Origin of the sequence: Amycolatopsis azurea DSM 43854, from assembly GCF_001995215.1 — a bacterium.
Classification (GTDB): domain Bacteria; phylum Actinomycetota; class Actinomycetes; order Mycobacteriales; family Pseudonocardiaceae; genus Amycolatopsis; species Amycolatopsis azurea.
The window spans coordinates 1-392,966 of record NZ_MUXN01000027.1; the positions used below are offsets into that span (position 1 = coordinate 1).

At 68.6% G+C, this 392,966-nt stretch carries 363 protein-coding genes, 2 tRNA genes and 4 pseudogenes; 159 read left to right on the forward strand and 210 right to left on the reverse strand.

Going from position 1 to position 392,966, the window contains the following annotated elements:
• Positions 1-1,199: 1,199 nt before the first annotated feature.
• Positions 1,200-1,799, forward strand: coding sequence for a hypothetical protein (locus tag B0293_RS34905; RefSeq protein ID WP_039920063.1), 600 nt, complete (start codon positions 1,200-1,202; stop codon positions 1,797-1,799).
• 151 nt (positions 1,800-1,950) lie between these two features.
• Here the strand turns inward: B0293_RS34905 and B0293_RS34910 are convergent, their stop codons facing one another.
• Together B0293_RS34910 and B0293_RS34915 are read right to left on the reverse strand one after the other, a co-directional pair.
• Complete coding sequence (locus B0293_RS34910; RefSeq protein ID WP_245820137.1) at positions 1,951-2,235, reverse strand: ATP-binding protein; 285 nt, start codon at positions 2,233-2,235, stop codon at positions 1,951-1,953.
• Between the two features lie 165 nt (positions 2,236-2,400).
• Entirely contained in the window at positions 2,401-2,670 is a 270-nt protein-coding gene (locus tag B0293_RS34915) for a hypothetical protein (RefSeq protein WP_245192196.1), read from the reverse strand.
• Positions 2,671-3,454: 784 nt separating this feature from the next.
• Between B0293_RS34915 and B0293_RS34920 the strand changes: the two genes are divergently transcribed.
• Together B0293_RS34920 and B0293_RS34925 are read left to right on the forward strand one after the other, a co-directional pair.
• On the forward strand, positions 3,455-3,793 hold the full coding sequence (locus B0293_RS34920) for a helix-turn-helix domain-containing protein (protein WP_005168264.1): 339 nt from the start codon (positions 3,455-3,457) through the stop codon (positions 3,791-3,793).
• A 217-nt stretch (positions 3,794-4,010) separates the two neighbouring features.
• Positions 4,011-4,571, forward strand: a complete 561-nt coding sequence (locus B0293_RS34925; RefSeq protein WP_005168268.1) for a hypothetical protein — start codon at positions 4,011-4,013, stop codon at positions 4,569-4,571.
• Here B0293_RS34925 and B0293_RS34930 read toward each other — a convergent pair.
• Complete coding sequence (locus B0293_RS34930; protein ID WP_005168269.1) at positions 4,568-5,746, reverse strand: carboxylesterase family protein; 1,179 nt, start codon at positions 5,744-5,746, stop codon at positions 4,568-4,570. The genes B0293_RS34925 and B0293_RS34930 overlap by 4 nt on opposite strands.
• Positions 5,747-5,772: 26 nt before the next feature.
• On the opposite strand from B0293_RS34930, the gene B0293_RS34935 reads away from it, so the two are divergent.
• A complete protein-coding gene (locus B0293_RS34935) occupies positions 5,773-6,696 on the forward strand; it encodes a LysR substrate-binding domain-containing protein (RefSeq protein WP_005168271.1) in 924 nt (307 codons plus the stop codon).
• A 10-nt stretch (positions 6,697-6,706) separates the two neighbouring features.
• Here B0293_RS34935 and B0293_RS34940 read toward each other — a convergent pair whose 3' ends face one another.
• Genes B0293_RS34940 through B0293_RS34960 form a run of 5 tightly spaced genes read right to left on the reverse strand, consistent with a single transcriptional unit; the run spans position 6,707 to position 10,874 of the window.
• On the reverse strand, positions 6,707-7,702 hold the full coding sequence (locus tag B0293_RS34940) for an amidohydrolase family protein (RefSeq protein ID WP_005168272.1): 996 nt from the start codon (positions 7,700-7,702) through the stop codon (positions 6,707-6,709).
• 1 nt (position 7,703) lies between these two features.
• The gene (locus B0293_RS34945; protein WP_005168273.1) at positions 7,704-8,225 is read right to left on the reverse strand and encodes a 3-hydroxyanthranilate 3,4-dioxygenase; all 522 of its coding nucleotides are present in this window, start codon (positions 8,223-8,225) and stop codon (positions 7,704-7,706) included.
• Complete coding sequence (locus B0293_RS34950; RefSeq protein ID WP_039920065.1) at positions 8,222-8,650, reverse strand: RidA family protein; 429 nt, start codon at positions 8,648-8,650, stop codon at positions 8,222-8,224. Before B0293_RS34950 ends, B0293_RS34945 begins: the two co-directional genes overlap by 4 nt.
• Positions 8,647-9,408 (reverse strand): 2-keto-4-pentenoate hydratase, encoded by a 762-nt coding sequence (locus tag B0293_RS34955; RefSeq protein ID WP_005168276.1) that lies wholly within the window; start codon positions 9,406-9,408, stop codon positions 8,647-8,649. Before B0293_RS34955 ends, B0293_RS34950 begins: the two co-directional genes overlap by 4 nt.
• Positions 9,405-10,874 (reverse strand): 2-hydroxymuconic semialdehyde dehydrogenase, encoded by a 1,470-nt coding sequence (locus tag B0293_RS34960; RefSeq protein WP_039920068.1) that lies wholly within the window; start codon positions 10,872-10,874, stop codon positions 9,405-9,407. The genes B0293_RS34955 and B0293_RS34960 overlap by 4 nt, the downstream gene beginning before the upstream one ends.
• 247 nt (positions 10,875-11,121) lie before the next feature.
• Here B0293_RS34960 and B0293_RS34965 point away from each other — a divergent pair, with 247 nt between their 5' ends.
• Positions 11,122-12,441 carry an MFS transporter gene (locus B0293_RS34965; protein ID WP_005168283.1) on the forward strand — a complete coding sequence of 440 codons (1,320 nt, stop codon included), beginning with the start codon at positions 11,122-11,124 and terminating at the stop codon, positions 12,439-12,441.
• A 222-nt stretch (positions 12,442-12,663) separates the two neighbouring features.
• A complete protein-coding gene (locus tag B0293_RS34970; RefSeq protein WP_245192197.1) occupies positions 12,664-13,158 on the forward strand; it encodes a lamin tail domain-containing protein in 495 nt (164 codons plus the stop codon).
• A 42-nt stretch (positions 13,159-13,200) separates the two neighbouring features.
• Here B0293_RS34970 and B0293_RS34975 read toward each other — a convergent pair whose 3' ends face one another.
• Positions 13,201-14,544, reverse strand: a complete 1,344-nt coding sequence (locus tag B0293_RS34975; protein WP_005168286.1) for an MFS transporter — start codon at positions 14,542-14,544, stop codon at positions 13,201-13,203.
• A gap of 133 nt (positions 14,545-14,677) precedes the next feature.
• Positions 14,678-15,223, reverse strand: coding sequence for a DUF4232 domain-containing protein (locus tag B0293_RS34980; RefSeq protein ID WP_005168289.1), 546 nt, complete (start codon positions 15,221-15,223; stop codon positions 14,678-14,680).
• A 169-nt stretch (positions 15,224-15,392) separates the two neighbouring features.
• On the opposite strand from B0293_RS34980, the gene B0293_RS34985 reads away from it, so the two are divergent.
• Both B0293_RS34985 and B0293_RS34990 read left to right on the forward strand, forming a co-directional pair.
• Positions 15,393-16,397, forward strand: coding sequence for a phage baseplate protein (locus tag B0293_RS34985; RefSeq protein ID WP_005168290.1), 1,005 nt, complete (start codon positions 15,393-15,395; stop codon positions 16,395-16,397).
• 320 nt (positions 16,398-16,717) lie between these two features.
• Entirely contained in the window at positions 16,718-17,314 is a 597-nt protein-coding gene (locus tag B0293_RS34990; RefSeq protein WP_143254714.1) for a hypothetical protein, read from the forward strand.
• A gap of 13 nt (positions 17,315-17,327) precedes the next feature.
• Here the strand turns inward: B0293_RS34990 and B0293_RS34995 are convergent, their stop codons facing one another.
• Positions 17,328-18,149, reverse strand: coding sequence for a class I SAM-dependent methyltransferase (locus B0293_RS34995; protein WP_005168293.1), 822 nt, complete (start codon positions 18,147-18,149; stop codon positions 17,328-17,330).
• Positions 18,150-18,404: 255 nt separating this feature from the next.
• Here B0293_RS34995 and B0293_RS44470 point away from each other — a divergent pair.
• From B0293_RS44470 to B0293_RS44030, 3 genes and pseudogenes are all read left to right on the forward strand, one after another.
• Positions 18,405-18,455 (forward strand): annotated as a pseudogene (locus B0293_RS44470) (hypothetical protein); the annotation flags it as partial.
• A gap of 328 nt (positions 18,456-18,783) precedes the next feature.
• Positions 18,784-19,059, forward strand: coding sequence for a hypothetical protein (locus B0293_RS44025; protein WP_052014638.1), 276 nt, complete (start codon positions 18,784-18,786; stop codon positions 19,057-19,059).
• Positions 19,014-19,391, forward strand: coding sequence for an FAD-dependent oxidoreductase (locus tag B0293_RS44030; RefSeq protein WP_005168297.1), 378 nt, complete (start codon positions 19,014-19,016; stop codon positions 19,389-19,391). The genes B0293_RS44025 and B0293_RS44030 overlap by 46 nt, the downstream gene beginning before the upstream one ends.
• A gap of 559 nt (positions 19,392-19,950) precedes the next feature.
• Here the strand turns inward: B0293_RS44030 and B0293_RS35005 are convergent.
• The 6 genes and pseudogenes from B0293_RS35005 to B0293_RS35025 all read right to left on the reverse strand — a co-directional run bounded on the left by B0293_RS35005 (position 19,951) and on the right by B0293_RS35025 (position 24,486).
• Positions 19,951-21,186, reverse strand: coding sequence for an acetyl-CoA hydrolase/transferase family protein (locus B0293_RS35005; protein ID WP_005168299.1), 1,236 nt, complete (start codon positions 21,184-21,186; stop codon positions 19,951-19,953).
• A gap of 69 nt (positions 21,187-21,255) precedes the next feature.
• Positions 21,256-21,780 (reverse strand): PfkB family carbohydrate kinase, encoded by a 525-nt coding sequence (locus tag B0293_RS44810; RefSeq protein ID WP_005168303.1) that lies wholly within the window; start codon positions 21,778-21,780, stop codon positions 21,256-21,258.
• A gap of 65 nt (positions 21,781-21,845) precedes the next feature.
• Positions 21,846-22,076: pseudogene (locus B0293_RS44815) on the reverse strand (sugar kinase); the annotation flags it as partial.
• Between the two features lie 44 nt (positions 22,077-22,120).
• Positions 22,121-24,316: a hypothetical protein gene (locus tag B0293_RS35015; RefSeq protein ID WP_005168305.1), complete on the reverse strand. Its 2,196-nt coding sequence runs from the start codon at positions 24,314-24,316 to the stop codon at positions 22,121-22,123.
• Positions 24,317-24,338: 22 nt separating this feature from the next.
• Positions 24,339-24,410: transfer RNA gene (locus tag B0293_RS35020), tRNA-Thr, on the reverse strand.
• 4 nt (positions 24,411-24,414) lie between these two features.
• Positions 24,415-24,486, reverse strand: a tRNA-Arg gene (locus B0293_RS35025).
• A 246-nt stretch (positions 24,487-24,732) separates the two neighbouring features.
• On the opposite strand from B0293_RS35025, the gene B0293_RS35030 reads away from it, so the two are divergent.
• The 6 genes from B0293_RS35030 to B0293_RS35055 all read left to right on the forward strand — a co-directional run bounded on the left by B0293_RS35030 (position 24,733) and on the right by B0293_RS35055 (position 33,485).
• Complete coding sequence (locus B0293_RS35030; RefSeq protein WP_245192198.1) at positions 24,733-26,697, forward strand: hypothetical protein; 1,965 nt, start codon at positions 24,733-24,735, stop codon at positions 26,695-26,697.
• Between the two features lie 267 nt (positions 26,698-26,964).
• The gene (locus B0293_RS35035) at positions 26,965-29,844 is read left to right on the forward strand and encodes a type 2 lanthipeptide synthetase LanM family protein (protein ID WP_245192199.1); all 2,880 of its coding nucleotides are present in this window, start codon (positions 26,965-26,967) and stop codon (positions 29,842-29,844) included.
• Positions 29,845-29,857: 13 nt separating this feature from the next.
• Positions 29,858-30,052 (forward strand): hypothetical protein, encoded by a 195-nt coding sequence (locus tag B0293_RS35040; protein ID WP_005168311.1) that lies wholly within the window; start codon positions 29,858-29,860, stop codon positions 30,050-30,052.
• A gap of 89 nt (positions 30,053-30,141) precedes the next feature.
• Positions 30,142-33,030, forward strand: a complete 2,889-nt coding sequence (locus B0293_RS35045) for an ATP-binding protein (protein WP_005168312.1) — start codon at positions 30,142-30,144, stop codon at positions 33,028-33,030.
• A 3-nt stretch (positions 33,031-33,033) separates the two neighbouring features.
• Entirely contained in the window at positions 33,034-33,273 is a 240-nt protein-coding gene (locus B0293_RS35050; protein ID WP_005168313.1) for a glutaredoxin family protein, read from the forward strand.
• Positions 33,270-33,485 carry a putative acetyltransferase gene (locus B0293_RS35055; protein WP_005168317.1) on the forward strand — a complete coding sequence of 72 codons (216 nt, stop codon included), beginning with the start codon at positions 33,270-33,272 and terminating at the stop codon, positions 33,483-33,485. Before B0293_RS35050 ends, B0293_RS35055 begins: the two co-directional genes overlap by 4 nt.
• 874 nt (positions 33,486-34,359) lie before the next feature.
• Here B0293_RS35055 and B0293_RS35060 read toward each other — a convergent pair.
• From B0293_RS35060 to B0293_RS35070, 3 genes are all read right to left on the reverse strand, one after another.
• Complete coding sequence (locus tag B0293_RS35060) at positions 34,360-35,664, reverse strand: aldehyde dehydrogenase family protein (RefSeq protein ID WP_005161537.1); 1,305 nt, start codon at positions 35,662-35,664, stop codon at positions 34,360-34,362.
• Between the two features lie 158 nt (positions 35,665-35,822).
• Positions 35,823-38,156, reverse strand: coding sequence for a chitobiase/beta-hexosaminidase C-terminal domain-containing protein (locus B0293_RS35065; protein WP_005161535.1), 2,334 nt, complete (start codon positions 38,154-38,156; stop codon positions 35,823-35,825).
• 189 nt (positions 38,157-38,345) lie between these two features.
• Complete coding sequence (locus B0293_RS35070) at positions 38,346-38,801, reverse strand: hypothetical protein (RefSeq protein ID WP_039918970.1); 456 nt, start codon at positions 38,799-38,801, stop codon at positions 38,346-38,348.
• A 172-nt stretch (positions 38,802-38,973) separates the two neighbouring features.
• Here B0293_RS35070 and B0293_RS35075 point away from each other — a divergent pair, with 172 nt between their 5' ends.
• From B0293_RS35075 to B0293_RS35085, 3 genes are all read left to right on the forward strand, one after another.
• The gene (locus B0293_RS35075) at positions 38,974-39,804 is read left to right on the forward strand and encodes a hypothetical protein (RefSeq protein ID WP_039918969.1); all 831 of its coding nucleotides are present in this window, start codon (positions 38,974-38,976) and stop codon (positions 39,802-39,804) included.
• A gap of 131 nt (positions 39,805-39,935) precedes the next feature.
• Positions 39,936-40,559: a cyclodeaminase/cyclohydrolase family protein gene (locus tag B0293_RS35080; RefSeq protein ID WP_005161527.1), complete on the forward strand. Its 624-nt coding sequence runs from the start codon at positions 39,936-39,938 to the stop codon at positions 40,557-40,559.
• A complete protein-coding gene (locus tag B0293_RS35085) occupies positions 40,556-41,389 on the forward strand; it encodes a bifunctional 5,10-methylenetetrahydrofolate dehydrogenase/5,10-methenyltetrahydrofolate cyclohydrolase (RefSeq protein ID WP_005161524.1) in 834 nt (277 codons plus the stop codon). Before B0293_RS35080 ends, B0293_RS35085 begins: the two co-directional genes overlap by 4 nt.
• Positions 41,390-41,432: 43 nt before the next feature.
• Here the strand turns inward: B0293_RS35085 and B0293_RS35090 are convergent, their stop codons facing one another.
• The gene (locus B0293_RS35090; RefSeq protein ID WP_005161521.1) at positions 41,433-42,005 is read right to left on the reverse strand and encodes a TetR/AcrR family transcriptional regulator; all 573 of its coding nucleotides are present in this window, start codon (positions 42,003-42,005) and stop codon (positions 41,433-41,435) included.
• Positions 42,006-42,118: 113 nt separating this feature from the next.
• On the opposite strand from B0293_RS35090, the gene B0293_RS35095 reads away from it, so the two are divergent.
• Positions 42,119-42,859: a class I SAM-dependent methyltransferase gene (locus B0293_RS35095; RefSeq protein ID WP_005161516.1), complete on the forward strand. Its 741-nt coding sequence runs from the start codon at positions 42,119-42,121 to the stop codon at positions 42,857-42,859.
• A gap of 44 nt (positions 42,860-42,903) precedes the next feature.
• Here the strand turns inward: B0293_RS35095 and B0293_RS35100 are convergent, their stop codons facing one another.
• From B0293_RS35100 to B0293_RS35110, 3 genes are all read right to left on the reverse strand, one after another.
• Entirely contained in the window at positions 42,904-44,355 is a 1,452-nt protein-coding gene (locus tag B0293_RS35100) for a cellulose binding domain-containing protein (RefSeq protein ID WP_005161513.1), read from the reverse strand.
• Positions 44,352-46,688, reverse strand: coding sequence for a cellulose binding domain-containing protein (locus tag B0293_RS35105; protein ID WP_005161510.1), 2,337 nt, complete (start codon positions 46,686-46,688; stop codon positions 44,352-44,354). The genes B0293_RS35100 and B0293_RS35105 overlap by 4 nt, the downstream gene beginning before the upstream one ends.
• 410 nt (positions 46,689-47,098) lie before the next feature.
• Positions 47,099-47,464, reverse strand: a complete 366-nt coding sequence (locus B0293_RS35110) for an RNA-binding S4 domain-containing protein (RefSeq protein ID WP_039918966.1) — start codon at positions 47,462-47,464, stop codon at positions 47,099-47,101.
• 219 nt (positions 47,465-47,683) lie between these two features.
• Between B0293_RS35110 and B0293_RS35115 the strand changes: the two genes are divergently transcribed.
• Together B0293_RS35115 and B0293_RS35120 are read left to right on the forward strand one after the other, a co-directional pair.
• Positions 47,684-49,225 (forward strand): GMC oxidoreductase, encoded by a 1,542-nt coding sequence (locus tag B0293_RS35115; RefSeq protein ID WP_005161503.1) that lies wholly within the window; start codon positions 47,684-47,686, stop codon positions 49,223-49,225.
• Between the two features lie 69 nt (positions 49,226-49,294).
• Positions 49,295-50,068 (forward strand): TIGR03084 family metal-binding protein, encoded by a 774-nt coding sequence (locus B0293_RS35120; protein ID WP_005161497.1) that lies wholly within the window; start codon positions 49,295-49,297, stop codon positions 50,066-50,068.
• A 5-nt stretch (positions 50,069-50,073) separates the two neighbouring features.
• Here B0293_RS35120 and B0293_RS35125 read toward each other — a convergent pair whose 3' ends face one another.
• Both B0293_RS35125 and B0293_RS35130 read right to left on the reverse strand, forming a co-directional pair.
• Positions 50,074-50,553 carry a carboxymuconolactone decarboxylase family protein gene (locus B0293_RS35125; RefSeq protein WP_005161495.1) on the reverse strand — a complete coding sequence of 160 codons (480 nt, stop codon included), beginning with the start codon at positions 50,551-50,553 and terminating at the stop codon, positions 50,074-50,076.
• Positions 50,550-51,629, reverse strand: coding sequence for an NAD(P)H-dependent amine dehydrogenase family protein (locus B0293_RS35130; protein ID WP_005161492.1), 1,080 nt, complete (start codon positions 51,627-51,629; stop codon positions 50,550-50,552). The genes B0293_RS35125 and B0293_RS35130 overlap by 4 nt, the downstream gene beginning before the upstream one ends.
• A 380-nt stretch (positions 51,630-52,009) precedes the next feature.
• Here B0293_RS35130 and B0293_RS35135 point away from each other — a divergent pair, with 380 nt between their 5' ends.
• The 5 genes from B0293_RS35135 (at position 52,010) to B0293_RS43605 (ending at position 54,672) form a co-directional block, all read left to right on the forward strand.
• The gene (locus B0293_RS35135; RefSeq protein WP_039918965.1) at positions 52,010-53,155 is read left to right on the forward strand and encodes a Cmx/CmrA family chloramphenicol efflux MFS transporter; all 1,146 of its coding nucleotides are present in this window, start codon (positions 52,010-52,012) and stop codon (positions 53,153-53,155) included.
• Between the two features lie 12 nt (positions 53,156-53,167).
• Complete coding sequence (locus B0293_RS35140) at positions 53,168-53,767, forward strand: formylglycine-generating enzyme family protein (RefSeq protein ID WP_005161489.1); 600 nt, start codon at positions 53,168-53,170, stop codon at positions 53,765-53,767.
• Positions 53,768-53,848: 81 nt separating this feature from the next.
• Positions 53,849-54,109, forward strand: a complete 261-nt coding sequence (locus tag B0293_RS35145) for an amphi-Trp domain-containing protein (RefSeq protein ID WP_039919001.1) — start codon at positions 53,849-53,851, stop codon at positions 54,107-54,109.
• 79 nt (positions 54,110-54,188) lie between these two features.
• Positions 54,189-54,524 (forward strand): hypothetical protein, encoded by a 336-nt coding sequence (locus tag B0293_RS35150; protein WP_005161487.1) that lies wholly within the window; start codon positions 54,189-54,191, stop codon positions 54,522-54,524.
• A complete protein-coding gene (locus B0293_RS43605; protein WP_005161486.1) occupies positions 54,514-54,672 on the forward strand; it encodes a hypothetical protein in 159 nt (52 codons plus the stop codon). The genes B0293_RS35150 and B0293_RS43605 overlap by 11 nt, the downstream gene beginning before the upstream one ends.
• Before the next feature lie 13 nt (positions 54,673-54,685).
• Here the strand turns inward: B0293_RS43605 and B0293_RS35155 are convergent, their stop codons facing one another.
• Positions 54,686-55,462, reverse strand: a complete 777-nt coding sequence (locus B0293_RS35155; RefSeq protein WP_005161485.1) for a helix-turn-helix domain-containing protein — start codon at positions 55,460-55,462, stop codon at positions 54,686-54,688.
• Between B0293_RS35155 and B0293_RS44820 the strand changes: the two genes are divergently transcribed.
• Positions 55,461-55,877, forward strand: a complete 417-nt coding sequence (locus B0293_RS44820; protein WP_077241465.1) for a DUF397 domain-containing protein — start codon at positions 55,461-55,463, stop codon at positions 55,875-55,877. The two genes, B0293_RS35155 and B0293_RS44820, sit on opposite strands and share 2 nt — an antisense overlap.
• Here the strand turns inward: B0293_RS44820 and B0293_RS35165 are convergent.
• Positions 55,850-56,692 carry a helix-turn-helix domain-containing protein gene (locus tag B0293_RS35165; RefSeq protein WP_039918964.1) on the reverse strand — a complete coding sequence of 281 codons (843 nt, stop codon included), beginning with the start codon at positions 56,690-56,692 and terminating at the stop codon, positions 55,850-55,852. The genes B0293_RS44820 and B0293_RS35165 overlap by 28 nt on opposite strands.
• 105 nt (positions 56,693-56,797) lie before the next feature.
• Here B0293_RS35165 and B0293_RS35170 point away from each other — a divergent pair, with 105 nt between their 5' ends.
• Both B0293_RS35170 and B0293_RS35175 read left to right on the forward strand, forming a co-directional pair.
• A complete protein-coding gene (locus B0293_RS35170; protein WP_005161483.1) occupies positions 56,798-57,544 on the forward strand; it encodes a hypothetical protein in 747 nt (248 codons plus the stop codon).
• Positions 57,541-58,350: an RDD family protein gene (locus tag B0293_RS35175; protein WP_063936652.1), complete on the forward strand. Its 810-nt coding sequence runs from the start codon at positions 57,541-57,543 to the stop codon at positions 58,348-58,350. Before B0293_RS35170 ends, B0293_RS35175 begins: the two co-directional genes overlap by 4 nt.
• A 210-nt stretch (positions 58,351-58,560) precedes the next feature.
• On the opposite strand, the gene B0293_RS35180 is transcribed toward B0293_RS35175, so the two are convergent.
• The gene (locus B0293_RS35180; RefSeq protein WP_005161481.1) at positions 58,561-59,286 is read right to left on the reverse strand and encodes an SDR family oxidoreductase; all 726 of its coding nucleotides are present in this window, start codon (positions 59,284-59,286) and stop codon (positions 58,561-58,563) included.
• Between the two features lie 92 nt (positions 59,287-59,378).
• On the opposite strand from B0293_RS35180, the gene B0293_RS35185 reads away from it, so the two are divergent.
• Complete coding sequence (locus B0293_RS35185) at positions 59,379-60,053, forward strand: TetR/AcrR family transcriptional regulator (RefSeq protein WP_005161479.1); 675 nt, start codon at positions 59,379-59,381, stop codon at positions 60,051-60,053.
• A 1-nt stretch (position 60,054) separates the two neighbouring features.
• Here the strand turns inward: B0293_RS35185 and B0293_RS35190 are convergent, their stop codons facing one another.
• Entirely contained in the window at positions 60,055-60,912 is an 858-nt protein-coding gene (locus tag B0293_RS35190) for a fructosamine kinase family protein (protein ID WP_005161477.1), read from the reverse strand.
• 97 nt (positions 60,913-61,009) lie between these two features.
• Here B0293_RS35190 and B0293_RS35195 point away from each other — a divergent pair, with 97 nt between their 5' ends.
• A complete protein-coding gene (locus tag B0293_RS35195) occupies positions 61,010-61,702 on the forward strand; it encodes a hypothetical protein (protein ID WP_005161474.1) in 693 nt (230 codons plus the stop codon).
• Here the strand turns inward: B0293_RS35195 and B0293_RS35200 are convergent.
• On the reverse strand, positions 61,673-62,500 hold the full coding sequence (locus B0293_RS35200; protein WP_039918963.1) for a helix-turn-helix domain-containing protein: 828 nt from the start codon (positions 62,498-62,500) through the stop codon (positions 61,673-61,675). The two genes, B0293_RS35195 and B0293_RS35200, sit on opposite strands and share 30 nt — an antisense overlap.
• 57 nt (positions 62,501-62,557) lie before the next feature.
• Between B0293_RS35200 and B0293_RS35205 the strand changes: the two genes are divergently transcribed.
• On the forward strand, positions 62,558-63,421 hold the full coding sequence (locus B0293_RS35205; RefSeq protein WP_005161467.1) for an alpha/beta fold hydrolase: 864 nt from the start codon (positions 62,558-62,560) through the stop codon (positions 63,419-63,421).
• On the opposite strand, the gene B0293_RS35210 is transcribed toward B0293_RS35205, so the two are convergent.
• Positions 63,418-63,795 carry a hypothetical protein gene (locus B0293_RS35210; RefSeq protein WP_005161464.1) on the reverse strand — a complete coding sequence of 126 codons (378 nt, stop codon included), beginning with the start codon at positions 63,793-63,795 and terminating at the stop codon, positions 63,418-63,420. The two genes, B0293_RS35205 and B0293_RS35210, sit on opposite strands and share 4 nt — an antisense overlap.
• A 162-nt stretch (positions 63,796-63,957) precedes the next feature.
• Here B0293_RS35210 and B0293_RS35215 point away from each other — a divergent pair, with 162 nt between their 5' ends.
• Both B0293_RS35215 and B0293_RS35220 read left to right on the forward strand, forming a co-directional pair.
• On the forward strand, positions 63,958-64,713 hold the full coding sequence (locus tag B0293_RS35215) for a thioesterase II family protein (RefSeq protein ID WP_005161462.1): 756 nt from the start codon (positions 63,958-63,960) through the stop codon (positions 64,711-64,713).
• 274 nt (positions 64,714-64,987) lie between these two features.
• The gene (locus B0293_RS35220; protein ID WP_005161460.1) at positions 64,988-66,004 is read left to right on the forward strand and encodes an alpha/beta fold hydrolase; all 1,017 of its coding nucleotides are present in this window, start codon (positions 64,988-64,990) and stop codon (positions 66,002-66,004) included.
• Here the strand turns inward: B0293_RS35220 and xylA are convergent.
• The gene (gene xylA / locus B0293_RS35225) at positions 66,001-67,170 is read right to left on the reverse strand and encodes a xylose isomerase (RefSeq protein ID WP_005161457.1); all 1,170 of its coding nucleotides are present in this window, start codon (positions 67,168-67,170) and stop codon (positions 66,001-66,003) included. The two genes, B0293_RS35220 and xylA, sit on opposite strands and share 4 nt — an antisense overlap.
• 93 nt (positions 67,171-67,263) lie before the next feature.
• Between xylA and B0293_RS35230 the strand changes: the two genes are divergently transcribed.
• Positions 67,264-68,439 carry an ROK family transcriptional regulator gene (locus tag B0293_RS35230; RefSeq protein ID WP_005161455.1) on the forward strand — a complete coding sequence of 392 codons (1,176 nt, stop codon included), beginning with the start codon at positions 67,264-67,266 and terminating at the stop codon, positions 68,437-68,439.
• Here B0293_RS35230 and B0293_RS35235 read toward each other — a convergent pair.
• The 4 genes from B0293_RS35235 to B0293_RS35250 form a co-directional block, all read right to left on the reverse strand.
• Positions 68,396-68,857, reverse strand: a complete 462-nt coding sequence (locus B0293_RS35235; RefSeq protein ID WP_039918962.1) for a hypothetical protein — start codon at positions 68,855-68,857, stop codon at positions 68,396-68,398. The genes B0293_RS35230 and B0293_RS35235 overlap by 44 nt on opposite strands.
• A gap of 115 nt (positions 68,858-68,972) precedes the next feature.
• The gene (locus B0293_RS35240; RefSeq protein ID WP_005161450.1) at positions 68,973-69,422 is read right to left on the reverse strand and encodes a hypothetical protein; all 450 of its coding nucleotides are present in this window, start codon (positions 69,420-69,422) and stop codon (positions 68,973-68,975) included.
• A gap of 117 nt (positions 69,423-69,539) precedes the next feature.
• Positions 69,540-70,466, reverse strand: a complete 927-nt coding sequence (locus tag B0293_RS35245) for a hypothetical protein (protein WP_039918961.1) — start codon at positions 70,464-70,466, stop codon at positions 69,540-69,542.
• A 136-nt stretch (positions 70,467-70,602) separates the two neighbouring features.
• Positions 70,603-71,139 carry an Lrp/AsnC family transcriptional regulator gene (locus B0293_RS35250; RefSeq protein ID WP_245820138.1) on the reverse strand — a complete coding sequence of 179 codons (537 nt, stop codon included), beginning with the start codon at positions 71,137-71,139 and terminating at the stop codon, positions 70,603-70,605.
• Positions 71,140-71,216: 77 nt separating this feature from the next.
• Between B0293_RS35250 and pdhA the strand changes: the two genes are divergently transcribed.
• The 6 genes and pseudogenes from pdhA to B0293_RS35280 all read left to right on the forward strand — a co-directional run bounded on the left by pdhA (position 71,217) and on the right by B0293_RS35280 (position 77,036).
• Positions 71,217-72,314, forward strand: a complete 1,098-nt coding sequence (pdhA, locus tag B0293_RS35255) for a pyruvate dehydrogenase (acetyl-transferring) E1 component subunit alpha (RefSeq protein ID WP_005161442.1) — start codon at positions 71,217-71,219, stop codon at positions 72,312-72,314.
• A complete protein-coding gene (locus tag B0293_RS35260; protein WP_005161440.1) occupies positions 72,314-73,312 on the forward strand; it encodes an alpha-ketoacid dehydrogenase subunit beta in 999 nt (332 codons plus the stop codon). Before pdhA ends, B0293_RS35260 begins: the two co-directional genes overlap by 1 nt.
• Entirely contained in the window at positions 73,305-74,501 is a 1,197-nt protein-coding gene (locus tag B0293_RS35265; RefSeq protein WP_005161437.1) for a dihydrolipoamide acetyltransferase family protein, read from the forward strand. The genes B0293_RS35260 and B0293_RS35265 overlap by 8 nt, the downstream gene beginning before the upstream one ends.
• 80 nt (positions 74,502-74,581) lie before the next feature.
• On the forward strand, positions 74,582-75,970 hold the full coding sequence (locus B0293_RS35270) for an MFS transporter (protein WP_005161433.1): 1,389 nt from the start codon (positions 74,582-74,584) through the stop codon (positions 75,968-75,970).
• A pseudogene (locus tag B0293_RS35275) lies at positions 75,879-76,151 on the forward strand (VOC family protein); the annotation flags it as partial. The gene B0293_RS35270 and the pseudogene B0293_RS35275, both read left to right, overlap by 92 nt.
• A 102-nt stretch (positions 76,152-76,253) precedes the next feature.
• Positions 76,254-77,036, forward strand: a complete 783-nt coding sequence (locus tag B0293_RS35280; RefSeq protein ID WP_005161430.1) for a PE-PPE domain-containing protein — start codon at positions 76,254-76,256, stop codon at positions 77,034-77,036.
• A 97-nt stretch (positions 77,037-77,133) separates the two neighbouring features.
• Here the strand turns inward: B0293_RS35280 and fusA are convergent, their stop codons facing one another.
• Both fusA and B0293_RS35290 read right to left on the reverse strand, forming a co-directional pair.
• A complete protein-coding gene (gene fusA / locus B0293_RS35285; RefSeq protein ID WP_005161428.1) occupies positions 77,134-79,185 on the reverse strand; it encodes an elongation factor G in 2,052 nt (683 codons plus the stop codon).
• A gap of 306 nt (positions 79,186-79,491) precedes the next feature.
• Positions 79,492-80,628, reverse strand: coding sequence for a serine hydrolase domain-containing protein (locus tag B0293_RS35290; RefSeq protein ID WP_005161427.1), 1,137 nt, complete (start codon positions 80,626-80,628; stop codon positions 79,492-79,494).
• 213 nt (positions 80,629-80,841) lie between these two features.
• Here B0293_RS35290 and B0293_RS35295 point away from each other — a divergent pair, with 213 nt between their 5' ends.
• The gene (locus tag B0293_RS35295) at positions 80,842-81,336 is read left to right on the forward strand and encodes a hypothetical protein (RefSeq protein ID WP_005161424.1); all 495 of its coding nucleotides are present in this window, start codon (positions 80,842-80,844) and stop codon (positions 81,334-81,336) included.
• Here the strand turns inward: B0293_RS35295 and B0293_RS35300 are convergent.
• Positions 81,327-81,695, reverse strand: coding sequence for a hypothetical protein (locus B0293_RS35300; protein WP_005161421.1), 369 nt, complete (start codon positions 81,693-81,695; stop codon positions 81,327-81,329). The genes B0293_RS35295 and B0293_RS35300 overlap by 10 nt on opposite strands.
• A 71-nt stretch (positions 81,696-81,766) precedes the next feature.
• Between B0293_RS35300 and B0293_RS35305 the strand changes: the two genes are divergently transcribed.
• The 3 genes from B0293_RS35305 to B0293_RS35315 all read left to right on the forward strand — a co-directional run bounded on the left by B0293_RS35305 (position 81,767) and on the right by B0293_RS35315 (position 83,619).
• A complete protein-coding gene (locus B0293_RS35305; RefSeq protein ID WP_005161418.1) occupies positions 81,767-82,162 on the forward strand; it encodes a GntR family transcriptional regulator in 396 nt (131 codons plus the stop codon).
• Complete coding sequence (locus tag B0293_RS35310; RefSeq protein ID WP_005161414.1) at positions 82,159-83,187, forward strand: DUF5808 domain-containing protein; 1,029 nt, start codon at positions 82,159-82,161, stop codon at positions 83,185-83,187. The genes B0293_RS35305 and B0293_RS35310 overlap by 4 nt, the downstream gene beginning before the upstream one ends.
• A gap of 81 nt (positions 83,188-83,268) precedes the next feature.
• Positions 83,269-83,619, forward strand: a complete 351-nt coding sequence (locus B0293_RS35315; protein WP_005161413.1) for a DUF5997 family protein — start codon at positions 83,269-83,271, stop codon at positions 83,617-83,619.
• 134 nt (positions 83,620-83,753) lie between these two features.
• Here B0293_RS35315 and B0293_RS35320 read toward each other — a convergent pair whose 3' ends face one another.
• From B0293_RS35320 to B0293_RS35345, 6 genes are all read right to left on the reverse strand, one after another.
• Positions 83,754-84,515: a LysR family substrate-binding domain-containing protein gene (locus B0293_RS35320; RefSeq protein WP_005161408.1), complete on the reverse strand. Its 762-nt coding sequence runs from the start codon at positions 84,513-84,515 to the stop codon at positions 83,754-83,756.
• Between the two features lie 413 nt (positions 84,516-84,928).
• Positions 84,929-87,652 carry an AbfB domain-containing protein gene (locus B0293_RS35325; RefSeq protein WP_005161406.1) on the reverse strand — a complete coding sequence of 908 codons (2,724 nt, stop codon included), beginning with the start codon at positions 87,650-87,652 and terminating at the stop codon, positions 84,929-84,931.
• A gap of 9 nt (positions 87,653-87,661) precedes the next feature.
• Entirely contained in the window at positions 87,662-88,654 is a 993-nt protein-coding gene (locus B0293_RS35330; RefSeq protein ID WP_005161403.1) for an ABC transporter permease, read from the reverse strand.
• Positions 88,651-89,607, reverse strand: coding sequence for an ABC transporter permease (locus B0293_RS35335; RefSeq protein ID WP_005161397.1), 957 nt, complete (start codon positions 89,605-89,607; stop codon positions 88,651-88,653). The genes B0293_RS35330 and B0293_RS35335 overlap by 4 nt, the downstream gene beginning before the upstream one ends.
• Before the next feature lie 38 nt (positions 89,608-89,645).
• On the reverse strand, positions 89,646-91,118 hold the full coding sequence (locus tag B0293_RS35340) for a sugar ABC transporter ATP-binding protein (RefSeq protein ID WP_005161395.1): 1,473 nt from the start codon (positions 91,116-91,118) through the stop codon (positions 89,646-89,648).
• Between the two features lie 2 nt (positions 91,119-91,120).
• Entirely contained in the window at positions 91,121-92,191 is a 1,071-nt protein-coding gene (locus B0293_RS35345; RefSeq protein WP_005161393.1) for an ABC transporter substrate-binding protein, read from the reverse strand.
• Positions 92,192-92,352: 161 nt separating this feature from the next.
• Between B0293_RS35345 and B0293_RS35350 the strand changes: the two genes are divergently transcribed.
• The 5 genes from B0293_RS35350 (at position 92,353) to B0293_RS35370 (ending at position 97,254) form a co-directional block, all read left to right on the forward strand.
• Positions 92,353-93,351: a LacI family DNA-binding transcriptional regulator gene (locus B0293_RS35350; protein ID WP_005161391.1), complete on the forward strand. Its 999-nt coding sequence runs from the start codon at positions 92,353-92,355 to the stop codon at positions 93,349-93,351.
• A gap of 82 nt (positions 93,352-93,433) precedes the next feature.
• A complete protein-coding gene (locus B0293_RS35355; protein ID WP_005161390.1) occupies positions 93,434-94,537 on the forward strand; it encodes a sensor histidine kinase in 1,104 nt (367 codons plus the stop codon).
• Positions 94,534-95,181, forward strand: a complete 648-nt coding sequence (locus B0293_RS35360) for a response regulator (protein WP_005161388.1) — start codon at positions 94,534-94,536, stop codon at positions 95,179-95,181. Before B0293_RS35355 ends, B0293_RS35360 begins: the two co-directional genes overlap by 4 nt.
• A 347-nt stretch (positions 95,182-95,528) precedes the next feature.
• Positions 95,529-95,927 carry a hypothetical protein gene (locus tag B0293_RS35365; RefSeq protein ID WP_005161387.1) on the forward strand — a complete coding sequence of 133 codons (399 nt, stop codon included), beginning with the start codon at positions 95,529-95,531 and terminating at the stop codon, positions 95,925-95,927.
• Position 95,928: 1 nt separating this feature from the next.
• Positions 95,929-97,254, forward strand: coding sequence for a DJ-1/PfpI family protein (locus B0293_RS35370; protein ID WP_005161385.1), 1,326 nt, complete (start codon positions 95,929-95,931; stop codon positions 97,252-97,254).
• Here B0293_RS35370 and B0293_RS35375 read toward each other — a convergent pair.
• From B0293_RS35375 to B0293_RS35385, 3 genes are all read right to left on the reverse strand, one after another.
• The gene (locus B0293_RS35375; protein WP_005161383.1) at positions 97,236-97,985 is read right to left on the reverse strand and encodes a hypothetical protein; all 750 of its coding nucleotides are present in this window, start codon (positions 97,983-97,985) and stop codon (positions 97,236-97,238) included. The two genes, B0293_RS35370 and B0293_RS35375, sit on opposite strands and share 19 nt — an antisense overlap.
• Positions 97,982-98,950 (reverse strand): Acg family FMN-binding oxidoreductase, encoded by a 969-nt coding sequence (locus B0293_RS35380; RefSeq protein WP_005161381.1) that lies wholly within the window; start codon positions 98,948-98,950, stop codon positions 97,982-97,984. The genes B0293_RS35375 and B0293_RS35380 overlap by 4 nt, the downstream gene beginning before the upstream one ends.
• A 132-nt stretch (positions 98,951-99,082) precedes the next feature.
• The gene (locus B0293_RS35385) at positions 99,083-99,442 is read right to left on the reverse strand and encodes an antibiotic biosynthesis monooxygenase family protein (RefSeq protein ID WP_005161380.1); all 360 of its coding nucleotides are present in this window, start codon (positions 99,440-99,442) and stop codon (positions 99,083-99,085) included.
• Positions 99,443-99,492: 50 nt separating this feature from the next.
• Here B0293_RS35385 and B0293_RS35390 point away from each other — a divergent pair, with 50 nt between their 5' ends.
• Together B0293_RS35390 and B0293_RS35395 are read left to right on the forward strand one after the other, a co-directional pair.
• Complete coding sequence (locus tag B0293_RS35390; RefSeq protein WP_005161378.1) at positions 99,493-100,350, forward strand: DUF1206 domain-containing protein; 858 nt, start codon at positions 99,493-99,495, stop codon at positions 100,348-100,350.
• A gap of 50 nt (positions 100,351-100,400) precedes the next feature.
• Complete coding sequence (locus B0293_RS35395) at positions 100,401-101,750, forward strand: DUF2252 domain-containing protein (protein ID WP_039918959.1); 1,350 nt, start codon at positions 100,401-100,403, stop codon at positions 101,748-101,750.
• A gap of 18 nt (positions 101,751-101,768) precedes the next feature.
• Here the strand turns inward: B0293_RS35395 and B0293_RS35400 are convergent, their stop codons facing one another.
• On the reverse strand, positions 101,769-104,339 hold the full coding sequence (locus tag B0293_RS35400) for an FtsX-like permease family protein (RefSeq protein ID WP_005161371.1): 2,571 nt from the start codon (positions 104,337-104,339) through the stop codon (positions 101,769-101,771).
• 4 nt (positions 104,340-104,343) lie between these two features.
• Complete coding sequence (locus tag B0293_RS35405) at positions 104,344-105,084, reverse strand: ABC transporter ATP-binding protein (protein ID WP_039918958.1); 741 nt, start codon at positions 105,082-105,084, stop codon at positions 104,344-104,346.
• A gap of 181 nt (positions 105,085-105,265) precedes the next feature.
• Here B0293_RS35405 and B0293_RS35410 point away from each other — a divergent pair, with 181 nt between their 5' ends.
• The 3 genes from B0293_RS35410 to B0293_RS35420 all read left to right on the forward strand — a co-directional run bounded on the left by B0293_RS35410 (position 105,266) and on the right by B0293_RS35420 (position 110,217).
• Positions 105,266-108,301, forward strand: coding sequence for an NACHT domain-containing protein (locus B0293_RS35410; RefSeq protein ID WP_005161365.1), 3,036 nt, complete (start codon positions 105,266-105,268; stop codon positions 108,299-108,301).
• A gap of 81 nt (positions 108,302-108,382) precedes the next feature.
• The gene (locus B0293_RS35415; RefSeq protein ID WP_039918997.1) at positions 108,383-109,582 is read left to right on the forward strand and encodes a sensor histidine kinase; all 1,200 of its coding nucleotides are present in this window, start codon (positions 108,383-108,385) and stop codon (positions 109,580-109,582) included.
• Positions 109,570-110,217 carry a response regulator gene (locus B0293_RS35420; RefSeq protein ID WP_005161359.1) on the forward strand — a complete coding sequence of 216 codons (648 nt, stop codon included), beginning with the start codon at positions 109,570-109,572 and terminating at the stop codon, positions 110,215-110,217. The genes B0293_RS35415 and B0293_RS35420 overlap by 13 nt, the downstream gene beginning before the upstream one ends.
• A gap of 3 nt (positions 110,218-110,220) precedes the next feature.
• Here the strand turns inward: B0293_RS35420 and B0293_RS35425 are convergent, their stop codons facing one another.
• Positions 110,221-111,189 carry an Lrp/AsnC family transcriptional regulator gene (locus tag B0293_RS35425; protein ID WP_005161357.1) on the reverse strand — a complete coding sequence of 323 codons (969 nt, stop codon included), beginning with the start codon at positions 111,187-111,189 and terminating at the stop codon, positions 110,221-110,223.
• 117 nt (positions 111,190-111,306) lie between these two features.
• On the opposite strand from B0293_RS35425, the gene B0293_RS35430 reads away from it, so the two are divergent.
• The gene (locus B0293_RS35430) at positions 111,307-112,746 is read left to right on the forward strand and encodes an FAD-dependent monooxygenase (RefSeq protein ID WP_005161354.1); all 1,440 of its coding nucleotides are present in this window, start codon (positions 111,307-111,309) and stop codon (positions 112,744-112,746) included.
• Positions 112,747-112,759: 13 nt separating this feature from the next.
• On the opposite strand, the gene B0293_RS35435 is transcribed toward B0293_RS35430, so the two are convergent.
• Positions 112,760-113,203, reverse strand: a complete 444-nt coding sequence (locus B0293_RS35435; protein ID WP_005161351.1) for a hypothetical protein — start codon at positions 113,201-113,203, stop codon at positions 112,760-112,762.
• A 245-nt stretch (positions 113,204-113,448) separates the two neighbouring features.
• Here B0293_RS35435 and B0293_RS35440 point away from each other — a divergent pair, with 245 nt between their 5' ends.
• A complete protein-coding gene (locus tag B0293_RS35440; RefSeq protein WP_143254715.1) occupies positions 113,449-114,228 on the forward strand; it encodes an SDR family NAD(P)-dependent oxidoreductase in 780 nt (259 codons plus the stop codon).
• A gap of 221 nt (positions 114,229-114,449) precedes the next feature.
• On the opposite strand, the gene B0293_RS44940 is transcribed toward B0293_RS35440, so the two are convergent.
• Both B0293_RS44940 and B0293_RS35445 read right to left on the reverse strand, forming a co-directional pair.
• Entirely contained in the window at positions 114,450-114,635 is a 186-nt protein-coding gene (locus tag B0293_RS44940; protein WP_407640117.1) for a DUF5984 family protein, read from the reverse strand.
• An 18-nt stretch (positions 114,636-114,653) separates the two neighbouring features.
• Positions 114,654-115,862 carry a cytochrome P450 gene (locus tag B0293_RS35445; protein WP_039918957.1) on the reverse strand — a complete coding sequence of 403 codons (1,209 nt, stop codon included), beginning with the start codon at positions 115,860-115,862 and terminating at the stop codon, positions 114,654-114,656.
• A 381-nt stretch (positions 115,863-116,243) separates the two neighbouring features.
• On the opposite strand from B0293_RS35445, the gene B0293_RS35450 reads away from it, so the two are divergent.
• The 4 genes from B0293_RS35450 to B0293_RS35465 all read left to right on the forward strand — a co-directional run bounded on the left by B0293_RS35450 (position 116,244) and on the right by B0293_RS35465 (position 121,522).
• Positions 116,244-117,836 carry an FAD-dependent monooxygenase gene (locus tag B0293_RS35450; RefSeq protein ID WP_005161339.1) on the forward strand — a complete coding sequence of 531 codons (1,593 nt, stop codon included), beginning with the start codon at positions 116,244-116,246 and terminating at the stop codon, positions 117,834-117,836.
• Positions 117,833-119,257 (forward strand): DHA2 family efflux MFS transporter permease subunit, encoded by a 1,425-nt coding sequence (locus tag B0293_RS35455; protein ID WP_005161337.1) that lies wholly within the window; start codon positions 117,833-117,835, stop codon positions 119,255-119,257. The genes B0293_RS35450 and B0293_RS35455 overlap by 4 nt, the downstream gene beginning before the upstream one ends.
• 51 nt (positions 119,258-119,308) lie before the next feature.
• Entirely contained in the window at positions 119,309-120,601 is a 1,293-nt protein-coding gene (locus tag B0293_RS35460; RefSeq protein ID WP_005161333.1) for an MFS transporter, read from the forward strand.
• Positions 120,602-120,892: 291 nt separating this feature from the next.
• Positions 120,893-121,522 (forward strand): TetR/AcrR family transcriptional regulator, encoded by a 630-nt coding sequence (locus B0293_RS35465; RefSeq protein WP_005161330.1) that lies wholly within the window; start codon positions 120,893-120,895, stop codon positions 121,520-121,522.
• A gap of 608 nt (positions 121,523-122,130) precedes the next feature.
• Here B0293_RS35465 and B0293_RS44475 read toward each other — a convergent pair.
• The gene (locus tag B0293_RS44475; RefSeq protein WP_245192004.1) at positions 122,131-122,412 is read right to left on the reverse strand and encodes a DUF6228 family protein; all 282 of its coding nucleotides are present in this window, start codon (positions 122,410-122,412) and stop codon (positions 122,131-122,133) included.
• A 152-nt stretch (positions 122,413-122,564) separates the two neighbouring features.
• The gene (locus B0293_RS35475) at positions 122,565-123,755 is read right to left on the reverse strand and encodes a GGDEF domain-containing protein (protein WP_063936651.1); all 1,191 of its coding nucleotides are present in this window, start codon (positions 123,753-123,755) and stop codon (positions 122,565-122,567) included.
• A gap of 207 nt (positions 123,756-123,962) precedes the next feature.
• Here B0293_RS35475 and B0293_RS35480 point away from each other — a divergent pair, with 207 nt between their 5' ends.
• Both B0293_RS35480 and B0293_RS35485 read left to right on the forward strand, forming a co-directional pair.
• Complete coding sequence (locus B0293_RS35480; protein ID WP_005161324.1) at positions 123,963-124,781, forward strand: inositol monophosphatase family protein; 819 nt, start codon at positions 123,963-123,965, stop codon at positions 124,779-124,781.
• A 99-nt stretch (positions 124,782-124,880) separates the two neighbouring features.
• Positions 124,881-126,581, forward strand: coding sequence for a P-loop NTPase fold protein (locus tag B0293_RS35485; RefSeq protein ID WP_005161321.1), 1,701 nt, complete (start codon positions 124,881-124,883; stop codon positions 126,579-126,581).
• 18 nt (positions 126,582-126,599) lie between these two features.
• Here B0293_RS35485 and B0293_RS35490 read toward each other — a convergent pair whose 3' ends face one another.
• On the reverse strand, positions 126,600-127,481 hold the full coding sequence (locus B0293_RS35490) for an SDR family oxidoreductase (protein ID WP_005161318.1): 882 nt from the start codon (positions 127,479-127,481) through the stop codon (positions 126,600-126,602).
• 85 nt (positions 127,482-127,566) lie between these two features.
• On the opposite strand from B0293_RS35490, the gene B0293_RS35495 reads away from it, so the two are divergent.
• Positions 127,567-128,145, forward strand: a complete 579-nt coding sequence (locus tag B0293_RS35495; protein ID WP_039918956.1) for a TetR/AcrR family transcriptional regulator — start codon at positions 127,567-127,569, stop codon at positions 128,143-128,145.
• Positions 128,146-128,150: 5 nt separating this feature from the next.
• Here the strand turns inward: B0293_RS35495 and B0293_RS35500 are convergent, their stop codons facing one another.
• From B0293_RS35500 to B0293_RS35510, 3 genes are all read right to left on the reverse strand, one after another.
• Positions 128,151-128,696, reverse strand: a complete 546-nt coding sequence (locus B0293_RS35500; protein ID WP_143254716.1) for a hypothetical protein — start codon at positions 128,694-128,696, stop codon at positions 128,151-128,153.
• Between the two features lie 125 nt (positions 128,697-128,821).
• The gene (locus B0293_RS43325) at positions 128,822-131,332 is read right to left on the reverse strand and encodes a tetratricopeptide repeat protein (protein WP_005161313.1); all 2,511 of its coding nucleotides are present in this window, start codon (positions 131,330-131,332) and stop codon (positions 128,822-128,824) included.
• Positions 131,333-131,343: 11 nt separating this feature from the next.
• Positions 131,344-131,739 carry a hypothetical protein gene (locus tag B0293_RS35510; RefSeq protein WP_005161311.1) on the reverse strand — a complete coding sequence of 132 codons (396 nt, stop codon included), beginning with the start codon at positions 131,737-131,739 and terminating at the stop codon, positions 131,344-131,346.
• 179 nt (positions 131,740-131,918) lie between these two features.
• On the opposite strand from B0293_RS35510, the gene B0293_RS35515 reads away from it, so the two are divergent.
• Positions 131,919-132,467, forward strand: coding sequence for an RNA polymerase sigma factor (locus B0293_RS35515; RefSeq protein ID WP_245192003.1), 549 nt, complete (start codon positions 131,919-131,921; stop codon positions 132,465-132,467).
• Positions 132,460-133,341, forward strand: a complete 882-nt coding sequence (locus B0293_RS35520; protein WP_005161307.1) for a CU044_5270 family protein — start codon at positions 132,460-132,462, stop codon at positions 133,339-133,341. Before B0293_RS35515 ends, B0293_RS35520 begins: the two co-directional genes overlap by 8 nt.
• Before the next feature lie 39 nt (positions 133,342-133,380).
• Here B0293_RS35520 and B0293_RS35525 read toward each other — a convergent pair whose 3' ends face one another.
• The 4 genes from B0293_RS35525 to B0293_RS35540 all read right to left on the reverse strand — a co-directional run bounded on the left by B0293_RS35525 (position 133,381) and on the right by B0293_RS35540 (position 136,192).
• The gene (locus B0293_RS35525; protein WP_039918954.1) at positions 133,381-133,797 is read right to left on the reverse strand and encodes a DUF6228 family protein; all 417 of its coding nucleotides are present in this window, start codon (positions 133,795-133,797) and stop codon (positions 133,381-133,383) included.
• Between the two features lie 69 nt (positions 133,798-133,866).
• Positions 133,867-134,412 carry a VOC family protein gene (locus B0293_RS35530; protein WP_005161302.1) on the reverse strand — a complete coding sequence of 182 codons (546 nt, stop codon included), beginning with the start codon at positions 134,410-134,412 and terminating at the stop codon, positions 133,867-133,869.
• Between the two features lie 70 nt (positions 134,413-134,482).
• On the reverse strand, positions 134,483-135,037 hold the full coding sequence (locus B0293_RS35535; RefSeq protein WP_039918953.1) for a hypothetical protein: 555 nt from the start codon (positions 135,035-135,037) through the stop codon (positions 134,483-134,485).
• 114 nt (positions 135,038-135,151) lie between these two features.
• Positions 135,152-136,192 carry an epoxide hydrolase family protein gene (locus B0293_RS35540; RefSeq protein WP_005161297.1) on the reverse strand — a complete coding sequence of 347 codons (1,041 nt, stop codon included), beginning with the start codon at positions 136,190-136,192 and terminating at the stop codon, positions 135,152-135,154.
• Between the two features lie 37 nt (positions 136,193-136,229).
• Between B0293_RS35540 and B0293_RS35545 the strand changes: the two genes are divergently transcribed.
• Positions 136,230-136,790, forward strand: a complete 561-nt coding sequence (locus B0293_RS35545; protein ID WP_005161294.1) for a TetR/AcrR family transcriptional regulator — start codon at positions 136,230-136,232, stop codon at positions 136,788-136,790.
• A 165-nt stretch (positions 136,791-136,955) separates the two neighbouring features.
• Here the strand turns inward: B0293_RS35545 and B0293_RS35550 are convergent, their stop codons facing one another.
• Positions 136,956-137,804, reverse strand: coding sequence for an oxidoreductase (locus B0293_RS35550; protein ID WP_005161290.1), 849 nt, complete (start codon positions 137,802-137,804; stop codon positions 136,956-136,958).
• Between the two features lie 2 nt (positions 137,805-137,806).
• Positions 137,807-138,400, reverse strand: a complete 594-nt coding sequence (locus tag B0293_RS35555; RefSeq protein WP_005161287.1) for a TetR/AcrR family transcriptional regulator — start codon at positions 138,398-138,400, stop codon at positions 137,807-137,809.
• 157 nt (positions 138,401-138,557) lie between these two features.
• Here B0293_RS35555 and B0293_RS35560 point away from each other — a divergent pair, with 157 nt between their 5' ends.
• From B0293_RS35560 to B0293_RS35580, 5 genes are all read left to right on the forward strand, one after another.
• Positions 138,558-139,400, forward strand: a complete 843-nt coding sequence (locus B0293_RS35560) for an alpha/beta fold hydrolase (RefSeq protein ID WP_085939695.1) — start codon at positions 138,558-138,560, stop codon at positions 139,398-139,400.
• A 9-nt stretch (positions 139,401-139,409) separates the two neighbouring features.
• Positions 139,410-140,294: a helix-turn-helix domain-containing protein gene (locus tag B0293_RS35565; protein ID WP_245192002.1), complete on the forward strand. Its 885-nt coding sequence runs from the start codon at positions 139,410-139,412 to the stop codon at positions 140,292-140,294.
• Between the two features lie 284 nt (positions 140,295-140,578).
• Entirely contained in the window at positions 140,579-141,475 is an 897-nt protein-coding gene (locus B0293_RS35570; protein ID WP_005161278.1) for a MerR family transcriptional regulator, read from the forward strand.
• On the forward strand, positions 141,433-141,924 hold the full coding sequence (locus B0293_RS35575) for a GNAT family N-acetyltransferase (protein WP_005161275.1): 492 nt from the start codon (positions 141,433-141,435) through the stop codon (positions 141,922-141,924). Before B0293_RS35570 ends, B0293_RS35575 begins: the two co-directional genes overlap by 43 nt.
• Positions 141,917-143,083, forward strand: coding sequence for a M1 family aminopeptidase (locus B0293_RS35580; protein ID WP_143254717.1), 1,167 nt, complete (start codon positions 141,917-141,919; stop codon positions 143,081-143,083). Before B0293_RS35575 ends, B0293_RS35580 begins: the two co-directional genes overlap by 8 nt.
• On the opposite strand, the gene B0293_RS35585 is transcribed toward B0293_RS35580, so the two are convergent.
• A complete protein-coding gene (locus B0293_RS35585) occupies positions 143,067-143,690 on the reverse strand; it encodes a hypothetical protein (RefSeq protein WP_005161271.1) in 624 nt (207 codons plus the stop codon). The two genes, B0293_RS35580 and B0293_RS35585, sit on opposite strands and share 17 nt — an antisense overlap.
• A 111-nt stretch (positions 143,691-143,801) precedes the next feature.
• Here B0293_RS35585 and B0293_RS35590 point away from each other — a divergent pair, with 111 nt between their 5' ends.
• Complete coding sequence (locus B0293_RS35590; RefSeq protein WP_005161269.1) at positions 143,802-143,987, forward strand: hypothetical protein; 186 nt, start codon at positions 143,802-143,804, stop codon at positions 143,985-143,987.
• Positions 143,988-144,031: 44 nt separating this feature from the next.
• Here the strand turns inward: B0293_RS35590 and B0293_RS35595 are convergent, their stop codons facing one another.
• The 19 genes from B0293_RS35595 to B0293_RS35685 all read right to left on the reverse strand — a co-directional run bounded on the left by B0293_RS35595 (position 144,032) and on the right by B0293_RS35685 (position 170,046).
• A complete protein-coding gene (locus B0293_RS35595) occupies positions 144,032-147,352 on the reverse strand; it encodes a serine hydrolase (protein ID WP_005161267.1) in 3,321 nt (1,106 codons plus the stop codon).
• Positions 147,349-148,341, reverse strand: a complete 993-nt coding sequence (locus B0293_RS35600; RefSeq protein WP_005161263.1) for an ABC transporter ATP-binding protein — start codon at positions 148,339-148,341, stop codon at positions 147,349-147,351. Before B0293_RS35600 ends, B0293_RS35595 begins: the two co-directional genes overlap by 4 nt.
• Complete coding sequence (locus tag B0293_RS35605) at positions 148,338-150,233, reverse strand: dipeptide/oligopeptide/nickel ABC transporter permease/ATP-binding protein (protein ID WP_005161259.1); 1,896 nt, start codon at positions 150,231-150,233, stop codon at positions 148,338-148,340. Before B0293_RS35605 ends, B0293_RS35600 begins: the two co-directional genes overlap by 4 nt.
• A 1-nt stretch (position 150,234) precedes the next feature.
• Positions 150,235-151,215, reverse strand: a complete 981-nt coding sequence (locus B0293_RS35610) for an ABC transporter permease (RefSeq protein WP_005161256.1) — start codon at positions 151,213-151,215, stop codon at positions 150,235-150,237.
• Positions 151,215-152,813 carry an ABC transporter substrate-binding protein gene (locus tag B0293_RS35615; RefSeq protein WP_005161253.1) on the reverse strand — a complete coding sequence of 533 codons (1,599 nt, stop codon included), beginning with the start codon at positions 152,811-152,813 and terminating at the stop codon, positions 151,215-151,217. Before B0293_RS35615 ends, B0293_RS35610 begins: the two co-directional genes overlap by 1 nt.
• 9 nt (positions 152,814-152,822) lie before the next feature.
• A complete protein-coding gene (locus tag B0293_RS35620; RefSeq protein WP_005161250.1) occupies positions 152,823-153,725 on the reverse strand; it encodes a serine hydrolase in 903 nt (300 codons plus the stop codon).
• Positions 153,722-155,110 (reverse strand): serine hydrolase domain-containing protein, encoded by a 1,389-nt coding sequence (locus tag B0293_RS35625; RefSeq protein ID WP_005161247.1) that lies wholly within the window; start codon positions 155,108-155,110, stop codon positions 153,722-153,724. The genes B0293_RS35620 and B0293_RS35625 overlap by 4 nt, the downstream gene beginning before the upstream one ends.
• A 120-nt stretch (positions 155,111-155,230) precedes the next feature.
• The gene (locus B0293_RS35630) at positions 155,231-156,142 is read right to left on the reverse strand and encodes a serine hydrolase (protein ID WP_005161244.1); all 912 of its coding nucleotides are present in this window, start codon (positions 156,140-156,142) and stop codon (positions 155,231-155,233) included.
• 140 nt (positions 156,143-156,282) lie between these two features.
• Positions 156,283-157,563: an MFS transporter gene (locus tag B0293_RS35635; RefSeq protein WP_005161242.1), complete on the reverse strand. Its 1,281-nt coding sequence runs from the start codon at positions 157,561-157,563 to the stop codon at positions 156,283-156,285.
• 138 nt (positions 157,564-157,701) lie between these two features.
• A complete protein-coding gene (locus tag B0293_RS35640) occupies positions 157,702-159,372 on the reverse strand; it encodes a PucR family transcriptional regulator (protein WP_005161240.1) in 1,671 nt (556 codons plus the stop codon).
• Positions 159,373-159,448: 76 nt separating this feature from the next.
• Entirely contained in the window at positions 159,449-160,555 is a 1,107-nt protein-coding gene (gene menC / locus B0293_RS35645) for an o-succinylbenzoate synthase (protein ID WP_005161238.1), read from the reverse strand.
• Positions 160,552-161,436, reverse strand: a complete 885-nt coding sequence (locus B0293_RS35650) for a hypothetical protein (protein ID WP_039918988.1) — start codon at positions 161,434-161,436, stop codon at positions 160,552-160,554. The genes menC and B0293_RS35650 overlap by 4 nt, the downstream gene beginning before the upstream one ends.
• A gap of 31 nt (positions 161,437-161,467) precedes the next feature.
• Entirely contained in the window at positions 161,468-162,610 is a 1,143-nt protein-coding gene (locus tag B0293_RS35655) for a M20 family metallopeptidase (RefSeq protein WP_005161233.1), read from the reverse strand.
• A complete protein-coding gene (locus tag B0293_RS35660; protein ID WP_005161232.1) occupies positions 162,607-164,082 on the reverse strand; it encodes an amidohydrolase family protein in 1,476 nt (491 codons plus the stop codon). The genes B0293_RS35655 and B0293_RS35660 overlap by 4 nt, the downstream gene beginning before the upstream one ends.
• 636 nt (positions 164,083-164,718) lie before the next feature.
• The gene (locus B0293_RS35665; RefSeq protein WP_005161231.1) at positions 164,719-166,050 is read right to left on the reverse strand and encodes a GH1 family beta-glucosidase; all 1,332 of its coding nucleotides are present in this window, start codon (positions 166,048-166,050) and stop codon (positions 164,719-164,721) included.
• Positions 166,051-166,082: 32 nt separating this feature from the next.
• Positions 166,083-166,922 carry a carbohydrate ABC transporter permease gene (locus B0293_RS35670; protein ID WP_005161230.1) on the reverse strand — a complete coding sequence of 280 codons (840 nt, stop codon included), beginning with the start codon at positions 166,920-166,922 and terminating at the stop codon, positions 166,083-166,085.
• A complete protein-coding gene (locus tag B0293_RS35675) occupies positions 166,915-167,871 on the reverse strand; it encodes a carbohydrate ABC transporter permease (protein WP_005161229.1) in 957 nt (318 codons plus the stop codon). The genes B0293_RS35670 and B0293_RS35675 overlap by 8 nt, the downstream gene beginning before the upstream one ends.
• Entirely contained in the window at positions 167,871-169,184 is a 1,314-nt protein-coding gene (locus B0293_RS35680; protein ID WP_005161222.1) for an ABC transporter substrate-binding protein, read from the reverse strand. The genes B0293_RS35675 and B0293_RS35680 overlap by 1 nt, the downstream gene beginning before the upstream one ends.
• A 205-nt stretch (positions 169,185-169,389) precedes the next feature.
• Positions 169,390-170,046, reverse strand: a complete 657-nt coding sequence (locus tag B0293_RS35685; RefSeq protein ID WP_039918987.1) for a GntR family transcriptional regulator — start codon at positions 170,044-170,046, stop codon at positions 169,390-169,392.
• Positions 170,047-170,125: 79 nt separating this feature from the next.
• On the opposite strand from B0293_RS35685, the gene B0293_RS35690 reads away from it, so the two are divergent.
• The gene (locus tag B0293_RS35690; RefSeq protein WP_005161219.1) at positions 170,126-170,557 is read left to right on the forward strand and encodes a VOC family protein; all 432 of its coding nucleotides are present in this window, start codon (positions 170,126-170,128) and stop codon (positions 170,555-170,557) included.
• Between the two features lie 13 nt (positions 170,558-170,570).
• On the opposite strand, the gene B0293_RS35695 is transcribed toward B0293_RS35690, so the two are convergent.
• The 5 genes from B0293_RS35695 to B0293_RS35715 form a co-directional block, all read right to left on the reverse strand.
• Positions 170,571-171,137, reverse strand: coding sequence for a MauE/DoxX family redox-associated membrane protein (locus tag B0293_RS35695; RefSeq protein WP_005161216.1), 567 nt, complete (start codon positions 171,135-171,137; stop codon positions 170,571-170,573).
• The gene (locus B0293_RS35700; protein WP_005161213.1) at positions 171,134-171,553 is read right to left on the reverse strand and encodes a S26 family signal peptidase; all 420 of its coding nucleotides are present in this window, start codon (positions 171,551-171,553) and stop codon (positions 171,134-171,136) included. Before B0293_RS35700 ends, B0293_RS35695 begins: the two co-directional genes overlap by 4 nt.
• Positions 171,550-173,382: an ABC transporter ATP-binding protein gene (locus tag B0293_RS35705; RefSeq protein WP_005161209.1), complete on the reverse strand. Its 1,833-nt coding sequence runs from the start codon at positions 173,380-173,382 to the stop codon at positions 171,550-171,552. Before B0293_RS35705 ends, B0293_RS35700 begins: the two co-directional genes overlap by 4 nt.
• On the reverse strand, positions 173,379-173,921 hold the full coding sequence (locus B0293_RS35710) for a TlpA family protein disulfide reductase (protein WP_005161206.1): 543 nt from the start codon (positions 173,919-173,921) through the stop codon (positions 173,379-173,381). Before B0293_RS35710 ends, B0293_RS35705 begins: the two co-directional genes overlap by 4 nt.
• Before the next feature lie 87 nt (positions 173,922-174,008).
• Positions 174,009-174,215 (reverse strand): hypothetical protein, encoded by a 207-nt coding sequence (locus B0293_RS35715; protein ID WP_005161203.1) that lies wholly within the window; start codon positions 174,213-174,215, stop codon positions 174,009-174,011.
• Between the two features lie 206 nt (positions 174,216-174,421).
• Here B0293_RS35715 and B0293_RS35720 point away from each other — a divergent pair, with 206 nt between their 5' ends.
• Positions 174,422-176,218, forward strand: coding sequence for an AfsR/SARP family transcriptional regulator (locus B0293_RS35720; RefSeq protein ID WP_005161198.1), 1,797 nt, complete (start codon positions 174,422-174,424; stop codon positions 176,216-176,218).
• A 132-nt stretch (positions 176,219-176,350) separates the two neighbouring features.
• Positions 176,351-176,830, forward strand: coding sequence for a cupin domain-containing protein (locus B0293_RS35725; protein WP_005161197.1), 480 nt, complete (start codon positions 176,351-176,353; stop codon positions 176,828-176,830).
• Positions 176,831-176,833: 3 nt separating this feature from the next.
• On the opposite strand, the gene B0293_RS35730 is transcribed toward B0293_RS35725, so the two are convergent.
• Positions 176,834-177,241, reverse strand: coding sequence for a RidA family protein (locus tag B0293_RS35730; protein WP_005161194.1), 408 nt, complete (start codon positions 177,239-177,241; stop codon positions 176,834-176,836).
• A 97-nt stretch (positions 177,242-177,338) separates the two neighbouring features.
• On the opposite strand from B0293_RS35730, the gene B0293_RS35735 reads away from it, so the two are divergent.
• The 3 genes from B0293_RS35735 to B0293_RS35745 all read left to right on the forward strand — a co-directional run bounded on the left by B0293_RS35735 (position 177,339) and on the right by B0293_RS35745 (position 180,621).
• On the forward strand, positions 177,339-177,731 hold the full coding sequence (locus tag B0293_RS35735) for a winged helix-turn-helix transcriptional regulator (protein WP_005161191.1): 393 nt from the start codon (positions 177,339-177,341) through the stop codon (positions 177,729-177,731).
• A 59-nt stretch (positions 177,732-177,790) separates the two neighbouring features.
• Complete coding sequence (locus B0293_RS35740; protein WP_005161187.1) at positions 177,791-178,726, forward strand: helix-turn-helix domain-containing protein; 936 nt, start codon at positions 177,791-177,793, stop codon at positions 178,724-178,726.
• Between the two features lie 83 nt (positions 178,727-178,809).
• Entirely contained in the window at positions 178,810-180,621 is a 1,812-nt protein-coding gene (locus B0293_RS35745; RefSeq protein ID WP_005161184.1) for a fibronectin type III domain-containing protein, read from the forward strand.
• Between the two features lie 66 nt (positions 180,622-180,687).
• Here B0293_RS35745 and B0293_RS35750 read toward each other — a convergent pair whose 3' ends face one another.
• On the reverse strand, positions 180,688-181,461 hold the full coding sequence (locus tag B0293_RS35750; RefSeq protein WP_077241468.1) for a maleylpyruvate isomerase N-terminal domain-containing protein: 774 nt from the start codon (positions 181,459-181,461) through the stop codon (positions 180,688-180,690).
• 299 nt (positions 181,462-181,760) lie between these two features.
• On the opposite strand from B0293_RS35750, the gene B0293_RS35755 reads away from it, so the two are divergent.
• A complete protein-coding gene (locus tag B0293_RS35755) occupies positions 181,761-183,209 on the forward strand; it encodes a DHA2 family efflux MFS transporter permease subunit (protein ID WP_005161180.1) in 1,449 nt (482 codons plus the stop codon).
• Between the two features lie 12 nt (positions 183,210-183,221).
• Here B0293_RS35755 and B0293_RS35760 read toward each other — a convergent pair whose 3' ends face one another.
• The 3 genes from B0293_RS35760 to B0293_RS35770 are packed head-to-tail and all read right to left on the reverse strand — an operon-like array spanning position 183,222 to position 186,471.
• Positions 183,222-184,349 carry an acyltransferase family protein gene (locus B0293_RS35760; RefSeq protein ID WP_005161177.1) on the reverse strand — a complete coding sequence of 376 codons (1,128 nt, stop codon included), beginning with the start codon at positions 184,347-184,349 and terminating at the stop codon, positions 183,222-183,224.
• A gap of 57 nt (positions 184,350-184,406) precedes the next feature.
• The gene (locus B0293_RS35765) at positions 184,407-185,801 is read right to left on the reverse strand and encodes a sensor histidine kinase (RefSeq protein WP_005161176.1); all 1,395 of its coding nucleotides are present in this window, start codon (positions 185,799-185,801) and stop codon (positions 184,407-184,409) included.
• Positions 185,794-186,471 (reverse strand): response regulator transcription factor, encoded by a 678-nt coding sequence (locus tag B0293_RS35770; RefSeq protein ID WP_039918952.1) that lies wholly within the window; start codon positions 186,469-186,471, stop codon positions 185,794-185,796. The genes B0293_RS35765 and B0293_RS35770 overlap by 8 nt, the downstream gene beginning before the upstream one ends.
• Before the next feature lie 94 nt (positions 186,472-186,565).
• Between B0293_RS35770 and B0293_RS35775 the strand changes: the two genes are divergently transcribed.
• Positions 186,566-187,165, forward strand: a complete 600-nt coding sequence (locus B0293_RS35775; protein ID WP_077241469.1) for a hypothetical protein — start codon at positions 186,566-186,568, stop codon at positions 187,163-187,165.
• A 219-nt stretch (positions 187,166-187,384) separates the two neighbouring features.
• Here B0293_RS35775 and B0293_RS35780 read toward each other — a convergent pair whose 3' ends face one another.
• Entirely contained in the window at positions 187,385-188,842 is a 1,458-nt protein-coding gene (locus B0293_RS35780; RefSeq protein WP_039918951.1) for an SDR family oxidoreductase, read from the reverse strand.
• A gap of 48 nt (positions 188,843-188,890) precedes the next feature.
• Positions 188,891-189,373 (reverse strand): MarR family winged helix-turn-helix transcriptional regulator, encoded by a 483-nt coding sequence (locus B0293_RS35785; RefSeq protein ID WP_005161169.1) that lies wholly within the window; start codon positions 189,371-189,373, stop codon positions 188,891-188,893.
• A gap of 106 nt (positions 189,374-189,479) precedes the next feature.
• Between B0293_RS35785 and B0293_RS35790 the strand changes: the two genes are divergently transcribed.
• Entirely contained in the window at positions 189,480-191,510 is a 2,031-nt protein-coding gene (locus tag B0293_RS35790; RefSeq protein ID WP_005161166.1) for an MMPL family transporter, read from the forward strand.
• On the opposite strand, the pseudogene B0293_RS35795 reads toward B0293_RS35790, so the two are convergent.
• A pseudogene (locus tag B0293_RS35795) lies at positions 191,422-192,873 on the reverse strand (MFS transporter); the annotation flags it as partial. The gene B0293_RS35790 and the pseudogene B0293_RS35795 overlap by 89 nt on opposite strands.
• A gap of 117 nt (positions 192,874-192,990) precedes the next feature.
• Between B0293_RS35795 and B0293_RS35800 the strand changes: the two are divergent.
• From B0293_RS35800 to B0293_RS35815, 4 genes are read left to right on the forward strand one after another with little or no spacing between them, the layout of a single operon-like run.
• Positions 192,991-194,193, forward strand: a complete 1,203-nt coding sequence (locus tag B0293_RS35800) for a cytochrome P450 (RefSeq protein WP_039918950.1) — start codon at positions 192,991-192,993, stop codon at positions 194,191-194,193.
• A gap of 5 nt (positions 194,194-194,198) precedes the next feature.
• Entirely contained in the window at positions 194,199-194,873 is a 675-nt protein-coding gene (locus B0293_RS35805; protein ID WP_005161158.1) for a TetR/AcrR family transcriptional regulator, read from the forward strand.
• Positions 194,870-195,064 (forward strand): ferredoxin, encoded by a 195-nt coding sequence (locus B0293_RS35810; RefSeq protein WP_005161156.1) that lies wholly within the window; start codon positions 194,870-194,872, stop codon positions 195,062-195,064. The genes B0293_RS35805 and B0293_RS35810 overlap by 4 nt, the downstream gene beginning before the upstream one ends.
• A 21-nt stretch (positions 195,065-195,085) precedes the next feature.
• On the forward strand, positions 195,086-195,307 hold the full coding sequence (locus B0293_RS35815; protein WP_005161154.1) for a hypothetical protein: 222 nt from the start codon (positions 195,086-195,088) through the stop codon (positions 195,305-195,307).
• On the opposite strand, the gene B0293_RS35820 is transcribed toward B0293_RS35815, so the two are convergent.
• Positions 195,294-196,481, reverse strand: coding sequence for an MFS transporter (locus tag B0293_RS35820; protein WP_005161152.1), 1,188 nt, complete (start codon positions 196,479-196,481; stop codon positions 195,294-195,296). The genes B0293_RS35815 and B0293_RS35820 overlap by 14 nt on opposite strands.
• A 66-nt stretch (positions 196,482-196,547) precedes the next feature.
• On the opposite strand from B0293_RS35820, the gene B0293_RS35825 reads away from it, so the two are divergent.
• On the forward strand, positions 196,548-197,528 hold the full coding sequence (locus B0293_RS35825) for an ArsR/SmtB family transcription factor (RefSeq protein ID WP_245192001.1): 981 nt from the start codon (positions 196,548-196,550) through the stop codon (positions 197,526-197,528).
• 3 nt (positions 197,529-197,531) lie between these two features.
• Here B0293_RS35825 and B0293_RS35830 read toward each other — a convergent pair whose 3' ends face one another.
• The 5 genes from B0293_RS35830 to B0293_RS35850 all read right to left on the reverse strand — a co-directional run bounded on the left by B0293_RS35830 (position 197,532) and on the right by B0293_RS35850 (position 201,499).
• On the reverse strand, positions 197,532-197,834 hold the full coding sequence (locus tag B0293_RS35830; protein ID WP_005161147.1) for a DUF1905 domain-containing protein: 303 nt from the start codon (positions 197,832-197,834) through the stop codon (positions 197,532-197,534).
• A 57-nt stretch (positions 197,835-197,891) separates the two neighbouring features.
• Positions 197,892-198,518 (reverse strand): TetR/AcrR family transcriptional regulator, encoded by a 627-nt coding sequence (locus B0293_RS35835; protein ID WP_005161144.1) that lies wholly within the window; start codon positions 198,516-198,518, stop codon positions 197,892-197,894.
• 178 nt (positions 198,519-198,696) lie between these two features.
• A complete protein-coding gene (locus B0293_RS35840; RefSeq protein ID WP_005161141.1) occupies positions 198,697-199,905 on the reverse strand; it encodes an NAD(P)/FAD-dependent oxidoreductase in 1,209 nt (402 codons plus the stop codon).
• A gap of 2 nt (positions 199,906-199,907) precedes the next feature.
• The gene (locus B0293_RS35845) at positions 199,908-200,102 is read right to left on the reverse strand and encodes a ferredoxin (RefSeq protein WP_005161139.1); all 195 of its coding nucleotides are present in this window, start codon (positions 200,100-200,102) and stop codon (positions 199,908-199,910) included.
• Positions 200,099-201,499, reverse strand: coding sequence for a fatty acid desaturase (locus B0293_RS35850; RefSeq protein WP_005161134.1), 1,401 nt, complete (start codon positions 201,497-201,499; stop codon positions 200,099-200,101). Before B0293_RS35850 ends, B0293_RS35845 begins: the two co-directional genes overlap by 4 nt.
• A gap of 192 nt (positions 201,500-201,691) precedes the next feature.
• Here B0293_RS35850 and B0293_RS35855 point away from each other — a divergent pair, with 192 nt between their 5' ends.
• From B0293_RS35855 to B0293_RS35870, 4 genes are all read left to right on the forward strand, one after another.
• A complete protein-coding gene (locus B0293_RS35855; RefSeq protein ID WP_005161132.1) occupies positions 201,692-202,702 on the forward strand; it encodes an SdiA-regulated/phytase-like domain-containing protein in 1,011 nt (336 codons plus the stop codon).
• A 739-nt stretch (positions 202,703-203,441) separates the two neighbouring features.
• Positions 203,442-204,338, forward strand: a complete 897-nt coding sequence (locus B0293_RS35860; protein ID WP_005161130.1) for a hypothetical protein — start codon at positions 203,442-203,444, stop codon at positions 204,336-204,338.
• Entirely contained in the window at positions 204,335-204,790 is a 456-nt protein-coding gene (locus B0293_RS35865; protein ID WP_005161128.1) for an ester cyclase, read from the forward strand. Before B0293_RS35860 ends, B0293_RS35865 begins: the two co-directional genes overlap by 4 nt.
• A gap of 100 nt (positions 204,791-204,890) precedes the next feature.
• Positions 204,891-206,327, forward strand: a complete 1,437-nt coding sequence (locus B0293_RS35870) for an alpha/beta fold hydrolase (RefSeq protein ID WP_005161123.1) — start codon at positions 204,891-204,893, stop codon at positions 206,325-206,327.
• A 3-nt stretch (positions 206,328-206,330) separates the two neighbouring features.
• On the opposite strand, the gene B0293_RS35875 is transcribed toward B0293_RS35870, so the two are convergent.
• The 5 genes from B0293_RS35875 to B0293_RS35895 form a co-directional block, all read right to left on the reverse strand.
• On the reverse strand, positions 206,331-207,086 hold the full coding sequence (locus tag B0293_RS35875; RefSeq protein ID WP_005161121.1) for a ZIP family metal transporter: 756 nt from the start codon (positions 207,084-207,086) through the stop codon (positions 206,331-206,333).
• 88 nt (positions 207,087-207,174) lie between these two features.
• On the reverse strand, positions 207,175-209,409 hold the full coding sequence (gene katG, locus B0293_RS35880) for a catalase/peroxidase HPI (protein ID WP_005161111.1): 2,235 nt from the start codon (positions 209,407-209,409) through the stop codon (positions 207,175-207,177).
• 17 nt (positions 209,410-209,426) lie between these two features.
• Positions 209,427-209,876 (reverse strand): Fur family transcriptional regulator, encoded by a 450-nt coding sequence (locus B0293_RS35885; RefSeq protein WP_005161084.1) that lies wholly within the window; start codon positions 209,874-209,876, stop codon positions 209,427-209,429.
• Between the two features lie 137 nt (positions 209,877-210,013).
• Entirely contained in the window at positions 210,014-211,468 is a 1,455-nt protein-coding gene (gene hpaB, locus B0293_RS35890; protein ID WP_005161081.1) for a 4-hydroxyphenylacetate 3-monooxygenase, oxygenase component, read from the reverse strand.
• A 31-nt stretch (positions 211,469-211,499) separates the two neighbouring features.
• The gene (locus B0293_RS35895) at positions 211,500-212,048 is read right to left on the reverse strand and encodes a flavin reductase family protein (protein ID WP_005161078.1); all 549 of its coding nucleotides are present in this window, start codon (positions 212,046-212,048) and stop codon (positions 211,500-211,502) included.
• A 59-nt stretch (positions 212,049-212,107) separates the two neighbouring features.
• On the opposite strand from B0293_RS35895, the gene B0293_RS35900 reads away from it, so the two are divergent.
• Positions 212,108-212,797, forward strand: a complete 690-nt coding sequence (locus B0293_RS35900; RefSeq protein WP_005161075.1) for an IclR family transcriptional regulator — start codon at positions 212,108-212,110, stop codon at positions 212,795-212,797.
• Positions 212,798-212,818: 21 nt separating this feature from the next.
• Here B0293_RS35900 and B0293_RS35905 read toward each other — a convergent pair whose 3' ends face one another.
• A complete protein-coding gene (locus tag B0293_RS35905; protein WP_005161072.1) occupies positions 212,819-214,192 on the reverse strand; it encodes an MFS transporter in 1,374 nt (457 codons plus the stop codon).
• Between the two features lie 150 nt (positions 214,193-214,342).
• Here B0293_RS35905 and B0293_RS35910 point away from each other — a divergent pair, with 150 nt between their 5' ends.
• From B0293_RS35910 to B0293_RS35940, 7 genes are read left to right on the forward strand one after another with little or no spacing between them, the layout of a single operon-like run.
• Positions 214,343-215,830, forward strand: coding sequence for a fumarylacetoacetate hydrolase family protein (locus B0293_RS35910; RefSeq protein WP_005161070.1), 1,488 nt, complete (start codon positions 214,343-214,345; stop codon positions 215,828-215,830).
• The gene (locus B0293_RS35915) at positions 215,812-216,483 is read left to right on the forward strand and encodes a GntR family transcriptional regulator (RefSeq protein ID WP_005161067.1); all 672 of its coding nucleotides are present in this window, start codon (positions 215,812-215,814) and stop codon (positions 216,481-216,483) included. The genes B0293_RS35910 and B0293_RS35915 overlap by 19 nt, the downstream gene beginning before the upstream one ends.
• A gap of 13 nt (positions 216,484-216,496) precedes the next feature.
• A complete protein-coding gene (gene hpaE / locus B0293_RS35920; protein ID WP_005161066.1) occupies positions 216,497-218,002 on the forward strand; it encodes a 5-carboxymethyl-2-hydroxymuconate semialdehyde dehydrogenase in 1,506 nt (501 codons plus the stop codon).
• A 30-nt stretch (positions 218,003-218,032) separates the two neighbouring features.
• The gene (gene hpaD, locus B0293_RS35925) at positions 218,033-219,127 is read left to right on the forward strand and encodes a 3,4-dihydroxyphenylacetate 2,3-dioxygenase (protein ID WP_005161064.1); all 1,095 of its coding nucleotides are present in this window, start codon (positions 218,033-218,035) and stop codon (positions 219,125-219,127) included.
• Positions 219,128-219,136: 9 nt separating this feature from the next.
• Positions 219,137-219,922 carry a 2-oxo-hept-4-ene-1,7-dioate hydratase gene (gene hpaH / locus B0293_RS35930; protein ID WP_005161063.1) on the forward strand — a complete coding sequence of 262 codons (786 nt, stop codon included), beginning with the start codon at positions 219,137-219,139 and terminating at the stop codon, positions 219,920-219,922.
• On the forward strand, positions 219,907-220,674 hold the full coding sequence (locus B0293_RS35935; protein ID WP_039918949.1) for an HpcH/HpaI aldolase family protein: 768 nt from the start codon (positions 219,907-219,909) through the stop codon (positions 220,672-220,674). Before hpaH ends, B0293_RS35935 begins: the two co-directional genes overlap by 16 nt.
• A gap of 9 nt (positions 220,675-220,683) precedes the next feature.
• Entirely contained in the window at positions 220,684-221,661 is a 978-nt protein-coding gene (locus tag B0293_RS35940; RefSeq protein WP_005161055.1) for a hypothetical protein, read from the forward strand.
• A gap of 136 nt (positions 221,662-221,797) precedes the next feature.
• On the opposite strand, the gene B0293_RS35945 is transcribed toward B0293_RS35940, so the two are convergent.
• Positions 221,798-223,141: an MFS transporter gene (locus B0293_RS35945; RefSeq protein WP_005161053.1), complete on the reverse strand. Its 1,344-nt coding sequence runs from the start codon at positions 223,139-223,141 to the stop codon at positions 221,798-221,800.
• A gap of 122 nt (positions 223,142-223,263) precedes the next feature.
• Here B0293_RS35945 and B0293_RS35950 point away from each other — a divergent pair, with 122 nt between their 5' ends.
• Together B0293_RS35950 and B0293_RS35955 are read left to right on the forward strand one after the other, a co-directional pair.
• Positions 223,264-224,022: a serine/threonine protein kinase gene (locus B0293_RS35950; protein WP_143254719.1), complete on the forward strand. Its 759-nt coding sequence runs from the start codon at positions 223,264-223,266 to the stop codon at positions 224,020-224,022.
• Positions 224,023-224,062: 40 nt separating this feature from the next.
• On the forward strand, positions 224,063-224,617 hold the full coding sequence (locus B0293_RS35955) for a hypothetical protein (protein WP_005161049.1): 555 nt from the start codon (positions 224,063-224,065) through the stop codon (positions 224,615-224,617).
• Here the strand turns inward: B0293_RS35955 and B0293_RS35960 are convergent.
• Complete coding sequence (locus B0293_RS35960) at positions 224,595-224,999, reverse strand: hypothetical protein (protein ID WP_005161047.1); 405 nt, start codon at positions 224,997-224,999, stop codon at positions 224,595-224,597. The genes B0293_RS35955 and B0293_RS35960 overlap by 23 nt on opposite strands.
• Positions 225,000-225,249: 250 nt before the next feature.
• On the opposite strand from B0293_RS35960, the gene B0293_RS35965 reads away from it, so the two are divergent.
• Positions 225,250-225,891, forward strand: a complete 642-nt coding sequence (locus B0293_RS35965) for a hypothetical protein (protein WP_005161045.1) — start codon at positions 225,250-225,252, stop codon at positions 225,889-225,891.
• 82 nt (positions 225,892-225,973) lie between these two features.
• Here B0293_RS35965 and B0293_RS35970 read toward each other — a convergent pair whose 3' ends face one another.
• From B0293_RS35970 to B0293_RS36010, 9 genes are all read right to left on the reverse strand, one after another.
• Entirely contained in the window at positions 225,974-229,705 is a 3,732-nt protein-coding gene (locus B0293_RS35970) for a glycoside hydrolase family 2 TIM barrel-domain containing protein (RefSeq protein ID WP_407640115.1), read from the reverse strand.
• 141 nt (positions 229,706-229,846) lie between these two features.
• Positions 229,847-231,094: a multiple monosaccharide ABC transporter permease gene (gene mmsB / locus B0293_RS35975; protein ID WP_005161042.1), complete on the reverse strand. Its 1,248-nt coding sequence runs from the start codon at positions 231,092-231,094 to the stop codon at positions 229,847-229,849.
• Between the two features lie 3 nt (positions 231,095-231,097).
• On the reverse strand, positions 231,098-232,621 hold the full coding sequence (gene mmsA / locus B0293_RS35980) for a multiple monosaccharide ABC transporter ATP-binding protein (RefSeq protein ID WP_005161039.1): 1,524 nt from the start codon (positions 232,619-232,621) through the stop codon (positions 231,098-231,100).
• 5 nt (positions 232,622-232,626) lie between these two features.
• Positions 232,627-233,748 carry a multiple monosaccharide ABC transporter substrate-binding protein gene (gene chvE / locus B0293_RS35985; protein ID WP_005161037.1) on the reverse strand — a complete coding sequence of 374 codons (1,122 nt, stop codon included), beginning with the start codon at positions 233,746-233,748 and terminating at the stop codon, positions 232,627-232,629.
• Positions 233,749-233,773: 25 nt separating this feature from the next.
• Positions 233,774-235,279, reverse strand: coding sequence for an L-arabinose isomerase (gene araA, locus B0293_RS35990; RefSeq protein WP_005161035.1), 1,506 nt, complete (start codon positions 235,277-235,279; stop codon positions 233,774-233,776).
• Positions 235,276-235,959 (reverse strand): L-ribulose-5-phosphate 4-epimerase, encoded by a 684-nt coding sequence (locus tag B0293_RS35995; protein WP_005161033.1) that lies wholly within the window; start codon positions 235,957-235,959, stop codon positions 235,276-235,278. Before B0293_RS35995 ends, araA begins: the two co-directional genes overlap by 4 nt.
• Positions 235,956-237,629 carry a ribulokinase gene (araB, locus tag B0293_RS36000; RefSeq protein WP_005161031.1) on the reverse strand — a complete coding sequence of 558 codons (1,674 nt, stop codon included), beginning with the start codon at positions 237,627-237,629 and terminating at the stop codon, positions 235,956-235,958. Before araB ends, B0293_RS35995 begins: the two co-directional genes overlap by 4 nt.
• A gap of 65 nt (positions 237,630-237,694) precedes the next feature.
• On the reverse strand, positions 237,695-238,708 hold the full coding sequence (locus B0293_RS36005) for a LacI family DNA-binding transcriptional regulator (RefSeq protein ID WP_005161028.1): 1,014 nt from the start codon (positions 238,706-238,708) through the stop codon (positions 237,695-237,697).
• Between the two features lie 108 nt (positions 238,709-238,816).
• Complete coding sequence (locus B0293_RS36010) at positions 238,817-239,863, reverse strand: LacI family DNA-binding transcriptional regulator (protein ID WP_005161026.1); 1,047 nt, start codon at positions 239,861-239,863, stop codon at positions 238,817-238,819.
• Between the two features lie 184 nt (positions 239,864-240,047).
• Here B0293_RS36010 and B0293_RS36015 point away from each other — a divergent pair, with 184 nt between their 5' ends.
• The 4 genes from B0293_RS36015 to B0293_RS36030 are packed head-to-tail and all read left to right on the forward strand — an operon-like array spanning position 240,048 to position 244,590.
• On the forward strand, positions 240,048-241,346 hold the full coding sequence (locus tag B0293_RS36015) for an ABC transporter substrate-binding protein (RefSeq protein ID WP_005161024.1): 1,299 nt from the start codon (positions 240,048-240,050) through the stop codon (positions 241,344-241,346).
• A 3-nt stretch (positions 241,347-241,349) separates the two neighbouring features.
• On the forward strand, positions 241,350-242,330 hold the full coding sequence (locus B0293_RS36020; RefSeq protein WP_005161021.1) for a carbohydrate ABC transporter permease: 981 nt from the start codon (positions 241,350-241,352) through the stop codon (positions 242,328-242,330).
• Positions 242,327-243,184 carry a carbohydrate ABC transporter permease gene (locus tag B0293_RS36025; protein WP_005161020.1) on the forward strand — a complete coding sequence of 286 codons (858 nt, stop codon included), beginning with the start codon at positions 242,327-242,329 and terminating at the stop codon, positions 243,182-243,184. The genes B0293_RS36020 and B0293_RS36025 overlap by 4 nt, the downstream gene beginning before the upstream one ends.
• Positions 243,181-244,590 carry a GH1 family beta-glucosidase gene (locus B0293_RS36030; RefSeq protein ID WP_005161019.1) on the forward strand — a complete coding sequence of 470 codons (1,410 nt, stop codon included), beginning with the start codon at positions 243,181-243,183 and terminating at the stop codon, positions 244,588-244,590. Before B0293_RS36025 ends, B0293_RS36030 begins: the two co-directional genes overlap by 4 nt.
• Before the next feature lie 56 nt (positions 244,591-244,646).
• On the opposite strand, the gene B0293_RS44745 is transcribed toward B0293_RS36030, so the two are convergent.
• A complete protein-coding gene (locus tag B0293_RS44745; RefSeq protein ID WP_280620810.1) occupies positions 244,647-245,966 on the reverse strand; it encodes a hypothetical protein in 1,320 nt (439 codons plus the stop codon).
• A 444-nt stretch (positions 245,967-246,410) separates the two neighbouring features.
• Here B0293_RS44745 and abc-f point away from each other — a divergent pair, with 444 nt between their 5' ends.
• Positions 246,411-248,030 (forward strand): ribosomal protection-like ABC-F family protein, encoded by a 1,620-nt coding sequence (gene abc-f / locus B0293_RS36040; RefSeq protein WP_005161013.1) that lies wholly within the window; start codon positions 246,411-246,413, stop codon positions 248,028-248,030.
• Positions 248,031-248,722: 692 nt separating this feature from the next.
• On the opposite strand, the gene B0293_RS36050 is transcribed toward abc-f, so the two are convergent.
• The gene (locus B0293_RS36050) at positions 248,723-249,067 is read right to left on the reverse strand and encodes an MmcQ/YjbR family DNA-binding protein (protein WP_039918977.1); all 345 of its coding nucleotides are present in this window, start codon (positions 249,065-249,067) and stop codon (positions 248,723-248,725) included.
• A gap of 145 nt (positions 249,068-249,212) precedes the next feature.
• On the opposite strand from B0293_RS36050, the gene B0293_RS36055 reads away from it, so the two are divergent.
• Together B0293_RS36055 and B0293_RS36060 are read left to right on the forward strand one after the other, a co-directional pair.
• Positions 249,213-249,842, forward strand: a complete 630-nt coding sequence (locus B0293_RS36055) for a class I SAM-dependent DNA methyltransferase (protein ID WP_005161008.1) — start codon at positions 249,213-249,215, stop codon at positions 249,840-249,842.
• A 10-nt stretch (positions 249,843-249,852) separates the two neighbouring features.
• A complete protein-coding gene (locus B0293_RS36060) occupies positions 249,853-250,641 on the forward strand; it encodes a glycosyltransferase family 2 protein (protein WP_039918976.1) in 789 nt (262 codons plus the stop codon).
• 135 nt (positions 250,642-250,776) lie between these two features.
• Here the strand turns inward: B0293_RS36060 and B0293_RS36065 are convergent, their stop codons facing one another.
• Positions 250,777-251,391 carry a TetR/AcrR family transcriptional regulator gene (locus B0293_RS36065; RefSeq protein ID WP_005161004.1) on the reverse strand — a complete coding sequence of 205 codons (615 nt, stop codon included), beginning with the start codon at positions 251,389-251,391 and terminating at the stop codon, positions 250,777-250,779.
• Positions 251,392-251,481: 90 nt separating this feature from the next.
• Between B0293_RS36065 and B0293_RS36070 the strand changes: the two genes are divergently transcribed.
• Positions 251,482-252,864, forward strand: a complete 1,383-nt coding sequence (locus B0293_RS36070) for a cytochrome P450 (RefSeq protein ID WP_005161003.1) — start codon at positions 251,482-251,484, stop codon at positions 252,862-252,864.
• Here the strand turns inward: B0293_RS36070 and B0293_RS36075 are convergent.
• Positions 252,861-253,451 carry a TetR/AcrR family transcriptional regulator gene (locus tag B0293_RS36075; RefSeq protein WP_039918945.1) on the reverse strand — a complete coding sequence of 197 codons (591 nt, stop codon included), beginning with the start codon at positions 253,449-253,451 and terminating at the stop codon, positions 252,861-252,863. The two genes, B0293_RS36070 and B0293_RS36075, sit on opposite strands and share 4 nt — an antisense overlap.
• A 109-nt stretch (positions 253,452-253,560) precedes the next feature.
• On the opposite strand from B0293_RS36075, the gene B0293_RS36080 reads away from it, so the two are divergent.
• Positions 253,561-254,256 carry an SDR family NAD(P)-dependent oxidoreductase gene (locus B0293_RS36080; protein ID WP_005160997.1) on the forward strand — a complete coding sequence of 232 codons (696 nt, stop codon included), beginning with the start codon at positions 253,561-253,563 and terminating at the stop codon, positions 254,254-254,256.
• 75 nt (positions 254,257-254,331) lie between these two features.
• Positions 254,332-254,781, forward strand: a complete 450-nt coding sequence (locus B0293_RS36085; protein WP_005160994.1) for a carboxymuconolactone decarboxylase family protein — start codon at positions 254,332-254,334, stop codon at positions 254,779-254,781.
• On the opposite strand, the gene B0293_RS36090 is transcribed toward B0293_RS36085, so the two are convergent.
• A complete protein-coding gene (locus B0293_RS36090; protein ID WP_052014514.1) occupies positions 254,778-255,509 on the reverse strand; it encodes a helix-turn-helix transcriptional regulator in 732 nt (243 codons plus the stop codon). The two genes, B0293_RS36085 and B0293_RS36090, sit on opposite strands and share 4 nt — an antisense overlap.
• Positions 255,510-255,628: 119 nt before the next feature.
• Between B0293_RS36090 and folE the strand changes: the two genes are divergently transcribed.
• Positions 255,629-256,225 carry a GTP cyclohydrolase I FolE gene (gene folE / locus B0293_RS36095; RefSeq protein WP_005160989.1) on the forward strand — a complete coding sequence of 199 codons (597 nt, stop codon included), beginning with the start codon at positions 255,629-255,631 and terminating at the stop codon, positions 256,223-256,225.
• Here the strand turns inward: folE and B0293_RS36100 are convergent.
• Positions 256,215-257,465, reverse strand: coding sequence for an MFS transporter (locus tag B0293_RS36100; RefSeq protein WP_039918944.1), 1,251 nt, complete (start codon positions 257,463-257,465; stop codon positions 256,215-256,217). The genes folE and B0293_RS36100 overlap by 11 nt on opposite strands.
• A gap of 107 nt (positions 257,466-257,572) precedes the next feature.
• Here B0293_RS36100 and B0293_RS36105 point away from each other — a divergent pair, with 107 nt between their 5' ends.
• On the forward strand, positions 257,573-260,110 hold the full coding sequence (locus B0293_RS36105; protein WP_005160982.1) for a P-loop NTPase fold protein: 2,538 nt from the start codon (positions 257,573-257,575) through the stop codon (positions 260,108-260,110).
• Here B0293_RS36105 and B0293_RS36110 read toward each other — a convergent pair.
• Positions 260,059-260,799 (reverse strand): flavin reductase family protein, encoded by a 741-nt coding sequence (locus B0293_RS36110; RefSeq protein WP_052014521.1) that lies wholly within the window; start codon positions 260,797-260,799, stop codon positions 260,059-260,061. The two genes, B0293_RS36105 and B0293_RS36110, sit on opposite strands and share 52 nt — an antisense overlap.
• Positions 260,800-261,053: 254 nt before the next feature.
• Here B0293_RS36110 and B0293_RS36115 point away from each other — a divergent pair, with 254 nt between their 5' ends.
• Complete coding sequence (locus tag B0293_RS36115) at positions 261,054-263,123, forward strand: AMP-binding protein (RefSeq protein ID WP_005160976.1); 2,070 nt, start codon at positions 261,054-261,056, stop codon at positions 263,121-263,123.
• Here B0293_RS36115 and B0293_RS44490 read toward each other — a convergent pair.
• Entirely contained in the window at positions 263,080-263,454 is a 375-nt protein-coding gene (locus tag B0293_RS44490) for an AMP-binding enzyme (RefSeq protein WP_456061846.1), read from the reverse strand. The genes B0293_RS36115 and B0293_RS44490 overlap by 44 nt on opposite strands.
• A 42-nt stretch (positions 263,455-263,496) precedes the next feature.
• Positions 263,497-264,735, reverse strand: a complete 1,239-nt coding sequence (locus B0293_RS36120; RefSeq protein WP_005160971.1) for an AMP-binding protein — start codon at positions 264,733-264,735, stop codon at positions 263,497-263,499.
• 107 nt (positions 264,736-264,842) lie between these two features.
• Here B0293_RS36120 and B0293_RS36125 point away from each other — a divergent pair, with 107 nt between their 5' ends.
• The gene (locus B0293_RS36125; RefSeq protein ID WP_005160968.1) at positions 264,843-265,658 is read left to right on the forward strand and encodes a helix-turn-helix transcriptional regulator; all 816 of its coding nucleotides are present in this window, start codon (positions 264,843-264,845) and stop codon (positions 265,656-265,658) included.
• A 1-nt stretch (position 265,659) separates the two neighbouring features.
• Here B0293_RS36125 and B0293_RS36130 read toward each other — a convergent pair whose 3' ends face one another.
• Positions 265,660-266,286 (reverse strand): hypothetical protein, encoded by a 627-nt coding sequence (locus tag B0293_RS36130; protein WP_005160966.1) that lies wholly within the window; start codon positions 266,284-266,286, stop codon positions 265,660-265,662.
• A 330-nt stretch (positions 266,287-266,616) separates the two neighbouring features.
• Here B0293_RS36130 and B0293_RS36135 point away from each other — a divergent pair, with 330 nt between their 5' ends.
• Both B0293_RS36135 and B0293_RS36140 read left to right on the forward strand, forming a co-directional pair.
• Complete coding sequence (locus B0293_RS36135; protein WP_039918943.1) at positions 266,617-267,594, forward strand: GlxA family transcriptional regulator; 978 nt, start codon at positions 266,617-266,619, stop codon at positions 267,592-267,594.
• Between the two features lie 79 nt (positions 267,595-267,673).
• Positions 267,674-268,681 carry an alpha/beta fold hydrolase gene (locus B0293_RS36140; protein ID WP_005160961.1) on the forward strand — a complete coding sequence of 336 codons (1,008 nt, stop codon included), beginning with the start codon at positions 267,674-267,676 and terminating at the stop codon, positions 268,679-268,681.
• A gap of 182 nt (positions 268,682-268,863) precedes the next feature.
• On the opposite strand, the gene B0293_RS36145 is transcribed toward B0293_RS36140, so the two are convergent.
• Entirely contained in the window at positions 268,864-269,823 is a 960-nt protein-coding gene (locus B0293_RS36145; RefSeq protein ID WP_005160958.1) for a DUF6528 family protein, read from the reverse strand.
• A 77-nt stretch (positions 269,824-269,900) separates the two neighbouring features.
• The gene (locus tag B0293_RS36150) at positions 269,901-270,857 is read right to left on the reverse strand and encodes an Acg family FMN-binding oxidoreductase (protein ID WP_005160955.1); all 957 of its coding nucleotides are present in this window, start codon (positions 270,855-270,857) and stop codon (positions 269,901-269,903) included.
• Between the two features lie 156 nt (positions 270,858-271,013).
• On the opposite strand from B0293_RS36150, the gene B0293_RS36155 reads away from it, so the two are divergent.
• Complete coding sequence (locus tag B0293_RS36155) at positions 271,014-271,310, forward strand: dsRBD fold-containing protein (RefSeq protein ID WP_005160952.1); 297 nt, start codon at positions 271,014-271,016, stop codon at positions 271,308-271,310.
• Between the two features lie 6 nt (positions 271,311-271,316).
• On the opposite strand, the gene B0293_RS36160 is transcribed toward B0293_RS36155, so the two are convergent.
• Positions 271,317-273,059, reverse strand: a complete 1,743-nt coding sequence (locus B0293_RS36160; protein WP_005160949.1) for a GAF domain-containing sensor histidine kinase — start codon at positions 273,057-273,059, stop codon at positions 271,317-271,319.
• A gap of 130 nt (positions 273,060-273,189) precedes the next feature.
• Between B0293_RS36160 and B0293_RS36165 the strand changes: the two genes are divergently transcribed.
• Positions 273,190-274,167 (forward strand): Acg family FMN-binding oxidoreductase, encoded by a 978-nt coding sequence (locus B0293_RS36165; protein ID WP_077241472.1) that lies wholly within the window; start codon positions 273,190-273,192, stop codon positions 274,165-274,167.
• 13 nt (positions 274,168-274,180) lie between these two features.
• Here the strand turns inward: B0293_RS36165 and B0293_RS36170 are convergent, their stop codons facing one another.
• Complete coding sequence (locus B0293_RS36170; protein WP_039918971.1) at positions 274,181-274,813, reverse strand: response regulator; 633 nt, start codon at positions 274,811-274,813, stop codon at positions 274,181-274,183.
• 189 nt (positions 274,814-275,002) lie between these two features.
• Between B0293_RS36170 and B0293_RS36175 the strand changes: the two genes are divergently transcribed.
• Both B0293_RS36175 and B0293_RS36180 read left to right on the forward strand, forming a co-directional pair.
• A complete protein-coding gene (locus tag B0293_RS36175; RefSeq protein ID WP_005160943.1) occupies positions 275,003-275,308 on the forward strand; it encodes an ANTAR domain-containing protein in 306 nt (101 codons plus the stop codon).
• Between the two features lie 71 nt (positions 275,309-275,379).
• Positions 275,380-275,781, forward strand: a complete 402-nt coding sequence (locus B0293_RS36180) for a response regulator (protein ID WP_245191999.1) — start codon at positions 275,380-275,382, stop codon at positions 275,779-275,781.
• Between the two features lie 8 nt (positions 275,782-275,789).
• Here B0293_RS36180 and B0293_RS36185 read toward each other — a convergent pair whose 3' ends face one another.
• The 4 genes from B0293_RS36185 to B0293_RS36200 form a co-directional block, all read right to left on the reverse strand.
• Positions 275,790-280,298 (reverse strand): HAMP domain-containing protein, encoded by a 4,509-nt coding sequence (locus B0293_RS36185; protein ID WP_143254720.1) that lies wholly within the window; start codon positions 280,296-280,298, stop codon positions 275,790-275,792.
• Positions 280,299-280,346: 48 nt separating this feature from the next.
• Positions 280,347-281,426, reverse strand: coding sequence for a PAS domain-containing sensor histidine kinase (locus tag B0293_RS36190; protein ID WP_052014484.1), 1,080 nt, complete (start codon positions 281,424-281,426; stop codon positions 280,347-280,349).
• Between the two features lie 32 nt (positions 281,427-281,458).
• The gene (locus B0293_RS36195) at positions 281,459-282,139 is read right to left on the reverse strand and encodes a response regulator (protein ID WP_039918446.1); all 681 of its coding nucleotides are present in this window, start codon (positions 282,137-282,139) and stop codon (positions 281,459-281,461) included.
• Between the two features lie 80 nt (positions 282,140-282,219).
• On the reverse strand, positions 282,220-283,026 hold the full coding sequence (locus B0293_RS36200; RefSeq protein ID WP_039918449.1) for a universal stress protein: 807 nt from the start codon (positions 283,024-283,026) through the stop codon (positions 282,220-282,222).
• Positions 283,027-283,340: 314 nt separating this feature from the next.
• Here B0293_RS36200 and B0293_RS43820 point away from each other — a divergent pair, with 314 nt between their 5' ends.
• Complete coding sequence (locus B0293_RS43820; protein ID WP_005158916.1) at positions 283,341-283,517, forward strand: hypothetical protein; 177 nt, start codon at positions 283,341-283,343, stop codon at positions 283,515-283,517.
• A 9-nt stretch (positions 283,518-283,526) separates the two neighbouring features.
• Here the strand turns inward: B0293_RS43820 and pspAB are convergent, their stop codons facing one another.
• From pspAB to B0293_RS36235, 7 genes are all read right to left on the reverse strand, one after another.
• The gene (gene pspAB / locus B0293_RS36205; RefSeq protein ID WP_407640116.1) at positions 283,527-284,096 is read right to left on the reverse strand and encodes a PspA-associated protein PspAB; all 570 of its coding nucleotides are present in this window, start codon (positions 284,094-284,096) and stop codon (positions 283,527-283,529) included.
• A gap of 136 nt (positions 284,097-284,232) precedes the next feature.
• Positions 284,233-284,952, reverse strand: coding sequence for a GAF and ANTAR domain-containing protein (locus tag B0293_RS36210; protein ID WP_245191968.1), 720 nt, complete (start codon positions 284,950-284,952; stop codon positions 284,233-284,235).
• A gap of 106 nt (positions 284,953-285,058) precedes the next feature.
• Entirely contained in the window at positions 285,059-285,919 is an 861-nt protein-coding gene (locus tag B0293_RS36215; protein ID WP_005158925.1) for a spermidine synthase, read from the reverse strand.
• The gene (gene speD, locus B0293_RS36220; RefSeq protein WP_005158929.1) at positions 285,919-286,290 is read right to left on the reverse strand and encodes an adenosylmethionine decarboxylase; all 372 of its coding nucleotides are present in this window, start codon (positions 286,288-286,290) and stop codon (positions 285,919-285,921) included. The genes B0293_RS36215 and speD overlap by 1 nt, the downstream gene beginning before the upstream one ends.
• On the reverse strand, positions 286,280-287,422 hold the full coding sequence (locus B0293_RS36225) for a type III PLP-dependent enzyme (protein WP_005158931.1): 1,143 nt from the start codon (positions 287,420-287,422) through the stop codon (positions 286,280-286,282). Before B0293_RS36225 ends, speD begins: the two co-directional genes overlap by 11 nt.
• Positions 287,423-287,467: 45 nt before the next feature.
• Positions 287,468-287,656, reverse strand: a complete 189-nt coding sequence (locus tag B0293_RS36230) for a hypothetical protein (RefSeq protein WP_005158933.1) — start codon at positions 287,654-287,656, stop codon at positions 287,468-287,470.
• Positions 287,657-287,808: 152 nt separating this feature from the next.
• The gene (locus B0293_RS36235) at positions 287,809-288,993 is read right to left on the reverse strand and encodes an MFS transporter (RefSeq protein ID WP_005158936.1); all 1,185 of its coding nucleotides are present in this window, start codon (positions 288,991-288,993) and stop codon (positions 287,809-287,811) included.
• Positions 288,994-289,086: 93 nt separating this feature from the next.
• Between B0293_RS36235 and B0293_RS36240 the strand changes: the two genes are divergently transcribed.
• Both B0293_RS36240 and B0293_RS36245 read left to right on the forward strand, forming a co-directional pair.
• Entirely contained in the window at positions 289,087-289,590 is a 504-nt protein-coding gene (locus B0293_RS36240; protein WP_005158937.1) for an Lrp/AsnC family transcriptional regulator, read from the forward strand.
• Positions 289,591-289,757: 167 nt separating this feature from the next.
• Positions 289,758-292,142: an ATP-binding cassette domain-containing protein gene (locus tag B0293_RS36245; protein ID WP_005158938.1), complete on the forward strand. Its 2,385-nt coding sequence runs from the start codon at positions 289,758-289,760 to the stop codon at positions 292,140-292,142.
• 612 nt (positions 292,143-292,754) lie between these two features.
• On the opposite strand, the gene ligD is transcribed toward B0293_RS36245, so the two are convergent.
• Entirely contained in the window at positions 292,755-293,693 is a 939-nt protein-coding gene (gene ligD / locus B0293_RS36250) for a non-homologous end-joining DNA ligase (RefSeq protein WP_209437298.1), read from the reverse strand.
• A 64-nt stretch (positions 293,694-293,757) separates the two neighbouring features.
• Here ligD and B0293_RS36255 point away from each other — a divergent pair, with 64 nt between their 5' ends.
• Positions 293,758-294,435 (forward strand): TetR/AcrR family transcriptional regulator, encoded by a 678-nt coding sequence (locus B0293_RS36255; RefSeq protein WP_005158940.1) that lies wholly within the window; start codon positions 293,758-293,760, stop codon positions 294,433-294,435.
• Here the strand turns inward: B0293_RS36255 and B0293_RS36260 are convergent.
• Together B0293_RS36260 and B0293_RS36265 are read right to left on the reverse strand one after the other, a co-directional pair.
• Entirely contained in the window at positions 294,420-294,746 is a 327-nt protein-coding gene (locus B0293_RS36260) for a hypothetical protein (RefSeq protein WP_005158943.1), read from the reverse strand. The genes B0293_RS36255 and B0293_RS36260 overlap by 16 nt on opposite strands.
• A gap of 1 nt (position 294,747) precedes the next feature.
• Positions 294,748-295,314, reverse strand: a complete 567-nt coding sequence (locus B0293_RS36265; RefSeq protein WP_005158947.1) for a TetR/AcrR family transcriptional regulator — start codon at positions 295,312-295,314, stop codon at positions 294,748-294,750.
• 86 nt (positions 295,315-295,400) lie between these two features.
• Between B0293_RS36265 and B0293_RS36270 the strand changes: the two genes are divergently transcribed.
• Complete coding sequence (locus tag B0293_RS36270) at positions 295,401-296,564, forward strand: agmatine deiminase family protein (protein ID WP_005158949.1); 1,164 nt, start codon at positions 295,401-295,403, stop codon at positions 296,562-296,564.
• On the opposite strand, the gene B0293_RS36275 is transcribed toward B0293_RS36270, so the two are convergent.
• The gene (locus B0293_RS36275) at positions 296,552-297,211 is read right to left on the reverse strand and encodes a GntR family transcriptional regulator (RefSeq protein WP_209437299.1); all 660 of its coding nucleotides are present in this window, start codon (positions 297,209-297,211) and stop codon (positions 296,552-296,554) included. The two genes, B0293_RS36270 and B0293_RS36275, sit on opposite strands and share 13 nt — an antisense overlap.
• 103 nt (positions 297,212-297,314) lie before the next feature.
• Here B0293_RS36275 and B0293_RS36280 point away from each other — a divergent pair, with 103 nt between their 5' ends.
• Positions 297,315-298,115 carry a carbon-nitrogen hydrolase family protein gene (locus B0293_RS36280; protein WP_005158955.1) on the forward strand — a complete coding sequence of 267 codons (801 nt, stop codon included), beginning with the start codon at positions 297,315-297,317 and terminating at the stop codon, positions 298,113-298,115.
• A 106-nt stretch (positions 298,116-298,221) separates the two neighbouring features.
• Here the strand turns inward: B0293_RS36280 and B0293_RS36285 are convergent, their stop codons facing one another.
• The 3 genes from B0293_RS36285 to B0293_RS36295 all read right to left on the reverse strand — a co-directional run bounded on the left by B0293_RS36285 (position 298,222) and on the right by B0293_RS36295 (position 302,550).
• On the reverse strand, positions 298,222-299,556 hold the full coding sequence (locus tag B0293_RS36285; protein ID WP_005158957.1) for an alpha/beta hydrolase family protein: 1,335 nt from the start codon (positions 299,554-299,556) through the stop codon (positions 298,222-298,224).
• Positions 299,553-301,874, reverse strand: coding sequence for a penicillin acylase family protein (locus B0293_RS36290; protein WP_005158959.1), 2,322 nt, complete (start codon positions 301,872-301,874; stop codon positions 299,553-299,555). The genes B0293_RS36285 and B0293_RS36290 overlap by 4 nt, the downstream gene beginning before the upstream one ends.
• A gap of 112 nt (positions 301,875-301,986) precedes the next feature.
• The gene (locus B0293_RS36295; protein ID WP_005158961.1) at positions 301,987-302,550 is read right to left on the reverse strand and encodes an ArsR/SmtB family transcription factor; all 564 of its coding nucleotides are present in this window, start codon (positions 302,548-302,550) and stop codon (positions 301,987-301,989) included.
• 250 nt (positions 302,551-302,800) lie between these two features.
• Here B0293_RS36295 and B0293_RS36300 point away from each other — a divergent pair, with 250 nt between their 5' ends.
• Together B0293_RS36300 and B0293_RS36305 are read left to right on the forward strand one after the other, a co-directional pair.
• Positions 302,801-303,985, forward strand: a complete 1,185-nt coding sequence (locus B0293_RS36300) for a lytic transglycosylase domain-containing protein (RefSeq protein WP_005158963.1) — start codon at positions 302,801-302,803, stop codon at positions 303,983-303,985.
• 140 nt (positions 303,986-304,125) lie between these two features.
• On the forward strand, positions 304,126-304,554 hold the full coding sequence (locus B0293_RS36305; RefSeq protein ID WP_005158967.1) for a pyridoxamine 5'-phosphate oxidase family protein: 429 nt from the start codon (positions 304,126-304,128) through the stop codon (positions 304,552-304,554).
• 48 nt (positions 304,555-304,602) lie between these two features.
• Here the strand turns inward: B0293_RS36305 and gcl are convergent, their stop codons facing one another.
• The 7 genes from gcl to B0293_RS36340 form a co-directional block, all read right to left on the reverse strand.
• A complete protein-coding gene (gene gcl / locus B0293_RS36310) occupies positions 304,603-306,297 on the reverse strand; it encodes a glyoxylate carboligase (RefSeq protein ID WP_005158968.1) in 1,695 nt (564 codons plus the stop codon).
• 3 nt (positions 306,298-306,300) lie between these two features.
• A complete protein-coding gene (locus B0293_RS36315) occupies positions 306,301-307,188 on the reverse strand; it encodes an NAD(P)-dependent oxidoreductase (RefSeq protein ID WP_005158970.1) in 888 nt (295 codons plus the stop codon).
• On the reverse strand, positions 307,185-308,012 hold the full coding sequence (locus B0293_RS36320; protein WP_005158972.1) for a hydroxypyruvate isomerase family protein: 828 nt from the start codon (positions 308,010-308,012) through the stop codon (positions 307,185-307,187). Before B0293_RS36320 ends, B0293_RS36315 begins: the two co-directional genes overlap by 4 nt.
• A 414-nt stretch (positions 308,013-308,426) precedes the next feature.
• A complete protein-coding gene (locus B0293_RS36325; RefSeq protein WP_005158975.1) occupies positions 308,427-309,350 on the reverse strand; it encodes a 2Fe-2S iron-sulfur cluster-binding protein in 924 nt (307 codons plus the stop codon).
• Positions 309,347-311,083, reverse strand: coding sequence for an NAD(P)H-dependent oxidoreductase subunit E (locus tag B0293_RS36330; protein WP_005158976.1), 1,737 nt, complete (start codon positions 311,081-311,083; stop codon positions 309,347-309,349). The genes B0293_RS36325 and B0293_RS36330 overlap by 4 nt, the downstream gene beginning before the upstream one ends.
• A 10-nt stretch (positions 311,084-311,093) precedes the next feature.
• Positions 311,094-313,013, reverse strand: coding sequence for a molybdopterin oxidoreductase family protein (locus B0293_RS36335; protein ID WP_005158978.1), 1,920 nt, complete (start codon positions 313,011-313,013; stop codon positions 311,094-311,096).
• 14 nt (positions 313,014-313,027) lie between these two features.
• Complete coding sequence (locus tag B0293_RS36340) at positions 313,028-314,020, reverse strand: 2-dehydropantoate 2-reductase (protein ID WP_005158979.1); 993 nt, start codon at positions 314,018-314,020, stop codon at positions 313,028-313,030.
• A 217-nt stretch (positions 314,021-314,237) separates the two neighbouring features.
• On the opposite strand from B0293_RS36340, the gene B0293_RS36345 reads away from it, so the two are divergent.
• Positions 314,238-314,966, forward strand: a complete 729-nt coding sequence (locus B0293_RS36345) for a GntR family transcriptional regulator (protein WP_005158982.1) — start codon at positions 314,238-314,240, stop codon at positions 314,964-314,966.
• 160 nt (positions 314,967-315,126) lie between these two features.
• On the opposite strand, the gene B0293_RS36350 is transcribed toward B0293_RS36345, so the two are convergent.
• The 7 genes from B0293_RS36350 to B0293_RS36385 all read right to left on the reverse strand — a co-directional run bounded on the left by B0293_RS36350 (position 315,127) and on the right by B0293_RS36385 (position 324,778).
• Complete coding sequence (locus B0293_RS36350; RefSeq protein ID WP_005158985.1) at positions 315,127-316,509, reverse strand: OFA family MFS transporter; 1,383 nt, start codon at positions 316,507-316,509, stop codon at positions 315,127-315,129.
• A 33-nt stretch (positions 316,510-316,542) separates the two neighbouring features.
• Positions 316,543-318,672: an acetate--CoA ligase family protein gene (locus B0293_RS36355; protein WP_005158986.1), complete on the reverse strand. Its 2,130-nt coding sequence runs from the start codon at positions 318,670-318,672 to the stop codon at positions 316,543-316,545.
• 11 nt (positions 318,673-318,683) lie between these two features.
• A complete protein-coding gene (frc, locus tag B0293_RS36360) occupies positions 318,684-319,913 on the reverse strand; it encodes a formyl-CoA transferase (RefSeq protein ID WP_005158989.1) in 1,230 nt (409 codons plus the stop codon).
• A 16-nt stretch (positions 319,914-319,929) separates the two neighbouring features.
• Complete coding sequence (locus B0293_RS36365) at positions 319,930-321,669, reverse strand: thiamine pyrophosphate-binding protein (protein WP_005158991.1); 1,740 nt, start codon at positions 321,667-321,669, stop codon at positions 319,930-319,932.
• A 212-nt stretch (positions 321,670-321,881) separates the two neighbouring features.
• Complete coding sequence (fdhD, locus tag B0293_RS36375; RefSeq protein ID WP_077241474.1) at positions 321,882-322,709, reverse strand: formate dehydrogenase accessory sulfurtransferase FdhD; 828 nt, start codon at positions 322,707-322,709, stop codon at positions 321,882-321,884.
• Positions 322,709-324,040, reverse strand: coding sequence for an OFA family MFS transporter (locus B0293_RS36380; RefSeq protein ID WP_005158994.1), 1,332 nt, complete (start codon positions 324,038-324,040; stop codon positions 322,709-322,711). Before B0293_RS36380 ends, fdhD begins: the two co-directional genes overlap by 1 nt.
• A gap of 93 nt (positions 324,041-324,133) precedes the next feature.
• Entirely contained in the window at positions 324,134-324,778 is a 645-nt protein-coding gene (locus tag B0293_RS36385; RefSeq protein WP_005158996.1) for a GNAT family N-acetyltransferase, read from the reverse strand.
• 75 nt (positions 324,779-324,853) lie between these two features.
• Here B0293_RS36385 and B0293_RS36390 point away from each other — a divergent pair, with 75 nt between their 5' ends.
• Both B0293_RS36390 and B0293_RS36395 read left to right on the forward strand, forming a co-directional pair.
• A complete protein-coding gene (locus B0293_RS36390; RefSeq protein ID WP_005158998.1) occupies positions 324,854-326,008 on the forward strand; it encodes an epoxide hydrolase family protein in 1,155 nt (384 codons plus the stop codon).
• 45 nt (positions 326,009-326,053) lie between these two features.
• Positions 326,054-326,869 carry a MerR family transcriptional regulator gene (locus B0293_RS36395; protein WP_005159000.1) on the forward strand — a complete coding sequence of 272 codons (816 nt, stop codon included), beginning with the start codon at positions 326,054-326,056 and terminating at the stop codon, positions 326,867-326,869.
• Here B0293_RS36395 and B0293_RS36400 read toward each other — a convergent pair.
• A complete protein-coding gene (locus B0293_RS36400) occupies positions 326,856-327,677 on the reverse strand; it encodes an alpha/beta fold hydrolase (protein ID WP_005159002.1) in 822 nt (273 codons plus the stop codon). The genes B0293_RS36395 and B0293_RS36400 overlap by 14 nt on opposite strands.
• A 51-nt stretch (positions 327,678-327,728) precedes the next feature.
• Between B0293_RS36400 and B0293_RS36405 the strand changes: the two genes are divergently transcribed.
• Positions 327,729-328,295 carry a GNAT family N-acetyltransferase gene (locus B0293_RS36405; RefSeq protein ID WP_005159003.1) on the forward strand — a complete coding sequence of 189 codons (567 nt, stop codon included), beginning with the start codon at positions 327,729-327,731 and terminating at the stop codon, positions 328,293-328,295.
• A complete protein-coding gene (locus B0293_RS36410) occupies positions 328,292-328,918 on the forward strand; it encodes a LysE family translocator (protein ID WP_005159005.1) in 627 nt (208 codons plus the stop codon). Before B0293_RS36405 ends, B0293_RS36410 begins: the two co-directional genes overlap by 4 nt.
• A 22-nt stretch (positions 328,919-328,940) precedes the next feature.
• Here the strand turns inward: B0293_RS36410 and B0293_RS36415 are convergent, their stop codons facing one another.
• Positions 328,941-330,008: a cobalamin-independent methionine synthase II family protein gene (locus B0293_RS36415; protein WP_005159007.1), complete on the reverse strand. Its 1,068-nt coding sequence runs from the start codon at positions 330,006-330,008 to the stop codon at positions 328,941-328,943.
• Positions 330,009-330,265: 257 nt separating this feature from the next.
• Here B0293_RS36415 and B0293_RS36420 point away from each other — a divergent pair, with 257 nt between their 5' ends.
• The 5 genes from B0293_RS36420 (at position 330,266) to B0293_RS43825 (ending at position 334,316) form a co-directional block, all read left to right on the forward strand.
• The gene (locus tag B0293_RS36420) at positions 330,266-330,532 is read left to right on the forward strand and encodes a DUF3040 domain-containing protein (protein ID WP_039918475.1); all 267 of its coding nucleotides are present in this window, start codon (positions 330,266-330,268) and stop codon (positions 330,530-330,532) included.
• A 64-nt stretch (positions 330,533-330,596) separates the two neighbouring features.
• Positions 330,597-331,022, forward strand: coding sequence for a YciI family protein (locus B0293_RS36425; RefSeq protein ID WP_005159010.1), 426 nt, complete (start codon positions 330,597-330,599; stop codon positions 331,020-331,022).
• A 157-nt stretch (positions 331,023-331,179) separates the two neighbouring features.
• On the forward strand, positions 331,180-332,232 hold the full coding sequence (locus B0293_RS36430) for a DNA polymerase IV (protein ID WP_005159011.1): 1,053 nt from the start codon (positions 331,180-331,182) through the stop codon (positions 332,230-332,232).
• A gap of 250 nt (positions 332,233-332,482) precedes the next feature.
• A complete protein-coding gene (gene ahcY, locus B0293_RS36435) occupies positions 332,483-333,958 on the forward strand; it encodes an adenosylhomocysteinase (protein ID WP_005159013.1) in 1,476 nt (491 codons plus the stop codon).
• Between the two features lie 202 nt (positions 333,959-334,160).
• Entirely contained in the window at positions 334,161-334,316 is a 156-nt protein-coding gene (locus B0293_RS43825; protein WP_005159014.1) for a DUF6131 family protein, read from the forward strand.
• A 230-nt stretch (positions 334,317-334,546) separates the two neighbouring features.
• Here the strand turns inward: B0293_RS43825 and B0293_RS36440 are convergent, their stop codons facing one another.
• The 7 genes from B0293_RS36440 to B0293_RS36470 all read right to left on the reverse strand — a co-directional run bounded on the left by B0293_RS36440 (position 334,547) and on the right by B0293_RS36470 (position 339,786).
• Complete coding sequence (locus B0293_RS36440; RefSeq protein WP_005159015.1) at positions 334,547-334,759, reverse strand: hypothetical protein; 213 nt, start codon at positions 334,757-334,759, stop codon at positions 334,547-334,549.
• A 150-nt stretch (positions 334,760-334,909) separates the two neighbouring features.
• On the reverse strand, positions 334,910-335,764 hold the full coding sequence (gene ku, locus B0293_RS36445; RefSeq protein WP_005159016.1) for a non-homologous end joining protein Ku: 855 nt from the start codon (positions 335,762-335,764) through the stop codon (positions 334,910-334,912).
• A gap of 118 nt (positions 335,765-335,882) precedes the next feature.
• Positions 335,883-337,109: a styrene monooxygenase/indole monooxygenase family protein gene (locus B0293_RS36450; protein WP_005159018.1), complete on the reverse strand. Its 1,227-nt coding sequence runs from the start codon at positions 337,107-337,109 to the stop codon at positions 335,883-335,885.
• Positions 337,110-337,133: 24 nt separating this feature from the next.
• Complete coding sequence (locus B0293_RS36455; protein ID WP_005159020.1) at positions 337,134-337,748, reverse strand: GTP-binding protein; 615 nt, start codon at positions 337,746-337,748, stop codon at positions 337,134-337,136.
• The gene (locus B0293_RS36460; protein ID WP_039918479.1) at positions 337,723-338,106 is read right to left on the reverse strand and encodes a DUF742 domain-containing protein; all 384 of its coding nucleotides are present in this window, start codon (positions 338,104-338,106) and stop codon (positions 337,723-337,725) included. Before B0293_RS36460 ends, B0293_RS36455 begins: the two co-directional genes overlap by 26 nt.
• Positions 338,107-338,125: 19 nt before the next feature.
• Positions 338,126-338,560 carry a roadblock/LC7 domain-containing protein gene (locus tag B0293_RS36465; protein ID WP_005159022.1) on the reverse strand — a complete coding sequence of 145 codons (435 nt, stop codon included), beginning with the start codon at positions 338,558-338,560 and terminating at the stop codon, positions 338,126-338,128.
• Positions 338,557-339,786, reverse strand: coding sequence for a sensor histidine kinase (locus tag B0293_RS36470; protein WP_005159023.1), 1,230 nt, complete (start codon positions 339,784-339,786; stop codon positions 338,557-338,559). The genes B0293_RS36465 and B0293_RS36470 overlap by 4 nt, the downstream gene beginning before the upstream one ends.
• Positions 339,787-340,058: 272 nt before the next feature.
• Here B0293_RS36470 and B0293_RS36475 point away from each other — a divergent pair, with 272 nt between their 5' ends.
• The 4 genes from B0293_RS36475 (at position 340,059) to B0293_RS36490 (ending at position 346,072) form a co-directional block, all read left to right on the forward strand.
• Entirely contained in the window at positions 340,059-340,706 is a 648-nt protein-coding gene (locus B0293_RS36475; RefSeq protein WP_039918542.1) for a TetR/AcrR family transcriptional regulator, read from the forward strand.
• A 31-nt stretch (positions 340,707-340,737) separates the two neighbouring features.
• Positions 340,738-342,471 (forward strand): ABC transporter ATP-binding protein, encoded by a 1,734-nt coding sequence (locus tag B0293_RS36480; protein ID WP_005159025.1) that lies wholly within the window; start codon positions 340,738-340,740, stop codon positions 342,469-342,471.
• On the forward strand, positions 342,471-344,495 hold the full coding sequence (locus tag B0293_RS36485; protein ID WP_039918486.1) for an ABC transporter ATP-binding protein: 2,025 nt from the start codon (positions 342,471-342,473) through the stop codon (positions 344,493-344,495). The genes B0293_RS36480 and B0293_RS36485 overlap by 1 nt, the downstream gene beginning before the upstream one ends.
• 137 nt (positions 344,496-344,632) lie before the next feature.
• Positions 344,633-346,072, forward strand: a complete 1,440-nt coding sequence (locus B0293_RS36490) for a DNA polymerase ligase N-terminal domain-containing protein (RefSeq protein WP_052014486.1) — start codon at positions 344,633-344,635, stop codon at positions 346,070-346,072.
• A 16-nt stretch (positions 346,073-346,088) separates the two neighbouring features.
• Here the strand turns inward: B0293_RS36490 and B0293_RS36495 are convergent, their stop codons facing one another.
• The 3 genes from B0293_RS36495 to B0293_RS36505 form a co-directional block, all read right to left on the reverse strand.
• Entirely contained in the window at positions 346,089-346,442 is a 354-nt protein-coding gene (locus B0293_RS36495) for an STAS domain-containing protein (RefSeq protein ID WP_005159033.1), read from the reverse strand.
• A 75-nt stretch (positions 346,443-346,517) separates the two neighbouring features.
• Positions 346,518-348,026, reverse strand: a complete 1,509-nt coding sequence (locus tag B0293_RS36500; protein WP_005159034.1) for a CYTH and CHAD domain-containing protein — start codon at positions 348,024-348,026, stop codon at positions 346,518-346,520.
• 71 nt (positions 348,027-348,097) lie between these two features.
• Complete coding sequence (locus tag B0293_RS36505; RefSeq protein ID WP_039918489.1) at positions 348,098-348,955, reverse strand: helix-turn-helix domain-containing protein; 858 nt, start codon at positions 348,953-348,955, stop codon at positions 348,098-348,100.
• Positions 348,956-349,445: 490 nt separating this feature from the next.
• Between B0293_RS36505 and B0293_RS36510 the strand changes: the two genes are divergently transcribed.
• On the forward strand, positions 349,446-350,576 hold the full coding sequence (locus B0293_RS36510; RefSeq protein ID WP_039918492.1) for an erythromycin esterase family protein: 1,131 nt from the start codon (positions 349,446-349,448) through the stop codon (positions 350,574-350,576).
• Positions 350,577-350,751: 175 nt separating this feature from the next.
• Here the strand turns inward: B0293_RS36510 and B0293_RS36515 are convergent, their stop codons facing one another.
• A complete protein-coding gene (locus B0293_RS36515; protein ID WP_005159038.1) occupies positions 350,752-353,718 on the reverse strand; it encodes an AfsR/SARP family transcriptional regulator in 2,967 nt (988 codons plus the stop codon).
• 85 nt (positions 353,719-353,803) lie between these two features.
• Entirely contained in the window at positions 353,804-354,514 is a 711-nt protein-coding gene (locus B0293_RS36520) for a DJ-1/PfpI family protein (protein WP_005159039.1), read from the reverse strand.
• Positions 354,515-354,612: 98 nt separating this feature from the next.
• On the opposite strand from B0293_RS36520, the gene B0293_RS36525 reads away from it, so the two are divergent.
• The 3 genes from B0293_RS36525 to B0293_RS36535 all read left to right on the forward strand — a co-directional run bounded on the left by B0293_RS36525 (position 354,613) and on the right by B0293_RS36535 (position 357,424).
• Positions 354,613-355,590, forward strand: a complete 978-nt coding sequence (locus B0293_RS36525; protein ID WP_039918495.1) for a GlxA family transcriptional regulator — start codon at positions 354,613-354,615, stop codon at positions 355,588-355,590.
• 41 nt (positions 355,591-355,631) lie between these two features.
• Positions 355,632-357,068, forward strand: a complete 1,437-nt coding sequence (locus B0293_RS36530) for a YibE/F family protein (RefSeq protein WP_005159041.1) — start codon at positions 355,632-355,634, stop codon at positions 357,066-357,068.
• 83 nt (positions 357,069-357,151) lie between these two features.
• Positions 357,152-357,424, forward strand: coding sequence for a hypothetical protein (locus B0293_RS36535; protein WP_245191969.1), 273 nt, complete (start codon positions 357,152-357,154; stop codon positions 357,422-357,424).
• Here B0293_RS36535 and B0293_RS36540 read toward each other — a convergent pair.
• Positions 357,396-358,052 (reverse strand): hypothetical protein, encoded by a 657-nt coding sequence (locus B0293_RS36540; protein WP_039918498.1) that lies wholly within the window; start codon positions 358,050-358,052, stop codon positions 357,396-357,398. The genes B0293_RS36535 and B0293_RS36540 overlap by 29 nt on opposite strands.
• Complete coding sequence (locus B0293_RS36545) at positions 358,052-358,660, reverse strand: MBL fold metallo-hydrolase (protein ID WP_005159045.1); 609 nt, start codon at positions 358,658-358,660, stop codon at positions 358,052-358,054. The genes B0293_RS36540 and B0293_RS36545 overlap by 1 nt, the downstream gene beginning before the upstream one ends.
• 156 nt (positions 358,661-358,816) lie before the next feature.
• Here B0293_RS36545 and B0293_RS36550 point away from each other — a divergent pair, with 156 nt between their 5' ends.
• Positions 358,817-359,674, forward strand: a complete 858-nt coding sequence (locus B0293_RS36550) for a peptidylprolyl isomerase (protein ID WP_005159047.1) — start codon at positions 358,817-358,819, stop codon at positions 359,672-359,674.
• Position 359,675: 1 nt separating this feature from the next.
• A complete protein-coding gene (locus B0293_RS36555) occupies positions 359,676-360,461 on the forward strand; it encodes an aminotransferase class IV family protein (protein WP_005159049.1) in 786 nt (261 codons plus the stop codon).
• A gap of 319 nt (positions 360,462-360,780) precedes the next feature.
• Here B0293_RS36555 and B0293_RS36560 read toward each other — a convergent pair whose 3' ends face one another.
• The gene (locus tag B0293_RS36560; protein WP_039918501.1) at positions 360,781-361,560 is read right to left on the reverse strand and encodes an enoyl-CoA hydratase/isomerase family protein; all 780 of its coding nucleotides are present in this window, start codon (positions 361,558-361,560) and stop codon (positions 360,781-360,783) included.
• 126 nt (positions 361,561-361,686) lie between these two features.
• Here B0293_RS36560 and B0293_RS36565 point away from each other — a divergent pair, with 126 nt between their 5' ends.
• On the forward strand, positions 361,687-363,525 hold the full coding sequence (locus tag B0293_RS36565; RefSeq protein WP_005159053.1) for a PPC domain-containing protein: 1,839 nt from the start codon (positions 361,687-361,689) through the stop codon (positions 363,523-363,525).
• On the opposite strand, the gene B0293_RS36570 is transcribed toward B0293_RS36565, so the two are convergent.
• From B0293_RS36570 to ruvC, 8 genes are all read right to left on the reverse strand, one after another.
• Positions 363,522-365,852 (reverse strand): RelA/SpoT family protein, encoded by a 2,331-nt coding sequence (locus tag B0293_RS36570; protein ID WP_005159055.1) that lies wholly within the window; start codon positions 365,850-365,852, stop codon positions 363,522-363,524. The genes B0293_RS36565 and B0293_RS36570 overlap by 4 nt on opposite strands.
• A gap of 78 nt (positions 365,853-365,930) precedes the next feature.
• Positions 365,931-366,449, reverse strand: coding sequence for an adenine phosphoribosyltransferase (locus B0293_RS36575; protein ID WP_005159057.1), 519 nt, complete (start codon positions 366,447-366,449; stop codon positions 365,931-365,933).
• A gap of 85 nt (positions 366,450-366,534) precedes the next feature.
• Positions 366,535-367,740 (reverse strand): protein translocase subunit SecF, encoded by a 1,206-nt coding sequence (gene secF / locus B0293_RS36580; RefSeq protein ID WP_052014485.1) that lies wholly within the window; start codon positions 367,738-367,740, stop codon positions 366,535-366,537.
• A complete protein-coding gene (gene secD / locus B0293_RS36585; RefSeq protein WP_005159062.1) occupies positions 367,737-369,443 on the reverse strand; it encodes a protein translocase subunit SecD in 1,707 nt (568 codons plus the stop codon). The genes secF and secD overlap by 4 nt, the downstream gene beginning before the upstream one ends.
• A gap of 232 nt (positions 369,444-369,675) precedes the next feature.
• Positions 369,676-370,074 (reverse strand): preprotein translocase subunit YajC, encoded by a 399-nt coding sequence (yajC, locus tag B0293_RS36590; protein WP_005159063.1) that lies wholly within the window; start codon positions 370,072-370,074, stop codon positions 369,676-369,678.
• 145 nt (positions 370,075-370,219) lie between these two features.
• On the reverse strand, positions 370,220-371,296 hold the full coding sequence (gene ruvB / locus B0293_RS36595) for a Holliday junction branch migration DNA helicase RuvB (RefSeq protein WP_005159071.1): 1,077 nt from the start codon (positions 371,294-371,296) through the stop codon (positions 370,220-370,222).
• Positions 371,297-371,304: 8 nt separating this feature from the next.
• The gene (ruvA, locus tag B0293_RS36600) at positions 371,305-371,904 is read right to left on the reverse strand and encodes a Holliday junction branch migration protein RuvA (protein WP_005159080.1); all 600 of its coding nucleotides are present in this window, start codon (positions 371,902-371,904) and stop codon (positions 371,305-371,307) included.
• The gene (gene ruvC / locus B0293_RS36605) at positions 371,901-372,485 is read right to left on the reverse strand and encodes a crossover junction endodeoxyribonuclease RuvC (RefSeq protein ID WP_005159084.1); all 585 of its coding nucleotides are present in this window, start codon (positions 372,483-372,485) and stop codon (positions 371,901-371,903) included. The genes ruvA and ruvC overlap by 4 nt, the downstream gene beginning before the upstream one ends.
• A gap of 75 nt (positions 372,486-372,560) precedes the next feature.
• Here ruvC and B0293_RS36610 point away from each other — a divergent pair, with 75 nt between their 5' ends.
• Positions 372,561-373,007: a cupin domain-containing protein gene (locus B0293_RS36610; RefSeq protein ID WP_005159085.1), complete on the forward strand. Its 447-nt coding sequence runs from the start codon at positions 372,561-372,563 to the stop codon at positions 373,005-373,007.
• Positions 373,008-373,382: 375 nt separating this feature from the next.
• Here B0293_RS36610 and B0293_RS36620 read toward each other — a convergent pair whose 3' ends face one another.
• The 5 genes from B0293_RS36620 to B0293_RS36640 all read right to left on the reverse strand — a co-directional run bounded on the left by B0293_RS36620 (position 373,383) and on the right by B0293_RS36640 (position 376,499).
• Positions 373,383-373,913 (reverse strand): DUF4262 domain-containing protein, encoded by a 531-nt coding sequence (locus tag B0293_RS36620; protein WP_039918509.1) that lies wholly within the window; start codon positions 373,911-373,913, stop codon positions 373,383-373,385.
• Positions 373,914-373,980: 67 nt separating this feature from the next.
• Positions 373,981-374,730, reverse strand: a complete 750-nt coding sequence (locus B0293_RS36625) for a YebC/PmpR family DNA-binding transcriptional regulator (RefSeq protein WP_005159087.1) — start codon at positions 374,728-374,730, stop codon at positions 373,981-373,983.
• A gap of 51 nt (positions 374,731-374,781) precedes the next feature.
• The gene (gene pdxT, locus B0293_RS36630) at positions 374,782-375,411 is read right to left on the reverse strand and encodes a pyridoxal 5'-phosphate synthase glutaminase subunit PdxT (RefSeq protein WP_005159088.1); all 630 of its coding nucleotides are present in this window, start codon (positions 375,409-375,411) and stop codon (positions 374,782-374,784) included.
• A gap of 54 nt (positions 375,412-375,465) precedes the next feature.
• Complete coding sequence (locus B0293_RS36635; RefSeq protein WP_005159089.1) at positions 375,466-375,786, reverse strand: AzlD domain-containing protein; 321 nt, start codon at positions 375,784-375,786, stop codon at positions 375,466-375,468.
• Positions 375,786-376,499 carry an AzlC family ABC transporter permease gene (locus B0293_RS36640; RefSeq protein ID WP_005159091.1) on the reverse strand — a complete coding sequence of 238 codons (714 nt, stop codon included), beginning with the start codon at positions 376,497-376,499 and terminating at the stop codon, positions 375,786-375,788. The genes B0293_RS36635 and B0293_RS36640 overlap by 1 nt, the downstream gene beginning before the upstream one ends.
• Before the next feature lie 68 nt (positions 376,500-376,567).
• Between B0293_RS36640 and B0293_RS36645 the strand changes: the two genes are divergently transcribed.
• Positions 376,568-377,134: a helix-turn-helix domain-containing protein gene (locus tag B0293_RS36645; RefSeq protein WP_039918549.1), complete on the forward strand. Its 567-nt coding sequence runs from the start codon at positions 376,568-376,570 to the stop codon at positions 377,132-377,134.
• Here the strand turns inward: B0293_RS36645 and B0293_RS36650 are convergent, their stop codons facing one another.
• Positions 377,135-378,526, reverse strand: a complete 1,392-nt coding sequence (locus tag B0293_RS36650) for an APC family permease (protein WP_005159094.1) — start codon at positions 378,524-378,526, stop codon at positions 377,135-377,137.
• Positions 378,527-378,668: 142 nt separating this feature from the next.
• Here B0293_RS36650 and B0293_RS36655 point away from each other — a divergent pair, with 142 nt between their 5' ends.
• Together B0293_RS36655 and B0293_RS36660 are read left to right on the forward strand one after the other, a co-directional pair.
• On the forward strand, positions 378,669-379,280 hold the full coding sequence (locus B0293_RS36655) for a TetR/AcrR family transcriptional regulator (protein ID WP_005159096.1): 612 nt from the start codon (positions 378,669-378,671) through the stop codon (positions 379,278-379,280).
• Positions 379,277-380,341 carry a DmpA family aminopeptidase gene (locus tag B0293_RS36660; protein WP_005159097.1) on the forward strand — a complete coding sequence of 355 codons (1,065 nt, stop codon included), beginning with the start codon at positions 379,277-379,279 and terminating at the stop codon, positions 380,339-380,341. Before B0293_RS36655 ends, B0293_RS36660 begins: the two co-directional genes overlap by 4 nt.
• A 33-nt stretch (positions 380,342-380,374) precedes the next feature.
• Here the strand turns inward: B0293_RS36660 and B0293_RS36665 are convergent, their stop codons facing one another.
• The 4 genes from B0293_RS36665 to B0293_RS36675 all read right to left on the reverse strand — a co-directional run bounded on the left by B0293_RS36665 (position 380,375) and on the right by B0293_RS36675 (position 385,421).
• Complete coding sequence (locus B0293_RS36665) at positions 380,375-382,489, reverse strand: acyltransferase family protein (protein WP_005159099.1); 2,115 nt, start codon at positions 382,487-382,489, stop codon at positions 380,375-380,377.
• Positions 382,490-382,565: 76 nt separating this feature from the next.
• Positions 382,566-382,808, reverse strand: coding sequence for a hypothetical protein (locus B0293_RS43335; protein WP_143254721.1), 243 nt, complete (start codon positions 382,806-382,808; stop codon positions 382,566-382,568).
• A gap of 73 nt (positions 382,809-382,881) precedes the next feature.
• Positions 382,882-383,796 (reverse strand): pyridoxal 5'-phosphate synthase lyase subunit PdxS, encoded by a 915-nt coding sequence (pdxS, locus tag B0293_RS36670; protein ID WP_005159101.1) that lies wholly within the window; start codon positions 383,794-383,796, stop codon positions 382,882-382,884.
• Between the two features lie 200 nt (positions 383,797-383,996).
• Positions 383,997-385,421, reverse strand: a complete 1,425-nt coding sequence (locus tag B0293_RS36675; RefSeq protein WP_005159103.1) for an FAD-binding oxidoreductase — start codon at positions 385,419-385,421, stop codon at positions 383,997-383,999.
• A gap of 175 nt (positions 385,422-385,596) precedes the next feature.
• On the opposite strand from B0293_RS36675, the gene B0293_RS36680 reads away from it, so the two are divergent.
• Positions 385,597-387,705 carry an elongation factor G-like protein EF-G2 gene (locus B0293_RS36680; protein ID WP_005159105.1) on the forward strand — a complete coding sequence of 703 codons (2,109 nt, stop codon included), beginning with the start codon at positions 385,597-385,599 and terminating at the stop codon, positions 387,703-387,705.
• Here B0293_RS36680 and B0293_RS36685 read toward each other — a convergent pair.
• The 6 genes from B0293_RS36685 to B0293_RS36710 form a co-directional block, all read right to left on the reverse strand.
• Entirely contained in the window at positions 387,702-388,160 is a 459-nt protein-coding gene (locus B0293_RS36685) for an XdhC family protein (protein WP_005159107.1), read from the reverse strand. The genes B0293_RS36680 and B0293_RS36685 overlap by 4 nt on opposite strands.
• Positions 388,161-388,171: 11 nt before the next feature.
• Positions 388,172-388,654: a hypothetical protein gene (locus B0293_RS36690; protein WP_039918514.1), complete on the reverse strand. Its 483-nt coding sequence runs from the start codon at positions 388,652-388,654 to the stop codon at positions 388,172-388,174.
• Positions 388,651-389,796, reverse strand: a complete 1,146-nt coding sequence (locus B0293_RS36695; RefSeq protein WP_039918552.1) for a glycosyltransferase family 4 protein — start codon at positions 389,794-389,796, stop codon at positions 388,651-388,653. The genes B0293_RS36690 and B0293_RS36695 overlap by 4 nt, the downstream gene beginning before the upstream one ends.
• A gap of 22 nt (positions 389,797-389,818) precedes the next feature.
• Positions 389,819-390,736 carry a phosphatidylinositol mannoside acyltransferase gene (locus B0293_RS36700; protein WP_005159111.1) on the reverse strand — a complete coding sequence of 306 codons (918 nt, stop codon included), beginning with the start codon at positions 390,734-390,736 and terminating at the stop codon, positions 389,819-389,821.
• Complete coding sequence (gene pgsA / locus B0293_RS36705; RefSeq protein ID WP_005159112.1) at positions 390,733-391,374, reverse strand: phosphatidylinositol phosphate synthase; 642 nt, start codon at positions 391,372-391,374, stop codon at positions 390,733-390,735. The genes B0293_RS36700 and pgsA overlap by 4 nt, the downstream gene beginning before the upstream one ends.
• A 102-nt stretch (positions 391,375-391,476) precedes the next feature.
• Entirely contained in the window at positions 391,477-392,019 is a 543-nt protein-coding gene (locus B0293_RS36710; protein ID WP_039918555.1) for a MarR family winged helix-turn-helix transcriptional regulator, read from the reverse strand.
• A gap of 118 nt (positions 392,020-392,137) precedes the next feature.
• Between B0293_RS36710 and B0293_RS36715 the strand changes: the two genes are divergently transcribed.
• Positions 392,138-392,680 (forward strand): YceI family protein, encoded by a 543-nt coding sequence (locus B0293_RS36715; RefSeq protein ID WP_005159116.1) that lies wholly within the window; start codon positions 392,138-392,140, stop codon positions 392,678-392,680.
• Positions 392,681-392,966: the final 286 nt, after the last annotated feature.

The following is a 392,966-nucleotide window of genomic DNA, read 5'->3' on the forward strand; positions in this document are numbered from 1 at the left end:
CACCACGTAAGACACGCTCTTAGGTGCCAATGAACCACGTCATGCCTACCGACCGGAGTCCGCGGCACCGCCCGGACGCTGGCGCAGCGGCTCGCCTCCACCCAGCGCCGCCTGACTCCACGACACCGTCTCCGCAAAGCGGTTGGCCCCTCGGATGCTTGACGGCTTCGAGGCACCGCGGGTTCTTAGACGGCGTACTCGTCGACGGCCAGCATGTGCGGGCATCGTCTGGTTTGCGCCCTCGGGGTCAGTCCCGGGGTTCGAAGCAGTCATGGAGCCGCCGCCGTACTCGCCGCTGGGGCGGGGGTTCCTGACCGGCATCCTTAACCGCTCCACGCTGAGCGAGAAGGACTTCCGGCGCACCAACCCCCGCTTCGCCGGAGAGGCGGGCGAGGCCAACGAGAAGATCACGCACACCGTGCGCGAGGTGGCCGACCGGCTGGGTCGATCGGCCCGCTCGGCGTGTCGACGATGCACGCGACGATCTCGGCGCGCGCTCGTGGCTCGCGACGTCGATCACCGCGTAGCTCGTCAGGACCTCCTTGAGGTCGGCGAACGGCCCGCCCGTTGCCCACCACGCGGTCCGGGGTCCTGTGGACCGTTGTGCTGACCGCGGGGTGGCTGAGGCCCTCGCTGGCGACGAAGTCGCCGGCCTCGAACAGCTCCTGTTCGAACTTCCGATAGGCGGCGAACGCGGCCATCGCCTCCTCTGAGGGAGTGTGCGGGCGTCACCGGCGGCTTCGGCCGAGATATGGCCGTTCGTCCCCGCTGGTGGCACCCAATAGACCGCGCGCGTATGCACGGATGCCGCGCTACGGCGCGGCCCGGGCGGTTGAGCTGTAAGTGTTTGATCGCCGAAGTGCCGCATGGTCGCCATGGAACCAAGTCGGGGCGGTGCATACCCTGATCCGGACATCGCACGTGTTTGAGCCGGACTGGCGACCATGCGGACGCTGCGGAGGGCGAAAAGGTAGAGCGAGTTGGAATGTTGTGTGGTCAAAACGCGTCAGCAATGGGTCATCTCTGATGGTGGATCCTATGCACATAGGATGGATTATTCGAATGAGAGCGCAGTGTGATCGCGGGAGCCGTTGTATAAAGTTGCCGAAGTGCGTCTTTGGTGGGTGGACCGAGGTCCTTGGACTCTATTGAGCCAGTTCGGGGCAGCGTAATGTCGATGTCTTGATCGGAGGGTCGTCATGATCGACGTAATCTTGGGCTACCTGGCTCTAGCGGCCGCCAGGGCGGCGGGCAGGGCTGTGGACCGGAGGTTCGATGGCGGGTTGGATGCACTCCTTGGTCGCATTGGCAGGAAGTTTCACCGGGATTCGGCCAGGGATCTGGCGCGAGACCCCAGCTTGAATAGACAGAAGGAGATTGCCGGCGCGGTTGCGCATCAGGCGCAGCAGGACCCCCAGTTCCGCCGTGACCTAAGCGCAATTATCAGCGGCTTGGACAGACTCGGCGGCCGCAACGAGATTACCAATGTAGTGGGGGTGTACGCACGCCACGAAGGCAGGGGAAACATTAATATCGGTGATGTTCAAAATGTGTTATCACCGAACGACCCGTCGCGCGCCCCGCCATGGGTCAAAGTCATGATAGCCGTCGGCATGTTGGGTGCCCTTATCGGCATTGCGATCATCGTGATCCCTGTAATCAATTACCCAGGTGGCCTCAGTGCGTTGAGAGACCCGACACGGTTGCCAAACTTCAAGACTGGAATTAGCATCTTTCTCGGCAGCTTCGGACTTCTTTTTATTGCTCAGATATTCACGATGTTGAAGAACCATGATTGACGTAACTGATTCAAATCGGGCTTCCGGACTTCGCGCCTGCGTCGATCGTTGGATCACTGTGGGCGTCGCGGCAAGGGATGCGGTCCGCTCCGGTGCGGGAGAGCTTCGCTAAGACCGTTTTGGTCCCGGCGTCGGGGTGAGTCTGTATGCCCTAGGTGTCAGCGAGGCGGCCGATGAGGACCATGCCGCGACCCCGAAGTCCGGCGGTGTCGCGCCGGATCAGGTCGTCGACCTCGATACGGATCCGGCACACCACCGGCGTGTAGCTCATCTCGATCCGCAGGGACCCGTCTTCGTGGTCATAGGCGTTGGGGATGAGTTGGGTCGCCACCAGCTGCACATCGGCCACCTGTGCGTCGCCGACCGCCCCCAGTGTCCGCGAGGCCCATCGCCGTACCTGCACCAGCGCGGGCACCTCCATGCCTCGCAGACTCATCGACCACCGGTGCTGGTCGGCCGGCCCTCCGTGGACTCGTTCCACGGGCGCTGCCTTCCGTCGCCGCCCTCACTGTTCAAGGCACACGCCGGCGGTGGTACACCCCTCCGGGTGGACGCCAACCATCCACTCGGACGATCCGGTGGAGTGGCCGACGGCCTGATGTCAGGCGCCCAGACGTGCGTAGAGGCGTCCGGCCAGGGTGGCGGCCAGCTGGTTCAACCCGGCTGTGGGGTTGAGCAGGGCGTACTGGCCCAGCAGCTCGGCCGCGGCGTAAGCCTCCTCCGCCGAGAGCACCGCCAGCGGCGGAACCGTCTTGCCCCGCTCGAGCAGTTCGGCCAGGCGCTGAGCGTAGTGGCGGTGGTCGAGCACCCCGGCCAGGCCGAACGGGTCCTGCAGCACGGCGTCGTCGCTCATCGGGCAAACCTCTCTCATCGTCGCGGTCATCGGCCAGACCGCCACCGCATCAGGTGGCATAGAAAATCTAAGACGACGGGGGTAGACATTCGATCGCGGGTATGTGTACTGTTCTGTCCGTACCGAGAGAGACAACGTCAAGCAGGCGCGGGAGATGACGTAACTACCCGTGAGGTGAGACAAGACGGTCAGGCAGGACGAAGCCAAAGCAACGGACAGGTTTCGGCTGATGACCGCAGCAGTATCCCGGGACCGGGCAGTGAAGACGCAGTAGGCAAGACGGTCCCGGCGCAGTGAGTGCAGGACGCAGGTGGCGCACAGTGCGCCCGGCCTGCGGAAGTGTTGTACCGCAGTACGAAGTCAGTAGATGCACGATCAGATGGTGAACACCGGTCAGGTGGCCGGAGCCGATCACGGTCAGGGCCCCGGGCAGTGGCCAGCGGCGTGACGCGTGCTGGGGCCGATCAGCGGAAGGGTCCCAGCCGGTGACGATCGCAGCAGTACCCGAAGTAGCAGTACAAGTAGTACACGGTAAGGAAACACAGAAAAAAGGACGGGAAGCGTCTCATCATTGGATCGCCCGCAGCGGCAACGTAGTTATGCCGCGCGGGTACCGCAGTCCCATCAGATTGGAAGGTGGTTCTCGGTTACGAATAAGCGATCTCCGCATCGTCCGCCTCTCGGACGGACACCGCGGATACAGGAAACCGGCCTACACGCCGGCTGACAATGGTGAAACCCAACCCTTGGGACCCCGGGCGCCGCACATGGCACCCGGGGTCCCTTGTGATGTGGAGGTGGCATGAACCCAGACCAACGAGACACCCCCGCCCCCCAGCCGGGCGGGCCCGACAAATTCGACGACGACCACTACCCCGCCTACACCATGGGCCGGGCCGCCGAGATGCTCGGCGCCACACAAGGGTTCCTGCGCAGCCTCGACGAAGCCGGATTCCTCACCCCGCAACGCTCCACCGGCGGACACCGCCGCTACTCGCGGCACCAACTCCGCCTCGCGGCACGAGTACGGGAACTGGTCGATCAGGGCACCGGCATCGACGCCGCCTGCCGCATCGTCACCCTCGAAGACCAGCTCCACGACGCCCAGCGAGAAAACATCGAACTCCGCGCCACCGAGTAACAGGCCGCGGTGTGCCGCCGAACCTTCTGCGGCACACCGAAGACCTGCACGCAACGGCTCCGGCTTCAGCATCATCCGCTAGCGCGACGTCGTGATGATCGAATGCCGCAAGAGGACAGCAAGAAGGCCGTGGACCACGGTGACCGCGGCCAGGAGCAGTCCGATCAAGAGACCAAGAACGACCTGGATTTCTGAACGGCGAGGGAAGGTATTCGGGATGGTCTCGGCGCTCCATGCCGATTCGCCGGTCGCGACGGTGATCGGCGCGATCCTCATGCTCGTGGCCGGGGCCGGGCTCCTCGCCGTCGTGCTGATCGTCGCGTCCAAAATGAGCGGCCGTCGGGAGCGCCAGCATTGGATGGCGGGCTTCGCGACCGAGGTGGCCGGCACGTTCCACGGCGAGCACAGCAAGACGTCACCGGGTTTCGGGGTGGACCCCGTGAGCCTCGAACGGCCGCTCGAGGAAGCGGCGATCGTCCGGTGCGTGGAGTTCAGGTACCGCGATCACGACTTCGTCGGCGTCGACTACCTGGACGACCGGGACTTCGACGGGGCGGTGAAGGTCCGCGCGGCCGACCGCGAACGGGCCGCGGAACTGCTCACCCAGGACATACGCGACTGGCTGCGTGCCGAAACGCGCCTCGCCCACTGGCCCGTCTACCGCGAACGAGGAACCCTCCGCACCGGCGGACAACGGCCACTGACCCGGGAAACGCTCCTCGCGGAGGCCGACTTCCTGATCGACGTCTCCGGACGGCTACCCACCGATCGCCCTTAGCCGTCCACAGTTGGACCGAACCGGATGGGGTGGCCCGCGACCGGAGCCGGGTCAAGGGTGCCGGTGCGGGCGAAGGTCGCCCAGACGGTGCGGAGGGCGGCGCCGAATGCGTCGACTTCGGACCACGGAACCTTGCCGAGCATCGGGCTGTCCTGCCACGCCCGCTGGGTGCCGAGCAGCAGCGGCAGTTCCAGGCAGTGGGTGGCGCCGAACTCGGAACCCTCGGGCCGCCAGTCCAGGCGATACGACCAGACACCGGCGCCGGCTGAGCGCAGACGGTCGCCGAAAGCGGCCAGCGGTTCGGCGTAGATCTCGTCGGTGCCGACGACGCCGGAAAACGCGGTCATGTCGTCGGCGTTCCAGCCGTAGAGCACGTCGAGGTCGCGCACGTTGCCCGCGAAGGACTCCTTGTCCAGGGTGTCCACCGGAAGGAACGCGGGTTCCATCGCGTCGCCGGTGAGCCGCAGGTTGGTCAGCGCGGTTTCCTTGTGCGCGGCAAGGATTTCCGTCAGGCCCGCCGTGTGCGGGTCGGTGCCGAGCGCGTCGGCGAACACCCGGCCGAGCCTGGCCGCGTGCTCGGGTGGCCGGGTGGCGAGGCCGAGCGGAGCGCTCTGCAGGATCGCCCGCCGGAACAGGCCGCGTGCCTCGGGCAGGTCCATCAGCAGCCGGATGGAGATGCCGCCCGCCGACTGCCCGGCGACCGTCACGTTGTCCGGGTCGCCGCCGTAGGCCTCGATGTTGGCCCGCACCCAGCGCAGCGCCCCGAGCTGATCCGCCAGTCCGAGGTTGCCGGGGCTGACCCCGTCCAGATACAGGTAGCCGAGCGCGCCGAGGCGGTAGTTGACGCCGACCACCACCAGGTCGCCCTCGGCCGCCAGCGCGCCGCCGTCGTACCACTCCAGCAACCCGCCACCGCTGGAGAATCCGCCGCCGTGCAGCCACACCAGCACCGGCCTGCGTCCGGTGTCCAGGCCCGGGGTACTGATCGTCAGGTTGAGGCAGTCCTCACCCTGCGGGAGGCGATCGCGCGGTGGCCCCATCACCCGGTCCAGCCGGGACGGTGGTTGCGGGCTGATCTCCCCGCTGGACGACGTCTGCCGCGAAACGGTGACAGGCAGCCCGAACCGCGCCGCTGTGGCGTAGCGAATCGGTCCGGTTCGGACAAGCGTGGTCATACGCACCTCGTGGGTAGGATCGGCTGGTGATCTTGCCTCGTCTGCTGGACGGCCGACTGAAGTTCCGCCATCTCGTCCTGCTCGACGCGCTGGCCAGGCAGGGCACCGTGGTCGGGGCGGCCGCCGAGTTGCACGTGACGCAGCCGGTGGCGACCCGGAGCCTGCACGAACTCGAAGAGATCCTCGACGTGCGGTTGTTCGAACGCGGCCCGCGCGGCATCACCCCGACCGTGTTCGGCGAGGCGTTCACCGGGCACGCCCGCGCGGTGCTCGCGCAGCTTGAGCAGGCCGGGCGGCACGTCGCCGAGCTGGCCGACGCGGAGCGCGGCACGGTGGTGGTCGGCACCCATCTCGCGGGGTCGAACATGTTGCTGCCGCGTGCGATCGCGGCGATCAAGACCGAGCGGCCGTACCTGACCGTCGTGGTCCGGGAGGGTTCTCCCGAAGCCCTGCTGGTGGAGTTGGAGGCGGGCCGGGTCGACCTGATCATCGGCAGGCTGACGGCGCCTTCGGACGAGCGGATCGAGCGGCGCAAACTGTACGACGAGTCGGTGGACCTGGTGGTGCGCACCGCGCATCCGCTGGCCGGCGCGACCGGCGTCGAGCTGGCCGACCTCGCGGGGTATCCGTGGATCCTGCCCGGAGCGGAGACCGCGCTGCGCCGTGAGCTGGAGCAGTTGTTCACCCGGAACGGCTTCCCGCTGCCCGCGAACCGGGTGGAGACCACCTCGTTCCTCACCGTGCGGCAGCTGCTGCTGGAGACCGACGTGATCGCCGCCCTGCCCAGCCTGATCACCAAGGACGATCCGAGGATCACCAGGGTCGCGCTGGCTCTGGAGCCGATCGGGCACAGCGTCGGACTCACCCTGCCCGCCCAGCGCACGCTCAGCCCGTCGGTGGACGCGCTGATCCGCAGCCTGACCGAAGTCGCCACCGGAATGTCCCATTAGGACTGTCCGATCACGACAGTGACAGGAAGCGTTCGGCGTTCCCGCTGGTGATCAGCTGCCTCTCGGTCTCGTTCAGGAAGCCGCTTTTGCGCACCACCTCGCCGACCGGGCGTTCACCGAGCGGGTACGGGTAGTCGCTCCCGACCATCACGTGCTCGGCGCCGAGAGTGTCCACGAGCAGCCGCAGCGCCCGCTCGTCGAAGACCACCGAGTCGACGTGGAACCGGTCGAGGTAGTGCGACGGCGGGAACTCCGAGGTGCCGATCACGTCGTTTCGCCGATGCCAGGCGTTCTCCATCCGGCCGAGCCAGAACGCGAACGACCCGCCGCCGTGCGCGAAGCAGATCTTCAGGCTCGGGTCGATCCGGTCGAAGACCCCGCCGAGCACCAGCGCCAGGATCGACAGATGGGTTTCGGCGGGCATCGCGGTCAGCCACCGCGCCATCCATCGGTCCAGCCGGGGTGACTCGGCCATGTCCCACGGGTGTACGAACACCGGGACCCCGAGCGACGCACAGTGCTGGAGGAAGGTTTCCACTCCGGCGCTGTCCAGATCCCGGTCGCCGACGTGGTTGCCGACCTCCACCCCTCGGTGCCCCGCGGCCAGGCAGCGTTCCAGTTCGCGGCACGCGGCGTCGGGGTCCTGCAGCGGAACCTGGCAAAACGGGATCAGCCGGTCCGGAGCCGGTGCGACGATCTCCAGCGCCAGGTCGTTGAAGATCCGGGCGATCCGGCCCGCCTGCTCGCCGGTCCGGCCGTAGTTGAAGAACGCGGGCGTCGGGGAGACCACCTGGGTGCGAACGCCGTCGGCGTCCATGTCCAGCAGTCGGGTCTCCGCGTGCCAGCAGTCCGCGCCGATCCGGCGGAACTCCTTGTCCCCCATCATGATCATCGCCTCGGACTCGGTCTCCGCGCGCAGCCACGGCGCGTCCGGTCCGGCGTCCGCGCGCAGGTCCGGCCAGCCGTTCGGCACGTAATGCGTGTGGATGTCGATCAGGCCGGACATCTCAGCCCTTCCCGGGGTGCAGGGCGCCGCAGCCGCCGCAGGTGCGGGCCTGCTCGTCGCCGTAGAAGGCGGTGAAGACCGGCGGCAGGTCCTCGACGATGTCGCGCACCTGGAGTTCCACCTCGTGCACCAGCGAGGCGCATTCGGGGCAGTACCACTGGAACTTCTCCAGCGTTCCCTCCTCGCGGACGCGTTCGATGACCAAGCCGATCGAGTCCGCCTCCGGGCGCTGCGGCGAGTGCGGGATGTCGCCCGGCAGCAGCCAGGTGTCGCCTTCGGTGATGTGGATGGTCTTCTGGCCTTCGCCGGTCATGATGTTCACGTGCATGGAGCCCTTGAGCTGGTAGAACCATTCTTCATAGGGGTCCACGTGGAAGTCGGTGCGCTGGTTCGGTCCACCGACGATCTGCACGATGAAATCGTTGCCGAGCGCCATGGTCCGGTTGTTCACCGGTGGCTTGAGCAGATGCTCGTGCTCGGCGATCCAGGCCTGGAAATTGACGACCTCGGGAATGCCGGTCATCGCGGAACCTCCGTGTCTTTCGGTAGATGGGCGATCGCCTGGATCTCGATCAGCAGATGCGGATGCGGCAGCTGATGCACCGCGACCGTGGTGCGGGCAGGACCGGTTTCGTCGAAGTATTCGCCGTAGATCTCGTTGTAGCCGCCGAAATCGTTCATCGAAACGAGGAAGGTGGTGATCTGCGTGATGTCGGTGAGGTCGGCGCCGACCTCACGCAGGATGCCGCGGATGTTCTCGATCACCGCGCGGGTCTGCGCCCGGATGTCGAGGTTCGTGGTACCGAGTTCGTTCACCTCGACCCCGGCGAACGTGTTGTCCGGACGTCGAGAGCTCGTGCCGGACACGAAAATCAGGTCCCCCGAGACCTTCACATGCGGGAACCGACCCCTCGGCTTGGCCAGCCCCGGAATCACCCGGCCGCTCATGCCAGCCCCCGTACCGAGACCCTGCCGAGCCCGGCGATGTCGACCTCGGCGACGCCGGGCGCGAACGGCACCGCTTCGGTCGCCGCCCCGGCGAGCACGACCTGCCCCGCCCGCAACGGGATGTCCCGTTTCCGGCACAGCTCGACCAGTGCGTGCAGCGCGCGTGCCGGATCGCCGAGGATCGCCGCTGTCGAGCCGATCACCTCGCGGTCCCCGGATCGCAGCCGCACCGCCCGGTTCGCGGCCTCGCCGAACGGGCGCCACGGACCGAGCGAGTACCCGGCCGCCGAGGTGTTGTCCGCGACCACATCGGTATGGGTGAACCGGAAATCCCGGTACCGGGAGTCGATGATCTCGATCGCCGGGGCCATCGCGTCCACGGCGGACTCCACGTCGAACGCGGGGTCGGCGAGGTCGACATCGCGGGCCAGCCGGTAGGCGACCTCCGGCTCCACCTTCGGATGGATGAAGCGCGCCAGCGAGACCTCGCCGCCGTCGGCAACCAGCATCGCGTCGGTGAGCCTGCCGGCGATCACCTCGGACACGCCCATCTGCGCCATCTTCGCCTCGCTGGTCAGCCCCAGTTTCACTCCGAGCACCCGCTCGCCACGAGCCTCCCGGCGGGCCACCAACTCGGCCTGGATCGCGTACGCGTCAGCGAGGCCGATCTCGTGGTCGTCGGCGAGGCTCGGGGTGTCCGCGCACGTGATCTGTGCGGTGTCCAGTCGCTCGGCGAGCGCCGAGATCTCCGCGGTCACAGGCGCACGCACACATTCGTCGGCTCGGTGTAGAAGTGCAGCGAAGACGCGCCGCCCTCCCTGCCGATCCCGGAAAGCCCCATCCCGCCGAACGGCGAGCGCAGGTCGCGCAGGAACCAGGTGTTCACCCAGGACATCCCGACGTGCATGGCCTGCGCGACCCGGTGTCCCCGGCGCAGGTCTTCGGTCCAGATCGAGGACGCGAGCCCGTATTCGGTGTCGTTGGCCAGCGCGATCGCCTCGTCCTCGGTGTCGAAGGGGATCAGCGCGGCCACCGGACCGAAGATCTCCTCGCGCACCGGCCGGTCCTTGTTGGTCAGGCCGGTCCACAGGGTCGGCTCCAGCCACGAGCCGCCGTCGAGTTGCGGCCCGAGCTCGGGGATTCCGCCACCGGTCAGGGTTTTCGCTCCGGCCTGCTCGGCCAGCGCGAGGTAGTCGAGCACCTTGCGCCGGTGCTCCTGCGAGATCAGCGGGCCTGTGGTGGTCCCCTCCGCCAGGGGGTCGCCGAGCCGCAGCTCGCGCGCCCGCTCCACCAGTCCGGCCGCCAGGTCGTCGAACACCGCTCTCTGCACGTACACCCGCTCCGTGCACAGGCACACCTGCCCGGTGTTCGCGAACACCGACCTGGTCAGCCCTGCCAGCGTCTCCTCGAGATCGGCGTCCTCGAACACGATGGCGGCGTTCTTCCCGCCGAGCTCGAACGACACCGGCCGGACCCGGGGTGCGACCGTGCGCATCACCTGGGTTCCCGTGGCCGTCGAGCCGGTGAAGGTCACCCCGTCGATGCCGGGATGCTCGGTCAGGAACTGCCCCGCCGAGTCGGCGCCGAACCCGTGCACCACGTTGTAGGCACCCGCGGGCAATCCGGCCTCGGCCAGTACCTCGGCCAGGAGGGTCGCGGTGGAAGGGGTCTGGTCGCTCGGCTTGACCACGACCGCGTTGCCGCAGCCGAGCGCGGGCGCGACCTTCCAGGTCAGCAGCAGCAACGGCAGGTTCCACGGCACGATCACCGCGACCACGCCGAGCGGCTTGCGCACCGCGTAGTTCAGCGCCCGCGCCCCACCGGGCAGGTCGGTGACGAACGATTCCTGGCCGGCGGCCGCGATCACGTCGGCGAACGTGCGGAAGTTCGCCACCGCGCGGGCCACGTCCAGTTCGCGGGCCTGGGTGACCGGCTTTCCGGTGTCCGCGACCTCGGCCGCGACGAACTCCTCGAACCGGGCTTCGATCCTGTCGGCCGCCCGGCGCAGCAACGCGGTCCGCTCCCCCACCGGCGTGTCCGCCCAGCCGTCGTGCAAGGCCGCGCGTGCGCCGGTGACCGCGCGGTGCACCAGCTCCCGGCCTGCCTCGTGCACCCGGGCGAACTCCGCGCCGGTGGCCGGATCGATCGCCGGGAAGCCCGGTCCGTCCGGCTCGGCGAACTCACCGTCCACGAAGTTGCGGATCCATCGCGCTGACTGCGTCATGTCGATCACTCTGACCGGCCACCCCATGCGAAACAAATGCGTATCCGCGCCTCAGATATACCCGGACACGCATACCTGCAGCGCCATCTGCCTCAGCTGGGCGACACGCGACGAAATCAGGTATGCCCATTTGGGCATGCCAGGTCGTCGATTCGGCATTTGTGGCGTATGCCTCACGGTGTCAGGCTTCTGCGCAATCGTCAGCAGCCGCGATCGGCTGTCGCCCGACTCGATTGGGTTTTCGCAGATGAACGCACCCGCGCCCCGCAAGATCGCCGCCGCCACCCTCGCCGGAACCACCCTGGAGTGGTACGACTTCTTCCTCTACGGCACCGCGTCCGCGCTGATCTTCAACAAACAGTTCTTCCCCTCGCTCAGCCCCGCGGTCGGCACCCTTGCCGCGTTCAGCACCTTCGCCGTCGGGTTCATCGCGCGGCCGCTCGGCGGTCTGGTGTTCGGTCACTTCGGAGACCGGATCGGCCGCAAGTCCACGCTGGTGGTGTCGCTGATGCTGATGGGCGTCGGCTCCACGTTGATCGGATTGATCCCGAACTACCAGGCGATCGGTATCTGGGCGCCGATCCTGCTGGTCGCGATGCGGATCGTGCAGGGCATCGGGCTCGGCGGCGAAGGCGCGGGAGCGACCCTGATGTCGATGGAACACGCGCCTGCCGACCAGCGGAACCGGTACGCCGGATTCCCGCAGATGGGCACCCCGGCCGGTCTGGTGCTGGCGAATCTGCTGTTCCTCGGCAGCAGCGCGGTGATGCCCGCGAGCGCGTTCGCCGAGTGGGGATGGCGGATCCCGTTCCTCCTGAGCTTCGTGCTGGTCGCGATCGGCCTGCTGATCCGGCTGCGGATCACCGAATCACCGTCGTTCGAGCAGGTTGCCCGGAACGACAAGGTGGTCCGGTTCCCGCTCGGCGCGGCATTCAAGGTCGGCTTCGGCAGGCTCGCGCTGACCCTGCTGGTCGGCGTGGCGAACTCGGCGGTCGCCTACGTGTTCATGGTCTTCACCCTGTCCTACGGAACCCAGAACCTTCACTACGACCGGCAGTTCCTGATCCTGTCGGTGACCGGATCGGCCGCGCTGTGGTTCGCCACCATTCCGATCTGGACCCGGATCGCCGACCGGCACGGCAGGCGCACGATGTTCGTCGCCGGGTCGGCCGCGCTCCTGCTGTGGTGCCTCGCGTTCTTCCCGCTGCTGAACACCGGCAATGCCGGGCTCGCGATGCTCGCACTGGCGGGCATGGGGCTGGTCGTCCCGATCACCCACTGCGTGCAGGGCGCGATCATCGCGGACACCTTCCCGGTCAACGTCCGGTTCTCCGGCATGTCTCTGCTGCTGCAGGGCGGCGCGATCCTCGGCGGCGGACTCGCCCCGATGATCGCCACCGCGGTACTCAACGCCACCGGCTCGACCACCGGCATCACCTGGTACCTGGCCGCGATCTGCGGCGTCAGCATGATCAGCGCGACGGTCTTGTTCCGGCTTCTCCCTTCCGACGCCACGGAATCCACAGTGGACGGATCGCGCGACCGCGACGCGGTTCCGCTGTCGTGAACACCCGCCTCGCCGGGTCGACACACGGGTGTCGCACCACGTGCGAAGCGGAAATGGCCCCTTGTGCGCCGCTTTCTCCCCCACCCAGCATGGGAACGCGGCCACTCCACCAGCAGAGGGGGAACCATGATCCGACAGCTCGTCAGCGGCGTGCTCGCCCTGTCCCTCGTCACCGCACCCCCGTCGGACGCCCGGGCCCTCGTTCCCCAGGTGTCGACCACGGTGGTGATCAACGAGATCCTCCTCAAGGGGCAGTTCGGGGAAACGGACGAGTTCCTCGAACTGCGGAACGTCAGCAGTGTTCCCGTGGACCTCACCGGCTTCACACTGCGGTTCTACTCCTCGAACTGCATCACTACCGCGACCGTGACTCTTCCCCAGGACACGGTGGTGCAACCGGCGAATTCGCTCGGGCAGTACGTGGTCGTGACAGGGCTGAACTTCGCTGGAGAGATCGACGATCAGACCTACGTCGTCCCCGTGCTCGACTCCAATGATCTCATGCCCACCAAGGGCGGGGCGGTGAGTCTGCACAATCTTCACGGCAGCCGGGTCGACACGGTCGGATGGACGCCGTGCCTGAAGGAAGGAGGACCCGCACGCATTCCTCCTCAGGGTCTGTCACTGTCCCGCAATCATCTGAGCCGGGACACCGACAACAACCGAACCGATTTCACCTCGACGCCACAGACTCCCGGCGCACAGCCGGCAGTCTGACAACCCCGAAGCCGCCCAGTGCTCGTGGCACCGGGCGGGCCGTCAGCGCACGGACCCGAAGTCGGCCCCCTTGGTTTCGGCGCTGAACAGCAAGGCGACGAGGGTGACCGCGATAGTGGCGACCAGGTACAGCACGACGGCGGTGGTCCCGTGGTTCTTGACGAGCCAGACGGCGATGAGGGGCGCGGGCGCGCCGGCGATGATCGACGAGCCCTGGAAGACGAGTGAGGCGCCGGCGAAACGGCGCTCGGTCGGGAAGAGTTCCGCGATCCAGGCCGCTTCCGGACCGGCGAGGAGACCGTGCAGCGCCGCGCCGACGCCCACGCCGACATAGTGCAACGGCAGGCTGTCCGATTGGACCATCAGGAAGAACAACGGCGCCCAGACCGCCAGTCCCGCGGCGGGGACCAGCATCGCGATTCGCCGTCCGACCACGTCCGACCAGTGGCCGCCCGCCAGCATGCCCGCGAACTGCAGCAGGGATCCGACGGTCACCGCGAGGAGGACGTCGGATTTGGTGTAGCCGAACGAAGTCGTCGCATACGCCACCACGAAGACGGTGTACACGTAGAACGCGACGTTCTCGCCCAGCCGCACGCCGAGACCGCGCAGGACCGGTCCAGGGTGAGCGAGTGTTTCCAGGATGCTGGACCTCGGCCGTTCGGCCGCGGCGGAGTCGGCGCGTGCGCGCGCCTGCTGGAACACGGGCGATTCGTCGATGCGGCGGCGGATCCAGAAGCCGATGATCAGCAGGGGGACGGCGAGCAAGAACCCGATGCGCCAGCCCCACTGTGCGAACTGCCCGCTGGACAGCGTGATCGTCAGCAACCCCACGACCCCGGTCGCCAGTACCGTGCCGAGCGGGGCGCCCGCCTGCGGCCAGGCGGACCAGAACCCCCGGCGGCGGGGACTTCCGTACTCGCTGACCATCAGCACGGCGGCACCGAACTCGCCACCGAGCGCGAAACCCTGGACCAGACGCAGGACGACGAGCGAGATCGTCGCCCCGATGCCCGCCTGCGCGTACGTGGGCAGCAACCCGATGGCCGACGTGGACAGGCCAAGCAACAGGAACGTCACGACCAGCATGGGTTTACGGCCGAGGCGGTCGCCGAGATGCCCGAAGACGATGCCGCCGATCGGCCGCGCGACGAACCCCAGTCCTTGGGTGGCCAGAGCCAGCAGCAACTGCGCGACGGCGTTGCCACCGGGGAAGAACAGCGGCCCGAGCACGGTCGCGGCGAGGATGCCGTAAAGGGCGAAGTCGTACCACTCCAGTACGGCCCCGGCGGTACTTCCCGCCAGCACACGCCGGAACGCCGACCTGCTCACCCCGGCCGCAGGCTTCACTACGGCCGCCTCGTCCGGGATGGGCAGGTCGGGCATGTTCACTCTCCTCGGAGCAGCGGCGTGCGGTGGCCGGACACGTGTGACCACATATCGGACGCAGTGAAGATAGCCGCTTACTCCGGAGGCCGCAATCAGCCTGGAACCAGGTTCCGGGCGCGTGAGTGCGGGGTCAGACGGTGGGCGCGGTGCCTGCCGTCGTCGCCCCGGTACGGATGGTGTGGCTCTCAGGGGCGGCGTTGACCGCGCCGAAGTTCCACGGCAGCGTGATCCGCGGGTCACTCGTGTCGCCACGCGGGCTGGTCTCCTGGGGCGCGGTGGCCGTGATGGCCAGCGGCGTCTCCTGCTGCCCGGGCGAGCCGATCGCGGACCAGTGCAGCGGGATGTAAGCCGAGGAACCGTCACTGATCTCGACCGACGGAGCGTCGGGCGCGGCGTCGGAGGACAGCATCACGTCACGGGCGCCGACGAGTTCGAGGGGCAGCGAGCCCGGCAGCGTGCAGGTCTCGCCCGCCTTCGCGGTGAACTGGATGGCCGCGTCCCGCCCACCGGCACCGGCCCCGCCGTACACGAGCTGACTGGTGATCTGACCCGACGTGCAGTGGAAGTCGGTGGGCATCGCGGCCGCGGTACCGGTGGTCAGCGCCGTGGCACCGGCCGCCGCTCCGGCGACGAGCAGGACAGCGGCGCTCCGGCGGATATTCGTACGAGTGGTCATCGTTCTCCCCTTCTGCCGTTCTTGATCGCTCTCGCCACCGAAATGCCCATCACCCGGTCACGACATGCGCCGAGATGAGATTGATCAAGCGGAAGCAACCTTTGTACGAGTCTTGTACGAGCTTCAAGGACCTTCGATCGGACCGCGTAACCCGACGAAGGCGAGAGTCATGTCCGAGCAGGCGCATCCGGATCTGGCCGGATCCACGTTCTCTCGACGTTCACTGCTGCGCACCGGCGGCGGTCTCGCCGCGACGACGGCACTTCTCGGCACCGGCGCGTTGTTCGCCGGACCGGCTTCGGCCGCGATCACCGCGCTGCCGACGTCCAAGCGTTTCGACCTCACCGAACCGTCCTACGACGAGTTCCGCAGCAAGATCCTCCACGAGTCGCACCACGTGATGCAGGGATTCGCCTTCGACAACCAGAACGTGCGCATCTTCATCGTGAACGCCCGCAACGGCGGGACCGGGGACGACCTGTGCATCACCCAGGTCAACTTCTCCGGGGAGATCCAGGGCTCCATGCATCTCAACAACGCCGGGCACGGTGTGTCGATCGGCGTCGAGCCGGTGGGCAGCGACTCCTACATCTGGATGGAATGCGATTCGGACGGGCCCACCGGCGACGGACGCGGGACGGCGCTGGCCCGGTTCAAGTTCGTCAACGGCGGCACGCCGTCGGTGAAGAAGTTCCTCACCGGGAGCGACACGATCACCTGCGCGACCGACCCGATCAACAAGCGGATCGCGGTACGCCGCAAGGAAAGCGGCAAGATGTTCATCAGCGTCTATCCGCTCGCGTCCGCCGCCGCCGGCGATTTCAGCGCGCCGCTGGCGCACTTCGCGCAGCCCGCGCTGGCCGACACACCGGTGACGTTCCAGGGATACACCATCTACGGCCAATATCTGTACACATTGGATGGTACGGGGCACGAGAACCCCGCCGACATCAACTCCTACGTCACGTGCATCGACATGAACACCGGCAAGGTGAAGAGCCGCGCACTGACCAAGGCGGGACAGTCACTGGTGTTCCGAGAGCCGGAAGGCCTCGGGATCTACCGGAGCCTGGCCGGGGAAACCCGGTTGTACTTGGGGTTCGGGTCGCGCAGCAGCATGGAGAACATCAACCGCTACGCGAACCTGTTCTACAAGAACGTCCTCATCGACTGAGGCCGGCGATCCAGGACGGTGCCTCGACGGCACAACGACCGACACCCGGGAACGGTATTTCTCCCGTGACGCCGCGACAGTTTTCGGTGCTAGCTTTCGTCCTGAACGGGACCGGGGGACCTGGTCATCGGCTTGGCGGATCGGAGATGACCGGCGTGACTCGTGCTGGCGTGAAAGCCACCGTGGGATCAGCAGTACTCCTGCTCGTCGCCGCGTGCAGCACCCCCACCGCTTCCCCGCCGACCACGCGTCCGTCGACACCGTCGTCTCCGACGAGCACAGCGCCCACGAGCACGGCGCCGCCGGTCGACCTTTCGTCGTTGCGCCAGGGCACGGTCCCGGCTGCTTACCCAGAGCCGGACCTCGGAGGCCTGCCGCCCAAACCCGCGGACTCCAAGCCCCTGCGGGAGCGGATCGGCTGGGAAGCACTGGAAAAAGTGACCCGTTTCGCCAATCGCGTCGACCCCGGCGCGCGCCCGTCCTGCCCCACGCTCGATCCGGGTCGCACCACCACCCTGACCTGCACGGTCACCTTTCTCGGCGAAAAGTACGACTACGTCCTGCGCAACATCAAATTCCAGGGCAACGGGATTTCCGACGGCCGCAACGAACAGGGCACCATCTCCTACAACGCGGCCCTCACCTCCGGGCCGATAGTCCGCGACCACGTCGAGTCCGTGCTACGTCATCAGAACAGCACCGAATACGTGGCCTGCGACATGCCCGAGCACCTGCGCTTCGAATTCAGCTCGACCAAGCGAAGGCCGTCCGGGTCGTCGATCGCGGGCCAATGGATCCACGTACCCGGCATTTCCTGCCGGTATCTCGATCCCAAGGCCCGGACGATCAAAACCGTGCCCCTGGAACTCTACGAATGGGGCGCACCCATCCACCCCTCGTCGCGGATCGGCGGCTGAGGCAGGGCCGTCGTCAGCCGTGGGGGTTCCGCCTCCTCGACGCCGAGACCAGGCGGTCGGTGCGACGAAGCCGGACTCCGGCGGAGGATTCGAACCGGCTGAAACCGGCTTGGACTTCACTGCGGAGCAGGTCGATGACGTGCTGATCCACGCCCTCGAGGTTGTACCGGACAGGGCCGGTGGCGAACAGGAACTCCGTCGCGTCGGCCGCGTCCCGGCCGAGCAGGATGGGCGCCTCGACCGAAACAATGCTGACCTCGTCGAAGGCTGCTTCTGAGAGCAGCGTGCGGATACGTGTCAAGTCGTTGAGTGAGCCAATGCCTTGCTGCGCGGGCGACAACCGCCGCAGAAAAGGACGCAGCGGGGCGGTCACCCGGGAATAGTCACTGTCGGGATCCGGCCCCTGCGGGCAGGTGAAAACCAGTCTGCCACCCGGCCGGAGACTTCGGGCGAGGTTGCCGAAGCCCGCCGCGGGATCCGCGAACAGCATGAGCGCGGATCGGCTGATCGCCACGTCGAAACCGGCCTCGGGAAACAGATGTACCTGGGCGTCGGCCCGGACGAACTCGACGTTGGCCAGCCCTCGCTCCGCCGCGTCCGCCCGCGCCCGGGCCAGCATCGAGTCCGACAGATCGACGCCGACGACCTGACCACGCACCGCCTGCTCGGCAGCGAGCAGCGTGGTCTGTCCGGTACCGCAACCGATGTCGAGGACTCGATCACCCGCACCGATCGAGGCCGCGGCGAACAAGGCCTCGTTGAACCCTTCTGCCATCGCGTTGTACCGATCGGCGTACCGGGTCCAGATTTCACCTTCCCAGCCGTTCCAGGACATCTATTCCCTCCACCGGTCCTTGGCGCCCACTGTCCTAAATGGACGCTGGATGAGCCGTTGCACGAGCCTGTTACAGTACTCATGTCTCCTCACCGGAGGGCTCACTGAGTTCTCAAGGGCTTTGGCCTCGCTGATCGGTTCCCCGCCGCGCCGCGGCAGGGAGGTGGGAGCGGCGTTTCGACTCCGGCGAGGTCTGTCTTGACACCCTTTTCTTCAGTTGTCCCTGCTCGGCACCATGCCGGCCCGCATGTGATCGTGATCGGCGCGGGTCTCGGCGGGCTCTGCCTGGCCAAGGGTTTGCGTCGCGCGGGGATCAGCGTCGCCGTGTACGAGCGCGACGTCTCCCCTGCGGCGCCGGCACAGGGGCATCGTCTCCACATCGACGAGAACGGCCGGCGGGCGCTCGCCGCCTGCCTGCCGCCGAATCTGTTCGCCCTGCTCGGAGCACTGGCGGACCGTCCGGCAGCCAGGGTGAACGGCTTCGACGAGCACTTGCGCCCGGCCGGCGTGTTCGAATTGGCCAGGAATCCAGCCGCTGAAGACGTCATGCCGGCACACGTCGTCATCGACCGGCGCGTGGTGCGGCGGATACTCCTGGATGGCCTGGACGAGGTCGTCCAGTTCGACAGGCGGCGTGTCGGCCACGATTCCACCGGGGACGGCCTTCTTCGAAGACGGCGGGACCGCGCACGGCACGGTGCTGGTCGCCGCGGACGGGGTCGGGTCGGTGATCCGGCCTCAGCGGCTCCCCCACGCCCGCGTGGTCGACTCCGGCACGCGGTTGATCTACGGCCGGGTTCCCCTGACACCCCGGCTGCGCAGCGAGTTGCCGACGGCGAACTGCTCGCGGCCTCCGGTGGACGGTTGCGTGAAATCGTTCTCGGGCAGATCGCCGGTTGGCATCCCCTGATCCGCCACATCGTCGGGGGATGGGACACCTCGACCCTCTATCCGATCACGGTGCGCGGCAGTGTTCCCGTATCCCCCTGGGAGAGCTCCAACGTCACCCTGCTCGGCGACGCCGTCCACGCGATGAGCCCGGCGGCGGGTGCCGGAGCGAACATGGCGCTGCGCGACGCGGCGGCACTCTCCGCGGCGTTGGCCAAGGCCGCCGCGGGCGCTCCGCTCATCGACGTCATGAACGACTACGAGCGGGACATGATCGCCGAGGGCTTCGACGCGGTGAAGCGATCGTCGGCGAACGGAGTCCGGATCCTCGGCGAGGACCCGCTTCCGTGGTGAGCGGACCGCTCCAGCCCTCGTCTTGTCACCCGTATCGGTGATTCCCGCAGACTCACCATTAGTGGCAGTTGGATCACCGGTTCGTGTCACGCCCCGCCCACTTGCCGTAGCGGAATCCTGACCTCCACATCGGCTTACCCGGTGCCCGCTACCCACAGTGTCAGCGCCTGCGAAGCCCACCCCTCGCCGAAAACACGAAAGCCTTACGTGTTTATCGTGGGAAGATTCATGACCGGCCGCGGGCTCGGGAAATCGTTTTTTGACAGGCTGCCAACCCGGTGAAAATCTTCGATCGCTCCTCGCGAGAGCACAAACCGAACACGAAATCCGAACAAGGAGCCCCTCAATGCAGATGTTCACCCAGCACGTGCACCACGGCCACGACCTGATCTCGGGTCTGCTCGCGCACCTGGCTCACGTGCTCGGCTGGCTGGTCTGACGCTCTAGGCACAGGGTTTGACGGGGCCGGTCTGTTGGCGCGGGTCGGCCCTCCGTGTTTGCGACCCGGTGAAGGGACACGATCGTGTCCCTTCACCGGGTTCCGGTAAGTCCGTTCACCCTACGAAAGCGTGAACCCCAGTTCCCTTCCCCGCGTCACCAGTTCTTCCCGGGCCGCCGGATGCGCGACGTGGTCGATGATCTGCCGCGCCTGCTCGCTCGAATCGTTGCCCCAGACGGTCGCGACGCCGTGTTCACTGACCAGGAAGCTGTGCTGGAACGACGTCACCGGCCCGGCCAGCCGGGGCACGACCGTCGAAACGTCGGCCTTCGGATGCCAAGACGGCAGCGCGATGATCGCCCGGCCACCGGGTGAGTGCAACGCTCCGACCACGAAGTCGGTCTGCCCGCCGAATCCCGAGTAGATCGCCCCTCTCACCCGGCTCGCGTTGGCCTGCGCGTAGAGGTCCACTTCGAGGGCGCTGTTCACCGAAACCAGACCGCGCTGCCGGGCGATCACGGCCGGGTCGTTCGTCTTTTCCGTGCGCAGCAGGCGAATCCGCGGATTGCGGTCGAGCCAGCGGTACAGCTCGGCGCTGCCGAACACGAACGACGCCGTCACCGGTTCCGCCGGATCGAGGGCCCCGGCGCGGTCGAGCGCGAGCACACCGTCGCTGAACATCTCCGACCAGATCGCGAGCCCACGCCGTCCGGTCACCGCCGCCAGGGTCGCGTCCGGGATCCCGCCGATGCCCAGTTGCAGGGTCGCGCCGTCCGCGACCAACCCGGCCACCCGCTCGCCGATGGTCCGCGCCGTGTCGGCCACCGGCCGCGGGACCGGCGACAGGAGCGGCTCGGCCACCTCGATGGCGTAGTCGATCTCGTCGGCGGGCAGCAGGCCGTCGCCGTAGGTGAACGGCATCTCGGGGTTGACCTGCGCGACGACCAGTCCCCCACGTGCCCGCACCGCCTCGACGGCCGCGGGCAGGATGTTCACCTCCGTGCCCAGCGACACCACGCCGTCCACCGGAACCGAGGTGTGCAGCAGGACGACGTCCGGCGGCAGCGAGTTCTTGAGCAGTTGCGGCACCAGCGACAGCCGGGACGGGAAGTACCGCAGCCCGGGACGTCCGCGCATCCCCGCGCCCACGAACGGCGTCTCCAGCAGCACGCCCTCGCGGTCCGGCATCCCGGCCTGCGCGTTCAACGCGAACAACCGGTACTCCGCCAGCGCCGCGTCCAGCACCTTCAGAGCCCGCATCGGCGTGGCGAAGTTCCCGCTCACCACCACCCGCGGCTGCGGCGCCGGAACGCCGGCCAAGACGGAACCGAGCTGACTCTCCGACAAGACGCGCATGAGCCGATCATGCCCGAGGAACCACGCGGCGGCTCCGGATGTTGTCCGAGCCCACAGCGCCGCGGACGCTCAGGCGAGAAAGTCGTCCAGTTCGGACCTGGTGGGCGAGGTCGCCGGACCGTGTCCGGCAACCGCGATCGCGGCGGCGGCGTTCGCCCGGCGCGCGGCTTCGAGCAGTCCGGTCCCGGCCAGCAGTTCGGCGGCGAGCACTCCGCAGTGCGCGTCTCCCGCCCCGTTGGTGTCCACAGTGGCCACCGGGAAGCCGGGCACGGTGACGCTGTGACCACCGTTGACGACCCGGCATCCGGCGGGTCCCTCCCGCACGATGAGCACCTCGACGTCCGCGGTCTCCAGGATCTTCGCTTCCCTGGTGCTACAGCTCACGATGTCCACATATGCCAGCACCGCCGTGAGCCGGTCGGTGGGGATCTGGCCGACGAGCGGGCCGGGGTCGAACAGCACGGTGGCCCCGGCCGCGCGCGGCAGCCACTCGAGGAACACTTTCGCGTTCGACTCGTCCAGCAGGCTGTACCCGGTGAGGTACACGACGTCGCGGTTCGCCGGTGTGACGGCCTCGAGCAGACCGGGCGGCATCCGGCCCCCGCCCCGGTTCCGGTGATGAAGGTGCGCTCACCGTCGTCCTCCACCAGCGCCACCACGATCCCGGTGTCCCCCTCCGCCGACGGCGCGTGCGCGAGCGTGATGCCCTCGACCGCCATAGCCGCCCGGGCGAGTTCACCGAAACCGCCGCCGCCGTGCAGACCGGCATAGAGGACGTCCGCGCCCGCTCTGGCGGCCGCCGCCATCACATTGAACCCGCCGCCCGGCAGGAAGGCAGTCGAGGACGCCATGACGTCGCCGCCGGACGCCGGCAGGTCCGGAACCCGCATGACCAGGTCCAGCACCACCTGTCCGGTGTGGATCAACCGCCCGGTCACCGCACGCCCACCCACCGGCCGCCGCCCCAGCCTAGCCAGCGTTGTCCATTGTGGACCTTTCCGTCGGTGTCGAACCGGTATCCCGCGACGACGGCGGCGAGCCCGTCCACCGCCGGACCGAGATCGGTTCCCGCCAGCTGAGGGCGCAGTTCGTCGACGACGGTCCACTGCTTCTCCGTGTCACAGAAGCTGAGGAAGAAGATCCCCTGCCGCCACGCGTACGCCGCGTTCTTGACCGCCGTCAACGCGGCGTGCCGATCGGTGGTCGGCACGGTGGCACGCCGCAGTGCCCAGCCGAGTGACCGCGCCGCGAGGCCGGGCGCGAGCACGGTCAGCGGGTCCCACAGTTCCAGCCCTTCGGCCAGCACGGCCAGGTTGTGCGTGGTGACGATCTGCCCCTGCTCCAAGACGGTGCCGTTCGCGGCCACGCCGGACACGCGGCCGCGATGTGCCTCCGCCGCCCTGTCCTTGCACACCTTCGCGAAATCGGCCGCGGTCTTGCGGCCCCATCGGGTCGTGGTTTCCTCCGACCAGGTCTCCGGCAGGTCGTAGTACCGCGCGTACAGCGAGCCCGCCATGACCCGGCTCGCGATCACCGCGGCGTCGCGGAACTTCGTGGTGAAGGTGCCCATGAAGATGTCCGCCGCGACCTCCTCGACCAGCGGGAAATCCAGGCCCGCCTGCTTGGCGAGCGCGGCGAACTCGCTCACCAGCGGGTTCGGCAGGATCGTGTGCGGGAAGGCGGTCAGCGCGAGCATCGCGGTCTGGGCGAGGGTCTGCCGCGCGGCCTCGGCGGCGTCACGCCGGTGCACGCGCAGCGGCTCCAGCGCGGCCACCCACGGCAGCTCGGTGAAACCGACCTGGGTCGCCAGATCGAGCAGCAGCAGGCTGCGTCGGCGCCGGAACGCCGTATACGTCCGCGCGTACAACGCCGACAGCGCCGGGTCTTCGATGTTCGCCGCGAGCAGCGACGCGGTGATCTGCGGCAGCACGGTGGCGAGCACCTCACCGGAGGTGATCACGCCCTGCGAGACCAATTCCTCGACCGGGGCCTCCCACGCCCGGCTCACCTTCACGACGACGCCGTCCGGCACGCTCCACCCGTCGACGTCCTCGGTGACCGGTTCGACCGACGGAAGACCGCCGTCGTCCGGATAGGCGTCGAGCCGGACGGCGACCGCTTCCGCGAGCTCGGCCCTGGTCGGCCGCTCCACCACCGAAAGCTCCGCCTCCCGCAGCACCGTGCGCCGCTCCGAACCGGGGGCGCCGTGTTTGCCGATGGTGTTGGCGAGTGCACGGCGTACCCATCCGACGTCCCGCGCGGTCAGCGAACGGCTGTCCGTCTCGCACGCGGCCAGCGCGGTCCGCAGCCGGGTGAAGTTGGCGCGAGGGTGTGCCGTCACGCCTTCGGTTTCGGCGAGCAACGCCGTCCGGCGCGCGCTCCAATCCGCGGGCCAGACACGGCACGGCCAGCCGCCCGTGACGACGCCGTCGTCCTGCAGCGTGGGCGGTTCGCCTTCCACGGTTTCGCACCACAGCTCGACGAGCCGGTCGTACAGCGGCCGCTCCCGCAGCCTGGTGCGCATCGTGTCGATCGCGGACGGCGTCGTGATCGCGCGCAAGGAGGTCTTGACCTGCTCGACGGACTGGAGCTTGACGACGGAACCGGCGGGAACGGACGGCTCGCCGAAGACCGGCGTCAACCGCAGCCGGTGCATGAGCGGACGCACCGTGGCGACGAGGTCGAGCGCCGCCGCGTGGTGGTCGTGCGCGAGCAGCCACGCGACCGTCATCAGCGCGGCGTGCTCCGGGATCTCGACCCGGTACGTCCCGGCCGCGAGCGCGCCAAGCAGCGCGGCCTGACCCTCGTCGGTCAGGTAGTGCAGGTTCAGCCGTTCCCGGTCGGTCGTGCCGGGCGCGCCGCCGGGCAATGCTCGGACGAGTTCGATCTCGTCTTCCCGCAAGGGCTCTTCGGCGAGGTACCGGCCGCTGGCGAACCCGCCGTGCAGTACTTCGAGCGTCACCCAGGCCGGAGTGTCGGCGACCGGCGTGCGGGAACCGACGGTCAGCGTGCCGTCGGCCATCCCGTCGAGCACGGCGCGCCAGCCTGCCGCCCGAGCCGAATCGATGCCCGCGTGCCGCAGCGCGCGACGCAGCTGGTCGTACGCGTAACCGAACTGCCCCTGGTTCACCGGTCTCCCCCTGTCCATCGAGACCTGGAGGCGAGATTCGAACTCGCGCCCTCCCGGTTACGAGCCGGGTGTTCTACCGCTGAACCACTCCAGGATGAACATGGAGGCGGGACTCGAACCCGCGCCCTCCCGGACCGAAGCCGGGCGATCTGCCGCTGATCCACTCCATGATCACCGCCGATACTAGCCAGCCCGAGAGCGCCCGTCACCCCGATATCCGCAGCGGGAACCCGCCTGCCGTTCCGTTTGCCGCGGCCCGCCTTAGACCGTCCATTATGGACACAAGAGTTCGGTGCGGCGGACGAGCGCGCCCGCGTCCGATCAGCGGTTCCCACCGCTGCGAGGCTTTCGTCATAATCCCGGGAGCGGCGCACTCGGACGAATCGGGAGGGGTTCACGTGGTGCGGAGAAAGTTCTTGCTGTGCAAGTTTTTCTCAGTTCTTCTGCTCGGTGGCGCCATGGTCGCGGGCGGCGCGCAAGAGGCGGTGGGAGCGTCGACACCGATCGTCGCTCTCGCCACGTTCCCCGTCGACAGCGACAGCCACGTCACCGGGATCAACGACGCCGGTGCCATGATCGGTGCCTACAGCACCGCGGTCCGATACTCGATCCCTGTGCGCTGGAACTCCGACGGCACGGCGGCCCGGCTCGCGGTGCCGGCCGGGTACATCCCCGGCGACGCACGGGCGATCAACTCCAAGGGGTTCATCGCCGGCTCGGCCTACGACGAACACAAAACCAAGCGACCCGTGTTGTGGCATCCGGATGGTTCGTTCGCCGAGCTGAGCACACCCGATCGCCAAGGGACTTCAGAAGCCACTGCCATCAACGACAGCGGTGTCGTGGCAGGCACCGTCTCGACCGGCGCGGCCACCAACCGCGCGGCGCGGTGGGACGCGAACGGCGTCATGACCTTGCTTCCCCTGGCACCTGGCGATTCCTGGTCGACGGCCACGGCGATCAACGACGCGGGCGTGATCGTCGGTTACTCCGGCCTTCACGCCGTGCGCTGGAACCTCGACGGCACGGTCGTCCCGCTGTCCCCGCTTCCCGGCGAAATCAACAGCACGGCCAAAGGCATCAACAACGCCGGAATCGTCGTGGGTAGTTCCGGTGTACGTCCCGTGCGCTGGGAACCGGACGGCACGGTCACTCTCCTGCCATCCCTCTCCGAGGATCCGCAGGGCGGTGCCATGGCGATCAACGACTCCGCTGTCATCACCGGCTTCTCCGGCAGCCTTGGCGGCCGTCACTCAGCGGTGGTGTGGAACGCCCAAGGCGCGATCAGCGACCTCGGCACGCTGCCGGGACACGGCCGGAGCCAGGGTACGGCGATCAACTCCCACGGCGTGGTGGCAGGCGACTCCGAACCGGCCTCGGCGCGCGGACGGCACGCCGTGCGGTGGACGGCGCCGGACAGGGTCACCGATCTGGGTAGATCGTTCCCTAAGTACGGATACGCCGAGGCGTTCGCGATCAACGCGCGCGGACAGAGCATCGGCGAATCCTTCGAGTCGAGAGGCTCGTTGCACCCCGTCACCTGGACACGCGCCGGCGTCCTCACCGACCTCTCCCCGAACGTCGACCGTCTGACGGCCACCGACATCAACGCTCACGGCGTCATCGTGGGAACCAGCAAGAGATCGAAGAACCGGGACCGCGCGATCCGCTGGGAGCGGGACGGCACCGTCACGACGCTCAAGATGCCGGAAAACCACGCGTACCGCTCACTCACCTCCGGGATCAACGACAGCGGGACGATCGTCGGCAGCGCGGGTCCCGATCGCGGCAGCCCACGACCGACACGATGGGCCCCGGACGGGACGCCGAGCCTCCTGCCTCTCCCGCCCGGCGACACCGGTGGCATCGCGGCGGCGATCGACGACCGCGGTGTGATCGTCGGAAGTTCCGGTGACCTCGGCAGGCATGCGATCCGCTGGGACCAGGAAGGGAAGGTGAGCGAGCTGACGGGCCTGCCGGGCGAGACGCACACCCAGGCCGTCGCTCTCAACGATCGTGACGAGGTCGTCGGCCAGTCCGGATCTCACCCCGTCCGGTGGAGCCCCGACGGCCGGATCACCACCTTGCCCCTTCCCGCGGGGGCCGGCTACGGCTCGGCCACCGGGATCAGCGGCACCGGGGTCGTGTCGGGCTGGTGCGACCCCGGTGTCACCGGAGTCCCCTGGCTGGCACTGCGCTGGACACCGGACGGCACCATGACCGTACTGCCCGCACTGCCCGGAGGACACTGGACCAAGGCCAACGGCATCAACACCCGCGGCGACATCGTGGGCGTGTCCGACAACGGCGATGGCCAGCGGCTCGCGGTGCTCTGGCCCGCCTCCGGGAACGCGGACGGCCGGCCGGTGGCCATCCGGTGACCGGTCCCGCGCACGTCGCGGACCCCGCGCTTCAGGCGGCGCGGGCCGGACCCCCAGAAAACCGGCCCGCGCCCCGTGACGCGGCGCTCCCCCTGCGTCCGCCACGCCACCCGACCATGGTCGCCCCGGGACCGGTCCCCGCGCATGGGTGCCGGGACCCCATATTCCGGTGACGGCCGGTCCCGGTCGTCACTCTCCGGGCATCTTCGTGCGTGCGCTGAATGTGGGGGTATCGCCCCCATGTGCGTGTCCCACCGAGCTGAAACCATGGGTGGTGTGACGCCCCAGACATCGGCGACGTCCCTGCCGCTGACGTGGTGGGTGCACGGCCAGACCCCGCGCGAACGGAAGGCGGACAAGCCCGCATGGGCGGACTTCGCCGAACACGCTGTCACCACGCTTCTGCCGAAGCGCCCCCCAGTCGGTGACTGGCGTGTCGAGTTCGCCGGGGTCTTCAGGTCGTTCGTCGAAGCCGCCGTCCGTGACGCGGTGCCCGAAGACCTCGCCGGCGCGGACGTCGAAGCACTCCGCCGCGGTTTCGCCGCCCAACTCGACCAGCATCTGCTCAAGCTCTCGGTCCGCACGCTGGTCCTCGAACTCCACCGCGCCCGCAAGGCCGGGACCCTTCAGGGCGAGACGCCCGAGGAACGCTTCTCGGACTTCGTGCGCAGGCAATCCACCCCGGACGGACTCGCGCGGCTGTGCGGCGAGTACCCGGTTCTGGCCCGGCTCCTCGCGCAGGCCTGCATCCACGCCGCCGAAGCCCACGCCGAAGCGCTGACCCGCTTCTCCGCCGACGCCGCCGCGCTGCCCTGTTCGGTCGTGGACGGCGAACTCGGCACGCTCGTCGAGGTCGCCGGCGGGATCGGCGACTCGCACGCGCGAGGGCGGTCGGTCAAGCTTCTCCGCTTCTCCAGCGGCGCCAAGGTGATCTACAAACCCCGTCCGCTGATCCTGCACGAACGGTTCACCGACGTCGTCGACCTGCTGAACAAACGGCTGCCCGGCCTCGAACTGCGGACCGCCGACGCACTGCTCCGCGACGGGTACGGCTGGCTCCGGTTCGTCGAGCACCGGCCGTGCGCCGACATCGCCGACGTCGACCGTTTCTACCGCCGCCAGGGCATCCTCCTGGCGCTCCTGCACGCGCTCGACGCCACCGACGTCCACTACGAGAACGTCATCGCCTGCGGGGACCAGCCGGTGCTGATCGACATCGAGACGCTGTTCCAGCCCTCGCCGCCCGATCCGCCGGAAGGCGACCCCGCGGCGGCGATGCTCGCGCGGTCGGTCCAGCGCACCCTGCTGCTCCCCCAGCTCTTCGCGGGCGAGCACGGCGCCGTCGACATCTCCGGGCTCGCCGGGCGCGGCGGCAAACTGCCCACCGACCGGGTCGACTGGGCCGATCCCGGCACCGACCGGATGCGGCTGGTCCGGGTGCCCGGGGAGCTCGCGGGCGGGAACAACCTCCCCCGCCTCGACGGCCGCGACGTCTCGCCCGCCGAGCACAGCGCGGCGTTGCTCGCCGGATTCCGGCACGGCTACGACGCGATCTCCAGCGCGCGGGACGAACTCACCGAACAGCTCCGGCGCTGCGCCGACGACCCCATCCGGGTGCTCATCCGGCCGACGAACTTCTACTTCCGCCTGCTGGACGAGACCACCCATCCCGACCTCCTGCGCGATGCCGCCGACCGCGACCACGCGTTCGACCTGCTCGAAGAGGACTCGGCGGGTGAGGACAAGCTGCTGCGCCTGGTGCCGCACGAACGGGCCGACCTGTGGGCGGGCGACGTGCCGATGTTCACCTCGAACCCCGGCTCGATGTCGCTGCTGGACTCCCGTGGCGACAGCGTCGAGGGCGTCGTCGACCGGCCGTCACTGGACACCGTGCTGGCGAAGGTCGCGGACATGGATCCGCTCGACCAGCGCGATCAGGAATGGCTGATCTCGGCCACCCTCGCCATCAGCACGGCGACCGCCGGGCATCACGGCGGCGGCGAGACCGCGGAGACCGCGGTGCCGAACCAGGCGCCCGACGCGGAACGGCTGCTGGTGACCGCGTGCGGGATCGCCGATCACATAGTGGCCAACGCGTTCTCCGACGAGCACCGCTCCAACTGGCTCGGGATCGAGCTCGTCGACGACCGCTACTGGACCGTGCTGCCGATGGGCGCGGGACTCGGCGAGGGCTACTGCGGTGTCGCGCTGTTCCTCGCCCAGCTCGCCGAGCTGACCGGGATCGCGCGCTATCGCGACCTCGCCGCGTACGCGATCAGCCCGCTGCCTGGCCTCTTCGCCACCCTCCGGGCCGACCCGGAGCTGGCCGCCACCGCCGGCTGCGGCGGGCTCCTCGGGCTCGGCGGCGTCGCCTACACGATCGCCCGGCTCAGCACGCTGGTCGGTCTTCCCGCCGGTGATCTGATCGAACAGGCCGTCGAACTGATGCCCGAGGCCACCGCCGGGACGCCGTCCGGGTTCACGACCGGGCTGGCGGGCGGGGTCGCGTCGATGCGCTCGGTGTACGTCCAAACAGGACTGGAGGCGGCGCTGACGAAGGCCGACCGCTACACCGGGCAGCTGCTCGACCGGGAACGTCCACAGGGGACGGGCTTCGCGCGCGGTTCCGCCGGGATCGACTGGGTCCTGAGGGCACACCGCCGGACCGGCGAAGAACCGCCCGGAAAGGCGGACGATCGGGCGGAAAGCACCGGCGGCTGGTGCGACGGCCTCTCGGGCGCCGCCCTCGGCCAGGCCGCCCACCTGCCGGAGCCCGGTCACTCCAGGGACCTCGACCGGACGATCAAACGGCTGACCGACGGGGCACCCCTGAAGGATCTCAGTCTCTGCCACGGCGAGTCCGGAGTGCTGGAAGTGTTGTGCGTGCTGGCGGAGAACGGGCACACTGGCGCCGCCGCCGCGGTGCGCCGCCGGACCGGTCACCTGCTCGCCGCCATCGACCAGCGCGGTGCGCGTTGCGGGACTCCCGGCGCGATCCCCGCGCCGGGGCTGCTGAGCGGCTTGGCGGGCATCGGCTACGGCCTGCTGCGGCTGGGGTTCGGCGACCGCGTCCCGTCCGCGCTCCTGCTCCGCCCCGACCGGCCGCATCCCGCGGCCACCGTCATCCCGCCGGTAAATCGAGTATGAGGAGAAGAACGGAATGTACGAAAGAGATCTGCCCGCCACCGAAGACCCCCTCGGCGCCGTGAACCTTCCGCGCGCGCTCGAGGTCGGCTCGCGCAACCACGCGCTGGCGGGCAGCAAGCCGCGGCTGAGCGCCAACCCGCTCGCCACCCTGTCCGGTGATCCCGGATCGCCCTCCGTCGTCAGCGTGTTCACCGGCGGCTGGATCTGAGACACGATCACGGAGGCGGGCTCGCGCCGCCCGCCTTCGTGATCGACTTTTGCCCGTGACCCGGGATTCCGCTCGCTATAGTCACGGCGGTGGGAATCCGTTCGTCGCGGATGATCGGCCGTGACGCCGAACTGGCCGAGCTCTCCGGAGCTCTCGATCGCGCCATCGCAGGTCGCGGCGGCGCGATCTTTCTCGTGGGCGAAGGCGGCGTCGGCAAGTCCCGGCTCGCCGTCGAAGCCGCGGCGAGGGCGGTCGCCGCGGACGTCCCGGTCCTTCAGGGCCGGGCGAGTTCGATCGGCCCGCTCGTCCCGTTCCGGCCGCTGACCCAGGCACTGTTGTCGCACTTCCGCGGCGGCGGCCCGCCCCAGGTGGCCGAACTCGACCCGTTCGTCCCCGTGCTCGCCCAGCTCATCCCCGACTGGAGCCAAGGCGACCGGCCCCGGGAATCCGGCTCCCTGATGGTGCTCGCCGAAGCGGTGTTCCGGTTGCTGTCGGTTACCAGCCGCGACCGCGGCGCGCTCCTGGTGCTCGACGACCTCCAGGACGCCGACGCCGAGACGCTGTTCATCCTCGAATACCTGGTCGACAACCTGGCCGCGGCGCAGACCCTGTTCGTCGGCACGCTCCGCAACGAGCCCTCCGACGCCCTCCGCCTGGCGACCTCCGGTGCCCAGCGGATGAGCTGCGCGGTCCTCGAACTCGACCGGCTCGGCCTCGCGGACACCCGCGCCCTCGCCGCGGCCTGCCTGGAGAGCGAGCCGGAGTCCCTGCCCGCTCCCGCGGCGGAGCTGTTGTGGCGCAACAGCGCCGGCCTGCCGTTCATCGTCGAGGAGCTGCTCCACGGCATGGTGAACGACGGTCTGCTGGTCGAGGGTCGCGACGGTTGGCGCGTCATCGGCGAACTCCGCGCCCGCGTGCCCGCCGCGCTGGTCACCAGCATCGGCGTCCGGATGGAGCAACTCGGCGAGCAGGCGGGCGAACTGCTCTCGGTCGCCGCGATCATCGGGCGGCGCTTCCCGCTGTCGGTGGTGCAGACGGTCACCGGGACGAACGACCGGACCCTGCACAACCACCTCAGCGCGGCGGTCTCGGCGAACCTGGTGACCACCGACGAGACGACGCCCGGCTGGTACGCCTTCCGGCATCCGCTGACCGCGGAAGCGTTGCTGACCCGGCAGTCACCGGCACGGAAGGCGGAACTCGCCCGTCAAGCCGCCGACGCCGTCGAGAAGCTGTACCCGGGACTGCCGGGTGATCTGTGCGCGCTCGTAGCGTCCCTCCGCCTGACCGCGCTGGACGAGCAGGCGGCGGGGCACATGTTCGCCGAGACCGGTCGACGCGCTCTCGACGCCGGAGCCGCCGACTCCGCGGTCACGATGCTCACCAAGGCCGTCGACCTCCTCGCCGGTGCCGACGCGGGTGATCGGGCCGAGGTGCTGGAGACCCTGCTCTACGCACTCGGGCAGACCGGTCAGTTCGACCGGGCCGTCGAGCTTTCGGACGGCTTCGGCGAGATCGGGACACTCGAACGGGCCGCCAAACTCCACACCCAGCTGGCCTGGGCGGCCTACATCGCCGGACGGCACGACGAGTGCCTCGGCCAGATCGAACGCGCCCGCGCTCCCCTCGGCTCGGCGATCTCGCCCGCCCAGCAGGCCGCGCTCGACGCCGTCGAAGCGAATCTCTGGCTCGACGTCCCGGGCCGGACCGGCACGGCGGAGCGTCTCGCGCGTCAGGCATGGAGAGTGGCCGAGGAGACCGAGCAGCCGTTCGTCGTCTGCCAGGCGCTCCAGGTGCTCGGCATGCTCGCGCTGTCGCGGGACCTCACCGAGTCCGAGCGCTACATGCAACTCGCGCGGAGGACCGCGGAGGACAACCACCTGCATCATCTCCGCACCCAGGCGCTGGTGCGGCTCGGCGGGCATCGCGTGCTGATGAACGGCGACGAACAGACCCTGCTGCTCGCCCGCGCCGACGCCCAGCGGACCGGGTCGATCACGCTGCACTGCGCGGTCGATTCCGTGCGCACCATGCACGCGATCCTGCGCTGCGAGTTCGGGACCGCGCACCTGCTGCTGGAAGAGAACCTCGCCGTGCTCGGCAGGCTCCGGCTGACCGCGTTGCTGCAATACGCGCATATGACCAGGGCGATGTCGGCCGGGCACCGGGCGGACCGGCCCGCGATGGAACGGGCGCTCGAGGACTTCCGGGAGAGCGGCGGCGAGAACGCCCAGGAGATGGTGCTGAGCATCGGGCTCGCGCGGGTCTTCTGTTCCCTGCTGGAGGAGGACCTCGACCGGGCGCGCCGCGAACTCGACCAGGTCATCGAACTGGAGGACCGGCGGCCGAGCCGGTTCCACCTCGCCGGCCAGCACGGGCTCAGGACGCTCCTCGACACGCTCGGCGGTGCCGACTGCCCGGAGGACGGGTCCGCGGTGAGCGGGATGCGCTGGAACCGGCAGTTCGTCGAGTTCGCGCACGCCGTCGAGCACGGCAGGCGAGGCGACACGGCGGAAGCCGGGCGGGCGGTGGCCGCCGCGCTGGAGACGTCGTCGCCCTATCCCCTGGCCCGGCACCTCGGGCTCCGGCTGATCGCCGAACCGGCGGCCGCCGACGGCTGGGGCGATCCGGCGGGCTGGCTCAAGGAGGCCGAGGAGTACTTCCACGGCAGGGACATCCAGGCGGTCGCGGGCGCCTGCCGGAGCCTGCTCCGGAAGCTCGGCGCACCCGTCCGCCAGCGTCGCGCGGGTGTCGACCGGGTCCCCGGCGACCTGCGCGCGGCCGGTGTCACCGTGCGCGAGTACGAGGTGCTGGTGCTGCTCGCCGAGCGGATGGGCAACAAGGACATCGGCGCCCGGCTGCACATCTCCCCCAGGACGGTCGAAAAGCACGTCGCGAGCCTGCTCGCCAAGACCGGGCTCGCCGACCGTTCGGCCCTCGCCGAACACGCCGCCGGACCGCGACCTGGCATGCTGTGATCCATGAGCGACCTCACCGTGTACGGCGCCGGCTGGTGCCCCGACGTCAAACGCAGCCGTGCCTTGCTGGACGCGAAGGGTGTCGAGTACGCCTACGTCGACGTCGAAGTGGACACCGGCGCCGAAGAGATCGTGCGCGCGTTGCAGAACGGTGCGCGGCGGATCCCGACCATCGTCTGGCCGGACGGCACCCACCTGGTCGAACCGAGCGACGACGAACTCACCACGCACCTGAACCGGTGACCCTTCCGGACGTCCCGATCGGCACGAGGGTCGTCGTGCGGTACCGGATCGAAGGCGGGTTCACCGACGCGCTCGGCTACCTGCGCTCCCGTGACGAGGCGGAATGCACGGTGGAGACCAAACGCGGCCTGGCGACGATCCGGCTGGCGGACATCGTGCTGGCGAAGCCGGTCCCGCCTCCTCCTGCACCGCGTGGCTCTCGCGGGTCGTAAGTGGCTTAGGCACCTAGTGGATTCCGGCTGCCGTTGGTCCCGGATCCGGAATCAGGCGATCGCCACGTTCGTCTCACGCGCACCAGTAGTCGCAGCGGCTGCGCGTGAAGGCCCCCTTCCCTCGGCTCAGCCGAGGAAACTCGACCTTCACGCCTTGCCCAGTACATGAAGGCATGGTTCTGGACTGAACAGTGAGGCCGACTGCGCCCCGAGTATCCACATAGGACATTTAGTGACGATCGAGTGTCCGATTAGTGTCGGCATGAACGTTTTCACGTGGGGCCGTGAGTGATAAAGAGGGTTATTGAGGAGAAGAGCAAATGTGGCGGGTTCATTCGCTCGCCCGAACGCCGACCTCGAGTGTTGTGAAAGCCACTTCCGCAACGTTGAAGGTTGCGGAAGTGGCTTTCACAACGCTTCGGGGACTCCGCCGCTCACTAGGACGGATGACGCGGATGACAGGGACTCTCCGCTCGTGCGATGAGAGGAAAGTCCCCTTCACCGGTCTGATCGCTGACGAACACCGGTCCGTGAAGGCCTCCTTGAAGGACCCAGGGTCCTTCAAGGAGGCCTTCACGGACTTGGCACCTGACAGGACACCTTTACCTTTCTGCTCAATAGAACGCTCTTTATCACTCACGACCCCCGCGCAAAGCTACGCAAAGTTCCCAAAACGGGTGCTCCGGCGGGAAGAAAAGTCCTTTATGGACAGCCGAGGTCGCGATCGGCTCCCGCAATCCAGTTCAGGCTGCGCCTCGAAGCCACGCTCCGAAGCCAACGGAGAAGGCCTGCTCAACGGGAGACTCGATCACGCCATATTGGCCCTGCCTCCCAGTAACCCGAATCGCCGGTGCCGACCACCTGCACCGGAGCGCTACCCGAGGGGCTTGTCCAGCACCGCCCTCACGTGGCTGAAGTTGTCGATCGAATAGCGGCCGTGATAGCGGCCCATGCCGCTCTCCCCCACGCCGCCGAACGGCAGGTCGGGCACCGCGAGGTGGATGATCGCCGCCCCGAACACCAGCCCGCCGGACGACGTCTCCGTCTCGATCCGGCGCTTCGTCTCGTCCGACTCGGTGAAGGCGTACAACGCCAACGGCTTGTCACGTTCGTTGACGAACGCGAGCGCCGCGTCGAGGTCGGGGACCTCGATGATCGGCAGGATCGGGCCGAAGATCTCGTCCTTCATCACCGGGGCGTCCGGGGAGACGCCGGTGAGCACGGTGGGCGCGATGTACTTCTCGTCACGGTCGGCCTGGCCGCCGACGACCGCGGTTCCGTTGTCCAGCAACGCGGCGAGCCGGTCGTGGTGCCGGGTCGAGATGATCCGGCCGTAGTGGTCGCTGGTGGCCGGGTCCTCGCCGAACATCGACTGGACGGTCTCGGCAAGGTGCTGCGCCAGCTTCGTGCCGGTGTCGCCGATGGCGAGGACGTAGTCGGGCGCGACGCAGGTCTGGCCCGCGTTGGCGAACTTGCCGTAGGCGAGCCGCTGCGCGGTCACGGCGAGATCCGCTCCGGGCTCGACGATCGCCGGGCTCTTCCCGCCCAGTTCGAGTGTGACCGGCGTGAGGTGTTTCGCCGCCGCGGTCATGACGATCCGGCCGACGGTCCCGTTCCCGGTGTAGAAGATCGTGTCGAACTTCTGCTCCAGCAACGCCGTCGTCTCCGGGACCGCCCCCTCGACGACGCGAACGCCTTCGACGTAGTTCGGCAGGTGTTCGGCGATCGCGGCCGAGGTGCTCGGGGACAGCTCGCTCGGCTTCACGACCGCGCAGTTCCCCGCCGCCAGCGCACCGACCAGCGGCGCGAGCACCAGCTGGAGCGGGTAGTTCCACGGCCCGATGATCAACGCGACGCCGAGCGGCTCGCGCACGACACGACCGTCTCCCGGCCGCACGGCGCGCGGGAGGTCGGCCGGCTCCGGGGACAGCCAGGAGTCGAGGTTCTCCAGCGTGTGATCGATCTCGTTGCGCACGAGCATGATCTCCGCGCGTTTGGCCTCGACGGCGTTCTTGCGCAGGTCGGCATAAAGCGCATCGAGGAAGACGTCCTGCTTCTCGGTCAGGAGCGCGCGCAAACCCGTGAGCTGCGCCCTTCGCCAGGCCACCGGTTTCGTGACGCCGGAACGGAAGAGTTCGCGCAGGTCACCGACGACGGCGGCCACATCGTTGCTGGGCATGGAACCGAGCCTAACCTCGCGAAACCGGAGCCGCCCGACGCCGCGCGGTATAGGTCGTTATACACAAGTGGCTGAAGGGCGCTTTCCCCGCATGGTGTGCGGGGAAAGCGCCCTTCACTGCGTCAGATGCGGGGAAAGTCCCCTTCAGCCCCCCGCCGCTACGGGTAGCTCACCAGGTTGCTCGGCCGCGTGTCCGGCGGCGTCACCGCCCCCGCGTCGTTGATCACGTGAGTGATGGTCCCCTTGTAGTTCAGCGAGACCGTGACCAGGTTGTGGAACCGGACACCGGAGCGGTTCGGCACCTCGAACGCGTGATAGAGGTTCACCGCCGGGTTGTCGTTGAAGAAGCAGTAGCTGCCCAGGCCCCACGCCTCGTGCGTGTTCACGTTGTCCCCCACCTTGTAGGCGGCGTACCCGTTGAGGCCGTTGGGACTCTTCCAGCCCGCCTGGTCCGGGACGTCGTAGGGGATCTCGTTCTGGAAGAAGATCGTCTTGCCGTTCTGACCGTTCCAGATCACCTGGTACTTCTGGTAGTGCTCGACGAAGAGGCCGGTCGCCAGCACGTTGTCGCCGTTGACGACCACACCGGTGTCGCCGGTGTTGACCGTCCAGCCGTAGGTCCCCGCGTTGCCGTGGTCGGCCCGCCAGGCCCAGATGTGGTCGATGATCGTGTCGCGGCTGTTCACGATGAGGCTGTTCGTCGCCTTCCCGGCGATCTGGCCGCCGATCCGGAAGAACACGTCCTGCAACGTGGTCGGGTTGGCCGAGTGGTTCGCGGCCGAGCCGGCCGGGCCGACGGTGAGCAGCGACTGCGAGTTGGTCGTCCCGGCGTCGAACAGCAGGCCCTTGAGCCGGACCCCGTCCACGTCGGCGACCTTCATCGCGTCCACACCGTTGTCCGGCACCAGCGTCGGGTAGCCGACTCCGAGGACGACCGTGTTGGCCTTGGTCACGTTCAGCGTCTGGTTCAGGTGATAGACGCCAGGGGTGAAGAACAGGTTGCAGCCCTGGGAGAGAGCGTTGTTGATCGACGACGCCGTGTCCCCCGCCTTGACGACGTAGAACTGGCTCATCGGCAGCGAACTGCCAGGGGTGCCGCCGTTCGCCCAGCTCGGCCCGGAAGCGTTGGTGCGCGACGAAGGCAGGAACACGCGGTACTTACCGGACCCGTCCGCGTAGAGATACGGGACATCGCGGGACACCGGCGTGGTGCCGAGCGTCGTCTCCGGCGGGTTCGGGAAGGTGTTCGCCGGGGCGCCGTTCGTCCCGGAGAACACCATGTTCCAGACGCCACCCTCCCAGCTGCCGTAGTTGCTGTCGCGGGTGTACCACTGCTGCTGCGAGATCGACGCGGTCTTGCCCGAGACCTTGCTGTCGGCGGTGTACCCGCCGCTGGCGAAGCCGTAGCTGGCCGGGAAGAGGTCCAGGCCGCCGCGGATGTCCATCCGGCGGAACGGCGCGGCCTGCGCGACGGCCCAGCGGGTCGCGCCACCGCTCGGCACGACGGCCAGGTTCTCCGTCGAACGCCAGAAGTTCTGCAGCGCCACGCCCTTGTCCGACTCATTGAACGCGTCGACGGTCACGTCACCGTTGATCACGACGTCACCCGGGTTCTGCCCGAGGCCCGCGACAGAGGTGTAGTAGCCGACGTTGTCGTGGATCCCGTTGTACACACCGGGCTTGAACAGGTGCGCGTACCGGCGCTCGGTGAACTGCGCGGTCAGGGTGTCCTTCTGCGCGTTGAAGTCCGCGTCGAGCTTGGCCTGGATCGACGACGCCGGCATGCCAGGGTCGAAGATCCGCACGTTGGGACCGAAGTCCGGGACCTCGGCCTGGGCCGGGCAGGTCGCCTGCGTCGATCCGATCGTGTAGCTCGCCGAGGCCACCGGGGAGTTCGCGGAGCCCGATTTCAGCGCGATCGCGGAAATCGTCGAGGACGCGGAGACCGTGATCGGCCCGGTGTACACAGTGGACGACGCGGTCGGCGTGGAACCGTCCACCGTGTACCGGATGGTCGCGCCCGCGGTCGCGGACGACAGCGTCACCGAACGGGCGCTCGGATAACTGCCGCCCGGCGGGTCGAAGGTCGGCGAGGCGACGGTCGTGCCGCTGCCGCCGTGGGTGTAGCCGAAGTGCGGGGTGTCGTACTGCGGCCCGTTCTTCTCGTAGGTGAACCAGTAGTCGAGCACCGTGCCGGCGGAGAGCGAACCGACGGTGTGCCGCCAGGTGCCCCCGCTGTCGGTCATGCGGACGTTCTGCTGGCCCATCCCCGGGACGCCGGTGTAGTGGATGTCGACGTACCGCGCCGACGTCGCCGGCGTGAAGGAGAACTGCGCCTGGCTCGCGTTCAAGGACGCGGCGGTCTGGCTGTAGTCCGCGGCCGCGGCGGTGGCACCGCCGAGACCGGCGGCGATCAGGAGCGCGGAAAGGCCGAGGGCGAGTACGCCACGGACCCCTTTCCGCCGTTTGGGCTGCACAAAGATCCGGTCCACGTCGTGACACCTCCGGCGTTGGAAATCCACGGGCGAAGCAATTCGTTGCGCGCCACAACAAAGTAACGGTCCGCGCGTTATGTCCAGATCACGCTTCGGTAACAGTGATGGTCCAAACCACTGGCTACCCCTGTCGGCCCACGACGACACGGCCGTCCGGCGTCACCGGACGGCGCGATCGGGTGCCGGTCAGCAATCCGGGACGACGTACAGCGTCGACGCTTCCCCGCCGAACATGGCCCTCAGACTCGTCCGGCAGGACAGGAGCACCTCACGGTTCGCGACCGTGTCCGGCGGGATGCCGCAACCGTCGCAGAAGAGCTCGACCGATCCCGGGAACGTCTCGTCGATCTCGACGTCGACCGTGCGATCACAGCGGCGGCACCACCGGTGCCCGGTGACGATCAGGACGTGCATCGGATCCGAGACGCACTGATGCACCCAGCAGCGGTGGACGTAACAGGTCGTCCGGACGTGCGCGCTCAGCCCGTGTTCCTCCGCCACGTCCTCGGCGGCGAGGATCGCGGCCAGGCGACGGTCGGCGATCTCGGCGTACAAGTCCCGGCGCCGGACCGGCGGAGCCGCGTCGGCTTCCGCGAGCAGTCTGAGATGAGCCCGTGAGGGTGGCGAAGTACGAAGCACCATGGGATCTCGACCTTTCGGCGTCCACGGGAAGTCTTATCAGGTCACCCCCGGTTTCGCCGGAGCGACACCCGACCGGGCGACAACACTGATCCGGGAAAAGTTCGTTTGTATGGCCCTTGTATTCGCCCTGCCCATGCTGGCCGCACCACTGAGTTCGTCCAGGAGGCAGGAATTGTTGACCAAGGTTGCCGTGGTCGCGACAGCGACCGCGCTCTCCTTCGGCGTGGCCGCACCGGCCAGTGCCGAAGTGACCGCGGCCGCGTTGCCCGCGGCCAGCATGGAAGCGGTGCTCAAGGCCGCGCAGATCGACCCGCGCCGGGCCGACAGCGCCTTGACTCCGGGCGCCAAGGACAGTGTGCTGCTCGTGGAGCAGGCACTGGCCGCCAAGGGGCTGCTCGACCAGCAGTACGTCGACGGACATTTCGGCACGTCGACGATCACCGCGTATTCGAGCTACCAGAAATCACTGGGCTACACCGGGATCGACGCTTCCGGCCTGCCGGGCAAGACGTCGCTCGAGAAGCTGGGCGACGGCCGGTACACCGTGACCGCGACGGTCGCGGCGGGCAGCCGTCTGACCTACCACGGCGAGACGATGAACACCCGCACCAAGGCGATGCTGGTGAAGGCGGAGGGTCTGCTCGGCAGGCAGCTCACCATCACGCAGGGCTCGTACAACCCCGGCGGCGTCGGCGCTTCGGCCGGCACGCACGACGGTGGCGGCGCGCTCGACATCGGTGTCGAAGGCATGTCCTCGGCCACGCGGACCGACGTCGCGAAGAAGCTCCGTCAGGTGGGCTTCGCGGCTTGGGTCCGGACTCCGGCCCAGGGCTTCGCCTACCACATCCACGCCATCGCACTGTCCGATCCGGACCTCTCGTCCGGCGCGCAGCACCAGGCCGGTGACTACTACCTCGGCTACAACGGCCTCGCCGGCCGCGGGTCCGACGACGGCCCCGCCGTCTCGCCGAAGCTCACCTGGGAGGAGTACCAGCGGTCCTGACCCCGCTGTACCCCTCTGTCCCGGGGCCACCTTCACCGGCGTTGATAGTCGCGAAGGTGGCCTTCGGGCTGTCCGGGAACCCCCGGGTAGGCTTCTGCGCGACGGCAAAACCAGCGGGAAGGGAACAACGCGTGGAGGCTCAACCGGTCGGTCAGTGGCTCGACGAGCTGGCTTCGAAGGCCTCGACGCCCGGTGGTGGCGCGGGTGCCGCGATGAACGCCGCGGTCGGTGCCGCCCTGGTCTCCATGGTGTGCAACCTGACCATCGGCAAGCCGAAGTACGCCGAGCACGAAGCCACCATGACCGAGGCGCTCGGCAAGGCCGAAGACCTCCGCGGCCGCGCGCTCGGCCTCGCCGCCGACGACGCCGCCGCGTTCGACGCCGTGGTCGCCGCGTACAAGCTCCCGAAGGCCACCGACGAGGAGAAGAAGGCCCGCACGGCCGCGATCCAGGCCGCCCTGGTCGGCGCCGCCGAGGTCCCGCTGCGCACGGCCGCCCTCGCCGCCGAGGTCGTCGACGTCGCCGCCTCGATCCTCGAAGGCGCCAACACCAACGTCATCTCCGACATCGCGGTCGCGGCCTCCTCCGCCAAGTCGGCGCTCGAATCGGGCGTGGTCAACGTCGAGGTCAACCTCGCGTCGATGGCGGACGAGCAGCTCCGCAAGGAGACCGAGGCCCGCCTCGCCGAGTACCTCCCCGCCGCCGGGCGCGCCGACGCCCTCATCGCCCAGGTCCGCGAAAGGCTCGCCCGATGACACTGATCGACGGGCGCGCGATCGCCGCCGCCATCACCGCCGAGGTCACCGAGACCGCGTCCAAGCTGCGTGAATCCGGCACCGCTCCGACGCTGGCCGTGCTCGTGCCGACCGACGACGACGCCACCGCCTGGTACGTGCGCTCGATCGAGCGCGCCGCGAAGAAGGTCGGCGTCGACTGCCGGGTGGTCCAGCTCGAGAAGCCGACCGGCGAGGACGTCACCCGCGAGCTCGACAAGCTGTCGGCGGACCCGTCGGTCCACGGCATCATCTGCCAGACCCCGCTTCCCGAAGGCGTCACGCTCGACGACGTCGGCGCGCACATCGATCCGCGCAAGGACGTCGACGGCGCCAACCCGGTCAGCCTCGGCCGTCTCACCGCGGGCCTCCCGACCTACGCGCCCGCCACCGCCGCCGCGGTGCTGGAGATCCTGAAGCGCGAGCAGGTCGCCCTGTCCGGTGCCCAGGTCGCCGTCGTCGGCCGCTCGACCGTCGTCGGCAAGCCCGCCGCGCTGCTGCTGCTCGGCGAGAACGCGACGGTCACCGTCTGCCACTCTCGCACCAAGGACCTCGCGTCGGTCACCAAGACCGCGGACGTCCTGGTCGTGGCCGTCGGCCGCGCGCACTTCGTCGGCTCGGACCACGTCAAGCCCGGCGCCGTGGTGATCGACGTCGGCACCAACCCGACTCCCGAAGGCGGGCTCGTCGGCGACGTCGACCAGGCCGCGGTCGAGGAGATCGCGGGCTCGATCACGCCGGTCCCCGGCGGCGTCGGCCCGGTCACGACGTCGCTGCTGCTGCGGCACACCGTCACCGCCGCGCAGTCCTGAACCACTGAGAGGCGGCGAGTCCACTGAGGACTCGCCGCCTTTTTCATGTCCCGATCACCGTCTCGACCACCTTCCGCACCTGCGCCGCCTCAGGCTTGGGCGCGGTGCGGTCGGCGAACAGCAGATGCGTGGCGCCGATGAGCGTGGCCGCGAGCGTCTCGACGTCGGCGTCCTCGGCGATCCTGCCCTGATCGCGTTCCGCCTTGAGGTAGCCGCCGATCATCTCCGCCGCCTGGGTCAGCACCGGTATCCCGGCAGGCCACTCGCGGCGCAACCGGGCGCGAAGCTCGTCACGGAAGATCACGAGCGGGACGATCGCGACGGCGACCGACTCGAACACCGCCGTGAGCGCCGACGTGAGATTGTCCGCGACAGTCCCGGTACCGACGGCGTCGCGGAGGCCTGTCCCCTCCAGCTTCTCGATCCGGTCCAGCACGAACTCGGCGAGGAACCCGTCGAAATCGTCGAAATGCCTGTGCAGCACGCCTTTCGCGCAGTCCGCCTCCGTGGTCACGGCGCGGCTGGTCAGACCGCTCGGACCAGCCCGCAGCAAGACCCGTTCGGCGGCGTCGAACAACTGCGCGCGGACGGCGCGCAGGGCTACCCCGGTCGGCATACGGCTCCCTTGCGTTGACGAGTGGGCATATGCCCACTTAAGGTGGGCGCATGCCCACTCTACCTTCGGGGCAGGAGCCTCACCGTCATCGACAGGCCGCGGAATCCTTCGGCGTGGACGTCGAGCGCTACGACCGGACCAGGCCCGCCTATCCCCCGGAACTCATCGACCACCTCGTCACCGCCGCCCCCGGCCGCGAGACCCTCGACGTCGGCATCGGAACCGGGATCGAAGCGCGCCAGCTCCAGGCCGCGGGCTGTCAGGTCCTGGGCGTCGAAGCGGACCCGCGGATGGCCGAGTACGCCCGCCGGAGCGGGATCTACGTCGAAGTCGCGACGTTCGAGACCTGGGAACCCGCGGGACGACGGTTCGACCTGCTCGTCTCCGGCCAGGCCTGGCACTGGGTCGACCCGGTGGCCGGCGCGGCCAAGGCCGCCGAAGTGCTGCGGCCGAACGGAATCTGGTCCGCGTTCTGGCATGTGCCCGAACCACCGGGAGAGGTCACCGACGCGCTGGCGGAGGCGTACCGCCGTCACGTGCCGGATGCCCCGATCGACCTCAAGAACGTCCCGAAACAGCCTGCCGACCCGTACGGACCGCTGCTGGAGAAGGCCGCCGACGGCCTGCGCGAAGCGGGTGGATTCGGCGAGCCGGAGCGAAGCCGTCACGACTGGGAGCGGGTCTACACCCGCGACGAATGGCTGGACCAGCTCCCGACGTTCGGCTCGCTCACCTGGGTCGAACCCGCTGTGCGGCAAGAGATCCTCGCCGAAGTCGGCGCCGCGATCGATGGCATGGGCGGCCGGTTCACCGCCCGGTACGCCACCGTCGTGATCACCGCGGTCCGCGACTGACCAGCCGGTGGCGGGAGCCGCGCCGCTCCCGCCACCGGCGTCCGTCAAGGCGTGACGGGGACGTTGGTCAGCCCGTTCACCGCCCTCGACACGGTGTTGGACGCGTAGACCACGTTGGGCCGTTCCGAGCACTTCGACGTCGACGTGATCTTGATGGCGTACTGGCCGACGCCACCGAGATCGGACTTGTTGTCCCGCCAGACGTTTCCGCAGCCGTTCTGGAACGACGGGGTGGTCCCGGGGTTGTGCGTCTCGTAGCCGTTCGCGAACGTCCCCGGCGAAGCGAAGGTGCCGGTGTTGCCCTCGATGAGGTACCCGAATCCCTTGACATCGATCCACGAATCGGCCGAGTTCTGCCCGGAAACCCCTTGACCGTCGAAGGTGTTTCCCCGGATGACCCCGTCCGCGGTGCCTTCCTTGACGTCGATGCTCTCCGCGGCGACGTACGGTCCGATGTGGTTGCCGATCACCTGGATCCGGTCACTGCGGTCGACTCCGCCGGAGTTGCCGTGACACTCCCAGTTCGAGTTCGCCGAGCCGAGATAGACACCCTCGCCGTACCCCGCCTGCACAAGACCCGTGTGGCTGATCGTCGAGTCGCGGATGACGCTGTCGGCCGAGGAACGGCGGAAGTGGACGGCCTCCTCGTCGATCTGGTGGACCCGCACGCCTTCGATCACGGTGTGATGCGAGTTGTCGGCGACGATGCCCTTCTTGGACTCCTGCACGGTGAAGCCCTGTAGATGCCAGTACGGCGCACCGTAGAGCCATAATCCGTACCCCGAGTCCCAGCCCGCCGTCGGCGCCGGGCAGGAAGGCGCCTCACCCGACGGACCGTCGTTGATCAGGACCGCCGTCGACGGTCCCGTCACCGTGATCGGCGCGCCCGCCGTCCCGGGTTTCGTGGCCACGAACGAACCCCGATAGGTCCCGGCGGCCAGCCGGATCGTCTGGCCGGGGCTCGCGGCGGCCAGCGCGGCCTGCAGTTGCGCCGCGGTGCTCACGTCGACCACGTCTCCCGAAGGAACACTACTGGTCGTTGGCGGTTTGCTCGTCGTGGTGGTGGTCGGTGACGTCGGCGTGGTGCTGGTCGGTGCTCCTCCCCCGCACGGACTGCCGTTGACCGTGCACCCGGTCGGCAGGCCCAGCCCGGTGGTGTTGAAGCCGAACGACGCCGACCCGCCGGGTTTGACGGTGCCGTTGAAGCCGGCGTTGGTGACCTTGTAGTGCTGCCCGGTCCTGGTCAGCACCGAACTCCACGACGTGGTGATCGCCGTCCCGGCGGGCAGATCGAACTCGATCGTCCACTGTGTACTGTTCGCGTCCCCGGCGTTGGCCAGCGTGTACTTCCCGCCGTACCCACTGTCCCAGACCGAGGTCTGGGCGAACGCGGCGGACAGGCTGGGCGCGGCGGCCTCGGCGGTGACGACGGCGCCGAACAGGCCCGCCGCCGACGCCATGGCCGCGAACGCGGCGAGCAGTCGTTTCCTCGTCATTCCGTGCCTCCGCATTTCGTTCCGGCGATGGTGCACGCGACCGGGAGTCCCTGACCGGCGGCGTTGAAGCCGAACGTCGCCGTGCCGCCGGGTTTGACGCTTCCGTTGTGGGTCGCGTTCCCGAACCGGTAGTGCTGGCCGGTCTTGGTCAGCACCGAACTCCAGGAACTGGTGACCGTCGTCCCGGCGGGCAGGTCGAACTCGACCGTCCACGAGCCGACCGTGGCCGAACAGGTGTTGGTGACGGTGAAACCGCCGCCGTAGCCGCTGTCCCACACCGACTTACGGGCGAACGCCGCCGTCAGGCACGCGCCGGGGTTCGAAGAGGTCGTGGTCGTCGGTGTCGTCGAGGTGGGCGTGGTCGAACTGGAGGTCTGGCCCGTCGACGAGGACGGCGGAGTCCCGCCGACGGACTTCAGGAACAGCGAAGCCGCGGCGTCGGTCCTGGACGCGTCGACCCCGTGCCCGCCGGCGTAGTCCCGCTGCTCGTTCTTCGCCCAGTCGGCGATCGGCGTGCCGCCGACATCGAGGTGTTTGTACGCGGTGCCGTCCCACCCAAAAGAGTAAACGCGGTGCCGGTCGGCGTAGAAGTCGTTATACGGTCCGTTGTCCGCGAGCTGTTTGGTCATGGCGTTGTTGAAGAAGACGTTGCGAGGGCCGGAAGCGCCCGACCATTTGACGGCCTTCTTGCCCGCGCCCCACCAGATCGGGAACCAGTTCGAGTCGTCGGGACCGCCGCCGCCCTCCTCACCGCAGTTGGCCCGGCAGTTCCCGGAGCGGTGCGCGTACGGGACCTTGACCGTGTTGAGTTCGAAGAGGTTGTTGCGTTCCCAGCCGCCGTGCAGGTTCAGGTCGGAGTCGAACGAGTTGCCGATCACCACGTTCCCCGAAGCGGACCACTGGAAGGTGAAGTGCCGCAACAGGGTCGAGGTGTTGCCGGCGTAGAGCGAGTCCCAGACCCGGGAGCCGCGGAAGTAGCCGTTGCCGCCCTTGCCCTTGTTCCAGGAGCCGTTGAGTTCGTTGTCGACTATCTGGAGGTTCTTGGCCTCCTCGGTGACGATCGGATGCGAACCGGTCATGTCCGCGCTGATGCCGCGGACCCAGGAGTTCGCCGCCCATTTGAAGACGATGCCGTGCATTTCCGCGGCGGGCGCCATGTTCCCGTAGTTGTTGTTCGCCTCCGCCGGGTTCAGGCCTGGCATGTCCTGGGTGAAGCCGAGGTTCTCGAAGCCGACGCCGAGTACCGGGTCGACGAGCGGGGCCGCCTTCGAGTCGTAGGTGGCGCCGTCGATCGGGGCCGAGCCGTCCGAGGTCGAGTTCACCGGGACGTCGTACTCGAGCGGTTTGTCGAGGGTGATCGTCCGCGCGGACGTGTCGAGCGCCGCGATCGTGAAGATCTGCTGCCGCATGTGCATGTTCAGCAACGGGAACGTGGTCGGCGTCGCCTGCTGCTGCTCGTAGAACTTCTGCGAGTTGGCCGCGCGGATGTTGACCAGGTTCCCGGCGGCGAGCGAGGTCAGCGCCCCGCTGCTCGCCAGGTGGACGACCTTGTCCCCCATCCGGGCGGCGAACGCGGTGTCACCCGGCTTGCCGCGCAGCTTCACCCCCGCCTTCCAATGGACGTTGATCGTGCCCTCGAAGATGTCCTTGCGGTTGGCGGGCGCCGAGGCGTAGTCGCTCGCGTAGGACGAGTGCACTCCCCTGGACTGGACGCGGAACAGTCCTCGACCGGGCCACAGCCAGCCGCCCTTGCCCGCGCCCGACGTCATCCCGTCCTCGTCCCAGTCGGAACCGTCCGGGGTGAGGCTGTCGTAGAGCGTGTTCGCGTCGGGCTTGTAGACGAACTTCGTGGCGTCCTTGCCCGCACCGCGGAGGATCAGGTAGTCGGCATCGACGTGTATCTCGTGCGTGACGTCGAACCGGCCGGCGGGAAAGGTGATCGTGCTCAGCTTGGTGTAGCTCCCGGACGGCGAGCACGCGCCCTTGATGCCGTCGATCGCCGCCTGGATCCCGTTCGTGTCGTCGGCGCCGTCGTCGGGTTTGACGTTGTACTGACTCGCCAGCTCCGCCGCGGTGACCTGACAGGTGGCGTTCGGGTTCACTTCACCGGAGCCGGGCAGCGCGGCGCCGCCCCGGTATCCGGCCTTGGACCAGTCGTAGAGCCCCGCGACCGGTGCGCGGCGGTTGGCGGCGCCGACGTCGAGACCGGGCAGCGCGCCGGGTCCTGGCGCCGCGTCCGCCACGTCGGGCGGTACCTGCAGGAGTGCGGCGGTGGCGACCACGGCGGCGACCGCCGGTAGGACGGCACGACGAAGAGGACTTTTTCGGGACACCCGAAACCTCCGTGACGGACTGACGGAAGGTGTTGCGGCGTGTACACCCGGACTCAGTCTTTATAGTTCACGTGCCTGTCACCCGTCAACGGATGTGAATACCATCCATGTATGTGAACAAGCGGCGGTGAGTGTCGGTCCAGGTGGTCGCCGGGCTCGACCGGTGACAGACAACGCCACAGAGGAAGATTCCGGACGTTCAACAGCCGGAATCCTCCCCCGTCGACCACACCGCCATCCAGCACTAGCCCCAACCCGGCACCGAGGCAAAGCAGGGCCCGGCGATGACGGATCTGGGGCGTTCAGTGCCCCGAATCCTCCACGCACGATCGCCAGTCCCGACAGTGGGCAGGTAAATACGGGTCCGCGAGAACGACACTTACCACTCACGACCACCTGGACCGTGCGGCTCAGTGTTCTCCGGTCCGGAAACGGTCGAGGACGCGGCGCTCCCGCTTGGTCGGGCGACCCGCGCCACGCTCCCGCCGCGCGACCGGCACCGCGGACTCGGGCGGCGGCGCGGGAGTCCGGTCGATGAAACAGGTCGCGGCGTCGGCGGCGCCGACCCGTTTCTGGATCACCCGCGTCACTTCCAGGATCCGCGTGGTGTCGTGGACCCGGGCACGCACTTCGTCGCCGGCCACGACCGTGGTCGCGGGCTTGGCGGGCTTGCCGTTCACGCGGACATGGCCGCCGCGGCAGGCCGCTGCGGCATCCGGGCGCGTCTTGGTGAGCCGAACGGCCCACAGCCAGCGATCAACTCGAGTGGACTCCACAGCAGTACATAGTGGCCCATCCATCGGAACGACGCCCGACCACCTGGGCCGGGCACCCGGAAAGAACTCTCACGTTTATTGCCACCCGGCAAAGCCGCAGGTATAACTTGTTCTAAATCCCTCAACGGTGAGGAAGATCACGTGAGCGACGAAGCCATGTGGAGAAGCCCTTCCGGACAGTTATCCCGCCGTCTTTTCATTGCAGGAACTGGTTCTATCTTGGGGGCGGCGGCCCTCGGTGGCACCGCATCCGCGAAAAGTTCGATCGCCGACGCCGCGCGAATCCCGGCGCTCGTCATAGGTTCCGGGTACGGCGGCTGCGTCGCCGCCCTCCGGCTCGCCGAGGCCGGTGTCGACGTCCATCTCGTCGAACTCGGGAAGGCGTGGGACACCCCCGGCACGGACGGCAAGATCTTCGCCAACACCACCACTCCCGACTACCGGTCGTTCTGGCTGCGGACGAGGACCAAGCAGCCGTTGAGCAACTTCCTCGGCTTCCCGCTGGACAAGGACGTCCCGCGGCACACCGGGATCCTGGACGCCGAGGAGTTCGCCGGAATCACCGTCTACCAAGGCCGCGGTCTCGGCGGCGGATCACTGGTCAACGGCGGGATGGCCGTCACCCCGAAGCGCGAGAACTTCGGCGCCGTCCTCCCCACGGTCAACGCCGACGAGATGTACGGCGTCTACTACCCGCGCGCCAACGCGGGCCTCGGCGTCGCCACCATCGACCCGAACTGGTTCGAGACCGCGGAGTGCTACCAGTACGCGCGGGTCGGCCGGAAACACGCGCAGCGGTCGGGTTTCCCGTTCCTGTTCGTCCCGGACGTGTACGACTGGGACTACATGAAGAAGGAGCAGGCGGGCACGGTCCCGAGGTCCGCGTTGGCCGGGGAGATCCTCTACGGCAACAACGCGGGCAAGAAGTCGTTGCAGCAAACGTACCTCCCGCGGATCAAGGCGACGGGACGGGTGACGATCTCGGCGCTGCACCGCGTCACCACGGTCACGCCGGCGTCCGGCGGCGGCTACACCGTGGTGATGGAACAGCTCGACACCGCCGGCACGGTGACCGGGACGAAATCCGTCACCGCGGACAAGGTGTTCTTCGCCGCGGGCAGTGTCGGCACGAGCAAGCTCCTGGTCAAGCTCAAGGCCACCGGCGCCTTGCCCAACCTCAACAACGAGGTCGGAAAGGGCTGGGGCGACAACGGGAACGTCATGTGCGGCCGGGCCAACCACATGTGGGACGCCACGGGAGCGCTGCAGTCGTCCATCCCCACCGCGGGCATCGACAACTGGGCCGCGGGCGGCGCGTTCGCCGAGGTCGCACCCCTGCCGACCGGCATCGAGACCTACGCCTCGTTCTACCTGTCGATCACCAAGAACCCCAACCGCGGGACGTTCTCGTGGAACCCTGGAGCGAACAAGGTCGACCTCGACTGGCAGACCGCGTGGAAACAGCCGTCGATCGACATGGCGAAGACGATCTTCGACAAGATCAACACCAAGGAAGGCACGATCTACCGGACCGACCTTTTCGGCGTGTACAAGATCTGGGGCGATCACCTCACCTATCACCCGCTCGGCGGCGCGGTGCTCGGCAAGGCAACCGACAATTACGGCAGGCTCCACGGTCATCCGGGGCTTTACGTGATCGACGGCGCGCTGATTCCGGGCAATACCTCGGTGAACCCGTTCGTCACCATTACCGCGCTCGCGGAAAGGAACATCGAAAAGATCGTCGCCACCGACCTGTGACGCCGGCTGGGGCGGCGGGTGATTCTCGTCCGCCCGCACCCACCGCCCCCGTTCCGGTAGCGTGGCGGCATGCTGGACTACGGACTCGATCTGTCCGGTGTGGAGCGCGACGTCGCCCTGCACGATCTCGTTGCTGAAGGAGAAGAGCTCGACGCACTGGTCTCGGCGGAGGCCGACTGGTCCAAGCCCACGCCGGCGGCAGGGTGGACGATCGCCCACCAGATCGCTCACCTCGCCGCCGCCGACGCGAACGTTCTCATCGCCGTCCGGACCCCGGACTCGTTCGACGCCGTGCTGAAGCAGGTGGAAGCCGGAGGCAGTGGGCACACCGATGCCGAAGCCGCCGCAGGGGCGGCAAAACCGCGATCGGTGCTACTGGAAGACTGGCGCGCCGGCCGGGCCGAAGTCGCGGCGGCACTCAGGGAAATCCCGCTGGGCCAAGGGTTTCCGTGGTTCGGCTCTCAGCTGACCGCGACGCTGATGGTGCCCCTTCGGTTGATGGAAACGTGGGCACACGGGCAAGACGTTTTCGATACGCTCGGAATCACGCACCGTCCGTCGGGTCGGCTCAAGCACGTGGCCGCCCTGGGAGTGGCGGGGCGCGAATTGTCGTTCTATGCCGCCGATCTGCCGCCGCTGCCGGAATCGTTTCGTGTCGAACTCACCGGCCCCGGGGGCGAAACCTGGTCGTGGGGAAAGGAAGACACCGCGCAGCGGGTCAAGGGAAGTGCCCTGGACTTCTGCCTCCGGGTCACGCACCGCAGGTCCCTCGCGGAGACCGACCTCACCGCGGTCGGCGAAGACGCCCGGAAATGGCTGGAGATCGCGCGGGTCTTCCTTTAGTCACCTCAGAACTTCGGCAGCACGCAGACCGTGTCGATGCCCAGAACGTGATTCAGCCGCCCGAAAGCCAGCCAGGAACCGATGCTCATGCTCAGTTCCACGATTTCCTTCTGGCTGTAGTGCTCGGCCATCCGCTTCCAGAACTCGTCGTCGATACCGTGGTGATCGATCGCGTAGCGTTCGGCGTACTCGGCGGCCAGCCGGGTCCGCTCGTCGAACGCGTCGGTGGTGCGCCACTCGGTGACCGCGTCGGCGAACTCCTCTTCGACCTTCACGCCGCCACGTTCGGTCCGCCAGTCCAGGCAGAAGACGCAGCCGTTGATCTGCGCGATCCGCAGCCGCGCCGCCTCGAACTCGCGGAGCCCGAGTGTGGTGTGCGAGTAGACCGCGAGCGAGAGATTCGACGCCGCGACGCCGATCCCGGGCACCATCTCACCCCAGACGTAGCCGATCGGGTCCTTGCCCTCGGGAATGTCGATGTTCATCGCGCGCTCCTTCCGAGCTTGCCGGTGGCCGGTCGCAAAGGGACGTCGAGTGCGTCGTAGAGGCCGGGTTTGGCGTCCACGAGCCAGTCGATGGCGCCGACCAGTCTGCCGACCGCGGTCGCGTTGCCGCCGGCGGACCGGTTTTCGCCTTCGTCAGTGGCCTCGACCGAGACCTCGATCCTGGGACGGCCTTCGATGATCACCCGGTGCGCGCCGTCGCCGCTGGGCGGTGTCGGCCAGTCCGGCGCGCACGACGCGTGGATGCGGGTGACGTGCTCGATGACGATGCGGGGTTCACCGTCCACGATCCCCTGCACCTCGAACCGGACGGCGCCCTGCGTGCCCGCTTCGAAGTCTCCCATCGCCCGCGTGGTCACGGTTTCCTCCAGCGGACGGCGGTCGAGCGTCTCGCGGATCTCGTCCAGTTCGACACCGAGACCACGGGCGATCAACCGCACCTGCCCGCCCCACACCATCGTCGGAACCGACGGGGCCAGCATCGGCGGCTGGTAGTCCATCGGCTGTCCCATACCGACCAGGTAGCGGACCGAATCCGGCTGGTCGTAGGTGGTGTAGTCGAAGATCTCCTGGCAGCGGACCGCGTCCACCGTGGTCCCGAGCCCGCTGATCAGCAACGGCAGGATGTCGTTGCCCCAGCCCGGATCGACACCGGAGACGAACAGTGAGCCGCCGCCCTCGGCGATCGCGGCGAGCACCGGCTCCCGTAACTCCTCGGGCGCGTTTCGCTGGTCGTACAACGCGTAGAGCGCGGGTGTCACCACCACCGCCCCCGCCCGGATCGCGCGGACGATGTCGGCCAGCGCTTCGACGGGCCGGATGTCACCGGACGCCGCGTACACCACCGCCCGCGGGCCCGCCGCCAGAACCGCTTCGACGTCATCGGTCGCCGCCACGCCCAGTTCGCCGTCGACTCCCGCGAGCTCGGCCGCGTCGCGACCGACCTTCGCGGAGTCGTGCACGAGCACACCGGTGAGTTCCAGCGCCGGATGCGCGTCGACGGCCCGGATGGAGGCACGGCCGATGTTGCCTGTACCCCAGACAACTGTGGGAATCATGAAGACGAGGTTAACCGAATCACCGATCGGTTCCCAGTACCGAAACAATCACGGAAACCGCAGGTCAGAGTGCATTACTCGGGTTCATTCACGGCGGCAACGAAAGCGTTCCGGCACGCGGAACGAGCACCGTTCTCCTCGGTGAGCGGTAATCGTGTTGAGGCTCGCCGACGGCCGTGTGTAAGGTTCGCTCTCGTGACGAGCCCCGAGTCGGACAGAACCCCGCCGCCGGTCATCCGGCGGCGAGTCGTCGTATCCGGCCGTTAGGTATCGGCCCTCTCGCTTCCCGATGACCGAGCGCTGTTCCGTGCGCCCGGACTGGTTCTCTCCTGTCTCGCGCACGGCTTCCTCCTGCTCGTCTTCTGCTTGGGAGTCGTCCGTTGCCTCTGTTCGTCTATGTCCTCGGCCTTGCCGTTTTCGCGCAAGGCACCTCTGAATTCATGGCTTCCGGTCTCGTACCGGGGATCGCCGGTGACCTGTCCGTCCCGGTGGGCGCGGCCGCCGCGCTGACGTCCGCGTACGCCGTCGGAATGATCGTCGGCGCTCCGGCCATGGCCGTGCTCAGCGCGCGCTGGCCCCGCCGCCGGGCGTTGGCCGGGTTTCTGACCGCCTTCGTCGTCGTGCACGTGATCGGCGCCGTGACGACGAGCTTTCCGGTGCTGTTCGGTACGCGGATCGTCGCGGCGATCGTCAACGCCGGGTTCCTCGCCGTCGCCATGCCCACCGCGGTCGCTTTGGCACCACAGGGAAAACAGGCACGCGCGACCGCGGTGCTGCTGGCGGGAATCACGCTGTCGTGCGTCGCAGGTGTACCCGCCGGAGCCATCCTGGGTGATCTCGCGGGCTGGCGTTCCGCGTTCTGGGCGGTCGCCGCGTTGTGCCTTCCCGCGCTGGTACTGGTGTTCCGGTCGGCTCCCGCCGACGCGGCGGGCCCGCGCGAAATCTCCATCAGGCGCGAAACCCGCGAAGTGAAAGCACCTCCCGTGCGGCAAGCGATGATCCTCGCGGCCTTGGTCAACGGCGCGACCTTCGCGACGTTCGCCTTCCTCGCGGTCATCGCGACAGACGTCGCCCACCTCCCCGCCGGCGCGGTTTCCGGCCTGCTGGCGGCATTCGGCGTCGGCGCGTTCATCGGGGTCACCGTGGCCGGCCGTATGGGTGATGGCGAACTCAAGCGTGGCCTGATCCTCGCGTTGTGCGCCCTGCCGGTCGGCTGGGCGGTGCTGGCGACGACCGGAGCGCACCCGATCGCCCTGTTCGTCGTGACCACTGTCCAAGGTGGACTGTCCTTCGGCTGCGGCTCCGCGCTCGTGGCGCGGGTCATGCACGTGGCTCCCGGCGCCCCCACACTCGGCGGTTCGTTCGCGACGGTCGCGCTCAACGCGGGCGCGTTCCTGGGTCCGCTCCTCGCCGGTTTCGTGACGGAGGGGACCGGCGACTATCGCCACGCCGTCTGGATCAGCGCGGCGATCGCCCTCGTTCCGCTTCTGCTCATCCGGAGGAGGGATGTACGGCCGGCTGGGTAGCATCGGCGGACCATGGAGATGATCACCGTGCCCGCGGGCGAAGTAACGCTCTCGGACCGCCGGACCCAGCGGAGCTGGACCGTCGGCGTCGAGTCCTTCCTGCTCGCGCCCGGTCCGGTCACCCGCGAGTCCGGCAGGCTCCCGCTCGTCGAGGTCTCCTGGGAGGACGCTCTCCGGTTCTGCAACACGGTGTCCGAACGCGAAGGGCTGACCCCGGCCTACCGGCTGGAGCCCGAAGTGACGTGGGACCGGAGCGCGAACGGCTACCGCCTCCCCACCGAGGCGGAATGGGAACACGCCTGCCGCGCCGGCACGACCGGTCCTCGTTACGGTCCGCTCGACGAAATCGCCTGGTATCGCGAGAACTCGGCGGAGTCCGTGCACGAGGTCGGCGGGAAGGCGCCCAACGCGTGGGGCCTGCACGACATGTTGGGCAACGTCTGGGAGTGGTGCTGGGATGTGTACGACGCCGAGGTGTACGGCGAGTACCGCGTCCTGCGGGGCGGCGGCTGGTTCGACGAGCACTGGAGCTGCCGGGCCTCGGTGCGGCGCCGCAGTCACCCGACCTTCCGCGTCGACGACGTCGGCTTCCGCCTCGCCAGGTCACTGTGACCCCGGCTGGGGTCCGTGATGATCACGCGATTGAATGACGTCACGGACACCCCGCCGGGGGTGCCGGACCTGGAGGAAATCGTGACCGGAACCGCGCCCCGAGACGTCGAACGCGTCTACTCCACCGCCGATGTCGTCGCGAAACTGCGCCGCCTCGCCGACGCTCTCGAGTCCGAGACCTCGTTCCGCATCCAGATCGCCGGGGAACGGTTCCGCGTCCCCGCCCGCGCGCAGTTCTCGATCGAGCACGAGCGCGGTGACGGTGAGGAAGAGGTCGAGTTCCAGCTGAAGTGGAAGATCGAGGAGACCGACTCGGACGACTCCGAAGGCGCCGTCGTCTGATCTTCGGTCCACGAGGACCGGCAAGGGCGGGCCCGTACTTCCATCGCGGGCCCGCCCTTTCTTCTCTATGTTCCTCCCAGTGACCAAGAACTACGACCGCCGTGCGCTCGTCGTCGCGTACCTCGAGGCTCAGCCCGGCTACTCGCACGGGTTCATCGACTCGAAATCCGAGTACGACGCTCTGCGAGCCTCCCGCGAGACCGTGTTGAAAGGTCTGGAGAAGCTCTTCGGTCTCGAACTGACCTACGACGGTGTCGCCGACAGGACCGACGGCACCGCCTTTTGGATGCTCTTCACCAGCGCGGCACGGAACTACCTGGCGGCCAAGCCATCGGGCTTCCTCGAAGGCGGGTTGCTCATCAAGGTGCTGGAGCGGGCCGGTCAGGACGGACCCGCTCGAATCGATGGGACGTAGCCTGGAGCTGGAAGACAGGCTCCGCGAGTCGTACCTCGACACGATGGAGCTGGTGATCGCCATCTTGCTCGGCGAACAGGCGGACGCCGTGTTCACCTCGGCCGACCTCGGCGAGATCGGGGTGGACGACACGGAGCCGCGGTTCTGATGAGTGACCGCCGTCAGGTCGGCCTCGCGACCAGTTCCATCCAGAAGTCGGGCGCGTACTTGGCGATCTTCGAGAACTCGATCTTGCCCGCCGGGCAAGCCCGTTTCGACGAGTCGACGACGCCGTTGCTCCAGTGCACGATCGCCCAGACGCAGCGGCCGTCCTTCATGTTGTCGGTCACCCAGATCTCCAGGTAGTCCTGGCACTCGCGGTACCAGATCGACCCGGCGGTGTCGTCGCGATGATCGCGGACGTCGGTGCTCCGCTGCGGGCAGGTGCCCTGCGCGTCGACGCCGTTCGGGCGTCCGACGTTCACCTGGAGGTCGCCCTCGTAGGAGATGAGCGTCCACGGCCACACCCCGGCGACGCCGGTCGCGATCAGCACGCCCGCCACCGCACCGGACAGCAGTAGCAAGAGCCGGTGGCCGAAGCCGATCCGGCGAGGTGCCGGGGGCGGCTGCCGCACGGGATCGCCGAAAGCGAGTTCGACGACGTCGCCTTCACGCGGCTGGGTGGCTGTCCTGGCGAGGACGCCCTGCAACCGCTTCACCGTTTCTTCGGTTTGCCCCAGGCCGAGAAGAATGGCGCGCAACTCGCCTTGGGTCGGCGGTTCGCGCCTGCCGTTCTCGATTTCCGAAATTCGTTCACGCCTGATCCGGAGGCCGTGTTTCGCCGCGCGGCCCGCGAGGTTGTCCTGGGTGAGGCCCCGCTTGTCCCGGAGCCGTTTGATCAATGCGCCGAGCTCTTCGACGTCGGCGACGTCACCGGAATCGCCGCCCCGGGCTTCCATGGCGCTCCCCTGTCCCTCAGCGCTTGCGCGACCGCGCAGAGGTAGGTTAGCGACACCGCGGACGGCGGGCATTCGCGGTCGGGTTTCCGCTGGTGAACACGTTGTGCGCTGTCGCGACAAAATTCCCCGACGTCGCGACGGCGGAGCATTCCACGCTCCTTCCTCATCCGGAGAAACAAATGAGGGAGGAACTCCTGTGACACACGATCTCACCGGCGCGGCGTGGTTCAAGAGCAGTCGATGCGGAGGCGGACCGACCTGCGTGGAAGTCGCCTTCTTGGAAACGGGGGTCGGCGTCCGGGACTCGAAGGATCCTGGCCCCGCGTTCGTGGTCTCCCCCGGGAGCTGGTCGTCTTTCGTCCGTCATTGCTCCGGGACACCGGACGGTCAGGGATGCGACTCCGCCACCTCGTGAATCAGTTGGACCGATTCCGCGGGCGCCAGCGCCAGTTCCTGGACCCGATCGAACGCGGCGAGGTACTGCTTCACCCGGTCGGCATCCTGGGTGAGCCGTCCCTCGGTCAGGTCGTCGGTGTAGACGACGTCCGGATCCTCGGGGCGCGGGAAGCCCAGGATGATGAACCCGCCCGCCTGGGCGGGGTGCATTCCCGCGGTCGACGGCAGGACCCGCACGGTGACGTGCGGGTCCCCCGCCGCGTCGGCCAGACGCCGCAGTTGCGCGGCCATCAGTCCCGGCTCGGCCACCGGACGGCGAAGCGCCGTTTCGTCGATGACGACCGACAGGTGCGGCGGCTTCTCCCGGAGGAGGAGCGCCTGGCGGTCCATCCGCAGGGCGACCCGGCGCTCGGCGACCTCGGGCGTCGAGCCGGCGGCGAGCGAGAGCGCGTGCGCGTACTCGCGCGTCTGCAGCAAGCCGGGGATCCACTGCGGCTGGTACTCGCGGATGTCACCGGCCTCTTCCTCGTAGCCGAGGTAGAGGTTGTAGCCGTCGTAGATGACACCGTCGAGGTCCGGCCGTTTGCCCCGCTGCCTCGACACCGCGAGCATCGCCGCCCGGCGGGCACCGGCCACCGCGTAGAAGTCCAGGAGTTCGCGCAGGTCCAGCGGCCGGACGGCGACCTGGCCGGTCTCGATCCGGCTGATCTTGGCGGCCGAGCACTCCAGCCGCGCGGCGGCCTCGTCGAGCGTCCGGCCCGCCTGCTCGCGCAGGCGTCTGAGTTCGGCACCGAACCGGCGACGATCTTCCACCGCGTCAGACGTCTCTGGCACCCGAACTCCCATCGAAGCAAAAACTACACAATGCAAATCTTGCACTACTGGCCGTCGCTCGCTAGCGTCCATGCAGAATGCAATATTTGCACGAGGGGACAGATCATGGCCGATGGGCTGCACAAACTGATCGACGAGGGTGTCCCGGAGGTGGTCGATCGCCTCGGTAGATGGCTCCTGTATCCCGTCTTCTGGCTGACGACGGCGATCCTCGCCCTCTGGTTCCTGCAGACGGGACTGGTCTACGGAGTCTTGGTCATCGGTCCCCCGCTGGTCCTGCTCCTCAGTTCCAGGTTCCACGGTCTGGGCCGCGTCTCGACCGCGCTGCTGGTGATCGCCGGGCTGGCGGCGCTGGTGCCCACGTTCTTCCTCGGGAAGTACAAGGCGGCCGAAGACGGTCACACCGGCTTGATCCTCGTCGGCTTCCTCGTCTTCCTGATCTGGGGCGCCGCCTACCCGGCGATGCTCGACAAGTTCGACGAACGGTTTCAGCTCTCCCAGTATCCGGCTGATACGCGGCGCAAGCTCCCGAAGGAGGAACGAAACGAGCTCGGCCTGCTCCGCCTACTCCTGGTCAAGATCGTCATGGCGACCGTGGCGATGCTGGTCGTCGACGCCACCGTCGTCGTGATCCTCAGTCTGATCGCCCTCCTTCTCCGCACTCACTGGTCCGCGGCCATCGTCGGCGTGGCCTGCCTGATCGAATCCGTCGCCGAGCTCGACGGACTGAACCTCGTCTTCCGCTTCGACCCGATGGAGATCGTGGCCGGACTGCTCGCCGCGCTGATGTGGTGGGACGCGGTCAAGAACCCGTTGTGGGACAGGCGAGTCCGGCCGGGGGTGGGACGATGATGCAGCCGCCGGGGACCCCGTTCCCGCCACATCCGACGTCGGCTCGCCGGTGGGGAGCCCGCTGGATCGACTGGCTCGTGCCCTGGCTGGTCACCTCGCCGCTCTGGTTCCTGACCGCCGAGAAGATCCAGACCGAGGCCACGAAACACGGCTTCACGTTGGCGGGCAAGGGAATCTTCAAGTCCGTGTTCGGCGAATGGGGTGCGCTCGGTGACGCCGCCGGTGACGAGGCGGGCGAGTTGTGGAGTGACATCGTCTTCTACATCGCACTGACACTGGCTGTTCAGGTCCTGCTGATCATGGCGTACGAGGTACTCCTCACCCGCTTTTGGGGACGCACCCTGGGCAAGGCGGCCTTCGCACTGACGGTGCGCGGCGCCGACGGTGGGCGGCTGAGCTTCGGCCGGATCTGCGCGCGGACCGCCATCACCGTCCTCGTCCCCGGCCTCGGCTGGGTGCTGCTCATCGCGGCGGTCCTCAACCTGAGTGTGCTGCTCATGCTGGCGGGCGTCGCGCTCCTGATCTTCTCGGCCGTCGAATGCTCCGTCCTGCGGATCTCACCGGCGGGCAAGACCTCCTGGCACGATCGGCGGACCGGTTCGGTCGTGGTGCCCAAGACCTGGACGGAACAACTGCGGCAAGCCCGCGAGTTCCAGCAGCGTGCCCTGGACAGTGGAGTGGCACGCGCTCGCCAAGCCTGGCAAGCGCCGCAGGTCCAACAGCTCTCCCAACAGGCTCAGGCGACCTTCCAGCAGGTGCGGGAGCGAGGACGCCAGGCGATACGGCGTGACGACGGGCCGTCATGAACGGGCGGGTCGCAGCAGGTCTCCGAGCCCGATCCGCTTCAGGAACCGCTCGCGGATCCGGTCCGCCACGGCCGCGACGTCGGCGTCGGGCGGAACGAGGGCGGCGAGCCGGGAGCCGGGAGCCGACCTGGTCCATCAGGCCCGCGTACCGCTTCTCGTAGGCGGCGCCGGTGATCACGATGATCTTTTCGCTCATGACGAGTACCTCCCTCAGACGATTCCTCCGTTGGCGCGGAGAACCTGCCCGTTGACCCAGCGGGCCGGGCCGGCCAGGAACGAGACGACCTCGGCGATGTCGGCCGGGGCACCCAGGCGTTCGAGCGGAGGCTGCGCCGCCATCCGCGCGATGGTCTCCTCGTCCTTGCCGTCGAGGAAGAGCGCCGTGGCGGTCGGGCCCGGGGCGACCGCGTTCACGGTGATGTCGCGGCCGCGCAGTTCGCGGGCGAGGACCAGGGTGATCGCTTCGACCGCGCCCTTCGTGGCGGCGTAGGCCGCATACCCGGGCAGGGCGAGACCGAGCACCGAGGTGGAGAAGTTGATGATCGCGCCGCCGTCGCGCACGCGGCGGGCGGCCTGCTGGTCGACCACGAACGTGCCGCGGATGTTGGTGCGGTGCATCCGGTCCAGCCGGTCGAGATCCAGTTCGGCCACCGGCGCGAGATACATGGTCCCGGCGGCGTGGACGACGACGTCGATCCCGCCGAAGGTCTTCTCCGCGGTGTCGAACAAGGCGGCGACGGCGTTCTCGTCCGCGACGTCGGCCTGGGCCGCGATCGCTTGACCGCCCGCGGTGGTGATCGCGCCGACCGCGGCCTGCGCCTCGTCCTTGTTGCCGCCGTACCCGACGACGACCGCGAATCCGTCGGACGCCAGCCGCTCGGCGGACTCCCTGCCGATACCCCGCGACCCGCCGGTGACGATCGCTACGCGTGTCATGATGCGCTCCCATCAGGTGTTTCCGTTGATAACGAAATCAACGTATCATCGATACCGAACCAGCGCTACCCGATCCGTGTTATCGTCGATACATGACGTTGACGACGAAAGACCGGATGGTCCGCGCGGCGGCGGAACTTCTGCTCGACGGCGGGCGCGAGGCGTTGTCGACGCGGGCGGTCAGCGCCGCCGCCGGGGTACAGGCGCCGACGCTCTACCGCACCTTCGGCGACAAGGACGGTCTCCTCGACGCGGTCGCCACGTATGGCTTTCAGAGCTACCTGTGCCAGAAGCACCACCTCGGCGAGACCGGCGACCCGGTGGCCGACCTCCGGCGCGGCTGGAACCTGCACGTCGAGTTCGGCCTGTCCCAGCCTGCCTTCTACATGCTCATGTACGGCGAACCCCGCGTTCGTGAGGCGCGCAAGGAGGCGGACGCGATGCTCCGCCGGATCGTCGAACGCATCGCGGAGGCGGGCAGGCTGCGCATACCGGTCGAACAAGCCGCGCAACTGGTGCACGCGACCGGGATGGGCGTGATCCTCTCGCTCATCGCCAGCCCACCCGAAGACCGCGACCAGGACCTGATCACCACCGCGCGCGAACACGTCATCGCGACGATCACCACCGACAGCGCGGACGCCGCTTCGGACATCCCCAGCCGGGCGATCGCGCTCAAAGCCGCTCTGGAAAAGGAACCAGGGGACGCGCTGACCCCGGCCGAGCACGCGATGCTCGCCGAATGGCTCGACCGCATCGCGCGGTGAACTACCGGCCGACCGCCTTCGCCGCCGCGACCGCCTGCCCGGCGTAGGACCGTCCGAAAAGGACGGTGTGCACCAGGAGCGGGAACAGCTGGTGCGCGCCGATCCGGTCGGTCCAGCCCTCGGCGAGCGGGGTGACCTCCTGGTAGGCGGCCAGCACCCGGTCGAGCAGCGGACAGCCGAACAAGTGCAGCATCGCCAGATCGGTCTCGCGGTGGCCGCCGTGCGCGGCCGGGTCGATCAGCGCGGCCTCGACGGGACCCCACAACACGTTGCCGTTCCACAAATCGCCGTGCAGACGGGCGGGAGGTTCGGCGGGCCCGGCCACCGCCGGAAGGCGCGCGCAGGCCTGCTCGATGGCAGCCGCTTCGTCAGTGTCCAGAGTGCCCTCGTCGACGGCGCGGCGGACATAGGGCAGGACCCGGTGCTCGGCATACCACCGCGGCCAGTCCTCCCCCTGCGCGTTCTCCATCGGAGCCAGTCCGATCCACGCTTCGACGGGCCCCTCCGGCGGAGCCGCGCCGAACGCGGGCGCCCCGGCCGTGTGCAACGCCGCGAGCCCTCGCCCCAGCCGTTCCGCCGCGTGATGCGTCGGCTGCCCGCCGCCGACCAGTTCCGTGACCAGCCATTCCTCGTCGTAGCCGCGGACCTCGGGCACCCGGACCGCGTCGGCCTCACCCAGCCACCGCAGTCCCGCCGCCTCCGCGGACGTCGCGTTTTTGGCATGCCCCTGTTTGACGACCACCGTGTCGCCGCTGTCGAGCACCACTTCGGTCACCGCGCCCGAGAGCCCCCTCTGCCTGGCGACCGCTCGTCCGGTGAGCCTCGTGGCCGCCTCGGCAGGCGTCGAAACCTGGGTCATGCCCAGCAACCTACCTCCGCCGATCGGGTGAACGCTCGTTGGTTAGAGTGCTTTCCGGGGGAAATCCTTGCACTTTTACTTTCGAGGGGGATCGGTCGTGCCCGAACGTCCGAGAGTTCGTCATGCCGTCATCGCCGCGATGGCAGGCGTCGCACTGGTCGGCTGCACGCCGCCGGCCAACACCGGCCAGGCCAGGAGCGCCGCCGTGACGCCGTCCGGGGAGGCGCCCGCGAGCCCGTCGCCGACGACGACGGAGATGCCGTACCTGACCACCACGCCCACGCTGGAGGTCGCCGGCGACGCGGTCAAACCGGGTACGAAACTGAAGTTCGGCGAGCAGGCGATCATCCCGTTCTACAGCCGTTACGCGAAAGGCGTCGTCGGGCTCACGGTCACCGTCGAATCGGTCAAAGCGCCCGACGCCGACATCGACGGCCTGCCGCTCAAGGACGAGGACAAGGCCAAACTGCGCGGCAAGAACTTCTTTTTCGTGCGCGAGAAGCTGACGAACGTCGATGGTACGAACCTCGCCGAGGTGACCGCGCCGATCCTGACCGCCAAGACCAAGAGCGGCGGCTGGCCGGGCTCCCTCCTCGGCATGGGGAAGACCGACGTCACCGGCTGCGAGGACCAGAACTTCGCGCCGAAGGACTTCTCGGTCAAGGGCGCGGTCTTCGAATCCTGTCGTCTGCACTTCGGCGTCGCGTCGGACCCGATCGCCTCGCTGGCGTACACGACCCAGCCGTACGAAAGTGCCGACTCACGCGCCGTGACCTGGCGGAACAAATAGTCCGGCCGGTTTCCCCACCTCGGTCGGGCTGCATCCGGTCAAGGCGCGGAACTCGCGGATGAGGTGCGCCTGGTCGCTGTAACCGCCCAGGTGCGCCACCTCCGCCCAGGAAAGGGACGACGCCCGGTTCAGCAGCGCCAGCACGCGGTTGAGCCGGGCGATCCGCCCGACAGTGCTGGGATTCAGCCCGATCCGGTCGCGGAACCGCGCGTTGAGATGCTGCCTGCTCCAGCCGATCTCGTCCGCGAGGGCGTCGACGCGGACCGGCCCCGCCGAAAGCCGGTCCCACGCGTACCGGACCGCCGGCGCGAGTTCGGGACCACGAGCGAGCCTCGAAATCAGGTATTCGTCCAGCAACCGGAACCTCTCCGGCCAGTCCCCCGCCTCCGCCAGCCGTTCGGTCAGCGGCCCGGACGACATCAGGTCGGACGCGGCGATCGCCGAATTCGTCAACTCCCGCAACGGGATCCCGAACAATCCGTACGCACCGAGCGGGGTCAGGGCAACGGTGATCCCTCGCGAGACCCCACCTTGCTCCGCGAGCATCGGCCGGTCCCGCAATCCCAGCAGGGGTGATTCCGGGATCTCGCCGTCCCTCTTCGGAGCTTCGAGGTCGATCACCCAGATCAGGACGGACAGCGGAGTGATCTGCCACGAGGTCGGGCCGACGTCGGGCAAGTCGTGCGCGACGTAACTCGAGACGTGGGCGGCGAGGCCGGGATGCGGCGCCCGGAGAACACGCTCACCGGGCGCGCGGACGATGTCCCTTCGCGGCACCACGAGCCCCCATCCGCCCATGCGGTCATCTTACTTTCGTTCAAGACCGGGAACGTGGCTCTGCCTAGCGTTCCGCCCATGAACAAGATCGGGAGTTTCAGAAATCCTGCGGCCGAAAAGCGTTACTTCGCCGCCTATGACCGAGCCATGGCCGAGTGCCCGGAGCCGGACGCGGTCTTCGACATCAGGACGCGCCATGGCATCACTCGCGTCTACCGTTACGGCGGCGACGGCCCGTCGATCGCCCTGCTTCCGGGGCTCATGGCGACTTCCGCCTGTTACGCGGCGCTGCTTCCCGCTTTGGCCGACAGATGCACGGTCTATGCGATCGACACGCTCGGCGAGGCGGGCGGAAGCGTGCAGAAGGCGCCGTTCAAGGACATCCGGGACCGCGCGGGCGCCCTCGACGACGTCTTCGATCACCTCGGGCTGACCTGGGTACACCTCGTCGGCGGCTCGACCGGGGGCTGGCACGCGGTCAATCAGGCGATCCACTTCCCCGGCAGACTGGCGTCCATCGGGCTCCTGGACCCGACCACCGTTTCGGCGCCGTTCGCGCGGAAGGTGTTCTGGTACGGCCTACCCGCGGCCGTGCTCGACAGCGAACGCGTCTGGCGACGTTACCTGACGTGGTCCGCCGGGGAAGACATCCTCGACCAGCCCGCAGCCCGCCTGGTCCTCGCCGGAATCCGGTGTTACCGGGCACGGATCCCGTTCCAGGTCTGCCCGAGCGAAGAGACGTTGCGGTCCCTCGAAGTCCCCACGCTCGCCTTGTTCGGCGGGCGAAGCGCCGTGCACGATTCGGCCGACGCCGCGGCACGGCTGGAAAATCTGCTCCCCCAGGCCGACGTCGAAATCCTGCCCGACGCGGGCCACTACCTCTACCTGCGGCCGGACGATCGGGATTCGATCATCGACCGCGTCCTCAAGTGGGTCGGTTAGGCGACCCGTGCGGCGGCCTGGGCGCGCGCGGCGGCCAGGCTCGCCTGGCACGCGACGATCAGCCGGGCCGAGACCGCGCTTTCGCCGTGGCCGCACCGAGGGCAGGACATCGTGACGGTGCCGGACAGTTCGTCGACCGAAACGGTCAGCGCGGTCGCGCACGAACGGCACCAGCGATGCCGGGTGACCGGGTTGACGTGCACCGGGGAAGCGACGCACTGGTGGATCCAGCGGCCGTGCACGTGGCAGGTCAGGCGGTCGTCCGGGGCCAGGCGGCCGACGTCCTCCGCGTCGTCCTCCATCGCCAGCAGAACCGGCAGGGTGCGGCTCACCGGGTTCAGCCGCGTGATCGAGGCCCGTGTCGTGGTGTTCATGGCTTTCTCCTTCCGGCACTTATCAGGACGTCGAACGGGGAGCGCCAGATACGACACGGCAGGACAGCCTTTCGGCGAAGGAGCTCCCCCGGCCGGGTGATTTGATCTTGGCCGATCCCAAACCGTTACCCCATTCGGGTTAACCGCGCGTATCTTTCGATCATGACGGCCACACTCACCAAACTGTCCACATCGGACAGTAGTGGGCGCGGCTACCTGCTGCTTCCACCCGCCGGCGGGACGCTCCGGGCGTTCGGCCCGCTCGCCGAAGCCGCCGGTGCGGACGTCTGGGGCGTCGAATATCCCGGACACGGCGATCAGCTCGCCGAACCCCCGGCGTCGTCGATCGAAGAACTCGCCACGCTCGTCGCAGGCGCGCTACCGACGGACTGGTTTTCCCGCTCCGTGACAATCGGTTTCGGAATGGGCGCCTTCGTCGCTCTGGAGGCGGCGCAGCGACTCGGCGTCGCCCCGGGCGCGCTGATCGTCGTGGACGCGTGCGCCCCGCAGCGGCGCTCGCCGGACAAGAACGCCAAGGCGGGCGCGTCGGCCATGGGGCGGGTCTTCGGCCGCACCGGGCTCACCCCGGTCGCGGGCTACCGTGACTCGCCCGAGAGCTGGGAGTACGCCCTCGACCTGCTGCTCGGCGATCTCCAGCTGCTCAACGCCTACCGCGGACCCGCCAGGACACGGCTCTCGTGCCCGCTCGCGGCGATGCGCGGAACCGACGATCCCGCGTCCGCCTCGGGCGACGACGCCACGGGCGGCTGGCGGGTGTGGACGTCCGGTCCGTTCGTCGGCCGGGTCGTCCCCGGCGGGTATCTCGGTGTGCTGGAGACCGGCCGGGAGGCCGAGTTCTGGGGCCGGATCCACCGGCTGGAAGCGGCCTTCCTCGACGTCGAACCGGACGTCGCCTAGGCCGTGTCCTGTAAGTCTGTTCGATGGGCTTCGTGATCCAGGTGGTTCCTGGCGGTGCGGGCGGGTCGGCCTCGTACCGGGTTGTACTCGGCTGAGCCGCCCGTGCCGTCAGGGACCGCCTGGGCGCGAAGACCGCGAACATGACTTGCAGGACACGGCCTAGGTGGCATCCCAGCCGGATGACGTACACCGGTGACGTCGTCCGACGGTCGCCGCGCCCCGCGCCGCACCCTTAATTTCATCCCGTACCAGGCGTTTCGCGGGAGGAATCAGGATGCTCAGCAGGAGAAGGTTCGCACAGGCCGTCGCCGCCGCGGCGGCGGGAGCCACCGTGGCCGGTTGTTCGGCCCAGCCAGCGGCCGCTCCGGCGGCGGCACCGGCCACGACCGGCAGGAACACCTCGTTCGGCCCGATCAAGCAGATCGACGCCGGGGAACTGAGCATCGGGTACGCCGAAGCCGGTCCCGCCGACGGCCCGGTGGTGATGCTCCTGCACGGCTGGCCCTACGACATCCACAGCTACGTCGACGTCACCCCGCGCCTGGTCGCGGCCGGGTACCGGGTGATCGTGCCGTTCCTGCGGGGCTACGGGCCGACCCGGTTCCTGTCGAAGGACACCTTCCGCAACGGCCAGCAGTCCGCGATCGCCGCCGACATCGTCGCGCTGCTGGACGCCCTCAAGATCGACAAGGCCGTCTTCGGCGGTTTCGACTGGGGCGCCCGCACGGCCGTGATCATCGCCGCGCTGTGGCCCGAGCGGTGCAAGGCGCTGGTTTCGGTGAGCGGCTACCTGGTCACGAACCGGGAGACGAACAAGCAGCCGCTCTCCCCGACCGCCGAGCTGGGTTGGTGGTACCAGTACTACTTCGCCACCGAACGCGGCGTCCTCGGCTACACGAAGAACCGCCACGACTTCAACAAGCTGATCTGGAAGATCGCGTCGCCGAAGTGGACCTTCGACGACGCGACCTACGATCGTTCGGCCGCCTGTTTCGACAACCCGGACCACGTGGCCATCGTGATCCACAACTACCGCTGGCGCCTCAGCCTCGCCGAGGGCGACCCGAAGCTCGACGCCCTCGAACAGAAACTCGCCCAGGGCCCGGTCGTTTCGGTGCCCACCATCACGATCGGCAGCGACTTCGACGGCCCGAACACCGACGGCAAGGCCTACCGCTCGAAGTTCTCCGGCAAGTACGAGCACCGGATCCTGAACGGGATCGGCCACAACGTGCCACAGGAGGCACCGGAGGAGTTCGCCAAGGCGGTCATCGACGTCGACCGGTTCTAGCGGCCGCCGGTGAGGTGTTCGAGGGCGAGCTGTGACAGGCGAATGAAGCCGTAACCACGTTCGGCCGCCTTGTCCGGGTCGAAGTCCTCGAACGCCGACCGGTCCGCCAGCAGGTCCGCGGCCGTCTCGCCCTCGTTGAGCGTCGGCGTCGCCAGTTCCGGGACGAGGGCGGCTTCGAGCGCGGCCCGCACCTCGGGATCGGCACGGAAAGCACGCGAGCGTTCGGCGAACAGCAGGTAGCTGGCCATGTTGGCCTCGGCGCTGGCCCAGACACCGTCCATGTTCTCCGTGCGCAGCGGCTTGTAGTCGAAGTGGCGCGGCCCGTCGTAGCCGCCGTTCTCCAGCAGGTCGACCAGGAAGAAGGACGACAGCACGTCGCCGTGGCCGAACACGAGGTCCTGGTCGAACCGCGGGCCGCGCTGGCCGTTGAGGTCGATGTGGAACAGTTTGCCCTGCCACAGGGCCTGGCCGATGCCGTGGACGATGTTGAGCCCGGCCATCTGTTCGTGGCCGACCTCCGGGTTCACGCCGACGATCTCGTGGTTGTCCAGTGTGGAGATGAACGCGAGCGCGTGCCCGACGGTCGGCAGCAGGATGTCGCCGCGTGGCTCGTTCGGCTTCGGTTCGAGCGCGAGCCGGAGGCCGTAGCCCTGGTCGATGACGTACTGGGCAAGGAAGTCGATGCCCTCGCGGTAGCGGTCCATCGCCGCGCGGACGTCCTTCGCGGCGTCGGTCTCGCTGCCTTCGCGACCACCCCAGAGCACGAAGGTCGACGCGCCGAGCTCGGCGGCGAGGTCGAGGTTCCGCAGCACCTTCCGCAGCGCGTAGCGGCGGACGTCGCGGTCGTTGCTGGTCAGGCCGCCGTCTTTGAAAACGGGGTGGCTGAACAGGTTCGTGGTCACCATCGGGACGACGAGACCGGTCTCGGCGAGCGCGCCCTGGAAGCGCTTCAGGTGCCGCGCGCGTTCCGCGTCGGCCGAGCCGAACGGGATGAGGTCGTCGTCGTGGAAGGTGATTCCCCAGGCGCCGAGCTCCGAGAGGCGGTGCACCGCTTCGACCGGGTCCAGCGGACCCCGGCTCGCCGGACCGAACATGTCGTTCGCCTGCCAGCCCACGGTCCACAGCCCGAAGCTGAACTTGTCCTCACGCGTCGGTGCCTGAGCCATCTCGCCTCCAATTAGTTTGATGCCTGAACTTATCGACGCGTCCGGCGGCGGGTCAAGCCTTTCGTTCAGGCATCGAACGAATACAATCGCGCGATGATCGGCACGCGCCCGGCGGGACAGCACACCGTGCGGCAGCACAACGCCGCCCTCGTCCTCCGCGCGATCGCGGACGGCCCGGGCACTTCACGGGCAGGTCTCTCCGCCGCCACAGGACTCACGAAGGCCACCGTGTCGAGCGTGGTCGACCGCTTGATCGCGGCGGATCTCGCGGCCGAAGGCGAACCGGAACAGCGCGTCGGGCCCGGGCGGCGCGGCACCGTCGTCTCCCTCTCCCCCACCGGCCCGCACGGACTAGGCATCGAGATCGGCGTCGACTACCTGGCGTCCTGCCTGGTCGATTTGACCGGCGCCGTCCGGGCCGAGGAAGTCCGATACGCGGACAACCGGACCCCGCACGTCTTCCGGCGCGTGTCGGCGTTCCTGCGCCGGGCACGGAAGCGGGCGGAGGAACTGGGCGTGCCCGTCGGCGGTGTCGGCATCGCGGTTCCAGGTCTGGTCGAATCCGGCCTCGTGCGGCTCGCCCCCAACCTGGGCTGGCGCGACGTTGATCTCGCGGACCGGCTCGGCGAGACCTTCACCGTCGCCAACGAAGCCAACTTCGCCGCGCTCGCCGAACTCTGGCACGGCTCGGCGCTGCCCGATTTCGTCCACGTGTCCGGGGAGATCGGGATCGGCGCGGGAATCGTGCTGGACCGCGCGCTGTTCGAGGGCGTCCGGGGCGCGGGCGGCGAGATCGGGCACCTGCCGGTGGCACCCGACGGCCCGCCGTGTTCCTGCGGCGCGAACGGGTGCCTGGAACGGATGGCCGGACAGGAGGAGATCCTGCGACTGGCGGGCGCCGAGACCGTGGACGCCCTGATCTCCGCGCTGGAATCCGGAGACGACGCCGCACTGGCGGCGGTCACCACCGCCGCCGGGCACCTCGGCATCGGACTGTCCACTGTGGTCAACCTGATGGACGTCCCGGCCGTGGTGCTAGGCGGAACCTACGCGCGGCTCGAGCCGTGGCTGCGTGGGCCGCTCCTCGTCGAACTGGAGCGCCGTGTGCCCAGCACCGCCTGGTCGCCGGTGTGCGTCATCCGCTCGGCCCTCGGTACGGGGGCCGCCGTGCGCGGCGCGGCCGGCTCGGTGATCCGCGGCGTCCTCGCTGATCCCGAGCACTATCTCACGACTCACTGGCCATCCGATCAGGACTCTCGGGATCGCTGACGTCGGGCAGCAACGGCGCGATCGCCTGCGCCCGCTGTTCGATGTCGGGCCGCTGAACCCGCCGCGCGTAGTCGATGAGGGCTTCCCGGTCTTCGAGCGGAAGCCAGCCCTGCTCGCTCCCGGTCTCCAGCCGCACGAGGTGCTGCACCAGCTCCACCGACTCGGCGCCGAACTCCCGCATGCGGCGCGTCAGCACCTCCGCCGCGGCGAGGTAGCCGTTGTTCCACGCGTGCACCGCCAGCAGGTGTGCCGTCGCGGCGAGGATGTCGCCGAGGTGGAACCCGCCCTCCGCGGCGAGATGCCCGGCGAGCCGGAAACTGCGTCTGCCCTCGCCGACCGGCCCCTCCTCGCGAATCGCTTCGAGCAACGCCCCGACCTGCCGCGTCAGGTAGTCCTGACCCGCGCCTTCCACCGTCACCGCATTCCTCCACCCAGTCGCCGCGATCGCAGGAAGGTGTCAATGGGGAGTAGATCAGATACATCGAATGCCGAACCGTTATCACCCGAATGGGGCGTCCGGCGGTGCCTCTCCGTCAACAGGGCCCCACGGCTCCGGTCTCCCCTGCGGGGCACCAACCCGGATGCGCGCGCAGCCAGTCGTCTCGTTGTTTCAGGACGTCGCGCTGAGTCAGCCCGCGCGCGGCGTTGACGCAGCCGCCGGTCTGGCATTTGGTGTTCGTCCCCGGCTCGTAGCACTGGCTCGCATCCTTGAGGCAGGCCGTCCTGCGCTGTTCGGCCTTCGTCTTGGTGGACGTCTTGGTCTTGGTGGGCACTGCGGTCTTGCCGGGCACTTCCGTCGTCGTCGGCGCGGCGATGATCGAGGTGGTGACGACCGTCTTGGACACATCCGTGCTCGACGGACCGGGCGTGGTGGATCCCGCGCTCGTCGTGATCGCCGGGAGTGCCCGTGGTTCAGGCGTCGCACAGGCCGCTGCGCCGAGGAGCAGCACGGCGGCCGACAACAGGAGCAGGACACGCGCCACGATTCCTCCGCCTCCGCCATGGGACCCGCCTGTATTCGGCGAGCGGGCGGGAAGCGTTACAGAGTCCCGGGCGACGCCTGTGCGACGTCGCCCGGGACCCACTGGCGCGGCAAGGGTTCAGCTGGTGGTGGCGGTGTTGATCGCCCGCGCGTAGTCGGCGGCCGTGCCCTGCGCCGAGCACTTCTTCATGTCGTCGTACAGCCACATGAAGCCGCCGGGGATCCCCGCGGACGACTTCCAGGACCGCATCTTGCTCTCCACCTGCGCGGGCGAGTCTCCCGACGAACAGCCGGAGCCGTTCTTGCTCCACAGTCCCGGATCGACCGGCATGCCGAGCGACTGCGACCACGTCGCCGGGTTGTTGCCGCTCCCGCCCGCGTAGGCCTGCAAGTACACGCGATCGACCAGGGCGCCGAGACCGTTCTTCACGCTCTTCCAGTACGAGACCGCGGTGTACGGCGCGAGGGTGAAGTTCCGGTAGCCCATGGCGTTCGCCATCCGCGCGAAGGTGACGGTGGAGTCGACGTCGTAGTGCGCTTCGTCGTCGTTGTTGATCGCGTCCGCGCCGGTGGCGTTCTTCAGTGCCAGGAAGTTGCGGTACAGGATCGTCCCGCTGCCGGTGCCGTCGCGGGTGATCAGCTTGTCGATGGCTTCCCAGTCCGGCGTGCCCCAGGCACCGACCGAGACCTCGATGCGGTTGACCGACGTCGGTGCCTGCTTCAGGGTCCGCAGCCGCGCGGGCCAGCCGGCGTCTCCGACGTACTGTCCGCCGCTGACCACGAGATGGTCGTTGTAGTACAGATCGCCGTTGTCGTGGACGTGGATGCTCCACAAGATCACGGTGGTGAAGCCGGACGAGCGAAGGGTGTCCATGACGCCCTGTCCGTCCTGATAGAACGGTCCCCCGCCGTAGATCGCGGACCGGCCTGCCGCGGCGGGGGTCGCCGGCGTCTCGGCGGCGCTCGGTTGACTCGTCGGGACGATCGCGAGACTCGCCGCGGCGACCACCATAACCACCGCCGCACGCGCCCAGGTCCACCTCATCAGGTCAGCTCCCTTCGGCCTGACACGGAGGGTATGAGATTTTCCAACGGTGGAGCCAGAGTTGTTCGGTGACCTGTCCGGTGGAATAGACCATTCAGCTCACCGCACCGGTCGCTCGGCGAGCGCATTCAGAGGACTAAAGGCGAGCGCCGCCGCCCTGCTGTTCTTCGAAGATCAGCCAGGTCCGGGTCGACCGCACGCCGTCCAGCGCCTGAAGCCGTTCCAGGACGACGTCCCGCAACGACGCGTTGTCCGGAGTCCGCACCAGCAGCAGGATGTCGAAATCGCCGCCGACCAGCGACACGTGCTCGACGAACGGGATCTCCCGCAGTTCGGCCGACATCGTGCGCCACGAGGTCTGCTCGACGGTGATCAGGATGTACGCGCTCGTCCCGAGTCCGGCTCGCCTCGGGTCGATGCGGGCGTGGAAGCCGGTGATGACGCCTTCGGACATCAGTCTGTCGAGCCTCGCGTAGGCGTTGGTGCGCGAGATGTGCAGTCGTTTCGCCAGCGCGCGGATCGCGAGCCTGCCGTCGGCGGACAGCTCGGCGAGGATCGCCCGGTCGATGTCGTCGAGGGCAAGGACCGTTCGTCCCGGATCCGTCGCGTGAGCCACGCGACTGTTGGACGTTCGGCTCTGCTGAACCGATCCTTCGGACAGTTTGTCGCTCATTTCGCCTGCCTCTTGAACACCAAGACTCCGGAAACCACCATCTCAGCATCATATGTCTGTGAAAGGTGGTGCTGCGCATGTCGCGGGAGACCCCTGCCGCCGCGTTGCTGCCGTCCGAGGTCCCGGTGCGGTTCCTCGCCGAGGACGGCACTCGCGCCGACGAGCACGGCGGCTACGCCGAGCCGCCGTCCGATCGGCTCGTCGAGGCCTACCGGCTGATGGTGCTCGGCCGCCGGTTCGACGCGCAAGCGACCGCGCTGACCAAACAGGGACGTCTCGCGGTCTATCCGTCGAGCGCCGGCCAGGAGGCCTGCCAGGTCGCGAGCGCGCTGGCGCTCACCGAGGCCGATTGGCTCTTCCCCACCTACCGTGACTCGGTCGCGCTCGTCGCCCGCGGGCTCGAACCGGGCGAGATCCTGACGCTGCTCCGCGGCGACGCGCACTGTGGCTACGACCCCGCCACGACCCGGGTCGCGCCGCAGTGCACCCCGCTGGCCACCCAGACCCTCCACGCCGCCGGGCTCGCGCACGCGATGCAGCGTCGCGGCGAGGACGCCGTCGCGTTCGCGCTCATCGGCGACGGCGCGACCAGCGAGGGCGACTTCCACGAGGCGCTCAACTTCGCGGCCGTGTTCAAGGCACCGGTGGTGTTCTTCGTGCAGAACAACGGGTTCGCGATCTCGGTGCCGTTCGAGAAGCAGAGCGCGGCGCCGGCGCTGGCCTACAAGGGCGTCGGCTACGGCGTCCGCTCGGAGCAGGTCGACGGCAACGACGCGGTCGCGGTCCTGTCGGTACTGGACGACGCCGTCGCACACGCGCGTGCCGGTCGCGGGCCGGTCCTGGTCGAGGCGCACACCTACCGCATCGACGCGCACACCAACGCCGACGACGCCACCCGGTACCGCGATCAGGCCGAGGTCGAGAAGTGGCGCGCGGCCGACCCGGTCCGCCGTCTCGAAACCTACCTGACCGGCCGGAACCTGTTGTCCGACAACGACATCGAGCGGTTCCGGGCCGAGGCGGAGACGTTCGCGGCCGGGGTGCGCGACACCCTGAACGCCGACGTGGAGCCGGACCCGATGTCGCTGTTCGAGCACGTGTACGCCGTTCCGACCCGTCAGCTGGCCGCTCAGCGCGCGCTGGTCGCGGCCGAACTGGAAGCCGTGGAGGGCTGATGACCGAGATCTCGATGGCACAGGCGCTCAACGCCGCCTTGCGTGACGCGGTCAAGGACGACGACCGCGTGCTGATCTTCGGCGAGGACGTCGGCCCGCTCGGCGGCGTGTTCCGGGTGACCGACGGCATCACCGCCGACTTCGGCGAGGAACGCTGTTTCGACACGCCGCTGGCGGAGTCCGGCATCGTCGGTTTCGCGGTCGGCATGGCGATGGGCGGGTTCCGTCCGGTCGTCGAAATGCAGTTCGACGCCTTCGCCTACCCCGCGTTCGAGCAGATCACCTCGCACGTCGCGAAACTGCGGAACCGCACCCGCGGCGCGCTGTCGCTGCCGATGGTCATCCGGATCCCGTACGCGGGCGGGATCGGCGGCGTCGAGCACCACTGCGATTCGAGCGAGGCTTACTACACCCACACGCCCGGACTGCGGGTCGTCACGCCCGGCACTCCCCAGGACGCCTACGACCTCCTGCGCGACTCGATCGACTCACCGGATCCGGTGATCTTCCTCGAACCCAAATGCCGCTACTGGTCGAAGGAACCCGTGTCCTTCACCCGGGACGGCGCGCCGATGGACCGCGCGGTCGTGCGCCGCGAGGGCAAGGACGTCACGCTGATCGCGTACGGCCCGATGGTCGCCACCGCGCTGGAAACCGCGGAGGCCGCGAAAGCCGAGGGCTGGGACGTCGAGGTGGTCGATCTCCGGTCGCTGAGCCCGTTCGACGACGAGACCGTCACCGCTTCGGTGCGCCGCACCGGTCGCGCCGTCGTCGTGCACGAGGCCGCCGGGTTCGGCGGCTACGGCGCCGAGGTGGTCGCTCGCGTCACCGAGCAGTGCTTCCACCAGCTGCACGCGCCCGTCCTGCGCGTCACCGGGCTCGACATCCCTTATCCCCCGCCGAAACTGGAGCGTCACCAGCTGCCGGACGTCGACCGGATCCTGGACACCGTCGCCCGGCTGCAGTGGAACGACGAACCGGTGGTGGCCGGTGCCTGACTTCCTGCTCCCGGATCTCGGCGAAGGCCTGACCGAAGGCACCATCGTCACCTGGCTCGTCGCGGAAGGCGACACCGTCGGCGTGGACCAGCCCGTCGTCGAGGTGGAGACCGCGAAGGCCGCGGTCGAGGTGCCGGTGCCGTTCGCCGGCGTCGTCACCCGCCTCCACGGCGAACCCGGCCAGTCGCTGCCGGTCGGCGCTCCCCTGCTCACCATCGGCCCCGGCTTCGCCGAACCCGGCGTGACCACGGCGAGCGAAGGCAGCGGCAACGTCCTCATCGGCTACGGCACGACCACCACGACACGGCGCCGCCGGACGCGCACCGTCGTCACCACAGCTCCGGAGAAGCCGTCGAAGGCGCCGGGCGTGATCTCGCCGTTCGTCCGCAAGATGGCCGCCGACCACAAGATCGACCTGACGAAACTGACCGGCAGCGGCCCGGGCGGCATCATCCGCCGCGCCGACGTCGAAGCGGCGCTCACCGTCCCCGAGCAGCGCGACGGCGAGACGCGGATTCCGCTGACGGGGGTCCGCAAGGCGGTCGCCGACAAGCTGACGACCTCGCGGCGCCAGATCCCCGAAGCGACGGTCTGGGTCGACGTCGACGCGACCGAACTCGTTACCGCGCGCAAGGCGCTGAACGCGTCGGCGCCGGATCGCCCGGTGAGCCTCCTCGGTCTCGTCGCCCGATTCGCGGTGGCGGGCCTGCGGAAATTCCCCGAGTTGAACTCGCGCGTCGAAGGCGACGAAATCGTCCAGCTGCGGGACATCAACCTCGGTTTCGCGGCGCAGACCGACCGCGGGCTGGTCGTCCCGGTCGTCCGCGACGCGGGTTCACTGTCCACAAGGGACCTTTCGGCCGCGATCGGCGAGCGGACCGGACAAGCCAGGGAGGGCAAACTCGGCCCGGCCGGTCTCACCGGCGGAACGTTCACGGTGAACAACTACGGCGTGTTCGGGGTCGACGGCTCCGCCGCGATCATCAATCACCCGGAGGCGGCGATCCTCGGCATCGGCCGGATCATCGACCGCGCCTGGGTGGTCGACGGCGCGCTGGTGGCGCGGAAGATCTGCGAGCTGACGCTGGCGTTCGACCACCGGGTGTGCGACGGCGGGACCGCCGGCGGGTTCCTGCGGTTCGTCGCGGACTGCGTCGAGTCGCCGGTCACCGCGCTCGGAGATCTCTGAGCAGTCGCACAACCACCGGTTGTGACCCGCCAACGACCCGTTGTTCGACAGCCGCGTCCCGGCTTGCTTTGATCTCGCGGGTGAGTGGGAGATCGCTGGGTCGACGATTCGGCTGGCTTTGGGCGGCATACGCGGCGAGCGCGTTCGGTACGAGGTTCGCGTTCGACGCGTTCAGCCTGATCGCCATCGTGGCGCTGGGCGCGGGCACCACCGAGGTCTCGCTGCTGGCGGCCGCCGGTCTCGTGGTGGGCGCGGTGGTCGCGCTGCCGCTCGGCCCCTGGGTCGAGTTCCGTCGCAAGCGGCCGGTGATGATCGCGATGGACCTGGTCCGCTGCGGTGCGCTGCTGACCGTTCCGGTGGCGTACGCGCTGGGGTTGCTCGGTTTCTGGCAGCTTCTCGCGGTGTCGGTCGTCGTCGCGGCGGCCGACATCACGTTCCTGGCCGCCAGCGGGGCGTTCCTGAAAACGCTGCTGCCCCGCGAGGACCTGCTCGTCGCGAACGCCCGGTTCGAATCGACGACCTGGACGGCGACGGTGCTGGGCCCGCCGCTCGGCGGTTTCGCCGTCGGCCTCTTCGGGCCGGTGATCACGATCGCGGCCGACGCGGTCAGCTACCTGCTGTCGGCGGCCGGGATCCGCGCCGTCGGCGGTGCGGAGCCGCCGCCCGCGAAGCCGGACGGCCCTCGGTTGACCGGCCGCGACCTGCGGGAAGGCTGGCGGTTCATCCTCACCCATCCGGTGTTGCGACCGCTGTTCGCCAACACGATCGTGGTCAACGGCCTGATCATGGCGACCGCGCCGCTGATGGCCGTGCTGATGCTCGGACAGCTCGGCTTCGCTCCGTGGGAGTACGCGGTGGCCTTCGCCGTGCCTTGTCTCGGCGGGCTGATCGGATCGAGGATCTCCCGGAACGTGGTCGCCCGGTACGGCCGGGACCGGGTCCTCTTCGTCACCGGATGGCTGCGCATCTGCTGGCCCGTCGGGCTGGTCTTCATCCAACCGGGTGTCCCGGGGCTGGTCCTGGTCATCGTCGTCGAATTCGCGCTGATCACCTGCATCGGCGTGTTCAACCCGGTGCTCGCCACCAGCAGGCTCGAACTGGTGCCCCTCGACCGCGCCGCGCGCACGCTGTCGGCCTGGTCGATCGCCGGCAAGCTCACCACCGCGGCCCTGACCGCGCTGTGGGGTCTGCTCGCCGCGTTCACCGGCCCGCGCGCCGCCGTCGGCGTCGCCGGGGTGCTCATGCTCGCGACGCCGCTCCTGCTCCCCCGAAAGCGTCGGACCCTTGTGCCAGGATCGCCGTATGTCGATCAAGAGAGTGGTCACGGACCTCGAAACCCGGACGCTGGCACAGACGAAGGCCTTCTACGTACAGGTTCTCGGCTTCCAGGTGGTGATGGACCACGGCTGGATCGTGACGCTGGCGGATCCGGACCGGCCGGAGGTCCAGCTGAGCCTCATGACCCATGACGAAACCGCGCCCGTCGTGCCGGTCGCCTCGATCGAGGTCGACGACGTCGACGCGGCGTATGCGTCGGCCAAGGCCGCCGGGGCGGAGATCGTGCACGAATTGACCGACGAGGAGTGGGGCGTCCGCCGGTTCTTCGTCCGCGATCCCAGCGGCCATGTGGTCAACGTGCTCTCCCACTGACGCCGTTCGGCCGAACCCGTTGGGCCCGACGGCGGGTTTCATCAAAATTTCATGACGCATCCCTAACGTTCGGACACGCACCGTAGTCGAGCGGAAGGGACGATGAATGTGAAGAAATTCAGGGGGGTCCTGGCGGCGGCCGCACTGGCCGGCGGGCTGATCGGCGCCATCGCGCCGTCGGCCCAGGCCGAGACGGCCGACCAGGCGCACTACTACATCCTCATCGGCGGCACCTGCGACGGAGCCGCGACCGTCTACAACGACGCCTGGTTGCGGGGCGGGATCAAGAAGGTGGTCCACTACCCGGCAGGGGCCGCCGGAGCACCCAACTGCGACCAGACACCGATGGACCAGAGCGTCGCGCGCGGGCACGAGGAAGCCCGTCGTGTCGTCCAAAGCTCCTTCGACGAGAACCCTGGCGCGGAATTCACCGTCGTCGGGTACTCGCAGGGCGCGCTGGTCGCGAACAAGGTGCTGAACGACATCGCCGACGGGAACCTGGCCGTCGACAAGTCGCGGTTCAGCGCGAAGATCTTCGCCGACCCGATGCAGCCCGTCGGCCCGCCCGGACGCGGGATCAGCGCGGTGCTCCCGGCAGGCACCGGGGCCCCGTCGCCGTTCGGCGGCTACGTCTCGTTCGGGCCGGGCCGCAGCGATTTCGGCGGTATCCCGTTCATCCGCTACTGCATCGAGACGGACGGCGTCTGCCACTTCGACACTCTCGAGGCGCCAGGCGGGTACTTCGCCCAGCACCTTTGCTACCAGTGGGCCCGGCCCACCGATCACCGCTCGATCATGGAGGACACGATCGCGGACGGCGTGTACACCAACGGTTCGCACGCGCTGCCGCGGCAGAACTGCCGTCCGCCGCACCCCGTGCCCTGACCGGGTGAAGACCACGGTCGCCCGGCGCCCGATCGCCGGATTACCGCGGAGGGAGCGCCGGCCCGCCCACGAGTGTCGTGAGCGGGCCGGCGTCCGGCTACCGGACCGGTTGCCCCTCGGGTGCCGGGGCGTGGCCGGTCGGCCGGGCGGTGAACGTGCCCCGGCCCTGGGTCCGGCTGCGCAACCGCGTCGCGTAGCCGAACAGTTCGGCCAGCGGCACGGTCGCGGTGACCACGGTCGTTCCCGCGCGCACCACCGACCCCAGCACCCGGCCACGCCGGGCGGCGAGGTCTCCGAGCGCAACGCCGACGGCGCTTTCGGGCACGGTGACGGTCACTTCGGCGATCGGCTCCAGCAGCGTCATCGCCCCCGCCGCCAGAGCCGCCCGGAGCGCGAACCGGCCTGCCGCCCGGAACGCCATCTCCGAAGAGTCCTTCGAGTGGGTCGCCCCGTCGGTCAAGGTGACCCGCACACCGGTCACCGGATGCCCGCCGAGAGGGCCTTCCGCCAGCGCGTCACGGCAACCCGCTTCGACCGCGCGGACGTATTCCCGCGGCACGCGGCCACCGACCACAGTGGACTGGAACTCGAACTCTCCTTCCGCCGACGGTTCCGTGTCGATCACGACGTGGGCGAACTGCCCGGCGCCGCCGTCCTGTTTGACGTGCCGGTAGACGAAACCGGACACGCCGCGGGCGACCGTCTCGCGATAGGCGACCCGGGGCCGTCCGACACCGACGTCCAGCCCGTGGTCGCGCCGGATCTTCTCCACCGCCACCTCCAGATGCAGTTCGCCCATCCCCGACAGCAGGGTCTGACCGGTCTCGCGATCGGTCCGGATGACCAGTGACGGGTCCTCCTCGACCAGTCGCGCCAGCGCGGCCATCAGCCGTTCCGTGTCGGTTCCCGTCCGTGCCTCGACGGCGACCGACACGACCGGATCGGCCACGACCGGCGGTTCGAGCAGGAGCGGCGCCGACGGCGTGCACAGCGTCGCGCCCGCCCGGGCCGACTTCAGCCCGACCACCGCGACGATGTCGCCCGCGACGGCGCTGTCCACCCTGGTGTGCCGGTCCGCCTGGACCCGCAGGATGCGGCCGACGCGCTCGACACGACCGGCGCCCACGTCCATCACCGCCTCCGAAGTCCGGATCGTGCCCGAATACACCCGCAGGTACGTCAACCGCCCGGTGGCGGTCGAGGTCACCTTGAAGACCAAGGCCGCGAACGGCGCCGACGGATCGGCGGGGCGTTCCTGGAACGTGCCGTCGTACTCACCCCGGACCGGCGGAACATCCGATGGCGCGGGTAGATACGCCACCGCCGCTTCCAGCAGTGGCTCCACGCCGCGGTTGCGGTAGGCCGAACCGCACAGCACCACGACGCCGTCACCGGTCCGAGTGAGCTCGCGCAGCGCCGCGACCAGCGTCTCCGCCGAGACCGCCGACGAATCGCAGAACTCCTCCAGCGCGGCCGGATGGACTTCCGCCACGGCCTCGTCGAGCAGCCGCCGTCGCCGGTTCGCTTCGTCCACAAGGGACTCCGGAACGGGCCCTTCCTCGGCCGTCTCGGCACCGTCGGCCCAGACGAGTGACCGCATCCGGACCAGGTCGACCACGCCGGTGAAGCCGTCTTCCGCCCCGATCGGCAGCTGGACCACCAGCGGACGCGCATGCAGCCGGTCCCGGATGGACGCCACGGCCGCGTCCAGGTCGGCACCCGCGCGGTCGAGCTTGTTGACGAACGCGATCCGCGGCACGCCGTGCCGGTCGGCCTGGCGCCACACCGATTCGCTCTGCGGTTCGACCCCGGCGACACCGTCGAACACCGCGATCGCGCCGTCGAGGACCCGGAGCGACCGTTCGACCTCGTCGGAGAAGTCGACGTGGCCGGGAGTGTCGATCAGGTTGACGAGATGGCCGTCCCACGAACAGCTGACGGCGGCGGCGAAGATGGTGATGCCACGGTCTCGCTCCTGGGAATCGAAGTCGGTCACGGTCGTGCCGTCGTGGACCTCACCCTTCTTGTAGGTGGTGCCGGTGACGTACAGGATCCGTTCGGTGAGGGTGGTCTTGCCCGCGTCGACATGGGCGAGAATGCCCAGATTGCGGACGGCGGACAGGGGGACGCGGTGCGGGTCGGTGCGCATGGCGCGGGCCTTTCGAGGTGTACTCCGGAAACTCCGACGGCGCGATTCCGACGAACGCGAGCAAGCGCGCTCACCGTTGCGGCGCAACGGAAAGAGGGCGCAAGAAGGTCAGGCGTTCGTCAGGCGTGCCGGTGCGTGCCGCGCGGCAGGCACCGGGAGCGCGGAGACACCAGGATCACCTCGTAGCGGGCCGAGGGGACGACGACGGCGTGGTGATGACGCACTGTCCTGTCCTTCCTCGCCGGGATGATCCGTGGCGAGTGTAGCGACTCCGAAAGGCACCGGAAACCGGTTTTCCACCAACGGTCACTTGCAGAAGGCAGTGTCCACTGTGGCCATCACGGCCTTGCTCCCCTGCTTGGCGTCACCGAAGACTCCCGGCACCGCCGTCACCGCGAGCCCGACGGTGCGGCCGTCTTCCGTGGCCCCACCGCGGGTTTCGAACCCGGGGATGTCCCCGCCATGGCCCCAGTACACCCCGCCACAGCTGAGCGGGATGCTCATCAATCCCAGCCCGTACTTCGAGCCCGGGAACAAGGGGGCGTCGACGGTTTTCCGCATTTCGGCGAGCTGCGCGGCGGGCAGCAGCCCGCCGTCGAGCAGCACCCGGAAGAACCTGCCGAGGTCGCTGGGCGTCGAGATCAACTGCCCGGCCGCGCCGCCCCAGGACGGATCCAGCTCGGTCGCGTCGACCACCCTGCCGGTGGCGGAGTCGCCGGTCGCGTAACCCTGCGGGTGCCGTCCGCGGATGGTCTGGTCTCCGGCCTGCGGCCAATACGTGTGCTTCAGTCCCGCCTTCTTGATCGCTCGTTCGGTGATCTGTTCCTGCACCGGACGCCCCGTCACCTTCTCGATCACCATTCCCGCCAGCAGGTAGCCCGTGTTGCTGTACGCCCAGCCCGCGCCGGGCGCGAACTTCGCCGGATGACTCAACCCCAAGGCGAGCAGCTCGTGGTTCGGGATGTAGCGGTGCTGTACCTGCTCGAAATCCGACAACCCGAGGTAGTCGGCGTAATCGGCCAGCCCGCTGGTGTGCTGGAGCAGGTGCCGGACGGTGATCTTGGTGGCGTCGATGCCCTCCCCTCGCACGATCCCCGGCAGGTACTTCTCGATCGGCGCGTCCAGCTCGACCTTGCCCTCGGCCACGAGCTGGAGGACGGTGACCGCGGTGAACGCCTTGGTGCTGCTACCCGCGCGGACCGAGCCGTCCTTCGGGACCGGGACCCGCCGATCGATCCGCGACGATCCCGCGACCAGCGACGTCGACCGCCTGCCGTCGCTCACGTAGGCCAGGGCCGCCGGAAACTTCTCCTGACGCACCAACGCGTCGAGTCCCTGCCGCAGCCCAGCCCCGTCGGCCGGGGCCGCGTCCGCGGCCGTTGTCCACGAAGCTCCCAGCAGGCCGGCCACAGTCAGGACCACGACGCCCTTGCGCACCGTCATTCACACTCCTTGCTCGTTCGGATCGATGCCTACGACCCTGCCCGAGCAAGGCGCGAAGATCAGGAGTGCTGACCGCCGAATCGCGGGTAGCGCTGGCGCTACCGAGGCGAATTTTTTCGGACCAGAATTCGTCCCACCATTGTCCGCGCGGGACACTGCTCGCTAAAGTCAGTTCGATAAGTGGACTAGACCACCCGAGGCCGGGAGGCGACGATGCCCCTCGACGAACAGCAGACCTGGGCACTGCTGCGAGAACTGGACGAACCCGGCCACTGGGAGGTGCCACACGACTTCGACAGGCCGGTCGAGCGGGCACGCTTCGAGCGGCTGGCCGAGGGACTGGAACGGCGATTCGACTGCTCCTGCGACGTCGACCGCAACGTCCAGGACGCCAGTCATCTCGGCAGGATCGTGATCCCGGCGAGCGCGACCTCCGCTCCGGACCAGGTGACCGTCACGGTCAGCAATTTCGGCGGGCTCGTCGCGGTGACACTGGGGAATCCGGGCAGCTACGACGAAGACGAGGAGCAGGAGTTCTTCCCGCTGCGGGATCGAAGACGGGTCGAAGACGAACTGGAAGCGCTCGGCTACCTGCCCGTCTCCGAACATCCGCTGTGGACCAAGTACAACGGGATCAGCGGCTTCGACGCCCTCTACCCGCCGGACCGGCCGCCGTCGTGGTGGGACCGGTTCTTCGACTACCTCTGAACGTCGCTCGACACGAGCGCGCACGCGAGTTCCGCCGCGTTCCGCGCGCTGACGAGCACCTCGTCGAAGGGGAGCCCGGCGGCCTCGCGATCGATCGCGATCCGCAGCGCCGGAACTCCCCTGCGGACCGACACCAGCTGCCGGATCCCCGTCCCCAGGCCCCAGTAGCCCACCTTCAGCACCCCGCTGACCAGCACTCCTGCCCGCCCTCCGCGCGCTCGTCCCACCGGAGCGTCGACGAGTTCGACGGCCCTGATCACCGCCTGCGGCACGACCACTTCGTCGCGCCACACAGCCAGCCTCTCCCAGGCCGAGAACCTCACTCGCACGCTGCCACCGGCGATGTCGATCGTCGCCATCCTGACCACCTTCCCCTGATAGCTAGCTGATGTAGTTGTTATAGCAAGTGTATAGCAGATATCCTTGACGGGTGTTGCTGACTCTCGACCTCGACAGCGAGGTTCCGATCTACCAGCAGATCCGCGACCGGATCGTCGAAGCCGTCGCCGACGGCGCGCTGGCCGAGGGCACCGCCTTGCCCTCCACGCGGCAGCTCGGCGCCGATCTCGGGATCAACTTCCACACCGTCAACAAGGCCTACGACCTGCTGCGGACACAGGGGTTCATCCGGATCAACCGCAAGACCGGCGCGGTCGTCCGGCGGGACGCGTCGTCCGGACCGGCGGAGGACGGTTACGCGGACGAGTGGCAGGAACGCCTGCGCACCCTCCTCGCGGAAGCCGTCGCGCTCGGCCTAGGCCCGCGCGAGGTGACGAGCCGGTGCGAGACGGTGCTGGACTCCTTCGCGGTGAGCACCCACCGATGACCGGACCGAGCTGGCTGCACCTGGCCCTGATCGCGGCCATCGCGGCCGCCTTCGGCTCGGGACCGGCACTGGCCCGGCCGACACTCCCCTTCGGCGTCCGGATCCCCGCCGGGCGCGCCGGTGACCCCGCCATCGCACGCGCGCGCCGTCGCTACAACCGGGGCATCGCGGCGGGCGCGGTCCTCGCCTGCGCACTCGTTCTCACCGGCTGGACGACGCGAATCGACCTCGTCATCGTCGGCCTCGCCGCGCTCTACGCGGTGCTCGGCAGCCTGGCGCATCGGTCGATCGTCGCCGCGAAACGCGACGGCGGCTGGTACGCCGGGACACGACAGGCCGTCGCCACCGACACCTCACTGCGCTCGGATCCGATTCGTCCACAGTGGATTCTTCTGGCGCTGTCGGCGCTGCTCGCCGTCGTCACGGCCGCCATCGGCCTGGCCAAGGACAAGACGGGCTACTCGACGGTCTTCGCACAGGCTCTGGTCGTCGTCCTGGTCTCGCTCCTGACCCTCGCGATCTCACGGGCCCGCCCCGAGATCGACGCCGCACAGCCTGCCGCGTCGGCGTCGCGGTATCGGGAGTACCTGCACGGCGTGCTCAGCTTGCTGCTGGTGTCCGCCGGCTGCGCCAACGCGACGCTGCTCGTCGTTTCGCTCCAGCTGTGGGAGATCGTCGAAACGACCGTGCCGGTCACGGTCGTGGCGTACCTGCCGCTGCTCGCCGCCTTCCTCGCCTGGATCGGCTTCTCCCTCCGCTCCGGCGACGCCGGGCACCGCCTGTCCCCCACCGGCGGCGAACCCGAAACCCGCTACGAACAACGCGACGACGACCGCCACTGGTACGCGGCCGGGATGGTCTACCTGAACCGGAACGACCCGGCGCTGCTGGTGCACCGGCGGGTCGGCACCTACTGGACGCTCAACCTCGGGCATCCGGTCGCCTGGCTGGTTCTCCTCGTCGTCGCCGTCGTCGGAGTGCTCGCAGGATTCGGCGTCGTGACTCTCCCGGCCAAGGACGGCTGAGCCTGATCACCGGGTGTGATCAGAGGTGTCCGGGCCGCTCGTTACCCTGAGGCAATGACGTCGCAGAAAACCCCTCAAACGATGAAGCCCGCGACAGCGGCGAAGAAGCTGGGTGTGTACCTCGAGGCCACCCCGGCGGAGTTCCAGGAGGGTGTCGTCTCCCGCGACGAGCTGAACGCGTTGCAGGCCGAACCTCCTGAGTGGCTGCGCGACCTGCGCCGCAACGGGCCGCACCCGCGGCCGGTCATCGCGGCGAAGCTGGGTATCTCCATCAGCGGTCTGGCGCGGGGTGGGATCACCGACGCCCTCACCACCGAGCAGATCGACGCGGTCAAGACCGAGAACCCCGACTGGCTGAAGCGGGAACGCGAGACCCAGGCCGAGGTCCGCAAGGAAGAGGCGCGGCTGAAGGCCTCCCAAAACGAGAAGTAGGTCGTGTCCGGCGAGCCATGAAGTGCTTCGACGCGCCCGATGTGGCACTGGGGACTTTGAGCGTCCCCAATGCCACATTGGTAGCTTGCGGCGCGAAAGCCCGCCGCCGTGAAGTTGATCGACTCAGGACCCGACTAGCCTCGTCGAGGCGGCTTCCCGCGTTTCCCGCCCTTGGGAGCGCCACGCCGCCCGGGCGGCGGCTTCCGGCCGCCTGTCTGGGGGCGGTTGCCCTTCGCCGGGGTCTTCTTCTCCGGTGTCTCCTTTTCGGGCTTTTCCTGGACCTGCTGCCTGCCGCGGGTGCTGTTGACGGTCCGGCCCCGGACGATCCCGATGAACCGCTCCATCAGGTCGCTGGTCTCGTCGTCCGGCCACGACAGCGCGACGCCGGACTCCGGCGTACCGGAGATCGGGCGGTAGGTCAGGTCACGCCGGTGGTGCAGGCGCGCGAGGGACTGCGGGACGACCAGGAGCCCGACACCGGCGGCGACCAGCTCGATCGCGTCCGCCGTGGTGGCGGGGCGCTCCAGCGCGGGTTTCCCGGGCGGCCGCTCCCAGTCCAGCGTGTCGTCGAGCGGATGCAGCACGATGTCGTCGGCGATGTCGTCGACGGAGACCTCGTCCGCGGCGGCGACCAGATGGTCCTTGGGGACGACCACCACGGTCGTCTCGGTGTAGAGCGGGATCGCGTGCAGGCCCTCGCGGTCGATCGGGAGGCGCAGCAGGACGGCGTCCACCTCGCGGTCCCGGACGAGTGCCGCGGCTTCGCCCGCGGTCGTCTGGACGAGGTCGAGCGGGACGTCGGGCGACCGCTCGGCCCAGATCCGGACCCACTTCGAGGGCGTCACGCCGGGGACGTACGCGAGCTTGAAGGAGGCGGGTGTGTCCGGGCCGGTCATGGAGGCAAGGTTACCGGGCGTGATCTCGTCGGCCGCGGGGGTCGTGAGTGGCGGTCCTGCGAATCGCGAACGCCACGCCACCTTGGCCCGGCGCGGTTTGGCGGGTCGGCGGTGTTGTGAAAGCCACTTTCACAACGTTGAAGGTTGTGAAAGCCACTTTCACAACCTTCCAAAGCAAGCAAGCCGGTACATGAAGGCCCCCTTCCTTGCGTTAGGCGCAAGGAAGGGGGCCTTCACGTACTTCCCAAGGTGTGAAGGCCGAATTTCCTCGGCTGAGCCGAGGGAAGGGGGCCTTCACGCGCAACCGCTGTGACTGCTGGTGCATGTGGGACGAATGTGGCAATCGTCGATTCCGTGAAGGCCTCCTTGAGGGACTCTGGGTCCCTCAAGGAGGCCTTCACGGACCGGACCGGCTAGGGAGCCCAGGCCGCCGAGACCGCCCACACCACGTCCTGGTCGTACGAAGCCGGGTTGTCGAACGGGTGGCCACCGCCGCTGGTGGCGACGAAGACCTCCTCGGCGTAGTGCCGCATGTTCGTGCCCAGTTCGTTGACCGACGCGAGCCGCACCCCACCGGCACCGGGCTGGGCGCAGAACGTCGCGTCCCTCCGGAACAGGTCGGTGTTGTCGTTCGTACCCAGCCGCACCCGGAAGTCCGCGTGCCGCAGGAACTGGCCCGGATAGTTGCGCGCCTCCAGGGAGTAGCACGACGGATCCGCGAGACCGCGCCGCACGACGAACGTCGCGTCCGCCTTCAGCAGCGCCGCACTCGACGCGTTCACCACGTCCGTCCGCGCCAGGCCGTCACGGTGCCGCAGGAAGCGGTCGGTGAAGCCCGGTGTCGTCACCTTGAACGACCGTGCCTGGTCCAGCGGCAGGTCGGCGCCGCTGCGCCAGAGCGGGACCGAAGCCGCCCACGTCGTGTCCTCCGCGAAGCTCGACGGCGTGTCCCACGGGTTCGAACCGCCGCTGCGCGCGAGATAGACGGTCTCGGCGTAGTGACGGATGTAGGCGCCGCGCTGGTTGAACGACTCCAGCGCCGTCCCGCCCGCGCCTTCCCTCGCGCAGAAGGTCGCGTCTCCGGCGAACAGGGCCGAGCCGTCGTTCGCGTCCTTGCGGATCCTCGACGACGCGTGCCGCAGGAACTGCCCGGGGTAGTTCCGCGACTCGAACGACAGGCACGACGCGTCGGCCAGCCCCTGCCGGGCCCAGAACGTCGCGTCCTTCTTGGCGACGTCCGCGCTCCCCTCGCCCAAGACGTCGGTCCTGACGAAGTCGGCCTGGTGCCGCAGGTAGCGATCCGTGTAGCCCGCCGTGGTGACCCGCAGCGAGATCGGCTCGCCCCGGCCCACCTCGGTGCCCTTGGCGATGGCGAGCACCTTCTGGTTGATCTCGCGCACCCGCGCCTCGGTCATCTTCAGCACGCGGCGGTCGTAGGTGTAGAAACCGTTGACCTCGTTCTCGACGTCGTACGGCTCGGTGTACACCGACGCGGAAAGCCCTCGGCCGTGCACCATCCGCCCGACCTGCTTGGTGATCTCCACGTACCGGTTCGTCAGCGACGTCTCGTCCGGGTACAGCGCGCCGTACGCGAAACCCTTGCCGGGTTCCCATTCGTGCCCGGTGACGCGCCTGCCGAGGCCGCCGTACTCCCCCAGCACCGCGACCCGCCTCGCGTCGGGTTGCCTGGTTCCGGTGGAGATCTGGTAGGCGTGGTCGTCGATCACGTCGCCGTTGCCCGGGTCCGGATCGGACACGCAGCAGTTGGATCCGGAGTTGTGATTGATCAGCCGGGTGTCGTCGATCGAGCGGACCAGGTCGACGATCCGGCCGGCGTCGTACTCTCCCCAGCCTTCGTTGAACGGCACCCATTGCACGATCGACGTGATGCCCTTGTGCTGGTCGATCATCCGCCGCAGTTCGGATTCGTAGTTCGCGTGCCCGTTCGGGACCTCGTCGATCGAGTCGAGCGCGGGCATGTCCTGCCAGACCATCAGGCCGAGCTTGTCCGCGTGGTAGAACCACCGCGCCGGTTCGACCTTGATGTGCTTGCGGACCATGTTGAAGCCCAGCGCCTTCTGGCGTTCGAGGTCGAACCGCAGCGCCGCGTCGGTCGGCGCGGTGTAGATGCCGTCCGGCCAGTACCCCTGGTCGAGGGTGCCGATCTGGAAGACGAACTTGCCGTTGAGCAGCGGCCGCATCACGCCGCCGACCATCGCCTTGCCCAGCGAACGCATCCCGAAGTACCCGGTGACGACGTCGCCGCCCGGCAGGCGCACCCGCAGGTCGTAGAGGAACGGATCGTCCGGTGACCACAAGCGCGCGTTCGGCACCGGGACCCGGAGATGAGATCCGACGGCGCCGGTGGCGGTGCCGACGACCTGACCACCGGAAAGAACTTCGGCGGTCGCCTGCTGCCCGGCCGTGCCCTGGACGACGAGGTCGAGCGCGCCGCCTGGGACGTCAGGGGTGGTGTCGAGCCGGGTGATGTGCTCGGCCCGGACCGGTTCCAGCCACACGGTCTGCCAGATCCCCGACGCCGCCGTGTAGAAGATGCCGCTGGGCGTCTTGCGCTGTTTCCCGACCGGGTACCGGCTGCCGTCGACCGGCGACGCGACGCCGACGACGATCTCGTTCTCCCCCGCCTTCAGCGCCGGGGTGATGTCGAACGAGAACGCGTCGAAACCGCCGGTGTGGCTCCCGATCGACGTCCCGTTGACCCAGACCCGGGTCTCCCAGGTGACGGCACCGAAGTTGAGCTTGACCCGGCGTCCGTCCCAAGTGGACGGAACGGTGAACGTCCGGCGGTAGAACATGTTGTCCTCGTGCCGTTTGATCCCCGAAAGCATCGACTCGATCGGGTAAGGCACGAGGACGTTCTCACTCAGCGGCCTGCCGATCGGCGGCGAGTTCAGGTTCGGCGCTCCGGTGAACCCCCAGGTCCCGTTGAGGTTGAGCCATTCCGAGCGCACCAGCTGCGGGCGCGGGTACTCGGGCAGCGCGTTCGACGGCGAGACCTGGTCCGTCCACGGGGTCGGGAGCGGGACCGGGGCGGCTTGTGCGACGGGGACGAGTGTCGTCGCGGCGGCCAGCAGACCGGCCACGACGCTCAGGGCGCGTGCGGTTCTTCGGTGCATGCGATCTCCCTATCTCCGGGCGGTCGTACGGGCCAATGACCGTTGCAGCACAACGACCACCAAGAGGAACGCACCGCTGACCACCGACTGGTAGTTGCTGTCGAGAGTTCCGATCTGGTTGATCACGTTCTGGATGACGGTGCGGATCCCGACCCCGATCACGGTGCCGAGAATCGTGCCCATCCCGCCGGTGAGCAGGGTGCCGCCGATGACGACGACGGAGATCGCGTCCAGTTCGAGGCCGACCCCGATCACCGTGACGCCGGATTGCAGATAGGCGGCGGTGAGCGCGCCCGCGAGCCCGGAAAGGACACCGCTCATCACGTAGACGGTGACCTTGGTGCGCGCCACCGGCAGTCCCATCAGCTTCGCGGACTGCTCCGAGCCGCCGGTGGCGAACACCGACTGCCCGAACCGGGTCCGCCGCAGCAGGAGCCCGCCGAGCAGGCACAGCGCCGCCGCGATGAACACCGGATAGCCGAACCCGAAGAGCGTGCCGCGGCCGAGTTCAACGAACGCCTCGCCCTCGGGGATCTTGTACGTCGTCGCGCCCTCGCTGGTGATCGCGAGCAGCAGCCCGCGAGCGAACAGCAGAGACGCCAGTGTGACGATGAACGGCGCCATCCCGGTCTTCGCCACGAGAAGCCCGTTGATGAGGCCGATCAGCCCGCACACCGCCAGCGGCAGCAGCAACGCGACGAGGAAACCCCATTGCGATCCGTAGGCGGCGAGGACCCCGCCGAGCGCGTAGACCGACCCCACCGACAGGTCGATCCCGCCGGTGATGATCACGAACGTCATCCCGAGCGCGATGATCGCGAGGAACGAGCTCTGCAAGGCGATGTCGCGCAGGTTGTCCAGGCTGCCGAAGCGCGGGAACAGCAGCCACGCGACGGCGACCATGAGCACCAGCGCGATCGCCGCGCCTTGTTTCTGCAGGACCCCGGTCATCAGCTCGCGCCGGGTGGAGTCCTGGGCGGCCATCGTGGGCGCCGCGGTCATCGGCTGCTCCGTTCCCGTGCGACGTACACCGCGCCGACGATGATCGCGGCCTGGATCATCTGCGCGGTCGAATCCGGCAGGTTGTGCTTGATGAGCGTGGCGCGGACGAGCTGCATGAGCAGGACACCCATCACCGTGCCGAGGATGCGGACGCGTCCGCCGGTCAGCGGGGTGCCGCCGACCACGACCGCGGTGATCGCGGAAAGTTCCATCAGCAGCCCGGCGTCCGCTGGGTCGCCGGCGCCGAGCCGCGCGGTGGACAGCACCCCGGCCAGCGCCGCGAGCACACCGCAGATGGCGTAGACGCCGATGAGGACACGGTTGACCGGCAGTCCGGCGAGCACGCTGGCCCGGCGGTTGCCACCGATCGCGACCAGCCGCCTGCCGAACGCCGTCTTCCCGACCACGGCGGCCATGAGCACGGCCAGGACGGCCGCGATCAGCACGCTCACCGGGATACCGAGCACCTCACCGGTGCCCAGTGCCAGGAAATCCGGATCGTGCAGCTGGACGAGCTGGCCATCGGCGAGCACCAGCGCGAGCCCTCGCCCGCCGACGAGCAAGGCGAGTGTCGCCACGATCGGCTGGATCCCGATCCTGGCCACGAGGACACCGTTCAACGTCCCGGCGGCCAGCCCGGCCACGAGCGCGATGGCGACCGCGGGCAGTGTCCCGGCGCCGAGGTACAGCGGGATGATCGCCGCCGACAGCGCCATCACCGCGCCCACCGACAGGTCGACGCCCTCGGTGCCGATGACGAGCGCCATCCCGAGCGCGACCACCAGTACCGGCGCGGCCTGGATGAGCTGGGTCCGGAAGTTGCCGACGGTCAGGAAGTTCGCGGTGAACGCGATGTTGAACAGCACGAGCGCGACGACGGCGACGTACACGCCGTACTCCTGCAGCCACCGCGCCACCCTGGTCCGGTCCACCGTTTTCGCCGTGTCCGTCATGGTGGTTCCCGGTTCCTCCGTTCTCCGCTGGGTGCTGGTCATTCCGGGCCACCTGACGCGATCGCGGCCAGCACGTGGTCCTGGGTCAGCTGGTCCCCCGCCAGTTCGCCGACCACCGAGCCGTCCTTGAGCACGACCAGCCTGTCGGCGCCGTCGAGGAGTTCCTCCATCTCGGACGAGATGAGCAGGACCGCGAGTCCGTCCTTGGCGAGTTCGTCGATCAGCGCCTGCACTTCCGCCTTCGCGCCGACGTCGATGCCGCGGGTCGGCTCGTCGAGCAGCAGCACCTTCGGTTCCGTGCACAGCCAGCGGGCCAGCAGCACCTTCTGCTGATTGCCGCCGGACAGTTCGGCGACCTTCTGATCGGGACTGGACACCTTGATCCGCAGGCGTTTCACGAATGTGTCGACGATCCTGTCCTGGCGGGCCCGGCTCACCAAGCCGAACCGGGACAGCCTCGGCAACGCGGCGAGCACGATGTTCTCCCGTACCGAAAGATGCGGGATGATCCCTTCGGTCTTGCGGTCCTCGGCGAGCATGCTGACGCCCGCGCGCATCGCGGCGGCCACATTCCCTTGCGGGACTTGCTTTCCGCCGACGAGGACGGTGCCACCGGACAGCGGCAGGTCGCCGACGATCGCCCGCGCGGTCTCGGTCCGGCCGGAGCCGAGCAGCCCGGCCAGACCGACGATCTCACCGGGCCTGATGTCGACCGAGACTCCACTCAACCGGTTGCCGCTGGTGAGGTTCTCCGCGCGCAGCACCGGTTCCCGGCCCGCCTCGTGGTCTCCCTCGAAGGCCGTCGCGCCGTGCGACCGGATGTCGCCGACACTGCGGCCGAGCATCATCGACACCAGTTCCAGGCGGGGCAGGTCGGCGAGCGGTCCGGTGTGGACCCGCTTGCCGTCCCGCAGCACCGTCACCCGTTCGCAGATCCGGTACAGCTCGTCCATCCTGTGGCTGACGTACACGATCGCGATCCCGCGTTCGTGCAGCCTGCCGATGACCTCGAACAGCGTCTCGACCTCACGCGGCTCCAGTGAGGACGTCGGCTCGTCCATGATCACGACGTCGGCGTCGACCGACACCGCACGGGCCAGCGCGACCATCTGCTGGGCGCCGACGCCGAGTGTCCCGAGTGGACGGCAGACGTCGGCTTCGATGCCGTAGTCCGCCAGCAGGGCCGCCGCGTCGGAGTTCATCCGCGCCCAGTCGACCAGCCCGAGCCTCTTCCTCGGCTCGCGGCCGAGGTACACGTTGCTCGCGACGCTCATCAGCGGGATGAGGTTGACCTCCTGGTAGATGGTGGAGATCGCGCCCCGCGCGTGGATCGTGCCGGAGTCCGGCTTGTGCACGCCGGTGAGCACCTTGATCAGCGTCGACTTGCCGGCGCCGTTCTCGCCCACCAGCGCGTGCACCTCGCCCGGCCGGAGCGCGAACGACACGTCGTCGAGCGCGCGCACCCCGGCGAACGTCTTGGTCACGCCTTCGACCTCGAGAACCGGTTCCATCGTCAGTACGCGTTCCCGAGCTTCTGCGCGGCGTTCGCGGAGTCGTACTGGTCGTCGGAGATGACCACGGTCGGCGGGATCTCTTTGCCGGCGGCGAAGTCCTGCAGGGTCGAGAAGGCCAGCGGGCCGAAGCGCGGGTTGGATTCGATGACCGCGTTGTAGCTGCCGTCGGCGATGAGCTGGACGGCGTTGCGGGTGCCGTCGATCGAGACGATCTTGACGTCCTTGCCCGGCGTCTTGCCCGCGGCCTTGAGCGCGGTGACCGCGCCGATGCCCATCTCGTCGTTCTCGGCGTAGACGGCGGTGATCTCGGGGTTGCTCTGGATGAGCTGCTCCATGACAGCCTGGCCCTTGGACCGGTCGAACTCGCCGGTCTGCTCGGCGACGATCTGGATGCCCGCGGTGGCGGCGATCTCGTCCTTGAAACCCTTGGTGCGGTCGGTGGTCACGTTGTTGCCGGACGCGCCGAGCAGGATCGCGACCTTGCCGGTGCCGCCGGTCGCCTTCACCATCTCCTGCGCCGCGCGCTTGCCCTGCTCGACGAAGTTGGAGCCGATGAAGGTCAGGTAGTCGGCACACGGCTGCGACGTCACCTTGCGGTCGACTGTGATGACCGGGACCTTCTTGGCCTTCGCCGCGTCGAGGGCGGGCTGGAGGCCGTCGGAGTTCAGCGGCGCGACGATGAGCAGCTGCGCGCCCCGGTCCAGCAACGACTTGATGTCACTGACCTGCTTGTTGAGATCGCTCTGCGCGTTGGTGACCAGGAGTTTGTCCGCCGGGATACCGAGTTTCGCCGCTTCGTCCTTGATGGACTGCGTCTCGGCGATCCGGAACGGGTTGGCCTCCTTCTCCGACTGGGAGAAGCCGATGACCGCGTTCTTCACGTCCACCTGCGGGTAGCCGGTCTTCTCGCGGGCGCAGCCCGGTCCGGTGGCGGCCTGGCTCGGCGCCGCCGAAGCGGCCGGTCCCGCGCCCGACGGGGCGGATTGCTGGGTCTCGCGGCTGGTGCAGGCCGTCAGCGCGAGCGCGAGGCCGGTCACCAGGAGCAGGGTGCGGCGGATGGGCAGGGACATCGATCGCTCCTCGGGGAAAGTCGAGCACACGGGTCGGCGGTGACCCATGTCACTCATAGGGACGATGCCAGATTTACATCGTTGGTACAACGTTGTAAATCCGCCGTTCGCGCGGCTAGGCTGTGCCGGATCTGTGCCGGACCATGCAGAGGGGAGCGAGGGTGGCCACGCTCAAGGACGTCGCCAAGCTTGCGGGCGTCTCCGTCAAGACCGTGTCGAACGTGGTCAACGGCTACGACTTCGTCAAGCCGGAGAACCGCAAGCGGGTCGAGGAGGCGCTCGCGTCGACCGGCTACCGGCCCAATCTCGGCGCCCGCAACCTGCGCCGCGGCCGCACCGGGTTCCTCGGGCTGATGCTGCCCGAGCTGAGCATCCCGTACTTCGGCGAGCTGGCGGGCCTGGTGCTGCAGGCGGCGCAGGAGCACGAGTGGAACGTGCTCATCGAGCAGACCCTCGGCACCCGGGAGCGGGAACGCAACACGCTGTCCGCGCTCGGCCCGCATCTGATCGATGGCGCGATCATCAGCCCGGAAGCGTTGCACACCAACGACTTCGAAGACCTGGCGCCGGGCGTGCCGCTGGTGATGCTCGGCGAGCACGTCGTCGACGTCCCGATAGATCACGTCGGTATCGACAACGTCCAGGCCGCCCGGATCGCGGTGCGGCACCTGCTCTCGCTCGGCCGACGGCGGATCGCCGCGATCGGCGCGCATCCGCAGCGTCACACCGCCGCGCAGCGGCTCGACGGCTACCACTCGGCGCTCCAGGAGGCAGGCCTCGCACCCATTCCGGAACTGGTCCTGCCCGCGCTGCGCTACCACCGCGCCAACGGCGCCGAGGCGATGGCGCATCTTCTCGCGCTGCCGGAGCCGCCCGACGCGGTCTTCTGCTTCAACGACCTTCTCGCCATCGGCGCCCTTCGCGCCGCGGCGGAACGCGGCGTCCAGGTGCCGTCGGACATGGCGATCGTCGGCTTCGACAACAACGAGGAGAGCGCGTACAGCCTTCCCTCGCTGACGACGATCGCGCCGGACAAGGCGGCGATCGCGCGGACCGCGGTCGACCTGCTGCGGCGGCGCATCGCGGGCGGGAGCGACCTCGAACCCGAGGACGTCCAGACGCCGTTCTCCCTCGAAATCCGGAACAGCACCGTCGCCTGACTCCCGCGTTTCGTCCTCTGGATGCGGTAGTTGCGCACGCAAGTACCGCATCCAGAGGACGAAATGCGTTTATTGTGTGTCCGTGAACCGGGCCCTGGCCGTACTGACGCTTGTCGCGTACGTGACGTTGCCCCTCGGCTCGGCCAAGTACGAGACGCTCGTGCTGCCGGCGCTCCTGACCGGTCTGGTCTACGCGGCGATCGCGATCCTCGGCTTCCCCTGGGTCCAGAAACACGGGCGCGCCTGGGCGATCGCGTACGTCTGCGTTCAGTTACCGCTCGGCTTCACCCTGTTCTCGCTTTCGGGCGCCGCTGTCGGGGCCGTCCTGCTTCTCGTGGTCCTCGTGTGCCACACCGTGTTGCTGCTCCAGGTCCGCGTGGCGTTCGGGGTCGCGGTGCTGATCCCGCTGATCCACCTGCCGATGGCGCCGATGGACGGGCTCCGCGAAGGACTCGGGACGCTGGCGGTCATGGTGTTCGCCGCCGTGGTGACCGAGCTGGTCGTCCGGGAGAAGCGGGCACGGGAGGAACTGGCGGAGGCGCACGAACGTCTTCGTGATCATGCCGCGCAGGCCGAACAACTCGCGACGACCCAGGAGCGCAACCGGCTCGCGCGCGACATCCACGACGGGCTCGGTCATCACCTCACGGTCGTGCAGATGATGCTGCAGGCCGCCCGCGCGGTGATCGGCACCGGCGACACGGAACGCGCCGACGGGATGCTCGCCAAGGCGCAGGACCAGTCGCGGGAGGCGCTCAACGAGGTCCGCCGGTCGGTGTCGGCGTTGCGGGAGCCACGCTCCGAACCGCTCGCGGACGCGTTGCGTGCCTTGACCGAGGAGGCGTCCGCGGCGGGCATGCCGACCGGGCTGGAGGTCAAGGGCACGGCGCGGGACACGCGCGCCGATGTCGAGGAGTCACTGTTCCGGGCGGCCCAGGAAGGACTGACCAACGTGCGCAAGCACGCGCGCGCACAGGCCGCGACCGTGGTGCTCGACTACGCCGGAGCCGACCGGGTCCGGCTCGAAGTCCGCGACGACGGTCTGGGACTGACCGGGGATTCCCCGCCGGACAAGGGTTTCGGACTCATGGGACTCCGCGAGCGGGTCGCCGGGCTCGGCGGCCGGGTCTCGATCGACTCGGCGGAGGGACACGGCCTGACACTCACCGTGGAGGTGCCGGGATGAGCGTCCGCGTCCTGATCGTCGACGACCAGGCGTTGTTCCGCGAGGCGTTGGCGACCCTGCTGGAGGTCCAGCCGGAGATCGAGGTCGTCGGTGAGGCGGCCGACGGCGAGCAGGCCGTCCGGCTCTGCGCCGAACTCCGTCCCGACGTCGCGCTGATGGACCTGCGGATGCCGGTGCTGGACGGGATCGCGGCCACCACCCGGCTCCGGGCCGAGCAACCCGGCGTGCGGGTGCTGGCGCTGACCACGTTCGACGACGACGAGGACGTGTTCGCCGCGTTGCGGGCGGGCGCCGTCGGCTACCTGCTCAAGGACGTCTCGTCGACGCGGCTGGTGGAAGCGCTGGTCGCGGCCAACCGGGGTGAGTCGGTGCTGCAGCCGTCGGTGGCGGCGAAACTCGTCGCGAGGGTGGCGCGGCTGCCTGCCGAAACACCCCGGGCGCAACCCTTGGCGACCCCGCTTTCGGAGCGGGAACTGGAGGTGGTCCAGCTCCTGTCGGAGGGCCGTAGCAATCGCGAAATCGCGAAGACGCTGTTCCTCGCCGAGGGCACGGTGAAGAACCTCGTGACGAGTGTCCTGTCGAAGCTCCAGGTACGGGACCGGACCCAGGCCGCCCTGCGCGCGAGGGAACTCGGCCTGTTCTGACCGCTTCGCTCCTTGCCGAGGGCCAAGTCCGTGCACGCACGGGAAGTTCCCTTCGCTTCGGGTATCACGGTTCTCGTGGGTGGCGGAGTCCCGGGCTGTTGCGAAAGCCACGTTCGCAACGTTGAAGGTTGCGAACGTGGCTTTCGCAACGCTGCGGGGCGCCGGATGGCGTCGGTACAGGTGGTCGTGAGTGGTAAAGAGGGTTAGAACGTCACTTACCACTCACGACCACCTCGACCGATGCCCGGCCGCCGGTCACATGACCTCGCGCATGACTTCCGGCACCTGCCCTCGTGCCCCGCCCCGGCCGAACATTGCTCCCGTCGAACCGAACGAGGGAGCCGGGAATGAACCACACGACAGAACCGAAGACCCGCGACCGGGCCGTCCTGCACTTCACCCGGCACGCGGTGGAGATGCTCGTCGCGATGGTGGCCGGGATGATCGTCCTCGAACCGGTCTGGTCTTTCCTGTGGCCGGACCTGGCGAAGAACGTGACCGCGAGCGCGCTGGTGATGGCGACGAACATGTCGCTCGGCATGGCACTGTGGATGCGGATCCGGCGCCACGGCTGGGCTTCGATCGTGGAGATGTCGGCCGCGATGTACCTGCCCTACGTCCTCTTCCTGCCGTTCTTCTGGACCGGCCTGATCTCCGGGACGACCTTGATGACCGCCGGGCACGTGCTGATGGTGCCCGCGATGCTCGCCGCCATGGTCCGCCGCCGCGCCGAGTACGGAGCCTGACATGCGCGCCTTCATCCGCGTCACGCTGACCGTGCTGGCGTTCACCGTCGCCGCGCTGGCCCTGCCGCTCACTCTGGGCGGCATCACGCTCAGCGCCAGCTTCGAAAACCGCTACACGGCGAGAACCGACGGGATCTCGCCGCGACCGGTACACCGGGTACACGATCCCGCCAAGCCGACCGCCGTGGTCGTCGTGGGTAATCAGGGTGCCGTCGTCTCCGACACGCTCGCCCCGTACGAGATCCTGGCGGCGAGCGGCGCGTTCAACGTCTACACCGTCGCGCCGGAGGCCCGGCCGGTCACCCTGACCGGCGGGCTCGACCTGATCCCCGACCTGGCTTTCGCCGATCTCGACAGGCTGCTTTCCTCCGCCGCCCCCGATGTCGTGGTGGTCCCCGCGCTGCCGGACCTCGGCGAGCCGACCACGCGCCCGGTGACCGACTGGCTGAAGCGGCAGTCCGCCAAGGGGTCGCTGCTCATGAGTGTCTGCAACGGTTCGGGCGTCCTCGCTTCGGCCGGGCTCCTCGACGGGCGGAAGGCCACCGCGCACTGGATCCGCATCGGCGGCTTCGACGACGAATTCCCCGCCGTGGACTGGGTTCGCGGCACACGCTACGTCGACGACGGGAACATCGTGACCACGGCCGGGATCCTGTCCGGCATCGACGGCGCGCTGCGGGTGACCGAGCGGATCGCCGGCACTGAAACCGCGCGGAAGACCGCCGAAGCGATCGGCTGGACCCACTACTCCCCCGGTTCCAGCCCGCCGATGACGCAGAACACCTTCGAAGCGGCGGACACCGTCGTCGGCTTCAACACCGCCTTCAAATGGGACAAGCCGATGCTGGGGATCCTGCTGACCACCGGGATCCGGGAGCTGGAACTCGCCGCGGTGTTCGACACCTACGGCCAGTCTCTGGCGGTCGAGACGACGGCGGTCGGGCTCGACGGCACGCCGATCCATTCCCGGCACGGACTGACCTTCGCCCCGCGCGGTACACCGACCGCGGACGACCTCGACAGGCTGATAGTGCCCGGCGCCGACGCGGCCACGAGCCACGCGGCCGATCGGTACTCCGCGCTCTCGCCGGTGTATCTGCACGCCGCGCCGGGGTTCCCGTTCGACGCCGTGCTCGAAGACCTGATGCGCACCACGGACGCCGCGACCACCCGGTGGACGGCCAGGACGCTGGAGTACCGGCCCGATCACCTCGCGCTCGACGGCGAGGCTTGGCCGTGGACGATCGCGCTCCGGCCGTTCGGGCTGGCCGTTCTCGGGCTGCTCGCCGCCTTCGGGATCCGCGCCCTCTACCGCCGCCGCGCGTGATGGACACCGACCGCCAGTTGCGGGATACCGGCCGGCCCGGCGTGCCCGAACAGCGAGACCCGGACCTTCGCGGGTTCGAACGGCTCGGTGACGGTCACGCACCGGAGACCGGACTCGGTGACGAGCAGCCGGATCCGCTGCGCCACCTGCCCGGCCCGCACGAGGTGGTGACGTGCCTCCGAAGTGGTGGTGATCAGGAAGGCCGACCACGGTTCGTCCGGTTCCTCGACGGGTGGTGCGATCGCCCGGGCGATCGCACCACCCACCTTCGGCAGAGAACGGATCTGGCGCGGCGAAAGCGACCTCACGCGGACGCCGTCCGCGGGTTCCTCGTCCGGGCTCAGGATGGGCAGGCCGTGGGCCGAGTACGACGCGCGCCCGGACATCGCCCCGAACGACACGAGATCGCCGGCGCCGGGGCGTTTCCGCGCGGCGGCCGTGATGCGGACGATCCGCCGCGGGTCGGCCTCGTCGTGCGAGAACTCGGTCCGCGGGAGCCAGCCCAGTGCGCGCATCGCGACTTCGAGGTGGACGAGCAGCGCGCCGCACGCGATGAGTCTTCCCCTGCTGTCGTCCCCAGGCCGTTCGACCAGGTCGACGCCGTCACCCCGGACCTCCAGCGGCCATTCGCCGCGCAGCCACCGGCGCGGTGCCCAGCGCGCGGCCCGCACCAGGATCCGCGTCTCCTCGGCCGTCCAGCGGTGCGTGCCGAGTACGGCGGTCGCGCTCACCGAGGGTCCTCCCCGGGTCTGGTCCGGATGACCGCGTCGACCGGGCGACGCGGCGTGGTGGAGCCCGGGAAGCCGTAACCCAGGCGGAAAACGGCCTGCGGATTCTCGTTATCGCCGAGCAGTGACCGCAGGACGGCGTGAGCGGACGGGATTTCCATGGGCTGCGAGTAGAACGACGCGCTGAGGCCGAGCGAAGTCGCCGTCAGCAACGCCCGCTGCATCGCCCGCCCGGCGCGGATCTGCGCGAGCGGACCGTCGGTCGGCGTCGTCAGCACCGCGACGACCGGGTCGCGTTCGAACTCCCTGCTCTGTTCGCTCATGCCGTAGTGCCGGACCGGCAACAGCCCACAGGAGGGACGAGGCCCGCCCGCGTAGGCCGGGACACCGTCGCGGCTCCCGTTCTCCTTGGTCCACGCGCGCAGTTCCGCCTGGAAGCCTTCGTCGAGCATCTGCACGTGGTCCGCCCGCCGGATGAGCCCGGCGACGGCCTCCAGCAGGCCCACCTCGTCGAGCAGGATCAGCTTCGCGCCCTCTTCGCGGGCCGCCTGCCGCACCGCGTGCCGGAACCCCGCCGGGACCGGGGTCGAGGCGAACGGCCGCCGGTTGCTGTAGCGGGCGCGGATCGACGCCGCCAGGCGCTGCTCCGCCGCCGTCGCCCGGTGCCGGGAGCCGATGACGACCCTGGCCAGCAGTTCCGGCCGGTCCTTCCGCGGCAGCAGCTCCACGTCGCAGGACCGCCCGGCGACGGCGATCGCGAGTTCGAGGTTCAGCACCGCCGCACCGCAGGACAGCCGTGCCTCCCGCCGGTCCGGGTCGCACACCTCGAGTACGCGGTCCTCGTCGAGGACGACGTCGATGACGTCCGGCCCGAGCTCGAAGAGCCACGGCTGGCTGTTGTGGGGCGAGGGCGCCCGGACCGCGGCCTCCAGCCCGGCTGTGACGACCGGTGTTTCGGTGAGGATCATCGCGGCTCCTAACCGGCAGGGTCCTCCTCAGCCTGTCGTGCGGAAGCCGGGACCGGGAGTGGCCGTGGTCCTTTTCGGACGAGGACTTTCGGCCTCTCCCCTCGGTGATTCTCCGACGTCCCGGCCCGGCGATCAGTCATCGGCTCGCGGGCCGGGTCCGGTCTCCCGGACGACGCGGTAGCGCGGGTTGGCGCTCACTCGCGACTCCACCTTGCCCGGCAGGCCGTCGAGTGCCCCCTGGATGGCCGCGAGACGGCCCGCGGTGTCCGACGTCTCTTCGAAATGCCGGTAGTCCGCCTCGTTCGCCCAGCTGACGACGTTGACGACTCGCGTCCCGTCGACGCTCGCGTGGAAGCGTGCCGAGACGTAACCCGGGAAGAACCGGACCCAGCGGTCCTGGATGTCGGCGAAGGCGTCCACCAACGCCGCCTGGGTCTCCGGCCCGTCCACCGCGTACTCGATGATCGAGTAGAAACCCTTGTCCTCGTGCATGTTCACTCCTCGAAGTAGTTCGGTGACCCCAGCATCGACCCTCGACCTCGGTGGAGATCAAGAGTGACGTGGCCGACATACCGGACACATTGCTCCGGCCGGACCTGGCGGACGGCCGTTCGCTCGGCGACGATCGCCCGATGCGCGACAGCAAGACATTCGGCTTCATCGCCCGGGGCGGGCTCGTCTGCTACGCGGTCGTGCATCTGCTCGTCGCTTGGCTCGCGACGCGGGTCGCCCTCGGCGACACCGCCAAGGCGGACAAGGCGGGTGCCCTGCAGGTGGTGGTCGCGGAAGGGGGCGCGTGGCTGCTGTGGCTGATCGCCACCGGTCTCGCCGTGCTGGCGTTGTGGCAGCTCGGCGAGGCGGTCACCGGGCATCGGCACGTGAAGGCGCGACGGCGGACGGTGCGCCGGATCGTCAGCGGGATCGAGGTCGTGCTCTACGGCCTCGTCTCCTACAGCGCGGTGAAGATCGCCGTCGCGGGCGCCGACGACGGCCAGACCTCCCTGGTCGCCGAAATCCTCGCGGAGTCCTACGGTCCGGTGCTGGTGAGCGTCGCCGGGGTCGCCGTCGTCGCGGTGGCGGTGTTCCTCGCCCAGCGCGGCCTCCGGAAGACCTTCGCGCGGGAACTCGATTTCGGCGGCGCCTCCGGGCCTGCCCGGACGACGACCATCCGGCTCGGGCAGGTCGGCTGGATCGCGCTCTCCGCCGCATACGGCACCGTCGGCGTGCTGACGGTCATCGCGGCGGTCACCTTCGACCCCGCCAAGGCGAGCGGTCTCGACGCGGCCTTGAAGACACTCGTCGCCCAGCCGTACGGCGGTCCGATGCTCCTGGCGCTCGCGGCCGGGATCGCCGCGTTCGGGGTGTTCGCGCTGCTGGACGCGCGCTTCCGCAAGATCTGATCTGCCCCGGGAACCGACCTGTGGCACCGTGAAGCCGTCTGGAGGTCGTGATGAGTGGTGTGGTCGAGCGGATCCGCGAGCGGGGCGAGGATGACCGGCAAGCGCGGATCGTCGAGGTGCTGGTGGAGGCGTTCGACGACCTCATGCGCGCGGACGCCGACGCGTTCCGCCGCAAGTTCCGCAAGATGGCCGCCGCCCCGTTCGCGTTCTACCGGGGTTCGGCGTGCCTCTTCTACGCGGACATGGCGCACGAGGACGACCCGTGGGCGAACGACGAGACCAGCCGGGTGTGGATCCAAGGCGATCTCCACGCGGAGAACTTCGGCAGCTACATGGACTCGTCCGGGACGCTGGTGTTCGACGTCAACGATTTCGACGAGGCCTACCTCGGCTGCTTCACCTGGGACCTCAAACGGCTGGCGGCCAGTGTCGCGCTGCTGGCGTGGAGCAAGGCGATCTCGGACGACGACATCGAGACGCTGATCGGCACGTACCTGCGCGCCTACGTGAAACAGGTCCGCGAGTACGCCGAGCGGCCCGGCGACGAACTCGTCCGGCTCCAGCTGGACAGCACCGAAGGAGTCCTGCACGGCGTCCTGCTCCGGGCTCGGCTCAAGACGCGCATCGACCTGCTCGACGAGCTGACCACCGTCGAGGACTACGACCGCAGGTTCCGGCACGGGCCCGGCGTCCGCGTGCTGGAGGAGGCCGAACGGGAAACCGCGCTCGCCGCCTTCGAGTCCTATTTGGACACCATCCCGGAGAACAAGCGGTTCGGCAGCATCACTTACCGGGTCAAGGACATCGTCGGCCGGTCCGGGTTCGGCATCGGCTCGGCCGGGCTGCCCGCGTACAACATCCTCGTCGAGGGCCGGACCCAAGCCCTGGAGAACGACGTCGTCCTGTCCATGAAGCAAGGGAACGTCGCGGCGCCGAGTCGGATCGTGTCCGAAGAGCACATCCGCGGCTACTTCACCAATGAGGGGCACCGCACCGCCGTGTCCCAGCGCGCGTTGCAGGCCCACGCGGATCCTTGGCTCGGGTACACGGAGATCGACGGGACCGGGTTCGTCGTCTCGGAGCTTTCGCCCTACGTCGACGACCTGGACTGGTCGGAGCTGACCGAACCGGCGGAGATGCGGCCGGTCCTCGACTACCTCGGCCGGGCCACCGCGAAGATGCACTGTGTGTCCGATTCGGACTCCGAGCAGACACTGGTCGATTTCCAGAGCGAAGAGGCCATCGCCGACGTCATCGGCGATCGCGAGGACGAGTTCGTCCGCGCGCTGACCGAGTTCGGGATGGCCTATGCCGAGCAGTCACGGGAGGACCACCGGCTGTTCGTGGACGCCTTCCGCGGTGGGAAGATCCCCGCCGTCCGGCCGGCCGCGGAGGGCTGACCGGACGACGGGGAGCGGTCACTCGCGGAGGCCGATCGCCTCGATCGGCTTCGACCGCAGTGCCACCCTGGTGGCGAGACCGAGTGAGACCAGGCCGAGCAGAATCGCCCCGGCGATGACGCCGCCGAACACGGTGACGGTTCCGGACGGCAGCGGAGTCCCGCGCAGACCGAGGTTCAGCAGTACCAGCGGAACCCCCGCCACCACGGTGCCGAGCAGTGCCGCGACTCCCACCGTCGCCAGCGCTTCGAACCGCATCATCCGCACCACCTGGCGTTTCGTGGTCCCGATCAGGCGTAGCAGCGCGAACTCCCGTGACCGCTGAGCCGTGCTCATCACCAGCGTGTTGGCCACCGAGATCACGACGTAGCCGAGGATCACGCCGACAGCGACCAGGTTCACGTAGAACTGGGCCTGCTGCTGGCCGCCAGCGGGCGCGGCGATCGCCGATCCCGGCGTCACGGCCAGGCCCGGGTAGCGCGTGGCGAGGTCGCGCAGGGCGGCGGTCACGGTCGCGGGGTCCGCGTCGGGCTGCTGCCGCACCAGCACCGAATCGTCCATCCGGTCGCCGGTGTGCGCCCTGGCCAGGTCCGCGGGCAGCACGTAGCGGCCGAACGCCTGGTCACGGGTGTACGTGGCGACCAGCCGCAGCTTCGCCGGAGCACCGTCACCGAAGTAGAACTCGACCTCGTCGCCGATCTTCTTCTCGTACCAGTCGGCTTCCGACTCGCTCATGGCCACGGTGTTCCCGGTCAGGTCGGCGATCTTGCCCGACACGACACCCAGGTCGACGTTCCCGCGGACCTGTGCGCCGTCGAGGCCCTGCGCCCCGTATCGCTCGACGCGCAGGTTTTCCTGTTCCCGCACGGTGTTGATCACTTCGGTGCGCACGACCGGGGTCGCGGCGGCGACGCCGGGGATCCGTCGTGCCGCCTCGGCGACCTCCGGGGACAGGCCACCGGTGGTGCTCGCCAGGACGTGGTCCGCGGTGGTCGACTCCACGGTCTCCTCCTGCCTGGCGGCGGCCGCGGAGGTCTGGCTGTAGAACATCGTCAAGGCGAACGAGACCGCCAGCATCACCGGGGTCACCGCCGCGGCGAGACGCCGGGCGTTGGCCTGGCTGTTCGCGGCGGCGAGATAGCCACTGATCCGGGACGTCCGGTTGAGCACCGGGGCGATGAGCCGGGTCATGAACGCGACGACCTTCGGGCCGACGACGGCCAGCCCGATCACGATCACCAGCGCCGACGCGCCCGAAGCCGCCATTCCCGCCTCGCCGCGCACGAAGATCGGGACCAGCGAGCCACCGAGGCCGACCGCCACCAGCGCGCAGCCGATGAGGACACGCACCCGGCCGAGGTCCTTGCGTTCCACCGCCGCCTCGCCGAGCGCCTCCACCGGGCGGATCGACGAGGGCCGACGTGAAGCCGACCACGCGGCCAACCGGGCGGTGCCCAGCCCGAGCAGCAGCGCGACGACCAGGGGAATCGGGCTCAACGCCAGTTCGAAGTCCGGCGGGATCACCCCGATGGCTCCGAAGGCGTTCCTCAGCCCGAAGCCCACCGCCACGCCGAGGCCACTGCCCAGCACACCGGCGACCACCGCGACCAGCATCGTCTCGGCGCCGATGAGCTTGCGGATCTGCTGAGGTGTCGCGGCGATGGCCCGTAGCAGGGCGAACTCCCGGCGGCGCTGGTTGATGACCAGCGCCAGCGTGCTGGCCACGACGAACACGGCGATGAGGAGCGCGAACCCGCCGAACGAGCCCGCGAGCGCCATCAGCAGCATCCGGGTCTGGCTGACGTCGAGGAATTCGACCGTGCTGCGCTCGACCCCGGTCGTCACGGTCACCTTGTCGGAGCCCACCGCGTCGCGGATCCGGTCGGCGAGGCCACCGGGCGTGACGCCCGGATCCGCCAGCACGCCGATCGCGTGCGCCTGGCCGGGCGTCCCGGCGAGTTCGACGGCCTTCTCCGGCGAGAAGAACACGGCGGACTGCCGGGTGAGGCCGTCGCCCGACTTCGGGGCGGCGATCCCGGAGACCACGAAGTCCACCGGAGCCGACCGGACGGCGATCTTCACGTGCCCGCCGACGACGGCCCCGCTCCGCGACGCCAGGTCCGCGTCGAGTACGACCTCATCGGCGCCGGCGGGCGCACGGCCGTCACGCAGCGAGAACGGCGCCAGCGCGGCGGCGTCCCAGTTGTGGCCCAGCGACTGCCCGCCCTCCGGGCCCGTCAGCACCCGGCCGTCGGCGGTCACGACGGTGGCCGGGAAGCTCTGCTCCGCCACCACACCACGGACACCGGGCACCGCGCTGATCGTCCCCGTGAGCGTCACCGGGACCGAGGCCTGCTCCGCGACCTGCTGGCTTTCGAGCGGACCGGCACCGGGCGGGTCCACCTTCTGCTGCCCGCCCACGACCACGGCCGCGTCGGCGTAGCGCTGGGTCGGAACACCCGCCCGCAGGCCGGATTCCATCAGGATGCCGCAGCCGGCGACCAGCGCCGTGCCGCAGAGGATCGCGACGAACGCGCCGACGAAACCGCTCAAGCGGGTCTTCGTCGTCTGCCATGCCAAATCCCACATGACGTCACCACTCCCCGAGGTGGGTCATGCGCTCGGCGACGCGTTCCGGCGTCGGCTGCGGGAGATGCCCCGCCAGCTTGCCGTCGGCGAGGAACAGCACACCGTGCGCGGCCGACGCCGCGACCGGGTCATGGGTGACCATCAACACAGTCTGGCCCATTTCGTCCACAATGGAGCGGAGCAGATCGAGGACCTGGCGCGCGGTGCGCGTGTCCAGCGCCCCGGTCGGTTCGTCGGCGAGGACGACCTCCGGCCGGGTGACCAGCGCGCGGGCGATCGCGACGCGCTGCTGCTGGCCGCCGGAGAGTTCCGACGGGCGGTGTTCGAGTCGCTTCGCGATCCCGACCCCCTCGACGATCTCGCGCAGCCACTGCGGATCCGGCTTCGTCCCGGCCAGCCGTGTCGGCAGCGTGATGTTCTGCAGCACATTCAGCGACGGCAACAGGTTGTAGGCCTGGAAGACGAACCCGATCCGGGTCCTCCGCAGCTCGGTGAGCGCTTTCTCACGCAGCCCGCTGAGCTCCGTGTCCCCCAGCAGAACCCGTCCCGAGCTCGGCTTGTCCAGCCCCGCCGCGCAGTGCAAGAAGGTGCTCTTGCCCGATCCCGACGGTCCCATCACCGCGGTGAACGTGCCCTTGCGCACCCCGACGGTCACCCCGTTCAAAGCCGTGACCGCGCCGTCACCGGATCCGTAGACCTTGCTCACGGATTCCAGTGCCAAGGCGCACGTGCCCCCTGCATTCATCGTTTCCCCTTATGCGGTGGTGATCTCTCTCGATGAAACCTACGGTCGCGGAGGCCCCGGATCGATCCCGCGTGAGGGAAGACTCGTGGTAGCGCTGGCACCACCATGGTTCGGGCCCGGAGGCGCGGTCTAGAGTGATCGCCCTCGTTGAGCGAAGCTCGAATCCGACAAAAGGACAGTCGTGGCGAAAGATCCGCCGTACACCTACCGGGGCGCGCTGAAGATCCTCGGACATGGCTCAGACTCTCTCCTCAACGCGCTGGACACGGTTCTCGGCGGCTTCATCCTGGGCAGCGTCGTGACACCGGTGGCCTGGGCGTTCAACCTGGTGGACCAGAAGAACGAAGCCTCAGGCCTGATCCGCAAACTGGTGCACGCGGGCGTCCGTCGCCTGGGGAAGGCCAAGGGTAAGGAGCGCTACGAGCTCATCGACGCCGCCCACACGACGATCGTGGTGTCCGCTTTCATCGACGTCGTGCGTGAGCGCGGCGTCAAGGTCCCCAAAGATCGTTTGAGCGCGCTGGGACCGGCGTTCCATTTCGGGCTGGGACTCCAGGAGGAGTGGGCCGGTTGTCTCCTGAGTGTCCCTCAACTGAGCCACACCTATGTCCATCTCGGCGCCGTGATCGGCCTGGAAGAGTCGGGCCTCGCCGAGCTGAAGGACAAAGCGATCTTCCGATACCGGGCCTACTTCGCCGACTTGGCCGCTGACGTGCCCGAGTTCTCGTTGTGGGCCCACCTGGGAGGTTTGGCCGAGCTCCGGGACACCGGTCAGGCTGTGCTCGCCGCCGTCGACGCCCAGTCGCGGGCGTTGGACCGACTCAACGAGATCCTGCTGGCGCGCGGTATCGAGCATGACGACGCACCCACGCCGAGGGCGAAGCTCCTGGCGAAGACCAATCAGGCCGTGCTGGCGAAGCCGATCACTCCCGACGGCGTCGGCGTGGCCAACCAGGTCACGTTGCCCGCGGTGTGGCGCATCTACCAGGTTCCGCGCTTCCGCAGCGCCATCGCGACCGGCGAAGCCCACACGGACGGCTATCACTGGGAGAGCCTGCCCGTTCGTGACGATCTCGACCGGTTCCTGGGGTCGTACCTGTGCTCACCACGCAGCGTCGAGAACCCCTTGCTGCTGCTCGGCCACCCTGGGGCGGGGAAATCCCTGTTCAGCAAGGTGCTCGCGGCCCGCCTGCCCGCTGAGGACTTCATCGTCGTCCGGGTGGAGCTGAGGCACGTCAACGCCGACGCCCGGGTCACCGCCCAGATCCAGGAGGCGCTGGACCTCCTCATCAACGATCGCGTCAAATGGGGCGACCTGGTGGACGAGGCGCCGGAGCGAACGCGCGTCGTCATCCTCGACGGCCTCGACGAGCTGTTGCAGGCCTCGACCGCCGAACGCAAGGACTACCTCGAACAGGTCGCGGAATTCCAGGCGACCGAAGCCGACCTGGGCTATCCGGTGGTGGTGGTCGTGACTTCACGGACCGTGGTCGCCGACCGAGTGCGCATCGCTCCCAGGACCACCGTGGTGAAGCTCGAGGATTTCTCCGACGAGCAGATGATCTCCTGGCTGGAGATCTGGCGCGGTCAGAACCTGCCCGCCATCACGTCCGGCCGGATGGGCGAACTGAAACCCGACGTGGCCACCGATCTGAGCGACTTGACCGCCCAGCCGTTGTTGCTGCTCATGCTGGCCCTCTACTCCGCGGATCCGAAAGCCGAACCGTTGGAGGCGGGCACGTCCAGGGAGGTGTTCTACGAGCGGATCCTCACCAGCTTCGTGCGCCGCGAACTCGCCAAGGCTCTGCCGGAGGTCACTCAGGACGCGATCGACGAAGAGATGTGGCGGCTGGGCGTCGCCGCGTTCGCGATGTTCAACCGAGACCGTCAGAGTGTCCGCGACCATGATCTCGGCTCCGATATCGCTGTCCTCACCCAAATCTCCTCCGACCTGGAGCCGCATCGGCTCGGTCAGCGGATCATCGGGCGCTTCTTCTTCATCCACACCGACGAGGCGGACGGGCACCGCGATCAGGACGTCCGGCGTGCCTATGAATTCCTTCACGCCACTTTCGGCGAGTACCTGGTCGCCCATCACACGATCCGCGTGCTGCGTGAGGTGGCACGCACCCGAAGGTCGACGTCGCCGCGCAGACAGTACGACGACGACCTGTTCTTCGCGTTGCTCAGCCACCAAACCCTCGCCATCAGGGGGACCACTGTCAGTTTCCTCACCACTCTCCTGCGGAAGCTTCCCGCGGAGGAACGCCTCGACTGTGTCCGAGCACTGGCCCACCTCGCCGGCGAGTACCGTGATCGGCGGGGCGGGACGGGTTTCGCGGACTATCGGCCCATCCCGGTCGACCAACTCCGGGAGATGGCCGCCTACTCGGCTAACGTGGTGCTGCTCCTGGCATTGGTCGACGACGGCACTCCCTTCGTCGACGACGCCGAGCGGATCGCGATGGTGCGCCTGTGGCGGGCGGGCTTGCCCGCGCCGAGTTGGCGCTCTCTGGTCGAGGTGATCGACTTCGGCATCGGCGGCACGCCGATCAAGCGCGTGCCCATGCTGCCGAGCTGGGCCACCGAACTGGCCTACTACGTCATGACGAACGATATCGACGGTTTGAGAACTCACTCGAACGGATTGGCACTGGAAGGGTGGTACGTCCACGAGTTGCGCCTGCCCAAAACAATCCAGGCCACCGGATTTCTCCTCTCGACGGTGGCCAATTACCTTCACGACGCGCAGGTGCCCGACTCCCAGGTCCTCCTGGATCTCCTGAGAAACAATCAGCTCGAGCCGGAGGGTCTGCGCGCGGCAGACTTTTACTACGCCGTGGTCCGCTTCTTGCAGACATGGCTCGGAGAGCTAGAGTACGAGGTTGTCCACCAGCTGGTCTTGCAAGCACACGAATCGGCCGGCCTGGGCATGGTGGCCTTCGACGATTTCATCCCCGCAATCGCCGCCTTCCCCCAGCTGCTGGTCGACATCCCCACTCTGAACACCCCCTCCTGGTACGACCAAGACTGGGGGCCCGTCGTGCTGCTCGCCGGCGAGGAGATCCAGAACGAAGAGGGTCGAGCGCTCTTGCGCTCTCTGCGCCAGCGAATGACGAAAGACACCAAGGCGGTGGAGCCTCGCTACCAAGCGATGGCGGCCCTCCGCCACTTCTCCGGGGTTTCCAGGCGTGTCGAGGAGGACGACGCGAAGTGAACCACCACGCGGGTGCTCGCAGTCCTGACACGAGCAGTACCTGTGACGACGCCGCCGTCGACCGGATGCAAGACTGGTGACGTGATCACCCGGCTCCGGTCCTGTTGGTCCGCGATCCGGTACCTGGCGGTCGGCGCGGCCTCTTCGATGCTCTCCTGGTTCGTTCTCGTCGGCATGCTGTTCGTGCTGCTGATGTGCCCGTTCGGCGTCGGGATCCCGGCGTTGCCCGTCGCGCTCAAGCTGATCCGCCGTCCGGTCGACTTCGAACGCCGCCGGGCCGCCCGTCTGCTCGGCGAGCCGATCCCCGAGCCGTACCGCTCCGGGAACCCGGTGACCGACCCGGCCTCGCGGCGGGACCTGGGCTGGCTTCTCTTCCACGGCGCCACCGGATTCGTCATCGGGATCTTCGCCATCGCGCTCCCGCTCGGCGGCCTCCGGCAGGTCGTCACGGCCTTCGTCTGGCAGACGGTGCCCGGCGGGGTGGAAAGCTCGCTCGGATTCGTGGTGACGTCCTGGCCGCTGGCGGGGCTCAGCCTGATCAGCGGCGTCGGCTTGATCGCGATCGCGCTGCTGTTCCCCAGAGTGGCGCGGTGGCAGGCTTCCGTCGCGCGCAAGCTGCTCTCCCCCGCGCCCGGTGTCGTGCTGACCGATCGCGTCGTCGAACTGGCCGCGTCCCGTGCCGCCGCGCTGGAGGCGCACGGCGCCGAACTCCGGCGCCTCGAACGGGATCTGCACGACGGAACTCAGGCCAGGATCGCCGCGGTGGTGCTGCAGCTCGGGATCGCCGACTCGATCTTCGAGAAGAATCCGGAAAAGGCCCGGGAGTTGCTGGGCAAGGCTCAGGACACCGCGACCGGCGCGCTGGCCGAACTGAGGACCGTCGTGCGCAGCATCTACCCGCCGCTGCTGACCGACCGCGGCCTCGACGGCGCCGTCACCGCGCTGGCCGATCGCTGCCCGGTTCCGTGCACTGTGGACATTCGCAGCGACAGCCGCCGTCCCGCAGCCGTCGAGGCGGCCGCCTACTTCGTCGTCGCCGAGATGCTGACCAACATCACCAAGCACTCCGGCGCCGAGCACGCCTGGGTCACGCTCGACGGCGCCGCGGACGCCCTCCTCATCGAAATCCGTGACGACGGCCACGGCGGCGCCGACGAAACCGGCGGCAGCGGCCTGTCCGGGATCCGCAAACGCGCCGAGGCGTTCGACGGGACCTTGAAACTGTCCAGCCCCCAGGGCGGGCCGACCGTAGTGAAAGTGGAGTTGCCATGCGGGTCGTGATCGTCGAGGACGACGCGCTGCTGCGCGAAGGCCTGGTGCTGTTGTTGAACACGTCGGGCATCGACGTCGTCGCGGCGGTGGACGACGTGGAGGCGTTCCTCGAACTGGTCGCCGAAGACCGGCCCGACGCGGTCATCACCGACGTCCGGCTGCCGCCGACCCACACCGACGAGGGTCTGCGCGCCGCCGTCAAGGCCCGGAAGATGCACCCCGGCCTGCCCGTGCTCGTGCTGTCGGCCCATGTCGAAACCGGCTACGCGGCGGAACTCCTGGCCGACGGCAAGGGCGCCGTCGGGTATCTGCTCAAGGAGCGGGTCGGGAAGGTCGAGAAGTTCCTCGACGCGCTGGACAGGGTCGTCAAGGGCGGGACGGCGATGGACCCCGAGGTGATCACCCAGCTGATGGCGCACCGCCGGGCGACCGATCCGCTCGAAGGGCTGACAGCGCGGGAACGCGAGGTGCTCGGGCTGATGGCGGAGGGCTACAACAACGCGACCATCGCGGAACTGTTGGTGGTGAGCGACGGCGCGGTGCACAAGCACATCCGGAACATCTTCGCGAAGCTCGGGTTGCCGGAGGACAGCGGACATCGGCGGGTTCTGGCGGTGCTGGCTTACCTGAGCGGGAAGAACTGAGGGTCAGCGCGCCCGGTTCGCGGCGCGTTTGACCGTCTTGATCACCGGCGCCGTCTCGATGTGGGTGATGGCGGGCAGTGCGGCCACCCGCGTGGTCAGGTACCGGTACAGCTCCCGTTGGTTCGCGCACACCGCGGTCGCGCACAGGTTGGTCGGCCCGGTCGTGGCCGCGGCGAACGCGATTTCGGGATGCCCGGCCAGCGCGGTACCGGCTTCCTCGAGGTAAGCGGGGGCGACCGAAAGCCAGAGCACGGTCCGCGTGGTGACGTCGAACAGGGTTCCGTCGACGTCGATGTCGAGGTACAGCACCCCGCGTTCGCGCAGTTCGATCATCCGTCGCCGGACGGTCGTCGGCGACCAGCCGGTCACCGTCGCCAGCTGGGAGAGTTCGGCCCGGCCGTCGGTGGCGAGTGTGGCCAGGAGCTTCCGGTCGCCGTCGTCCAGCCGCACCGGCCCCGGCCGGTACGGCACGGGAGGCGGGCGCAGTCGTGCGATCGCCTCCTCGTCGAGCGAGCCGATCTTGGCGACGAAACTGTCCGCGCCGCCGTAGAACGCGTGCAGGACGGAGTGCGCGGTCACCCCTTCCACACGCGGGGTGCGCGGGAGCTTGGCCAGGAGAAGCGTCTCGCTGTCGGCCTCGTTTTCCGTGCGGACCGTGCAGGTGATCTCGGTGCCGCCCGAGGTGAGGCTCACCCAGGAGGTGTCCGGACGTCCGGCCAGCGCCTCGGCGACCGCGCTCGACGCGGTGGGCGCACAGCGCACCCGCAGGAACCACAGCTCCGCGCCCAGCGCCGTCGGGTCGACTCCGCCGAGCACCCGGACCGCGCCTGTCGACCGTAATCGGGCGTACCTGCGGGCGATGGTGCGATCCGACACGCCGAGAACGTCGGCGATCGTGCTGAACGCGGCCCTGCCGTTGATCTGCAGGGCGTGCACGAGCCGCCGATCCAGCTCGTCGTAGTCGGATTCCACGACTCAGAGCCTAGCGAGTGTCGGATATCAGCACAGTTACGCCCGTTTCTGGCCCGGTCCGGGCAGGGCGGACGAACGTTGCTCTCGTCCTGATCGACACGACAAGAGGGAGAATCCATGGACACCGAGGTGCTCGTCGTCGGAGCCGGCCCGACCGGGATGACACTGGCCAACGAACTGCGTCTCGCGGGGGTTTCGACGGTGGTGGCCGACAGGCTGTCGCGGCGCAGCGAGCTGTCGAAAGCAGGCGGTGTGCAGTCACGCACACTGGAGGCCTTCGACCAGCGCGGCCTGATGGAGTCCTTGCTGGGCACAGGAAATTACCCGACAAGCAGCGGCCACTTCGCCGGTATCCCGCTCTCGCCCGAATACTCTCGGCACCGCCTGCCGTGGCGTTCGGTGCCGCAGGTGGCCATCGAGGGATTCCTTGAGCAACACCTTGCCACGCAAGGCATCCACATCCGCCGTGACCACGAACTGACCGTCCTCGACCAGGACGAGGACGGCGTCAGCGCGACCTTCGCGGACAGCACCAGCCTCCGCTGCCGTTATCTCGTAGCCGCCGACGGCGCCCACAGCACGGTGCGCTCCCTGCTGCGGGCCGGGTTTCCCGGTCAGGCGGGCACCGCGACCGTGCTCTCCGCCGACGTCCGGTTGAGTGGTGCCGATCAGGTGGCGTCGCACACCTGGAACGACGACGGGGACTGGGTGGCCCTGTTCCCGCTCGGGACCGACTCGCAGGGCAGGGAGATGCGCAGGCTCGTCGTCGGCGGGCCGGGCCGTTCAGTGCCCCGGGAGACCCCGATCACCGAGGAAGAGATCCGCGACGGCCTGCGCCGGGTGTTCGGGTCGCGAATCGAACTGCTCGAGCTGCGCTACGCCCGCCGCCTCACCAACGCCGCCCGGCAGGTCGAGCACTATCGGCACGGGAGGGTGCTCCTGGCGGGCGACGCCGCGCACATCCACCTTCCGCTCGGTGCGCAGGGCATGAACACCGGGATCCAGGACGCGCTCAACCTCGGGTGGAAGCTCGGCGGCGTCGTGCGCGGCTGGGCCCCGGAGGACCTGTTGGACACGTATCACGCGGAACGGCATCCGGTCGGAGCCGCCGTGCTTCGCAACGTCCAGGCGCAAAGCCTGTTGATGGACTGGGTGGGCACACGTGCTCCGGAAGTGCTGGCGGCCAAGGAGCTTTTCGCCACCATGACACGACTTCCGGAGGTTCAGCGTCACCTCGGCGACCTGCTGTCCGGGATGGCCATCCGCTACGAGATGCCGGGTTCCGGGACCCACCCGCTCGTCGGCCGTTCCGCGCCGGATCTGGCTCTCGGCCCGGTCCGATCGCATGAACTGCTGCGGTCCGGGCGCGGCGTCCTGCTCGACCCGGCCGACCGGTTCGCCAAGGTCGCCGATCTCTGGTCGGACCGGGTGGACCGCGCGGGTCAGGGCGCCGACACCGAGCCCATGCTCATCCGCCCGGACGGCTACGTGTGCTGGGCCGGCGACCCGGACGACCTCGAAGCGGCGCTCGGCCGCTGGTTCGGCGCACCCCGCTGATCACCTGTGCCCGCTAGCTCGGCGGCTGCTGAGCAGGCGGGACGTTTCCGGGCTGCGGAGCCGGGAAACCCGGCTGCCCGGCCATCGGGTAGCCGGCCGGTCCCGGGTACGGCGCGGGGGCGGGTTGCCGAAGCGAACGGCCACTCTTGACGACCCCGATCGCGACCAGGAGCCAGGACAGCACCGAGCCGACTTCGAGCGGGATGCCGACCACCATGAAGATCATGCGGATCTCACTGGCGCTCAGGCCGTCGGCCCACGACGAAAGGTTCGACACCACGAACTGCCAGATGATGCTCGCCAGGGTGGTGACGATCATGATCGCGAAAGCCCCCACCAGCAGGCCGGAGACTCCCCTGGCGCGACTCTTGATCGAAAAGATCAGGCCGAGCAGACCCACCACGAGCAGCAAGACTCGCGGGATGGTTTCGATGATCGTGTAACTGAGGGACTCCATGCCTGCCTTCCACAAACTCTCCGCCGGACCTCCGGCTACGCCAGGCAGATCCTAGGCGGTGGCAACACCCCGCGTTGCGTGTTCGGCAAGGAAACCTGTGCGCGTTCCGACGGGCCGGCAACGACTTCGAGACCGAGCCCCAGCGGTCGCCGCGCTGGGGTGTGTCGGCCGGACAGGGAGGGTGCCGCACACCCAGTCATCACACGTCCTGCCATTGCTTGGCTCCGTCGCCGACGCTTGTCGGTATGACAAGCGATATCGACATGGGCGACCGCGAGCCGGAGAGTCGTGAGCTGGAGGGCAAAGTCGCGCTGGTCACCGGGGCAGCCCGTGGGGTCGGCGCGGCCACGGTCGCCTGGCTGCACGCCCGCGGCGCGCGGGTGCTGGCCACGGACCTCCGCCCCGAGGTGGAAGATCTCACCACCCGATTCGACCGGGTGTCCACCCTGGTGGGCGATGTGTCCAAAGAGGACATCGCGGTCCGGTCGGTGGCCACGGCGATCGACCGGTTCGGGGGCATCGACATCCTGGTCTGCAACGCCGGTCGATCGGTGAACAAGCCGATCACCGAGACCACCGCGGCCGACTGGGACGAGCTGATGTCGGTCAACGCCCGCGGAACGTTCCTGCATGCCCGGGAGGCGTTCCGGGCGATGCGCGAACGCGGCGGAGGTGTGATCGTCACCGTCGGCTCGTTCGCCTGCACGGTCGGCCTGGCCGAGGCCGCGGCCTACAGCGCGTCCAAGGGGGCGCTGGCGCAGTTGACCAAGGTGCTCGCGTTGGAGGGCGGCCCGCACGGCATCCGTGCCAACGTCGTCGCTCCCGGCGTGATCGAGACCGACCTGCTCGACAACTTCCGCGCCGACAGCCGGGAGTATCTGCGCTCCTTCGGCGACGCCCACCCCATTGGCCGCGTCGCGCAGCCTGAAGAGATCGCCGAGGTGATCGGTTTCCTGGCCTCGCCCCGCTCCGGGTTCGTCACCGGCGCTGTCGTCGCTGCCGACGGCGGCTACACCGCCGCCTGACACCCCGCAAGAACAGCGAGAAAGCGGCCGATCGATTCGGTCACGTCAGCCGGGCCACCACATCGACAGCGACCAGATAACAGTAAAGCTCTGGGGTGACAACGCCGTGACCTCGACCCGGCTGCGATTCCGTGCTCGCACAACCCTATCGACACCTTCGTGTGCCCACGAACGTCCTGCCATGCCGACGAGCGGCCACGGCCTTGCAGTTGGTGATCCGGTCAGAGGCGGAGGGTGGCGGCGACAGAGTCGGCGTCGAGAAGATACGCGCGGCACCCTCGCCACCGGTCCATGGCATCGATCAGTTCGCGGTCGAATTCCTCCACGGCTTGCAGGAACAACTCAGCAGGGACGCTTGCCCGCCCTTGCCTCGGCACGGCGCAACGGGCCTGCCTACGTTTCGGGATCCCAGCCGGCCACGCGGGTCACCAGGCGACCGGGAGGCTCGCTACGCCGTGCACGGCTGCCAGGTCACGGAACCGGATCTCTGCGGGGTCGAGATCGAGTCGGAGATCGGGGAAGCGCCGCAACAACGCCGGCAGCGCGATCCGGATCTCCATCCTGGCCAGTGGCGCACCGACACAGTGGTGAATGCCGTGTCCGAAAGCCAAGTGCGGGACCGGTTTCCGCGAGATGTCGAAGTCGTCCTGGGCGGTGACGAGATTCGTGTCCCGGTTGGCCATGGGCAGCGACAAAGTGACCAGATCGCCGGTTTTCATCTCCTGTCCGCCGACGACAGTGTCCGACATGACGGTCCGGGGCAGACCAGAGTGCACAGGGGCGAGGAAACGCAGCAATTCTTCGACGGCATCGTCGACACGCCGATGGTCGTCGCGGATCGCGGCCAGTTGCTCGGGGTGTTCGAGCAACAGGGCGGTGCCCGCGCCCAGGGTGTTGGCGGTGGTCTCATGCCCCGCGATGAGCAGCACAAGGGCGATACCGACCAACTCGTCGTGAGTGATGTCCTCGTGGTGTTCGCGGATCAGCATGCCGATCAGATCATCCCCGGGAGCGCTGCGATGCCGGTTGACGAGAGCGCTCATGTAAGTACGCAGACCAAGGAACGCTTCGGTTCGTTCGTCTTGTGAGGCAGAGAACTGAAGCTGAACCGACGACAGACGTTGGAACATCTCCCGATCAGAGTAGGGAACGCCAAGGAGTTCACAGATGACCAGGGAGGGGATGGGCAGCGCGAAGCCCGTGACGAGGTCAATCGGCGCGCCGGCGTCCTCCATGCCGTCGAGAACGCCGTCGACAACGGCTCGCACTCGAGGTTCCAACACGCGCATGCGGCGCATCGTGAACTCCGGGGTGAGCAGCCGACGCAGGCGGGTGTGCTCGGGCGGGTCCTGACCGACCATGAACGACGCCGCGTCGATGAGCTGCGACTCGCCGGAAGGGGCGGCATCGGTTCGCGAGGAGGCGAGATCCTCACGGCGGGCGCCACCCGCGCTGCTGAACCGGTTGGCGTCACCGAGTACGGCGCGCACATCCTCGTGGCGGGTGACCAGCCAGGCGGATACGCCGGAAGGGGCATCCGTCCTGGTCGGTCGCCCCGTGCGGGCACGTTCGACAAGTTCGGGTCCAGGGCTGTAGCGCTCACGCGACATGTGGACCGGACGCGGCGACGTCATCACCTCTCCAATCGAACAGCGGCCGGACCTCTCCCGTGCCACGCTGCTCAGACTCGGTAACTTTACTTGATAAGCTTACCGGATAAGTCATAGCTGCGCCAGACGTCTTCACCGAAGCCGTCACTCATCGGGCACCCGAATGCTCGCCCTCGCACCTGACTTCACGCCCTAAGGGCGACTCGCCGGAGCGTCTCGACGTGGCCGATCCCCTCTGCGTGCCGGGAGCGATCCAGTCGGCGGCCGCGACGAGTTCGGCAATGCGCGCGCTTTTCGGCCCGCCGCGATCTGCCTTCCCGCGCTATGGTTTACTCAGTAAGGATACTAAGTAAGCTTACTCGATACATTCCGAGTGAGTTCGAAGCGAAAGTCAAGGAGTGCGTTATGCAGCGGACTGACGTGATCGTGGTCGGAGCCGGACCCACTGGCCTGCTTCTCGCCGGCGAACTGGCGCTACGGGACGTGCGGGTGACGGTCTTGGAGCGAATCGCGGAGCCGGATCCGACGATCAAGGCCGGCTCGATCAACGTGGCCAGCGCCGAGATCCTTGACCGGCGCGGCTTGCTGCCCGCTGCTGAGGAGGCTCAGGCCCGCCTCATCGCGGCCGCTCGTGCGTTCGCCGGGGACAGCTCGACCCGCACGGTCCGTGAGCTGTTGGAGGCGGCCAGGCAAAAGTCCCGCCGGTTCCTGGTGGCGGGGCACTTCGCGGGAATCCTGTTCCGCAACGACCTTGTCGACCAGGCCGACCCGGTACTGGCGGCGCACACGGCGGTGGCGAACGGAATCGGCGTGCCCCAGTACGACCTCGAGCAGCTGCTCGCGGAGCACTGCACCCGGCTCGGTGTCGAGATCCGTCGCGGCGTCGAGGTGCACGGGGTGCGCGGCACGACCGAGAGTCTTCTGGATGACGCCGACGTGGTCGTCGAGACCGACGCGGGTGATTTCCCGGCCGGATGGGTCGTCGCAGCCGATGGTGGACGGAGTGTGATCCGCAAACAGCTCGGCATCGACTTCGTCGGTACCGATCCCGAGCTGGTGGGGTATCAGGCGATCGCCGATTTCGAAGACACCAGCGGACTGCAGCGGGGCTGGACGTGGACACCGCGCGGCCTCTACGCCTACGGGCCGATCCCGGGACGTATCTTCCTTGTCCGGTTCGGGACACCGCCGGAAGACCGGGACGTTCCCGTGTCGCTGGAAGAGCTGCAGGATGCTGTACGGGATGTCACCGGAGTGCCGGTGGTCCTGACGGGTGTGCGCGGGCGGGCGACGCGGTTCACGGACAACACCCGGCAGGCACGGACGTACCGGCACGGGCGGGTGCTGCTGGCGGGCGATGCCGCGCACGTGCACTCGCCGTTGGGTGGCCAGGGCCTGAACCTCGGCCTCGGTGACGCGGCGAACCTCGGCTGGAAGCTCGCCGCGACCATCAACGGTTGTGCGCCGGAGGGGCTGCTCGACACCTATCAAGCCGAACGGCACCCCATCGCCGCATGGGTCCTGGACTGGACGAGGGCGCAGGTCGCCCTCATGCGCGGCGACGAGCACACCGCGCGGCTGCGGAAGATCATCGGTGACGAGCTGTTCACCGTGCCGGGCGCGATGAACCGGATGGTCGCGCTGTCCTCAGGCATCGAGCAGCACTACGACGTCGCCGACGATGCCGCCGCCCCCGTCGGCTCGCTCGCCGGGGATGTCGAACTGGCCTCCGAGGGCAGGCTCGCCGACCACGCCCATGACGGCCGGTTCGTCCTGGTCGACCGCTCACCCGACGGCCGGTTCGCCCACGCGGTGCGGCATCTGAAGCACCAGGTCACCTATGTCGCCGACCCCACCGAGGACACGTCGTTGTCGAGCCTGCTCGTGCGGCCGGACGGCGTCATCATCTGGGCTACGACACAGGAGGACGAGTCGACCGACGGCAACGCCCACAAGCGGCTCGACGCCGCGATTCCGCGTTGGGTCGGGACGCGATGAGCGTTGCCGATCGTGCGTCGACGGCAGGAATCGGTCCACTGACGACGGTGATCGTGCTCGGCGGCTTCATGGCCGGGATCGACACGTCACTGGTCAATGTGGGGCTGGCGACGATCGCGGAGGACCTGCACGCAACGCTCGTCGACGCGCAGTGGGCCACCAGCGGATATCTGCTCGCGCTGGCCGCGGCGCTGCCCGCGTCCGCGTGGCTCCAGCACCGGCTCGGCGCGTCCCGATTATGGCTGATCGCCCTCGTCGCGTTCATGGTCGCGTCACTGCTGTGCGCGGTGGCGCCCAACCTCCCGCTGCTGATCATCGCCCGCGCGGTGCAAGGGGTGTCCGGTGGGCTCCTCGTGCCGACCGGGCAGAGCATCGTCGCCCGCGCCGTCAGCCCCGACCGGATGGGACGCACCATGGCCACCGCCGGCCTGGTCATCATGGCGGCGCCGGCCATCGGCCCGGCACTGGGCGGCCTGCTCATCGACACCATGTCCTGGCGGTGGCTCTTCGCGGTCAACGTGCCCATCGGCGTCGCCGCCACCCTTCTCGCTCTCCGCGTCCTGCCGAAAGACGCCGCGAACCGCACGGCGAGACTCGATCTCCTCGGACTGGCGCTGCTGTCGACCGGGCTGCCGGCACTGTTGTCAGGGCTCACGAACCTCGGTTCACCCGGTACACAAGGGACGTGGGGACCGATCCTCGCAGTGCTGGGAGCCCTGCTGCTGGTGGCGTTCGTCGGGAACGCCACGCGTCGCGACCGGTCGTCGAAGCGGACCCCGCTACTGGAGCTGAGCCTGTTCCGGAGAATGTCGTACACCACCGCTCAGGTAACCCTGTTCTTCACCGGGCTCAGCCTCTTCGGCGGCTTGATCCTGCTACCCCTTTACTACGAGACGCTGCGCGGCCTGACGGTCACCCACACCGGCCTGCTCCTGCTAGCATACGGCTTGGGCGCCCTGGCCGCGCTACCCGTCGGTGGCCGAATCACCGACCGCTACGGGGCCGGCATCACCTGCATCATCGGCCTGACGATCGCCATGGTCGCCACCGCCCCGTTCGTCTTCCTGCCCCAGAACACAAGCCTGGTCACCGTCGAACTCCTCCAGGCGCTCCGCGGCATCGGTGTGGGTCTGGCGGGCATACCAGCGATGACCGCGGCGATACGAGCCGCATCAGACCACCTGGCCGACGCCACCACCACCGCGAACATCATCCAACGCGTGGGCGGCAGCCTCGGCAGCGCGATCATCGTCATCGTCATCGCCAGAACGCCGCGGCAACTCACCGGATTCCAGGCCGCCCACGCGATCCTCGTGGCCGCCGCGGCGATCGCGCTCGTCGCGGCCGGCTCACTCGCGATCTCCGAACGCCGACGCCCACGGGCGGCGGCAACGTCGCAGGCAAGCACGACACATCCCTGATCAGCGCGCAGATCGCGACTCTCCGGCCCACTAAAAGATGAGGATTCGTTTGTGACTGAGCCTCCCCCGCCCGCGACAGCCGCGGCCGGGTCGACAGCCACCGACACACCCCGCCAGGAGGTGCCCCGCGGCTATATCCGCGGCCTGTTCGCCGTCAACTTCGGCGTCTTTCTCGCAGCGACGACCCCCGTGGCCGTCACCCTGGCCTTCAAGATCGAGCACATCTCCGCATCCCCCGGGGAAGCCACCACGAATCTCGCTCTGGTGCTTGCCGTCGGAGCGATATTCGGCCTCGTCGCCAATCCCGTCGCGGGGCGGTTGTCGGACCGCACGACCTCGAAGTGGGGCATGCGGCGCCCCTGGATCCTCGGCGGCATGGTCATCGGGCTCGCCGGACTCTTCGTCGTCGGCATCGCCACCTCGGTGTGGGTCGTGCTCGTCGCGTGGTGTGTCGTGCAGGCGGCGACGAACGCGACCATGGCGGCGGCCAGCGCGACCGTCCCGGATCAGGTGCCCCCTTCGCGTTTCGGCTCGGCGGCGGGCATCGTCGGCATCGCGACACCTGTGGGCGTCCTCGCCGGCTTCGGCATCGTGAACTTCCTCGCCGACGACGTACTGCGCTTTGTCGTACCTGCGCTCATCGCGACCGCGTTGACGGCCTGGTTCGTCATCGACCTCAAGGACCGCGTGCTCACCGAAAAACCCACTCAACGATTTACCCTGGTTCAGTTCCTCGGTTCGTTCGTCTTCAACCCGGTCAAGCACCCCGACTTCGCCTGGACCTGGTTGGCGCAGTTCCTCATCATGTTCGGCTACGGCGGCATCGCCAGCTACCTTCCGTACTACCTGACGGCCGAGTTCGGGTTCGATGAGCAGGGCGCGACCACAACGGTCCTCGTCATCAACGCGGTCTCCACGGCGATGATGATGATCTCCAGCCTGGTCGGCGGCCACCTCTCCGACAAACTGGGCAAACGGCGTCCGTTCGTCGCCATCGCCGGGGTTTTCATCGCTGTCGGCCTCGTGTCGCTCGCCCTCGCGCCGGACGTCGTGACCGTCGTCGTCTCGCAGGCAGTCATCGGGGTGGGCGCAGGGTTGTTCTTCTCAGTGTCGCTCGCGCTCGCGACGGAGGTACTGCCCGGCACCGGGGAGGCCGCGAAGGACCTCGGCGTGCTCAGCGCCGCCGCCTCCCTCCCACAGTCGGTCGCCCCCGCGATCGCGCCGGCCATCATCGCGCTCGGCTCCGCGACGTCACTGGGCGGATTCACGGCTTACTACCTGTTCGGCGCCGTCCTTGCCCTGGCCGCCGCCGGCAGCATCTATCGCGTCAAGGGCGTCAAGTGATGAGCCGGCCGGGGCGCCGGCGACAGAAAGGGTTCTGGGGCCCGAACTGTTCCGCGTGGCGCCTGTCGAAATGCCACGCACCGCACCTCCCCCTGCGGCGGCATGGGGTCTCCGGCGGCCTGGTCGGCGCCTACGTCCTGGCCGGCGAGATCAATCTCGGCATGCCATGAGCCGGATCGGGATCAACGCCGTTCGCTTCCGCCGGGAAGGGCAGCTTCGCCCGATGTCTTACTTGATAAGCTTATCGTGTAAATGTACTCAAAGGACCAGCGCGTCGAGGGAGCCCTTCATATGCCAAATCGGGGAGATCGCGGCGGGTCGAAGACGCGAGCGCGCATCGCCGAAGTCGCGAGTGGACTTTTCCTTGAGCGCGGCTTCGACGACGTCACGATCGCCGAGGTCGCCGCGGCCGCCGGCGTGTCCAAGGTGACGGTGTTTTCGCACTTCGAGCGGAAGGAAGACCTCCTGCTCGATCGTCTTCCGGACGTTGTCGACATCGTGCGAACCGCGATCCGCGAGCGGGCGGACCACATCAGCGCCGTCGAGGCCCTCCGTCAGACCGCCCTCGCACTCGCGGAGAAGCGGCACGCGCTCTCGGGCCTGAACGGGGACATCGAACCGATGATGCGGACCGTCACGGCTTCGCCCGCCTTGATCACGCGGCTGCGCGCATTCGCGTACGAGATCGAGACGGCGCTGGCCGCCGAACTCCGCACAGATTCGACGTTCTCCGGCGACAGCACGTTGACCGCGGCCCTGCTCGTCGCCGCATACCGGACGGTGGCCGTCGAGACGGTCCGAAGCCGACTCGCCGGAGATGATCTCGCCGACATCGCCGCGACGCACCGCCAGCGCCTGAACCAGGCGTTCGACGCGGTCGAACACGGCATCCCGGGCGATCACCGCACCGTCTCACCCTGAGCGTCGCACACGACTTGCCGAAGTGTCACGAAACTGAGGCTGACCTTGGTGGCGTCTCCGCACGCTCATATCGAGGTCCTGCGCCAGCGTTGCCACCCTGGCGATCTCCGGTCTCGCCGCGATCTGCGCGACGATATCCGCTACCTGTTCCGCCTTGGGATCCGGCTCAGGTCCGCGCGAATGCCGCGGGAACGATCCCATCGTGACCACACGACCGGAAGACGTCGACCGAACTCACCGGACACCAGCGTGGCCCGTCTTCGTCGTTCCCTCGCAGGGAAGACACGATGCCAACCTCTCGCCCCGTCACCAGTCCTGAGGAAATGACTACGGAGCGAAAGGTTCGCGCACCGCTGCCTAGGACTTGCGGTCGGCGGGGGAACGCGCGCAGATCGTCAACGTCGTCCGTCGGTTTCACACGATGATCTTCCCCCGGTTATCCGCTCATGCCGCTGAGCGTTCCAGAGAAACTGCTACGAGCCGGTCGTCAGCACCTTGATCTCTTGGGCGATTTGCGACAGTTGCTCTCCGGGCTCGATCGTCAAGTCACCGGTCGCGGTCCAGCCCTCGTTTCCCCCAGTTGGGTTGAAACCTCTGGAGCGTGACCCTCAGCTGCACGTGACCGTACTGGTGGGACGCATCGATTTCAGTACCCTTTCGAGGGACTCCCAAGTTCGGACTCCGTCCCAGCCACGCCAGTCATCCACGTGCTGCTGAAAGAACTCCGCGAGATCGGCGAACCCTGTCACATAGCTATGCACGACCTGAACTGACGCGGATAAGCCGTGGAGCTGTAGCTCGGCAAGCAAGTACAGTGGCGGGCCGCTCTCTGCGGCATCAACTGTCAGTTGCAGAAAGTCGTGGTTGGAGCCAATCCGTGTCTGGGTCACGGTCGCATCATGGCGTTCCAGCCGCTGACACGACAACCGGAATTAGCGTATAGCGCGTTCAGGCGCACCCTCATGCCGAATAGCGGATGTTGTCGGTCATTTCGTCGTGGTGATGTGAGACGTGTCCCGACGTGGTACCGGCCCCCGCCGCGTCACGAGGATGTGAAGCCGTCCATACACACCTGGTTCCGGCCGAGGTGCTTCGCCCGGTACACGGCCTTGTCCGCCGCCCCGAGCACTTGGTCCAGCGCGATTCCGGCATGGGGATACACCGCGACGCCGAGGGACACCGACACCCCCTTGATCGTCGTTTCGCCGTCATTTGTCGCTGTCACGACAGCGAGTTTTGTGACAGCTTCCCGGATCCGCTCCGCGATCGCGGTCGAGTGCACTTGCCCGATGCCAGGCAGCAACACGACGAACTCCTCGCCGCCGAAGCGGCCGACCGAGTCGTAGATGCGCACCTCGTGCTGGACGACGCCCGCGACCGCGCGCAGCACGGCGTCGCCCGCCAGATGGCCGTAGGTGTCGTTGACTCGTTTGAAGTGATCGACGTCGATCATCAAGATGCCGCACGGGTCGGTCGTCCGTCGTGCCCTGCTCAGCTCGGCGTCGGCCCGCTTGCGCCATTCGGCGATGGTGAGCAAGCCGGTCTTGTGGTCCCGGTCGGCGATCATCTCCAGCTGGCGCCCCAGTTCGCCTCGCGGCAACAGCACCGCCGGCAATAGCGTGAGTGAGACCAGGCTGGGGTGCACGACCAGCAACACGGCCGTGGTTCCGCCGAGGCATAGCGTGACCAGGTCGAGCGCGTTGTCGGCCCATGAGCCGATGAACGACACGAAACCGCGTTGAGAATCGTGCAGCTTGAAGCCGATCATGACCAGCAGCGCGTTGACAATGAAGTAAGTCAGCCCGCTGAGCACAATCGCGACCAAGCCTGGTGGTTCGTCGCGGAAACCGAGTAAGTCCGGCACAGTACAAGCGGCGAGGACGGTGATAACCGTGGTGGCCGCCGAACATACAACCCGATAAAGACGCACGCCCGGCACCATCCGCGAGACCCGCAGCCACAGGTGTGCGTAGATCGGAATGACCAGCAGGCAAGCAAGAATGGGTGATACCGTCAGCGCCGCAGCCAGCGTCCATATCGAGACCATGTTGATATGCGGGTTAGTGGCGAAGAACTGTCGCATCCGCTCGACTTGCGCTGACAGCTCCGCCTGAAGCACGGCGGCCAGCAGCAGCACTCCGAACCAGGTCCAGTCCCTTCCGGTCGTCGCCCGCCCCGGCACCACCAGCGGCAGCACTAGCGCCGCGAGCTCCAGCGTCAGGTAATACGGCATGACCCCGCGGGGAGCTGTGCGCAACCGAGCACCCCGAGATTTCTGACCTGTCACATCGCCCGCCACACGACGTCGTGTGTCCCCCCGCCAATCCACTGGCCCTCCCCTGCACGTGGATCACGTCCGGAGTTCCACTCCGGTGCACCAACCCTAGGTGGGTAGCGCCGACCCCGACAGCCCCGCCCCGTAGCTGGAAGGATCTGATCCGTGGTTGATGTGGTCACGCCGGTGAGACCCGGCTCCGACATGGAAGTGGCGATCCGTGCTGTCGACGCCGCGTGCGAGGTGATCCGGAGTTCTTACGGCGGCGCCGTAAAGCGGTTCGAGAAAGGCGACAGGGATTTCGCCACGGGGGTGGATCTCGCCGCGGAGCGCGTGATCCGGAGGGTGCTGCGGGAGGCCTGCCCGAGCGATGTCATCCTCGGCGAAGAGTACGGCGCCGGCACCGGGGACGGGTCGCGGACCTGGCTGGTCGACCCGTTGTGCGGCACCGTGAACTACGCGGCGCGGACGCCGCTGGTCGCGGTCAACCTCGCCCTGCGTACCGAGAGCGGTGTGACTGTGGCGGTGTCGGCGGACCCTTTGTCCGGCGAGGTTTTCTGGACCGGTGGCCGCGGCGCGTTCCTCCGCCGCGACGGCCGCGAAGAGCCTCTGGTGCCCGTGGCGGGCGACCGCCTCGTGGATGTCAATCTCGACCCGCCGTTCCCCAATGCCGCGTCGTTCCGCACGGCACGGATGCTGCTGGACGACGCCTTCACCGAAGACTTCCGCCCCCGCGTGGTGTCCACGACACTGGCGTTGGCCTGGGTCGCGGCCGGACGGCGGGCCGCCTACATCACCGATGGGCACTTGCGGGACAGCGTGCATTTCACCAGCGGCATCGCCCTGTGTCAGGCGGCCGGCTGTGTGGTGACCAACCTCGCCGGGCAGCCGGTGCACTCCGGCGTCCAGGGGCTGGTCGCCGCCTCCGACCCCGAGAGCCACCGAGAGCTGATCGACCTCGTTTCGCGCCACCGCGAAAACTGAACGTCCCTCATGCGGCGGCCATATCGACCGCTACTCCCAGATCGGGTGTAGCGGCATCGACGCCGACGGCGATCTCTTTGGCGAGACGCAGGGGGATGGATGAGGATCAGCCTTATCGCCGACCAGGCTGTCGGTGAAGCCGACCAGCGCACCGCGGACGGGCTCGGGTTCGAGGTGTATGCCCAAGTGCTGGCCGAAGCCGCGACCGACACCCGCGGGCCGTTCACGATCGGCGTGTTCGGCGAGTGGGGTACGGGCAAGACCAGTTTGATGCGTCTGATCGAACGCAAACTGGTCGGCAGCGAAGACGTCGTGACCGTGTGGTTCAACGCCTGGCGGTACGAGCAGGAGGAACACCCGATCGTGCCGCTCGTGGGAACCATCGTGCAGGCACTCGAGCAGCACCAGACCATGGGCAAGAAGATCAGCGAGTCGGGTCAGTCGCTGATCCGTTCGCTGCGCGCCATCGCCTACGGTTTCTCGGCGAAGTCGAAGGTGTCGATCCCGGGGTTCGCCGAGTTCGAGGCCTCCCTCGTGGCCAAGGACATGATCGACCGGAAAGCCAAGCTCACCCCGGACCCCTTGCTCGACCGCAGTCTCTACTACGGCGCGTTCACCAGCCTCGACGAGCTGAAACTCCGCAGAGACGTCAAGGTCGTCATTCTGATCGACGACCTCGACCGCTGCTTCCCCGACCAGGCCATCCGTCTGCTCGAGAGCATCAAACTGGTCCTCGCGCAGCCCGGCTTCATCTTCGTGCTGGGCGTCGCGCGCAAGGTGGTGGAGGGCTACCTGCAGCACCGGTACTCGACTCAGTACGGCATCAAGGACTTCAAAGGAGAGCTCTACCTCGACAAGATCGTCCAGCTTCCCTTCCACATCCCCCCGTCGACCGCACGCATGACCGACTTCTGCAAGACACTCCTCACCGACCAGCCGCCCGAACTGGTCGGCGAACTGGAACCGGTCCTGCCCGCCGCCGCGGAAGCACTCGGCGGCAACCCTCGCGCGGTCATCCGGTTCATCAACAACATCCTGGTCGACTTCTCCATCAGCACCAGTTCGCCCGACGGGGCCGCGACCATCCCCGTCCGCTTTTTCGCGATATCGCGGTGCCTGGAGCATCGCTGGCCCGAGGTCTTCGACGCGCTCACCACCTCCGAGGGTCTGGCGGAGGATGTCGCCGAATGGACACCGGCCGACTACGCGGCCAAAGCACGCGGCACCGGGAACGAGTCCTTGGTAGCCACCCGAATGCTCTCCGATCGCGCCCTGGAGCGACTCCTCGTCGGCGAACAGGGTCAAGACTGGCTCTCCGACGGTCAACTCCGGCGCGCCAGCGTCGACTTCCTGGTCAACCAGCAACGCTTCTCCCACCTCGACACCGCAGAGGTGCGACTCCGCTACGACGCTTTCGTTTCCTTCGCCAACGAAGACCGACCCGTCGTCCTCGAACTGGTGGAAGAACTCGCCAAGGCCGGAGTCAACGTCTTCTTCGACGGCCACATCCCACCAGGAGCGAAATGGGCCGACGCCCTCACCGACAGCCTCAACGCCTCTAAAGCCTTGATCTTCTGCGTAGGCAGGTCCACCAACGCGGCAACAGGACAACAGAACGAACTCCTGCTTGCGATCGACAACAGCAGCCTCCCGATCGTCCCCGTCATCCTTCCCGGCGCGGACCCCGACCTCAACACGCCAACCGCACTCCGTAACCGGCAATGGCTCGACCTGCGAGCCGGTGTCACGCGCGAAGGCATCTCCCGGCTCGTCTCATCACTGCGCCGGCAGCGAGACTGACGGGCCGAGGCCTGCCTATCAGGCCTGGATGTTCTCCAGGTCCTCCAGCAGGCGCGGGTGCTTCGGCTCCCAGCCGAGGGCCTGCCGGGTGTGGGCGCTGGACGAGGGCTGGTCGGCCGCGAAGATGACACCGAGGGGGCCGTAGGTCTCCACCGGTACGGGTTCGACGGGCAGGTCCAGCCGCCGCCCGATGACCGCGGCGATGTCCCGCACCTGGTCACCCTCGTCGTCCACGGCATGCCAGGCGGTGCCGGCCTCGGCGTGCTCCAAGGCGAGCCGGAAGAGGACCGCGGCGTCGAGAGCGTGCACGGCCGGCCAGCGTTGTGTGCCGTCGCCCGGGTAGCCGGACACTCCGCTCCGGCGCGCGATCCCGGTCAGCACACCGGCGAATCCGCCCGCACCGTCGTGGTGGACGGTCCGCGGCAGGCGGACGGCCGAGCTCCGGACCCCTTGTGACGCCAGCTCCAGAACTCCCGTGACCGCGCGGCCTCGACCACCGACCGGGCCCTCGGTCGGGATCGGGTCGGCCTCGGTGGAGGCCCGGCCCTGCACTGCGGGTGTGCCTGAGCAGGTGACGAAGGGACGGTCGCTGCCGACGAGTTCCTGGCCGAGAGTGGCGAGGGCGGCACTTTCCTCGGCGACCGCGTTCGCGAGGGCCTCGGGGCTGCTGAAGTCGTTGGCGAAGGCCAGGTGGATCACGCCGTCGGCCTGGGCCGCGCCGGCGCGCAGGGCGTCCAGATCGGCCAGGGCGCCCCGGATCGGCTCGCCGCCGGCCGCCGAGGCGGCCTGTGCGGAGGCGTCCGATCGGGCGAGTGCGAGGACGGTGTGACCGGCGCCGAGAAGCTCGGCGACGACGGCGGATCCGATCAGGCCGGTACCGCCGGTGACGAAGACGCGCATGGAACTCTCCCGCGAGTGATGGGACTCTTGTCCCATCACCGTACCAGGGTGACGGGACAAGAGTCCCATCACTTAAGATGACCTCATGGCCCGATGGGAACCAGGCGCGCGCGAACGCCTCGTCATGGCGGCGGTCGACCTGTTCACGGAGCAGGGCTACGACGCCACGACGGTCACGCAGATCGCCGAGCGCGCCGGGGTCACCAAGAGCACCTTCTTCCGGCACTTCCCCGACAAACGCGAGCTGCTGGTCGCCGGACAGGAGACGCTGAGCCGGCTGCTGACCGAGGGCATCGCCGAGGCGCCCGCCGACGCCAGTCCGCTCGAAGCGGTCGCCGCCGGTCTGGAGCGCGCCTCGACCGCGATGGGCCCGATGAGCCGCGAGATCGCCCCGCGCCTGAAAGCGGCCGTCGCCGCCAGTGCCGAACTTCAGGAGCGCGACGCCCTCAAGAGCGTCAGCCTCGCGGCCGCCATGACCGCCGCCCTGGTCGCGCGCGGCGTGCCGGACCCGACAGCCGCCCTCGCCAGCGAACTCGGCGTCCTCGCCTTCAAACGGGGGTACGCCGAATGGTCCGAAGGCGACCGCGCACCCGAGGCCGGGTTCGCGACCTTCCTCCTGAAGGCCCTCGACGAACTGCGCGCCGCGAGCGCGTCGCTGGGCTGACCGGCCTAGCGCTTGAAGCGAATATGGAACGAACTGATGCGGTCGTTCCAATCAGGCCCCACCCAGTGGGCGACCACGCAGACACAGGGGTTCTTGGTGCCGTCCCAGTATCCATGGGCGCCGGCGAAGTTGGGCGCGTCGTAGCCCAGCACTTCATTGCAGTCATTCCAGGTGTTGAACCCGGAAATGTTGTTGTCCCATTGTCCGGTCACCTTGATCTTGTAGCCGGAGGTGTCGCAGGGACCAGCGGTCCCGTAATACCGGTACAGATCAGAGGGGTTGTTGTTCGCGTGGTAGAACCACTCCATGAGCAGGGTCTTGCCCGCGACGGCGGTCTGGATCGCCGGGTCTCCGACGGAGGCACCACACGTGGTCGACTCCGCCGGATCGGCCCCGTCGGCCGGAGCCTCGCCGACCACGGTCACGCAGACTCTGCCGACGGCGGACACAGCGTCGTCTTTCGCCGATGTCGCGGAGGAAAACCCGGCCACCCCGAGAAGTGTGCTGCCGGTAAGGACGATGATCGTGGCGATTGCGCTCCAGGGTCTCATGTCTCTCCCTCTTTCCCGGTGAGTTCGCGAGCACGAAGTCCGAAAAGTAGCGAGAGTTCCTGGCCCGGTCTTGGAAAAATGTCGTGTGCGGCCCCCTGTCGCCGGGTGGCTGAGATTTCGGTCGCCTACCTTCCGCGAGCGCGGCGGAGATTGGCGCGAACCGCCTTGGTCTCGGGGTGGCCGCGCCCCAGTATCCGCTTGTAAGCGGCAAGAGTGGCTTCGTACAGAGGAATCGCCTGCCGGAGATTCCCCGCGGACTCGTAGGCGCCGGCGAGGTTGTGGCGGGAGGACAGCGTGTGCGGGTGCCCGGGGCCGAGAACTCGTTCGCGGGCGGCGAGAGTGGCCTCGTGCAACGGGATCGCCCGGCCGGGATCTCCCGCCAGCCAGTAGGCGTAGGCGAGGTTGTTGCGGGAAATGAGGGTGTCGGGGTGATCCGGCCCCAGCACCCGCTCACAGTCGGCGAGGGTCGCTTCGTGCAACGGGATCGCCTGCCCGAGATCTCCCGCCATCTCGTAGGCGGCGGCGAGATTGTTGCGGGAGGTCAAGGTACTCGGGTGCTCGGGGCCCAGTACTCGCTCGCGGTCCGCGAGAGTGGCCTGGTGCAACGGGATCGCCCGGCCGAGCTCCCCCGCCATCTCATAGGCGCCCGCGAGATTGTTGCGGGAGCTCAAAGTTTTCGGGTGATCCGGCCCCAGGACTCGTTCGCAATCGGCGAGGGTCGCCTCGTACAGCGGGATGGCCTGCCCGGGATCACCCGCCGATCGGTAGGCGCCCGCGAGATTGTTGCGCGAGGTCAAGGTTCCGGGGTGGTCCACACCCAGCACCCGCTCGCGACCGGCGAGAATGGCCTTGTACAACGGGATCGCCCGGCCGAGGTCCCCCGCCGACGCGTAGGCGCCCGCGAGATTATTGCCTGAGGTCAGCGTGTCCGGGTGGTCGGGGCCCAGTACTCGCTCGCGATCGGCGAGAGTGGCTTCATGCAGCGGGATCGCGTGTCTGAGATTCCCCGCCGTCCGGTAGGCGTGGGCGAGGTTGCTGCGGGAGACCAGAGTTTCGGCGTCGTCCGGCCCCAGCACCCGCTCACGATCGGCGAGGGTGGCCTCGTACAGCCGGATCGCCTGCCCGAGATTTCCCTCCGACTCGTATGCGCCGGCGAGGTTGTTGCGTGCGGTCAAGGTGCCCGGGTGCTCCGGACCCAGCACCCGCTCACAGCCGGTGAGGCACCGGTCCAGGTATCCCCTCGCGGTCGTCACTGCCCCCTGGTTCCCCAGGAACTCTCCCAGTCGGCTGAGGACGAGGACGATGTCGCCGTTGTCGTCCTTCGGGTCAGTGTGGCTGACGAGTGCCTGGGCGTGCGGCATCAGCGTTTGCAGCCCCGGCCAGTCTCGAGGCGCCTCGGGGTCCAGCGGCCGAAACACCCGCGACAGAGCGCGGGTGGCGTGGTCACGTGCGTGCGCGACGCCGGCCGGAGTGCGGTGAGGGTCATCGGGGTCGGCGGTGCGGGTGACCGCCTGCACGAGCCGGTGCACGCTGATCGCCTCACCGCTGCGGGTGATCATGGCGTAGGCGGCCAGCCGTCCCAGCGCCTTGATCACGGCGAGCTCGTCGTCGAGATCGCTCAGCAGCGTGGTGGGGATGTGGTCGGGGGCGTACCAGGCCAGCACCCGCAACACCTGGCTCGCCAACGGAGTGTCGGCGAGCCGGTCAAGGGTGACGCGCCAGATCCGGGCCATGGTCCGCTGCGTGTTCCCGCCCTCGGCGGTTTCGCCGTACATGGTGGCCGGGTATCGGCCGAGCAGGTCGAGGTATTTGCCTGCCGTGGTGCCGGTTTCGGCCATGAAGGCGCCGGCCTGTTCGATGGCCAGCGGCAGATGTCCCAGTTCGGCGCACAAGGTGTCCACGCCGTCGGTGTCGGCGGCGGGGTCGTGGTGGGTCAGGATCCGCGTGAGCAGTTCGCGTGCCTGGCCGGGTTTCAGGACGTCGAGTGCAAGCGGGGCGGTGGTGATCTCGTGCCAGCCGGTGGTGCGCCGGCTGGTGATCAGCACCTGGCCTGCGGGGAGGCGATCAAGCACCTTCGCCGCGTCCTTCGGTGCGGAAAGGTCGTCCAGGATCAGCAGCCAGCCGTCGTGGGTGGCCAGCCAGCGCAGGCCATGCTCGGTCTGCTGCTCCAGCGGCAGACTTCCCACCGCGGGTTGCAGTGCGACCGCCAAGCGCGCCAGCCCGGTGTCGATCGAGGTGGGCGCGTCAGCGGTGATCCACCACACCAGGGAGTGGCCGGCGCGGTACCTTTCGGCGTAGTGCGCGGCCAGCGTGCTCTTGCCGATCCCGCCCAGTCCGTGCATCGCGGTCACCACGACGGATCTCGACGTGGATGCCGTGAGCGCGTCCCGCAGCCGCCGCATGTCTTCGTCACGGCCGACGAACAGCGGGGATCGCTCCGGCAGATCGATCAGACCGGCAGGTGCGTCGACCTGCTCCATCGGCGTGATGACCGCCGGTGCGTGGACGTGCTGCTCATAGGTGTTGTGCTGGACGTTGTGGTTTCCCACCTGCACGCCCTGGCCGTCGCGGATCTCGTAGACAGACGGCCGTAGCGGATCCGGTGTTCCGTCGGAACCAGGTGGGTTCGAGGGCATCGGCGGCGGTGTCAGCCGAAGGTGTTGGTCTGGGTGTTGTGGTCGCCCACCTGTACGCCTTTGTTGCCGTGCAACGTCACCCGGTACTTTCCTGGATCGGTCAGCTCCAGCACCTTGAGCGCGGCCGCCACGAGCTCTTCGTCGTTCCCCGCGCCCACCTCCGTCAGCGCTGTCTCGAGATCGCGTCGCCGGGCGACGCCGCCCTCGTCATCGTCCGGCGTGATCACGTCGGACTCGACCGCCTCCACCACCGCGGGCGGCACGGAATCGCCGCGGCGCAACGTGCGCAGGGCCAGCGTCTTCACCCCCGAGTACGCGTCCTTCACCGCTGTCGACGCCGTCTCACGCGTCCCTGCCGCCGCCCCGGCGGCCAACGCCGCGACCACCAGCTCCACCGACTCGATCACATCGAACCCCTCATGTGGCCACGACCGTCAACCATCGATATCGGCCCTGACGCCCCGACCGCTACAGCTGGGCGGGAAGAAGAAACCGGCCTGCGGCGAAGTGGTGGTGAAAGCTGATCGTCGACGGGAAGGAACCACATGTCAGAGGCGGACATATGACAGCGGGAACGGGTGAGCACGTGACCGATGCCGACCTGGCCGCCCGGTTGCCACAGGACCCGGAACTGTTCACCGAAGTGCACGATCGCTACTTCGCGGCCATCTACCGGTATGTGGCCGGGCGGCTGGACGCGCAGACCGCGGAGGACATCGCCGCGGAGACGTTCCTCGTCGCCTTCGACCGGCGCGGCACTTTCGACGCCGAACGCGGCGAGATTCGGGCCTGGCTGTTCGGCATCGCCACGAAACTGGTGGCCAGGCACCGCCGCAAGGAGGCTCGCCACTATCGGGCGCTGGCACGGGTGAACGCCGCACCGGTGGTCGAAGGGCACGAGAGCAGGGTGGTCGCGTCGGTGGCCGCCCGACGGCTGCTTCCCCAACTCGCGGACGCGCTGTCGCGGTTGTCCACCGGGGAACGGGACGTGCTGCTGCTCGTGGCGCTCGGCCAGCTCGGGTACGAAGAAGTGGCCGCGGCGCTCGGCATCTCCCCCGGCACGGTCGGTTCCCGGCTCAACCGTGCACGCAAGAAGCTCAACTTCGTCCTCACCCCGGAGGCACTCGATGAATGACCTGCAGACGCTGCGCGCCGCGCTGGCCCCGGACGAGCCGTCCCAGGACGTGATCGACCGCAGCCGACACCGGCTCCAGAACCGGATAAACGGCGGCCGGACCTCCCGGCGGAGGACCGGATGGCTGATCACAGGGGCGAGCCTCACGGCGGCCGCTGCCGCCGTGGCGATCGCGGTCATACCGGCCGCACCGGTCGACGGTCCGCCGGTGCGAACGGCCAGTGGGCAGGAGATCCTGCTCGCGGCCGCCACCGCCGCTGAGCGTTCCCCCGAGGGGGCCGGCACCTACTGGCACGTGAAAGTGACAGGGGCGGACGGCGCTGATGCTTCGAGTGGGTACGAGTACTGGATCAAGCCGGACGGTCGGTTGTGGATGCGAGGAGCGAAGACAGGAGGCAAGGTCGCGCCGGTGAAGACGCAATCGGCCATCCCGTTCTCGCTGGTCGCCATCGATCTGACCCTCGAACAGGTGCGTGCCCTGCCGACGGCCCCGGACGCGTTGAAAGCCTGGATCGCCGACGCCATCGAGCGCAGCGACGCCAGGACGAGCGCCGGCGAGTTCACCGCGAGCGACCGGGAACGAGCCGTCTTCCAGTCGTTGATCTCGCTTGTGTCCACGGTGCCTGCCACGCCGGAGGTGCGGGCCACGGCCTTTCGCGTGATCGCCGGCTATCCCGGTGTGCAGAACCTCGGCACGGTTCCGGGCGGACAGGGCCTGTCGCTGCCCGAGGGCGAACGGCTCGTCGTCGATCCGGCGACCGGACGGGTGAACGGGACGTCGGTCTACGTCACCATGGACGGGGCGGTGTACCAGGTGGCCGACCCCGGCGGCGCCAGGATCAACGCCGAGTGGACCGACACCCTGCCCGCGTAGCGGATGGTGGCCGGGAGCGTGCCCCGCTCCCGGCCGCTTCTACGAACCCGTCGCCAGTGCCTTGATCTCTTGGGCGATTCGCGACAGTTGCTCTCCGGGCTCGATCGTCAAATCACCGGTCGCGGTCCAGCCCTCGTTTCCCCAGTCTGGTTGAAACCTTTGGATGGTGACCCGTAGTTGCACGTGGCCGTGCTGGTGAGACGCATCGATTTTCAGGTCGCTTTCGAGAGACTCCCAGGTCCGGGCTCCGTCCCAGCCACGCCAGTCATCCGCGAGGCGCTGGAAGAACTCCGTGAGATCGGCGAACCCCGTCACATAGCTGTGCACGACCCGCACCGAGGCAGACAAGCCGCGGAGCTGTAGCTCGGCAAGCAAGAACTGTGGCGGGCCATCCTCTGCGGCATCAGCTGTCAACTGCAGAAAGTCTTGGTCGGAGCCAATCCGTGTCTGGAGCACGGCCGCATCATGGCGTTTCGGCCGCTGAGACGACAACCGCAATAACCGGATAGCGGACTCACGCGCATCTCACGCCGACGTCATCGGATCCTGACCGGGTGGGCCGGATCGGAATCGGTGCCCGCCTCCGTGGCCGGGCGGCTCCACCTCTCCTGGGAGGCGGTTCAGCTCGTCGAGGTCGAGCGGCGGCATCGCGGCGACGTCTTGGGCCCAGGTGTCACGGAACCCCGGTTGGACCGCGAGGTCCACCAACTCGATCCGGGCTCCGATGCTGTCGAGACGGTGGTAGGTAAAGGAACGACCGTAAGGGCAGGAGTCGAACTCGATCTGTGCGCCTCGGTCTGCCAGTCGCTGTTTGTCCGCCATGACGTCGTTGGACCAGTAGCCGATGTGGTCGAAGCGGGAACCCTCGGTCGCGTCCCACGGACTGCCGACGGGGCCCTGGATCACCTCGAAGAACGGTGGCCCCTCGACGGAGAACACGATGCTGTAGTCCCAGTCCCCGAGTGTGCCCGCGCGGACTGGACTCCAGGTCACGCCCAGAGTCCTTGTGAGGTCCTCGGTCGCCAGTTCGATGTCTTGAACGACGAAGCACAGGTGGTAGAAGCTGTTCACCCGTCCTGTCTATCAACTGCGCGACAGGCGTGGCCGTTTGACTGGGACGCCCCGACATCCGCTCGTGCCGCTACGCCAACTTCAGGATGACGCTGTCTTCCGCTTCGGCACCACCTGGGCCTGAAGCCCTCGAAGTCGGAGAAGCCGGCTCCAGCCCCGCCGCAGCCCGGTAGGCATCCGGGTCATGGCTTCCGCCGGCCCAGCGTTCGAGAGCGCTTCCCGCCGACTCGAACGCCGAGGCCAGCGCCGTACCGGTGCCGACGAGGTGTTCGTCTTTGCGCACCACGTGCATGTTGTGGTCGGGATCGCACCAGCACGCGACTTCGACGGTCGCGGACACGGTAAAGCGTTGCCGCGTCTCACGAACGATGCACAGCGCGAGCTCCAGCCAGTCGACGCCACTGTTCGACAGCGTCAAGGTCGTCCCCGCGATGATCGGCTGGATGTCCTTGTGGACCGGATCGACGCCCAGGTGCTCCGGCCACCAATCCCACTTACCGGTGTCTTCGGGCAACCTCGCCGTTTCGATCCGCCCGGCGGCCGCCCGTGTCCGCGCGGCCTCCGCTGCCGAGAAGTCCGGGAACAACAAGGACCACTCGATCCGATCAAAGGATTTCAGCCCCACGCGGCAACTCTAGCCTCGGCACGTTCGGTCATGCCGCTATGAGGACCTCCGGGCATGCGGCTGGACCAGCCCACGCTGCACGGCCAGAGCGCCGACGCGTCCACGGGCTCTGTTTCAGCCGCCCAGCTTGACAGCGCGGCGTAAGTCTTCGGTGTAGGCCTCGGGCTGTTCCCAGGCTGCGAAGTGGCCGCCGGCCCGGTGTTCCACGTAGTCGCAGATGTTCAAGAACGTCTCGGCGTAGCTTCGTGGCTCCGGTTTGGTGTCGTGCGGGAACACCGACAGCACGGTCGGCGTGTCGATCCGGCCGGGAAGGGTGGCCGGTTCGACGTAGGTGGCGAACGAGGTGCCGATCGTGCCGGTGACCCAGTAGGCGGTGACCCAGGTGAGGAGCTCGTCCGGAGTGAAGGCCGACTCGTCCGACCAGGACTGGAGTTTCTCGACGATCCACGCCGCGAGGCCGGCGGGTGAGTCGCCGAGAGCGACGGCGAGCGTGTTCGGCCGCGTCGACTGCTGCATGATGTACGCGCCCTCGGTCCGGAACCACTGCGCCGTCCGGCGGAGGTAGGCCGCCGCGTCGGGCGCGAGCTTCGCCGGATCCGCCGTGAGCGCACGCTGCGGGGCAACGTTCGTGAGGTGCAGGGCAGCCACCCGGTCCGGGTGTTCGCCCGCGAGGATCTCCGCGACGGTGCCGCCCACGTCGCCGCCGGACACCGTGTACCGCGAGTAGCCGAGCTTGTCGAGAGCGTCCGCGACGATCTCGGAGATCCGGTTGACCGAGATGCCGGGAATGGTGAGCGGGGCCGCGAACGGGAAGCCGGGCAGCGCGGGAACCACCACGTGCATGTCCGTGAGCAACGGCAGGACGCGTTCGAACCGCAGCACCGAGTCCGGCCAGCCGTGCAGCAGCACGACAACCGGAGCATGGGTATCGGCGGACCGCTGGTGGAGCACACGCAGCTCGGTGCCGCCCGCCTGCACCTTCACCCAGGGAAACTCGCCGATGCGCCGCTCGTGCGGCCCCCAGTCGTACCCGTTCGCCCAGTGTTCGAGCAGTTCATCGAGGTGGGTGCCGGCGATGCCGCGCGTCCCGTCGTCACTCCACGGGGTCGTGACACGCCGCGTCCGCTGGAGTCTTTCCCGCATCTCGTCGTTCATGTGTATGAGCGTACACATCATGTGTATGCTCATACACATGACTTTGCGCAACGCGACCGCGACCAGGCAGCGAATCCTGGAGCACGCGCAACGCCAGTTCGCCCAGCACGGATACGCCGCGATCACGGTCAAAGGCGTGGCCGACGCGGCCGGCGTGTCGCCGAACCTCATCACGCGCTACTTCGGCGGCAAGGATGGCCTTTTCCTGGCGGCGACCCGGGTGGAGATCCCGGTCTCCGACTCTTTCGACGGCGACCGTTCCACGCTGGGTTCACGCCTCGCGGCGAGCATCGTCCAGCGCTGGTTCGGCGGCCCCGGGGAGGATCCGCTCCTCGTGCTGCAACGCGCGTCCGGCGAACGCCCGGAGGCGGCGGAGGCGCTGGCCGCCTTCCTCGACACGAACTCGCTGGAGCCGCTGCACCGCTACCTGCGCGACAGCGGCGTGGACGACGCGGACGCCCGCAGCCGAGCCGCGGCGATCGACGCCTTCGTTCTCGGCGTCTCGACCCGCCGCCGGATCCTGCGTTCCGAACTCGGCGACCCCGCTGATCTCCAAGCCTGGCTGAGCACCACCATCCAACGCCTCGCCGACGGGTGACGCACGACAGCGGGCAAACGATGGCGATACGGCCAAGCGGCCGCGTGCGGCGCTCGGTCAGGAACTGAAGAGGGCACGGATTCCGCCCAGCGTGGTGAATCTGGCCCATAGGTCGTCGAGACGCACTGCCCGACTCCGGCGCGATGATCGGGGACCGAGCAGGCTTCAGTTCGAAGCGATCTGGTGACCATCGGGGAAGTCGGTGGAGCGAGACAGCTCCTCCCACTCTCGCAGGTCCTTTTCGACCGTCGAGCGGCCGGCCGTGACCAGTCGCAGCGCGTCCGAGCCGAGTACCAGATGCACGGGCGGCTTCTCGGCCTCCAGGACCTTCAGGACGGCCTCGGCCGCTTTGGCCGGGTCGCCCAACTGATTGCCGCTGGCCGCCTGCCGGGCCGTGCGGATGGGTTCGAACAGCGCGTCATAGTCCTGAATGGACCGTTGCGTGCGCACCATCGACCGGCCCGCCCAGTCCGTGCGGAACGAGCCAGGTTCGATGATCGTCACGTGCACGCCGAAATCCGCGACCTCTTTGGCCACGGTCTCCAGAATGCCCTCCACGGCGTATTTGCTGCCGCAGTAGTAGGCCAGCCCGGGCACGGTCATCAGCCCGCCCATGGAGCTGACCGCGAACACGTGCCCCGCACGACGCTTCCGCATGAACGGCAGCACCGCTTGGACCGTGGCTGCCACACCGAACACGTTGACGGCGAACTGTGCCCGCAACTCGGACAGCGGTGATTCCTCGAACACTCCCTCGTGTCCATATCCGGCGTTCGCGATGAGCACGTCGATCGGTCCGACCTGCGCCTCGATCTCCCCCACGACGGAGAACACCGCGTCGTCGTCGGTGACATCCACCTGACGCGCGTGCGAACGTCCCGGCGCGAGCGCTTCGAACGCCGCGACGTCCTCCGCCCGGCGGGCCGTGCCGACGACGGTGTGACCGGCGTCGAGCGCCCCTTGGGCGAACGCCCGGCCGAGACCGCTGCTGACACCGGTGATCAGGAAAAGCATGGCTACCCTCCAGGTAGGACGCGGCACCAGATCTCGACCATCGTCTCGGTCGCGCGATCCAGGCCGCCGGGTTGTGTCGACGCGTGGTAGAAGTTGCGTTCGGTCATCCAGCACAGGGCCTGCGCGAGCGCCGCCGCGCCGGTCGGGCCGTCCTCGTCGGGCAGGCCGGCCGCGACGAGGACACGAGTCATGGCCGTGGTGTTGTTGGCGATGGTGTCGCGCCACAGCTGCGCGATCTCGGGAACTTCGGGGCCGAACTCGACCGCCGCCCGCATCACCAGTCCGTGCTCACTCCAGGTGCGGGCCGTGTTCTCCACGGCCCTTCGCACGACGTCGTGCGCGGGCAAGCCGGGGTCGGCGGACCGATCGTCCAGGTGCAACCGGGCGACGGTGCGCGCGACCAGCGCGGCGAGAACCTCCTGTTTCGACCCGAAGTAGAAGTACAGCGAGCCGCGGGAGATTCCCGCGCCCTTGGCTATCGACTCGACGGTCATCGGCTCGGCGCGTTCTCGTTCGAGCAGCACTTCGGCGGCGTCCAGGATCGCCTGTTCCCGTAGGTCGCCCTTGCTCGGGGTGTCCCGCCGTTTCGCTGCCACGACACCACTATGACATAGTGCCGAGAAAAATCTGCACTGTGTAGAAAATGTTCTGCGTGACGTAGACCGCACTGCCGCGCCGCTCGAAGCCGGGTCGGCTCATCGCACGCCGACATTTGTCCAAGACCGGCGGTCGGCGACCGTGCACCCTCCTCCCATGAGTGAGAACGATGTTGAGCATTCGCAGAGGATCCACGTGGTGCGCGACGGTCCACGGCAGTCGCCGCCGCTGTTGCTCATCCACGGATCAGGGGCTTCGGGCGCCTCGTGGAGCCCGGTGGTCCCGGCCCTTGCCGGTCACCACCACGTCATCCGGGTCGACCTCCCGGGCTGTGGCCAATCCCCGCCTTCACCGCCTTACGACGTGCCCGCCCAGGCGAGCCGAGTGGCGGCGGTACTCGACGACCTCGGCCGAGGTCCTGTCACCGTCGTCGGGCACTCCAGTGGCGGCTACGTCGCCACCGCCCTCGCCGAACAGCGCCCCGACCTGGTGCGCTCGGTCGCGCTGATCAGCTGCGGCCCGCATCCCGGCGCGCTGCTTTCCCAGCCGTTGATCCTTCGGATCCTGCTGGGCCCGCCGTTCGGCCCGCTGATCTGGCCGAAGCGTTCGGATGCGGTCATTCGCAAGGGAATCGGGGCAACGGCCGCTCGCCCGGTGGACGTACCCGACGACGTGGTCGCCGATCTCAAGCACATCTCCTACGACACGTTCAGGACGATCTTGCGCCGCAACACCGAGTACATCGCCGAGCGCGGCGTGCCCGATCGTCTCGCCGCCCTCACCGTTCCGGTACTGGCGGTCTTCGGTAGCGCCGACCCTCGCTGGGACCCGTCGTCGGTGCGCCGGTACGAGTTGGTGCCGGACGCTCGGATCGAACTGCTGTCCGGCGTCGGACACCTTCCCATGTTCGAGGCGCCTGAGGCGCTCAGCGAACTACTGCTGAGCTGGACCTCGCGGGAACGGACCGTTGACACCCCGCCCCTGGTCCCCGATCCCTAGACTGGTCGTGTGCCGCCGACTGGAACACCGCCGGACTGGAAAGCGGTGGAGATCGCGGTTCCGCGCCGATCGAATCGGCTGCCGGGGATCAGCATGGCCGGGTTCCGCCAGCGTCTCCCCGCCTCCGTGGACATCGCCATGGTCGCGCATCCCGCCGTCACCGTGCTCATCGATCTGAGCGACGGAGAAGGCATCGTCTACGACAGCCGCGGCCGGCACGAGCGGGGCAGTGCCGTCATCGGGCTCATGCCCGGCGATCTGCGAGCAGGTGGCCGCGTGGGCGCATGTCTCCAGATCCGGCTCGAGCCGGACGTGGGTGCCGCGGTGCTCGACGCATCACCCGATCTCAGCGGGACGATGGCACCCCTGGCAGACGTCTGGGGTCGCGACGCCGGGCGGATCGAAGACCGGCTGCGTGCCGCCGCGTCATGGGACGAACGGTTCACGATCGCGGCCGAGGTCGTGAACCGACGGATGCGAGCCCGCACGCCGGTCGAACCGGAAGTCGCCCAAAGCTGGCGGCGGACGATCACGAGCCGCGGGCAGACACAGGTCGACAACCTGGCAGGCGAGGTCGGCTGGGACCGCAAGCGCCTGTGGTCCCGCTTCCGGTCCCAGCTCGGAATCAGCCCCAAACGCGCCATCCGACTGGTGCGCTTCGACCACGCCGCCCACCTCCTCGCGGCCGGTCACGCCTCCGCCGACGTCGCCGCCGAGTGCGGCTACGCCGACCAATCCCACCTCCACCGCGAGGTCAAGGCGTTCACCGGGCAGACACCCTCGGCCGTGGCCGCCGCGCCATGGCTCGCCATCGACGACGTCGCGTGGCCCGGGTCATCACCGACCCGTGACACTGCACCAGTCGGCCGGCACATCCCCAAGTGTCGTTATTGAGGGGTAAGTCAACCGTGTCGTGATGTCTGGGCCGGGTGACCGTCTCGGCAGTATCGGGCGGTCGCCGGGTTCGTGGCCGGGACAGAAGACGCGGCTCGCGTGATCAGACGGCGAACTCACGTGATTGAACGGCGAACTCGCGTGATTGGAGGCGGAACTCAGGTGATCAGACGGCGATCTCGGGTGTGCGGCGTCCGATCACGCGAGCTTTGGGGAAGCCGAACCGACCATCGCCGGAAAATACCCTTGTATCTCCCCCGAGGGGAGGTGCGAAGGTGGGCCGTATGGACGACGGCCCCGGATATTCGATCGGCGAGCTGGCCCGGCGGACGGGGCTGACGGTGAAGGCCATCCGCTTCTACTCCGACCGCGGCATCGTGGCGCCGTCGAGCCGCACGTCGTCCGGCCACCGCCGCTACGGCACCGACGCGCTCGCGCGGCTGGAGCTGGTCCGGACCTTGCGCGAGCTGGGACTGGACTTGGCAACGGTCCGGAAGGTCGTCGACAGCGAAGCCACCCTGTCCGACGTCGCCGCCGCGCACATCCAGGCGCTGGAGGTGCAGATCCGCGTGCTGCGCCTGCGTCATGCCGTGCTGACGGCGGCAGCCAAGCGCGGATCCACTCCCGAGGAGATGACTCTCATGCATCAGCTGGCCAAGCTGACCCAAGACGAACGCCGTCGCCTGATCGACGATTTCCTCACCACCACCTTCCGCGGGCTCGATCATCCCGGATTCGCGGGGATCGCCCGCTCGATGACGCCCGAACTGCCCGACAGTCCCGAGGCCGAGCAGGTCGAAGCCTGGGTGGAGCTGGCCGAACTGGCCCAGGACCCGGAATTCCGCGCCCTCATGCGGCGTATCGCCGAGCAGATCGACACCGGCCGCGCCGACGTCGGTCTGCGCCGCGACCCGATCGCGGACATCCGCGACACCGTCGCCCCCGCTCTGCAGTCCGATATCGATCCGAGCTCTCCGGAAGCCGCGGAGGTCGTGGCGGTCTTGACCTCACGGCACAGGCCCGAAGACCTTCTCGACTGGCTGGACACCGTTAACGACTCCCGCCGGGACCGGTACTTCGAACTGCTCGCCGTGATCAACGGTTGGGCGCCTCCGGACAGCCTGACACCGGCGTTGCAGTGGCTTTCCCACGCCTTGCGGGATCGGCACTGCACGGTCTGATCACTCTCGCCGAGAACGACGAACTGGACGCCGTCGCCGGGCTCCGGTGGCAATGGATCCTCGAAAACGAGGGAACGCCGGTGACCACGCGGGACGAATTCGTCCGTCATTTCGTGGCGTGGGCGCAGAGCAATACGTCCTCGCATCGCTGCATGGTCGCGGTCCGCGACGAGGTGGTGATCGGCACGGCGTGGTTGGCGATCACCCAGCGCGTGCCGACTCCCCGCGCGCTGGAGCGATCGTCCGGCGATGTGCAGTGCGTGTATGTCGCGCCGGGTGAACGGGACAACGGTGTCGGCGGGCGGCTCATCACGAAGATCCTGTACCTCGCCCAAAGCCTCAAACTCGAGCGGGTGACGGTGCACTCCAGTACCCGGGCGGTCACCGCCTACTCGCGGCTGGGTTTCGTGGTGTCGCCCCATTTGCTCCAAGCCGATCTCCGTGAGTGAGCGAGCTTCGGTTCTGGTCGTGGAGTCGTACGACATCGAGCTGGTGATCGATCCGGCGGCCGAGTTCTTCCGTTCCCGCACTGTGATCCGGTTCGGCTGCGACGAGCAGGCGACGTTCGCGGATCTCGCGGCCCATCTGGTGGACAAGGTCGTATTGAACGATCACGCGCTCGTCGTCTCCGACGTGTGGAACGGGTCCAGGCTGGAGCTCACCGGGCTGACAACCTCCAATGTCTTGGAGGTCGAGGCCTTGTTCCCGTACGCGGTGGAAGGCCGTGGCCTTCGGCGAGCCACGGATCCCGACGGTACGACCTACGTGTACGGCATGAATTTCCCCGACGCCGCTCCCCGGGTCTTCTGCTGTTTTGACGACGCCGGCCTGCGTGCGCCGGTCACGCTGAACCTGTCGGCGCCCGAGGAGTGGTCCTGCCTGGTCAACGGCACCGCCGAGCCGATCGCCCCGTACCTGGTCGCCGGCGCAGCCGGTCCGTGGGCGACGCTGTGCCGAACCACGATCCCGTCCCGGGATTCCCCAGTGCCGCTGACGGTCCACACCCAGCGGTCCAGGGCCGCCGCCCGAGAGCGCGGCGCGGAAATCGCGGACCTCATGGCCCGGTCCGTCGCGTTCTACGAACACCACCTCGGCGTGCCGTACCCGTACGAGAAGTGCGAAGCCGTGTTCGTCCGGGACCTCCCCTCGCTGGCGTTCTCCCTCCCCGGCCTGATCCTGTTCAACGACAAGGTGTTCGACCTCGTCGCGACCCGCGGCCCTCGGTATGCCGCCACCATCGTCAGCCACGAGGTCGCGCACGCATGGATCGGCGGTTTGGTCGACTGCGGAGACGACCTCTGGCTCGTCGAAGCCTGCGCGACCTACTTGTCCAGGACAGCCGTGCCCGAACTCGCCCCGGGCAGCGACCCCTGGGCCGCCGCGGAACCGGCACCACCGGACGCGACCTACGCACCGGACGCCGAGCTGATCAGGGAACTCGCGGGCACGATCGGCCACGAGAACGTCCTCCGCGGCCTCAGTCTGTTCTTCGGCCGGTTCGCACACCGGCATGCGGGGCGCGCCGATCTGGCGGCCTGTTGGTCCGAGCTGACCGGTCGCGATCTCGGCACCTGGGCGGCCGACCGTGACGTCAGTTCGTGTCGGTGACGCAGAAAACGGTGATCTCCGCGTTGGCGGTATCGGTGAGGACGTACGTTCGATCCCAAGCCGCACCCTCGAACCAGGGAGTCCACGGCACGAGACTGACGTGCACCCGGAAGTCCTCCAAGCGGTTCTGTGTCAACGCCTCGACGGCGGCACCGGCGAGCGCCTTCGCGTCCATCGCCGACCCGCGGTATCGCCCGTACGCGCCCCCGCTCAGGATCACGTCGGCCAGGATGCCGTCCAGGCAGAGTGACCCGGTCCGTTCCTGCTGAAACCCGCCGTCGCCGGAACCGAGCGGGCTCGGGATCTGAAGTTCGCGGAGTCCTTCCCGGACCGCTTCGCTGTCGAAGAAGACTCGGAGGAGTTCGAACTCCTCCGCCCGGTTGCGAGCGACGAACCAGGCCACCGTGTCCGCATAGTCGACCGCACGCCAACGGCCTATCAGGTACCCACCGTTCACATAGGACGCCGCCACGTGTTCGAGATACCTGTCCAGCGCCGGAGCGGCAACGGGAACGGCCGCCCAGGTGATGCCGTTCTGGGCGGCGACGACTTCCGACGGCTCCGGGCGCGGCTCGTCCCAGTCGATCTCGTTCCAGCGTTTCGGCATGCGACGAGTTTGCCATCCACCGCACGCCGCTCCCGAGGTAGCGCCAGCACCACCCGCGTCCGGGGGTCACTCCCCTGGTTCCCCACGCCGCCGATCCCTAGCGTCTTTCCCATGAACAACAGCAAAAGCGTACTGGTCACCGCCTCCCTCTGGCTTCTCCTTCTCATCAGCGCCGCCACGAACTCGATCGGGATGCTCGCGGGGCTGGACTACACCTTCCGGATGATCGCGGGCGCCGTCGCCGTCGTCTGCATCGTGCTCCTGGTCGTCCGGTACATCGCGGGACGGAAGGCCTGAGCACGCAGCCCGCCCGGAAGGAATCTCCGGGCGGGCCAAGCGCTTTAGGACACCTTGGGCGTAGCGCGCACGCCGTAATGCACGTACGGCTCACCCGTCGACAAGGTGTAGAAGGTGACCGGCGTCCAGGTCTGCGCACCAGGCTCACGGCAAACGTAGAGCGAGTCGGCCACCGGGACCAGGTCGAACTCCTGTGTCTTCTCCGGCACCAGATCCGCCAGCGGGCCCGTGACGGTCTGCCGCAGCCGGAGACCGTCCTTTTCGGACAGAACCTCCATCAGCACCCCGGCCCGTTCGTAGACGCCGACGTGCTTCGAACCGTCGACGGTGACCGGGGTCGCGGGCGGTTCCAGCGGCTTCGGCATCGCCACGTCGCCGAGTTCCGCGAAGATCTCCCGGTACAGCTCCTGGAACAGGTCGCGGGTGTTGCCGCCGTTGGTGAGCAGCGTGACGGCGAGCCCCTGAGCGGGCAGCAGCCGCAGGAACGCCGACTGCCCGATCGTGTTGCCGTCGTGCCCGATGACCCGCTGTCCGCTCCAGTCGTCGCGGATCCAGCCGAGGCCCCAGGAATCGCCGAGCGAGTGCTTGTCGGGGATGTCGGCCTGCTTCGAGGCCATCGCGGTCGCCGACGCGGTCGTCAGGATCCGCTCGCCGGACGGTGTGAGACCGCCGGTCAGGTGCAGCCTGGCGAACCCGAGGACGTCCTTGGTCGTGGCGGTGATCAGCCCGGCCGGCCCCATGTTCCGGGGCAACCCCCAGATCGGCGCGGGCCGCTGCTCCTTGTCCGCGCCGGCGACGTGACCGACGGCGGCGCGGAACATCAGCGCTTCCTCGGGCAGGGTCACGGTGTGGGTGAGACCGAGCGGGGCGAACAGCTTCTCCCGCATCGCGGCGTCCCAGGTCTGCCCGGTGAGCTTCTCGATCACCCGGCCCATGAGCACGAAACCCGAGTTGCAGTAGGAGAAGGTCTCGCCGAGCGGGTGGTTCTGCGCGGCCTGGTCGAGGATCTCGACGTAGCGCTCCAGCGTGTCGTCACCACGGCCGGTGTCGGTGAAGACGTCGCCGTCGATCCCGCTGGTGTGCGTCAGCAGATGCCGCATGGTCACCTGCTTGGCGACGTCCGGATCGGCCAGCCGCAGTTCCGGGACGACGTCGGAGATCGGCGCGTCCAGATCGAGAAGTCCTTCGTCGACCAGCTGCATCACCACGGTCGAGGTCCACACCTTGGAGATCGACCCGATCTGGAACACCGAATCCTCGGTGACCTCGACCCCGGTCGCGGTGTTGAGCACGCCGTAGGAGGCGTGCACCTCGGTGTCGTCGCCGACCCGGGTGATGCCCAGCGCCGCACCGGGCACGCCGTGCTTGCGCGCGAGTTCGGCCAGGCGCCGACGCCAGTGCGCCGCTTCGATCGGCACCCGCGACACCCCGCCCGCCGGCACGGTGTACTGCTCGACCCAGTCGAGGATCCGCCGGTTGTAGTCGAGCCGGTGCGAGGGCGGGCCGTCGAGGATGAACAGATGCGACGCGCCCGGGTACAGCACCATCCGGGACGGGATGCCGCGCGCACGCAGGGCGCCGAACCACTGCTCCGCCTGGCCGACCGGGCACCGCTCGTCGTCCGCGCCCTGGATGACCAGCGTCGGCGTCCGCACCTGGTCGACCTGGGCGAACGGCGAGAACCGCTCGTTGGCCTGGTCCCACGACGTGCCACCGAGTTCGCCGACGGCCAGGTAGTACCCGGCGTCGGAGGTACCGCCCATGCTGGTCAGATCGCTGACCACGCCACCGGTGACAGCGGCAGCGAAACGGTTGTCGCGGCTGGTCAGGTAACAGGTCATGTACCCGCCATAGCTGTAGCCCGACACGGCGAGCCGGTCCGCGTCGGCGATCCCTTCGGCGACCAACTGGTCCAGCGGTTCGAGGAAGTCGGGGGAATCGGCGGTGCCCCACGCGCCCACGGCGCCGGTGTAGAAGTCCTCGCCGTAGCCGTCGCTGCCTCGCGGGTTGAGCAGCAGCACCGCCCAGCCTCGCGCGACGAGCGCTTGGTGATAGAGGTGGATCCAGTCGGCGGCGCCGTTCCAGGCGTTGTGCGGGCCACCGTGGATGTCGAGCAGCAGTGGCGCGGCGCCGGACCGAGCCGGGTCACGCAACAGCCAGCCGTGGACGACGGTGCCGTCGCCGATGGTGAATTCCCTTTCCTCGCGCCGGAAAAGCTCGACCTCGGCGACAGAGGCGCCGTGCCGGGTGCGCACGTCGACGTCGCCTGTCTCCGGATCGACGACCGCGATCTCGCCGAACGAGGTCTCCGTCGCCAGCGCGACCACCGCCCTGTCCCCCGCGATGTCCATTCCGGACACCACGTTTCCGGCGCCGGCCAGGACAGCGCGTGCGTTTCCGCCGTCGACGTCCACCCGGTACAGATGGGTGCAGCCACGGTCGCGGAGGCCGAACAGCACGGAGCCACCGTCCGCGGTCAGCTTCGGCAACGCGCCCGGGTAACCCGCGCCACCCGCCATCACGTTGCGGTCCAAGGAAACCGCCAGATCGACGGACTCGCCGCCGTCGAGCGGGACCCGCAGCAGTCCGAGGTGACCGACCCGCGTGTCGGCCCGGCCGACCACCAGCAGCGCGGCACCGTCCGCGGTCCAGCCGACGGTGCCCGCCATGCCCTCGCCGGAGCCGACGAGCCGCGGCTCGGAGGTCTTGGTGCTCACGTCGAGAACGTAGGCGCCGGAACGGAAAGTCAGATCCGCGTCGGCGTCCCGCCCGGCGGAGAAAGCCAGGTGCGTGCCGTCCGGTGACCAGGCGGGATCACCGGCGTGCCAATCGCCGAAGGTGACCTGCCGGACTTCCTTCGTGGCGACGTCGAGGACGTGCAGATGCTTGCGGATGGTCTTGATCAGCCCGGCGCCGTCGGCCTTGAAGTCCAGCCGGTCCGCCACCACCGGCGCGTTCGGCGCGGGTTCGTCACCCGCCAGGTCGACCGCCGCCGAGAACGCGATCTGCCCGCCGTCCGGGCTCCACACCGGCGCGCCCGCCCCGAGCGGCAGTTCGGTGATCTGCTCCGCTTCCCCGCCCGAAGAGGGCAGGAACCACACCTGCGGCGGTCCGTCCTGGGCGCGGAGGAACGCGATCCGCGTGCCGTCCGGGGCCCACTTCGGTGCCATGTCGGCGGTTCCGCGCGTGAGCTGCCTCGCGTCGCCGGTGGTCGCGCCGACCTCCCAGAGCGTGTGCGCGTTCCGGTCCTCCTCACGGTCCGCGGTGCGCAGGACGTAGACGATCCGTTCGCCGTCCGGCGACAGTGAAGGCTGACTGGGGACGGCGATTCCGTACAGGTCGTCGAGACCGAGACGTCGGGTCATGGTGCGCTTGCTCCTCTGGGGATCGCGAGCTCGTGGCTCTCGTTTTCGCTGAAATGGCAGGCCGCCGAATGACGTCGGTGTGCCGCGTCTCCGGTGGGATCCGCCTGGAGGCAGAGTCCGCGGTCGGCACGCACGAGCGGGCCGACCGGACAGCGGGTGTGGTAGCGGCACCCGGCGGGCGGATGGTGCGGGTCGGCGGGCTCGGTGTCGGCGGTCGCCGCGTCCGCGCCGGTGTCGAGCAGGGAGGTGTGCGCGGAAGGCGCCGCGGCGAGCAGATCGCGGGTGTAGGGATGCTGGGGATCGGTGAGCACCTGCTCCGCCGGGCCGACCTCGACGATCCGCCCGAGGTACATCACGGCGACGATGTCGCTGAGATAGCGGATCACCGCGAGGTTGTGCGAGATGAACAGCATCGACAGGCCCAGCCGCCGTTGCACGGACCGGACGAGGTTGAGCACCGCGCCCTGCACCGAGACGTCGAGCGCGGACGTGATCTCGTCCGCGATCAGCACCTCGGGCCGCCCGGCCAGCGCCCGGGCGAGCGCCACCCGTTGCCGCTGGCCGCCGGACAGCTGCCCCGGCAGGTGACCGGCGCGGTCCGGATCGAGGTTGACCAGCTCCAGCAGCCGGGCGACCTCGTCCCGGCGCGCGGCACGGCCGGAAAGGGCGCCGCGCGGGATCGCTTCGGTGATCGACTCGCCGATGCTCATCCGAGGGTCCAAAGAGGAATACGGATCCTGGAACACCATCTGCAGCGGAGGGCGCCGGGGCAGCTTCCGGACGTCCACGCCGCCCAGCAGGACCCGTCCGGCGCTGATCGGCGAGAGCCCGACGGCGGCACGGGCCAGCGTCGATTTCCCCGACCCTGATTCACCGACGAGCCCGACGACCTGTCCGGAAGGGACGGTCAGCCCGACGCTGTCGACGGCGGTGAGACCGCGTCGTCCGCCGTACCGCACGCTCACCGTGTCGAAGACGAGATCGCTCACTCCGCACCTCCGGCGGTCACGGTTTCCTTGGCAAGCAACGGAGAAGCCTCCCAGCACGCGACGCGGTGCCCGGGTTCCACCCGTTCCAGCACCGGGTCTTCGAGACGGCACCGGTCCGTCACCGAGGGGCATCGGTCGGCGAAGGCGCAGCCGGTGGGCACGCGATCCGGTTCCGGCGGACGGCCGGGGATCACCGCGAGCGGCGCCTCGCGATCGGTCTCCAGGTCGAGCGTCGCGGCCAGCAGGGCCTTCGTGTAGGGATGCTTCGGCGTCCCCGCCGACGGCAGGTCCTCGACCACCCGGCCCGCGTACATGACCAGCATCCGCTCGCAGGTCTGCGAAACGACCGCGATGTCGTGGCTGATCAGGATGATCGCCGTGTTCCGCTCAGACCTGGTCTGTGCCAGCAGGCGCAGCAACTGCCGCTGCACCGTGACGTCCAGCGCCGTGGTCGGTTCGTCGGCGATGATCAGCCGTGGGTCGCCCATCAGCCCCATGCCGATCATCGCGCGCTGCCGCATCCCGCCGGAGAACTCGTGCGGGTACTGCTTCGCGCGCCGCTCGGCCGCCGGGATCCGCACCGCGCGCAGCCGGCCCACGGCCCGTTCGAACGCCTTGGCACGCGGCAGACCTTGGTGCTGTTCGGCTACTTCGGCCAGCTGACGGCCGATCCGCCTGGTCGGATTGAACGAGGTCATCGGGTCCTGGAACACCATCGCCAGCGACGTGCCGAGCAGGCCGCGCAGCTCTCGTTCCGGAGTCGTCAGCAACGGCCTCCCGACGAAATCGAGCCTGTCCGCGGTGACCACGGCCGGTGCTTCGACCAGCCGTGACACCGCCAGCCCGGTCAGGCTCTTCCCCGAACCCGACTCGCCGACGACGCCGATCGCCTCGCCCGTGTGGACGGTGAAGCTCACCCCGCGCACCGGGACGGTCCAGCCCGCCGGACGCGGGAACGCCACCTGGAGGTTCTCGACCACCAGCACGGCGTCGTCACGGTCTTCGGCGACGGCCTCCCTGGCGGGAACGACCGTCCGCGGCGCGAGCTTGCGCAGCCCGGTGCGGACGCCGATCACGCCGGCCACGGTCTCCCCCGCCAGGTTGAAGGCGAGCCCGGCCAGGACCACCGCGACACCCGGCGCGAGCGCGGCCGCAGGGTTGACGTAGATCCCGTTGAGCCCTTCACCGAGCAGCCGTCCCCAGTCGTATTCCGGTGCCTGGACACCGATGCCGAGGAACGACAGCCCGGCGAACGCCAGCAGTGAGGCGCCCGCGCCGATGGTCGCGTTCACCACCAGCGGTTCGCCGATGTTGGGCAGGATGTGCCGGACCAGCAACCGGATCCGGCCGACGCCGGAGATCCTCGCCGCGGACACGAAGTCCTGGCCCGCGACGGAAGCCGACAACGTCTGGGCCAGGCGCGCGAACGCCGGCGCCAGCGCGAAACCGACCGCCAGCACCGCGCCGTGGGTGCCGACCCCGAAGATGACCGAGAAGAACAGCACCAGCAGCAGCCCGGGGAACGCGACCGCGATGTTCACCGCGGAGGTGATCAGCCGGGCGGCGGGCCGCGGCAGCAGCGACGGCAACGTGCCGAGGACGAGCCCGGTCGCCACCCCGATCACCGTCGCGAACACCGCCAGCAGTACGGACAGCCGGGTCGCGACCAGGACCCGGAAGAGGATGTCGCGGCCGAGGTCGTCGGTGCCCAGCCAATGCGCCGCCGACGGTCCTTGCGCGATGGCCTCGATGTCGATCGCGAAGGCGTTGTCGTGCCACAGGATCGGGGCCAGTACCGCGAGCGCGACCACCAGGACCAGCAAGGTCGCCGAGAACGCGCCCACCGGGGTGCGCAGGGCCGCCAGCCATTTCGCTCCGCGCCGATTCGCCATGCTAATTCTCCCGGATCGTCGAGCGCGGATCGAGCACGGCGAGCAACACGTCCACCGTCAGGTTCACCAGCAGCACCCCGATGCCGTAGACGAGCACGATCGCCTGCACCAGCGGGTAGTCCTTCTGCAGGATCGACTGCGCGATGGTGGAACCGAGACCGGGCCAGGCGAACACGTTCTCCACCAGCACCGTCCCGGCGACCATCCCGGTCAGCATCAGGCCGCCCATGGTCAGCGTCGCGGTCAGCGCGTTCGGGAGCGCGTGCCGCAGGTAGACCAGCCGCGCGGGCAGTCGTTTCGCCCGCGCGGTGCGGATGAAGTCGTTGCCCAGCACGGAAAGCGTCTCCACCCGGACGATGCGGGCGAGCACCGACGCCGGACCGAGCGCCAGCGCGATCACCGGGAGCACGAACGAACTCGCGTCCGCGTTCCCGGCGACCGGGAACCAGCCGAGCTGCACGGCGAAGAACGCGACCAGCGCGACGGCGAGCAGGAATTCCGGGATGGCCGCGAGCAGCACGGTCGTCGAGGTGAAGGCCAGTTCGCCGCCCCGGCGCCGTCCGCCCCGGGTGAGCACGGCGAACAGCAGCCCGAGCGGGATCGCCACCGCGATGACCACCGCGAAGGCGGGCAACGCGAGTTGGAGGGTGGCGGGCAGCCGGTCCCCGATCACCTCGGAGACCGGCTGCCCGCTCGTCATCGACGTCCCGAAGTCACCGGTGACCAGTCCGCCGAGGTAGTGGACGTACTGCGACCACAACGGATCGTCGAGCCCGAGCGCCGCCCGCCGCGCGTTCACCAGTTCCACCGGCGCGGTCAGCCCGAGCGCCGCCCGGACCGGGTCACCGGGGATCAGCTGGATCATCAGGAACGCCATGGTGACCAGCACCCACAGCGAGACCGCGAACCGGCCGAGGCGGCGCGCCGCGAACGAGAGCCAGGGGCTGCCGCGCAGTCCCGTCGGTGCGACCGCGATCGCCATCAGCTGTACATCCGGATGCTCGACGGTTCGATCGTGCCGAAGTTGACCTTGAACCGCGCGTTGCTGCCGAAGATCGGGATGACCGAGTTGACGTACGGCACGACGTCCAGCCGCTCGATGAGCGCCGATTCCGCGGCGAGCCAGGTCGCGCAGCCGGAGTCACCCGGCATTTGCGCCGCCTTCGCGGCCTCCGCCGTGTACTTCTCGTTCTCGATGTGCGCGAAATTCGTCCCGGCGGGCGGTTTCGGCCCGGACACGAACGAAGTGACCTGACTCGGCAGCAGCAGGGTCACCGGCGCGAGCGAGATGTCCCACTCGCCGGTGTTGAAGAGCACCTGGCTGGTACCCGGGCTGTCGAGGGCCTTGAGCGTGACGTCCGCGCCGGCGGCCTTCCACGACTGCTGCATCAGCTCGGCGGCGGACGCCATCGTCGGTCCCAGCTGGGAGCCGTAGATCGCGGTGAGCGCGAGACGCTTGCCGTCCTTGGCCCGCACGCCGTCCGCTCCCGGCTTCCACCCGGCCGCATCGAGAGCCGACTTGGCCGTGGCGACGTCGAACGGGGGCAGCTTGCCCGTCACCGAGTCGCCGGCGCACGCCTTGGGCTCGGTGGTGACCATTCCCTGGCTGGGTGCCCCGGCACCGCTGGTGAGCACCTTGCCGATCTGGGCCAGGTCGAGGGCCTGCACCAGTGCTCGGCGGACGGCCTGGTCGGCACCGGCACGGCCGGGCGCCTGGTTGAAGAACATCTCACCCATCGGCACGATCTGCTCGCCGTGGAACAGCTTCTGGGACCGGAGGCGCTGCTGGTCCTGGCCGGTGATCCGGGCGGCGTTGAGCTCACCCGACAGCAGCAGGTTCGACGTGGTCGTCATGTTCTGGATGACCCGGAAGGTCACCTTCTCCGGGAGGCCCGGCTGGTCACCCTTCCAGTCCCCGGGGCCCCACGCGTAGTCCTTCCGACGGGTGAGGGTGTAGTGGTCGTTCGGCACGATCTCGGTCATGGTGAACATGCCGGTGCCGTACTTCCCCTTGGCCAGGGCCTGCCGGTCGGTCACGCCCTTGCCGCAGACGATCGGCATTCCGCCGAGGTTGCGCAGCAGGAAGGCGTCGGGTGCCCCGCTGGTCAGGGTGATCGTCCGCGCGGCGTCGTCGGCGGTCGCCTTGGTTCCCGGCGCGACGGTGAGCCCGGACATCGGGGACTTGTTGGCGGGATCGCCGACGAAGTTGATGTTCGCGGCGACGCCGCTCGCGGTCAGCGGACTGCCGTCGTCGCAGGTGATCCCATTCCGCAGGGTGAAGGAGGCCGTGGTCGTGGTGGCCTCGAACTTTTCGGCGAGTCCCGGGATCGGTTTCCCGGTCTCGTCGAGGTTGATCAGGCTGTCGTAGAGGTAGCGGCCGATCTCGAGGGCGGTCGAGAGCACCGTCATCGCCGGGTCCAGCGCTCCGGGATCGGTGCCGATCGCCATGGTGAAGGTCTTGCCTTCGGTGAGTTTCTGGTTCGCGGTCCGGTCCTGTCCGGATTGCGACGTCCCCCCGCACGCGCTCACGGTCAAGGCCACCACGCTCGCGATCGCGGCGGTGAGCCGGGCTTTCTTCATGCGGTTCTCCTACTGGGTCACGGTCTGCGCACGGAGGTGTTCGACGGCGAGGCTGGCGGCCTGGCCGATAGCGGAATCGATCGCGGGCTGGCGATCGGCGAGGGACTCGGCGCGGGTGAACACCGCGACGGCGTACCGGCGGCCGTCCACATGGGTCACCACGCCCGCTTCGTTGCGGACGGCGGGAAGCGTCCCGGTCTTCGCCGCGATCGCCACTCCCGCGGGGAAACCGGACGAGATCCGGTGCGGCCAGATCTGCTGGGCCATGATCGCCCGCACGCGTTCGCAGGCAGCCGGGTCGCCCGCGCGGTCGGTCCAGATCGCGTCCAGCAGTTCGGTGATCTCACGCGGGGTCGACGCCGTGGTGCGTTCCGGGTCGAGCACCGAGAGCTTCCACAGCTGATCCTCGGTGGCCGCGGCGAAGACGGCCTCCAGGTCGTCGTCCGGTTTCGCACCGAGGTCGGCGATCACCGAGGCGAAGAGGTCTTCGCAACAGCCGATCAGCCGTGTCCTGGTGAGCCCGAGGTCGGTGAGGACCTTGTCGACGGCGTCCTGCCCGATCCGGTGGTAGACGACGTCGGTCGCGGCGTTGTCGCTCATCGTCAGCATGAAATGCGCCAGGTCGCGCCAGCTCATCTCGACGTCGTCCGCGCAGCCGGCGGTGCCGATCCCGCCGATCCGGTAGCGCGCGGTGACCCGGGTCCGCTCGGTGTCGTCGAGCCGTCCGGCGGCCACCTCGCGGGCGAAGGCGACGGCCACCGGGATCTTGAACACCGACGCCAGCACGACCGGATCGTCCGCGCCGACGCCGACTTCGGGACCGCCGGGGACGCCGACCTCGCGCGCGTGCACGAACCCGCGTGCCCCCGCCTTCGCGAAGACCGCCTCGATCTCCTCGGCGATCGCCGTCACCGGCTCACCCGCCGGTCGGCGCGTCCGGTGTGGACGAACAACGCCCGGCCGTTGCCGTCGTCACCGACGAACGCGTGCGGCATGTGCAGGCCGAGCCCGTCGTGCTCGACGACCAAGGTGTCACCCTTGTAACCGAGCAGCTTGCTCTTCTCCGGCCCCGTCCCGAGATCGGCGAAGATCCCCTTCGGCGTGCGCTCCAGCCACAGGTCGCCGTCCTCGTCCTGGCTGACGACGATGTCCGCCACCTGCGACGAGTACTCGCCCACGAAGCGCGACGGGTCGGCCGGGGCCTCCGCGGCGTTGGGTTCGGGCAGCGGCGGGACCTCGACGCCCGCAAGATCGCCCAGCACCTTCCGGAAGATGTCCAGGTACAGGTGCAGCGGCTTGCCGCCGTTGGTCAGCAGGGCCACCGCGACGTTGCTGCCCGGCACCACCCGCAGGAACGCGGACTGGCCGATGGTGCCGCCGTCGTGGCCGATCACCGGACCGCCGTCCCAGTCGAAGATCATCCAGCCGAGCCCCCACGCCCCGCCCATCAGGCCGAGGTAGGGCAGTTCGACCTGGCGCTCCCACATGGCGCGGGCGGTTTCCGGCCGGAGGACCTGGGTGCCGTCGTCCGCGCGGCCTTCGTTGAGGTGCATGCGGACGAAGGTGAGCAGGTCGCGCGGGCGCATCGCGAGATGCGAACCCGCCGGGGCGTTCGACCGCGTGAGCGCCCAGACCGGCGCGGCGACCGGCTCCGCGTCCGGAGCGGGCTGGACATGGCCGATCGCGGCGCGGTACCGGATCGCGTCGTACGGTCCGGCCGCGGCGTGGGTCAGCCCGAGCGGAGCGAAAAGATGCTCGCGCAGGCATTCGTCGTACGACTTGCCGCGCAGGACCTCGACGATCCTGCCGAGAACGCAGTATCCGGCGTTGTTGTAGGAGAACATCTCCCCCGGCTCGAACAGCTGGGGCACGTCGGCGAGCGTCGCCACGAGCTTTTCGACGCAGTCGTCGCCCTGCCCGGTGTCGGTGAAGATGTCGCCCTCGAACCCGGAGGTGTGGCAGGTCAGCTGCCGCACGGTGATCCGGCCCGCCGCGGCGTCGTCGGAGAGGGTGAACTCGGGAAGGTAGTCGCGGACCGGCTTGTCGAGGTCCAGCTTGCCCTCGTCGACGAGCTGCATCGCCAGGGTGGTCGTCCACACCTTGGTGATCGACCCGATCTGGAAGACGGAGTCCACTGTGGACTCGACGTCGGTGCTCTTGTTCAGGACGCCGGCCGCGTGGTCGATCACCTCGCCGTTCGCGAAGACCGCGACGGCCGCGCCGGGCACCTGATGCTTCGCCAGCAGCTCGGCGAAGTTGTCCGCGAGCCAGGCATCGATTTCGGAAAGTTTCGACATGGGCATCCTTGTCCGTGGAAAGAGTGGACCGGCAGTTCCCGGAATGCTAGGACGGTGACGGGCGTCACCGGTTCGTGCGGAACGACGAGAGCGGCGGGAAAATTCATCCGTGCGGACGAATCATTCGCTCGCGGCCTCGGGAAGCCTGAGCCATTCGACGGCCTGTGCCGCGGCGAAGCCGATGAACGCGTCCCGCTCCGGCACCCGCGACCGTCCGTCGACGGCGTCGGTGAAAATCCCTACCGCGTAACGGCCGCCATCCGGGTACTCGACCACGCCGACCTCGTTGCGCACCGACGGCAGCGTGCCGGTCTTGCCGCTGACGCGGATCCCGTCGTCCGGGAACCCGGACCGCAGCCGGTGCGGCCACACCTGGAGTTCCATCCAGCGGCGGACGTCCGCGCACGCCGCCGGCGAGGCGGCCTCGTCCCGCCAGATCAGCCCGAGCAGCCGGGTGATCTCTTCGGCCGTCGTGGCGCAGGTGTGCGCGGGTTGCAGCGCGCGCAACGCCTGTATCTGCACGATCGAGAGCTCGGATAGCGCTTTCTCGTCGTCCTCGTAGGAGATCCCGAGGTCTTGGCCGATGCTGTCGAGCACCTCGCCGCAGTCCTGCGGGACGGTGGTGTGCTCGAAACCGAGTCGCCGCAACGACTTCTCCGTCGGTTCCTTTCCGACGCGGGCGAGGATCAGGTCGGTGGCGACGTTGTCGCTGATCCCGATCATCAGGATGGCGAGGTCGTACCAGGACATCGTGATCTCGTGCCGGAAGGTGGCCAGGCCGTACGGGCTCGGCGTGGGATGTCCCGGCGGGACGGTGACGGGCTCGCCGAGATCGAGTTCGCCGTCGGCGCCCTGCCTCGCCAGTTCCAGCGCGATCGGGACCTTGAAGACAGACGCCGTGACGACAGGGGCGTGCTCGTCGATCCCGATCCGGCGGGTGCCGTCGATTTCGGCCGCGTGCAGCCGGACTCGGACGCCTGCCTCCTTCGCTCGGGTGTTGATGGTTTCGGCGACTTCGGACGCGGTGGGCATGGGACTCCTGTCTACTTTGGACTTTCCTGGCTCAGGCGGGTCGCGCGGTGATCGCGGACCGAGATGAGGTTGCGGAAGCCACTTTCGCAACGTTGAAGGTTGCGAGAGTGGCTTTCGCAACGTCTCCCCGGGGGGGGCGCTCACTGAGCCCCACGGGACCCCGTGCTGGGACTCGCCGGGGAGAAGGTGAACTGCGCCGGGTTCTGCGGCACCCAGAACGCCATCACGGCGGTCAGGAACGTGGTCACGATGAGGAACCCGAACGCCGCCGTGTAGGAGAAAGCGTCCGCGAGCCAGCCCATGGCGACCGGGGCGACCGCGCCGGCGACTTGGCCGCCGAAGTTCATCACTCCCATGCCGATCCCGGTGACCGCCGTGGGCAGCACCCGCAGCGGCAGGCCGAAGACCGCCATCGTCGCCATGCCGAACACCGCGAGCGCGAGTGTCTCGTAGAGGGTGAACTCCGCCGTGCTGTCCGCGCTCACCATCAGGATCAGCAGCACCACGGTCACCAGCGCGATCGAGCCGAGGTACCAGCGGCCGTGGTCGTGGAAGTACTTGTCGAACAGCCAGCCGCCGAGGATGGTCGTGCCGATGCTGACCAGCATCGGGATCGCCGCGAGGACCCCGGTCTGGTTCAGCGTCAGCCCCCGCGCTTCGAGCAGGTAGCTGGGCACCCAGGTGATCAGGCCGTAGTTCAGCATGTTGGTGGCGCAGAACAACAGCGTGAACTTCCAGACCACAAAAGACTTCAGCACCTGTTTGCGCGAGACCTCGGGCGTGCTCGCCTCGGTGCGCGGAAGGCTGCTCAACGACTTCGGCAGTGCCTTGGGCAGCAACGTCCAGACGACCACGCCGATGATCGCGCCGATCCCCGCCATCCAGAAGAACGTGTGCCGCCAGCCGACCGCCATCAGCAGCGGGCCGACGATCAGCGGCGCCAGCCCCGCGCCGATCCCACCGGCGGACAACATCACGCCGGTCACCGTCGCGCGGTTGCCGGGAGTGGTCCGTTCCGCGATCGCCTTGAACGAGGCCGCCGGGAAAAGCCCTTGGCAGACGCCGAAGAGACCGCGGACGAGCAGCAGCATCCCGAAGGTGCCCGCCATCCCGGTCATCGCGGTGAACGCCGACCAGGCCAGCAAGGTCACCAGCATCGGCCCGCGCGAGCCGTATCGGTCGGCGAGGAACCCCGCCGGGATCTGGCAGACCATGTAGACCAGCGCGAAGACGGTCACGAGCCAGCCCTGCTGGGTCTTGCTGAGGTCGAACTCGGCGCCGATCATCGGCAGCGCCATCCCGATGGAGAACCGGTCGATGTAGTCGACCGCCCAGGCGAAGACCATCACCACCATGGTGATGAGCGCCGTCCTGTTGATCCGCCGCGCTGTCCAGGTGTCCTCATTGACCACTGCCGTCATGGCGCCTCCGCGGAAACGTTGGGAGAGAAGGAGAACGGCGAGCGTGGCGCCGATCACTCATTCTGAAACGCGCTCGGCGGGCGGAGTTCGTGCGTTCACACGAACATCCGGCGCCGTTTCGGGCCGGGCAGACCAACCTCAGTCTTCGGCGCCCGGTGGCCCTGTCCGCGCGTCGCGGGGCAACAGCCGTAGTTGCACCATGGCGGCGAACCGCTCCCCCGCGTCGTCGAGGTCGATCTCGCCGACTTCGGCGAGGCGCCGCAGTCGATAGCGGAAGGTGTTCGGATGGACGTAGGCCGCGGCGGACGCGGCGCCGATGTCACCGAAGGCGTCCAGCCAGCACCGGAGGGTGTGCACCAGTTGTGACTGATGCTGGTCGTCGTAGGCGAGCAGCCGCGCGACAGGTCCTGTCGCGACGTCTCCCCTGGCCGCGGCGAGGTCGGCCAGTTCCAGCATGAGCGCGTCGACGTGGACGTCGTCGGAAGTGGCGACGCGTTTCCCGCCGGAGTTAGTGAGCAGCACGCGCAACGCCCTGTCCGCGCCGTCGCGCGAGGCACGCAGGCCGGAACCGTCGAGCGCGAGCGGTCCGATGCCGATCGCGGCCGCCGCGCGTCGTCCGGTGCGCTCCAGGAAGGTCGACGCGACCCGCACCGAACGCTCCTGGCAGTCGTCGTGACTACCCGGCATCGGAACGATGCCGTAGGCGACGTCGCCCACGAGCGCGACGGCCGAGCGCGGCTGGACGGCGCTGAGGTGCATGGCGAGCGCGTCGGCGACCCGCTGGCGGTCCGCGACCAGCCGGAGGTCGTCCTCCAGCGCGGGCGCGCCGAGCAGGCCCATGGCCAGCACGATCGACGGCTGGCCGAGCAGGCCGAGCCGGGCGATGGCCTCCGGCGCCCCGGAACCGCCTTCGAGCGCCGTGCTCACGAGGTCCGCGCGCAGCCGTCGTTCGACGTCGGCGCCCGCACGGAGCCGGAGCATGTGCAACGCGACGAGTTTGGTCGCGTCGATCAGTGCCTGGGTCCGCTCCTCGCTGAGCGGTTCCCGGACCGCCGCCCAGATCGAACCGAGTATCTCGTCGCCGGCCCGAACAGCGATCGCCACCCTGGGAAGGACGAGCTCGGTGGCGTCGTAGCGCTGCGGATCGACGTAGACGGGGGTGTGGTCGCGGTACAGCCTCTCGAAGACACCATCCTGTTCCAGGCCGCGGGCGAACCGCTCCGGCACCTGACGACCGAGGATGGTCTCGACGCGGGAGGGATCCGCTTCGTCCTGACGCCCGGAGAACGCGAGGATCCGGTTACTGCGGTCCTCGATGGTCACCGGCGCGTCCAGCAGCGCGGCGATCGCGTTGGCCAGCGCGAAAAGATCACCCGACGGCATCCCGCCGAGCGTCTGCGGCGAGACCTCGCCGACGTCGCCCTCGGCGAGCAGGGTCCGGAGCATGGCTGCGAGCTGGGCCCAGGACGCGCCGCGGGCCAGCCCGAGCAGGGCGACCCCGGACGAGTCCGCGGCGCGCCGGAGTTCCGGCGCCGGGGTGACGGGAGAACGGACGACGAGCGCCGCGGCGCCCCTCGCGCCCACGTCGCGCAAAAGGCGGACGACCTCGTCCTGCTCCCGCACCCCGACGCCGAGCACGACGGCCCCGCCAGGGATGTCGGATTCGTCGTGCGGATCGTGGATGACCACCCCGCCGAGCTGTCGGCGGGTGGTCCGGCCGACCGCGACCGGCTCCAGGAGCACGTCCCCGAGGTCCTCGAGGACGCGTCCCAAGCTCATGTGCGGCTTGCTGGGCACCGGTGTCAGCACCCCCCGAAGTTAAACCCGGCCTCGTCGAACCGTTTGGTTCGTTCCGACCAAATCTAACCCCGGAATTCGTAGTTGGCTACGAACCGATCCACACCTTTTCGGTGGTGAAGTCGTCCAGGATGTCGGGAATCGGGGTGACGCCGAGACCCGGTCCGGTCGGCACCGGGAGGTGCCCGGCCTCCAGCACGAACGGCTCGGTGATGTCCGTGCGGTAGAACCGGCCGGACGCCGAGGTGTCACCCGGCAGTGTGAAGCCGGGCAGCGAGGCCAGCGCGACGTTGGCCGCCCGGCCGAGCCCGGTCTCGATCATGCCGCCGCACCACACCGCGACGCCGTGCGCCGCGCAGACGTCATGCACCCGGCGGGCTTCGAGGTAGCCGCCGACCCGGCCCGGTTTGATGTTGACGATCTGGCAGGCGCCGAGCTTGATCGCGTCGGCCGCGGCCTTGGCCGAGACGATCGACTCGTCGAGGCAGATCGGGGTCCGGATCCGCTTGGCCAGTTCGGCGTGGCCGTGCACGTCCTCCTCTTCGAGGGGCTGCTCGATCAGCAGGAGGTCGAACGGGTCGAGCCGGGCCAGCAGCGGCGCGTCGCCCAGGGTGTACGCGGTGTTGGCGTCGACCTGCAGCAGCACGTCGTCACCGAACCGCTCACGCACCTGCCGCACCGGCTCGATGTCCCAGCCGGGTTCGATCTTCAGCTTGATCCGGACGTAGCCCTCGTCGAGGTAGTCGCCGACGACGTCGAGCAGCTGCGGGATCGAATCCATGATCCCGACCGAGACGCCGCAGGCAACGGAGTCGCGTGTGGACCCCAGTTCGGCCGCGAAGGACCTTTCGTGCGCGCGGAGTTCGGCGTCGAGGACGGCCATCTCCAGCGCCCCCTTCGCCATCCGGTGCCCCTTGAACTTCGCCAGTAGCGGCGTCACCTTGTACGCGGTGACGTCGTCGGCGGCCAGCAGGGCCGGGATCAGGTGGTTCCGCAGCACGTGTTCGGCGGCGTCGTTGTACTCCGACGAGTAGACCGGCGCCGCCATCGTGACGCATTCACCCCAGCCCTCGCCCGCCGGAGTCACCGCGCGGACGAGCATCAGTTCCCGTTCGGACTGTGTCCCGAACGACGTCCGGAACGGGGCCACGAGCGGCATCCGGACCCGGCGCAGTTCCACACCGCTGAGTTTCACGACTGCTCCTTCGAGATCACGTACCAGCCGGCACGATCGAAACCGGCGACCTTGGCGTTGTCCGCCATCAGTCCGCCGAGGACTTCGCGCAGGGCGACGCGCCACGCGTTGCCGCGACCGGGATCGGTGCGGCGCAACCGTTCGATGTCGGACGGAACGGCGACGAGCACGGTCGGGGCGTCGGCGGATCCGATGCTCGGACCGCCGTCGGAATCGACCGACAGCGCCTTTGCCGCCCCCAGCGCTTCCGCGTCGATCAGGACGGGTTCGCCGAAAGCGGCGGAACGGACGTCCGGGCTCGTCAGGTCCCAGCCGACCATCAGCCGGTCGGTGTCACCCGAACCGTTGATGCTGTCCGCCATCGGACCGTAGAAGTCGGGCAGGTACCCGATCGGGCGCGCGCCGAGCTTCCCCAGGTTGAAATAGGCGTTGCGGCGCACCAGCGGATCGAAGGTCCAGGTGATCACCGAGACGTCCTGGAGCAACGCCCAGCCGCGCTGGTGCAATTTGAGCGCGTGCCCGATCCCCCGGCCCGCACCGGCGCGGGCGACCCCGGCGATATGACTGTGCAGGCTTGCCTTTCCCGGATTCCCGAAGAAACCGAAGCAGGCCCCCAGCAGTTCGCCGTGCTCGAACGCGCCCGCGACGTAGTTCCCGGCACTGGACATCGCGCGGAGCAACTCCGTGCTGACCGGCCGGGAGCCGGGGGCGGACTGCCAGATCGACTCGAACAGGCCGACCACCGCGGCCAGATCGGCGATTTCGGTGAGTTCGCGGATTTCGACGCCCGAGGCCACGGCGGCGGCGCGTGCGGCGGCGACGGCTTCGTCGCGCACCTCCGCCGCCACGAGGCTCTCCGTATTCGTCGCAAGATTCGTCACGGGACAATCCTTTCCCGGCCCGGCGGCCGCGTCACCGTCGTGCCGCACCAGATTCGCCCGCGCGATTCGTCGCGCCGGACGGACCCCGCTTCGCGAGCACGTTCTCCACGAGAGCGGCCAGCAAAGCGGTACGTCGCGGCACTTCGGCGACGACGACGTGTTCGTGATCCGCGTGTGCCCCGCCGCCGACGGCGCCGAGCCCGTCCAGGGTGGGAATTCCCATCCCTGCGGTGTAATTGCCGTCCGAAGCGCCACCGACCGACGCGGAAGTGAGGTCCCCGAGGCCGAGCTCGCCCGACAGTTCCTCGGCCAGCTCGAACAATCCCGCCGACGAGCTTTCTTCGAGCGGTGGCCGGTTGATCCCGCCGGTCACGCGGACCTCGGCGTCGTCCAGTACCGGCCGGAGGTCCCGCATGGCCTGGTCGACCCGGAGTTGTTCGGCCTCGTTCCACACGCGGACGTCGACGGCCACGCTCGCGGCGGCGGGAACGGTGTTGACCGTCGTTCCCGCCGAGACGACGGTGGGGGTCACGCTGGTCCCGGCCGCCGGATCGGCGAGCGCGGCCACCGCGAGGATCTGGTGCGCGATCTCGATCCCCGCGTTGATCCCCTTCTCCGGTTCCAGCCCGGCATGCGCCGCGCGTCCGACGATCTCGACCCGGTAATGGGAAACGCCTTTGCGGCGGCATTTCAGCGCGCCGCCGTCGGCCGAAGCCTCCAGCACGAACGCCGCGTCGCAGCCCGCCGCGGACTCCTCGATCAGGGCACGTGACGACGGCGAGCCGATCTCCTCGTCGCCGGTGACCAGAATGGACAGTCCGGCCCGGTCGGGCACGGTCGCGGCGGCGTGCAGCGCCATCACGACCCCGGCCTTCATGTCGAAACAGCCCGGGCCGCGCAGTACGCCGTCCTGGACGGAGAACGGATGTGTCTCCAGCGAACCGTGCGGCCACACCGTGTCGTGGTGGCCGAGCAGCAGCACTCGTGGCGGCCCGTCGCCGAATCGCCAGCGCAGATGCGTGACCCCGTCGATGACGATGCGCTCCGGCTCCGCGCCGAGCAGCCTCTTGCCGACCTCCGCCACCACTTCGGCGCTGCGGGCCACCGCCTCGTGATCCGAGGACGGGGACTCGCAGCGGACGAGCGTCTCGATGTCGTCCAGCAGTTCGCTCATCGCGGCTCACCCCGCAACGGCTTGCCGGGAAAGGCGTCCGTGCGCAGGTTCCCGTCGGTGACCACCGGGACACCCGAGACGAACAGATGCCGGACGCCGACCGAAGGCCGGGTCGGGTCGAAGTAGGTCGCCGCGTCGGTGATGGCGTGCGGGTCGAGGACGACGATGTCGGCGTCGGCGCCGACGTTGAGCCGTCCCTTGGCCAGCGCTCCGGGAGCGACCTCGTCGAGTACCCGCGCGGGCAGGTAGGAGCAGCGCCGGAACGCCTCCAGCCAGGTCCATGCCTTGCTCTCGCGCACCATCAGGCGCAACGTCTTGGCGTACGTCCCGGACGTGCGCGGATGCGTCGCGCCTCCGGGCGGCAGCGGCCATTCGGTGCTCTCGCTGGTTCCGTTCTTCCAGTACACGGGCAGCGCGTCGCTGGCGACGATGGCGTCGGGGAACGCGAGCGCCTGGTGCAGGAGACCGAGGTCGTGCGGGCTGGTTTCGTCGAGGAACTCCAGGATGCACGGCGCACCCGGATCCGCGGCGCGCACCTGGAGCAGGCGGCCTTCGTCGGAGATGCGCTCCCCCGTCTCCAGCATGATCACGCTGGACGGCGAGAGTCCCTTCATCTTCAGGCGTTCGGGTGAGAGGAACGCCGCGCCGATCCCCGTGCTGCCCGCGCCGTACGGATAGGCCTCGACGGTCACCCGCGACCCGGCCGAACGCCCCGCTTCGAGCGCCGCGAGCACCCGCTCGATCTGATGACCGGAGGTGCTGTTCACGTGACAGTGGTGCATCGCGGCGCCGGTCTCGCCCGCGACGATCGCGATCTCCGCCGAACCGTCGACGGGCGTCTCCGGGTTCACCTCGACCAATTCCCGGACGTGGGTGTACGTCGGCGCCCCGGCCTCCTTCGCGAGGCGGGCCAGCGCGAGGAACTCACCGGGGTCGGTGTCGGGCGCGTAGCCCAGGAGCACCCCGACGCCGAGCGCGCCCGCGGCCAGCTCACCGTCCACAAGGGACAGCCATGCGGCGAGCTCCTTCGGTGACGAAGACCTTTGCCAGGAAGGATTTCCGAGTACCGCCAGCCCACTGTCGAAACCCGCGTCCGGCTCGATGCCGGCGAGCACCTGCGCTCGCGCCGCACCCCAGGACGCGGAAAACCCGTAGTGCAGCGGACGTCCCGCCGCGGCCGCCTCGGCGTAGGCCCGCTCGATCGGCATCAGCCCGGCTTCGAGGTCGAGCGCGGTCGTCACCCCGTCCATCGCCTGGAGCCGCTGGCCCGCGATGGTGTGCACGTGGCTGTGCAGGTCGATGAAGCCCGGTCCGACGACGAGCCCGGTGACGTCGATCTCCACGTCGCCGGGCTCCGCGGTCAGGCCTTCGCCGACGGCGGTGACCACCCCATCGGTGACCAGCACGTCGGCCGTGCCGTCGAATCCGGTCGCCGGATCGATGACACGACCGCCACGCAAGAGTGTCCGCATGCTTCGCCTCCTAGGATCGCCTCGTTCATGGCGACCCTAGGAGGTTTCGTCAGGCGTCCGTTCGTACCGCGCGACGAATCCGGGCCCCTCGGTCCATCCGCCCGCACGAAGAGCCTCGTGAGTGGTGGAAGGTCAGCGGCCACGGGGGCGCCCAGCTTCGCTAAGGTCGCGAAAGCCACTTTCACAACCTTCAGCGTTGTGAAAGTGGCGTTCACAACGCTTCCTCGCGTCTCTTCATGCGAAGTCCCTCCGACAGCCAGGGCCGTTGTGGCATCCGGGTCCCGCAAGCGCCAGCTAGGCCGGACCAGAACCGCTGCCTCCAATGTGGCATTGGGGACGCCGAGTGCCCCTAATGCCACATTGGAGGCAAGCGATCGCGAGGCTGTCGCGCGAGGGACCACCCGAGTCAACCGCGTGACCGGCGGGACGACACACGTGATCAGACGGACGACACACGTGACGGAGTGGACGACACGCGGTGGGACTTGGCCGTGGGAGTGTCGTCCATCTGATCACAGGCGTCGTCCGTCTGGCCACACGCGCCGTCCACTCAGTCACGCGAAAGTACCGACCCGGCCCACGCAGCCTCGTGAGTGGTGAGGACGGTTAGAACCGTCCTCACCACTCACGAGGCCGTCAGCGCTTCCGGTGCTCGGCGATGATCTCCGCGTACCGGTGACCGCTCGCCTTGACCGTCCGGACCTGCGTGTCGTAGTCGACCCGCACGAGACCGAACCGCTTGCTCAGCCCACTGTCCCATTCGAAGTTGTCGAGCAGTGACCAGGCGAAGTACCCCTTCACCGGAGCGCCCGCTTCGGCGGCCCCGGCCACCGCGCCCAGGTGTTCCTCCAGGTAGGCGATGCGGTCCGCGTCGTCGATCGACCCGTCCTCCGCGACCTTGTCGTCGAAGGCGGCCCCGCTCTCGGTGACGTAGATGGCCCGGGCGCCGTACTCGTTGGCGAGCCGGTTGATCAGGTCCGCGAGCCCCTGCCCGTGGATCTCCCAGCCCATCGCCGTCGTGGCCGCCCCTTCGACCGGAACCTGCCTGGCGCGGGGCACGGGGCCGGTCGGGTCGTCCTCGACGATCTGACGGAAGTAGTAGTTCAGCCCGTGGAAGCCGACCGGGGCCGAGATCACCTCGAGGTCGTCCCCGACCACGGGCGGCTCGACGCCGTAGACCTCGATCATGTCCGCCGGGTAGCCGCGGCCGTTCGACGGGTCGAGCCACCAGCGGTTGACGTGCCCGTCCATCCTGGCCGCCGCCGCGACGTCTTCGGCGGAGTCGGACGCGGGCTCGATACCGCTGAGGTTCACGACCAGCCCGACGTTGGCGGGCTCGGCGGCGTTCGCGGTGATCGCCTGCACGCCGAGGCCATGCGCCAGCAGGAGGTGGTGCGACGCGTGGATCGCCTGCTTGAGGTCCTTGACACCGGGCGCGAACCGGCCTTCGAGATACCCGAGCCAAGCCGAGCACAGCGGCTCGTTGACGGTGTTCCAGTCCTTGACCCGATCCCCCAGCCGAGCCGCGACGACGGCGGCGTAGTCGGCGTACGCGTAAGCCGTGTCGCGCTCGGGCCAACCGCCCTCCAGCGCCGAGGGCAGGTCCCAGTGGAACAGCGTGGCGAACGGCCGGATCCCGGCTTCGAGCAACGCGTCGACCAGCCGGTCGTAGAAATCGAGACCGGCGACGTTGACTTCGCCGCGACCGGTCGGGATCACCCGCGGCCAGGCGACCGAGAAACGGTAGGCGTCGAGGCCCAGCTGCTTCATGATGGCGAGATCCTCCGGCCAGCGCCGGTAGTGATCGCACGCGACGTCGGCGGTGTCGCCGTTCAGGACGGCACCCGGGACCCGGACGAAGTCGTCCCAGATGGACGGGAGCCTGCCGTCGGCGTCGACGGCGCCTTCGACCTGGTACGCGGCGGTGGCCGCACCCCACAGGAAATCGGCGGGCAGGTGCAGATTCAAGGCGGACCTCTCTGTACGGAGCGACGGGCTGGTCATTTCACGGCACCGGCGGTGAGCCCGGCGACGAGATAGCGCTGGAGCAGCAGGAATCCGGCGACGACCGGAACGGAGACGATCAGGGAGGCGGCCATGACCTGGTTCCAGTAGACCTGGACCTGGGTGGAGTACTCCTGGAGCCCGACGGCGAGCGTCCGGGTGCCCGAGTCGGTCATCACCGACGCGAACAGGACCTCACCCCAGGCGGTCATGAACGAGTAGATGCCGACGGCGACGATGCCCGGCATGGCCGCCGGGATGACCACGCGGATCAGCGCGCCGAGCGGCCCGGTGCCGTCGACCATCGCGGCCTCGTCGAGTTCCTTGGGGATCGAGTCGATGTAGCTGGCGAGCATCCAGATGGCGAACGGCAGCGAGAAGGTCAGGTAGGTGACGATCAGCCCGAGCCGGGAGCCGTACAGGACGATGCCGGTGGTGTTGCCGATATTGACGAAGATGAGGAACAGCGGCAGCAGGAACAGGATGCCGGGGAACATCTGGGTGGAGAGCACGGTCATCTTGAAGAAGTTCTTGCCCCGGAAGCGGAACCGGCTCAGCGCGTACGCCGCGAAGATCGCGATCACCACCGAGAGGATCGCCGCCGAACCGGAGATGACCAGGCTGTTCACGAAATACTCGGCGAGCGGGATGGTCTCCCAGATGTCGAAGAACGGCTGGATGGTCAGCGTCGTCGGGATCCACTCCCATTTGCCCTGCACGTCCCCGAGCGGCTTCAGCGACGACGAAACCATCGCGTACAGCGGGATCAGGGTGAACAGGGCGAGGAAGCCGAGGACGAATCGGCGGGCCCACGGGACCCAGCTCGGCTCAGACAACGGAGTTCCTCCTCCGCGCGGTCAGTCCCAGGTAGACGGTGCTGACGATCAGGAGGAACAGCAGCAACAGCACCGACATCGCCGAGCCGAGGCCGAAGTTCCAGGTCACGAAGGAGCTCTGGTAGATGTGGATCGAGATCAGCGACGCCTCCTTCGGCGCGGACGCTCCGAAAAGGACATACGGTGTGTTGAAGTCGTTGAAGGTCCACAGGAACAGCACCAGCAGCAGGACCTGGTTGACCGGGCGCAGCATCGGCTGGGTGATCGCCTGGAACTGCCGCCACCAGCCCGCGCCGTCGATCGCGGCGGCCTCGTACAGCTCACCGGGGATGTTCTGCAACCCGGCCATCACGATCAGGAACGCGAACGGCCAGTTGCGCCAGACCGAGACGACCACCAGCGACCAGAAGCTGTTGTCCCCGATGAGCCAGAAGGAATCCGTGCCCAGCAGGCTGTTCACCAGGCCGGTGTCCTTCTGGAACATGAACGACCAGGTGATCACCGCGGCGTACATCGGCAGCGCGTACGGCACCAGGAACAGGGTCCGGAGCAGGCCGCGGCCGCGGAAGTTCTTCTGCATCAGCACGGCGGCCGACGTTCCGAAGAGCCAGCAGAACCCGACCGACAGGACGGTGTAGAGGATGCTGATCCAGAACGAGCCGAGCAGCGACTTGCCCGCCGCGGAGTTGAAGTCCAGGACGAACTTGTAGTTGTCCAGCCCCGCCGCCGGCGCCGACGAGAAGTCCCGTATGTAGAACTGCGTCAGCTTGAAGAAGCTCATCACGAGCCCGGCGATCATCGGGATCAGGTGGACGAGCAGTTCGAGCAGGATCGCGGGGAGCAGGAGCAGATACGGCAGCGCGACCCGGCGCCGCTTGCGCCGGACACGCTGGGATCCTGGCGCCCCGGCCGCCTTCACGGCCGGGGCGTCGTCGAGGGCGGTCGGCATCAACTACCGGCCGCGATCTGCTGGTCCGCCTGGTTCAGCTGGTCGCGGATCTTGGCGCCGTCGACGGGTTTGCCCGCGGCGACGTCGGCGAACATCGCCTTCATCGCGGTGCCGATCAGGGTCTCGAACTGCGACTCCTGCGGAACCTGCGGCATCGGCTCGGCCGAGTTCGCGAGCACGTTCTGGAAGACCTTGACGTCCTCGGTCTGGAACGCCGCGTCGCTGTAGGCGTCCTGGACGGTCGGCAGCGAACCGTAGGTCTTGTTGAGCAGCGCCTGCTCCGGCGCCGAAACCATGAACTTCACGAAGTCCAGTGCGGCATCGGGGTTCTTGGTGCCTTTGAAGACCGACATGTTGATGCCCGCGACGAAGCTGCTGACCTTGCGGCCGTTCGGCGGCGTGGTGGCGGGCAGCGGGATCGGCGCGACACCGAGGTTGGCCATGTCCATCCCGATGTTCTTGAACGAGCCCGCGGAGGCCTGGTTCATGAACATCGCGGCCTTGCCGTCCGACAGGTCCTTGAGCGACTTCGCGGTGTCGGCGTATTCGGCGTTGGCCGGGTTGACGATCTTGTCCTTCTGCATCAGGTCGACGAACTGCTGCACGGCCGTGACCGAGGGGTCCGACGCCAGTTGCGGCTTGCCTTCGGGGGTGAAGAACTGCGCGCCCTGCTGGGCACCGAGGATCGCCGCGTGGTGGCTGTTCTCGGTGACCTGACCCGCCTGGAGCGAAAGCCCCCACTGGCCCTTGTCGGGTTTGGTGAGCTTCTTGCCGTCCTCGACGAGCTCTTCCCAGGTGGCAGGCGGCTTGGTGATGCCGGCCTCCGAGAAGAGCTTCTTGTTGTAGTACAGGCCGTACGCCTGGCCGTAGAGCGGCACGCCGACCGGCGGCTGCCCGCTCGCCCCGGTGGCCGCCAGCGACGGGCCGAGGAACCGCGACTTGCCGCCGACCTTCTCCAGCGCGGCGTCGTCGAACGGCAGGAACGCCCCGGTCGCCTGCAACGAGGCCGACCAGGTGTTGCCGATGTTGAGCACGTCCGGCCCCTTGCCGGAGGTGGTGGCCGCGAGGATCCGGTTGAGCAGATCCGTCCACGGGACGACCTCGAGCTTGACCTTGATCCCGGAGGCCTTCTCGAACTTGTCGAGTTCGGGCTGCAGGACGGCTTTGTCGTTGTCGAGACTGGTGCCCTGGTTGGACGCCCAGTACACGAGCTCCTTGGGAGCACTGGACGACGTGTCGCCGCCGCCGCAAGCCGCCGTGGTGGCGGCCGCCAGCGCCAGGACGAGCGCGGGAGCGATCTTTCCGATTCGCATCGATGGTCCTCGGGGTGAGTGGCCAAGCCGCGCCCCGTGTGACCCGGGACACGCCTTATTTCAGGGCTTGAGTTAAGCCTTGGTCCACCCTGCCGTCAAGACCCTGACGCCGATTGGTGCTCCGGCGATCGCGAGTGAGCGATTACCAGGTCAGCGCCGCTTCCCGTGAGTGATCATCGCAGACGCGGGCAGCCCGGCGCCACGATCACTTCCCGGTGAGCACGTCCAGGGCCTGCCCGCGATGCGCGGCGAAGAGTTCGAGCGCCTTTTCGCCGTCGCGCTCCCGAAGAGCCGAAGCCAGTCGCCGGTGCTCCTCCGGGATGCCCGCGAGGTAGCCCTCGGCGTTCACGCCGATCCGGGTCAGCAGGAACAGGTGCACCTGCGACCGGATGGCCTGCCACGCCTCGACGAGCCGCCGATGACCCGAAGCCGCGTAGACCGCGTCGTGGAAGTCGATGTCGCAGCGGACCATCTCGTGCTCGTCGCGCGCCCGGTCCATCCGCTCGACGACCTCGTCGATCACGGCCAGGTCCGCGTCCGACGCCTTCGCGACCACCAGCCGAACCGCCAGCTGCTCCAGCGCCGACCGGAGACTGTCGAGCTCGGCGACGTCCACATCGGACAGTGTCGTGACGATCGCGCCGCGATGCCATTCGCTGCGGACCAGGCCCTCGCGCTCCAGCTTGAGCAGCGCTTCACGCACCGGCCCGCGGCTGACACCGAGCGCGGCGGAAAGCTCGACCTCGCGCAACTGCGCACCAGGCGGATAGGCGCCGCCGAAGATGGCGTCCCGAACCCGGTCGGCGACCTCGTCCGCCAGCCCGCGACGCCGCGCCGGCACCACCCTGCCGGGTTCGCTCATCGTCATCCCCTCCACTGGAACGCCCGATAGTAGCGACGAGCACCTCGACCTCACTTTGTCCTAATGTTAACATTGCGACATGAGCATTCTCGACTCTCCCATCCCCCGCTTCCACCTCGCCATGCCCGTCGACGACCTGGCCGCCGCGCGCACCTTCTACGGCGAGGTCCTCGGCCTCGAACAGGGCCGCAGTTCCGACAAGTGGATCGACTGGAACCTCCACGGCCACCAGTTCGTCACGCATCTCGCGCCGGAGCGGCCGCAGCGGATCCACAACCCCGTCGACGGACACGACGTGCCCGTGCCCCACTTCGGTTTGATCCTCACCGTGCCGGAGTTCCGCAAGCTGGCCGACCGGCTGCGCGCGGCGGACACCTCGTTCGTCATCGAGCCCTACGTCCGGTTCGAAGGCCAGACCGGCGAGCAGTGGACGATGTTCCTGCTGGACCCGGCGGGCAACGCACTGGAGTTCAAGGCCTTCGCCGACGACTCGCAGGTTTTCGCCACCTGACGACCCACGACGTTCAGCGCGTCTCGGGAACCGGCCCCGCGAACAGCTCCGCCAGGTCCTCGAACCGGATCACCGCGACCGCCCCGACAGCGCCGAGGGCCGAGGCGAGGGCCAGTCCCACCGGCTCTCCGCCGTCCAAGCCGGACATCGCCAGGGCACCGGACGCGGCGGCCAGCAGGAGAAGCACGTTGCGCACCACGTGCCGATACGCGAGCGCGGTGCGCGCCGGACCGAAGCAACGGCATACCGCACCGGTCCGGCGCGCCACCGCGCGCCACACGGCGGCGGTCAGCACGCCGAACAGCCCGAACGCGAGCACCAGACCGGCGAGAGCGAGCCACCGGCCCGCGACGGCACCGGCGACGATCAGCCCGGCGGCCGGGAGCAGGAGCGCGGCGATCGCGAATTCGGCGGCCAGGGTGATCGCCGCGAACCACCGGGCCCAGCGCGCCGGGACGCCGAACGCGGGCACCGACGCGACGAACTCGGCGTACGCCCCCTTGCCCCGCACCTTGCCTGCGGACGAGGCCGCCAGCACCAGTCCACAAAGGACGGCCGCGAACGCGGCGACGTGGTTCACCGCTGCCCGATCGGCCTGAGCACGACGCCGATAAGCGCGTCCGCCGGGATGTAGCCGAGCCGCCGGGAATCGTTGCTGCGGGCCGGATTGTCGCCCAGCACCAGCAGATTCCCCGGCGGCACCACCGGATCCGCCACCGGGATGTGCGGCGGCACCGGATCGCCGGGCACCGCCACCGCGCGTTTCACCAGCCGTCCGGCGGTCGGATCGCCCGGTTTCCCGGGACCGCCCTGCACCACGACGATCTGCCCCGTCCGCACCCGCTCCAGCCGGGACCGCCGCACCAGCAGCCGATCACCCGCCACGTAGGTGGGCTCCATGCTCACCCCGTGCACCGTCACCACGAGCAGCCGCCGGCGCAAGGTCAGCAACCATGCGAGGCCGAGGACGACCACCGCGAGGACCACGTAAATCACTGGGACACCACCTCGTCGTAACCCGAAGCCTGCAGGCGGAAGAGCCTCGCGTACGCCCCGCCCGAGGCGATCAATTCGTCGTGCGAACCCAGTTCGGCGACCCGCCCCTCGGCGAGCACCGCGATCACGGACGCGTCCCGGACCGCGCCGAGACGGTGCGAGATCAGCACACTGGTCGCGCCCTCCCGGTGACGGCGCAGGCTGCTGTGCACCTCGTGCTCGGCTTCCGCGTCGAGTCCCGAACTCGGCTCGTCCAGGATCATCAGGTCCCGGCGATCGCGCAGGAAGGCCCGCGCCAGCGCGAGCCGCTGCCATTGCCCTCCCGAGAGCAGCACCCCGGTCTCCGGGTCGTCGCGGTCCGCCTCGTCGAAGAACATCCGGGAAAGGAACGTGTCGTAGCCACGCGGGAGACCGGTCACGACGGCGTCCGCGCCCGCGCGACGGGCCGCCGCGACGACCCGCTCGCGATCGTCCATCACGGACACGTCGCCGAGCCCGATGTTCTCGGCGGCGCTGAGGTCGTAACACATGTAGTCCTGGAAGACCGCGCCGATCCGCGTGCGCAGGTCCTCGACGTCGAGGTCGCGCAGATCGACGCCGTCCCACAGGATCGCTCCGCGTCCCGGGTCGTAGAACCGGCACAGCAGCTTGACCACGGTCGACTTCCCCGCGCCGTTCAGCCCGACCAGGGCCAGCGAACGGCCGTGCGGGATGGTCAGGTTCACCCCGCGCAGCACCCACGGCTGGTCTTCGGCGTAGCGGAACCAGACGTCCCGCAGCTCGATGCCGGAACGCAGCGCGCCGATCCGCCGGGGTGCGGCCGGGACGGGCAGATCCGGGCCCTGCGACTCGATCTCGTCGTAGTGGTCGAACAGCAACGTCGACTGGTGGGCCGAAGCCAGCCGGGCGACAAGAGTCTGGAGCGCGCTCTGCACCCCACCGACCGACGCCACGAAGATGGCGATGTCGCCGAGCGAAAGCCTGCCGTGCGCGGCCAGCCACACCGCCCAGACCAGGCCACCCGCCGCGACCGCCGCGGTGAGCCCGGCCAGCAGCCCGTGCACCCGCGCGTCCCGGCGGTCCTGGCCTTCGACGACGGCGTGGGCGGCGGTCAGCTCGACGAGCATGCGCCGCCGGAAGAGGTCGCCGAGGCCGAGCAAGCGCAGTTCCTTCGCCGCGTCGAGGCTCGCCAGGAGGTCGGCGTAGAACACCTCGCGCCGCTCGGCGGGCGCGATCGACCACAGGACGCGGGCCCTCGCGCGGCTCAGCCGCAGGTTCGCGAGCAGCGCGGGGATCGCCGCCAGCAGCACGATCACGGCCATGCCCGCGTTGATCACGATCAGCGTGCCGAGGAAACCGCCCAACGTGACGGCGGCCTGCACCGAGCCGATCCCGTCGTCGACGAGCTGCCCCGGCCCGCTGCGGCCGGTCTGCTGCGCGAGCCGGAGCTTGTCGCGGAAACGCGGGTCCTCCATCCGCGCGATCCCGGCCAGCTTGCCCATCGCCCGGTAGAGCCGGTCCATGGTCACGACGGCCACCGCACGGTCCAGCCGCTGCTTCAGGTACTCGGTCCCGACGGGGAGCAGCCCCACCATGAGCCCGGTGACCGCCAGGGCGACCGCCCACGGGAGCAGCGTCAGCCAGACCTCGCCCGCGGCCAGCCCGTCGAGAAGCACCTTGGTGCACCACGCGGTCGCGATCGGCACGACCCCGCCGAGTAGGGACAACACCGAGTACAACAGGAGGCCCACCGGGGCGGCCCGCCGGGTGAGCCGGGCCGCCGCCGAAAGCAGTCGCAGGACCCGGCGGGCGCCGAGGGAGGTGTTCACAGCGTCGCGGGTGTCGGCAGGGCCGACATCTCCCACCCGCTCGCCAGCATGGTCCGGTCGCCGTCGACCAGGCAGAGCGCGGGATAGCCGGAAGCACCGAAGGCCTTGTGCACCACACCGCCGTCCAGTTCGAGGATCACCTCGGCGACCTCGCCGAGCCGCACGACCATGTCGGCCGTCTCCTCCTCGCTTCCGGCGGCGATCGCGACCACCTTGCCCTCGAACCGGGTGGCGTACTCGATGAACTGGGGCATCCGTTCCTTGCACGGTTCGCATCCGGGCGAGAAGAAGCCGACGAGGGCGGGCGAACCGTCGATGTCCGCAGTGGACAACTCGGTCCCGCCGACCGTGACGGCGGAGAAGGCGCCGATGGTGGCGCCCGCGGGCAGCGCGATGTCCGGCTCCGGGAAAGCCTGCTGTCGCACGTTCTTCAGAGCCTCGTTCTGCTCGCGCAGCCTCCGGATGATGCCGAAGCTGAGCAGCAGGTCCAATACGCACAGGAGTCCGACGAGCACGACGGCGGCGGTCAGGATGGACATGGGTTCTCCAGTGGAGGAAGAGGGACGGGCGGGATGCGGTGGGTGGTGACCGGCGCGCACGGCGCCGGTCACCACCCACGACGTCGATCAGCCTCCGCAGATCCGGAAGGCGTAACAGGCGCCGCAGAATTCCTTGCAGGCACCGTTCGTGGAGCAGTTGCGACGGAAGTCGCTGCGCTCACGGCAGTAGCAGTGCTTGTAGTACGGGTCCGGCGGGCAGCCCGCGCCCACGTCCGCCTTGGCCACGAACACGCCCAGCAGCTTGTCGCTGAGCCTTTCGACTGTCTTGCGCATGTTCCGCGCTCCTCACTTCCTCCGCGCCGGGTGGCGTCGGCAGCGCCCAACGTAGGAAGGCCCGGTACACGAACGCGGATAGCGCGCATACACACGGCCGTGTACCTGCTGTGCACCAACGCGAAGTGAACGTCCGGCAAAGTCGTCGGTGATAGAACTGCTTGGGGGTCTCACGTTTCTGTCTCCAACTCTCGGGAGAGGTGTGAGTGACGTCGATCGAGTTCAGGATTCTGGGGAGGCTCGAGGTACACACCGGAGGCGGGACGATCGCGCTGGGCTCCGCGAAGCAGCGTGCGCTTCTGGCCGCGTTGCTGCTGCATCCCGGCCGGACGGTCCCGATCCGCAGGCTGCTCCAGACGTTGTGGGGAGACGAACCGCCGCTTTCCGCGGTCGCCAACCTGCGCACCTACGCGAACCGGCTCCGGAGCGTGCTTCCGGGGGAACGGATATCCGGCCGCGCTTCGGGTTACGAAATCCTGCTGCGCCAAGGAGAATTGGATCTTCACGTGTTCACCGAGCGAGCCGGGGCCGGCCGGGCGGCGCTCGCACGCGGTGATCACGCCGCCGCTGTCCGCCATCTCGGTGAGGCGCTTTCGGCCTGCCGTGGCGCGGCGTTGGAAGACCTCGCCGACAACGAGGCGCTCGCCGGGTCGATCGCACCCGTCGAGGAGCTACGGCTTTCGGTCGCCGAAGACCATCTCGACGCCCGGCTCCGGCTCGGCGAACACCGCGAGGTGATCGCGCCGCTGCGCGAGTTCGTCGCCGAACATCCGCTGCGGGAGCGGTTGTGGGCGCATCTGATGACCGCTCTGTATCGGTCCGGAGATCCGGCGGGAGCGCTCGCCGTCTACACCGACTGTCGCCGGGTGCTCGCGGACCGTCTCGGTCTCGAACCGTCGCCGGATCTGGCCGAACTCCATCGGGCGATGCTGGACCGCGATCCCCGGCTCACCACGGTTTCCGCCTGCGCCGTCACCGCGCCCGAACCGGCGACGCCGCGCGAACTTCCGGTGCGGTGCCGGTCGTTCGCCGGACGGGCCGGGGACACCGCGAAACTGACCGCGCTGCTCACCGGGGCCGACCGGGCCGGGCCGAACGTCGCGGTGGTGCACGGTCCCTGCGGCATCGGGAAGACCGCGCTGGTCCTGGAAGTGGCACATCGGGCGGGCGGGCGGTTCCCCGGCGGGCAGCTGTACGTCGACCTGAGCGCCAACGGTCCGGATTCCCGGCTTCCGGCCCGGCTGCTGCGACATCTCGGCCTTCCCGCCGCGGACATCCCGCGCGAGGAGGACGAGGCCGCCGCCGTGCTCCGCTCGCACCTCGCCCACCGCGCGGTGCTGCTGGTGCTCGACGGCGCGACCGGATCCGCCGTACTCCGCTCCCTACTCCCGGCGACGGGTTCGTGCGCGGTGCTGATCACCAGCCGCTCACCGTTGATGCTGGACGGCGCCGACCAGGTCGCGCTCGGCAGGCTGTCCGATGAGGACGGACTCGACCTGCTGGCCGGACTGGCCGGGCGGTCCAAAGTGGACGGCGAACCCGGTGCGGCGGCGGAGATCGTGCGGTACTGCCACGGGATCCCGGCCGCGCTGCGGATCGCGGGCACCATCCTGGCCAACCGGCCGAACCGGCCGTTGTCCTGGCTCGCGCACCGGCTCGCCCCCGAGGAGAGCAGGCTGGACGAACTCGGCTTCGGCGGGGAGTCGCTGCGCGCGCTGTACTCGTCGGCGTCCCTGCCGATCACGGCGGGCGGGGATCCCTTGGCCACAGCCGCGTTCCGCCTGCTCGGCAGGCCCGGGTTCGAGGTGTGCAGCACCGGCCGGGCCGCCACCGTCCTCGACACGTGCCCACTGAAGGCCGAGGCCGCGCTGGATCGCCTGGTCGACCTCGGGCTCGCCGAATGGGGCGAGCGGGACACTTACCGGCTCCCTCCGCTCATGCGGCTGTTCTCGGCCGAACTCGGCGCGACCGTTCCCGCCCAGCGAAGCGCGCTGTCCTGGTGACCGGCCGCATCGATCGATAACTTCCCCATTATCGATCTTTGCGGCTTTCCGCATTGATCAAGCCGGGGTCCCAGGAGAAGCTTGTCCTGTCAGCGAGCCTGCTGAACACGGAAAACCAAGGGAGACTTCACCATGTTCGACCCCATCCTCCTCCGGGCCGCCGACGCCGAGATCGTCAGCGACGCGCCGGGCAGCGACATCACCCTGCTGGCGGACTCGGACATCACCGACGGGGGCTTCACCGCGAACCGCGCGACCCTTAAGGACGGCGTCTTCGGCACCCCGGCCCACTTCCACACCCGCGCGACCGAGTTCTTCTTCGTCCTGGAAGGAAAACTCCAGGTTCTCGTCGACGAAACCCTGCACACGCTGGAGAAGGGCGACTTCCTCGCCGTTCCGCCCCAGGTTCCGCACGCGTTCGGGCCCGAGGCAGGCTCGGACGCCGACGTCCTGGTGACCTTCACCCCCGGCATGGCCCGCTTCGACTACTACCGGCTTCTCGACAGGGTCGCTCGCGGTGAAGCCGACCCGTCCGAGATCGCCGCGTCGTCGAAGCAGTACGACAACCACTACGTCGACAGCCCGATCTGGCGTGCCGCGCGCGGTCAGTGAGGGTCAGTCGATGACCGCGGTCGCCTCGACCTCGACCAGGTGCTCGGGCACGTCGAGTGCCGCGACACCGATCAGCGTGCCCGGCGGGACCGGGGTGCCACCCAGCTTCGCGGCGGCCCGGTCCACGCCTTCGAGGAAGAGCGCGAGCTTGTCCGGAGTCCAGTCGACGACGTAGACGGTCATCTTCGCGACGTCGTCGAAGGTGGCGCCGGCCTCGGCGAGCGCGGTGGCGATGTTCAGGTAGCACTGTTCGACTTGAGCGGCGAGATCGCCTTCGCCGACCACGACGCCGTCCGCGTCCCAGGAGACCTGCCCCGCGATGAAGACCAGCTTCGACCCGGTCGCGATCGACACCTGCCGGTACGCGGGGATCTCCGGCAGTGCGGGCGGATTCACCAGGGTGATGCTCATCCGTACTCCTTTTCTTGGTCACTTGTGGTTACCCAGGAACTGTAGGAGAGTGTGCGACGAACTGGAAGAACGCACTTTTTCGTGACTGGGGAACCTGATGGTGACCAAGCAGCTCAGCGGCAAGACGGACGACGCGGGCGTGATGCGGGCCGACTCGCTGGCGCGGGAGATCTTCTCCGACATCGCCAACAAGTGGGCCCTCCTGATCATCGAGACCGTCGGCGACGACACCCGGCGGTTCACCGAACTCCGGAACGACATCGAGGGCATCAGCCACAAGATGCTCACCCAGAATCTGCGGATGCTGGAACGCAACGGCCTGATCGAGCGGACGGTGCATCCCACCGTGCCGCCGCGGGTCGACTACACCCTCACCGAGGCGGGCCACGGCCTGCGCGCGACGGTCGACGGGATGTGCGACTGGACGCACCGGTTCCTCGGCCACATCGACGACGCACGCCGCCGGTTCGAAGCGCCTGTTAACGGTTAAGGGCCTGGCCAGAGCCTTGACCGGTTCAATTACCCGTCGCCCGGTTCTATGCTCGTCGCGTGATCTCCGGCGGAGCGGAACCCCGGCCCGAGTTCGAGCGGTTGCTCCGCGACGGGCCGTTCGCCGACGCGCTCCGCGAGGCGATCCGGGTGCGTGGCCTCAGCCTGGAACGCCTGCGTGACCATCTCCGCGCTCGCGGCGTCTCGATCACCGCGGCGACGCTCAGCTACTGGCAGTCCGGGCGCAGCCGTCCGGAACGCCGCGATTCCGTGCTCGGACTCCGTCACCTCGAACGGGTGCTGGAGGTTCCGCCCGGGAGCCTGACCGCGTTGCTCGGACCGCCGCGGGCACGCGGCCGATGGCCCGCCCGCACCGACGGTCTCCCGGAGATCGGCCGGTACTGGCCGGACCGGTCACGGATCGACGCGGCCATCAGCGAAGTCGACACCCGGTGGGACGAAAGGCTGACCAGGATCAGCCAGCATGACGTCGTCTCCGTCGGTCCCGGCCAGGAGGAGCTCGCGTTCCGGTCGCGTCAGGTGCTCCGCGCCGAAGCCGACGGCCCGGATCGCTGGGTGATGATCGTCCACATCGACGAGCACGACCGGCCGCTGCCCGCGGTGACCTCGCTACGGGGCTGCCGGCCCGGCCGGAGCGTGCACCGCCCCGAAGACGGTCTGCTCGTGATGGAATTGCTCTTCGAACGGCCGCTCGCGAAAGGCGAAACGGTCATCACGGAGCACACTCTGGTGAACTGCGCACCGTTCCCGCACGCGACCAACTACGAACGCAAATTCCGGCTGCCCGCCCGGGAATACGTACTCGAGGTCCACTTCTCCCCCGGCCTTCTTCCGGCACGCTGCCGCCGCTATTCCGAACAGGACGGGCAGCCCGCGGAGTGGACGGAAGTCCAGCCGGGCAGCGATTCCGTGCACGGTGTCGCACTGAATTTCGGCCCTGGCCGGTTCGGTTTCGAATGGGATTGGGACTCTTAAGTGTTAACGACTCGCGGGCCTACAATTCCGGGAGGTGAGGGATTTACCGTCTGCGCACCACCTTTTCGATTGAAGGAGTGCGCATGCGAGTGCTTTCCTATCTGAGTCTCGTCGCCTTGGCCGCGTTGGGGCTCAGCCCGGCGGCTCAGGCCGCGACACCACCTGCTCCGGTCCATCCGGACGCCGAGGTGAACGGGGTGGCGGCCGCGTTCGGGCTCACCGTGTCCGAAGCGAAGTCCCAGCTGGCCGCCCAGGACGAAGCCCACCGGCTGGCGGCGTCGCTCCCGGACGGACTGCGCGCCCGCACAGCCGGGCAATGGTTCGACGCGGCCGCGGGCAAGCTGACCTTGGCCGTCACGAACGCGACGGACGCCGACGCGGCCAGGGCCGCCGGCGCCGAACCGCGACTGGTGTCCCGGACCAAGGCCGATCTCGACCGCACGGACGAGGCCGTCCGCGCGCTGGTCGGCGACGGCGTACCCGGCGTGTTCGGCTGGGGCGTCGACGTTCGGAACAACGAGGTCGGCGTCTCGGTCGACCGCGGCCGCAAGACCACCGAGACCGAGAGTTTCCTTTCCCGGGCGAGGACTCTCGGCGTGCGGATCACGGAAACCGGGTCTTCACCCGCGCAGCAGGCCGGCACGATCCAAACCGGCAACCCGTGGTGGCCGGGCGGCGAGAGCAACTGTTCGGTCGGCTTCGGCGCGACCGATTCGGCGGGCGCCAAGCATTTCCTCACCGCCGGGCACTGCACGAACGACCGTGACCAAGCCGCCTACGGCGCGTCGGGTCAGCAGAACCGGATCGGCACGTCGAACGTCGGCGGGACGCGCAGCGTCAACGCCCGCGAAGGCGACATGGGCGTGGTCGCGGCGACACAGTCCGGCTGGGAACTCTCGGCGGCGGTCAACACCTGGGGCGAACCCGCCGTCACGGTCACGGGTTCGGCCGAGGCCATGGTCGGCGACCGGGTCTGTCACTCCGGGAACACGTCGAAGTGGAAGTGCGGCGAGGTGAAGTACACGCACAAGGCCGTCGACTACGGCGGCGGGCTGATCATCGAGGACCTGACCTGGACGACGGCGTGTTCGCTCGGCGGCGACTCGGGCGGCGGCTGGCTACTCGGCACCAAGGCGGTCGGCCTGCACGACGGCGGCCCGTCGAAGTGCGTGGAGAACCCGAGCGACGGGGACATGTCCCTCTTCCAGCCGGTGATCGAAGCGCTGAACAAGTGGAACCTCACGCTGGTGACCGGCGGTGGCGGCGACACGACGGCGCCGACCGCCCCCGGCAACGCGCGGACCAGCGGCACGACGTCGAACAGCGTCTCGCTGGCCTGGGACGCCGCGACGGACAACGTCGGTGTCACCGGTTACGACGTCTACAACGGCTCGGCGCTCGCGACGTCCGTTGCCGGCACCAGCGCCACGGTGACCGGACTCGCCCCGGACACCTCCTACAGCTTCACCGTGAAGGCCCGTGACGCGGCCGGGAACGTGTCGCCCGCGAGCGGTGTCGTGTCCGCCAAGACGGCGCCCGGCAACGGCGGCGTCCGGACCCTGAGCAACGACACCGACTTCGCGATCCGCGACCATCAGCAGGTGTTCAGCCCGGTGACCTCGACCCTCACCGGGCAGGCCTCGACGTCGCTCGGGATCTCGGTGACGATCCGGCACACCTGCGCCGAGGACCTCGGCGTGACGCTCTTGGACCCGAAGGGCAAGGCCTACCCGCTCAAGTACAGCGGCGGTTCCGTGTGCACGGCCTGGAGCGGCGCCCGGACGTTCTCGGTGCCCGGCGCGTCGTCCCCGGCGGGCGGGAAGTGGCAGTTGCGGGTCACCGACTACGGCCCCGGTGACACCGGGGTACTCGACACCTGGTCGCTGACGCTCTAGGAAGTTCCGTGAAGGACTCCTTGAGGGACTCTGGGTCCCTCAAGGAGTCCTTCACGGAACTTCGCGCTAAGGCAGACGCACGACCCGCAGGAAAGCGGGCAACAGCCACGGCCGGGGACCGCTGACGACGATCTTGCGCTTCAGCGCGGTGCGCACTCGGCCGACCCGGTGGAACATCATCAGGTTCAGCGACGGCGGGTCGAACGAGATCCGCGCGTCGACCGGCCCACCGGGTTCCTCGACTGTGACCCGGCCCCGGTGCAGCACCAGCACGACCGGGGTCGTGTACGGCGAGCGGAACGCCACGGCGATCCGCCTTTCCCGCGGCGGTTCGTCGGTGTCGAGAAGATGCCCGGTGTCATGGGTCAGCACGCCGACCATGAAGAGATCGAAGAACAGCGCCGCGTCACCCGGCGGGATCGTCCACGGCAGCTTCAGCGCCTCGGCGATGTCCCAGCCGTGGATCTGGAGTTCGTTGACCAAATGGGCGAGGACGCCCGCCAAGGGAACCTTCGAGTCACCGAGCCAGTCCAGTGGGGTCGCCGGGTCGGCGTCCTCGGTCACCCGCAGCACTTCTTCGATGTCCGCGAGCAGTCCGGTGATCAACACACCGATGTCGCGTTCCGGAAGATCCCGTAACACCATGGTGTTCAATACGGAAACTGTGTCCACAGTGGTCTTCTCGACCTGACCCTGCCCGCGGGCGTCCAGCAGCGAGGCCGTGCCCGGCCGCACGAGCGTCGTGTACATCTTCGCGATCAACGCGACGTGGGCGACGGTGTCGGCCACCGTCCACTCCGCGGTGACCATCGCGTCCGGATCCGGGACACCGGACACCATTTCCGCGAACCTCGCGCCCGTCACCCGGTAAGCGCGCCGTACCGATTGCCATTGATCAGCCGCGATCGCTCTGGTCACGGCACGAATTTTATCGTGGTGACACCGGGATTCCGTTCCGCTGCCGTGCGGTTCCGACACCTCCCGCGACGCAGTGACCGTACTCACTACGGAAATAAACGTGACAGGCACCGACTTGCACAGGCAGACTGAACGACGAATCGATTTCGCCTTCGCCGCCATCGTTGACGGCGCCGAAGGCCGTCCACGCGGAACCGTGCCCCTCCAGGAGCCCCACACAGATGACCGAGACCCTGCCCGAAACCACCCACGACCAGGAACGGGCACCGGCGCGCGCCGGGCTCCTGATCGGGGTCCTGGTCCTCTCCGCGTTCGTGATGATCCTCAACGAGACCATCCTGAGCGTCGCGCTGCGTGACCTGACCGTCGACCTCAAGGTCCCGACGACCACCGTGCAGTGGCTGACCAGCGGCTTCCTGCTCACCATGGCGGTCGTCATCCCGATCACCGGGTTCCTGCTCGAACGGTTCACCCCTCGCCAGGTCTTCCTCGCCTCGCTGACGCTGTTCAGCACCGGAACCCTGGTCAGCGCGCTCGCCCCGGGCTTCGCGCTCCTGCTGACCGGCCGGGTCATCCAGGCGTGCGGTACCGCGGTGATGCTGCCGCTGCTGATGACCACGGTCATGCGCCTGGTCCCGGTGGAGAAGCGCGGCGCCACGATGGGCACGATCACCATCGTCATCGCGGTCGCCCCCGCCATCGGCCCGACCATCGGCGGCGCGGTGCTCTCCTCGCTCGGCTGGCGCTGGATGTTCTGGATCGTGCTGCCGCTCTCGCTCGCCGCGCTGGCGGTCGGCGCGCTGCGGTTGCGGCTGGACAGTGACACCCGCAAGGTGCCGCTCGACGTCCTGTCGGTGATCTTGTCCGCCCTCGGTTTCGGCGGCGTGCTGTACGGCCTCTCGACGTCCGGCGAGTCGGCGGGCGGGCACCAGCCGGTGCCGCCGTGGGTGCCGATCGTCGTCGGGGTCGTGTCTCTCGCGGTGTTCACCTGGCGCCAGTTGCGCCTGCAGAAGGAAGACCGCGCGCTGCTGGACCTGCGCCCGTTCACGCATCGCAGTTTCGTCGTCTCGCTGGTGCTGACGGCGCTGCTGTTCATGTGCCTGCTAGGCGCCGCGGCGATCCTGCTTCCGCTGTACCTGCAGACCGTCCTGCACACGACCACGTTCGTCAGCGGGCTCGCGGTACTTCCCGGCGGTCTGGCCCTCGGGCTGCTCGGCCGTCCGGTCGGCGCGCTGTACGACCGCTTCGGCCCCCGGCCCCTGGTCATCCCCGGCGCGGCCGCGATGGCCGTCTCGCTGTGGCTGTTCGCGCTGCTCGGCGCGGACTCACCGCTGGTCGCGGTCATCGCCATCCACGTCCTCCTGATGTCCGGGCTCGGCCTGATGATGACGCCGCTGATGACCGAGTCGCTCAGTTCGCTGCCCGAGAACCTCTATCCGCACGGCAGCGCGATCCTCTCCACCCTGCAGCAGCTCGCCGGCGCGCTCGGCACCGCCGTGTTCATCGCGGTGGCCACGGCGAGCACAGCGACACCCGGGATGGCCAGCCCCGACGCGACGGGGATCCGCGCCGCGTTCATGGTCGGCGGCTGCGTCGGTGTGGCCGCGTTCCTCGGTTCGCTGCTGGTCAAGAAGAGCGCCGGTGCCACCCCGGCGGCCGCGCACCACTGACGACGGATCCGTTCACCCCGCGCCCGCCGCGGCCTCCACCCGAGGTCCGGCGGGCGTTCGGCGTTCGAGCAGCTTCCGGCCGTAGGCGATGGCGGGTCGTTCGACCCACCGGCCCAGCGCGCAGGCGAACAGCAGGGCGACACCGGTGGTCGCCGCGGCCTTGGCGATCCCGCTGGGCAACAGCCAGCCCGTGACACCGGCCGCTCCGGTCTGGGCCAGGTACAACGCGTACGAACGATCACCGACGAAGGTCAGCGGCCTGCTGGAAAGCAGGTTCCGGACCGGGCCCGGCGAGACGACGGCCACGAGCAGCAGTGCCGAGCCCGCCGCGTAGACCGGGACCACGAACTGCCAGTGCCCGCCCAGTGCCTTGGCCAGCGGGCCGACGGAGAACTGCAGCACGACGAACCCGCAGCCGATCGCCGTGGCGACGACCGGGCTGGTCAGCGGCCGCACCAGGGCGAACCCGCGGGGATGGTGGAGCGTCATCGCCAGCAGGCAGCCGATGACCAGCGAGCAGTAGTGCACCGAAAGGCTCGCCCAGGTGTGCGACGGAGCCAGCGGCAGCGCGAAGAGCACCACTCCGAGGACGGCCGACACGCCCAGCAGCAGGCGCAACGCCGTCTTCCCACTCCGCGCGAACGACGTCAGCACCAGCAGCGCGGGCCAGACCAGGTAGAACTTCTCCTCCACGCCCAGCGACCACGACGTCGGGTAGGGCGTGTTGTAATCGACGAGCTCGTTGCCGAAGACGAGGTAGTACGGCATGGCGTCGGCGAGCCTGCTGCTCTGGTACGTGCCGCCGAGCAGCACCGCGAGCGTGGTCAGCGCCAGGAGCAGGAAGTACACCGGCATGATCCGGAAGACCCGGCGCACGTAGAACCCGCGCAGCGAAATCCGGCCGGTGCGGCCTTCTTCGCGCAGCGCCAGCGTGGTGATCAGGAAGCCGGACAGCACGAAGAACAACTGCACGGCGATCCACCCCTGCAGGCGGTCCATGACGGGACCTCCGTAGTGGAAGAACACGACGGCCACGGCTGCGAGCGCGCGCACGCCGGTGAGCCCGGGGAACCACGACGAGGCCAAGTACTCGGCGTGGCCGAGGGGCCGCCACCAGGAGCGACGCGAGAGATCGGACATGGCCCACAGGTTCGGGCCGGGACGCTGAACCGAAGCTTAAGGAAGCTGAAGACGTCTTCAGCTTGGAGCGTCCGCCAAGGGCAGGCGGACGACGAGGCGGGCTCCGCCATCGTGGTCGGCGACCTCGACGGTGCCGCCATGCGCCTGGGCGATCTCGGCGACGATCGCCAGCCCGAGGCCCGCGCCACCGTCGTCACGCGCTCGTCCGTCGTCCAAGCGCACGAAACGGTCGAACACCCGCTCGCGGTCCTCGGCGGGGATGCCGGGTCCGTCGTCGGTGACCGTCAGCACGGCGAATCCATCCACTGTGGACAGTTCTACTCCAACGCCGGTACTGGTGTGGCGCTGCGCGTTGTCCACCAGGTTGCGCAGTAACCGTTCCAGCCGGCCGCGATTGCCGAGGACCGTCGGGTCGCCGTCGATCTCGGCACGGACGTTCTGTCGTCCGGAGAGACAGGATTCGACCACTTCGGACAGCCGCACCGGCGTGAGCCGTGCCGGTCCCGCGTTGTCCAGCTTGCCGAGCAGCACGAGATCGCCGACGAGGTCCTGCAACCGGGTGATGTCGAGGAGCGCGTTGCGGCAGGCTTCGCGCCAGTCGAGCCGGTCCGGATGCGCGAGCAGCACTTCCAGCTGGGTCCGCAGCGAGGCCAGCGGCGTGCGGAGTTCGTGCGACGCGTCCGAGGTGAACCGGCTCTGCCGGGTGACCGCGGTGTCCAGGCGGGCGAGCATCGTGTTCATCGTTTCCGCCAGCTTGGCGATCTCGTCGGCGCTGTCCGGCGCCGGGACCCGGCGGGAGAGGTCGTGCGCGCCGATCTCCGCGACCTCGGAGCGGATCGCCTCCACGGGGCGCAGCGACCGACGGACCGCGAACCACGCGATCGCCCCGATCAGCAGCGCGATCACGGGTACTCCAGCTAGCAGTGTCACACGCACCGAATCGAGAGCCGCTTGCCCGGACTCGTCGACGATGGCCGCACCGTAGATCCGGTACTTGCTGTCCCCGCTCACAGTGGCCGCCACGTGCAGCCGGAGTCCGTTTCCTTCGGGATCCTCCCCGAGCGCACTCGTGCAGCCGATGGATTCCTTGCCGGCGAGGTCGACGGCGCCAGGCTTGAGGTTCTGGACACTGTCGCCGTACTCGAAGCCCCCGTCAGGGACGATCGTCCCGAAACGCAGGCCGGGACAGGACGCGACCCGCTCGCCGGTCTGGGTGGTCACCTCGTAGATCGAAGCCTGCACCAGGAGCCGCAGATCGGCCGGGGCGGCCCCGGTGTTCAACACTTGGACGACCGCGGCCGCGCGCTCTCTCGCCACCTGCGCGGCACCGTTGCCCAGCCGGTTCTGGGCATCGAGCACCAGCCACGCCGAAACGACCGCCAGAGCGATGATCGACGCCAGGAAGGCGGTCATCGCGACCCGGAAACGGGTCGACTTCCACGCTTTAGGCACCGGAGCCCACCACGTGGTAGCCGGCGCCGCGGACCGTCCGGATCGTCTCCGCCCCGAACGGCAGGTCGATCTTGCGCCGCAGCGCGCTCATGTGGACCTCGACCAGGTTCGCGGTCGCCGACGCCGCGAAATCCCAGAGGTTCTCCAGCAGTTCGGCCTTGGTGACCACCTCGCCCTGCCGCTTCATGAGATACGCGAGCAAGGCGAACTCCTTGGTGGTCAACGAGATCTCGGCGACGCCACGACGGCAGGTGTGACTCGCCTGGTCGAGTTCGAGGTCGCCGAGCCGCAGCGTGCCCGGCCGAGTCGCTCCCCCGCGCCGGATCAGCGCCCGCAGCCGGGAGAGCAGGACGCCGTAGGAGAACGGCTTCGGCAGGAAGTCGTCGGCGCCGGTGTCCAGTGCCTCGATCTCGTCGTCCTCGCCGTCCTTCGCGGTCAGCATGAGGATCGGGGTGGTGTCGCCGCGTTCGCGCAGCTTCCGGCAGACGCGGTAGCCGTTGAGCCCGGGCAGCATGATGTCGAGGATCATCGCGGAGTAGGGATGCTCGTCGGCGTACCAGAGCGCGTCGCGGCCGTTGTGCGCGACGTCCACGGCGTAGCCCTCGGCGCTCAGGCCCGCCCGCAGCGATTCGGCCAGCCGTCGCTCGTCCTCGACGAGCAAGATCCTCATCCGCTCACGATCCCATACGGGCCGGACACCCTTGGTCACCGCGCCGGGCACAAATGCCCTCATGGGCCGGTGAACCCGTTGCCACCATCCGGTCATGCCCGCCAGCCGCCGTGGAGCGCTCGCCGTGACGCTCACCGCCGTCCTTCTCGCCGGATGCTCCGCCGAACCCGAGCCGCCACCCGCGTACCGGCTCGGCGGCGACGCGTGCGGGGCGGTGAACCCGGCGGATTTCGAAGCGCTCACCCACGCCACGGCGTCGAAAACACCGAGCGAGCTCGTCCCGGGACTCGGCGGCGGGAGCTGCAAGATGGAATTCGACGGTTCCGGCGGCTACGCCACGCTCTCGACCTTCATCGCGATCCACCCGTCGGGCGAGCCCGCCGCGAAGGCCATGTACGACGACTTCCGGAAGGGCGATGGTGAGCGCTCGGGTCCCGGCACCGACATCACCTTGTCCGACATCGAGGGCCTCGGCTCCGCCGCGTACCTCTACCGGCAGCACGACGACAAGAAGCCCTGGACCGTGGACGAACTCTGGCTCTACAAGTACAACGTCAGGCACGGCTCGCTGGTGCTCACCGTCTCCGGGAGCGGCTACGCGCGAGAAGCCGCCGGCTGGCCCTCGACGGAAGAGGACATGAAGGCCAGGGTCAGGAAGAGCGTCGACGAGACCATGAAGGCACTCAGGCCTTGACCACGGCCTGGTCCCGTACTCGTGAGTGGTAGGGACGGTTATTGGCGGGTAGGGCCAACGTGTCATGTCGTTGAGGTGTGTCCCCAATGTGGCGTTGGGGACACACCGGAACGCGACGCGAAGGGAACCTTCCCCGCATGCGATGCGACGAAAGTCCCCTTCACCAACCCGGCACGTTTGCCCTACCCCTCAATAACCGTCCTTACCACTCACGAGGGCTCAGGCCTCGCCTTGCGCGGCACCGGTGATGTTGCGGACCATGCCACCGAAGACGATCCCGTGGAAGGGCGCGATCCCCTTCCAGTACGCGTGCCCGGCCAGCCCGTGCGGCTCGAACACCGCCCGCTGCCGGTAGACCGTCGCACCGTCCTCATCGGACTCGACGCTGAGTTCGAGCCAGGCGCGCCCCGGCAGCTTCATCTCCGCCCGCAACCGCAGCATGCGCGGCCGGTCGAGATACTCGACGCGCCACCAGTCCAGCGCTTCGCCGAGGTGCAGCCGCCGGGGATCCCGCCGTCCGCGACGCAGCCCGACTCCACCGACGAGCCGATCGGCCCAGCCGCGGACCGACCACGCCAGCGGGAACGAGTACCAGCCGTGTTCCCCGCCGATGGACTCGATGACGTCCCACAGCGCTTCCGGCGAGGCGTCGGTCCGCTGCTCGCGTTTGTCCTCGTAGACGGTCCCGCCCGCCCAGTCCGGGTCGCTCGGCAGCGGATCCGAGGGCGCGGACGCCGTCGACGCGTCCGACCAGCGGGTCGGCACGTCGGCGTTGCGGATCCGGGTCAACGCCAGTTCGACGGCGTGTTCGTAGTGCGTCAGGCCCGCTTCCGGGTCCGGAATGTGCTCGGCGATCGCGTGGTCGTGGCAGACGACCTCGTGCACGAGCGATTCGATCAGCGGTACGGCGATCGACTTCGGCACGGGCGTGACCAGGTTGACCCACTGGGCGGACAGCCACGGGGTCAGCACCGGCACGGGCACGACGGCCCGCCTCGGCAGTCCGGCGACCACGGCGTAGCGCCGCATCATGTCCACGTAGGTCAGGACGTCGGGTCCGCCGATGTCGAAGGCGCCGTTCACTTCGGACGGCAGTTCGGCGGCGTGCACCAGGTAGTGCAGCACGTCGCGGATGGCGATCGGCTGGATGCGGTTGCGCACCCAGCGCGGGGTGACCATCGCGGGGAGCCGCTCGGTCAGGTAGCGCAGCATCTCGAAGCTCGCCGAGCCCGAGCCGATGATCACCGCGGCCTGCAGGACGATGGCGGGCACGCCGGAGTCCAGCAGAACGCGGCCCACTTCGGCGCGGGACGCCAGGTGCGGCGACAGTTCCTCGTCGTCCGGCACGATGCCGCCCAGGTACACCAGCCGTCGCGCGCCCGCCGTCTTCGCGGCCTCGGCGACGGTCCGCGCCGCCTCGCGGTCGACCTCGACGAAGTCCTTGCGTGACAAGGAATGCACGAGGTAGTAGACGACTTCGCAGTCGGTCAGCGCCGTCGCTATCGACGGCGGATCGGTGACGTCGCCGCGTTCGACCTCGACGAGGTCACGCCACGGCTCCTCGGCCACCTTCTCCGGGGAACGGGCCACCACCCGGACCTCGTGGCCCGCGTCGAGCAGTTGCGGCACCAGCCGTCCGCCGACGTAACCGGTCGCCCCGAGCACCACACATCGCATTCCCCGAGTGTTCCCGGGGAATGCGCGCACCGCAGTCCGAGTGGCCCGTTAGTGCGCCAGGCGACCGCGGACCTCCACGGTCGCGGCGATGCTGCCCCGCAGGAACCGGGCGACCGTCCGCCGCTCGTCCTCCCCCATGTCCCGCCACGCGGCGGCGTAGCTCTCGCCGAGCGGCAGGAAGAACTCGGCGCCGATCTGCCGGGCCTGGTCGTGCATCCGAAGTTCGACCTTGCGCCGGTCGGTCGCGCTCCGGTCCCGGTAGAGGTGCCCCGCCCGCTCCAGGCGGTCCAGCACCGACGTCGTCGCCGACGCGCTCAGGTGCAGCGCGCTCGCGAGCATGCTCGGACTCATCGGCGTCCCCATCCTGGCCGCGTCCATGATCACCGCGAGCGCGTTGAGATCCGTCCGGTGCAGGCCGTGCGCCTCGCCGAACATCTCGGCGAACCGATCCGACTCGACGGTCAGCTGCCGCAGCAGGAGAACCAGCAGGTCGTCCGTGACCAGCTCGGCCTCTTCAGCACCCTCCGACATGTCCGAAACCTCCCCTCCTGTTGCCCCGTCCGGGTGACCACTCTACTATTTCGATGGTCGAACTATTCACTCGTCGAAGTAGCACTGCCACGGGAGCCATCCGTCCATGATCTCGGAAGTCGAACACCCCGCCCGCACGCGGTCACGTCTGCGGTGGCTGCTCCCCGCTCTGGTCGCGGTGGCCTGGCTGATCTTCGGCGGGTTCAGCGGCCCGTACGCGGGCAAGCTGAGCCAGGTCACGGAGAACGACAGCAGCAGTTTCCTGCCCGCGTCCGCCGAAGCGACCGAGGTCGGCGAGCTCCAGAAGCAGTTCTCCAACTCGTCCGTCATCCCGGCGATCGTCGTCGCCGAACGGCCGTCGGGTCTGACCGAGGACGACAAGCGGTTCCTGACCGACCGGACGGCGAGCACCCGGCTCGTTCCCGCGCCGCAGAGCAACGCGGGCGCGCAGGTCGTCGTGCTCCTCGACGCCACCAGCGACCCCGGAGACGGCGTCGAGGCACTGCGGGACGCGCTCGCCAGCGACACCCCCGACGGGCTGAAGGTGCTCGTGACCGGCCCCGCCGCCCAGGTCGCCGACCTCAAGGAGGCGTTCGGCGGGATCGACGGGCTCCTGCTCCTGGTCGCGGGCGCGGTGGTCGCCCTCATCCTGATCATCGTCTACCGGAGCCCGCTGCTCCCCCTGCTCGTCCTCCTGTCGGCGGTGTTCGCGCTGGGCACGGCGAGTCTCGCGGTGTACCTGCTCGCGGATCACGACGTGCTGGCGTTGAACGGGCAGAGCCAGGGAATCCTGTTCATTCTCGTCTTCGGCGCCGCCACCGACTACGCGCTGCTGATGATCTCCCGCTATCGCGAGGAGCTCAGGACGACCGACGACGCCCGTTCCGCGCTCGGCACGGCCTGGCGCTCGACCATCGAACCGATCGCGGCCTCGGCCGGGACCGTGATCCTCGGCGTCCTCTGCCTGCTGTTCAGCGATCTGAACTCCAACAAGGGACTCGGCCCGGTCGCCGCCATCGGCATCGGCGCCGCGTTCCTCACGACCATCACGTTCCTGCCCGCCGTCCTGGCGTTGTGCGGGCGCAACGCCTTCTGGCCGTTCCGTCCGGCGGTGGCCCCGCCGAAGGAGGAAACCGGCGGACTGTGGGGCCGCGTGTCGGGCTGGATCTCCCGGGCGCCGCGCACGGTCTGGATCGTCACGACCGTCGTCCTGCTCGCGGGCGGCGCGTTCCTCCCGCAGCTCAAGGCTTCCGGCACCGCGCAGTCCGATGTCTTCCTCACGCCGGTCGATTCCGTGGCGGGCCAGGAAGTCCTTTCCCGCTACTTCCCCGGCGGTTCCGGTTCGCCCACGGTGATCATCACCCCCGCCGGGCAGGCGCAAGCGGTCACGACGTTGGCGCGCGTTCCCGGAGTCTCGGACGTCCGTCAGAGTGCCGAAGCGAATGGGCTCGCGAAGATCGACGCGGTGCTGACCGATCCCCCGGACTCCGACGCTGCCGTCGCGACGGTTCAGCGAATCCGCGAAGCCGTGCACGCCGTCGACGGCACGAAGGTCGGCGGGCCGACGGCGACTCTGCTCGACACCAGGGAGACCTCCGAACACGACCGCATGGTGATCATCCCGATCGTCCTGGTGGTGATCTTCCTCGTGCTCGCGCTGCTGCTGCGGTCACTGCTCGCGCCGCTGCTGCTGATCGGCACGGTGGTGCTGTCGTTCGCCGCGACGATGGGCGTCTCGGCGCTGGTGTTCAACCACGTCTTCGACTTCCCCGGCGCCGACCCGGTCGTCCCGCTGTTCGGCTTCGTCTTCCTTGTGGCGCTGGGAATCGACTACAACATCTTCCTGATGACCCGGGTCCGCGAAGAGGCGGGCAGGATCGGCACCCGGGACGGGACGTTGCGCGGCCTGCGCGTCACCGGCGGCGTGATCACGTCCGCGGGCGTCGTCCTCGCCGCGACCTTCGCAGCCCTGGCCGTCCTGCCCATCCTCTTCCTCGCTCAGCTGGCGTTCATCGTCGCGTTCGGCGTTCTGCTGGATACGCTTCTGGTGCGCTCGCTGCTGGTGCCGGCGCTGACGGTGGACGTCGGACGGAAGATCTGGTGGCCGTCGAAGCTGGCGAAGGCCGGCCGGGAATGAACGCGGCGATCGCCAGCGCGACGAGGGCGGTCGCCGAACCGAGTCCCATGATCAACCGGAACCCGCCCTGGGACGGGACCTGAACCGGTCCGAAGGAGACGGTCAGCTGCGCGAGGATCACCCCGGCGACAGCGCTGGAGATCGACGTACCGATCGCGCGCATCAGGGTGTTGAGACTGTTCGCGGCGGCCGTCTCCGACACCGGGACCGCGCCCATGATCAGCGCGGGCATCGCTCCGTACGCGAGCCCGATGCCCGCGCCGATCAGAGCGGACACCAGCACGAGATGCCACACGTTGGCCATCAGGACGACGCCGAGGCCGTAGCCGGCGGCGACCACGAACGCGCCGGACATCAGCGTCACCTTGGGGCCGCGTGCTTTCGTGATCCGCGCCGACAGCGGGGCGGTCAGCATCATCACGACCCCGGACGGCACCAGCACCAGACCAGTGACCAGCATGGTCTGCCCCAGTCCGTAGCCGGTCGCGGCGGGGAGCTGGAGGATCTGCGGCAGCACCAGCGACTGCGCGAACATGGCGAACGCGAACACGATCGACGTCAGGTTGGTCAGCAGGACCTGACGCCGGACCGTCGTCCGCAGATCCACCAGCGGCCGGATCGTCCGCAGTTCCCAGCGGCCCCACAGCAGCAGGACGAGCGCGGCGGCCCCGAAAAGGCCCAGGGTCCGCCCACTCGCCCAGCCCCACTGCGCGCCCTTCGAGATCGCCAGCAGCAGGCAGACCAGCGCCGCCGAAAGCCCCACGGCGCCGACGAGATCGAACCGTCCGCCGGTGCGCACGCCCGATTCGGGGACGAACGCCAGCACGAGCGCGGTCACGACGGCACCGAGCCCGGCGGCGATCCAGAACAGCAGATGCCAGTCGGCGTTCTCGGCGAGCAACGCGGCCGCGGGCAGGCCGAGAGCACCGCCGACCCCGAGTGACGCGCTCATCGTCGCGGTCGCCGAAGCGAGCCTTTCGACCGGGAGTTCGTCGCGCATGATGCTGATCCCGAGCGGGATCACCCCGGCCGCGAAGCCCTGCAGCACCCGGCCGGCGACCATCGGCACCAGCGTGTCGCTGAGCCCGGCGACGACCGAACCGGCGATCAGCATGCCGAGGCTGAGCAGCAGCATCCGCCGTTTCCCGTACATGTCGCCGAGCCTGCCGACGACGGGTGTCGCGACCGCGCTCGCGAGCAACGTCGCCGTGATGACCCAGGTCGCGTCGGCGGGCGACGCGTCCAGGAGCTCCGGCAGTTTCGGGATCAGCGGGATGACCAGGGTCTGCATCAGCGAGACCACGATCCCGCCCAGCGCCAACACCACCAGGACCACTTGAGGGCGCGGCACGGGCTGAGTCATACGGGTCCTCCGGAAGAGATCGAGAGCGAACGGATCCAACTTAAGTCAGTTGATTGACTTATGCCAACAGTCCGGGCACTGTGTGATCACGCGACCACCACGCCGAAGGAGCCGTCGATGACGCTGCCGAGCTTCCCGTTCCCGACCGAGGCCGCCCTGGCACCGCCCGCCGAATGGGCCGAGTTCCGCGCGAAGTGCCCGGTCGCCAAGGTCACCCTCGCGAGCGGCGACGAGGCGGCGCTGATCACGCGCTACGCGGACGTCAAAAAGGTCCTCTCGGACCCTCGGTTCACCCGGCCGACCCCGGCGGACAAGGCGGCGAGGGTCGCGGACACCGAGTCGGGCGGGGTGTTCAACAGCGAGATGGCGGGCGTGATCCCCCAGCACGGCGAGGCGCACCTGAAATGGCGCCGGATGCTCGGGAAGTGGTTCACCGCCAAGCGGATGACCGCGCTGCGGCCGCGCATGGAGGCGATGGCCGTCCGGCTGATCGACGAGATGGTCGCGAAGGGCGAACCCGCGGACCTCAAGGCGGGCCTGGCTTTTCCCCTGCCGGTGTGGGTCATCTGCGACATGCTCGGCGTCCCGGACACCGACCGGGAGCGGTTCGCCCACTGGTCCGACGTGATGCTCAGCATGACCCGCTACACCCAGGCGGAATTCGACGTCGCGCAGACCGAATTCGGCCGGTACCTGGGCGGGCACATCGCCGCCAAACGGGCGGAGCCGGGCGAGGACATCCTGAGCTCGCTCATCACCGACACCGACGCGGACGGCGAGCACTGGTCCGACGCGCTGCTCGTCGCCACCGGGATCGGCCTGCTGATCGCCGGGCACGAGACCACCGCGAACATGATCGCGAAGATGGTGGCCATGCTGTTGGAAGACCGGAGCCGCTGGGAGGCGCTGCTCGCGGACCGGTCGCTGATCCGCACCGCCGTCGAGGAATCCCTGCGCATGGATGCCAACGCGGGGATCGGCATGTCGCGTTTCCTCACCGAGGACTTCGAGGTCGGCGGGACGACCCTGCCGCCGGGCACGACCGCGATGTGCAGCATGGCTTCGGCCAACCGGGACGAAGACGCGTTCGAGGGCGCGGCCGAGATGACGCTCGACCGCAGCCCGAACGCCCATCTGGCGTTCGGCGCCGGCGCGCACGTCTGCCTCGGCCAGCCGCTCGCCCGCACCGAACTCCAGGTTGTCCTCGGGGTCCTGCTGGAAAAACTGCCCACGCTGGAACTCGCCGTCGCGGCGGCGGACCTGCGCAAGGTCGAAGGGCTCGCCGTCGGCGGACTGCGGGAACTGCCCGTGCGATGGTGATGCCCATGACGAGTGAGATCACCGGCACCCGTGCCGAACGGGCGCACGCGACGCGGGAACTGATCCTGACCGCGGCGGAGCGGCTGTTCGCCGAACACGGCGTGTTCGCGGTGTCCAACCGCCAGGTCAGCGAGGCGGCGGGACAGGGCAACAACACCGCCGTCGGCTACCACTTCGGCACGAAGGCCGATCTGATCCGCGCGATCGCCCGGCGGCATTCGGGACCGATCGAGGAGATCCGGCGCCGGATGCTGACCGGCATCGGCGACAGCACGGACCTACGCGACTGGATCGGCTGCCTGGTGACCCCGGTGGCCGAGCATCTGGCCACGATCGGCAGTCCGACCTGGTTCGCGCGGTTCGGCGCGCAGGTGATGACCGATCCCGCGTTCCGGCCGATCATGGTCGAGGAGTCGCTGACCTCGCCGTCGCTGGTGCGGATCGTCGAAGGGCTGCATCGCTGCCTGCCCGATCTGCCCGCCGACGTCCGCGCCGAACGCGGCGACATGGCCCGCCAACTGCTGGTCCACATGGTCGCCGAACGCGAACGCGCCCTCGCCGAGGGCACCCCCACTCCCCGGTCCACCTGGCACGACGCCGCGACCGGGCTCATCGACGCACTTGCCGGGATGTGGCTGGCACCGGTCACCCCCGACCTCGACGAAGGAAATGGACCATGAAGATCACCGTCGATCAGAACAGGTGCTGCGGCGCCGGAACCTGCGTGCTGCTCGCCCCCGACGTGTTCGACCAGCGGGAAGAGGACGGCATCGTGTTCCTCCTCGACGAAGCGCCCGGCAACGAACTGCACGACGTCGTCCGCGAGGCCGCCAGTGTCTGTCCGGGCGCCGCCATCATGGTGAACGAGTGACCCTGCCCGTAGCCTGGTGCCATGAGCGACGAGCAGGACGCCATCGACGAGCGGATCCAGGACGCCGCCGAGCGCGCCGACCTGGATGAACTCCGGCGGCTGGCCGACGGCGGCAGCAGCGACGCGGCGGACCAGCTGATCGAAACGGCGACCGAACTGGGTGCGCTGGACGAGCTGCGACGGCTGGCCGAACGCGGTAACCAGGACGCCGCGGATCAGCTGGCCGAACTCACCGAGGAGTGACTTCCCGCATCGCCGGGATCAACACGGGAAGCGCGGCCACGAGCGCGAGGCCGCGCGCCACACCCGCGACGGGGTAAGGAACGCGGATCCCGAACCTGTGCGCGAGCAGTCCGCCGGTCAGCGCGCCGAGCGGCATCAGCCCCCAGCCGAGGAGCCGGTACACGCTGTTGACGCGGCCGAGCAGTGCCGTCGGTACCTCCCGCTGCCGGACGCTGACGGTGACGACGTTCCAGATCGTCGTCACGAAACTGCTCACCGCGAAGAGCCCGCCGAGTACGGCGACGTTCGGGCTGAACCCCATACCTACGAAGACGACGGCGTTCACGGCGAGCGAGACGAGGAGCGCGCGGAGGTCGCCGAGGCGGGTGACGAGGCGCGTGATCACCAGTCCGCCCGCGACGCCGCCGAGCGCCGCACCGGCGAGCAGCAGACCGAACACTCCCGCGCCGAGATGCAGCGCGTCGGTCACGAACAGCACGAGAGTCGCGTTCCCGAGCTGACCACAGAACGTGTTGACCCCGAGCAGCAAGGCGAGAGCGCGTAGCAGGCGGTGTTTCCTCAGCCAGCGGAGTCCGTCGACAACCTTCACCCGTTCCGTGGGCACGTGCCGTCGTTTGGGCAACCCGGCCAGAAGGATCGCGGCGACGACGAACGACACGGCGTCGACGGCGAACGGAAGCGTCCACGCAAGCGCGAAGAACAGGCTCCCGAGCGGTGGGCCCAGGAACTGCCTGCCGACGATCAACGCCACCTGCTGACTGCCGTTCGCTTGGTGTAGCAGGCTTTTCGGGACGAGATCCGGAAGCGCAGCTTGTGCCGCGTTGTCGTAGAAGACGTCGCACGACCCCAGCGCGAACGCGAGCAGGACGAGCACGGGGACGGTGACGAACTCGGCCGCGACGAGCGCGGCGAGCACGCCGACGATCAGGGCTTGGAGCGTCTGCGTTCGCCACATGAGGGTGATTCGGTCGACCCTGTCGATGACGGAGCCGGCGGTGAGCGACAGCAGAAGCCACGGCAGGTACGTCGCGGCGGAGACCAGGGCGATGTCCCTCGCGTCGCGGCTCACCGTCACGGCCAGCAACGGCAGCGCCGCGGTGAAGACGCCGTTCCCGAGACTGTCGATCCCGGTGGCCCACCACAGTCGTCGGTAGGCGCGGGGCAGGTCGGTCATGATCGGATCGTGGCGACGTCCGGCGTTCCGGAGACACCATTAAGCCCTGCGCTACATACTCGGGCGATGCCGATGACCATCGAACTCGGTGTCGCCGAACTCGCCGCGACCCGGTTCGCGATCTCGCCGCTGTCCGAGACCGTGGCCGGTCTGCAACAGCTCGCCGGGATCGACCGGAACGCGGTCAACCTGCCCTGGCTTCGCTGGGCGCGGGAGGAACTCGATCGCGAGCCACTCGCCCTTTCGCGGACTTGGCCGTTGGTCGTGACCGGCAGGCTCCGCTGGCCGGAGTTCCTCGTCCCGGCCCCGCGAGACTCGGGGGATTCCCTCGAGAACGACCTCGACGCGCTGCGGCGAACCCCTGAAGACCGGGTGAGGGCAAGTCTCGACAGAGTCTTCGGCGAGAAACGTCCTCCCCCCGTCGCGGCCCTCGCCGACGACCCGGCGTCCGGTCTGCGGGAGATCGCCGACGAACTGCGTGCGTCCCACGACCGCCTTGTCGCACCGCATTGGACGCGGATCCGGGCGGTGCTCGACGCCGATGTCAGATATCACGCCCGGGCTCTGACCGCGGGCGGTGCCGAACGGTTGTTCACGGACCTGCATCCGGATCTGCGCTGGCAGGACGACCGGGTGATCCTGGCGGGCGAACGGTGGCGCGCTCAACATCGTGTCGTCACGCGAGGGCCGGGTGGTCTCGTGCTGATGCCGGTCGTCCTCGGGTCGCCGTATGTCCTGGTCAAGGAAAACTCCTCGACCCAGACCACGATCCGCTATCCGGCGCGGGGAACCGGCACCCTGTGGACCGCCGGAACCCGGTCACCAGGGTCCGGCACGGTACGGCTGCTGGGCCGGACGCGGGCCGACCTGCTCTCGGCGCTGTCCTCCCCCGCGACCACGACCGATCTGGCGCGGGCTCTCGGTGTGACACCAAGCGCCGTCTCCCAGCACCTCAAGGTCCTGCGGGACAGCGGTCTGGTCGCGCGCGAGCGCACCGGCCGCAGCGTGCTCTACCTGACGACCCCGCTCGGCGAGCGCCTGCTCTGACGCTCAGAGATCGATCAGCTCGACGGTCACCTTCGCTACATCACCTTCCTCGATTCCTTCGGCCTTGCGGACCGCTTTCTTGACCGGCAGCACATACGCGCCGCGTTTCGAGTCCGGGAAGATCGACGTCTTCCACTTGCTCTTGCCGATACCGACCTGGACGCGGACCGCGCCGAACCCCCGGCGCGGCCTGTCGGTGATCTCGCGGATCTCCTCGGAGACGTCCTCGGGCAGGCTCACGAAGGTCCAGGTCTCCCCACGGCGGGCGTCCCAGACCCAGAGCTCGGCATCGAACACGACGATCATCGGTGGAGCGTCGCACACGGCACCGACAGTTTCGCCGAGCGTGCGGAGATCGCGGCGCTAATCCGGCGTCGGATGCCGCAGTGAGCGGCTCGTGGTCGCGCCGAGCACCCGCGAAGCCATCCACGCCAGCGCGTCGGCCGTGCGCGCCGGGGTGTCCGACGGCTGCATGATGTGGCTCAGCACCGTCCGCACCACGACGTCGATGGCGACATCGAGATGCTCGCCGTCCAGCGGCGGATCGTAGGCGCGGACACGACCGCGCAACATGATCGTCGCCTCGCTCAGGAGGCTCCCAGCCCGGACGGTCAGCAGCGGCAGCAGTTCGGTGTCGGCGCCGTGCGTGGCCGAGACGATGGCGCGCAGCAGGAGGTTGTCGTCGGCGAGTTCGAGGACGCCGCGGACGGCGTCGTGGATCGCCTCGACGAGGTCTTCGGGATGCCGTTCGAAGGCGTCGCGGACGACCGAGAGGAACCGCGCGAGCTCGTGCGAGATCATCGCTTCGGCCAGCTGCGTCTTCGAGCCGAGTTCGTTGTAGACGGTCTGGCGGCTGACCCCGACGATCTCCGCGAGTTTGCTCATGGTCACCGAGGACCAGCCGGAACGCACGGTCAACTCGATCGCCGACGCGACGATCGGTTGACGGTACGAACCTCCCGTGACCGGTGCCTCGCTCATGATCGTCATTCTAAGCAGTGCCTTTCCAAGCGCGCTTTCGGATTTCCGCAGCCGGGCCGCGGCCGCCGCTGTCCACTCACCCAGCCGTGTCAGCGGCCCGCCTTCGCAAACCCGAGGCCTTCGGCCGAAAGGAAACGCGCGCGCGTGTCCTCACCCAGATCGCCGCCCTTGCTTTGGGCGACACCTTCTAAGCAGCCGATTCGGCCGCGAACGCCAGCGCCTCTGGCCACGGCGCCCGTCCCGCGATGTGACGGCGGTACTTCATGATCTCGCGCGGCCGGTCGATCGTCAGCGCGCCGACGATCCGGTCCCCGCGCCGGTACAACGCGGTGAAACCGCCGGCGGCCGGGACCGCGGTCACCACCTCGTCCGCACGCGGGGTGCCGACGAACTGGATCCGGTGGTCGTACCAGTCCGACCAGAAGTAGGGCACCGGAGCCAGCGCACGCGCCGACTCCGGTGCCAGCGCGTGACGAGCGGCCGCGGCTCCCTGCTCCGCGGCGTTCGTCCAGTGCTCCAGCCGCATCAGTTCGCCGTCGAACAGCGGGTTCTCGGCGTGTGCGACGTCCCCGGCGGCGTACACGCCGGGCACCCCGGTCGCGAGCGTGGCATCGCACACCACGCCGCCGTCGCCCTCGTGCAGCGGCACTCCGCTCCCGGCCAGCCAGCCGGTGGCCGGGACGACACCGATGCCTGCGACCACCAGATCGGCAGGCAGCACCTCGCCGGTCGAAAGCCGGACGCCGGTCACCGCTCCGCCGACGGAATCCAGACCGGTGACCTTCGTGGACAACCGCAGCTCCGTGCCCGCCTCCCGGTGCAGCGAAGCGCACACCGCACCGGCCTCGGCGCCGACGGATCGCGTGAGCGGGACGTCGAGCGCCTCGACGATCGTGGACGACAGCCCGCGCTTCCGGGCCGCCGCGGCGACCTCCGAACCGATGAAACCCGCCCCGATCACGACGGTCCGCGCCCCACGGTCGAGCGCGGCCCGCACGGCCAGGGCGTCCTCGGCGGTCCTCAGCGTGTGGACCCCGGCGATTCCCTCGCTGCCGGGCAGCCGTCGGGCGGTGGCACCGGTCGCGATCACCAGCGCGTCGTAGGAAACGGCCGTACCCGCCACCGACACCTCGCGAGCTGCGGTGTCGAGTCCGTCCGCGGGCGCTCCCAGCATCAGTTCGACGCCGAGCTCGTCGCGCAACGCGGCCTCACCGTGGAACGGCTCGACCCGCTCAGGACCCTCGACGTCCAGGAACGCTTTCGACAGCGGAAGCCGGTCGTAGGGCGGATGCTCCTCCGCGCCGATCAGTACGATCCGCCCTCGGTACCCGTCCCGGCGCACGGCCTCCACCGCACGCAGTCCGGCCAGCGACGCTCCCACGACGACCAGGGCCACGATCAGTCCCGCAGTTTCAGGGCGAGGACGGGGCAAGCGTCGACGGCGGCCGAAAGGTCCTGCCGGAACTCCTCGCCGGGCCGCTCGTCGAGCACCACGACCGTGCCGTCGTCGCCCACCTCGAAGAAGTCGGGCGCCATCGCCTCGCACATGCCCAGCCCGTCGCATTTCGCGCGGTCCGCCTCGATCTTCATCATGCTCCGACCCTTCCCGGTGCCACGAAATCGACCTTTTCCCGCACTCCGCAGTCCGGACAGCACCACGAATCCGGGATCGACGCCCACGGCGTTCCGGCGGGGAAGCCTTCCCGCGGGTCGCCGAGTTTTTCGTCGTAGACGTAGCCGCAGCCCGGGCACATCCCGCCCTCGCTCGCGTCGCCGTGCGTGTCGTCGGCGACGGTGGACGACGAAGTGACGCGGGTGCCGTAGCGCGCCAGGACCTTGCCTCGTTTGGACGGCTCGATGTTGGCTCGGGAAATGTCACCGTCGAAGTGCGCGAGCACCCGCGGATCCATCACGCGGCGCCAGACCGGCGGGAACAGCGCCAGCACGATCATCCCGGCGTACCCCGTCGGCAGGACCGGCGATTCCGCGAAATCGCGCAGGGTCTGGTAGCGGCGGGTCGGGTTGGCGTGGTGATCGCTGTGCCGCTGCAAGTGGTAGAGCAGGACGTTGGTGGCGATGTTGTTGGAGTTCCAGCTGTGGCTGGGATCCACCCGTTCGTAGCGTCGCCGCTCCGGCGGGCCGACCTTCTGCCGCCGCATGCCGTAGTGCTCCATGTAGTTCACGACCTCCAGCAGCGAGAAGCCGATCACGGCCTGGATCACCAGGTACGGCAGGATTCCCGGGCCCAGCCACACGGTCATCGCCGCCCACAGCACCGCCGACATCAGCCAGGCGTTGAGCACGTCGTTGCCGATCCGGAAAGGATGCCGGTCGCGCCGCGCATACCGCTTGCGTTCCAGGCCCCACGCGGATTTCAGCGAACCGAACACCGTGCGCGGCCAGAACCGGTAGAAGCTCTCCCCCACCCGGCTGCTGGCCGGGTCCTCCGGGGTGGCCACCCGGACGTGGTGACCGCGGTTGTGCTCGATGTAGAAGTGGCCGTAGAAGCTCTGCGCCAGCGCGATCTTCGAGAGCCAGCGCTCGTGGCTCTCCTTCTTGTGCCCGAGTTCGTGCGCGGTGTTGATGCCGATGCCACCGATGCAGCCGATCGAGATCGCCAGGCCGACCTTGTCCACAACGGACAGATCGCCCCGGGCGATCAGCCAGAACGCGGCCACGAAACCCGCGTACTGGATGGGCAGGAACGCGAAGGTGATCCAGCGGTAGTAGCGATCCTTCTCCAGCCGTTCGATGACGTCGTCCGGCGGGTTGTCACGATCGAGCCCGGCGACCAGGTCGATCAGCGGTACGACCACGAGGATCACGATCGGCCCGATCCAGAACCACACGCCCCAGCCGGTGGCCGCGTGCAACCCCATGGCCAAGAACGCGAGTGAGGGGACCACCAGGCCGATCAGCCACAGGTACCGCTTGCGGTCGGTCCACCGTTCGGTCGAGCCCGCCGGGATCGTGCCCGTCATCTCGCTCATCGCACCCTCCTCCGTTGGCTGGGTTTACAAAACAGTAGGTGATGTACACCCGGTTTGACAAGTTGACACTCTTTGTAAATCTGCCGTTGCTTCATTTGGTGAGAACTTGGCGATATCTTGTATTCGTAAGGAAACTTACTTAACTTGTGACGACACGCCGCGATCCACTTCGTCCGCCCCGAAGGAGCGCGAATGCCCCGATCACCTCGCCGGATCCGACCCGCCGCCGTGGCCACCGTCGCCGCGGCCCTGCTGGTCCTGCCCGCCACGACCGCCGTCGCGAGCACCACGGCGAACAGCCCCTGGCCAGGCGGTTCAGCCGTGTCGAACGCCGACGACTCCGACGTCCTCGGCGGCAACATCAGCGGTTTGTCCTTCCAAGGCGCCGACGTCCTGTGGGCGGTGAAGAACGGACCCGGCACGCTGTACCGCCTCGTGCGCAACGGCACGAAGTGGAAGCCGGACACCGCCAACGGCTGGTCGTCCGGCAAGGCGCTGCGCTACCGCAGCGGCAAGGGCGACCCTGACGCCGAAGCCGTCGTCGCCACCCCGGACGGCGTGGTCGCGGCCACCGAACGCGACGGCGACAACGACAAGAAGAGCGCGCTCAAGGTGCTCCGCTACGACGTCTCCGGGTCGGCCAAGACCCTCACCGCCAAGGCCGAATGGGATCTGACGGCGGACCTGCCGAAGGTCTCGGCCAACGACGGGCTCGAAGCCGTCTCGTGGATCCCGGACAGCGCCCTCACCGCGAAGGGGTTCGTGGACGAGCGGACGAAGGCGCCCTACAACCCGGGCACCTACCCCGGCCACGGCACCGGTCTCTACCTCGTCGGCCTCGAGAGCAACGGGATGATCTACGCATACGCGCTCGACCAGGCGGGCGGCAAGTACACCCGCGTCGCGAGTTTCGCGAGCGGGCTCGACTCGATCATGGAGCTCGAGTACGAGGCTTCGTCCGGCAAGCTGTGGGCGGTCTGCGACGACAACTGCGGTGGCGACTCGACGACGCTCGCCGTCAACGCGCAGGGCAAGTTCGCCGTGACCGGCACTTACGACCGTCCGAGCGCGATGCCGGACTACAACAACGAAGGTTTCGCCATCTCGCCCACCTGCGCCTCCGGGAGCAAGCAGGTGGTCTGGGCCGACGACGGGAACGAGGGCGGCCACGCGCTCCGGGCAGGCACCCTTTCCTGCGGCTGACGCTTTGGTCCAGGTGGTCGTGAGTGGCGATTCGGGTTCTAACGGACTCGTACTTACCTGCCTACTGGTGCGACTGGCGATCGAGCGTGGAGGATTCGGGACGTTGAACCTCCGGAGTCTTCCCCGTGACGTCGTCTGTCACCGGTCTTGACCGGCACGACCTTGATCAACGGAGGATCGGGGACGTTGAGTGTCCCGGATCTTCCGTTGATCAAGGTCCGAGGCTGGGCGACACCGAGCGTCGAACCGCCACCCTCACGCAGGTCAGGCGTGGATAGGTAAATGCCGGTCCGCTCTAACCCGAATCGCCACTCACGACCCACCCGATACCGCCGCCTGGCCTGCCTGCGGTACATGAAGGCCTCCTTCACTGCGTTTAGCGCAAGGATGGGGCCCTTCATGTAGTCGGCAAGGGATGAAGGTCGAGTTTCCTCGGCTGAGCCGAGGAAAGGAGGCCTTCACGCGCAACCGTTGTGACCACTGGTGCTTCCGAGGCGGCCGTGGCGATCCGGAAGGTAGTGAAGGCCTCCTTCACTACCTTCAGGGTAGGCAAGGAGGCCTTCACGGACCGGACCTGCCAACAACAGCAGCCAAAGGCCAGTAGGTACCTAAGACACCCTTGCCTCTAACCCGAATCGCCACTCACGACCCACCCGACCGACACCTCACCGCCGCTCACCCCTGGAATGCACCGATTCCAGCCTTCTTCCCATCCCGTTCCTGGACTAGGTTCTCCCGCATGAAATTCGCCTCCCTCGCGATTCTTCCGGTATTGACCCTCCCGCTGTTCCTGCCCTCGACGGCGCTGGCGGACGACGGCTGGGAATCCATCGGCACAGGAATGACCTCGGGCGCCAGCGGCATCGCCGTCCTCGACAAGAACGGCGACAGGGTCGACGCACTTGTGTTGCGGGACAACAAGAAGACCGGCGAGAACCGGGCGGTCCGGGCCCGGCTCGATCGCGGCAAGGTGTCCAAGGTGGACGCGATCGACTGGCCGGGCGAACTCCCGGTCGACCTGGAAGCGGCCGCGGCCGTTCCAGGCAAGTCCGGCGAATTCATCGCACTGGCCAGCGACGGCGAGGGCTTTCACATCAAGCTGAAAGACCGACGGCTGAAGGTTCTCGGCTCGTTCCGGGTACCGAAAGGCGATCCGGACGACAATTACGAGGGTTTCGCCCTGAAAAAGGTGAATGACCGGTTGTTCGCGGTCTGGGCGGACCGGGGTCAGGACGCCCGCCCGGCCACGCTCTACTCCGCGGAGTTCTCGGTCTCGAAACTGTCCTTCAAGAAGCCGAAGTCGCAACCGTTCCGCGTCCCGTACCCCACCACGAACGTCCGGCACACCTCGGACGTCGAGATCACCGCCGACGACCGCGTCCTGATCTCGGCCGCCTCCGACCCCGGCGACGACGGCCCGTTCGATTCGGCCGTGTACGCGGCCGGCGTGCTCCGCTCCGACGGTTCGATCGCCCTCTCCCCCGCGCCGAGGAAGATCGGCGATTTCCCCGGTCACAAGATCGAGGCCATGACCTGCCTCTCGCGCTCGTGCGGCACGCTCCTCTACGGAACCGACGACGAGGCCGCGGGCGGTAGGCTCCGCGTCGCGACCAGCAACGATCCGGAGGACCAGTGACCAGCGAAGACCTGCGCGAGCGCCGCCACAAGATCATCGAAGAGCACATGGACACGGAGGTGACCCAGGAGTTCGACCGCACCCTGGGCACCTTCAACGGCCACCCGCACTACGAGATCATGGCGACGGGGCAGATCTTCGACGGCGACGAAGAGGTCATGGGCTACTACCGCATGACCCGCACGGCCTTCCCGGACCAGCGGCACGACAACGTCCGCTACCACTTCGCCGACGAGTCCGTCATCGTCGAGTTCGACCTGCTCGGCACCAATCTCGGCGAGTTCTACGGCCGCCCGCCCACCGGCAAGGCGTTCCGCGTGCCGATCATCGCGGTGTTCTTCTTCGACGGCGACCGGATCACCAACGAGCGCGTCTACTTCGACGCCGCCAGCCTGATCACGCAGGCCGGGCACGCCGAACTGCTGACCCTGCTGGCGTCGGGCGACGTCTGAACCAACGGCCGGTGATCATCGGCCGATCGGCCGATGTGGACGGACGGGGCACGCGGCGAGGCTGACGGAGTCCCGCCGTCCAGCCTTGGAGAACCCGCCCATGCCCCGCAACCGGGTCGCGATCGTGCTGCTCGCGGCGACGATGACCGCACTGACGGCACCGGCGCTCGCTTCCGCGTCGCCCACCTCGCTCGAGTGGAAGCTCTGCAAGGACGTCGCCAAGGGCTGGGAGCCCGCGGACGACCAGCGCACCGAATGCGCCATGGTGACCGTCCCGGTCGACTACGCGAAGCCGGACGGCCGGAAGATCGACATCGCGGTGTCCAGGCAGAAGGCGACCGACCCCGCGCGGCGGCAAGGTGTCGTGCTGCTGAATCCCGGCGGCCCCGGCCAGTCCGGGATCCACCAGCCTCGGTGGATCACCGACAGCGAGGCCGCCGGGATCGGCGTGGACCACGACCTGATCGGCTTCGATCCCCGCGGCGTCGACTACAGCGCCGACGTCGCCTGCCCGCCGCTCCCCGGTGATGACGCCGAAGCGTCGGCTTCCTTGCCGGACAAGGAAAAGGCACGGTTCGTGTTCGAACGGGACGCGAAGGTGAACCAGCGCTGCGTCGCCGCCGACCCCGAGTTCGTCCGCAACCTGACCACCGAGAACGTCGCCCGCGACATGGACCGGATCCGGGAAGCGCTGGGCGAGGAGAAGATCGGCTTCTACGGCGTCTCCTGGGGTACCGCGCTCGGCGCCGCCTACCGCACCGCGTTCGACTCCCGGGTGGACCGCATGCTGCTCGACTCGGTCATGTCACCGACCTTCGACGTCGGCGCGATGGACGACGCGATGGTCGCGGCGGGCGAGGTCACGGCCAGGGACTTCGCCGGGTGGATCGCCCGCTACGACGCCGTCTACCACTTCGGCGACCGGCAGCCCGTGGTGCTCGAAGCGCTGTTGAGGCTCCGCGACGAACACGGCGAGACGGTGACGAACTACCTCGCCGGTCCGCGCCGTGACTGGGCGAACGCAGCCAAGGCGCTCGTGGCCTTGCGCGACGGCGGCGCCCCCGCCGCGAAACCCGCGTCCGGACAAGGTCGCGGCTTCGGCTGGGACGTCGACCCGAACGGGTTCAACACCTTCCAGCAGACGGCGATCCTCTGCAACGCCTCCGAAGGCCCCCGCGATTTCGAGACGATCTGGCAGCGCCGGATCGAGCGCGTCCACGCGTACCCGGCCATCGCCTCCCCCGGGTTCTGGAACGGCCGCTGCGCTGGCTGGGCCTTGCCGGTCCAGCCGTGGCGGTTCACACCGGGAACCAGTCCGCTGCAACTGGTCGGGCACACCTACGAACCGGTGACCCCGATCGGCTGGGCCCTGGCCATGCGTGAACGGATCGGCGGCACCCTGCTCACCATCGAGGACGACCACCACGGTTCGCTGTCGTCGCTCCCCTGCGCGAGCAAGGCGGTCGAGTTCTTCTCGACCGGCAAGACGGCCGACGGGTCCTGCGCCGGTGCGCCGATCCCGCCGCCCGGCTCGTGACGCTCAGCCCTCGATACGCGAAAGGCCGAACGCGGTGAGGAAGCCCGCGACCGTGATCAGCCCGGTCCAGAGATGCGCGTCCTCGAAGGCCTCGGGGATCATCGTGTCGGCGATCATGGCGAGGATCGCGCCGCCCGCGATCGCGGTGATCACGGCCAGGACGGCACCGGAGGCGCCACCGAGCACGCCGTAACCGAGCAGGGCCGCCACCCCGCTGATCACGGCGATACCACTCCAAAGCGTGAAAACGTAGCGCGGACTCCGGCCCGCCCGCTTCATCCCCGCGGCGCTGGACAGTCCTTCCGGGACGTTGCTGATGAACACGGCCGCCACGGTCACGACGCTGACACTGCCGCCGCCGAGCAGGCTGGTGCCGATCACCATCGATTCGGGGACGCCGTCCAGCAGCGCGCCGAGCGCGATGGCCGCACCGGAACCCGCCTGCTCGGTCTCGGACGGCTGCTGGCCGCCGGAGCGTTTGCGATGCCGGGCGCCACGCCGGGCGAGCACGATGTTGGCGAGGGTGTAGATCAGCGATCCGCCCAGAGCGCCGAGGGCGGTCGGCAGGAAGCCGCCTTTCTCGTGTGCCTCGGCGATCAGCTCGAAGGAGACGGCGGAGATCAGCACGCCGCTGCCGAAGGCCATCACGCTGGCCACGGCCTTGCCCGGGATCCGGACGAGGAAACCGAGCATCGCCCCGAACAGCAACGCCGACCCGGCCAGCAGGCCCCAGCCGCCCGCCGCCAGCAAGTCCCACACGCGAACCGTCTCCCTTCGTCCGGCGAAAACAGGCCGGGCCGGCCGCGAAACGCGGCCGGCCCGGTGTCAAGCCAGGTTCAGGCTCGGATCATGCCACGTCGTACCGGTCGAGGTTCATGACCTTGTCCCACGCCGCCACGAAGTCGCGGACGAACTTCTCCTTGGCGTCGTCGCTGGCGTAGACCTCCGCCACCGCGCGAAGCTCGGAGTTGGACCCGAACACGAGGTCTGCCCGGGTACCGGTCCACTTGACCTCGCCGGTCGCGGAATCGCGGCCTTCGAAGGTCTCCTGGTCGCCGTTCGCAGCGGTCCACTGGACGCCCATATCGAGCAGGTTCGCGAAGAAGTCGTTGGTCAGCGAGCCTGGCTTGTCGGTGAACACGCCGTGCTTCGACTCCTGCACATTGGCGCCGAGGACACGCAGACCGCCGACGAGGACGGTCAGCTCGGGCGCGCTCAGGTCCAGCAGGTTCGCGCGGTCGATGAGCAGGTACTCCGTCGGGAGACGGTGGCCCTTGCCGCGGTAGTTGCGGAAACCGTCGATGGTCGGCTCGAGCGGGGCGAACGACTCGACGTCGGTCTGCTCCTGCGTCGCGTCGGTGCGGCCCGGGGTGAACGGCACGGTCACATCGTGGCCGCCGTCCTTGGCCGCCTTCTCGACGGCCGCGACGCCACCGAGGACGATCAGGTCGGCCAGCGAGACCTTCTTGCCACCGGTCTGGGCGCTGTTGAACTCCTCCTGGACACCTTCCAGCGTCCGCAGCACCTGGGCCAGCGTCTGCGGGTCGTTGACCTCCCAGTCGCGCTGCGGCTCGAGGCGGATGCGGGCACCGTTCGCGCCACCACGCTTGTCGCTGGCGCGGAAGGTCGAGGCCGACGCCCACGCGGTCGAAACCAGCTGCGAGACCGACAGGCCCGAAGCGAGCAGCTTCTCCTTGAGGGAAGCGATGTCCGCGTCGTCGACCAGTTCGTGGTCGACGGCGGGCACCGGGTCCTGCCAGATCAGCGTCTCCTGCGGGACCAGCGGGCCGAGGTAACGCTGGATCGGGCCCATGTCGCGGTGGGTCAGCTTGTACCAGGCGCGGGCGAAGGCGTCCGCGAACTCGTCCGGGTTGTCCAGGAAGCGACGCGAGATCTGCTCGTAGACCGGGTCGAACCGCAGCGACAGGTCGGTGGTGAGCATCGTCGGCGGGCGCTTGAGCTCACCGGTCTCGGGGTCGGGCACGGTGTTCGCGCCCGCGCCGTCCTTCGGCTGCCACTGGTGGGCACCGGCGGGGCTCTTGGTCAGCTCCCACTCGTAACCGAAGAGGTTCTGGAAGAAGCCGTGGCTCCACTGGGTCGGCGTGGAGGTCCAGGTGGTCTCGAGACCACTGGTGATGGCGTCGCGGCCCTTGCCGCTGCCGAAGGAGTTCTTCCAGCCGAGGCCCTGCTCCTCGATCGAAGCGCCCTCGGGCTCGGCACCGACGTACTTGTCGGCGTCGGCCGCGCCGTGCGCCTTGCCGAAGGTGTGGCCGCCGGCGATCAGCGCGACGGTCTCCTCGTCGTTCATCGCCATGCGGCGGAAGGTCTCGCGGATGTCGCGGGCCGCGGCCAGCGGGTCCGGGTTGCCGTTCGGGCCTTCCGGGTTCACGTAGATGAGGCCCATCTGCACGGCGGCCAGCGGGCCCTCGAGCTGACGGTCACCGGTGTAGCGCTCGTCGCCGAGCCAGGTGCGCTCGGGACCCCAGTACACGTCCTCGTCCGGCTCCCACACGTCCGCGCGGCCACCGGCGAAGCCGAAGGTCTTGAAGCCCATGGTCTCCAGGGCGCGGTTGCCGGTGAAGATCATCAGGTCGGCCCACGAGATCTTGCGGCCGTACTTCTTCTTGACCGGCCACAGGAGACGGCGGGCCTTGTCCAGGTTGCCGTTGTCCGGCCAGCTGTTGAGCGGGGCGAACCGCTGCATGCCGGCGCCCGCGCCACCGCGGCCGTCCTCGATGCGGTACGTGCCCGCGCTGTGCCACGCCATGCGGATCATCAGGCCGCCGTAGTGGCCGAAGTCCGCGGGCCACCAGTCCTGCGAAGTCGTGAGGACGGCGTCGACGTCCTTGGCGAGCTCGTCGAGGTCGAGGGTCTTGAACTCGGCGGCGTAGTCGAACCCGTCGTCCATCGGGTCGGAAGCGGCGGTGTGCTTCCGGAGGATCTTCAGGTTGAGCTGATTCGGCCACCAGTCACGGTTGCCCGCGCCTTCGGTGGGGTGGTTGCGGCGCCCCGACGAGACGGGGCAGCCGCCCGCGCTCTCTTCGTTCATTTCGCCGACGACGGCGTCCGGGCTGTCAGACACGGGAATCCTTCCGAGGATCAGAGCTTTGCAGGGCTCGAGGAACGGGGTTCGATCGCACAGTCGGGACAAAGGCCCCAGTAGATGACCTCGGCCTCTTCGATCACGAAGCCGTGGTCGTCCGACGCGCTCAAACAGGGTGCGGGACCGACGGCGCAGTCGACGTCGGCGATGGCACCACATGATCGACACACGACGTGGTGGTGGTTGTCCCCGACACGGGACTCATAGCGTGCCACGGATCCCGACGGCTGGATCCGCCGGACGAGACCCGCGGCGGTCAGTGCCCGCAACACGTCGTAGATGGCCTGGTGAGAGACCTCTCCGAGCTCCGCGCGCACGGCACCGATGATCGAGTCGGTGTCGGCGTGCGGGTGGTCGCGCACCGCGGTCAGCACGGCCACCCTGGGACGCGTCACGCGCAGGGAGGCCCCGCGCAGCATCCGCTCGAAGTCCGGGGTCGTGGGCACGGGCGCAGTCTGGCCCATTTTCTGGAATGAATCAAGTTCGCGGATCCCGGGCGTGTCTCGCCTCGCCCGCGCAGTCCGTGAAGGCCTCCTTGAGGGACTCTGGGTCCCTCAAGGAGGCCTTCACGGACAGACCGGCGCTAGTCCCGCGCCAGCAGCTCCCGCACCCGTTCTTGCAGCGCCTCCCGCGGGTAGGCGTTCACCTGGGCACCCGCCATCCGCACCGGGTCACCGAAGAAGAAGTACTCGTACAACGACTCCCGCCCGGCAAAACTCGACACCGACGCGTCGAACGCCAGCTTGAACAGCCGCGCGCGGTCCTTGGCGGGCAGCGTGGCCGACTGGAGGTACGTGTCGATGTCAGGACGGCCTTCCGCCTCGAAGTCGGCTTCACCCGGAAGGGCCATGAGACCGGACGCGGAGAACTTGCGGATGATCTCGGTCAGCCGCGGCGAGACCTTGGTGGGGTACCAGTTCCGGGCGGCGTTGAGAACCTCCCACTTGGGCAGGAAGACGCCGTCCTCACTCAGCTTGCCGTCGGCCTCCGCCGCGCGCAGGACGGCTTTCTCGATCTCGACATAGGAGATCAGCTCCGACAGGTCCTGCTGGATGTGCTGGAAGCCGCCGATACCGATCGCGGCGGCGATCTCACTGGCGAGGCCGAGATAGAACTCGGTCTTGGCCAGCGTGCGGGTGACGACCTGGTGGGTCATGAGCGCGCCGGCCCCGGTCTCGGAGTACCAGGCGTTGCACAGTTCCGGATGCCCCAGCAGGAAGACCCGCTCGTTCGGGACGAACACGTCGTCGAACACCACGACCGCGTCCATCTCCTCGAACCGGGAGGCGAGCGGTTCGTCGAAGGACGAGCGGCCATGGTCGAGTCCGGCGCGGCAAAAGTACTTCAGCCCAGGAGCGTCGTTCGGGACGGCGAAAGCGTAGGAGTACGGGGCGTCTTCTGGAGTGCCGCGCAAAACGGTCGAGGGGAACACCAGGAGCTCGTCGGCGATCGGCGCGATCGTGGCGAGCATCCGGGCGCCGCGGATGACGATCCCGTCTTCCCGTTCCTCGACCACCTTCGCGGAGAGATTGCCGCCGCCCTGCTGACTCCCGGACACCGAACGGTTCACCTGCGGCGGGATCAGGGTGTGCGTCGCGAGGAGGTCGTTCTCGCGCGCCATCTCGTAGTACTTCTCGATGCGCTCGCCGAAGACGGGATCGGCCTGGGAGAAGAACTTCTTCGCGGTCGAAAGCGCGGTGAGCGACGAGTTCATGTAGTCGCCGGTGCGGCCGAGGAAACCGTTCGAGTACTCAGCCCACACGGAAAAGGCGGCCCGGCGGCGCTTGAGGTCCTCCTCGGTGCGCGGCACCAGGAACGAGGTCCCGACGCGCTCCCCCGTCGTCGGCGACTCGTAGGTGAGGACGTCACGGTGCGCCGGATCGTGCTGGAGGTCGAACAGCTTCGCGTAGGTCAGCGCGTTGTTGCGGAAGGCCGGGTGCTCGGCGACCTTCGAGGTCACCTTCTCACCGTCGACGTACAACTCCGGCGTCATCGCGTTGAGCTTGTCGAGGTACTGCTGTCCGGTGCGGGCTCCCATGTCGTGCTCCTTCTCGGGATGGACGTCGTTGTCAGAAAAGGGATTCGTGGCCTTGCGCGGATTCGTGGATCGTCGAGAACCGCCCGTCGACGAAGCCGAGCGCGTCGCCCGAGCGGTAGTCGAACTCCCGCACCTCGCCGAGGAACAGGGTGTGGTCGCCACCGTCGTAGGCGGCCCATGGCGTGCAGTCGAACCAGCTGAGCACGCCGCCGAGCCGCGGCGCGTGCCCGCCTTCGACCCACGTCGGCGCGCCTGCGGGGCTCGGGCGACCGGCGAAGTTCATCGCGAGCGCCTCCTGTTCGGCGCCGAGGACGTTGACCGCGAACGGGCAGTCGGCGAGCAGGTCGTGGCTCTTCACGGTGCGCTGGATCGACACGAGCACGAGCGGCGGGTCCATCGAGACCGCGGTGAAGGAGTTCACCGTCAGGCCGTGCCGCTTGACCGTCCCGTCGGCCGTGGTCGCGTCGAAGGTCACCACGGCGACGCCGGTCGCGAACCGGCCGAGACAGCCTCGGAAGAACTGCGCGGGCGGCCGATAGAGGTTCGAACCCGGCGGAAAACTGGTTTCGCGTGACATCATCGTCGGTTCCTGTTCTATAATCGAACAGCCAGTTCAACTATCGAAATGGATCGTATACGATGGTTTCGGACTCCCGCAAGGCTTCGAGCGCGTCCCAAACGCTGAGCCGAGGCATCCGCGTACTCGAAGTCCTTGCTGACGCACAGGAAGCGCTCAGCGTCGACCAGATCGCGGAACGGCTCGGCGTCCACCGCTCGATCGCGTACCGGCTCATCCGCACGCTCGAAGACCACGGGCTCCTGACCCGGGAACCTGCCGGGAAATTCGAACTCGGCACGCGATTGGCGGCGCTCGCGGCGGGGATCAAGCACGATCTCCAGGCCGCGGCGCTGCCCGAATTGACGGCGGTCGCGAACGAACTCGGCATGACGTGTTTCGTGGCGGTGATGGACCGCGAGGAATGCGTGACCCTGGTCAGCGTGGAACCCCGGCACGCCGTCGCGTCCGTCGCGCAGCGCCCGGGGTCCAGGCATCCGTTCACCGTCGGCGCCCCAGGCCGGGCGATCCTCGCCCAGCTGCCGTCGGAGGACTGGCCGGACGGGATACGGGAAGTGGCCGACCGTGGATACGCGGACAGCCACGGTGAAGTGATCGAGAACCTCAGCGCCGTCGCGGTGCCGCTCCCCCTGCGCGGTCACAACCCCGCGGCGCTCGCGGTCGTCTACCTGTCCAGCACGCGTCCGCCCGCCGAGCTCGCGGAGCGGCTCAAGGCGGCGGCGAAGGCCGTCCGTGACGCTCTCGGCGGGTGAGCGTCACGGACGGCGGGACTACTACTTCGAGAACCGCAGCGGGCTCACGGCCTGCTCGGCTTCGTGGTCGGGTCCGAGCGGGATCCCCGACCGGTCGCGCAGCAGCAAGGTGGCGATGAGCCCGATGACGGTCATCCCCGCGAGATAGACGGCCACGGACACCGACGTGCCGGTCGCGTCGACCAGCGCGGTCGCGATCGTGGGCGCGAACGCGCCACCGAGGATCGCGCCGATCGCGTACGAGATCGAAACGCCGGAGAACCGGATCGACGCGGGGAACAGTTCCGCGTAGAACGCCGCCTGCTGCCCGTAGGTGAACCCGAGCCCGACGCTGAGGATGATCAGGCCCAGCGCCAGCAGCACGATGTTCCCGGTGTCCACCAAGGGAAAGAGCACCGCGACGCCGGCCAGCTGCGCGATCCAGCCGATGACGTAGGTGCGCCGCCTGCCGATCCGGTCGGACACCGCGCCCGCCGCCCACGTCGAGATCAGCCAGGTGGCCGCCGACGCGGTCACCGCCCACAGCACCGGGCCGCGGTCGAGCCCGATCGGGCCCTTCGGGTTGGTCGCGTAGTTCTGGATGTACCCGCCGGTGGTCATGTAGCCGACGGCGTTGTTGCCCGCGAACACCAGCGCGGCCACCAGGACGAGCACGGCGTGCTTGCGGAACAGCTGGACGATCGGGGTCCGGGTCTGCTCGCGGCGCTCGGCGATCTCCCGGAAGACCGGGCTCTCCTCGACGCGGCGCCGGACGTAGTGCCCGACCAGGATCAGCACGACGCTGAGCAGGAACGGGATCCGCCAGCCCCAGTCGAGGAACGCCTGCCCGGGGACGAGCAGGCTGGTCAGCGCCAGGACACCGGAAGCCAGCAGGAGACCGAGCGGGACACCGATCTGCGGTGAGGCGCCGAAGAGTCCCCGCCGTTTCGACGGCGCGTGCTCGACGGCCATCAGCACGGCGCCGCCCCATTCACCGCCCGCCGAAACGCCTTGCAGGACACGCAACAGGATCAGCAGCACCGGCGCGAGGACACCGATCTGGTCGAACGTCGGGAGCACGCCGATCACCGTCGTCGCGACGCCCATCAGGATCAGGGTGAGCACCAGGACGACCCGGCGGCCGTACTTGTCACCGAAGTGCCCGGCGAGGAACGCGCCGAGCGGGCGGAACAGGAAGCTCACGCCCACGGTGGCGAACGAGACGAGAGTGCTGTTCGCCCCGAGTCCGGAGAAGAACAGCTTGCCGAAGACGAGACCGGCGGCGGACGCGTAAACGAAGAAGTCGTACCACTCGACGGTGGTGCCGACGACGGTCGCGAACGCGACGCGGCGCCGATCGGAGGACGGCGGGGCGGTCCGTCCGGACGAGTGCTCATCCTGCGCTGGATTCGACACCTTGACTCCTTTGACGTAGGCCTGACGCGAGTGGCGGCCCGCAGGGATCCTCGGGCGAGGCGAAAGCCACTCGGTGACCGCCTTGCCACTGTGGCACGGAATCATATACGTTATTAGATACGAAGCAAGGGTCGAGGGATTCAGGGAAACATGGGCACTTACGAGGCAACGGCGCCGTCAGGCCGCGGGTCCGGTCCGCTGGACACCCCGCCGGGCAAGATCATCGCCGTCCATCTCAGCTACGCGTCACGGGCCGAGCAGCGCGGGCGACGTCCGGCGAACCCGTCGTACTTCTTCAAGCCGTCGAGCTCGATCGGCACGTCCGGGGGAACGGTCGAGCGCCCGGCCGGGACCGAACTGCTGGCCTTCGAGGGCGAGATCGCGCTGGTCATCGGCAAGACGGCCCGGTGGGTCAAACCGGACGAGGCGTGGGACCACGTCGCCGCCGTCACCGCCGCGAACGACTTCGGCCTTTACGACCTGCGCACCGCGGACAAGGGCTCCAACGTCCGGTCCAAGGGCGGTGACGGCTACACCCCGCTCGGCCCCGGCCTCATCGACGCGCGTGCCGTCGACCCCTCGTCGCTGCGCGTCCGCACCTGGGTGAACGGCGACCTGGTGCAGGAGGACACCACGGCCGGGCTGATCTTCCCGTTGCGGCAGTTCGTCGCCGACCTCTCCCAGCACTTCACGCTGGAACCCGGCGACGTCATCCTCACCGGCACTCCCGCCGGTTCGACGGTGGTCTCCCCCGGCGACGTCGTCGTGGTCGAAGTGGACGTTCCCGGCACCTCTGTCAGCAGCGGACGGCTCCACACCACCGTTTCCCAGGGCATCCGGTCCTTTTCGGACGTCGGCAGCCTGCCCGAGGTCGACGACAAGCAGCGCGCCGAGGCCTGGGGCACGCCCGCTGAAGAAGAACCGGTCGAAGACGACGCGCCCGCGCTCAGTGAAGAACTTCGCGCAAAGCTCCTTCGCGCGCCTGTCGCGGGCCTGTCCGCCCAGCTGCGCAAGCGCGGGCTGAACAACGTCGCGATCGACGGCGTGCGTCCCAACCTGCCCGGCTCGAAGATCGTCGGCACCGCGAGGACCCTGCGTTTCGTCCCGAACCGGGAGGACCTCTTCAAGTCCCACGGCGGCGGCTACAACGCGCAGAAACGCCTTTTCGACTCGGTCGGCACCGGCGAGGTCATCGTCATCGAGGCCCGGGGTGAAAAGGGGTCCGGCACGCTCGGGGACATCCTGGCGTTGCGGGCACGGTACCTCGGCGCCGCCGGGGTGGTCACCGACGGCGGGGTCCGCGACTTCGACGCCGTCGCGGAGACCGGGCTCCCGGTGTTCTCCCAGGGCCCGCATCCGGCGGTCCTCGGCCGCAAGCACGTGCCGTGGGACATCGACGTCGCGGTCGCCTGTGGCGGGGCCACCGTGCTGCCCGGCGACATCATCGTCGGCGACGACGACGGCGTGGTCGTCATCCCGCCGGCGCTGGCCGAAGAGATCGCCGACGCGACGCTCGTCCAGGAGGACGAGGACACCTGGATCGCCCGGCAAGTCGGCCAGGGCCGCCCGATCGAGGGGCTCTTCCCGCTCAATCCGTTGTGGCGGGAAAGGTATGAGGCATGGCAGAAGAAGCAGTGAAGACGACCAGCAAGTCCGAACTCGCCTACGAGTGGCTGCGTGAGCGGATCGCCCGGCACGAGTACGGACCCGGCTACCGGCTCGTCCTCGCCGAGATCGCCGGCGCGCTCGACATGAGCGTCGTCCCGGTGCGCGAGGCGATCCGGCGGCTGGAGGCCGAACGGCTGGTGACGTTCGAGCGCAACGTCGGCGCCCGGGTGGCGATGGTGGACCAGAACGAGTACGTCCACGCGATGCAGACCCTCGGCGTGGTCGAAGGCGTCGCCACCGCGCTGTCGGCGCCGGGATTGTCCGAAGAGGACATCGCGAAGGCGCGCCGGGTGAACGAGCGGATGATCGCACTGCTGGACCACTTCGACGCGCACGAGTTCACCGCGCTGAACCAGCAGTTCCACTCGCTGCTCTTCGAATGCTGCCCCAACCCGCAGATCCTCGACCTCGTGCACCAGGGCTGGACACGGCTGTCCGGGCTGCGTGACTCGACCTTCGCGTTCGTCCCCGACCGGGCGCACCGGTCGGTCGAGGAGCACGAACAGATCCTTCGGCTGATCTCCGAGAAAGCCGACCCGCTCGACATCGAATTCGCCGCCCGCAATCACCGCTGGGCCACCATGCAGGCCTTTTTGGACGCTCGAGAGCGCGCGAAGCGCTGACTGAGGAGGAATCTTGACCACCACGACTCCCCGGCCGATCCCCGACGGTGTCCCGGAGCGGATCCGGCACTACATCGGCGGCGAACTCGCCGACTCGGCCGACGGCGCCGTCTTCGACGTGCTCGACCCGGTGACCAACGAGGTCTACGTCCAGGCCGCCGCGGGGAAGAAAGCCGACATCGACCGGGCCGTCGCCGCCGCGCGGAAGGCGTTCACCGAAGGACCGTGGCCGAAGCTGCTGCCGCGCGAACGGTCGCGCGTGCTGAACCGCATCGCCGACCTGGTCGAGTCGCGGGACAAGCGGCTGGCCGCGCTGGAGAGTTTCGACTCGGGCCTGCCGATCGCGCAGGCGCTGGGTCAGGCCCGCCGTGCGGCGGAGAACTTCCGGTTCTTCGCCGATCTGATCGTCGCGCAGGCCGACGACACCTACAAGGTGCCCGGCCGCCAGGTCAACTACGTCAACCGCAAGCCGATCGGTGTCGCCGGGCTGATCACGCCGTGGAACACGCCGTTCATGCTGGAGTCGTGGAAGCTCGCCCCCGCGCTGGCGACCGGCAACACCGTCGTGCTCAAGCCCGCCGAGTTCACCCCGCTTTCCGCGTCGCTGTGGGCCGAGATCTTCGAGGAGGCCGGGCTGCCGCCGGGCGTGTTCAACCTCGTCAACGGCTTCGGCGAGGACGCGGGCGACGCGCTGGTCAAGCACCCTGACGTCCCGCTGATCTCGTTCACCGGCGAGAGCGGCACCGGCAGCCTGATCTTCGGCAACGCGGCCCCGTTCCTCAAAGGATTGTCGATGGAGCTGGGCGGCAAGTCGCCCGCCATCGTCTTCGCCGACGCCGACCTGGAGACCGCGATCGACGCGACGATCTTCGGCGTGTTCTCGCTCAACGGCGAACGCTGCACCGCGGGCAGCCGGATCCTGGTCGAGCGCGCGATCTACGACGAGTTCGTCGAGCGCTACGCCGCGCAGGCCAAGCGCGTCGTGGTCGGTGACCCGAGCGACCCCAAGACCGAGGTCGGCGCGCTGGTGCACCCCGAGCACTACGAAAAGGTCATGAAGTACATCGAGATCGGGAAGACCGAGGGCAGGCTGGTCGCCGGCGGCGGTCGCCCGGACGGCTTCCCGACCGGGAACTACGTCGCGCCGACGGTGTTCGCCGACGTCAAACCGGACGCCCGGATCTTCCAGGAGGAGATCTTCGGCCCGGTCGTCGCGATCACGCCGTTCGACAGCGAAGACGAAGCACTGGCGCTGGCGAACAACACGAAGTACGGGCTCGCGGCCTACGTCTGGACCAACGATCTCAAGCGGGCGCACAACTTCGCGCAGTCCGTCGAGGCCGGGATGGTGTGGCTCAACTCGAACAACGTCCGTGATCTGCGCACGCCCTTCGGCGGGGTGAAGGCGTCCGGACTGGGGCACGAGGGCGGCTACCGCTCGATCGACTTCTACACCGACCAGCAGGCGGTGCACATCAATCTCGGCGAGGTGCACAACCCCGCCTTCGGCAAGGGCTGACCCTTCCCTCTGTCCACAAAGGATTATGTCATGACCACGATCCCCACCCCGAAATCGCCACCGCCGGACGTCCTGCGCTGCGCGTACATGGAACTCGTCGTCACCGATCTGGCGCGGTCGCGCGCGTTCTACGCCGACGTCCTCGGCCTGACGGTGACCGAAGAGGACGACCACACGGTCAGTCTCCGCACGATCGACGAGTTCATCCACCACAACCTCGTGCTGCGCCAGGGCCCGATCGCGGCGGTCGCGGCGTTCTCCTACCGGGTGCGCTCGCCGGAGGACCTGGACAAGGCCGTCGCGTTCTACACGGAGCTGGGCTGCCGGGTCGAACGCCGCGAGGAGGGCTACACCAAGGGCATCGGCGATTCGGTGCGCGTGCAGGACCCGCTCGGTTTCCCGATCGAGTTCTTCCACGACGTCCAGCACGTCGAGCGCCTCGGCTGGCGCTACGACCTGCACCTGCCGGGTGCGCTGGTGCGGCTCGACCACTTCAACCAGGTCACGCCGGACGTCCCGCTCGCGGTGAAGCACATGGAAGACCTCAACTTCCGTGTCACCGAAGACATCCAGGACGAGCAGGGCACCACTTACGCGGCCTGGATGCGGCGCAAGCCCACCGTGCACGACACGGCGATGACCGGCGGCGACGGGCCGCGGATGCATCATGTCGCCTTCGCCACGCACGAGAAGCACAACATCCTGTCCATTTGCGACAAGCTCGGCTCGCTGCGGATGTCGGACCACATCGAACGCGGTCCCGGCAGGCACGGCGTCTCGAACGCGTTCTACCTCTACCTGCGCGACCCCGACGGGCACCGCGTCGAGATCTACACGCAGGACTACTACACCGGCGACCCGGACAACCCGGTCGTCACCTGGGACGTGCACGACAATCAGCGTCGCGACTGGTGGGGCACGCCGGTCGTTCCGTCCTGGTACACCGACGCTTCGCTCGTGCTCGACCTGGACGGCAAGCCGCAGCCGGTGGTCGCGCGGACCGACGACAGCGAGCTGGAGGTCACCATCGGCGCCGACGGCTTCTCCTACACCCGCAAGGGTGACGACGAAGGCGAACTGCCGGCCTGGAAACAGGGCGAGTACAAACTCGGCAACCAGCTCTGAGGCGGGGACATGCTCGAACAGGAAACGATCACCGCGATCGCCGACGAACTGGCGGCCGCCGAGAAAGCCCGGGAGACGATCCCGCTGCTGACGGCGCGGTACCCGGACATGACCGTCGAGGACTCCTACGCCGTGCAGAACGAATGGCGGCGGCGGGGTATCGAGGCGGGACGACGTCCGGTCGGCCGCAAGATCGGGCTCACCTCGAAGGTCATGCAGGCCGCCACCGGGATCACCGAACCCGACTACGGCGCCATCTTCGCGGACATGGTGTTCGAGAACGGTTCCGTGATCGAGCACGGCCGGTTCTCGAACGTGCGCATCGAGGTCGAGCTGGCCTTCGTGCTCCGTGATTCCCTCGCCGGACCGGACGTCACGGTGTTCGACGTGCTGCGGGCGACGGAGTACGTCGTGCCCGCGCTGGAGATCCTGTCGTCTCGTATCGAGATGGCGGGGCGGACCATCGTGGACACGATCAGCGACAACGCGGCGATGGGCGGCATGGTCTACGGCGGCAACCCGGTCGCCGTGGACGCCGTCGACCTGCGGTGGGTCTCGGCGCTGTTGTACCGCAACGAGACCATCGAGGAGTCCGGCGTCGCGGCGGCGGTGCTGAACCATCCCGCGAACGGCGTCGCCTGGTTGGCGAACAAACTCGCCCAGCACGGCGACAAACTCGACCCGGGCGACATCGTGCTGGCCGGATCGTTCACCCGGCCGATGTGGGTCCACCCCGGCGACACCGTGACCGCCGACTACCGGGACCTGGGGGCGATCACGTGCCGCTTCGTCTAGACCCACCGTTCCGGGATCAGCTGTCCTCACGGCCGCAGATCGGTATGTGGGTGACGTCGGGCAGCCCGGTCGTCGCGGAGATCTGCGCGGGTTCCGGTCTCGACTGGCTGCTCATCGACACCGAGCACACCCCCACCGGGCTGGAGACGGTGCAGTCGTTGCTGCAGACGATCGCCGCGTATCCGATCACGCCGATGGTGCGTGCCCCGTCCGGTGACCCGGTCGCGCTGAAGCAGCTGCTCGACCTGGGTGCGCAGAACCTGCTGGTGCCCATGGTCGACAGCGCGGAGGAAGCGGAGGCCGTCGTCCGGGCCGTCCGCTATCCGCCGCGAGGCGTGCGCGGCGTCGGCAGCGCTCTCTCGCGGTCCGCACGCTGGAACCGGGTCGAGGGTTATCTGCCGAACGCCGACGAGTTCACGTCGTTGTTCGTCCAGATCGAGTCGACCGCGGGCGTCGCGGCCGCCGCCGAGATCGCCGCGGTCGACGGTGTCGACGGCGTGTTCGTCGGACCGTCCGACCTGGCCGCGTCGATGGGGCTGCTCGGGCAGCAGACACATCCCGACGTCACGGCGGCCGTCCTCGGCACCTTCGAGGCCGTTCGAGCGCAGGGGAAACCGGTCGGCGTCAACGCGTTCGACCCCACGCAGGCCCAGCGCTATCTCGACGCCGGCGCCTCGTTCGTCCTGGTCGGCGCCGACGTCACCCTGCTCGCCCAAGGTTCGGAGGCACTCGCGCGGCGGCATCTGTCTTAGAGTCTCGGCATGATCCCGTGGCTGCTGGACTCCGATCCGGCCCTGCGCTGGCAGGTGGAACGCGACCTCGCGCACGAACCGCCCGAGGTCTGGGAGGCGACGCGGGCACGGATCGCGACCGAGGGCTTCGGCGCACGTCTGCTCGCCCACCAGGACCCCGACGGCCAGTGGGCGGGCGGCGCTTTCTTCCCCGCCGGATTCTCCGACTCGGTTTCCGGAGACGAGGACGGGCAGCCGTGGACGGCGACGACGTGGTCGCTGAACACGCTGCGGGAGTGGGGAATGGACGCCGGCGTCCTGCGCGGGACCGCCGAACTCCTGGAGAAGAACTGCCGGTGGGAGTACGACGACCTGCCGTACTGGGACGGCGAAGTCGACTGCTGCATCAACGCGTGGACCCTCGCGAACGGCCTGTGGCTCGGTGCCGACGTCACTTCGCTCGCCTCGTGGTTCCCTGAGCATCAGCAACCCGACGGCGGCTGGAACTGCGAATGGGTCTCGGGCTCCCGGCGCTCGTCCGTGCACTCGACGCTGAACTCGCTCAAGGGCCTGCTCTTGTTCGAGGCGGCGACCGGTGGCACCTCGGCCTCACGGGCCGCCCGGCGCAAAGGTGAGGAGTATCTGCTGGAACGCGGCCTGTTCCGGCGGTTGTCGACCGGTGCGGTCATCGCGCCTTGGATCGCCGTCTTCGCTTACCCCTTCCGCTGGTTCTACGACGTGCTGAACGCGGCCGACTACTTCCGTGAGGCCTCCCTGCACGACGGCACCGCTCCGGACCCGCGGATGGCCGAAGCCGTCGAGCTCATCCGCGCCGCCCGGCAGCCGGACGGGACCTGGTTGCAGGCGCATCGGCATGCCGGGCGGGTGTGGTTCGAGGTCGACGTCGGGGCCGGTGAGCCGTCGAAGTGGCTGACTCTGTACGGCACGCGGGTCTTGAACTGGTGGGATTCCGGGTCGCGTTCAGGCGGGGCGTCACCGGAACTGTGATGCATGACTGTGTGGACTTTGAGGCGTTGGATGACCCGAAATCCACACAGTCGTGCCTGATCGGTCCGGTCACGCCGGTGAAGCATCGGTACAGGTGGTCGTGAGTGATAAGTGTCGTTAGAACGACCCAAAACACTCACGACACCCGCGCACGCGCACGCGCAGGAAGCCGAAACGCGGCGACAACACCGACCACCGCGACAAGAAGAATGAACCCGAACACCACACCGAAGGCCAAGACAGGCCTCGCCTCGAGCGCCGCCAGGATCGCGCCGGTCACCGCGACACCCGCCACCGCGCCCACCTGCCGGACCGTGTTGAACAGGCCCGAGGCGCCGCCCGCCGCGTCCGGGGCCACCGACGCCATCGCGATGGTGGACAGCGGTGACCACGCCAAAGCGTTGGCGGCGCCCAGAAACACCGCTCCCACCGCGATCCACCAAGGGTTCAGCTTCAGCACGACCACAAGTCCCATGAGCAGTAAGCTCACCGCGAGCAGGCTCATGCCGAGTATCGCCGGTCGGCGCCCGCCCACCCGGTCGACCCAGCGACCGGCCGGCGGCGACAGCAGGATCGCGACGACGGCGTCCGGCGCCAGGGCCACAGCGGCTTCGAAAGGGCCGAAACCGCGTTCCTCTTGGAGATACAGCATGGTGGGGAGCGCCATCGCGAGGACCGTCGCGCCGAGGGACGCCATCGCGATGCTCGCGTTCAGGTATCCGGACGCTCGATAGAGGCGAAGAGGCGCGAGCGCGTCCGCTCCTTGGCCGAGTTCTCGGAAACAGAAGCCGACGAGCAGCGCGACGGCGATGACAGCTGACGGCACGGAAAGCGTGCTCCACGACAGCAGAGCCCAAACGAGCAGAGTCAGACCCGCCGTGCTCAGCGTGGCGCCGAGCAGGTCGAACCGTGCGACACCGCCCGGACTCCCCGGGATGAGGCGGATTCCCATGACGATGGCGATGCCGCAGACGGGAACGTTGACCAGGAAGATCCAGCGCCAGTCGAAGCTCGCCGTCAGCAGCCCGCCCAGGATCGGTCCGAGCAAGGTCGCCGCGGCGGCGACGGAACCCCAGATCCCGAACGCGCGACCCCGCTCGTCCTCGGCGAACAGCCGCCGGATCAGCGTGAGCGGTTGCGGGGACATCGCGGCCGCCGCCAGGCCTTGCAGGATCCTGAAGACGATCAGCCATTCGATCGACGACGCGAGCCCGCACAGCGCGGAGGACACCGCGAAGCCCGCCATCCCGAGCAGGTAGACGCGCTTCGGATCGAAGAGATCGCCGAGCCGCCCGGCGACCAGCAGCGGGACCGAGAACGCGAGCAGATAGCCCGCCGTCACCCAGAACAGCGCGGCGACGCCCCCACCGAGATCGGCTTGGATCCTCGGACTCGCCACGGCGACGATCGTCGTGTCGAGCAGGAGCACGAAGAATCCGGCGAGCAGCGCGACAAGGCCACCCCATTTGGAAGAAGTCACCACAGCTCCTCCCAGTGCTCGCACAACGATCACGATAGGGCCACGGGTGCCCTCCGTCGTAACAAGGGCCGCTCACCTCGCGAGTTGTAAGCCGACGGCTTCGGCACGCGAAGGAGACGCTCTTGAACCGGGCGGGTTCTGTGTGGTTCTGGTCCTTGCTCGGCGCCTTCATCGCCGCCGCCCTCGGCACCGCGATCAATTTCGCGACCGACCTCAAGACCAATTTCCTCGCTTGGGGTCTCGTCGTCGCGTTCACCGTCGCGACCGGGCTGATCAGCGGAATCTCGCAGGTCCTCAGCCGCCGCGGCGGTGACGGCGCGCAGTCCGCCGGTACGACGAACGTCTACAACGTCCACCACTCACAGGTCAACGTCTGGCTGGTGTTCCTGATCCTGGGCGTCTCGGGTTCGTTGCTGGCGGCCATTTTCGTGGGCGTTCACTTCGCCGGTTCCCTTCAGACCGCCGGCACGCCATTCCCCGCCGTGACCGAACCACGTCCGGCACCTCCGCCATCGTCGACGACCACCACGCTCCCCGTCCCCACCACGACGTCCACCGTGCCCCGGGCCGCCACGAACGAGGACATCGCCATGTTCGTCACCGGCTATTACCGGCTGATGCCGGACACCAAGGCGGGCTGGCCGCTCATCGGGCCGAATCTCCAGCGCCGCGGGCTGAGCGATTACGAAGCCCATTGGGGCCGGATCAGCGCGGTGGACGTCCACAGCGCGACGGCCACCTCCGCGAAGACCGTCCGGGTCCGCATCACGCTGCACTACCGCGACGGCCGCCCCTCCCCCACGGAAGCCCACGAGCTGACAGTCGTTTCCCAAGACGGTCGCCTCTGCATCGACGCCGACACCCTGCTCAGCCCGAAATAGCGATCGCGATCGGGACGAACGCCGCCTAAAGTCCCCGTTCATGACCGCTCTTCCGCGCGGCGGCCGCCCCGCCGAGGCCTTGTCAGCCGTCGAAGCGACCATCGACGCCCGCTGGCACCTGTTCCTCGCGGAATACGGCGTCTCCGCCGGCGCCAAGGAAGAAACCGACCTCGCCGAAATGGTCGTCGCGGACACCTCCGCGTTCGCATGGCGAGTGGTCGACGCCGCCTTGGACAGGCTGTCCTGCGACCGCTGCGGCAACCGGCTCGGCGCGGGCCCCGCCGGCTGCGAAAGATGCGATCAGGCCAACGGTTTCCGGTTCGCGGCCATCGAGACCGACCGGCACGCGACACCGCCGGGTACCGAGCACGGGCTCCGCGTCGCCACCGCCGTCGCCCGCACCCGGCACCGCTACGGAGCGCGGGCCAGGTGCGGCTTCGAACTCGGGCTTCCCGGCCTCCTCGAAGGTGAACTGCCCAGTACGGCCCAAGCGCAGGCGTACCGGGCAGCGATCAACAAGCTCACCGAAGAGGAATGCGAACGCGTGACCTCCTTCGAAGAGGTCGCCGAGGTCAGTAGTCGTCGCGTCCGGTGAACTGCTGTTCCAGCAGCTCCGCCGATCCCGCGACCAGTTCGAGCGGATCGGTGAACTCGTTGATGTCGAGGTTCACCAGCGGCAGGGAATGACGCAGCACCAGGTGGTCGCCCATCACCACCAGTCCCCCGACGACGATCGTGTTGCCGATCTCGGTCAGCACGGTCGCCAGGTCGACCTCGTCGACCCGCGCGAACGGCGTCGCGATCTGCACCCAGTCCTCGCGGCGGTCGAAGATCTCCCGAGCGATGACCACTGTCTGGGCCCGCTCTTCGTAATCGTCGTCGCCGTAGGACAACCGGATGCGAACTTCGTCCGGTTCGTCCTTTACCACCCGATATTCGTGCCGTACGAACGCGACCAGATCGGCCCATTCCGCCATGAATTCAGTCTCCCTCGCAGTCGAAGATCAAGACTAGCGACTACCCGGGTGGAGAAGCCGGGCACGGCCCGACATCACCCGGACAGCGGCGGTCCGTACGTGTACCGATACCGAAAATTTAGCCCCGTTGAGTGAACGGCCCTGACATGACCGAATCACCGGACCTTATCAGCGCCGCCCGAGCGCCGCGCTCGTCTCTCTTCGATCTTGTTGTAGTCTCCTCCGGCATCTTTTCGACAGGGGAGAAAATGTGACGAAAAACGACCACGTCGAGTCCGAAACCGACAGAAACAAGAACGTCAAATCCTCGGATCCGACAGTGACCGCGGCGCTCGTCACTCGGCGCGGGGCGATTTTGGTGGCCGTGATCACCGCGGTGATAGGTCTGGTGAGCGCGGTGGTCGTGGCACTCATCAACACCAGTGCGCAGCCGGCGAAGGGCGCCGACAACCGAAGTCTCCCCTCGACGTCCGCGCCATCTTCGCAAGCCACCACCGGCGTGCCACAACAGCAGAGCACGCCTGGCGACACGGTCCCCGAGCAGGTGAAACTCGATGCCGGCACGGGGGTCGACCTCGACGCTCCCGGCGCCGGCCCGGTCTCCGCGTCGGGCCCCAACGGCGACGTCGACCTCTACTACGACGGCGGCAACTTGACGTCCAACCGAAAAGGCCTGTTCTACTATTACGGGACCGAACAAGAAGCCAAGGCGCAGTGCCCGAAGATCGTCTCCGAGGGAAAGGGAACGGTTCCCGGACCGCAGGTGATATTCGCCGGTGGCCAACAGTGCCTGAGGACGTCCAAGGGGACGGCCGGCTGGATCAGCGTGAACGACGTCAAGATCGACGACAATTCCGGCTACATGGTGCTCAACTACAAATTGTTCCGCTGACAGGTGTCGCGAAAGCCACTTTAAGGACACCTGATGTCCTGAAAGTGGCTTTCGCGACGTCCGAACACGCAAGCCCCGGAGGTCAGCCGCCGGTCGGCAACCCCGCCCGCGCTTCCTGCGAGGTCAGAGGCCGCAGCGACAGCGTGTACTCGTACGTGCGGTCCTGCTGGACCTGACTGCGTTCCCGCACCGGGTTGGGCGTGTCCCCGACCCCGGTCACCGCGTGGCTCGCGTGCAGCGTGAACCAGCCCTTGTTGCGCTGCAACTGGAACGGGTACGCCGCCCGGTCGAGATCGTCGAACCGGGTCACGCTGACGTCGTTCGCTCCCCCGACCAGCAGGCCGCCGGTCCGGCCGTCGGTGAGCAGCGCCCACCGGCTGTCGGTGTGGTTGCCGTGGTCCTGCGGCCGGTGGTATTCGACGTACTGCTCGTCCACCGTGCTCGACTGGACGCCGATCGGTGTGCCGTCCTTGCGGTCGACGTAGCTCTCAGCCTTCCGCCCGTACCAGGCGAAGCGGTCGTACCTGTCCGGCACCGCCAGCGAGACACCGATCCTGGGCAGGTACGGCAGAGTGCGCACACTCCCCTGCGGAGCGACGCGGTTCCCGAGGCTCAGCGTCCCGGTCCTGTCGACGGTGTAGGTCATCGTCTGGTCGAACCACGCCCCGGTGACGTCCGGCGCCGCGACCCGGCTGTCCACGATCACCCGGACGCCGCGCGTCCCGTCCTTCTCGACCCGGACGCCCGTGACCGTGGTCTTCAACCGGTCCAGGCCGGCCTTGCGCCAGTCCTCACCCTCGGCCCGGCCCCAGGCGAAGGTCTCGTTGCTGATCGGTGCCCGCCACGCGTCGAGCTTCGGCCCTCCGGTGAGCAGTTCCTTGCCCTGATGCCGGATCGACGTCAACGCACCGCTGGCTTTGTCCACTTTGTACACGACCCCGGCGGCCGACGCGGTCACCGATCCCGTGTCCTCGACGACGTCGACGGACTTCCCGCCGAGCGGGGTCCGGTCCAGGCCCGGAATCCGCTTACCGCCCAGGGAGAACTGGTCGTGCGCCAGGACGTGCCCCTTGGCGAGCATGGGCTCGTTCCGGGTCGTCACCGCTTCGACGGTGAGGAACCGCTCGCGGTCCGCCTGGTTCGGCGGCACCGGCAGAGAGACCTGCCCGGTCGATCCGGCCGCGACCTGCAACGGCTGTTCGCCCTGAGCGACTGTCCGGGAGCCTTCCTGGATCCGCCACCGCAGGTTCAGTTCGTCGGTGCCCTTGAACTGCCGCTCGTTGGTCACCGACAACGCGCCACCGGAGTAGGCGAACCGGAGCGGCTGGTGCGCCCACGCCATCTGCGCGGTCTCGGGCTGTGCCGACCGGTCCGAACCGATCAGACCGTCCACACCGGACAGACTGGAGCCGTAGGAAAGATGACTCCCCTGATCCGCCACGCTGTCGAAGTCCAGGGCAAGGACAGCGCCTCCCACCGGAGTGGCACCGGACAGGTCGGCGGCCGACAGTGGCTTGTCGTAGATGCGGACGTCGTCGACGGCGCCGCGGCCCATCCAGCCGATGCTCGACGGGTCGTTCCACGACGTCTCGAAGTCGCGGCCGATGTTGACCTCCGCCGACGACGAGTCGATCGCGCCGGTGAACGGCTTGCTCCCGATCTCCTTGCCGTCGAGGTAGAGCCGCAAGGCCGTGCCGTCGTAGGTACCGCTCACCCGGTGCCAAGTGCCATAGAAATCCGCGGGCACCTTGGCCTGGACCGCCTGCCACGTTCCACTGTGGATGAAGAACTCCAGGGTGTCCTGCGTCTTCATCTTGAGTGCGTACTGGTGATCGCCCTTGCCGAGGATGCGGAAGTCACCGGTCCACTTCCCGGGCTTCACCCAGGCGTCGAGGGTCAGCGCCTTGCCGGTGATGTCGAGCTTCCGATCGCGGTAGACCTCGACGAAGTCGTCCAATCCGGACAGTCCGAGCGCCTTGCCTCGATGCCCGTCGACCAGATCCGGCTTGCCGGTCACGTGTGCCGAGATGGCGTTGCCGGACGAGTCCGGCGTCGTCCGGATCCGTTGCCGGATGTTCTGTTCGGCCCAGTCCCAGATGAATCCGCCCTGGGTCTGCGGATTCGCCCGGATGGTGTCCCAGAACTCCCGGAAGTTGCCCAGGCTGTTGCCCATCGCGTGCGCGTACTCGCCGAAGATCAGCGGTTTGGTGGTGCTCTTCGCCTGCTCGGCGAACTTCTCCGGAGACGGATAACGCGGCCCCCAGACGTCGGCGAACGGTGCGTCGCCGTCGGGACTGTTGGACTGGTGGTAGATCGGCCGGGTCGGCTCGTTCGCCTTCAGCCACTCCGCCAGCGCGAAGTGATGCGCGCCGAGACCTGCCTCGTTTCCGGTGTCCCACAGGAAGACGCTCGGATGGTTCTTGTCCCGTTCGACCATGCCGATCATGCGGTCGAAGAACGCGTCCCGCCACGCCGGATCGTTCGCCTGGCAGTAACTGGCGCAGTTCTCGTGGTTGTGCGTCTCGATGTCGATCTCGTCGTCGATCCAGAGCCCGTGCCGGTCGGCCAGTTCGTAAAAGTAGGGGTCAGACGGGTAGTGCGAGGTGCGGACGGCGTTGACGTTGAGCTGCTTCATCAGCGCGACGTCGCGTTCCTGCGCGGCGCGGGGCACGTGCCTGCCGTGGTCGGGATCGGTCTCCGCGCGGTTGACGCCCTTGAAGAGCACCCGCTTCCCGTTGACCAGCAGCTGTTTGTCGCGGATCTCGATCTCACGGAACCCGACCGTCTCGCTGGTGATGTGCGTGATCCTGCCGTCGGGCGAGGTCAGCGTGAGGACGGCCGTGTAGAGGTTCGGTGTCTCGTCGGACCACTTCGCGGGGTTTCGGACCGGCAGGCTCAGCGATGTCTTGCCACCCGCATCGACCTCTCCGCTCGTGGCCGCGACCTCCTTGCCCGCCGTGTCGCGCAGGCTCAGTCCGACGCGGTGCTTGCCCGTCGTCCCGCCGGGTTTGGTCGCGACCTCGACGGCGGCCTTGAGCGTGGCGTCGGTGTAAGTCGCATCGAGGTCGGTCGTCAGCCCGACGTCCTGGATGAACGTCCCCGGCGCCGAGTGCAGGGCCACCGAGCGGAAGATGCCCGAGTAGCGCCACTGGTCGACGTCCTCCAGGTAGGCACCGGCGCTCCAGCGGTGCACCTGCACGGCGATCCGGTTCGGCCCCGGCCGCAGCACGGACGAGAGGTCGAACTCCGCCGGGGTGTAGCCGCCCTGGTCGTAGCCGACGTACTGCCCGTTCACCCAGACGAAGTAGGCCGACGTGACCCCGTCGAACCGGAGGAACGTCCTGCGCTTCGTCCAGTCCGCCGGCAGGTCGAAGTCACGGACGTAGGCGCCGGTCGGATTGACGTCACGCGGGACGCGTGGCGGATCGTCCGGCTGGATCTCGGTGGCGATGTTGCGGAAGATCGGGTGGTCGAGACCATCCGTCTGCCACGTGTGCGGCACGGACACCTCACGCCAGCTCGACGCGTCGTAGCCGTCGTCGTGGAATCCCGCCGGGACCTGCGACGGGTTGTCCGCCATCGCGATCCGCCATTTGCCGTCGAGCGACCGGGTGTACGGACTCCGCTCGTCCCGCCGGGCGGCGGCGGACACATCGGCGTATGGGCGAAGGAAGGCGTGCGGTGGCTCCTGTCCTTCCGAAACCTTCCGTGGATCGTCGAGGTAGGACTGGACGTCGCCGGGCGGTCCCCCGGCCGCGGCGGGTGATCCGGCCGCGACCAGGGAACCGGCGAGAACCGCCAGGACCAGGACCATGGGGCGTAAGCGCAGCACTGCGTTCGACCTCCCAGGGAGTTCAGCTGAGCAGGAAGCTGACAACGTTGACGATCTCGCACCACGACCCCGGGACGGAAGACCAAGATCCTTCCAAGGTCGTAGGCCGAACAGGTGGCGGAGTCAGGCGGCGGTCCGGGCGCGCCGCTTGGTCCAGATGTCGTAGGCGACGGCGGCCAGCAGCACGAACCCCTTGACCAGGTTCACGCTCTCGGTCGGCGCGCCGATCAGCGACATGCCGTTGTTGATGACGCCCATGATCAGGCCGCCGGTGATCGCGCCGACCACCTTGCCGACCCCGCCCTGGACGGCGGCGCCGCCGATGAAGGCCGCGGCGATCGCGTCGAGTTCGAACATGTTCCCCGCGGTCGGCCCGGCCTGGTTGAGCCGTCCGGCGACGATGACGCCGGCGATCGCGGACAGCACGCCCATGTTGACGAAGATCCAGAACGTCACCGCCTTGACCTTCACCCCGGACAGCGTCGCCGCCTGGAGGTTCCCGCCGATGGCGTAGATGTGGCGGCCGAACACGGCCCGCGTCGTCACCAGCGAATAGCCGATCACCAGCACGGACAGCAGGATCAGCACCCAGGGCAGGTTCTTGTACCGCGCCAGCTGGACCACCACGAACAGCACGACGGCGGCCGCCGCGGCGATCTTCAGCAGGAACATCGGGAACGGGTCGACCTCCTGCAGGTAGTTCAGGCGCGCCGTCCGCTTGCGCCACTGCGAGAAGATCGCGCCGCCGATCGCCAGGACACCGACCAGCAGGCTGATCAGGTCCGCGCCGCCGAGCGGGCCGAGACCGATGTTGCCGAGGTAGCCGCCGGTGAACCCGTTCGCCAGCGTCCGCACCGCGTCCGGGAACGGGCCGATCCCCTGGTTGCCCAGCACGGTCAGCGTCAGCGCGCGGAAGATCAGCATCCCCGCCAGTGTCACGATGAACGCGGGGATCCCGAAGTATGCGACCCAATAGCCCTGCCACGCGCCGATCACCGCGCCGACGGCGAGGGTGATCAGCAACGCGAGCGGCCACGCCATCCCGGCGTTCACCATCAGCACGGCCGAGATCGCGCCGGTCAGCGCCACCACCGAGCCCGCCGACAGGTCGATGTGGCCGGCGATGATGATCAGGATCATGCCGATCGCGAGGATCAGCACGTACGAGTTCTGCACGATCAGGTTCGAGATGTTCTGCGGTTCCAGCAGCGCGCCGCCGGTGAGGATCGAGAACAGCACGACGATCAGCGCGAACGCGACGTAGATCCCGCTCTGGCGCGGGTTGAACGAGATCCGCCGCGGCGCGCGGGGTGGAGCGGCTCCCTTCGGATCGGGGGCGACGGCGATCGTGTCCGCGGAGGCGGTACTCATGACTTACTCCTGTTCCCTGGTCATCGCGCGCATGAGGACCTCTTGCGTCGCCTCGGCCCGGCCGACCTCACCGGTGATCCGGCCCGCCGACAACGCGTAGATCCGGTCGCACAGGCCGATGAGCTCCGGCAGCTCCGACGAGATGACCAGCACGGCCTTCCCCTCGTCGGCGAGCCGGTTGATGATCGTGTAGATCTCGTACTTCGCGCCGACGTCGATGCCGCGGGTCGGCTCGTCGAGGATCAGCACGTCCGGATCGGTCAGGATCCACTTGGACAGCACGACCTTCTGCTGGTTGCCGCCGGACAGCGTGCCCGTCACGCTCTTCACGTCCGGTGCCTTGATGTTCATGCTCTTGCGGAATTCCTCGGCGAGGCGGTGTTCTTCGTTCTCGTCCACCCAGCCCCGCCGGGCGAGTTTGCCGAGCGCGGCGCCGGAGACGTTGCGCTGGATGTCCTCGATGAGGTTGAGCCCGTACCGCTTGCGGTCCTCGGTGGCGTACGCGAGGCCGTGCGCGACAGCCTCGCCGACCGTCCTGGCCTCGATCTCCTTGCCGTCCTTGACCAGGCGGCCGGAGATGTCCTTGCCGTACGAGCGGCCGAACACGCTCATCGCGAGTTCGGTCCGCCCGGCGCCCATCAGGCCCGCCAGCCCGACGATCTCGCCGCGCCGCAGGGTGAGACTGGCGCCGTCGACGACCACCCGGCCGTGCTGGGTGGGGCTGTGCACGGTCCAGTCCTCGATCCGCAGCACCTCGTCACCGATCCGCGGTTCCCGTGGCGGGAAACGGTTTTCGAGCTTCCGCCCGACCATCCCGGCGATGATCCGGTCTTCGGTGACGGCGGCCGCGTCCAGTGTCTCGATCGTCCTGCCGTCGCGCACGATGGTGATCGAGTCGGCGATCGCGGCGATCTCGTTGAGCTTGTGCGAGATCAGGACACAGGTGACGCCGTCGTCACGGAGGCCGCGCAGCAGTTCGAGCAGATGCGCCGAATCGTCGTCGTTGAGCGCGGCGGTGGGCTCGTCGAGGATCAGCAGCTTGACCTCTTTGGACAGTGCCTTGGCGATCTCGACCAGCTGCTGTTTACCGACGCCGAGGTCGAGCACCGGCGTCACCGGGTTCTCCCGCAGGCCGACGCGCCGCATCAGCTCGCCCGCCCGCTGGTTGGTCCGGTTCCAGTCGATCAGACCGCCGCGAGACTTTTCGTTGCCGAGGAAGATGTTCTCGGCGATGGACAGCTGCTGGCACAGCGCGAGTTCCTGGTGGATGATCACGATGCCGCGGCGTTCGCTGTCCCGGATCGCGGAGAACGCGCACGGTTCGCCGTCGAAGACGATCTCGCCGTCGTACGAACCGTACGTGTAGACGCCCGAGAGCACCTTCATCAGCGTGGACTTGCCCGCGCCGTTCTCGCCGCAGATCGCGTGGATCTCGCCCCGCCGCACCGACAGGTTCACATCCTGCAGCGCCTTGACCCCGGGGAAGGATTTGGTGATCCCCCGCATCCGAAGGATTTCGTCGGTCACGTCGACTACCTCAGCTGTTCCGCTTTGTAGTAACCCGAGTCGACGAGTTCCTTCTGGTAGTTCCCCTTGTTCAGGATCACCGACTCCAGCAGGAACGCCGGGACGACCTTCTTCCCGTTGTCGTAGTCGGTCGTGTTGTTGGTCTCGGCCTTGCCGCCCTTGAGCACCGCGTCGGCCATCTTCACCGTGGTGTCGGCGAGCTTGCGGGTGTCCTTGAAGATGGTCGAGTACTGCTCATCGGCGATGATGGACTTCACCGACGCGACCTCGGCGTCCTGCCCGGTCACGACCGGGTACGGCTGGCCGGGGGTGCCGTAGCCGTTGCTCTTGAGCGCCGAGAGGATCCCGATGGAAAGCCCGTCGTACGGCGAAAGCACGCCCTGCACCTTGGCGCCGGAGCTGTAGGTCTTGGTCAGCAGGTCTTCCATGCGCCGCTGCGCGGTCGCGGCCTGCCAGCGCAGGATCGCCGCGACGTTGAACGCGGTCTGGCCGCTCTTGACGACCAGCGTCCCGTTGTCCAGGTAGGGCTTCAGCACCGACATGGCGCCGTTGAAGAAGAAGGTCGCGTTGTTGTCGTCCGGCGAACCGGCGAAGAGTTCGACGTTCAGCGGTCCCTTGGCCTCGCCCGGTGAGCCGTCCGCCTTGAGCACCTTCAGCCCGACGAGCAGTGACGTCGCCTGCTGCACGCCGACCTTGAAGTTGTCGAAGGTCGCGTAGTAGTCGACGTTGGGCGTGTTGCGGATCAGCCGGTCGTAGGCGATGACCGGGATCTTCTTGTCCGCGGCCTCCTGCAGCTGTGTGGTGATCGCGGTGCCGTCGATCGAGGCGATCACGAGCAGCTTCGCGCCCTTGGTGATCTGGTTCTCGATCTGGTTGACCTGGGTCGGGATGTCGTCCTCGGCGTACTGGAGGTCGACCTTGTAGCCCAGCTTCTCCAGCGCCGCCTTGATGTTGTCGCCGTCGTGGATCCAGCGTTCCGACGATTTGGTCGGCATGGTGACGCCGACGAGACCACCCGCCGCCCCGCCTGCCGCCTGCTGTTGTTCGCCGGTCTTCTCACTCGAGCCGCAGGCCGAGAGCGCCAGGCCGGCGGTGATGGCCAGCGCGGCCAGTTTCGTGAACTTCATTGTTCCTTCTCTCCGGTGGGGACCGTTAAAAACCCTGTGCGAGCCGGTGATAGGCCTGGTTCCAGCGCAGCCGGTCCGCGATCGACTCCGGTGTCGTCGCGTGGTCGATCATCAGCAGCTCGACGTCGAGCATCGTGGCGAGATCGCGGATCGCTTCCGCGCCGACGGCCTGGGTGAGCACCGTGTGGTGCGGGCCGCCCGCGGTGATCCAGGCCTCGGCGGACGTCGCCAGCGACGGCGACGGCTTCCAGACCGCGCGCGCGACCGGCAGGTTCGGCAGCGGCTCGTCCGGCCCGACGACCTCGACCTCGTTGGCCACCAGGCGGAACCGGTCGCCGAGATCGGCCATGCCGATCACCACGGCGTCGCCGGGAGCGGCGTCGAAGACCAGCCGGACCGGGTCCTCGCGGCCGCCGATGCCGAGCGGGTGGATCTCGCAGGACGGGCGCGCTGCGGCGATGCTCGGGCAGACTTCGAGCATGTGCGCGCCGAGGATCTTCGGCTCGCCGGGGCCGAAGTGGTAGGTGTAGTCCTCCATGAAGGACGTCCCGCGCGCGGAGTCGCGGCTCATCGCCTTCACCGCGGTGAGCAGCGTGGACGTCTTCCAGTCCCCCTCACCGCCGAAGCCGTATCCGTCGGCCATCAGGCGCTGGACGGCGAGACCCGGGAGCTGCCGCAGGCCGCCGAGGTCTTCGAAGTTCGTGGTGAACGCGCCGAACCCGCCCTGGGTGAGGAAGGTACGCAGGCCGTGCTCGATCCGGGCCGCGTACCTGAGCGACTCGTGCCGTTCGCCGCCCTTGACCAGTTCCGGCGCGAGTGTGTACGCGTCGGCGTATTCCTCGACCAGCGCGCCGACCTCGTCGTCCGGTGCCGCGTCGACGAGGTCGGCGAGTTCGTTGACGCCGTAGGTGTTCACCGAGACGCCGAGCTTCAGTTCCGCCTCGACCTTGTCCCCGTCGGTGACCGCTACGTCGCGCATGTTGTCACCGAAACGCGCGAGTTTGAGTGTGCCGAGCGTCTGCCGTCCGACGGCGGCGCGCACCCACGCGTCGATCCGCGTCGCGACCGCCGGATCCGCCGCGTGCCCGGCGATGGTCTTGCGCGCGACACCGAGGCGCGTCTGGATGTAGCCGAACTCGCGGTCTCCGTGCGCGGCCTGGTTCAGGTTCATGAAGTCCATGTCGATGGACCGCCACGGCAGCGCCTCGTTCAGCTGGGTGTGCAGATGCAGCAACGGTTTCCGCAGCGCGTCCAGCCCGGTGATCCACATCTTCGCGGGCGAGAAGGTGTGCATCCACGCGATCACGCCGACACAGGCGTCGTCCGCGTTCGCTTCGAGCATCACCCGGCGGATCGCCGACGGCTCGGTGAGCACCGGTTTCGCGACGAGTTCCGCCGAGATCCGGCCGGTGTCGGCCAGCATCCGCTGGATCTGCAGCGACTGGCCCGCGACCTGCTCCAAGGTCTCTTCGCCGTAGAGCCCCTGGCTCCCGGTGAGGAACCAGACCTCGGTCTTCCGCTGTGCGCTCACTTCTCTCCTTGCCCGTAGACGTTCTGGTAGCGCGCGTAGAGCCGGTCGATGTCCTTTTCGGACAGTGGCTCCGGTTTCCCGAGCACGGAGGCGATGTGGACGGTCTTGGCGACGTCCTCGACCATCACCGCGGCTTTGACCGCTTCCCTGGCGGTCCGGCCGACGGTGAACGGCCCGTGATTGCGCATCAGGACCGCGGGCGACCGGCTGGACCGGAGGGTCTCGACGATGCCGCGGCCGATCGAGTCGTCCCCGATCAGCGCGAACGGCCCGACCGGGATCTCCCCGCCGAACTCGTCGGCGATCATCGTGAGCACGCACGGGATCGCTTCCCCGCGTGCGGCCCACGCGGTGGCGTAGGTCGAATGCGTGTGGACGACGCCGCCGACCTCGGGCAGATGCCGGTACACGTAGGCGTGCGCGGCGGTGTCCGACGAAGGCGAGAGTTCGCCGTGGACGACCTCGCCGTACAGGTCGGTGACGACCATCGTGTCGGCGTTCAGCTCGTCGTAGGACACCCCGGATGGCTTGATGATCATCAGGTCGTGCCCGGGGACGCGGGCCGACACGTTCCCGGCGGTCCAGATGACCAGCTCGTACCTAGTCAGTTCACCGTGCAGCCGAGCGACGGTGTCCCGCAGCTCTTCGAAGGTGTCCGTGATCTCCACGGCGAGGCTCATCGGTGCAGTCCTTTCCGGACCGAACGCCGCCGGGCGGCGAGGCGGTGCATGACGTCGTTAGCGCCGCGGCCGAAGTAGTCGTGCAGCGCGGCGTACTCGGCATAGAGGTCGTCGTAGGCCTTGACGTTTTCCGCGATCGGCCGGTGGACGGCGCGACGGACCGAACCCATCACGGCCGCGGCCGCAGGCACGTCGGGATGCGCGCCCGCCGCGACGGCGGCATGGATCGCCGAGCCCAGCGCGGGGCTCTGCGCGGATCCCGCCACCGAGAGCGGCAGGTTCGTGACGTCGGCGTAGATCTGCATGAGCAGGGCGTTCTTGACCAGTCCGCCGGCGACGATCAGCTCTGTCACCGGGACACCGGACCGTTCGAAGGTCTCGATGATCGTCCTGGTCCCGAAAGCGGTCGCCTCCAGGAGCGCCCGGTAGGTGTCCTCGGCGCGGGTCGCGAGCGTCTGCCCGACGACGACGCCGGACAGGTCGTGGTCGACGAGCACCGAACGATTGCCGCTGTGCCAGTCCAGGGCGACGAGACCGTGCTCCCCGATCTCCTGCACGGCCGCGAGCCGGGTGAGCAGCTCGTGCACGGAGATCCCCGCCTCACGGGCGTCGTCCACATAGGACGCCGGGACGGCGTGCTCGACGAACCAGGCGAAGATGTCGCCGACGCCGCTCTGCCCTGCCTCGTACCCCCATTGCCCGGAGACGATCCCGCCGTCGACGACGCCGCACATCCCCGGGACCTCGCGCAGTCCGTCGCCGTTCATCACGTGACAGGTGGAGGTGCCCATGATCGCGACCATCTGACCCGGTGCGACGGCCTGGACGGCGGGTGCGGTGACATGCGCGTCCACGTTCCCGACGGCGACCGCGATCCCCTCGCGCAACCCGGTCCACTCCGCAGCCCGCGCGCTCAAGGTTCCCGCCTTGTCCCCGAGGGCGCCCAGCGGATGCGCGAGCTTGTCGTCCACAAAGGACCCGAAGCCGGGAGCGAGTTCCTCCAGGAAGCTCGCGTCCGGGTACCGGCCGTCCTGGAAGATGCCCTTGTATCCGGCGGTGCAGGCGTTGCGGACGTAGGTTCCGGTGAGCTGCCAGACGATCCAGTCGGCCAGCTCGACCCAGTGCCGCATCCGCGTGTAGACCTCGGGAGCCTCTTCGAAGACCTCCAGCGCCTTGGCGAACTCCCATTCCGACGAGATCAGGCCGCCGTAGCGCGGCAACCAGGACTCCTCGCGTTTTCTCGCCAGCGCGGTGATCCGGTCCGCCTGCGGCTGCGCGGCATGGTGCCGCCACAGCTTCACGTACGCGTGGGGTTCGCCGGCGAACCCGGGCAGTTCACACAGCGGGACACCGTCGGCGGTGGTCGGCACCATGGTGCACGCGGTGAAATCTGTCCCGATGCCGATCACGTCGGCGGGATCCGCGTCGGCCGCGCGGATCGCTTCCGGCACGGCGGTGCGGAGGACGTCGACGTAATCCGAGGGCACTTGCAGTGCCCAGTCCGGCGGCAGACCCCGGCCGGTCTCCGGCAGTATCCGGTCGACCACGCCGTGGCGGTACTCCGAAACCGCGCTGCCCAGTTCGGCACCGTCGCGAACCCGGACGACGACGGCGCGGCCGGACAACGTCCCGAAGTCGACGCCGACGACCAGCGGTTCCCCTGAACTCACTTCTTCTCCCGCAATGTTAGCGTTAACATTCTGCTGTGAAGCTTCTAGCCGGACGAGCATCGGGCTTACTGGATTCCCGTGCTCTCCCGCACGATCAATTCGGGGACCACCAGGTCACGGGCTCGTTCTTCGCCACCGTTCATCCGGCGGCGGAGCAGGTCGAACGTCCGCCTGCCGACTTCGACGAAGTCTTGGCGCACCGTCGTCAGCGGTGGCGTGTAGTAGGCCGCTTCGGGTACGTCGTCGAATCCGACGACGCGCATCTCCCCCGGCACGTTCACCCCGGCCTCGGTGCAGGCGCGAAGGAAACCGAGGGCCATCTGGTCGTTGGCCACGAACACCGCGTCCAGCCCCTTTTCCCCGACGAGGGATCGCCCCGCCGCGTACCCGGACCGCGCGCTCCAGTCACCCCGGATCACCGGCGGGATCCGGGCGCCGTGCCGCTCCAGGGTCTCCCGCCAGCCACGCTCACGGTCGAGCCCTTCGAGCCAGTCCTCGGGTCCGGCCACGTGCCAGACGGTCTTGTGCCCGAGGCCGAGAAGGTGCTCGGTCGCGCGCCGAGCGCCGTCGTACTGGTCGACCGAGATCACCGGCACCGGCGCTTCTTCCCCGCCGCCGACGGCGACGAGCGGCACGTCGCTGGGCGCGGCCTCCAGCGCACGCCCCGCGGTGACATGCGGCGCGATTACGACGATCCCCTCGACGGCCTGACGCCGCAGGCGCTCCACCGCGTCGGCGATGGAGGACCGGCCAGGACGGCTGATGCTCGTTATCGTCGTCGCGTAGCCGGCCTCGCGGGCGGCGTGCTCGATCCCGCTCAGGGTGCTGGCCGGGCCGTAGAGGTTGACCTCCAGCGCGACCACGCCGAGCGTCCCCGAACGGCCGGTGACCAGTGCGCGGGCGACCGAGTTCGGCCGGTAGTCCAACTGGTCGATGGCGGCGTTGACCCGGACCCGCGTCTCGGCGCGGACCGGCCCGGTGCCGTTGATGACCCGGGAGACCGTCATATGCGAAACGCCCGCGAGCGCGGCCACGTCGGTGAGACTGGCCTGCTTCCCCTCGGTGGTTTCGCGCGCCATCGCTTGTCTCCCAGTGCCGGTACCGTCTGACGAGTGCCGCAAGTGTTAGCGATAACACGACCCGGGTCAAGCGCTCCCCGAGTCACAGTCGGGTCACGGCCACCCGGCTCAACTGGAGGCGCGACGCGTGAGCGAGACCGGCAAGATCCGCTGGCGGGGCTTGAGATCCCGGTCGTCCATCACCGCGAGCAGCGTCTCGACCATCGCGTGGACCTGTTCCCGCGGATCCTGATGGACCGACGTCAGCGGTGGGTCCATCTCCGGTGCCAGCGTCGCGTTGTCGTCGAAGCTGACGACGGCGACGTCCGAAGGGATACTCCGTCCGGCGGAATGCAGGGTGCGGAGCGCGCCGAGGGCCATCATGTCGCTGGCCACGAAGACGGCGTCGAGGTCTGGCCGACGCGCGAGCAGGTTCGACATCGCCTTCGCCCCGCCGGTCAGGGTGAAGTCGCCCTCCTCGACCAGGTCCGCCGGGTCGAGCCCGGCGTCGAGCAAGGTCTTGCGCCAGCCCGAAAGCCGGTCGATCGCCGCGCTCTGGTCCTGCGGGCCGGCGATCGTGGCGATCCGGTGGTGCCCCGACTCGACCAGATGCGCGACCGCCAGCTTCGCGCCACCCTCGTTGTCGAAGTCGACGACGTGGACACCGCGTTTGAGCCCGGCCGCCTGCCCGCCGTACACCACCGGGATCCTCAGCTGCCGCAACGCCTTGGGCAGCGGGTCGGTGCGGTGCGGCGCGAACACCAGCGCTCCGTCGACGTGCCCACCGTCCAGGAACCGGACCGTGCGGTCGAGGTCCTCGCGGGTGTCGCTGAAGATCAGGACCATCTGGCAGCCGACGTCGGCGAGCTCGCGATAGCCCGCGCGCATGACCGCGGTGCGGTACGGGTCGTCGAGCAGCCGCGCCTCCGGCTCCGACAGCACCACCGCGACCGCCCCGGTCCGCCTGGTCACCAGGGACCGGGCCGCCTGGTTCGGGGAGTACCCGAGTTCACGGGCGGCGGCTTGGACCTTCTCCCGCGAACGCGCGCTGACGTAGCCGTCGTCGTTCAGCGCCCGGGACGCCGTCGACCGGCTGACCCCGGCGGACGCGGCGACGTCTTCCAGCGTCGGCCTGCCGTCTTCCTCTGGTCGAGCCCCCACCCGCGTCACCTTCATCCTTCGGCTTTCATCCGGACACCGACAGCTTAGTGTCCGGCGGCCGTCGACACTGAGAGCGCTCCCCTATCGGAAACACTCTCATTACGAGCCCTTGACATGATCTCGCCCCGGGGGACAAACTCTGCGCATTCCTGGGAGCGCTCCCAGTCTCTCCTTCACCCCATCAGCAAGGGACAAAGACGTGAGAAGGATCCGGAACGGCCTGGTGCTGGCACTGGGTATCACGATGACGTTCGGCTTGGCGGCATGCGGAGGTGACGACGGCGGCGCGCCCGCCGCGTCGGACCCGGACGCGAAGGTCGAGCTGACGCTGGCGACGTTCACCGAGTTCGGCTACGAGGACCTCGTTCCCGAGTACGAACGGCTGCACCCGAACATCAAGATCACCCACCGGAAGACCGGTCAGGGCGGGCCGTACCACCAGGACCTGATCACGAAACTGGCGGCGGGGTCCGGCCTCGCCGACGTCACCGCGGTCGAGGAGGGGCATTTGTCGAACGTCCTCGACAAGGGCTCGAAGTTCAACGACCTGACCAAGATCGGCCCGGCGGGAGCCTCTCCCGATCGCTGGCTCGGCTGGAAGTACGACGCGTCGAAGACCAAGGACGGCAAGGTCATCGGCTACGGCACGGACATCGGCCCGCTGGCCATGTGCTACCGCACGGACATGCTGGCGGCGGCGGGCTTGCCGACCGATCCAGAGGCGGTCAAACCGCTGTTCGCGACCTGGGACAGCTACTTCGCCGCGGGTGACCAGTACGTCGCCAAGACCGGCGGGAAGGCGTGGTTCGACTCTGCGGCGCAGAACTTCAACGCCATGGTCAACCAGCTCCCCACCGGCTACATCGGACCCGACGACAAGCCGACACTGGACTCCAACCAGGGCATCAAGGACGCCTGGACCAAGGTGACCGGCGCTGTCGCGAAAGGACAGTCGGCCAAGCTGACCGCGTTCAGCAACGAGTGGAACTCCGGGTTCAAGCAGGGCGCCTTCGCCACGAAGGTGTGCCCGGCGTGGATGCTCGGCGTGATCGAGGAGCACTCCGGCCCGGAGAACGCCGGCAAGTGGGCGGTCACCGCGGCCTTCCCCGGTGGCGGCGGGAACTGGGGCGGTTCGTACCTGACCGTGCCCACGCAGTCGAAGCATCCGAAGGAGGCCGCCGAACTCGCCGCTTGGCTGACCGCGCCCGAACAGCAGATCAAGGCGTTCCAGGCGAAGGGCACCTTCCCCAGCCAGGTCAAGGCGCTGGAAGACCCGGCGCTGCTGAGCGAGACCGACGCCTACTTCGGCGGGGCCAAGATCGGCCAGTTGTTCGCGGAGCAGGCCAAGAAGGTCGCCAAGCCGCAGTACAAGGGCCCCGGCGACGGCCAGATCCAGGAGAACGCGTCGAGCCCGGCGCTCCAGGCCGTCGAACAGGGCAAGTCGGCGGACGAGGGCTGGACACAGCTGCTCGACGCGGCGAAGAAGATCACGCGCTGACCGATGACCGTCGTCGACAAGATCACGCCGGACGAGAGGCAGGCCGGGGCGCGCACGTCGCCCCGGCCCACCCTCCGCCACCGGCTCAGCCGCTGGGACGTCAAGGTCTCGCCGTACCTCTACATCGCCCCGTTCTTCGTCGTCTTCGGGATCGTCGGGCTGTTCCCGCTGCTCTACACGGCGTACGTGTCGCTGTTCAGCTGGGAAGCGGGCGACGACGACCCGGACTTCATCGGGCTCGACAACTTCAAGGAACTGTTCGCGGACACGCAGTTCTGGAACGCGCTCGAAAACACCGTCAGCATCTTCCTGCTGTCGAGCATCCCCCAGCTGATCATCGCGGTGCTCCTCGCGGCGCTGCTCAGCGCCAGGCTGCGCGGGGCGACCGGCTGGCGGGTCGGGGTCCTGCTCCCCTACGCCGCCAGCCTGGTGGCGCTCGGGATCATCTTCGCGAACCTGTTCGGGCCGAAGTACGGCCTGGTCAACGGCCTGCTGCAGACGATCGGGCTGGATCCGGTCGATTGGCAGGCGGGCCGGTTCAGCAGCCATTTCGCGATCGCGATCATGGTGAACTGGCGCTGGACCGGCTACAACGCGCTGATCGTCCTGGCCGCCATGCAGGCCATCCCGAAGGAACTGCGCGAGGCCGCGCTCATCGACGGCGCGGGCGCGGCACGCCGGTTCTTCGGTATCACCCTGCCGTTGCTGAAGCCGACGCTGATCTTCGTCACGATCACCTCGACGATCGGCGGTCTGCAGATCTTCACCGAGCCCAAGCTGTTCGACGCCATGCCGGGCTCGAACAACGGCGGGTCGTCCAACCAGTTCCAGACCGTGACGCTGTACCTGTACCAAACGGCGTTCGAGAACTATGAACTCGGCTACGCCTCGGCGATCGCGTGGGTGCTGTTCCTGATCATCGTGCTGATCGCGCTGGTGAACTTCTTCCTCACCGGCAGGCTCACGGCGGTGAAGAAGAAATGACCACGATCCACAGTGGACTCAAGCGGGGCGTCTCGGCACTGGGTAAACCGCGCCGAGCGACCTATGTCGTGCTCACGATCTTCGTGCTGGGCTCACTCTTCCCGTTCTACTGGTCGTTCCTGGTGGCGAGCCGGGACAGCGGGATGCTCACGGAGCGGGTCCCGCCATTCCTGCCGGGCGGGAACTTCTTCGCCAACGCCGCGCGCGTGTTCGACACGGTGCCGTTCTGGAAGGCGCTCGGGAACAGCCTGCTCGTGTCCGGCACGGTCACCCTCACCACGGTGCTGTTCTCCGCGCTGGCCGGGTTCGCGTTCGCCAAACTGCGGTTCCGCGGCCGGAACGGGTTGTTCGTGTTCATCGTCGTCACCCTCGCCGTGCCGACCCAGCTCGGCATCATCCCGTTGTTCATGGCGATGTCGGAGTTCGGCTGGGCGGGCGGGCTCCAGTCGGTGATCGTGCCGAACCTGGTGACCGCGTTCGGGGTCTTCTGGATGCGTCAGTACACAGTGGACGCGGTGCCGTACGAACTGATCGAGGCGGCGCGGGTCGACGGGTGCAGCATGATCCGGATCTTCTGGAACGTCTGCCTGCCCGCGGTCCGCCCGGCGGCGGCGATCCTGGCGATGTTCACGTTCATGACGTCGTGGAACGACTTCCTCTGGCCGCTCGTCGTGCTGGACGCCGGAAATCCGACGGTCCAGCTGGCGCTGGAGAAGCTCCAGAGCGGCTACTACGTCGACTATTCGCTGGTGCTGGCCGGGACCACGCTGGCCACCATCCCGATCCTGATCGTCTTCCTCCTCCTCGGCCGCCAGATCGTGGCCGGGATCATGCAAGGTGCCGTGAAAGGGTGACCATGTCCGCTCATCCCGACAGTGTCCGGGCGAAGACCGCGCTGCCGTTCCCGCCCGGATTCGTGTGGGGCGCCGCCACCGCGGCCTTCCAGGTCGAAGGCGCCACGGCCGCCGACGGCCGCACCGACTCGATCTGGGACGTCTTCGCCCGCCGTCCCGGCGCCGTCGTCGGCGGCGACACCGGTGAACCGGGCGCCGATCATTACCGGCGCTACGCCGAAGACGTCGACCTCATGCGGCGGCTCGGCCTCGGGGCGTACCGGTTTTCCCTGTCGTGGCCGCGGATCCGGCCGGACGGCGGCGCCCCGAATCCCGCGGGGCTCGCGTTCTACGACCGGCTCGTCGACAGGCTTCTCGAAGCCGGTGTCGAACCCTGGGCGACGCTGTATCACTGGGATCTCCCCCAGTCACTGGAGGACGAGGGCGGCTGGACCTCGCGCGAGACCGCCTTCCGGTTCGCCGACTATGCCGAAACCATCGTCGCGCGGCTGGGTGACCGGGTGACCCGCTGGTCCACCCTCAACGAGCCGTGGTGTGCCGCGATGCTGGGCTACGCGCGCGGGATCCACGCTCCCGGCAGGCAGGAACCCCGGGCCGCGGTCGCGGCCACGCACCATCTCCTGCTGGGGCACGGGCTGGCGATGGACGTCCTGCGGCGGCACGCGCCGGCGGCGTCGTCCGGGGTGACCTTGAACCTGTACCCGGTGTCGGCTGCGGACCCGTCGTCCATTGTGGACACAGAGGCGGCGCGCCGGGTCGACGGCCTGCAGAACCGGCTCTTCCTCGACCCCGTGTTGCGCGGCTCCTACCCCTCGGACCTGCACACCGACCTGGCTCCGCTGGGAATCGACGAACTCGTGCGGGACGGAGATCTCGAGACGATCTCCGCCCCGATCGATTGGCTGGGCATCAACTACTACCGCGGCTACCAGGTCGCGGGCACTCCCCTGCCCGGCAGCGAACCGGCCGGGGCCGACTGGCTCGGCGTCCCCGACGTCCATTTCGTGCCCGACGAGGCGGCGCCGCGCACCGACTCGGGTTGGGAGGTCCAGCCTTCACGGCTCACCGAATGTCTCCTGCGCGTCCACCGCGAGTATCGGCCGATCCCGTTGTACATCACCGAGAACGGCGCGTCCTATCCGGATGTCGTCGTCGGCGGGGACATCGCGGACACCGACCGGATCGCCTTCCTCGACTCGCATCTTCGTGCCGCTCACGAGGCGATCGAGGCGGGCGTCGACCTGCGCGGGTACTTCTACTGGTCGCTGCTCGACAACTTCGAGTGGGCCGAGGGGTACGCCAAACGGTTCGGCCTCGTGCACGTCGACTACGCGACCCAGCGGCGGACGCCGAAGCAGAGCGCGCTGTGGTACGCGAGGGCGATCAGCCTGAACGGGCTGGGCTGAGGCCGGTGTCATGCAGGGTCCCTTCCGTTCAAAGGGACCCTGCATGACGACTCGAATCACCTGCGCGCCGCCACGGCCTGCTCCACCACGGCAAGTTCCGCGGTCCCGCGGTCCAGCCCGCCTGCCTCGACGACGCGGCGCGCGTGGGTGTCGTTCACGCAGCCCGGCACGTCCGCCACCGAAGAACAGTTGTCAGGCCGGTTACCACTCACCTCGGCCCCGTTCGCCAAGATGACCCGTCCATCGAGCGTGTAGATGCCGCCACCGGAACGGGGAGACGGGGAGGAACCGGCACCGGGTTCGCCCGCAGCGTTGTCACTGACCTTCCCGCCGTCGAGCGTGAGGCTGTCGTGGAACACGCTCAGCCCGCCACCCGAACCTCCGTAACCGGAGTACCCGGCGTATCCGCCCGGCCCGGCCACCCCGGCGTCGCCTCCCCGGCCGGCCAGGTTGCCGGCGATCGAGGCGCCGGAGATGACCGGGTCCAGCGGCTCGCCCTGATTGGTCGACATGAACACGCCGGCGCCCACACCGCCGCCACCGCCGTCTCCGGCGCCACCGCGCTCAGGACCTCCGGCACCACCCGGCCCGCCTGCCCCGCTCCTGTTGCCGATGACATCGCCACCTGCGATCCGCAGGATGTTGCCGCGGAGGGCGTCGATACCGCCACCGAAACCACCGGAGCCACCTCGGCCACCTGGTTTGGCGGCCACCCCGTTGCCGCCCCGGCCACCGTCACCGGAGGTGTTACCGGTGACGGAGCTGCCGGTGATCGTCAGCGTGTTCCGGAACGAACTGTAGGAGGAGATACCTCCGCCGAATCCCCCGCCGCCGCCACGACCGGCGCTGGTGGTGGCGGTGGCGTCGGCGCCGGGCGCACCCGAGCCGGAGGCATTGCCGGTGATGACGCTGTCGGTGATGGTCAGCGGACCCCAATTCTCGAGGCCGCCGCCGTCTTCTCCCGAGTTCCCCGTCCCATAGGCGTCGGTCCCGGCACCGTCAGGGGCGTGGCCGCCGGTGATCGTGACCTTGTCGAGCGTCAGGTCGCCCCAGTTGGAAATGATCCGGAACTGGGGCGCGTCCTTGGCACGGGCGATAGTGGCGTGATTACCGTTGATGGTGAGCTTCCGCTGAATGGCGGGCAGTCCGGCTTTTTGAGCGGTGTCCGCGACCGCGGTGAGGGTGTACACGCAATTCGCCGTCAGGGACAGGGTGACCGGAGTCGAGGTGGCGTTGGCGTCGGCGATCGCCTGGACCAGCGCTCCGGGGTCACAGGGAACGGCGATTTCGGCGGCCTGCGCCGGTGGAGCGACCAGGGCGAACGTCCCCATCGCGGTCACCGCGGTCGCGATCAGTCTTCGGGATCTCGGCGTCATCGAAGAACCTTTCAGGTCAAGGAAATGGGCGGTGACGGAGCGCGTAATCCCCAGTGCGGAAACCGTCACCTGACGAACACTAGAAGTGACTTCTCCACCCTTCAATGAATATGATTCGCGTCACAGGTACCGATTATCGGGAATCGTCGTGAATAAAGAGAAATAAATCGGAAGTCGTAACGATCACCCCGTATTCATGCCTTTACCGGAGTCCCACGGAGGGATTCCGGTGGCCGCGCTCCGCCAGGTCTTGTTATGGTGGAGGTACAGCTGATCAACGAGCATGGAGACCAGACGTGGCAGGTGAAGACGACATCTCCGGGTGAGCCGGAGTTGCCAGGCCACCGGCGCTGACGCCGAGGTGGCCGGTTTTGTCGTCCCCTCAAGCCACGTCCACCGCGGTGCTGCCTCAAGGCGCCCGCTGTCTCTCACGAGGTCATTTCCATGTCAGACGCCTTTGTCGTCGTGTCCGCACTGTCCTTCGCCTGGCCGGACGACACCCAGGTCTTCGACGACCTGTCCTTCACCGTGCCCGGTGGCCGCACCGGTCTGGTCGCTCCCAACGGGGCGGGCAAGAGCACACTGCTCAAACTGATCGCCGGTGAACTGCGGCCGACCTCCGGGAGCGTCTCCGCCCAGGGTGTTCTCGGTTACCTGCCGCAGTCCCTGCCGCTCACCGCCGAGCTGAACGTGGCCGAGGTCCTGGGCATCGCGCCGCAGCTCGCGGCCCTGAGCGCCATCGAGTCCGGCGACGCGAGCGACGAGCACTTCACCACCATCGGCACCGACTGGGACATCGAGGAACGCACCCGCGCCCAGCTCGACCGGCTCGGTCTCGACGGCATCTCGCTGGACCGGAGCCTGCGCACGCTGAGCGGCGGGCAGATCATCTCGCTCGGCCTGGCCGCGCAACTGCTGAAACGGCCCGACATCCTGCTGCTGGACGAACCGACCAACAACCTCGACCTCGACGCCCGCCGCAAGCTCTACGGCGTGCTCGAAGACTGGTCGGGCTGCCTGCTGCTGGTGAGCCACGATCGGGAACTGCTCGACCGGATGGACCGGATCGCCGAACTCGACCGCGGCGATCTCCGGTACCACGGCGGGAACTTCACCCAGTACGAAGCGGCGGTCAAGGCCGAGCAGGAGGTCGCCGAGCGCAACGTCCGCAGCGCAGAGCAGCAGGTCAAACGCGAGAAGCGAGAGATGCAACAGGCGCGCGAGCGGGCCGACCGGCGAGCGGGCAACGCGGCCCGCAACCTCGGCAACGCGGGTCTGCCGAAGATCTTCGCCGGCACCATGAAACGCAACGCCCAGGAATCCGCGGGCAAGGCGAACGAAACGCACGCCGCGCGGGTGAGCGACGCGAAGAACCGTCTCGACGAGGCCGAACGCTCCCTTCGCGACGACCAGAAGATCGCGTTGATCCTGCCGGGCACCAACGTTCCGGCCGGGCGCACGATGTTCCACGGCGAGCACCTCCAGGTGCGCTACGGCGATCGGAACGTCTTCGCGGGCGACGGCGTCGACCTCACGATCCGCGGCCCCGAGCGGATCGCGCTGATCGGCGGCAACGGCACCGGCAAGTCGACCCTGCTGAGGGTGCTCAACGGGGACCTTTCCCCGGACGGCGGCGTGGTGAAGCGGGCCGAGGGCCGGATCGCGTATCTGTCGCAGCGGCTCGACCTGCTGGATCTCGACCGGACCATCGCCGAGAACTTCGCGGCGTTCGCCCCGAGCCTTCCCGAGTCGCAACGGATGACCCTGCTCGCTCGATTCCTGTTCCGAGGCGCGCGAAGCCAGCTTCCCGTCGGCGTGCTCTCCGGCGGCGAGCGGCTGCGGGCCACCCTGGCCTGCGTGCTGTTCGCCGAACCCGCGCCGCAGTTGCTGCTGCTGGACGAGCCGACGAACAACCTCGACCTGGTCAGCGTCGGGCAGCTGGAAAGCGCGCTGGGGGCTTATCAGGGTGCTTTCGTGGTCGTGAGCCACGACGAGCGGTTCTTGTCCGAGATCAAAGTGGACCGGCGCATTCGGTTGACCGAGGGAACTCTCGTGGAGTCCTGATCCGCAATTCGTCACCTACCGGTCGTGAGTGATAAGTGTCGTTAGAACGACACTTATCACTCACGACCCACTCGGCACAGCACGGTCCGACGGCGCCCACCGTTGCGAAAGCCACTTTCGCAACCTTCAACGTTGCGAAAGTGGCTTTCGCAACACCCGTAGCCGACATGCGGGGTTGGCGAAAAGAAAAAGGTCCCGCTTCCGCTCAGCGAAGGCTGGGGGTTCCTGCGAGCAGGAAGCGGGAGTTTGTGGCCGGTACGGGGGCCGCCTCTCGGCGAGTGGCACGACACGGCTCCGGCCGAACCGGTATTCCGTGAAGGCGAGGGTTGAGGCCCGGGGGCACCATCCGTACCGACACTCTCTACAACGCACCAACGCGGAAAATGTTCCCCGGCGCCGGGGCCGAATCGCTGTGACACACGTCTACACACGAACGGGCCAAACAAAAAGACCCGCTCCCGCTCTGCGAAGGTCTGGGGGTTACCTGCGAGCGGGAACGGGAGCAAAGGTCGATACGGTGGGCCGCCTCTCGGCGAAAGGCGCTCCATGGCTCCGGCCGAACCGGTATTCCATGAAGGCGAAGGTTGAGGCCCGGGGGCACCATCCGTACCGACACTCTCTACAACGCACCACCGCGGAAAATGTTCCGCGCCGAAACAGTGACGCACGTCAACAGATCAACGCGGTAACGCTCAACAGGGCGGGGGAACCTGCTCGACGAGTTCGTCCGGGGCGGACAGCCGCCACGCCTCGTAGACCAGTTCGGTCAGCTCGTCGGATTCGATGCCGTCGAGGTGGACCACGACCCAGCCGAATCCTCCGGCGGTGAACTGCACCTCGAAGACGTCCGGCCGTTCGGCCACGAGCGCTTCCTGCTCGGTGAGGGTCTGTTTCAACCCGACGGTCTGGGTTCGCGGCCAGTAGTACCCGAACCGCTTCCCGCGCACGCTGAACGACTCCCACTCCTTAGCGTCGGAGCGCTCGACGTCGGCGAGCTTCTTCAGCATCCGGTGGAACTCGTTACTCGACACACTCATGGTGAACCCCAAACCCCAGGAAATCCGGCGTTCACAGTCTAAACAGGCGGCGGAAACAGGGATCCACCGTCCACTGTGGAACCGCGAGCGGCTCGCAGGCGGTAGCCTCCCGAGGAAGATCCACTCGACCTGGGGAGCTGCGGAAATGGACCGACCGGTCACGGCGGCGGAGCTGTTCGACGCCATCGGCTCCGCCTACGAAGACGTCTTCGGGCGGGCACCGGCGGTCGACAAGGCGGTACGGCACCTGCTGGACACGTTGCCGCCCTCGTCGAGGGTGCTCGACATCGGCAGCGGGACCGGCAGGCCGGTGGCCGAGGACCTGTCGTCGGCCGGGCATCGGGTGACCGGGCTCGACGTGTCCTCGGTGATGATCGACCTCGCGCGCGAGCAGGTTCCCGCCGCGACCTTCGTCCACGCGGACGTGCGCGAATGGACGTCGCCGCCCGAGTCCTGGGACGCGGTCTGCGCCTTCTTCCCGTTCCTGCAGATGCCGCGCAAGGACACCGAGGCCGTGCTCGCCGACATTGCCCGCTGGCTGGTTCCGGGCGGTCTTTTCGCGCTGGTCACCGTTCCGCGGGACGCCGAGGAGGTGCCGGCGGAGTTCTTCGGCCGCACGTTCCTCGAGACCAGTTTCTCGCCGGACGACCTGGTCCGGCGGGTCGGGGCGGCCGGCCTGGAGGTCACCGGCACGCATTCCGAGCTCTTCACCGCGGACGAGCCCGGCACGCCGCCGGAGGAACACCTGCTGATCACGGCCCGCCGCCCGGGTTAGCGTGGCGATCATGCCGGTCATCAGCGTGATCACCCCGATCCACCCGCCGAGCCTGCCGCATCTGGCCGAGGCGTACGGCTCCCTCGTGGCGCAGGAACTCCCGCCGGGCTGGTCCTGGGAGTGGGTCGTGCAGGAGGACGGCGAGACCGGCCTGCTCGACGGCGCCCTCTCCCCCGACGAGCGGGTACTGCCCGGTTCGAGTCGCCGGGGCGGCCCTGGGGTCGCGCGCATGATGGCGATGTCCCGCGCCTCCGGGGAGCTGATCAAGGCGCTCGACGCGGACGACCTCCTGGCGCCCGGAGCGCTCGCGCGTGACATCGCGGCACTCGAGGATCCCGCCATCGGCTGGACCACCTGCCGGGTGCTCGACCTCTTCCCGGACGGGACCACGGCCGGCGTCGACAGCGATCCCGAGGAGGGCCCCATCGAACGCGGCGCGATCCTCCGGTACTGGCAGCGCAACGGCTACGTGTCCTCGGTGGTGGCCGGGACGCTGTGCATCCGCCGCGAACTGCTGCTGCGGCTGGGCGGCTGGATGGCGCTGCCCGCTTCGGAGGACACCGGGCTGGTGCTCGCCGCGAACGCGTCGGCCGACGGCTGGTTTCTCGCCACCTGCGGCATGTTCTACCGGAAATGGGACGGCCAGGTCACCGCTTCCGCAGCGCACAACGACGACAAGGAGCGGCTCGCGCGGATGAAGCTCATCGAGGAACGCGCCGAGCTGATGCTGGCCGGTCAGCCTTGGCGGACGGCGAGCGCTTCCGCTGTCGCGACCCAGCCTTCGCGAGCGCTCGGATAGCGGGGCGACCAGCCCATCGCGTCACGGAACGCCGGGCTGCGTCCCGGTCGAAGAGCGACACAATGACCGGCTTCGCACCTCGTGGCCACCGATCGCCCCGGTGACGAACACCTTCATGCCTCGCGAAGCGGCCCCCTAAAGGTCGATTTCGACGTCCGGCGACGCGGCGACGATGTCCAGCAGCGCCTTCGCGCACAGATCGCGGGTCTGGTCCCGGGTCAGCCTCCGGTACTTGAGCCAGTCGAGGCAGACCGCGACGACGAAGGCCAGCCAGCCGCGGACGGTCACCCGCAGGGTCTCCGGCGGGTCGCCGTCCGGGCACAGGACCGCCAGGATCCGGCGGCCCTGCTCGGCGAAATTCCGATCGAGGATCGCCTGGACTTCCTCGACCGCGATCGCCGTACCCGCGTGCAGCGCCCGATAGCCGTCGTCGTTCGCCTCGACGTAGCGCAGGTACGCGTCGAGCCCCGTCACCAGCTGCTCGGCGACCGGCAGCGTCGGATCCGTCCTGGTCATGTCGAGCAGGCGTTCGCCCTCGGCCTTGATGACCTCGGTGACGAAGTCCTTCTTCGTCGGGAAGTAGTGGTAGAGCAGCCCACGGGACACCTCGGCGATGTCCGCGACCTGCTCGATCCACACGTCGTCGTACGGCCTGTCCGCGAACAGGCGGGCACCGATCCGCAGCAGCTGTTCCCGCCGTTCGACGGTGCTCAGCCTGCTGCGTGGCTTCCCGGAAGTACTCGACGCCATCCCTGCATCGTACTTACTTGACACGGGTTCAGTAGCAGGCCACGCTCGTTATTGGATGTCGATTCAACAGTGCTCACCTGGAGGGGCTCGATGGCCACCGCACTCCCCCATCCCCCGCGCCGGATCCCGCTGATCGGCGACGTGCTCGGCGTTTCGCCGAAGACCCCGGTCCAGGATTCGATGCGGCACGCCGCCGAACTGGGGCCCGTCTTCGAGCGCAAGGTGTTCGGCCGCCGGATCGTGTTCGTCAACGGCGCCGAAATGGTCGCCGACCTCTCCGACGAGAAGCGGTTCGCGAAGCACGTCACGCCCGCGATCTCGAACCTGCGCCCGCTCGGCGGCGACGGGCTGTTCACCGCGCACAACGAGGAGCCGAACTGGCGGCGCGCGCACGAGATCCTCGCGCCCGCGTTCAGCCGCAACGCCATGCAGCGCTACCACCCGACGATGCTGGCGATCACCCGCGAACTGCTGGACACCTGGGACAGGGGCGGCGAGGTCGACGTCGCGGACGACATGACGAAGCTGACGCTGGAGACCATCGGGCGGACGGGGTTCGGCTACAGCTTCTCGTCGTTCGAACGCGCCGAACCGCATCCGTTCGTCGCCGCGATGGTGCGCACGCTGCGGTACGCGCAGCGGATGGCGATCCAGCCGCCGGTCATCGGCCCGCTGCTCAGCCGGAAGGCCGACCGGCGCAACGAAGCCGATCTCGCCTTCCTCCATTCCGTCGTCGCCGAGGTCATCGAGGCGCGCCGGGACGATCCGAGCACCGAAGACCTGCTCGGGCTCATGCTGAACACCACGCAGCCCAGCACCGGCGAGGCGCTGGACGAGGTCAACATCCGGAACCAGATCATCACCTTCCTGGTGGCGGGTCACGAAACCACGTCGGGTGCGCTGTCGTTCGCCCTGTACTACCTCGCCCGGAACCCGGACGTCCTCGCTCGCGCCCAGTCCGAAGTGGACAAAGTGTGGGGTGAGAACCCGGATCCGTCCTACGAAGAGGTCGCCAAACTCCGCTACGTCCGGCGAGTGCTCGACGAGGCGCTGCGGCTCTGGCCGACGGCGCCCGCCTTCGCGCGTCAGGCCCAGGTGGACACCGTCGTCGGCGGCGAGTACCCGATGAAGAAGGGACAGTGGGCCCTCGTCCTCATCCCGGCGCTGCACCGCGATCCGGTCTGGGGAGACGACCCCGAGTCGTTCGACCCGGACCGCTTCGCCCCGGATCGCAACCGTGCCCGCCCGGCGCACGTCTACAAGCCTTTCGGCACCGGGGAGCGGGCGTGCATCGGACGGCAGTTCGCTCTGCACGAGGCGACGCTGGTGCTCGGCATGCTGCTGAGCCGCTATGAACTGCGCGGAGACCCTTCCTACCGGCTCAAGGTGCAGGAACTGCTCACGCTGAAGCCGGAGGGCTTCAAGCTCGACGTCTCGCTCCGCGACCGGGCGACGGTCGCCGTGACCGCCTAGGGCTTGAGCTGCCCGTCGAAAAGGGCGTCCACCAGGGCGCGGGGAACGTTCGCGCCGGTCAGGGCCCGGTAGACGATCGGGCCGACGACGGCGTCGATCGCGGCGTCGAGGTCGAGCCGGGGTGAGACCTCGCCGGCCTCGGTTCCCCGCGTGAGGAGGTCGCGCTCCAGCTCGCGGCGCGGGCCGAGGTAACGATCGTGGAGGCTCTTGGCCGTTCCGGGGTTGTGCTGCGCCTCGGCGATGAGCGCGAGCAGGACCTTGCCCGCCGGGTCGCGGGTGACGAACCGCGCGTAGCCGCGGAAGTAGCCGCGGATGACGTCCTCAGTGGACTTCTCCGCCGGGACGGCGAACCGCTTTTCGCTGTCCTCGATGAGCGTGTCGAGCAGGATCTCGACCTTCGAGGGCCACCAGCGGTAGATCGTCTGCTTGGCGACGCCCGCCTGGCGCGCGATCGCCTCGATGGTCAGCTTGGCGAAACCGTGCTCGACGAGCAGGTCGTCCGCGGCGTGGAGCACGGCGAGGCGGGCCGCTTCGTCGCGCTGGTTGCCGGAGCGCGCCCTGCGGGGCTGCGAATTCACGGCGGGCATGCGGACCACAGTACCGGCCGTCCGGCTCGTGCCCGGTCGTCAGGTGCCGTGCTACTGTCTAGACGCAACGTCGCGTCTAGACAAATCCTGATCACCTAGGAGTTCTTTCGTGTCCGACACCCCTGATCGTCAAGCACTCGTCATCGGCGCCTCCCGTGGCCTCGGCCTGGTGCTCGCCGAAGAGCTCACCCGGCGTGACTGGCGGGTCATCGCCACAACACGTCAGAGTGGTGGCGAGTTGCAGGCGAAGGCCGACGCCTCGAACGGGCGCCTGCGAGTCGAATCACTGGAGATGACCAGTGACGACCAGCTGGCCGCGCTGCGCGAGCGCCTCGACGGCACCAAACTGGACCTGCTGTTCGTCAACGCCGCGATCGATCGCGGGAACCTGCCGCTCACCGAGGTTTCGACCGAGACGTTCGCCGAGGTGATGATCACCAACGCGCTGAGCCCGATACGTGCCCTCGAAACCCTCCGCGACCTGGTCGTACCCGGCGGCACCGCCGCGATCATGTCCTCCAGGCAGGGCAGCATCGAACTGAACACCAGGCCCGGCTTCGAGCTGTACAAGGCCAGCAAGGCCGCGCTCAACCAGCTGATGCGCAGCTACACCACCCGCTACGCCGACGACGGGCAGACCAAGCTCCTCATCCACCCCGGCCACAACCAGACGCCGCTCGGTGGCCCCGGCGCTCCGCTCACCGCGGAGGAGAGCATGCCCGCCGTCGTCGACGTCCTCGAAGCGCAGGCGGGTGCGCCCGGTCTTCAGTTCCTGGATCTCTACGGCAAGGTGGTTCCCTGGTAGAAGCCGGTCACATCTCCCCTCCGGGATCCGTCAGTGCGGTGAGAAGCAAGACGGAAACCCTGGAGGAGAACGAAGATGGAAACGCGGATCCCGAATCCCGCGCTGGCGAATCCCGCCACGTTGAAGGCCCTGATCGCGCTGGCGGAGTCGACCGGCGACACCGGTGTCCCGAAGACCACGCACTACCTCATGCACGTCCGCGCGAGCCAGATCAACGGGTGCAGCGGCTGCCTGGAGATGCACACCAAGGAACTGCGCAAGGCGGGCGAGTCCGACGAGCGGATCTTCACCGTCGCCGCTTGGCGTGACACGGCCTACTTCACCGACGCGGAACGGGCGGCGCTCGCTCTGACCGAGGCGCTCACCCGGATCGCGGACCGGTCCGACCCGGTCGACGACGAAGTCTGGGGCGAGGCGGCTCGTCAGTACGACGAGCGGCAGCTTTCGAGCCTGGTCCTCTCGATCGCCGCCATCAACACCTGGAACCGGCTCAACGTCGCCACGCGACAGGTCGCCGGCGTCTAGCGGGCCGGTCGCAGCTCCACACAGCACTCGGCCGTGCCGGGGACGAGGGCCGCTTCCACGTTCCCGGCGCGCACGCCTGCCAGGAAACCGGACAGGAAGGCCTGGTTGATCCCGCAGACCAGCTCCGGCGCCTCGCCTGCCAGGGGGTGGAACGGGCAGTTCCGCAGCCGGACGCAGGTCGCGGTGTCCCGGCTCGGCTCGAAGCCGTAGCGGCGAAGCACCCCTTCGGCCACGGTGAGCGCGCGTTCCACGCCGAGCCTGCCCGGCCGGGTCCGCGCGCGTTCCTCCTCGCCCGCCGCGAACCCGCGCTCCCCCGCGACCCGCAGCACCGCGTCCCGCGCGGTCTCACCGGACCCTTCGGCGAGCACGGCCTCGGCGAGGATGCCCGCCAGGACCTCGTGCCGGCGCACGGGAATCTGCACCTGGATGGCCTCGTCGACCGGTTCGTAGACCTTGGGCCTGCGCCCGACCTTCACCACCGGGCCCGCCTTGAAGCCGAATCTGAGCAGCCCGGCCGCGACGAGCTTGTCGAGGTGGAAGGCGGCGAGCTTGCGGGAGATCCCGACAGCGGCCGCCGCCTCGTCCCGCGTCACCGGACGCCGCGCCCGCCGGGCGTAGGCGTACATGCCACGGCGGAGGTCGTCGTCGAGCGCCGCCACCGCGGCGATGGAAGAGGCGTCGAAGCCGTCCGGATCGGACACTGTCACATACACCACGATATCGCCCATCTCAACCGACGGAACATCCTGAACTGCGGATCTACCATGTAGGCTGAAGCGGCGGCAGGTAAAAAGCCCAAAAGTCTTAGTCGAATAGCTCTGGGGTTCGCTTCAGCCAAGGAGGCCTCATGTCCACTCCCGCCTTGCGTGTCGTGCACGAAACCGGGCCTGGGCCGGATCTGGAGGCCGCCGAGGCCGCGGCCGCGGACCTTCTCACCGCACTGGGTATCTCACTGGACTCGGAGAGCCTCCGCGGCACCCCTGGCCGGATGGCACGCGCCTACGCCGAGCTGTTCACCCCGCGGTCGTTCGACCTCACGACCTTCCCCAACGACGAGGGCTACGACGAGCTGGTCCTCGCCAGGGGCATCCCGGTCCGGTCCGTCTGTGAGCACCACCTGCTGCCGTTCGTCGGGGTCGCGCACGTCGGCTACCTGCCCGGCGAACGGATACTCGGCCTGTCCAAGCTGGCCAGGATCGTCGAGCACTTCGCCTGCCGTCCGCAGGTTCAGGAACGGCTCACGAAGCAGGTCGCCGACTGGCTCGACGAGCAGCTCGAGCCGCGCGGTGTCGGCGTGGTGATCGAGGCGGAGCACTCGTGCATGACCCTGCGCGGTGTCCAGGCCGTCGGTTCGAGCACCGTCACTTCCACCCTGCTCGGCACGCTGCGCGAGGACGCTCGTTCGCGCCAGGAATTCTTCGCGCTCACCGGCATCAACGGCTGACCGCGGGTTCCTGCTCGTAGGCCGCCGAAACGACGGCGCGGTCGAACACCCGCCAGGTGACCGCGGAAACGATCACCGCCACCACGAACCCCGCCCAGTACGGCGTCGTCAGCCCGAACTTCGACGCCACCGCGCCACCGAGCAGGGCACCGACGCAGTTCCCGCCGGCGACGATGAACAGACTGGTGCTGCCGACGCGGCCGAGCATGTCCGGCGGGGTGAGCCGCTGGCGCAGCGAGCTGCCGACGATGCCCCACAGCGCGCCGTGCACCCCGAACAGGAACAGCGTCACGCCGACGACCGGCGCGCTCGTGCTCGTCGCCAGCACCAGATGCGTCCCCGCCTCGATCAGCAGGCCGATCCGCAATGTCCAGGTCGGCGTGCACCAGGTGATCAGGCGGTCACCCGTGAGGGAGCCGAACAGGCCACCCACCGCCATGCAGGTGAAGAGCAGGCCGTACCCGACGGCTTCCAGCTGGAGCCGCTCCTTCGCCAGCAGGACCAGGACCGACGTGGCCGCGACGAGCGTCAGGTTCAGCAGGCCGATCAGCCCGATCATGGTCCGCAGCAGCCGCTGTCCCATGAGCCAGCGGAACCCTTCGGTCGCCTCGGACCGGATCGAGCGCCGCTTGACCGGTTCGCCGGGATCATCACCGGACCGCGCGCGGTAGGCGCCCCCGATCAGCCCGAGCAGCAGGGCGCTGACGGCGTACGTGCCGGCGTTGACGAAGAACGGGATGCTCGCCGCGACACCGAACAGGAATCCGCTCAACGGCCCGGAAAGCATGCCGTGGGCCAGCGTCGTCCCCGCGTACAGCCTTCCGTTCGCCCGCTCCAGCAACGCCTTCGGGACGATAGTCGGCAGCATCGCCCCGCTCGCCGTCCGGAACACGACCTCGCCCGCGTTGATCACGAAGAGGACGGCGTACAGCAACGCGACACTGACATCGCCCGTCGTGATCGCGACGGCCAGCAGCGCGACGGCGGGCACCCGGATCCAGTCGAGAGTGATCATCAGTTTCCGCCGGTCCACCCTGTCGACCAGCACGCCACCCGGCAGCGCGAAGAGCAGCCACGGCAGCCACGCCACCGCGAACCCACCGGACACCACGAGCGGGTCGTCGGTGCGGGAGGCCATCACCAGTGGTGCCGCCACCGTCGCGAGACCGCTGCCCAACGCGGAGGTCGTACTCGCCGCCCAGATCTTCGCGTATCTACCGTCCAGCCTCTCCCCAGTCATGAGATCGACCGTAGCGATCCGTGACCGAGCGGATGCGGAGTTTCACCCAGAGCTGAGCGGATGCCCCCTAGACTGCTTTTCCGTTCGGCCTTGGGAGGGGAGCACGGATGGTGCTGGTACGCGACGTCGATCCGTCGATTCTGCTGGTGGGCAAGGCACCAGGGGAAAGTCCGGGCCGCTATCTGCCCAGGGACATCGACCAGCCGCTCGTCACGGCGCTCCAGACGGTGCAGTTCACCCTTCTCGTCCACGAGGTCTATTCGGGTGCCCGGCGATCGGCCTGGGAAGCCTTGACCGTGGCGTATTCAGGAACGGAACTGGTCATCGAGCCGGAGATCGACGATCTCGTGATGGACCGGAGCGATGGACCGGCGATCATGTGGCTCGACCGGAAACTGCCCCAGACCCTCCTTCGTGACCCTGTCGCGGTGGCCAAATGGCTCGGACGGGACGCCGGCCGCCGGGTTCTGGGCCTCGCCGAGGGAAGCCAGTACGACCATCCGGAACTGCGCGCGGCGATCGATCGACTTCAGCCCGAGGTCCTCCACATCGGCCCGGATCTCTCCGAGCAGGAACGCGCGAACGCCGAGTCGATGTACCCCGCGCTACGCCCCATCCGCACGATCGACGAGCTCTCCGCCGCCCAGGCACCTTCCACGCGCCTGAGCTACGTGCCCGATCCCTTCGCCGCTCACGTCGCCGACTACCGGCCCGACACCGACGACGGCATCGACCGGCTCGGCATCGGCACCGACGTGCGCATGCTCGCCGACCTGGTCGTCTCCCGGATGATCACCCCTCCCCTGTCGATCGGCCTGTTCGGCAGCTGGGGTTCCGGCAAGAGCTTCTTCATGCGCCAGATGCAGCTGCGCGTGCGCGAACTCGCCGATTCCGCGCAGGCGGCCGAAACCGCGGCCGACACGCACGGGAAGTCCGTGTCCTCCTACTGTTCCAGCGTCCGCCAGATCAGCTTCAACGCCTGGCACTACAGCGAAGCGAACCTTCTCGCCAGTCTCGCCACCCACATCTTCGACAACCTCGCCGCGAGCGGCGCCGAGAACGACCTCCAGCGTCAGGCCGACGCGCTCGCGGAACGCCGCAAGACCGAAAAGACCCTCCTCGGCAGGCTGAGCGCGGTCCGCCTCGAACGCAGAACCCTGACGGCCCAACAGAAGCAAGCGAAGCGCAGGCGACGAAAGCCGCGTGAGTACGTCCGAGCGGTCTTCGACAGCCTCACCGAGGCTGACAAGTCGTGGATCGCGTCCAGGCTCGGCGTCGACCGGCCGACGGCCGAAGATCTCGAACGCCTGGCGCAGGAGTCCGGCGGGCTGAGTTCGGACGTCGCCGAATTCTGGCGACGGCTGCGGCAGGACCCGGTTCCACTGCTGGTTCTGATCGGCGGACTCGTGACGGTCCTGGTCGTCACGCTGCTCGTCGGCCGGTCGCAGGTCTCCGGCGTGCTCGGTGGGCTCACCGTGGTGAGTTCCGCGCTGACCGTCGTCCTGCGGATGCGCGCCAGCGCGGACCGGATCCACCAGGCACTCGACAAACTCGGCGGCCCGTCCGAAGAGGACGAAGAGACCGAGCGGCGCCTGGCCGAACTGGACGCCGAGTCCGACAGGCTCGAAAAGGCGGTCACCGAGCTGGCGCCGGGACTCGACCTCGTGTCGTTCGCCGAGTCCCGGATCTCGGACTACGTCGAGCATCTGGGCGTGGTCTCGTTGCTGCGCAAGGATCTCGAGACCTTCGCGACCATGCTCGCCGAGGTTCCGCACGGTTCCGGGAAGATCGAACGGACCGTGCTCTACATCGACGACCTCGACCGCTGCCCGCCCAAGGTCGTCGTCCAGGTGCTCGAAGCCATCCATCTCCTGCTGGCGCTGCCGGTGTTCGTCGTCGTGGTGGGCGTCGACTCGCGGTGGCTCAAGAAGGCCGTCGAGCAGCACTACGAGGAGATGCTCGGCGACGATCCGGAGACCTTCGCCGAGAACTACCTCGAGAAGATCTTCCAGGTGCCGTTCACGTTGTCCCCCATGGACGATCCAGGGTTCGCGGGGCTCGTGCGCGGGCTCGCCGCCAGCGAGGGTCAGGACGCCACACCGGAGCCCGCGCCCGTCGGAACGAATCAGGCCACCGGCGACCGCGCTCCGGCGACGGTGGAGCCTCCTCGGCACGAGGAAGCACCACCACCGTCGTCCGAACAGTCCACAATAGACCTTCGACCTCCCAGGCTGGTGATCTCGACCGCGGAACTGGACTTCCTGCCGACGCTGGCTCCGCTCATCCGGTCCCCGCGGGCGGCGAAACGGCTCCTGAACCTGTACCGCCTGTTGCGGGCTCGCCTCGCCGGAGAGGACCTGGCCGAGTTCCTCGCCGACGGCAGCCGCGAGGCTCCGTTCCGCGCGGTGATGGTCCTGCTCTCCGTGCTGGTCGGCTACCCGGAAGCGGTTTCCTGGTTCTTCGCCATCCTCGAAGGGGCCGACCCCGAAGACAGTGCCCTCGAGATCGGGTCGTCGCTCAATGACCACGAACTGCGGCCGAAGCTCGAATGCGGCCTGTCCGGCGGTTCGTGGCCGGAGCAGGCCGCGTCCTATCAGCGCTGGCTTCCGCTGGTGAACCGGTTCTCGTTCGCCCGCGACGACTGATCCCGCGACCGCTCGATGTCGGGTCCCCGGTAGAGCCGCTCCGGGATCTTCGCCAGCGTCGACGGGTGGACCTGCGGGCCGAGACCGTAGAGCTTCTGGAAGCTCATGATCAACGGCCGCCAGCGGTCGGGATCGATCCGGTCTTCGGTGCCCGGCATCCGCACCTCGTCGTGGACGTGGACACGTTGCACCCGGACCTCGAACACCAGGATTCCACCGCGTTGCGCCGGGTCGTCCTCGGCGAGGGGGTGGACGGCCTCGACGACGGCCTCCATCGTCACCGGACATTCGGCGACCCGCGGCGGCGCGACCGTTTCCGAAGCGACCGGGGTGAGCCCGGCCTTGCCGAACTTGTCCGGTTCGTGCCGATAGCCGCGCTGGTACTTGCGGGGCGGGACGGGATCCGACCCGGTGGTGAGCGCGAGCCTGTCGACGGCGGCCGCCATGGCGTCGGAAGGGAGATTCAGAACACATTCGCGGTTGCGCATGAGATTCTGCGCCGTCTTGGATTTCGCGCCCAGCCCGAGCATGCCGCGCCAGCCGAGCCAGAACGCCGACGACATCGGAGCCAGATTCGGAACACCGGCCTGGTCGACCGTCGAGAGGAGCACCACGGGGGTGCCGAAGTAGAGGATTCCGGGCTCGATACGGGTGTGCGCGGCCTCGGCCGCCGTCGTAGTCACTGTCACGTCCGCCAGCTTCGCCGGGTCGCGCGCGGGAGGCTGGCGTGAATCGGACGTCGCGATCAACGCTTCCACAGACGGCCTTCCGCCGCCCCAGCGCTTACGCTTTCGAAGGCGGTTCCCTTGGGCGGGCGCGAACTCGCGGTCGTTCGGAGTATTGCGTTCGGCCGATTGCTGGTAAGTTCGCCGAACTCGATCGACGAAGGAGGCGCCGGCAGCGGCCCGGTCAACACCCGAACGCGCGTGGTGAGGCGAATCGCATGCGAGACGATGTGGTCCAGGCGAGCTCGATTCTCGGGCATGCTCCCGGCCAGGTTTGGGAAGTCATCGGCGATCCCGAGTCCTACTCGAGGTTCGTCGCGGAGATCAGCTGGTGCGAGATCCAGCAGCCCGCGGAACGCGGACGCGGTCCGAAGTGCCTTGTCCGCCTCGAACCGCGGCCGGGAACGCTGGTCGTCGGTGACATCGAAGCCCGGGTCTGGCGGCCCGGTGAGCACGTCGTCTGGTGCGGCGTCGAGGACGACGGCAACTGGCTCTCGCTCGAACTGCGGCCTGCTCCCGAAGACGGCACGGAACTCATCGCCCAGCTGATGCTTCCGGCGAAGCACGCACATCTCGTGTCCGCCTCGTCCTTCAAACGCAGCATCCGCGCGATGACCCGGCGGATCGAGCTCCACCTTTCGGGCCGGGCGGCGTCCCCCCAGGAGGAACCGTCGTCCGCCAAGGCCACCACGCTGCACACGGCGAGCACGCTGATCAAGGCCGGGGTGATCGCGGCCGCGCGGCCGGACAAGATCGCCCGGCAGCTGACCTCGCTGTCGCAATGGGGAGCCACCGTCGCCGGCGGCTACGGCGCCAACGCCGCCCGCGTGCCCGACGACGTCGCGCTGCACGACGAACGCAACGTCCGGACGTTCAAGCAGACGGCGGACCGCAGCAACCAGTTCGCGAACGCGCTCGCGGCCCGCGGGGTCCGCTCTCGCGACCGGATCGCCCTGTTGTGCCGCAACCACGCCGCGATGGTCGAGTCGCTGGTCGCGTGCAGCAAACTCGGCGTCGACGCGATCCTGCTCAACACCGGGCTTTCCGCCGGCGCTGTCGCGGACGTCATCGGCCTGCACAAACCGGTCGCGGTGCTCGCCGACGACGAGTTCTCGCAGGTCATCGCCGGGATCCCGGGCGACTTCCTCCGCCTGTCCACCTGGCCGGAGACCGAGAACGGCTACCCGACGATCGACCAGCTGATCGCCGGGGTGCCCGCCACCAAACTGAAACCGGTGGACCGGATCGGCAGGCTCGTCGTCCTCACCTCGGGCACCACGGGAACCCCCAAGGGCGCACGCCGTCCGACGCCGAAGGGCCTCGCGACGTCGGCCGCCATGCTGGACCGCATCCCGCTCCACAGTGGAGACCGTTTCGTGGTGGCCGCACCCCTGTTCCACAGCTGGGGGCTCGCCGGGATGCAGATCGGGATGGCCGTCCGCGCGTCGTTGTCGCTGATCCGCCGCTTCGACGCCGAAGAGATACTCAAGACCATCGCCGAACATCGCTGCGGCGTCTTGTTCGCCGTGCCCATCATGTTGCAGCGCATCCTCGATCTGCCCGAACGGATCCGCACCCGGTACGACCTGTCGTCGCTGCGGATCGTCGCCAGCAGCGGATCCGCGCTGCCGGGGACGATCGTCACGGAGTTCATGGACACCTTCGGCGACGTGCTCTACAACTTCTACGGCTCCACAGAGGTTTCCTGGGCCAGCATCGCCACGCCCGAGGACCTCCGCGCGGCGCCGACCACCGCCGGCCGCTGCCCGCCCGGCACCCGTGTCGCCATCCTCGACGACGATCACAACCGGGTCCCGCCGGGCTGGGAGGGACAGATCTTCGTCGGCAACGACATGCTGTTCGAGGGCTACACCGACGGCGCCAGCGTGCCGCGCGCGGAAGAACTCATGGCGACCGGCGACGTCGGGTACCAGGACGCCTCGGGACGGCTCTTCGTCACCGGCCGCGCGGACGAGATGATCGTGTCCGGCGGGGAGAACGTGTCCCCTCGCCCGGTCGAGGAAGCCATCGTCGCCCTGCCCGGAGTCCACGAAGCGGCCGTGATCGGCGTGCCGGATCGCGAGTTCGGGCAACGGTTCGCGGCGTACATCGTCCCGAAACGCGGCGCCAGGATGAGCGCGGACGACGTCCGCGCCTACATCCACCGGCGGCTGGCCCGTTTCGCCGTGCCTCGGGACGTGTACTTCGTGGAGGAACTGCCGCGCAACGCGACCGGGAAGGTGCTCAAGCGGTTGCTGAAGGACGAGACCTGGCCGATCGATCAGTAACATGCCGCTCCCGCAAGAGAAAACGCTGAATCTTTCCGCTGGGCGTCTTCGGCAGCTCCGGCACGAAATGGACCTCACGGGGATAGGCGTGCGCGGCGAACCGGGTCTTCACCAGCCGCTGCAACTCGGTCACCAGCGCGGCGTCGGCGGGAGTGCCGTCCCGCGCCACCACGTACGCCACGACGACCTCGCCTCGCAGCTCGTCCGGGACACCGATGACGGCGCATTCGGCCACCGCTTCGTGCTGTTGCAGAACGCTTTCCACGTCGAACGGGCCGATCCGGTAGCCCGCCATCAGGATGACGTCGTCGTCCCGTGAGGCGAAGGTCAGGTAGCCGGCTTCGTCTTTGGCACCGACGTCGCCGGTGTAGTACTAGCGGCCGTCGGGGCTGAAGCGCGCGGCGGTGCGCTCGGGTGCGTCGCGGTAGCCGCGGAACCACACCAACGGACTCGCCGGGAGGTCCACGGCGACGCGTCCGCGTTCTCCCGGCTCGGCCACCACGTCGGCGTCCTCACGGAGGACCTCGACGGCGAAGCCCGGCAGGACGCGTCCCATCGAGCCGGGCCTGACCTCCGAGCGGAGGTCAGGATGCCACGCGTTTCCCACCACCATGCCGAGTTCCGTCTGTCCATAGTGGTCGTGAACGCCGACGCCGAGTTTCGACGACGCCCAGTCCAGGACGTCCGGGGTCAGCGGTTCGCCCGCCGACGAACAGTGCCGCAGGCGGAGGCCGTCCGGCACCGGCGCGGCCGAATTCCGCAGCGCGCGGTACACCGTGGGCGCGGCGGCGAAGTTGGTGACGCCGAAGCGTTCCAGCACCGCCCATGTCAGTTCGGCGGAGAAACCCGCGTGCAGCAACAAGCTTCGCCTGCCGGTCGCCATCGGCGTCATGATCGCGTAGTACAGACCGTAGGCCCAGCCCGGGTCGGCGGCGTTCCAGAACACGTCGTCGGCGCGGACGTCGAGTGCGAAGTCCTGATACGCCTGGAAACCCGCGAGCGCGCGGAGCGGGATCGGGACGGCCTTGGGCGTTCCCGTGGTCCCGGAGGTGAACAGCTCGACCAGGACCCCGGACCCACCGGTCACCGCGGCGCCCGGCAGCGGCGCGGCGTCGGTCAGCAGGTCCTGGAACGACAGATCGCCGTCCCCGCCGTCGTTGTCCCCGACGACCACGATCCGCCGCGCCGGGTCGGCGGGCAGGTCCTCGGACGGCGTCAGCTTCGCACGCTGACCAGCGTCGGCGATGACGACCTTCGTACCGTTGCCGGTGACGCGCAGCGCGATCGCGGGCGGCGCGAAGGCGGTGAACAGCGGGACGTGCACCGCGCCCAGCCGCCAGATCGCGAGCAGTGCCACGACCAGTTCCGCCGACTTGCCCATCAGGGTGGCCACCCGGTCACCCGGCCCGACGCCGAGGCCGAGCAGCGCCCCGGCGAACCGTTCCGACCGCTCGCGCAGCTCGCCGTAGGTGAGATCGTGGCCGGTCAGATCCGCTTCGACCACGGTGAACGCGACCGCCTCCGCCGGATGCCGGTCGCACAACAGCGTCGCCGCACTCGCGTGCTCGTCGTCGTAGACCTCGAGCAACCGCCGGACGTGAGCTTCGGTCATCGTTTCTCCCGGACGTTGGCGAAGGCGTACAGTTCCGGAAATCGTGCGGGCGGACCCGGTCCGTCCACCACCCCCGATCCAGGGGGATCACCGAGGAGGGTGAACCGATGCCGGTCGACGACGCCCAGCTCCTCGGCGCGGTCTCGGACCTGCGCCGGGACACCGGACTGCCGGTCGGCTTCGCCGGGATCGCCGGTACCTCGCCTCGGATGCGGCTGACCGCGTTCCTCGGCAACCGGTGCACCGCCCTGCACGGCCTGTCCGTCCGCGCGGGCCTCGGCCTCGGCGGCAAGGCGCTCGCGCTGACCCGGCCGGTCGTCGCGAACGACTACCACAGCGCCACCACGATCAGTCACGACTACGACGAACCGGTCCGCGACGAAGGCATCCACTCGGTGGTCGCGGTCCCGGTCGTGGTGCGCCGGCGTGTCCGCGCCGTGCTCTACGGCGGCCTGCGCGACGAGGCCGTTCTCTCCGACCGGACGATCACCGCGGCGCTGCACGCCGCGCGCGACCTCGAACAGACGCTGGCCGTCGAGGACGAGATCGAGGCGCGGCTGGCCGAGATGAGGTCGCTGACCGAGCACCGTGAGACGTCCGCGCCCCGGGAACGGCTGCGCGAGGTCTACGGAGAACTCCGCGTCCTCTCCGGCCAGGTCACCGACAGTGATCTTCGCGGCCGCCTCGACGCGGTGTGCGAAAGCCTCACCGACACCGCTCCCCCGGTCGTCAATCTGGCGCCGAGGGAACTGGACACCGTCTCGCTCGTCGCGCTCGGCCTGACCAACGCCGAGATCGCGCACCGGCTGGGGCTGACCGCCGAGACGGTCAAGAGCTACCTGCGGGACGCGATGCGCAAGCTCGACGCGAGCTCACGGTTGCAGGCCGTCACGCACGCGCGGCGAGCCGGCCTGCTCCCCTGACTCAGTTGGCGGGCGGCAACGGGTAGATCGCGGAAATGCAGTACTTGTCGCCCGCCTCGCGCCGGACCTCCATCGTCGCGGTGAAGTCCGACTCGTAGTTGAGCGTGCCGGACATCGGCACCGAGATGAGGTCCGGGCCGGCCTCCTTCGGATCCTTGGCCGAGAGCGAAGCGTTCCGGTCGCCGTACGCCTTCGCCGCCTCCCGCACCTTGTCCTTGGCGTCCGCGCAGGCCGACTCGGCGGCCTTGTCGGGCTCGTCGCCGAACACCGCGAGCATGAACTTGCCCGCCAGCACCGGACCCCAGTTGAGGTGGAGCGGGGTCTGCGTCGGGCTCGCCGTCTTCGAGGACTTGCTGTCGCTCAACAGGAAACCGGGTGCCACGAACGCGAGGATCACGAAGACGACCACCACGAGCCCGACGCCACCGCCGATCAGCCCGATCAGCAGTCCGTTGCCCTTCTTCGGCGGCTGCCCCGGGAACTGTGGCCCGCCGTACCCCGGCGGCGGATAGCCCTGCTGGGGATACTGCTGCTGCGGGTACTGCTGGGGAGGCTGTTGCTGGGGGTAACCCTGTTGCGGTTGACCCTGGCCCCACTGCGGTCCTTGCGGTCCCTGTGGATACGACATCGACGCTTCCTTCCCCGAGCGACCCGTGCGTCGGAAATCTACCGTCCCCTTCGGACAGTCGTGAACCAGCTCCATCGCAGGTCTGGACTCGTGAGTGCTAAGGCGAAGGCGGCCGCGCTTCTCTTGAAGTACATGAAGGCCCCCTTCCTTGCGCCTATCGCAAGGAAGGGGGCCTTCATGTACTTGAGCAGGGTGCGAAGGGCGAGATTCCTCGGCTGAGCCGAGGAAAGGGGGCCTTCACGGACAGGCCCTAACTCGCGTCACCGGCGTCTGTCGCTTCGATATTCAAAAACCGTCATGTCCACTCGCGACCGTCCCTAGAATCGGGCCATGAGACGGCTGGCCGTGGTGGTCTTCAACGGGGCGTCGCTCGGCGCGATGTCCTTCGCGTTCGGGGTGTTCGAGATGGCCTCGGCCTTCGGGGAGCTACCCGATCTCGACCTCAAGGTCGTCGGCGGCGAGCCGGACGCCGCCCTGCGGGGTGGTGGCCTGACCGTCCCGGTCGCCGAAGACCTCGACGCCGTCCGGAACGCGGACCTGGTGCTGGTCCCGAACTGGCGGTCGCCGATGGAGGATCCGCCGGAAGCGGCGCTAGAGGCGCTCCGCACGGCCCACGACCGGGGTGCCCGGGTGGCCGGACTGTGCAGCGGCGCCTTCGTGCTGGCCGCCGCCGGGCTGCTCGACGGACGCCCCGCGACCACGCACTGGGCGATGGCGCCCCTGCTCGCGGCCCGGTTCCCCGCCGTCCGGCTCGACGAATCGGTGCTCTACATCGACGACGGCGACATCCTGACCTCGGGCGGCGGCGCCGCGGGGATGGACCTCGGTCTGCATCTCATCCGCTCGTGGTGCGGCGCGGAGGTGGCGAACCGGCTCGCGAAGGGCATGGTCGTCCCGCCGCACCGGCCCGGCGGGCAGGCCCAGTACATCGAATCGCCGATGCCGGAACTCGACGAGGGCGACCCGGTCTCGGAGACGATGGCCTGGGCGCTCACCCGGCTGGACACCGCGCTCCCGGTCGAGGAACTCGCCAGGCGGGCGCATATGAGCAGGCGCAACTACGACCGCCGGTTCCGCGAGATCACCGGCGCCGCGCCCGGTACGTGGCTCACCCACCAGCGGGTCATCCGCGCTCAGCAGCTGCTCGAATCCACCGATCTGCCGGTCGACGAGATCGCCAGGTACTGCGGGTTCTCCTCATCCGCGGCGCTCCGGCCGCACTTCCGGCGGCAGGTCGGGGTCACCCCGGTGGCGTACCGCGAGACGTTCGGGACCAGGCTGGGCGTCCTCGAACCCGTGCCGGCCTGACGGGGCTGTCTCAAAACCGACCCCGGTTGGCGAAAACACCGCTCACGGTCGGGCCCCCTGACCGGCCACGATCAACGACATGACCGAAGACAGCCGTTCCTTCCTCAACCGCCGTTCCATGCTCACCCTCGGCGCGGGGGCCGCGGCCGCGCTGGTGGCCTCGGGTGGTGTCGCCCAGGCAGCCCAGGCGGCCGAAGCCGGCCGGTCCGGTGCCCCCGGCGACGCGGAACTCGCCCGCTCCCTGCCCGGCGGCTTCCGCAGCGAGTACGCCCAGGTCAACGGCGTCCGTCTGCACTACGTCGCCGGAGGCAGGGGTGAGCCGCTGATCCTGCTGCCGGGCTGGCCGGAGACCTGGTGGCAGTACCGCCGGATCATGCCGACGCTGGCGAAGCGGTACCGCGTGATCGCCGTCGACCTGCGGGGCATGGGCGGCTCGGGCAAGCCGCGGGACGGCTACGACAAGAAGACGATGGCCCGCGACATCTTCGAGCTCGTCCGTTCGCTGGGTTACCGGCAGGCGCACATCGCCGGGCACGACATCGGCGCGATGGTCGCGTTCAGCTTCGCCGCCAACCACCCCGACGCGACGAAGTCCGTCACGCTCATGGACGTCTCGCACCCCGACGAAAGCCTGTACCAGATCCCGATGCTGGCCCCGCCCGGACAGCCGGTGAACGTCTGGTGGTTCGCCTTCAACCAGGTCGCGACGCTGCCCGAACAGCTGCTGGCCGGCCGCTCGCGGTACCTCGTCGACTGGATGCTCGATCACCTGACGACCGATCCGGCCGCGGTCGGCGACCGGGACCGGGCGATCTACGCCGCCGCGTACGACCGCCCGGACGCGATCCGCGCCGGGAACGGCTATTACCAAGCGTTCGGCAAGGACATCGAGGACCAGAAGGCGTACGGGAAGATCACCGCGCCGATGCTGGGGCTGGGTTCGGAGTTCAACTACGACTACCTCGCCGCGGTCCTGCCGTCCAAGGCCACCGACGTCCGGGTGCGGAAGATCTCCGGTTCCGGGCACTTCGTCGCCGAGGAGCAGCCGAAAGCGGTCATCGACGAGTTGCAAGCCTTCCTCGGGTGAGACGTATACCCCGAACGGGTCAATGGTGCCCGCCGAACAGCCTGATTCACTCGGTCAGGTGAAAGACGCGGCCAGGCGTCATTCTCACGACGAGGTCCCCTCTTCTCTGGTGTGTCGGTACCGGCCGGACAGCCCCCCGAACGGCCGGTACCGACATGGAAGTACCGATCAGGAAATCCCGCTCAACCGATCCACCAGCGGGCCTTGTAGATCCACGCGCCGTGCAGCGCCAGCTCGGCGCGTGGAAAGGCCAGCCGGACGGTGTCCGTGCACCAGGTGCACAGGTGCCCGTCCTGGATCGAAGCCGTCAGGATCTGCCCGGTCCGTGGGTTCGTCGAGACACTCTTCACGTGCGGCCGGTCGATCTCCCGCGCGCCCGCGTAGCGCTGGGTGAACCCGCCGCTCGTCTTCGAGAACTGGTAGACCCCCGCTTCCGTGGTCACCCACAGCAGGTCAGGCCGGTGCGGGACCGGCTGAAGGTCGTGCCCGCCCTTGCTCGGCACCGGAACGCGCCGCTGCTCGGTGATCACCGGCGCGGCGGGGGTGCCGCCGACGCTCAACGCGACGAGCGCGTCGGTGCCCAAGGCCCACAACACGTTCCGGCCCGCGTCCCACACCACGCCGTGCGCGCCGACCAGCGGGTATTCGGCGTAGGTCGTCGATCGCTGTCCCTGCGAAGCGGTGTAGATCCGCACCCAGCCGCCGGTGCTGGCGGCCACCGCGACGTTGCCGTCCGGCAGGAGTTCGATGCTGTGAGGGTTGGCGGGCCCTCCTACGTTGGCAGCCCAGTACGCCCGGTCCCCCGCCGGATAGGGCACGACGGCCACGAAGCCGCCCGACGCCGACGTGAGCAGGTACTTCTCGCCGCCTCGTTCGGCGAGCTTCGCGTCGCTCGGGTTGCTCCACGATCCGGCGAGGTCCGCCAGCCCGTTGGCGGCGTTCGGCGCCCACGACCAGGCGAGCTTCCGGTTCTCCCAGGAGGCCCGGTCGGCGGGCAGGACCAGGATCCGCTTGGACGCCTGCTCGGTGATGACGATCGAACCGCGATCGCGGGCGGCCGCGTCCGCCACCGCCGGCGCGGACGCCGCGACCGAAAGGCCCACGATCGCCAGCGCCGCCAGGGAATTCCTCAAGATCTTCATACGGAGACTGAATCCGGCCCGGATGACGGGCGGGTGGCGGCGATCGGAAACGTGGGTGTCGACGAGATGACCCGGGGTCAGAGAGCCGCTTCCGACCGCCGGAGCAGCACCTCGTCGACCTGACGACGGGCTGTCATCGGCATCGGGCGGCCGTACCCGAGGCGCAGCACCGCGTGCGGACGGCCGAGATCGGCGAAGATCCGCTCCATCGCGGTCCGCGTCTCCGGGGTCTCGAACGGCCTGCCGACGAACGACGTCGCGAGACCGGCCGCCGTCGCGGTCAGCAGCACCCGTTGCAGCACCATCCCGGCCCGGAGATCCGCTGACGGTCCCCCGTCCGCGGTCAGGATCGCGCCGAGCACGGGCTCACCACCTTCCTGTTCGGCCGCGAAGAACGACTCCTGCGCGGGGATCCTGTGGGGTGACGGCGGTTTGGTCGGCGCCGGGACACCGTCCGGGGCGTTGGCCGCCCGCCGGGTCCACAGCGCGACCTCGGCCTGGAACGCGCCGTTGCGCGCCTGCGCCGCTTCGGCCCGGTGCAGCACCCGCGCGAGCGCGTTCGCCCGGTCGCCGCGGCCGAACAGTTCCAGCAGCCCGCCTTCCACCAGCGCGGCCGCCCGCAACGTCGTCCGCGCCCACGCGGGCACCGGCCGGTCCAGGAACGGGCGGCGGTTCGTGTGACGGCGGAAGACCACCTCGGCCAGTTTCCGTTCCTCGGGCGAGGAGAACCGGTCGCCGTCGACCAGGATCTCGGCGAGCAGGTCGGGCTCGTCCGGTGACGGCAGCGTTCGGAGCGAGAGCGTCTTCCCGTTGGACCGCAGGGAGACGATCAGGTTGAAGATCGCCGCGCCGCAGGAAAGGCGCGCCTCGCGAGCCGCCGGGTCGGCGATCCGGAGCACCCTCGCTCGGTCGAGCCATACCTCGATCCGGTCCCGCTCGACGACGAATCGCCACGGCTGGGTGTTGAGCGGGGACGGCGCGCGGACGGCGGCCGCGACCGCCTGGTCGACATGGTTCGGTAACGGGATCTTCATCGTGGGCTCCGAGGGAAGGGGATTGATCCACCTTCGGCCGGGGTATCCGGCGACCGCAGCGGCCGCCGGTCACGAATCCCGAGGACTTTCGCCCCCGATTCCCGTGGAGCGAGGACTTAGGACCCTGTGCCACGAACGGCCGCGATGGGAGTCTCGATGACCGGAACGGAGCCGACGATGACGGACAAATGGACCATTGACGTTTCCTTGCAGCACGAGCCGTACCGGGTACGCGCGGAAGCGTTGCTCCGTCTCGAAGACGGTGGCGAGTTCGTCGGTGTCGGCTTGGCGGAGGCCGGGCTGAGAGAGAATTCGAACTGCCAGATCGGCGCCTATCTCGCGGTGACGCGGGCGCTTTCGGACCTCACCGCGGAACTCCTGGAGACCGTCGCCTCCGATGTCGCCCGCTCGATCGAGGTCGACGGACTCCTGGCCGGGCACTCGACGAACTGAACGCGGTCAGCGCAAGGGGGCGGACCACTCGGCCCTGGTTCCGCCCTCTTCCCGTGTCTCCACCTGGAACGCCCCGCCCACTTTTTCCGCGCGGTCACGCAGATTCCGCAGCCCGCCGACCGCGACGGGCTCGCCGACGATCCCGGTGCCGTCGTCGGTGACCACGATCCGCAGGACGTCCTCCTTCACCGAGACGCTCACCGAAACACCGTTCGCCGACGCGTGCCGGACGACGTTACCGACCGTCTCCCGCACCACCGCCTCGGCCGCTTCGGCGAACGGGAACGGAATCGAGTCGAGCGGCCCGGACAGGCTGACCGTCGGGTGGATCGCGGTCTCGTCGGTGAGTTCGGTGATCGAGTCGTAGAGGCGATGCCGCAGCCGCACCCCTTGCTGGCCCGCCTCGCCGCCGTGGAGATCGAAGATCGCCGTGCGGATCTCGTGCACGATCTCGTGCATCTGGTCGATGCTGTCGCCGAGCCTCCGCTGGAGTTCCGGCGAGTTCGCCCGGCGGTGCGTGCTCTGCATGGCGAGGCCGACCGCGAACAGCCGCTGGATCACGTGGTCGTGCAGATCCCTGGCGATCCGGTCCCGATCCGCGAGCACGTCGAGTTCCCTGGCGGTGCGCTGCTGCGCGGCCAGCTGGAGCGCGAGCGCGGCCTGGTCGGCGAACGAGGCCACCACCGGCAGCTGGGCGAGTTCGAACGGGACAGCGTCCGGGTTCCGCACCGCCATCAGCACCCCGGACGTGCGTTCCCGCGCCCGGAGCGGGACGACGAGCGTCGGCCCGAAACACAACTCCTCCTCGGCACCGAGTCTCAGTTCCGGCACGCTGCGCGGGGTCCGGTCGCGGTAGACCGCCCCCGGCAACGAGGCGGCGACGCTGATCCGCACCCCGGTCAGTTCCGCTGCTCGCGCTCCGGCGCAGACGGCGATGGTGAGTTCGTCGGCCTCGTCCTCGCCGTCCGGGCTGACGTCGAGCCTGCCGGAACCGGGCAGGGCCAGCAAAGTGAGGTCGGAACCGGTCAGTTCCAGCGCCCGGCTGGCGATCAGGTTGAGCGCGTCGACGGGATCGGTGCCGCCCAGCAGTTCCGTCGTCACCTCGCTGGTGGCGGCCTGCCACTGCTGACGGATCCGCGCCTGCTCGTAGAGATGGGCGTTCTCGATCGCGATCCCGGCCGCCGCGGCGAGCGCCTGGACGACCACTTCGTCGTCGTCGGTGAAACTCTCCCCGCGCTTCTCGGTCAGGTAGAGATTCCCGAACACTTCGTCGCGGACCCGGACCGGTACCCCGAGGAAGGACCGCATCGGCGGATGGCACGGCGGGAACCCGACCGACGCGGGATGCCGCGAGATGTCGGCCAGCCGCACCGGTTTCGCCTCGTCGATGACGAAACCCAGCAGCCCGTGACCTTTCGGGAGATGCCCGATCCGCTGCTTCGTGTCGCCGTCGATGCCGAGATAGACGAATTCGGCGAGCGAACCGTCGTCCGCGATCACCCCGAGCGCGCCGTAGGTGGCTTCGCCGAGGTCGATCGCCGCCTGCACGATCCGGTGCAGTGTCGCGTCCAGTTCCAGCCCCGATGCCACCGCCAGCACCGCTTCGAGCAGGCCGTCCATCTTGTCGCGCGTGCCGATGAGGCGTTCGATGCGGTCCTGGAGATCCCGCAGCACTTCACGAACACGCAGCTGGGAAAGCGCGCCGGTGACCCGGTCGTCACTTCCGCCGAGCCGGTCCTGACCCGACATCCTGCTGCGCCTCCGAAGATCGGGACGACTCACGGCCGTGGTGACTTTCTCCTCTTTCGTCCCCGCACCGAGGACGGGGACCGTCTCAGCGAGACAACCGTATGCCCGTGGCGCAGCGACGGGGGGAACAATGACCATACAAGCCACCAGGGTCGGGCGATTGAACTCCGAACAGGTGAATTCCGTGCTCCGGTCGGCCACGCTGGCGCCGTCGACGCACAACACCCAGCCCTGGCTTTTCCGGTGCACCGGCACCGGGATCGAACTCCACGCCGACCCGCGCCGTAATCTGCCGGTCACGGATCCGGACGGGCGTGAGCTCGTCCTCTCGTGCGGCGCCGCGCTTTTCACCCTCCGGACGGCGATTCACGCACTGGGCTTCCATCCCGCGACGACCCTGATGCCGAGCCGCGCAGATCCCGATCTGCTCGCCGTCGTCCGTCCGGTCGCCGAACGCACTCCCGATCCGAAGGTCTCCCGGCTCGCCCGCGCGATCACCCGACGCCGGACCAACCGGCGGCCATTCCTGCCCGGCGCCGTCCCGCGGTCCACTCTCGCCACCCTCCGCCACGCCACCGAACTCGAGCACGCGTGGATGCCGAGCCTCGACGCCGAACAGTGCCGTCATCTCCGTGATCTCACCTCCCACGCCCGCCGGGTACAGCTCGCCGACCCCGGTTTCGTCGCCGAACTCGGCCGCTGGACCGGATTGGGCGCCGGCACCCGCGACGGGGTGCCGTCCTACGTGACCGCGGGCTCCCCCGCCGACGAAAGCTGGCTCCTGGACGGATTCGGCGGCGCGGGCAACGGTGCGCGACCTGATCCACTGGTGGTGGTGATCGGGTCGCTGACCGACGAACGGCTCGACCGGCTCCAGGCGGGGCAGGCACTGCAAAGGGTGCTGCTCACCGCGACGGGAGCGGGCCTCGACGCGTCGTACATCTCGCCGCCGGTCCTGGTCCGCGCCGCCCGCGCCGAGCTCCGGCGCCTTCTCGGCTGCGGAGTGTGGCCGCAAGTGCTGCTGCGCGTCGGCTACGGCCTGCCGCTGCCGTGGACCCCGCGCCGCCCGCTGGACGACGTCCTGCTCGACACGCTCGTTTCCGCCTGAGCACGGAAAACCCTCACTGCCGTCGCAGTTCCGTGGCCAGCACGGCCGCCTGGGTGCGCCGCTGCATGCCGAGTTTCGTCAGCAGCCGGGAGACGTAGTTCTTCACCGTCTTCTCGGCGAGGAACATCCGCTCCGCGATCTGCCGGTTGGTCAGCCCCTCGCCGATCAGCTCCAGCAGCGTGCGTTCCTGTTCCGAAAGCCCTGCCAGCGGCCCCTTCTTGGCGGCGTCGTCGCGGAACTTCGCCATGAGCGTCGCGGCGGCCCGCGCGTCCAGCAGTGACCGGCCGAGGCCGACCTCCTTGACCGCGGCCACCAGGTCCATCCCCCGGATGTCCTTGATGACGTACCCGCTCGCGCCCGCCATGATCGCGTCCAGCATCGCCTGTTCGTCGGTGTACGACGTGAGCATCAGGCATTTCAGTTCGGGGATCTTGGACCGCAGTTCCCGCGCGAGTTCCACGCCGTTGCCGTCCGGCAGCCGCACGTCGAGTACCGCGACGTCCGGCCGCAGCGCGGGAATCCTCGCCAGCGCCTGGGAAAAGGTGGCGGCCTGGCCGACCACGCACAGCCCCGCGTCCTCCTCCAGCATGTCCGCGACCCCTCGACGGACCACCTCGTGGTCGTCGACCAGAAACACCCGGAGCATTCCGACCTCCACGGTTTCCCTCCTCGGAGGAGAGCGTACGGCGCACGACCGGTCACTGCGACAGGCCAAAGGGCCCTGTTCGGCACCCGTTCGAGTGGCTGCCGCCGACCGGACCAGGTTCATTTGCATCATTCGAGTCAGGACGTTCTGTTCTTCCCGGGGCAGTTCCATCGCTGCGACGATCCGGTCATGTCCGAGACCACGCTTTCGCCGGCCGCCTCGTCCGGCTCTCCCGACCCGACCGACGACGTCGTGGCCATGCGCGATCGCCTCCGCTTCTACCGGTCCCGCGCCGAACAGCTCCAGTACGCGCTGGACCACCGGCTGCCCATCGAGCAGGCCAAGGGGATTCTCGCCGAGCGTTACCAGATCGACATCGATGCGGCGTTCGAACTGCTACGCTCGTTCTGCCGCAACAACAACATGAAGATCCATGACGTCGCCAGGACGCTCGTAGTGCAGCCGAGCGAGGGCGACCGCCGAATCTCTTGCTGAGCCACGCCAAGCTCGGAGGGGGGCCCGCGACCACCACCGGCGCCGCAGAGACCGCGGGCACGGACTGGGTCATGAATCGAACGCCCCCCAGACTTCGGGTGCTCGTCGCGGACGACAACCCGGTCATCGGCGATGCTCTGCGTGCCCTCCTGGAAACCGAGCCGGACATCGAAGTGGTCGCCGTCGCGCTGGAAGCGGGTGAAGCGGTCGCGCTCGCGGAACTGCTGGTCCCGGAGGTCGCCGTGTTGGACGTCCGGATCCCCGGCGGGGGCGGCGCGTGGATGGCGCGGGAGATACGCCGCCGGGTACCGCAGACGCGACTGCTGGCGTTCTCCGCGCACAGCGACACCCGGTCCATCGCCCAGATGGCTTCCGCCGGGGTCTCCGAGTACCTCGTGAAGGGCAGCCCCAACACCGAGATCGTCGCGGCCATCCGCCGTCTTTGCGCGAACAGCGCCAACGGCACCGAATAGTCCGGACGTCAGTCCGCGAGCCAGCGTTCCATACAAGCCAGCAGTTCCTCCGCGTTCACGGGTTTGGTGACGTAGTCGCTCGCCCCGGCGGCGAGGCTCTTCTCGCGGTCTCCTTCCATCGCCTTCGCGGTCACGGTGATGATCGGCAGGCCGGCGAACTTCGGCATCTCTCGGATCGCCGCCGTCGTCGCGTGGCCGTCCATCTCCGGCATCATCACGTCCATCAGGATCAGATCGATGCCGTCGTCGGACAGCAGTTGTTCGATGCCCTTGCGCCCGTTGGGCGCGTGCACCACCGACAGCCCGTACAGTTCGAGCATGCCCGAGATCGCGAACACGTTGCGGGCGTCGTCGTCGACGAGCAGGACCTTGCGCCCTTGCAGCCGCGGCGGTTCGGTGGGCGGGTCGGCGAGCTTCGCCGTCTCCTCGGGGGTCGCCGGAGCCTCTTCGGGCTGGTGCATCAACGGCAGGATGCCTTCGAGTTCACTGGCCGAGATGTGCAGCATGATGCGCTCTCGCAGCATGTCCAACGACGGCAGCAGTTCGACGGGATGCACCCGCGCGTGGCTGTGCAGCAACCGGTCCTGCGCGGCGCTGAGCTTGCGGGTCGCGTACGCCAGCACCGGGACCTCGACCGGACCCGGCCCCTCGGCGAGCCGTTTGAGGAAGGTCAACGCGCTCGTCCCGGGGATACTGGTGTCGAGCACGACGCATCGGTAGCTGTCTCGTCTCAGTTCCTCGAACGCCTCCGTCGGATTGCCCACCGCCCGCACCTGGACCGAGCCGTGGCTGTCCGCGACGTCGGCGGCGACACCGCGGGCGAGCAGGGTCAGCAGGCTGTTCTTCTCGCTCTCCACCACCAGGACCCGCCGCTCCGACCCAGAGTTGTCCACAGTGGACTCGTCGGGTCCCTCGGGCACGGTGAACCTGGCCACCGGCAGGTAGAGGGTGAACGTGCTGCCCGTTCCCAGCACGCTGTCCGCCCGGATCTCACCGCCGAGCAGGTAGGCGACCTCGCGGCTGATCGAAAGGCCGAGCCCGGTCCCGCCGTACTTGCGGCTGGTGGTGCCGTCGGCCTGCTGGAAGGCACCGAAGATCGACTCGAGGTTCTCTTCGGCGATCCCGATCCCCGTGTCGATCACGCTGAACGCGACCAGGGCCTCGTGGCCGGCGGCGGAGGGCGAAACGATCGTGTCGACCAGCTTGACCCGCAGCTCGACGCTGCCGTCCTCGGTGAACTTGACCGCGTTCGAGAGCAGGTTCCGCAGCACCTGCCGCAGCCGCTGCTCGTCGGTGAACAGCAGTTCCGGCACGTCGGGTTCGACCGTGACCTGGAAGTCCAGCCCTTTCTCCGCGGTCAGCGGGCGGAACGTCGTGCCGACGTAGTCGAGCAGCTGGCGCAGCGGGAACGGCTCGTGGTGGATGTCCATCTTGCCCGCCTCGACCTTCGACAGGTCGAGGATGTCGTTGATCAGCTGGAGCAGGTCGGTGCCCGCGGACTGGATGACCTTGGCGAACTCGACCTGTTTGGGGGTCAGGTTCTGGGTCGAGTTCTGCGACAGGACGCCGGCGAGGATCAGCAGGCTGGTCAGCGGGGTGCGGAGTTCGTGCGACATGTTGGCGAGGAACTCCGACTTGTACTTCGACGCCAGCGCGAGCTGCTGCGCGCGTTCCTCGATCTCCTGTCGCGCCTGCTCGATTTCGAAGTTCTTCACCTCGATGTCCCGGTTCTGCTGTGCCAGCAGTTCGGCCTTCTCCTCCAGTTCCGCGTTCGAGACCTGGAGTTTCGCCTGCTGCGCCTGGAGTTCCTCAGACCGTGTTTGGAGTTCCTCGGCCAGCCGCTGGGACTCCTCCAGCAGCGAGTCGGTCCGCGCGTTCGCGATGATCGTGTTGACGTTGACGCCGATGGTCTCCATCAGCTGTTCGAGGAAATCCTTCCGGACGGCGGTGAACTCGCCGAACGACGCCAGTTCGATGACGCCGAGCACCTGGTCCTCGAAGATGATCGGCAGCACGATCAGGGTGACCGGCGGGGCCGAGCCGAGACTCGACGAGATCTTCACGAAGTCCGGCGGCGTCCGGTCCACCACGATCGGTTTCTTGGTCTGCGCGGCCTGCCCGATCAGCGACTGTCCCATCGCGAAGCCCGAGGGTGAGCCCAGCTCCTCGCTGTGCCCGTAGCTGGTGATGAGCCGCAGCCGCATGCCGCTCTCGCCGGACTCGGTGAGGAAGAACGTCCCGTGCTGGGCGCCGACCAGCGGGGTCAGCTCGTTCATGATCAGCGTCGCCACCATCCGCAGGTCCCGGTGCCCCTGCATCAGGCCCGAGATCCGCGCCAAGTTGGTGTTGAGCCAGTCCTGCTCCTCGTTCGCCCGCGTGGTCTCGCGCAGCGACCGGACCATCGCGTTGATGTTGTCCTTCAGTTCCGCGACCTCGCCCTGGGCCTCGACGGAGATCGACCGGGTGAGGTCGCCGGTGGCCACCGCGCTGGTGACCTCGGCGATCGCCCGGACCTGGAGTGTCAAGTTCCCGGCCAGCTCGTTGACGTTCTCGGTCAACCGTTTCCAGGTGCCCGAAACGCCTTCGACCTCCGCCTGACCGCCGAGCCTTCCTTCGCTGCCGACCTCGCGGGCGACCCGCGTGACCTCCGCCGCGAACGCGGAGAGCTGGTCGACCATCGTGTTGATGGTGGTCTTGAGTTCCAGGATCTCGCCGCGCGCGTCGACGTCGATCTTGCGGGAGAGGTCGCCCTGCGCGACCGCGGTGGTCACCTGGGCGATGTTGCGGACCTGGCCGGTGAGGTTGTTCGCCATCGAGTTGACGTTGTCGGTGAGGTCCTTCCAGGTGCCGGCGACGTTCGGCACCCGCGCCTGTCCCCCGAGGATGCCTTCGGTGCCGACCTCGCGCGCGACCCGGGTGACCTCGTCCGCGAACGCCGAAAGCGTGTCGACCATCGTGTTGATCGTCTGGGCGAGCGCGGCGACCTCGCCCTTGGCCTCGACGGTGATCTTCTGGGACAGATCCCCTCGCGCGACGGCGGTCGCGACCTGGGCGATGGAGCGGACCTGGTCGGTCAGGTTGTCCGCCATGACGTTCACGGATTCGGTCAGGCCCTTCCACGTCCCCGACACACCCTTGACGTCCGCCTGACCTCCCAGCCTGCCTTCCGTACCGACCTCCCGGGCGACACGCGTGACCTCGTCCGCGAACGACGACAACTGGCCGACCATCGTGTTGATGGTGTCCTTGAGTTCCAGGATCTCGCCGCGCGCGTCGACGCGGATCTTCTGGGACAAGTCACCCTTCGCCACCGCCGTGGTGACCTCGGCGATCGAGCGCACCTGGTCGGTCAGGTTGTCCGCCATGACATTGACGGACTCGGTCAGGCCCTTCCACGTCCCCGACACACCCTTGACATCCGCCTGACCACCCAGCCGCCCCTCGGTCCCGACCTCCCGGGCGACACGCGTGACCTCGTCCGCGAACGACGACAACTGATCCACCATCGTGTTGATCGTGTTCTTCAACTCCAGGATCTCGCCCCGCGCGTCCACGGTGATCTTCTGCGACAAGTCACCCTTCGCCACCGCCGTCGCCACCTGCGCGATGGATCGCACCTGCGCAGTCAGGTTGCCCGCCATGAAGTTCACCGACGTCGTCAGATCCCGCCAGGTCCCCGCCACACCCGGCACCTGGGCCTGGCCGCCGAGCGCGCCCTCCGTCCCGACCTCCCGGGCGACACGCGTGACCTCGTCCGCGAACGACGACAACTGATCCACCATCGTGTTGATCGTGTTCTTCAACTCCAGGATCTCGCCCCGCGCGTCGACCGTGATCTTCTGCGACAAGTCACCCTTCGCCACCGCCGTGGTGACCTCGGCGATCGACCGCACCTGGTCGGTCAGGTTGCCCGCCATGAAGTTCACCGACGTCGTCAAGTCCCGCCAGGTCCCCGCCACACCCGGCACCTCCGCCTGGCCGCCAAGCCTGCCTTCGCTGCCCACCTCACGGGCCACCCGGGTGACCTCGTCCGCGAACGACGACAACTGATCCACCATCGTGTTGATCGTGTTCTTCAGTTCCAGCATCTCGCCTTTGACGTCGACGGTGATCTTCTGGGACAGATCGCCCTTCGCCACCGCCGTCGCCACTCCGGCGATGTCGCGGACCTGACCGGTGAGGTTGCCCGCCATCGCGTTCACCGAGTCGGTGAGGTCCTTCCAGGTTCCCGAAACCGAGGGCACCGCCGCCTGGCCGCCGAGCTTTCCTTCGGTCCCCACCTCCCGCGCGACCCTGGTGACCTCGGAGGTGAAAAGCGCCAGCTGGTCGACCATCCCGTTGAAGACGACCGCCATCTCGTCCATCAGGACGTCGTCCACCTGGGGTAGCCGGGTACTGAAATCGCCGTCACGAACGGCTTTCAGACCCTCCAGCAGCCGCTGCAGCCCCTCGTCGTCGATCGCACCGCCGACTCGGACCGCTTCCCTCGAACCGCGCTTGCTTCCCGGTTCCGGCATCGAAATGCCTCCTTCGTTCTGGCTCCCCGCAGGTCCAGGGGGCTACCGTCATCTCCGCGCGAGCCCGGGAAGGCCCAGCGGAATCCAGAAGGCGACCGCCGTGCCATCGCCGGGGCCACTGGAAATCCGAAACCATCCTTGAGCCGCTTCCGCACGCTCACGCATCGACGCCATGCCGATGTGCTCGCCCGACGACACGTCGCGGGAAGTCTCGGCGTCCGTCTTCATCCCGTCGCCGTTGTCCACGACCTTCGCCAGCAGGCCGCCGTCCTGGCTCGTCAGAGAAACCACGACGGCGGTGGCGTTCGCGTGCTTCCGCACGTTCACCAACGCCTCCTGAAGGATCCGAAAGGCGGTGACGACGATGTCGGGCGGCGGTTTGGCGGTGAAATCGTGCCGCAGCGTGCAGTCCAGCCCCCAGCCCTCGACGACGTCGTCGAGAAAGTCGCGAACCGAGGCGACCAGGTCGTCGTCGTTCAGCGCGGGCGGCCGCAATTGGGCGACCAGGAGCCGCAATCGCCGGATCGCCCCTTGAATGGCCTCGTCGAGGTGCATCAACGCGGGATCCCGCCGTTGGGCGGCGAGCATCTGCAACCGCATGCTCACCGCGATCATCGACTGGATGGAATCATCGTGAACATCCCACGCGATACGGCGACGTTCGGTTTCCTGTGCACGCACGAAATGCGCGAACGCCTGCTGCCAGCCGCTGTTCTCCTCCCGCGTTTTCAGGCGTTCGGTGAGATCACGGGTGACCTTGCCGAAACCGACGAGGGCACCGTTTTCGTCCCGCAACGCGGTGATCACGGTGCTCGCCCAGAACCGCTCGCCACCGCGGCGGAGCCGCCAGCCCTCGTCCTCATGGCTCCCCATCTCGGCGGCGATCAGCAGTTCCTCGGCCGGCTTCCCTCCGGCGATGTCGTTCTCGGGATAGAAAACAGAGAAATGACGGCCGAGGATCTCCTCTTCGGAATACCCCTTGATCCGTTGCGCACCGGGGTTCCAGCTGATCACGCGGCCGTCGACGTCCAGCATGTAAATGGCGTAGTCGACGACACTGTGCACGAACAACTCGAAGAGCACAGCGCTGCGATGCTCAGGCGCCTGTTCCGATGGCAGCATGGCCATAGTGCAGCTTTGCACTCGGATACGTCCCCCCGCTACGGCCGTTCGAGGAGGCCATTCTTCCGTGCGTGCGCCACGGCTTCGAGTTTCGAATGAGTGCCGGTCTTCATCAGAATCCGCTGCACGTGATTCCGCACGGTATTCCGGGCGAGCCGCAACTCTTCGGCGATCCTGTCGGTTCCCGCGCCGTCGGCGATCAGCCCGAGCACCTGCCGCTCCCGCAGGGTCAACACCGGCCCGAGCCTGCCTGCGCTCCCCGCCAGCATGGCCAGCGCGCCGCTGAGCAGCTCCGGGTCGATGACCACGTCGCCTGCCGCGACCTTCCGGATCGCCGTGACCAGCTCGTCGAGGAGGCCCGACTTCAGCAGGAGACCGGCTCCGCCGACCTCGAGGATCCTGGCGGCGATGGCGCTGTTCGCGTCGCCGGTCAGCACGAGCACCCTGATCGACGGCGAAATGGTGTGGAACCCGGCGATCGCCTCGATCCCGTCGCCGTCCGGCAGCCGCCGATCGAGCAGGACGATGTCGGGCAAGTGCTCCTCCGCCGCGATCATCCCGTGCGAAAGGGACTCCACCGACGCCACCAGGTCGATCTCAGGGAATTCCTCGAACGCCGCGCCGAGCGCCTCGGCCACCATCTTGTGGTCTTCGACGAGCAGCACTCGGATCGGGGCCGCGGCCGGGGTCACGGGCCGCGGAAAAGTCGGGTTCGGCATGCACCTTCTCCGTCGATCGTCGTCTCGCCGGAACCATTGTCCGACAGATTCCCGGAAATCAATCCTGCCCGCGGCCGCATTCACCCGCGTGCGGCTTCGCCGATCAGCGCGACCGGGCATCGGGCGCGGCTCAGCAACCCTTGCGCGGTGCTCCCGAGCCCGGCACCGGATGATCCGATGACGATCAGTCCCGCGTGCGGAACCACTCGGATGAGCGCACGGGCCACGTTGCGGTCACGGACGACCACCAGCCGGAGGGCGACGCCGGGATACTTGTCGCGCCAGGCCGCCACCCGGTCCCGCAGCGCGCGTTCTTCCGCCGCTTCGACACTCGACGACTCGGCTCCGGCCTCGAGGACGCTGTCGTGCCAGGCGTGCACGACGACCAGGGCGGCGTTCCGCGCCGAAGCGCTGTCGAGCGCGAACCCCAGGGCCCGTTCGCTGTCGCTGGACGGATCGACGCCGACGACCACCTCGCCCCGGCGGGGAGCGGTCAGGCCGCGGACGACGACCACCGGGCATCTCGCGTGCCCGGCCACCTCCGTGGCGACGACGCCGATCGGGGCTCCGCGCAGCGCGCCGAACCCGTGGGTTCCCAGCACCAGCAGCGACGCCGACCTCGACGCCGCGAGCAGCTCGTCGGCGATCCCGCCGAGTTTCACCTCGTGCTCGGTGGGCACCGCCGGTTCGGCTTCTCTCGCGACACTCGCGGCCGTGAGGTTGTCCTGCGCGGCGCCGCCTTCCCAGCGGCGACCGTCGATGTGAAGGAGCTTCAGCGTGCTGTCCCGTCTCGCCGCCTCACCGGCGGCCCAGCGCACTGCCGCCCGCGACGACTGCGAGGCGTCCACGCCGACGACCACGGCGGCACGCCGCTGGATCCCGGTCATCACCGGCCTCCCGTCCCGCCGCCGGAACCGGCGGACGTCCGCCGACAGCCTGCCCCTCCGGCGCGGCGCCGGTACAGGGCATGAAGTCCTTTTCCGAAACGGAGACGGGGATTCCGGCGGACATTGTCCCACCGTCGCCGTCCGTCCGGCCGGTTCGACGCCAACCCGTGACCAGCAGTACCCGTCCGACGACCGAGAGGGGTCTTTGTGCCCTCGATGGCACTACCTTCGGCGCTGACCGGAACGGTTCGCGATACCGCATCGTCGAAGGCGACGGACAACCGGAACCGTCGCGCGGGAAGGGTGATCGGGACGTGACCACGAGAATCTCCGAGACCCGCCGCCGCCCCGGGAGACACGCCGACGCCGCCCGGCCGCTGATCTCCATCGCACTCGAGAAGCTGCCGAGGCTCTTGGCGAAACCCGAGCAGCGCCCTCGGGACCGGCGCGTCCAGCGGCTTCGCGGCTGGCTCAGCGGCGTGTCCTGCTGAGGCTGCGCCTCACACCGGGCGCCATCGGCCGATGTCGGACTCCATCCGCACGATCCTGGTCAGCGACGAGCGGATCTTCAGCTCCATCGCCCGGTCCCGGCCGCGGGTCCCGCGCGGGGAGAAGGGGTAGAACGCGCCGCGTTCCCGCCGGTAGACCATGGTCAGCTTCGGATGCCGCATGTCCCGCAGCTCGGCGAAGTCGACCGTGCTGTGCAGCAGCCAGGCCGCGAACCCGGCCTGAGCCAGTTTCTCGTTGACGTCGACGAGGTCGTCGAGGAGCCAGCCCAGATCCCCGTTCTCCCGCCAGCAGCGCACGATCGTCCGCCCGTGCGCGTCGTGGGTGACCAGGTTGCGGCGGGCCGAGTCCCCGGCGAGACCGGCGATGATCTCCGCCTCGGTCCCCGCACTCGGACGGCCTTCGGCGAAGAAGCACACCGTCCCCGACCCGGTCGGCGCCAGCCCGTACCCGGACCGCAGCGTCAGTACCGCCGACCTCAACTCCAGCAACGGAAGCAGGCTCGGCCGCACCGAACGACTCTTCCCAAGTAGGCTTCCCAGCAGCGCCATGACTTCACGCATCCTCTCCTAGACGTGAAGCCTTTCCGATCAGGTCCTCGTGCCCAAGGGCCGCACGGTCGCGCGTTCACCGGGACAAGTCCCCGGTTCCGGTGACCAACGGCCCTACCAGCAATTGCCGGGCCCTATGCGGCAGTTGTCACCGGCCGCGCGGCCGGAGGAGCCTTTCGCCGTCCAGCGTGCCTTCCACGAACTTGTGCGCGACCTCCGACAGCTTCCTGTTGGAGCTGCGAGCGAAGGCACGCAAGCGTTGAAAGGCGACGCTGACGTCGATACCGGCGCGCTCGGCGAGCATGCCCTTCGCCTGTTCGATGATCACCCTGCTGTCGAGCGCGGTCTGCAACTGGCCCGAAAGCGTCCGGTAGTGGTGCAACTCCCGCTGCTGCAGGAGGCACAGGGTCGCGACATCGGCGAGCGCCTGTCCCAGCCGGTGGTCTTCGGCACTCAGGACCGCGGTTTCGGTACCGAGGAAGGCGATCGAACCGACGGTTTCCTTCATAGCACGCAAGGGAATCGCGGAAACCGCGGTATAGCCCAGTTCCACCATTCTGGCCACGTAGTCGGGCCAGCGCCGAACCTCGGCGGAAAGGTCCACGACGGCGACGTCGCTCCCGGTTTCGAACGACTCGAGCGCCGGTCCCTCCTCGACGACCGCGGGATGACGCTCGAGTTTCAGTCCCGGCAGGAAGACCTCCATCGAATCGATCGGCAGCAGCCGCACGCATTCGCTGGACAACGTGTCCACGACCCTGTCCGGTCCCAGGTCGTCCGTGACACTCGCGGTCAAACTCGCGAATGCCGCGCAGACCGCGGATTCCCTGTCGACCCCTGAGGCGATCTCTTCGCGGCAGCTATTCACTGGAGCGATTCTGGCGCGAGGACCGGACACCCGGCAACGCCCAGATGGAGGATCCTGCGCGTGGCGACACGGCGGTCATCTCGATGAATGACGATCCCGCGTATTCTCAATGACGCCGCAACGAAATCGGTGGCACGGTGTTCGCCCGCAGAGCTTCTTCGTCCACAGTGGACTCGCCGATTCCCGCCTTGCCGATCCGCTCAGCGACAAGGGCGCCGGGATCGTCGAGCACATCGGTCCTACCGCTCAGGAAAGCCCACTCGTGCTCGTCCGAGCCGTAGTAGAGAACGGTCCCGAACGATTCGGTGAACCGGCGCCACGACGCGATCAGCGTCTGGTTGCGCCACATCGTCGGGCAGCCCGCCTGACAGCCGACCACTCCCCCGTCGGTGAGCAGCGCGGTGCACCTGGCCAGGAAATCGGCGCCGTACAACCGGTTGTGCTGAGCCGCCGGATCGTCGTTCTCGTCCGGCAGGTCGATCACGACCACGTCGTAGGTGTCCCCGCGTTCCTTCGCCTCGGCGAGGAACTCCCAGCCGTCGCGGTAGTGGACACGGACCCTCCCCTCGCCGCGTTCGGCTCGGGCCAGATCGTCGAGCGTGTAGCCGTAGGGAAGGTGTTCGGCACAGGCACGCACCGCCTCGGCGTCGATGTCGACGTGATCGACCACTTCGGCCCCCGCGGCGACGGCGAGCTCGGAGGCGACCCCTTCGCTGGAGCCGATGATCAGCACCCGCTCGACACGTTCGGCGAGCAGCAGCGACGGGACCATCAGCGCTTCGTGGTACACGAGCTGGCTCAGTTCGGTGCTCTGCCGTTCGTCGTCGCAGAACAGGGAGATCCCCTGCGCGGTCCGTCCGATGAGGACGTTCTGGAACGCGGTACGGCCCTCGAACAGGACCTCCTCGACGTCCCAGTTCCGGGTGAGCCCCGCGCCCATCGGCTCGACGATCACTCGTGGCGCCATCAGTTCTCTCCTCGTTCCACAGTGGACATCCGGACGGTGCCGGCGCCCAGCATCTTCGCCAGCAGCGTGACCGCCCGCTCCGGATCGGCCCGGTCCCCGCAGGTGAACACGTCCACGAACACCGATCCGATCTCCGGATAGGTGTGCACCGACGCGTGTGATTCGGCCAGCAGCGCGAGCGCGGTGACCCCTTGCGGGGCGAAGGAATGCGACACGACTTCGCAGACCGTCGCGCCCGCCTCGGTCACCGCGTCGGCGAGCGTCTTCTTCAGGAGTTCGGCGTCGTCGAGCAGCGACGGCTCGATCCCCTCGAACTCCGCGAGTACGTGGCGGCCGGCGAACCGGCCGACGAGCGGTTCTTCACCCGGCATCGGCGAACCTCCCCACACAATAGGTGCGCAACGGCTCGATTCCGTTGAAAGCGACCGAAGAATAGCTGGCGGTGTAGGCCCCGGTACCCGGGATGTCCAGCCGGTCGCCCGCCTTCAGCGACATCGGCAGCGCGCACGGCGTCCGCTGGTACAGCACGTCGTCACCATCGCAGGTCGGCCCCGCGAGAACCACCGGTCCTTCCGGACCTTTAACGCCGACAGCCTCCAGCCGATACGCGACAGCTTCGTTTTCGCACTCCGCCATTCCGTTGTACCTGCCGACGTCGAGGTAGACCCAGCGGCGTTCGTCGGCGGCGGCGCGGGTGGTCACCAGGACGACTTCGGTCCGGATGAGCCCGGCGTCGGCGACGATCACGCGGCCAGGCTCCAGCAGCAGTTCCGGTCCCGGCAGATGCGCTTCGCGGGCGGCGTGGATCACCGCCGCGTACTCCGTCAGCGACGGCACGGATTCGCGGTGCTCGGTGGCGAACCCGCCGCCGATGTTGAGCCGCTCCAGGCCGACACCCGCCTCGGCGGCGACCTTGGCCGCGGTCGCGATCCCGATCTCCCACGCCGCCGGATCCGGCTGCTGCGAACCGACGTGGAACGCGATTCCGGGCCGCAGCCCGGCTTCCACGGCCTGCCGGAGCAGCGTGGCGGCCACCGCCGGCTCGCAACCGAACTTGGTGCCGAACGGCGTCACCGAGTCCGGTCCGCCGGTCAGCAGACGGACCGAGACCAGCGAACCCGGGGCGTGCTCGACCAGATTCGCCAGATCACCCGCGGAATCCGTGGTGAATTCACGGACGCCGCGCGCGTACGCGGACGCGATGTCCGCGGGTTTCTTGATCGTGTTGCCGTAGGCCAGTTCCGCCGCTCGCGCGCCCCTGGACAGACACAGCGCGATCTCCGCCGTTCCCGCCACATCGAAACCCGCTCCCGTCGACAACACCGCGTCGAGCACTTCGGGAGCGGGATTCGCCTTGACCGCGTACCGGATCAGCGCGTCCGGGAACGCCGCCGCGACCGCGGCCGCACGCTCCGCGACCAGGTCGGTGTCCACCACCAGGCACGGTGTCGGCGGCTCGCGGTCCGCCAGGAAGGCGCGGATCCGGTTCAGGCTTTCGGTCACACGCCCCAGGGTGTCAAAGGCCGATCACCGGTACGGAACCCGGGGTCACGCCCGGGTGTCGTCCGAGGCCTGCTCCGGCAGGTCCACGCCGTGCTCGGCGGCCAGCCGCTCCAGGTTGGCCAGATCGGCGCCGACGGCCGAGGCACGATCGTCGTCCGAGTCCCGCCTGGCGATCCGGACGTCCTCCCTCGCCTGCCGTACCCGGTCCCGCAGATTCACCGCGAACTCGCTCATCGTGCACCCCCGATCTCCCGCACCTTGTCTGCTTTCACCCTAAGACCCTCCGAATCGGTCACCGACGTGATCTGCGTCATCACGGGTTCGTTCGTGTCCGTTCGTTCGTGTCGGAGTGAAGCAGTATGACGGCAGGGCCCGGGTTTCGCAGATCAGCGGAGCCCGGCTTTTTCAACGGGCTCGGCCACGGCCACGCGACGGCCGAGCACCGCGAGCGGGGCGAGGGCGCACAGACCGCCCGCGACGGCCACCAGGACGTATCCGCCCAGGCCGAACAGCTGCCCGGCGAGCAGGCTCGCCGCCGCGGAGGTCCCCCAGACGAAGGCGTCGACCGTGCCCTGCGCCCTCGCCCGCTGAGCGGGCGGGAGATCGCGGCTGAGCAGTCCGCTGCCGCCGACGAACACCAGGTTCCAGCCGTAGCCCAGCAGGAACATCGCGACCGGGATGCCCACATGATGCGAATCGGGAGCGCCGATCGCGGTCACCGCGGCGACGGTGAGCGTGCCGATCCCGCCGAAGATGGTCGCGCGGCCGCCCCAGCGATCGGTGATCCAGCCGGACAACGGCGCCAGCGCGAACATCCCGATCAGGTGGGCGCTCAGCACCCAGCCGACGACGTCGAGCCCCTGACCGTGCTCGTGGAGCTGGACCGGGGTCATCGTCATCACCGCCACCATGGCCAGTTGCGCCCCGACCATCGCCACGAGAGGCCCGAGGATCACCGGGTTCCGCACGGACATCCGCTCCCGCCTCGGCGCCCTCTCCACCGGGGCGGCGAGGTTCCGCGGCAGGGTGACGACGGCGACCACGGCGAGGGCCACGACGACCGCACCCGCCGCGATCGGGCCGGACAGGGCGGGCAGTTCGGCGGCCTCCGCCCGTGCGGCGGCCGGCGCGATCAGTGCGGGTCCGGCGACCGCTCCGACGGTCCCCGCCCAGACCATTGTGGACAGTGCGAAACCCTTGCGGCGCTCCGGAGCCAGGTCTGCGGCCGTGTACCGCGAGAGCTGGGCCCCGCTGTTGCCGAAACCGATCAACGGCATCCCCGCCACCAGCGCGAGCACCGATCCGCCGAGCACACCGGCGAACGAGACGAGCGCGCCGATCACCGCGGCGCCGTACATCAGCACGAGGACGAGCCGCCTGCCGTAGCGGGCGGCCAGCGCGCCCGAAGACAGCGACCCCACGGCGGAGCCGAGTACCAGCACGGCGTTCGGCAGGCCGCTCCACGCGGCACCGGCGTGGTCGACCACGATCAGCGCCGCCGTGGTGGACAGGCCGACGACCGCGGTGCTGAGGCAGGCGACGCCCATGAAGAGCGCGAACATCGGTTTCATGATTCAAACCTAGGGATTCCGGCCGCCGAGGCGAATAGGCTTCCGAAGGCCTCGCGGGGGTGCGGGGCCCATCATGAAAGGAATCCGGGCTCGATGACCTTACGATCGGAAAGAGCGCTGGACGACCTCGACTGGCGGCTCCTCGAAACGCTCCAGAGCGACGGGAGGCTCTCGTTCAAGGAGCTGAGCCGCCGCGTGAACCTCTCCGCGCCGGCGGTCGCGGAACGGGTCCGGCGGCTGGAGGAGGCGGGCGTCATCACCGGGTATCGCGCCCAGGTCGACGCGCGCCGTGCCGGGTACGACCTCCAGGCGTTCGTCGAAATGCGCTGCTCGCTCGGCAGTTGCCTGCTGCGCACCAGCAAGTCGGAGGACTACCCCGAGGTGGTCGAGCTGCACCGGCTCAGCGGCGACCGCTGCACCATGCTGAAGGTGCGGGCCGTGTCGCTCGAACACCTCGAAGGTCTCTTCGAACGGCTGGGCAAACACGGCGAGATCAGGTCGTCGGTGGTGCTGTCGACCCAGTACGAGGGCAGGCCGGTCGGGCCGCCGGTCGAGGACTATCTGAAGGCGACCAAGAGCGAGGGCTGGAGCGTCTGACGGGCCGATCAGGAATCGAGAAGCGACGACGGCCCGGTTTCGCTTAGCGTGATCACCGTCGCGGGCGCACAGCGCGAACGACGAGGAAGAACGGCTCGCAGCTGGTTAGATCGAGCCCGAAGAGGCTGACGGACCGTGAACGCGGCCTACATCAGGATGGAGAAACGATGCGCAAGACCACGAGGCCGCAGCCGCCCGAGGAACACCCCGCCGACAGCCACGATCTGATCCGCGTACTCGGCGCGAACGAGAACAACCTCAAGAACGTCGCCGTCGAGCTGCCGAAGCGCCGGCTGACGGTGTTCACCGGCGTCTCCGGGTCGGGCAAGAGCTCACTGGTCTTCGACACGATCGCGGCCGAATCGCAGCGGCTGATCAACGAGACCTACAGCACCTTCGTGCAGGGCTTCATGCCGACGCTGGCCCGGCCCGAGGTCGACGTCCTCGACGGCCTGACCACCGCGATCATCGTCGACCAGCAGCGGATGGGCTCCGACCCCCGCTCCACGGTCGGCACCGCCACCGACGCGTACGCGATGCTGCGCATCCTCTTCAGCCGGATCGGCAAGCCGCACATCGGCTCCCCGCAGGCCTTCTCCTTCAACGTCGCCTCGATCTCCGGCGCGGGTGCCGTGACCCTCGAGAAGGGCGGACGGACCACGAAGGAACGCCGCGAGTTCAGCATCACCGGCGGTATGTGCGCCCGCTGCGAGGGCCGGGGCAAGGTCAACGACATCGACCTCACCGCGCTGTACGACGACACCAAATCCCTCAACGAGGGCGCGCTGACGATCCCCGGTTTCTCCATGGACGGCTGGTACGGCCGCATCCTGCGTGGCTGCGGCTTCTTCGACCCGGACAAGCCGATCAAGAAGTACACCAAACGGCAGATGGACGACCTGCTCTACAAGGAGCCGGTCAAGCTCAAGATCGAAGGCATCAACCTGACCTACTCGGGTCTGATCCCCACGATCCAGAAGTCGTTCCTGGCCAAGGACCGGGAGGCGATGCAGCCGCACATCCGCACGTTCGTGGACCGGGCGGTCACCTTCACCGTCTGCCCCGAATGCGACGGCTCCAGGCTGAGCGAGCTCGCGCGGTCGTCGAAGATCAAGCGGATCAACATCGCCGACGCGTGCTCGATGCAGATCAGCGACCTCGCCGACTGGGTCCGCGGGCTCAAGGAGCCGTCGGTGGCGCCGCTGCTGGAGAAGCTGCAGCACACGCTGGACTCCTTCGTGGACATCGGTCTCGGCTACCTCTCCCTCGACCGGTCGTCCGGCACGCTTTCGGGTGGTGAGGCCCAGCGCACGAAGATGATCCGGCACCTCGGCTCCTCGCTCACCGATGTCACCTACGTCTTCGACGAGCCCACCATCGGCCTGCACCCGCACGACATCCAGCGGATGAACAACCTGCTCGAGCAGCTGCGCGACAAGGGCAACACGGTGCTGGTCGTGGAGCACAAGCCCGAGACGATCGCGATCGCCGACCACGTCGTCGACCTCGGTCCCGGCGCGGGCACGAACGGCGGGACGATCTGCTTCGAGGGCAGTGTCGAAGGCCTGCGTGCCAGCGACACCAGCACCGGCAGGCACCTCGACGACCGGGCGACGCTCAAGGACAGCGTCCGCGAGCCCACCGGCAACCTGGAGATCCGCGGCGCGGACCGTCACAACCTGCGGAACGTGGACGTCGACGTCCCGCTCGGCGTCCTCTGCGTCGTCACCGGTGTCGCGGGTTCCGGCAAGAGCTCGCTGATCCACGGATCCATCCCCGCGGCCGAGGGTGTGGTCTCGGTCGACCAGACGCCCATCCGCGGCTCGCGGCGGAGCAACCCGGCCACCTACACCGGTCTGCTCGAACCGATCCGCAAGGCTTTCGCCAAGGTCAACGGCGTGAAGCCCGCGCTCTTCAGCGCCAACTCCGAAGGCGCCTGCCCGAACTGCAACGGCGCGGGCGTCATCTACACCGACCTCGGCATCATGGCGGGTACCGCGACCACCTGCGAGGAGTGCGACGGCAAGCGGTTCCAGGCCTCGGTGCTGGAGTACACCTTCGGCGGCAAGAACATCAGCGAGGCGCTCGCCATGCCGGTGTCCGAAGCCTTGGAGTTCTTCTCCGAAGGCGAAGGACGGATCCCCGCCGCGGCCGCGATCCTCGGCAGGCTCAACGACGTCGGGCTCGGCTACCTCAGCCTCGGCCAGCCGCTCACCACGCTGTCCGGCGGTGAACGGCAGCGGCTGAAGCTCGCGACGCACATGGGCGACAAGGGCGGCGTCTACGTCCTCGACGAGCCGACCACCGGTCTGCATCTCGCCGACGTCGAAAACCTGCTCGGCCTGCTCGACCGACTCGTCGACGCGGGCAAGTCCGTGATCGTGATCGAGCACCACCAGGCGGTCATGGCGCACGCGGACTGGATCATCGACCTCGGCCCGGGCGCCGGCCACGACGGCGGCAAGGTCGTCTTCGAGGGCACGCCGTCCGACCTCGTCGCGAAGGCTTCGACGCTGACCGGTGAGCACCTGGCGGCCTACGTCGGCAAGTGACCCGGCGGTCTTGGGCCGGGTCGGTCGTGAGTGGCTAGGACGGTTCTATTGAGCAGAAAGGCAAAGGTTTCCTGTCAGGTGCCACGTCCGTGAAGGCCTCCTTGAGGGACTCTGGGTCCCTCAAGGAGGCCCTCACGGACCGGTGTTCGGTGGCGACCAGCGTGGTGAAGGGGACTTTCCCCTCATCGCACGAGCGGAAAGTCCCCTTCACCCCGGGGCATCCGTCCTCGTGGGCGGCGGAGTCCCCGAAGCGTTGCGAAAGCCACGTTCGCAACCTTCAACGTTGCGAACGTGGCTTTCGCAACCTCCCCCTTCGCCTCGCCCGAACCGCGCGGCCGAGCCCACGCCCCTCCCCGCAATTGGTCACCTAATTGCGGGGGCCGGGTTGGCTGGCTGGTGGTGAAGGCCTCCTTGCCTACCCGCAAGGTAGTAAAGGAGGCCTTCACGGAACGCCATGTCACCACAAGTGCCCCAGGAACCTCAGCAGTCACCACCAAACCGCGCGAGGGCCCTCGGCTGTGCGAAGGAAACTCGACCTTCGCTCCCCGCGCCACCGCCTACGTCGCCAAGCGCCCACTCCCGCAATTAGTCCTCTAAATGCGGGAGGGGCGGTCACTCGGCCTCGGCGTCGAGGCCGTCGCGCTCGGCCCAGTCGAGCAGGGTCTCGAGCGAGTAAGCCGTGTCGTCGATGTCCGCGTGCAGGTCGCCGAGTTCGGCGAAGCGCGCGGGCACGGTGGCGATGGTGAACTCCCGCGGTTCGACGTCGTCGATCTCGTCCCACCTGATCGGTGTCGAGACGACGGCTTCGGGTACGCCGCGCACGGAGTAAGCACTCGCGATCGTGTGGTCGCGAGCGTTCTGGTTGTAGTCCACGAACAGCTTCGACGGGTCACGGTCCTTGCGCCACCAGGTGGTGGTGACCTCATCGGGCATCCGGCGCTCGACCTCGCGCGCGAAGGCGAGCGCCGCACGGCGGACCTCTTGGAAACCCCACCGGGGCTCGATCCGGACGTAGATGTGCAGACCGTGCCCGCCGGAGGTCTTCGGCCAGCCGGTGATGCCGAGTTCGTCCAGGATCTCGTGGACGGTGTGGGCGACCTTCCGCACGGTGGAGAACGGGCAGTCGGGCATCGGGTCGAGGTCGATCCGCCACTCGTCGGGGCGTTCGGTGTCGGCACGGCGGGAGTTCCAGGGGTGGAACTCGACGGTCGACATCTGCACCGCCCAGATCACTTCGGCGGGATGCGTGACGCACAGTTCGTAGGCGTGCCTGCCGGAAGGGAAGTCGACGCGGACGGTCTGGAGCCACTCCGGCGCCCCGTTCGGGACCCGTTTCTGGTGGACCTTCTCCCCCGACACCCCGGACGGGAACCGGTGCAGCATGCACGGCCGCTCCCGCAGCGCCCGCACGATCCCGTCGCCGACCGCGAGGTAGTACCGGACCAGGTCGAGCTTGGTCTCACCCCGCGCCGGGAAGTAGACGCGATCCGGGTTCGAGACGCGCACCGTCCGGTCGCCGACCTCGATCTCCACCGCCGAGCTTTTCGCCATACAGGGAAACTAACCCGAATGCGACCTGTCCGCGCCCGCTCGACGCAGCTGCCAGGATGGCGGCATGGCACAACGGACCCGCGCGGACGCACTCTCGCGCGAGCGCATCGTCGAGGCCGCCGTCGCATTGCTCGACGCGGACGGCGAGCGCGGGCTGACCTTCCGGACGCTGACCGAACGTCTCGCCACCGGACCGGGTGCGATCTACTGGCATTTGGCGAACAAGGGCGAACTGCTCGACGCCGCGACCGACTCCGTCATCGCCGACGCGCTGACCGCCGAGCCCGGCGTGGGCTCGCCTCAGGACGAGATCCGCGCCGTCGCACTGGGCCTGTTCGAAGCGATCGACCGGCATCCGTGGCTTTCCACGCAGCTCGCCGTCCAGCTCTCCCGCAGCCCGTGGGGCACGGTGACGCCGCGGATCTTCGAGAGCATCGGACGACGGGTCAGTGCGCTCGGCGTCCCCGAAGCCACGTGGTTCACCGCGACCTCGGCGCTCGTGCACTACATCTTCGGTGCCGCGGGCCAGAACGCAGCGAACGCCCAGGTTCTCCGGTTCGGCGGAACGGACCGCGCCGAATTCCTCCGCGCCGCGGTGGACGCGTGGGAAGGACTCGATCCCGGCGAGTTCCCGTTCTTGAAATCCATCGCCGGCCAGGTGCGCGAGCACGACGACCGGGAGCAGTTCCTCACCGGGATCGATCTCATCCTGACCGGGATCACCGCTCAGGGCCGGAGCTGAGCCCGCCGCCTGGCCTTGTGGATCGTCGCGACCGTGATGGCGAAGACCACGCCGAGGAAGGTCAGGTCCACCGCGGGCACCCAGCGCACGTCTCCGCCCTTGAGCACGTATGCGCCGACCGGCCGCGCGGCGAGCATGAACCCGCCGCCCTCACCTTCCTTTTCCTGTTCGGTGCCGTGCCCGCCGCCCCCGCCGCCGATGATGCTCGCGGCCGGGATCACCACGACACCGTCCTTCTCGACGGGCTCGCCGAAAACCCGCCGGACGGTGAAGTTGTCCCGCATCGTGCCGACGATCTTCTCGAGTCCCATTTCAGTCCCCCAGTCCGTCCAGTTCCAGCGCGATCGCGCCCCGCAGCAGGTCCCGCGCCCGGTCCAGGTCCATCGAACCAGAAAGCCACCGCTCGCTGAGTCCTTCGACCAGGCTGGTGAGCCGTTCCGCGGCGTCTTCCGCCTTGACACCGGTGCTGTCGACGCGCCGGATCACGTCGGCGACCTCGTCCACCCAGACCCGGGTCGACTCCGCCAGCGGTTCACGCAGTTCGGGGGCGAAGACGGCGCTCGCCCGCAGCTCGCCCCACGCCGTGCTGTTCTCCCGCACCGCCTGGGTGTCCTGAAGTTCCCCGAACAGCATCAGTTCCAGCTCGGCCCGGGGATCCGCCGCCTCGGCCGCGGCCTCTTCGGTGTAGGCGGCGGCGCGATCGCTGACGAACTCCAGGGTCTTCCCGAGCAGCCCGGCGCGGTTGGTGAAGTGGTAGTAGATCAGCGAAGTCGAGATCCCGGCCTCGGCCGCGATCTTCTCGACCCGCAGGCCCCGCACACCGCTGCGCGCGATCACCCGCACGGCCGCTTCCAAGATCTTCTGCTGACGTTCGAACACGAGTGTTCACCCTAGCGGTTCGGTCCTGACTGAATTTTCAGTCAGGATGCTATCGTGTCGGCACCAGCTCAGCCAAGGAGTGCACTGTGTTCGATTCGTCCCTGCCCCGCCGCACGGTTCTGCGCGCCCTGACCGCGGTCGGCGCCGTCGCCGTCGGGAGCGCGGCGTGTTCCGATCCGGGAGGGAACACCGCCGCGCCCGCACCGTCCGCGGGGTCACCGGAGCCCGCCGCGGCAGGGGCCAGGAGGCTGGGCGCCGAATGGGAAAGCCACGCACGCACCTACCTGTCCTGGCCGGCGTCGAAGTCCATCTGGGCGGAGGACCTGCCCGCCGTCCGCGAAGAGATCGCCGGGCTGGCCAAGGCGATCGCCGGTTTCGAACCGGTGGTGCTCCTCGCCCGGCCCGAGCACGCCGAGGCCGCCCAGCAGGCGTGCGGCGACACCGTCGAGGTCGTCCCGATCCCGGTCGACGACCTGTGGGCGCGGGACACGGTGCCGGTGTTCGTGGAAGAAGCAGGCAAGGTCGGGGGCGTCGACTTCAACTTCAGCGGCTGGGGCGGCAAGCAGAACCCGCACGACAAGGACAAGGCCGTCGCCCGTGCCGTGCTGGGCAAATACGGCCTCGCCCGCACCGAAACCTGGATCACCGCCGAGGGCGGTTCGTTCGAGACCGACGGCGCGGGCACGCTGATGGTCACCGAGAGCTCGCTGGTCAACGACAACCGCAACAAGGGCAAGAGCCGCCAGGAGATCGAAGACGAACTGAAGAAGGTTCTCGGCGTCCGGAAGGTCATCTGGTTCGCGGGTGTCCGCGGCGAGGACATCACCGACGCCCACGTCGACTGCCTGGCCCGGTTCACCTCGCCCGGTGTCGTCCTCCTGGACAAGGCGGCGCCCGGCACCCCGCCCGACTCATGGTCCCGCGCGGCCGATCAGGCCAGGTCGGTCCTGGCGAGCGCCACCGACGCGGACGGCAAGCCCTTCAAGGTGATCGACCTCGTCCAGCCGGATCCGGAGAAGGTCGAAGGCTACGGCGAGGACAGCGTGATCTCGTACGCCAACTTCTACGTCGCGAACAAGTCGGTCTTCGTGCCGAAGTTCGGCGACGCGGAGGCGGACGAACGTGCGCAGCAGGTCCTGCGGGACCAGTTCCCCGGCCGCGAGATCGTGCCGGTGAAGATCTCGACCATCGCCTCGGGCGGCGGCGGGATCCACTGCTCGACGCACGACCAGCCGGGTCAGCCTTCCTGAGGCAGCACCGACATCACTTCGGACACCGGGCGCAAATGCTGCTCCAGCAACCGTGACGCCTCTTTCGCGTCATGGTCGTTCAGGGCGGCGACCAGTGCCCGGTGTTCGTCGTTGATCACCGTCAGCCTTTCCGGCCGCGCCTCCAGCGCGCGGACCGTGACCCGCTGCTGCCGCGAGCGGAGCGTGTCGTACAGCTCGGTCAGCACAGAGTTGCCGGCGGCGTTCACGATCGCGCGATGGAACCGCCGGTCCAGTCCGGAAACCGCGAACCAGTCGCTTTCGGCACCGGCCCGCGCCATCTCGTCGATCAGTTCCGCCATCTCGGCGGGGGCGCCTGCCCGGTTCGCGCAGAGCGCCGCGATGGCGTGCCCCTCGATGAGCCGCCTGCTCTGATAGACCTCTTCCAGTTCCCGGGCGGTGACCGTGCGCACCTGCGCGCCCTTGCGCGGCAAGAGACTGATGAACCGCTCGGCGGCCAGGCGGTGGAAGGCCTCGCGCACCGGCGTCCTCGAGACGCCGACGACGCCGGAGACCCACATTTCGTCGAGGAAGCGGCCGCCTTCCAGCTCGCCCGAGATGATTCCGTCGCGCAGCCACGTGTAGACCCGCTCGCGCGCCGGGCCGCCCCCTTCGGCGGTCACAGTCATCTCGTTCCCCCTCTGTGTAGTCACTTTCCGCGACAGACCCTACACCTGGACCAGCCAAGTATCCATCATGTATACAAGAGCTCCACTTATCGGAAGGGGTCCCATGGTGCACGTCGCGGTGGCGCAGTTCGCGCCCGGCAACGACAAAGAGGCCAACCTCGCCCGCGTCGCCGCCCTCGTCGGCGAAGCGGCGGACCGCGGCGCGCGGGTGGTCGCGCTGCCCGAGTACTCGTTGTTCACCGTACCGACGATGAGCCGGGAATTCGTGACCTCGGCCGAAGAACTCGACGGACCGTTCGTCACCGAGCTGCGCGGTCTCGCGAAGGACCGGCAGATCACCGTCGTCGCGGGCATCAACGAAGCGCTCCCCGGCGGCGAACGGATCTCGAACACGCTCGTCGCGGCCGGTCCCGACGGGTCGATCGCGGCGCTGTACCGCAAGCTGCACCTGTACGACGCCTTCGGATTCCGCGAATCGGAGCTGGTTCGCCCCGGAGACATCGAAACCCCCGAGACGTTCGAGGTCGACGGGATCACCTTCGGCCTCCAGACCTGCTACGACCTGCGGTTCCCGGAGGTCACCCGCCGCCTGGTCGATGCGGGCGCGGACGCGGTGCTGCTCCCGGCGGAGTGGATGCCCGGCCCGCTCAAGGAGGACCACTGGACCACGCTGGTCCGGGCACGGGCGATCGAGAACACGATCTATCTCGTCGCGGCGGGACAGGCGGCTCCGGCAGGCTCGGGGCACAGCATGATCGTCGACCCGATGGGCGTCGTCGTCGCCTCGCTCGGCGAGCGCACCGGGACCGCGACCGGCGAGGTCTCCGCCGAGCGGATCTCCGAGGTTCGCGCCAAGAACCCGGCGCTGGAGCTGCGCCGGTTCGCCGTCACCCCGAAGTCCTGAGTATCTTCTGACCCGGAGGTCCGTTCGTGAAGACACGCCCTCGGGCGTGGTGACGCGGCTTCCGTTCGCCTGGGTGCCGGGTGGCCGCCCGGCACCCAGGCTCATTTCACGGCACCAGCAGTCCCCAGTGGACGGCCCACGGCACGAACAGCACGGCTCCGGCCAGCAGCAGCCCGACCCGGGTTCCTCCGCTCGTCTCGTTCCGCCGTCGCCACCACGAAACCGCGGTGACCACGCCGGCGACGACGACACCGACCGCGACCAGCTGCAACGCGAGCCACGGCAACGTCCGTCCGAAAAGGACCGGCCCCGGCGCCATCGCCGCCCCCGTCGTCAGCACGACGTAGTAGACGAGGAATCCCGCCGTGCCGAGCAATCCGGTCGACGCCAGCCAGCGCGCGGGCCGGGCGAGCGGAGCATCCTTGCGTCGGCGGAACAACGCCGTCACCGGATAGGCCGCGAACGCCAGCAACGCCAAGGCCCACACGCCGATCTGGATCCACGGCGCCTCGTACCAGGACAGCGGCTCCAGAGCAGCACTCTGGCTCGCCTGTTCCGGAGGCGGATCGGCAGAGGGGCCGTCCTTCGGTCCGTTCACCCAGTTCGCGACGAGGTCGAGATAGCCGGGAGCGAAGCCGTCGAGCTTGTCGAAACCGTCCGTGGTCTGCCGAAGCCCGTGCTGCGCCCGCGGGAACACCTTCAGCGTGTACTGCCGGTTCCCCGCTCGTTCCAGCGTTTCCCGGAAGATCCGGACCGCCTCGCCGGGCGGCGTCAGCCGGTCCAGCTCACCCCACAGCCCGAGCACCGGCTGCCGCACCTTCTCCAGCACCGGCACCGGGTCGTACCCGGCCTCGGGGAACGCGCCCGCGCCCGCGAGGGTCCGCATGTTCGTCGACGCCACCATGTCCACCATCGAGCCGGTGACCCCGCCGTGCCGCAGGTAGGTCTCGAAGGCCCACGACTGCTGGCGATCCGGCGAGACCCCGTTGGCCCCGACGGTGACCGCGAAGGCGACGTCCGTCGACCTCGACGCCGCCAACGGCGCCACCCAGCCCCCTTCGCTCAATCCCCACACCCCGACGCGGGCCGGATCCACGCCGGGACGCGAGCGCAGCGTCTGGACCGCGGCGAGCGCGTCGTCGGCCAGGACCGAGTAGTCCCGCTCGAACAGCGAATAGCCCTCGGTCCGTTTGTCGTAGATCAGGGTCGCGATGCCCGCCTTGGCGAAGGCTTCGGCCTCGGCACGGTAGTCGTCCCGGTCGTGTTCGCCCGAGCCGTGCACCATGACGATGCCCGGCGCGGGACCACCGCCTTCCGGCGCGACCACGGATCCGCGCAAGGTCACACCGTGGCTGGTGAACGAGACGTCGCCGTCCGGAGCGGCGGCGGGCACCGGCGACGACACCGCCAGCACCGCCGCGGCGAACAGTGCCGCGATCATCGCCTGCTCACCCGGACCACGTCGAGCGACGGCGACGTGAGGATGTCCTTCTCGCAGTACCGTTCGGTGACCCACTGCTTGCGCGCGTACAGCTCCGTCTGGTCGCTGTGGTGCGCGGACTCCGGATTCGCGGACTGCGAGTAGGTCAGCAACGTCGTCGTGTCCGGGCAGCCGGTACCGTTGAACGCGACGACGTGCAGGTACGTCCCGCCGTGCACGATCTCGGTGTAGCCGCGGGCCGGATCCCAAGGTCCTCCCAGGGAGTCGTAGACGCCACGACCGGCGCTCCCGCCGCCCAGCGGGATCTTCTTGCCGCCGCGCACGACGTAGTGGTTATCGCCGTAGGGCGCGTCGAGCGGGATGTTCGCCGCCTTCAGTTCCGTGACGGCGTCGGTGAGCGCCTTGCGGATCGCGGCGTTCCCGGTGTCGAGCGTGTTCGGCGTGCGGACAGGGTCCTTGACGTCGAACGGAACCTTCCAGATCTCGGAGCCCATCCTGTCCACTGTGGACCAGAACCGGTCGAAGAGCAGCGCGCCCCGGCTGCCGGTGTCGGACCGCCCGTCCCAGTTCGCCAACGCGGTGCACGCGGCGTCCAGGTCGGACATCGTGCGGCACATCCCGACGACGTCGTCCCGCACGAGTTCGGCGGCGTGGTCCCGGTGCGAGAACATCAGGTCCCGCATCGCCTGCCCGGTGAAGCCGCCTTTCGCCAGCTGGTCGGCGATCTCGGCGAACCCGCCGCGCGTCCGCAGGTTCTGCTCGTACCCGACCGGGCCCACGATCCGCGGGAAGCCGGTCTTCGGTTCGGCGGGATTGAACAGCCAGTAGCTGTCGTTCGAGTTCGCCAGATAGTCGTCCCGGCTCAGGGTCGGCAGGCTGGACGGCCCGAAGACGCCGGGCCGCAGCGCGTCACGGTCGCGACCCCACGCGCAGGCGGTCCTGGCACCGTCGAGGACCGCGATCCCCTTGGCATCGAACAGTTCCTTGCCCAGCGGGGTGTTGCAGCGCGCCGCCTTCTCGTCGGTGACGTGCGGGACCCCGTGGATCTGGCTGTACTCCACCCGGCCGCGGTCGTCGGTGGCGATGATGTTCATCCACGGCAGCCCTTGGGTCCGGCGGACCGCGCCGATCATCTCCCCCGCCGTCCGGCCGCGGGCGATCTCGAACATCGAGTTCGTCATCGAAAGGTTCCCGGCGTTGGCGTCCGCGATCGCGAAAGCGCTCGACGCCGTCCACGGCAGTTCCCGCTCCCCGAGCCGGGTCGTCACCGGACCGTATCTGGTCGTCCACTGTGGACGCACGACGCGCTCCAGGGTGCCGTCTGCCTTGCGGGACAGGACGCCGACGTCGGTGCGCCGCATTCGCTCGGGCTTGCCGTCGACCAGGTAGGTCGTCGGCGAGCCGGGCACGAGCTTCAGTTCGAACAGCGTGTACGTCCGGGTCGTGTCGGTGGCGGTACCGCTCCAGGCGGCGGTTTCGTTGTGTCCCAGCCACATCAGCGGGATACCGGGGATTCCGGCGCCGCTGACGTTCAGCTTGCCCGGCAGGCTCAGCTGCGACTGCCACAGCCTGGTGCCGCTCAGCTGCCATGGCAGGTGCGGGTTGGCCAGCGAGACACCGCGGCCGTTCGCCGACGCGGCCCTGCCGACCGCGATGGCGTTGCTGCCGATCCCGGTCTGGCCGGTCATCTGCTCACGGCCGGTGCCCGCGGGCGGAGCGCCCGGCAGGGACGCGGTGATCGAGTCCGCGACCCCGCCCTGTCCGAAGATCATCCCGACCGCGTGGCTGTGCCGGTAGACGTCGAGTTCGGTGATCGGCTTCAGCCAGCCCGCGCCCCGGCAGGCCGGGTCGGTGATCTCACCGGCGCGCAGGTACTTGTTCACGCCCTCGACGTAGCCGCGGATCAGTTCGCGGACCTCTCGATACGGCCCACGCGGTGCCGGCTCGGCCAGCATCCGCTCCACGACGCCGCTTTCGTTGAGCCCTTGGAAGTAGAGGTCGCTGGCGAGGTTCGTGCTCGCCTGGCTCACCCCGCTCGTCGGCGGTGCGTCCGGGCCAAGCCAGCGGGACCGCTCGGCCCGGGTCGTGACCGCGACGTCCGCGATCGCGCAGACGTTGTCCTTGGCCGCGGCGTAGCCCTGTCCGAAGCCCAGGTTCACCCAGTCGCCGGCGACGACGTGCGGGATGCCGTACTCGGTGTAGCGGATGGTGGCGTCGGCGCGGGATGCTCCATCCGGCGGTTGCGCGGCCGTCGCGGTCCCCGCCGCGAGCAGGCTCGTCACGGCGCCGACGGCCGCGATTCTTTTCCAGAGCAGCATGCTGCTCCCCCTTTTTGTGTGGAGTCGTTCGTGAAGACACGCCGTCCGGCGTGGTGACGCGCTCCGGTGGTCGAGTGGCCGCTCTCCCACCGGTTCTCTCAGCTTCCCCCTCTCACTCCTCGTCCGGATCCGGGAACGCCGTCCAGCGCACGTACACCTTTCGCGCGTCCGGTCCGGGTTCCGGCCGCCAGTAGCGGCGCAGCAGTTCCAGGTACTCCTCCCAGAACTGTTTGAGCTCGTCGAGGTTCACGTGCACCGCGCCGCGTGAGAACACCAGCGCGTCACCCCATTCGCCCAGTTCGTCGCGGCGCCTCAGGAAGCGCGCCATCTGCTCCAGGTCCTCGGTGAACGCCGCGCGATGCGCCTCGTCGAACACCGCCCGCATCTCTTCGCTCTGCTCGCTGTGCCTCGGCCAGCGGATGTCGCGCTGCCTGGCCCGCCACCAGCGCTCCTTGCCGTGCGCGAGTTCCGGCGCCTCGTCGATGAAGTCGTATTTCGCCAGTTCCCGCAGGTGGTAGCTGGTCGCGCCCGAACTCTCCCCCAGTTCCTTGGCCAGCTTCGTCGCCGTCGCGGGTGCGCGGCCCAGCGACTCCATGATCCGGCGGCGCAGCGGATGCATCATCGCCTTCAGCACGGCGGGATCGGTGATCTCTTCGGGCGTCGGCGGACCGGTCATGACACCAAGGTAGCCGTGCAAAGACGATTGTGCAAAGACCTCTTTGCACACGGTTCAGGCCGACTCCACGGAGGGCCCGAGGATTCTGCTGACGTTTCGGTGAACTCAGCGTGAAATTGACAACTTCAGTACGAAGGTCTTGTGCCGGGCGGACGAAAACTCGACAGGTTCGCGGCTTTTTCGTTGTGTCCTCCCCAGAATTCGGTTGTATCGGATAGTTTTGCCCGGAGCCGACCTTGCGGGAGAGAACATGCCGAAGCACCGCCCCCGACAGACGGACAAGTTGTCCGCCCGGCACCGGACGGCCTTCGCGCTCGCCGGCGGCGCGCTCGCGGTCCTGCCCGCGGTCACCGCGTCGGCGGGTCCCGATGCCCCGATCGCCGCACCGAAGCCCACCGCTCCGCAGAACCAGGCCGCGGCCTGGCAGCCGCCGGTGGGCACGGTCCCGGAGATCGCCGTCGACGGCAGCCTGCCCGAGCCGCCCAATCCGGATCCGCTGACCGTCCCCGGCGGTACCGGCAACGTCGGCGGCTCGTTCGCGCCGTCGGGCGCGCTCGGCATCCCGGCGAGCATGATGAAGGCGTACAAGAACGCGGCCGACATCCTCGCGAAGGAACTACCCGGCTGTCACATCGACTGGGCGCTGATCGCCAGCATCGGCCGGATCGAGTCCAACCACGCGCGCGGCGGTTACGTCGACGCGAAGGGCAACACCCTCGAACCGATCCTCGGCCCGCAGCTCAACGGCGCCGGGCCGTTCGCCGCGATCCCGGACACTGACGGCGGCAAATACGACGGCGACACAGTGTGGGACCGCGCCGTCGGCCCGACGCAGTTCATCCCGTCGACGTGGAAGGGCTACGCGTCCGACGGAAACGGCGACGGCGAGTCGAACCCGAACAACATCTACGACGCGACCCTGGGCTCCGGCCGCTACCTCTGCTCCGGCGGCGTCGACCTGACGTCCGAGCAGACCCAGCGCGTGGCCGTGTACCGCTACAACCACTCGCTGTCCTATGTGGACACCGTGATCCGCTGGGCGGTCGCCTATCGCGGTGGGGTGGCGACGTTCCCGGACAGCCAGGTCCCGGTCGGCGCGCCCGACTCCTCGAACGTCGCCGCCGACACGCCCGGCGGCCAGCTCCCCGTCCCGACGCTGCCCGGCACTCCCCCGCCCGGCACGACCACGCCGCCGACGACTCCGCCGCCCAGCACGTCGCTCCCACCGAGCAGCAGCGCTCCCCCGAGCAGCAGCTCGTCCTCCAAGCCGACCAGCACTCCGCCGTCCTCGACGCCTCCCTCGTCGACACCTCCCTCGTCCACGCCGCCGTCGAGCACGCCTCCGCCTTCGACGACTCCTTCGCCGTCCAGCACGTCCGCGGCGCCGTCCTCGACCCCGGCGGGCAACTCCAGCTCCACCTCACCGACCCCGTAGCGCGTGAAGGCCCCCTTCCCTCGGCTGAGCCGAGGGAAGGGGGCCTTCACGCGCCTTCGCCGCCTGGTGCCCGGAATGTCCTGAACCCGGGCCGCGTTGTCGCTTCTCGTAGATCGTCAATCGAGAGAAGCGAGACACGGATGTCGTCTTTCGTCATGACCGCCGAGGAACGGGAAGCCTTCCTGAGTGAGGTCCACATCGGGGTCCTGGCCGTGGAACGGGAAGGACGGGCCCCGCTGGCCGTGCCGGTCTGGTACGACTACGAGCCCGGTGGGGAGCTCCTGATCTGGATGGACGGCGGTTCGGTCAAGGACAAGGCGATCAAGAAGGCGGGCAGGCTCAGCCTCGTCGCGCAGTCCGAGACCCTTCCGTACAAGTACGTGACGGCCGAGGGTCCGGTCGTCGCCAACGACGCGCCGCCGTCCCGTGAGCAGGCGCTGAAGATCGCGCACCGCTATCTGCCGGGGGAAGAAGGCACGAAGTACGTCGACGGCGCGCTCAGCGACAACTCCGTGCTGGTCCGCGTCCGGCCGGAGAAGTGGCTGAGCAACGACCAGGGCAAGGCCTGACGAGCTGAGGGTGCCCGGCCGCCACGGGGCGACGGCCGGGCACCGTCATCAGCCCGCGATCGGCTCGAACTCGACGACGCTGTCGAGCGCCTTTCCCATCGCGGCGTTCCCTTCGCGTTCGATCATGATCTCCACCAGCACCGGCCGCGAGGTCCGCTCGGCCTCCTTGCGCGCCCACTCCAGCGACGTCCGGATCTCGCCCGGCTCGGTCACGCGGGTCCCGGAGCAGCCGTAGGCCTCCATGACCTTCACGTTGTCCGTGCCGTTCTTGTCGTAATGGATGTCGACCTCGAAGTTCATCTCGTAGCCGGTCTCGGCCTGCCGGATGAGCCCGAGGTACTCGTTGTTCAGCATGATCAGCACGAACCCGACGTCGTACTGCGCGGCCACCGCCAGCTCCTCCACGAGGAACTGGAACGAGTAGTCCCCGACGACGCCGACGACCTCCGCCTCCGGTTTCGCCTTCTTGACGCCGATCGCCGCCGGGATCTCCCAGCCGAGCGGGCCCGCCTGGCCGCACACCTGGTAGTGGCGCGGCTTGTGCGCGCGCTGGAACTGCCCGGACCAGATCTGGTACAGCCCGATCGCGGTGACGAAGTAGGCGTCTTCGCCGTAGAACTCGTTGATCTCCTTGAAAACCCGGGGCGCCTTGATCGGCGTGTCCTCGAAGTCCTCGCGCCGCGGCAGGCTCTCCTTCAGCTCGCCGATCCGCCGCGGCCAGGCGCGATCTCGCGCCGGGGAACGCTTCGACGCCGCTTCGATCAGCGCGTCCAGGAACGCGCCCGTGTCCGACACGATCCCGAGGTCGGGCCCGAATACCTTGCCCAGCTGCGTCGGCTCGATGTCGACGTGGATGAACTTCCGGCTCCCGCGGTAGACGTCGAGGTCACCGGTGTGCCGGTCGCCGAACCGCGCGCCGAGTGCCAGCACCAGATCCGCTTCGAGGAAGGCCGCGTTCGCCCACCGCTGCGACGTCTGGATGCCGGCCATGCCGGCGAACAGTTCGTGGTCCTCGGGGAAGGTCCCCTTGCCCATCAGCGTCACCCCGACCGGGACGCCGAGCAGTTCGGCCGCGGTCCGCAGCCGGTCGCTCGCGCCGCCGAGCACCACGCCGCCGCCCGCGAGGATCAGCGGCCGTTCGGCGGCCAGCAACAGATCCAGGGCGCGCTCGACCCTCGCCGGTGACGGCGTCGTCCTGATGACCGGCAGCGGCGAGTCGATGCTGGAGTCCCATTCGATCTCCTGCCGCTGCACGTCGATCGGCAGGTCGATCAGCACCGGGCCCGGGCGGCCGGACCGCGCGATCCGGAACGCCTCCCGGAAGACCCACGGCAGCTGGGCCGCCTCCTTGACCTGCACCGCCCATTTCGTCACCGGTTTGGCGATCTCGACGATGTCGACGGCCTGGAACGCCTCGGTGTGCAGCTTCCGCGAATCGGCCTGCCCGGTGATGCACAGGATCGGGATCGAGTCGGCCTGCGCGGTGTAGAGCCCGGTGATCATGTTCGTCCCGGCGGGCCCGGAGGTGCCGATCGCGACGCCGACATTGCCGGTGGTCCGGGCCCAGCCGTCGGCCATGTGGGTGGCGCCCTCTTCGTGACGCACGATCAGGTGCTCGATGCCGCTGTCCTGCATCGCGTGGTAAAGCGGGAGGATCGCGGCGCCGGGGCAGCCGAACGCGGTGTCGACGCCCTCACTGACCAGGACGTCGACGACGGCCTGCATGGCGGGGATTCTGGGCATCCGTCACTCCTTGCTTTCCGCGCCGGACAGCGCTTCGACGACCTTCAGCAGGGCGGAGTGATCGAGCGAGCCGTGGCCCATCGCCCGTCCGGCGGCGACGAGCTGGGCGACCAGCCCGGTGATCGGCAGCGCGACGTCGGCCTGCCTGGCGGCGGCGAGCGCGATGCCCATGTCCTTGTGGTGCAGATCGATCCGGAAGCCCGGCGCGAATTCCCTTGCCACCATGGACTTCCGCTTGAGTTCGAGGATCCGGCTGCTCGCCAGGCCGCCCGCGAGGACGTCCAGCCCGACACCGGCGTCGACGCCGGACGCCTCCAGCAGCACGATGGCTTCGGCGATCAGGCCGTAGGTCCCGCCGACCACGAGCTGGTTGGCGGCCTTGACCACCTGACCGGCGCCGTGCGGCCCGACGTGGACAATCGTCTTGCCGACGGCCTCCAGGATCGGGAGCGCGATGGCGAAGTCCTCCGCGTCACCACCGGCCATAATGGACAGTGAGGCTTGCTCGGCACCCGCTTGGCCACCGGAAACCGGCGCGTCGAGCACGCGGATCTCCCGTTCGGCAGCCCGCTCGGCCACCTCGATGGAGGTCTCCGGCCGGATCGTGCTCATGTCGATCAGCAGAGTGCCCGGCTTCGCCGACTCCAGCACGCCGCCCGCCGCCAGCACGACCGCCTCGACCTGCGGGTGGTTCGGCAGCATGGTGATGACGACCTCGGCGCCGGCCACGGCGTCCGTCACCCCGTTCGCCGCGCGGCCACCCGCGGCCTCCAGCCTCGCGAGCGCGTCCGCGTTCGTGTCGAATCCGCTCACCTCGTGGCCGGCGGCGACGAGGTGTCCCGCCATCGGCCCGCCCATGATCCCCAGGCCGATGAATCCCAGCTTGGTCATGCCAATCCCCTTCGTTCGAAAGGCAGCCACGACAGCGAATCCGCGCTCGGCCCGTCGGGTTTGTACTCCACCCCGACCTGCCCGCGGTAGCCCGCCGCCTGCAGCTTTTCCAGGTAACCCTCGATGTCCAGCGTTCCGGTCCCCGGCTGGTGGCGCCCTGGGGCATCGGCGATCTGCACATGGCCGATCCGTCCGGTGTGGACGGTCGTGACCGTGTCGAGGTCGTCACCGTTGACCGCCAGGTGGTACAGGTCGGCCAGCAGCTTCACGTTGTCCCGCCCGAGTTCGTCGAGCACTTTCAGGACGTCGTCCGCTGTCTTGAGCGGGTACTTCTCCGCCCCCGACAGCGGTTCCAGGACGATCTCCGCGTCGATCCGCGCCGCCGCGTCGGAGGCGAGCGCCAGGTTCGACAGGCCGAGCTTGTCCTGCGCGGCCGGGTCTGCGCCGTCGATCCGGTTGCCGTAGAGCGCGTTGAACCGGCGGCAGCCGAGCCGTTCGCCGAGGTCGATCGCGGCGGCGACGCCGCGGGTGAAGTCGTCCTCGCGGCCGGGCCAGGTGACCAGGCCGCGGTCGCCGCCCGCCATGTCACCGGGGAAGAAGTTCAGCCCGGTCACCGCGACGCCCGCCCGCTCGACCGACGCCACGAACGCGTCGACCTCGGCGGCGTCCGGCACCGGCGTCTCGAACGGCCACCAGTACTCGACCGCGGTGAAGCCTGCCGCGCGCGCCGCCTCCGCCCGGTCGAGCAGTGGCAACTCGGTGAAGACCAGCGACAGGTTCAGCACGTAGGGCAATGCGTGACGCGAACCGGCAAGATCAGCCATCGAAACCTCTGTAATTTCGCTCTGCGGAAACTTTCTTTCGTATATCGAGAATAGCCCGCTGACCTGTCATCGGTCAACGGGCGGTATACCGGCGTTTGCCGCAGGTCCGTGGCGATCAATGAGGTGAAGGGGACTTTCCGCTCATGGCACGCGCGGAAAGTCCCCTTCACCGCGGTCTTGCGGTCCTCGCGGGGTGACGAAGGCTCGGAAGCGTCGCGAAAGCCACTTTCGCGGCGTCTGGTGTCCTGTCTGGTGTCCCGAAAGTGGCTTTCGCGACACCGGCGGAGGCAGGCGAGCGGTCGAGGTGGTCGTGAGTGGTAAGTGCCGTTAGAACGGCACTTACCACTCACGAGGCCCTCCACGGTTCGGCACCCTGGTCGCCTGGTCGCCGCCGCCCTCGCCTTTGGGAGCCTGTCAGCGGTTCTGGACGTGCTGCCAGCCGAAGCGGCCCTTGATGCAGAGGTTCCCGTGGGTCACCGGGCTCTCGTGCGGAGAGGTGACCTTGACGATCTCGTTGTCCTGGACGTGCAGGGTGAGGTTGCAGCCGACCCCGCAGAAGGTGCAGACGGTGGTCGTCGCGGTCTGCCGGGACTCGTCCCAGGTTCCGTCCACACGCTTGTCATGCTCGCGCTTGAAACTCAGCGCGCCGGTCGGGCAGACCTCGACGCAGTTTCCACAGTAGACACACGCGCTGTCCGGCAGCGGGTTCGCGAACTCCGTCGAGATCCGTGCGCCGAAACCGCGTCCCGCCATGGTGATGGCGAAGGTGTTCTGCCACTGCTCGCCGCACGCGTCGACACATTTGTAGCACTGGATACACTTCCCGTAGTCGCGGACGTAGAGCTCATTGTCCACTTTGGCCGGTTGCCGCACCGTCGCCGCCGTCAGACCGTCCGGGATCTCGTGTTCTCCGGGACGCCGCTCGTCCCGGTCGTCCGAAGGCGGTGCGGGCGGCCCGAAACGCTCGGGTTCCGCTCCGCACTCGGCCATCCAGCCCGCGACGTCGGGAGTGGTGGACAGATCCGTGGCCGAGCCCAGCAGTTCCAGCACCACTTGGCGACTGAGCCGGGTCCGGTCGGTCTCGGTCCGCACCACCATCCCCGGTTCCGCCTTGCGGGAGCACGACGGGACGAGCGTGCGCGATCCTTCGACCTCCACCATGCAGACACGACAGGCGTTCGCCGGTTCGAGCGTGTCGCCGTAGCAGAGTGTCGGGATGTCCTTGCCCGCGGCGGCGCAGGCGTCGAGGATCGTGGAGCACTCCGGAACTCTGACCGTCTCACCGTCCACAGTGAACTCGACGAGCCGACGCGGGAGTCCTAGTCCGACAATGGTCATGATCGTTCCTCCAGCGCGCCGAGCCGGTCGATCGCCGACTCGATGGCGTTCCAGGCGGTCTGGCCCAGTCCGCAGATGGACGAATCCCGCATCACCTGACCGACTTCGCGCAGCAGCGCGAGATCGTCCCCACCGGTCCCGAGCCTGCGGCCGCCGACGATCCGGTGCAGCGCCTCCTCCTGGCGCACCGTTCCGATCCGGCAGGGGACGCACTGCCCGCACGACTCGTCACGGAAGAACGACGCGATCCGCAGCAGGAACCCGCCGAGGTCGGCCTGGTCGTCCAGCGCCAGCACGACACCGGAGCCGAGCGTGGTACCCGCCGCGCGGGCGTCCTCCATCGTCAACGGGAGGCCGGTTTCGTCCGGGCGCACGAATCCGCCGGCCGCGCCGCCGAGCAGGATCGCCCTGAGTTCGCGGCCTTCCGGCACTCCCCCGGCGAGTTCGAGCAACTCACCCAACGTCGTGCCGAACGGGACCTCGTACACGCCGGGACGCCGGATGTTGCCGGACAGGCAGAACAGCTTCGGCCCGGCCGAGCGTTCGGTCCCGATGCGGCGATACGCCTCGCAGCCTTCGGTGAGGATCAGCGGGATGTTGACCAGGGTCTCGACGTTGTTCACCACCGTCGGCTTGCCGAACAACCCCTTCTCCACGGGGAACGGCGGCTTGGTCCTCGGCTCGCCGCGGAAACCTTCGATCGAGTTGAAGATCGCCGTTTCCTCACCGCAGATGTAGGCGCCCGCGCCCCGCCTGATCTCGATGTCGAACGAGAAACCCTGGCGTCCCATGATGTTCTCGCCCAGAAACCCCCTTTCACGGGCGACCTCGATGGCGTTCCGGAGCACCTTCAGTGCACGCGGGTACTCGCCACGCAGGTAGACGTAGCCCTTCTGGGCCCCGATGGCGAACGCGGCGATCGTCATCGCCTCGACGAGCGCGAACGGATCCCCCTCGATCAGCACGCGATCCTTGAACGTGCCCGGCTCGCTCTCGTCGGCGTTGCAGACGAGGTAGCGCGTCCGCTCGGCCTGCCGCGCGGTGGCGTCCCACTTCCGGCCGGTCGGGAACGCCGCCCCGCCCCGGCCCATCAGCCCCGACTCGGTCACCTCGCGGATGACCCCGGCCGGACCGAGCACCAACGCGTTCCGCAAGGCCGCGTAGCCACCGGCGGCACGATAGGCGTCCAGGCTCCCCGGATCGACGACCCCGACCCGGCGCAACAGCCGCAGTCCCGGTTCCCCTTGTTGCGGAACGGAAACCGGCGCTTCGTCCCCGTCAGGCGGATGAACGACCTCGCCCGGTGTGACCGGAGCGATCAGCCGTTCTTCGGCGGGGTCGCCCGCCTGGAAGATCAGCGCAGCGGGGGCACGCTCACAGACACCCAGGCAAGGACTCCGGTGCCAAGTGACTCCCTCGACACCGGCCAGCGCATCGCACACCGCGTCCGCGCCGTTCACCCGGCACGCCAGATCCGTGCAGACGTGGACCACGCGTGGCGGCCGCTCCTTGAGCGAGAACAGTGCGTAGAAGCTCGCCACCCCGTACGCCTCGGCCGGTGGGACGTTCAGCCGACGGCAGATGTGGTTCAACGCTCCCTGGCTGATCCATCCAACCCGGTCGTTGACCGCGTGCAGGGCGGGCAAGAGCTGGTCGCGGCGGGTGGCACCGAGCGCGTCGACCGCGTCCCGTTCGATCTCCGCCGGTTCGGCGTTCAGGAAGCGCAGGTCCATTCCGGACTCCTCACACGGCGGCGGGCAGCTTCTCGACCCGGATCGCGGCGGCCTTGTACTCGGCCGTCCCCGCGACCGGACAGGTCGCCTCGATGGTGATGACGTTGACGTCGATCTCGTCCGGGAAGTGGAAGGTCATGAACGCCAGGCCCGGACGCAGCCCCTCGTCGATCCGGACCGGCGCCTCGATCTCGCCCCGGCGGGACGAGATCCGCACGACTTCGTCCTCGGTGACGCCGAGCTTCACCGCGTCGGCCGGGCAGAGGTCGAGGGTCTCCCCGCGACGCAACGGCGACGGGAAACCGCCGGACTGGACGCCGGTGTTGTAGGAGTCCAGCCGTCGTCCGGTGGTCAGCCGGATCGGGAAGTCCTCGGTGAGCAGGTCCACCGGCGGGCTGTGCGCGATCACCGTGAACGGCGCCGGGCGGCCGCGTTTCGCCGGGTCCTCCTCCCAGAGGCGGCCGTGCAGGAACGTCGGTTCGAGCTCGTCTTCGCGGTAGCAGGGCCATTGGATGCCACAGAGTTCCTCCAGCCGCGCGTAGCTCATCCCGGCGTGCATCGGGGACAGCGTCCGGAGTTCGTCCCAGACGTCCTCCCCGCCCTGATAGTTCCAATCGTGGCCGAGACGCCGGGCGAGTTCGCACAGCAGCTGGATGTCGTCGCGCGCGCCGTCGGGCGGTTCGAGTGCCTTGCGGACCCGCTGGACCCGGCGTTCGCTGTTGGTGAAGGTGCCGTCGGATTCGCACCAGGCCGCGGATGCGGGCAGCACGACGTCGGCGAGCTGCGCGGTCTTGGTGAGAAAGATGTCCTGCACCACCAGATGGTCCACATTGGACAGGCGTTTGATCGTGTGCTCGCAGTCCGCCTCCGACTGCACCGGGTTCTCCCCGATGATGTAGACGCAGGTCAGGTCGCCGCGTTCCATCGCGTCGAGCATCTGGGTGAGGTTGAGTCCCTTGTGCGGCGGGATGTTCGAGCCCCAAGCCGTGTCGAACTTCGCGCGGACGTCCGCGTCGAGGATGTTCTGGAATCCCGGCATCCGGTCCGGGATGGCGCCCATGTCCCCGCCGCCCTGGACGTTGTTCTGTCCGCGCAGGGGGTTGAGGCCAGCACCGTACCGGCCGACGTGTCCGGCCAGGAGCGCGAGGTTGATCAGCGACAAGACGTTGTCGGTGCCGTTGTGATGTTCGGTGATCCCGAGCGTCCACGACAGCTGACCGCGATCCGCGCGGGCGTAGGTGTGCGCGAGTTCGCGGATCAGCTCGGCCGGGACGCCCGTCGTCTCTTCGGCGACCTCGAGCGTCCACGGCTCGACCGAGGCCGCGAACTCGGCGAATCCTTCGGTGGCGCGTTCGATGAAGGCGGTGTTGGCCAGTCCCGAGTGGATGATCTCGCGGGCGATCGCGTGCGCCAGCGGGATGTCCGTGCCGACGTGCAACTGGAGCTGCCGGTGCGCCCAGCTCGCGGTGCTGGTGCGGCGCGGGTCGATGACGAACAGTTTCGCGCCGCGATGGACGGCCTTGAGCACGTGCTGGAAGAAGATCGGATGGGCTTCGCGCGGGTTCCCGCCCCAGACGACGATGACGTCGGCGTCCTCGATCTCCTGGTACGACGACGTCCCGCCACCGCTGTCGAACACCCGCGCCAGCCCGGCGACGCTCGGCGCGTGACAGGTGCGGTTGCACGAGTCGACGTTGTTGGTGCCGATCACCGAGCGCGTGAACTTCTGCGCGACGTAGTTCATCTCGTTGGTCGCCCTGGCACAGGAGAACATGCCGAACGCCTCGGGGCCCTTGGTGTCGAGTGTGCGCCGGAATCCGGCGGCGGCGCGTTCCAGCGCCTCCTCCCAGGTCGCCGGGCGCAGCGTCCCCGAGTCGCGGACCAGTGGCTGGGTGAGCCGGACGTACGGCTCGGTGTTCTTGCGCTTCATCGGGTTCCTCCGATTCAGTGCGCTCCGACGGGAACGGCGTTCGCGGTCTGGTCCAGCAGGCCGATCGCGGCGTGGACGTGCCGCAGCGCGGGGGCGGGCACGCCGGTCAGTTCCGAGAGTTCGACGACGGCGCCGATGATCGCGTCGATCTCCAAGGGCTTGCCCGCTTCGAGGTCTTGCAGCATCGACGTCTTGTGGTGGCCGACGCGCCAGGCGCCGTTGATGCGTTTCTCGACCGACACCCTGGGGTCGCCGCCCGCGGCGCGGGCGATCGCGAGGGTTTCGTTCATCATCGTCGTGACGAGCTCGCGGGTGTCCGGATGCTCGCACATCTGGACCATGGTCGCCCTGGTCAGCGCGCTGAGCGGGTTGAAGGCGACGTTGCCCATGAGCTTGACCCAGATCTCGTCGCGCAGGTCGAGTTCGACCGGCGCCTTCAGCCCGCCCGCGATCATCGCGTCGGCGAGCGCCGCGCAACGCGACGTGACGCCGCCCTTCGGCTCCCCCAAAGCGAATCGGGTCCCTTCGAGATGCCGGATCACGCCGGGTTCCTCGATCACCGTCGAACAGTAGACGACACAGCCGATCGCGCGCCTCAGCTCCAGGACCCGGCTGACCGCGCCGCCGGGATCGACCGTCTCGACACGACGGTCTTCGAGCGGATGCCCGGTGAGACCGTGGAAGTACCACCACGGGATCCCGTTCTGCGCGGCCACGATCGCGGTGTCCTCGCCCAGCAGCGGCGCGATCAGCGGACCGCAGGAGGCGTACGAATTCGCCTTCAGGCCGAGGAAGACGAAGTCGGCGGGACCGACTTGCGCCGGATCGTCGGTGACGTGCGGCCGGACGGTGAAGTTCCCGCGCGGGCTGAGCACCCGCACGCCGTGGGCGCGCATCGCCTCGCCGTGCGCCCGTCTCGCGATCAGGTGGACCTCCGCCCCGCCTCGGTGCAGCGCGGCCCCGACGTACGCGCCGATCGCCCCCGCTCCCAGAACAGCGACCTTCATGACGTGCCTCCCGCTCTGCCGAAAGACCAGATTGCATACAGTATCCTGTCGACCGCGCCGACGCCAAGCACTCACGCATTTCGTCCTCTGAATGCGGTAGTTCGCGCCCCGAACAACCGCACCCAGAGGACGAAATGCGAGATGAGGCGGTGAAATGTCGGGATTTTGCATACCAAAAGCTGTATCCTGGGACAGGAACAAGACATCCGGAGGTCCAGTGAGCCAGCCCGTTTCGCCCCTGCCCGACCGCGGCCCCACCGGCCGTCGCACCAAGGGCACGCTCAACCCGGCGACGGCCAAACGTGTCGAGCGGCCGGCACCGCTGCGCCAGGTCGTCTACGACGCGCTCGCGGAGCTGATCATCAACCGGACCCTCGAACCCGGCCAGCACCTGGTCGAGGCGGACCTCGCCGAGTACCTGGGCGTCAGCAGGCAGCCGGTCCGCGAAGCATTGCAGCGCCTGCAAAGTGAAGGCTGGGTCGACCTCCGCCCCGCACAGGGCGCCTTCGTGCACATGCCCACCGACGAGGAAGCCGATCAACTCCTCAGCGTGCGCACCGTGCTGGAAGCGCACTCCGCCCGGCTCGCCGCCGACAAGGCCGGTGACGAGGACGTCGCACGCCTGTGGGAACTGCAGAAGGCCGGGCTGGAGGCGTTGGCCGCCGAGGACACCGAAGGCCTCGTCGCGGCCAACGCCGCGCTCCACGCGTTCATCACCGAACTGTCCGGGAACGCCGTCCTGGCCGAGATGATCGGCATGGTCGATCGCCGGGTCCGCTGGTACTACACGCCGATCGCCCGTCCTCGCAGCCACGACGCCTGGCAGGAGCACGAGGAACTGATCAACGCCATCGCCGCCGGTGACGCGCCCGCCGCCGAGCGGATCATGAACCAGCACACCGAGCGCACCAGGCAGGCCTTCCACGAACGTCCGAAGGAGGACTAGGCGCTGTCCTGTAAGTCCGTTCAATGGGCTTCGTGATCCAGGTGGTTCCTGGCGGTGCGGGCGGATCGGCCTCGTACCGGGTCGTACTCGGCCGGGTCCGCCCGTGCCGTCAGGGACCGCCTGGGCGCGAAGACCGCGAACATGACTTGCAGGACAGCGCCTATGCGGGGTTCAGTTCCTGCTCGCGCCGGCGGGTCCGTGAACGCGAACGCCCCGGCTGGTGCAGCAGCAGGCTGAGTGCGGCCGCGAACAGGCTCGTCCCGCCCGCGAGGAAGAACGCGCCGCCGTAACCCCACGCCACCACGACCATCGCGCCGACACCCGAGCCGAGCATGCCCGAGATCAGCTTCGAGCTGTAGACCAGGCCGTAGTTGCTGGCGTTGTTGTTCTCGCCGTAGAAGTCCGCCGTCATCGCCGCGAACAGCGGGAAGATCGCGCCGCCGCCGAAACCGGACACCATCGAGGCCAGCAGGAACAGCGGCATGCTGCCGATCGAACCGGACAGGTACACCGCGAACTGCGCGAGGCCGAGCACCACGCAGACCATGAACAACGTCTGCCGACGGCCGTAGCGGTCGGAGATCCAGCCGATCACCCCGCGGCCGGTGCCGTTGATGATCGCCTTGAGGCTCATCGCCAGCGCGACGATCCCGCCCGCGAAACCCATCTCGTTGCCGAACGGGACCTGCATCGCGATCCCGAAGATGTTCACCCCCGCCGTGCACAGCAGGCAGAACCACATCAGCGGCAACATCCCGGTCCTGAGCGCTTCCCGTGGCGTGTACTGCTTCACCGCCGGCGGGTTCTTCAGCAGGGACCGGCGTACACGCGGGTCGTCGGACACCTTGAGGGGATCGACGTGCGACGGCCACCAGTTCTTGGGCGGGTCCTGGAAGTAGAAGCCGCTGACCGCGAGCACCGCGGCCAGGAAGAAGCCGACCACGAGCAGGACGCCCGAAAAGTTGGAAAGGTCCATATAGGACGTGAAGAGGAAGATGAACGGCACCGAACCGTAGGCGAAGCCGCCGTTGACGAACCCGGTCTTGCCGCCACGCCGTTCCGGGTACCACTTCCCCACCATGTTGACGCAGGTCGCGTAGACCAGGCCCGCCCCGCCACCGCCGAAGAAGCCGAAGCCGAGGTAGGCCCAGAACGAGCTGGGCGCGTAGGCCAACGACAGGTAGGCGAGCAGGGTGCCGACGGCGCCGATCAGCATCGCCGCCTTGGCGGGCAGCTTGCCGTTCTCCCGCAGCTTCCCCGCCGGGAAGGCCACGATCGCCTGGAAGAACACCCAGACCCCGAGCAGCCAGAAAATGGTGGAACCGTGCCAGCCGTGCGCCGCCGACAGCGTTTCTTCCGCCGAGGTGAAGGCGTATTCCGAGGAGCTGATGGCCATCATGGCGACCCAGGGCAGGATCACCATCGTCCATCGTGGACGGCCCATGATGTCGCGATCGGTTTCGCCGACCCGGTAGATCCGGCCGTGGGAATCGGTTACTTCCTTGTATGTTCCGGGTGGTTGAGCCGCGGTCGATGACGTCACTGTCATTCTCCTTGGGTCGGTTGGGACCGGAATTCAGCCGAGCAGCCCCGCCGAACGTGCCCAGCGATACTTCGCGCCGAGCACGGCCACCGGTTTCTCCGTCGTGTAGGGATAGGCCACGACGCCGTGCTCGTACAGGAAAGCGCTGGCCTCTTCGACCTCGACGTCGCCTGCCAGCGAAGCGACGACGGGCTTGTGGATCCCCTTTTCCCGGTATTCGGCGACGACTTCGGAAACCAGTTCCGCGAACACCATCGGCGGGGTGACGATGGTGTGCCAGTAGCCGAGGATCAAAGCATGGATCCGCTCGTCCTCCAAGCCGAGCGCGATCGTGTTCCGGTAGGTGGCAGGTGGCTCCCCGCCGGTGATGTCGACGGGGTTGCCCGCGGCCCCGAACGGTGGGATGAACTTCCGGAACGCCGTGTCGAGATCGGGCGGGATCTCCATCAGATTGAGCCCGTTGTCCACGCAGGCGTCGGAAAGCAGGACACCGGACCCGCCCGCGCCGGTGATGATCACGACGTTCTCGCCTCTCGGCGTCGGCAGCAAGGGGATGCCGCGTGCGTATTCGAGGAGGTCGTTGAGGCCGGGTGCCCGGATGACGCCGCTCTGCCGCAGGATGTCGTCGTAGACCTTGTCGTCGCCCGCCAGCGCGCCGGTGTGCGAGCTCGCCGCCTTCGCGCCTTGGGAGGTCCGGCCCGCTTTGAGCACGACGACCGGTTTCCGCACGGAGACCCGTTTCGCGGTTTCCGCGAACGACCGGCCGTCTTTCAGATCTTCCAAATGCATCGCGATGAGTTCGGTGTTTTCATCGTGTTCGAAGAACGTGAGCAGATCGTCCTCGTCGATATCGGCCTTGTTGCCGACACCGACGATCGAAGAGACACCCATTTTCGCCGACCGGCTGAACCCGAGGATCGCCATCCCGATCCCGCCGCTCTGCGAGGAAAGCGCGACCCCGCCCTTGACGTCGTACGGCGTGCAGAACGTCGCCGACAGATTCTCGGGCGTGTAGTAGTAGCCGTAGATGTTGGGGCCGAGGATCCGGACGCCGTGCTCCCGCGCGATCGCGACGACCTGGTCCTGTAGCTCGATGTTCCCGGTCTCGCCGAACCCGGACGGGATCAGGATGGCGCCCGCCACCCCTTTCCGGCCCGCTTCCTCCAGCGCGGCGGGGACGAACTTGGCCGGGATGGCGAACACCGCGACGTCGACGTCGCCCGGCACGTCGGAAATGCTCGGGTAGGCCTTGCGGTCGAGGATCTCGGCGGCCTTGGGGTTGATGGGGTGGATCTCCCCCGCGAACCCGCCGTTCACAAGGTTCTTCATCACCGAATTGCCGATCTTGCCCGCTTCCGCGGACGCGCCGATGACGGCGATCGAAGCCGGCTTCATGATCCGGGTCATCGACGCCAGGATCTCCTCCTGGCCGAACCGCACGGGCTCCCGCGCCGCTTCGGGGTCCACGAGGATCCGGACGTCGACGGCGGTGGCGCCGCCGGAGGTGGCCAGCACCGGGTTGAGGTCGACTTCGGCCAGTTGCGGGAAGTCGGTGACCAGGGCGCCGACGCGGGTGAGCACGTCGGCCAGCGCGTCCCTGCTCACCGGCTCCGCACCGCGCACCCCGCGCAGGATCTCGGCGGCCGCGATCCCGTCGATCATCGAAAACGCCTGGTCACGATCGAGCGGGGCGAGCCGGAACGTGACGTCCTTGAGCACTTCGACCAGCACCCCGCCGAGCCCGAAGGCGACGATCTTGCCGAAGGTGCGATCGGTGGTGGCGCCGACGATCACCTCCTGCCCGCCGGTCAGCAGCTGCTGCACCTGGACACCGGTGATGTCGGCGCCGGCGTCGTACGCCCTGGCGTTGCCGATGATGGTGCGGAAGCCGTCCGCCACCGCGTCCGCCGTCGCGAGGCCGACCAGCACCCCGCCCGCCTCGGTCTTGTGGAGGATGTCCGGGGACACGATCTTCAGCACCACCGGAAGGCCGATCTCCTCCGCCTGCGCGACGGCTTCCTCGGCGGTGGTGGCGAGCCCTTCCCGCGGGGTCGGGATCCCGTAGGCCTCGCACACCTGGCGGCCTTCCGGCGCGGTCAGCGACGTCCGGCCTTCGGCGGCGACCTTCTCGAGGACCTTCTCGACGATCTCTTTGCCTGCCATGCGGTCTCTCCTCAGATCACGCCGGCCGCGCGCAGCCGGTCCAGGTCGTCCGCGCCGTAGCCGAGTTCGCCGAACACCTCGGCGTTGTGCTCGCCGAGCAGCGGCGAGCGTTCGACGTCGACCGGCGAGTCGGAAAGTTTCAGCGGGCAGCCCACGGTCTTGAAGGCACCTCGTTCGGGGTGCTCGACCTCGACGACCGAGCCCAGCTCGGCCAGCGTGGCGTCTTCGGCGAGTTCCCTGGTGGACAGGATCGGCCCGCAGGGGATGTTGTGGGCGTTGAGCGCCTCCATCACCTCCCATTTGGTGTGCTGCTCGGTCCACTCCTCGATCATCCCGAACGCCTTGTCCAGTTTGGACAGTCGAGCTTCCGGGGTGGCCCAGTCCGGATCCTCGGCGAGTTCGGGTTTCCCGATCAGGTCGGTGATGGGCTGCCAGCCGACCGGCTGGATGATCACGTAGATGTAGTCGTTCGGCCCGCCCGGCGCGCATTTCACCGCCCAGCCCGGTTGTCCGCCGCCGGACGCGTTGCCCGAACGCGGCACCTCGTCGCCGAAGACGTCGTTCGGGTACTCGTTGAGCGGACCGTGCGCGAGGCGTTGCTGGTCGCGGAGCTTGACGCGGCAAAGGTTGAGCACCGCGTCCTGCATCGCGACCTGGACCCGCTGCCCGCGACCGGAGTTCGTCCGCTGGTACAGCGCGGCCAGGATCGCGGCGACCAGGTGGATCCCGGTCCCCGAGTCGCCGATCTGCGCGCCGGTCGCGGTCGGCGGCCCGTCCTCGAAGCCGGTGGTGCTCATCGCGCCGCCCATCGCCTGCGCGATGACCTCGTAGGCCTTGAAGTCCGCGTACCGGCCGGGGCCGAACCCCTTGATGGACGCGTAGATCAGCCGCGGGTTCAGCTCGGCGAGCCGTTCCCACGGGTAGCCGAACCGGTCGACCACGCCCGGTCCGAAGTTTTCGACCAGGACGTCCACACTGGACACGAGCTGTTCGAAGACCTGCTTGCCTTGCTCGCTTTTCATGTTCAGGGTGATGCTGCGCTTGTTGGCGTTGAGCATCGTGAAGTAGAGACTGTCCACTCCGGGCAGATCCCGCAGCTGGCCGCGCGTGATGTCACCGCGGCCCGGCGTCTCCAGTTTGATCACGTCCGCGCCGAGCCAGGCCAGGATCTGCGTGGACGAAGGTCCTGATTGGACATGCGTCATGTCGAGGACGCGGACGCCGTCGAGTGCCTTTCCCATCGGTGATCCCTCCCGGCTACTTGTACATGGTCTGGTTCATGGTCCCGGGCGCGTACACGTCCGGGTCGATCCAAACGTTGACGAGCGAAGGCTTTCCGGACTCGCGGGCACGCAGCAGCGCCGGGCCGATGTCCGCGGGGTCGCGCACCGCCTCGCCGTGCCCGCCGAGCATCCGCGCGAACTCGTCGTACGGGACGTCGCCGAGCGTGTTGCCGACCCGCTGACGGCCCTGGCCGTACTTGGCCGCCTGGCCGTAGCGGATCTGGTTCATCGACGAGTTGTTGCCGACGATCCCGACGAACGGGAGATCGAACCGCACCAGGGTTTCGAAGTCCCAGCCGGTGAGGCTGAACGCGCCGTCGCCGAACAGCGCGACGACCTCCTTGTCCGGCCGCGCGTGTTTCGCGGCGAGGACGAACGGGATCCCGACGCCGAGCGTGCCGAGCGGGCCGGGGTCCATCCAGTGCCCCGGCGCCTTCGGCTGGACGACCTGCCCGGAGAACGTGACGATGTCGCCGCCGTCGCCGATGTAGAGCGAATCCTCGGTGAGGAACTCGTTGATCTCGTGCACCAGCCGGTACGGGTGGATCGGGCTCGCGTCGGAATGCTGGAGCGGCAGGCGTTTCCGCTTCGCCTTCTCCTCGACGGCCTGGAGTTCCTCCAGCCAGGCCTTGCGCCCCACCGCGCCGTTGTCGACCCGGCCGGTGGCCGCCTCCGCGACCGCGGCGAGCACCTGCCCCGCGTCGCCGACGATGCCGAGGTCGACGTCCCGGTTCTTCCCGACCGTGCGGTAATCGAGGTCGATCTGCACCACCGTGGCGTCCGGCGAAAGCCGTTTGCCGTACCCCATGCGGAAGTCGAACGGGGTGCCGACGATGACGATCACGTCGGCGTTGTCGAAGGCGTACCGGCGCGAGAGCTGGAAATGGTGCGGGTCACCGGGCGGCAGGGTGCCGCGGCCCGCGCCGTTCATGTACGCGGGGATGTTCAGCCCGCGCACCAGTTCCGTGGCCGGCTCCGTGGCGCGTGTCGTCCACACCTGGCTGCCCAGCAGGATGGCCGGTTTCTTCGCGTGGACGAGGAGGTCCGCGAGCTTCTCGATGTCCGCCGGGTCGCCTGCGTTGCGGGTGGACGCCCGGTACCGGCCGGCCGACGGGACGCGCGCCTTGGCCACCGGGACCTTCGCGTCGAGCACGTCACGCGGGATTTCCAGGAAGGACGGCCCGGGCGCGCCGTGGTAGCACTCGCGGAAGGCCATCGACACCAGGTCCGCCACCCGCGCGGTGTCCGGGACGGTCGCAGAGAACTTGGTGATCGGCGCCATCATGTCGACGTGCGGGAGGTCCTGCAGCGACCCCATTTTGTGCTGGGTCAGCGCTCCCTGACCGCCGATGAGGAGCATCGGGCTTTCCGCGCGCAAGGCGTTCGCGACGCCGGTGACGGCGTCCGTCGTGCCCGGCCCCGCCGTGACGACCGCGCAGCCGGGACGGCCGGTGATCCGCGCGTAGCCGTCGGCCGCGTGCGCCGCCACCTGTTCGTGCCGGACGTCGATGACCTCGATGCCCTCGTCGACACAGCCGTCGTAGATGTCGATGATGTGCCCGCCGCACAACGTGAAGATCGTGTCGACGCCCTCCGCCTTGAGCGCCTTGGCCACCAGGTGGCCGCCGGAGATCAGGTCCTGGGCGGGTTCGGAACCGTTGGTGGTGGCCTTCGCCGTGGTGTCCCCCGCAGCGGTGCCGGTCGTTGGCGCCATCGTTCAACTCCTCTTTCTCGCACGCCGGACCTCTCTGATCCGTGCGCTCGTGTCCGGTTCTGCTCCGTCCGCCCGGCCCCTACGCGAAACCCCTGGTCGCGGCAGACTGTAGATTGCATACCGTATGAGGTAGTCATACCTTTACTCTTCGGGAGCTCCGGTGTCCAGAGCCCCAAGCAGGTTTCTCCGCCCCCCGCCGAGGGCAGGCGCGGTCAGGCCAGACCGAGGCGATCCGGACGGCTGTAGACGTTCATCGACGCACCCCGCAGGAACCCCACCAGCGTCAGGCCCAGCTCCGCGGCGAGGTCCACCGCCAGCGACGAGGGTGCGGAAACCGCTGCCAGCAAAGGAATCCCGGCCATGACGGCCTTCTGCACCAGTTCGAACGACGCCCGCCCGCTGACCATCAGCACCGTCCCGGTCAGCGGCAACCGGCCGTCGCGCGCGGCCCAGCCGACGACCTTGTCGACGGCGTTGTGCCTGCCGACGTCCTCCCGCAGGCACAACAGTTCCCCGGACGCGCTGAACAACCCGGCCGCGTGGAGTCCGCCGGTGCGGTCGAAGACCCGTTGCGCCGCACGGAGCCGATCCGGCAATCCGGACACCGTGGACGGTGTGATCGCCAGATCGTCGCCGTCCACCGGCCAGGTCACGGTGGTCCGCACGGCGTCGAGGCTCGCCTTCCCACACAGGCCGCACGACGACGTGGTGTAGAAATTGCGCTCCAGAGAAGCGTCGGGAGGATCGACGCCGTCGGCGAGGACGACGTCGAGCACGTTGTAGGTGTTCGACCCGTCGGCGGTCGCGCCCGCGCAGTAGCGGATCGAATGGATGTCCTTGCTCGACCGGGAAACCCCTTCGCCGACAAGGAAACCCGCGGCGAGGTCGAAGTCGTGCCCCGGCGTGCGCATCGTGATCGTCAGCGGCTTCCCGCCGACGCGGATCTCCAAGGGTTCTTCGACGGTCAGCGTGTCCGGGCGGGCACCCGGCACGCCGTCGACGACACGGACCACGCGCCGCCTGCTCGTCACGCGCCCCATCAGCGGGCTATCGGCAACAGCGACTTCGGCCTTCCTGGCTGGGAAAGTCGTCCGCCGAGCGCCGCGCCGAGAACGCTGAGCGCGCCGGCCACCGCGAACGCGCCGAGGTAGCCGTGAGTGGACACGACGAACGCGGCGAGCCCGACTCCGAGCACCGCCCCGACGGCCTTCGCGGTGTACAGCACCCCGAAGTTCGGCAGCGCGGACTCCTCGCCGAAGTAGTCGCGGACGAGCGGCACCAGCAGCGAGTAGCAGCTCCCGTTCCCGAGCCCGGCCAGCGCGGCACCGATGACGAGCCCCACCGCGTGATCGCCCGAGTAGAGCAGGACGAACTGGGCGATCCCGCCCGCGGCCAGCGCGAGGCGCAGGATCCGGCGTCTGCCGAGCCAGTCCGAAAGCCTGCCGAGCAGCACGCGTCCGGCGCCGGTCACCCCGGCGAGCACGGCGAGCGCGACAGCGGCGAGTACCGGCCCGCCTCCTTGCGCGGCGACGAAAGTCGCGAGATAGGCGACGTCGAAGAGCAGGACCGCGGCGGCCAGCACGACGATGAGATACATCGCCACCGCGGTGGGACAGCGGAGCACCTCCCCCGGCCGGTACTCGCGCAGCGCCGGCCGGTTCACCGCGATCGCGCGGTTGCGCACCTTGTCGGCCGCCCACACGCGGGGATCCGGCCGCTCCGGCCACCATTGGGGCGGCGGGTCGCGCAGGAGGATCGCGGTGCTCGCGATCATCATGAGGACGGCGACCGCGACGACGTCCAGCAGCGGCCCGCGGTTGCCCTCCGTCAGCCAGAATCCCGCCACCAGCACGAAAACCACGCTGCCGTAAGCGAAAGCGCCGCTGACGGCGCCCACCCGCGCCGGGACACGGTCGGGGAACCACGCCATCACCGTGCCGACGCAGGTCGCGTAGACGACGCCGGTCCCGATCCCGCCGAGCACCGAGTAGCCGATGAACATCGCGAGGAGGGTGTTCGCGTGCCCCAAGGTGAACATCCCGGCCGAACAGAGCACGCCGCCGATGATCACCGCCACCGACGGCGGGAACATCCCGCGTTCGCGCAGCCGGGCGACCGGGTACACCGCGCAGGCCTGGCACACCGTCCAGAGCGCGAACGAGACGACCACTTCGGAAAAGGTCCAGCCGTAGGTGGTCATCAGGACCGGTGCGACGACACCGAAGCCGTACTGCTGGATACCCGCCGCGAACATCGCCGACCAACTGAGCCACGAGATCCATGACCGGGGTTTACCGAGCAGGTCCACGTCGCTCTCGCCGACGCGATATCGGCGTCCGTAGTGGTCTCGCAGGATTCGAGGATCGGGCATGGGTCCCACCCCGCTCACGGCAGATTGTATACAGTATGTAGTTTGGTTATAGCAGGCCTCGGCGCGGAAGTCCACGCGTCGCCGAGCCGGACGTCAGACGAGGCCCAGCACCGGGAGACACTCCTGAACGCCGGCCAGTTCGATGTCGTCGCGCCGCCGGCGATCCCAGATGTCCCTGGTCAACCGCCAGCACTGGATCAGCCCGACCTCTCCGCGCCGGGTGTCCCAAGTGGTGCCGTTCTTCTCGTAACCCAGCGCCCGCGACACCCGGTTGGACGCCTGGTTGTCGGCGAAGGCATCGCTCGATGCCTCCTTCGCGCCCAGCCCGGCGAACGCCAGATGCAGCACGGCCGCGCGCATTTCCGCCCCGAGCCCGCGCCCGCGCAGTCCCGGCGCCAGCCACGAGAAGCTCGACACCGTGCCGAACTTGGCGAAATCGGTCCCGATCAGGTCCTGCATGCCGATCGGCTCGCCATCCAGCACCACGACGAAGTACAGCCGCCAGAAGCTCGGGTCCACGCGGGCGCGTCCCGCCCAGATCCCCCGCAGCCACCGCCATTCGCGGTCGGGATTGTCCGCGTACAACGAAATCGGGTCGTCGAACGGCCAGGGCGCGGTTTCCGCGACACCGGCCCGGACGGTCGGGACCAGTCGCTCCAGCAACTCGTCCGACGCCCCGGCCAAGGTCAGCCGCGGCGTCCGGACCTCGATGTTCAGCGGAGGGTAGGTGTGGCTCACCCTCGGGACGGTAGGCGGACGGGAAGGCCCGGTGCATCGAATTTTTGTCGGACCCCCTCGTTAGCGTCGCCGGGCATGGAGACCACTCCCTTCCGAGCCGGGGTCCCGGAGGCCGATCTCGAAGACCTCCGCGCCCGGCTCCGCCGCACCCGCTGGCCCGAGGGCGAGACCGTCGACGACTGGTCGCAAGGGGTACCCGCCGCGTACCTGCGCGAGCTCTGTTCGTACTGGGCGGAGTCCTACGACTGGCGTGCCGCGGAATCGCGGCTCAACGCCATCCCCCAGTTCAGGAGCGAGATCGACGGGCTCGGCATCCACTATCTGCACGCCCGTTCCCCGCATCCCGGCGCGCTGCCGCTGATCCTCAGCCACGGCTGGCCGGGTTCGATCTTCGAATTCCTCGACGTGATCGGCCCGCTCACCGATCCGGTCGCCCACGGCGGCGACGCGGCCGACGCGTTCCATGTCGTCGTGCCGTCGCTGCCCGGGTACGGCTTCAGTGACAAACCCGAGAAGACGGGTTGGTCGATCCAGCGCATCGCCGACGCGTGGATCCACCTCATGGACGGCCTGGGCTACGAACGCTTCGGCGCCCAAGGCGGCGATTGGGGCACGAACATCACCACGCTCATGGGACGGACGGCGCCCGAGCGCCTGGTGGGAATCCACCTCAACCCGCCGCTGGCGGCACCGGATCCGGCGACGTTCGGCGACCTCACCGAAGCCGAGCGGAAATCGCTCGACGATCTCGAACGCGGGAACGCGGACGGTTCGGGTTACGCGAACTTGCAGCGGACGAGGCCTCAGACGATCGGCTACGCGCTGAGCGACTCACCGGCCGCGCTGTGCGCTTGGATCGTCGAGAAGTTCCAGGCGTGGACGGACTGCGACGGCCGTCCGGAGAACGCGCTGAGCCGGGACGCGATGCTCGACGACGTCACGCTCTACTGGCTGACCGGCACCGGCGCCTCGTCGGCCCGGTTGTACTGGGAGAGTTTCGCCGAGGTGTCGAGCTGGTTCACCGAATCCACTGTGGACACGATCGGCGTGCCGGCGGGCTGCTCGATCTTCCCGCGCGAGTCGCCGCGGCCGTCCCGTCGCTGGGCCGAGCGCCGGTTCACCGACATTCGGTACTGGAACGAACTGGAGCGGGGCGGCCACTTCGCGGCCTTCGAGCAGCCGGCCGTGTTCACCGAGGAGGTGCGGTCGTTCTTCCGGCTCGTGCGGTGACCGCTTGACTGTGACACCGTGTCAGGCTGTCGGCTGGGAGGCGTCATGTTCAGTATCGGAGATTTCGCCAAGCACGGCCGGGTGTCGGTCCGGATGCTGCGTCACTACGACGCCATCGGGCTGCTGCGGCCCGCCCACGTCGACCCGTTCAGCGGGTACCGGTCCTACACCGGCGACCAGCTGGCCCGGCTCAACCGGGTGATCGCGCTCAAGGATCTCGGCTTCACACTCACCCAGGTGCAGGAGATCCTCGACGCGGAGATCGGCGCCGACGAGCTGCGCGGGATGCTGCGGCTCCGCCGGGCCGAACTCGAAGCGGCCATCGCGGCCGACGAGGCACGGCTCAAAGCCGTCGAAGCGAGGCTCCGGTCGATCGAAAGCGAGGGAAGCATGCCTACCGAAGACGTCGTCGTCAAAAGCCTGCCCGCGGTGCGCGTCGCCGAGCTGACCGGGACGGCGAGCGGATACGTGAACGAGGAGATCGGGCCGGTCGTGCAGGGGTTGTACCAGGAACTGTTCGGCGCGCTCGGCCCGATCACTCCGTCGGGTCCGCTCATCGCCTACTACGAGGACGACACCGACGGCGAACGGGTGCTCATCCACGCCGCCGTCCCGATCGCGGCCGAAACCGACGGCTCCGAAGGATTCTCGACGGTGCGCCTCGCCGAAGTGCCGGCCGCGGCGACGATCCTGCACCGCGGCTCGATGGAGACCGTGCTCTCCAGCTACCAGGCGCTGGCGAAATGGGTCGACTCGCACGGGTACCGCGCGAACGGTCCGGCGCGGGAGTTCTACCTCGAATGCCCGGACGACGGGGACAAGTGGATCACCGAGCTGCAGCAGCCGATCACCAAGGCCTGACGTACCGCTCCAGGAAGTCGGTCACGGCGCCGCGGAACGCGTCCGGCGCCTCCAGCCACGGCACGTGACCGACACCGGGCAGCCGCACCCGGGTCACCGACGGCAGGGCCTGCTCCAGCGAGTCGACCGCCCAGCGAGGCCGGGTGTCCGCCATCCCGTCCACGATCAGCGTCGGTACCCTCAGCGACCGGCAAGCCTCGACGAGTTCCGGCTCCGGCGCCGCCCGCATCTCCTTGCCCAGCGCGACGTTCGCCTCGTAGTTGATCGGGAACCAGGGCGTCGCCATCGCCTCGGCGTGGCGTGCACCGTCGGCCACGAAGTCGGCCGTCCACTGGAGCACCGCGAGTTCACGCTCTTCGGCCTCATCGCGGTCCTTCGCGCGAAGCTCGGCCCACCGCGGATGCCGATCCCCCAGCGCCCGCTCGAAGTTCTGCTCGAACTCCGCATGCCAGTCGTATCCGAGCCCGACCCCCGACACGTAGACGAGCGCGCTCACCCGCTCCGGATGCGCGAGGGCGTAGAGGAGCCCGAGATGCGCACCCCACGAATGCCCGAGCACCGGGACGCGGTCGAGCCCGTGCCACTCACGGACGGCGTCGACGTCGGCCACCATCCGCTCGAGCGTGTACGGTCCCCGCGGATCCGAGCGGCCGGCACCGCGCTGATCCCACCGGATCAGCCGGAATCCCGGGCCGGGATCGAGCGTGCCGAACATGTCCCACAGGCCAGGGCCGCCGTGGCAGCACAGGATCGGTTCGCCCCGGCCGGTCGCCGAGGTCCACAGTTCGCGGCCGTCGTCGGTGATCACCCCACGATTATCCGGTAGGCGCGGTCGCCGCCGTCGGCTATTTTCCGCGACATGACGACGTACACACCGCCGCAGCGGACGGCCACCCTCGCCGACGCGCCGGCCATCGCGGCGCTGATGCGGGCGTCGGTGCTGGAGTTGTTCCCCCGGTTCCACGACGAGCGGCAGACCGCGAGCGCGGCCGAGCACATCGCGGCCATCGATCTGCGGCTGATCGAAGACGGCACCTACTTCGTGCACGAGGCCGACGGCGAGATCGTCGCCTGCGGAGGCTGGAGCAGGCGCAACAAGACCCACGCCGGCGCGGGCGACGCGGAGGACGACGACCGTCCGCTCGACCCGGCCACCGAGCCGGCGCGGGTGCGCGCCATGTTCGTCCGCGGCGACTGGACCCGGCGCGGTCTCGGGCGCGCGATCCTCGAGTCGTGCCGTCTCGCGGCGAAAGCCGAGGGGTTCACGTCGCTGACGCTGACCGCGACCATGCCCGGGGTCCCGCTGTACCTGTCGTTCGGCTTCACCGAGGTCGAACGGGTGACGGTGACGACGCCCGACGGCGTCGATCTTCCGGGCGCGGTCATGGCCCGGGACGTCGAACAGCCGGATAGGATCGAAGAATGATTTCCGGGGGCACCGCACTTTCGTTCGTCCTGGTCTGCCTGCTCGGCGCGATGGCGCCCGGCCCGGATTTCCTGGTGGTGACCCGCAGCGCGATCCTCGGCGGGCGCAAGGCCGGGATCGCCGCGGGGCTCGGCATCGCGCTCGGCGTGTTCGTCTGGGTGGTCGCGATCGCGCTCGGCGTCGGGGCGATCCTCACCGTGTCGGCGGTCGCCTTCACCGTGGTCAAACTGATCGGTGCCGCGTACCTGATCTTCCTCGGCGTCAAGGCCTGGCTGGCAGTACGCCGCGGCGACTACAGCGAACTCAAGGACAAGGTGACGCCCGTCGTCGAGCCGAGGGAGGCGTTCCGGCAGGGACTGTTCACCAACCTGCTCAACCCGAAGGTCGCGGTCTTCTTTCTCGCGCTGATCCCCCAGTTCCTCCCGCATTCGGCCTCGACCGGCCAGACCCTGCAACTGGCGGTGCTGGCCACGACCGTGGCCGTGGTGTGGACTTTCGTCCTGGCGACCCTGGTCGGTTCGCTGCGGCGGTTCTTCGCCTCCGGCCGGGTGCGTCGCGCGATGGACGCGGTGATGGGCACCTTGCTCGTCGGGCTCGGCATCCGCGTCGCCGTCCAGAACTGAGCAAGGCGCCCATCACACGACGTCAGCCGAGGCCGAGGGCTTCGGCGGCGAGACGCGTGCCTTCGACACGGGCGGAGATCTTGGCGAACGCGGTCTCCCGCGACGTCGAGGTGTCGTCGGCAAACGGCGAGAACCCGCAGTCGTCACAGGTGCCCAGCCGGTCCGGCGGGATGAACTGGGCCGCCCGGAGAACCCTGTCCCGGACCTCCTCGGCGGTCTCGACGCGCGGGTCGATCGGGTCGGTGACGCCGACGAAGATCCGCTGTTCCGGGCCTGCGTGCTCGGCGATCACCCGCAGCGCCCGCTCGGGATCCGCCTCGCTGGCCATCTGGACGTAGACGTTGCCCACCTTCAGCTTGAACAACGTCGGCAGGAGCTCGGCGTAGTCGACGTCGAGACTGTGCACGGAGTCCTGGTCACCACCCGGGCAGGTGTGCACGCCGATCCTCTTCCGCTCCTCCTCGGAGAACCGGTCCAGCACGGCGTTGTTCAATTCCACAAAGGACTGAAGAAGCCCGCCGGACGGATCGAGCTTCAGCGACAACCGGCCTTCGGTGAAGTCGATCTGAACACTGTCCGCTCCGGCGTCGAGGCTGCGGCGGATATCGGTTTCCGCCTCATTCACGAGGTCGGCGATGAACTGTTCTTTGTCATATCCGGACAATTCTTCACCTGGATAGACGAGCCCGATCGCCGAAGCGGCGATCACCGCCTGCTTCACGGGTTTGGTCGCGTGCTTCTTGGCTTCGCGCAGATAAGTGTCGGCGTAGGTCTGGTAGCGGAAAGGGCCGGCGGTCAGCTTCGGCAGCTGCCTGGTGTGCCCGTCGGCGAACGGGATCACGACGCCGTCCGGCGCCAGGGAAGCGAGGCCGGCCAAGGGATAGGTGGCGAAGCTCGGTTTGCCCTGCTCGCCGTCGGTGATGACGGGCGAACCGGTCTCCTCCAGACGTTTGATGGTTTCCACTAGAGCTTTTTCCTGCAACTCTCCGAGACCGTCGGCGTCGAGCCGCCCGGCCGCGTACTCGCCGAGCGCTTCGACGAGGTAGCCCGGACGGGGAATGCTGCCGATCGGTTCGGTGGGTATGGTCATCGCTCGCGTCCTCCCAGATGAAGCTGCTTGCGGCCGCCATGGCCACAAGCGCAGAAACTACCGATCACTCCCCTCCTTGACGATCTTTCCGCGGACCGAAACCACTAATGGCGCAACCATTCGGCCCAGAAGAGATGTGCCATTCGCCGAGACGTATAGGCCGTTATACGAAATTCCTCGAAATTCGATGCTTACCCTCCTCCACACCTGGGTATTCCGTGGATGTCGACGGGCGGGGCGCGCCGAAGGAGAAACCGATGCTGAGCCATCACGATCGGCAAGAGCTGGAGAAGATCGAGCGCTGGTTCGAGCTCACCGAGCCGGCGCTGGCCGCCCGGCTCCGCTCCGGCAAACCCGCGCAACCGCCACTGCTCCGGCTGGCGGTCGTTCTGACTCTCGACATCATCGCGGGTCTGCTCATGTTGCTGGGCGTCGTACTGAACAGCCCCGCTCTCCTGTTGACCGGGATGATCACCGTGACCACGGCGGTGATCGTGCACCTGTCCCGGTTCGGCCGGGACTGATCACCTTCCTCCCGCACGCCGGTAGAGTCCGGGCGATACGTCCGGTTCACTGGGAGGAAGACGCATGCGGTTCATGATCATCATCAAGGCGGACGAGGATTCCGAAGCCGGGAAGATGCCGCCGATGGAGGCCCTGACCGCCATGGCGAAGTTCAACCAGGACATGCTCGACGCCGGGATCCTCGTGGGCGGCGAAGGCCTCCAGGAGAGTTCGAAGGGTGCGCGGGTCACGATCGGCGCCGCCGGGACCACGGTCACCGACGGCCCGTTCACCGAAGCCAAGGAACTCGTCGGCGGCTTCTGGATCGTCGATGTCCCGTCGCGCGCCGAAGCGATCGAGTGGGCGAAGCGCTGTCCCACTCCCCCGAACAGCGACACCGTGCTCGAGGTTCGCAAGATCCTCGAAGCCGAGGACTTCGGCGAGGCCTTCACGCCGGAGCTGCAGGAGAACGAGCAGCGGATGCGCGACGAGGTCGCCGAACGGTCTTGACGATAAGCACTGGATTCTGGCTGCGGTTGTTCCGTCCGTGAAGGCCCCCTTAACGCGGCTCAGCCGAGGAAACTAGACCTTCACACCCCGCCGGCACCGGTGGTCGTCCCAGTGCGAGCATGACGCCCTTCGCCGTGCCCCTCAGTAAGCTCGCCTCATGGCCGACCGGGAGTGGGTACTTCACGTCGACCTCGACCAGTTCATCGCGGCGGTCGAGGTCGCCCGGCGGCCCGAGCTGCGCGGCATGCCCGTTGTCGTCGGCGGCACCGGCGACCCGACCGAACGGGCCGTCGTGGCGACGGCTTCGTACGAGGCGCGGGAATTCGGCATCCAGTCCGGGATGCCGTTGCGAACCGCCGCGAAACGCTGTCCTGACGCGATCTTCCTGGCGACCGACGCGCCCGCGTACCAAGAAGTCTCCGATCGGGTGATGGCGACGCTGCGGGAATTCCCGGTGGTGGTCGAGGTGCTCGGCTGGGACGAAGCGTTCCTCGGCGCCACCACCGACGATCCCGAAGCGCTCGCCGCCGACATCCGGCGAGTGGTGGCCGAGGAGACCGGACTGTCCTGCTCGGTCGGTATCGGGGACAACAAGCTGCGCGCCAAACTCGCCACCGGATTCGCCAAACCGGCCGGGATCTTCCGTCTCGTCCAGGACAACTGGTGGGACGTCATGGCCGGGAAGCCGACGGACGCGCTTTGGGGCATCGGCGCCAAGACCACGAAGAAGCTCGCCGAAGCCGGTTACCACACCGTGCTGGAGCTGGCGGGCGCCGATCCGGCGGACCTCGCCGCGCGGTTCGGTCCGAAGCTCGGCCCGTGGTACCGGATCCTCGCCGGTGGCATCGGCGACGCCGAAGTCAGCGCGACGCCTTACGTGGCGCGATCACGCAGCCGCGAGACGACCTTCCAGCAGAACCTGACCGACCCCGGCGCCATGACCGCCGAGATCGTCGCGCTGGCGAAACGCGTTTCCCAGGACGTCGCCGAGGAAGGCAGGCCCGCCGCGCGGGTCGCGGTCAAGGTCCGGTTCGCTCCGTTCCTGACCCATACGCACAGCGTGACACTGCCCGCACCGACCGCGGATCCGGCCGAGATAGAGAAGGCCGCGCTGGCCGTCCTCGACCTGTTCGACCTCGGCAGACCGGTCCGCCTGCTGGGTGTCCGGGCCGAATTCCCCTCGACGGCGGCGCGATCCGCGTCGCCTTGACAGCGCTCGCGGCGCTTTGCCATCCTGGTCACGGGCCGAGAGGCGCTGCGACGGAATTCTTCCGCCACGCTCGGCCCGCTGCGACAGACGTAAGGGCGCCTCCCACTGTGGAGGTGCCTTTCTTGCGTCAGAACCCTTTTCCGGCCGTCGTCGAGGCCGTGCGCTGAACGACCCCCGCACTGACACCGTCCTTCCCTCCACCGGCGAGAAGGACCGCTCCGCCCTGCCTTCCTTCATGATTGGAGAACCAGTGAGCCCCACCCTGTCCAAGGTCAACGGGATCGAATTCGCCGTCGCCGATCTCTCCCTCGCCGAGGCCGGCCGCAAGCAGCTGCGCCTCGCCGAGGTCGAGATGCCCGGCTTGATGGCGCTGCGCCGCGAATACGCCGACTCGCAGCCGCTGAAGGGCGCACGGGTCGCGGGTTCGCTGCACATGACCGTCCAGACCGCCGTGCTGATCGAGACGCTCGTCGCGCTGGGCGCCGAGGTGCGCTGGGTGTCCTGCAACATCTTCTCCACGCAGGACGAGGCGGCCGCGGCCGTCGTCGTCGGCCCGAACGGCACCGTCGAGGAGCCCTCGGGCTCGGCGGTGTTCGCGTGGAAGGGCGAGACGCTCGCCGAGTACTGGTGGTGCACCGACCAGCTCTTCGACTTCGGTGACGGCCGCCTGCCGAACATGGTCCTGGACGACGGCGGCGACGCGACCCTGCTGATCCACAAGGGTGTCGAGTTCGAGGCCGCCGGCGCCGTGCCGCAGGCGACCGAGGAAGACGGCGAGGAGTACGGCCTCGTGCTGGAGACCCTGCGCGAAAGCCTCGGCCGCGACACCGGCCGGTTCACCCGCATCGCCAAGGAGGTCCGCGGGGTCACCGAGGAGACCACCAACGGCGTCAAGCGGCTCTACAAGCTCGCCAAGGAAGGCGAGCTGCTCTTCCCGGCGATGAACGTGAACGACTCGGTGACGAAGTCGAAGTTCGACAACAAGTACGGCATCCGCCACTCGCTCATCGACGGTCTGAACCGCGGCACCGACGTGATGATCGCGGGCAAGGTCGCGGTCATCTGCGGTTACGGCGACGTCGGCAAGGGCGCGGTGGAATCGCTGCGCGGCCAGGGCGCCCGCGTGGTCGTCACCGAGATCGACCCGATCTGCGCGCTCCAGGCCGCGATGGAGGGCCTCGACGTCGTGGAACTCGACGACGTCGTCGAGCGCGGTGACATCTTCATCACCACCACCGGCAACTTCGACATCATCATGGCCGACCAGATGGCCAAGATGAAGCACAACGCGATCGTCGCGAACGTCGGGCACTTCGACAACGAGATCGACATGGCCGGGCTCGCGAAGATCCCGGGCATCCAGAAGATCGAGGTCAAGCCGCAGGTGCACGAGTGGGTCTTCCCCGCGACGGCCGACCGCGAGGCGCACTCGATCATCGTGCTGTCCGAGGGCAGGCTGATGAACCTCGGGAACGCCACCGGCCACCCGAGCTTCGTGATGTCGAACTCCTTCACCAACCAGACGATCGCGCAGATCGAGCTGTTCACGAAGCAGGGCGAGTACGCCACCGACGTCCACGTGCTGCCGAAGCACCTCGACGAGAAGGTGGCGCGCCTGCACCTCGACGCGCTGGGCGTCCGGCTGACGAAGCTGACCAAGCGCCAGGCCGAGTACATCGGCGTGGACGTCGAGGGTCCGTACAAGCTGGACCACTACCGCTACTGACCCACGAGTGTTTGATGTCGCGAGCGCCACGTTTGAGACGGTGAACGTCCCGGGCGTGGCGCTCGCGGCGTCCACCGCTGGGCCGAATGCCTGAAAACTACGGCCGGATGGACCTGTTTCCCGCGGAACGCAGCGGGAACCCCCTGAGTAGCACACCCCGGCGGCAACTAGGCCGGGCGACTACGAAGGAGAAGGTGCCCCCGTGATCATTCTCGGCGTCATCCTGATTGTCATCGGTGTCATCGCCAGCATCCCCGTCCTGTACTCGATCGGGATCGCGCTCGCGGTCATCGGCATCATCCTGGCCGTGCTCGGGAACACCGGGAAGGCCATCGGCGGTCGCGCACACTGGTACTGAGCACCTACCCGTAACCGGTACCAGCGCTGAAACGGGCCGGGCCCCCACGATGGGGGTCCGGCCCGTTTCCGTGACGTGAAGGGGCCCCCGGCTCCGAGGGGGAGGGAGAGCCGGAGGACCCCGTCATAGTTAACACATTCCCGGCCACGATGTACACGAATGCATACACCTTCGAGTGGCAATCGGTCCCGATCACCCGAATCAGGCCGGACTGGTGTATTGGCCGCCGGTCAAGAAGCTCGCAGCAGCAGCTCGACCCGCACCTCCGCGCACGAGCAGCCGCCATCGACGTCGAGGCAGTCGATCGTCAGCGTGTGCCGGGCGAAGTCGAGGTCCACGCAGCCGTCTTCGCTGCATTCGGTGAAACCACCCTCGAGGTGGACCACCAGGGTTCCGTGGCAGTGGTCGAGTCCACCGTCGCAGAACGCGCACTCCATGCTCATGCCGCCTCCCGCGATCTCGTCGAAGATCGCTTCGGAAAAGTTCTCCTCGATTGCCTTACTACCACCGAGGGACGACAGATCCTGGCATACGCGCGGCGTGTCGCATGACCCGGTAGGGTGACACCGGGCACGGCAGTCCACAAAGGACAGTCAGGCGCTCTTCGGGGTCCGCTTGCCGGAGGCGGGCTTCTTGGCGGCGGTGGCCTTCTTGGCCGTCGACGGTTTCCGGGTCTTCTTCGCCTCGCTCACGCTGGCCTGCAGGGCCTCCATGAGGTCGACGACGTCGGCCTTCGCCCCGACGGCCTTCGGTTTCGCCGTCTCGTTCCCCGCTGCCTTGGCCTCGATCATGGCCTCCAGCGCCTCGCGGTAGGAGTCGGTGTACTTCTCCTGCTCGAACACCGGCTCCGAGAGCGAGTCGATCAGCGAACCCGCCATCGTCAGCTCCTGTGGCCGCACCTGCGGCGGATCCTCGTGCAGGAAACCGAAGTCCGGGACGCGGACCTCGTCGGGCCACAGCATCGTCGTCATCATCAGGACGTCGCTGTGCACCCGCAGGATCGCGAGCGTCTCGCGCTGCCGGATGGCGACCTTCGCGATCGCCACGTGACTCGCCTTCTGGAGCGCGTCACGCAGGACCACGTACGGCTTGACGGCGTTCTTCTGCGGTTCGAGGTAGTAGGTCTTGTCGAAGTGGATCGGGTCGATGGACTCCAGCGGCACGAACTCGAGCACGTCGATCGCCCGCGACGACGCCAGCGGCAGCTCGGACATGTCCTCGTCGGTGAGCACGACCATCTCGCCGTCGGGCAGTTCGTAGCCTTTGGCGATCTCGGCGTAGGGCACTTCCTCGCCGTCGATCGTGCAGAACCGCTTGTACTGGATACGGCCGCCGTCGGCCTCGTGCACCTGGCGCAGCGAGACGTTCTTGTTCTCGGTGGCCGCGTAGAGCTGGATCGGGATGCTCACCAGCCCGAAGGACACCGAGCCCTTCCACATCGAACGCATCGAGCCGCACCTCCACCGCCGTCACCGACCGTACTTACGCTCGGTAACAACGGTAGCCCGAAAAGGCGCAGCGCGACAGTCCCGCGAACCCGATCGCGGGACTGCCGCGGTTCCCGAATCAGGCCTCGGCCAGGTACTTCTCCGCCTTGGCTGGATCGAAGAACCAGTGCTGGAAGTCGGTCGGATCGGAGAAACCGTTCGCGAACCGCGTCGCCACGGCGGGCTTCTCCCCCGCCGCGCCGATGATCTGGAGCACGTGCGGGGGCGGCGGCTGCAGCATCGCGTTGGTCCAGGTCGTCACGTGCTGGGCGTACTCCCAGTACTTGTCGAACGCCCCGGTCATCCACGCCTCGTCGAAGGGCTTGTCCCCGTGTTCGAGGATCGAGTCCAGATAGGACGCCGCGCAGTGGCTCGCGTTGTTGGAGCCCTGGCCGGTGATCGGATCGTTGGCCACGACGACGTCGGCCATGCCGAGCACCGCGGTCCCGGACGGCAGCTTGCCGACCGCGCTCCGCACGACCGGGGTGTACCCGCCGGCCAGCGTCGCCTTCTCGTCGGTCAGCACGGCGTTCCTCGAACGGTCGTACTCCCACGGGAGGAACTGCTTCATCAGCGACAGGATCCGGTCGAGATGCTGCTGCGGCGAAGGCCGGTCACCCCAGCAGTCGAGCGGGCCACCGGGGATGCCCTCGAAGAAGAGGATGTCGCAGTTCCCGCTCAGCGTGTACGCGGGGATCATGAACAGCTCGCCGACGCCGGGGATGATGTTGAAGCGCACCGCGGCCTTGTCCGAATGCTCGGGCCGGGGCTCGAGGCCGTGCACGTAGGCCAGCGAAAGCGCGCGCTGGGGCTCGGTGTACGGCGAGCGTTCCGGGATCCGGTCGAACAGCTGGACCAGCTCACCCTTGCCCGCCGCGACGACGACGAGGTCGTAGAGCTTCGCCAGCGGCGCGAGATCCGAGGTGGTGACGCCGTGGATGACGACCTTGCCGCCGCGGTCCTCCACCAGCTCCAGCCAGGCCGCCATCTTCACCCGCTGGTCCACCGACTGCGCGTAGTGCTCCAGCGGCGCGAACCAGTCCAGCACGCGGCTGGAGTCCGGTCCCGCGATGGACACGCCGAGTCCTTCGACCCGGACGGTCTCTTCCTCCCACAGGTTCAGCTTGTGGTCCCGCTCGTGCTGCAGGGCGGAGTGGAACATGCACTGGGTCGACATCACCTTGCCGGACCGGATCTCGTCCGGCGTCCGCGCCGACATCACCGTGACGTCGTAGTCGTGGTCCAGCAGGCTCAAGGCGAGTTGCAACCCCGACTGCCCGGCACCGACGATCAGAACCTTGCGCATGCTCGACATTCCTCCCGGAACTGGTCAGCTGAGGGCGAATTCGCGGCCGGGCCCGGAGACCACCGCGAGGGACAACGTGTGGGACACCAGTTCCTGCAGCGTCTCGACCGCCGATTTCGGGTCGCGGGCGTCACAGGTGACCAGCGGGATGTCCGGGGACAGCGCCAGCGCGTCGCGCACCTCTTCGAGGTCGTGCACCGGCATCCCCTCGAACTGGTTGACCGCGACGATGAACGGCAGCTCGGAGTCGTTCTCGAAGTAGTTGATCGCGGCGAACGACTGGTCGATCCGGCTGGTGTCGACCAGCACGACAGCGCCGAGCGCGCCGCGCGAGAGGTCGTCCCAGAGGAACCAGAACCGGGCCTGCCCGGGCGTGCCGAACAGGTACAGGAGCAGGTCTTCGCGCAGGGTGATGCGGCCGAAGTCCATCGCGACCGTGGTGGTGGATTTGGTCCCCGGCGGCACGAGCTCGTCGACCCCGGCACCCGCCTCGGTCATCCAGGCCTCGTTGCTCAGGGGCGGGACCTCGGAGACGGAGCCGACGAACGTCGTCTTGCCAACGCCGAATCCACCGGCGACCACGATCTTGGCGGAGATGGCGAGAAGATCGGCGTCAGACCGGGAGGCGCTTGAGTCCATCGAGGATCCTCTCGAGCACATTCGTATCGTGGTTGTAAGCGTGGGCCGTCGGATGCACGAAGACGGCACCCTGGGTGGCGAGGTCGCCGATGAGCACGCGGACCACGCCCAAAGGCAGGTCCAGTCCCACCGAAAGCTCGGCGATCGACGAGCGTTCGCGGGCGCGCTCGTACAGCGAGCGCGATTCGGGCATCAGCGCCTCGGCCAGCGATGGGTCGTAGCGCGGAACCGAGATCAGGGTCTCCACCAGGAGCAGCTGGCTGCTCTTGGTGCGGCCGCCGGTCAGCGCGTACGGCCGGATTCTGCGGCTGCGCATCTTGACCGGCCGGTCCGGAGCTTGATCGCTGGACACGGTCATCCCTTCCTTCTCCGGATTCTCAGGCCTGCGGCCGTCGGGCGGTCAGGACCTGCCGGAGTCCCGCTCGCACCTCGGGGGTGAGGGCGTGACCGGCGTTGGTGATGAACTGGGTCATCTCGTAGGCGACGACCTTCATGTCGCAGTCCGGCTCGGTGAGCACCGCGAGCCCGGCCTCGGCGCCGATCCCCATGAACAGGAAGTACCCGCGGGTGAGCCGGATGATGATCTGCTCGCAGTTGCCCTTGCCGAACAGCGCGGCGCTGTTGCCCGCGAGGCTGAGCAGGCCGCTCGCGATGGCGGCGAGCTGCTCGGCGTCGTCACTGGACACCGATTCCGAAGCAGTCAAAGGGAAACCGTCGACGGACATGATCAGCGCGTGACTGGCACCGTGCACCTTGCGCACGAAGTCGTCGAGCAGCCACGTGAAATCCGTGGTCGCGTCCTGGGCGGTCACTGGGTGTTTCCTCCGGTCTCACGCTCGTGCCGGTCATCGAGGGCGGCACGCTCGCCGTCGCTGAAGGCGTCGAGGTCGGCCAGCAGCGCCTCGTGCCCGTCCGCCGCGTCGGCGGGCGGGATGGTCGGCGGGGCCGGTTCGTCGGGCAAAGTCCTGATACTGCGGGAAACCCGGCGCGGGAGGCCGCTCGCCGTGGTGCCGCCGTCGGCGGGCGGCTGGAAGGCCGTGCGCGGACGCGGGCTGGGCTTGCGTTCCGGTTCCGGCGCGGGTTCCGTCGTGGCCGGGCGGCGCCTGGGCAGCCCGGACGGCGTCGCGACGGGGTTTCCCACGGGCGCTCCGTTGGTGATCCTGGTCTGCGGCAGCACCACGGTCTGCGAACCGGACCACTGCTTCTCGGCCAGTTCCGAGACCACCGGGACCGGCAGCAGCACGGTGGCGACCGTGCCGTGCGGGGTACGGCGGTCGAGTTTGACGGTGATCTCGTGCCGGTCGGCGAGCCTGCCGACGACGGCGAGTCCCATGTGCCGCACCGAATCGTCGTCGAGCACCGGACCGGCGGCCAGGCGCTCGTTCAGTGCCGCGAGGCGATCCGGCGGCATGCCGATGCCCTCGTCCTCGATGCGGATCAGCACGCTCCCCTGTTCGGTGAGATGCGCGCTGACACTGACCGGGGAACTCGGCGACGACTGGTTCGCCGCGTTGTCGAACAGTTCCGCGAGGATCCGGCTGACGTCCTCGGCGGCGAAACCGACGACGCCGAGCGAAACGACACGGCCGATCGTGATCCGCGAGTAGTGGTCGATCGACGACATCGCGGCCCGCATCACGTCGAGCACGGACGAGATCCCGGCGGTCGTGTCGTCGGCGTCCCGGCCGGCGAGCACGCGCAGGTTCTCGGCGTTGCGCCGCAAGCGGGTCGCCAGGTGGTCGAGCCGGTAGAGCTCGGCGAGACGGTCGGAGTTGTCCTCCCCCGCCTCCATCGTCTCCAGCTGCGCGAGCAGCTGGTCGAGCAGGTTGAGGTCGCGCAGCGCGACATTGGAACAGACGCCGGCGAGCGCGCCCGCGTCCGGCGCTTCCACGGCAGGCCGCTGTTCCACCACCGGTTCGGCGGGCGGAGCCGACGGAGCGTGCCGGGGCGGGGCGGCGAGGAACTGCGCCGCGGCGACCCTGGAACGGTCCAGAAGAACCCGTGAGCGGTCAAGCAAGCCTCGAGCCCGCGTCACCATGTGCTTCCACTTCTTTCTCTTCGCATACCCGGACCCGTGTCGCACTCCCCAGCACAACGACGGCCATGCAAGCAGAAGTAACTATCCGTGTCCACAGCCGGTTTCTGTTCAACAGCTGGCTGTGACGTGGACACGAAAGCGTTACGGCAGGTGAGCGGTGTGCACTAGGCCATTCGGCTCATCTTGAGTGTCCTGCACCACGGGGGATGTCCGAAAAGTGCGGAGTGCGCATAAATTTGCGTGCCCCGCAACTTTTGCCTATCCTCTCGGTCGTGCCACCCGACTCCACCGCCCCTCTCGGACTGCGCGAACGCAAGAAACGCGCGGCCCGTCGAGCCATGAGCGAGGCAGCGCTCAAACTCGCCGCCGAGAAGGGCGTCGAACAGGTCCGCGTCGAGGACATCGCCAACGCCGTCGGCGTCTCCCCTCGCACGTTCAACAACTACTTCTCCAGCAAGGAGGAGGCGATCTGCTCGTTCATCGTCGAACGGCAGGAACGGGTGCTGGAGGCGCTGCGCGAACGGCCGCCCGAAGAGCCGCTGTGGGAAGCGGTCAGCGCGGCGACGCTGGAGACCTACGGCCGTGACGGCGAGCCGAACCGCGACACGGTGCAGGTCGCGCGATCGATGATCCTGCACCCGTCGGTGCACGGCGAGTTCCTCAAGGCGCACGCCACCGTCGAGCGGGTACTGGCCGAGGGAATCCTGGAGCGGGCGGGCGCCGGTGCGGAAAACGCGTTGAACGCGAGACTGATGGCGGCCATCGTGGAGTCTGCGGTGAAGACGGCGTTCTTCAACTGGCTGATGCACGAGGGTGCCGAGCCCTTCCTGGAAACCGTCGAGGCCCTCCTGCGCGAGGCCTCGCAGGGCATCCCGTCGCTCACCCGACCCGAACCGGTGAAAAAACCGAAGAAGCAGTAACACCCTACCCACCACTGGGGGAGAAACCGTTGTGCTGACGAAGCTGTTGCGCATTCACCTGCGCCCGTACCGGCGAGAACTGTGGCTGATCGTGCTGCTGCAGTTCGTCCAGACCCTCGCCGGGCTCTACTTGCCCACGCTGAACGCCGACATCATCGATCACGGCGTGGTCAAGGGCGACATGGAGTACATCCTCGGCGTCGGCGGCGTCATGCTGCTGGTGTCGCTGGTGCAGATCGCGTGCTCGATCGGCGCCGTCTACTTCGGCGCCCGCACCGCGATGGCGGTCGGCCGCGACGTCCGCGGCGCGATCTTCCACCGGGTCCAGGACTTCTCCGCCCGCGAGGTCGGCCACTTCGGGACGCCGTCGCTGATCACCCGCACCACCAACGACGTCCAGCAGGTGCAGATGCTGACGTTGATGTCCTTCACCCTCGTGGTGTCCGCGCCGATCATGTGTTTCGGCGGCATCATCATGGCGCTGAACCAGGACGTCACCCTCTCCTGGCTGCTCGTGGTCGTGGTGCCGATCCTCGGTGCCGCGGTCGGGATCATCATCGCGAAGATGCGGCCGGCGTTCCGGCTGATGCAGGAGCGCATCGACAAGATCAACCAGATCCTGCGCGAGCAGATCATGGGCATCCGGGTGATCCGGGCCTTCGTCAAGGACACCCACGAGCGGCGCCGGTTCACCAAGGCGAACACCGAACTGCTGGACGTCTCCCTGATCGTCGGCAGGCTCATGGCGCTGATGTTCCCCATCGTCATGCTCGTGATGAACGCCTCCAGCGTCGCCGTGTTGTGGTTCGGCGGGCTGCGCATCGAAGACGGCAGCATGCAGATCGGCGCGCTCACCGCGTTCCTGTCCTATCTGATGCAGATCCTGATGGCGGTCATGATGGCCACCTTCATGTTCATGATGGTGCCGCGCGCCGAGGTCAGCGCCGAGCGCATCACCGAGGTGCTCGACACGCACACCAGCGTCGTCCTCCCGGCGAACCCGGTCAGCCCCGGCGAGGTGCACGGACGGCTCGAACTGTCCGATGTGGAATTCCGCTACCCCGGCGCCGAGAAGCCGGTGCTGCAGGAGATCTCGCTGCTGGCCAGGCCCGGTGAGACGACCGCGATCATCGGCAGCACGGGCAGCGGGAAGACCACGCTGCTGAACCTGATCCCCCGGCTGATGGACGCCACCGACGGCTCGGTGCGCGTCGACGACGTCGACGTCCGGGAGCTGGATCCGGCCGTGCTGTCCGACGCCGTCGGGCTGGTGCCGCAGAAGCCGTACCTGTTCGCCGGGACGGTCGCGAGCAACCTCCGCTACGGCAAGACCGACGCCACCGACGAGGAACTGTGGCACGCCCTGGAAGTGGCCCAGGGCAAGGACTTCGTCGAGCAGATGCCCGAGGGCCTGAACGCCCCCATCGCCCAGGGCGGGACCAACGTCTCGGGCGGACAGCGGCAGCGGCTCGCCATCGCGCGGATGCTGGTGCGGCGCCCCGAGATCTACCTCTTCGACGACTCCTTCTCCGCACTCGACTACGCGACCGACGCCGCGCTGCGGCGGGCGCTGGTGGCCGAGACCGCCGAGGCGACCGTGGTGATCGTCGCGCAGCGGGTCAGCACGATCCGCCACGCGGACCGCATCGTCGTGCTCGACGAAGGCCGTGTCGTCGGCAGCGGAACGCACACCGAACTCATGGACGGCAACGAAACCTATCGGGAGATCGTGCTGTCCCAGCTGACCGAGCAGGAGGCCGCCTGATGAGCGCGCCCGAATCCACGACGGAACCCGCGAGCGCTCCGGCCAAACCGGTGGGTGAGCGCGCGAGCGCGGCACGAGGGCCCGGCCCCGGCGGAGGCGGCTTCGCCCGCGGGCCCGCCGCCTTCATGGGCGGGCAGTCCAGCGAGAAGGCCCTGGACTTCAAGGGCTCACTGAAACGCCTGCTGCGCCTGCTGAAACCGCAGCGCGCCATGCTGTACGGGGTTCTACTCTTCGGCATCGCCAGCGTCACGCTGAGTGTCATCGGCCCGAAGATCCTCGGCATGGCGACGGACCTGATCTTCGCGGGCGTCGTCGCGAAGGACATGCCGCCGACGGTGAGCAAGGATCAGGTCATCGCCGGGCTGCGGGCGGAGGGCAACACCACCCTCGCCGACCTGTACTCCGGGATCGACTTCGTGCCGGGCCAGCGGATCGACATCGACGCCGTCGGCCAGGTCCTGATGTGGGTCCTGCTGCTCTACATCGTGGCGTCGTTCTTCTCGCTGCTGCAAGCCCGGCTGACCACGAACCTGGTCCAGCGGGCCGTGTTCGAGCTGCGGGAACGGATCGAGGAGAAGTTCGCCAAGCTCCCGCTCAGCTACTTCGACCGCCAGCCGCGCGGCGAGGTGCTGAGCCGGGCGACCAACGACATCGACAACCTCGCGCTGTCCCTGCAGCAGACCCTCGCGCAGATCGTGTCGTCGGTGCTGATGGTCGTCGGCGTGCTCGTGATGATGTTCGTCATCTCGCCGGTGCTGGCGCTGGTCGCGCTGCTTTCGGTGCCGGCTTCGGTGATCGTCGCGGCCAAGATCGGCAAGAAGGCGCAGCCGCAGTTCATCAAGCAGTGGTCCACCACCGGGCGGCTCAACGCGCATATCGAGGAGATGTACACCGGACACTCGCTGGTCAAGGTGTTCGGCCGCCGAGAGGAAGCCGAGGAGGTCTTCCGCGAGCACAACGACACGCTGTACAACGCGAGCTTCAAGGCGCAGTTCATCTCGGGCACCATCCAGCCCGCGATGATGTTCATCGGCAACCTGAGCTACGTGCTGGTGGCCGTGATCGGCGCGCTGCGGGTGGCGTCGGGGACGCTGTCGCTCGGCGACGTCCAGGCGTTCATCCAGTACTCGCGGCAGTTCAGCCAGCCGGTCACGCAGATCGCCAGCATGGCGAACCTGCTGCAGTCCGGGATCGCGTCCGCTGAGCGGGTCTTCGCGTTGCTCGACGCGGACGAGCAGGAGCCGGAGCCCGCCGAACCCGCGCGGGTCGCGAACGTGCGCGGCCAGGTCGAGTTCGAGCACGTGTCGTTCCGGTACACCGAGGACACGCCGCTCATCGAGGACCTGTCGCTCACCGTCGAACCGGGGCACACGGTGGCCATCGTCGGCCCGACCGGCGCGGGGAAGACCACGCTGGTCAACCTGCTCATGCGGTTCTACGAACTCGACGGCGGCCGGATCACCCTCGATGGTGTCGACATCGCCGAGATGGATCGCGAGGACCTGCGGTCCAAGACCGGCATGGTGCTGCAGGACGCGTGGCTGTTCGGCGGCACGATCGCGGAGAACATCGCCTACGGTTCCGCGGGGGCCACGCAGGAGGAGATCGTCGCGGCGGCGAAGGCGACCCACGTCGACCGGTTCGTCCGCACCCTGCCCGACGGCTACGACACCGTCATCGACGACGAGGGCGGCACGGTCAGCGCCGGTGAGAAACAGCTGATCACCGTCGCGCGGGCGTTCCTGGCGAAGCCCGCGATCCTCATCCTCGACGAGGCCACCAGTTCGGTCGACACGCGGACCGAGGTGCTGATCCAGCGGGCGATGAATTCGCTGCGCGAGGGACGGACGAGTTTCGTCATCGCGCACCGGCTCTCGACCATCCGGGACGCGGACGTCATCCTCGTCATGGAGAACGGTTCGATCGTCGAGCAGGGCGATCACGAAACACTGCTGCTCACCGGTGGTGCGTACTCGCGGCTGTACGCGGCCCAGTTCGCCGAGGCGCTGGCCGAAACCGACTGAACTCCTGTCGGAACTGTCGGCACGAAGGCCCCTTTTCCCACTTTCACGGTGGGAAAAGGGGCCTTCGTCGCCCGTGTGGACCGTGAACGGCGCTAGGCTTGCGTGACCGGATCCGGAGAGGGGTGCGCTGGCCGACCATGGCGGAGAAACTCGGCGACTACCGCCGTAAGCGCAGACCGGGGCGGACTCCCGAACCCCTTCCTGAGCGCGACGGGGAGACCGGGTCCGACGATCTCTTCGTCATCCAGGAACACCACGCGAGCAGCCTGCACTGGGACGTCAGGCTCGAACGGGACGGCGTGCTGGTCTCCTGGGCGGTGCCCAAGGGCCTGCCGATGTCGCCGGATCTCGAACGCCTCGCCGTGCACACCGAAGACCACCCGATGGAATACCTCACCTTCGAAGGCGAAATACCCGCCGGCGAATACGGCGGTGGCACCATGACGATCTGGGACACCGGCCGGTACGAAACACTGCACTTCAACAACCACAAGGTCGAGGTCGTCTTCCACGGGAAACGGGCTCGCGGGAAATACCTGTTCCTCAATGTGAAGAAGGACGACAACGATCGCGGCTGGCTGCTGAAACGGCTCGATCCCGCCGAACCGGGGCGCGTGGAACTCCCCTCGTTCATCGCTCCGATGCTGACCAAACCGGGACGTCTCCCCTCCACCGGCGAAGACGCGCAATGGGCCTACGAATTCGACTGGTCCGGGCGCCGCACCCTGATCCGCGTGTCCGGCGGCCGGATCACCGCGTACGACGATTCGGGGGACGACGTCACCGGCCTGTACCCCGAGTTCCGCGGGCTGGGCGAGCAGCTCGGTGCCACGGAAGTCTTCCTCGACGGAGAAATCGTCGTCTTCGACGGCGGGAAGCCGAGTCCGGAAGGGCTCGGGCACCGCGCCCGGGCGACGAAGACCTCCGCGAAGCGGCTCACCGCCCGGTATCCGGCGTTCTACCTGGTCGACGATCTTCTGCATCTCGACGGTCGTTCCTGTGTCGACTCGTCCTACGTCGAACGGCGGGAGCTGCTCGACGAAATCGGTCTCGCCGGGCCGCACTGGCAGGTCCCCCGGTACTACCTCGGGGACGGCGGTGCGGTCGCGCGGGCGGCCCGCGAACACGGGCTCGCCGGCATCGTCGCCAAACGGGCCGACTCCGCCTACCACCCGGGAAAACGGACCGGGGACTGGCTTTCCATCACCGGGACCAGGGTCCAGCAGGTGGTGCTGGGCGGCTGGCGGCCGGGTGGCGGCAGCCGGGCGCGCACGTTCAGTTCGCTGTTACTCGGCGTCCCGCACGAGGACGGCTTGCGGTACATCGGAAACGTCGGCGTCGGCTTCGCCGCCGACGAGTTGGAGGAACTGTCCCGGCGGCTGTTCCGCTTGGAGCGCAAGACATCCCCGTTCGACTCCGTGCCGGACAAACAGGCACGAGACGCACACTGGTCGCGGCCGACCATCGTCGGTGAGGTCGTCTTCGGCGGCTGGACCGAGGCGGGCTGCCTGCGCAACCCACGCTGGCGTGGTCTGCTGCCGGAAGTCAGCGCGGAAGACGTCGAACCGAACGGCTAGACTTACAGGACACGGCCTAGAGCCGCACGTCCTCGACGTCCCACCGGACATCGAGGTCGGCTCCTACCCCGCTGACATCCAGGATCCTTGACACCAAAGCGGTTTTGACGATCACCGAGAACCGCAGTGCCGCGGCGTTGGCCTCCTCGAGCGCGTGCAGTCCGGCGCAACTGAGGAAGCCGACGCCGGAGAGATCGAGGATCACTTGCCTACCCGTGCCACACGCACCGGTGAGTTCGGTGCGGAACCGCCCGATCGTGGCCGCGTCGATCTCCCCCACCGCGGTGAGGACGATGACGCCGTCATCGCGGCGGCTGGTGGTCACGGCCAGGGGCGGCGGTTCGCCGGGTACGCGCTGGCCAGGCAACATTGGGGGCGCCTCTCTCCAGACCACCAAGTCCTCCCGACGGTACTCACCAGAGGCGGGAGGTCAACCCGGGCTACCTCATTTGAGCCATTTCGGTCGAGAACCTTTACTCAGCCCTTGCCATTCCCCGGTGAAGCGCCGGTGCGCCGCCTCCGCGGCGGCGACGGAACGACCGTGCAGGAGGCCGTAGGTGAAAGCGTTTTCGGCCTCGGCGTAGGCGCGGAGACCGAGAAGCCGCAGCGCCTCCCGGGTCACCACGACGTCGTGATGCGTACCGAGGGTGGTCTGCACGGCCTTGACGTTCTTTCGCCATTTTCGAAGCTTCTTGCCGGTCACCGGGCGGACCGTGTCCGCGGCGTACCGGGCACGCTTCGCCTTCTTGCGCACCTCGTGCAGCGCGGCGTCCTGCTCCGGGCCGGGCTCGAGTCCGCTCGCCGCCGCGACCGCCTCTCGCAGCTTCCGCTCCGAACGCGCGACCGCCTTGCGCAGCTCTTTCTTGCCGTCCTTGATCTTCCGCGGCTTGGCGACGAGCTTTTCCAGTGATCGCAACAGGTCCGTGTATCGCTCGCTGTCGAGCGCCCGGACGGCCCGTGCCTTGGCTTCTTCGGCCTCGCGGGCGAAGTGCCGCGTCATCAACTGCTCGACGTTGCCCAGCACCAGTTCGGCAGGAAGCGCCGTGACCTCTTCGTGCAACCGCGCGGCCATCACCTCGGTGTCCCGTGCCGGTCCGAGTTCGCCACCGAGCCAGCGGAGTTCGACGGCGAGCCCGTTCGCGACGTCGGCGTCCAGGGAGCGGCGGAACGTTTTCAAGCCGCTCCTCAGCCGCCTGCTCGCGACCCGCATCTGGTGCACCGCGTCTTCGACGTCCCGGCGGACCCCGACGTCGTTGCGGCGCAGCGCGTCCAGCTGTTCAGCGAAGTAGTCCACCAGTACCGAGCCGGACGCTCCCCCGGACGACGGCACGAGGTCGTCGGTCAGCCGCCGGAGCTTCGACGGCCACCGCGACCGCTCCGCACCTGCCTTCACGACAGCCCTGTCCAGACTGTCGAGCACTTTCGGATCGGTGCCGGGTGTGAGTTCGATTTCGAGCTCCCGCCAGCGGTCGAGGTGCGCCTTCTCCCCGCCCGCCTCGCCGGTGACGACGTCGTCGGTCAGCGTCGCGACCTCGCGCCCTTTCGCGTCGAGCAGGGCATACGACGTGCGTTCGGTGCGCAGGTGCGCGGCCTGGACGAGTTTGGCGCCGAGGGTGTGCGCCCGGACCAGTTTCGCCAGCGCGCCGGGCACCTTGTCCGGCTTGCCCGACAGCGGGAGCCGGAGTTCCTCGCGTTTGTCCGCGCTGACGGGCAGTTTGAGATGCCAGCCCTCGTCGCTTCCGCCGAGCCTGCGCCGCAGCGTGATGCCCGCCTGCGCGAGCCGGAAGTCGGCGGTGTCGAAGTACGTGGCGTCGAGGACGTCGACCCTCGGATCGGCCTGGTTCGTCACGGGACCGGCCGGGACCAGCGGCGGGATGGGCCTGTCCGCCGCCAGGTCGTACTTCCGCTCGATCTCCGCCTCGGCGACCAGGGCACCGTCCTGCGTCTTCGTCACCACGTCCTCCTTCTCCTCGGCTACCCGGAACGATTACCCCAGGAAGAGGCGACGGGAAACCCCGGATCGGGTCACTCGTCCATCCGGTCGTACCGGTCCGCCCATTCGGCGAGGACCTGACGGGACCTTTCTTCGGTCAGGGTATCGCTTTCCAGGCGCGCGACAAGCGAATAATACGCTTCGACAGCCACCCTGTCGTCGATGAACATTCCGGCCGCGTAGGAATCCGTGTACACCACCGCCGGATGCTCCGTGAATTCCATGATGGTGAAAGAATTCTCGATGGTTCTGCCGACTTCGTTGCTTTCCGGGACGATCCGGATGGAGCAATAGGGCAGGTTCGCCGACAGGACCAGGTGGAGCAGCTGCTCGTGCATGATCCGGGGACCGCCGACGACGGACCGCAACGCGCGTTCGTGGATGTGGAACCGGCACCGCGGCGGACGATCCTGTCGCAGCAGCCGCTGCCGGTCCATCCGGGCGTTCACGGCCTGGTCCAGTTGAGCCTGGCCGCGGTTGCCGATCAGCTCGTAGGCGGTGCGGGCGTACGGTTCGGTCTGCAGCAGCCCGGGGAGCGTCAGCGACTCGTAGCGCACGATGGTGTGCGCGAGATTCTCCTGTATCGCCAAGGATTGTGTCGGTTCGACGAGCTCGTCGAAGTACGGCCGTACCCAGTACAGGTCTCCGCCGGGCTGCGTCAGTTCCAGCAACAGGTCGCGCTCGGGCTCCGCCTCGCCGCAGCTCGCGAGGTACAGCGCCGCGTCCACCACGGACAGCTCGCGCAGTCCTTGTTCCCACCTCGTGACCTTGCTCTGCAACCAGCCGTTACGGCGGCTGACGTCGGCTCCGCTGAAGTGCCTGCGCTGCCGGAACGCCTTCATGCGGTGGCCCAGTTCCCGGGTCCGCGCCGTCGAATCCTTCTCAACCATGCGGAACAAAGTAGAGCGGAACTCCGGCCGCGCAGTGATTGCCACGCGGTAATTCACCTCAAGTGTTGATAACTTGCGCTCGCGCATTCCCGCGAAGCGCTGCTTCGCGGGCGAAGCACCTTCGCGCGCGAAGGGTTCTTTAAGTTTATAGCGGAAGAATGAATGGGGAGCCAGCTATTCGAAAGTGGATTTATTGCGCCACCGGGAGAACCACCCCGCTCGCCTCGCCCCTCGCGACGAGTGGTCCGGGGGCAGACCTTTGCTGTACATGAAGGCCCCTTCCTTGCGCTAGGCGCAGTGAAGGGGGCCTTCATGTACTTCGGGGTGGCGTGAAGGTCGAGTTTCCTCGGCTGAGCCGCGTGAAGGAGGCCTTCACGCGCGACACGACCACCCAGCCCACACCTAACCCACGTTTGAAGCTTCCCGGCACCCCAACACCCGAAACACGATTAAAGTTTCAACCGCGACATCAACGATACGCTTGAACCTCATGAGTCAAGACATCCGAGACTTCGTGACCCCTTCCTGCGACCTGCTCGGCCTGGGCGAGCCGACGCACGCGACGCCGGTCTTCGCCGAGGTCCGCAACGCACTGTTCGCCCAGCTCGTCGACCGCGGCTTCCGCTCGATCGCCCTCGAAACCGATCGTGTCGCCGCGCTCGTCGCGAACGACTACGTCCAGGACGGGACCGGAACGCTCGACCTCGCGATGAGCGAGGGCTTCACCCACGTCTTCGGCACGGTGGAGGCGAACCGGCGGCTGATCGCGTGGATGCGCGAGTACAACGACGGCCGCACTCCCGCGGAACGCCTTTCCTTCCACGGCTTCGACACCCAGACCGAGAACACCTCCGCGCCCAGCCCGCGGCGCTACCTCGAGTACGCCCGCGACTTCCTCGGACTCGACGTCGACATCGCGGGTCCGGCGGGCGACGACGAACGCTGGAGCCGCACCGAAGCCGTCATGGACGCGGCTTCGTCGGTCGGCGCAACGGCGGACGCCTATCGGCTGCGCGCGATCGCGGCCGACCTGCTCGCCACGCTCCGTTCGCGGAAACCGGAACCGACCACGGACGCGTGGTCGCGGGCGGAACTCCACCTCATGGCGGGGATCGATCTGCTGCGCTACCACAGGCAATGCGCCGAACCCCTGGAGCCGAGCGAGCGGTACATGCCCCTGGTCGCGACCCGGGACGCCATCATGGCGCGGAATCTGCTGGAGATCCGCGCCGCCGAATCCGGACGTGGCAGGACGCTGGTCTTCGCCCACAACCTCCACCTGCGCCGCCAGTCGAGCACGATGCGCATGGCCGGAACGGACGTCACCTGGTTCCCCGCCGGCGCATTGGTGGCTCCGCTGCTCGGCGATCGCTACACCTTCGTGGCGACCAGCCTGGGCAGTTGCGAGCCCATAGCGCTTCACGAACCCGAAGCCGAGACCTACGAAGGGTTTCTGCAGAAACACGTCACCACGCCTTGGGCCCTGCTCCCCGCGTCCGATGTCCCGCCCGCGAGCGTCCGGACCGACCCTGTTCAGCGGCAGGGCTACTTCCCGCTCGACCAAGAGATCCTCGCCGACGCGGACGCGCTTCTGCACGTCCGTGACCAGGACGCGGCCTAACCGGCGAACCGGGTGACGCCTCCTGCCCTCGGAAGGCGTCACCCGGCCACGAGCACGCGCCGCCACCCCCAGTTCCGCGATTTCGCGGCGGCGCGAAGTCCGCTCACCTGAGCGAGAGTCAACACACCGGGGCCATAACTTCGCCAAACTCGGCGGCCTGTGGTCCCTCGCCGGGCTATGCCGGGGTCACGCCGAAGCGGATCTTCGTCAAGGCTTCACGAGCCCGATCCCGCTGGCGTCCGCCCGTGTCGACGGCGGAAAGGTCCTTGAGCGCGCGCAATTCCCACACCGGGAATCCCAGTTCACGGAACAGCCCCGCGGCGGTACGAAGCCCTTCGGCGGCTTCGGTCGCGACGCCTTCGTCCGCCCGTAGACGCCCGAAGCTGAGCAAGGCGTATCCGCCGCCCCGGCGGTCACCGAGCTCGCGGAAGGTGCTCATCGCGAGTCCCAGATGCTCCGCCGACCGGGCGTGCTCGCCCGCAAGCCGCAGAGACTCGCCGAAACTCCGATGCGTGTACGCGGCGGCGTGCCGATGCCCGACGTCCTCGAACAGCTCCAGCGAACGCGAAAGACAGCGTTCGCTCTCCCCCGCGTCGCCCGCCTTCGCGTGGAGATCACCGAGACTGCGCAGGACGTGCGCCTCCCAGTGGCGTTCACGCGAGCTGCGGGTGCCGCTCAGCGCGCTCGTCAGCAGATCACCGGCCTCGTCCAGGCGATCGTGCCGCCGGAGGACGTCGGCGTACCGCTTGGCGGATCGGTCGTGCTGCTGCCTGTCCTCGCAATGCAGCGAAAGGAGCAGACTCGCGTCGAAGCATTCCTTCGCCAGCCGGAAGTCGCCGAGGTCGTCCCAGAGCGACCCGAACTGGGACGACGCCATCGCCTGCCCGGCGAGGTCACCGCAATCCCGCAACAGGTCCAGCGCCTCCCGCAGCGCGCCGACCGCCGAGTGGGTCCGGCCGGAATCAGCGTCGACGTCGGCGAGCGCGACGAGCGCGGCCCCGGTCCCCCGCGGATCGCCCGAGGAGCGGAACCGGGCCTCGGCCAGTGAGAAACACGTCCTCGCCCGTGCCAGATCCCCCGCGTCGGCGTGGGAATGCCCGAGCTTCAAGAGTTTCTCGGCCTCGGCGGGAAGGTCGAGACGAGCGCGCACGATGTCGAAGCCGAGCCAGGCGGGCGAACCCCCGTTCCGGGGACCGACGAGGTCGCTGTAGGCGTCGGCCAGCCGCGCGGTCAGCTCGGTCCAGCCGTGGTTCTTCGCGGTCCGGACGGCGAGCGCGAGGTTCGCGGACTCCGTGGCGCGCCAGCCGATCGGATCGGCCGCGACCCGATCCGAAGCCACCGCCGGCGCGTCGAAGGGCCGGGGCGGCGGGTACTCGGCGCCGAGTACGGCGGACGCGTGTTCGGCCAAAGCCGCCATGACCGTCAGCGCACGCCGGAGCGCTACGGGATCCGGCGGTTCCCGGTGCGCGAGCCGGACCAGTCCCGGCAGCCGGTACCGGAGGAAACCGGCCTGATCCGGCTCGGCCCGCAGCAGATGATCGTCCGCCAGTTCGTCGAGCAGATCGGCCGCCTGCCGAGACGAACAGCCCAGCAGAGCCGTCGCGAACCAGTCGGCGGCCTCGGTCGCGCCGGGAAAAGTGAGCAATCGCAAGGAGTTTCGCTGCCCCGGCGAAAGCTCGGCGAGGGCTTCGGCGAGCACCGGGCGGACCGCCAGGTCTCCGACGGCGAGTTCGTCGAGGCGCAGGCGCTCGTTCTCCAGCCGCGTCGCGAACTCGGCGACCCGCAGTCTCGGCCGCTGCACCAGCTTCATCCCCGCCACCCGCACGGCCAGCGCGAGCCCGTCGCAGCAGGCCAGCACCCGGCGGACGGCGTCGGGTTCGGCGGACAGCCGCTCCTCCCCGGCGATCGCACCGAGCAGTGCGCGCGCTTCGGCGTAGGACAGCGGACCGGCCTCGACCGGCTTCGCGCCGACGAGCCCGGCCAGCCGTCGTCGCGTCGTGACGATCGTCGCGCAACCGGGACCGCTCGGCAGCAACGGCCGAACCTCGGCCTCGGACCGGCAGTTCTCGAGGACCACCAGCAGTCGCCGGTCCGCGGTGTGGCTCTGCCACAACGAAATCAACCCGGCCCGGTCGGCGGGGAGTTCCGTGTCCGCGAGGCCGAGCGCGCGAAGGAATCCCGCGAGCACGTCGCCGGTCTCCCGCAGGTCGGCGACGAGCTGACCGTCCGGGAACCGCTTGCGCATCCGCCAGGCGGCTTGGACGGCCAGCGCGCTCTTGCCCGCTCCCGCCGCGCCGTGCACGACGACCGGCGCGGGAGTCCGCAGTGCGCGGACGACGTCCGCGAGTTCGTCCGCCCTGCCGGTGAAATCCGGTGTCGCCAGGGGAAGACGGCACGGTGGGCCGCCCGCCGACCAGCCCGTTCCGGCGATCCGGCGGTGGATCGCGAGCAGGCCCTCCCCCGGTGAGACACCGGCTTGCTCCCACAGCGCCTGACGGCACCTGTCGAGGACGGCCAGTGCGGCGTCCCGCCGTCCGAGTCCGTGCAGCGCCTCGGCGAGCCACCCGGACAGGCGCTCGTCACCCGGCCGAGTGGCCAGCTCCGGTCCCAACCGGTCGGCGACCGCTTTGTGGTCTCCGGCCGCCAACTCCAGCTCCACGAGTTTGCCCAGTACGGAACACCGCTGGTCTTCGAGCCACAGCCGGTGCGCCTCCACCAGCGGACCGGCCGGGACGTCGGCGAACGCCCGGCCGCGCCACAACCCCAGTGCCCGTTCGAGCAGCGCCCTGCGTTCGGCGCCGGTCGCGGTCGCGGCAGCGGCGGCCAGTCCGGAGAAACCGGTGACGTCCAGCTCCCCTTCCGACACCGTCAGCCGGTACCCGCCACGGCCCGCCCGCAGCCGCTGCCGGACGTCGTCCACCGGCACTCCGGGTGACAACGCCTTGCGCAGCTTGGAAATCGCCATCTGCACGACCGCGGCGGCGCTCGACGGCGGGTCCCGCGGCCAGAGTTCGTCCACGAGGGTGTCCCGGTGGACGAACTCGTTCGGCCTGGTCAGGAGCACGGCGAGCACCCGCCGGGGCTGAGCCGCCGACGGGAGCGGGACGGAGGCCCCGAGCGGGCCGAGCACCTGGAACTCCACGGACCACCTATCACCTGGACGGATGACCAGAATGTAACCCGGCGCTGTCCCCGTTTCGGCGGTTTCTCACCCGGATGGCCGCCCCTCACTGCCCGGTGTGCGCGAGCAGCTTGTCCCTCAGGGCGGGTTCGTCCGCGAGCGCGTCGTTCAGTGTGTGTTCCAGCAACGGCTTGAGGTCCCCGTACGGCCGCTTCGACCAGTCGAGCGGGCCCTGCGGCGGCTCCGGGTCGTACTCGATGACGAACTGGATCGTCCGCGCGATCTCGGCGCCGACGAGCCGCTCGACCAGGTGCAGCGCGAGGTCGATCCCCGCCGACACCCCGGCGGCGGTGATCACGTTCCCGTCCTCGACCCAGCGCTCGGCGACCGGCTCCGCCCCGAACGCGCGCAGGAACTCCCGGAACATCCAGTGCGTCGCGGCCTTGCGGCCCTCCAGCAGGCCTGCCTGCCCCAGCAACAGCGATCCGGTGCACACCGAGGTCACGAGTTCCGCGTTCGCCCCGGCGGTCCGCAGGTAGCCGACCAGCTTCTCGTCGGCGAGCGCCTTCAGCGTCGGCGCGGCGCCGCCGGGCACGAGCAGCGCGTACGGCGACGGGACCTCGTCGTAGGTGTGGGTCGCCACGAGCTTCAGCGGGTTGTCGGTGGTGACCGGTTCCTTCGTCTCGCCGACCACGACCGTCCGGTACTCCTGCGCCGAACTCGCCATCCCGTCCAGCACGGTCAGCGGTCCGACCATGTCGAGCGGCGTCATCCCCGGGTACACCACGAACGCGATGATCTTCTTGTCGTCTGTCATGGGACAACGGTGTCGCAGGGACGCCGCCGAGGCGGGCCGGATGTCCGGATTCCTGCGAACTACGTCCGACGGCCGGGCGCTACTGCTAGCGTTCGATCATGCCGGGTTCACCCAGAAGAGTGTTGATCGTCGGCTACAGCAATGCCGAGATGCTCGATATCGCCGGTCCGGCCGACGTTCTGGACGCCGCGACCAAACTCGGCGGCAAGCCGGGCTACGAGATCATGCTCGCCAGCGTCGACGGCCGCGGCATCCGCTGTGAGTCCGGGCTGACGCTGCAGGCACAGCACCGGCTCGACCAGGTGACCGGCGAACTGGACACGCTGATCGTCGCGGGCGGCACCGGGCACGAGGCCGCCGCCGCCGATCCGCGGTTCGTCACCCACATCCGCAGGCTCACGCAGCACAGCCGTCGCGTCGCCTCGGTGTGCACCGGCGCCACCGTGCTCGCCGCGTGCGGGCTGCTCAACGGGCGCCGCGCCACCACCCATTGGCGGTTCGCGAACCGGCTCGCCACGAACTATCCGCAGGTCAACGTCGACCCGGTGCCGCTGTACGTGCGCGACGGGAACGTCTACACGGCCGCGGGCGTCACCAGCGGGATCGACCTCGCCCTCGCGTTCGTCGAAGACGATCACGGCCCCAGCCTCGCCAGGGAGGTCGCCCGCATGCTGGTCACCTATCTGCAGCGACCGGGCAATCAGGCGCAGGTGAGCATGTTCCTGTCCGGTCCGCCGCCGGAGAACCGGCTGGTCCGCGACATCACCGCGTACGTCGCCGAGCACCTGGCGGGTGATCTCGGCACCACTGTCCTCGCCGAGCGGGCGGGCATCAGCACCCGGCAGCTGACCCGGTTGTTCGACGCGCATCTGAGCACCACGCCCAGCAGGTACGTGCGGGCGGCGAGGACCGAGAACGCGGCGAAACTGTTGTGCGGCACCGAACTCCCGCTCACGTCGATCGCGCGGCGGTGCGGCTTCGGGTCGACCGAAACCCTGCGCCAAGCGTTCCTCGACCACTTCGACACCCCGCCTTCGGCCTATCGCCGGGTCCACCTCAGGCAGGCGTTCGGCTAGGCCGTGTGCGGCACGCGGCACGGACTGTGGAGGATGTGCGAGTGAACCGCCGCGACATCTCCGACGACGACACCGGCCCGATTCGCCGGGTAACGGACACCCCGTCCGATCGTTCGCCCGGAACGTCCCGTTCGCCGCGCCGGACCCCGCCGCCGGAGGGCACGCGACGTCCCCGGCCGCCGGGCCAGCGGCCCCGATCGGCCGAACCGGGCAAGCGACGCGCGCCCGAGCCGAAACCGGAACCGAAGCCCGAGCCCAAAGCCGAGCCGGTCGGACACGGTCACGGGCACTCGCACGGTCACGGTCCCGCCGCGCCCGCGTCGCGCCGGGTCCGGCTGCTGCTGATGTGGCTCCTGGTCCCGCTCGCCGTCGCGACCGTCGCCGGCATGATCCTGCTCTACCCGTGGGGCAAGGATCCGGCGAAAAGCGTGTTCCCCCAGGGGACCCCGGTGAGCGCCACGGTCACCGCGACGATCACCGGACCGTGCCTCGCCGAAGGCCAGGTCCAGGTCGGCGAACCGCCGCCGGACGCGAAACCGTGTCTCACCAGCGAAGTGACGATGACCGACGGCCCCGGGGCCGGGAAGCCGCTGAAGCTGACGCTCCCGATCGAGCCGAGCACGCCGCGGTTCGCCGCGGGCGACAAGGTGGTGCTGTCCTACAACGGCGGCGACGTCGCGAATCCCGCGTCGTTCCAGATCGTCGACTTCCAGCGTGGCACGCCGTTGCTGCTGCTCGCCGGGCTGTTCGCGCTCGCGGTGATCGTGCTGGGCCGCTGGCAGGGGCTCGCCGCGCTGATCGCGCTGGGGCTGAGCTTCCTGGTGCTGGCGCTGTTCGTGCTGCCGTCGATCCTCGCCGGGGAAAGCCCGTTGCTGGTGGCGATCGCGGGCGCGGGGGCGATCATGTTCGTCGCGCTGTACCTGACGCACGGGCTGTCCGCGAGAACCTCGGTGGCGGTGCTGGGCACGCTGGTGAGCCTGATCCTGATCGGTGTCCTGTCGGCGATCTTCTCGGCCGCGGCGTCGCTGACCGGGCTCGACGACAGCACCTCGCAGCTGATCGGCTCGCTCGGGCACGGGATCGACGCGCGGGGGCTGCTTCTGGCGGGTGTCGTGATCGGCGCGCTCGGTGTGCTGGACGACGTCACGGTGACGCAGACGAGCGCGGTGTGGGAACTGCGGCGGGCGAACCCGTCGCTCGGTTGGCGCGAGCTCTACGGCGCGGGCCTGCGGATCGGCCGTGACCACGTCGGCTCGGCGGTCAACACCCTCGTGATGGCGTACGCGGGGGCGGCGTTGCCGGTGCTGCTGTACACGTCGCTATCGGGGGTCGGTCTCGGCTCGATCCTCGGCGCGGAGGACATCGCGCAGGAGATCGTGCGGACGCTGGCCGGCAGCGTCGGCATCGTCGCGGCGGTCCCGGTCACCACCGTGCTGGCCGCGCTGATCGCCTCGCGGGAGCCTCAAGAGTCCCTGTAGTCACAGGCACCCCAAAGGGCGAGTCCCCCTCGCGATCACGGGCCGGAGTCGGGTACGAAGAGGCCGCACCCGAGGTTCGCCGCGTGATCGGAGGGGCCATGTTCGACGCCGTTTTCGCCGTCCCGAGGCAGCTGACCGCCGTCGCGCGGCGCGTACTCGTCTCGACGCTGCAAGCCGTCGAGGCGGTCCCGAAGATCGCCGCCGCGGTCGACGACGTGCGGGCGACGCTCAAGCACTCCGAGCGGCTGGCCACCTTCGCCGCGGGCGAGCTGCCGGAGATCGTCTACCAGCTCGAAGAGATCAAGGCGCGGCTGGAGAAGCTGGAAGCTAGTCGAGTGTCGCCACGAAACGGCTGACGGCCTCCATCGTGAACCGCTGGATGTACTTCCCGCCGGGTGCCGCCGAGGCCAGCCGGTAGAGCGGCCGTTCCGCCGCCGCGTCCCCGCGCGCCTCCGACTTCAGCTGCGCCACCAGCAGTTCCGAGAACACCAGGCCGTTCGCGTCGGTGTTGTTCAGCAGCGCGTTCGCCAGTTTGCGCAGCTGCAGGATGCCGAGTTCGCGGCCGCCCGCGCCGGAATACACGGCCAGGTCGACCTTCGCCACCTTGCGGCGTTTGCCCGCGTTGACCAGCAGGCTGACCGTCCGGGTGCCGCGCACGTCGCTGATCACCAGGTCGATGCGCTCGGCCGCGGTCAGGTCGATCCGCCGGACACCCCACGTCCGCACGATGAGCGTTTCGCCTTCGAGCCAGATCCGGCGGCGCAGGTTGTACAGCATGATGTAGACCAGCGGCACCGCGATCACCCCGGCGACCACGAGCCCGGCGATCTCGCCGCCGATCAGCCCGGCGATCCCGCCGAACGCGGCCGCGAAGATCACCACGCCCGCGATGCTGGAGCAGCCGCGCCTGCGGCGCAGTTTGGGGTCGTCGTGGAACAGCGGGAGACGCTCAGGGGTCTCGGGCGTCCCGGTCGGCTCTGTCATCACGCGCCCGTCCCGGCCAGGAACGGGTTGCCCGCCCGCTCCTGCCCGATCGTCGTGGCCGGGCCGTGCCCCGGCAGGACCACCGTGTCGTCCGGCAGGGTCATCACCTTGGTGTCCAGTGACCGCACGAGTTCGCCGCCGTCGTCGTCGGACCGGCCGATCGAACCGGCGAACAGGCTGTCCCCGGTGAGCACGATCCGGCCGCCTTCGGCCGAGGTCAGCCCGAAGACCACCGAACCGGCCGTGTGTCCCGGTGTGCGGGACACCGTGATCTCCAGCCCGGCCAGCCTGAGCGGGCCATCGACGAGTGGCACGATCCCGTCCTTCCGTTCCCCGGCGCCCGGCTCCAGGAGCGGCCGGTCCGCCTCGTGCAGATAGAGAGGTATCCCGTGGCGCGCGCCGACCTCGTCCGCCGAGGCGACGTGGTCCGGGTGGCCGTGGGTGGCGAGCATCGCGACCGGCGTCAGGCCGTGTCCGGAAAGTGCGGCTTCGAGCGGTTCGCCGACGTCCTCGCCGGGATCGACGATCACGCACTCCTTGCCGCCGTCCGCGGCGAGCAGGTAGCAGTTGGCTTCGAGGGGGCCTGTCGGAAATCCGACAACCAGCACGAAACGCCTCCTCAGATCTTCCGCCGAACAGGTGACAGGATGGCCCTGATCACGATCAAGTAAGCCTAGCGGCCCCTCTACGGGGGCCTCACAGGCTGTGCCCATAGACTTCCGCTACCTCAGACGTGTGACATCGAGTGGAAACCGGGAGGGCGGGTGCCGACCAACCAGCAGCGCCGCGAAGCCGCGAAGCGCAAGCTCGAGCGACAGATCGTGCATCGGGCCGAGAGGGCCAAGCGACGCAAGATCGTCGGCTCGGTGGCGGTCGTCGGCGTCGTCGCGATCGTGGCAGGCGCGGTGTGGTGGATCGTCAGCAGTAGCAGTGGTGACGACGCCGCCTCCGACGCTTCCCCGAGCTCGGCTCCTCCGACCCCCGAGGTCACCATCCCCACGGAGCGCACTCCGATGCCGAAGCGGCCGACGCCGCTGGCAAACCCGGTGACCTGCGACTACAAGGACGACGCCAGCAAGCAGGCGTCGAAGAAGGTCAACAAGCCGGAGGGCGCGGGCGTCTCCTCGAACGGCACCGTGAACGTCGTGCTGAAGAGCACCGCGGGCGACATCCCGCTGACGCTGGACCGGGGGCTCGCGCCGTGTGCCGTCCAGAGCTTCATCAGCCTCTCGCAGCAGGGCTACTTCAACGACACCAAGTGCCACCGGCTCGGCACCACCGGCCTGCAGATGCTGCAGTGCGGTGACCCCGAGGCCAGCGGCATGGGCGGCCCGGGCTACACGATGCCGGACGAGGCGTTCAAGGAGATCAAGTACGGCCGCGGCATCCTCGCGATGGCGAAGACGCAGCAGCCGAACTCCGGCGGAAGCCAGTTCTTCATGGTCTACGGCGAGGCCGAACTGCCCGCGGACTACTCGGTCTTCGGCAGCATCTCCGACGAGGGCCTGAAGGTGCTCGACAAGGTCGCCAAGGCGGGCGCCAACGCGCAGGCCGGCAACGGCGACGGGACCGGCCCGCCCAACACCGAGGTCAAGTTCACCGGCGTCACGGTCAACGGCTGACGTGAAGTTGGAGATCAACGGCGCGCCCGCCCGGTCGGAAGACCTGGCGGGCGCGTTCGGTTATGCCCACTTCACCGCGATGCAGGTCCGCGACGGCAAGGTCCGCGGTCTGGACGTCCATCTGGACCGGCTCGTGACGAGCACGCGGCGGCTGTTCGCGAGCGACCTCGACACCGAGGCGGTGCGCGGATACGTCCGGCAGGCGATCCAGGGCGAGGACGCGCTGTCCGTGCGGGTGCTGATCTTCTCGCGCGCGATGGACTGGTCCGATCCCGGCGCGCCCGCCGCCCCGGACGTCCTCGTCCGGACCGCACCGCCGAAGGACCACGAGCTGACACCGCTGCGCCTGCGCTCGGTGCGCTACGAACGGGTGCTGCCGGAGGTCAAGCACGTCGGCGGGTTCGGCCTGGTCCACCACTCGCGCGAGGCGATGATGGCGGGCTACGACGACGCGGTGTTCGTCGACTACCAGGGCCGGATCAGCGAGGCGTCGATCTGGAACGTCGGCTTCCTCGACGGCGGCACGGTGGTCTGGCCGCAGGCCCCCGTACTCGACGGGATCACGCAGCAGCTGATCCGTCGCGGCTTGACGCGTCACGGGGTCCCGCAGGAGACCCGCGATGTCCGTCCGGCGGATCTGCCGGGATTCGACGCCATGTTCCTGACGAACTCGGAGTCGGTCGGCTGGCCGGTGGCGTCCGTGGACGACGTCGTACTGCCGTTCGCGCCGGAGGCTCAGCGGATCCTGACCGAGGCGTACGAGAGCAACCCCTGGGACGAGATCTAGCCGGCTCGCTCTGGGTCGGTGAGTATGTCCCGAGCGCCACGCCTGGGACGCTCACCGTCTCGAACGTGGCGCTCGGGACCGTACTGCCTGGCGCTCGGTACGGCAAATACGAGGGCGAGCTCGCGATCTCGGCGGTGGAGGTTCCCAATGTCGCATTTGAGACGGTCAGCGTTTCAAATGCGACATTGGGAACCTCCACCCATGCGGACCCATTCAGGCTGCGCCACGAAGACCCTGCCCTGAAGCCAACGTAGAAGACCTGCTCGACAAGAGACTCGATCACGCCATATTTGGCTTGTCCCTGACTAAATGCGCGGCCTCAGCGGTAGGTGAACTTCGGCGGCCTCCGCGCGAGGAAGGCGGCCACACCCTCGGCGTAGTCCTCGCCGTGCAGGGCGCCGAGCCGGATCTCGTCCACCTCGGCGTCGGATTCCTGTTGTCCCGCGACGATCTTCTCGATGATCCGGTTCATCCCGCGCACCGACGCCTGCGACCGCGAAACCAACGTCTCGACGAACTTCGCCGTCGACGCCTCCAGCTCGCCGGCCGGGAAGACTTCGTTGAGCAGGCCGATCTCCCGCGCCCGCCGCGCGTCGACGAGTTCGCCCGAGAGCAAGAAGTACTTCGCGTGCGCGGGGCCGACCAGTGAGACCAGCCGCCGGGTCGAGTCGAAGTGGTAGACGATGCCGAGCTTCGCCGGCGTGATGCCGAACCGCGAGCCCTCCGCGGCGAACCGGAAGTCGCAGGCGACCGAGATCTGGCAACCGCCACCGATGCAGTTCCCCTGGATCATCGCGACCGTCGGCTTCCGCGACGCCGTCAGCGCCGCCACCGCGCTGTCGACGGCCTTGTCGTAGGTCTCGGCCGCGTCGGCGGTGGACCGCAGGTCACGGAACTCGCTGATGTCCGCGCCCGCCGAGAAATGCGCGCCCGCGCCGGTCAGGACCAGGACCTTGATCGCCGGGTCCGCCTCCACCCGCGCCACCACGTCCGGGATCGCCGACCACATCCCGTAGGTGATCGCGTTCATCTTCTCCGGCCTGGTGAACGTCAGCCGCGCGACCTCGCCGTCGCGAGTGAAATCGAACCCGTCAGTCATGTTCCGCACCCTAAGTGCGCGCCTCCACCCGAACCAGCCGGATGTGGCCAACAAGCCTCCGAAAGGCGGCTTGCAGCGCGTTCCCCCTGTGGTTTTCTGGTCGTCCAACGAGCTAGGGGGAACTCGATGGCCGGACGCGTGCTCGGAATTCTCACGACCGTCTTGCTCACTTCGGCCCTGCTGAGCGGCCAGTCCGCGGCGGAGCCCGGACGGATCCAGCCCGACCCGCTGCTGATGTTCCCGTATCGCCCGGTGACGGCGGACTGGGCCGCCGTCCTCCGCGACCGAGCGGCGAAGACCCAAGCGCGATCCCAGGCATCGGCTCAGAACCCGTTGCCTTACAAAGAAAAAGAACCACCCGGAACCAGCGGCGCCAACGATTCCCTCGCCAAAGCCGAACACATCACCGGATTCGGTACCCGGCGCACCGAGAACTCCAAGGTCCGGCTGACCGGCGACCTCAAGCCGGACGCCTCGATCCCCACGCTTCCGCCTGCCGCCGAGCCCAGCGACGCGGTGGGTCTCGCGAGCGAAACCGGGGTCGGCGTCACCCGCCGGGCCGTCCGCACGACCGGCATCATCGGCGACGGGCCCTACGGCAGCGCCGGTGACGGCACGGGTGACTTCGACTTCTACCGCTTGAGTGCGGGAGCCGCCCCGGTGACGTTCACGGCGCGGACCCTCACACCGACCGGCGATCTCGACACGCTCCTGGCGCTGTACGACAAAGACGGCCTGTGGGCGATCAACGACAACGCCGGCGGGTCCACCGACTCGGCGCTTTCGTTCACCATCCCGCCGGGCCGGGAGTTCTTCCTCATGGTGGGCTCCGGTCTCCCCGCCGACCCGAAGAAGCCGGGCACCGGCGCCGGTGTCCGGACCGAGGGGCCGTACGACCTGACGATCACCAGCGGCCTCAGCGGTGGCGACCTCGACTACTACTCGTTCGACCTGCGTGCCGGGGACGTGCTGGGCGCGTCGGTGGCGGGCGGCGGGACACGGCTGGTGGTGTACGACCCGGCCGGGCGAGAGGTCTTCGGTTCCTCGCAGGACGCCACCTCGATCTTCTCGACGGCCTCTCCGATGCCCGGCGGCGGCAACGCCGTCGTGGACTTCGTGGCGCCGAAAGAGGGCCGCTACCGGCTCGGCGTCGAAGCGGGCGAAGGCGCGTACGACATCAAACTAGAAGCGTTCCGTCCCGGCACGGAGACCGCTCCGCGCGGCAGCGTGCACACGATCTTCCTCGACTTCGACGGCGCCAGGGTCAACACCTCGATCTTCGGCACCGGTGGCGGTATCCGCGATCTCTCACCGCTCTCGGCCTTCCTGCCGCGTTGGGGTCTCACCGCCCGCGACGAACGCGCGCTGACGGACGCGATCGTCGCCACCGTCAAGGAGAACCTCGAACGCGACCTCGTCGCCAAGGGCACCAACCCGAGGTTCGCGCTGCGTGTCCTCAACAGCCGGGACCACGCGGATCCCTGGGGACAGCCGAACGTGAGCCGGGTGGTCGTCGGCGGCACCACGGTCGAGTCCGGTATCCAGACCATCGGCATCGCGCAGTCCATCGACGCGGGCAACTTCGGCAAGGAGGAGACGGCGCTGGTCCTGCTCGACGAGATCAGCACGCCGCCGGGGCCAGCCTGGTCGCTCAACACCTACGTCGGGCCGGGCAGCGACAAGATCGCGTTCGTCGGCCGCGCCGTCGGCAACATCACCAGTCACGAGGTGGGGCACATGTCGGGCAGCTGGCACACCGACCCGGCCAACGCCGTACCCGGGATCATGGACCCCGGCGGGAACCCGGCGGTGATGTTCGCCGTCGGCCCCGACGGGATCGGCGGCACGGCCGACGATCCGGACCTCGACCTGGTCGAGGAAGGGATCAGTCCGGCCGAAGGCTTCACCGGGATCGAGGACACCCTCAACCGCAGCGCCTGGGCCTTCGTCCGGGGAACCGGCTAGGACGCCGAGGTCACCCGATAGACGTCGTAGACACCTTCGACGCCTCGGACCACCTTCAGCACGTGTCCGAGGTGCTTCGGGTCGCCCATCTCGAACGAGAACCGGCTGACCGCGACCCTGTCGCGTGACGTCGTCACCGACGCGGACAGGATATTGACCTTCTCGTCCGCGAGGACCTTGGTGACGTCCGAAAGCAGGCGGTGCCGATCCAGCGCCTCGACCTGGATCGCGACGAGGAACACCGACGATGCCGACGGCGCCCATTCGACCTCGACCAGCCGCTCGGGCTGCGCCGTCAGATCGTCGGCGTTGGTGCAGTCCGTCCGGTGCACGCTGACACCGCCGCCACGGGTGACGAAACCGAGGATCTCGTCGCCTGGGACCGGCGTGCAGCAGCGGGCGAGCTTGGCCCAGACGTCGCTGGCGCCCTTCACCACGACACCGACGTCGTTCGAACCACGCCGCCGGGTGACCGTGGACGGTGTCGCGCGCTCGGCGAGTTCTTCTTCCGCCTCGTCGACGCCGCCGATGAGCGCGACCAGCCGTTGCACGACGTGCTTCGCGCTGGTGTGGCCCTCGCCGACGGCCGCGTACAGCGAGCTGATGTCCGGGTGCCGCAGTTCGGTGGCGACCGCGCCCATCGATTCGGCGGAGACCAGCCGCTGGATCGGGAGGCCGACCTTGCGGACCTCCTTGGTGATGGCCTCCTTGCCGCCTTCGATCGCCTCGTCGCGGCGTTCCTTGGCGAACCACTGCCGGATCTTCGCGCGGGCCTTGGGCGAACCGGCGAACTGCAGCCAGTCGCGGCTCGGGCCCGCCGTCTCGGCCTTCGAGGTGAAGATCTCGATGACCTCGCCGTTCTCCAGCTTGCGCTCGAGCGCGACGAGCCTGCCGTTGACGCGGGCGCCGATGCAGCGGTGCCCGACCTCGGTGTGCACGGCGTAGGCGAAGTCGACCGGGGTCGAATCGACCGGCAGCGTGATCACGTCGCCCTTGGGCGTGAACACGAAGATCTCGCGCGAGGCGAGTTCGTAGCGCAGGGACTCCAGGAAGTCGCCCGGGTCCGCGGCTTCACGCTGCCAGTCGAGGAGCTGGCGCATCCACGCCATCTCGTCGACGTCCATGGCGTTCCCGTTGTGGGTGCCCTTGGTCTCCTTGTACCGCCAATGCGCGGCGATGCCGTACTCGGCGGTGCGGTGCATCTCGTAGGTACGGATCTGCACTTCCAGCGGCTTGCCGTCCGGGCCGATCACCGTGGTGTGCAACGACTGGTAGACGCCGAACCGGGGCTGCGCGATGTAGTCCTTGAACCGGCCGGGGACCGGCTGCCACAGCGCGTGGACGACACCCATCGCGGCGTAGCAGTCGCGGACGTCCTCGACCAGGATCCGCACGCCCACCAGGTCGTGGATGTCGTCGAGGTCGCGCCCGCGGACGATCATCTTCTGGTGGATCGAGTAGTAGTGCTTCGGCCTGCCCTCGACCTTGGCGGTGATCCGCGAGCCTTCGAGGTTGCCGGTCAGCTCCGTGATCACGGACCGCAGGTACGTGTCGCGCGAAGGCGCGCGATCGGCGACCAGGCGGACGATCTCGTCGTACTTCTTCGGCTGCAGGATGGCGAACGCCAGGTCCTCCAGCTCCCATTTGACCGTCGCCATGCCGAGCCGGTGCGCCAGCGGGGCGAGGACTTCCAGGGTCTCGCGCGCCTTGCGGGCCTGCTTCTCCGGCGGCAGGAAGCGCATCGTGCGCATGTTGTGCAGCCGGTCGGCCAGCTTGATGACCAGCACCCGCGGGTCGCGCGCCATCGCGATGACCATCTTGCGGATGGTCTCGGCCTCCGCGGCCGTGCCGAGTTTGACCTTGTCCAGCTTGGTGACGCCGTCGACGAGCTCGCCGACCTTCTCCCCGAAGTCGGCCTTCAGGCTCTCCAGCGAGTAGCCGGTGTCCTCGACGGTGTCGTGCAGCAGCGCCGCGACCAGCGTCGTGGTGTCCATGCCGAGTTCGGCGAGGATGGTCGCGACCGCGAGCGGGTGCGTGATGTACGGGTCGCCGGACTTGCGCCGCTGCTCCCGGTGAAGCTCCTCGGCGACGTCGTAGGCGCGCTGGAGCTGCGCGAGGTCCGCGTTGGGATGCAGCTCGCGGTGGATGACGGCGAGCGGTTCGAGGACCTGCTTGACCGGCGCGGCGCGCTGCGCGGTGATCCGGCGGGCGAGACGGGCACGGACCCGGCGCGTCGCGGACGGCGTCGGCGCGGCCCCCTGTCGCCCCGCACCGTTCTGCTCGGTGCCGTCCTTCGAGGACACCGCGGCATCGAGCTCTTGGCTCACCCGCACCTCCTGCGCTTCGTGCGGCCTTCGGACGTCAAGGGTAACCGCTCCCCCTCGCGGCTCACTTGGTACGCCCGTTCAACACACCCGGAGGGCCTCCACACGACGCCCTTCAAGCACGGAACGACCACCGAGCGCGCCGAGTTCCATGACCACTGAAACACCGGTGACCTGCACCTTCGCGTCCTCCAGCAGCTTGCAGGTGGCCGCGACCGTGCCGCCGGTGGCGAGAACGTCGTCGAGGACCGCGACACGCTGGCCCGGTCGGACCACGCCTTCGGGCAGTTCGACGGTCGCGGTGCCGTATTCCAGCGTGTACCCGACCCTGCCCGCGACCCGGGGCAGCTTTCCGGGCTTACGGATCAGCGCCACACCGAGACCACGGGCGTAGCCGACGGCGGCGGCCAGCAGGAACCCGCGCGCTTCCACACCGGCCAGCAGGTCGGCGTCGGGATCGACGGTGGCGGCCAGACCGTCGGTGACGGCCTTGAAGCCCGCCGCGTCGGCGAACAACGGGCTCAGATCCCGGAACAGCACGCCGGGTTCCGGAAAGTCCGGCACGTCGGCGATGAGGTCGAGTGCCTTGTCCAGCTCCATGTACTTCCTGCTCTCCTGAACACCAGGAAAGGTCCTTTCCTCACGGAGTTCGCGAGGAAAGGACCTTTCCTGGTTTCGAAACCGGTTACTTCTTGCGCTTGCCCGACGGACGGCCCTTGTGGGCCTTCTGGGTCCGCGCCGGGACGCTCGCCGCGGCGGCGTACGCCTTCTCCTTGCGGAGTTCGGCGGCCAGGGCGTCCTCGTCGTTCGGATCGAAGTCGTCGTCCTCGCGCTCGGCGGCCTTACGGGCCTGGTTCGCGCGCCGCGCGTGGACCCGGTCGGCCTGCTGGCGGAACTTCGGGTCGCGCATCTTGAGGTCCACCAGCAGCGGGGTGGCCAGCGCGACCGAGGACAGCACGCCGACCACGGTGCCGGTGAGCTGCACCAGCGCGAGGTCCTGCAGCGTGCCGGAGCCGAGCAGGATGTACCCGACGACGAGCAGCCCGAGGATCGGCAGCATCGCGATCAGCGCGGTGTTGAACGACCGCATCAGCGTCTGGTTCAGCGCCAGGTTGGCCGCCTCACCGAACGTGCGGCGGGTGAGCCCGAGCAGGCCCCGCGTGTTCTCGCGGACCTTGTCGAACACCACCACCGTGTCGTACAGCGAGAACCCGAGGATCGTCAGCAGACCGACCACCGTCGCCGGCGTGACCTCGAAGCCGACCAGCGAGTACACACCCGCCGTCACCACGATGTCGTGCAACAGCGAGATCAGCGCCGCCGCGGCCATCCTGGTGTCGAAGTACAACGCCAGGAACAGGGTGACCGCGAGCAGGAACACGCCGAGCGCGATCAACGCCTGACGCGAGATCTCCCCGCCCCAGGACGCGCTCACCGCGCTGTCACTGATCGCCTGGACACTCGGCTGCCCGGTGGACCCGATCGGGCCCAGTTTCTCGAACAGCGCCTCTTTCAGCTTGTTGACCTCGGACGTCTCCAGCGTCTCCGAACGAAGCTGGATCGTCGAGGAACCGCCGGTTCCGACCTTCTGCGCCTCGTCGGCGGGACGGCCCAGCGCCTCGGCGTAGACGTCCTTGGCCTGTTGCTCGGTGATCTGCCCGTTCTTGCCGTTGGCCGGCATCTGGAGCTGGGTGCCGCCTTCGAAGTCGATCCCGAAGTTGAACCCCTTGATCCCCATCGACGCGACGCAGACCAGGACCAGCGCGCCGAAGAAGAGGTACCAGCGCTTGCGCTTGCCGACCACGTCGAACGCGCCCGTGCCCACATAGAGGCGACGGAAGATGCTCTCCCGCTTTCCCGCCGTTGTGGTGTTCTCGTCGACCACGGTCACGCCTCCTTGACGTTCGGGCGGCCGGCGGCCGGACGGGCCGCCTTGCGCTCCGAGCCCACCTGCTGCACGGCACCGAGGCCGAGGTTCTTCGGGTTGGACAGGACCTTCGACTTCGACCGCGAGATCAAGGCGACCAGCGGGTGCGTCACGAGGTAGACCACGACGAGGTCGAGCACCGTCGACATGCCGAGGGTGAACGCGAAGCCCTTGACCTCACCGACCGCCAGCCAGTACAGGATGGCCGCGGCGAGGAAGCTGACCGCGTCCGACGCCAGAATCGTGCGCTGGGCACGGGACCAGCCGCGCGGCACCGCGGAACGGAATGTCCTGCCTTCGCGGATTTCGTCCTTTAGTCGTTCGAAGTAGATGACGAACGAGTCGGCGGTGATACCGATCGCGATGATCAAGCCCGCCACGCCGGCGAGGTCGAGGGTGTACCCGATCCACCGCCCCAGCAGCACCAACACCGCGTAGACGAGCGAGAACGACAAGGCGAGCGACAGGATAGTCAGCACACCGAGAAGCCGGTAATAGAACAAGCAGTAGATGAAGACGATCAGCAGGCCGATACCGCCCGCGATCAGGCCCGCCTGAAGTGAGGCGAGACCCAGCGTCGCGGACACCGTCGTCGCGTCCGAGGACTCGAACGACAGCGGCAGCGAGCCGTACTTCAGCACGTCCGCCAGGTCCTTCGCTTCGGACTGGCTGAACCGGCCGGTGATCTGGGTCTGGCCGCCCAGGATCGCGGACTGGATGGTCGGCGCGGAGACGACCTGCGTGTCGAGGACGAACGCCGCCTGCTTCTGGACGTTCTTCGAGGTGAAGTCGCCCCAGATCCGGGAGCCCTCACCCTTGAAGTTCAGGTTGACGACCCACTGGGAGTTCTGGGTGTCGTAGCCCGAAGAGGCGTCGGAGATCTCCGTTCCGGGAAGGAACTCCGGCTCCAGCAGGTACTTCGCGGTGTTCTTGTCACCGCAGGCGACCAGCGGCTTGTCGGTGAGGTCGTTGCCGACCAGCGGGTCCGTCACCTTGGGGTCGCAGTTGAGGGCCGCGAAGGCCTTCTCGGCGGCCGCGGCCTGCTTCGCCTGGTCCGTCGAAAGCAGATCGGGGTTCTGCCGGAGACTCCGGGCTTCCTCGATCTCCTTCTTGGTCTGCTCGTCGGAGTCGCCGCCGGGCTGCTGCTGCGGCGCACCGGCGGCGCTGCCGCCACCGTTGGCCGGGCTGCTCGGCGGGGCGCTCGCACCCGGAGCACCCGAGGACGACGGCGGCGCCGACGAAGGCGCGCCCGAGGTCGGCGGGGTCGACGGCTGCGGAACCGGGGTCACCGGCTGCGACGTCACGACCTTCCGGAAGCCCAGCTTCGCGGTCTTGCCCAGGGTCTTGGCCTGGTCGCCCTGTTCGCCGGGGACGGTGATGACGACGTTGCTGCCGTCGAGGACGACCTCGGTGCCGCCGACGCCGATACCGTTGACCCGGCGCTCGATGATCGAGCGGGCCTGTTCGAGGGACTCTCGCGGAGGGTCGCCGCCGTCGGGATTACGGGCGGACAGGGTGACCCTCGTGCCGCCTTGCAGATCGATGCCGAGTTTCGGCGTCGGCTTGCCGCTACCGGTGAAGAACACCAGGGCGTACAGCGCCACCACGATCAGGGCGAAGAAGGCGAGATAGCGTCCCGGGCGGAGATGCCCGGCCGGTGCGGCCACTGTGCTTCGGTCTCCTCGGACGGACTGGGTTTTCCCCAATGGACTTGGCTGTTCACTCGCCGGACGGGAGTCCGGTGGTACCGCGAACCTGCCTCGATGACGATGCCCGGTGAACGGGCACGACTATGACGACGGACACGCACGCAGCACCGAGACACTACTCGGTGCTGCGTGAGCCCGGCGTTGGCCCCGCACCTACGAAAGTCGGGTGTCGGGGATGGCCTTACAACCGCTACTTCTTGCCGTGCTCCAGCGGAGGAGCGATCTGCGCGCCCGTCTTCTCTTCGACGCGCTCGTCGTCCTTCGACTCGACGACCGGCGCCTCGACGACGGCCTCGTCGTCGAGGATGTCCTCGTCGGTCTCGACGACCGGCTCGACCTTCTCGCGGACGGCCTGGCGCAGCCAGGTGGTCACGACGCCGGGAGCGATCTCGAGGTCGATCGTGGTGTCGGCGGAGGCGTCGGCGACAGACGCGTAGAGACCGGAGGTGGTCATCACCCGGTCACCGGGAGCGAGGCTCGAGAGCAGCTCCTGCTGCGCTGCCGCCGCCTTCTTCTGCTTACGGGTGCCCATGACGAGCGGAATCGCCACAACGAGCATCAGGAGCAGCGGCAGCAATAACTGGTTCATGATTCTCCATTTCGAGCGGACGCCGCGCGGTGCGCTGTTTTGTCCGGTTTGGCGGGGTGTGCTCTACCCGAGTGTGCCAGGTGCCAGCGGAAACTCCACCACCACCCGTCGCCACCACGGGCCCCGGACCTCGTGAACGGTCCGGTCAGTCCTGGTCGAACAGGTTCGGGCCGCCCTGCTCGCTCCGGGTGGCACCGGCCGGAGCCGGCAGGCCGAGATGTTCCCACGCGGCCGCCGTGGCGACCCGGCCGCGAGGAGTGCGCGCGAGCATACCGGCGCGGACCAGGTAAGGCTCGCACACCTCTTCCACCGTAGTCGGTTCCTCCCCCACCGCGACGGCCAGCGTCGACACGCCGACGGGGCCGCCGCCGAACGACCGGACCAGTGCCGTCAGCACCGCGCGGTCGAGCCTGTCGAGGCCGAGTTCGTCGACGTCGTAGACCTCCAGCGCGGCGCGCGCGATCTTGCGCGTGACCTTGCCGTCGGCCCGGACCTCGGCGTAGTCGCGTACCCGGCGCAGGAGCCGGTTCGCGATCCGGGGTGTGCCGCGGGACCGGCGGGCGATCTCCGCACAGCCGTCCCGGTCGATGTCGACGTCGAGGATCGTGGCGGCGCGACGGGCGACGAGCTCCAGTTCGCTGTCGGTGTAGAACTCCATCTGCCCGGTGAAACCGAACCGGTCACGCAGCGGACCGGTCAGCGAGCCGGACCGCGTCGTGGCTCCGACCAGCGTGAACGGCGCGATCTCCAGCGGGATGCTGGTGGCGCCGGGGCCCTTTCCGACGACGACATCGACGCGGAAGTCCTCCATCGCGAGGTACAGCATCTCCTCGGCGGGACGGGCGATGCGGTGGATCTCGTCGATGAACAGGACGTCGCCCGGCGCGAGGTTGGACAGCATCGCGGCCAGGTCGCCCGCGCGTTCGAGCGCCGGTCCGGAGGTGATCCGGATGGCGGCGTTGAGTTCGGCGGCGACGATCATCGCCATACTCGTCTTGCCCAGTCCCGGCGGGCCGGAGAGCAGGACGTGATCCGGCGGGACACCCCGGCGTCGCGCGCTCTCCAGGACGAGTTCGAGCTGTTCACGCACCCGCGGCTGACCGACGAACTCGTCCAGCTTGCGCGGGCGCAGCGTGGTCTCGACCTCGCGTTCGCCTGTCTGCGGCAGCGCCGAAAGCGTCTCGTCGTCCGCCTCGAATTCCGTCACGGCCTCATAGTCCATGTGACGGGTTACCGCTTACGCCCGAGGGTGGCCAACGCGGCGCGCAGCACGGACGACGTCGTGTGGCCTTCGCCCTCGCTGAGCACCTTGTCGACGGACTGCTCGGCCTGTTTGGCCGGGAAGCCGAGACCCGCGAGCGCCTCGACGACCTCGTTCCGCAGCGCGCCGGGCGCGACGACGGCCGGGGAGCCGTCGGTCGGGCCCGCGAGCGCGGTGACCTTGTCGCGCAGTTCGAGGGTGAGCCGCTCGGCGCCCTTGCGGCCGATGCCGGGCACCTGGGTGAGCACGGTGATGTTGCCTTCGACCAGCGCGGATCGCAGCTTGTCGGGGTCGAGGACGGCCAGCGTCGCCAGCGCGAGCCGAGGGCCGATCCCGGAGACCGTCTGCAGCAGGCCGAACAGTTCGCGGGCGTCGGCGTCGGCGAAACCGAACAGCGTCAGGGAATCCTCGCGGACCACGAGCGCGGTGTGCAGCATCGCCTGTTCACCGCGGCGAAGCGTCGCGAGGGTGGCTGGGGTGGCCTGCACGGCGAAGCCCACTCCCCCGACCTCGATCACGACGTGGTCGAGACCGATGGAGAGGATTTCTCCGCGTACCGAGGAGATCATCGAGCCGCTCCCTGCGTTTTGGCTGCTTTGGCCGCGGCGGCGAGCCGGGCCTTGTGGTTCTTGGCGATCTCGGCCGCCCTGGCTTCGGCTTCGGCGAGCCGGACGCGCATCGGTTCGCGCCACAGATGGCAGATGGCGAGCGCGAGCGCGTCTGCGGCGTCCGCCGGATGCGGTTTGACCTCGAGACCGAGAAGTCGCATGACCATACCGGTGACCTGGGCCTTGTCCGCACGGCCGGAGCCGGTGACGGCGGCCTTGACCTCACTCGGCGTATGGAACACGACCGGCAGCCCGCGTTTGGCGGCCGCGAGCGCGACGACGCCGCCCGCCTGCGCCGTGCCCATCGCGGTGCGCACGTTGTGCTGCGCGAAGACCCGCTCCACGGCGACGGCCTCGGGCTTGTAGCGATCCATCCACCGCTCGGCGGCGTCGGAGATCCCCAGCAGGCGCACGGAAAGATCGGCGTCCGGCGGGGTCCGCACGACGTCGACGGCCACGGCGCGGACGGTGCGGCCCGTGCCGCCGTCGACCACTCCGAGCCCGCACCTGGTCAGACCGGGGTCGACCCCGAGTACCCGCACGCTTTCCTCCGCTCCCGGCGAACATCAGTTCGAGATCCGAGGCTACCCGGAGGTGCCGCCGGGCAAGATGAGGACATGCCGAGCCCCGACGACTTCACCCTTCATCTGGGTCTTCAGCCGCTGCCCGTGGAGGGCGGCCGCTGGGCACAGAGCTGGCGTGACGACACTGCTTCTTCGATCTACTACTTGCTCGTCCCGCCGGAGACCTCGGCGCCGCATCGGCTGGACCGGCTGGAGATCTACGCCCACCACGCCGGAGCGCCGGTGCGGATGCTGCTGCTGTACCCGGACGGCCGGATCTCACGGCCGGTGCTGGGTCCGGACGTCGCGGCGGGCCAGCGTCCGCAGGTGGCGGTGCCGGCCGGGGTCTGGCAGGCGTCGGTGAGTACCGGTGAGTGGAGCCTGCTCGGGACCGTGGTGGTGCCGCCCTACACGGACGACTGCGTGGAGTTCCGCTCCGCGGCGGCTTTGGCGGCGGAATGGCCGGACGCGACTGAGGATCTGGCGCCCTGGCTGGCGTGAGTGGTGCCGGGTGCGTCTCCTTGCGCCGAAGTCCGTGAAGGCCTCCTTCACTACCTTCAGGGTAGGCAAGGAGGCCTTCACGGACCGGGCCAGCAGTCAGCCGACGCCAGCTGCGCCCTTGCAGTACATGAAGGACCCCTTCCTTGCGCCTAGCGCCGTGAAGGGGTCCTTCATGTACTTGGACAGGTGCGAAAGCCGAGTTCCTCCGGCTGAGCCGAGGGAAGGGGTCCTTCACGCGCAACCGTTGTGACTGATGGTGCTGCCGAGGCTGATGGTGACGTTCCCGAGTCCGTGAAGGCCTCCTTGAGGGACTCTGGGTCCCTCAAGGAGGCCTTCACGGACTTACGACTCGTACGACGAGACCCCGGCCAAGACTCAGGGGCCGTCGACGCCCGGCGTCCAGCTCTCCGGGTCACCGGATTCGGTCAGCACCGGCTGGTACAGCGCGAAGCCTTCCGGCGCGTCCGGATGCCACGGGAAGTGCCCGTCCGGTGTGGCGACGATCAGCTGCAACGCCGGGAAGTCCCCGTCCGGGTAGATCAGGAACGCGCTCCCGAAGTACTCGGGATAGTGCCCCTTCGCGACCCGCTCGAAGACCACCGGCGCGCCCTCGAAGAAATCGTCGTAGCGCTTGCCGACCTCGAAGATCTCGCCGGCGGCCGCGCGGTCGACGTAGGCGTCGAGCAGGACCGGCCCCATCTGCCCGGGCAGTCCGATGACGACCGCTTCCGCCACGTTGTGCAGCGCCCAGGCGCACGCGGTGAAACAGAAGGGCGCGTCGTTCTCGTCGCCCTCGACCGCGATGACCGCGTTCCCTCTCGCCTGAGCCTGCGACTCGATCCACTGGACGAGTTCGGTTTCTTCGGCGGTGAGGGCATCGGCTTCGGAGGTCGTCACGCGCGACATTCTGCCCCACGCGAGCGCCCGCACCTAGTCCCGGGACCGATTTTCCGCGGCATGGCGGGAAAAACGATCAGCCGACCTCGGCCATGACCTCGTCGGAGACATCGAAGTTCGCGTAGACGTTCTGAACGTCGTCGCAATCCTCGAGGGCGTCGATGAGCTTGAAGACCTTCTTCGCGCCTTCGACGTCCAGCGGGACACTGACCGTCGGCAGGAAGGTGAGATCCGCGGACTCGTACTCGAAACCGGCTTCCTGCAAGGCTTTCCGGACCGGGACGAGGTCGGTGGCCTCGGAGACGATCTCGAAGTTCTCGTCGAGGTCGTTGACCTCTTCGGCGCCCGCGTCGAGGACGGCCATGAGGACGTCGTCCTCGGCGGCGTCGCCCTTGGGCATGATCACGACGCCCTTGCGGTTGAACATGTAGGCGACCGAACCCGGGTCGGCGAGCGAGCCGTTGTTCCGGGTGAGCGCGGTCCGGACCTCCATGGCGGCGCGGTTCTTGTTGTCGGTGAGGCATTCGATCAGCACGGCCACACCGTTCGGGCCGTAGCCTTCGTAGGTGATGGTCTGCCAGTCGGCGCCGCCCGCTTCTTCACCGGCGCCGCGCTTGCGGGCGCGCTCGATGTTGTCCTGCGGGACCGAGTTCTTCTTGGCCTTCTGGATGGCGTCGTAGAGCGTCGGGTTGCCGTCCGGGTCGCCACCGCCGGTGCGTCCCGCCACCTCGATGTTCTTGATCAACCGGGCGAAGAGCTTTCCGCGCTTCGCGTCCAGGTTGGCCTTCTTGTGCTTCGTGGTGGCCCACTTGGAGTGGCCGCTCATCTCTCCTCCATCTACTCCTGTGCCCGCCGCTGAGCACAGTGTCGGTTTTGCTTAAGCCTGTCGCACGAGGTCGACGAACAGCCTGTGCACGCGCTCGTCCCCGGTGAGTTCGGGGTGGAACGACGTGGCGAGTACCGCCCCCTGCCGGACCGCGACGATCCTAGCGGCCGCGTCGTCCGAGCCCGGCATTTCGGGGACACTGGCGAGTACCTCCACCCCGTCGCCCGCCTTTTCGACCCACGGGGCGCGGATGAACACGGCGTGCACAGGGCCGCCTTCGATGCCGGTGAAGTCGAGGTCCGCCTCGAACGAGTCCACCTGCCGCCCGAACGCGTTGCGCCGGACGACGACGTCGAGCCCGCCGAGTTGCTGCTGGTCAGGGCGTCCGTCGAGGGCCTGGCGAGCGAGCAGGATCATCCCGGCGCACGAGCCGAACGCGGGCAGGCCGCCCGCGATGCGTTCTCTCAAAGGTTCGAGCAGTTCGAACGTCTCGAGCAGCCTCGACATGGTGGTCGACTCGCCGCCCGGCAGCACCAGACCGTCCACTTCGGACAGTTCGCTCGCACGGCGGACCGGCAGCGCACGGGCACCGGCGCGCTCCACCATCGCGGCGTGCTCCCGCACGTCGCCTTGCAGTGCGAGCACGCCGACCACCGGCCGTGCCCCCGTCGCGATCGCCACCCGACCTCCCGAAAGACCTTCCCCTCAGCTTAGGCGCCCCGGGGAACGGCCAGGTCAGGGGACCCCGGCCAGCCGCAGCAGGGCGGCGGTCGCGGCGGCCGCCACGACGACGAGCGCGAACGGCGCCTTGCGCCAGGCGAGCACGCCGCCGACCAGGACGCCCGCGGGCCGGGCGTATCCGGCGAACTCGTGTCCTTCGGTGAGCGCGGCGACCGCGACCAGCGCGGCCAGCAGGACGACGGCCGAGCGCGCCATCAGCTTCTCGGCCTTGGGCGACACGGTGAACCGCGCCTTGAGCACCGGACCGGCGAACCGGAAGGCGAAGGTCCCGGCGGCGAGCACGCCACCGGCGATGATCAGGTCCAGCGGGTCCATCAGTGCACTCCCTCGGGTTCACGTTCGGCGGGTTCCTTCGCGGCCACCCCGGCCAGCACGCCGACCAGCGCGAGCAGCACCGGCAGCCCGGCGGGCAGGAACGGCGTCGTGGCCAGCGCGACGGCCACCCCGAGGAACACCGGCAGCCGGGCGGCGCGGTCGCGCAGCGATGGCAGGACCAGCGCGAGCAGGACCGCGGGGAACGCCGCGTCGAGGCCGAAGGCGTCGGTGTCACTGATCGCGGTCCCGGCGTACGCCCCGGCGAGGACGCCGACGTTCCAACACACGAACAGCCCGATCCCGCACACCCAGTACGCCGCTTTGCGCCGCTCCTCGTCGCGCTGGGCCAGCGCGAACGCGACCGATTCGTCGATCATCAGGTGGCTGCCGACGACCCTGGAAGACCACCGCTTCCCCAGGACGTCGCCGATCGCGAAGCCGAACGGCAGATGCCGCGCGTTGGCCAGCAGGCCCGCCGCGACGGCCGCGACCGGGCTGCCGCCCGCGGCGATGATGCCGACGAACATGAACTGCGAGGCGCCGGCGAAGACCAGCACCGAAAGCAGCATCGGCGCCCAGATCGGGAAGCCGGAGCCCACCGCGATCGCACCGTAGGAGATGCCGACAATGGTGTCGGCGAGGCAGACCAGCCCGATGTCACGGAGAAGATCGCGCCCCAGGACACGAGTGGTTGTTCGCCATATCGAACGCATGGTGTCATACAATGAACGAACGCAGCCGTGTTCGTCAAGGCGAACGCAACGACCGATGGAGCGAACGCATGTCCCCGACCGCGTCCGGCAGCGCGCCACTGGACGTCATCGCCACGTCCCTGCGCCGGGAACGCGCCCGCACCGGGCTGTCCCTCACCGAGGTCGCGAAACGCGCCGGCATCGCGAAATCCACGCTCTCCCAACTGGAGTCCGGAGCCGGGAACCCGAGTGTCGAGACGATCTGGGCGCTGTGCGTCGCGCTCGACGTCCCGTTCTCCCGGGTGGTCGAGCCCGAGCGCCCCCGCGTGCAGGTGATCCGCTCGGGCAACGGACCGACGGTGTTCGCCGAACACGCCGACTACGCGTGCACGCTGCTCAGCTCGTGCCCGCCCGGGGCCCGGCGCGACGTCTACCTGATCCGCGCCGAGCCCGGGAAGCCGCGGCTTTCGGATCCGCACATGAGCGGCATCGTCGAGCACATGATCCTCAGCGCCGGGCGCGCCAAGGTCGGGCCGCGGGACGAACCGGTCGAACTGCTGCCCGGCGACTACATCTGCTACCCCGGCGACGTGCCGCACATCTTCGAAGCCCTCGAACCGGGCACATACGGCGTGGAGATCGCGGAGTACACCTGATCAGGCGTGCTCGTCCGACTTCTCGTCGGTGACCTTCTCTTCGGTGACGTCTGCGAGCTTCCAGCCGCCCTTCCGCCGCAGCACCACGAGGTAGTACCCGATCGACAGCAGGACGACGCAGGCCGTGACGATCAGGCTCGGCCGTCCGACCGCCGGGTCGAGCAGGTTCTGGTAGACCACGAACACCAGCACGGCCAGAGCCAGCACTGGAGCGACCGGGAACCACGGCATCCGGTACGCGGCGTGCGCGGTGGCGCCGGTGCGGCGCCCGATGATCGCGCCGAGGCACAGCGCCGCGTAGACCGCCACGATCGACGTGCTCGTCACCACCAGCAGCAGTTTCGGATCGACGAAGCAGAGCAGCGCGGCCACCAGGCCGGTGCCGACGGTGGCCACCCACGGCGTCCCGAACTTCGGGTGCACCGCGGACAACGCGCGGTTCACCGGTGACGGCCACGCGCTGTCCCGGCCGCTGCTGAACAGCATCCGCGAGCTGATCAGCACGATCGCCAGCACCGCGTTGATGATCGCGAGGGCGACGGCAAGGCCGAGCACGGTGTCGAGGGTTCCGCCGCCGCGCGAGCCGACGAAGTAGGACAGCATGTTCTCCGAGGCGAACAGCGCGTTCAGATCCGGCGCGCCGACGAGGACCGCGGTCACCGGGATCAGTTCGGCGAGCACCGTGATGCCGAGCGCGAACAGGATCGCGCGGGCGATCCCGCGGGAGGCGTCCTGCGTCTCCTCGCCGAAGTACACCGCCGAGCCGTAGCCGTTGTAGGCGAAGATCGCGACCGAGGTGGCGATAGCGATGGCGCCGACCGTGGCCGGGCCACCGTCCGAGGCGACCGGATGCGTCAGCAGGTCGCTGAACGGGCGGGCCGGGTTCAGCAACCCGAGCGCGCTGACCACGATCAGCGCGAGGATCTCGATCGCCAGGAAGATCCCGGTGACCCAGGCGTTGAGCTTGATGTCGAAGACCCCGACCACGGCCGCGATCACGCAGGTCACGGCGGCGATCACCGCGCCGGGCACCCCGGGGAGGAGCACGCCGAGATAGGTGCCGACGCCGAGCGCGATCACCGCCACGATGAGCACCTGCGTGATGATCATCAGGCCGAGTACGGCGAATCCGGGCAAGCGGCCGAGTGTGCGGGTGACGATCGCGTACTCGCCGCCCGCCAGCGGGAACGCCGACGCGAGTTCGGCGTAGACGAAGGCCATGAACACCCCGACGACCGCGGCGGCCACGAAGCTGTAGAAGGCGCCTGTCCCGGCTCCGGAGATCACCCCCGGCGCGATGATGAAGACCGACGAGGCTGGACTGATCGCGGAGAGCGTGATGAGCAGCGTGCCGAGGGTGCGCAGACCGCGGCGCAGGGCGGGAGTGGACACGGCCGACCTCCTACAAGGTGGGTTCCTTGAAACTCCTTCGAAGAACTGTTGAGCACGCATCAAAGGCCCTCGACGTTGTGACGTCAAGACCTGATGGAGATCAGCTCTTGCGTTTTTCGAACAAGATTCGAAGAATGTGGGCATGGCGAGACCGAGCAGGGCACCGGAGCGACGAGCCGAACTGATCGAGGTGGCCAGACAGGCCGTCTTCGAACGCGGCGTGCTGAACCTGCGGTTGCGGGACATCGCCGAGGGCGCGGGCCTGTCGTCGGGTTCGGTCCTGTACTACTTCCCCACCCTCAGCGACCTGCTCCAGGAAGTGCAGCGCGAGGCGGTGGCGCGGTTCTGCTCGGCGAGGGAACTGGCCGCCGCCACGAAGTCGAGCCCCGCCGAACGACTGCTGGCGATGATCCGCAGCGGCCTGCCCAGCGGGCCGGAGGACGAACTCTGCGTGCTGCTCTACGAACTCGGCACGATCGCCCGCCGGGATCCCGCGTACGCCGCCCGGCACATCACGCTCTACGAACAGCAGGTCCGGATCTACACCGGCATCCTCGAAGCGGGAGCGGCCACCGGCGAGTTCACCCTCACCGCGGACGCCGTTTCGATCGCCCGGAACCTCGTCGCACTGGAAGACGGCTACGGCCTGCACCTCACCCAGGCCGTGCCGACGCTGGAACCCGCGACCGCCGAAGCCATGTTGCTCTCCTACGCCCGCACAGCCACCTCGAATCCCTTGGAGGACCGTTCATGACCCGCGCCCGCGACCTGGGTATCCCGCTGCCCGGCCGGACCGGCGAGCACAACGCGCTCACCGATGTCCCCGGCGTCGAGATCGGTTTCACGACGCTCGTCGAGGGCGATTCGGTGCGCACCGGCGTCACCGCCGTCCTCCCGCGCGGACGCGAGGACTTCGCCGTGCCGTGCGCCGCCGGGACGCACGCCCTCAACGGCAACGGCGAGATGACCGGCACCGCGTGGCTGGCCGAGACCGGGTCGCTGACCTTGCCGGTGCTGATCACCTCCACGCACGCCGTCGGCGCGTGCCATCGCGGCGTGATCGACTGGGTGGTGCGCGAACGGCCCGACGTCGCGGCCGAATGGCTGTTGCCGGTGGTCGCCGAAACCTGGGACGGCTACCTGAACGACAGCACCGCGCCGACCATCCACAGTGGACACGCGATCGCCGCGATCGATGCCGCGCAAAGCGGTCCGGTCGGCGAAGGGTCCATCGGCGGCGGTACCGGGATGACCTGTTACGGCTTCAACGGCGGCACCGGCACGTCGTCCCGTCAGGTGTCCTATGGGGACGACGAGTACACCGTGGGCGTGCTGGTACAGGCCAACTTCGGCTCGCGCCGCGAGCTCACCGTGGCGGGCGAACACGTCGGCCTGGAACTCGGCGCCGACAACCCGATGGAGGAGGCGTGGTCGGCGCCGTCGGGTGCGGGTTCGGTCATCGTCATCGTGGGTACCGACGCTCCCCTGCTGCCCGGCCAGTGCACGTCGCTCGCGCGCCGGGTCCCGCTCGGTCTCGCCCGCACCGGCACCACGGGTTCGCACTTCTCCGGCGACCTCTTCCTCGCGTTCAGCACGGCGAATCCGGGCGCGCTCACCAGCCGGTTCCCGCGGACGGAGGAGGCCGAGTACGAGAACCTCCGGTTCGTCCCGTGGGGCAGGCTCGACCCGTTCTTCGAAGCCGTCGTGCAGGCGACCGAGGAAGCGGTGCTCAACGCGCTGTTCGCGAACGAGGAGATGACCGGCCACCGAGGTCACCGGGTCCCCGCGCTGCCGGAGGACCACTGGCGCGGCTGATCACCGGTCCGTGAGGCGTCGGCAGCCGGGCCGTCATGCCAGGCCGAGTCCTGCGGTCAACGGCCCGTAGAGAGTACGCACGTACGAGTCTGTGAGGTGATTGTCCCGGTACACCACGACGTTACCGACGACGGCCGGGCACACGTCGTCGGCGCAGAGCCATGGGGTCAAGTCCACGACCGTCGAGCGCGGGACACGTTCGGCGGCCTCCACCAAAGGATCCTTGTCCTGGCCGAGCGCGGCGCCGATGGCGGTGTCGCATTCCTGGTGTCGACCGGGGTTGTTTTCCAGGCAACGCGGGGTGTTCTTGGCGGGCCGGGGCACGTCCCGGATCACTCCGATTCGGATACCGGCGTCCGACATGCGCCGCAACAAGGCCTCGTAACCGTCCACGGTCTGCGCACGCGATTCCCAACGCCAGCCCAGATCCTTGTCGTAGGACTCCGGTGTCATCGCCGAGGTCACCACGAGTTCCGGCTTCATGGCGAGGATCCCGGCGAGTTCGCGTTCGTTCTGTTCGGAGCAGACGGTGAGACCGGCCGGCGCGACGGCGTTGAAGGGGCAGCCGTTGCGCAGCATCATCTTCAACCGCCACTCAGGATGATCACGTACGAACCGCGCGAACACCGTACTGAACATCGCCGCGTGCGAATCGCCGACCAATACCAGTGTCTTCGGCGCGGTCGCCGTGCCGTACGTGCACTTGTCACCGCTGGGTGGCCAGTTCTCGATGTCATATGAGGCGCAGCTGTCGCGCAGATCCTGCAGCGGCCAGTCCCGTCCCGCCACAGCAGGATCAGGAGTCAGCGGGACACCTTCCGGCGCGGGTCTCGGGTTCTCCCTGTCCAGCGCGAGGGCGCCAGGATGGTTTTCGTCGAGGCTGGTGGACGACGCGAGGCGATCGAGCTCCGCCGAGGCGTACTGCCAGGGCACCGTCGCGGAGACCGTCGTCACCACGACCAGCGCCGCTCCGAGCAGGTAGGCACTGCGGCGCCGGGGCAGACGGAGCCGCAACGGCGGAGACACCGTCCTCCCACCGCGGAAGACGTCTTCGACCAGGTGTTTGGACACCATGGCAAGCGCCAGGCCGAGCACGAAGGCGCCCACCGCCTGCCGCCGGTTCAGCTCCGTACTGCCCGCGAGCTGCAGGATCACCACGATGATCGGCCAGTGCCAGAGGTAGAGACTGTAGGAGATGTCGCCGAGGTAGCGCAGCGGCTGGAGACCGAGCACGACCGCGGATTCCGCGCGTGCCACTCGCTGGTCCGCGGCGACGACCCCGGCCAGCAACAAGGCGACGGTGCCCAGCGTCGGCAAGAGAGCGATGTGACCGGGGAATGCCATCGCGGTGGTCAGCAGGAACGAACTGACCACGACCGCGGCCATCCCGCCCCAGCCGAAAACCAGCCGGATCCCGCGCTTGAGACGGAGCCGATGCACAGCCATCGCGGCGAGACCGCCCAAGCCGAGTTCCCACATGCGGGTGGGCGTCACGAAGTAGGCACGGCCATGGTCGAGTTCGCTGTAGACCACAGAGAACACGAACGACGCGGCGGTGACCAGAGCGACCGCCGTGACGGCGTGACGGGCGGCCTTCGGACCGGCGCGGTGGGCCAGGCGAGCGCAGAGCAGCAGGACCAGGGGGATGACCAGATAGAACTGCTCTTCGACGCTGAGCGACCAGAAGTGCTGGACCGGCGACGCGGCCGCCGTGGCATGGGCGTAGTCGGCGGACTGGGCGGCCAGCGCCCAGTTTTGGACGTTCAGCGAGGAGGTGAGGACGTCGCTCATGATGGCGGGCCAGCGTGAGATCGGCAGGATCAGCCAGGTCACGAGCACGGTGCACAGCAGGACGACCGACGCGGCGGGCAAAAGGCGCCGGATGCGGCGAGCATAGAACTCGCTCAGGCGGATGGTCCCGGTGCGGCGTAGTTCGCCGGCGAGAGTACCGATGATGAGGTAGCCGGAGATGACGAAGAAGACGTCGACGCCGATGAAGCCGCCAGGCAGCCAGTCCGGCCGAAGGTGGTAGACGATCACCAATCCGACCGCCAGCGCACGCAACCCTTGGATATCCCGACGCTGACCGGACGGCTTGGCCGACACCGCTTCCGACGGTCTTGCCTCGTCAACTTGCGCGAGCGCCATCGCGACGACCTTATCCCCTCGCTTCGGCCGCGCCGGGACAATGACGGCCGCCCGCCGGTGAGCCTATAGCGTCGATTCAAACACCTGTATTCACCCTCCCGAGTGCAAAGCCGATGTCGCCCAAGCGGATCTCAGCGATAAGCCAGGTGGCCGATCCGGTACGTGTTGGGGATTTGCCCACCAGAGTGCGCGAATCGTCCGCGGTCGACTGTTCTTCCTGACAAGGAATCCAGTGTCGAATGGAAAGAAATGTGCGGGCCAGGCCGGGTTTGCTCGCGATGATCGAATGCGACTCGACGAGGACGACGAACGAAACCAAGCCGGTCCATATCGTCAGCTCGGGAGGCCCCGTGGACCGATGTCCACGGGGCCTCCCGGATGACCGCGGTGCTTTACCAGCCGCGCTCGGAAAGGCGGTGCGGCTCGGGCACGTCGTCGACGTTGATGCCGACCATCGCTTCACCGAGGCCACGCGAAACCTTCGCGATGACGTCCGGGTCGTCGTGGAACGTCGTGGCCTTGACGATCGCCTCGGCGCGCTGCGCCGGGTTGCCGGACTTGAAGATGCCGGAGCCGACGAACACGCCTTCGGCGCCGAGCTGCATCATCATCGCGGCGTCGGCCGGGGTCGCGATACCGCCCGCGGTGAACAGCACGACCGGGAGCTTGCCCTTCGCCGCGACCTCCTTGACGAGCTCGTACGGAGCCTGAAGTTCCTTCGCCGCAACGTAAAGCTCGTCCTCGGGAAGCGAAGAGAGGCGACGCAGCTCCGCGCGGATCTTGCGCATGTGGGTGGTCGCGTTCGAGACGTCGCCGGTGCCGGCCTCGCCCTTCGAACGGATCATCGCCGCGCCCTCGTTGATCCGGCGCAGCGCCTCGCCCAGGTTGGTCGCACCACAGACGAAGGGCACGGTGAACGCCCACTTGTCGATGTGGTTCTCGTAGTCGGCCGGGGTCAGCACCTCGGACTCGTCGATGTAGTCGACACCGAGCGACTGGAGCAGCTGCGCCTCGACGAAGTGGCCGATGCGGGCCTTCGCCATGACGGGGATCGAGACGGCCTCGATGATGCCGTCGATCAGATCCGGGTCGCTCATCCGGGCGACACCGCCCTGCGCGCGGATGTCCGCGGGAACCCGCTCGAGCGCCATCACCGCGACGGCGCCGGCGTCTTCGGCGATCTTCGCCTGCTCGGCGGTGACCACGTCCATGATCACACCGCCCTTGAGCATCTCCGCCATCCCGCGCTTGACCCGGGCGGTGCCGGTGAGCGAGGTGGTGGCCGTGTTCGTGGAGTCGTCAGACACTGCTGGACCTTTCGGAAAGCGCGCGAGGTGGGATGACGCCTCCGAGGGTAGGCCGCTTTTGGACCTCTGAAGCAGGCCAGTTCGCGGCGATTTCAGCAGTCCACTGGGTGATCTGACCCGCACCTACCCGCGTTTCGTCCTCTGATCGCGATACTTCGACGCCGAACTACCGCATCCGGAGGACGAAACGCGTCAGGAAGTCAGCGGGCCAGGCCCTGTTCGAAGGCGAACAGGCCGTCCGGGTCGTACTTGCGTGCCACCCGCCGCAGCCTCGGCAGGCTGTCGCCGTAGTAGGCCTTCGCCCAGTCCGGCATCTCCGGGTCGATGTAGTTGACGTACCCGGCCTGCCCGTATTCCCGGCCGAGCTCGTCCCGCACCCGGCCGATCACCTGCCGCGCCTTCGCCTCGCCACCTTCCAGGCCGCGGGTGATCTGGATGCTGCCCAGCGCGGACCGGTGCGGGAAGCACGACTCGCTCGACGGCACCCGCGCGATCGCGCCGCCGTAGATGTCCACGATCGAGTACAGCTGCGGATCGCTCGTCAGCAACGCCGCCAGCGCGTCGGGGTCGGGCACCTTGTGGGTCAGCATTCTCGACGTGGCCACGTACTCCCCGCGCTGCGCGACCGCGGAGGGGAACTGGACCTCTTCGGCGAAGGCCCGCATGGTCGCGAGGTGGCCTTGTTCCTTCACTTCACGCGTGAGCGGCTCGGTGCCGACACGGCGGACGAGGTCGTCGAGCAGCGGATTCAGCTGCGCCGCACGGCCGACGAAACAGCCGCCGGAGTTCACCGCGCCCGGTCCGAGGCCCATCCCGGACCACAGTTCGTCCGGCATCGCGGGCTGCCATTCCTGCCATGCCGCGACGAGGTCGGCGAGCACGGCGGGCGGGAAGGTCAGCCCGAAGGTCGTCAGCGTGCGCGCGGCCGCCGTCTTGAAGGTGAACGACGTGACGATGCCGAAGTTGCCGCCGCCACCGCCGCGCAGCGCCCACAGCAGGTCCGGCGCGGTCTCCGCCGACACCAGGCGCAGCTTCCCGTCCGCGCCGACGAAACGCACTGATTCCAGATTGTCGCAGGTCAAGCCATACTTCCGACCCAAGACGCCGATACCGCCGCCGAGGGTCAGGCCCGCGATGCCGACCTGCGGGCAACTGCCGGCCGGGAGTGCCCGCCCCGCCGCCGCCAGAGCCTCGTACACCTGGCCGAGTTGCGCGCCCGCGCCGATCGACGCCCGGCCGCCCGGCAGGATCTCGATCGCGTTCAGCCGGGACAGATCGACGATGAGCCCTCTGTCCACAATGGAATAACCGACATAACTGTGCCCGCCCGAGCGGGCCGCGATCGGAACGTGGTGCCGCGCCGCGAAATCCACGCAGCGCCGGACGTCGTCCTCGTTCGCACATACCGCGACACCGGCCGGCAGCCGATGGTCGTACATCGAGAAGAACCCGAGCCGCGCTTGGTCGTAGCCGGGTTCACCGGGCCGGAACAGCGTGCCCGCCAACCTGGCGCGCAGCCGTTCCCATTCGTCCCCGCCGCCGCGCCCGGGGATCACCTCGGTCGCCGATGCCAGCACCGGGACCGCTCCCGCCAGTCGCAAGATCGTTCGTCTGTCGAGCTCCATCGCTCATCCCCCACCCTCGGATTCGGTTCGGATTCGCCTCCGGGTGTCCGCCATCGAGCATAACGGCGCGTCGACATTCGGGGGTTCCCTCGCCGGTCGTCTTGCCGCGACGGGCGTCGCGGGTGTGTGATCGAGGACACACCTGTACGCGGCATCGTGTGGTGAGGAGACCGGCATGGCCGACAAACAGAGCAAGAACGGAGACTCCGGGGCCGCCGTCGCTGTGGCCGACCCGGCGAAAGTGCGCAACGTCGTCCTGGTCGGCCCGTCCGGATCAGGAAAGACGACCCTCGCCGAGGCACTGCTCGCCGCGTCCGGCACGGTGACGCGGGCGGGTTCGGTGGTGGAGGGCACCACGGTCTGCGACCACGACCCCGCCGCGGTCCGGCAGCAACGGTCGGTCGGCCTTTCGGTCGCACCGGTGCTGCACCAGGACCACAAGATCAACCTCATCGACACCCCCGGGTACGCCGATTTCGTCGGCGAACTGCGGGCCGGGCTCCGCGCCGCCGACGCGGCGCTGTTCGTGGTCTGCGCGGCGGAGGGCGTCGACGCGGCCACGATCGCGGTCTGGGAGGAATGCGCGGCCGTCGGGATGCCGAGGGCGGTGGTCGTCTCCCGGCTCGACCATCACCGCGCCGACCCCGAAAGCGAGATCGCGGCCTGCCAGGCCGCCTTCGGGGCCGGCGTCCTGCCGCTGTACCTGCCCGCGCGCGATGGGCTCGTCGGGCTCATCACGCGTCGCTACTTCGACTATTCGCAAGGCTTCCCTCCCGAGGTAGGCGAGCCGGCGGAGACCGATCTCGCGCGGATGACCGAGGCCCGCAATGAGCTGATCGAGGGAGTCATCGCCGAGAGCGAAGACGAGACCTTGATGGACCGGTACCTCTCCGGTGAGGAGATCCCCGAGGACACGCTGATCGCCGACTTGGAGACGGCCGTCGCCCGCGGGTCCTTCCATCCGGTGATCCCGGTGTGCGCGACGACCGGCGTCGGGCTCGCCGAAGTCCTCGACGGGATCGTGCGCGCCTTCCCGTCGCCGTTGGAACACGTCCCGCCGGAGGTCACCTCACCCACCGGCGAACCGCATCCGGGTCTCCGCGCCGATCCCGAAGGCCCGCTCGCGGCCGAAGTGGTCCGGACCGCGGTCGACTCCTACGTCGGCAGGGTGTCGCTGGTGCGGGTGTTCTCCGGGACGCTTCGCCCGGAGCGGCCCGTCCACGTCTCGGGCCACGGCCTCGCCGAACGCGGGCACGAGGACCACGACGCCGACGAACGGGTCGCGCATCTGTACTCGCCGCTCGGCGCGAACCTGCGCGAAGTCCCGTACTGCGTCGCGGGCGACCTCTGCGCGCTCACCAAGGTCGGTTCGGCGGAGACGGGCGACACCGTCTCCTCGCCCGACGACCCGCTGATCATGAAACCGTGGACGATGCCGGAACCGTTGCTGCCGGTCGCCGTCATCGCGAAGACGCGCAGCGACGAGGACACGCTCGCGCGCAACCTTTCCCGCCTCGTCGCGGGCGATCCAACGCTGCGGCTCGACCGCAACGCCGAGACCAACCAGCTCGTGCTGTGGTGCATGGGCGAGGCGCACGCCGACGTCGTGCTGTCGCGGCTGCGCGCGGGAGGCGCCGATGTGGACACCGAACCCGTCCGCATCAGCCTGCGCTCGACGTTCGCCGGACCGGGCCGCGGGCACGGGCGGCACGTCAAGCAGTCCGGCGGGCACGGCCAGTTCGCCGTCTGCGACATCGAGGTCCAGCCGTTGCCGAGGGGTTCGGGTTTCGAGTTCGTGGACAAGGTCGTCGGCGGTTCGGTGCCCCACCAGTTCATCCCGAGCGTCGAAAAGGGAGTCCGGGCACAGGCCCAGCGGGGGCTCGTCGACGGCCATCCGCTGATCGACATCCGGGTGACCCTCGTCGACGGCAAAGCGCACAGTGTCGACTCGTCGGACGCCGCGTTCCAGACGGCGGGTGCGCTGGCGCTGAAGGAGGCCGCCGCGGCGGGCAAGATCTCGCTGCTCGAACCGCTCGAAGAGGTGGCCGTGCGGCTTCCCGACGAGCATCTGGGCACCGTGCTGGGCGACCTCTCGTCCCGGCGCGGCCGCGTGCTCGGCACCGAATCGGGTGAGGGCGGCCGCACGGTCGTCCGCGCCGAGGTGCCCGCGGTGGAATTGTTGCGCTACGCGATCGACCTGCGTTCGCTGACCTCGGGCACGGCGACGTTCACCCGCAAGCACGCCCGGTTCGAGCCGATGCCGGAAGGAGCGATCGCGAACTAGAACTCGAAGCCGCCCGGCCGTCCGTTCCGATCGGCGAGCAGACCGGCCAGGGTGGCGACAGCGATCTCCGGAGGGGTCCGAGACCCGATGTTCAGCCCCACCGGGCGATGCACTCGCGCGATCTCGGGGTCCGGCACGTCCAGGGCCTTGAGCGCGGCCACATGCGGGCCGGCGTGGCGCGGGTTGCCGAGCACGCCGACCCACCGGGCCGGGTGGTCCAGCACGGCCTTGAGCACTGCGCCGAGCTCGGGCCGGTTGTGATCGGTGACGACCACGTCGGCGTCCGGTCCGAGTTCCGGCACCGTCGTGACGGCCTCGAAGCCGCCCTCGACGTCTGTCGCCCGTGCGCCTTCCGGCTCGAACAACACCGGCGTGTACCCGAGATCCTTGCCGTAGCGCAGCAGGTAGGACGCCACCGGCGTCGCGAACACCGCCACCAGAACGCGCTCGCTCACGGTTCGTCCTCCTAGAGGTCGGGCTCGGCGATTTCGAAGTATTCCGGGAGCCGGGCGGTACCGGCCAGGCCGAAGTACCGGACCTTCCGGCGCCGCCGCAGATGCAGTGTGTCCCGGACGGCGTCGTTGTGCACGCGCCGCGCGATGACGACACGGTGTTCGGCGTCGGTCAGCTCCTCGGCCAGCGCCGTCGGCAAGATCGCTCGGTCGACGCGCGCCAGCCGCAACGTCAGTTCGCTTTCCTCGGCCTCACGGTCCGGCCTCGTCGCCCGCTCGGCACGCTCGGCCAGCGCGCGCAGGTCCTCGTCGCCGAGGATCGCGGCGGCCGCCCTGGCGACGACGGCGCGCCGCGCGAGGGCCGCGTCGAGCGCCGCCCAGCCCGCGTCCGTGCGGACGTGCAGCCGGTCCAGCCGGTTCGCCGTCGCGAGCAGGAACAGCCCGCCCAGCACGACGATCGCGGCGGCCAGGCCGCCGATCCACACCCAGGTCGTCATCGGCTGAACTCGCGTTCACCGGCACCGACCCGCCGGGGGTCCGCGGCGATCGCCGTCTCGTACACCCGCAGGACCTGCGTGGTGACCACGGACCAGTCGAACATCGCGACCCGCTCCCCCGCGGCCGCCGCCAGGGACACCCGTCGTGCCGGGTCGCCGAGCAGCTCGCGCAGTCCGTCGGCCAGCGCCGCCGCGTCGCCGGTTTCGGTCAGCATCCCGGCCTTGCCGTCGTCGAGGACCCGGCGGAACGAGTCCAGCCCGCTCGCCAGCACCGGGGTGCCCGCCGCCATCGCTTCGGTGAGGATCATCCCGAAACTCTCGCCGCCCGTGTTCGGCGCGCAGTAGACGTCGACACTGCGCAGCGCCTGAGCCTTCGTCTCGTCGTCGACCTGGCCGAGCAGGTCGATGTGCGAAGCCAGTTCCGGCCCCGCCTCGCGCCGCAGCTGATCGGCGTCGCCGCGGCCCACGACCAGCAGCCGCAGCTCCTCGAACTCCGGCAGCAGCATCCGCAGCGCCTCCAGCAGGACACCCATCCCCTTGCGGGGCTCGGTGTACCGCCCGACGAAGCCGACCGTGCCACCCGCCCGCGGGTAGCCGTCCAGCGGGAGCGCGCGGGAGAAGAAGTCGACATCGACGCCGTTGGGCACCTCGACCGCGTCACCGCCGGCGTGCTCGACCTGGACCCGGCGGGCCAGTGCCGAAACCGCGATTCGCGCGGTGATCTTCTCCAGCAGCGGCCGCAGCACCGGCTGGAACGCCGCGAGGGTCCGCGAGCGGGTCGTCGCGGTGTGGAAGGTAGCCACGATCGGGCCGTCCGCGACCTTCAGCGCCAGCAGGGAGAGGCTCGGCGCGGCGGGCTCGTGCAGGTGCAGGACGTCGAAATCGCCGTCGCGGATCCAGCGCCGCACCCGGGCGTAGGACACCGGGCCGAACTGCAACCGCGCGACCGAGCCGTTGTACGGAATGCCGAGCGCCTTCCCCGCGGGGACGACGAAATCCGGGACGTCGGAGTCCTCGTCCGCGGGAGCGAGGACCGAGACTTCGTGCCCGCGCGCGAGAAGTGCCTTCGCCAGGTCGATGACGTGTCCTTGGACGCCGCCCGGCACATCGAACGAGTACGGGCAGACGATCCCGATCTTCATGACCCGCGCCTGAGCCATCGGCTCAACTCGCTTCGCCGAGTTCGGCCTGTTCCCCGGCTTCGAGATCGGAGAGCCAGAACTTCTGCATCATGTGCCAGTCGGCCGGATGGGCGGCGATGTCCCCGGCGAAGATGTCCGCCAGCGCCTGGGTGGCCGCCGGGACCTCGGACCGGTTCGTGACCCGGATCCGCGGGTGCAGCCGGATCTGCCAGCCGTCCTCGGTGAACCAGCAGCCCGCGGGGATCAGCGCGGCACCGGTGGTGGCGGCCAGCCGGGCCGGGCCGCCCGGCATCCGGGTCTGCTCGCCGAAGAACTTGACCGGCACTCCGGAATTCGTCAGGTCCCTGTCCCCCACCAGGCAGATCGCCTTGTTCTCCCGCAGCCGTTTGAGCAGCACGCGCATCGCGGAGCTGTCGCCGGTCAGCGGCACGATCTCGAAGCCGAGCGATTCCCGATAGGACACGAACCGCTGGTACAGCGACTCGGGTTTCAGCCGCTCCGCGACCGTGGTGAACCCGCCGAGGTAGTCCGCGAGCCAGACGCCCGCCGCGTCCCAGTTCCCGCTGTGCGGCAGCGCCATCACCGCGCCGTTGCCCTCGGCGAGGGCGGCGTCGAGGTTCTCCACCCCGGTGATCGACTGGGCGACCTTGCGGCTGACCTCCTTGTGGTCCATGGAGGGCAGCCGGAACATCTCGTGCCAGTAGCGCGCGTACGAACGCATCGCGCGGCGGGTCAGTTCGTCGAGTTCGACACCGTCGGCCTGCGGCACGACCCGGGCCAGATTGCTCCGCAGCTGACGTACGCCGCCGCCGTCGCGCCGGACGGCCAGATCGGCGCCGAGCCCGAAGGTCACCGCGCCCGCCGACTCCGGCAGCCAGCGCGCGAGCCGCCAGCCCGCCGCGTAGCCGAAGTCGCTGAGCCGCTGGGAGAACCCGCTCATGCCCCGCCCTCCGCGACGGGTGGCCCGGCCGCCTTGGCGGTCCTCGCCGCCTTGGCCACCGCGGCCGTCCGCTGCAGCAGGGTGATCACCGAAAGCACCGCGAGCAGCCAGAGCGAGATGTCCACGGTGTACGGAACGCCCAGACCGTGCAGTCCGGTTCCCACGAGGGCGATGATCAGGCGTTCCGCGCGTTCGACGAGACCGCCGTCCGCCTCCAGGCCGGAAGCCTCGGCGCGGGCCTTGACGTACGAGATGACCTGCGCGAGCACCAGGCAGATCAACGCGGCGGCCGCGGCCGGGCGGTTGTCGTCGTGGACGAAGCACCACCACGCGATCGCGGCGAACAACGCGCCGTCGACCAGCCTGTCGCAGGTCGCGTCGAGGACGGCCCCGAACGCCGTGCCGTACCCGCGGGCGCGGGCCATCGCGCCGTCGAGCAGGTCCAGCATCGCGAAGCCCCAGACGGTGAAGGTGCCCCACAGCAGCATGTCGTTGGGAAAGAACCCGAGCGCGCAGAGAACCGCCCCGGCCGTGCCGATGACGGTCATCGCGTTCGGGGTCAGACCGGCGCGCACGAGCACCTTCCCCATCGGGTCGGTGACGCGGGAAACGGAGGCGCGCGCGAAAATGTTGAGCATCGGTTCTTCAGGTGCACCTAAGCAGCAGGGTCGGGTGGCCGCCCGAAGCCTATCCACCCGCACCGACGCCCGTCGTCGTGCCCGCCCTGGAGTGACTCCTGGTCAGTCCGCTTTGGCCAGTTCGGCCGTCTCCCCGATGTCCGCGAGGGACTCTTCCCGCAGGGCCATTTCCGCCTCCGCCGCGGCGCATTTCGGCGACAACCCCGCCACCACGGCCGCGCTGATCTCTCCGAGCGCCTTCACCTGTTCGGGGGTCAGCGGATCGAAAAGGCTCTCGCGCACGGCCTCGACGTGCCCGGGTGCGGCCTCCTCCAGCGCGGCGAAACCTTCGGCGGTGAGCACCGCCCAGGAACCGCGTTTGTCGGTGGGGCAGGACTCACGGCGCACCCAGCCATTCGCCTCGAGCCGCGCGACCGCGTGCGAGAGCCTGCTTCGCGACGCCTTGCGCGCGTCGGCGAGCTCGCTCATCCGCAACCGGCGTTCCGGCGCCTCGGACAGGGCGACGAGCACTTCGTAGTAGGTGTGGGGCATGCCCGCCTCGTGCTGAAGCTGGCCCTCCAGATGCGCTTGCAGCATCCGCGTGGCCGCGGAGAAGTCGCGCCAGACTTTTTGCTCCTGGTCGGAGAGCCATCGAGGTTCGGACATGACACCCATACTACCCCTGGTTGAACGCTCAACCAAACTGCGCTACAGTCATTGTTGAGCGCTCAATCAGGCGAGGGTTCACCACAGACTCACACAGACTTTTTGGAGACCGACTCTCATGACCACCACCGAGATCCCGGGCTACGTCGCGGGCAAGTGGACGATCGACACCGCGCACTCCGACATCGCCTACACCGTGAAGCACCTCGGCCTGGCGAAGTCCCGGGGCAACTTCACCGCCTTCACCGGCGAGGTCGTCACCGCCGACAACATCCTCGACTCCTCGGTCACCGTCGAGATCGACGCCTCGTCGGTCGCCAGCGGTGTCGACGGGCGTGACACGCACCTCAAGTCCGAGGACTTCTTCCACGTCGACGAGCACCCGGTGATCACCTTCCGCTCGACCGGCATCCGCGAGGACGGCGGCGACTACGTCATCGACGGCGAGCTCACCTGGCGCGGCAAGACCGTCCAGGTCTCACTCGAAGCCGAGTTCAACGGCATCGGCACCAACCCGGCGAACGACAACGCCACCACCATCGGCGTCTCGGCCAGCGCGACCGTGAACCGCCGCGACTTCGGCATCGGCCCGGAGGGCAACGCCTTCCTGTCCGAGAAGGTCAAGATCGACATCGAGCTCCAGGCCGCCCTCAACGCCTGAGGCCGCAGCACCAGCCCGAGTGGTCGTAGCGGCTGCGCGTGAAGGCCCCCTTCCCTCGACTGAGCCGAGGAAAGGGGCCTTCACGTACTTCGACGGGCAAGCGCGGGTATCGAGGTGGTCATGAGTGGCGATTCGGGTTCTCTTGAGGGGTAAGGCAAAGATGGCGAGTTCGTGGTCTCGGTGGCGGATGTTCCCAATGTCGCATTTGAGTCGCTGAGCGTCTCAGATGCGACATTGGGAACAAGGACCGGGAGCAGGCGGCCCGGCGGTGTTGCGAAAGCCACTT

Coding starts and splice junctions, on each gene's coding strand:
- B0293_RS35185 (WP_005161479.1), top strand. CDS start 59,379: ATGACGTTGACGACGAAAGACCGGATGGTCCGCGCGGCGGCGGAACTT.
- B0293_RS36300 (WP_005158963.1), top strand. CDS start 302,801: ATGCCGAAGCACCGCCCCCGACAGACGGACAAGTTGTCCGCCCGGCAC.
- B0293_RS35035 (WP_245192199.1), top strand. CDS start 26,965: ATGGGTGGTGTGACGCCCCAGACATCGGCGACGTCCCTGCCGCTGACG.
- B0293_RS35205 (WP_005161467.1), top strand. CDS start 62,558: ATGAACAAGATCGGGAGTTTCAGAAATCCTGCGGCCGAAAAGCGTTAC.
- B0293_RS36365 (WP_005158991.1), bottom strand. CDS start 321,669: ATGGCGCCAACGACCGGCACCGCTGCGGGGGACACCACGGCGAAGGCC.
- B0293_RS36100 (WP_039918944.1), bottom strand. CDS start 257,465: ATGACTGGGGAGAGGCTGGACGGTAGATACGCGAAGATCTGGGCGGCG.
- B0293_RS36495 (WP_005159033.1), bottom strand. CDS start 346,442: ATGTTGCCTGGCCAGCGCGTACCCGGCGAACCGCCGCCCCTGGCCGTG.
- B0293_RS35970 (WP_407640115.1), bottom strand. CDS start 229,705: ATGGTCCTGGTCCTGGCGGTTCTCGCCGGTTCCCTGGTCGCGGCCGGA.
- gcl (WP_005158968.1), bottom strand. CDS start 306,297: ATGCCCAGAATCCCCGCCATGCAGGCCGTCGTCGACGTCCTGGTCAGT.
- B0293_RS35540 (WP_005161297.1), bottom strand. CDS start 136,192: ATGAACGACGAGATGCGGGAAAGACTCCAGCGGACGCGGCGTGTCACG.
- B0293_RS34965 (WP_005168283.1), top strand. CDS start 11,122: ATGAACGCACCCGCGCCCCGCAAGATCGCCGCCGCCACCCTCGCCGGA.
- B0293_RS36160 (WP_005160949.1), bottom strand. CDS start 273,059: ATGTCGGGTCAGGACCGGCTCGGCGGAAGTGACGACCGGGTCACCGGC.
- B0293_RS35635 (WP_005161242.1), bottom strand. CDS start 157,563: ATGACGGCAGTGGTCAATGAGGACACCTGGACAGCGCGGCGGATCAAC.
- B0293_RS36655 (WP_005159096.1), top strand. CDS start 378,669: ATGGCGAGACCGAGCAGGGCACCGGAGCGACGAGCCGAACTGATCGAG.
- B0293_RS35500 (WP_143254716.1), bottom strand. CDS start 128,696: ATGAGACCCTGGAGCGCAATCGCCACGATCATCGTCCTTACCGGCAGC.
- B0293_RS36010 (WP_005161026.1), bottom strand. CDS start 239,863: ATGAAGGTGACGCGGGTGGGGGCTCGACCAGAGGAAGACGGCAGGCCG.
- B0293_RS35570 (WP_005161278.1), top strand. CDS start 140,579: ATGGACGACGGCCCCGGATATTCGATCGGCGAGCTGGCCCGGCGGACG.
- B0293_RS36440 (WP_005159015.1), bottom strand. CDS start 334,759: ATGAGCATGGAGTGCGCGTTCTGCGACGGTGGACTCGACCACTGCCAC.
- B0293_RS36455 (WP_005159020.1), bottom strand. CDS start 337,748: ATGGACTCAAGCGCCTCCCGGTCTGACGCCGATCTTCTCGCCATCTCC.
- B0293_RS36245 (WP_005158938.1), top strand. CDS start 289,758: ATGCGCAAGACCACGAGGCCGCAGCCGCCCGAGGAACACCCCGCCGAC.
- B0293_RS36025 (WP_005161020.1), top strand. CDS start 242,327: ATGACCACGATCCACAGTGGACTCAAGCGGGGCGTCTCGGCACTGGGT.
- chvE (WP_005161037.1), bottom strand. CDS start 233,748: ATGAAGTTCACGAAACTGGCCGCGCTGGCCATCACCGCCGGCCTGGCG.
- B0293_RS35860 (WP_005161130.1), top strand. CDS start 203,442: ATGAAATTCGCCTCCCTCGCGATTCTTCCGGTATTGACCCTCCCGCTG.
- B0293_RS36665 (WP_005159099.1), bottom strand. CDS start 382,489: ATGGCGCTCGCGCAAGTTGACGAGGCAAGACCGTCGGAAGCGGTGTCG.
- B0293_RS36490 (WP_052014486.1), top strand. CDS start 344,633: ATGGCGGAGAAACTCGGCGACTACCGCCGTAAGCGCAGACCGGGGCGG.
- ruvB (WP_005159071.1), bottom strand. CDS start 371,296: ATGGACTATGAGGCCGTGACGGAATTCGAGGCGGACGACGAGACGCTT.
- B0293_RS36075 (WP_039918945.1), bottom strand. CDS start 253,451: ATGCCCGCCGTGAATTCGCAGCCCCGCAGGGCGCGCTCCGGCAACCAG.
- B0293_RS36185 (WP_143254720.1), bottom strand. CDS start 280,298: ATGCCGGAACCGGGAAGCAAGCGCGGTTCGAGGGAAGCGGTCCGAGTC.
- xylA (WP_005161457.1), bottom strand. CDS start 67,170: ATGGCTCAGGCACCGACGCGTGAGGACAAGTTCAGCTTCGGGCTGTGG.
- B0293_RS34960 (WP_039920068.1), bottom strand. CDS start 10,874: ATGACGCAGTCAGCGCGATGGATCCGCAACTTCGTGGACGGTGAGTTC.
- B0293_RS36020 (WP_005161021.1), top strand. CDS start 241,350: ATGACCGTCGTCGACAAGATCACGCCGGACGAGAGGCAGGCCGGGGCG.
- B0293_RS35420 (WP_005161359.1), top strand. CDS start 109,570: ATGCGGGTCGTGATCGTCGAGGACGACGCGCTGCTGCGCGAAGGCCTG.
- B0293_RS35745 (WP_005161184.1), top strand. CDS start 178,810: ATGCGAGTGCTTTCCTATCTGAGTCTCGTCGCCTTGGCCGCGTTGGGG.
- B0293_RS36215 (WP_005158925.1), bottom strand. CDS start 285,919: ATGGCGCCACGAGTGATCGTCGAGCCGATGGGCGCGGGGCTCACCCGG.
- B0293_RS34905 (WP_039920063.1), top strand. CDS start 1,200: ATGATCGACGTAATCTTGGGCTACCTGGCTCTAGCGGCCGCCAGGGCG.
- B0293_RS36710 (WP_039918555.1), bottom strand. CDS start 392,019: ATGTCCGAACCTCGATGGCTCTCCGACCAGGAGCAAAAAGTCTGGCGC.
- B0293_RS35810 (WP_005161156.1), top strand. CDS start 194,870: ATGAAGATCACCGTCGATCAGAACAGGTGCTGCGGCGCCGGAACCTGC.
- B0293_RS35100 (WP_005161513.1), bottom strand. CDS start 44,355: ATGACGAGGAAACGACTGCTCGCCGCGTTCGCGGCCATGGCGTCGGCG.
- B0293_RS35800 (WP_039918950.1), top strand. CDS start 192,991: ATGACGCTGCCGAGCTTCCCGTTCCCGACCGAGGCCGCCCTGGCACCG.
- B0293_RS35300 (WP_005161421.1), bottom strand. CDS start 81,695: ATGGCGACGATCGACATCGCCGGTGGCAGCGTGCGAGTGAGGTTCTCG.
- B0293_RS35680 (WP_005161222.1), bottom strand. CDS start 169,184: ATGCGAATCGGAAAGATCGCTCCCGCGCTCGTCCTGGCGCTGGCGGCC.
- B0293_RS35485 (WP_005161321.1), top strand. CDS start 124,881: ATGAGGATCAGCCTTATCGCCGACCAGGCTGTCGGTGAAGCCGACCAG.
- B0293_RS34950 (WP_039920065.1), bottom strand. CDS start 8,650: ATGAGCGGCCGGGTGATTCCGGGGCTGGCCAAGCCGAGGGGTCGGTTC.
- B0293_RS36510 (WP_039918492.1), top strand. CDS start 349,446: ATGAGTCAAGACATCCGAGACTTCGTGACCCCTTCCTGCGACCTGCTC.
- B0293_RS36695 (WP_039918552.1), bottom strand. CDS start 389,796: ATGAAGATCGGGATCGTCTGCCCGTACTCGTTCGATGTGCCGGGCGGC.
- B0293_RS35060 (WP_005161537.1), bottom strand. CDS start 35,664: ATGCCCAGCAACGATGTGGCCGCCGTCGTCGGTGACCTGCGCGAACTC.
- B0293_RS35815 (WP_005161154.1), top strand. CDS start 195,086: ATGAGCGACGAGCAGGACGCCATCGACGAGCGGATCCAGGACGCCGCC.
- pgsA (WP_005159112.1), bottom strand. CDS start 391,374: ATGCTCAACATTTTCGCGCGCGCCTCCGTTTCCCGCGTCACCGACCCG.
- B0293_RS36320 (WP_005158972.1), bottom strand. CDS start 308,012: ATGGCTGATCTTGCCGGTTCGCGTCACGCATTGCCCTACGTGCTGAAC.
- B0293_RS34930 (WP_005168269.1), bottom strand. CDS start 5,746: ATGACCACGCTTGTCCGAACCGGACCGATTCGCTACGCCACAGCGGCG.
- B0293_RS36420 (WP_039918475.1), top strand. CDS start 330,266: ATGCTGAGCCATCACGATCGGCAAGAGCTGGAGAAGATCGAGCGCTGG.
- B0293_RS35585 (WP_005161271.1), bottom strand. CDS start 143,690: ATGCCGAAACGCTGGAACGAGATCGACTGGGACGAGCCGCGCCCGGAG.
- B0293_RS36170 (WP_039918971.1), bottom strand. CDS start 274,813: ATGCTCCGGGTGTTTCTGGTCGACGACCACGAGGTGGTCCGTCGAGGG.
- B0293_RS36450 (WP_005159018.1), bottom strand. CDS start 337,109: ATGCGCAAGGTTCTGATCGTCGGTGCCGGGCAGTCGGGGTTGCAACTC.
- B0293_RS35475 (WP_063936651.1), bottom strand. CDS start 123,755: ATGCCGTATTACCTGACGCTGGAGCTCGCGGCGCTAGTGCTGCCGCTG.
- B0293_RS36145 (WP_005160958.1), bottom strand. CDS start 269,823: ATGAAGATCTTGAGGAATTCCCTGGCGGCGCTGGCGATCGTGGGCCTT.
- B0293_RS36680 (WP_005159105.1), top strand. CDS start 385,597: ATGGCCGACAAACAGAGCAAGAACGGAGACTCCGGGGCCGCCGTCGCT.
- B0293_RS35175 (WP_063936652.1), top strand. CDS start 57,541: ATGATGCAGCCGCCGGGGACCCCGTTCCCGCCACATCCGACGTCGGCT.
- ruvA (WP_005159080.1), bottom strand. CDS start 371,904: ATGATCTCCTCGGTACGCGGAGAAATCCTCTCCATCGGTCTCGACCAC.
- B0293_RS35845 (WP_005161139.1), bottom strand. CDS start 200,102: ATGATGAAGATCGAGGCGGACCGCGCGAAATGCGACGGGCTGGGCATG.
- hpaD (WP_005161064.1), top strand. CDS start 218,033: ATGACCACGATCCCCACCCCGAAATCGCCACCGCCGGACGTCCTGCGC.
- B0293_RS35090 (WP_005161521.1), bottom strand. CDS start 42,005: ATGCCGACCGGGGTAGCCCTGCGCGCCGTCCGCGCGCAGTTGTTCGAC.
- pspAB (WP_407640116.1), bottom strand. CDS start 284,096: ATGCGTGAAGTCATGGCGCTGCTGGGAAGCCTACTTGGGAAGAGTCGT.
- B0293_RS35960 (WP_005161047.1), bottom strand. CDS start 224,999: ATGGCGGAATGGGCCGATCTGGTCGCGTTCGTACGGCACGAATATCGG.
- pdhA (WP_005161442.1), top strand. CDS start 71,217: ATGTCGCGGGAGACCCCTGCCGCCGCGTTGCTGCCGTCCGAGGTCCCG.
- B0293_RS35900 (WP_005161075.1), top strand. CDS start 212,108: ATGGTTTCGGACTCCCGCAAGGCTTCGAGCGCGTCCCAAACGCTGAGC.
- B0293_RS35605 (WP_005161259.1), bottom strand. CDS start 150,233: ATGGCGAATCGGCGCGGAGCGAAATGGCTGGCGGCCCTGCGCACCCCG.
- B0293_RS36290 (WP_005158959.1), bottom strand. CDS start 301,874: ATGCTGCTCTGGAAAAGAATCGCGGCCGTCGGCGCCGTGACGAGCCTG.
- B0293_RS35550 (WP_005161290.1), bottom strand. CDS start 137,804: ATGCTTTTCCTGATCACCGGTGTCAGCAGCGGTCTCGGCCGGGCGTTC.
- B0293_RS35760 (WP_005161177.1), bottom strand. CDS start 184,349: ATGTCCGATCTCTCGCGTCGCTCCTGGTGGCGGCCCCTCGGCCACGCC.
- B0293_RS35385 (WP_005161380.1), bottom strand. CDS start 99,442: ATGCACGAGGACAAGGGTTTCTACTCGATCATCGAGTACGCGGTGGAC.
- B0293_RS35325 (WP_005161406.1), bottom strand. CDS start 87,652: ATGCACCGAAGAACCGCACGCGCCCTGAGCGTCGTGGCCGGTCTGCTG.
- B0293_RS36620 (WP_039918509.1), bottom strand. CDS start 373,913: ATGTCGCGCGTGACGACCTCCGAAGCCGATGCCCTCACCGCCGAAGAA.
- B0293_RS35520 (WP_005161307.1), top strand. CDS start 132,460: ATGAATGACCTGCAGACGCTGCGCGCCGCGCTGGCCCCGGACGAGCCG.
- B0293_RS36335 (WP_005158978.1), bottom strand. CDS start 313,013: ATGAAGCGCAAGAACACCGAGCCGTACGTCCGGCTCACCCAGCCACTG.
- B0293_RS35690 (WP_005161219.1), top strand. CDS start 170,126: ATGAGCATTCTCGACTCTCCCATCCCCCGCTTCCACCTCGCCATGCCC.
- B0293_RS35040 (WP_005168311.1), top strand. CDS start 29,858: ATGTACGAAAGAGATCTGCCCGCCACCGAAGACCCCCTCGGCGCCGTG.
- B0293_RS36675 (WP_005159103.1), bottom strand. CDS start 385,421: ATGGAGCTCGACAGACGAACGATCTTGCGACTGGCGGGAGCGGTCCCG.
- B0293_RS35805 (WP_005161158.1), top strand. CDS start 194,199: ATGACGAGTGAGATCACCGGCACCCGTGCCGAACGGGCGCACGCGACG.
- B0293_RS35725 (WP_005161197.1), top strand. CDS start 176,351: ATGTTCGACCCCATCCTCCTCCGGGCCGCCGACGCCGAGATCGTCAGC.
- B0293_RS36610 (WP_005159085.1), top strand. CDS start 372,561: ATGCCGAGCCCCGACGACTTCACCCTTCATCTGGGTCTTCAGCCGCTG.
- B0293_RS35230 (WP_005161455.1), top strand. CDS start 67,264: ATGATCGGCACGCGCCCGGCGGGACAGCACACCGTGCGGCAGCACAAC.
- B0293_RS36050 (WP_039918977.1), bottom strand. CDS start 249,067: ATGAGTGTGTCGAGTAACGAGTTCCACCGGATGCTGAAGAAGCTCGCC.
- B0293_RS36525 (WP_039918495.1), top strand. CDS start 354,613: ATGCCGGGTTCACCCAGAAGAGTGTTGATCGTCGGCTACAGCAATGCC.
- B0293_RS34985 (WP_005168290.1), top strand. CDS start 15,393: ATGTCCGAGCAGGCGCATCCGGATCTGGCCGGATCCACGTTCTCTCGA.
- B0293_RS36260 (WP_005158943.1), bottom strand. CDS start 294,746: ATGGGACTCGAGAAGATCGTCGGCACGATGCGGGACAACTTCACCGTC.
- B0293_RS36295 (WP_005158961.1), bottom strand. CDS start 302,550: ATGACCGGTCCGCCGACGCCCGAAGAGATCACCGATCCCGCCGTGCTG.
- B0293_RS36155 (WP_005160952.1), top strand. CDS start 271,014: ATGACCGGAACGGAGCCGACGATGACGGACAAATGGACCATTGACGTT.
- B0293_RS36275 (WP_209437299.1), bottom strand. CDS start 297,211: ATGACTGTGACCGCCGAAGGGGGCGGCCCGGCGCGCGAGCGGGTCTAC.
- B0293_RS34995 (WP_005168293.1), bottom strand. CDS start 18,149: ATGTCCTGGAACGGCTGGGAAGGTGAAATCTGGACCCGGTACGCCGAT.
- B0293_RS36640 (WP_005159091.1), bottom strand. CDS start 376,499: ATGCGTTCGATATGGCGAACAACCACTCGTGTCCTGGGGCGCGATCTT.
- B0293_RS35895 (WP_005161078.1), bottom strand. CDS start 212,048: ATGATGTCACGCGAAACCAGTTTTCCGCCGGGTTCGAACCTCTATCGG.
- B0293_RS44820 (WP_077241465.1), top strand. CDS start 55,461: ATGGCGCTCCCCTGTCCCTCAGCGCTTGCGCGACCGCGCAGAGGTAGG.
- B0293_RS35400 (WP_005161371.1), bottom strand. CDS start 104,339: ATGTGGGATTTGGCATGGCAGACGACGAAGACCCGCTTGAGCGGTTTC.
- B0293_RS34920 (WP_005168264.1), top strand. CDS start 3,455: ATGAACCCAGACCAACGAGACACCCCCGCCCCCCAGCCGGGCGGGCCC.
- B0293_RS35455 (WP_005161337.1), top strand. CDS start 117,833: ATGAGCGTTGCCGATCGTGCGTCGACGGCAGGAATCGGTCCACTGACG.
- B0293_RS34975 (WP_005168286.1), bottom strand. CDS start 14,544: ATGCCCGACCTGCCCATCCCGGACGAGGCGGCCGTAGTGAAGCCTGCG.
- B0293_RS35870 (WP_005161123.1), top strand. CDS start 204,891: ATGCCCCGCAACCGGGTCGCGATCGTGCTGCTCGCGGCGACGATGACC.
- B0293_RS34925 (WP_005168268.1), top strand. CDS start 4,011: ATGGTCTCGGCGCTCCATGCCGATTCGCCGGTCGCGACGGTGATCGGC.
- B0293_RS35220 (WP_005161460.1), top strand. CDS start 64,988: ATGCTCAGCAGGAGAAGGTTCGCACAGGCCGTCGCCGCCGCGGCGGCG.
- B0293_RS36255 (WP_005158940.1), top strand. CDS start 293,758: ATGGCACAACGGACCCGCGCGGACGCACTCTCGCGCGAGCGCATCGTC.
- B0293_RS35630 (WP_005161244.1), bottom strand. CDS start 156,142: ATGCCCACCGCGTCCGAAGTCGCCGAAACCATCAACACCCGAGCGAAG.
- B0293_RS35655 (WP_005161233.1), bottom strand. CDS start 162,610: ATGAGCGAACTGCTGGACGACATCGAGACGCTCGTCCGCTGCGAGTCC.
- B0293_RS35685 (WP_039918987.1), bottom strand. CDS start 170,046: ATGAGCGAACCCGGCAGGGTGGTGCCGGCGCGGCGTCGCGGGCTGGCG.
- B0293_RS35170 (WP_005161483.1), top strand. CDS start 56,798: ATGGCCGATGGGCTGCACAAACTGATCGACGAGGGTGTCCCGGAGGTG.
- B0293_RS36355 (WP_005158986.1), bottom strand. CDS start 318,672: ATGGCAGGCAAAGAGATCGTCGAGAAGGTCCTCGAGAAGGTCGCCGCC.
- B0293_RS36280 (WP_005158955.1), top strand. CDS start 297,315: ATGGTGCACGTCGCGGTGGCGCAGTTCGCGCCCGGCAACGACAAAGAG.
- B0293_RS35320 (WP_005161408.1), bottom strand. CDS start 84,515: ATGACCGGCCCGGACACACCCGCCTCCTTCAAGCTCGCGTACGTCCCC.
- B0293_RS35380 (WP_005161381.1), bottom strand. CDS start 98,950: ATGATCCTCACCGAAACACCGGTCGTCACAGCCGGGCTGGAGGCCGCG.
- B0293_RS35345 (WP_005161393.1), bottom strand. CDS start 92,191: ATGTCCCTGCCCATCCGCCGCACCCTGCTCCTGGTGACCGGCCTCGCG.
- B0293_RS35610 (WP_005161256.1), bottom strand. CDS start 151,215: ATGGCGATCGCGGTCGCACCGACGGGACTGCGCGGCAGCCCCTGGCTC.
- B0293_RS35790 (WP_005161166.1), top strand. CDS start 189,480: ATGATCTCGGAAGTCGAACACCCCGCCCGCACGCGGTCACGTCTGCGG.
- B0293_RS36410 (WP_005159005.1), top strand. CDS start 328,292: ATGATTTCCGGGGGCACCGCACTTTCGTTCGTCCTGGTCTGCCTGCTC.
- B0293_RS36390 (WP_005158998.1), top strand. CDS start 324,854: ATGGAGACCACTCCCTTCCGAGCCGGGGTCCCGGAGGCCGATCTCGAA.
- B0293_RS36005 (WP_005161028.1), bottom strand. CDS start 238,708: ATGGCGCGCGAAACCACCGAGGGGAAGCAGGCCAGTCTCACCGACGTG.
- B0293_RS36565 (WP_005159053.1), top strand. CDS start 361,687: ATGGCCGGACGCGTGCTCGGAATTCTCACGACCGTCTTGCTCACTTCG.
- B0293_RS36430 (WP_005159011.1), top strand. CDS start 331,180: ATGGCCGACCGGGAGTGGGTACTTCACGTCGACCTCGACCAGTTCATC.
- B0293_RS36090 (WP_052014514.1), bottom strand. CDS start 255,509: ATGGGCGATATCGTGGTGTATGTGACAGTGTCCGATCCGGACGGCTTC.
- ku (WP_005159016.1), bottom strand. CDS start 335,764: ATGCGTTCGATGTGGAAGGGCTCGGTGTCCTTCGGGCTGGTGAGCATC.
- B0293_RS35595 (WP_005161267.1), bottom strand. CDS start 147,352: ATGACCCGACGTCTCGGTCTCGACGACCTGTACGGAATCGCCGTCCCC.
- B0293_RS35850 (WP_005161134.1), bottom strand. CDS start 201,499: ATGAGCGAGATGACGGGCACGATCCCGGCGGGCTCGACCGAACGGTGG.
- B0293_RS35910 (WP_005161070.1), top strand. CDS start 214,343: ATGGGCACTTACGAGGCAACGGCGCCGTCAGGCCGCGGGTCCGGTCCG.
- B0293_RS35155 (WP_005161485.1), bottom strand. CDS start 55,462: ATGGAAGCCCGGGGCGGCGATTCCGGTGACGTCGCCGACGTCGAAGAG.
- hpaH (WP_005161063.1), top strand. CDS start 219,137: ATGCTCGAACAGGAAACGATCACCGCGATCGCCGACGAACTGGCGGCC.
- B0293_RS36140 (WP_005160961.1), top strand. CDS start 267,674: ATGACCGAAGACAGCCGTTCCTTCCTCAACCGCCGTTCCATGCTCACC.
- B0293_RS35200 (WP_039918963.1), bottom strand. CDS start 62,500: ATGGGCGGATGGGGGCTCGTGGTGCCGCGAAGGGACATCGTCCGCGCG.
- B0293_RS34980 (WP_005168289.1), bottom strand. CDS start 15,223: ATGACCACTCGTACGAATATCCGCCGGAGCGCCGCTGTCCTGCTCGTC.
- B0293_RS36135 (WP_039918943.1), top strand. CDS start 266,617: ATGAGACGGCTGGCCGTGGTGGTCTTCAACGGGGCGTCGCTCGGCGCG.
- B0293_RS35625 (WP_005161247.1), bottom strand. CDS start 155,110: ATGTCGAAACTTTCCGAAATCGATGCCTGGCTCGCGGACAACTTCGCC.
- B0293_RS35750 (WP_077241468.1), bottom strand. CDS start 181,461: ATGGTGTCCGGTGTCCCGGATCCGGACGCGATGGTCACCGCGGAGTGG.
- B0293_RS36425 (WP_005159010.1), top strand. CDS start 330,597: ATGCGGTTCATGATCATCATCAAGGCGGACGAGGATTCCGAAGCCGGG.
- B0293_RS43605 (WP_005161486.1), top strand. CDS start 54,514: ATGGGACGTAGCCTGGAGCTGGAAGACAGGCTCCGCGAGTCGTACCTC.
- B0293_RS35005 (WP_005168299.1), bottom strand. CDS start 21,186: ATGCGCGTCTTGTCGGAGAGTCAGCTCGGTTCCGTCTTGGCCGGCGTT.
- B0293_RS35590 (WP_005161269.1), top strand. CDS start 143,802: ATGAACAACAGCAAAAGCGTACTGGTCACCGCCTCCCTCTGGCTTCTC.
- B0293_RS36460 (WP_039918479.1), bottom strand. CDS start 338,106: ATGACCGTGTCCAGCGATCAAGCTCCGGACCGGCCGGTCAAGATGCGC.
- B0293_RS43325 (WP_005161313.1), bottom strand. CDS start 131,332: ATGCCCTCGAACCCACCTGGTTCCGACGGAACACCGGATCCGCTACGG.
- B0293_RS34940 (WP_005168272.1), bottom strand. CDS start 7,702: ATGTCCGGCCTGATCGACATCCACACGCATTACGTGCCGAACGGCTGG.
- B0293_RS35835 (WP_005161144.1), bottom strand. CDS start 198,518: ATGACGATCATGAGCGAGGCACCGGTCACGGGAGGTTCGTACCGTCAA.
- B0293_RS35490 (WP_005161318.1), bottom strand. CDS start 127,481: ATGCGCGTCTTCGTCACCGGCGGTACCGGCCTGATCGGATCCGCCGTC.
- B0293_RS35050 (WP_005168313.1), top strand. CDS start 33,034: ATGAGCGACCTCACCGTGTACGGCGCCGGCTGGTGCCCCGACGTCAAA.
- B0293_RS35260 (WP_005161440.1), top strand. CDS start 72,314: ATGACCGAGATCTCGATGGCACAGGCGCTCAACGCCGCCTTGCGTGAC.
- B0293_RS35660 (WP_005161232.1), bottom strand. CDS start 164,082: ATGCGGACACTCTTGCGTGGCGGTCGTGTCATCGATCCGGCGACCGGA.
- B0293_RS36715 (WP_005159116.1), top strand. CDS start 392,138: ATGACCACCACCGAGATCCCGGGCTACGTCGCGGGCAAGTGGACGATC.
- B0293_RS35405 (WP_039918958.1), bottom strand. CDS start 105,084: ATGAATGCAGGGGGCACGTGCGCCTTGGCACTGGAATCCGTGAGCAAG.
- B0293_RS35190 (WP_005161477.1), bottom strand. CDS start 60,912: ATGACCCAGGTTTCGACGCCTGCCGAGGCGGCCACGAGGCTCACCGGA.
- B0293_RS35710 (WP_005161206.1), bottom strand. CDS start 173,921: ATGTCCATCCTGACCGCCGCCGTCGTGCTCGTCGGACTCCTGTGCGTA.
- B0293_RS36200 (WP_039918449.1), bottom strand. CDS start 283,026: ATGACCGGGATCCAGCGGCGTGCCGCCGTGGTCGTCGGCGTGGACGCC.
- mmsB (WP_005161042.1), bottom strand. CDS start 231,094: ATGAGTACCGCCTCCGCGGACACGATCGCCGTCGCCCCCGATCCGAAG.
- B0293_RS36305 (WP_005158967.1), top strand. CDS start 304,126: ATGTCGTCTTTCGTCATGACCGCCGAGGAACGGGAAGCCTTCCTGAGT.
- B0293_RS34910 (WP_245820137.1), bottom strand. CDS start 2,235: ATGAGTCTGCGAGGCATGGAGGTGCCCGCGCTGGTGCAGGTACGGCGA.
- B0293_RS35445 (WP_039918957.1), bottom strand. CDS start 115,862: ATGACGTCGCCGCGTCCGGTCCACATGTCGCGTGAGCGCTACAGCCCT.
- yajC (WP_005159063.1), bottom strand. CDS start 370,074: ATGAACCAGTTATTGCTGCCGCTGCTCCTGATGCTCGTTGTGGCGATT.
- B0293_RS36325 (WP_005158975.1), bottom strand. CDS start 309,350: ATGACCATTGTCGGACTAGGACTCCCGCGTCGGCTCGTCGAGTTCACT.
- hpaB (WP_005161081.1), bottom strand. CDS start 211,468: ATGGGAGCCCGCACCGGACAGCAGTACCTCGACAAGCTCAACGCGATG.
- B0293_RS36380 (WP_005158994.1), bottom strand. CDS start 324,040: ATGCCCGATCCTCGAATCCTGCGAGACCACTACGGACGCCGATATCGC.
- B0293_RS35940 (WP_005161055.1), top strand. CDS start 220,684: ATGATCCCGTGGCTGCTGGACTCCGATCCGGCCCTGCGCTGGCAGGTG.
- B0293_RS36230 (WP_005158933.1), bottom strand. CDS start 287,656: ATGAGCGAGTTCGCGGTGAATCTGCGGGACCGGGTACGGCAGGCGAGG.
- B0293_RS36175 (WP_005160943.1), top strand. CDS start 275,003: ATGTCCGAGACCACGCTTTCGCCGGCCGCCTCGTCCGGCTCTCCCGAC.
- B0293_RS35210 (WP_005161464.1), bottom strand. CDS start 63,795: ATGAACACCACGACACGGGCCTCGATCACGCGGCTGAACCCGGTGAGC.
- B0293_RS36125 (WP_005160968.1), top strand. CDS start 264,843: ATGCCGGTCGACGACGCCCAGCTCCTCGGCGCGGTCTCGGACCTGCGC.
- B0293_RS35330 (WP_005161403.1), bottom strand. CDS start 88,654: ATGACCGCGGCGCCCACGATGGCCGCCCAGGACTCCACCCGGCGCGAG.
- B0293_RS36505 (WP_039918489.1), bottom strand. CDS start 348,955: ATGGTTGAGAAGGATTCGACGGCGCGGACCCGGGAACTGGGCCACCGC.
- B0293_RS35130 (WP_005161492.1), bottom strand. CDS start 51,629: ATGATTCCCACAGTTGTCTGGGGTACAGGCAACATCGGCCGTGCCTCC.
- B0293_RS35340 (WP_005161395.1), bottom strand. CDS start 91,118: ATGGAACCGGTTCTCGAGGTCGAAGGCGTGACCAAGACGTTCGCCGGG.
- B0293_RS36485 (WP_039918486.1), top strand. CDS start 342,471: ATGAGCGCGCCCGAATCCACGACGGAACCCGCGAGCGCTCCGGCCAAA.
- B0293_RS36575 (WP_005159057.1), bottom strand. CDS start 366,449: ATGGAGCTGGACAAGGCACTCGACCTCATCGCCGACGTGCCGGACTTT.
- B0293_RS36700 (WP_005159111.1), bottom strand. CDS start 390,736: ATGAGCGGGTTCTCCCAGCGGCTCAGCGACTTCGGCTACGCGGCGGGC.
- B0293_RS34915 (WP_245192196.1), bottom strand. CDS start 2,670: ATGAGAGAGGTTTGCCCGATGAGCGACGACGCCGTGCTGCAGGACCCG.
- B0293_RS35775 (WP_077241469.1), top strand. CDS start 186,566: ATGCCCGCCAGCCGCCGTGGAGCGCTCGCCGTGACGCTCACCGCCGTC.
- B0293_RS36315 (WP_005158970.1), bottom strand. CDS start 307,188: ATGACCAAGCTGGGATTCATCGGCCTGGGGATCATGGGCGGGCCGATG.
- B0293_RS35450 (WP_005161339.1), top strand. CDS start 116,244: ATGCAGCGGACTGACGTGATCGTGGTCGGAGCCGGACCCACTGGCCTG.
- B0293_RS35545 (WP_005161294.1), top strand. CDS start 136,230: ATGACTTTGCGCAACGCGACCGCGACCAGGCAGCGAATCCTGGAGCAC.
- B0293_RS34945 (WP_005168273.1), bottom strand. CDS start 8,225: ATGACCGGCATTCCCGAGGTCGTCAATTTCCAGGCCTGGATCGCCGAG.
- speD (WP_005158929.1), bottom strand. CDS start 286,290: ATGCCGGGTGAAGAACCGCTCGTCGGCCGGTTCGCCGGCCGCCACGTA.
- B0293_RS36150 (WP_005160955.1), bottom strand. CDS start 270,857: ATGAAGATCCCGTTACCGAACCATGTCGACCAGGCGGTCGCGGCCGCC.
- B0293_RS36330 (WP_005158976.1), bottom strand. CDS start 311,083: ATGGACCTGCGCTTCCTGAACGCCGAACCGGCGGAGATCGAACGGGAC.
- B0293_RS36180 (WP_245191999.1), top strand. CDS start 275,380: ATGAATCGAACGCCCCCCAGACTTCGGGTGCTCGTCGCGGACGACAAC.
- B0293_RS36120 (WP_005160971.1), bottom strand. CDS start 264,735: ATGACCGAAGCTCACGTCCGGCGGTTGCTCGAGGTCTACGACGACGAG.
- B0293_RS35335 (WP_005161397.1), bottom strand. CDS start 89,607: ATGACGGACACGGCGAAAACGGTGGACCGGACCAGGGTGGCGCGGTGG.
- B0293_RS36635 (WP_005159089.1), bottom strand. CDS start 375,786: ATGGACCCGCTGGACCTGATCATCGCCGGTGGCGTGCTCGCCGCCGGG.
- B0293_RS35855 (WP_005161132.1), top strand. CDS start 201,692: ATGCCCCGATCACCTCGCCGGATCCGACCCGCCGCCGTGGCCACCGTC.
- B0293_RS36190 (WP_052014484.1), bottom strand. CDS start 281,426: ATGGCCATGCTGCCATCGGAACAGGCGCCTGAGCATCGCAGCGCTGTG.
- B0293_RS35915 (WP_005161067.1), top strand. CDS start 215,812: ATGGCAGAAGAAGCAGTGAAGACGACCAGCAAGTCCGAACTCGCCTAC.
- frc (WP_005158989.1), bottom strand. CDS start 319,913: ATGGGAAAGGCACTCGACGGCGTCCGCGTCCTCGACATGACGCATGTC.
- B0293_RS35120 (WP_005161497.1), top strand. CDS start 49,295: ATGCTGGACTACGGACTCGATCTGTCCGGTGTGGAGCGCGACGTCGCC.
- B0293_RS36395 (WP_005159000.1), top strand. CDS start 326,054: ATGTTCAGTATCGGAGATTTCGCCAAGCACGGCCGGGTGTCGGTCCGG.
- ligD (WP_209437298.1), bottom strand. CDS start 293,693: ATGGCGAAAAGCTCGGCGGTGGAGATCGAGGTCGGCGACCGGACGGTG.
- B0293_RS36085 (WP_005160994.1), top strand. CDS start 254,332: ATGGAAACGCGGATCCCGAATCCCGCGCTGGCGAATCCCGCCACGTTG.
- B0293_RS35730 (WP_005161194.1), bottom strand. CDS start 177,241: ATGAGCATCACCCTGGTGAATCCGCCCGCACTGCCGGAGATCCCCGCG.
- B0293_RS36070 (WP_005161003.1), top strand. CDS start 251,482: ATGGCCACCGCACTCCCCCATCCCCCGCGCCGGATCCCGCTGATCGGC.
- B0293_RS35615 (WP_005161253.1), bottom strand. CDS start 152,813: ATGAAGAAAGCCCGGCTCACCGCCGCGATCGCGAGCGTGGTGGCCTTG.
- B0293_RS35295 (WP_005161424.1), top strand. CDS start 80,842: ATGCCCCTCGACGAACAGCAGACCTGGGCACTGCTGCGAGAACTGGAC.
- B0293_RS35770 (WP_039918952.1), bottom strand. CDS start 186,471: ATGAGGATCTTGCTCGTCGAGGACGAGCGACGGCTGGCCGAATCGCTG.
- B0293_RS35290 (WP_005161427.1), bottom strand. CDS start 80,628: ATGACGGTGCGCAAGGGCGTCGTGGTCCTGACTGTGGCCGGCCTGCTG.
- B0293_RS35830 (WP_005161147.1), bottom strand. CDS start 197,834: ATGATCGTCGTGTTCGATGCCGAGCTCTGGGTCTGGGACGCCCGCCGT.
- B0293_RS35125 (WP_005161495.1), bottom strand. CDS start 50,553: ATGAACATCGACATTCCCGAGGGCAAGGACCCGATCGGCTACGTCTGG.
- B0293_RS36240 (WP_005158937.1), top strand. CDS start 289,087: ATGACCTTACGATCGGAAAGAGCGCTGGACGACCTCGACTGGCGGCTC.
- B0293_RS35430 (WP_005161354.1), top strand. CDS start 111,307: ATGGACACCGAGGTGCTCGTCGTCGGAGCCGGCCCGACCGGGATGACA.
- B0293_RS44810 (WP_005168303.1), bottom strand. CDS start 21,780: ATGCCGCCCGGTCTGCTCGAGGCCGTCACACCGGCGAACCGCGACGTC.
- B0293_RS35215 (WP_005161462.1), top strand. CDS start 63,958: ATGACGGCCACACTCACCAAACTGTCCACATCGGACAGTAGTGGGCGC.
- B0293_RS36235 (WP_005158936.1), bottom strand. CDS start 288,993: ATGAAACCGATGTTCGCGCTCTTCATGGGCGTCGCCTGCCTCAGCACC.
- B0293_RS35360 (WP_005161388.1), top strand. CDS start 94,534: ATGAGCGTCCGCGTCCTGATCGTCGACGACCAGGCGTTGTTCCGCGAG.
- B0293_RS36165 (WP_077241472.1), top strand. CDS start 273,190: ATGACCATACAAGCCACCAGGGTCGGGCGATTGAACTCCGAACAGGTG.
- B0293_RS35180 (WP_005161481.1), bottom strand. CDS start 59,286: ATGACACGCGTAGCGATCGTCACCGGCGGGTCGCGGGGTATCGGCAGG.
- B0293_RS44745 (WP_280620810.1), bottom strand. CDS start 245,966: ATGACGCCGAGATCCCGAAGACTGATCGCGACCGCGGTGACCGCGATG.
- B0293_RS36130 (WP_005160966.1), bottom strand. CDS start 266,286: ATGTCGTATCCACAGGGACCGCAAGGACCGCAGTGGGGCCAGGGTCAA.
- B0293_RS35310 (WP_005161414.1), top strand. CDS start 82,159: ATGACCGGACCGAGCTGGCTGCACCTGGCCCTGATCGCGGCCATCGCG.
- B0293_RS35995 (WP_005161033.1), bottom strand. CDS start 235,959: ATGAGCCTCGCCGTGGAGATCACGGACACCTTCGAAGAGCTGCGGGAC.
- B0293_RS35755 (WP_005161180.1), top strand. CDS start 181,761: ATGACCGAGACCCTGCCCGAAACCACCCACGACCAGGAACGGGCACCG.
- B0293_RS36115 (WP_005160976.1), top strand. CDS start 261,054: ATGCGAGACGATGTGGTCCAGGCGAGCTCGATTCTCGGGCATGCTCCC.
- B0293_RS35780 (WP_039918951.1), bottom strand. CDS start 188,842: ATGCGATGTGTGGTGCTCGGGGCGACCGGTTACGTCGGCGGACGGCTG.
- B0293_RS35140 (WP_005161489.1), top strand. CDS start 53,168: ATGGAGATGATCACCGTGCCCGCGGGCGAAGTAACGCTCTCGGACCGC.
- B0293_RS36055 (WP_005161008.1), top strand. CDS start 249,213: ATGGACCGACCGGTCACGGCGGCGGAGCTGTTCGACGCCATCGGCTCC.
- B0293_RS36195 (WP_039918446.1), bottom strand. CDS start 282,139: ATGCCGAACCCGACTTTTCCGCGGCCCGTGACCCCGGCCGCGGCCCCG.
- B0293_RS35370 (WP_005161385.1), top strand. CDS start 95,929: ATGCGCGCCTTCATCCGCGTCACGCTGACCGTGCTGGCGTTCACCGTC.
- B0293_RS36470 (WP_005159023.1), bottom strand. CDS start 339,786: ATGGTGACGCGGGCTCGAGGCTTGCTTGACCGCTCACGGGTTCTTCTG.
- B0293_RS35785 (WP_005161169.1), bottom strand. CDS start 189,373: ATGTCGGAGGGTGCTGAAGAGGCCGAGCTGGTCACGGACGACCTGCTG.
- B0293_RS36660 (WP_005159097.1), top strand. CDS start 379,277: ATGACCCGCGCCCGCGACCTGGGTATCCCGCTGCCCGGCCGGACCGGC.
- B0293_RS35440 (WP_143254715.1), top strand. CDS start 113,449: ATGACAAGCGATATCGACATGGGCGACCGCGAGCCGGAGAGTCGTGAG.
- B0293_RS36645 (WP_039918549.1), top strand. CDS start 376,568: ATGTCCCCGACCGCGTCCGGCAGCGCGCCACTGGACGTCATCGCCACG.
- B0293_RS35085 (WP_005161524.1), top strand. CDS start 40,556: ATGACACTGATCGACGGGCGCGCGATCGCCGCCGCCATCACCGCCGAG.
- B0293_RS35070 (WP_039918970.1), bottom strand. CDS start 38,801: ATGGTGCTTCGTACTTCGCCACCCTCACGGGCTCATCTCAGACTGCTC.
- B0293_RS35245 (WP_039918961.1), bottom strand. CDS start 70,466: ATGAGGTGGACCTGGGCGCGTGCGGCGGTGGTTATGGTGGTCGCCGCG.
- B0293_RS36625 (WP_005159087.1), bottom strand. CDS start 374,730: ATGAGCGGCCACTCCAAGTGGGCCACCACGAAGCACAAGAAGGCCAAC.
- B0293_RS36415 (WP_005159007.1), bottom strand. CDS start 330,008: ATGACCATACCCACCGAACCGATCGGCAGCATTCCCCGTCCGGGCTAC.
- B0293_RS36065 (WP_005161004.1), bottom strand. CDS start 251,391: ATGGCGTCGAGTACTTCCGGGAAGCCACGCAGCAGGCTGAGCACCGTC.
- B0293_RS36520 (WP_005159039.1), bottom strand. CDS start 354,514: ATGACAGACGACAAGAAGATCATCGCGTTCGTGGTGTACCCGGGGATG.
- B0293_RS35465 (WP_005161330.1), top strand. CDS start 120,893: ATGCCAAATCGGGGAGATCGCGGCGGGTCGAAGACGCGAGCGCGCATC.
- B0293_RS36105 (WP_005160982.1), top strand. CDS start 257,573: ATGGTGCTGGTACGCGACGTCGATCCGTCGATTCTGCTGGTGGGCAAG.
- B0293_RS35435 (WP_005161351.1), bottom strand. CDS start 113,203: ATGGAGTCCCTCAGTTACACGATCATCGAAACCATCCCGCGAGTCTTG.
- fusA (WP_005161428.1), bottom strand. CDS start 79,185: ATGCGCACCGACCCGCACCGCGTCCCCCTGTCCGCCGTCCGCAATCTG.
- B0293_RS35715 (WP_005161203.1), bottom strand. CDS start 174,215: ATGCGCAAGACAGTCGAAAGGCTCAGCGACAAGCTGCTGGGCGTGTTC.
- B0293_RS36405 (WP_005159003.1), top strand. CDS start 327,729: ATGACGACGTACACACCGCCGCAGCGGACGGCCACCCTCGCCGACGCG.
- abc-f (WP_005161013.1), top strand. CDS start 246,411: ATGTCAGACGCCTTTGTCGTCGTGTCCGCACTGTCCTTCGCCTGGCCG.
- B0293_RS35735 (WP_005161191.1), top strand. CDS start 177,339: ATGGTGACCAAGCAGCTCAGCGGCAAGACGGACGACGCGGGCGTGATG.
- B0293_RS35825 (WP_245192001.1), top strand. CDS start 196,548: ATGCCGATGACCATCGAACTCGGTGTCGCCGAACTCGCCGCGACCCGG.
- B0293_RS36060 (WP_039918976.1), top strand. CDS start 249,853: ATGCCGGTCATCAGCGTGATCACCCCGATCCACCCGCCGAGCCTGCCG.
- B0293_RS35280 (WP_005161430.1), top strand. CDS start 76,254: ATGAATGTGAAGAAATTCAGGGGGGTCCTGGCGGCGGCCGCACTGGCC.
- B0293_RS35315 (WP_005161413.1), top strand. CDS start 83,269: ATGAAGCCCGCGACAGCGGCGAAGAAGCTGGGTGTGTACCTCGAGGCC.
- B0293_RS36540 (WP_039918498.1), bottom strand. CDS start 358,052: ATGACAGAGCCGACCGGGACGCCCGAGACCCCTGAGCGTCTCCCGCTG.
- B0293_RS35250 (WP_245820138.1), bottom strand. CDS start 71,139: ATGAGCGACAAACTGTCCGAAGGATCGGTTCAGCAGAGCCGAACGTCC.
- B0293_RS35395 (WP_039918959.1), top strand. CDS start 100,401: ATGAGTGGTGTGGTCGAGCGGATCCGCGAGCGGGGCGAGGATGACCGG.
- B0293_RS35495 (WP_039918956.1), top strand. CDS start 127,567: ATGGCCCGATGGGAACCAGGCGCGCGCGAACGCCTCGTCATGGCGGCG.
- B0293_RS35675 (WP_005161229.1), bottom strand. CDS start 167,871: ATGCCGACCGCCCTCGACGACGCCCCGGCCGTGAAGGCGGCCGGGGCG.
- B0293_RS35955 (WP_005161049.1), top strand. CDS start 224,063: ATGACCGCTCTTCCGCGCGGCGGCCGCCCCGCCGAGGCCTTGTCAGCC.
- folE (WP_005160989.1), top strand. CDS start 255,629: ATGTCCACTCCCGCCTTGCGTGTCGTGCACGAAACCGGGCCTGGGCCG.
- B0293_RS36340 (WP_005158979.1), bottom strand. CDS start 314,020: ATGAAGGTCGCTGTTCTGGGAGCGGGGGCGATCGGCGCGTACGTCGGG.
- fdhD (WP_077241474.1), bottom strand. CDS start 322,709: ATGGGGCGCGTGACGAGCAGGCGGCGCGTGGTCCGTGTCGTCGACGGC.
- B0293_RS35365 (WP_005161387.1), top strand. CDS start 95,529: ATGAACCACACGACAGAACCGAAGACCCGCGACCGGGCCGTCCTGCAC.
- B0293_RS35820 (WP_005161152.1), bottom strand. CDS start 196,481: ATGACCGACCTGCCCCGCGCCTACCGACGACTGTGGTGGGCCACCGGG.
- B0293_RS36560 (WP_039918501.1), bottom strand. CDS start 361,560: ATGACTGACGGGTTCGATTTCACTCGCGACGGCGAGGTCGCGCGGCTG.
- B0293_RS36285 (WP_005158957.1), bottom strand. CDS start 299,556: ATGATCGCGGCACTGTTCGCCGCGGCGGTGCTGGCGGTGTCGTCGCCG.
- B0293_RS36690 (WP_039918514.1), bottom strand. CDS start 388,654: ATGACGACCTGGGTGTGGATCGGCGGCCTGGCCGCCGCGATCGTCGTG.
- B0293_RS35560 (WP_085939695.1), top strand. CDS start 138,558: ATGAGTGAGAACGATGTTGAGCATTCGCAGAGGATCCACGTGGTGCGC.